This window comes from Achromobacter sp. CF-sbj1-Ac2-l (genome assembly GCF_052698165.1).
Genome location: NZ_CP199855.1, coordinates 1,350,399 through 1,804,067, shown reverse-complemented (window position 1 = coordinate 1,804,067; position 453,669 = coordinate 1,350,399). Strand labels below are relative to the sequence as shown.

The following is a 453,669-nucleotide window of genomic DNA, read 5'->3' as shown; positions in this document are numbered from 1 at the left end:
AAGGCCGCCCCCCTACTTGCAATCCTAAAAAATTCCGTGCTAGAATTTCGTTCTTCGTTGCTTGGCTTTCATTGAAAGCAGCGACGATAAGGATGGCGCATTAGCTCAGCCGGTTAGAGCGACGGAATCATAATCCGCAGGTCCCCTGTTCGAATCAGGGATGCGCCACCAGAATTCAAAAAGGCCTTCACTTGCGTGAAGGCCTTTTTCCATTGGGGCGCCGGAACAGGGGTGCGGACCAGGGGTGCGCACCAGGGGGGACCGGGGGTGCGAACCAAAGCGTGCCGGCCCAGATCGAAGGCCGAGGGCTCGCCACCCCGACATCACTTTCGCGACCACGTTGCCTGCGGCCCGCATTTGGGCCCTTCACACATTTCCACATATTCCCCACATTTTTCCCGCATACCGGCGCGGTGCGCCCTTTTAGAATCTTCGCGCACCACGCCCACCACAATCTCATGGGGAGAATCTGACATGCCCTCCAGCCGCATCCAGGCTTGGCGCCCCGCGCAAGCTCGCCGACCTGTCGCCCCGGCCGCCCCCCTGGCAACGCCTGGCCGCCAAGGCGTCATCATCAGCACCGGTATCGCTGGAATCGCCGCACGCGCCGTGCTCGCCGCGATCCTGAGCCTGACCATCGGCCGCGCCTGTGCCGCGCAAGGCGGCGTGCAAGCCTCGAGCGTCAGCTACGCGCCCACGGCCGCGCAATTGCAGACCGTCGAGACGCTCAAGCAGGCCCCCATCGACGCCTTCGCGCCGGCGGAATTCGCCCGCGCCGGCAAGGCCCCGCTGCCCTACCGCCTGGTCTCGCCGGTTGCGCCTGAAAGCGGCAAAAAATACCCACTGGTGGTGATTTTCCACAGTTCGGGCGGCGTCGGCACCGACAACCTGCTGCCGCTGAACGCGTTCACCCGCGCCTTCGGCTCGGCCGAATCGCGCCGCGATTTTCCCGCCTATGTACTGGTGCCGCAGACACCAGGCCGCACCGCCAACTATGAAAAGGACCGCCATGGCGTGCGGGTCTCGCAGGCCGGCGCCGACCTGCCTGACGTCATGCGGCTGGTCGAGGACATCGCCCGGCACCATCCGGTCGACGCCAAACGGATCTATGCCGTCGGCTTCTCGATGGGCGCATCGGCCGCGCTGGACGCCGCCGTCGCCTCGCCCGGGCGCTTCGCCGCCATCGTCGCCATGTCGGGCGTGCCACCGGAGCGCTCGCTCGCCAAGCCGCTGGCGGGCGTCCCCACGCTGCTCGTCCATGGCACCGCCGACCAGGAAAATCCCTACGAGGGCAGCCGGATCTGGGCCGAAGCGCTGGCGGCCGCGGGCGGCCATCCGATCTTCGTCACCTACCAGGGCATGGATCACCGCATCGCGCCGGAGCTGCTGACCGCCAGGCCCTGGCGCGAATGGATGTTCCAGCAGAAGCTGCCTTGAAGCGGCGCGGGGCGTGATGCCCCGCGCCTCGCCTGCCGCGATTATGGCTTGAACACCGTGTCGCGGCGCCGCCCGCCCCAGGTCGCGCACAGGCTGGCCACGAACGCGCCGATCAGCATGGAGGCAAAGCCCCACAGCGCCAGCGCCGCGGCGGCCTTGCGTGCCGCGTCGGCGGCCTCCCGCGCCTTGTGCTTGGCGTCGTCGGCGGCCTGGCGGGCCTGCTGCAGCGTCTGGTTCACGCGCTGCTGCGCGGCGGCGGCATCGATGCCCGCCTGCGCCGCGATCACCCGGGCCACATAGTCGCGGTCGGCCGGGGTCATTTCGCCGCGAGCCAGGCTCATGGCGACGATGCGACCGACTTCGGCGCGAGCCGCGGCGCGATCGCCGCCGGCATCGGGCCGTTCATTGCGCAGCAGCACGTCCGTGAAGTAATCGCCGGCGCCGTCCATACCGCCCGCCGCGGCTCCCGCGCCAGCGGCGGCGCTTGCCGTCACCGCTGCGCCCGCGCCCGCCGCCACGGAAGCGCCGGCCTTGGCCGCGCCCGATGCCAGCGTGGCAATTGCCGAGCCCAGCAGGGCGGCGCTCACGACAGCGCTCAATGCCCACACCAGGAAGCCGTGCGCGGTGTCGCGGAAATAAACCTCGTCGCCATGCACGTCGGCCCATTTGGTGCGCAGCCGGCCGGCGACATAGCCGCCAACGCCATAGGCCACGATCTGGGTGAACAGCATCCAGGCGATCAGGCCGATGCCCGCCGTGGGCGCGGAGACGCCCTCCCCGCTCCAAGGCGAGATCGACAGGAAGCCCAGGCCGGAGCCGCCCGCGAATAACGCCAACGACAAGGCCGCGGCGATGACAGCGCCGGCGAATACCGCGGCCCAGGATACGGCGGACACCGCCGATTCCCTCACCGGCGGCACGCCGTCGTAGGGCCGGTTGGCCGAGAGTGCATTTTCCATGGTGATTCCTCGTTCACATTGCGCGCCGTGGCGCGGGACCGGACTGGCTCAATGCCAGAACAGCGCCAGCAGGATGATGATGGGAATGGGTACCCCCAGCAGCCATAACAGGATCGAACGCATGCAAGCCTCCTTGGTAGTGGGATCGGATTTGGTGGCGCTCAGGCCAGGTCGATCGTGCCCGGCGCGCGCGGATCGGGCGGCGGGACGACGTCGGGCTCGCCCGGATCGTCGGGCGCGTGGTTGGGATTGGGGCGCGGGTCGTCGGGCCGCGGTGGATCGCCGGGCAACGGCGGATCATCGGGCGGCACGTCGTCGGGCGCGTCCGGCGGGCGATGGTCGGGTGGGAACATGGCGGATCTCCTGGGCGCGCCTATCGCGCCAGCCCGCTGCTCAGCAACTGCCATGCCCGGCGCGCCAGCCGCCATCGGCCCGACGCAAAAAAGCCCTCCAGCGAGGGCTTTCGGGCATGGCCGGCCGGATATCAGGACCTGGACGGCTTGCCGTCCTTGGCGGAAGTCCCGGCGTTCGGATCGCTATTGCCCAGGAATTCCACCACGGCGGCCTTGCCAGCGGCGGAGGCCTCGTCCTGGCTGGCATAGCGCCGTTCGGAATAATTGGTGCTGCGCACATTGCCGGTGTCGGGATCCAGCAGGGTGATGATCCAGGCGAATTCGCCCGGCAGCAACTGCCTGACCTGCAGTGTGGCGCGCGTGCCCGGGCGGAGTCGTTGCGGCATTTCGCGATCTGGAGAGTGGGTGGACGCCGCCATCGTAGCGCAAAGCGCGGGCGCGGCGGGGGCGGAAAAATGCTGCGCCGCACACCGATTTCATGCTGCACGGTGCGCGGCAAAAACGCCACAGCGCGCGCCCGAGCCAGGAAAACCCTAGCGCCACACCCCCGCATACAGGCGCACAATCAGACTAAACGTAGCGACGTAGTGACAGACCGCAGTAGCGGCGCCGCATCCCTTTAATCAGGCGAGGACGGAGACATCATGACTTACGTAGCAGTGGTAATCAGCTGTTTGATGGTTGTGGGTATCGTCGCGTTGGTGGTTCAAACGATACAGAGCGCGGGACCCGAGCCGTGGCTGAAAATATCGGCGGCGATCGTCAGCTCGCTGTTCGCCTCCCTGTTGCTCATTCCGCTCGGCTACGCCGTGGCGCAGACCATCGTCCTGGAATGAGCCGACGGGTTCCTCCGGAATCCCCGTCAACCGATGAGCCAGGAGATTGCCACGGGGCTACTTGCCCCGGGCAGGCCTGCCGCGCGTCGCCGCCCAGCAGATCAGCGAGCCGGCGGTGACCATCGCCACGCCTTGCCAGAATGTCATGGTCAAGCGCGTGGACAGCCATATGGCCGCAAAAAAAGTCGACAACACGGGCGTGAAATAGGACGCCGTGGCCAGCAGCGTCAGATTGCCGCTGAGAATGCCCACGTTCCAGAGCGCGTAACCGGCCGCCATGGCGCCGCCCGTCACGCACAGTTCGAGCACGGCGGGCCAGGCGAACGGCAGCGCCGGCTCGGCGCTGAATCCGTATTTGATCCACAGCACGGCCGCGGTCAGCATGAAGAACAACGCCACGCCATTCTTGCCATCAGCGTAGCGTTTCGTGACGTTGCAATAGAAGGCCCAGATGACGGCGCCGCTGAACGCCAGACCATAACTGAGGGGATTGCTGGAGACATTGGCCGCCACGCGCGACCAGGAAACGCCGCCGTCGCCGCCGACCACCCAGACGATGCCGCACAGCGACAGCGCAATGCCCGGCAGCACCCAGACGCTGGCGCGCTGGCCGTTGATCAGGATCGCCAGGATGACGGTAAAGCACGGCCACAAGTAATTGACGATCCCCAGCTCGATCGCCTGGCCGCGGTTGGCGGCGAATCCCAGCGACAGCGACAGGCAGATTTCATAGGCCACGAACAACAGGCTGCCGGAAACCAGGTAGGGGCGCGGGAATGAACGCACGCGCGGCCATCCCAGCAACAGGACGAGAAATGCCGAACCGACCGTATAGATCAGGGCCGCGCCGCCGATCGGCCCGAAACGCTCGCTGACGCCGCGAATCAGGCCGACGACGGTGCCCCAGAGCACCACGGCCATCACTCCCATCAATGTCGCCGCATTGCGGCTGGGGGCAGATTGCATTGCTTTTTTCCGATTTCCCGAAGTCCATCCCGGGCGCCGCGCCATGGCGCGCGCCCAAAACGACGCAGTGTAGCGAAAACGGAAAACCCGCCGCGGGAGGGCCGGCACGGCAATTGCGGGCCGACGCGGCGCGACCGATCGAATATCAACAAGAAGGAGATCTCGCCGCATGACCATCTCTGTACGCAGGCTGAGCGACGTGCTCGCCACCACGGCATCCGGCCGGCTCTACCGGATCGAAGTGTTCTCGCACGCCGACCCGCGCACGGGGCCGCCCATCACGGTCCACTACATTCTCAGGACCTCGGAGGGAGAGCGCGTGATCGCGTTGGGGGAACGGCGCTATCGCCTGAAATCGGGCGAGGTGCTGACCGCCCTGCCGCCCGCCGCCGTGCCCCGCCACGGCGCCTGATGCGCCGGGCGCGGCCGCGTCAACGCTCGTCGGACGCGACCCGCCGCTTGCCCAGACCCTTGGCCCGGTACAGCGCGACGTCGGCCCGCTCCAGCAACTGCAGCATGGTGACGCCCGAATCCGGATAGACGGCGATGCCAACGCTGGCCGAGACCGCGACTCGGATCTTGGGGTAGGGCAAAGAGAGGCTCTCGACCAGGGACTCGGCCACCGCCTGTGCGTTTTCCTGGTTGGCGCCGAGCAGCAGCACGGCGAACTCGTCGCCCCCGAGCCGCGCCGCCACGTCCGAAACGCGAATGGCGGTGGCCATGCGGTCGGCCGCTTCCTTCAGGACGGTATCGCCGGCGGCATGCCCATGCAGGTCGTTGACCGCCTTGAAACCGTCCAGATCGATCGCCAGGATCGCGAACGTCGCGCCGCTGCGCTGCGCCACCGCCAGCTCGCGCAGCACCAGCTCGCCGAACAGCACCCGGTTGCACAATCCAGTCAGGGGATCGTAGTGCGCCAAGTGCTGCGCATGCGCCAGCATCCGCGAGGCCTGCAGCAGCGCCGTGCCGACCTCCTCTGCCTCCTTGACCCGCGTGCCAGGCAGTTCGACGGTGCGGCCTTCGCCCAGCGCCAGAGCCGGGCCGACCAGCCCCTGCACCGCCGACGTCAGCCGATTGGCCAGCCGCAGGGCCAGCCACAACCCCAGCCCGAACGCCGCCACCGTCCCCAGCGCCAGCCAGGCGATCGAGCGGTAAAGGTCGGTCGTCACCAGCGTCATCGGCGCGCCCGCCGCCACCGTCCAGCCGGTCAGGCCCGAGCGGCTGAACGCGGTGTAGACCGGCGTGCCTTCCTTGGTGGTGGACTCCAGCGAACCCTCGTTCTCCAACTGCACCGCGCGCGCCAGCGTCGGCACCGCCTTCTGGCCCACGAATTTCTCGGGATCGCGCGTGCGCGCGATAATGGTGCCGTTCTTGTCCAGCACTGCCGCCACCCAACCGTCCGGCAGCCCGCGCCGCCCCAGCACGTTGCCGATGCGGTCGGGCGAGAGGCCCACGTTCAGGCTGTAGATGACCTCGTCGCCACGCACCACCGGCACCCCCAGCGCGATGGTCGGCGTGCCGCTGAGCGCGCCGATGAACAGGCTGCTCAGGACGGGTTCACGCGCGCGGAAAACCCGCGCCAGCTCCTGCGACACCCCCGAAGACGGCAAGGGCGTGCCGTAGGGCACCATGGTGTTGACCACCTGGCGGCCCTCCTTGTCGGTCAGCACGTAGCTGTCGACGATCTGGAACTTGATGGCTTCGCGGGCGCGCTGGTGGAATCCGCCCAGGTCGCCCCCCACCAGGTCGGGGGACGACGCCAACATCTGCAAGCCGGCTTCGACGCCGGTCATTTCCCGGTCGAGAATCGCGGTCAGGTTGCGGGCCAGGAAAATGGTGTCGCGGAATATCCGCTCTTTCTGGATCAGGTAGCTTTCATAAACGGCGATCGAAGACACCGCCAGCGCCGGCGCAATACAGGCGAACACCAGCACCAGCAGTCCGGTTCGCATCGAATACCGGAGCTTCGGGCGGACCCGCGCGGCGACCAGGCTTTCGCCGTCAGCCATATTATTTTTCCCTGCCGCGCATTTGCACGGGGCAAAACGCTTGCCGACACTGCACCCTCTGACCCATTGCGCCTCTCCTGGAACAGTCATCCGGGCCGACGGCCCGAGGGGACGGAAAACCAGAAATTATTGCAGAACCAGACCGCAGCACACCATCCATCGCCCCGACGGCGCCGGAAAAAAAGCGCCCTGAAGGTGGAAAAAATCGCGTCCCCAATTTACCTCAAAAACAAAGCCGAGAAACCATTTCATTATGCTCGAGCACCTGCCGGCGTATTGCCGCCGGCGTCGCGTCCACTTCCGCCGCCGAATTGAAATATATCGGCCGGGCATGGTCGCAATATTCAATCCCGGTCCGCGGGGGGAGCGACCCGCACCCAGCCAGACTTAAGCCGATCAGCCACGACATCGTCATCGCTGCGAGCCACTTTTTCCTGCACATCCCTGGCCTCCTTGCGGGCCTGGCCCGCCCGCGCCTGGAGGCGGGCCTCACTGTCCGAGCGTTCCTGCGCCCGGCCCATGGCCCGCCCCCGCCAATACACCCCGGCGACGGCGGCCAGCCCCGCCAGCACTGCCGCCACCACGCCGAGGCCCCGCTTAATCCACTGTTGCAACATGCGCCGTGCTCCTGTCGGACCGCGTCCGGATGGCCGTCACGGCCTGCTGGTAAAGGCCGGCCCAACTGTCCGGCTTGGGCTTGCCCGGCCGCCAGGTGCGCAGATACAGCGCCCAGGCCGCCTGCGTTTCGCCGACCGGCGGCAGCGCCTTCGGATCGGTCCAGAGCAGCAGCCGCGCAACGCCGGCGGCCAGCACATCGTCATACTCCAGCGCGGCATAGATCGCCTCCGGATCGCCGGCCACGCCGCGCGACTTGCACAACATGGCCAGGTGATCCCTGCTGGCCGCGTGCAGGAACACACCCCACACGCCGCCGCGGCTGACGCGCGTGCCCTTCTCGAACTGCCAGAAGCCGCGGGCGGGCCCGCCGATCTGCCGCCGATGCACGAAGCGGCTTTCCTGCAGGCCGATGGCCAGCAGCATGCAGTCCGCCTCGGGCGTATCCATGCGCGCGGGCAACAGCGCCATCGCCGGCCGCACCGCATCGTCCATGATCTGGTCAAGCGTCATGCCTGCCCTCCTTGTCTGCGTGGGTTTCCATGCCCAGCGTCTTGCGTCGGATCTCGACCGCCCAGTCCACCAGGTCCTGGTTCTGCAGCTTGGCGGTCAGGCGCAGGTAAGCGCCCAGCACCCACCAGGCCGGCAATCCCGCCAGCAACATGCACGGGCCGAGCACATAGAACATGGCCAGCAGCCCGTCCTCGCCCAGGCCCGTGCGCTGCGCCATCCAGTAGGCCGAGGACATCAGGTCGGGCATCCAGGCGATCATGCCGATCGCCAGCAAAGGTCCGAACAGAAATGAGCTGACCACCGTGCAGGCGGTGCGCGCGACGAATTCGCGCGGCGTGCGCGGCGGCATCAGCAACATGCCGATCAACGCCGCCATCGCGGCCGGCATGCCGAAAGCCAGCGCAATTTTCAGGGCGGCCCAACCGCCCAAACCCGTAGATGCCGGTTCCATGGTTACACCGCTCCTGTCGACGGTGCGCATTGCTGCCTCCCGTGAACATCACGGGCGCCGCAGGGGCGCGCCGGATGGACCAATTCAAATGTGGATGACGCTGCCGTCCGTTTGCCGCAGGCATTGCCAGGACCGGCATACGTTCTGCCGTTGTCTATTGCCTTTCTCCTATGCCCGGGACACGCAGGCCGAGTCGGCCTTCCTGAGCCGCCATGCCAGTCAGCGACAGGCGGAACCCGACAAAAAAAGCTCGCCAAGGCGAGCCATGATTTGCTTGCGCCGGTCAAATGGGCTCAACAGGCCACTCGATCTGCGCGGGGTAGTGGGTCTGCCCGGAGACGCGGTTCAGTTGCACCCGATACGCCTTCCATGCCGCCAACGCGGTTCTTTCGGCATCCGTCGCGACGCCAAGATCCACAGCATCCGACAGGGGGGCCATTCGCAGTCCAGCGCGCTCCAGCAGAAAATCTCGTCGAGCGCGTGCCGCAGCCTCCAGTTGCTCCTTCGTTAGCGATTCCGGCGGAGCGGCGAGGGAAGGGTTCGGAATGTCTTCGGCGGCCCAACGGCCCTCCACAATCCGGTAACGCTTGCCCTCTTCGATGAGCGCAGGCGGGGCCATATCGATGGAACCGCCCGGCATCAGGAAGACGCCGGATTCCAAGGGGGACTCGTCTGCGGTGACCTGGCCCACGTAGTAACCCTCATGGTTCAGTTGCGAAACCATTTTTTCCATGCGATATCTCCTTAGTATTTGATGCAGGCGAACAGTGCCAGGTTGCGTGGGCGAACGGACGCCAGCGCCGCCGAGGTACCCAGAGTCGTGTACGACCAGCCCGCCAGGAAGGAACCAGAGCCGCTGGTGATGTCATAGCCTTCCGTATAGGCATCGCCCACCTTGAACGAGACGCTCCCGTTATCGGTGCTGAAACGCCACTCACCGTTCTGGGACAGATACGGGAAGGAAGGATTGCTGACCGCTCCGATCACGCGGGAAGCACGCTGGCTGGATCCCAATTGGCGGCCGGCGTCCGCCCCCCGTCCGTCGTCCCATCCCCGCACGAACTCGCCGCGCAGATCGGGCAAGACGATGTACGCACCCGTGGTGCTGCGCGTGTTCATCGGATCTGCGGCGTTGGTGCAGCGGTACCCCACCGGCGCGGTCGCGTTCAATGCATCGCCGCAGTAGATGGCCGACGCCAACGCTCCATAAGCGCTGACAGACGCTGCGGCGCCATTGGCCCGCATCCATCCATAAGGCACTTTCGAAAACGGGAAGTAGGCGATCTGGCCGCACAGCGGCGAGCGATAACCGGTATGGATGGCAGAAGAACCCCAGATCCAGACCTCACTGCATTCGGCGACGATGATGGGGCCAACATCCTGCGTGGGAAGCGCATTGATCGAATACACCCGCGGGAAGTTGCCGCTCACGAACGCGGTCGTCGCGATCCTCGTGCTCTTATCCGCCGCCGCCGGCGTCGGCGCGGTCGGCGTCCCGGTCAGCGCCGGCGACGCCGCCAGCGCCGCCACGAACTTGGCCTGCAGCGCCGCCAGGTCGCCGTCGTCCAGCACGTCCTGGCCGGCCTTGTCAGCGATGTACTGGCCGATCATGGCAGCCACGAACGCAGCCTGGCGCCAGACGGTGTTGAGTTCCTTCGATTTGGCCGTACCGGCCGAGAAGCCGCCCAGCCGGGCGGCCAACGCCTGGTAGTCGGCGGGCGCGAGCACATTGGCGCCGGGAACGGTGCCGAAGGGAAGAATCTGATTGATAGCCACGGAATGTCCTTATTCAACCGGCAAAAAGCGAACCCCAGAGTCCGCCGTCGAACCCGGAGATGTAGTGGTTTTGAACGTCAAAACCGAACAGAGGCCCCTCTTCCGAGGGGATGACGTAGTAACTGATGCGCACGCCTTCCGGCTTGAGCGGGATGTATCCGCCGGTCAGCAGCGCCAGGAACAGCGCGGACGGCGGCGCGCCGGCGACGCCGATATCCACCGACATGTCGCCGTTGTCCTGGATGAACACGTGCGTGCCGCCACCGAAGATGCGGTCCAGGATCGCCGCCGATGCCTCCAGCGTGCCGTCCCAGTGGTTGGCCCCGATCTTGGCGCGCAACAACAGCCGATAGGTCTCGTCATCCAGCTCGGTCAGGCCGCTGTCCGGATCGAATGGCCCCTGCCACACGCCCTGGTCGAAACCCAGGCCGTCGACGTCATGCGAGAAGTAGATATTCGAAATGGGCGTCCGGACCTTCCGGTCCAGCCCTACCCAGCGCCCCACGGCGTCCAGCTGGACGCCGACGGCCAGATCCAGATCGAAGGCCGCCGGCATGGCGCCGTACCGCTCTCGCAGTCCGGCCGCAGCCCCGCACAGCGCGGCGACGGTGGCATTGAACTTGGGTTTGGAGCGGTAATAGGCCGACAGCCGCCCGAGATAATCGTCGGTATTGGCCATATCAGGTCACCGTGAGTTTGATGTCATCCGGCGTCGCGGCGGCGGCCTCGTTGAACGCCAGCGACACGTCAGGCGCGCCGTTGCCGGCGGGACCGCGCAGCGTCAGCCCGGAAATCTTGAACGTGCCATTGCCGGCCACGCCATTGGCCGCCGAAATGGCGTCGGCCCACTCCACCGACGCGCTGGCGCCGCCGCCGATCGCGACCCCGTTGATATAGTCCGCGACCGCCCGCTGCACCGCCACGCCGATGGCCGTGGTGTAGCCCGGCAAGGCCCGCAGCTGCACGTCGACCGCCACCGGCACGATCGTGGGCCGGAAGAACCGGATGCGATGCGCGATGCCGTAGATGTCCGTCACGACCACCGTGGTGGTCCCGTGCGTGCCGGTCCCCGGCGTCTTCTTGGCGGCAATGGCCTGCGCGATCAGCGCCGCGTCGCCGCCATCGACCACCAGCGCGATGCTGTGGGGCGGCAGGCCGTGGGCGTCCGCCACCGCGCCGTCGTTCTCGAAGGCGGCGTGGCGCAAGACGCCAGGCACCGACGCGACGGCCCCGATGGTGCCCTCCAGCACGCTGCGCGACGGCAAGGCCACCGAGACGGCCTGGCGCACCCGCAACGCGGCATCGCTCTCGACCGGCGCGCCTGGCGTTGCCGCCGCCGGGTTGACCACGGACTGCCAGCCCAGCGTCGGCGTGCCGATCTGGTTGATGCTGCCGGCCGCCGCGGTCACGGCGCCCAGCGCCTGGCTCTGGGCGGTGACGGTGATCTCGCCGCCAGGCGGAATCGTCACGCTGGCAGGCAGTTGCCAGCGACCGCGGTTGGCATCCATCGCCACGCCATCGACGATGGTGACGCCGCCCTGCCCCACGATGCGCAGGTCCACCGACGAACGCGTCGCGGCGCCGCGCGCCAGGCCGTTGATCTTGACGTTGCTCGACAGCGCCGCATTGGCGGCGGTGGCCGGCGAGAACGCGTTGTAGACGCTGATCGCCGCCGAGTTGGACTCATGGATGGCCAGGGCAAACACGGCCAGCAACTGACCGTCCTGGCTGTCCGCCTCCAGGTACGTATCCGCGCCGTAGATGCCGCGATATTGTTCCTTGAAATACTGCAGCACCTCGCCATAGCTCGGCGCACGGATGCCCGCGGCGTCGATGACCGGGGCTGTGGAAAGAATCGTCATAATGCCGCCTGCACAGTGGCCGTGCCGAAAAGGGTTGAAATGGATGCCGTCACGCTCAGGCCGCGGGTTTGCGGGTCGAGCCGGCTCGAATACTCGGCCAGGTCGGTGACGCCGGCGGTGCCCAGGATGCGCTGGCGGATGGCCCAGTCGTAGCTGGCGCGGGGCTGCTTGCCCAGCACTTCGCCGTTCCAGGGCATGCCTTCGGTCACGTCCAGGAACCACTCGCCGCGCGCCAGCATCAGCCGGGTCTTGACCGCTTGCGCCACGGCCTCGGCCGAATCGCGGTGGAAATCGGCCCGTGCCGAGCCGAATGAATAGTCGCCATCGGCGTCCAGTTTTCGGTAACGCATAGGAATCCTCAGTTGGGTGGCGTGGTCACCGCGTTGGCGCCTTGCGCGGTATGGGTATGGGTGTCATCGACCCGCTTGCCGTTGGCCAGGATCTGGCCGATCACGTTGAGCACGCCGGTGATCTGGGCGGTGTTGCCCTGGCCGCCGCTGCCCACCAGTCCCGCCAGATAGCTGAGCAGGCCGTTCACCAGCACCTGTCCGGAAAACTCGGACACCGGCGCGACCACGTCGAAGCCGCCCGGCGCCACGATCTTCACCTTGCCGGCGGCCGGGTCCAGCTCCAGGAAAGTCGAGCCATCGTCACTGCGCAGTTGGGTCGCGCTGGTGCTGACCGCCGGCAGCACACGGGGTTGCGAGCGCACGCCCACGTAGACGAAGCCGTCGGACAGATCATGCATACGCATCTCGGTCTGGTCCTGCACCTGGCCAGACAGCCACCAGGCGTCGATGCAGCGCGAGGCAAACACCACCAGGCACTCATCGCCCGGCTTGACCGGAAAGGTCAGCGTGCAATTGCCGCCCGATGGGAAATACACGGGGCAATCCACCAGCAGCGGCAGCGCCATGCTGTGCTGCCGGCCCTCGGGCGTCTTGACCCGCGCGCGGATGGCCGGTTGCGCCGTGCACGTCATCGCCACCGGATCGAAGGCGCCGATGATCGCCGGCATGGCGGTCCAGGTCTGCGCCAGCGCGCCATGCAGCGCCGCGCCGATCGCGGCTTGCGGATCGTTCAAAGTCTCAAGTCGGTTCATGAATCTTCCTGCTGAGATAGGACCTGGCCGTGCGCTACTTGACGACGGCGGCAGGCTGGGCGGCGTCGCCCTCGGCGCCGGCCCGCCCCAGGTCGCCGGGAAACAGGGTGGCGTCGGTGGCCAGGCAAAGGACCTCCGTGTACCACTCGTCGCCGCGTGTGTTGCCGCGGTGCTCGACTTCCATCACGTAGTAGTAGCCATCGCCGCTGATGCGGCGCTGCTCGCTGCGATCGATTTCGTTCGCGCCCTTGCCCTCGGAGCGGGCCTGGAAGCCATACTCGGCGATGCGGCTGTTGTCCAGATTGACCAGGCCGCCCACGCGGATGCTGGGATTGAGCAACATGCGCAGCTTGATGCCCTTCTCGGTCTGCTCCGGCATGCCGACCAGGCCGCTGTCGTGCGACAGCACGGGCACCGAACCCGGCACATAGGCGGTTTCGGGAACCACCACCACCTTGCCGTCCTGGATGCTCCACAAGGTGTTCGCACTGCCGCAGACATCCTGCAGGTAGTCCCGCACCATGCCGGACATGACGGCCCCGCGGATCGACTTCTTGCCGCCCAGGTCGGGCACGTAGCCCTGGCGCACGCCGTAGGGGTTCATGGCCGAGCACAGCAGCCGCACCTTGTCGGCGCGGTCGCTGCCCTTGGGCACGGTGGCGTTGACCACCGCAAAGTTGTAGGCCTTGTCGCCATCGGCCGCGGTGATTTCCAGCACGGTCTCGGTGTCACCCGAGCCGCCCCATTTGGCGCGCACCACGTTGCCGTGGAAGATCACGCCGTAATTGCCTTCATAGCCGGCCTGCAGCACCACTCGGGTGAATTCGCGCTGCGCCAGGCTGGCGGTTTCACGGCTGGCGTTCATCACCTTGATGGTGGCGGTGTTGGGGGACTTGGCGTCGTTGCGCTTGATGCCGAAGCTGAAGCTCAGCGCCGACAGATCCAGCGCCTCCTCGTCGCCGACGATCAGCGACACCTTCCGGCCCCACTGGCGCACGCCCTCATCGTCATCGACCGGATCGCCGTATACGACGATCGGCTCCATTGTGGTCGTGTCCGCCATGTCAGTCCGCCACCCAGTAGAGCTTGGCGCCACGGCCCAGGTCGGTGGCCGTCGGCGCGTCGTCGGGCGACTCCGCCCCGGTCACGCGCAGGCCCCCGGCAAAGCCCAGGTGCCGGTATTGCCCCAGCAGGTTCAGGCCCGTCACCAGCGGAATGCCGGACACCAGCGGCTGGCCGAGGTCATCGGCCACGTCCAATATCCAGCCCTCGCGATACTGCAGCGTCAGCCGGTAGTCGTCACCGCCCAGCGAGATGGCGAACACCTGCGGAATCGGCGACAGAGGTATCTCGAAGTAGTTCATGCGGATCTCCTAGTTCCAATGCAGCGAACCGCCGTTGGGCGCGGCCGCGGGCCGGGACGCTTTCACGCCCAGGTTCTGCCTGTCCGCGGTCTTTTCCTTCTCTTTCTGGTGTGCGTAGGGCGGCAGCGACGTGCTGCGGGTCTGCGCCACGATCACTTCGCGCAGCGTCACGGTCGCGAACACGGCGCCGGAGGTCTCCCGGCTGTTCTCGACCGCGATCTTCTCGATCAGCATGCTGCTGTAGCGGCGCCGGCTGGTGATCACATCCACCGGCTCGCGCGACTCCTGCAGATTGAGCAGTTGCGAATAGATCGCGGTGGCGTAGTCGTCGGCGGCCGCCTTGCCATTGGCCACGTCCCTGGCCCGGGCGCCGCGCAACGCCTCGTACGAGGCATTGCTCCAGGCGCACTTCATGGTCAGCGACAGCGGCAGCTTGAAGGCATGGTCGCTGATCGCCGAGCGGCCATAGGGGCCCGACTCCACCGGATGGCTGGTGATCTTGAGCGTATCGTCGTGCGACTCGGTGATGGTCGCCTGCACCACGATGTCGCCGATCTTCTTCGACAGCAGGCCCACCATGTCGGTGCCCGTGAAATTCGTGTCAGTCATAGGAACCCTGCAGGTTGCGCGTCAGGTCGGCATTGACCCGGCTCTGTTGATTGGCCACGGCCGCTCCGGTCGCGCCAGGATCGGCCGACCCATTGACGTAGATGGTGGTGGTGGCATTGACCGACACCGGCGCGGCGGCGGCCGGCGGCGCCAGCGCGGCGCCACCCGCTTCGCCAAGCGCGAAACCGGAGTGGTAATCCCGCCACGGCTCGATCCGGGCACCGTCCATGGGAGGCGGTTGCCAGATGCCTGCGGCCCCGTCGACACGCGGCTCCTGCTGCCCGAGACCCACACCCCTGTCGCCTTGCAGCGACTTCAGCGTGCCGTCCCCGAGCGTGCTGGGATACAGGCCCAGCCCCACTCCCGCCGCCACCGGCGATATCGCCACGCCGCGGGCCAGGCTCTTGGCGCCGTCGACGATGCGGCCGATCCACGAACTGGCGGAGGCCCACAGTGACTGCCCCCATTGCAACGCGGTGGCGCCGGCCGCCTTGACGCTGTCGACCACGAGCGCGCCGCCGCGCGCGGCCATATTGCCCATCCAGGACCAGACCGCGCTGGCCATGTTGCCCATCTGGGTGACGGCCGTCCGTCCCATCGAGGTCATTCTGCCGAACACGCCGCCCACGAAATTGCTGGTCGCCGTCCAGGCACGGCTCACAAAGCCGCTGATCCGGCCAGGCAGCGCGGCCAGTTGCGTGCCCAGCCCGCCGATGATCGAGCGCATGCCGCCCAGTCGCGAGACCAGACCCATCAAGGCCCCCACCACGCCACCGCCGCCCAACATCAGGAAGCCGCCGACCAGCACCAGGAGCTGCGAACTCAAGCCCCCGGTCAACCCGTCGAGCCAGGTGATCAGGCTGATCACCGGCCCCAGCAACGACATGATCGACAGCACGAAATTGCCGACCTCGCCCAGCCGCTTGCCGGCCGTCTGGCCGTTCTCCTTGAACCAGGCCGAAATGCCGTCGAGCGTCTCCTGCAGCTTCGGGCCCATCGTCAGGAGCGCCTGCGCGAACATCGCGTTGACGGAGCCGCTCAATTCACGGATGGTGCCCATCAACTGATGGGCGCGTTCACCGGCCGCCTCGACGGTGCTGTTTTCCTGGGCATCGCGCTGCATCGACAGGCGCTGCCCGAACTCGGGATCGCGCAGGGCTTCCATGACGCCTGGTTCCAGCCCCAGGCTCTGGCCCGTCGCCCGGGCCTGCGCCGGATCCATGCGCTTGAGCGCGTCGCTCAGCTCCAGCATCAGGTCGGCGCTGTTGCGCTGGGCGCCCGCGCCATCGCTCGACGAGATGTGCAGCTGTTCCAGCAGCGCGGCGATCTTGGGATCGTCGCGCACGTTGCGGTGCAGCGCCTGGGTACTGTTGCGCATTGCTTCGACGGAGACACCGAAGTCCTGCGCCACCGCCTCCAGCGCCCGCATGTCCCGGCCCGATGTGCCGCCCAGCTTGGCGGCGAAATAGCCTTGCTCGAACTGGGCAATCTTGTTTTCGGCGAAGTCGACAACGCTCTTGGCCCGCCCCGCGAACACCGCCAGCGCGTCGGCCAGGCTCTGCTTGCGCGAATCGCCGATCGCCTGCTTGAGGTCCTTCAGGTCGTCCTTGTCGATCTTGAATATGCCGATCAACCCCGACGGGTCGATGGGCACGGTTGTATTAGCCATTTTTTTCTGCCATGTGGCGGCGGTACGCTTCCGCCTTGTTGTCTGCCCGCACCGACAACGCGTCGTTCAGCAGCGCGATGTCGGCCAGGTCCAGGGTGCCGTCCTTGAGGGACTCGTACTTGCAGAGCCCCTCGAGGACCGGCGCCAGCAACCAGTCCTCGCCACCGGGCAGGCTCTTCAGCCAGCCTGTGTCGCCTCGGGGCTGCCGGTCTGGCTCGTAAGCAGCCCTTGAATAAAAGGCCCGAGGCTTGCCACGATGACGCGCACCGCCAGCGGCAGCATCACCGCCAGGTCGATGTCCTGGAACATCGGCACGCGCTGGCTTGCCGACCAGATGCCGGTCCAGCCATGCTCCTGCCGGCGCTGGACCGCCTGCATGCAGGTGTCCAGCACATAGTCGGCGTCCTCGTCCTTCATCGCCGCCAGGCCGTCGGCCAGCGGTTGCAGGACATCGGCCATGCCGCCCGGATCCTCGATGATCCCGCGCCCGCCCGCCGCGAGGCGGACGAACACGGGGATCAGCGTAGGAACGATCGGAGCGATGCGGCGCGACACGTGGAACTGTTGCTTGGCGCTCAGTTTCCCGATGGAGTACCGGTGGCCGTTCAGATCAAGTTCCTGCGACATGGCTTAGTAGGTTCCCAGGATCGTGTCGATCTTCGCGGCGTCGAAGGTCCACTTCACCACGTCGCCGTCCTTCTTGTAGGTCAGGTCGGGCTTCTTGCTGAAGGCGCACGAACGGCACGCCGTCACGTCGCCCGTGGCCGGGTTGGTGATGGTGATCAGGTTCTTGCCCCACAGGCGGCTGTCCAGCGACTGGGCGTCGTACAGGGCCTGCAGCTGGGCGTTGACGGGCGAGGTCTTCAGGTAGCTCAGCGTCACGGTGCCGCTCTTGTCGGCGCGCAGCGTGTGCATGACCTCGCCATCGGCGCCCACCGTCATGGCGCTTTTCTCGGCCTTGGCGGCGATGGCGATGCCCTCATCGGCCACGCCCGAGCCGGAGCCCAGCGAAATCGCCCCGCCCGGGCCCACGAGACTGGCGCTGATATCAGCGAACGAATAGGTAGACATCTGCTACTCCTGATTAGCGGTTGACCGTGACCAGAACGTCGACGGTATGGATGGCGCCGGCTTCCTTGGCGGCGACCTGGAACGGGACGGCCTTGCGCGCTTCGCGGTCGGCCTGCGACTGGGTGGCGATCGCCGGCGCGTAGACGTAGTAGCCCTTGGCCAGCGTGTCGCCCTGCTTGAGGGCGCCGAAGCCGGCCGAGTTCCACACGCCCGGGGCCAGGTAGCCGTTGTTGACGGCGGCCTCGCACGCGGCCTCGATCACCGAGGCGATCAGTTGGTTGCCGGCGTCGGTCTGCGGCACCTTGGTCGGGCTGGTGTACAGCAGGTTGTAGACGTCGGTCTGGACGCGGTTGCGGAACCAGATCGCGTTGTAGACCGAGTCGATGAAGATGCCGCTGGGCGTCACACCGTACTGGATGATGGCCGTGTCGTTGTCGTAGTTGACGAACACGTTGCAGTTCTTGGCTGCCAGCGTGTCGGCCTGGCTGCTGCTCAGGGTCTCGGCGACGATGCCGGGCTCCTGCTTGTACATCAGCGTGATGGTGGTGTTGTTGGCGTTGAAGTTCACCGTCAGCAGGCGGCCCAGCAGCGAGGCCACCGCGTACGGGCTGGCGCTGGAGAACTGCACGATCGAGTACTTGTACTTCAGCGCCTTCAACTGGCTGGCGATGTCCTCGTGGTGGGTCGGGTCCAGCACCTGCGGCGCCTGGGTCGACACGCCGTACAGGTGGCGCTGGTCGGCCTCGATCAGGCCGGCCACGGCCAGGTGCTGGGCGTCGGTGATGTCGGCATCGGCGAAGGCCAGGCCCAGGAACTTGTTGGCGAAGCGGTCCAGGAACAGCGACACGGCGTCCACCGGGGTTTCGGCGACGATGCCGGCGACGGGCGCCGAGGCCTTGCCCGCGGTCAGGCCCAGCATCGACGAGATGTCGGTGCCGGCGCCCGCGGCCGTGGCGTAGCCCAGCGTCGAGGTCGCGCCGGAGGTGTTAGAGGTCACGACGAACTGCGAGCCGTTCCACAACACCGAGGCCGACGCCAGTGCCGTCGAGATGATCGACGCGACCCCGTTCAGGTTGGTGGCGCCGGAGAAATCCAGGCCGTTGACCGTCTTGGCGGTGCCGTCGACGGTCAGCGTGAAGGCGCCCGCGGTCACCGCGGTCCAGGCCGACATCTGCTTCTCGGCGGCCGACAGCACGGCGCCGCGCAGCGTGGCCGAGGTCGCGCCCTTGGCCCAGCGGCCGATGTACAACTGCGAGGGCTGGGGCGTCTGCTGGAAGTACAGCAGGGCCGCGCGATATTCGGGCGCGTTGGTGCCGAAGTCGGCGGCGACGGCGTCGATGCCGCCATAGGAGCGCATGCGCTCGCCGGTGTCGATGACCGCGGACGAGCCCAGCAGCAGCGCGGTGTTCAGGCTCGCGCCCTGCGCCGCGAGCGGCGACATGTTGATCGTGACGTTGATCAGGCGTGATACCGGCAATCCATTAGCCATGGTAAATCCCTTAATCTGCAAGGTGGTTGATGTTGTCCGTCGGGGACAGCGACGCGGTATGCGTCGTGACTTGCGCCGACAGGAGATTCAGGACCGGATAGCTGCGCGCGACCCGGCGCGCAAAACGCAGGGTCATGTCGAACTGCCGTATCCACTGCTGATTCACCAGTTCGTGCATGGCCACGATCGGCCCCGCGCCGCTCACCGCCATGCCTTGCGCCAGCAAGGGCTCGCGGTTCTGCGGCACGGCGGCGCCGTCGCGCAGCAGCGCCGCGTGGCGCAGCGCGCGCGGCCCGAACATCGAGCAAAGCACCTCGATGTGTTCGTGCCGAACGTATGAATCAGATCCTTCCCCGGCCGGGTCGTGGGTGACGACCGGACCGGCGTCCGCGGTTTGCGACCGGATGTCCATCAGGCACCAGGTCTCGGTCTGCGCGGGCGGTTCCACGCCGGCGGCAGGCCAGCGCGTACGAACCAGGTCAAGGGGCAGGCCAGCCACGCCGGCGATGAACCCTTGGAACAGCGCCTCGAGCTCGGCATCCTCCAGGGGCGGAGAAATGGCGATCGGCGCCAGGTAGCCGCCGGTGGCCGAACTGTTCGCCATGCGTCGCTCCTTTGTCGTGTTGAGATGCCCGAGGGCGGGTTTGGGGGGAATCCAGAGGCCTGGAGGCGGAACGCCGACTTTGCTGCGCCATCGGCGCGGTGCCGCGTTGCGTGATGCGTGCGGCCGGGTTGCGGCGGATTCCGGCTGTCGCCCACCGGGCTGCCGCCTCGAGCCATTCCAGGTCACCGCGGGCGGGAGAAAGGCCCGGTCATGGAAGGAACGGCGAGGCGGCAGGCCGCTGGGCGCCGCCTTGCGGGCGGCGCCTAACAAAACGCCCCGCGCTCTCGAAGAGAACGCGGGGCGCGCAAATGAAAAAGGCCCGCCAGTGGCGAGCCTGTATCGGAGAACTGCGAAGAACATGAGGGACGCGCATCCGGCGATTCATCCGCCTTCCGGCGCGTTGGCCGGGCACACGTACCCTCTCATAAATAAGGCCCGCTGTAGGCGGGCCTGGTTTGTTTGCTGTTTGCTTGCTACTTGCTACTTGCTACTTGCTACTTGCTACTTGCTACTGCTCGATTGTCGCGATCCGCTTGTTGCCTGCGGTGTTTTCGGTGTACTCGCCGCGCACTTGTTGCTGCCTGCAAGGGGCGTCGATATGAACCGCAACGCCATGAACGAATTGTCGCGCACCGTCTGCCGCCGAAGCAATCCCGGCATGTCGCACTGCGTTGCGCCGATAACTGACGGCGCGTTCACACGAACGTACCCTCTCATAAAAAAGGCCCGCGGTAAGCGGGCCTGATTCTCCAGCATTCCAGCGCATCGGCGCCTGGACGGATCGTCGGCGGGAAGCGCGACGACATGGATGCATTCTGCCGCCGCATCAGGCGTGCAGGCAATCCCCCTCGCGTCGCACTTCGCCCCAGACGTAGGTCAGCGAGTTGCGCGCATGCTCGATGCGGGCCACCTGGCCGCCCTCGTGCAGGGCTTCGAGCACGCGCAGGATCGCCTGTCGCATTGCGTTGCGTTCGCGCCGCGTCAGCTCGCGCGCGCCGGACGCGCCGCGCACCAGTTCGGCCATGCGCCACGGACGCCCCGGCGCCGCCGCCATGAGGTCCAGCACTTCGGTTGCATATTTCATCGGGATGCCTCCCCGCCAAGACGCTTATCCATGCTTTTTTTTCCTTGATGCAAGCTTGCCGTTCGTCATGTCCCCGGAAAGGCTGGCGGGTGAAAATCGCTACCTTGGTAGCGATGAATGGGCCACATGCCGGTCACCCACCCCCATCGCCACGGACGTGGCGGCCAGCCCCGTCGTATCCGCACAAGCCGCAAGCCGCTTGATCGAAGACTTGCGGTCGGCCCGACTATCTCCGGGATGAAAGTCATGGTAGCGAGTCGCTACCAAAAAATCAACAGCGAATCGCTACTGTACTTTCGGGTAGCGGATTGCTACTATCGCTACCATGGACATCCGCTCGATACGACTGAACAACCTCAAATACGCCGTGCACGAGGCCGGGGGCGTCGACCGCCTGGCCGAACGCGCTGGCGTCAGTCGCAAATACCTCGACCAGATCCTTCAAGGGTTCCAGGGCAGGCGCGACAAAAACCCGCGCCGGGTCGGCGACGCGCTGGCCGCCAGGCTGGCCGCCGGCCTGGGCCAGCCCGCCCACTGGATGGACCTGCCGCACCCCGATCTGTGGCGCGAACTCTCGCCCGATGTCGTGGCCGACGAGCCCACGGGCCGGCTTGCCTCCTTTCACCCCGCGCGGCTGGGCCGGCCCGACCACGGCAACGTCCTCATCGCGCAGTTCGACACCGGCGGCGCCATGGGCAACGGCCTGGAGCTGCGCGACCAACCTGGCGTCATCCAGAGCTGGAACGTCAGCCCGGAATGGCTGCAGAAGAACGTGCGCGGCTTTTCCGCCTCGAAGAACCTGTGCATCGTCACCGGGTTCGGCGACTCCATGCGCCCCATGTTCAATCCCGGCGATCCCCTGATCGTCGACCGTGGCGTGCAGGCCGTCGAATACGACGCCATCTACTTCTTTCGCGTCGGCAGCGAAGGCTTCATCAAGCGGCTGCAGCGCATCCCCACCGCCGCCGGCCTCGTGGTCCGGGCCAAATCCGAGAACACCAAGTACGATGCCTGGGACATCACCGAAGGCATGGATTTCGAGGTCTTCGGCCGCGTGCTGAAGGTCTGGCGCAGCGAGGACTTCTAGCCCCATGGCAACCCCATCGCGCCTGTCGGCGCCCGAGAAAACCATCCTGATCCATGGCGCGCTCGGCGCACTGCTGGCCCTGACGCTGCATGCGGCGCTGTTGAACCGCGCGTGGCCATGGCACAACCCGTTCGCCACCCTCTTCGCGATCCAATGGATCTGGCTGGTGCCACTGGCCGGCGCCATGCTGGCGGGCATGCGTTCGGGCAGGCGCTGGCTGCTGGCGCTGGCGGCCTACGGCGTGGCCCTGCCGGCGCTGAATGCCTACGGGCTGGTGACGCTGCAGGGCTGGCAGCCCGCCGCCTACACCGACAGCGGCCCCCGGTCGCTGGCGACGCTGATCACCGCCGCCAGCGGCTTCATGCTGCTGCCGCTGATCCAGGCGCTCGATCCATCCCGACCCGGCTGGGACTATCCCGCCGTGTTCCGCGCCGCGTGGCGCAATACCGTCAAACTGGCGTTGGCAGGCGGCCTGACCCTGGCGGTCTGGCTGCTGTTCTGGGCCGCCAGCGCCATGTTCGGCATGATCGGCATCGCCGCGGTCGGCCAGGTCGTCAAATCCACCCGCTTCCTGCTTGGCGTCATGCCGCTGGTGCTGGCGGTCTGCCTGGTGGGCGTGCACCGCCGCCCGCAACTGGCGGACACGCTGCAGCGTTCGTGGCTCACGCTGACCGCGTGGCTGCTGCCGCTGGTCGCGCTGGTGGGTATCGCCTTCGTGCTGGCGCTGGCGGCCCGGCTGACGCTGGACCTGCAGGCGGGCGCCCTGTCGGCCGGCGCGCTGATCGCCTTCAGCGCGCTGTGGATCAAGCTCATCAACTCCGCCTGGCAGGACAGCCCGCAGGCCCCGCCCTTCGGCCCGCGCCTGCGCGCGGTGCTGCGTGTGACGACGATCGGCCTGCTGCCGCTGGCACTGGTGGCGTTGTACGGCCTGGTGGTGCGCATCGAGCAGTACGGCTGGACCGTTCCACGCATCTGGGGCCTTTACGCTGCGATCCTGCTGACGCTGTACGCGTTGGGCTATGCCTGGGCGGCATTGGCGGCGCGGCGCTTCCACACGATCCTGGGCGGCACCAACATCGTCGCGGCGTTCTGCGCGCTCATCATGCTGGCCCTGGCGAACACGCCGCTGCTGAGCCCCGACCGAATCGAGGTCCACAGCCAGGTGCAACGCCTGATCGACGGGCGCATTCCGCCGGAGGAATTCAGCTATCTCTCGGCCGCGCGCGACCGGGGCGAATACGGCCGGCAAGCCATGCGCAAACTGGCCGAGGGCGCCGCCCAGGCGCAATCCCCCAGGATTGCAACGGCGGCCGCCGACGCCCTGAAGGGTCAGTACCATGATTGGGGGCCGCGAGTCACATCCCGGGAACGTTCCCCAGCCAAGCCGGCCAACCTGCAGGCGTATCCGCCGGGCAGCCCGGTGCCGGATGCCTGGTGGCGCTACGCCGCGGCGGAAAATCCCTATGAGGCAGACAGGTGCGTGCGAGCGGAACAGGCCGCGGCCGACAATCCGGCCTTGGGCGGCGCGCGCTGCTGGCTGATCCACGCGGACATCACCGGCCTCGGCAACGACGACCTGGTGCTGTACATACCGCCGCGTGCGGATGCCAGCGCGGGGGGCTACGAAGCGTTCCTCACCTATCAAAGGCTGGGCGACGACACGTGGGGCCTCGTGTCCTCCAAGAGCAACCGCAAGTCCGAACACGGTCCGGACGTGGACATCGTCAATGCGCTAGCGCAAGGCCAGGTGCGCACCGAACCACGCCAGGATCGCGACCTGATCGTCGGCGGGCGCCGCCTGCCACTGCGCTGAACGGCGTGGGGCGGGCGCTCCCGAGGCCGCTCGTGCGCGTCGCGCCGACAGCCTCGGGCACGAAGGTTACGGCTTTTCTTCCAGGTCCGGCGTGCCGGCGAACTGGCTCTTGAGCAGGGTCAGCGCGCCCTTTTCCGCCAGCGCCTCATTCGGGAACACGTTCTTGGTGTCTTCCAGCACGGGAAAGCCGAAGACGCGGACGCGGGCGTGGTAGCCCTCGGGGGTTTCGGCCAGTTCGATGTCGAAGTTGCGTTCTTCGATCCAGCCCGACTTGTGCAGTTTCCAGTCCATATCCGACGTGCTCCTGGTAAGAGAAGGAAAGGCGCGCTGCCGGCGTGCGGCCGGCAGCGGCGTTGGCGCGTGACGCCGGCCGCGAAGACCGGCGCCATCACAACCTTACACCGGCTGCGCTGACGGCGGCTTGACCGGCTGCAATGCCTTCAATCCGCCTTCTCGGGCAAGGGCGGGGGCGTCGGTTCGACCGGCTCGACGACGGCCTCGGCGGGAGGCGAGAACAGGTCCCAGGAGGCCATGAACAACGCGGCGATCAGCGGCCCGATGACGAAGCCGTTCAGGCCGAACAGCGCCATGCCGCCCAGTGTCGAGATCAGCACGACGTAGTCGGGCATCTTGGTGTCCTTGCCCACCAGGATCGGACGCAGCACGTTGTCGACCATGCCGATCACCAGCACGCCGAACGCGATCAACACCACGCCCTTGATGGTCGCGCCCGTCAGCAGGAAATAGATCGCCACCGGCGCCCAGATCAGCCCCGCGCCCACCGCCGGCAACAGCGACAGAAAGCCCATGATGACGCCCCACAGCAGCGCCCCCTGGATGCCCAGGATGGAGAAAATGATGCCGCCCAAAGCGCCCTGCGACGCCGCCACCGCGATATTGCCCTTGACCGTGGCGCGCACCACTGTGGTGAACTTGCGGAACAGGTGATGCTTGTGCGTGTCGCTGAGCGGCACCGCGCGCTTGACGCGCTGGGCCAGTTGCGGCCCGTCGCGCAGCAGAAAGAACAACAGGTACAGCATGATGCCGAAGCTGATCACGAACTGGAACGTGTCCTGGCCGATGCTCAGGGCCTGCGTGGCCAGGAACTGACTGGCCTGCATCGCGCCCGCGCTGAGCTTTTCTTGCAGGCTGGGGATATCAGCCAGGTCGAACCGCGCCAGAATGTCGTGTACCGAAGGCGGCAACGCCTCCATGGCCTGCTGGAAGTAGGCGCCGAAGTTGATCTGCCCCGACTTGATGCTCTGGTAGAGGTTCGCGCCCTCGCTCACCAGCGAACCGCTGATGACCACCAGCGGCAGGATCACCAGCAGCAGCACCAGCACCAGCGTGATCAGGGCCGCCAGGTTGCGCCTTCCGCCGATGCGCGGCACCAGCCGCCGTTGCAGCGGCGCGAACAGGATGGCCAGGATGGCGCCCCAGAACACCGCGCCGTAGAACGGCCACAGCAACCAGCCGAACGCGATGGAGACCACCACCAGCAGGAGCAGGAAAGTCCGGTAATGCAAGCTTGAGGATTGGCTCATGTTCCGTCCAAGGCGCGGCATGCGCCGCGAGACCCGCATTGTACTAAGGGCCTGCCGGCGGCCTGTCGAGAGGCCGGTGCCCAGGGGCCTGCCGCGCCACCACGGCGCGGGCCTGTTCCAGCGCCCCGGATTGCGCATTCAGGCCCTGCAACCGCCGATTCAGCTCCTGCTGCAGCGATGGCGTGGCGACCTTGGCCTGCCCGTCCGCGAGCGTGATGTCGCCGGCATGGGTGGCAACGAAGTCGGCCACTCCCAGCGCCTCGCGCGCCACCGTGTCCATCCTGCCCGCGGCGTCAAGCAACTCGGCCGCGGGGGCCGTGACCGCCTCGTCGTACACGCCGTCGTAGACCGACGCGAGATCCGGCGCCAGCTCCATGCCGCCGCGCGCCGTGTCGGCGCGGGCCCGGGCAGCCTGCAAGCCGCGAGCGCTGTCGGCAAGCGTCACGCGTGCGTCGCTCAGCGCCTGGCGCCGCCGCACGATGTCGTCGACCGATTGAATGCGCTCGGCCGCCAGCACCGGGCCCAGCGACGTCGCGGTCTTGGCCAGGGCGTCCTGGAAGTCGGTGATGACCGCATAGGCATCGCGATAGCGGCCGATGGCGTCCGACTCGGCCTCGCTCAGCGCGCCGATCGGCGCCAGCGCGCCAGCGGCGATACGTTGCTGCAGCAGACCGATGAAGGCGGCCCGCTCCTGCGGCTCGCGATTGCCGCAAGCCGTCAGCGCCAGCGCCATGGCCGCCGCCAGGGTAGCCAGGCAGATCCGCAGCATTGCCATGCCCTTGCTCCTTGCGTAGTCCGTTGCCGCGCGGCTATCGGCCCGCCACGCGGCCGGTGCCCCCGGCCAGATTATCCCGAAGCATCCGCCGCCTGCCGCCGGCGGGCGGATTTTGTTGCCATCGAAGCGATATGACACAGGCGGCCCGGCGCGCTCAATCGAGCAACGCCAAACGCATCGCGCAGCGGCGGGCAGGATCGAATCCCGCGGCCGCCTCTTCCCGCAGCCGCGCGCGCAATGTCGGCGTCAATTGCGCCGCGGGCACTTCGACAAAACCGTGCCGCCGGTAGAACGGGCCATTCCAGGGCAATTCCCGGTCCGTCGTCAGGACGACCGAGTCGTACTCCCCCGCCGCCCGCGCGACCACCGCGCGCAGCAGCCCGCCGCCCAGGCCTTGGCCCTGCCAAGGCCTGGAGACCGACATTTCCAACAGAAACAGGTCGCCGTCCATCGGTTGCGCCAGCGCGAATCCCACGGGCCGGTCGCCGGCGTCCGCCGCGACCCACAGCAATCCCGCTGCGGCCGCATGCGCCAGCGTCGCTGTTGGCAGGGTTTCCCCCGTGGCCGCCCAGGCCATGGGCGTGCCGAGAAAGCGCTCGGCGGCGGAGCGCTCGATGTCGGGCAGCAAAGCAAGGTCGGCAGGATGGGCGCGTCGGATCATGGGGCATCAGTATGCCCCAGGCAGGCGGGCGGGGCCTGTCGTTACCCCCTAGAATGTCGGTTTGCCGGCCCGCCAGGGCCGCCCTTCCTCCTAGCCATCCCACGGAATGACTCAAGACGTTTCCCCCGACACCTGGGGCTTTGCCCAGCCCGACTGCCGCGGCGCCGCCGCGCTGCTGTATTTCATGAGCGACCTGGCGCGCGTGGCCAACCAGTACCTGCGCCCCGGCCGCCTGAGCCAGGAAGCGCTGGCCGACGCCCAGAAGGCTGTGGACGCGCTGCTGGAGCGCTATGTCGAGATCGAAGCCGCCCCCGAGGCCTTTGATGACGAACGCGTCGAACTGGCCCTGGAGACCGACACGCGCCCGGACGGTTCGACCGCCGCCCAGGTCGCGTTGCGGATGTCGCCGCGGCTGGAAGGCCTGATCATCGAAGCCCAGCGACAGGCGGCGGGCCCCACCAGCCACTGACAGGGAATCGCAGGCGAGTCGACGCCCCCTCGCCCGCGCTCCCTCTCGGTGCGACATGCCTGCTCCATCCAAAAACCCTTGCAAAATCACGGAACTAGATATAGAATGATTGATTGAGCCGAAAAGTGCTGGAAAAAGTACGGGAAGCGGCTCATATATTTGGCTCATATAGAGCTGCCCGATTGGCATCGTTATCGTTGCCCAACTGACTGGCCCGATATTGGCCTGATTTTCGGTTGTTCGCTTTGCCACGCATTTGGCATTTGGCCCGCTTGCCGGGCGCTTGCAAGAAATCCTTCCCTGGGTCCGGTTTTATCCGTTCTGCGACAGATAACCCTAACAACGCAGACTCGATTGATGCCATCATGATGAATGGCAAGATCATCCCGCCCAGGTTTTCGTCTTACGACAAACATTGCAGTTTTCTGATCATTTCGGCCTGATCGTTTCGGCCTGATCGAAAACCCTTATCCGCGGCCCTATCGGCGCGGTAAACCCGCGGCAACCCGCAGTAACCCCGCAGTAACCCATTCGCGGCGGCGACCCAACGCCACCGCCCGCCAGGAACGCCGTCCGTCATTGACCGACGCGGCCCGGCAACAAGCCGCAGGCGCATGCCCGCGGTCAGTACCTCCGCCACTGGCGTGACGCGCAACGCAAACCATGAGAATGCGCAAAACGCCGGCAACGGAGATGCGTTAGTGTCATGCATGACTCGGCACGCGAACAGGACGCGACGCGACAACGCCCGCGCCCGGTCCTCGCGGCATGCAATGCACGGCAATCCCATAACAAGAACTTGAAAGAGAACAACACCATGAATACTCGTTTCACGACCTCGGACCTGATCCGACGCCCGGCCCATACCAAGCTGGACAACATGCCGATCCACATCGGCGACATCGTTTATCTGCAACCGGCCCACGGCCCCGCCATTCGCGCCGCCGTGATCTTCAACGCGCCGATCGACGGCACGACCACGTACACCACCGAAGTGGTGCCGTGCGGGGCAGTCGCGCAAAAGGCGCCCGGCCAGCGCATCCGCTTCCGTCACGAGCACGTGCACCGCATCGAACCGGTGCGTCGCGCCGCTCGCTGAGCTAGCGCAAACCCGCCGCGGTCATGCCGCGGCGGCTTCATTTGTGCGTGATAAAGTCGCAGGCAACGCAGTCATCGCCCGACCATCATGCAAAACAACCGGCTTGCCATCCGCATCTGGGACCTTCCCACCCGCCTCTTCCACTGGGCGCTCGTCGTCTGTATCGTCGGCGCCTTCGTCAGCGTCAAGCTGGGCGGTCTGTACATGGATTGGCATGTGCGCTTCGGCTGCGTCGCGCTGGGCCTGATCATCTTCCGCCTGCTGTGGGGCTTTGTCGGCCCGCGCTATGCGCGCTTCGCGCAGTTCGTGCGCGGCCCGCGCGCGGTGGCCAGCTACCTCAAGGGCGCGGCCGCGCCCGCCGGCCACAATCCGCTGGGTGCGCTGTCGGTGCTGGCGCTGCTGCTGGTGATCGGTTTCCAGGCCGTGAGCGGCCTGTTCACTACCGACGACATCATGACCCAGGGCCCACTGTTCGGTCACGTCAGCGAATCCACCGCCAGCCTGCTGACCTCGTGGCACAAGCTCAACGAATGGGTCATCATCGGCCTGGTCGCCCTGCACTTGCTGGCCGTGGCCTGGTACGCGCTGGTGCGGCGCAAGCGGCTGGTGCGCGCCATCATCACCGGCAATGTCGACCCGAAAGACGTCCCGGCCGGCACCCCGCCGACCCAGGACGGGTTCGCGATCTGGCTGCGCGCCCTGATCCTGGGCGCCTGTGTCACCGGCCTGGTGCTGTGGATTCGCTCGCTGGAGATCGCCGCGGACATGTCGTTCTCGTAGCTGTCCGGCTCGCGCAGGGCCCGACAACCAAACCGCGCGCCAAAAGAAAAGCCCCTCGTTCGAGGGGCTTTTCGCATGCGACGGATGCGCCACGGAGGGCGCGGCCGGCTTACTTCTTCTTGCGGTAGGCGTCGTGACAGGCCTTGCAGCTCGCGCCCACGTCGCCGAAGGCGGCGCGCAGCTTGTCCAGGTCGCCGGCGTCGGCGGCGGCCGACAGCTTGACGATGTTGTCCTGGAACGCCTGCTGCTTCTGCTTGAAGCCGGCCGCGTCGCTCCAGATTTCCGGACGGGCATCGCCGCCTTCCGTGCCCGCGCCGAAAGCCGTCCACGGCAGCGCCGACAGGGTCTTGAGCACTTCGACGTTGGCCTTGATCTGGGCCGCGTCGTAGGGCGCCTGGCCCTTGATCACCGGCGTCATGCGGCCGAAGTGCGATGCCATCAGCGTCAGCGCCGACTGGCGGTACTTGACGGCGTCTTCGGGCTTGGCGAACTGCGCCTGGGCCGAGGTCGCCAGCAGCGACCCGACGGTCATACAGGCCAGCGCGGCGAGCGTGGACAACTTCTTCATTGCAATCTCCCGTAAGTACAACAAGAATGCCGCGCGCCCGGCGCGCGGCAAGGCGACTATACCGCCCGGGCCAGGTCCGCGGCCAGGCCGATATACGAACGCGGGGTCATCGCCAGCAGGCGCGCCTTGGGTTCGTCCGGCAGGGCCAGGGCCTGGATGAATTCTCGCAGGGCTTCCTCGGTGATGCCCTTGCCGCGCGTCAAGGCCTTGAGCTGTTCGTACGGCTGCGGCAGGCCATAGCGGCGCATGACAGTCTGCACCGGCTCGGCCAGCACTTCCCAGCAGGCGTCGATGTCGGCGTCGATCGCGGCGGCGTTGACTTCGAGCTTGCCCAGGCCGCGCATGCAGGCGTCCCACGCCACCAGGCAGTAGCCCAGGCCCACGCCCAGGTTGCGCAGCACGGTGGAGTCGGTCAGGTCGCGCTGCCAGCGGGAGATCGGCAGCTTGTCGGACAGGTGGCGCAGCACGGCGTTGGCCAGGCCCAGGTTGCCTTCGGAGTTTTCGAAGTCGATCGGGTTGACCTTGTGCGGCATGGTCGACGAACCGACCTCGCCTTCCTTCAGGCGCTGCTTGAAGTAGCCCAGGGCAACGTAGCCCCAGATGTCGCGGTCCAGGTCGAGCACGATGATGTTGGCGCGCACGATGGCGTCGAACAGCGCCGACATCCAGTCGTGCGGTTCGATCTGGATGGTGTGGCGGTTCTGGGTCAGTCCCAGGCCGGCGAGCACGCGCTGGCTGAAGGCGGGCCAGTCGATTTCAGGGTACGCCGACAGGTGGGCGTTGTAGTTGCCGGTGGCGCCGTTGAGCTTGGCCAGCGGCTCGACCGCTTCGACCGCGGCGATGGCGCGGTTCAGGCGCGCCGCGACGTTGGCGAATTCCTTGCCCAGCGTGGTCGGGCTGGCCGGCTGGCCATGGGTGCGCGACAGCATCGGCTGGTTGGCCTGGGCCACGGCCATGTCGTTGAGCTTGGCGGCGATTTCACGCAGGCGCGGCAGCACCACTTCGCTGCGGGCGCGCGACAGCATCAACGCGTGCGAGGTGTTGTTGATGTCCTCGGAGGTGCAGGCGAAATGGATGAATTCGGCCGCGGTGGCCAGCTCGGCGTGGTCGGCGACCTTTTCCTTGAGCCAGTATTCAACCGCCTTGACGTCGTGGTTGGTGACGCGTTCGATGTCCTTGATGCGGGCGGCGTCGGCCTCGGAGAAGTCGCGCACCAGTTGCTGCAGGCGGGCGCGGGCTTCCTGGGAGAAGGCGGGCAGTTCGGGCAGGCCGGCATCGGACAGGGCCACCAGCCAGGCCACCTCGACTTCGACGCGGTGGGCCATGAAGCCGGCCTCGGAGAGCAGCCCGCGCAGCGCGTCGCCGCGGGAGGCGTATCGGCCATCCAGTGGCGAAAGGGCGTTAAGTTGGCTAAGCTGGTCGGCGATTTGCATGGTCTGGGAAAGAAAAAGCGGCGGATGGGAAAACCCGGCGATTTTATCATTCAGGGCCGCGCAACATTGTGGCAAACTGGACGGGATTCCGTCCCGCGGACGGTTTGGCCGTCATGCGGCCTGCTATACTTCGGCCGCTTTCCGACTCCGCTTGTGAATCCATGAAACTGATCGGCTCGCTTACCAGTCCATACGTGCGCAAGGTGCGTATCGTCATGGCCGAGAAAAAGCTGGATTACCGGCTCGAACTCGAAAACGTCTGGTCCGCCGACACGCAGATCCAAACGTACAACCCCCTGGGCAAGGTGCCCTGCCTGGTCATGGAAGATGGCGGCGCCCTGTTCGATTCGCGCGTCATCGTCGAATACCTGGACACCTTGTCCCCCGTCGCCCGCCTGATTCCGCAGCCGGGCCGCGATCGCGCGGCCGTCAAGTGCTGGGAAGCCATCGCCGATGGCCTGCTGGATGCGTGCGTCACCATCGTCAAGGAAAAGCAGCGCCCCGAGGCGCAGCGCAGCCCCGAATGGATCGAACGCCAGTACGGCAAGATCCGCGCCAGCCTGGACGCCATGGACAAGAGCCTGGGCGACAACGCCCACTGCATGGGCATCAACTACAGCCTGGCCGACATCGCCGTGGGCTGTGCCCTGGGCTACCTGGACCTGCGCTTCGCCGAACTCGACTGGCGCGCCAACCACCCCAACCTGGCGCGCCTGTACGACAAGCTGTCGCAGCGCCAGTCGTTCGTGGACACCATCCCCAAGACGGCCTGACGCGCCTCCGGCGCCCACCCGCAACGCTCCGGCCGCCTCGCGCGGCCGGTTTCACGTCCGGCTCAGGCCGAGAATGCCTGGCCGGCCTTGAACAGCATGTAGGCCGCCAGCGCAAACAGCAGGCAGGCGAACACCCGCTTCAGCGTCTGCACCGGCAGGCGGTGCGCCATGCGCGCGCCCAGCGGCGCCGTCAGGACGCTGATGCACACCAGCACCAGCAGGGCCGGCCAGTAGATGTAACCCAGCATGCCGGGTCGGGTCGCGCCCTCGTTCAGGCCCGACACGACGTAGCCGATGCTGTTGGCCAGCGCGATGGGAAAGCCCAGCGCCGCCGAGGTCGAAACCGCGTTGTGCAGCGCCACGTTGCACCAGACCATGAACGGCACCGACAGGAAGCCGCCGCCCGCCCCCACCAGCCCCGACAGGAAGCCGATGCCGGCGCCGGCCGCGCTGGTGCCTATCACGCCGGGCATCTGGCGGCTCGGCTTGGGCTTCTTGTTGCGCAGCATGTTCCAGCCGGAATAGCCCACGAACAGCGCGAAGAACAGCGAGAGCCACAGGGTGCTGAGCGCCGCGAACACCGCGCCGCCCGACAGCAGGCCGCCCAGGATGATGCCCGGCGCCATGGCCCAGACGATCGGCCACTTGATGGTGCCCTTCTGCTGGTGCGCGCGCACGCTGGAGATCGAGGTGAACAGGATCGAGGTCATCGAGGTGGCGATGGCGGCGTGCACCACCAGGTCGGCCGGCATGCCCTTCCAGGCGAACAGCATCGTCAGGAACGGCACCAGCAGCATGCCGCCGCCGATGCCCAGCAAGCCCGCCGCGAAACCCGCCACCGCGCCCAGCGCCAGCAGGCAAATCACCATCGTTACATCCACATCCCTCTCCTCGTTGTCGGCGTGCGCCGTTTTTCATGAGCCAGGCCCCGCGGACGCGACGCCCGCGGGGCCTGGCTGGAACTGCTATCGGTATGGCGGCGGCCCGTGGCGGGCCGGGTTGCCTAGACGATGATGCCGCCGCCCAGGCAGATATCGCCATCGTAAAGCACCGCGGATTGCCCGGGCGTGACCGCCCATTGCGGCTCGACGAAGTCGAGCGTGAAGCCTGCGGCGGTCGCATCACCCAGCCGGCAAGCCGCATCGGCCTGGCGGTACCGCGTCTTGGCGCCGTATTCCCCGGCGGCGGGCGCCTGCCCGGCCACCCAACTGACGTCCTGCGCCCGCAGCGAGCCGGACAGCAACCAGGGATGGTCGTGCCCCTGCACCACGTAGAGCACGTTGCGTTCCAGATCCTTGCGCGCCACGTACCAGGCCTCGGCCGTGCCGTCCTCGCGCTGACGGCCCTTCACGCCGCCCACGCCCAGGCCCTTGCGCTGGCCCAGCGTGTAGAACGACAGGCCCTCGTGGCGTCCGACCTTCTGCCCCTCGGGCGTCAGGATCGGGCCCGGCTCGGTCGGCAGGTAGCGGTTGAGGAACTCGCGGAACGGCCGCTCGCCGATGAAGCAGATGCCGGTGGAGTCCTTCTTGGCCGCGTTGTGCAGGCCGATCTCGTGCGCGATGCGGCGCACTTCGGTCTTGTGGATCTCACCCAGAGGGAACAGGGTGCGCGACAGTTGCGCCTGGTTCAGCCGGTGCAGGAAATAGCTCTGGTCCTTGGACCCGTCCAGCGCCTTGAGCAGCTCGAAGCGCGATCCGCCGCCCTCGGCCGCCACTTCGCGCACGCGGGCGTAATGGCCGGTGGCGATGTGTTCGGCGCCCAGCGCCATGGCGTGGTCGAGGAAGGCCTTGAACTTGATCTCGGCATTGCACAGCACGTCCGGGTTGGGCGTGCGGCCGGCCGAGTATTCGCGCAGGAATTCCGCGAACACGCGGTCCTTGTATTCGGCGGCGAAATTGACGTATTCGAATTCCACGCCGACGAGGTCGGCCACGCTGGCCGCGTCCAGCAGATCCTGGCGGGTGGAGCAGTATTCGGAATCGTCGTCGTCTTCCCAGTTCTTCATGAACAGGCCGACGACCTCGTAGCCTTGCTGCTTGAGCAGCCAGGCGGTGACCGAAGAATCGACCCCGCCGGACATGCCGACGACAACGCGGCCCTTCTTGGTGGATGTTTGACTCATGATGATGCCATTTTACTGTGGGCTGGCCGCGTCCTGCGGCTGCGGCTCGGCCGCCCGCGAGACCTCCATCAGCCAGGTCCGGAACGCCTGCAGCGTCGGCAGGTTGGCCTTCTGGTCCGGGTAGCACAGGTAATAGCCCATGCGCGCGCGGATCGGTAGCTGCATCGCCACCGCCAGCTTGCCGTCGCGCAGTTCGTCCTCGATCAGGCAGCGCGGGATCAGCGCCACGCCGAAACCGGCGGCTGCCGCCTGCGACAGCAGCGCATACTGGTCGAAGCGCGCTCCTTCCAGACTGCGCCGGCTGTCGCAGCCGGCCTGCTCGAACCAGTCGCGCCAGCCTTCCAGGGCCGAGGTGTGATGCAGCAGGGGGTAGGCCAGCAGGTCCGCCGGCGTGCTACAGCCGCCCGGAATCAGGCGCGGGCTGCAGACCGGCAGGATCTCGCGGCCGACGATGTAGTCGGCGCCGCTGCCCGGCCAGATGCCTTCGCCGAAACGGACGGCGGCGTCCAGTTCGGGCGAGGAAAAGTCATAGCCCTGGCGATGCGGCAGGAATTCCACGTGGATGTCGGGCCGCAGCCGCATGAAAGCCGTGAGACGCGGAATCAGCCAGCGCGCGCCGAAGGTCGGCATACAGGTCAGGTTGAGCGTGCCGCCCTGCCCCTGGTGCGCGATCAGCTCGACGGTGGCGGCTTCGATCTGCCCCAACCCGGCCTGCACCTTGGTCAGATAGCTGCGGCCGGCCTCGGTCAGGACCAGGCCTTGCCTGATGCGCAGGAATAGTTCGACGCCAACGAACTCCTCCAGGTGTTTCACTTGCTTACTCACTGCGCCCTGCGTGACGCACAGTTCCTGGGCGGCGCGGGTGAAGCTGCTATGCCTGGCGGCGACTTCGAAAGCCTGCAGGTCGGTGAGGGAAGGACAGAACCGTCTCATGGGATAGCGCCTCGGCACCGGGGTTTCCGGCAGACGAAGTTACAAAAAGAAACTCCACCGAAAGAGAGGCATGAAAAAAAGTCATAGCTTAAGGAGAAACTTTCGTTTGTGCAAACCAGGGTTGCACGAAAGAATCTTGCTGTTTGCGTCTGCCTTTTGCGCATCCGCGTTCCAATTCATAGGGGAATTCATGCAACGCCGTAATGTAGTCCTGGGCCTGTGTGTCGCCGCCGCGACCCTGGCCACGCCGCTGACCTCGGGCATCGCCCATGCCGAGGACGCCTACCCGAGCAAGCCGATCCGCCTGATCGTGCCGTTCCCGCCCGGGGGCACCACCGACATCGTCGGCCGCCTGTTCGCCGACAAGCTCGGCAAGGAACTGAACCAGACCGTCGTGGTGGAAAACCGCGGCGGCGCCGGCGGTTCCATCGGCAGCGCCTTCGTCGCCAGCAGCGCGCCGGACGGCTACACACTGGGCATCGCCACCGTCAGCACGCACGGCATCAACCCGGCCATCTACCCGAACCTGCCGTTCGATGGCGAGAAGGACTTCACGCCGGTTTCGAACCTGGCCGCCGTGCCGAACATCATGACCATCAACCCGAAGGTGCAGGCCAAGGACATGGCCGAGTTCATCAAGCTGGCCAAGAGCCAGCCGGGCAAGCTGACGTACGCCTCGGCCGGCAACGGCTCGGTCTCGCACATGATGGGCGAACTGTTCAAGATGGCCTCGGGCACCGACCTGATGCACGTGCCCTATCGTGGCGTGGGCCCGGCGCTGAACGACGCGCTGGCCGGCCAGGTCGACGTCATGTATGACAACCTGCCGTCCACCCTGCCGCACGTGCAGTCCGGCCGCCTGATCGCCATGGCTGTCGCCGCGCCCAAGCGCGTGGCCAGCCTGCCGAACGTGCCCACCTTCGCCGAAGTCGGCCTGCCCGCCGTCAACGACGCCTCGTGGTTCGGCCTGGTCGCCCCGGCCAAGCTGCCCGCCCCGATCCTGGCCAAGCTGAACGCCGCCGTGCAGAAGGTCAGCGCCGAAGCCGACGTCAAGTCGCGCCTGGAAGCGCTGGGCGCCGAACCGGCCGCCAACAGCCCGGAAGCGTTTGCCAAGCAGATCTCGGCCGAGATCGCCAAGAACAAGCGCATCGCCAAAGAAGCCAATGTGAAGATCGACTGAGCGATCTTCGATCCCCGCCGCGCCCGCGCGGCGCGCGGGGATCTCCGATTCACGAACGCAATACCCCCATATGCGAATTACCCAACCCCTGTCCTATCGGCTCGACCTCCCGCAGCAATATCCGAACTCGGCGCCCTCGGCCCCGCTGGTGCTGGACTCCCCGCACAGCGGCACCACCTACCCGCCCGACTTCGCGCCCGCGGTCGATTTTGGCGCCTTGCGCACGGCCGAGGACACCTGGGTTGACGATCTGTGGGGCGACGCCATCGACATGGGCGTGCCCATGATCGCCGCGAGCTTTCCGCGCGCCTATATCGACGCCAATCGCGCCCCCGACGAAATCGACGAACTGCTGCTGGACCAGGCCTGGCCCGGCGCGGTCAACGCCTCGCCCAAGGTCAAGCTGGGCAAGGGCCTGATCTGGCGCATGCTGGATGACGGCACGCCGCTGTACGACCGCAAGCTGAGCGTCGAGGAAGTGACGCACCGCATCGAGGCCTGCTGGAAGCCGTACCACGCCGCCCTCGGCCAGGTGCTCGACAGCGCCCACCAGAAGTTCGGCAAGGTCTGGCACATCAACTGCCACTCCATGCCCAGCGTCGCCGGCGCCTACGCCACCGACCGTCCCGGCCTGGTCCACCCCGACTTCGTGCTGGGCGACCGCGACGGCAGCACCAGCGACCCGGCCTTCCGCGAATTCATCGCGGCCTGGCTGCGCGAGCGCGGCTACAACGTGACCGTGAACGATCCCTACAAGGGCGTCGAACTGGTGCGCGCCTTCGGCCGCCCCGAAGAAGGCCGCCACAGCCTGCAGATCGAGATCAACCGCAAGCTCTACATGGACGAGGTCAGCCTGCGTCCGTCGGCCAATTATGGCCGCCTCAAGGCCGACCTGCGCGACCTCACCGCCGCGCTGATCGACTGGACTCGCGCGCAGACGGCCTGACGCCGGACGCCTGCGCGCCAGTGCCGGCCAGCAGCCCGTTGTCAGTCTGGCCGGTATGACCGGGGCGCGAGCCCCAAAAGCCCCATGGTTAACCCCATGGGGCTTTTCTTTTGGACGGCGCGCAAACTCCTCCCCGGGGCGTATATCCGTTATAACTACGGCGAACCTTCTGAGGAGAAGCGTCGATGCACATCGGGATACCAAGGGAAACCCGAGACGGGGAAACCCGTGTCGCAGCAACACCGGAGACCGTCAAGAAGTACGTGGGCGGCAAACACACCGTTGTCGTGGAGCGTGGCGCGGGCACCGCGGCGCGCTATCTGGATGAAGCCTACGAGGCCGCCGGCGCCACGCTCGGCAGCGCCCAGGAGGCCTTGGGGGCGGAGCTGGTCATGAAGGTTCGCGCGCCCTCCGCGGTCGAACTGCCGCAGATGAAGGCCGGCGCCGTGGTCATCGGCATGCTCGATCCCTTCGACGCCGAGGGCCTCGCGCAGATGGCCGCGGCCGGCCTGACCGGCTTCGCGCTGGAAGCCGCGCCCCGCATCACCCGCGCGCAGAGCCTGGACGTGCTGTCGTCGCAGGCCAACCTGGCCGGCTACAAGGCCGTGCTGCTGGCGGCCCACCACTACGGCCGCCTGATCCCCATGATGATGACCGCCGCCGGCACCCTCAAGGCCGCGCGCGCGGTGGTGCTGGGCACCGGCGTCGCAGGCCTGCAGGCCATCGCCACGGCCAAGCGCCTGGGCGCGGTGGTCGAGGCCTCCGACGTGCGGCCGGCCGCGCGCGAGCAGGTCGAATCGCTCGGCGCCAAGTTCATCGACGTGCCGTTCGAGACCGACGAAGAACGCGAGATCGCGCAGGGCGTGGGCGGTTACGCCCGCCCCATGCCGCCGGCCTGGATGGCGCGGCAGGCGGCGCTGGTGTCGGAGCGCTGCAAGCAGGCCGACATCGTCATCACCACCGCGCTCATCCCGGGCCGGCCCGCGCCGACGCTGGTGTCGGCCGAGACGGTCGCGGCCATGAAGCCCGGCTCGGTGCTGGTGGACCTGGCGGTCGAGCGCGGCGGCAACTGCCCGCTGTCCGAAAAAGGCAAGGTGGTCGAAAAGCACGGCGTGACCCTGGTGGGGCTGACCAACCTGCCCGGCCTGGTCGCGACGGACGCGTCGGCGCTCTACGCCCGCAACATCCTCGACTTCCTGAAACTCATCATCAATGCGGACGGCGCGCTGGCGATCCAGCGCGACGATGAAATCGTGGCGGCCTGCCTGGTGTGCGAAGGCGGCAATGTGACGCGCAGGAGCTGACAGCATGGAAGCGATCAACCCCACCCTGATGAATCTCATCATCTTCGTGCTGGCCATCTACGTCGGCTACCACGTGGTCTGGAACGTCACCCCCGCGCTGCACACGCCATTGATGGCGGTGACCAACGCGATCTCGGCCATCATCATCGTCGGCGCCATGCTGGCGGCGGCGCTGACCGAAGGCGGACTGGCGCGCGGCATGGGCGTGTTCGCCGTGGCGCTGGCCGCGGTCAACGTGTTCGGCGGCTTCCTGGTCACGCGGCGCATGCTGGAGATGTTCAAGAAGAAAGAGAAGAAGCCGGCCAAGGAGGACGCGAAATGATCTCGCTGAACCTCGTCACGCTGCTTTACCTGATTGCGTCGGTCTGCTTCATCCAGGCGCTCAAGGGCCTGTCGCATCCAACAACGTCGCGCCTGGGCAATGCCTTCGGCATGGCCGGCATGGCGATCGCGGTGCTGACCACCGGCGCGCTCATCGTCGGCCTGGCGCGCAGCGGCACCGCCGGCATCGGGTTGGGCTGGGTGCTGCTGGGCCTCTTGGTCGGCGGCTCCATCGGCACGCTGATGGCCAAGCGCGTCGAAATGACCAAGATGCCCGAGCTGGTCGCATTCATGCACAGCATGATCGGCCTGGCGGCGGTCGCCATCGCGGTCGCGGTGGTGGCCGAGCCGCACGCCTTCGGCATCGTCGCCGCCGGCACGCTGATCCCCACCGGCAACCGCTTCGAACTGTTCATCGGCACCTTCGTCGGCGCCATTACTTTCTCGGGCTCGGTGATCGCCTTCGGCAAGCTGTCGGGCAAGTACAAGTTCCGGCTGTTCCAGGGCGCGCCGGTGGTGTTCGCCGGCCAGCACATGCTGAACCTGGCGCTGGCGCTGCTGATGCTGGCGATGGGCGTGTGGTTCATGCTGACGCAGGCCTGGACTCCGTTCATCATCATGACGCTGATCGCCTTCGTGCTGGGCGTGCTGATCATCATCCCGATCGGCGGCGCCGACATGCCGGTGGTGGTGTCGATGCTGAACAGCTATTCGGGCTGGGCGGCGGCGGGCATCGGCTTCTCGCTCAACAACCCGATGCTGATCATCGCCGGCTCGCTGGTGGGTTCGTCCGGCGCCATCCTCTCGTACATCATGTGCAAGGCGATGAACCGCTCGTTCTTCAACGTGATCCTGGGCGGCTTCGGCGGCCAGGCCGGCGAGGCCGCGGCGGCGGGCGGCGGCCAGCAACGCAGCGTCAAGTCGGGCAGCCCTGACGACGCGGCCTTCCTGATGACCAACGCCGAGAGCGTCACCATCGTGCCGGGCTACGGCCTGGCGGTGGCGCGCGCCCAGCACGCGCTCAAGGAACTGGCCGAAAAGCTCACCGAGCGCGGCGTGACGGTCAAGTACGCGATCCACCCGGTCGCCGGCCGCATGCCGGGCCATATGAACGTGCTGCTGGCCGAGGCGGAAGTGCCTTACGACCAGGTCTTCGAGATGGAAGACATCAACAGCGAGTTCGGCCAGACCGACGTGGTGCTGGTGCTGGGCGCCAACGACGTGGTCAACCCGGCGGCCAAGAACGATCCCAAGTCGCCGATTGCCGGCATGCCGATCCTGGAAGCCTACAAGGCCCGCACCGTGATCGTGAACAAGCGTTCGATGGCTTCGGGCTACGCCGGCCTGGACAACGAGCTCTTCTACATGGACCGCACGATGATGGTCTTCGGCGACGCCAAGAAAGTGCTGGAAGACATGGTCAAGGCGGTGGAATGATGCGCCGGCCCCGCGATGCGTGCGCATCGCGGCGTCTTTCCCCGACGCGCGCTCCAGAGGATTCCCGCGACGCGGCGGCCGGCCTAGGCGCGGGCCAGTTGCTCGTCCACCACTTCGATCCAGTGCCGCACCGGCGTGCCGGTGCCGCTCTGCAAATGGCCGATGCAACCGATGTTGGCCGACAGGATCACATCCGGCGCGGCCGGCGCGATGGCGCCCAGCTTGCGGTCGCGCAGCGCCAGCGCGATCTCCGGATTGAGCACCGAATAGGCCCCGGCCGAGCCGCAGCACAGGTGCTGTTCAGCGAACGGCTGCAGCTCGAAGCCAAGATCGGCCAGCAACCGCTCCGACAAAGGCCGCAGGCCCTGCCAGTGCTGCAGCGTGCAGGGCGGATGGAACGCCGCCCGCACCCGCTTTTCCGACAGTCGCTGGCGTAGCTCATCGGCCTGCGGCGCGACGATTTCCGCCACATCCTTCACCAGCGCCACGATGTCCGCGGCGCGCTGCGCGTAGGCCGGATCGTGACGCAGGTGATGGGCGTATTCCTTGACCATGGCGCCGCAGCCCGATGCATTCATGACGATGGCCTCGACCGCGCCATCGCGCACCAGCGGCCACCACGCGTCGACGTTGGCGCGCATCTGGTCCAGCGCGGCCGCCTGCGCGTCCAGGTGGAAACTGGCCGCGCCGCAGCAGCCCGCGCCGGGCGCGATGCGCGCGCCGATGCCGATGGCGTTGAGCACGCGGATGGTGGCGGCGTCGATCGACGGCATCATCGACGGCTGCACGCAACCGGCCAGCATCAGCACCTGGCGCGTGTGGCCCTCCACCTGCGGCAACGCGCCGGCCGGACGCCGCTCGGGCACCTTGCGCTTGAGCGATTCCGGCAGGACGCCGCGCACCGCCTGCCCCAGGCGCATGGCCGGCCCGAACAGCGGCGACAGCATGGCCCGGCGCAGCATCTTGCGCTTGGCCTTCTCGGCCCACGGCCGCGGCACCCGCTCCTCGACGATCTGGCGGCCGATGTCCACCAGATGCCCATATTCCACGCCCGACGGGCAGGTGGTTTCGCAATTGCGGCAGGTCAGGCAGCGGTCCAGATGCTGTTGGGTCGATTGCGTCGGTTCGGCGCCTTCCAGCACCTGTTTGATCAGGTAGATGCGGCCGCGAGGGCTGTCGAGCTCGTCGCCCAGCACCTGGTAGGTCGGACAGGTGGCCGTGCAGAAGCCGCAATGCACGCAGCGCCGCAGGATCGCATCGGCCTCTTTGCCCAGGTCGGTATCGCGGGCCCAGGCTGCCAGATTGGTTTGCATGATGCCTATAGCTCCAGGACCAGCCGGCCGGGGTTGAACAACCCCGCCGGATCGAGTTCTTGCTTGAGGCGGCGCGTGATCAACGCCACGCCCGGCGACAGCGGATGGAACACGCCGTCGGCCGGCGGCCGCGTGCCGGCCAGACGGAACAGCGTTGCATGGCCGCCCAGCCGTTGCGCCAGTTCGCGCAGCTCGGTGGCGTCCCGCGCCCCCGACAGCCAGCGCTGGCCGCCGCCCCACTCCAGCAGGGCCTGCCCGCTGCCGATCGCTGCCGCCGTCGGCGGCAAAGCCAGCCGCCACAAGGGCTGTCCCGGCGCGAAGAACGGATGGGTCTGTTCGCGCAAGCCGGTCCACCAGGCCTGCGCCGCCTCCGGCGCCAGGGGATCGCCGCCGATCACCTGCCGCGCGCCGGCGATGGCCGGCGGCGCGCCCGACAGGCGCACATGCATCTGGCCTTCCTCGTCAGCGCCGCCGACCCAACTGGTCGCCGAAATCGGCAAGGGTTTGCCGCGCCACAGGGCGAAGCTGGCCAGCGCCTGGGCCTGCGTCGCCGGCAACGCCAGCGTCAGTTCCTCCATCGGCCGAGGCACGACCTTGAGTGACACTTCGAGGATCGCGCCGAAGATGCCATGCGAACCGGCCAGCAGCCGCGACACGTCGTAGCCCGCCACGTTCTTCATGACCTCGCCGCCGAACGACAGCACACGGCCGTCCGAATCCAGCAACTGCGCGCCAAGCACGAAGTCGCGCAAGGCGCCGGCGCTCATGCGGCGCGGTCCCGACAGGCCCGCGGCCACACAGCCGCCAACGGTGGCGGCGGGCGAGAAATGCGGCGGCTCGAAGGCCAGCATCTGGCCGTGTTCGGCCAGCGCCGCCTCCAGCTCCGCCAGCGGCGTGCCGGCCCTGACCGTCACCACCAGTTCCGACGGGTGATAGCTGACGATGCCGCGATACGGGGTCATGTCGAGCAGGCAATGGCCATCCTGCGGCGTCACTGGCCGGTAGTTGCCGTAGAACGCCTTGCTGCCGCCGCCCATGACGAACAGCGGCTTGTGACCGGCGCGAGCCGTCATGACCTGGTCGCACAATTCCGACAGGACGAAATCCATGGGAGGGACGTCCTAGAAGCGTGCGAGATCCGGAAAGCGCAGCTCGCCCGCGTGTACGTGCATCTTGCCGTACTCGGCGCAGCGGGCCAGCGTAGGGATGACCTTTTCGGGGTTGAGCAGGCACGGCGGATCGAATGCCCGCTTGACCGCCAGGAACGCGTCGAGTTCTTCGCGAGAGAATTGCACGCACATTTGATTTATTTTCTCCATTCCCACACCGTGCTCTCCAGTCACGGTTCCTCCCACCTGCACGCACAGTTCGAGTATGGCCGCGCCGAACTTCTCGGCGCGTTCCACTTCGTCCGGTTTATTCGAATCGAACAGGATCAACGGATGCAGGTTGCCATCGCCCGCATGGAACACGTTGGCGCAGCGCAGGCCGAACTCGTCTTCCATTTGCTCGATGGCGCCCAGCACCCGGGCGAGATGACGGCGCGGAATCGTGCCGTCCATGCAGTAGTAATCGGGCGACACGCGCCCGGCGGCGGGAAACGCGTTCTTGCGCCCCGCCCAGAATTTGAGCCGCTCGGCCTCCGAGGCCGACACCTGGCAGCGGGTCGAGCCGGCCGCGCGGAAGATGGCTTCCATGCGCGCGATCTCGTGCGCCACTTCCTCTGGCGTGCCGTCGGATTCGCACAGCAGGATGGCCTGCGCATCCATGTCGTAGCCGGCGCGCACGAAGGGTTCGACCATATGCGTCGCGCGCCGGTCCATCATCTCCAGCCCGGCGGGAATGATGCCATCGGCGATCACCCGCGTCACCGCGTTGCCCGCGGCCTCGACGCTGGCGAAACTGGCCATCACCACCTGGGCGCAGGCCGGCTTGGGAATCAGCTTGACCGTCACCTCGGTCACCACGCCCAGCATGCCTTCTGAGCCGATGAACACCGACAGCAGGTCCAGCCCCGGCGCGTCCGGCGCCTCCGAGCCCAGCTCGACCACGTCGCCGTCGATCGTGACCATGCGCACCCGCAGCACGTTGTGCACTGTGAGGCCGTATTTCAGGCAATGCACCCCGCCCGAATTCTCGGCGACGTTGCCGCCGATCGAACAGGCGATCTGGCTCGACGGATCGGGCGCGTAGTACAGCCCGTAGGGCGCCGCGGCTTCCGAAATGGCCAGGTTGCGCACCCCGGGTTCGACCACCGCGGTCGCGCTGGCCAGGTCGATGTGCTTGATGCGATTGAACTTGGACAGGCCCAGCAGCACGCCCTGGCTGTGCGGCATCGCGCCGCCCGACAGGCCGGTGCCGGCGCCGCGCGCCACCAGCGGCGCATTCAGGCGCTTGCAGATGCGCATCACCGCCTGCACCTGTTCCTCGGTCTCGGGCAAGGCCACCACTGCGGGCAATGCGCGGTAGAGCGACAGGCCGTCGCACTCGTAGGGGCGCGTGTCCTCTTCACGAAACAGCACGCAATGCGACGGCAGCGCGGCCGACAACGCCTCGACGAGTTGCTGCAACGAATAAGGCGCCTGCGCTTGTGCCAGGCCGGTTTCGACCAGTGAATTCATGAGCGCAACAATAGCGCGACCGCTGGCTGGACGCAGGCCGGGATTTACCCGCATCCTGCGTACAGCCAACGGCCGCGCGGCCCCGCAGAAGTAACCAGCCGTAAAGCCCCTGCGCATCGCGTGGACAAGCGCGTCGCGCCCCCGGCACCATTCCCACTCATTGAGAACGCCTGTCGGCCGCGCGGGCTGCCCGTTCCCGCTGGCCGAAAAAAAACCGGCGGGTCATCCCCGCCGGCCTTGATCCGCGTCCCTCCGGACGACTCACCAGGAAACGATCTTGCCCGGGTTGAGGATGTTGTTCGGATCGAACGCATGCTTGAGGCTGCGCATCAGATCCAGCGCGTCATCGCCATGCTCTTCGGCCATGAACTGCATCTTGTGCAGGCCGATGCCATGCTCGCCGGTGCAGGTGCCATCCGCGGCGATGGCGCGCCGCACCAGGTTGTGGTTGATGGCCTCGGACTCCTGCCATTCGCGCTCGCTGTCGGCGTCCAGCAGCATCAGCACGTGGAAGTTGCCGTCGCCGACGTGGCCGACGATGGTGTACGGGAAGCTGGCGCGGTCCAGTTCCTCGACGGTGTCGCGCACGCAGTCAGCCAGGCGCGAGATCGGCACGCAGACGTCGGTGGTGCTGGCGCGGCAGCCGGGGCGCAGTTGCAGGCCGGCGAAGTAGGCGTTGTGGCGCGCGGTCCACAGGCGGCTGCGGTCCTCGGGGCGCTCGGCCCATTCGAAATCCATGCCGCCATGCTCGGCGGTGATGGCCTGCACGGTCTCGGCCTGCTCCTGCACGCCCGCCGGACTGCCGTGGAATTCGAACACCAGCAGCGGCGTCTCGCGCAGCGTCAGCTTGCTGTGGAGGTTGACGGCGCGCACGCTGGCCGCGTCCATGAACTCGACGCGCGCCACCGGCACGCCCATCTGGATGATCTCGATCACGCTCTGCACCGCGGCATCGAGCGTGGGGAAGTTGCAGACCGCGGCCGACACGGCCTCGGGTTGCGGATACAGGCGCACGGTGACTTCGGTGATGATGCCGAGCGTGCCTTCGCTGCCGACGAATATGCGGGTCAGGTCGTAGCCGGCCGAGGACTTGCGGGCGCGGCCGGCTGTGCGCACGATGCGGCCATCGGCGGTGACCACGGTCAGCGACATGACGTTTTCGCGCATGGTGCCGTAGCGCACGGCGTTGGTGCCGGAGGCGCGCGTGGCGGCCATGCCGCCCAGGCTGGCGTCGGCGCCCGGATCGATCGGAAAGAACAGGCCGGTGCTGCGGATCTCTTCATTGAGTTGCTTGCGCAGCACGCCGGCCTGCACGGTGGCGGTCAGGTCTTCGGCGTTGACGGCCAGCACCTTGTTCATCTGCGACAGATCCAGGCTGATACCGCCCTGGATCGCCAGGATGTGGCCTTCCAGCGACGAACCCGCGCCGTAGGGGATCAGCGGCACGCGGTGTTGGTTGCACAGCTTGGCGACCTCGGCGACTTCCTCGGTGCTCTGGGCGAAGACCACCGCGTCGGGCAGCATCGCGGGATACGGCGACTCGTCGCGGCCATGGTGCTCGCGCACCGCGGCGGATTCGGAGAAACGGTCGCCAAAACGGGCGCGCAGGGCCTCGAGACAAGCGGCCGGCACCGCGCGGCGCAACGATTCGGCGTGCAAGGGAGCGTTCATGATCAGCGGGTTCTCGGATGGGGGAATCCGGATATTCTACGCCGCCCGCCTTGCTGCGCTGCAAACCGCCCGGACGGGGCGGCTTGCAGCAATCAGGACTTACTTGCCGGAGGTCAGCGCGACCCGGCGGCGCTCGCGCACGGCCTGGGCCAGGCGATCGAGCACGGCGACCGACGCGTCCCAGTCGATGCAGCCGTCCGTGATGCTCTGGCCGTAGACCAGCGGTTCGCCCGGCACCATGTCCTGACGGCCTCCCAGCAGATGGCTTTCGACCATCACGCCGACCAGCCGCGCATCGCCCGCTTCCATCTGGCGCGCCACGTCCTCGATGACCAGCGGCTGGTTCTCGGGCTTCTTGCTGCTGTTGGCGTGGCTGGCGTCGATCATGACGCGTTGGGCCAGGCCCGCCTTGGACATGTCCTGGCAGGCCGCCTCGACGCTGGCGGCGTCGTAGTTGGGCGTCTTGCCGCCGCGCAGGATGACGTGACAGTCTTCATTGCCCGCGGTCGAAACGATGGCCGAATGCCCGCCCTTGGTCACCGACAGGAAATGGTGCGGCTGGGACGCCGCCTTGATCGCGTCCACGGCGATCTTCACGTTGCCGTCCGTGCCGTTCTTGAAACCCACCGGACACGACAGGCCGGATGCCAGTTCACGATGCACCTGGCTCTCCGTCGTGCGCGCGCCGATCGCCCCCCAGGAGACCAGGTCCGCAATGTACTGCGGCGTAATCATGTCCAGGAATTCGCACCCCGCCGGCAATCCCAGGCTGTTGATGTCCAGCAGCAGCTCGCGCGCCACGCGCACGCCCTTGTTGATGTCGAAGCTGCCGTCCAGGTCCGGATCGTTGATCAGCCCCTTCCAACCGACAGTGGTGCGAGGCTTCTCGAAATACACGCGCATCACGATTTCCAGATCCGCGCTGAGGCGGTCGCGCACCGGCTTCAGGCGCTTGGCGTATTCGATCGCGGCGCGGGTGTCGTGGATCGAACACGGGCCGATCACGACGATCATGCGGTCGTCCATGCCATGCAGGATGCGGTGCATCGACTGCCGGGCGGCGAACACGGTGTCGGAAGCTTCCTTGGTGCAGGCGAACTCACGCATGACGTGCGCGGGCGGATTGAGCTCTTTGATTTCTCGGATGCGAAGGTCGTCGGTATTGTGTGACACGGTACTGCTCCTGGGTTTCCCGCCACCGGGATTGCATCCCGGGGGGTTCCTCAAACTGACGGCACAAAAAAAGCCGCCAGTTCGCTGGCGGCTTTTTTGGGGGGATTCTTTCCAAACTTCAGATTGAGCGCTTCCCTTCCTCCGCCAGCGGCTTCAGAAAACCAAAAAAATAAAAGTAAAAGGCGGGGGAAGCGAATTTCATGGGAAAAGACTCTAGCACACTTTTTTCGGGCCGTCACGCCAGTTTGCGGCGCGGCGTGGCGGCCCCGCAGGCTGCCTGGCGACCGGTCAGGCCGTCCCGCCGACGGTCAGGCCTTCCATGCGGACCGTAGGCATGCCCACGCCCACCGGCACGCTCTGGCCGTCCTTGCCGCACGTGCCCACGCCCGAATCCAGCTTCAGGTCGTCGCCGATCATGCTGACGCGGGTCATGGCGTCGGGACCGTTGCCGATCAGGGTGGCGCCCTTGACCGGATAGGTGATCTTGCCGTCTTCGATCATGTAGGCCTCGGAGGCCGAGAACACAAACTTGCCGTTGGTGATGTCGACCTGGCCGCCGCCGAAATTGGCCGCATACAGCCCACGCTTGACGGACGAGATGATCTCCTCGGGCGCCTTGTCGCCGGCCAGCATGTAGGTATTGGTCATGCGCGGCATGGGCAGGTGCGCGAACGATTCGCGGCGGCCGTTGCCGGTGGCCGCGGTCTTCATCAGCCGCGCGTTCAGCGTGTCCTGCATGTAGCCGCGCAGGATCCCATCCTCGATCAGCACGTTGCGCTGGGTGGCGTTGCCCTCGTCGTCGATGTTGAGCGAACCGCGGCGATCCGGAATGGTGCCGTCGTCGACCACCGTGACCCCCTTGGAGGCGACGCGTTCACCGATACGCCCGGAGAACACGCTGGAACCCTTGCGGTTGAAATCGCCTTCCAGGCCGTGGCCGACGGCTTCGTGCAGCAGAATGCCGGGCCAGCCCGAACCCAGCACCACCGTCATTTCACCCGCGGGCGCCGGACGCGCCTCCAGGTTGACCAGCGCTTCGTGCACGGCGCGCTCAACGTAGCCCTGCAGCATTTCGTCCGTGAAATATGCCAGCCCCAGGCGGCCACCGCCGCCGGCATGGCCCATTTCGCGGCGGCCATTGCGTTCGGCGATGACGGTCAGCGACAGGCGCACCAGCGGCCGCACGTCAGCGGCCAGGCGGCCATCGCTGCCCGCCACCAGCACCACGTCATACTCGGCGCCCAGGCCGGCCATGACCTGGATCACGTGCGGATCGCGGGCCCGCGCCATGCGTTCGACGCGTTCGAGCAGCGCCACCTTTTCGGGTGCGCTCAGGGTCGCCACCGGATCGATGTCGGCATACAGGCTGCGGCCCATTTCGGCTTCGACCTGCGCCGCCACCTTGACCTTGCCGGCGCCGCGGCGGGCAATGCCGCGCACCGCGTGCGCCGAGGACAGCAAGGCATCGGCCGAGAGCGAATCGGAATAGGCGAACGCGGTTTTCTCGCCGCTGACGGCGCGCACGCCAACGCCCTGGCTGATGGAGAAGCTGCCGGTCTTGACGATGCCCTCTTCCAGGCTCCAGCCCTCGCTGCGGGTGTACTGGAAATACAGGTCGGCATAGTCGACCTTGTGGGTGAAGATTTCGCCAAGGGCGCGCGCCATATCGGCCTCGGTCAACCCCCACGGGTCGAGCAGGAGCGATTTGGCGGTAGCCAGAGATGCAATAGCGGGATCGATGATTTTCATAGGACTCTGTTCGGGGGCGCCGGCGCGACGAACGCGGCAGCCAGGACGCTCAAGGCTATATCGTACCGCCGACAAGGGGGTGGCGTCGCGGCCGCCGTTTATTGTCTATCAAGTTAACCAATTGGAACCGCTCCCATACCCGCGGGGGGCGTTCCGAAAAAATAACCTCTGCCCGGGCGCCCGCCCCTTTGCTCGCCGGCCGGACGCCCTATCGAACTTGTCATACAACGCAACAGCAAAATGAAAATGGCGTAAAAAAGTCCTCCCCGCAAACGGCCGCGCATATCATTCCCGATGGCTGGGAATGAAAATCCGCATACCCCTGGAAACCCCCGTGTCATAGGGATCGCGTCCAGTCGTCCTACCACTTGTGGAAACTCGTGTATTTGCCGCCGGCATCGACCCGGCATACGAAAATTACAGGCTTACGACACACTGAAAAGTGGGCATCCTCTGCCCATCCGCTCGCTTCGTGAAACAAAAACGCGCATTTCCCAACACGCAATGTTGCATTCGTCCGCCCTGTGAACCAAACGGCCGGTTGTTTCATTTAGTCCCAAATTTGAGAATATCATTCCCAATACTTGTTCATGGCGCAAACCCGCTAGCCTAAAGACTTTCCGGCCGTTTTGATACAAAGTAATTAGACCAAAACAGCGGCAAAGGGACGTCAAATTCTGTATTATGCGAAGCACAACAAATAAACATAACTCCGCCGGCGATTAAAGCAGTTCCATAATCAGGAATAACCATGGCCCGAGAAACCTACGCAGCTCTGCAAGCAAAGATCGAAAAGGAAATCAACAAGCTCCAAAAGAAGGCTGAAGTCCTCCAAACCAAGCGCCGCAAGCCGGTCATCGCCTCGATCATCACGTCGATGCGCGAGTACGACATCACCCCCGAAGAAATCGCCGCCGCCTTTGGCGCCGGCAAGCCCGTCCGTGCCACCCCCAGCGGCCGCCGCAAGGCTGGCGCCGCTGTCCGCCCGGCCAACGCCGCCAAACGCGCCGTTGCGCCCAAGTACCGTCATCCCCAAACCGGGGAGACCTGGAGCGGTCGTGGCAAGGCCCCCCGCTGGCTCGCCGCCGAAGAAGCATCCGGCGCCACGCGCGACAGTTTCCTCATCAAAGAATAAAACCTATTATTCAGTAAGAAAAAATAAATGCGCACCAAATTGGTGCGCATTTTTTATTTTATGACTGTCTTTTGGCGTGGCAAAAACTACTGGACCGGGAACTGGATTTCGCGCTCGGCGCCATTATTTCCCGGGAATCCGTCAAATATTGCCCGTACCAGATACGGCATCATCCGCACGAAATTGTCCCGTTCGCTGAGTACGAAGGCGCTGGAACGGTAGACCTCGGCTCCGCCCCGCTGGCTGTCGTGGATCTGCAGCGTGAGCGTGTTGCGCTGGACCACCATGGGCACGTCGACCCAATCCGGGCCCCAATAGCCGTAGTAGCCGCCCCACGGCCGCGGACCGTAGAAACCGCCATAGCCATAACCGCCATTGAAATACGGATCGTACGGACGCCGCACCATCACCTGCGTCTGGCTCGTGCCATAACGGAACGAGACATCGAAACGGGCCTTGGCGCCCGGCTGGGCTTCCACCAGCCCGGTCGCGCCGATGCCGGCGCGCACCATGTCCTGGTATGACTGGTATTCGAGATTATTGGCTTGCGATGGCTCGGCCGGCACGAATTGGTAAGTCTGGCCTTCGACGCCTGTCGGCCACTGCTGGAAGGAGGTGACGCGCGCCGACACGGTGGGGGTGGCACATCCGCTCAGCACCAGCGCCCCCAATACAGCCAGGACGGCCGCCCAACGGCCGGTATTGAACGGGGAAGAACGAGACATTTGCAACTCCTCATTGCGCGACGGCGCCCATCATACTGAGCTTTGACCGCGCGGGCCCCCAAAAGTTTACGCCGGGCGGGTGCGTCCGGCGCCTGTGTCTGTCAGGCCTCACACTACAATAGGACTCTCGTTCATACAGGACTGCAATCCCATGCGCACAGACACGCCCGTTACCGTATACCGCAAGGATTACCAGCCCTACCCCTACGACATCCCGCAGGTTTCCCTGGCCTTCGACCTCGCGCCCGACAGCACCGAGGTCCGCTGCGTCATGCAGGTCCGGCGCAAGGCGGACGCCAGCGCCGACGCCGCGCTGGTGCTGGACGGCGAAGAACTGGAGCTCGTCTCGGTAGGGGTGGATGGCCAGGCGCTGCCGGCCGACCGTTTTCACCTGTCCGAGCACAGCCTGGCGCTGTACGGCCTGCCCGCCGAGGCCAGCGTGGAGATCGTCAGCCGCTGCAAGCCCTCGGCCAACTCCACGCTGATGGGCCTGTACGTCTCGGGCGGCAATTTCTTCACCCAATGCGAAGCCGAAGGCTTTCGCCGCATCACCTGGTTCGCCGACCGCCCGGACGTCATGTCGCGCTACCGCGTGACCTTGCGTGCCGCGCCGGCCTACCCGGTGCTGCTGTCCAACGGCAACCTGGTCGCCTCGCGGCAACTGCCCGACGGCCGCAACGAGGTCGAATGGGAAGATCCGTTCCCCAAGCCCTGCTATCTGTTCGCCCTGGTGGGCGGCAACCTGACTCACCGCGAAACCACGGTCAAGACCGCCAGCGGCCGCGACGTGCTGCTGCAGGTCTACAGCGACCCGGGCGCAGAGACCAAGACCGAATGGGCGCTGGATTCCCTGGTGCGCGCGCTGCGCTGGGACGAGACCCGCTTCGGCCTGGAACTGGACCTGGACCGCTTCATGGTCGTTGCCGTCCATGATTTCAATATGGGCGCGATGGAGAACAAGGGCCTGAACATTTTCAATGCCGCCTACGTACTGGCCGACGCGGATACCGCCACGGACGCCAACTACGAAGGCATCGAATCCGTCATCGGCCACGAGTACTTCCACAACTGGACCGGCAACCGGGTCACTTGCCGCGACTGGTTCCAATTGAGCCTGAAGGAAGGCCTGACCGTATTCCGCGACCAGGAATTCAGCGCCGACATGATGGCGCAGGACATGGACGAGGCCGCTGCCGCGAGCGCCCGCGCGGTCAAGCGCATCGACGACGTGGTGACGCTGCGCGCGGCGCAGTTCCCCGAGGACGCGGGCCCGATGGCCCACCCGATCCGTCCCGACAGCTACCAGGAAATCGGCAACTTCTATACCGCCACGGTGTACGAGAAAGGCGCCGAGGTCATCCGCATGCAGCACACGCTGTTGGGCGAGGCCGGTTTCCGCGCCGGCATGGACGAATATTTCCGCCGCCACGACGGCCAGGCCGTGACCTGCGACGACTTCGTCGCCGCCATGGAATCGGTCTACACGCGTCAGCACCCGGGCCGCGATCTGTCGGTGTTTCGCAACTGGTACCGCCAGGCGGGCACGCCGCGCGTGACGGTCAGGCTGACGCACGACGCCGCCGCCCGCCGCTGCACCGTGACGTTGTCGCAGGAATGCCAGCCGGTCGGCGTCGAGAAAAAGGCCCCTGCCGGCTTCGTCAAGGCGCCCTACCATATCCCTTTCGCCATCGGCCTGCTGGACCGCAACGGCCGCGCCCTGCCGTTGCGCCATGACGGGATGGTCAAGGACACCGCGCTGCTGGAACTGACAACGCAGAGCCAGCAATGGCATTTCGACGACATCGACGAAATGCCAGTGCCGTCGCTGCTGCGCGATTTTTCCGCGCCGGTGATCGTCGATTACGACTGGACCGACGAGGAGTTGGCGCTGCTGTCGGCCCACGACGGCAACCCCTTCGCACGCTGGGAAGCCGGCCAGGAACTGGCCACCCGCCAGATCCTGGCGCTGGCCGAGGCGCGCCAGGCCGGCCGCACGCTGCACGCCGACCCGGCCTTCATCGCCGCCTGGCGCGCGCTGTTGACCGACCCGGCGCTGGATGCCGCGTACCGCGCCCGCGCCCTGGCGCTGCCCTCGGAAAAGACCCTGGCCGAACGCATGCAGGCCGTCGATCCTCCGGCGCTGGCGGTGGCGCGCGATTTCCTGCGCGCCGAGCTGGGCCGCCAACTCTCGGCCGAATTCCGCCAGGCCTTCGATGACAACCAGACGCCGGGCGCATACAGCCCCGCGCCGGTGCCGGCCGGCAAGCGCGCGATGAAGAACCTGGCGCTCAGCCACCTGATGGCGGCCGGCGAGCACGAGGCGCAGCGCCTGGCCGAACAGCAATACGAGCACGCCGGCAACATGACCGACAGCATGGCCGCGTTGTCGGCCCTGATCAACTACGGCCAGGGCGATTTCCCGCAGCAGGCGCTGGCGGCGTTCTACGACAAGTGGCGCGACAACGCGCTGGTGGTGGACAAGTGGTTCGCGTTGCAGGCCGCGGCGCGCTACACCACGGTGCAGACCGCGCGCGAACTGATGAAGCACCCGGCGTTCACGCTGCGCAACCCGAACCGGGCGCGCGCGCTGATTTTCCAGTTCTGCCTGAACAACGCCCGCGGCATGCACCACCCGGACGGGTCCGGCTATGCCTTCTGGGCCGACCAGGTGCTGGCGCTGGACGCGCTCAATCCGGAAATCGCCGCACGCCTGGCGCGCGCGCTGGACAACTGGTCGCGCTACGTGCCGGCCCTGCGCGGTCCCATGCAGGAAGCCCTGCAGCGAGTGCGCGGCCACGAGGGGCTATCGCGCAACGTGCAGGAAATCGTATCCAAGGCTTTAGAATTCGCAGCATAGGGAGAACCTCTTGAAACGTAAAACACTTACCCAATACCTGGTGGAGCAGCAACGCTCCGCGCACGCCCTGGCCCCCGAAGTGCGGCTGCTCATCGAAGTGGTGGCGCGCGCCTGCAAGGCGATCAGCCACGCGGTCAGCAAGGGCGCGCTCGGCGGCGTCCTGGGCAGCCTCGAAAGCGAGAACGTGCAGGGCGAAGTGCAGAAGAAGCTGGACGTGCTGTCCAACGAGATCCTGCTCGAAGCCAACGAATGGGGCGGCCACCTGGCGGCCATGGCCTCGGAAGAGATGGAGACTATCCACCTGATTCCGAACCGTTACCCCAAGGGCGAATACCTGCTGCTGTTCGATCCGCTGGACGGCTCCTCGAACATCGACGTGAACGTGTCGATCGGCACCATCTTCTCGGTGCTGCACGCCCCGCACAACGTGTCGGGCGCGCCGGTCTGTGAGGCCGACTTCCTGCAGCCGGGCAACAAGCAGGTGGTGGCCGGCTATGCCGTCTATGGCCCGCAGACCATGCTGGTGCTGACCATCGGCAACGGCGTGGTCGGTTTCACGCTGGACCGCGAAATGGGCTCGTGGGTGCTGACCCACGAAAACATCCGCGTGCCCGAAGACACCAAGGAATTCGCCATCAACATGTCGAACATGCGCCACTGGGCCGCCCCGGTCAAGCGCTACATCGACGACTGCCTGGCCGGTTCCACCGGCCCCCTGGGCAAGGACTACAACATGCGCTGGATCGCCTCGATGGTGGCCGACGTGCATCGCATCCTGACCCGCGGCGGCATCTTCATGTACCCCTGGGATGCGCGCGAGCCGGGCAAGGCCGGCAAGCTGCGCCTGATGTACGAAGCCAACCCGATGAGCTTCCTCATCGAACAGGCCGGCGGCGCGGCGATCAACGGCACGCAGCGCATCCTCGACATCCAGCCGGACAAGCTGCACCAGCGCGTCAGCGTGATCCTGGGCTCGAAGAACGAAGTCGAGCGCGTGGGCCGCTACCACGCCGAGGACGCGGGCAAGTAAGCCCGGCGTTCGCCCAACAAAAAGCCCCGGCCTGAGCCGGGGCTTTTTTTTCGTCGGTGACCCGTCCTGAATTTGGTTGACACCTTTTTGAGAGAAAAAAGGAGAGTCAATTGGAATCAAGGATCAAGCGAACCCAGCGGGATTACAGCCTGGCTTTTAAACTGTCGGTGGTCGAGCAGGTGGAAAAAGGCGAGCTGACGTACAAAGAGGCGCAGCGTCGCTACGGGATCCAAGGCCGGTCGACGGTGCTGGTGTGGCTGCGCAAGCATGGTCGCCCGGGCTGGAGTGGCTGGAGCTTGCCGACGGTCAGAGGAGTGGATATGGATCGTCAGGGCAAGGGACTCACGCCCGAGCAGCGGATCAAGGAGCTGGAGGTTCAGCTCAAGGAGGCGCGCGAGAAGGCGCAGTTGTTCGAGGCCGTGGTCAACGTGCTGGAGAAAGACTACGGGGTGCGCGTCGTAAAAAAGCCTTCGGGCAAGTCCTCACGCAAAAGCTCGTCCAAGGGTTGAGCGTGGCAAGGGCTTGCCGCTACATGGGGCACAGCCGCCAGGCCTATTACAAGGGCAGGCACAGGGAGCGAGAGCGCCAGCAGCAGGCTTGCCAGGTGGTGTCGATGGTGACGGCGTTGCGGGTCCGGCAACCGAAGTTGGGTACGCGTAAGCTACATCACGTGCTGCGCCAGCCGCTGCGCGAGGCGGGGATCAAGGCCGGGCGCGATGCGCTGTTCGACATCCTGCGCAGCGCCCGGATGCTGGTCAGACCGCGCCGGGCGTATCACAAGACCACGGACAGCCATCACCGCTTCCGGCGCCACCCGAACCTGCTCAAGGCGGGTCAAGGCCAGGTGGTGGCGACCGGCCCCGAGCAGGTCTGGGTGGCGGACATCACCTACCTGCCGACCGACCAGCGGTGCACCTACTTGAGCCTGGTGACCGATGCCTACTCGCGCAAGATCGTGGGCTACCACGTGGCCGAGAATCTGCAGACCGAAGGGGTGCGCCGCGCGCTGGAGATGGCGTTGCGCTCGCGGCGCTCGAGTCAGCCGTTGGTGCACCACTCGGATCGAGGCATCCAGTACTGCTCGACGTACTACCAGCGCCTGCACGCCCGCCATGGCATCCGTTGCTCGATGACCGACGGCTACGACTGCTACCAGAATGCCTTGGCCGAGCGGGTCAACGGCATCCTGAAGGGAGAGCTGTTGCTCCAAAGACCCGCTGATCTGGCCCAAGCCAGGCTCATGGTCAGGCAGTCTGTCCAGATCTACAACACCGAGCGCCCACATCTGTCCCTACAATGCAAAACACCCGATGAAGTTCATCGGGTGCTCAGTCCGTAATCGCTACGGATACCGTCCCGTAGGTGTCAACCTAGGGCAGGACGGGTCACGGGATCCGGCGAAGGGCTTACTTGACCTCTTCGATGGACTTCACATCGTCCTTGTTGATCTGGACCTTCTTGCCGTCCTTGTCGTACTCGTACATGCCGGATTTCTTGTCATAGGTCGGCTCGTCGGGCGTCACGGTCGAGGTCCCGTCCCGCTGCTGAATAACCGAGGGCGACGAGCATCCGGCCAGCACCCCTACTCCGGTCACCACCAGGGCCAACGTCATGGTCTTCAGGTTCATGGGCGTGTTCTCCGAGTGTGAATGGTGAATTCACTGTATCGGATGCGCGCCCAAAAAAAGTGACGGCATGTGGCCAAAATGCGTATGAAAGTAAAAAACCCCTCGCGGTTCACACCGCGAGGGGTTGCAACCCCATACAACCGCAAGTTGCCTTTACACCTTGGCGTGCGCCTCGATATAGCGGCGCACGGCGGCGGCGTCGCAGTCCATGACTTCGACGCGCTGCGGCAAGGATTCCAGGTTTGCCAGGTTGCCCGGCGGCGTGGCCGGACGGCCCAGGGCGGCCTCGATGGTTTCAGAGAACTTGGCCGGCAAGGCGGTTTCCAGCACCAGCATCGGCACGCCGGGCTCGACGTGCTCGCGCGCGACCTTGACGCCATCGGCGGTGTGCGGATCGACCAGCACGCCGGTCTGGTCGTAGAGCGAGCGGATGGTGGCCAGGCGGTCTTCGTGCGAGCTGGCGCCCGAGACGAAGCCGTACTGCGCCTCGAACCGCGGCTTGAGCGCCGACAGGTCGAAGAAACCGTCGCGCGCCATGTCGGCCCACAGCGCCTTGACGCGGTCGGCGTCGCGATCGACCAGGTCGAACACGAAGCGCTCGAAGTTCGAGGCGCGCGAAATGTCCATCGACGGGCTGGAGGTGGCGTAGGTCTGCTCGGCCGGGCGCGGGCGATAGATGCCGGTGCGGAAGAACTCTTCCAGCACGTTGTTCTCGTTGGTGGCCAGCACCAGGCGACGCACCGGCAGGCCCATGCCGCGGGCGATGTGGCCCGACAGAATATTGCCGAAGTTGCCCGAGGGCACCGTGAACGAGACCTGCTGGCCCGGCTTGTCGGTGGCGCGCAGCCAGCCGTGGAAGTAGTACACCACCTGGGCGGCGATGCGCGCCCAGTTGATCGAGTTGACCGCGCCCAGGCGGTACTTGGCCTTGAAAGCCAGGTCGCCGGCCAGCGCCTTGACGATGTCCTGCGCTTCGTCGAACACGCCGCGCACGGCGATGTTGTGGATGTTCTCGTCCTGCAGCGAGTACATCTGGGCGCGCTGGAACGCGCTCATGCGGCCGTGCGGCGACAGCATGAACACGGCCACGCCGCGCTTGCCGCGCAGCGCGTATTCGGCCGCCGAACCGGTGTCGCCCGAGGTGGCGCCAACGATGTTGAGCGTGGTGCCGCGCCGGGTCAGCACGTACTCGAACACCTGGCCCAGGAACTGCATGGCCATGTCCTTGAAGGCCAGCGTCGGGCCTTCGGACAGCCCCAGCAGCGACAGGCCGTCGTTCAGCGGGCGCAGCGGGACGATGTCTTCGCTGTTGAAGATCTGCGAGGTGTAGGCGGCGCGGGTCAGGCGGCGCAGGTCCTCGGCCGGGATGTCGGTGGCAAAGCGCGACAGCACTTCGAACGCCAGGTCGGCGTACGACAGGCCGCGCCACGATTCCAGCGTCTCGGCCGAAATCTGCGGCAACTGTTCCGGCACGGCCAGGCCGCCGTCCGGCGCCAGCCCTTCGAGCAGGATGTCGGAAAACGGCAGGGGCGCCATGCCCCCCCGCGTAGAAATGTAGTTCATGTCATTGACTCCACAATGCACTGCGTCCCGCCAAGCCAGGCCGCGCGGAGCCGGCTCCGCCGGGCCGCCGCCGGTGCCCCCTTGAGGGGGAGGCGCCGCGGGCGCTTCGGGGGTGGGCCTTCCTCATACCAAATGCTCCACGCGCAGGCGCGTGACCTTGGAACGGACAAAGGGCAAGGCCTCGATGCGCTCGATGGCCTGGTTGACGTTGCCTTCCACCGCTTCATGCGTCAGGAAGATGATGTCCGCGCCGCCGATGTGCGAAGGCTGCTGGATCATCGAGCCGATCGAGATGGAGCGGTCGGCCAGGAGGCGCGCGATGTCGGCCAGCACGCCCGGCTGGTCGTCCACGCGCAGGCGCAGGTAGTACGACGTGCTGACCTGCTCGATCGGCAGGATCGGCGTGTCGGCCATGGCGTCCGGCTGGAACGCCAGGTGCGGCACGCGGTTGCCCGGATCGGCGGTGTGCAGGCGGGTCACGTCGACCAGGTCGGCCACCACCGCCGAGGCGGTCGGCTCTTCGCCGGCGCCCTGGCCGTAGTACAGCGTCGGGCCGACGGCGTCGCCCTTGACCAGCACCGCGTTCATCGCGCCTTCGACGTTGGCCAGCAGGCGCTCGGCCGGCACCAGCGCCGGATGCACGCGCAGCTCGATGCCGTCGGCGCGGCGTTTGGTGATGCCCAGCAGCTTGATGCGGTAGCCCAGGCGCTCGGCGTGCTCGATGTCCTCGGCGGCCAGCTGCGAGATGCCTTCGATGTACGCGCGGTCGAACTGCACCGGCACGCCGAAGGCCAGCGAGGCCAGCAGCGTCAGCTTGTGCGCGGCGTCGACGCCTTCCACGTCGAACGTGGGATCGGCTTCGGCGTAACCCAGGCGCTGGGCCTCGGCCAGCACGTCGGCGAACGGCAGGCCGCGCGAGCGCATTTCCGACAGGATGAAATTGGTGGTGCCGTTGATGATGCCGGCGACCCACTGGATGCGGTTGGCGGTCAGGCCTTCGCGGATGGCCTTGATGATGGGGATGCCGCCGGCGACGGCGGCTTCGAACGCCACCATCACGCCGCGCTCGGAGGCCGCGGCGAAGATCTCGTTGCCGTGCTTGGCCAGCAGCGCCTTGTTGGCGGTGACCACGTGCTTGCCGTTGGCGATGGCTTCCAGCACCAGCTCGCGCGCCAGGGTATCGCCGCCGATCAGCTCGACCACGATGTCGATCTCGGGATCGCGCACCAGCGCGTGCACGTCGGTGTCCACGGGCAGCGTGTCGCCGACGCGGGCGCGCGCCTTGGGCACGTCGCGCACGGCGGCGCGGGTCACTTCAATGCGGCGACCGGCGCGGCGCGCGATCTCTTCCGCATTGCGCGACAGCACCGTCCAGGTGCCGCCGCCGACCACGCCCAGGCCGAGCAGGCCCACTTTCATGGGATTCATCGCGGCGCCCTCCGCGGGCGGGCGTTGAGGCGAATTCATTTCATTTCTCCATAATGCGGGCGCTACGCCACGCAAGCCACGCAAAAAACGGCTGCCCCCGTATCGGGATGCCGCGGATCCGGCTCCGCCGGTCCGCAGGCGCTTCGGGGGTGGGCCTACCTTCGGGGGGGGACCTTACCTATAGCCGTCCTTGCGGAACATGTCCTTGATGCCGCGCACCGCCTGGCGGGTGCGCTGCTCGTTTTCGATAAGAGCGAAGCGCACGTATTCGTCGCCATACTCGCCGAAGCCGATCCCGGGGGACACGGCCACTTTCGCATCCGACAGGACACGCTTGGCAAACTCCAAAGAGCCCATCGCCCGGTAGGGTTCGGGGATCTGCGCCCAGATGTACATGGACGCCTTGGGAATCTCCACATTCCAACCTGCTTCGTGCAGACCGCGCGCGAGCACGTCGCGGCGGCTTTGGTACTGCGCCACGATCTCGTTCACGCAGTCCTGCGGGCCGTCCAGGGCGGCGATCGAGGCCACCTGGATCGGCGTGAACGTGCCGTAGTCGTGATAGCTCTTGATGCGCGCCAGCGCGCCCACCAGCTCGCGGTTGCCGACCATGTAGCCGATGCGCCAGCCCGCCATGTTGTAGCTCTTGCTCATGGTGAAGAACTCGACCGCGACATCGCGCGCGCCGGGCACCTGCATGATCGAGGGGGCGACATAGCCGTCGAAGGTGATGTCGGCGTAGGCCAGGTCGTGCACCACCAGGATGTCGTGTTCCTTGGCCAGGGCCACCACGCGCTCGAAGAACGACAGGTCGACGCACTGGGCGGTCGGGTTGCTGGGGAAGCCCAGCACCATCATCTTGGGCTTCGGAATCGACTCGCGCACGGCGCGCTCGAGTTCCTCGAAGAAGTCCACGCCCGGCGTCATGCGCACGGAGCGGATGTTGGCGCCGGCGATGACCGCGCCGTAGATGTGGATCGGGTAGCTGGGGTTGGGCACCAGCACGGTGTCGCCACGGTCCAGGGTGGCCAGCATCAGGTGCGCCAGGCCTTCCTTGGAGCCGATGGTGACGATGGCTTCGGAATCGGGGTCGAACTCGACCGCATAGCGGCGCTGGTACCAGTCGCAGATGGCCTTGCGCAGGCGCGGGATGCCCTTGGACACCGAGTAGCCGTGGGTGGTCGGGCGGATGGTGGCCTCGACCATCTTGTCGACGATGTGCTTGGGAGTGGCGCCGTCCGGATTGCCCATCGACATGTCGATGATGTCCTCGCCGCGCCGACGGGCTGCCATCTTGAGCTCGCCGGTAATGTTGAAAACGTACGGGGGCAAACGCTCAATGCGAGAGAACTTCCTCATGATGGGAATCCTTAGGGGGCGAAGGGGCAAAAATCCAGGGCGCGAGGGCGCGAAGGGGAAACGGGCTCAAAAGCCGCGCCAGCACACGTTTGCGGCGCAGCAAAACCCTGTAATCTAGCGCAAGGACGCCTGGGCGGCAAATGGAACAAAAATAGGGCCTGCTTGATGGCAAATTTGGTGGCAAAAATGCCCGCCCTCCCGCCGGGCCGCCCCCAACGGCGGGCAGCCCCCCCCGCGGGGGGCAGAGAGCGAGCGCAGCGAGTGAAGCGTGGGGGTATTCCCTTTGCAACATACGGCCATCCTGATGCGCTATTATCGGAGCCATAAAGCCGGAGTATTTATTGAAGCTGCATACCGATCCTGCGACGGCCGCCCTGAACACCGTCACCGCCTACGGTGACGGTTATATCGAGGTCAACCAGGTACGTTTTTCCTCCTCGGTCGCTTTTGGCCCCGAAGGCGAAGTTACCCCTTGGCCCGTTCAGTCGCCGGCCGACATCACCCCCACCCTCTTGCGTCAGGCGGCCGGATTGTCCGAACCCGTCCGCGACCCGTTGGCGTTCCTGGACGAACCCGAAGCCACCCCCAGCCGCCCGGCCAATGCGCCGGAAGTGCTGCTGGTCGGCACGGGCGGCCGGCAACAGTTCCTGCGCCCCGAGGTGCTGCGTCCCCTGTTGGCGGCCGGCATCGGCGTGGAAATCATGGACACCCACGCCGCCTCGCGCACCTACAACATCCTGATGGCGGAGGGCCGGCGCGTGGTCGTCGCCCTCATCCCCCCCAACGGAGACCCCCAGACATGATGATGCCCATCATCGGCAAGCCCGCCCCGCTGTTCACCGCTGAAAGCACCATCGGGCCGATCAGCCTGGAGCAGTGCCAGGGTCGCGCCGTGATCCTGTACTTCTATCCCAAGGACAACACCCCTGGCTGCACCACCGAGAGCCAGGATTTCCGCGACCTGCACGCCGACTTCCTGTCGGCCAGCGCCGTGGTGGTCGGAATCTCGCGCGATTCGCTGAAGTCGCACGAGAACTTCAAGGCCAAGTACGAGCTTCCTTTCCCTCTCATCTCCGACGCCGACGAAACCGTGTGCAATCTGTACGGCGTCATCAAGCAGAAGAACATGTACGGCAAACAGGTGCGCGGCATCGAGCGCAGCACCTTTCTGATCGACGCTTATGGCGTGCTGGTGCAGGAGTGGCGCGGGGTGAAGGTCCCGGGCCACGCCAAGGAAGTCCTGCAGGCCGCCAAGAGCATCGGTTAGCCGTGCACAGGAATACCCGTCAGGTGCCATAGCCGGCCCATACTGGAGAGTGACGCATATGCCGCTTCCGAAGTTGCCCACCCGCCCCGCAGCCATCCTGACCTTCCCCTCGGGCGATAACGCCCGGGCGCAGGCCCGCAGCACCAAGACCGCCGCTGCGCGGTCGAACACCCAGGCCGTCCTGGCCGAAGACGACGAGGACGAGCTGCTGGTCCAGCCCGAACTCGACGGCATGGCCCCTCCCGCCCGCAAGGCCCAGATCCCGGCCCGCCAGGTGCCGCCGCCGGCCCCCGCCGCACCGGCGCCGCGCGCCCAGGCGCGCCAGGCCAAGCCCGCCGCGACCCCGGCCAAGCGCACCAAGCCGCGCGCCCAGAACGAGCCGCGCAAGCTGTTCGTGCTGGACACCAACGTGCTGCTGCACGACCCCAGCTCGCTGTTCCGCTTCGAAGAGCACGACATCTTCCTGCCGATGATGACGCTCGAAGAACTGGACCACCAGAAAAAGGGCATGTCCGAAGTGGCGCGCAACGCTCGCCAGGTCAGTCGTTCGCTCGACGCCCTGGTGCAGGACGCCACCCAACTGGACGAAGGCCTGGAACTGGCCAAGCTGGGCAACAAGGACGCCACCGGGCGCCTGATGTTCCAGACCACCGCCATCCACAGCACCCTGCCGTCGGACCTGCCCATGGGCAAGGCCGACAACCAGATCCTGGGCGTGGTGCGCGCTCTGCAGGAAAAATACCCGCAGCGTGAAGTCGTGCTGGTGTCCAAGGACATCAACATGCGCCTGAAGGCGCGCGCGCTGGGCATGGCCGCGGAAGACTACTTCAACGACCACGTCCTGGAAGACTCGGACCTGATGTACTCGGGCGTGATGCAGTTGCCCGAGGATTTCTGGAACAAGCACGGCAAGGACGTCGAGTCCTGGCAACAGGGCGGCACCACCTTCTACCGCATCCACGGCCCGCTGTGTTCGCAGTTCGTGGTCAACCAGTTCGTCTACTTCGAAGGCCAGATGCCGCTGTACGCCCAGGTGCGCGAGGTCAGCGGCAAGATGGCGGTGCTGGCGACGCTGCGCGACTACACCCACGGCAAGAACAACGTCTGGGGCATCACCGCGCGCAACCGCGAGCAGAACTTCGCCATGAACCTGCTGATGAACCCGGAATGCGACTTCGTGTCGCTGCTGGGCCAGGCGGGCACGGGCAAGACGCTTCTGGCGCTGGCGGCCGGCATCACCCAGGTGCTGGAGACCAAGCGCTACACCGAGATCATCATGACCCGCGTCACGGTGCCCGTTGGTGAAGACATCGGCTTCCTGCCCGGCACCGAGGAAGAGAAGATGCTCCCCTGGATGGGCGCGCTGGAAGACAACCTCGACGTGCTGAACATGGGCGAAGGCGAAGGCAATGGCGACTGGGGGCGCGCCGCCACCATGGACCTGATCCGGTCGCGCATCAAGGTCAAGTCGCTGAACTTCATGCGCGGGCGCACCTTCCTGAACAAGTACCTGATCATCGACGAGGCCCAGAACCTGACGCCCAAGCAGATGAAGACGCTGGTGACGCGCGCCGGCCCCGGCACCAAGGTGATCTGCCTGGGCAACATCGCCCAGATCGACACGCCGTACCTGACCGAAGGCAGTTCGGGCCTGACGTTCGTGGTCGACCGCTTCAAGGGCTGGCCGCACTCGGGCCACGTAACCTTGCAGCGCGGCGAGCGCTCGCGCCTGGCGGACTACGCCGGGGACGTGCTGTGAACCCTCGCGGCTGAGTCTCCACGCCGCGCCCACCGCCGTGGGCGGACGCCGCCTCCCCGGGACGGCGTCTCCAAAGAAAAAGCCCCTTGAGCGATCAAGGGGCTTTTTTATCACCGGTGCCTGACGATTATTTGTCGGCGGCGTTGGTGATGGCGTTGCCGGCCCGCGACATGTCCTTGCCCATGCCCGCCACGGTATTGCAACCGGCGAGTACGAAGCCGAACACGACGAAGGCGGTCAGCACGATCTTGCTGCGCATGCTGCGCTCCTGAAATGTGGAGAAAAGATTCCGGGGCGTACTTTAAACGATCTGCACCCGCAGTTCACCCAGTCCCTCAACGCCGCCGGTGATGACATCGCCCTGCACCACGGCGCCCACGCCTTCCGGCGTGCCGGTGAAGATGATGTCGCCAGGCTGCAGTTCGAACAGGCCCGACAGGTAGGCGATGCTTTCCGGCACGTTCCAGATCATCTGCGAGATGTCGCTGGCCTGCTTGCGCTGGCCATTGACGTCGAGCCAGATGGCGCCCTTGTCGAGCGTGCCGACCACGCTGCGCGGATGGATCGGGCCCAGCGGCGCCGACAGATCGAAGGCCTTGCCCACTTCCCAGGGACGGCCTTGCTTCTTCATCTCGCCCTGCAGATCGCGGCGAGTCATGTCCAGGCCAAGGGCGTAACCCCAGACGCAGTCGTTGGCCTGTTCCACCGGGATATCGCGGCCGCCCTTGCCCAGCACCACCACCAGCTCCATTTCGTAGTGCAGGTTGGAGGTCTTGGGCGGATACGGCATCTTGCCGGTTTCGCCGTCGGCCACGCTCAGCACGGCGTCGGCGGGCTTGCAGAAGAAGAACGGATCTTCACGGCCGGTGAAGCCCATTTCCTTGGCGTGCTCGGCATAGTTGCGGCCGACGCAGTAGACGCGGCGCACCGGAAACAGCGCGGCGCTGCCGGCAACGGGAACCGCGGTCAGCGGCTGGGGAGGCAATACGTAGTCCATGATCTATCAACCTATGACGGGTGGAACGGTCCGATGGCAAAAATCATTCGCGAGTGTATCCCGTTCCGGGACGGCGGAAATATTCAGCAAATTGTAGGGATTTCCCCATCGAACACCACCAGGCGCTCGATGAAATCCGCCATGTAGGCCTTCATTTCCTGGTGGGCGGCCGACACCTGGTAGCGGTCGTGGGCGGCGGCGTCACTGAACGCCGCCACCACCGCGTGGGTCAGTCCGTCCGAACGGCCGGCCTGGTTGGGCCGGAAGGCATAGCCCGCCACGCCGTCGCATTCGGCCAGGATGCGGTCGCAGTAGCCCCGCACCCGGTCATGAAAGCGCGCATCGGCGGCGCCGGACAATTGCAGCATTACGACATGCAGGAACATCACGACTCCTTTTTCGAACGGGCGACGGCAAGCCAGGCGCGCGACACCAGCCCCATGATGCCGTCGCGGAACAACAGGACGCACAGGATGAAGATAGCCCCCTGCACGATCAGCACCCAGGAGCCCAGCGGCGCCAGGTAATTCTGCAGCGACACGAAGGTGAAGGCGCCGGCCAGCGGACCAAACACCGTGCCAATGCCGCCCAGCAGCGCCATCAGCACCACTTCGCCGTTGGCGTGCCAGTGCACGTCGGTCAGCGAGGCCACGCCGAACACCAGCACCTTGAGCCCGCCGGCCAACCCCGCCACCGAGGCCGACAACGTAAACGCCAGCAGCTTGTAGCGCGACGTCGAATAGCCCAGCGAGCGGGCCCGTTGCTCGTTGTCGCGCACGGAACGGATCACCTCGCCGAACGGCGAGTTCAACACCCGCAGCACGAAGGCGTATCCCAGCGCGAACACCGCCAGCGTGAAGTAATACATCGGCATCACGCTGTCCAGGTCGACCAGACCGAACAGCTTGCCGCGCGGCACGCTCTGCAGGCCGTCCTCGCCGCCGGTGAAACCCGCCTGCACCGCGATGAAGTACACCAGTTGCGACAGCGCCAGTGTGATCATGGCGAAGTAGATGCCCTGGCGCCGGATCGCGATGGCGCCGAACGCCAGTCCCAGCAGGCCGCCGGTCAGCACGCCGGCCAGCAGGCCAAGTTCGGGCGTGGCGCCCAGCAGCTTCATGACAATGCCGGTGGCATAGGCCGCCGCGCCGAAGAAGGCCGCATGGCCGAACGACAGCAGGCCGACGTAGCCCACCAGCAGGTTGAACGCCGCGGCGAACAGCGCGAAGCACAGCACCTTCATCAGGAAAGTGGGATAGACGAACCAGGGCGCGGCCAGCGCAGCCAGCGCCAGGATCGCCATGCACCAGCGCATGGCGCGACGGCCCAGTTGCACCGGTTCGCGCGTGGCTTCGGCCGCCAGCACGTTCTGCACCTGCAGCGGCTTGCCGAACAGGCCGGCAGGCTTGCACAGCAGCACCAGCACCATGATGAGGAAGATCGCCAGGTTGGCGGCCTCCGGATAGAACACCTTGGTCAGCCCCTCGATGATGCCCAGCCCGAAACCGCTGACGATGGCGCCCATGATGGAACCCATGCCGCCGATCACCACCACCGCGAACACCACCACCACCAGGTTCGAGCCCATCATCGGGCTGACCTGGTAGATGGGCGCGGCGATCACGCCGGCCACCGACGCCAGCGCCACGCCGAGCGCGTAGGTCAGCGTGATCAACAGCGGCACGTTGATGCCGAACGAGCGCACGATGGTCGGGTTCTCGGTGGCCGCGCGCAGCATGGCGCCGACCCGGGTCTTCTCGATCAGCACCCACACCGCCAGGCACAGCACCAGCGACACCACCACCGCCCAGCCGCGGTACCACGGCAGGAACATGAAGCCCAGGTTGACCCCGCCCGTCAGCGCCTTGGGGATGGTGTATGGCAATCCCGACACGCCATAGGCCTGGCGCAGCCCACCTTCAATCAGCAGCGCCAGCCCGAAGGTCAGCAGCAAGCCGTACAGATGGTCCATGCGGTAGGTGCGCGAGATCAGCACGCGCTCGACCACGATGGCGAACGCCGCCATGATGAGCGGCACCAGCACCAGCGCGGCCCAGTAGTTCACGCCCAGGTAGTTCAGCAGCATCCAGGCCAGGAACGCGCCCGCCGTGTACTGCGCGCCATGGGCGAAGTTGATGATGTTCAACAGGCCGAAGATCACCGCCAGCCCGATCGAGAGCAAGGCGTAGAACGAACCGTTGATCAGGCCGAGCAGGAGCTGGCCGAACAGTGCCGTGGACGGCACGCCAAAAATTTCGAACACAGGATTCTCCCCTCAGACGCCCAGGCGGCGCGCGATCCGCTCGGGATCGTTGCGCGCCTCTTGCGCCGACAATTGGTCGACCACGCGGCCATGCTCCATCACGTAGTGGCGGTCGGCCACCTTGGTGGCGAAGCGGAAATTCTGCTCGACCAGCACGATGGTGAAGCCGCGCTCCTTGAGCGTGCGGATGGCCTGCCCGATCTGCTGCACGATCACCGGCGCCAACCCCTCGGTGGGCTCGTCCAGCAGGATCAACTGGGCGCCGGTGCGCAGGATGCGGGCGATCGCCAGCATCTGCTGCTCGCCGCCCGACAGGTTGCCGCCAGAGCTGGCGCTGCGTTCGCGCAGGTTGGGAAACAGGGTGTAGATCTCGTCCAGCGACATGCCGCCGTCGGCCAGGCGCGGCGGCAGCAGCAGGTTCTCGGTCACGTCCAGGCTGCGGAACACCGCCCGTTCCTCCGGGCAATACACCACGCCCAGCCGCGGGATGCGGTGCGGCGCCATGCCCACGGTTTCCTGGCCATTCAACAGGATCGAACCGCGGCGCTTGTCCAGGATGCCCATGACGGCGCGCAGCGTGGTGGTCTTGCCCGCGCCGTTGCGGCCCAGGATCGTGACCAGTTCGCCGCGCCGCACGTCGATGTCGACGCCGTGCAGCACATGCGATTCGCCATACCAGGCGTTGAGGTCCTTGATCGACAGCATCAGTCGTCCCCCTCTTCAGCGCCCATATAGGCGGTAATGACGCGCTCATCGCGCGATACCGTGGCGTAGTCGCCCTGCGCCAGCACCGCGCCGCGCGCCAGCACCGTGATGGTGTCGGACAGGTCGGCGACCACCGACAGGTTGTGCTCCACCATCAGGATGCTGCGATTGGCCGACACGCGCCGGATCAGCGCCGCGATACGCGCCACGTCTTCCTGGCCGAGGCCGGCCATCGGCTCGTCCAGCAGCATCACTTCAGGCTCCAGGGCCAGCGTCATGGCGATTTCCAGCGCCCGCTTGCGGCCGTAGGGCAACAGGGCCGCCGTGGTGTCGGCCAGGCCCGCCAGACCGACCGCCTCCAGCAGGGCCAGGCCCTGGTCGTTGAGGCGATCGACACTGCGACGGCTGCGCCAGAACCGCATCCCGTCGCCATGCTGGCGCATCAGCGCCACGCGCATGTTCTGCAGCACGGTCAGCCCCAGGAACACCGCCGAAATCTGGAACGAGCGCACGATGCCCAGGCGCGCGATCTGCTCAGGCGCCAGCGCGGTGATGTCGCGGCCGCGATAATGGATTGCGCCCTGGTCGGGCGTCAGGAACTTGGTCAGCAGGTTGAAGCAGGTGGTCTTGCCGGCGCCGTTGGGGCCGATCAAGGCATGAATGGAACCTTCCCGCAGGGCCAGGGACACGCCGTCGACGGCATTGAAGCCGCCGAACCGCTTGACCAGCCCCTGGGCGGACAGAACCGCTTGGGTGCTCATGGCCGTCCTCCTACATGCGGGCCAGCAGGCCGCCGTCGATCGCCAACACGTGGCCATTGACGAACGAAGCCCCCGGCGAAGCCAGGTACACCACCGCCGGCGCGATGTCCTCAGGCGTGGCCCAGCGCCCCACCGGCACCGCCGTCGACAGGAACGACTGGAACTGCGGATTGTCCTGCAGCCCCTGGGTGAAGTCGGTGCGCACGAAGCCCGGCGCCAATGCGTTGCAGGTGATGCCCTGGCCGCCATACTCGACCGCCAGCGCGCGGGTAAACGCCGCGATGGCGCCCTTGGCGGTGGCGTAGGCCGCGATGTTCGGCATGGTGGCCTGGCCGGCGACGGATGACATCAGCACGATGCGGCCGAAGCCGCGCGCCGCCATCGCCGGCAGCACCGCGCGGGCGCAATGGAAAGCGCCATTCACGTGCACGTTCTGCAGCGCCTGCCATTCGGCGGGCGCCATCTCGACCACCGGTTTGCGGTTCTGGTTGCCGGCATTGCTGACCAGCACGTCGATGGCCACGCCATCGCTTTCCAGTTGCGCGATGGCCGCGGCCACGGCGGCGCCGTCGGCCACGTCGAACACCGCGCTGCGCGCCGGGATGCCGGCCGCGGCCAGTTGCGCGCAAGCGGCGTCGCAGGCGGCCTGCGACAGATCGTTGATCACCACGCGTCCGCCCGCCCGGCCCAGGCCGGCGGCGATCGCATACCCCAGCCCGCGCGCGCCCCCCGTCACCAGCGCCGTGCGCCCGGCCAACCCGAAGGTCTGGCCCAGATAGTCCTGATTCAAGCTTGTCTCCTTGTCTTATAGGCGCCGGATCTCTCGGAACATCCGCGTCGGGAAAGGCTTCCCGAGGCTCGGCATCCCTGGCCCGGCTCGTGTCGATCCGCCGTCCCTGCAGGAAAACGTGATTGACATAAATCTCAATATACGCGACTATTTTTAAACACTCAATAACAAGATTTTTAGTTTTTCTTCCATAACGAGTTTTGGCTAGGAGACATCATGGCCCTCGAAACCCCTGGCTGCCCTGCGGCCAACGCGCTGCCGCCACTGGCATCGCGCTTCCTGAAAGTGGATGAACTGCCGTGGAAGCCCACGCAGGTCGAAGGCATCGACATGAAGGTGCTGATGCAGGACAAGGAGTCCGGCCTGCTGACCGCGCTGTTCCGCTGGCAACCCGGCACCGAGCTGCCGCTGCATGAACATGTCGAGGTCGAGCAGACCTATGTGCTGGAAGGCTCGATCGTCGACGCCGAAGGCGAAGTGCGCGCCGGCGACTACGTCTGGCGCCCGCGCGGCAACCGCCACGTGGCCCGGGCTCCGCATGGCGCGCTGGTGCTGAGCTTCTTCCTGAAACCCAACCTGTTCATCGACGCCTACGCCGGCCAGACGCTGGAATAGGCACGCCCCGGCAAGACCCCGCGCGACCGCCCGGCACAGGGCGGCGCGCCAAGATACAAGCCCCCGAGGAGACAAAACCATGAAGATCCGTTTCAAGCATTGCCTGGCCGCCTGCGCGCTGGGCGCCGTTTCACTGTCGGCCCAGGCCCAGGTATCCGACGACGTCGTCAAGATCGGCGTGCTGGGCGACCAGTCCGGCATGATGGCCGACCTGTCCGGCAAGTTCGGCGTCGAGGCCGTGAAGATGGCCGTCGAGGATTTCGGCGGCAAGGTGCTGGGCAAACCCATCGAGGTGGTGTCCGCCGACCACCAGAACAAGGTGGACATCGGCGTCTCGATCGCGCGGCGCTGGTACGAGAACGAAAAGGTCGACCTGATCCTGGACGTGCCGAACTCGGCCATCGCGCTGGCGGTGCAGGACCTGACCCGCCAGATGAAGCGCGTGGTGATCTTCACCAGCGCCGGCTCGGCCGACCTGACCGGCAAGGCCTGCTCGCCCAACGGCATGCACTGGACCTACGACACCTACGCCTACGCCACCGGCGTGGCCAGCGGCGTCATGGAAGACGGCGGCAAGAGCTGGTTCTTCATCACCTCCGACTATGCCTTCGGCCATTCACTCGAACGCGACGCCATGGCGGTGGTCAAGGCCAAGGGCGGCCAGGTGGTCGGCAGCGTGCGCCACCCCATCGCCAGCGCCGACTTCTCGTCGTTCCTGCTGCAGGCGCAGGCCTCCAAGGCCCAGGTGATCGGCCTGGCCAACGGCAGCGGCGACACCATCAACAGCATCAAGCAGGCCTTCGAGTTCGGCATCATGGGCAGCAAGCAGCGCGTGGCCGCGCTCTTCATGAGCATCGTCGACGTGCGCAGCGTCGGGCTGGAATACGCGCAGGGGCTGAACCTGGTCGAGCCGTTCTATTGGGACCAGGACGACAAGGCGCGCCAGTGGTCCGAGCGTTATTTCAAACGCACCGGCCGCATGCCGTCGATGGTGCAGGCCAGCAACTACAGCGCCACCCTGCACTACCTGAACGCGATCAAGGCGGCCGGCACCGACGCCTCGGAGGCGGTGCTCAAGAAGATGCACGAAACGCCCATCAACGACTTCATGACCGAGAACGGCCGCATCCGCGAGGACGGACGCGTGATGCGCGACCTGTACCTGTTCCAGGTGAAGAAGCCGTCGGAATCCAAGCGCGACTGGGACTACTACAAGCTGGTTCGCAAGATCCCAGCCGAACAGGCGTTCCGTCCGCTGGACCAGGGCGGTTGCGCGCTGGTGAAGCCATGAGCGGCGGCGCGCCCGGCCTGCTGGCAGGCAAGCGCGCCGTCGTCACGGGGGGCGCCAACCCCCGTGGCATCGGCGCCGCCATCGTCGCGCAATTCCTGGCGCAAGGCGCCAGCGTCGCGGTGCTGGACCGCGATTATCCCGACCACGCCGACGCCGGCCTCGCCGGCGGCCGCGTCAATCTGCACTGCGACGTGTCGAGCAGCGCCTCCTGCGAGCAGGCCGTGGCGCAGGCGGCGCGGGCGCTGGGCGGCATCGACGTGCTGGTGAACAACGCCGGCATCGTCGCCGCGACCCGCATCTGGGACCTGCCCGAGGACGAGTTCCGCCGCATGATCGACGTCAACCTGACCGGCACGTACAACGTGACGCGCGCCGCCCTGCCCCAGTTGCTGGAGAGCGGGCGACGCCCGGCCATCGTCAACCTGGGGTCGACCGCCGCCCTGCGCGGCGGCGGCCTGCTGGGCGGTTCGCACTATGCCGCCTCCAAGGGCGGCGTGATCAGTTTCACCAAGGCGCTGGCGCGCGAACTGGGCCCGCGCGGCGTGCGCGCCAACTGCGTGGCGCCGGGCATCATCGAGACCGACATGACGCTCGGCAAATTCGGCGAAAATTGGGAACAAGAACTCAAACAGGGCATTCCGCTGCAACGCTTCGGCTCCCCGGCCGAAGTGGCGCAGGCCATTCTGTTCCTGGCCTCGGACCTGTCCTCCTACTCAACCGGCATCGTGGTCGACGTCAACGGCGGCTTCCACATTCACTAGGCGCGTCAGCAGCAATGAGCACTCCCGATCGCATGTTGTCCATCCTCGACCTCTTCCGCGACGACACCACCGCCGCGTTCCAGGAGGACGTCATGGCGCATCTGGAGTGCTCGCGCGCCACCGCCTACCGCTATCTCAAGTCACTCACCGAAAGCGGCCTGCTGGCGCCGACCGCCGGCGGCGCCTACGTGCTCGGCTCGCGCATCATCGAGCTGGACCGGCACCTGCGCCAGCACGACCCGCTGATGCGCGCGGCCCGCGACGTCATGCGCGCCACGGGCGACGAACTCAACGCCAACCTGATGCTGTGCAGCTACTACGGCGACAAGGTCATGTGCGTGGACCGCTACTGGACCGACCATTCCATCGAATCCAGCTACGCGCGCGGCCGCCCCTTCCCCATGTTCCGCGGCGCCACCGCCAAGCCCATCCTGGCCAATCTGCCGCCTTACCAGTTGCGCAACCTGATGCTGTGGCACGCCGCCGAAATCCGCGAGGCCGGGCTGGGCGAAGACTGGGATGCGTTCCGCGCCAACATCAAACGGCTGCGCGCAGCCGGCGTGTGCGTGTCGCACGGCGAGGTCGACCCGGGCCTGATGGGGATCGGCTCGGCGATCTTCACGCCCGACCAGAAGGTGGTGGGCAGCCTGGTGTTCATCGCCGCCGAGGCGCGCACGCCCGCCAAGCGGCTGGCGCTGCTGCAGGAACGCATTCAGGAGGCGGCGGCGCAGGTGACGCAGAATCTGCAGGGCCTGCAAGACAACGGCGCGGCGGCGATCGGCATCATGCCGTCGCGGCCGCGCCGCCTGAAGGCGCCCGCCGGTGCGACACCGGCGCGGCGCAAGGCCTGATCAGCCCTTGTTGTAGCGCTCGGCGCTCTTGAGGATTTCCTCGTGGGCGGCGTCAACGCCCTTCCAGCCCTTGACCTTGACCCACTTGCCCTTCTCCAGGTCCTTGTAGTGCTCGAAGAAGTGTTGGATGCGGGCCGTGTCTTCGGCCGGCAGGTCTTCGTACGACTTGATGTTGCGGTACGGGGGGTAGAGCTTTTCGATCGGCACGGCCAGCAGCTTGGCGTCGCCACCCGACTCGTCGTCCATTTCCAGCACGCCGATGGCGCGGCAGCGCACCACGGCGCCGATCTGGATGGGGAACGGCGTCAGCACCAGCACGTCGGCGGGGTCGCCGTCTTCCGACAGCGTTTGCGGGATATAGCCGTAGTTGCACGGGTAGTGCATGGCCGTCAGCATGAAGCGGTCGACGAAGATCGCGCCCGATTCCTTGTCGACCTCGTACTTCACCGGGTCGGCGTTCATGGGGATCTCGATGATCACATTGAAGTCTTCCGGCAGCTTCTTGCCGGGGGACACGCGGTCATAACTCATGATGGAACCTTGTCAGTCTGAAAGAGGATCAAAGCGAACCGTCGTCCTTGAACGGCGGCTTGGTGGTCGGGGCCGGCACCGCGGGCGCGGCCGGCTTGGGAGTGGCCGGCGGGGCCGGCGAATACGTCGGCACGGGGCTGTCGAACGCCGCGGCCGGGATCGGCGCGCTGTCGAAATATTCGTCGATGTCGGAGGTGCCGCCGACGACCGGCGCATCTTCCGGCGCCAGCGCGCGCGCCTGCTGCTCCTTGTTGGCGCGGGCGTCCGGGTCCAGCACGTAGTCCGACGCCGACGCGGCCACGGCCGGCGGCAACGCGGGATAGTCGCCGCCGATATCGGCGTCGATATCCGACAGGCCGACCGCGTACCCGCCCTCGGCGTCCAGGCGGTACGGGTCCGAGCCGGTATCCGCCGCCGGCAGCGCCGCGTCGGCGGCCAGCACGGGCAGCGCCATGCTGGCGGCGGTGGCGAGGCGCCAGTGGCGCACCGCATCGGCCGGACGGTCGAGACGGTCGTACAGGCTGCCCAGCAGCGCGTGCGTCTGCGCATCGCTACGGCGCGACAGGCTGCGCAGCAGGTAGCGTTCGGCCTGGCCCCACAACTGGCCGTTCAGGCACAGCATGCCCAGCGCGGTCAGCAGGTCGGGATCGGTGGGGCGCTGCTGCAGCCAGGTCTCGGCCTTGGCCAGCCGGCGCGAGACCTGCTCGGCGTCGCAGCGCGCGTAGGCGGCCACCAGGGCGGGGTTGAATTTGACGGCGATGGCGGCCTCGAGCACCTTGGCGGCTTCGTTGGCCTCGCCGGCCGCTTCGAAGGAGGCGGCGCCGGCCAGCGCGATCTCGGGCAGCAGGCGCTCCTCGGCCTTGAGGTCTTTCCAGATGGCGCGCCAGCCGTCGTTGGCGGCCGCCGCACGCAAGCGCGCCGCGCCGGCCACGTCGATCAGATGGTCGCCCTCGGTGCGCGCCAGAGCATTGCGGCGCAGCAGGCCGCGCGCCAGCGTGAAGACCTGTTCGTCATGATGCAGGGCCGTGTGCGCGCGCAGCAGCAGGCGCATGGTATGCAGGTGGCGCGCGCCGCCGTCGGCCAGCGGCGCCAGCACGGCCAGCGCGCGCTCGGCGCGGCCCTGGTCCAGCAGCATGTCGGCCGACACCGTCGCGGTGGCTTCCACCAGGCCGGGGTCGGTGCCGGCCTGCTCCTGCGCGGTCGCCAGCAGGCGGTCGCGGCGGTCGAATTCCCCCAGGCCATGCGCGGCACGGGCGGCCGACAGCGCGGCCAGCACGCGGCGGGTCTGCACCTTGGTCTGCTCGAGCAACTTGGTCAGGTCTTTTTCGGCGTGCGAATAACGGCCTTCGAGCAGGCCGATCCAGCCGCGCTCGAGCAACTCGTGATCGCGGGCCTGGGCGCGCTTGCCGCGCCAGGCGCGGACGCGATCAGGGATGGCAAGCAGCCAGGCCAACAGGCGCAGGCCGACGTACAGCACGACGAAGGCGGCCACGATCAGCAGCACGGCCAGCGTCAGCGACATCGAGATGCGCCACGGCCAGACCAGCAGCAGCACGTTGCCGGAATGGGAACGCAGCACCACCGCCAGGGCGACGGCGATGACGGCGAGCAGCAGAGTCCAGAACCAGGTACGCATGGGCCTCAGTCCTGATCGCTGGTCTTGAAGCCGGCGGCGCGCAGCGCGGCCACGGCGTTCAGGCTGTCGGACACGTCGGGCATGCGCACCGCGATATCGGTCTGCGCCAGTTCGCGGGCCAGGTTCTGGGCCGCGACCGTGTCAGGCGAACGGGTGTCGAAGTACTTGGCCAGCGTGGCGCCGACGTTGTCGAGCTCGCTTTTCCAGACCGCGGGCTGGCGCATCAGCATGGCCAGTTGCACGGTCAAGAGGCGCTGGCGCAGCGTGCCGCGCACCTGGTCGGCCTGTTCCGGCGACAGCAGCAGCGCCGCGGGTTCGTCAACGCGCTGGATCGAGATCAGGCCGCCAAGCTCATGTGCCAGCGCCGAGCCGGCGCGGCCCGGCCACGAGGCCACTTCGGCTCGCCAGCGCTGCCACCAGGCCGCGTCGGCCGGCAGGCCGGCCTGAGGGTCGACCGGGGCGGGGGCCGGGGTCGCGGGGCGAGTCTCGCCGGCGGCGATGCCGGGCGCGGCGGCGTCCGGCACCAGCAGCGGCGCCTTGCCGACCAGGGCCGTCAGGCGCTCGATGCGGGCTGACTGCGCCGGAATGTCGACGGTGGACACGGCGCGCAGGCGGTCCAGGTCGCCGTTGATGGCCTGCTGCAAGCTGGAGAAGCGCGGGCGGTCGGCTCGCGCCAGGCGCGATTGCGCGGTTTCCAGCGCGACGATGGCGTTGGAGACGTTGCCGGCCAGCCGGAGTTGCTGGCTGCCGATGGTAAGCAGGCGCTCGACGTCGTTGGCCAGCAGTTCGTCGCTCGCGCTGTCGTTGAAGTTCTGCCAGGCCTGTTGCAGGGCGTTGTACTGGCTCTGGGTCTCGCGCACGCTGTCTTCGAGGTCACCCAGGCGACCGGCCTGGGCTTGCGCCAGGGCCAGGGCTTCGCGAGTGTCCTTGCGCGCCTGCGCCACGTCGGCGGCCAGCGTGTCCAGGCGCGAGGCGACCTCACGGCCGGCGGCGACGAACTGCGTGCGTTGCTGCCACAGGGCATAGCCCAGCCCGACGGCGAGCAGGATGACGATGATGAGGGCAGTGACCAGGGGGCCACTGCCGCGCTTGGCCGGACGGGCCGTGACGGAATCGGCCGGGGCCGATGCGGGCGCGCTGGCGCCCGGGGCGGCCGGGTTAACGGCCGGATCGGTAGCGGGAGTCTTGTCTGTCATGACGCGATTGTATTCGGTGTCAGTCCGAAGCAACGAATCAAGCAGCAACAAAAGCCTGGAAAATCGACTCGTCGTTGGGCATGCAGATTTTTACCATTGCTTGCGAACCCGGATCAGATGCCGGCGACGGCACGCGCCGCGCCAGCGAAGGATGGGTCAGGACAAAGCCGCAACCGCGCCACCAGGCGGCCAGCCCGGCCGCCTGCAACTGGTCGCGCACCGAGTCCGCGCCCTCGCCGCTGGTGATGAGCCAGGTGGCCGGCACGCCCTGCGCGGCCCAGCGCCGCAGGCGCCCAAGCTCGAACTCGTCCCATTGTGCCGGCAGGCGCCGGTAGGCCGCGTGACGTGTCACGGCGACGCCATGTGACTGCAATTGTTCGCTGAGCCAGTCCCGGCCCTGCGTGCCGCGCACCACCAACACCCGCGACGGCAGCCGTGGCAGGCCGCAAAGCACCTCCCAGAGCGCCTCGGAATCGTGGCTGGCGGCCTGGTCGCCGGGATGCAGGACTGTTGTATTCGCGCCAAAACCCGGCAGCCCCGCCAGCCCTGCGGCGCTGGCCGGTCCGACCGTGGCGACGGCCACGCCCGCGGGCCAGGGCGCCGGACCATCCGCTCGGGCCAGTTGATCCAGGTATTGCCGGGCGGCATTGCCGCTGACGAACACCACCATGTCGTAGTCCGCCGGCCGCGGCAGGTCCGTGGCGGCGACGGACAGGGGGAGGATATCAAGCGCGGGCAGGATGCAGGGCGTCCAGCCCGCGGCGCGCAAGCGGTCGGCCAGGGCCTCGTTGCGACCGGCGGGCCGTGTCAGCACGGCCACGCGCGGCGCTTGGGCGGCGGCCCTGTCCATCAGTCCTCGGGGGATGCGTCTTGCAACAGCTCGTCGAGAATGGCCTGGGCGCCGGCATCGAACAACTCGGCGGCGACCGCCTCGCCGATCGCCTGCGCCTGGCCCACCGGACCGCTGCGCTCGGCGCGCAGGGTGCGCGTGCCGTCGGGCGACGCCACCAGCGCGCGCAGCGTCAGGCTGCCGCCGTGGATTTCGGCATAGGCCGCCAGCGGCACCTGACAGGAGCCGCCCAGCCGGCGCGACACCGCGCGTTCGGCCAGCGAGATCGCGGTCGCGGTGGCATCGTTCAGCGGCGCCAGCCAGGCACGCATATCGTCGCGATCGTCGCGGATCTCGATGGTCAGGGCGCCCTGCCCGGCCGCCGGCAGGCAATCCGAGGGATCGAGCAGGCAACGGATGCGATCCGTCAGGCCCAGCCGGTTCAGGCCGGCGGCGGCCAGCACGATGGCATCGTATTCGCCGCGGTCGAGCTTGCCCAGACGGGTATCGAGGTTGCCGCGCAGCGGCTTGACCGCCAGGTGCGGATAACGCGCGCGGATCTGCGATTCGCGGCGCAGGCTGGAGGTGCCGACGACGGCGCCGGCCGGCAGGTCGGCCAGCGTGTCGTAGCGATTGGAGACGAAGGCATCGCGCGGATCGGCGCGATCGAGCACGGCGCACAGTTCGAACGGCGCCTGCAGATCGACCGGCATGTCCTTCAGACAATGCACGGCCAGATCGGCGCGGCCGTCGAGCAGGGCGTTTTCGAGTTCCTTGACGAAGAGCCCCTTGCCGCCCACCTTGGAGAGGGTGCGGTCGAGGATCTGGTCGCCTCGGGTCGTCAGGGTGAGCAGTTCAACCGCGCACGCCGGGTACAGCGTGCGCAGTAGATCGCGCACATGCTCGGCTTGCCACAGGGCAAGCCGGCTGGCGCGGGTCGCGATGACCAAGCGTTGCGGCAGAGACACGAGGCGTCATCGAACGAAGTGGGAGACGATGACCGTCGCCACGACGCCCAGGATGGCCAGCACGAACAGGCCCTGCAGGAGGCTCAGGCCTGATTCGGATTGCTGGGGATCGGCGGATCTACGCAGACTCATGTACGGATTCCTTGGAGGCAGTTTTGCGGCTTGCCAGCCACCGTCCAAGGACAACAACGAGCAAGGCGCCGAAGATTTCTACGCCGATTTTAACCGCAGTGGGCTGGACGCCGAATTGACCTTCGACAAACACGTCCGTGACCAGCATGCCGCCCGCGATCCAGCCCAGCAGCGCCGCGCCGAAAGTCACCACCAGCGGATAGCGGTCGATCAGCTTCAGGACCAGCGTGCTGCCCCAGATGATGATAGGCACGCTCACGACCAGGCCGAAAATAACCAGACCGATCTGATGATCAGCGTGAGCATTCTGGGCCGCGCCGGCGATGGCGATGACGTTGTCCAGGCTCATCACGAAGTCGGCGATGATGATGGTCTTGATGGCGGCGATGATGGATGTGCCGCCCTTCACGTTGCCATGGGCGTCATCCTCGGGCACCAGCAGCTTGACGCCGATCCAGACCAGCAACAGGCCGCCCACCACCTTCAGGAACGGGATCGACAGCAGGGTCAGCGCAAAGGCGATCAGGACCACGCGCAGCAGGATGGCGCCGGCGGTGCCCCACAGGATGCCCTGCATGCGCTGCTTGGGCTCCAGGTTGCGGCACGCCAGCGCGATCACCACCGCGTTGTCGCCGCCGAGCAGGATGTCGATGAGGATGATCTGGAATACCGCTGCCCAACTCAGCGTCTGGAAAAACTCAAGCAATTTGAACCCCCGAAGGCATTTATCAAAATAAAGGCCGGCCCCGTGCCGGCCGGCCCGCCGCCGTGGCGGCGGGCTTGGAACAACGTATTATTGTAGTTCAGCTTTCAGTCAGCTTTCTGGCGCATCAGCAAAACTTTGCCGATCGCCAGTACCAGCACCGCGCCCAACGCTCCGGTCATGAGGGCGAAGCTGTGCTGGGTCACGCCCAATGCCGCATCGATGCGCGCCACCGGCTCCTGCAGGGCGGGATCACCCACCAGCAATTCGCCGGCGATGAAGCCCAACAACGCCGCGCCCACCCAGACGATGAGTGGGAAGCGTTCGATGACCTTGAGCAGCAGCGTGCTGCCGAAAATCACAAGCGGAATACTGATCGCCAGGCCCAGCACCAGCAGCGTGGTGTCGCCCATCGCCGCGGCGGCCACGGCCACCACATTGTCCAGGCTCATGACCAGATCGGCGATCATGATAGTGCGGATTGCGGTCAGCAGATTGCCATGGGTCTTGCCGTCCCCCTCTTCCTCGCCTTCCGGCAGCAACAGGGTCACGCCGATGTACACCAGCAGCAGTGCGCCGATGAGCTTGAGCCACGGCAGCATCAGCAGCTTGGCGGCCACCAGCGTCAGCACGATACGCATGATGATCGCGGCGGCCGAGCCGATCACGATCGCTTTCTTTTGCTGCGCCGGCGGCAGCGAGCGCGCGGCCAGCGCAATCACCACGGCGTTATCGCCCGACAGCAGAATGTTGACCCAAATGATCTGGAGCAACGCTAACCAGAATGCCGCTGAACTGAGTTCCATACCTCTCTTTCCTAGGACGTGATCCCCCTAGGACAAACCAAATGAATGGGTGGAAAAGACAAAAAGACGTACTGACCGTCTTGGTGCGAGCCCGACGGCATTCTTGCTGGGTACGTGCAGAATTTCTTTCATTATAGTTTCGTTCAGCTTTCCGTATGTTTCGCCGGCCGCATCATGGACACGGGATTTCCCTAGGCTGGAACGAAAAAAAGGCCCGCCGAGGCGGGCCTTCTTCATGCGCACAACCTTACAGCACCGACTTGAGCAGCTTGCCCATTTCGGAGGGGTTGCGCGTGGTGCGGATGCCGCAGGCTTCCATGACTTCCAGCTTGGCGTCGGCCGTGTCGGCGCCGCCGGAGATCAGCGCGCCGGCGTGGCCCATGCGCTTTCCGGGAGGGGCGGTGACACCGGCGATGAAGCCGACGACCGGCTTCTTCATGTTGTCCTTGGCCCACTGGGCGGCGTTGACTTCGTCCGGACCGCCGATCTCGCCGATCATGATGACGGCGTCGGTGTCGGGATCGTCATTGAACATCTTCAGGACGTCGACGTGCTTGAGGCCGTTGATGGGGTCGCCACCGATGCCGACGGCGCTGGATTGACCCAGGCCCAGCTCGGTGACTTGCGCCACGGCTTCGTACGTCAGGGTGCCCGAGCGGCTGACGATGCCGATGCGGCCCTTGCGGTGGATGTGACCGGGCATGATGCCGATCTTGATTTCGTCCGGGGTGATCAGGCCGGGGCAGTTCGGGCCCAGCAGCAGCGTCTTGCTGCCCTTGGCCTTCATGCGGTTCTTGACTTCCAGCATGTCGCGGACCGGGATGCCTTCGGTGATGCAGATCACCAGATCCAGTTCGGCCTCGACGGCTTCCCAGATGGCGGCGGCGGCGCCGGCGGGCGGCACGTAGATGACCGACACGGTGGCGCCGGTGTCGGCCTTGGCGTCCTTGACCGACGCGAAGATCGGCACGCCTTCGAAGTCCTCACCGGCCTTCTTGGGGTTCACGCCGGCCACGAAGGCGGCTTTGCCATTGGCGTACTCGCGGCACATGCGAGTGTGGAACTGACCGGTCTTGCCCGTGATGCCCTGGGTGATGACCTTGGTGTCCTTGTTGATCAGAATCGACATTTGTGAATCCTTGGATTTTTTCTCTTTACTTGACGGCGGCGACGACGCGGGTGGCGGCTTCGGCCATCGTGTCGGCGCTGATGATCGGCAGGCCCGACTCGGCCAGCATCTTCTTGCCGAGTTCTTCGTTGGTGCCCTTCATGCGCACGACCAGCGGCACGTTCAGGTTGACGGCCTTGCAAGCGGCGATCACGCCTTCGGCGATGACGTCGCAGCGCATGATGCCGCCGAAGATGTTGACCAGGATGGCCTTCACGCTCTTGTTCTTGAGCATGATCTTGAAGGCTTCCGTGACCTTCTCGGCCGTGGCGCCGCCGCCGACGTCCAGGAAGTTGGCCGGCTCGCCGCCGAACAGCTTGATGGTGTCCATGGTGGCCATGGCCAGGCCGGCGCCGTTCACCAGGCAGCCGATGTTGCCGTCGAGCTGGATGTAGGCCAGGTCGAACTTCGAGGCTTCGATTTCAGCCGGATCTTCTTCGTCCAGGTCGCGGTAGGCGACGATTTCCGGGTGACGGAACAGGGCGTTGGAGTCGAAGTTGAACTTGGCGTCCAGGGCGATGATGTTGCCCTTGCTGTCGCGGTTCAGGGGGTTGATTTCGACCAGCGAGGCGTCGGTGTCCATGTAGCACTTGTAGAGCTTCTGGAACACGTCCACGGCCTGGGCGGTCGAGTCGGCGGGCAGGCCGATCGCGTTGGCGATCTTGGTGGCTTGCTCGGCCGACAGGCCGGTCAGCGGATCGATGTATTCGGTGACGATCTTCTCGGGGGTGGAGTGGGCCACTTCCTCGATGTCCATGCCGCCTTCGCTGGAGGCGATGAAGGCGACCTTCTGGGTGGCGCGGTCGGTGACCAGCGACACGTAGTATTCCTTCTGGATGTCGGCGCCGTCTTCGATGTACAGGCGGCGGACCTTCTGGCCTTCCGGGCCGGTCTGGTGCGTGACCAGTTGCATGCCCAGGATTTCGGAGGCGAGCTTGCGCACGTCGTCCAGCGAGCGCGCCAGCTTCACGCCGCCGCCCTTGCCGCGGCCGCCCGCGTGGATCTGTGCCTTGACGACCCAGACCGGTCCACCCAGCTTTTCAGCGGCAGCCACGGCCTCGTCGACGGAAAGAGCGGGAATCCCGCGCGGCACCGGGATGCCAAATTGCTTCAGCAGTTCCTTGCCTTGATACTCGTGGATTTTCATGTGTTACCTGTCAGGACGTATGAGAAAGAGAAGGTGAATCGGAGGTCGAATCGGCCGATGCCTCAGCGCTACCCCCGGTGTACCACTTGGGATAGTGCTCAGCCACCACCGGGCCGTCGGTGCTCAGGGCATGACAGCCGTCCAGTTGGAACGGACGCCGGTTCGGGTTGCTTTCCTGCCGCCGGCGATTGGCCATGGTCTGCACCGCCGCGGTGGGAAGCACCTGCGACAGCTCGGTCATGTGCGTACAGCCCTCGACATGGCCGAAGCGTTCCTTGACCTGACGGCGGAACCCCTTGAGCAGGTTCATGCCGACCAGGTCAGCGTAGGCGGATTCGATGGCCATGCAGTGCTCGCCATAGGGAGCGGCATCATAGACGGCCCGCGCGGCCACGATGGTGAAATCGCCATCGATGGTGATGCGCAGGTGCATATGGTGGATGGGTTGCCCCGCCTTGAACATCTCGCCGTCGCGCTTGGGAAAATCGTACGCCTTGACGTCGATGAGCTCGGCTTCCAGGTCCCAGTTGCCGTCATCGCGCGCATACGACTGCACGCGTATGGAACGCGTGTGCAGCGGCTGGCGAGGACAATCCGGCGGTGGCAAGGGCATGCTTGGGGCCTGCGGGGCGAAGACGGCCGGCGCATGGTGCGCGGCAACAAAACCTTCAAAGTATAGCGCAGCCCGCCCTGCCCCGACGGTCAAAATGCGCGGCGCGAACGCCCGTCGCCCGGGCAGATCGCGCCGCGCCGCCTCAGCGTTGTGTCCACGGCGTGGCCGGACTGCCCATCCAGGCCTGCCCCGCCGGGATGCTTTCGCCCTTGAGCACCAGGGTCAGCGGGCCCAGGCGGGCCCCGTCCTCGACCCGGGTGTCATACAGGATGGTGCTGCGCGGGCCGACATTGACGCCGTTACCGATACGGACCTGCCCGATCTTCATGACGCGGTCCTCGAACAGGTGCGTCTGCGGCCCCGACCAGGCATGCAGCACGGCATCGTCCCCAATTGATACACAGTCGTATTCGGTGATGTCGGTGGTGTCCATGAACACCCGCCTGCCGATCCGCGCGCCCATGCAGCGCAGGGCCAGCGGCAGCCAGGGCGTGGCGCGCAGGAAATTGAAGAAGTTCGGCACCGCGATCGACTCATACAGGCTGGTCACGGCCTCGCTCTTCCACACGAACGGCGTCCACATTGGTTCGGCGTGCGGTCGGTAGCGGCCGATCAGCAGCCATTTGAGCGCCACCAGAAACAGGAAGGTGCCGACGCCATACAGCACGCCGGCCAGCATCAGTTCGTCGAACGCCGCCACGAAACCGTCGCGCGCCGCGATCGGGATGACCTTCATGACCGTCAGGTAGCCCACCGCGATCACCACGGCCAGCGGCAGAATCATGCGCATCAGCTCGACCGCGCCGCGCGCCACCTTGCGGCCCAGGCTGGGGCGGAAGGTCAGGTGCTCGGGAAAGCCGGCCGCCTGCTCCCGCGCCGGCAGCGCCAGCGGCGGATTGCCGAGCCAGGTCTGGCCGCTGGCCATGCGGGCATTGGCCGGCGCCCGGCTCTGCACGCCGATCAACACGTCGTCGGGCAGCACCGAGCCGTCCGGCACGTAGGCGCCGTTGCCCACGAAACTGCGATTGCCGATGACGGTGGGTCGCATGGTCATCCAGCCCCGGTCGACCTCCTCGTCGCCCAGCATCACGCCATCGGCAATGAAGCTGTCGCGGCCCAGCGTCAGCATGTCCGGCACGATGCCCATCGCGGTCGAGATTTCGGTGCCGCGCCCCACCTTCGCGCCCAGCAGCCGATACCAGGTGCCGGCATAGATCGAGGCGTACAGGCCGTGCAGCACGCTCAGGCTGGACTCCTGGATCTGGTTGGTGAGCCAGCGCCGCAGATAGATCTGGCCATAGACCGGCCAGCGCCCGCCGCTCAAGCGCGGCAGCAACGCCCAGCGCAGCATGGCCGAGACCAGCACGGTCAGCAGCAGCAGCAAGGCGCTGGCCGGCAAGGCCAGCAGCAGATAGGCCAGGAACGCATTCGGCCACCAGACGCGCGAGCCCATCAGGTCGAGCCAGCGCGCGTCGATCCAGTCGATCAGCACGAAGCTGGGAAACACGGGCATGAAGAACAGCGCGGCGATCAGCGTGCCGCCGGCGGCGTAGGCCAGCATGTCGAGCCGCGCCCAGCGCCCCTCGCGCACCGGCCGCGGCGGCAGCTCGGGGGCGCGCGCCAGCGGGTCGTGCCGCGCCGGCGCGCCGCTCCAGATCTGGCCGGCGGGGATGCGCGCGCCGGCCGCCAGGGACGACAGCCCTTCGAGCCGGCCGTCGGCCTCGATCGTGACGCCGCCCTGCAGCACCGCATACGAGCCCACGTAGGCGTTCTCGCCCAGCGTGATCGGCGCCACCTCCCAGTGCGCGCCGTGGACCTCGAAATTCTCCAGGTTCACGGCCGCGCCGACGCTGACGCCGTCGGCCACCGTCAGCAGGTCGGGCGCCCGCACCGAAATGCGGCTGATGGCGGTATCGCGGCCGATGCGCGCGCCCAGCGCCCGCAGGTACCAGGCCTGCAGCGGCGAGCCCGCCAACAGGTGCGCCGGCGGAATGTCGAGGATGCGGTCGACCAGCCACCAGCGGTAGAAGGTCCAGCCATAGAGCGGATAGCGGCCCGCCTTGAGCCGGCCCAGGATGCCCCACTTGCAGACCACCGCGACGCCGAAGCTGAGCAGGTTGCAGGCCAGGTAGCTGGCGATCGACAACGCCACCGCGCGCCAGACCGAGTCGCCCTCGTCGCCGGTGAAGTAGTGATACGTGAAGAACGGCGTCAGCCAGATCAGCATGCGCACGCCGATCAGGAGCGGCAGCACCGCCAACTGCGCCAGGCCGCAGGCCCAGCGCCGCCATTCCGGCGCGCGCTCGATCGGCGTCGGCTGGAGCGGCGCCGCCGCGGCCGCCGATTCGGCCGCCAGCGTGTCGAGCCGCGCCGCCAACGCGCCCAGCACGGAATGCTGGTAGAGCTCGTGCATGGTCAGCGCGGAAAACTGCGGATGCTTGCGCAGCGACGACACCAGCCGCGCGGCCAGCAGCGAATGGCCGCCCAGGTCGCGGAAGAAATCGCTGGCCAGCCGCAGCGGCTGGCCGGGAAACAACGGCCGCAGGGCTTCGAACAAGGCGTGCTCGGCGGGCGAGACCGGCGTGTCGTCTTCGCCGCTGGGCTCGGAGGCGGTGGCCAGCTCGCGTGCCTTCAGCGCCTTGCGGTCGATCTTGCCCGAGGTCAGGCGCGGCACCTCGGCCACCAACTCGAAGCGGGCCGGAATCATGTAAGCGGGCAGCTCCGCGGCCAGCGCGGCGCGCAGCGCGTGCGGATCGAGCCGCGCGTCACCCTCGGGGGTTAGGAACGCCACCAGTTGGTCGATGCCCGCCAGGTCGCGCAGCACCACGGCGGCCGCGCCAATGCCGGCCTGCCGGTACAGCGCGGCCTCGATCTCGCCCAGTTCGACACGAAAGCCGCGCACCTTGACCTGGTCATCGCTGCGGCCCAGGCACTGGATCTGGCCGTTTTCGTCGATGCGCGCCAGGTCGCCGCTGCGGTACATGCGGGTGTCGTGGTCGCCGCTCGGACGCGGATTGGCCAGGAACTTCTCGGCCGTCAGTTCGGGCCGCCCCAGATAGCCGCCGGCCACGCCAGGGCCGGTGATACAGAGCTCGCCGGTCTGGCCCTGCGGCAGCACGGCGCCGTCCTCGCCGCGGATCAGCATGCCGTAGTTGGGCAGCGGCGTGCCAATGGTCACGGGCTGGCCCGGCAGCAGCTCGGCCAGGCTGGCCGATACGGTGGTCTCGGTCGGGCCATAGGTATTGAACAGCCGGCGACCCGGCGTGGCCCAGCGCTGCACCAGGAATTCCGGGCACATCTCCCCGCCCAGGTTGACGATGCGCAGGCCAGGCACGTCGCGCGCGAACAGCGCCAGCAGCGTCGGCACCGCATGCAGCACCGTCACGCCCTCGCGCACCAGCGCATCGGGCAATGCCTCGGGATCCGTGGTCAGCATCTTGGGCGCCACCCAGAGCGTGGCGCCGACCAGGTAGCTGATCCAGATTTCCTCGAACGACATGTCGAAGGCCACCGAAAACCCTTGGTACACCTTGTCGCCGTGGCGCACGCCCAGCACTTCGTTTTCGCTGCGCAGGAAATGGCAGATGCTGGCCTGGCTGATGGGCACGCCCTTGGGCTTGCCAGTCGACCCCGAGGTGTAGATCACGTAGGCCGGGTGCTCCGGCAGCAGGCCGTCGCGCCGGCGCAGCGGCGCATCGACCGCCACCGACAGCTCCCAGGTGGTCCAGGTGATCATGCCGTCCAGGCGCACGTCGCCGCCCGCAACCAGGCCGCGCGCGCCCGCATCCTGCAGGCAAACCAGCATGCGGTCGGGCGGCGTGTCGGATTCGAACGGCAGCCAGGCCGCGCCCGCCTTGGCGATGGCGGCCTGCATCACGAGCAGGTCGTCGCCGCGCGGCAGGCACAGGCCGACGATGTCGCCCGGCCGCACGCCGGCCTCGATCAGGTGGTGCGCGGCCAGGTCGGCGCGCCGCCCGAGCGCTTCGTAGGTGAGAGTCTGATCCAGCCAATGAATGGCCGCGGCGGCGGGATACCGCAGGATCGTGGCTTCCAGAATATCGGGCAGCGTCTCCGCGGCAAGCAGATCCGGCCGATAGGGGCCTTGGAGAATCATAGGTACGGCGACAATCCAGCAGAAGGGATGTTTTGCCTATTGACCCACAAGGCGCCAATTCGTTCAAGCGCCAATGAAAAAAACCCCTGTGGTGTGCATCCCGCGCACAACACAGGGGTTCCGGGCTGCCGGACCCGGGAGACTGGCCCGAGCGTGGCGGCTCAGGCGGCGTCGCGCAGCGCGCGAGCGGCTTGCACCATGCCGCTCAGCGCGGCTTCGGTTTCGGGCCAGGCGCGCGTCTTCAGGCCGCAGTCCGGATTGACCCACAGCCGCTCCTTAGGCAGGCGGGCGGCGGCCTTCTGCATCAGGCCGACCATCCAGTCCACTTCGGGCACGTTGGGCGAATGGATGTCGTAAACGCCCGGGCCGATATCGTTGGGGTAGCGGAAGTCCTCGAACGCCTTGAGCAATTCCATGTTGGAGCGCGACGTCTCGATCGTGATCACGTCCGCGTCCATGGCGGCGATCGATTCGATGATGTCGTTGAACTCCGAATAGCACATGTGCGTGTGGATCTGCGTCTCGTCGCGCACGCCGGCGGTCGACAGACGGAAGCAGTCCACCGCCCAGTCCAGGTATGCCTGCCAGTCGGCGCGGCGCAACGGCAGGCCTTCGCGGATCGCCGGCTCGTCGATCTGGATGACGCTGATGCCAGCGGCCTCCAGGTCCACCACCTCGTCGCGCAGCGCCAGCGCCAGTTGGCGGCAGGTCTGTTCGCGCGGCTGGTCGTCGCGCACGAACGACCACTGCAGAATGGTGACCGGCCCGGTCAGCATGCCCTTGACCGGCTTGTCGGTCAGCGACTGGGCGTACGAGGACCAGCCGACGGTCATGGGCGCGGGCCGGGCCACGTCGCCGAAGATGATCGGCGGCTTGACGCAGCGCGAGCCGTAGCTCTGCACCCAGCCATTCTTGGTGAAGGCGAAGCCGGCCAGCAGCTCGCCGAAGTATTCCACCATGTCGTTGCGCTCGGGTTCGCCGTGCACCAGCACGTCCAGGCCGACCTTCTCCTGGAAGCGGATCACTTCCTCGATTTCCTTGCGGATGGCGGTCTCGTAGGCCGCGTCCGTCAGCGCGCCCGACTTCCAGTCGCGGCGCAGCGCACGGATCTCGGCGGTCTGCGGGAACGAACCGATGGTGGTGGTCGGATAGGCCGGCAGGCCCAGTTCCTCCTGCTGACGGGCGATGCGGCCGGCGAATGGCGCGCGGTCACGCGACACGCTGGCCGACTCGGCCATGCGCTGCGCCACCGAGGGATTGTGGATGCGGCTCGACGAGCGGCGCGCGGCCAGGGCGGCGCGCTGCCTGGCCAGGCCTTCCTGCACGCCGGCATCAGCCGCGCCGTCCAGCGCGCGACCCAGCAGGCTCAGTTCTTCAAGCTTCTGCGCCGCGAACGACAGCCAGCTCTTGAGTTCGGCGTCCAGCTCGGTTTCGTTGGCCAGATCCACCGGCACGTGCAGCAGCGAGCACGACGGCGCCAGCCACAGGCGCTCGCCCAGTTGCTGCCTGACCGGCGTCAGCGTGGCGAGGGCGGCGTCCAGGTCGGTGCGCCAGATGTTGCGGCCGTTGATGACGCCGGCGGACAGCACTTTGTCCGAGCCCAGGCCGGCCAGCACGTCGGCCAGTTGTTCGGGAGCGCGCACCAGATCCACGTGCACGCCGGCCACCGGCAGCGCCAGCGCCGTGCTCAGATTGTCCTTGAGGCCGTCGAAGTAAGTGGCGATCAGCAGCTTGACCGGGCTGGTCGACAGCGTGGCGTACACCTGCTTGAAGGCGTCGCGCCAGGCCTGCGGCAGGTCCAGCACCAGGATCGGCTCGTCGATCTGCACCCACTCCACGCCCAGCTTGGCTACGCGCGCCAGCACCTCTTCGTACACGGGCACCAGGTGGGCCAGCAGTTGCAGCTTGGCCGTATCGGCCGCGCCCTCGCCGAAAGCGTCGCCCTTGCCGAGGAACAACCAGGTCAGCGGCCCCGGGATCACCGGTTTGACGGCGTGGCCCAATGCCTGCGCTTCCCCGATCTGCTCGAACAGCGATTCACGGGCGATGCGAAAGCTCTGGCCCGGCACCAGCTCCGGCACGATGTAGTGGTAGTTGGTGTCGAACCACTTGGTCATTTCGCAGGCGGCGGCGGGCTTGCCCGACGGGGCGCGGCCGCGTCCCATGCGGAACAGCGTATCCAGCGAGACCGGTTCGTTGTCCTTCTGGCCGAAGCGCGCGGGCACGGCGCCCAGCAGCGTGGTCCATTCCAGGATCTGGTCGTACCAGGCGAAATCGCCGACGGGCACGAACTTGACGCCAGCGTCGGCCTGTACCTTCCAGTGCCGGGCGCGCAGCTCGCGGCCCGTCTGCTCCAGCGCTTCGCCGGTCTGCTTGCCCGCCCAGTAGGCTTCGACAGCGCGCTTCAGTTCCCGCTGGGCACCAATGCGGGGGAACCCCAAATTATGAATCGTAGTCATGGCAATCCCGTCGTCAGACAAAATTTGTTCAAGTGCCAGCCATTCTGACGCCAAAGCAAAATGAATCAAAATCAATGTCTACATTTATAAGATGAAAAAACCTCATATAATGTGAGCACACTCCCTCCGGGGCTGGCAGTCCCGGCCGCGGATCGCCACGCCCTTCACACCCTCATCCTCGCCGTTGCCGCCCCATGCTGGAAATCCGCCATCTCGAAACGCTGACCGCCATCCGTGAAGGCGGCAGCCTGCAGGAAGCCGCCGACCGCCTGCACCTGACCCAGTCAGCCCTGTCACACCAACTGCGCGATCTGGAGACCCGCCTGGGCACGCCGCTGCTGAACCGCCGCACCCGCCCCGCCCGCCTGACCACCGCGGGCCTGCGCGTGCTGGCGCTGGCCGACGAAGTGCTGCCGCGCATCCGCGCCACCGAGCGCGAATTGCAGCGGCTGGCAGCCGGCCGCACCGGCCGCCTGCACCTGGCCATCGACTGCCATTCCTGCTTTCAGTGGTTGATGCCGGCGCTGGACGCGTTCCGCGCGCAATGGCCGGACGTGGCGCTGGATCTGTCGGCGGCGTTCTCGTTCGCCCCCCTGCCCGCGCTGGTGCGCGGCGATCTGGACCTGGTCATCACGTCCGATCCCCAGCAACTGGACGCCGTCGAATACCTGCCGCTGTTCAAATACGAGCTCGTGCTGGCCGTGTCCGAATCGAATCCGCTGGCCGGCAGCAAGTTCGTCATGCCGGACCAGTTGGCCGACCAGACGCTCATCACCTATCCGGTGGACAGGCAGCGCCTGGACATTTTCACGGCATTCCTGGATCCCGCCGATGTCGAACCCGCCGCGATCCGCAAGGCCGAACTCACGCCCATCATCGCGCAACTGGTGGCCAGCAATCGCGGCGTCGCGGCCCTGCCCAACTGGGCCCTGACCGAATACATGAACCAGGGTTGGCTGCGCCTGTGCCGCCTCGGCCCGCAGGGTGTGTGGCGAACGCTGTACGCGACGGTGCGCAGCGAAGATACCGACGCTTCGTACATCGACGAATTCCTGACGCTGACGCGCGACGTTTGTTTCAAAACGCTCAGCGGCATCAAGTCGGCAAAATAAGCGCGGCAGAAAAACAGGCGCGGCGGCCGGCGCATGCCGGCGCGCGCCGCGCCAAGCACGCGGCCGACTCAGTCGTCGTCGCCCGCCCCCAGGATGCGACGGATGACGTCATGCGCAAAGCCGCGGCTGGCCAGGAAGCGCGCCTGCTTGGCATAGGCGGCGCGGTCCTCGGGCCTGGCGCCGAAGCGTTTCTGCCAGACCTCGAGCGCGCGCTCGTATTCGGTGGCGCGCAATTGCTCGCGCAGCTCGGACACCTGGGCATCATCCACGCCGTGCTGGCGCAATTCCTGCACGATGCGGGCCGCCCCCTGGCGCGAGGCGCGGCGATGCACCAGGCTTTGCGCAAACCGCTCGGTCGACAGCCAGCCTTCCTTTTCCAGCGCGTCCAGCACGCGCTGGACCTCATCGGGGTCTTCGGCATGGGGCGCGAGTTTGCGCGCCAGCTCATCGCGGGCATGCTCGCGCCGCGACAGATAACCCACCGCGCGCATTTTCAGCGAGGGCCCCTTGGGGGGCGTGCGGGGCTTGTCTTCGGATGTCCGCGCCCCCTCGTCCGTGCCATCGCCGTCACCGTCCTTGCCACGCCGGCCGCGTCCGCTGGCCGCGCGCCGTTCGGAGCTGCGCTGCCACTGCGACGCCTGGGCGCTCGCGCCCTCTGGATCCTGGCCCGACGCCGCGGCGGATTCGGCCGCCCGCCGCAGGTCGGACGTGCGGCGCAGCCCCTCGGGCTTGGCCACGGTCTCGAATTCATCGTCCAGCCTGGCGCGCAGGCGATCAGCGGACGTGACGGGCGGTTTCCAGCTCATGCGCTTCCTCTATGTGCCAGCGGCAGGCCTCCCGGGACGGGAGCCTGCCGCTGGCGGCCGGACTGGCGAGCCCGGCGCTATCCGATGACGCGACGACGCGATTACTCGTCGCTGTCGTCTTCAGCGGTGGGCACGAATTCCGCGGCGCGGCTGACGATGCCCTGGTTCTCACGGACCCGGTTCTCGATCTCGATGGCCAGTTCCTTGTGTTCCTTCAGGTATTCACGGACATTGTCCTTGCCCTGGCCGATGCGGTTGCCGTTGTAGCTGTACCACGCACCCGACTTGTCCACCACGTTGGCGGCCACGCCCAGGTCGATGATTTCACCTTCGCGCGAGATGCCGGCGCCGTACATGATGTCGAACTCGGCCTGCTTGAACGGAGGCGCAACCTTGTTTTTGACGACCTTGACGCGGGTTTCGTTGCCGACGACCTCGTCGCCCTTCTTGATCGAGCCGATGCGGCGGATGTCCAGGCGCACCGAGGCGTAGAACTTGAGCGCGTTGCCGCCGGTGGTGGTTTCGGGGTTGCCGAACATCACGCCGATCTTCATGCGGATCTGGTTGATGAAGATGACCATGCAGTTGGTCTTCTTGATGGTGGCGGTCAGCTTGCGCAGCGCCTGGCTCATCAGGCGAGCCTGCAGGCCGGGCAGCGAATCGCCCATTTCGCCTTCGATTTCGGCCTTGGGCACCAGCGCCGCAACCGAGTCGACCACGATCAGGTCGACGGAGCCCGAGCGCACCAGCGCGTCGGTGATTTCCAGCGCCTGCTCGCCCGTGTCCGGCTGCGAGATCAGCAGATCGGCCAGGTTGACGCCCAGCTTCGAGGCGTACTGCACGTCCAGCGCGTGTTCGGCGTCGACGAAGGCGCAGGTGCCGCCCAGCTTCTGCATTTCGGCCACGACCTGCAGGGTCAGCGTGGTCTTGCCCGAGGATTCCGGACCGTAGATTTCCACCACGCGGCCGCGCGGCAGGCCGCCGACGCCCAGCGCGATGTCCAGGCCCAGCGAGCCGGTCGACACCACCTGGATGTCATGCGAGACCTCGTTGTCGCCGTAGCGCATGATCGAGCCCTTGCCGAACTGCTTTTCGATCTGCGAGAGCGCGGCGGCCAGCGCCTTGGCTTTTTCCGAAGCGGCGGCCTTGGTGGTTTTGTCGTCCATGTAGTGTCCTGTCAGGTCTGGGTCTGTAACGTATCGGGGCGCGGCACGGGGTGTCGGTCAGCGCGCGGGTTGTCGCAAGGGGTGATCGGGCCGTTGCCTGACAGTTGTTGCCAGAAAACTGGCAGTGCAAACTGTGGCGCTCAAGCGTGATCGGTAAAGCGATAGCGCAGATTATGGCATCGGATTGTACTGTACAAAAAACCAGTGTGCCACAGTTTTCCACGTATTCCCTGAGTGGGCAAGCCCGGTGCCGTATGACAGAATCGAGGAAAAAACTGGCGCTATGTCCCCATTGCGCTCCCGGCACGCCGCCCCGGCATCCCACCGAGGGCGGCACGCGTGCGCCGCTCACCCGGCGCCCTTCTTCTTTTCGACTGCCCATGCGCATCCTGATCGCGGAAGACGACAGCATCCTGGCCGACGGCCTGTCACGCTCGTTGCGCCACAACGGTTACGCGGTCGACGCCGTCCGCGACGGCCTGGCGGCCGATTCGGCGCTGGCGGCTCAGGCCTTCGACCTGCTGATCCTCGACCTGGGCCTGCCGCAACTGGCCGGCCTGGAGGTCCTGCGCCGGCTGCGCGCCCGCAATTCCGCCCTGCCCGTGCTGATCCTGACCGCCGCTGACAGTATCGAGCAACGCGTCAAGGGGCTGGACCTGGGCGCCGACGACTACATGGCCAAGCCCTTCGCCCTGTCCGAGCTGGAAGCCCGCGTGCGCGCCCTGACCCGCCGCGGCGCGGGCGGCGGCGCCACGCTGCTCAAGCATGGCCGGCTGGTGTTCGACCAGACCGGGCGCGTGGCCATGGTCGACGACCAGACGCTGGACCTGTCCGCGCGCGAGGTCAGCCTGCTGGAAATCCTGCTGACCCGCAGCGGGCGCATGGTCAGCAAGACCCAACTGGTGGACCACCTGTGCGAATGGGGCGAGGAAGTCAGCACCAATGCCATCGAGGTCTACGTGCACCGCCTGCGCAAGAAACTCGAGCCCAGCGGCGTGAAGATCGTGACGGTGCGCGGCCTGGGCTATTGCCTCGAACGGGACCAGGGTGCGGCCTACCTCGCAAGCTGAATCGCCACAGCCGGAAGCGCTCAACCAGGAAGCGCTGGATGTGATGCAGGCCGGGGCCCGCGGTCCCAGCTTCGCGCCGCCGCAACGCTCGCTCCTGGGCGAGATCCTCGACTGGATGCTGGCGCCCCTGTTCCTGCTGTGGCCGATGAGCGTCGCCATCACCTACGTGGTGGCGCAGAACATCGCCAACGTGCCCTACGACCGCGCGCTGGCCAACAACCTGCACGTGCTGACGCGCCAGGTGCACGCCCAGGATGGCCGCGCGGTGCTGCGGATGACCGACCCGGCGCGCGATGTGCTGCGCGCCGACGAGACCGACAGCGTGTTCTGGCTGGCGCTCGGCAGCCGCGGTGAATACCTGGGCGGCGACCGCGCCCTGCCCCTGCCCGCTTCCGTCGGCCAGCCGCGCCCCGGCGAGGTCCAGTACGAGGACGACACCCTGCGCGGCTTCGGCGTGCGCCTGGCCTTCACCTGGGTCGATCTGAACCTGCCCAATACCCAGCCGGCGCTCTTGATCGTGGCCGAGACGGTCGAAAAGCGCACCCAACTGGCCAACGACATCATCAAGGGCGTGATCATTCCGCAGTTCGTGGTGCTGCCGATCGCGGTGCTGCTGGTATGGTTCGGGTTGTCGCGCGGCGTGGCGCCACTCAATGCGCTGCAGCAGCGGCTGCGGGCGCGCCGGCCGGATGACCTGTCGCCGATCGACGAACGCGCCGCCCCCTCCGAGATCGCCCCGCTGGTCGCGGCCATGAACGACCTGCTCGACAGGCTGTCGGACAACGTCCAGGCGCAGCGCCGCTTCGTCGCCGATGCCGCGCACCAGTTGAAAACCCCGCTGGCGGGCCTGCGCACCCAGGCCGAGCTGGCCCTGCGCGATGCCAGTCCCGAGGAGATGCAGGCCAGCCTGCGCCAGTTGGTGACCGGCTCCGAGCGCGCCACCCGCCTGGTGAACCAGTTGCTGCTGCTGGCGCGGGCCGAAAACCCCAGCGCCATCGGACTGGCCGCCACCGACCTGAACGCCATCGCCTACGAACAGGCGATGCACTGGGTGCCGCAGGCGCTGTCGCTCGGCACCGACCTGGGCTTCGAAGGCTCGGAGACCCCGGTCGAGATCAACGGCAACCCGCTGCTGCTGGCGGAACTGCTCAACAACCTGGTGGACAACGCGCTGCGCTATACGCCGCGCGGCGGCCACATCACGGTGCGCGTGCAGGCGCAAGGCGACCAGGGCGTGCTGGAGGTCGAGGATTCCGGTCCCGGCATCGCCCCGGAAGAGCGCGAGCGCGTGTTCGACCGCTTTTACCGCGTGCTGGGCACGCTGTCGGACGGCAGCGGACTGGGTCTGGCCATCGTCCGGGAGATCGCGCAGAAGCACCAGGCCACCGTCGTGGTCACCGACCACCCGACGCCGCACTCGAACCTGCCGGGCACGCGCATCCGGGTCGTCTTCCCGCTCTACGTCGAACCCGTCGACGACCTCGGCGACTGAGGCCGGCCGACCCTGCCTGCCCCCCCGACGGGCGCCTCGCGCCGGCCCAGGCGTTTCCCGCCCGGCGTGGTCGCGCGCCGCGCTTGCCGCCACGCAAGTTCCCCGCTCCGTCCCTAGGACTATCCCTAGCCCTCCCAGGGAATTTTACTTTTTGTTTCAAATTTAAGATTCAGGTAAGGGTTCCGTCAGAACCTCGTCAGCCTCGCGCCCCAACCTTGCGATAGCTCGATGTCGGCCCCGCCGGCGGAGGGTCAAGCACGGCGGAAAACCGCCGGCCAGAAAAATCGAGGAGACATCATGAGCACAACTACCATGGCAGGTCGCGGCCCATCCGCGGATCCGCGCCCGATGACCAAGGATGAACGCCGTGTCATCTTTGCCTCGTCGCTGGGCACGGTGTTCGAGTGGTACGACTTTTATCTGTACGGTTCGCTGGCCGCGATCATCGCCCAGCACTTCTTCTCCGGCGTGAACCCGACCGCGGGCTTCATCTTCGCGCTGCTGGCCTTCGCCGCCGGCTTCGCGGTGCGTCCGTTCGGCGCGCTGGTGTTCGGCCGACTGGGCGACCTGGTCGGACGTAAATACACCTTCCTGGTCACCATCGTGCTGATGGGCCTGTCCACCTTCCTGGTGGGCGTGCTGCCCAGCTATGCCAGCATCGGCATCGCCGCGCCCGCCATCCTGATCATTCTGCGCCTGCTGCAAGGCCTGGCGCTGGGCGGTGAATACGGTGGCGCCGCGACCTACGTCGCGGAACACGCGCCGCATGGCCGCCGCGGCTTCTACACCTCCTGGATCCAGACCACCGCGACGCTGGGCCTGTTCCTGTCGCTGCTGGTGATCCTGGGCATCCGCTCGTTCATGGGCGAGGACGACTTCAAGGCCTGGGGCTGGCGCATTCCGTTCCTGATCTCGGTCGTGCTGCTGGGCATCTCGGTGTGGATCCGCCTGCAGTTGAACGAATCGCCGACCTTCAAGCGCATGAAGGAAGAAGGCAAGGGTTCGAAGGCGCCGATCGCCGAATCGTTCGGCCAGTGGAAGAACCTGAAGGTGGTACTGCTGGCGCTGCTGGGCCTGACCGCCGGCCAGGCCGTGGTCTGGTACACGGGCCAGTTCTACGCGCTGTTCTTCCTGACGCAGACGCTCAAGGTGGACGCCAACACCGCCAACATCATGATCGCCATCGCGCTGCTGATCGGCACGCCTTTCTTCGTGATCTTCGGCGCGCTGTCGGACAAGATCGGCCGCAAGCCCATCATCATGGCGGGCTGCCTGATCGCCGCCGCGACCTACTTCCCGATCTTCCAGGGCATCACGCACTTCGCCAACCCCGCGCTGGAAAAGGCGCAGGCCACCGCCCCGGTCACCGTCATCGCCGATCCGACCACCTGCTCGTTCCAGTTCAACCCGGTGGGCACCGCCTCGTTCACCAGTTCGTGCGACGTGGTCAAGTCGTTCATGGCGCGCAATTCGGTGAACTACAAGAACGAAGCGGCTCCGGCCGGCTCGGTCGCCAAGGTCAAGATCGGCAGCGACGAGTTCGCCTCGTTCGACGGCAAGGGCATGGCGCCGGCCGACTTCAAGGCCAAGGCCGCCGAACTCGACAAGGCCCTGACCGCCGCCATCCGCAGCCACGGCTACCCCGCCAAGGCGGACCCGGCGCAAAGCAACAACGTCATGGTCGTCGTGCTGCTGACCATCCTGGTGATCTACGTGACCATGGTCTACGGCCCGATCGCGGCAATGCTGGTGGAAATGTTCCCGACCCGCATCCGCTACACCTCGATGAGCCTGCCCTATCACATCGGCAACGGCTGGTTCGGCGGCTTCCTGCCCCCGGTCGCCTTCGCCGTGGTGGCCGCCACCGGCAACATCTACGACGGCCTGTGGTACCCGATCATCATTGCGGTGATGACCCTGGTCATCGGCACGCTCTTCGTGCGCGAAACCAAGGACAACGACATCAACGCCTAACGACCATCCCCCGCCGGGCGGGACTGCTGCGCCTGCCCGGCCTTTCAAAAGCTCCCCTGGGAGCTTTTTTTTTGCGCTCGCGCCGGCAGGAAGACCTGATACGGTCTGACGTCTGCTCGATTCAGGACCCTGTCAGACCCTCACCGTTAGACTGGCGCTTCAGATTACGGCCTTGCGCCTCTTCGCCCGGCGATTGATCCCCCTGCCAGGCGATTGCAGGGCCAGTGTTCTGACACCGATACCGCGTTCCCCGCGAGCCTTTTATGACGCGGTATTGTGTGCTCCCGTACCGGCCCGGCCTCTATTGAGCCGGGCCGCTTTTTTTGTCCGGGCGCGTTCCGTGCGCGCAAGAAAAAGGCGGCCTCGCTTCGGCCGCCCGGGCACTGCGCGGGGCCGCGCCTCAGCGGCGCATGCCCACCCCGATGACCAGCACGCCGGCCACGATCGCAGCAATCCCTGCCCACATCGGAATCGGCACGGACTTCTCGGTCTCGGCCGTGGCCTTGACCGAACCGACCTGCAGCACGGTTTCCTCGGACTTGTAGCTGAAGCCCTTATACGCCAGGGCGGCGATGCCCAACACGATCAGGATGGCGCCGACAATCTTCATGCTTCTTCTCCTATTGCACAGGGGTGACGCGGACATTACCGCAAGGCTGCCCCCCTGTCAGTGACAGAACGTGTCGCCTGCCCCCATCGTATTGCACCGCCGCGGCAAAGCGGCCCGCGTCGTATAGAATCAACCCTTTTGGCCGACGCTCATGTGGTTCAAGAATCTCAAGATTTACCGTCTCTCCTCGCCGTGGACGCTGACCGGCGAGCAGCTTGAAGAAACGCTTGCGCGGCATGCCTACCAAGCCGGCAACAACCTCGAAATGCAAAGCCTGGGCTGGGTTCCGCCGCGCGAAAACGGCGGGCTGGCGCACGTCGTCGGCGGGCAGATCCTGCTGAACCTGCGCGCCGAGAAGAAGCTGCTGCCCAGCACCGTGGTCAACCAGGTCGCCAAGGCGCGCGCCCAGGAGATCGAAGAACAGCAAGGCTACAAGCCGGGCCGCAAGCAGATGAAGGAAATCAAGGAGCGCGTCACCGACGAGCTGCTGCCGCGCGCCTTCAGCGTGTACCGCGACACCCGCGTGTGGATCGACCCGCAGAATCACTGGCTGGTGATCGACGCCGCCGCCTCGGCCAAGGCCGACGAAGTCATCGGCCTCTTGGCCAAGTGCGTGGATCCGTTCCCGCTCGAAAACCTGTACGTGGCCCAATCGCCCGCCTCGGCCATGACCGGCTGGCTGGCCGAGGACGAGGCGCCGAGCAACTTCAGCATCGACCAGGACACCGAACTGCGTTCGTCCGGCGAAAGCGGCGCGGCCATCCGCTACGTCAAGCACTCCATCGACGCCGACGACGTGCGCAGGCACATCCAGTCGGGCAAGCAATGCACCCGCCTGGCCATGACCTGGGCCGATCGCATTTCGTTCGTGCTGACCGAAGGCCTGGACGTCAAGCGCGTCGCGCCGCTGGACGTGCTCAAGGAAGGCAACGACACCGTCGCCACCAATGACGACGAAAAATTCGACTCCGACATGATGCTGATGACGGGCGAGCTGGCCAAGATGCTGGCCGAGCTGGTCGACGCGCTGGGCGGTGAAAAGAAGATCTGAGCCCCGCGCTCCGGCTTCACCGCGAAAGGCCGCTCCTGGGGAAGCGGCCTTTTTCATGGCGCGGCGGGACGGCGGCTGGCAAGCCGCGCAACCGCCGTCAGGCAGCGACGCTGCGATCGCGGCCCGACTGCTTGGCCTGGTAGAGCGCCTTGTCGGCGCGGTCGATCAGATAGGCGTAGTCCGGATGCCCATCGAAGGCCGCCACGCCGATGCTGGCGGTGATGCGCAAAGCGCCCACTTCCGGAATCATGAAGGCGTGCCGGCGGATCTCGGCGCCCAGTTTCTCGGCCACCAGCAGGGCCGCGTCGCGCGCCGTGTCCACCAGCACCACCAGGAATTCCTCGCCGCCGTATCGAAACACGAAGTCACTCGAACGACAGGATTGATGCACCACCTCGGCGAACTGCCGCAGCACCTGGTCGCCGCCCGCGTGGCCATGCTGGTCGTTGACCGCCTTGAAGTGGTCGATATCCAGCAGCAGCACCGAGAACGTCGAGCGCTCGCGCGTGGCGATCAGGATCTCGCGGCCGATCACCGACGGCAGGAAGCGGCGGTTGAGCACGTTGGTGAGCGGATCGCTGCCGCTTTCGATCTCGGCCACCATGTCGAACAGGCCGTTGAGCAGGTGCTTGATGAGCGCCACCAGTTCCTGCAATTCGCGCACCTGGTCCGGCAGCGACGCCGGGCCGCATTGCAGCAGGCCGGGCAGCACCACGTCGTCCAGCCGTTCAACCGCCTCGGTAATCTGCCGCAGCGCCGGCGCACTCTCGAACAGCACGCCACCCTTGTGCTGCAGCCACAGGCCGAACTCGGAGGCTGCCAGGCGCGGCAACACCTGCTCCGGCGCGCGATAGTGCAGGCCGATCAGCACCGCCTGGCTCCATTCGAGCAGGGCGGCGCGCTGGCGCTCGCGCTCGGTGGAAATGTTCTGGCCCAACGCGAACAGCCGATAGGCCTCGTCATTGCGGGCGCCGCGGTTGATGTCGCGCATGAAGGCGCGGCTCATCTGCTCGATCGCCAGGTCGAACAGATTGCAGACGTACTGCGTCGCGACCGAGGCCGCCACGCCGTCCAGGTCGCTGGCGCGCAGGCGCATTGCGATTTCGTTTTTCAGGATGCGGGCGCCGGCCATCACCAGGTGGATCGGGATGTGCACGCGCGCATGCACCTCTCCCACCTTCTTCTGTACCGCCATCAGCGCCGCGATGTCGCCCTGCTCGCGTACGCACAGCAGGCCCTTGAGCCAGCCCTTCATGCCCTTGTGCAGGCGGGTGGCGACAATTTCGTGCGACAGGCGCGGGCCGGCCTCGGCATCGGCCAGCAGGGTGGAATAAAAGGCGTCGACCAGCTCGTCGGCGCTGTCGGACACTACCGCCGCGACCTGGCCGCGGGTATAGGCATCGACCGACGAATAGACCGCCTGCCAGGCCTGGGCATTGGACGCGCTCAGGTAGCACGCCTGCCCGGCGGGATCAGGAGAAGACGGGACTGTGCGACTGCTCGAAGACATAAGACCATCCGACCGAAGATTCCATGGCGTGTCTCGGAGCGACACGCGACAGGAAAAACCAGCGCGGATTATGCTTGAAATCGCCGGCGTCGGCCGTCATGACGGCCGCGCCCCGCTGCCTCGCGAACGCCTTACTCCAGGCCGTGGAACACCGAGTCGTCCGGGCCGATATGCGACGGGTGCTGCCAGGTGACATCGCGCAGCGAGTGTTGCACCAGCCCTTCCACGCCCAGCAGCACCGCGAAGATGGCCATGCGGATGGGGATCCCGTTGTCGGTCTGGCGGAAGATCGCCAGGCGCGGATCATGGTTCAGGTCCACGCTCAGGTCGTTGGCGCCCGGCCGGCTGTCGCGCGGCAGCGGGTGCATGACGATGGTGTCCGGGCCGCAATACGCGTCGATGATGGCGCGGTTGATCTGGAAGTCCGGCGTGTAGCCCTCGTTCTCTTCGTTGGCAAAGCGCTCTTTCTGCACCCGCGTCGCGTAGATCACGTCGGCACCCGCCAGGCCTTCGGCCAGCGAGGTCTTCTGCTCGATGATGTTGCCGTTGCGGCTGGCCTGCTCGATGATGTAGGCGGGCATTTCGAGCCCCTTGGGCGACACCAGCGAGAACTTGACGTTCTTGTACAGCGCCATCAGCTTGATCAGCGAATGCACCGTGCGGCCGTACTTCAGGTCGCCGACCATGGCGATGTGCGCGCCGTCGAGCAGCTTGCCCAGGCGCGAGAACTCGGTGAGGATGGTGTACAGGTCCAGCAGTGCCTGGCTCGGGTGCTCGCCGGGGCCATCGCCGCCGTTGACCACCGGGATGTTGGTGGCGCGCGCGAATTCGGCCACCGAACCCTGGTCGGGATGGCGGATCACCATCGCATCGACGTAGCCGCTCATGACGCGGCTGGTGTCGTAGATGGACTCGCCCTTGGCCATCGACGAGAAGGTGAAGCCGGTGGTGTCGCAGACCGAGCCGCCCAGGCGGCAGAAGGCCGAGCCGAAGCTGACTCGGGTGCGCGTGCTGGCCTCGAAGAACAGGTTGCCCAGCACCGCGCCTTCCAGTACGCGCGACACTTTCTGGCGGCGCGCGATGGGCTGCATCATGTCGGCCACGCGGAACAGGTCTTCGACCGATTCGCGCGTGAACTGGTCCACCGACAGCAACTGGTTCTTGCCCTCGACCGCGATCCGCTCACGCAGCGGGCCATCTTGTACGCTTTGCGTATATTTTTCGAGCAGCACGCCGTTTTGCACGATCTCGCTGACGAAACGCTGCACCACTTCCGGCATCGCGCGGAACTCCTGCGAGCCCTCCGGCAGCAGCCAGGTATCAAGCGCGCGGCGTTTGACGCCGATTCGGGTCGCGAACACGTCGCGCGTGAGATTCAGGCGGCGCATCGCATCGCGCAGGAAAGCTTGCTGGGAAATGGTCATGACAGGTCCCGAAGAAAGGGGTTGTATACGCACTGCGCATATTATTCCCAACGCAAGTGCATGTCCAACACTTTTGCGCACACGGGTTTACCCTCGAAATCTCAGCGTCGAGCGTAGGTTGTCATCTGCGACGCGGCATCCGTCGTGCCCTGCCCCGTCGCCAGCCAGCAGCCGGCGCAGAACGCCAGGGCGCTGACGAGGTAGCAGAGCATGGCCAGCACCTGCGCCGGCAGGTGCGCCCGGGTCACATGGCCGGTGTAGCCCTGGCGCAACAGGCTTACCTGCGCCAGGTAGGCGAACAAGACCCCGAGGCAGGCCAGCAGCAGCCCGGCCAGCAACAGCAGCAGCGGCAATTGCAGGTCGGGCGCGGCGATATCGCCCCCGACGATGCCCAGCGAGAACGCCGCAAGCCCCAGCGCGGCGCCGCCGTTCAGCCACCCCAGGAAGCGGAACGCGCCGGCCAGCAGCGCGAACGGCAGGCCGGCGGCGCGCAACTGCCGGGCGCGCGGGTCCATTAGTCTTCCTTGCGGCAGACCGGCGTGGCGGTCTGGATGGAGGTGCGCGCGGCGGCGATCTCGGCCGCGTTCCAGCGGCCCTGCCCTAGCACGGTCACGGTGACCTTGGCCTTGGCCGGGCCGTCGGCCTCGGCGGAAATCAGTTCGAGGATCTTGGCGGTTTCCCCCACCTTGTAGACCTGGACTTCGTCCGGCGCGCCTTTCTCGCCAAGGACATGCTTCCAGGCATACGCCACGTTGTACGGATGCTGCACGTTCACATGGCAGGTGCGCACGTATTCGCCGGCGCGGCGGAACGCCGCCTGGTAGTTGGTATCCACGCTGAAGGTTTCCTTCAGCACGGTATCGGCCTCGTAAACGCCCGTGCTGGCGCAACCGCCCAGCAACGCCATCAACGTGACACCCACCCATACAGACTTGCGCATGATTCTTCCTGCCATCGGATTCGGATTCCCGCGATTATGCCAGCGGCCGCAAAAAGGCCACGCCCGAAATGTCGCGACATTTCTGCGTGGCCCTGGCCGCGCCCGGGGGCGCGAGGAACGCCCGGCACCCTTATTTGGTCGCGGCGCCCTCGATCTTCTCGCCGCCGCGCTGGATATCCTTGCCCGCGCCGGCCACGGTATTGCACCCCGCCGACATGGCGGCAATCGAAAGCAGCATGACGAGAATCACTTTGTTCTTCATGGGCATCTCCTTGTCGAGGCGTGAAAACCGCAGCCAGCATACCGCAAAGACCACCGTTTGCGCAGGGTTCGCCCCTCCCCCGTACGCCTGTCGCGTATTTGGCGGCAATGGATTAGGATGCGCTATGAACAAGAAACACGTATCGGAAAACGCGGGCGGCACGCCCCAGGCATGGGGCTGGGAACAGCCGCAATGCCGCGGGCAGGCTGCGCTGGCGCTCTTCATCGACGATCTGCACCGCATTCTGCAGAATTACACCGCCGGCAGGTTGGCCGCCAGCGGCTCGCTGGCCGACGCCCAGGAACAGGTCGACCAGTTGCTGGCGCGATACAACGAGATCGCCGCCGCCCCCGAGATTTTCCTGGGCCAATCGGTCCAGCTCAAGGAGGGCGTCGATCGCAGTGGCGTCTCGCACACCGTACCTATTTTTTCCGCGCGCCTGAAGCAGTCCCTGGTCGCGATGCTTGGACAAAGACCCGGCTGACCCATCTCCGGCGCGCGCCTGCCGCCGGCCAGAACCGCTCCAAAGAGAGGGAGACCGAAGCATGAATACAGACAATGTCGTGGAGTTTCTCCGCCTGCTGTCGCTCGATGTCTCGCTGGGCGCGGCCGCCCAGCACGCCGCGAGCCAGGCGGATGCGCCTCTGGCGTTGGCCCGCCTGGCCACCGCGCACGGCTTGCCTTGCAGCGCCTCCGACTGGTCGATGTTCACCCGCGACTGCCTCGATGCCGCCGACAGCGCCGAAAGCGAAACCTTCTCGGGCGACGCCAGGATCTGGCAGTTGGTGCAGGACCCGGGCCAGGGCACCAGCATGCCGGCCAGCGCCATCACCCGCGTCATCGGCATCGCCACGCAACCCGACGGCCCGACCGTCGTCGGCCATGTCGTCAACGATCTGGCGCCGCGTCCAGCCCAGGGCTCCTCGCCCTATCCCGACAGTTCCTGATCCGGCGCGCCGACCATTGCCAGAAACGCCGCCACGCCGTTGGCGGCCACCACCCCGCTGGCCATGCACGCGGTCAGCAGGTAACCGCCGGTCGGCGCTTCCCAATCCAGCATTTCCCCTGCGCAGAACACGCCCGGCGCCTGGCGCAACATCAGGCCGGGCTCGAGCGCGTCGAACGCCACGCCGCCGGCGGTGCTGATGGCCTCGTCCATCGGACGGGCACGCACCAGCGTGAGCGGCAGGGCCTTGATCAGCCGGCCCAGGCGCGCCGCGTCGCGGAAATCGTCGGCGCCGGCGCACTCGCGCAGCAGGCCGGCCTTGACGCCGGTCAGCCCCAGCCGGCTCTGAAGGTGGCTGGACATCGAGCGCGCGCCGCGCGGATGCGTCACGGCCTGCAGCACCCGTTCCTGCGTCCAACCCGGCGCCAGGTCGAGCAAGGCGACCGCCTGCCCGGCCGCCTCGATGCGGTCGCGCAGCGGCGCCGACAACGCGTAGACCAGGCTGCCCTCGATGCCGTGTTCCGTCACGACGAACTCGCCCTTGCGGGCCGGTCCCGGTCCCGCCTCTCCCACGCAACGCAGCGTGACGGACTTGACTGGCTGGCCGGCGTGGCGCTGGCGGAAGTGTTCGGACCACGCCACCTCGAAGCCGCAATTGGCCGCGCGCAGCGGCGCCGTGGCGATCCCGTGCGCCGCCAGTCCGGGCAGCCAGGCGCCATCCGACCCCAGCTTTGCCCAACTACCGCCGCCCAGGGCCAGCACCACCGCATCGGCCGCGCAGGCGCGCAAGCCATCGGGCGTGTCGAAGCGCAGGTCGGCGGCGCCCGGCGCCCGGTCCGGCGGCCACCCGAGCCAGCGATGGCGCATATGGAAACGCACGCCGCTGGCGCGCAGGCGCGCCAGCCAGGCGCGCAACAGCGGCGCCGCCTTCATTTCGGCGGGAAAGACGCGGCCCGACGAACCGACGAAGGTCTCGATCCCGAGCTGGGCCGCCCATTCCCGCAAGCCATCGGCGTCCAGCGCGCGCAGCCAGGGCGCGATCTGCGCCGCGCGTTCGCCATAGCGCGCCAGGAACGGCGCCGCGGCCTCGCTGTGGGTCAGGTTCAAGCCGCCACGTCCGGCCATGAGGAACTTGCGGCCGACCGACGGCATCGCGTCGTACACGTCGACCTGCATCCCCCGCGCGGCCAACCCTTCGGCCGCCATCAGGCCGGCCGGCCCGCCGCCGATAACGGCCACGCGCTTGGCGGATGGACTCAGGGCGCCCGGGGGCGGATACGGGTTGGAATGCATGGCGGCGGAATTCGGAAAAGCCAGGGCGGGACGGGCCGCCGGGGCTGCGATTGTCGCACGCGGCGGCGCCCCCTCCGGCCGCCGTCCCAGCCGGATGAAAAAAAGCCCCGCATTGAACTGACCCCCGAAAGTTGGATATTGATCCGACCTTCGGGGGTTTTTACATGGCGAAGTATGAAGAGCAATTCAAGATCAAAGTGGTGCAGGCGTACCTGCAAGGCACGGACGGCTTCAAATCGGTGGCGCGCCGATACGAAGTGCCGCACTCAATGGTGCGGCGCTGGGTCGGGAGTTTTCGAGCGCATGGCGTTAACGGGTTGCGCAGGCAATCTGGCTCGTACAGCGCGGCCTTCAAACAATCGGTGCTGATCAAGATCCGGCGCGAAGGTCTGTCGGACACGCAGGCAGCGGTGTTGCTGGGGATTCGTCATACAGGGCACATTACGAAATGGCGCGCCCAGTATGATGCTGGGGGTATAGAGGCGCTGGCGCGCAAGCGCCGAGGAGCAAGCATGCCGCATAAGTACCCCCCAGAGCCGGTGTCCAAGGACATGACCAAGGAAGAACTCGAGCAAGAGCTGGCCTATCTGCGCGCGGAGAACGATTACCTAAAAAAAATGAAGGCCTTGATCGAAGCGGAGAAGACCCGGGCGCTGGTTGGAAAGCGCAAGTGGTCCAAGGATTAAGGCCCAAGCATCCGCTGGCACTACTGCTACGCGTCGCCAAGCTGTCGCGCAGCACGTTTTATTACCACCTGAAGTCGTTCGGAGCCGTGGACCCGTACGCCGAGCTCAAGCAGCGCATCAGCGCGGTCTACGCCCGTCACAAGGGCCGCTACGGCTACCGCCGGATTACGGCGGTCTTGCGCCAGGCCGGTGAGCTAGTGAACCACAAGACCGTGCAGAAGCTGATGCAGGCGCTAGGCTTGAAGTCGCTGGTGCGCGCCAAGAAGTACCGGTCCTACCGAGGCCAATCACACCACGTGGCGGCCAACGTGTTGGCGCGCGACTTCGAGGCGGCGCGTCCGAACCAAAAGTGGGTCACCGATGTGACCGAGTTCAACGTACGTGGCGAGAAGCTGTACCTGTCGCCGGTGATGGACCTATACAACGGCGAGATCGTGGCCTACGAGACCAGCCGCCGGCCGGTGTTCAAGCTCGTGGGCAGCATGCTGAAGAAGGCGCTGGCGCGGCTGCTGCCGACGGAGCGTCCAGTGCTGCACTCCGATCAGGGCTGGCAGTACCAGCAGCAGAACTACAGGCGGATGCTGGCAGATAGATCGGTGACGCAAAGCATGTCACGCAAGGGAAACTGCCTGGACAATGCCGCTATGGAAAGCTTCTTCGGCACGCTCAAGGCTGAGTTCTTCCACTTGAATCGCTTCGAAAGCATCGAGCAGTTGCAAGCCGGCATTCGACAGTACATCCGTTACTACAATCACGATCGCATCAAGCTCAAGCTAAAAGGCCTGAGCCCGGTGCAATACCGAGCTCAGGCCTTCGGGCTTTAGCTGACTGTCCAACTTCTGGGGGTCAGTTCACATGGGGCATTTTTTCATCGCAACGGCCAAGCCATTGATATTGCGGCGATATTGCGACATGCGCAACGCCTATCCCAAGGCTTGTCCACAGCCGCTGTGGGTAACTGCGCTAAGCGTTGCCAGCGGCCTGCATCGGCCCGGACCAGGGTTCGGCATCGAGCTGGAAGCGCAATTCCTGGAACTCGCCGTCAACAGCGACCGAGCGCAGCAGACCCGACCCCAGCGCCTGTCCCATCGCGCGGCGGCACAGGGTTTCGGGATCGTCCGGCAACGACTGGAACACGCCATCGGGAATGCGCAGCCGCAGCAGCGCCTGGGGATCGCCGCGTTCAGCGGGCCGCCCGATGTGGATGTGAGCCGGATAGCCGTGCGGGCACCAGATGCCCACGTGGTACTTGCCTTCGCTGCCGGTATCGGCGACATAGCCGGGATGATCGTATTTTGCCGTGCCCATGGCCCCTCCTCGTGTGCGGCGGACTCGCGCGCTTGAGCCATGGTAGCGCAGCGTCCGCCGCCTGTCCGGACCCGTGACCCCGGGAAACTCCGGACTGGAACGCCGGCTTGATGCAGGGCAAGCGGGGACGAAAAAAGAGGTAAACCACGCCGGACACGGGCGCCCGGAAAAACAAAAAGCCTTGATTTCGGCATGAAATCAAGGCTTCGAAAGCTGGTTGCGGGGGCAGGATTTGAACCTACGACCTTCGGGTTATGAGCCCGACGAGCTGCCAGACTGCTCCACCCCGCGTCTGATGTGTGAATCATACATCATTTTGAAATCTTGTGCAGCGCACCCAGCGCATTGGGCGGATTATTTTTGCTCTCCGCGCCAAAAAAACCCGTTGCGAAGGCCGCGACGCGCGCCAGCAGGCCGGGCGGATCCAGACAGATCGCCTGCGCGTGGCCGACCGCCGTCAGCATCAAGGGACCGCCTTCCGGCAGACGATGGCTTTCGCCCGCGTTCAGACGCATCGACGGCGGCAAATAGCGGCCTGGCGGCATATCCGAGCGATACGGCGGCTCGGCCACCATCAGGCCGCCGCTGACGCAGACGATGAGCGCGCCACCGCGCAGGCGCACCTGGCGGCTGGCGCCGGGCAGCAGATCAATATGTTGCGAACGCGTTTCGGGGGCGGAAAACAGGGCCATGGGAATCTCCAATCTGACCCCCTCAGACTACGTCCGCCCTGTTTTGCGCAACAGCCACACAATCCCTCTTTCTGTACCGATGCAGCCTCTCGATTTCGACCCTGTTATGGTGTACTTTGCGTGAATCTGTGCCTACCCTCAATCCAACCTAGGGGAGCATGATCGGCGCATGGACCCGCAACCGCTATACCTACGCCTGGCAAACCACTACCGGCGCGCCATCCAGACCGGGGTCCTGGCCCCGGACCAGCGCATGCCGTCCGTGCGCACCCTGGTGCGCACCCATCACGTCAGTCTCTCGACCGCGCTACAGGCCTGCCGTCTGCTCGAGGACGACGGTTTGATCGAAGCTCGCCCCCGTTCCGGCTACTTCGTCCTCAAGCCGCGCCGCAACAGCATCCCGCCCGTCAACGAACCGGACATCCGCCAGACGCTGGGAGCGGCCCAGTACGTCGGCATCCACGACCGCGTGTCGGATTTCATCGCCAAATGCGAGGCCCATCCCGTGAGCGCCAACTTCGCGCTCGCGGCGGCGGTGCCGCAAGCCTATCCGATGGAAGACCTGAAGCAGGCCATGATCCGCGCGCTGCGACAGTCGCCCGAGGTGCTGGTCAGCCCGGTGCCGCCGCAGGGCCATCCCGAGCTGCGCACGGTGCTGGCGCGGCGCGCGCTGGCCAACGGCATCAACGCCACGCCTGATGACGTCATCGTGACGCACGGCTGCATCGAGGCGTTGAACCTGGCGTTGCGCGCCGTGGCCCGGCCGGGCGACACCATCGCGGTCGAGTCGCCCACCTACTTCGGCCTGCTGCAGATCCTGGAAAGCCTGGGCATGCGCGCGCTGGAAATTCCCACCAGCCCGCAACACGGCCTGTCGATCGAGGCGCTGGACCTGGCATTCCAGACCCACGGCAACATCCGCGCGGTAGTGGTGGTGCCGAACTTCCAGAACCCGCTCGGCTGCGTCATGCCAGACGCCGAGAAGGCGCGCCTGGTGGCCCTGTGCGAACGCCAGCAGGTGCCGCTGATCGAGGACGACACCTATGGCGCGCTGAACGACGACGACACGCCGCTGGCCGCGGCCAAGTCCTGGGACCCGACTGGCAACGTCATCTACTGCTCGTCGCTGCACAAGACGCTGGCGCCGGGCATGCGCCTGGGCTGGCTGCTGGGAGGCCGCTGGAAAGCCCGCATCGCCATGCTGAAATTCGCGCAGAGCCGGCCCAACGAACCGCTGGCGCAGATCGCGGTGGCCGAATACCTGGGATCGCGCGCCTACGACCGGCACCTGGCGCGGCTGCGCCGGCAATTGAAGACGCAGCGCGAGCAGACCGCCGAAGTCATCGCCGCGCATTTCCCGCGCGGCACCCGCCTGAGCATGCCGACCGGCGGCATGCTGCTGTGGCTGGAGATGCCGGACGGCCGCTCGGGGATGGACGTCTTCGAGGCCGCCCTGCGGCAGGGCATCCGCGTGGCGCCGGGCGCGATGTTCTCCAACGGCACGCGCTACGACCATTTCCTGCGCATCAGTTGCGGACAGCGTCACACGCCCGAGATAGCGCGGGCGCTGATGAACCTGGCTCGCATCGTCGGCGAACGCCAGCCATGAATCCGCAGTTGCATCAATTCATCGTCGACTACGGCCTGTGGGCGGTACTGGGCGGCACCCTGCTCGAAGGCGAAAGCGTGGTCGTGCTGGCGGGCTTCCTGTCGCACCAGCGCCTGCTGCACCTGCCCTACGTAATGCTGTGCGCGTTCGCCGGCTCCTTCCTCGCCGACCAGGCCCTGTTCTATCTGGGCCGCCGCTACCGCGAGCATCGCTACGTGCGGCGGGTCCGCGCCCAGCCCGCGTTCGGCAAGGCGCTGGCGGCGGTCGACCGCTATCCGCATGGCTTCATCCTGGCGTTGCGCTTTCTCTATGGACTGCGCACGGTGGGTCCGGTGGCGCTGGGGGTCTCGCAGGTGTCGGCGCTGCGTTTTCTGGTCCTCAACGCCATCGCCGCCGCGATCTGGGCGGTGTGTTTCAGCCTGGTGGGCTATGTATTCGGGCAGACCATCGAGTCCCTGCTCGGCCGCCTGCACGGCGTGGAAACCAAGCTGGCGGTGGCCGTGGCGATCGGCGTGGCGACCTGGCTGGTCTACCGGCTGTATGCGCGGCGCCGGCGCCGCTGACGGCGCTACTCAGAAGACCAGCTTGCCGCTGGCGCGCAACACGTGGCGGCGGCGCGCCTTGCGATACAGGGAGCCGATGAACGGCAGCAGGGCCAGCCGCCGCAGGATGGGATGACGCTGGTCGAAGTCGTGCCAGGCCTTGAAGCCATGGCCCAGGCGCTCCCAGCTTTGGCGCGCCTCGGGAGAGAGTTTGCCGGGGTCGAACGCCGCCAGCTTTGCCGCTTCCGAGACCCGGGCCGCCAGGCCACGGTTCCGGTGTTCCGATGGATACTGATTCCGCATGGGGCGGCATATTACCCGGCTTGCGGGACCTCTGCCGGCCCCTGTCGCGCGGTGAACACAGGCGGTTTTGGCGCCGCCTTTGATCGCGCTTTGCAAGCCGTTGTGATCAAAGAAAAAAAGCGTTCTATGCCCGCACTATCCCAAGGCTTGTCCACAGAAGTTGTGGGTAACTCCGGCACACCGCCGGGACCCGCGGCTACTTCAGCGCGGCGATGATCTGGTCGCGCACGCTCTCGAAACCCGCCACGTACTGCGGGTTTTCCGAACGGGCCAGCAGGCTGGAATAGTTCTGCTCCAGTTGCGCCTCGATCGCCTCGCGCAGGCCCGGCGAGCCCTTGGCCAGGTGCAGCATCGTCAGCAGCGCCGAGTTGAGCGCGTCGATGCGGCCGCCCTGATGCGAAATGGTATGCACGATGACCGCGATTTGTTCCTGGATGTCCATGGGAAAAGCCCTCCTGGCAATGAATATCGGCGCAAATCCTAGCATGGGCGGGGCGGGCCGCTGGGCAAGCGCCGCCGCGCGCGCTAGCATCGGGCATAGCGCGGCATAAACGGAGCGTGCCCCATGAAGACGATCCACGACTATGTGCCCCCCGACGCGGCATCGCTGCGGCGGCTGCAGGAACGGCTGGGATACAGCGATGCGCAGATGGCCGAACTGGCCGGCCTGGACGCTGCGGTGCCCTGGTCCAGCTACGTGGGCGGCCCGCGGCCGCGCGCGCTCGGGCAGCAGCGGCTGCTGGGCATCGCAGCCCGCCTGACGCTGGATGAGTCGGCCTGGCAAGGCGTGCTGGCGGCCATGCGCGACGCCGGCGCGCACTTCGACTACGGTTCCGCCGACGCGCCCAGCGCCGCGCCGCCGGTGGCCGCCCCGCCCGCCGCCCAGGAAGAACACAAGTTCGGCATGCGGCTGGTCAGCGAGCACGGCGCCTTCCACGAGATGGAGCAGTTGCGCGAGTTCGCCCACCACGTGCAGGAATTCGGCGTCAGCGACCTGGTGCGCGAGGCCCGCTACGACAGCGCCGCGGACCTGTGCCGCTTCACGCTGGCGCCGGCGCGAGAGCCGGACGCCGCCCGTCGCGACCGGGTCTTCGACGCGGCCTCCCGGACCATCACGCGCTTTGCCTTCGACGGGCGCGTCTATCAAGGCGGCGTTCCGCCCGAATCCGACGGCTGAGCCGCGCATTGACTTGCGCCGCATCGCCCCTGTATGGTCCGCGCATGAAAGAACGCCTAGATGCCATCGACCGGCAACTGCTCAGCCTGCTGCAGGCCAATGCCCGCGAACCCGCCGCCATCCTGGCGCGCAAGCTGGGGCTGGCGCGCACCACCGTGGTGGCGCGCATCGCCCGGCTCGAACGCGAGAGCATCGTGGCTGGCTACGGCGTGCGCCTCGGCCGCCTGCTCGAAGAAGCCGCGGTGCGTGCCTACTGCTTCATCAGCGTCCTGCCCAAGACGCCAGCGGCCGTCATCCGCGAACTCGAGAAAATGCCGGAGGTCGAGGAAGTGTCCTCGGTCAGCGGACCGCATGACTACCTGATCTTCCTGCGTTGCGAAACCCATGAACAGCTCGACGCGCTGCTGGACCGCATCGGCCTGATCGAAGGCGTCAAGCAGACGCAGACCTCCATCGTGCTCAGCCGCAAGGTCGACCGCCGCAGCGCGGTCGGCGCCCCGTAGCCCTCCCCGGCGGGCGGCGGGGGCGGCATAATGTTGTAATGTGGCCAATTGCCTTTTACGGATCTCCCATGCTCGCACGCCTTGCCTTCGTCTCCGCCATGCTCGCCCTGCTGACCGCCTGTTCCAGCATGAGCGAGGTGACGCCCACGGGCAAGAATGGCTACAGCGTCACCTACAGTTCCGGCACGCAGTTGCTGACGTGGGTCGAAATCAAGAACCAGGCCTTGCAGCGCGCCGACCAGTACTGCCAGTCCATCGGGCGCAAGCTGCAAAAGCCGTCTGTGACGTCCAACCACGCCACGGGCCTGGGCTCCAAGCGCGCAACGGTCACGTTCGAATGTGGCCAGATCGAACCGCCAAAGGGCGCCAAGCAGTAATCCAGGAACACATCGTGAACACTCCCCCACCCGTGGGCATCACCATGGGGGATGCCGCCGGCATCGGCCCCGAAATCGTCGTCAAGGCCTGCGCCCAGGGCCTGAACGCGCCTTGCGTGGTATACGGTGACGCCGGCGCCTTGCGCCGCGCCGCAGACGCGTTGGGAGCGCGCCTGGAGATCACGGAAATCGCGCACGCCGGCCTGGCCAGCGGCGATGCCGGCCGCATCGAGGTCATCGCCTGTGGCGGCGCGTTGCCGCCCGACCTGCCCTTCGGGCAGGTCAACGCCGCGGCCGGACGCGCCGCCTACGAGTACGTGTGCGCCGCCATCGACGACGCCCAGGCCGGACGCATCCGCGCGATCGTCACCGCGCCGCTGAACAAGCAATCCATGCACGAGGCCGGTATCGACTATCCCGGCCACACCGAAATCCTGGCGGAGCGCTCGGGCACCGACGACTTCGCCATGATGCTCGCCAACGACGAACTGCGCGTGCTGCTGGTGACCATCCACGTCGCCCTGGCCGACGTCATGGCGCGCATCACGCCGGAGGCCGAGCTGACCGCCATGCGCCTGGCCGACCGCGCCTGCCGCCAGATGGGCATCGCCCATCCGCGCGTCGCGGTGGCTGGCCTGAACCCGCACGCCGGCGAAGGCGGCAAGTTCGGCCGCGAGGACATCGACATCATCGAGCCGGCCATCCGTCAGGCACGCGACGAGGGCATCGACGCCAGCGGTCCGTGGCCCGGCGACACAGTCTTCATGCGGGCCCGCCGCGGCGAGTTCGACATCGTGGTGGCCCAATACCACGACCAGGGCCTGATCCCGGTGAAATACCTGGGCGTGGACCACGGCGTCAACGTCACCGTCGGCCTGCCGTTCGTGCGCACCAGCGTCGACCACGGCACCGCGTTCGACATCGCCGGCAAGGGCGTGGCCGACCAGGCCTCGCTGATCGCCGCCTTCGACCTGGCCCTGGCCATGACGCCCTGACCGCCCACGGCGGGGCCGGCAGGCGGACACCCGCCCGGCCCGCCATAGGGCGGCACGCGCCCGAGGTCTACAATACGCCCCGATTCCGGCGCCCTGGCGCGCCGCCGCTTTCCGTCATTGCCCCTACCCCCTCCATGTCACGTCTTGTCCGTCTCCTGCCCGATCGCTTCACCCTCTACCTGATCTGCACCGTCATCATCGCCAGCATCGTGCCCGCCCATGGCCAGGGCGTGGTGGTGTTCGGCTGGATCACCAACATCGCGGTCGGCCTGCTGTTCTTCCTGCACGGCGCCCGCCTGTCGCGCGAAGCCATCATCGCCGGCCTGACGCACTGGAAGCTGCACCTCACGATCTTCTCGGCCACCTTCCTGATGTTCCCGCTGCTGGGCCTGGCGCTCAAGCCGGTGCTGGAACCGCTGGTCACGCCCGAGCTCTACCTCGGCATCCTGTTCCTGTGCTGCCTGCCGGCCACGGTGCAGTCGGCCATCGCCTTCACCTCGATGGCGCGCGGCAACGTGCCGGCGGCGGTCTGCAGCGCCTCGGCCTCGAGCCTGCTGGGCATTTTCCTGACGCCGCTGCTGGTCGGCACGGTGGTCGCCAACGCCGGCAGCGCGCCGATTTCGTTCGACGCGGTCGGCAAGATCATGCTGCAGTTGCTGCTGCCGTTCGTGCTGGGTCAGTTCGCGCGTCGCTGGATCGGCGCCTGGGTGCACAAGCGCAAGGCGATGCTGAAATTCGTCGACCAGGGTTCGATCCTGCTGGTGGTCTACACCGCGTTTTCGGAAGCCATCAACGAGGGCCTGTGGCGCTCCACGCCGATCCCGGCGCTGCTGGGCCTGGTGGCGTGCTGCGCCGTCATCCTGGCGCTGGCGCTCGGCCTGTCGGCGCTGGCCGGCAGGATGTTCGGCTTCAACCTGCCCGACCGCATCACGCTGCTGTTCTGCGGTTCCAAGAAAAGCCTGGCCAGCGGCATTCCGATGGCCCAAGTGCTGTTCGCGGGCCACGCGGTAGGCGCCATCGTGCTGCCGCTGATGCTGTTCCACCAGATCCAGTTGATGGTCTGCGGCGTCCTGGCCGCGCGCTACGGCAAGCGGCCCGAAACGGAAGAATGATTCCGCCACGCCAGCATGAAAAAGCCGCGCCCGAGGGCGCGGCTTTTCTTTCTGGCCGGGCGGCTGCGCACGCTCAATACATGTCGCGCGGCTGCGCGCCGGAGAAGTTCAGGAAGCGCGTGCTCGAGCCCTGGAAGGTCAGGCGCACCGTGCCGATGGGGCCGTTACGCTGCTTGCCGATGATGATCTCGGCGGTGCCCTTGTCTGGCGAATCCGGGTTGTAGACCTCGTCGCGGTAGATGAACAGGATCACGTCGGCATCCTGTTCGATGGCGCCCGATTCGCGCAGGTCGCTCATCACGGGACGCTTGTTGGGACGCTGCTCCAGGCTTCGGTTCAACTGCGACAGCGCGATCAGCGGACAGTTCAGCTCCTTGGCCAGGCCCTTGAGCGAACGGCTGATTTCCGACACTTCGGTGGCGCGGTTTTCGCCCGAACCGTTGCCGGACATCAGTTGCAGGTAGTCGATGATGATCAGGCCGAGCTGGCCGCACTGGCGCGCCAGGCGGCGCGCGCGGGCGCGCACTTCCATCGGGCTGAGCGCGGGCGACTCATCGATGTAGACCTGCGCGTCCTGCATTAGCTGCACCGCGTGGGTCACGCGCGGCCAGTCCTCGGCGATCAGCTTGCCGGTCCGCATGCGGTGCTGGTCGAGCAGGCCGACCGACCCCAGCATACGCATGGCCAACTGCACCGCGCCCATTTCCATCGAGAACACCGCCACCGGCAGGCCCTCTTCGATGGCCACGTGTTCGCCAATGTTCATCGAGAACGAGGTCTTGCCCATCGACGGACGGCCGGCCACGATGATCAGGTCGCCGCCCTGCATGCCCGAGGTCATCTTGTCGAGATCGGTGAAGCCGGTGGGCACGCCGGTCACATCAGAAGTGCTTTCGCGGTGGTAGAGCTCGTCGATGCGTTCCACCACCTGCGTCAGCAGCGGCTGGATTTCCTGGAAGCCGGCGGCGCCGCGCGCGCCTTCCTGGGCGATCTGGAACACCTTGGACTCGGCCTCGTCCAGCAGTTGGCGCGCTTCCTTGCCCTGCGGGTTCATGGCGGCCGAGGAGATCTCGTCGGCGATCGACACCAGCTTGCGCAGCATGGCGCGCTCGCGCACGATCTCGCCATAGCGGCGGATGTTCGCGGCGGACGGCGTGTTGTGCGCCAGCGCGTTCAGATACGCCAGGCCGCCAGCGTCTTCGGCCTTGCCGGCGCTGACCAGCGATTCGTGCACGGTGATGACGTCGGCCGGCCGCGCCAGCCCGATCAGCCGGGCGATGTGGTGCCAGATGAGACGGTGGTCGTGGCGGTAGAAGTCTTCCTCGACCAGCACGTCGGCGATGCGGTCCCAGGCTGCGTTGTCCAGCAGCAGGCCGCCCAGCACCGACTGCTCCGCCTCGATGGAATGCGGGGGAACGCGCAGGTATTCAAGCTGGGAATCGGCAGGTGTGTTCATGGCTTCAATAATAACGGCTGCAGGATATCCGCGACGCGGAAGAAACCCTGCACATCGCGCGACGGCAGGCGGCCCAGCAGGGGCCGCAGCGGCGTGGCGATGAAGGAAAGCACCCGGGTCAGGCGGCGCAGGCGGGCCTTGACCTCGGGGTCGGGATTGCATTCGAAATAGACGTCCAGCGCCAGTTTACCCAGCGCCCGGCCCACGTCGTCGGGCAATTTGCGCAACGACACCAGCGAGGCCAGCATCTGGAACAGATCATAGGCCTGGGCCAGCGGACGAGACAGCGTCGAACCGATGTTCTCTTCGAAATCGATGCGCCACAGCTCGCCGTCCTGCAGGGTGATGTTGCGAATCTGCGCGCCGCCATGCCACAGCCCGCGGGCGTGGAAGGCGGCCAGGTCGGTCGCGGCGGCGCGCGTCAGCCACAGGCGCGAGGTGGTGTCCTCGTTGCGGATCAGGTCCGCCAGGTCTTCGCCGACGAATTCCAGCACCAGCAGACCCTGCTCCTGCCACCAGACCTCGGGCACGCGACAGCCGGCCTGCAGCAACTGCTTCAGGCGCCGGGCCTCGTGTTCCAGACCGTTGCGCAGCAGGATGCCGGGCCGCGGGAATTCGCCCAGGAACAGCTTGCACCCCAGACCGAGGAACAGCGCGCGCGCATAGCGCAACACGTAGCTCACACCGCTGGCCAGGCTCGGACGCCGGCGCTTGATGATGCAGCGCACCCCGTCGATGGTCACATCGCGCACCGACGGCTCACGCTCGGCATCCACGCTGTCGAGCCAGGCGCGCAATCCGGGGGGGGCATTGTGATGGACGGGCGGCGGGGTCAAGAGGTCCTCGGACGAAACAGCGTGGGAGACAAGCGTGCAGCCCGCAAGACTACACGTAAATGGCGGCGGGTAAAGCGAGGAGAAACAAGGCGCAAAGAAAAAAAGCCGGCGCGCGGGCCGGCTTTTTTTCTACCGCGGGGTCAGGCTTACGACAGTTCGCCTTCGACCAGCACCGTGACGTCGACGACGACGTCGGCGTGCAGGGCGACCTGGATCGGGAACTCGCCGATGGCCTTGAGCTGGCCATTGGGCATGCGCACCTGGGCCTTTTCGATGCCTTCGAAACCGGCCTTCTTCAGACCTTCGGCGATGTCGGCGTTGGTCACCGAGCCGAACAGACGGCCGTCGACGCCAGCCTTCTGGACGATCTTCAGTTGGTAGCCGTTGACGCGCTCACCCAGGGCCTGGGCGGCGGCCAGCTTCTCGGCCTGGATCTTTTCCAGTTCGGCGCGGCGGGCTTCGAATTCCTTCAGGGCGGCGTCGGTTGCGCGACGGGCCTTCTTCTGGGGGATCAGGAAGTTGCGGGCGTAGCCATCACGCACGCGGACGACTTCGCCGAGGTTACCCAGGTTGACGACTTTTTCGAGCAGAATAACTTGCATTTCAGTGCCCCGGATTAGTTGTGGTTGTCGGTGTAAGGCAACAGGGCCAGGAAGCGCGCGCGCTTGATGGCGGTGTCCAGCTGGCGCTGGTAGATTGCCTTGGTGCCGGTCAGGCGAGCCGGGATGATCTTGCCGTTTTCTTGCACGAAGTCGCGCAGGGTGTCCAGATCCTTGTAGTCGATCTCTTCGACGCCGGCGGCGGTGAAGCGGCAGAACTTACGACGCTTGAAGAGCGGGTTCTGCTGCGTGAATTTGCGTTTTTCCTTGCGTTTTCCGAAGAAAGCCATGATATGTGCCTCTATGTTTGAGGGGACCGGGTCTGCCTTGATCGGGCCCGACTCCCCGTAACCTATCCGTATTCAGAAGGCGCTCTCGCGCCCGTTGCCCTTCCCTGTCAAGCCACCAGCGGATCGCGTCCTGCGCTGCCGCTGATCCTGCGCGCCTGCTGCAGATGCAGCTTGAACTTCACCGAGTCCTTGCGCACGGGGGCCAGAAACCCCTGCACCAGCAATTCGGACCCCAGCGCCGTTCCTTGCAACAGCAACGCCAGATCGCCCAGTGCCACGGCCGAGATCGTCAGTTCGACACGGCGCGGATGGCCGGCTTCGATGACCTCGGATTCGTGCGCCAGCACCATTTCCAGGGCTGGCAGACCGGCGGGAGTGTGGCGCAAAGGCTCGCATTCGAGAACGCGGGCGCTGAGTTCCAGCTTGTTCATCCTGCCAGGCACCAAGGGGACTTCATGGGATGGGCTCTGCCTGAGCCCTGCTTACTCGGCCTGAGCCGCGACAGCTTCCGCCGAAGCCTTGCGGGCTTCTTCGCGCTCGACCGACTTCATCATGATCGAGGGAGCGGTCTGGGCCTTCTTGGTCTTGATGACCAGGTGGCGCAGCACGGCGTCGTTGTAGCGGAACGAGTGTTCCAGCTCATCCAGCGTGGCTTGGCCGCACTCGATGTTCAGGCAGACGTAGTGAGCCTTGACGAGCTTCTGGATCGGGTAGGCCAGTTGACGGCGACCCCAGTCTTCCAGGCGGTGCACCGAGCCGCCTTGGCCCGTGACCAGCGCTTGGTAACGCTCGACCATGGCGGGCACTTGCTCGCTTTGGTCGGGGTGAACGATAAACACCACTTCGTAGTGACGCATGAGTAAAACTCCTTGAGGATGTCTTGCCTGCCGCTCGCCTGACACCGTCATCAGTCCGCGCACGCATCGCGTTCGCGGTCAGTTCCGGCTTTCCAGTGCTTTCTCTATCACTGGTCTTTTTCTTCGAGGCGTATGGCTTGCAAGGGGCAGCCCGCTGCCCAAAAAACATGGGCGGTCGAGCAAGAAAGCTCTCGATTATCGCCGATCGGACCGTTGGACGCAAGCCAGGGGCGGTCAGGAAATCGGGGACGCGTTATTCGCCCCTGCCGGGCGCGGCATATCGGCCACGCCGATGTCCCGGGGCCGGCTGACCACGCTGACCATCACATAGCTGATGATCATGAGCAGGAACCACGAACCCAGCTTGTTGATCGACACCAGCTCCCAGCCTTGCGACTGGTTGGGATAGCGCCAGGCGTTGGCAAAGGTGCCGATGTTCTCGGCGAACCAGATGAACAGCGCCACCAGCACGAAGCCCAGCAGCAACGGCATGCGGCGGTAGTCGCGCCAGATGCGGAAATAGACCCAGGTGCGGGCGAACAGCAGCGCCGTCAGGCCGAACAGCGCCAGCCTGAAGTCGACAATGAAATGGTGCGCGAAGAAGTTCACGTAGATCAGCACCGACAGCGCCACGGTCGCCGCCAGCGGCGGATGGGCACGGAAACGGAAGTCGAACAGGCGCCAGACCCGCGCCAGGTAGCTGCCGACCGCGGCGTACATGAAGCCGGTGAAGAGCGGCACGCCGCCGATGCGCAGCACGCTCGCCTCGGGGTAGATCCAGGAGCCAGCTGCTGTCTTGAACAGTTCCATGCCGGTGCCGACCACATGGAACATCAGGATGACCTTGGCCTCGTCCCAGGTTTCCATGCGCAGGGCCAGCAGCGCGGCCTGGATCGCCAGCGCCGCCAGCGTCAGGAAATCGTAGCGCGCCAGCCAGGCGTCCTTGGGATACCACCAGTGCGTGCCCAGCAGCAGCGCGCACATCAGGCCGCCAAACAGGCAGGCCCAACCCTGCTTCACGCCGAAACGGAAGAACTCATAGAGCGCGACGCCCAAACGACCGCGGCCGGCCAGGTGATCGGCCAGCCGCGCTTCCCATCCCGCCAGTCGCGCAATGAGCGGCCAGTCGCTGGCCGCCGGATGCCGCACGGAGGACTCAGCCTTCCACCACGGCGTAGGCCGAGTGGTTGTGGATCGATTCGAAGTTCTCGGCCTCGACGCGGTAGCGGGCGATGCCGGGGTGCGCGTTCAGGCGGGCCGCCACGTCGCGCACCAGGTCTTCGACGAACTTGGGGTTGTCGTAGGCGCGCTCGGTGACGTACTTCTCGTCGGGCCGCTTGAGCAGGCCCCAGAGCTCACACGAGCCTTCGTCTTCGATCAGGCGGATGACGCCATCCATGCTGATGTCCGATTCCAGGATGGCCGAGACCGTCACGTGCGAGCGCTGGTTGTGCGCGCCGTATTCGGAGATGGCCTTGGAACACGGGCACAGGCTGGTCACCGGCACCTGCACCACCAGCTCGAACTCGACCTGGTCGCCCTGGGCGCGGGCGATCCACTGCACTTCGTAGTCCAGCAGGCTCTGCACGCCGGAGATCGGCGCCGACTTGTTGATGAAGTACGGGAAGGCCGCGGTGATGTCGCCGCGCTCGGCGTGCAGCAGCGGCAGCATGTCGGCCGCCATGGCGCGGAACAGCGTTGGCGTCATGGGGGTGCTGCGGTACTTTTCCAGCAGCGCCACGAAGCGGGACATGTGCGTCCCCTTTTCTTCGGGGGGCAGCGCCACCGTCAGGGTCCAGTTGGCCACGGTGCCCTGGGGCGAACCGTCGGCGTTCTCGATGAGCATGGGGTGGCGCACGCCACGGATGCCCACGCGCTGGATCGGGATGTGCCGCGTGTCCGTCGAGCTCTGGACGTCGGGCATCACGATGGCGGGGTCGATCGGAGAATTCATTTCGGCTTACCAGTCTGGGCGACGAGCGTGGCGTGAACACGCAGACCCAGGAATCTTTAGGAGGGGGCCATTATCGCCCAAAGTCCCGCCAGCGCCAGGGAAAACCCTTTCATTCGTAGGCTGGCGGGGCCGGAACACACTGTTTCGCCACACGGACCAAACCGCCGGGGCCGGTCCGTGGGTGCGGGCAATCAGGCCAGCAGCGAGGCGTAGCGCGCCCGGATCGACTGCTCGATCCCGGCGGCATCCAGGCCGATACCGGCCAACAGCGCCAATTGGTCGCCGTGGTCGATGAACTCGTCGGGGAAGCCCAGTTGCAGCACCGGGATCGCGACACCTTCGGCGGCCAGCACCTCCAGCACCGCGCTGCCAGCGCCGCCCATGATGGCGGCATCCTCGATCGTCACCAGGGCGTCGTGGCTGCCTGCCAGATCGAGGATCAGGGCGCGGTCGATCGGCTTGACGAAGCGCATGTCGGCCACGGTGGCGTCCAGTTTTTCGGCCGCCGCCAGCGCCGGCTGCAGCAGCGTGCCGAAACCGAGGATGGCGATCTTGCGCCCTTTGCGCCGCACCACGCCGCGGCCCAGCTCGACCGTGTCCAGGCCGGCCGTTTCCGGCGCGCCACAGCCCGCGCCGCGCGGATAGCGCACCGAAGCGGGGCCGGGATACTGATAACAGGTGGACAGCAGCAGGCGGGCTTCGTTTTCGTCCGAGGGCGTGGCCACCACCATGTTCGGCACGCAGCGCAGGAACGCGGTGTCGTAGTTGCCGGCGTGGGTCGCGCCGTCGGCGCCGACAATGCCGGCGCGGTCGAGCGCGAAGGTGACGTCCAGGTTCTGCAATGCCACGTCGTGGATCAACTGGTCGTAGCCGCGCTGCAGGAAGGTCGAGTAGATCGCCAGCACCGGCTTCTGCCCCTCGCAGGCGACGCCGCCGGCGAACGTCACGGCGTGCTGTTCGGCGATGCCGACGTCGAAGTAGCGTTGCGGGAAGCGCTTCTCGAATTCGACCAGGCCGCTGCCCTCGCGCATCGCCGGAGTGACGGCGACCAGACGCGCATCCTGTTCGCCCATCTCGCACAGCCAGTCGCTGAACACCTGGGTGAAGGTGCGCTTGCCGGGCGCCTTGGATTGCTGGATGCCGACGGCGGGATCGAACTTGCCCGGGCCGTGGTACAGCACCGGGTCGGCCTCGGCCAGCTTGTAGCCCTGCCCTTTCTTGGTGACCACGTGCAGGAATTGCAGCCCTTGCAGCGCCTTCAGGTTCTGCAGCGTCGGCACCAGCGCATCGAGGTCGTGGCCGTCGATCGGGCCGACGTAGTTGAAGCCGAATTCCTCGAACAGCGTGGCCGGCGTGACCATGCCCTTGGCGTGTTCCTCGAAGCGGCGCGCCAGTTCCAGCACCGGCGGCACGTGCTGCAACACGGCGCGGCCGACGTTCTTGGCGGCGGCGTAGAAGCGGCCGGACATCAGGCGCGCCAGGTAGCGGTTCAGCGCCCCCACCGGCGGCGAGATCGACATGTCGTTGTCGTTCAGGATCACCAGCAGGTTGATGTTGGCGGTGACGCCGGCGTTGTTCATGGCCTCGAAGGCCATGCCGGCGGACATCGCGCCGTCGCCGATCACGGCGATGTGCTGGCGCTGCACGCCGGCGTTGCGCGAGGCCACCGCCATGCCCAGCGCGGCCGAGATCGACGTGGACGAATGCGCGGTGCCGAAGGCGTCGTATTCGGATTCGCTGCGCTTGGGAAAGCCCGAGATGCCGCCCTGCTGGCGCAGCTTGGCCATGCCGGCGCGGCGTCCGGTGAGGATCTTGTGCGGATAGGACTGGTGGCCCACGTCCCAGACGATGCGGTCATGCGGCGTGTCGAAGACCTGGTGCAGGGCCAGCGTCAGCTCCACCGTGCCCAGGTTCGACGACAGGTGGCCCCCGGTCTTGGAGACCGACTCCAGCACGAAGCCGCGCAACTCGTCGGCCAGGCGCTTGAGCTCGCGACGATCCAGGCGCTTGAGGTCTGCCGGGGATTGGATGCGGTCCAGTAATTCTGTCGTCATGCTTGTATGGGGTTCGTATGCCCGGCCTGCGGCCAGCCCGGACGGGTCACGGATCAGCGGTCTCGAAGGACGATGAAATCAGCCAGCTCGGCCAGGCGCTTGCCGGCGTCGCCCAGCGGCTCGAGCGCGGACAACGCGGCTTCGCGCAGCTCGCCCGCGAACGCGCGCGCTTCGTCCAGCCCCAGCAACGAAACGTAGGTCGGCTTGTTTTCGGCCGCGTCCTTGCCCGGCGTCTTGCCCAGGCTGGCGGAATCGGCGGTCACATCCAGAATGTCGTCCACCACCTGGAACGCCAGGCCGATGGCCTGGGCGTAGACGTCCAGCGCCTGGCGCGAAGCCGAGCTGGCGCCGGCGACGATGCCGCCCAGCGCCACGCTGCAGGCCAGCATGGCGCCGGTTTTCATGCTGTGCATCTGCTGCAGCTCGTCGCGCGAGAGCCGGTGGCCGACGCTGAGCAGGTCGATGGCCTGTCCGCCGGCCATGCCCTGGCTGCCCGCCGCGCGCGCCAGCGACTGCGTGGCCTGCACGATCAGGGCCGGGGCGATGGGCATGGAGGCCAGCAGCTCGAAGGCGAGCGGCTGCAGCGCGTCGCCGGCCAACATGGCGGTGGCTTCGTCGAACTGCACATGGGCGGTGGGACGGCCGCGGCGCAGGACGTCGTCGTCCATGCAGGGCAGGTCGTCGTGCACCAGCGAGTAGGCGTGGATCAGTTCCACCGCCGCGGCGGCGCGGTCCAGCGAGGCCTCGACAGCCAGCACGCTGCCGCTGACCGGGCAGGCCTGGCCGGCGGCGTAGACCAGCGCGGCCCGCACCCGCTTGCCGCCGCCGAGCACGGCGTAACGCATGGCTTCGTGCAGGCGGGCGGGCACGGCGTCGGCAGGCGGCAGGAGGTCGTCGAGAACGTCTTCGACATGCCGCACGCGGCCCTGCAGCCACTCCGGGAAAGCGAGTTGTATTTGCTTCATCCGATTCTTATTCGTCATCCAGCGCGGCGGCATCCAGCGGGCGCAGCAAGTCGCCCTCCAGGACCTTGACCTGCTGTTCGGCCTGCGCCAAGCGCTCCTGGCAGACGCGGGTCAGGGCCACGCCGCGCCGGTAGGCGGCCAGCGACTGCTCCAGCGGCAGCGAACCGTCTTCCATGGCCGCGACCAGCGATTCCAGTTCGGCCAGGGCCGTTTCGAAATCCTGGGGCAAGGGACGGTCGTCGGTCTGCGGATCGGCTTGAGAAGGTTTGGCCAAACGGGCCTCCGGGGGCACTAGGGGTGGATCAATCCGTGAATTGTACGAGATACCACGGTCGCGCCACGCCGCGCCTTTGCGCTCAGGCGGGAGCGCCCGCCAGGCCCGCGATGGCGGCCCGCAGCGCCGGCGCCACCTGGGTGCGCAACCCGGCCTCGGGCAGCAGGCCTTCGGGGCCGCCGCAACTCATGACGAACACGCCCTCCCCGGTCACGGACGTGAATGGCACCGCCACGGCATTGATGCCCGACTGCCACTCGCCGATCGCGAAGCAGCAACCCGTGTCGCGCAACTCGGCGCGGGCGCGCTCGATCGCGGCAGCCGCCGGCGCGGCCGGCCCCAATCGTTCCAGCACGTCGGCGCAGGCCGCCGCCGGCAGGCTGGCAAGGTAGGCGCGCCCCATGGCGCTGTCGAGGCTGGCGCGATAGCCCACCGGCAGGCGCAGGTAGAGAGCGGACGAACCATGGATGGCCTCGACATAGGTCATGGCGTCGCCGTCGAAGGCGCCCAGCGCCACCGCGCCGCCGGTTTCGCGCGCCAGGTCGGTCATGGAGGCCTTGGCCAGCTCGCGCACCTCCAGCCCGGCCAACAGGCCGAAGCCCAACGCCAGCACGCCGTACCCGGGCGAGTACTTGCCGGTGTCCGGGTGATAGCGCAGGTAGCCCAACTCGGTCAGCGTGTAGGTGATGCGGCTGATGGTGGGCTTGGGCAGGCCGGTCAGGCGCGCCAGGTCCAGATTGCCCAGCGCCGCCACGCCGGGCCGGAAGCAGCGCAGCACTTCCAGGCCGCGCGCCAGCGCGGTGATGAAGTCGGGCGACACGGGCCCCTCGCCCACGGCGCCGGCGCGCTTGCGGCGCGCGGGCGCGCTCAGCGCCAGCTTCTGGTCGGGTTTGGCCGCGGGATGGGGGATGCGCTTGGCGTCAGAAAAAGATTGCATTTCTATTCGCTTCGTTTTTATAGTTTATTCCGAATAACAAAACTAAATTCCATTTATCGGAATTTAAAACATCCTAGGAGACCTGGCAAGCCTTGCCCGCCCGCCTTCACCGGCACGCGGACCGGGCCGAGCCGGGCCCGACCTATCACTCAAGCACGCGATTTCAAGGGGAAAACATGATTCGCAAGCGCTACCCGTTCCTGGCGGGTCTACTGCTCAGCATTGCCGCGCTGGGCGCCCAGGCAGATACCTATCCGTCCCGCCCGGTCAAGGTGGTCTCGCCGTTCCCGGCGGGCGGCGCCACCGATGTGCTGACGCGGGTGCTGGCCGAACGCATGGCCAAGACGCTGGGCCAGCCCATGATCGTCGAGAACAAGGCCGGCGCCGGCACGTCGATCGGCGCCGCCTTCGTCTCGCGCGAGGCGCCGGACGGCTACACCATCCTGATGGCCACCAACTCCACGCTGGTCACCAACCGCTATCTGTATAAGGAGCTGCCCTACGATCCCGACGGCTTCGCGCCCATCGGCATGGTCGGGATTGGCCCCCTGGTACTGCTGTCCAGCCCCAAGCGCCCGTTCAACAGCACCGCGGACGTGGTCGCCTATGCCAAGCAGAATCCGGGCAAGCTGACCTTCGCCACCTTCGGCGCGGGCACTTCGTCGCACCTGGCGGGCGAACTGTTCAAGGAACGCGCCGGCATCGACATCCTGCACGTGCCCTTCAAGGGCGCGACCCAGGCCCTGCCGGCGTTGATCAGCGGCGACGTGGACCTGTTCTTCGACATGGTCGCCACCGGCATGCCGCAGGCCGAGGCCGGCAAGGTCAAGGTGTTCGCGATCACCAGCCCCAGCCGCCTGGCCACCGAACCGAAGCTGGCGACGCTGGCCGAACAAGGCTATCCGTCCTTCGACATGACGGCCTGGTTCAGCTTCGTGGCCCCCAAGGGCACGCCGGCGCCGGTGCTGGACAAACTGCAGGCCGCGCTGGCCGAGACGCTCAAGGACGAGGCGGTGCAAAAGCGCATGCTCGACATGGGAATCGAGCCGCGCTCGGGCAGCGCCGCCGAACTGGACAGGCAGGTCAAGAGTGAACAGCCCATCGTGTCGCAATTGATCAAGCAGGCCAACATCGTCCTGCAATGACGGTCGCATCCGTTTCGTGACAAAACGTTCATGCCGCCGCGCGGGCCCGGGCGCCCGCGCCGCCGGGGCCGCCGACCGACAGCGCCTCGCAGTCCCTGTCGGTTTTTCATGCGCCCCCTAACCCCTGGATACAGAACCCGTATCGGCCTGGCTGCTAAGGTGAAAAGCGAGGATGGCCGCCGCGCCGGCCCCGCCCGACTCACCTTCGCCAGGGAGCCCGATGCCACTGACCGATGACCGCTACGCCCGGCTGGATTCCGCCCGCTGGCTCGCCGCCGCGGCGGTGGTGTTGCTGCACAGCGCCGCCCTGATCGTCAGCGACCCGTCTGCCTACGGCAACGGCGCCTGGCTGGCCGCCAATCTGTATGACTCCGCGGTCCGCTGGTGTGTGCCCGTGTTCGTGATGGTCAGCGGCGCCCTGCTGCTCGATCCCGACAAGCCGCAGGATGCGAGGCGGTTCTACAGCAAGCGGGTCACGCGGATCTGCGCGCCGCTGCTGTTCTGGACCCTCTTCTACCTGGCCTGGCGCACCGGGCTGGACTGGTGGGACGACGGCCACGTCGACTTTTCGTTCTGGCCGCGCAAGGTCGCCCAGGGTGAGCCGTACTACCACCTCTGGTATCTGTACATGATCGTGGGACTGTACCTGTTCGCGCCGCTGGTGCGCCTGCTGTACGTGCGCAGCACGCCGCGCGCGCGTTCGCTTTGGGTGGTGGGCATTCTGGGCCTGGCCATCCTGGATGCGCTCTACCGACGCGCGCTCGGCGCCCAGCCCGGCTTCTTCCTGACCTGGTTCCTGCCCTACCTGGGCTATTTCGTCGCCGGCCGCCAGATCTTCGATGGCGAACTGCGCGTGCCGCGTCCGACCCTGGTGCTGGCCGTGAGCGTGGCGGCCACGGCACTGGGCGTGCACACCATGTCCAGCAACCGGACGCTGGACACCTATTTCTACGATTACTTCAGCCTGACCGTGCCGTTCATGTCGCTGGCGGCGTTCCAGTGCATCGTCTCGTCGCCGCGCCTGCCGCGGCTGGCATCGCTGGCCCCGCTGACCTTCGGGGTCTACCTGATCCATCCGGTGTTCCTGGATGTGGCGCACCGGGCCGGCGCCATCGGCGGCGGACGTCGCGATGCCTGGGTCGTGCCGTTGCTGACGCTGGCCGTGTTCGCTTTGTCCGCGGGCAGCAGTTGGCTGTTGCGACGCCATCCCGCCACCCGCAGGCTGGTCTGAAAAGCCTACGGCGCGAAGGGTTAATCACGATTTGCGCGGGGTCAAACCGCCAGGGCCGGATCTTCACCAAGCTTCACCGATCTTCACGGGCGGGGCGTATGGGGTTGGGGTACAATTGACGGCTTACTTGATCGGCCAGACACCGATTTTTCTTCGCGCCAGAACGGATTTAACCATCCCCTTCCGAACAGCTAGGGCGTGGTGAAGCTCAAGCCGTCCTGGCTTTTTAACGCCGGGCCGCCCCAAGAAAGAGGCCCCCTTTGAGGGCAGCCCGCCCACCGCGTACGCAGTACTGAGTGGGCACGGCGTTGGGGGAAATATTCATCCGAGCGGAGGGAATCATGACCGACATCGGTCGGATGGCACATGTTGTGCCAGCTCGCACCCAGCTACCCGTCAGTGCTTACTTTGACGAAGCCCTCTTTGCCCGCGAGCAAGAACTCATTTTCAAGCAATCCTCGCTGTACGTCGGCCACCAGAAGCTGGTGCCCGAAATCGGGGATTGGCGCACCTTGGCCCAGGAAAATGGAGGGCGCGTGCTGGTTCGCAACCAGCAGGGCGTTGACCTCATCTCAAATGTCTGCCGCCACCGCCAGGCATTGATGCTGGGCGGCCAGGCCGGCGACGTCACCGGCCATTGCAATTCGCACGGCAGCCTCAAGGCCACCGGCGGCAACATCGTCTGCCCGCTGCACCGCTGGACCTACAACAACCAGGGCGAGCTGCTGGGCGCGCCGCAGTTCGACACCACGCCGTGCATGAACCTGCAGAAGTTCCGGCTGCGCGATTGCCATGGCCTGCTGTTCGAAGGCCCGCGCGATCCGGCCGCCGACATGGCGCCGCTGTTCGCGCGCCCGGAGTTCGACTTCGGCGACTACGTGCTGGACCACGTCGAAGTGCACCAGTGCAACTACAACTGGAAGACCTTCATCGAGGTGTACCTGGAGGACTACCACGTCGGCCCGTTCCACCCCGGACTGGGCCGCTTCGTCACCTGCGACGACCTGACCTGGGAGTTCAACGACTGGTACAGCCTGCAGAAGGTCGGCGTGCATAACGCGCTGGCCCAGCCGGGTTCTGACGTCTACAAGCAATGGCACGATCGCCTGCTGTCGTTCCGCGACGGCGACGCGCCGGATTTCGGCGCCGTCTGGGTCACGTATTTCCCGACCCACATGATCGAGCTGTATCCGCACGTGCTGGTGCTGTCGACGCTGTACCCGAAGAGCCCGCAGGAAACGGTCAACGTGGTCGAGTTCTACTACCCCGAGGAAATCGCCGCTTTCGAGCGCGAGTTCGTCGAGGCGCAGCGCGCGGCCTACATGGAAACGGCGATCGAGGACGACGAGATCGCCGAGCGCATGGACGCCGGCCGCAAGGCGCTGATGCTGCGCGGCGTGAACGAGACCGGTCCTTACCAGTCGCCGATGGAAGACGGCATGCAGCACTTCCATGAGTGGTACCGCCGCATCATGCAGGAGCGGCTCTGAGGACACGCTCCGCCAACGCAAAAGGGCTCGCGATCGCGAGCCCTTTCTTTTTGCCGGGGCGGCTGCTCAGCGGCCGAGGGCGGCGGCGACCGTGCGCTCCCCGATCGCCAGTCCGACCGTCATGCCCACGCCTGAATGCATCACCGCCACCGTGGTGGCGGCATCCACCGGCATCACGGAGAACGGCGCGGGGCCGTGCGTGCCATAGACGCCCTGCCAGCGCTCCAGCACCCGCAGCCGCGCGCCCAGCGCCTGCGACGCCAGGTCCAGCATGGCATTGTCGACCGCCTCGTCGTTGAACGGGAAGGCATCCTGGCCGTAGCGGTGCGAGTCGCCGATGATCAACTCGCCATAGGGCGTGGGGCTGATCAGCAGATGGATGCCGTTTTCCAGCAGCATCGGCGTGCGCGCCTGGATCTGCTCGCGCAGCGCCAGCGCCGATGGCAGGTCGGAGAAGGCGCCGTAGTGCACGCAGGACAGGCCGGTCAAGAGCGGGCGGTCCAGCGCCATCGGACGCGTCTCGAAGGCCGCGCGCAGCATCTGCAGGCGCGTCACCTCCAGGTTCAGCGGCGCGAACTGTTCGGGCAGCAGCGTCAGGTAGTCGTGGCCGGGGCAGACGAAGACGTGCGCACCGGCGAAGTCGCCCGCGGTGGTCGCGACCTGCCCCTGCTCGACGGCGCGCGCCAGGGTGCCGGTGACGAATTCGACGCCCAGCGAATCGGCCAGGTAGCGCGTGATGGCCGGCAAGGCCTCGCGCGAGTAGATCTGCAGGTCGTCCAGCCCGCGCAGCGCGGCGCAGTGGTGCGCCAGCTGGCCGTCATACAGCTTTGCCACCTCACGGCCCGACAGCAGCTCGGCGCGATAGCCTTCCTGTTGCAGGCGGGTCCGGGCGAATTCGTCCAGCACGTCGGCCTCGCCGGCGTCGCGCGCCAGCACCAGCGCGCCGTTGGCGCGAACATGAAAGCCGGCCCTGGACGCCAGGTCCAGCCACAGCTCGCGCGCCTGCTGGGCGTGCGACAGCATCATGCCGGGAGCCTGGCCGGTGACGATCACCTGACCGAAATTGCGGATGGTCGCGCCATGCGCCTGGCGGCTGCGTTCGATCACGGCCACCGACAGGCCGCGCTTGGCGGCGGCCCAGGCGTGGGCGATGCCGAGCATGCCGGCGCCGACCACGACTACGTCGAATTTTTTCATTTGGAAAACGAGGCAGAGAGGTTGCGCGGGAAGCGCCCGCCCGGGCGCCTCCCCTGCCACGGCGGCGTGGCCGCCGCGGTGGCCCGATTACTTCTTCTTGGGCTCGGACTTGCCGTCGTAGCGGCGGGTCCACTCGGCGATGATGCGATCGCGGTTGGTGGCGGCCCAGACGAAGTCGTTCTTGATCATGCGCTTGGTCAGGTCGGCCGGCAGGTTGGGATTGGACGTGGCGATCGAGGGAATCGCCAGCACCGCGAAGTTGGCCTTGTACAGTTCGTTGGCCTCGCGGCTGGCCGAGAAATCGGCCAGCTTGCGCGCGGCTTCCAGGTTCTTGGTGCCCTTGACGATGGCGGTGGCTTCGACTTCCCAGCCCAGCCCTTCCGACGGGAACACGGCTTCGACCGGCGCGCCGTCGGCCTTGAGCTTGGCGGCGCGGTAGTCGAACGACACGCCGATCGGGAATTCGCCAGCGGCGGCCATGTTGCACGGCTTGGAGCCCGAGTGCGTATACGAACCGATGTTCTTGTGCAGGGCGTCCATGTAGGCCCAGCCCTTTTCTTCGCCGAAGATCTGCAGCCAGGCGCTGACATCCAGGAAGCCCGTGCCCGACGAGGCCGGGTTCGGCATGACGATCTTGCCGGCGTAGACCGGCTTGGTCAGGTCCTGCCACGATTCGGGCTTGGGCAGCTTCTGCTTTTCGGCTTCGACGGTGTTAAAGCAGATGGCGGCGGCGAAGCCGTCCATGCCGACCCAGGTGGGCTCGGCCTTGGCATCGCGCATATTGGCGGCGATCTGGTCCAGGCCCTTGGGGGCGTAGGGCTGCAGCATGCCTTCCTTGTCCATCAGGCCCAGCGAGGTGCCGGCCAGGCCCCAGATCACGTCGGCCTTGGGGTTGCCCTTTTCGGCCAGCAACTTGGCGGTGATGATGCCCGTGGAGTCGCGCACCCACTGGACCTTGATGTCGGGGTTGGCCTTTTCGAAGGCGGCCTGGTAGGCCTTGATCTGGTCGGCTTCCAGCGCCGTGTAGACGGTCAGCGTGGTCTCGGCGGAAGCGGCGCCGGTGATGCCGGCGAAAGCGGCGGCCAAGGCAAGCAGCGTGAAGCGTTTCATGAGGGTACTCCGTGGGTGAGCGGAAAAAGGGTGAGTCGGGTCGCCGCGGCCGGCCCATGCCCGCCGCGGTGCGTTGCGAAAAAAGGTTGGGTCAGGATCCCGGCGTGGGCGGCCTCAGGGGCGTTGGCCCGCCGCCAGGCGGGATTCGATATCGGCAATCACGCCGGGCAGGTCGGCCACGGTGTCGATCAGGTAATGCGGCGCGGCGCCGGACAGTTCGCGGCCGGCGCGCTCGCGGGCCGCCTGGCGGCCGTTCTCGTCCAGGCTCAGGTATTCGTCCAGCGTCAGGCCGGCGGCATTGCCCGACAGCAGCAGGCCGACGGTCCACATGCCGGCGCGGCGGCCTTCCTCGATGCCGGGAGCGGTGTCGTCGACCTTGACGCAGCCGGCCACATCCGTCAGGCCCAGCTCCACCACGTTCTTGAGCGCCATGGCCGGCGCCGGGCGCGCGCGCGGCACGTCGTCGCTGGCGACGATGCAATCGGGCTGCAGGCCTTCGCCGGCGGCGCGCTCGACCACGCGGCGCATCACGCTGCCGGGGTAGCCGGAGCATGAGCCGATCTTCAGGCCGCGCTGGCGCAGCGCGCGCAGCAGCTCGGCCGCGCCGGGAATGGCGGCCGAGTACTGCGCCACCTTGTCCAACTGCATCGGCAGGAAGCGCTCATAGATGGCGGTGACGTCGTCGTCGGTCGGCAGGCGGCCGAACCGGGCCTGGTATTGGTTGGCGATGGCGGGCTCGTCGCACAGCGCGCGGATATGGTCCCATTTGCCCACGCCCATCGGGCCGCGGGCCTGTTCCAGCGTGACGTCCATGCCGAACTCGGCGAAGGCGTCGACGAACACCTTGGTCGGGGCGAACGAACCGAAGTCGACCAGCGTGCCGGCCCAATCGAAAATCACCGCTTCCAGGCGGACGGGCAGAGGCGAAACAGTCATGAGGGTCTTCCTTGCTGAGTATTCAAATCAAAGGGCGGCGGGCCGGCGCCAGGCCTGGCTGCGCGCCACCAGGGCGCGACTGGCCAGGTGCAGCAGCAGCGCCGCCACCGCCGAGCTGGCCATGATCACGGTGCACATGGCGGCGGCCGGGCCGATGAAGCCGGCGTCATCCATGTTCAGCACCGCGACGGCGGCCAGCACCGTGGACGGGCTGTACAGGAACACCACGGCCGACACGGTGGTCATGGCGGAAACGAACAGGTAGCGGGCGACGTCGAGCGCGGCCGGCAGGCACATCGGCAGCGTCACGCGCAGGAAGGTGGTCATGCGCGGCACCTTGAGCGAGGCCGAGGCCGCCTCGAACTCCGGGTCCAGCGCGTTCAGCGCGGTGGCGGCCGTCAGGTGCGCGCTGGTGTAGAAGTGCACCACCGTGCACAGCACCAGCAGCGGCATGGTGCCGTACAGCACATTGAGTGGATTGGCGGCGCCGTTGAAGAAGAAGATGTAGCCCAGGCCCAGCACCAGGCCGGGCACGGCCATCGGCATCAGCGCCAGCATCCCCAGCACGCCGCGCAGGCCGCGCGCCGAGGCGCTGCGGGCCGGCACCTTTTCCATCATCCAGGCGCCCAGGAACACCACCACCGTGCCGATCAGCGCGGTGCAGAAGGCCAGTTCCAGGCTGTTGCGCCAGGCCAGCCAGCCGCCGCCATCCATGTTGTCGAAGTCGTACGAACGCAGCGACAGCGACAGGTTGTAGGGCCACATCTTCACGAACGAGGCCCACACCGCCACGCCGATGATCAGCAGCAGGAACCCGGCCATGCCGCCCGCCAGCAGCAGGAAGGTTGCGTCGCGCAGGCGGTTGGCGCCGGCCGCATAGGGCTGGGCGCGGCCGCTCAACTGGGCGCCCTGGCGCGCCCGCAGGCGGCGGTCGAGCACGAAGGTCAGCAGCGCCGGCAGCAACAGCAGGATGCCGATGGCGGCGCCCTTGGGGAAGTTCTGCTGACCGACCACCGCCTTGTAGGCTTCCATCGCCAGCACGTTGTAGTCGCCGCCCACCACCTTGGGCACGCCGAAGTCGGTCACGGTCAGCGTGAACACCACGCAGCAGGCCGAGAACACGGCATAACGCGTGCCGGGCAACGTCACCGTCATGAAGGTGCGCAGCGGCCCCGCGCCCATCGCGCGCGCCGCGTCATAGAGGCGGCCGTCGGCCAGCGTCAGGCCGGTCAGCAGGATCATCAGCGCGTGCGGGAAGGTGTAGAACGCCTCGCCCACCACGATGCCCCAGAAACCATAGATGGTGGCGCCGCCGGACAGGCCTTTCAGCAAGCCCTGGTTGCCCAGCAGGTAGACCAGCGCGATCCCCGGCAGCAGCGACGGCGCCAGCAGCGGCAGCAGCGCGATGGTGCGCAGCAGGCCCTTGCCGGGAATGCGGCTGCGCGTCAGGGCATAGGCGAAGGCATAGGCGCAGGGCACCACCAGCATCATGGTGACCACGCCCACCGTCAGGCTGCGCCCGACCATGCCGAGGAAACCGTCGGCGCCGATGATGCCCAGCACCACCGACAGGCCGGCCCAATCGCCATTGGCATCGGTGACCGACTTGGCCAGGATCGCCACCAGCGGCAGGGCCAGGAACAGCGCCAGGCCCAGCGCCAGGGCGCCCTGCCCGAGCGTCAGCCCGAAGGCGCCGACCCAGGCGGGCAAGGGGCGGCGGCCAAGCGAGACAGCGGGGGCGTCGACAGGCGCGGACATGACGACGGGGGAACGGCCCGAAGCCGGATCAAGCGTAGGCGCGAATCGCATGGCGCGGCAGCTCCACCCAGCAACGGCTGGCAGCGTGAGGCCCCAGCAGGGCATCTCCGGTTTCAGGGGACACGATCGAGTGGACGGTGGCGCCGGGCACGCCTTCCAGGCGCAGCGCCAGGCGGTAGCCGCGGCCCAGGAACACACCATCCAGCACGTCGGCCAGCATGGTGTTGGGTTGCTCCGGACGCGCCACGCTCACGCGCACCGCCTCGGGCCGCACGAACAGCTTGCCGACGTTGCGCTCCAGCGCCTCGTCCACCGCCAGTTCCTGGCGGCCGACGCGGGCGTGGTGCGCATCGATGCGCTCGAACGGCAGCCAGTTGGCCTCGCCGACAAAATCGGCGATGAAGGCAGAACCCGGCTGGCGATATAGCTCGCGCGGGGTGCCGAATTGTTCGATGACGCCGCCGTTCATGACGGCGATGCGGTCGGCCATAACCATGGCCTCTTCCTGGTCGTGCGTCACCATCAGCGTGGTGATCGACAGGCGTTTCTGCAGCGCGCGCAATTCGATACGCAGATGTTCGCGCACCCGCGCATCCAGTGCCGACATCGGCTCGTCCAGCAGCAACAGGGACGGCGACGGCGCCAGGGCGCGAGCCAGGGCGACGCGCTGCTGCTGGCCCCCGGAGATCTGTCCTGGATATTTATGAGAGGCGCCGGCCAGGCCCACCAGCGTCAGCATTTCCTCGACCCGGTCGGCCACGTGCTTGCGATGGGCGCGCTTGCCGCTCAGGCCATACGCCACGTTCTGGGCCACGGTCAGGTTGGGAAACAGCGCATAGGACTGGAACAGGATGCCGTAGTCGCGCTCTTGCGGCTCGGCATGGGAGATGTCACGGCCCGACAGCAGGATGGTGCCGCTGTCCTGGCGTTCCAGGCCGGCGATGGCGCGCAGCAGCGTGGTCTTGCCGCAGCCCGAGGGGCCCAGCAGGCACACCAGTTCACCGGCGCGGATATCCAGCGACACATCCGACAGCGCCGTATGGCTGCCGAAGCGCTTGACGAGATTGCTGACCGAAAGAAAGCCCCCGCGCTGCGCTCCGGGCTGGGGCGAAGCGCCCGTCGGAACAGTATTGGTATCGCGCTGGAGCTGTTGGGCCATGGGGCCTCCGGTCTGGGAACGAAGGCAGTATGGAAGGCGCGTATTGAGTGTTTATGACACTTCGCGCAAATGCAGTAATAAAAACATCAAATTATTTTGGTGTACTGGCGGTCTTGCGCAATCCGTCCACCAATTCATCCGTTTACAGGCCCCGCCCAACGTGCTCGTCGCCGAACTCAAATCCTTCTATGCCGTGGCTCGCTGCGGCACCGTCACCAAGGCCGCCGCCCAGTTGGGCGTGAGCCAACCCACGGTGACGGGGCAACTGCGCCAGTTGGAGTCGCGTTACGGCGTCGAACTGTTCCATCGCCAGGGCCGCGGCATGCGGCTGTCGGACGCCGGGCACAGCCTGATGCCCATGGTGGAAAAACTGGTGCAGCAGGAGACCGAGATCGATTTCCGCCTGCGCGACGCCAGCGACCTGCGCGAGGGCAACCTGCGCATCGGCGCCACCGGTCCGTACTACATCATGGACACGGTGCGCCGCTACAACCAGCTCTACCCCGGCATCGACCTGACCGTGGCCATCGGCAACTCGCAGAGCATGCTGCAGGCGCTGCATGATTATCGTATCGAGATTGCCACGTCCTCGTTTCTGATGGATGACAAGCATTTGTACCGCCGCATGATCGCGGCCGATCCGATCCGCGTGGTGACGCACCGCGGCCACCCGCTGGCGCGGCGCGGCAAGGTGGCGCTGGCGGATCTGGCCGACCACGCGCTGCTGCTGCGCGAACCCGGCTCGATGACGCGCCAGTTGACCGAAGAAGCGTTGCAGGCGGCTGGCGTGACGGTCAAGCGCACGCTGGAAATCGGCAGCCGCGAATCGATCCGCCAGGCGATCCTGTGCGAACTGGGCATCAGCCTGATCCCGTCGCGCGAGATCCCGTCCCATCCCGAACTGGCGGCCCTGGACATCGAGGGCGCCGACGTCGTGATGCATGAATACCTGTATTGCCTGCGCGAGCGCCAACCGGTGCAGCTCATCGCGCGCTTTCTGGAGATGGCGCCGGCAGCCGGCTGATCTGTGGGATCACTGCCCCGCCTCTTCCCCTTGCGGCCACTCAGGAGACAACCATGGCCTTGACCCTGCAGGACATCGAACAGCTTTTCCTGGAACGCGGGCACCGTTCCTACCATGGCGAATCCGTCAGCCATCTGCGCCATGCGCTGCAGACCGCGACGCTGGCCGAACGCCATGGCGCCAATGCCCAGTTGATCACCGCCTGCCTGCTGCACGACCTCGGGCATCTGATCGCCGACCATCCCGACACGCCCACGCTGCGCGGCATCGACGACAAGCACCAGTATTTCGTGCTGCCGTTCCTGCGCGGGTTGTTCAGTTCGGCGGTGCTGGACCCGATCCGGCTGCACGTGGAGGCCAAGCGCTACCTCTGCTATGTGGAGCCGCAGTATGAAGCGTCGCTTTCGGAGGATTCGAAACGCAGCCTGGCGCTTCAGGGGGGCAGCTTCGATGCGGGCCAGGCGGTGGATTTCGCCAGCATGCCGGGCGCGCCGGATGCGATCCGCCTGAGGCGCTGGGACGACATGGCCAAGGTGCCAGGGCTGGCCACGCCGCCGCTGGACCACTTCCTGGAGATCGCCGAAAGCGTCTCCGGACGGGTCAAGCTGGCGGCGGTCTGGTAAGACCGCCACCCGCGCCGTCGGAATACGACGGCGCGGTTTCAGGCCCGGCTTGCGGCCGGGCCGGCCGGCGCGCTCACTCGCCCTTGGCCACCGGCCGGGACGGATCGCTGCACCACTCGCTCCACGAGCCCGGATAAAGGCGCGAGCCGGCCAGGCCGGCGATTTCCATCGACAGCAGGTTGTGGCACGCGGTGATGCCCGAGCCGCACTGATGCACGATGGCCGCGGGGTCGCGGCCGTCCAGCAAGGCGGTGAATTCCTCGCGCAATTGCGCCGCGTCCTTGAAACGGCCGTCGGCCTGCAGGTTCTGGCCGTTCGGACGATTCAGCGCGCCGGGAATGTGGCCGGCCACCGGATCCATCGGCTCGACCTCGCCGCGATAGCGGTTGGCGGCGCGCGCGTCGATCACGGTGAACGCGGGCCGGGCGATGTTGTCCAGCACCGCCTGCGCATCCACGCTGCCCACGAGCGGCGCCGCCGGCGTCACCGGCGCGCCCGCCTGCACCGGCGCGGCCGCCTCGGTGGAGGTGGGCAGCCCGGCCGCCTGCCAGGCCTGCCAGCCGCCGTCGAGCACGGCGACCCGGTCGTGACCCAGCCAGCGCAGCATCCACCACAGGTGCGCGGCGTACATGCCGCCGCTGGCGTCATAGGCCACCACCAGGGTCTCGGGCGTGACGCCGTGCGCCGCCATCAAGGCGCCGAACTGGCCGCGGTCGGGCAGCGGATGGCGGCCATTCCTGCCGGTCCGGGGGGCCGCCAGCTCGGTTTCGTGGTCGAGGTACAGGGCGCCGGGAATATGGCCGGCGGCATAGGCCTCACGACCGGCCGCGTGATTGGTCAGGTCGTGGCGCACGTCGAACACGCGCACGTCCGCCGCGCCCAGGTGCGTGGCCAGGTCGGCCGCGGAAATCAGGGTCATCGTCATCGGAAATTCTCCTCTGATAGGGTCGGGTTGGCGGGATCAGGTCGGCTTGGGGTCACGCATGGTGCGCCAGACCGACAGCAGGCCCGCCGAAATGATCAGGCCCATCCCGGCCCAGGCCAGGCCGTCCAGGGTATCGCCCCAGAAACCCATGCCGAGCAGGGCCGCGAAGATGATCGTGCTGTATTGCAGGGCCGCGGTCAGCAGCGCCGAGCCCAGGCCGAACGCCCGCGTCATGGCCAACTGGCCGAACAGGCCGGTCACGCCCACGCCCAGCAGCGAGCTGTAGCCGGTCCAGTCCGCATGGCCCCAGCCCTCGAAGCCCAGGCCGGCGAAACTGGACGCGCACACCGCCACCGAAAAGAACAGCACCGTGCGCCATTCCGGCTCGCCGATACGGCCTAGCTGGCGGATCTGCATCATGGCGATCGCCGACATGGCGCCGGCCCCCAGGCCCAGCAGGGCCGCCAGCCACTGGTCTTCGTTGATGCTGGGACGCAGCACGGCGATCACGCCCAGGAAACCCAGGGCCACGGCCGCGATCCGCACCGGGTCGCGCTGCGCCCCGCCCCATCCCAGCATCCAGCAGGCGATGAACAGCGGCGCCGTGTAGTTCAGGCTGGTGGCGGTCGCCAGCGGCAGATGGGAAATGGCGAAGAAACCGAGCCACATCGAAGTGACGCCGGACAGGTTGCGCCACAGGTGCAGTTTCCAACTGGTGGGCACGATCGACTGGCGCCCGGCGCGCGCCCAGATCAGCAGCAGCACCACCGACGGCAGGCCGCGGAACAGCACCACTTGCGGCAGCGTCGCGCCGTGCTCGGTGCCCAGCTTCACGAACGACCCCATGATGGCGAACATGGCGGACGCCAGCAACATCCAAAGTGCCTGCATTTGGGGGTCAGCGCTCAGGTGAAAGTGAGGGGGAAATAGGGGAAAGCGATACTATACTCTCCGTCACCGGGGCGGCGCCGGCAGTCGGGGAACTGCTGCGCCGCGGCACAGTCCAATCCCGCACAAGTCCCGCTCGCTGAGGAACAAAAAAAGCATGAAACGCATCATCCTTTTCGTCATTACCAACCTGGCCGTCATGCTCGTGCTGTCGGCCACTCTACGCATCCTGGGCGTAGACCGCTACCTGACCGCCAACGGCCTGAACCTGCAGGCGCTGTTGATCTTCTCGGTCGTGGTCGGCTTCACCGGCGCCATCATCTCGCTGCTGATCAGCAAGCCCATGGCCAAATGGAGCACCGGCGCCCAGGTGCTGGATCCGAACGCGCCGCGCAGCCAGCGCGAGGCCTGGCTGCTGGACACCGTCCACCAGCTCGCCGATCGCGCCGGCATCGGCCGCCCGGAAGTCGCCATCTACGACGGCGCGCCCAATGCGTTCGCCACCGGCGCCTTCAAGAACGACTCGCTGGTGGCGGTGTCCACCGGCCTGCTCGAAAGCATGAGCGAAGAGGAAGTGGCCGCGGTGCTGGCCCACGAAGTGGCGCACATCGCCAACGGCGACATGGTCACGCTGACCCTGATCCAGGGCGTGGTCAACACCTTCGTGGTGTTCCTGGCGCGCGTGGTCGGCTACTTCATCGACCGCGTGGTGTTCAAGAACGAACGCGGCCTCGGCCCGGGCTACATGGTCACCGTGATCGTCTGTGAGATCATTTTCGGCATCCTGGCCTCGATCATCGTGGCCTGGTTCTCGCGCCAGCGCGAATACCGCGCCGACGCCGGCTCGGCCCACCTGATGGGCGCCCGCGAACCCATGATCCGCGCCCTGGCCCGCCTGGGCGGACTGGAGCCGGGCGAACTGCCCAAGTCGTTCGAAGCCTCCGGCATCACCGGCAAGGGCGGCCTGGCGGCCATGTTCGCCTCGCACCCGCCGATCCCGGCCCGCATCGCCGCGCTGCAGAACGCCCGCGTGATCTGATCCGGGCACAGGCCTGGGAAAAGCCTCCACGCCGCGCCTTCGGCTTTCGTCCCCCCGGGGCGCTCTCATCGTGAGGCGGCTCGGCAATGAAAAAAGCCCCTTGAGCGATCAAGGGGCTTTTTGTTGGGAGCGGACCCGCCTCAGCACTCGACGATGTTCACCGCCAGGCCGCCGCGCGCCGTTTCCTTGTACTTGGTCTTCATGTCGGCGCCGGTCTCGCGCATGGTCTTGATGACCGAATCCAGCGACACGTAGTGCTGGCCGTCGCCGCGCAGCGCCATGCGGGCCGCGTTGACCGCCTTGATCGAGGCCATCGCGTTGCGTTCGATACAGGGAATCTGCACCAGCCCGCCGACCGGATCGCAGGTCAGACCCAGGTTGTGCTCCATGCCGATCTCGGCCGCGTTCTCGACCTGCTCGACCGAGCCGCCCAGCGCCGCGGCCAGGCCGCCGGCCGCCATCGAACAGGCCACGCCGACCTCGCCCTGGCAGCCGACTTCGGCGCCGGACAGCGAGGCGTTGTACTTGTACAGCAGGCCCACCGCCGCCGCGGTCAGCAGGAAGTCGCGCACGCCCTCGCGGTTGGAACCGGGGACAAAACGGTCGTAGTAGTGCAGCACCGCCGGGATGATGCCCGCGGCCCCGTTGGTGGGCGCCGTCACCACCCGTCCGCCGGCGGCGTTTTCCTCGTTCACCGCCATGGCGTACAGGTTGACCCAGTCCATCACCGACAGCGGATCGGACAGCGTGCGCTCGGCCCGTTGGGTCAGGTTGCGGTACAGCTCGGGGGCGCGGCGGCGCACCCGCAGCGGACCCGGCAGTTCGCCATCGGCTTCGGGGTAATTGATGCCACAGCCGCGCGACACGCAGTCCTGCATCACCTGCCAGATGCGGTCCAGCCCGCCCGCGACCTCGCCGGCCTCGCGCCAGGTCAGCTCGTTCTTCATCATGAGCTGTGCCACGCTCAGGCCGCTTTCGCGGCACATGGTCAGCAGTTCGCGGCCGGTGCGGAACGGGTACGGCAACTGGTCGTGCGCGGCGATGACCTGGCTGTTGGAGGCGCCCGCCGTCACCACGAAGCCGCCCCCCACCGACAGGTAGCGGGCCTCGCGCAGCGACTGCCCTTCAGCGTCGAAGGCGTGGAATTTCATGCCGTTCGGGTGCTCGGCCATGGCCTCGCGGCGGTAGAACATCATGTGTTCCTTTTCCACGAACGGCACCGGATAGTGGCCCAGCAGCGGCAGCTGGCGGCTGGCCCGCACCGACGCGATCATGCCGGCGATGGCGGCCGGGTCGACCGTATCGGGCGCCTCGCCCATCAAGCCCAGCAACACGCCCTTGTCGGTGCCGTGGCCCTTGCCGGTGGCGCCCAGCGAGCCATAGAGTTCGGCGCGCACGTTCGCCACCCGCGGCAGCAGGCCGTCGCGCTCCAGCCCTTGGGCGAACAACAAAGCGGCCCGCATGGGGCCGACGGTATGGGAACTCGACGGACCTATGCCTATTTTGAACAGATCGAAGACGGAAACGGCCACCGGAAATCCCCTGCATCCAAGAATGATCCGGCAATGATACGCGCAAGGTCCGGCCCTGCGCAGCAAAGCCCCGCGGGGCGTATGCTGTATTCACGGCACGGGTTTCCCCGCCCGCCCCGGCATGCGATCATTACAGAATTATTTCTTGTCATAAAAAGAATGGAACTGCCCCAGGATGTCCGGACTCATCACCCTGCTTGACTTCGCCGGCTACGTCGCCCTGCTGCTCTGGGGCGTGCACATGGTCCAGACGGGCGTGCAGCGCGCCTTCGGCGCCGCCCTGGGCGCCGCGCTGGGCCGCGCCCTTGGCACCCGCCTGCGAGCCTTCGCCGCTGGCCTCGGCATCACCGCCGCCCTGCAAAGCAGCACCGCCACCGGCCTCATGATCACCGGCTTCGCCGCTGGCGGCGTGGTCGGGCTGGTGCCGGCCCTGGCCGCCATGCTGGGCGCCAACGTCGGCACCACCCTCATCGTGCAGTTGCTGTCGTTCGACCTGACCTCGCTGGCGCCCATCCTGATCCTGGCAGGCGTCTGGATGTTCCGCCGCTATCCTCCGGGCCGCACCCGCGACCTGGGGCGGGTCTTCATCGGCCTGGGCCTGCTGCTGCTGTCGCTGCACCAACTGGTGGAACTGTTCGAGCCGTTCCAGACCGCCCCCATGCTGGGCATGATCCTGGACGCCCTGGCGACCCAGCCGGTCGCCGCAGTGCTACTGTCGGCCGCCTTCACCTGGGCCGCCCACTCCAGCGTCGCCGTTGTGGTGCTGGTCATGTCGCTGGCCAGCCACCACATGGTGGCGCCGCACGTCGCCTTCGCGCTGGTGCTGGGCGCCAATCTGGGCACCGCCATCAACCCCATGATCGAGGGCGTCACCGGCGACGACCCCGCGGCCCGCCGCCTGCCGCTGGGCAACCTGCTGACCCGCATCCTGGGCGTGCTGGCCGGACTGGTGCTGCTGCCTTGCCTGCAACCGCTGATGAGCGATATGTCCAGCGACCCGGCCCGCGCGGTCGCCAACTTCCACACGCTCTTCAACGCCGTCATCGCGCTGGCGTTCCTGCCGCTGCTGGCCCCCTACGCCGCCCTGCTTACCCGCTGGCTGCCCAAACGCACCGACCCCAACGACCCGTCCCGCCCCCAATACCTGGACGAATGGGCCCACGACGTGCCGGCAGTCGCCCTTGGCAACGCCGCCCGCGAAGCGCTGCGCATGGCCGATATGCTGCAGACACTGCTGCTGTACGCCCGCGCCGGCTTCAAGCGCGACAACCGCCACCGCATGGTGCAGGCGCGCCAACTGGACGCCGCCCTGGACAAGCTCGAAAGCGCCATCACCACTTACCTGGCCACGCTGGACCAGGAAAACATGACGCGCGACGACGTGCAGCGCATGGACGACATCCTCGCCTTCATCAGCAACATCGGCCACGCAGGCGACATCGCCCACCATGGCCTGCTCAGCCACATCGCCAAGCTGCGCAAGCAGGGCTGGACCTTCTCTCCCGAACAACGCGCCAGCCTCGACGACACGCTGGGCGAACTGATCGCCAACCAACGCCAGGCCGCCGCCCTCTTCGTCAACGACGACCTGCGCCAGGCCCGCGCCCTGGCCGGTGAAAAGTCGCGTTTCCGCACCATCGAAACGCAGGCGGCCGACGCCCACCTGCAGAAAATCAAGGGCGGTCAGGTCGACGCCGCCGAAGTCGGCGCCCTCTATCTCGACATCCTGCGCGACATGAAGGGCATCAACTCCCACCTGGTCGGCGCCGCCGCCTACCCCCTCCTGGCCCGCCACGGCGAACTCCTCCCCAGCCGGCTGCGCGAAGCGGGGAATTAGGGCCCCCACGCGGCGCGCTTCGCGCTTGCTGCCCCCCGAGGGGGCTGCCCCGCCTTCGGGCGGCCGGGCGGCGGGGCGGCCCCCACGCCGCGCACGCCTCGCGCGCTTGCTGCCCCCCGAGGGGGCTGCCCCGCCTTCGGGCGGCCGGGCGGCGGGGCGGCCCCCACGCCGCGCACGCCTCGCGCGCTTGCTGCCCCCCGAGGGGGCTGCCCCGCCTTCGATGCCCCACAATGGCTGCCAGCGAAGGGGCGACCCCGGCTTGAGGCACTTGTGTCACAAGGCGGCAGCGTGCCCACATGTGATCGCGCTCGCATCGTTCACCAACGCTATGTGGTAGGGCAACAAGTCTCTCTTCACGACACGCAGCCACCGAGCACACGCACCTCCGCCCGCGCGTAGCGAGCCAAGCCCCGACGCCCCACACCGCGTATGCCAGGATCGGCTGCCCGCGCAGCCGATCCTGGCGGGCCCCGCAAACCTCTCGCATGCCGCCGCGGTCCAGCAGCGCCCCATGCCTCGAAACCGGTAGCCCGGCGCGGGTGGCGCATGGGTGGGCGCGCCGTCAGATGCGCCCGGCGGAAACCGTAGATACCGTCTTGGCCGTCAAGTAGAAAAAGCGTAGTCAGGTCTGTAAGGCTGCCGCGTCTTGAGCACACCGAAGCACAGATGTACCACCTTGCGCATGCAAGCACCCAGCGCCGACATCTTGGTCTTGCCCGCCGCCAGCAGCCGTTGATATAACGCCCGCACATGGGGGTTGTGTTTGGAAGCAACAACGCCGGCCATATACACCTTGGCCCGTACATCAGCGGGACCTGCCTTGGACATGCGGCTGCGCCCGCGTAGCGACGTGCCCGACTGTCTCCGCACCGGCACCAGGCCTAGATATGCCGCCAGATCCTCGGCGCACTTGAACTGGTGCATGCGCATCACTCGCAGCATGGTTCTGGCCACCTTCGGGCCGACCCCGGGGATGGAGGACAACAGCTTGGTGTCGTCCTTCAGGTCAGGGTGCCGGTCGATGTGGTCATCGATGGCCTTCTCCAGGCGAGCGATCTCCTTGTCATAGAAGCTCAGGGTGTCACTGATCGAACGCTCCACCAGCTCCGAGGCCGAACTGGCCTCGATCTTCTCTTGGCGGTTCATCGTGCGCAGCCGATCCTTGGACAGCGCGTCCAGCTGGGTAATCAAGGCGCGTAGCTCGCGCACATGTGCCGGCGGGGGCTGCCAAGCACCAGGCCTCATCGCCACGCCATAACGAGCCAACACCAGGCTATCGAGTGCATCTGTCTTGGAGCGCATCGCCATTGCCCGACTGAAGTCGTGCACGCTGGCCGGGTTGGCGATCGACACCGCGATGCCGCCGTCATGCAGCGTCGTGGCGGCCTGCTCGTGATACGGGCCCGTGGCTTCCAGCACGGCATGGGCCTGGTCGGCTCCCACCCCGTGCTTGGCGCACCATCGAACCAGTTCGTGCACTCCGTCCCGACTATTAGGCACAACCTTGCTCTTGCGCTTGTCGTTCTCTGGATCCAGCAACAACGTGCAGTCCAGCTTCAGCTTGGAGACATCAATACCCAGATAGATCATCGTTCATACCCCCTCATACAAGAAAGTATGCCAACTGCGCCCACTTACCTTGTGCATGCAGGGTCAATCAGCCCTAGGCTACCGTCCAGTGTCCGCGATGGCGTCAGAGGTGAGAGACAGGGGTTTGGTCTACGGAACAGGGTTAAGTCCCTCGGGAGCCAAAGAAACTCACCTGCCTCTCATGGAATGGTAGCTAACCATCCCAGGGATCAAGATACAAGGGAGCCGAAGGCGGACGAGGTTGAGCACGGGGAAGTCCGGAGCGAAGGCTCCGGACCGCAATCGCAGGCGCGCCCACCCATGCGCCACCCGCGCCGGGCGGCCTACGAAAGCAACAACGCCCCAAAAAAAACCGCCACGCAAACGCGCAGCGGCTTCTCATGACGCCAAGAGCCCCCCCTCAAAGGTACCGCTTGAACCACTCAAGCATCCTCCCCCACCCATCCCTGGCCGCCTCCGCCTGATAATTCGCCCGGTAATCCGCCATGAATGCATGATCCGCCTGCGGATACACCACGAACTCCGACCGCCGGGCATTCTCATTGCCCGCCGCCAGCTTCGTCTTCATGATCTCGATATCCGACACCGGAATGCTGGCATCCTTGGCCCCATACAACCCCAGCACCGGCGCATGCAGGTCGTTCACCACATCGAACGCATAGCGCTTGATCAACGGACCATGCCCCGTGCTCAGCTTGCCGTACCAGGCCACGCCCACCTTCACGTTCGGATTGTGCGCCGCGTACATCCACGTCAGGCGCCCGCCCCAGCAGAACCCCGTCACCGCCACCCGCTTCGGGTCACCACCATGCTGCGCGGCCCACGCCACGCTGGCGTCCAGGTCGGCGAACACCTGTTCGTCGGGCACCTTGCTGACGATCTCGGCGATCAGCTTGGGAATGTCGGTATAGGTCGATGCATCGCCCTGGCGCTCGTACAGGTTTGCGGCCACGGCCAGGTAACCGGCCTTGGCCACGCGGCGGCAGATATCCTTGATGTGCTCGTGCACCCCGAAGATCTCCTGCACCACCAGCACCACGGGCAGGTCGCGCTTGCCCTCGGGGGCGGCGTAATAGGCGCTGATGGATCCATCGGCCACGGGCAACTGGAAATCCCCGTGAACCAGCCCCTGGGCGTCCGTGTGGATCACGGTGGGGGCGACGTTGCCGGCGGCGGCGGAAAAACTCATGGCGAACTCCTGTGTAGGGATCAACGCGGAGCCGGCGCGCCGCGGTTCGCCATCGGGGCGAGCGCGACAGGACCGGCCAGGATCGGAAGCAAAGCCGGGTATCGCGACCGCCACGCCTCAATGTGTGTGGACGTGCTCCGTGCGTGCCGCGCCGGCGCCCGTCTCGTGCTCATGCCCGTGATGCATCAGGGTCGTCACGCTGTAGATCAGCACGACACCCACGCCCACCAGCAGCAGTTGCGGCACCGCATCGGCCAGGGATACCCGTTCGTGCATCTGCGGCATCAGGTCGGCCACCGAGATGTAGAGGAAGCTGCTGGCGGCAACCACCAATACGTACGGCACCCAATCCTGGGCCTGCTGCAGCACGAAGTAACCTATTATGCCGCCCAAGGCTGAACACAAGCTGGTGAACAGGATCAGCGCGAAGGCGCGGCGCCGCGCCAGGCCGGCATTGAGCAGCACGACGAAGTCGCCCAGCTTGTGCGGCACTTCGTGCACGATGATCGAGGCCGCCGTCAGCACGCCCAGCAACGGATCGGTCAGGAAGGCCGCCGCCACCAGCACACCGTCGCACAGGTTGTGCAGCGAGCTGCCGATCAGGATCAGCACGCCTCCGCGTCCCGCCTCGTGCTGGTCATGACCATGATGATGGTGATGCCCGTCGCCCTCGTGGTGATGGCTGTGGCGCAGCAGCGCGATTTTCTCCAGCACGAAAAAACCGATCAGCGACGCCAGCATCAGCCCGAACAGCACATGGGCATCGGCCACCCCGCTTTCGAAGGCTTCCGGCAACAGGTGCAGCAACGCCACCGACAGCAGCACCCCCACCGACAGACTGACCATGTGATGCAGGTAATGGGCGAACACCTTGTAGGCCAGCCAACTGGCGACAAGGACGGCGATGAGGCCACCGGTGACGGTGGCAAGCAGGACCCAGAGCAGCAGCATTTGGGGGACGTATATGGTCAGGGGAAGCGCAACATTATATTGTTGCAGCCACAAAAGCGGAAATGGGCCGCCGGATCGCTGCGCGCCCCGAACGGCCCGATACGAGGGACTCCGGGACGAGCGGCGCTTCCCGAGCGCGCCGCTCGTCCCGGGGGTCAGTGCGCCTGTTCCCAGTTCTTCCCTACGCCCACCTCGGCCACCAGCGGCACGCGCAGCTCGGCCACGTTGCACATCAGCCGCGGCAGGGCTTCCTTGACCAGCTCCAGTTCCGAGTCGGGCGCTTCCAGCACCAGTTCATCGTGCACCTGCATGATCATGCGCGTCCGCAGCTTTTCGGCCTCGAGCCAGTCCTGCACCGCCACCATGGCCATCTTGATCAGGTCGGCCGCGGTGCCCTGCATCGGCGCGTTGATCGCCGCGCGCTCGGCGCCCTGCCGACGCGGGCCCGAGGCGCCGCGGATCTCCGGCAGTTGCAGGCGGCGTCCGAACACGGTCTCGACGTAGCCCTGCTCGCGCGCCACGCGGCGCGTGTTCTCCATGTACATCGCCACGCCGGGGTAGCGGGCGAAGTAGCGGTCGATATAGGCCTGCGCCGCGTCGCGCGTAATGCCCAGGTTCGACGCCAGGCCGAACACGCCCATGCCGTAGATCAGGCCGAAGTTGATGGCCTTGGCCGCGCGCCGCTGCTCGGAAGACACGTCCGCCAGCGACACGCCGAACACTTCCGAGGCCGTGGCACGATGGATGTCCTCGCCGGCGGCGAAGGCGCGCTGCAGATTGGCGTCGTCCGACACGTGCGCCATGATGCGCAGTTCGATCTGCGAATAGTCGGCCGACAGCAGCAGGCCCTGCTCGGCGACGAACGCCTCGCGCACCCGGCGCCCGGCTTCGGTGCGCACGGGGATGTTCTGCAGATTGGGATCGGACGAAGCCAGGCGGCCCGTGATGACCGCAGCCTGCGAGTAGTGAGTGTGCACGCGGCCGGTGGCAGGGTTGATCATGCGCGGCAGCTTGTCCGTGTAGGTGGACTTGAGCTTGGACAGCCCGCGGTACTCGAGCAGCACCTGCGGCAGCGGATAGTCCTGCGCCAGCTTGCTCAGCACTTCCTCGTCGGTCGACGGCGCGCCGCCCGCGGTCTTGCGCACCACCGGCAACTGCATGCGGCCGAACAGGATCTCGCCCAGTTGCTTGGGCGAATTCAGGTTGAAGGGCTGCCCGGCCAGTTCGTAGGCCTTCTGCTCGAGCTGCAGCATTTCCTGGCCCAGCTTGTGGCTCTGGCGGCCCAGTTCAGCGGCGTCGACCTTGACGCCATTGCGCTCGATCGTGGTCAGCACCGCCGACACCTGCATCTCCAGCAGGTAGATACGCTCCAGCCCGGCATCGGCCGCCACCTGCGGGCGCAGCACCCGGTGCAGTTGCAGCGTGAAGTCGGCATCCTCGGCGGCATAGTGGCCGGCCTTGTCCACCGCCACTTCATCGAAACCGATCTGCTTGGCGCCCTTGCCGCACAGGTCCTCATACGACACGCCGCTGCGGCCAAGGTAGCGCTGCGCCAGGTCGTTCAGGCCGACGCCGCGATGCGACTCCAGCACGTAGGCCTGCAGCATGGTGTCTTCGGCGATGCCCGCCAGGCGGATGCCTTCGTTGGCGAACACGTGCGTATCGTACTTGGCGTGGTGCAATAGCTTGGCGCACGAGGCGTCTTCCAGCCAAGGACGCAGGCGCGCCAGCACCTCGTCCTTGGGCAGTTGCGTCGCGCCGTCCGGGCCGTGGTGCGCAACGGGGATATAGCAGGCCACGCCCGGCGCCACCGCCATCGACAGGCCGACCAACTTGGCCTGCATCTCATCGAGCGACGTGGTCTCGGTGTCCAGCGCCACCAGCTCGGCGCCCTGCGCCAACGCCATCCAGGCGTCGAACGCCGCCCAGTCGGCGATGATGCGGTAATCCAGTTCCGTCGGCGCGGCCGGCACCTCGGCCGCCACCCTTGCATCGCCCGTCGGCACGCGCTCGGCGTCGCCAGTCAGGTCGCGCAGCCAGGTGCGGAAACCGTAGCGCTCGTACAGTTCCGTCAACGTCGCTTCGTCGCGGCCGCGCGGGGTCAGGTCGTCGACGCTGTCGACGTGGCCGGTCAGGTCACAGTCGCACTTCACCGTCAAAAGCTGGCGCGTCAGCGGGAAGTTGGGAATGGCTTCGCGCAGGTTGCTGCCGGCCACGCCCTTGATGCCCTCGGCGCCCTCGACCAGCTTGTCGATCGAGCCGAATTCGGTGATCCACTTGGCGGCCGTCTTGGGGCCGACCTTGGTCACGCCCGGCACGTTGTCGACGGTGTCGCCCACCAGCATCAGGTAATCGACGATGCGGTCCGGCGGCACGCCGAACTTGTTGACCACGCCAGCCTCGTCCAGCACCTCGCCGCTCATGGTGTTGACCAGCGTGACATGGCTGTTGACCAACTGCGCCAGGTCCTTGTCGCCGGTGGACACCACCGTGTGCACGCCGCGCTCGGCGGCGCGGCGGGCCAGCGTGCCGATCACATCATCGGCCTCGACGCCCTCGATCGCCAGCACCGGCCAGCCCAGCGCGCGCACGGCGCGATGGATGGGCTCGATCTGGGCGGCCAGATCTTCCGGCATGGGCGGGCGGTGCGACTTGTATTCCGGATACAGATCGTCCCGGAAGGTCTTGCCACGCGCATCGAAAATACATGCGGCATACTCTGCCTTATAGTCGGATACAAGCTTGCGCAACATATTGACCACGCCGTACAGCGCACCCGTAGGTTCGCCTTGCGCATTGCGCAAATCAGGCATAGCGTGAAAAGCGCGGTACAAGTAGCTTGAACCGTCGACCAGCAATAAGGTTTTTTTCATGGTTACAAAGGCAGATATGGCAACAACTGCGGCAACAATTGCGGCGACGCCCGCCGAAAAACAAATTCCGCTGATTATGTCAGAGATACGGACGGCGGCCGAAAAGCTCGCGAACATCGGGCCGGCGGTCAGTGTCTTTGGCAGTGCGCGCGTCAGCCGCAACTCCCCCCACTACGAAACCACCGTGGCAATCTCGGCCGCCCTGGCCGAGGCGGGATTTGCGGTCATCGCGGGCGGCGGCCCCGGCATCATGGAAGCCGCCAACAAGGGCGCGTTCGAAACCGGCGGCACCAGCATCGGGCTGAACATCAGCCTGCCGCACGAAGCGCACAACAACGAATATCAAACCATCAGTCTATCGTTTGAGTACTTTTTTTCACGCAAAGCCACCTTTTTCATGCACAGCTTCGCCTACGTGGCGATGCCGGGCGGCTTCGGCACCCTGGACGAGCTCTTCGAAGCGTTGACACTGATCCAGACCGGCAAAGTCCCGCCCGCGCCCATCGTGCTGGTGGGCAGCGAATACTGGTCAGGCCTGGTCGAATGGCTGGGGGGCCAGGTGCTCGGCAACGGCATGATCGGCGCGCATGACCTGGATCTTTTCATCATCGAGGACGATCCGCGCAAGGTCGTGCGCAAGGTGGTCGAGTTCCACCAGAAGGTCAGCACGGAAGCGCAATACGCGCCCTCGCTGCCGGCCTGACGGCCGCTGGCCGGGAAAGACGCACCCGGCAATGCCGGGCGGCCGCGAATCGCGGCCGCCCGCGCGCCTCTACTTGCGCATGAACGACGGCAGCACGTCCGCCGGAATCGGGCAGACATACGGCTGGCCGCGGCGCATTTCCAACAGCTCTTCCTTGGCGCGCGCCAGCGTCCCGGGCTGCCGATAGAGATCCGCCGCCGTGGCCGCGATGATCTTGGCCGCATGCACCATGCCCTTGTGCGCCAGCGACAACTTGCCCTGCGCCACCATCTGCCAGGAATGGAATGGCGTGCCGTAGGCATAGCAGGCGCCCCAGCACTGTGCCGTGGGCGTCACCCAACTGACGTCGCCGACGTCGGTCGAGCCATAGCTGATTTCATGCTTGCCGGGCTCGTAAGGCGCGACACCGCTGAACAGCGGCGTCGGATTGCGCAGCACCGCGCCCAGGTTCTTGCCGGCGTTGTCGATGTCGTCGGCCGAAATCGCGTCCCACATGCGGCGCGCAGCCTGCTGTTCGCCTTCTGTGTAGGCCGGGCCTTGCAGCGCCTGCATGTTGGCGTACATGACCTGGTTCAGCACGCCGTTGGGAATGTAGTTGGAGCAGGCCTTGTCGAACACGATCTCCAGTTCGCAACCGGTCATCAGCGCTGCGCCGCGGGCCACGTTCTTGACCCGTTCGTACAGCTCGGCGGCCTGCGAATTGATCGGCGCGCGCACCAGGTACAGCACCTCGGCGCGGGCCTGAACCACGTTGGGCGAGATGCCGCCGCTGTTGGTCACCGCGTAGTGCACCCGCGCGTCCGGCACCATGTGCTCGCGCAGGTAGTTCACGCCCACGTTCATCAGCTCCACCGCGTCCAGCGCGCTGCGGCCCAGGTGCGGCGAATTGGCCGCGTGCGCCGCCACGCCACGAAAGCGGAAATAGGCCTGGATATTGGCCAGCGACGACTGGTGGAAGATGCCGGTGTGCGAGGCCGGATGCCAGGTCAGCGCCGCGTCCAGGTCGTCGAACAGCCCGGCGCGCGCCATGAAGGTCTTGCCCGACCCGCCCTCCTCGGCCGGACAGCCATAGAAACGGATACGGCCCGGCAGGCCATTGCGCTCGAGGAATTCCTTGACCGCCACCGCGGCGAAATGCGCCGCCGTGCCCAGCAGGTGGTGGCCGCAACCGTGGCCGTTGCCATTGGGCGTTTCCGGCGACGGCTGGCAGGCATAGGCGCCGCTCTCCTGGCTCAGGCCCGACAGGGCGTCGTACTCGCCCAGGATGCCGATCACCGGGCCGCCGGCGCCCGCCTCGGCGACGAACGCCGTCGGAATGCCGGCCGCGTCGCGGGTAACGCGAAAGCCGGCCTCTTCCAGCATGGCGATGTGCAGTTCGGCCGATTTGTGCTCGTCATAGCGCAATTCGGCCAGGCTCCAGATGCGATCGCTCAACTCGGCGTAGCGGTCGCTGCGCGCGTCGATGAACGGGGCAAGAATATCGATGGCTCCCATCGTGTCTCCAGTGGCGGTCTACAGGATCTGGGGGCGCCGGCCACGGTACGTCGCCGGCGGCGGCAAAACGTCATTCGTCGAGCTTGATGGCGGCAGTTTCAATGATTTTGCGATTGGCGGCCAGCGTCTGCGCGATGCGCTGGGTGAATTCCTGCGGCGTGCCGGTATCAGGCTCGGCGCCGAGGGTGGCCAGCCGCTGCACCAGCGCCGGCTCGGCCAGCGCCCGGCGCACCGCGTCATTGAGACGCCGCACCACTGCGTCGGGCGTGCCCGCCGGCGCCACCAGGCCGAACCAGGTCTGGCCCAGCGCATTCAATTGCGGGTAGCCCAATTCGGCCAGCGTCGGCAGTTGCGGCAGGCCCGGCAATCGCGCGGGGGCGGCCACCGCGATCGGACGCAGCTTGCCGGCCTTGATCAAGGACTGGGCCGAGGCGTACTGGTCCTGCTGCACCTGCACCTCGCCGCCCACGGCGGCCGTCAATGCGGGGCCCATGCCCCGGTAGGGCACGTGCAACACCTCGACCTGGAGGTCCGCATTCATGGCCGCCAGGTTCAGGTGACCGAGCGATCCCACGCCGGGCGAACCGAAGGAATACTTGCCGGGATGTCCCCGCAATTCGGCCAGGAACTGTGCGAAATCCGTCGCGGGAAAGGCCGGGTTCACCATCCACACCACCGGCACGTTGGCCACCGAACCCACCGCCGTCAGTTGCTTTGCCGGATCGACGCGCGCCGTACCGTACAACAGCGGATTGACCGCCATGGTGCTGACGGTGGCCATGCCCAGCGTATAGCCATCGGGCTCGGCCCGCGCCACCGCCTCGGTGCCGATCAGGCCGCCGGCGCCGGCGCGGTTCTCCACCACCACGCTCTGGCCCAGTTCCTTGCGCAGGCCATCGGCCACCGCCCGCGCCAGGACATCGGTGGAACCGCCGGGAGCGAACGGCACGATCAGGCGCACCGGCTGCGAGGGATAGACGCCCTGCGCGTGCGCCAGGAACGAAACGCCGACCAGTGCGGCGCAGACGAAAGCATGCAACAGACGGGACTTCATGGAACGGCGAATCCTTGCGTGGAAACCGGTAGCCGGCGTCACGTCATTCTGGCCAGGGCATATCCTTATTTCAAATACATTAACGGACCCATATATTCGAATCTTGAATATCAAGATCCGGAATTCCACATCCATGGACGTCGCCCCCGCCACCCTGCTTGCCCGGCTGCTGGCCAAGGGACGCCTGCGCCACCTGCAACTGCTGGCCGGGGTTGCCGAACTGGGCAGCCTGCAGCAGGCCGCCGCTCAGATCGGCATGAGCCAGCCGGCCGCCACCCATGCCCTGGCGGACATCGAATCCCTGCTGGGCGTGGAGCTGTTCGAACGTCATGCGCGCGGCATGCGCGCCACCCGCTGCGGTCAATTGATGGCCGATTGCGCACGCGGCATGCTCACCTCGCTGCGCGCCTCGACCGACTCGGTCGCGGCCCTGCGCGGCGGCGCCTCCGGCAGCCTGCGCTTGGGCGCCATCCCGGCAGCGAGCAGCGGGCTGCTGGCGCAACACCTGCCCGCCTACATGCGCGCGCATCCGGGCCTGCAGGTGGACTTGCAGGAAGGCAGCCGCGAACAGTTGCTGCCGCTGGCGGCAGCGGGCAATCTGGACATGCTGCTGTGCCGGCGCCCGGAGGCGGTGCCGACCGGCCTGGACTTCGTGCCGCTGCAACGGGATGACGCCGTCATCGTCGCCACGCCCGGCCACCCATTGCTCGCCAGCGACACCGCGCCGACATTGGCGCAGGTCGCCACCCAGCTCTGGATCCGGCCCCGCCCGGAACTGGCGATCCACGCCGTCTTCACCGCTTTCTTCGAACGCGCCGACGTGGTCCCGCGGCTATGCCGCCTGGCCAGCGCCGCGCCGCCCATGCCACTGCTGATCGCCGTCATGCAGGCACAGCAGGCGCTGGCCATGGTGCCGCTGACGCTGGCCGGCTGGTATCTGCAACATGGCCATTTTCAGCGCGTGCGGATCGAATCACCGGGCGCCTTCCAGCCCATCGGCGCCATCGTCGGACAGGCAGGTCCGGGCCGCGACTTTCTGCACTGGCTGATGCGCGCCCCGCAACAAACAGCCTCCTGACCGCCGTCTCCAGACTGGCTCACCGCAGCGCCCGCTCGATCGCCTCGCGCGCCTGGCCGATAAAGGCATCTTCGCCCGGCCGCGCCGGCAACAGTCGGAATTCGACGTCGGGCAATGGCGGCAGGCCGGGCGCCTGCAGGCGGCCGATGCCTGGCGCCAGCGCCGACTCGTTCAGGCAGGCCACGCCCAGCCCCGCACCGATCGCCAGTTGCAACCCCGCGACGCCCGAGGCCACGTGCGCCACCGCGTAGGGCACGGCGCGCCGCGCCAGCAACCGCTCGGCGTACTGGCGCAACGCGCAGGTCTCGGGCAGCGCCAGCAACGGCAACGGCTCCGGCGGCGCCGGCGCGCCCTCGGCCCCCATCCACAGCAGCGACTCACGCCGCAGCAAGGGTCCCAACGCCCGCCCTTTCGACGCGCCGCGCTCCAGGATCACCATCGAGATGCCGACATCGACTTCGCCGCGTTCGTAAGCGGCCTCGATCGCGCCGCTTTTCATGATGGTGACGTGCATGCGCACCTGGGGATACTGCTCGTTCAGGCGACGCAGCAGACGCGCCACGTCGCCAGGCCGGAAGTAGTCGGTGATGCACAGCCGCAACTCTCCACGCAGCGCCACGCCGCGCAGGTCGCGGTAGGCTTCGTCGCTGAGCGCCAGGATGGCGCGCGCATGCGCCAGCAGGCGTTCGCCGGCGGGGGTGGCAACCACGCCAGACTTGCCGCGTATCAGTAGCGGCTGGCCAGCCCGCTCCTCCAGCTTGCGCATCTGCTCGCTGACGGATGACTGCGACAGGAACACCTTGGGCGCGGCCGCCGTCAGGCTGCCCGCATCCAGCACGGCCACCAACGTTCGCAACTGGTCGAGATCGAATCCGGACATGGCTTATCCAACGGCTTAAACGATGGAAGGAATCGTAAATTCCCGCTTTTCCGATGTCAATGCCGTCCCTACACTGGCTCCATTCCCCTCACCCAAGGAGCCTGTCATGCCCCACATCGTCGTCCACGTTTCCGGCCAGCCCGACGCCGCCCGCAACCGCCGCCTCGTCGATTCGGTCGTCGGCCTGACCCAGTCGGTGCTCGGCAAGAAGCTGCCCGTCATCGCCGTCACGCTGCAGCACATCCCCCACGACCAATGGTTCATCGGCGCGCGCCCGCTGTCGGAACTGGGCAGGAACGCCTTCCACCTGGACATCAGCGTCACCGACGAGACCAACACCAAGGCCGAGAAAGCCCGCTTCATCCAGGAAATCTACGCAGCCTTCGGCGAGATCCTTGGCGAGCTGCACGAATGTTCCTACGTGCACGTGATCGACGCGCGCGCGGCGGCCTATGGCTATGGCGGCAAGACGCAGGAATACCGGCACCAGCACGCCTGATGCCGCGTGCCGGCGCACGGGCGGCCGCCGCTGCGCCGCCTGGTCGGCAGCGTGTACGCCGTCGACCGCTTGAACAGCGCCACCGGCAAGCCCGCGGCCACGAATGAAAAAAAGCCGCGCACCCCGAAGGGTGTGCGGCTTTCCGATTGCCAGGCGCGCGGGGCCTGAACCCCGCCTCGCCTTACACGGCGGATTCGCGTGCGGCGCGCTTGCGGTCGTTTTCCTGCAGGTGACGCTTGCGCAGACGGATCGACTTGGGCGTGATTTCGACCAGTTCGTCGTCGTCGATGAATTCCACGGCGTATTCCAGCGACATCTGGATCGGCGGCACCAGGCGCACGGCTTCGTCGGTGCCCGAGGCGCGCACGTTGGTCAGCTGCTTGCCCTTGATCGGGTTCACGACCAGGTCGTTGTCACGGCTGTGGATGCCGATGATCATGCCTTCGTACAGCGCATCGCCCGGGTTCACGAACATGCGGCCGCGATCCTGCAGCTTCCACAGCGCGTAGGCCACGGCGTCGCCGTTGTCCTGGCTGATCAGCACGCCGTTGCGGCGCTCGCCGATCGAGCCTTCCTTGATGGGCGCGTATTCGTGGAAGATGTGGCTCATCAGGCCGGTGCCGCGCGTCAGCGTCAGGAACTCGTTCTGGAAGCCGATCAGGCCACGGGCCGGAATCAGGTATTCCAGGCGGGTGCGGCCGCGGCCGTCCGGCTGCATGTCCTGCAGGTCGCCCTTGCGGCGGCCCAGTTCTTCCATCACGCCGCCCTGGTGGGCGTCTTCGACGTCGATGGTCAGCGACTCGAACGGCTCGCACTTGACGCCGTCGACTTCCTTGAACACCACGCGCGGACGCGACACGGCCAGCTCGTAGCCTTCGCGGCGCATCGTTTCCAGCAGGATCGTCAGGTGCAGTTCGCCGCGGCCCGACACTTCGAACACGGTGTCGTCGCCGGTGTCGCGCACGCGCAGCGCCACGTTCGACTTCAGCTCGCGGTCCAGGCGGTCGCGCAGTTGGCGGCTGGTGACGAACTTGCCTTCACGGCCCGCCAGCGGCGAGGTGTTGACCATGAAGTTCATGGTCAGCGTCGGCTCGTCGATGCGCAGCATCGGCAGCACGTCCTGCGTCACGGGGTCGGTCACGGTGCAGCCGATGCCCAGGTCTTCGATACCGTTGATCAGCACGATGTCGCCGGCTTCGGCTTCATCCACCACGATGCGCTCCAGGCCATGGAACTTCAGCACCTGGTTGATGCGGCCGCGGCCGCCCTGGCCCTCGGGACCGAACTTGTAGGCCACTTCCATGCCGGGACGCATGCGGCCGCGGTTGATGCGGCCCACGCCGATCTTGCCGACGTAGCTGTTGTAGTCCAGCGAGATGATCTGCATCTGCAGCGGGCCGTTGGGATCGTCGTCGCGCTGCGGCACGTGCTGCAGGATGGCTTCGAACAGGGGGCGCATGTCGCCTTCGCGCACGTCCGGGGTCAGGCCGGCGTAGCCGGACAGGCCCGAGGCGTACACCACCGGGAAGTCCAGTTGCTCGTCGGTCGCGCCCAGCTTGTCGAACAGGTCGAAGGTGGCGTTAATGACGAAGTCGGTGCGGGCGCCCGGACGGTCGACCTTGTTGACCACCACGATGGGCTTGAGGCCCAGGGCCAGCGCCTTGCGGGTCACGAAGATGGTCTGCGGCATCGGGCCTTCGACGGCATCGACCAGCAGCAGCACGCCGTCGACCATCGACAGCACGCGCTCGACTTCGCCACCGAAGTCCGCGTGCCCCGGGGTGTCGACGATGTTGATGTGCGTGCCTTCGTATTCAACGGCACAGTTCTTGGCCAGAATCGTGATGCCGCGTTCTTTTTCCAGGTCGTTCGAGTCCATGACCCGTTCGGTCAGCGCCTGGTTTTCGCGGAAGGTGCCGGATTGGCGCAGCAGCTGGTCGACCAGGGTGGTTTTACCGTGGTCCACGTGGGCGATGATGGCGACGTTGCGCAAGGCGCGAGTCATAGCGAGTCCTTTAAGGTGGTGGCGGGCAGCAAGCCCGCCGGCAATTCGTTCAGTGCAAGCAATGCCTGCTTCGGGTCTGGCATCGCCTGCAAGGCATCCAGCGCAACGGCGCGTTCCAGAGAAAATGGCCCGACGTGCGTGCGCCGCAGCGCCGCCAGGTGGGCGTAACAGCCCAGCGCGCGCCCGATGTCCTGGGCCAGCGTCCGGATGTATGTGCCTTTACTGCAAGCCACATCGATCTCTGCCTGCGTCCCGTTCAGGGACAGCAGCTCGATGCGGTAAATCGTAATCTGCCGCGGCGGGCGTTCCAGCTCGATGCCGGCCCGCGCGTATTCGTACAGCGGCTTGCCGTCGCGCTTGAGCGCCGAATACATGGGCGGAATCTGCTCGATCGTGCCCGAGAAACGTGACAGCGCATCGCGCAGCGCCTGTTCCTCGACCACGAAGCCGGGCGCGGCGGTAGCCACCACGTTGCCGGTCAGGTCGCCGGAATCGGTTTCCTCGCCAAATTGCAGCGTAGCGCGATAAGCCTTGTCGGCGTCAAGCATCGCGCCGGAAATCTTGGTTGCCCGGCCCATGCAGCACACCAGCAGGCCGGTGGCGAAGGGGTCGAGGGTGCCGGTATGGCCGGCTTTCGCCGCGTCCATGGCACGCTTGGCGCGTTGCAAGGCGTGGTTGCTCGACAAACCTACGGGTTTGTCGAGCAACAGCACACCGTCGAGCGCAAGCCCGCGTCGTTTAGCCATCGTCGGAATCCGGAAATTAAAGCAGTGACGACAGCCCGATCAGGACTGGTCTTCAGGTTCGTCGGGCACGCCCGAGTGCGGGCCGGGCCGGTTTGCGCGGTCGATGAGGATCGACATTTCGATACCACGGGCAATCTGCTCGTCGTGGAAGAAGCGCAAAGTGGGGACAGTATGAATGTGCAGCAGCTTGTATAGCTGGGAATGCAGCCAGCCGGCCTTCTCGTTCAGCAAGGCGGTCGCGGCCTCGGGCTCGGCGCCCAGGACCGTGAAATACACCTTGGCATGCGCGTAGTCGGTCGACAGTTCCACACCGGAGAGCGTGATCAAGCCAGCGCGGGTCGTGTCGATCTCGCGCTGGATGATCCCGGCCAGATCCTTCTGGATCTGGTCGGCCAGTCGCAGATTGCGACCGGGGATGGCTTTGGACTTGTGACGGCTCATTAGAAGCAATGCCTCGCGACGCCTTACAGCGTACGCGCGATTTCCTTGATTTCAAAGACTTCCAGTTGGTCGCCCACCTGGATGTCGTTGTTGCCGCGCAGCGTAAGACCGCAATCGAAGCCCGACTTGACTTCCTTGACGTCGTCCTTGAAGCGGCGCAGCGAATCGAGCTGGCCGGTCCACTGGACCACGTTGTTGCGCAGCAGGCGGACCTGCGAATCGCGACGCACCAGGCCGTCGAGCACCATGCAACCGGCGATGTTGCCGATGCGGGAGATGCTGTAGACCTCGCGGATCTCGACCAGGCCGATGACTTCTTCCTTCTTCTCGGGCGCCAACATGCCCGACATGGCTGCCTTCACTTCGTCCACGGCGTCGTAGATGATGTTGTAGTAGCGCACGTCGATGCCGTTGGTCTCGGCCAGCTTCTTGGCGCTGGCTTCGGCGCGGACGTTGAAGCCGATCACCACGGCGTTCGAGGCGATCGCCAGGTTGATGTCGCTTTCCGAGATGCCGCCCACGGCCGCGTGCACCACTTGCACGCGGACTTCGTCGGTCGACAGCTTGGTCAGCGACTGCACCAGCGCTTCCTGCGAACCCTGGACGTCGGTCTTGACGATCAGCGCCAGGGTCTGGGTGCCTTCGCCCAGGTTGTCGAACATCGATTCCAGCTTGGCGGCCTGTTGGCGGGCCAGCTTGACGTCGCGGAACTTGCCCTGGCGGAACAGCGCGATTTCGCGCGCCTTGCGCTCGTCGGACAGCACCATCAGTTCGTCGCCGGCGGCCGGCACTTCGGTCAGGCCCTGGATTTCCACCGGGATCGACGGACCGGCGGCCTGGATCGGCTTGCCGTTCTCGTCGAGCATGGCGCGCACGCGGCCGAAGCTGGCGCCAGCCAGCACCACGTCGCCACGGTTCAGCGTGCCGCTCTGGACCAGGATGGTCGCGACCGGGCCGCGGCCCTTGTCCAGGCGGGCTTCGATCACCAGGCCCTTGGCGGGCGCGTCGACCGGCGCCTTCAGTTCCAGCAGTTCGGCTTGCAGCAGCACGTTCTCGAGCAGCGCGTCGATGCCCTCGCCGGTCTTGGCCGACACCGGCACGAACGGCACATCGCCGCCGTATTCTTCCGGCACCACTTCCTCGGCGACCAGTTCCTGCTTGACGCGCTCGGGGTTGGCGCTGGGCTTGTCGATCTTGGTCATGGCCACCACCATCGGCACGCCCGCGGCCTTGGCATGGTGGATGGCTTCACGCGTCTGCGGCATCACGCCGTCGTCGGCCGCGCAGACCAGGATGACGATGTCGGTGGCCTTGGCGCCACGGGCACGCATGGCGGTGAACGCCTCGTGGCCCGGGGTATCCAGGAAGGTCACCATGCCACGCTCGGTTTCCACATGGTAGGCGCCGATGTGCTGCGTAATGCCGCCGGCTTCGCCCGCGGCGACCTTGGCGCGGCGGATGTAGTCCAGCAGCGAGGTCTTGCCGTGGTCGACGTGGCCCATCACGGTCACGACCGGGGCGCGCGGCAGTTGTTCGGCTTCCGACACGCTCGCGGTTTCGTCCAGGAAGGCTTCCGGGTCGTCGAGCTTGGCGGCGATCGCCACGTGGCCCAGTTCCTCGACCACGATCATCGCGGTTTCCTGGTCCAGCACCTGGTTGATGGTGACCATCTGGCCCAGCTTCATCAATTGCTTGATGACCTCGGCAGCCTTGACGGACATCTTGTGGGCCAGGTCGGCCACGCTGATGGTTTCCGGCACGTGCACTTCACGCGCGATGAATTCCTGCGGCGCGGGCTCGTTGCGGCGGTCGTTCTGCTGGTTGCGGCCACCACGGCCGCCACTCTTGCCACCGCCCTTGCCGCCGGCACGCCAGCCGTCGCGGCTGGCCGGCGCCGCCGGCTTGTCGGCCGGCTTCTTGCGCGACGCGTCATCCGACCACGTCGAAGCGACTTCGGCGGTCTTGATGGTCTTCTTGGTGCCGGGCGCGGCGGGCTTGGCATCCTTCTTGGCGCCAAGCGCGGCAGCGCCCTTGCCCGCCGGCTTGTGCAGCGTGCCCGAAATCGGGGCGGCCGCGGCGGCGGGCGCTTCCGGTTCGGGAGCGCGCAGCACCTTGCGCGGACGGTTCAGCATCTCGCGCAGGGCGGCGGCTTCGGCCTCGGCGGCACGGCGGGCCTCGTCGCGGCCAGCGCCGGTGGCGGAGGCGGCGAGCGGCGGGCCGGCGCGGCGGTTGTCGGCGCGATTCCCGACCTTGGCGGCGGGCGCAGCGGACTCGACCGGCTTGGCGGCGGATTTCACGGGTTCAGACTTCGCGGCAGGCGGCACCTGGGCGACAGGCGCGGCGGCCTGAGAGGACGATGGTTCGGACTTATTGGCTAGCACAACGGGTTCCGGCTTGGCTTCTTCAGCCTTGGGCTCGGTGGATTCAGTCTTGACTTCGGGCTTGGCCTCTTCGGCCACGGGCTCGGCAGGAGCAGGCGCCGGCGTCGGTTCCGGTTCAGGCTGGGCCTGGACTTCGGCGGCGGGAGCCGCAACGGGGGCGGGCACTTCGGCCGCGACGGGTTCAACAGGCGCGGCCGCTTCTACCGGTGCGGGCGCTTCGACAGCAGCGGGCTCTTGCACCGGGGCAGGAGCCGGCGCCTGGACGGGCGTGGCTTCGCGCGGTTCGGCCGGCTTGGCCGCTTCGGGCACGACGGGTGCGGACACCGGCTGTGCTTCCTCGACGGACGATTCTTCCTCAGCGCGGGCGCTGGCGGCCTGCTCCAGGGCGATTTCGGAGGGATCACGCTTGACGAACACGCGCTTCTTGCGAACCTCGACCTGGATGGTGCGCGAGCGGCCGGTGGCATCTGCCTGGCGGATCTCGGAGGTCTGGCGGCGCGTCAGGGTGATCTTCTTGCCTTCGGTCGCGCCGTGGGCGCGACGCAGCGATTCGAGCAATTTCGCCTTGTCGCTGTCGGTGACGGAATCGTCCACCGATTTGAGGTCAACGCCAGCCGAGCGCAGCTGTTCCAGCAGCACATTGGCAGGCATTTTCAGCTCGGTAGCGAACTGGGCGACGGTGTTACTCGACATTAGGCTCTCTCTTCCCTATATGCAGCTATTACAAACAACGTGAACTTGCGGCGGACTTGACGGCCATCCGCCGCAGACCCGTGTCCATTTGGTTATTCTTCATCGAACCAATGGGCGCGGGCACGCATGATGAGGTCGCTGGCTTCCTGTTCGGTCAGGCCGGCGATTTCCGCCAGCTCGTCCGTCGCCAGTTCGGCCAGATCATCACGCGTGTGCACCTGACGCTCGGCCAGCTTGGCGGCCAGTTCGGGCGTCACGCCTTCGAGTTCGAGCAGATCCTGCGCCGTTTCAAGACGCTCTTCCTGGGCGATGGCCTCGGTCAGCAGCGCATTGCGGGCACGGGCGCGCAACTCATTGATGGTGTCTTCGTCGAACGCCTCGATCTCCAGCAGTTCCTGCATGGGGACGTAGGCGATTTCCTCGATACCGGTGAAACCTTCGTCGATCAGGATGTCGGCGACTTCCTCATCGACGTCCAGCTTGTTCATGAACGTGGTGCGCAGGCCCGAACGCTCGACTTCCTGGCGGTTCAGGCTTTCTTCCGGCGTCATGATGTTGATCTGCCAACCCGTCAGCTCGGACGCCAGGCGCACGTTCTGGCCCTTGGCGCCGATCGCCTTGGGCAGGTTTTCCTCGTCGACCACCACGTCCATCGCGTGCTTGTCTTCGTCCACCACGATGGACTCGACGTTGGCCGGCGCCAGGGCGCCGATGACGAACTGCGCGGGATCTTCCGACCACAGCACGATGTCGACCTGCTCGCCGCCCAGCTCGTTGCGCACGGCGGTCACGCGCGAACCGCGCATGCCGACGCAGGTGCCGATCGGGTCGATACGCTTATCGTATGCCACCACGGCGATCTTCGCACGCACGCCGGCGTCGCGCGCCGCGGCCTTGATCTCGAGCAGGCCCTGCTCGATCTCGGGCACTTCGTTCTCGAACAACTGACGGATGAACTCGGGCGAGGTGCGCGACAGGATCACCTGCTGGCCGCGGGCCGCATGGTCGACGCGCAGGACAAAAGCGCGGACGCGGTCGGCGACCCGGAGGTTTTCCTTCGGGATCATTTCGGAGCGCGGCAGGCGCGCTTCGATCTTGCCGGTCTCGATGATGGCGTCGCCCTTGTCCATGCGCTTGATGGTGCCGGACACGATGGTTTCGCCGCGATCCAGGAAGTCGTTCAGGACCTGCTCGCGCTCGGCGTCGCGGATTTTCTGCAGGATCGCCTGCTTGGCGGCCTGGGCGCCGATACGGCCGAACTCAATCGGCTCGAGGGGTTCCTCGATGTATTCGCCAACCTGAATGTTGGGCACGATCTCGACCGCGTCCGACAGCATTTCCTGCTTGTCGGGCTCTTGCAGGCCCGCTTCGTCGGGCACCACCAGCCAGCGGCGGAAACCTTCGTGGTCACCGGTTTCACGATCGATGGCAACACGAATGTCCGCATCATCCTTGAAGCGCTTTTTCATGGCCGAGGCCAGCGCGCTTTCCAGCGCCCCGAACACGACATCACGCGTGACGTTCTTTTCACGCGCCAAGGCATCGACCAACAGAAGAATTTCGCGACTCATCGCTTTTTGCCCTTGAAATCCAGAACGGGATCCAGTTTTGCACGCTCGATATCCTCGACCGTGAAATTCAACACCTGGACTTCGTTCTTTTTTGCCTCAAATTCGAGACCGAACACGGTCTTGTGCATCCCAGCCGCGGCGTCCGAAGCTGCGGGCGCGTCCTCGGGCACGGTCAACGTACCGGAAAAGACCTTGCGTCCGTCCAATGCCTCGCGCAGCTTGATCTCGATGCGTTCGCCTGCGAAACGGCGGAAGTCGGCCTCGTTGCGCAGCGGGCGGTCAACGCCCGGCGAACCGACTTCCAACCGCTTGTAGTCGATGTTCTCGACCTCGTACACCCGCGACAATTGGCGGGACACCTGCTCGCAGTCTTCGATGCGCACACCGCCGACCCGATCGATCGTGACGCGCAAAAGGCCCAGCGCGGCACGTTCGACGTCAACGAGTTCGACGTCCATGCCGGCCAGTGCCTCTTCGGTCAATGCGAATAAATCAGCCATATACTCAAAAAAAATGGGCTGCACGCCCAGCCCACCGTATTGCACAGTGCCCAGCCGCCACCCTACTGCACGTAAGGAGCAATGCTGGGCAGTGCCCTATATTGCGACCTAAATTTCGGCTCGCGCCACCCTTGCAGCGCGCCCGCCAACTTCGCGAGGGCCAGCCAGCCCACGCCTGTTTCACCGAGACCACCTGCGCCGCAAACCACCGCGACCACCTGGACCCGCCATGAAACCGGGCAACGACCCACCTGACGACCCGTCAGCGACCCGTAGCCCTATAGCCTTACAACCCGCGCATCCATGAAAAACGCCGCATGAGCGGCAAAGCAACGGCGCGAACCGACAGACGCGAAGCCATGAAAACCATTGATTTTACCAGATAAACTGGAAAAACGCCTGATTCGTCACGGGCTTACGTTTATGTGGGACGGATCGAGCCAGCGGCGCCGCGCGGACGCCGCTACGGCGCGGGTTTAGCGGCCCCGGCCGCCCCGGCCACCCATCACGCCCAGGCGCGATTCATGGGCCGACGCGCCGCGAGGCTGCCAGTCATCGCCACGGGGCGACGCCGCATTGCGGGCCGCACGCGGCTTGCCGCCCGCGCCCGGGCCCTTGTTGCCGCCGTTCGAGCCACCGCCACCCGCGCGCGGGCCGTCAGCCTTGTTGCCGCCACGGCCGGCACCCGTCGGCTTGCCGCCGCGAGCGGCATTGCCGCCACGCGCGGCCGCTGGCTTGCCGCCAGGCTTGCCTCCCGCGGGCTTGCGACCAGCACCCGAAGGCGCATCCACCCCACCCGCTGCCGCGGCCGGACCATTGGCGGCTGCGGCACGCGCGCCGCGCGGCTTGCCGCTGCCCGCCTTGCCACCCGCACGACCGCCCGGCTTGCCGCCACCACCCGCGCCGCGACCACCCGCGGCCTTGCCACCCTTGCGGTTGCCGGCGGATTCGCCCGCCAGGGGGTGACCGTTGGCGTAACCGCCAGCGATCATCAGACCGGTGCCGAAAGGATCGGAGGGACACGCCGCCACCTGGCCGGCGCTGCCGGCACGGCCGCCCTGGATCTTGCCGCGGCGGCCAATACGGGCGCCGTTCATGCCATTGCGCTCCATCGTGCCGAAGCCGGGGGGCAAGGCGCTGTCATGCGACTGCGGCTGCTTGGAACGGCGGCGGTTGCCGCCGGATTCGTCGTCTTCGCGCAACAAGCCCAACTGCACCATCAGCGCAGTGACCAGCGAGGCGTCGAGTTCTTCCCAACGGCCACGGCGCAGCGTGCGCGGCAACACCACGTCGCCGAAACGGGTGCGGATCAATCGGCTGACCGTCACGCCCACCGCCTCGAACATGCGGCGCACTTCGCGGTTGCGCCCTTCCTGCAGGGTCACGCGGTACCAGCGGTTGCTGCCGTCGCCGCCCAAGTAGTCGAGCGCGCCGAACGCGGCCACGCCATCTTCCAGCTCGATGCCATCGACCAGCGACTGACGCTGCGCCTCGTCCATCTCGCCCAGGACGCGCACCGCGTATTCCCGCTCGGTGCCGTAACGCGGGTGCATGATGCGGTTGGCCATGTCGCCCGAGGTCGTGAAGATCAGCAGGCCTTCGGTATTCAGGTCGAGCCGACCCACCGACAGCCACTTGCCGGTGCGCAGCTTGGGAAGACGCGCGAACACGCTGGCGCGGCCGCCCGGATCATCATGACTGACGATCTCGCCGGCCGGCTTGTGATACAGGATCACGCGCGGCGGCTTCTTGGTGTTGGTGCGCATGATGGGCTTGCCATTGACACGCACCTGGTCGTTCGGGGCCACTCGCTGGCCGATATGGGCCGGCTCGCCGTTGACCGACACGCGGCCGGCGACGATCAGCTCTTCCATCTCGCGGCGCGAACCGATACCGGCATCGGCCAGCACCTTGTGCAGCTTCGGCATCACCGCTTCGCTGTTCAGGTACTTGCCCAGGCGCTGCTCCATGCGGTCAGCGGTGTCCAGGTACGACAGGGCCTGCTCGGCTTCTTGTTCGCCCCCGCGACTGTCCGGGGTGTCGGCGGCAGCCTGGGCGGGCGCGGCGGCATGCCCTTCGGCAGCCGGCGCCTGCTCGGCGGCGGCGTCGCCGCGACGGCGCCGGAACGGGGTGCGCAGCTTGCGACCACGGCCGCGGGCCTCGCCTTCGGCGGCCGGCTCACGGCTGGCGGAGGCTTCCGCGGGCGCATTGGAAACGGCGTCATCCGGACGGGGATTGTCGTCCTGCATTGCTGTATTCGTTGTCACTGGGACAGCTCCGAATTTCAAACTTGGGGAGGCCTGCCGGGGGCAGGCGCATCATCATCTGGGGAAGCCGGTCCGCGCTCAGCCTCGGGCTGAGCGGAATCCGGCTCGGCAGGCTCCGCCACGGCGGAGCCGGTATCAGGCTCAAACGGCCCGGCGCCAGGCGCCAGGGGTTCGGCCTCGTCTATCGGTTCGGTCGGCTTCGCGCTTTCCGCGTGCTCGACAAGTTCATCCGCGGCGCCGGATTCGGCGCGCGCGTCGGAACTGCCAGTCTGTGCGGGATTTTCTGACAACCCGCCATGCGCCTCTTGGGCGACATCCACGCCCGGCGCATCGGCTTCATCGAAGCGCCCGGCATTCTCGATGCCCACGGATGGCGCATCGGACAAGCTTTCGGCTTGCGCCCGGACGGTGGAATCGTCGGCGGGAATCGCGTCTTCTTCTGAGCGCGAAAGGGGGGATTCTACGCCATCATCCGCCGCCATGGGGGCGTCGTCGTCCGAAACAGACAATTCCGCCCCTGGAATACTGGCTTGCACATCGGCCTCGGCAACCGCCTGCCGCCCTTCCGCATGCTCGGCGGCTTCCGTTGCGCCTGCGGTTGCCGCGCCTTCGACGAGATCTGGGGTATTGGCGGCATCGGCGCCTTCGGCGGCGTCGGCGGCATCCGCCAACTGCTGCACTTCGCCCAGGTCCAGGCCCGCCAGCGCGGCGGCGGCATGCGTGGATTCCAGCGCGGGCAATTCGTCCAGCGCGCGCAGGCCGAGATCATCGAGGAACTGACGCGTAGTGCCGAACAGGGCCGGACGACCCGGCGCATCGCGGTGGCCGATGACCTCGATCCAGCCCCGATCCTCCAGCGCCTTCACGATGTTCGACGACACCGTCACGCCGCGGATATCTTCGATATCGCCCCGCGTCACCGGCTGGCGCCAGGCCACGATGGCCAGTGTTTCCATCACCGCGCGGGAATACTTCGGCGGTTTTTCGGGGTTGAGCCGTTCCAGGTAGCGCTGCATGTGCGGGCGGCTCTGGAAACGCCACCCCGTCGCCAGTTGCACCAATTCCAGGCCGCCATCGGCCCAGTTGTTCTGCAGCGTTTCCAGCAACGTGCGCAAGGCGCTGTTGTCGAATTGTTCATCGTCCCCGAACAGCTTGCGCATTTCGGACAGTTGCATCGGCTGCACCGCGCAAAGCAGCGCGGTTTCCAGCACGAGTATCGCCTCGCTATCGTTCATCGAGATTCAAATTCAAAAGGGCTAACTTGCGTTAGGTTGAAAACAAGGCTACTATTCATTTCTCAGACGCGGGGTGGAGCAGTCTGGCAGCTCGTCGGGCTCATAACCCGAAGGTCGTAGGTTCAAATCCTGCCCCCGCAACCAAATTGATCAAGGCCTGGCGAATGCGCCGGGCCTTTTTCATTTGCGGCCGGCATGTTGAAAACAAATACGTTCAAGACATGCAGGGCGTTATCGGCCAAGGCAAGCCCGCGCGAGGCGGCGGCCCGCGCAGCCACCCGAACCACACCATGGGCGGAACGGCTACAGACAGCGCTGATTTGCGTATTTCTCACGAGAATCCTGTATTTACCACCAACCGCCGCGGGCTCGCGCGGCGATACTCACGCCATTCAAGAGGGCTGCGCGCAGCGCCCCGGCCATGGCGGGGACAAATCCATCAGCGACGGACTTGTTCAAGCAAAATCTGGAAGCTGGCAAAAGCGCCAACGCGCCTGCGGAACACGCCATCATTTGGCGCTATAGCCGCGGCAACCGACATTGCGGTAATCGATATTGCGGTATTCGAGATCAAGGACCTGAATCGTCAGGCATCGGCCAATGGCACACTGCGCCTGCGGCCGCCATCCGGAAAATCCGGCGCGCCTCTCCCCTGGTGTTCCTGGCGCCCGGCCGTGCAGGACACTGGCCTGACAAGCCCGAACCCCAATGCGCCGGAACCACGATTCTTAGATATTTTCCAAGACTACATGCTGGCGGACGATGACAAAGGCCCTGATGCACAGCGCCCGGTCCGTCGAGGCAGCAGCCAAATTATACCGCTATATACCCTGCCCTCAACCCAGCGCCGCCAAACGCGGGCTCCCGATAACACGTTAGGACTGATCCCAGGGCGCCGGCCCCAAACGCTCCACCAGGAAATCCAGCATCGAGCGCAGGATCAGGGGCATCTGCCGGCGCGACGCATAGACGCCATAAATGCCGAGTTCCTGCGGCCTGGCCTGCGGCAGGATGGCCTTCAGGCGCCCCTGCGCCACATACTCGGCGGCGTAGTACGTTGGCAACATGGCGACGCCTGCGCCTTCCAGCGCAGCCTGCAGCAGCACCGATACCTCGTTGGCGCTGATATTGCCGCTGACCGGCACATCGACCGGCACACCCTCGCGCTCGAAGCGCCACAGGCTCTTGCCGAAGTAGGAATGGGTCAGGCAATTGCGCAGCGACAGATCCTCGACCCGCCCCGGCTCGCCCTCGCGCTGCAGGTAGTCCGGCGAAGCGCAGACGATGGAACGGCAGACGGCCAGCTTGCGCGCGATCAGGTTGGGATCCAGGTCATTGGTGATGCGCACCGCCAGGTCGACCCGCTCCTCGACCAGATTGACCGTCCGGTCGACCAGCATCAGGTCGACCGAGGTGCCCGGATGCAACTTGACGTAGTCGGTGATGACCCGCGCCAGATGCCGCGAGCCGAACGACATGCTGGTGGTCATGCGCAACAGGCCGCGCGGCGTATCCTCGGGCGTGGATACCGCGCTGCGCAGGTCGCCCACCATGTCGAGCATCTGCCGGCAACGTGGCAGCGTCTCGGCGCCGGCAGGCGTGAGGCTGAGGCGGCGGGTGGTGCGATGCAACAGGCGCACGCCGACCCACTGCTCCATTTCGGCCAGGTAGCGCGACACCATCGCCCGCGACATATCCAGATGAACCGCCGCCGCCGACAAACTGCCTCTGTCGGCGACCTCCACGAATACCTGCATCGCTTTCAATCGGTCCATGATTGTCTCGATTCTTGCATCAGACTTTCTGGTTATACCGTATTTCCATGCATTTTCCGCAATGAAATGACGGCCACCCAGCCCTTTCAAGACAATCGGCAAGCACCACCCACGAGCAGCGCCGCGACCGGCCCCTCATGCGGGAAACTGGCCCAGCGCCGCGCACACTTCGGCCCGCACCGCATCAACGTCCGCGCCCCTGACGATATAGACCAGCCGCGACAGACGCTCGTCGTCCGGCCACTGCGGCAACGGCCGGATCGGATAGAGCTCGCCATGGACGCCATGAACCTCGCAGGGCAAAGCCTCGCCCTCGAAGCAGACCAGCCCCTTCATCCGCAACAACGCCGTGCCGAACCGCTCCTGCACGCGCGACACACCCGCCAGAAAGGCGGCTCGGCCGATCGGCGCGACCAGCGCCAGCGAAAAGCTCGCCACCTGCGCATGACGCCCGACCATCGGCTTGGCGAACGCCCGCAGCCAGCCCGCCAGCTCGGCGCCATCGCGCCGCGCCTGCGTGTCAGGCCCCTCCAGCAACGCGCCGACCAATGGCGCATCGGTGCGCTGCACGCAGCGCCGCGCACCCGGATTGACCGCGGCCACGGCATGCTCCACCGCGCGCGTTTGCGCAACATCCGCCAAATCGGATTTGCTGAGAACGACGGTATCGGCCAAGGCCAACTGCCGCAGCGCCTCCGGCTGAGTCTCCATCTGCAGCGGCCCGTGACGCACATCGACCACCACGATGGCGCCCCGGTAGGCATAGCGCTCGGCCAGGAAGCGGTCGTGCTTGAGCGTGAAGAGCACCGGCGCCGGATCCGCCAGGCCGCTGGTCTCGATCAGCACCCGGCGAAACGGCTTGATACGGCGATTGAGCGCCAGCATAAACAGCTCGCGCAGGGTGTCGGCCACCGCGCCGCTGACCACGCAGCACAGGCAGCCGCCCTCGATCAGCACGATGTTGTCCTGCGCCAGGCGGACCAGATGATGGTCCACGCCGATGTCGCCGTATTCATTGACGATGACCACGGCGTCGGCATAGGCCGGCTCGCGCAGGAGGCGGTTGAGCAGCGTCGTCTTGCCGCTGCCCAGAAACCCCGAAATCACCGTCACGCCGATGCGCTTGTCGCCTTCCGCTGCCATCACCCCACGGACTTTTGCCCGCCCTCGCTATTGCGCCGCGCCCCAGACGGGGAACGGATCCCGAATCGTAGCCAATTCGGTCGCCGGACGGGTCATTTCTTCCTGCGTCATCAGGCACGCCTGCAGCCGCGCCGTCAACGCCTCCTGATCCATGCCAATCCCGATCAACACCAGCTCCTGACAGCGGTCGCCATAGATGGGATCCCAATCGGCCACGATCCGGGCGCGCGACTCGGCGTCTTCCGGCCAGCGATCGCGCGGCAACGCGGTCCACCAGTACCCGGCCGCGCCATGCCGCGAGACGGGGCCGGCCTGCGACCAGGAGGCCGCGAACGCGGGCCGCGTCACCAGCCAGAAATAGCCCTTGGAGCGCACCACCCCGGGCCACTCTTCTTGAAAACAATCCCACAGGCGCTGCGGGTGAAACGGGCGACGCGCGCGGAACACGAAACTGCCGATACCGTATTCCTCGGTTTCGGGCGTGTGCTCGCCGCGCAACACCTTGAGCCAGCCGGGCGCCTGCGCCGCCTCCTCAAAATCGAAGCGCCCCGTGTCCAGCACGCGCGCCAGCGGCACCCGGCCGAACTCGCCGCGCACGACGTCGGCGCGTGGATTGAGCTGGCGCAGGATCGCCTCGAGCCGCTCCAGCTCGTCCGCCGTGATGAGATCGGTTTTGTTCAGCACCATGACATCGCAGAATTCGACCTGTTCGATCAGCAGGTCGACAACAGTGCGCTCGTCTTCCTCGCCCAGCGTTTCGCCACGCGCGGCCAGACGGTCATGGCTGGCGTAGTCGCGCAGGAAATTGAAGGCATCCACCACCGTGACCATGGTGTCCAGCCTGGCCACATCGGACAGGCTCAGGCCGTCCTCATCGCGGAAGGTGAAGGTCTCGGCCACCGGCAGCGGCTCCGAGATGCCAGTGGACTCGATCAACAGGTAATCGAAGCGCCCCTCGGCAGCCAGGCGGCGGATCTCGATCAACAGGTCCTCGCGCAACGTACAGCAGATGCAGCCGTTGCTCATCTCCACCAGCTTTTCGTCCGCCCGTGACAGCGCCGCGCCGCCCTCGCGTACCAGCCGGGCATCGATATTGACATCCGACATGTCATTGACGATGACCGCCACCCGCCGCCCCTCGCGGTTGTTCAGCACATGGTTGAGCAAGGTGGTCTTGCCCGCGCCGAGAAAGCCCGACAACACGGTCACCGGCAAGCGCGCATCCGCCCGCCCATCCGCTCCCGCACAGGGCCCCGGCCCCGCCTCTTCGTTGCCTATCCGCATGACACCCACCAAAAAGAAATGTTATTACATAACAAATCTTACGCGCGCCACGCCTCCGGGAGCAAGTCCGCAACGATCAGGACGGGTAACAAGCACAGCACCCCGCGCGAACGCGCGCGACAAAACCAAAGCAATAAAAACCAAAAGGGCCACTCACTTGCGTGAGTGGCCCTGAATTCTTTGGCTCCCCGAGCTGGGCTCGAACCAGCGACCTGCGGATTAACAGTCCGTCGCTCTACCGACTGAGCTATCGGGGAACTGCTAAGAAACGAGATTATGAAGGAAAAATTCGAAGTGTGCAAATCGGACCTTTTTTCGCGCCACACGCATCGCAAGTTTCCCATCGCAAAGAAACTCTGATATGATTTCGGTCTTTCCAAATCAGGCCCCATAAACAGGGCATGAAATGGCGAAGAAAAAGATGTTTTGCTGAAGCTCTGGCTTGCCGGAAACGAAGCAAATGGTCTTGCCGGCATAGCTCAGTTGGTAGAGCAGCGCATTCGTAATGCGAAGGTCGTAGGTTCGACTCCTATTGCCGGCACCAGAATTCAAAAAGCAGCCCCCGCGGGCTGCTTTTTTCATTTCCGCCTGGCGCGGCGCAACGGCCCTCGGCCCGCAGCCCCGCCCTTGCGGGAACTCCGGCCTCGCCGCGCACGTCCAATCCGCTGGACACCACACGGCGACGACTATCATGCGCATCCTTCTCGTCGAAGACGACACCATGATCGGTGAAAGCGTGCTGGACTGCCTGCGCGCCGAACATTACGCCGTCGACTGGGTCAAGGACGGCCATGCGGCCGAACTGGCCCTGCGCACCGATCCCTATGACCTCGTGCTGCTGGACCTGGGGCTGCCGCGCCGCGACGGCCTGTCGCTGCTGCGCGACCTGCGCGGCCGCAAGGACCGCACCCCCGTCCTGATCGCCACCGCGCGCGACGCTGTCAGCGACCGCATAGCGGGTCTGGACGCCGGCGCCGACGACTACATTGTCAAGCCCTACGATCTCGATGAGCTGCTGGCGCGCATGCGCGCCCTGATCCGCCGCAGCGCCGGGCGCGCCGAGCCGGTGTTCGAGCACGACGGCATCGTCATCGACCCGCAATCGCACGCCGCCACGGTCGACGGCACGCCGGTGCCGCTGACCGCGCGCGAATGGGCGGTGCTGGAGCCGCTGATCGCCCGCCCCGGCATGATCTTCTCGCGCGCCCAGCTCGAGGAAAAGCTTTATAGCTGGAAAGACAGCGTCAGCAGCAACGCGGTCGAGGTTTATATTCATGGCCTGCGCAAGAAACTCGGTCAGGACCTGATCCAGAACGTGAGAGGCGTCGGCTATGTCATTCCCAAAACATGAGCATTCCGCTTAGCTATTCGCTGCGGGCCCGGTTGCTGTTCTTCCTGCTGGCCGCGATCGCGGTCGGCGCCCTGGTGCAGGGCGTCATCGCCTATCGCAGCACCCTGCAGCAGGCCGACGACATCTTCGATTCGCTGTTGCAGCGCACCGCGCTGTCGCTCGGCACCGGCGACGGGCTGCTGCGGATGGGACCGGCACACGCCAAGGGGTCGGCCACGCCGATGGCCGACGACCTCATCATCCAGATCTGGACGCCCGATGGCGTGCGCGTGTTCAATTCGCGCTCGCGCCGCCCCCTGCCCGACCAGATCGTCCTGGGTTTCGCAGACGCCGAAGTCGAAGGCAGCACTTATCGCGTCTACTCGCTGGCCACGCCGTTCCAGGTGATCCAGGTGGCGCAGGACATGCAGGTGCGCAAGCGCATGGCGGGCGCGCTGGCCTGGCGCACGGTCGCGCCGATCGCGGCGGCGGCGCCGCTGCTGATGCTGATCGTCTGGTGCGTGGTGAGCTGGTCGCTACGGCCCGTCAAGCGCGCCCGGGCGCAGGTGGCCGCCCGCCGGCCCGAGGACCTTTCGCCCATCAATGTGCCCGACCTGCCCGATGAAATCCGGCCACTGATGCAGGAACTGAACCTGCTGCTGGAACGGATGCGCGGCGCCTTCGCGCAGCAGAAGCAATTCGTCGGCGATGCCGCGCACGAGCTGCGCTCGCCGCTGGCGGCGCTGAACCTGCAACTGCAATCGCTGCGCCGCGCGAGCGACGATGCCAGCCGCCGCGTCGCCGAGCAACGGCTGGCGGCGGGCATCGAGCGCGCCACGCGGCTGGTGGAGCAATTGCTGTCGATGGCGCGCCACGAGAACCACGCCGAACAGCCGCCCGCCGAGACGGTGGACCTGGCCGACGTGGTGCGACTGGCCCTGTCCGAGACGCTGCCCGCGGCCAACGCCAAGGACATCGGCATCGAGCTGCACGGCGCGCCGCAGGCCATGGTGCGCGGACGCCGCGACGACCTGGTGCTGCTGGCGCGCAACCTGCTCGACAACGCCATCAAATACACCCCCGCCGGCGGCCATATCGCGATCCGGCTCGACACGCCGGCGGACGGCGCCCGGCTGCTGATCGACGACAATGGCCCGGGCATCCCGCCGGCCGAGCGCGCCCGCGTGTTCGACCGTTTCTACCGGCTGGACGGCAACACCCAGCCCGGCAGCGGCCTGGGCCTGGCGATCGCCCGCGCGATCGCCGAACGCCATGACGCAATCATCACGCTCGAGGACGTTCCCGGCGGTCCGGGCCTGCGGGCCCGGGTGGTGTTTCCGCCGCCGCAGTCGGCGACTTAAGATTCACCTAAGTGTCAGGCCCGAAGATAGCGCCATGTCCCCAAACATGACGCAGGAGCCGACATGAAGACCTCGAAGATGAACCCCTCGCGCCTGGTGCTGGCGCTGCTGGCTGCCGGCGCCATTGGCGGCGCCGGCGCTACCGCCGCGTTCGGCGGCATTTCGATGGCGGCCAGCGCGCCGTCCGCCGTGGCCGCCACCGCGGCACCGGGAGCCTCCACCCCGGGCGCCCCCATGGGCGCTCCCAACTTTGCGCAGATCACGCGTGACTATGGCCCCGCCGTCGTCAACATCAGCATCAGCGGCACCCGCAAAGTGTCCGATGACGACGACGACCCGTTCGCCCAGTTCTTCGGCCAGATCCCCGGCGCGCGCGGCGGCATGCCGTCGCGCGAGGTGCCGATCCGCGGCGAAGGCTCGGGCTTCATCGTCAGCAGCGACGGCGTCATCCTGACCAACGCCCACGTCGTGCAGGGCGCCAAGGAAGTGACCGTCAAGCTCACCGACCGCCGCGAATTCCGCGCCAAGGTGCTGGGCGCCGATCCGCAGACCGACGTGGCCGTCATCAAGATCGACGCCAAGAACCTGCCGGTGGTGAAGGTCGGCGACGTCAACCAGTTGCAGGTGGGCGAATGGGTGCTGGCCATCGGCTCGCCCTACGGCCTGGAGAACACCGCCACCGCGGGCATCGTCAGCGCCAAGGGACGTTCGCTGCCGGACGACACATCGGTGCCATTTATCCAGACCGACGTGGCCGTGAACCCCGGCAACTCCGGCGGCCCGCTGTTCAATGACCGCGGCGAAGTGGTCGGCATCAATTCGCAGATCTACAGCCGCACCGGCGGTTTCCAGGGCCTGTCGTTCTCGATCCCGATCGACGTGGCGTACAAGATCAAGGACCAGATCCTGGAACACGGCAAGGTGCAGCATGCGCGCCTGGGCGTGACGGTGCAGGAGGTGAACCAGGACCTGGCCAACTCGTTCAAGCTCGATACGCCGTCCGGCGCGCTGGTCTCCAGCGTCGAGAAAGGCAGCGCGGCCGAGAAGGCCGGCCTGCAGCCGGGCGACGTGGTGCGCAAGATCAACGGCCGCAACATCGTGTCGTCCGGCGACCTGGCGTCGCTGATCACGCTGGCCACGCCGGGCGAGAAGATCACGCTGGACCTGTGGCGCAACGGCGCCCCCAAGGAAGTCGTGGCGACGCTGGGCGGCGTGCCGAAGGACCGGACCCAGACCGCCGGCGACAGCCGCGACGTGCAGAAGGGGCAGCTCGGCCTGGCGTTGCGCCCGCTCTCGCCGCAGGAGCAGGAAGCGGCGGGCGCTCAGGGTCTGTTGATCGAGCAGTCGGCGGGACCGGCCGCCAAGGCCGGCATCCAGCCGGGTGACGTGCTGCTGTCGCTCAATGGCGTGCCGGTGCACAACATCGGCCAGGTCAAGGACGCGCTGTCCAAGGCTGGCAAGACGGTGGCGCTGCTGGTGCAGCGCGGCGAAGACAAGATCTTCGTGCCGGTGCAGTTGGGCTGAGCCTGATCGACAGGCATGCGGCGGGCCGGCCGGGAAGACATCCCGGCCGGCCCGCGGCTCATTCAGCGTCGGGCTGCCTGCCCGGCGCGGCGGCCTCGAAGGCCGGCAAGGCACGGCAGGCGGCGTCGATGCGCACGACCGTGGGCATCGCGCTCAGGTCGCATTCGAAACGGCGGGCGTTGGCCACCTGTGGCACCAGGCACAGGTCGGCGATGGTCGGGGTGTCGCCATGGCAGAACGCGCCGGTGGCGGCCGAGCCGGCCAATTGCGCTTCCAGGGCTTCCAGCCCCTGGCGCACCCAGTGTTGATACCAGGCCGTCTTGGCGGCCTCGTCCACGCCCAGCGTGTGCTTGAGGTACTTCAACACCCGCAGGTTGTTCAGCGGATGGGTATCGCAGGCGATGCCCAGCGCAAGGTCGCGCACGCGCGCGCGGCCGATCGCGTCCGCCGGCAGCAACGGGGGCTGCGGATGCGTTTCCTCGAGGTACTCGATGATCGCGAGCGACTGACCGATGACGGCGTCGCCATCGACCAGCGTGGGCACGAGGGCGGTGGGATTGACCTGGCGGTAGTCGGCCGACAACTGCTGGCCGCCGTCCTTGAGCAGGTGCACAGCCAGGTATTCGTACGGCAGACCCTTCAGGCTCAGCGCGATGCGCACACGATAGGCGGCCGAGCTGCGGAAATAGCTGTACAACTGCATGAAGTCTCCTCGATTCTTGTTCCGGACGACGCGCCAGGGGCGTCGCGCCTATTCCAGCGATTCGGTCTGCGCGGCCTTGCGCGACAGGCCCTTGGGCAACGGGAAGGCCACGTTCTCTTCCAGGCCCGGCATGGTGCGCACCGACACGGCGCCCAGTTCCTTGACCCGCGCAATCACCTGCTGCACCAGGATCTCGGGCGCCGACGCGCCGGCGGTCACGCCGATGCGCTTGCGGCCCTCGAGCCAGGCCGGGTCGATGGAATGCGCGCCGTCGATCAGATAGGACGCCACGCCCTTGCGGTCCGCCACTTCGCGCAGGCGGTTGGAGTTGGAGCTGTTGGGGCTGCCCACCACCAGCACCAGGTCGCATTCGGGCGCCAGCACCTTGACCGCGTCCTGGCGATTCTGGGTGGCATAGCAGATGTCGCTTTTCTTGGGCTCGACGATGCTGGGAAAGCGCGCCTTGAGCGCCTTGGACACGGCCGCGGCGTCGTCCACCGACAGCGTGGTCTGCGTGACGTACGCCAGGTTCTCGGGATCGGTGACCTGCAGGCCGGCCACGTCCTCGACGGTCTCGACCAGGTACATGCCGCCCTGGGCCTGGCCCAGCGTGCCTTCGACCTCCGGATGGCCCTTGTGGCCGATCATGATGATCTCGCGGCCGGCCGCGCGCATGCGTGCCACTTCGATGTGCACCTTGGTCACCAGCGGGCAGGTGGCATCGAACACCTGCTGCCCGCGCGCCTCGGCTTCGGCCCGCACCGCCTTGGACACGCCGTGGGCCGAGAAAACCACGATGGCGCCCGTGGGGGCATCGTCGAGTTCGTCGATGAAGATGGCGCCCTTGGCGCGCAGGTCTTCGACCACGTAGCGGTTGTGGACGATCTCGTGGCGCACGTAGATCGGCGCGCCGTGCAGTTCGAGCGCGCGCTCGACGATGTCGATGGCGCGATCGACGCCGGCACAGAAGCCGCGCGGCTGCGCCAGCAGGACTTCGGCGCCGGCGGCGGTGACAGCCTGGCTCATCAGAGGACTCCCAGCAGCGCCACGTCGACCCGCAAGCTGATGCCCGCGAGCGGGTGGTTGAAATCGAACAACGCCGATTCCTCGTTGATTTCCTTCAGGACGCCCGAATAGCGGCCGCCGTTGGGCGCCGCGAACTCGACCAGGTCGCCGGGCTCGAACGTGGCGTCGGCGCCCGCGTGCTCGGCGAGCATCTTGCGCGTGACGCGCTGGATCAGCTCGGGGTTGCGATCGCCATAGGCGTCGGCGGGCTCCAGCGTGACGCTGAAGCGGTCGCCCTCGGCCTTGCCCAGCAAGGCGGTTTCCAGGCCCGGCGCCCACTGGCCGCTGCCCATCTGCAGCGTGGCAGGACGACCGTCGAAGGTATCGGTGAAGACCGAATCCTTGCCCGGCCCCGAAGCCAGGGTGATGCGGTAGTGCAGCGTCAGGTAGGAGTCCGGACGGACCAAAACATTCATTTCGTTAGAGGCGATGCTCAAGATCTGCCACCGTATTCAGACAGTAAGTGAATCCTGATTTTAGAGCCTCTTATGAAATTGTCTGTCCGGGTGTCGAAACACGACCGTCCCCGCGAGCGCCTGCTGCGCCTGGGCGCCTCGGCGTTACAAAATACCGAACTGCTCGCCATCGCCCTGCGCACCGGGGTGCCCGGGCTGAACGTGCTGGATCTATCCAGCCAGTTGCTGGACCGCTTCCGCGGCCTGCGCGGGCTGCTGGGAGCCACCCCGGAAGAGCTGCTGACCGTGCCCGGCCTGGGCACGGCCAAGGCCTGCGCCCTGGCGGCGATCCTGGAACTGGCCAAGCGCGCCATCGAGGAGGAACTGACGCTCGCCAGCACCCTCGACCATCCGTCGCGAGTGAAACAATATTGCAAAGTTACGCTGGCCCACCGCCGGGTCGAACACTGCATCGCGCTCTACCTGGACAGCCAGTTGCGGCTGATCGCCAGCGGCGAACTGGCCCGCGGCACGCTGTCCCAAGCCTCGGTGTACCCGCGCGAGGTGGTGCGCGAGGCCCTTCGCCATCACGCGGCGGCGCTCATCATCGCCCACAACCACCCATCCGGCCTGGCCCAGCCCAGCGCGGCGGACCTGGCGTTCACGCGCCACCTCAAGCAGGCGCTGGCGCTGGTCGACATCGCCCTGGTCGACCACCTGATCGTCGCTGGCGACGACGTCTCCTCGATGGCGGAACACGGTCGCCTCTGACGGGCTGCGCGTGCGGCGGGAATTCGTTAGACTACGGCCCGATATTGTTTTAGGCTTAACCTAATTTCCGCTTCCGCGACCGCGCGCCTTCCATGAAACGCCTGTGGGATATCTCCCCTCCCGTCTCCACGGCCTCGCCCGTGTTTCCTGGCGATACCCCGTATCGCCAGCAATGGAAGTGGTCGCTCGAGCCCGGCTGTCCCGTCAACGTCAGCGAAATCACGATGTCGCCGCACGTCGGCGCGCACGCCGATGCGCCGCTGCACTACCAGAACAGCGGCGCCGCCATCGGCGCGGTCTCGCTCGAACCCTTTCTTGGCCCCTGTCGCGTCATCCACGCCATCGACTGCGGGCCGCTGATCACCCCGGAGCACCTGCTCCACGCCGCCGACAACCTGCCCCCGCGCATCCTGGTGCGCACCGCCAAGCACGCCGCGCAGGAATGGTGGACGGACGACTTCTCGGCTTACGCGCCCCAGACCATCGAATGGCTGGCCGAACGCGGCGTCATGCTGATCGGGCTGGACACCCCCAGCATCGACCCCGCATCCAGCAAGACCCTGGACAGCCATCACGCCATCCTGCGGCATGACATGCGAGTACTGGAGAATCTGGTGCTCGACGATGTGCCGCAGGGCGATTACGAACTGATCGCACTGCCGCTGGCTTTGATCCAGGCTGATGCCAGCCCGGTGCGCGCCGTCCTGCGCGAATTGGGCTGAAACACCGGCCACGGGCCGGCCGTGCGCAACGCGGCGCGACCTGCACGCCGCCCGCCCGGCCGTCCCCATTCGAGAAGCAAGATCATGACCACACCGCTCCACCCGCGCATGGCGCTCGCCTGCGCCCGCCTGCCGTTCACCGGCTGGCGCAGCCTGCCCGCGTCCGCCCGCCGCGCCGCCCCGCCCTGCCAGGGAGGCCTCGCATGAGCCAAGCCCAACGCCCCGAAGACATCGTCCACGAGGAAAAAGCGCAACTGGATTTCACGCGCGACATGACCTACGGCGATTACCTGCACCTGGACGAACTGCTGGGCGCGCAGCACCCGCTGTCGCCCGAGCACAACGAAATGCTGTTCATCATCCAGCACCAGACCAGCGAACTCTGGATGAAGCTGATGCTGCACGAGCTGCGCGGCGCCATCGCCAATCTGGCGGCGGACCGTCCGCAACCGGCATTCAAGATGCTGGCGCGGGTCAGCAAGATCATGGAACAGCTCGTCCACGCCTGGGACGTGCTGGCGACCATGACGCCGCCCGAGTACTCCGCCCTGCGCCCCTATCTGGCGCGCTCCAGCGGCTTCCAGAGCTACCAGTACCGCCAGATCGAATTCCTGCTGGGCAACAAGAACGCCGCCATGCTCAAGCCGCATGCGCACCGCGCCGACCTGCTGGCGCAGGTGCAGCGTGCCTATGAAGCGCCGTCGCTATATGACGAATCGCTGCGCCTGCTGGCGCGGCACGGCGTGGCGGTCCCCGCCGACCGCCTGGAGCGCGACTGGACCCAGCCCTACCAGGCCTCGGAAGGCGTCGAGCAGGCTTGGCTGACGGTCTACCGCGACACCGAGCGCTACTGGGACCTGTACCAACTGGGCGAAAAGCTGACCGACCTGGAAGACGCCTTCCGCCTGTGGCGTTTCCGCCACGTCACCACGGTCGAGCGCGTCATCGGCTTCAAGCGCGGCACCGGCGGCACTTCTGGCGTGGATTACCTGCGGCGCATGCTGGAAGTGGTGCTGTTCCCGGAAATCTGGAAACTGCGCACCGATCTGTGATCGGCGATACCATCCGTCCCCAGATGAAAAGCCGGGCGCTCCCTGACAGAGCGCCCGGATTGCGTGCCGCTGCCGGCGATTCCCATGCTAGAATGCACAGTTACTTTTCGGATACGTGGCAAGAACGCCTGAAAGCGGTTCGTGCTGGCGACCCTAACTTTTGACATGACTCCCTTGGGAGTCCTAGGAAAGCACCATGAAAGAAGGCATTCACCCCGAATACCGCGAAGTCGTCTTCGCCGACCTGCAAACGGGCAGCAAGTTCATCACCCGCTCGACCGTCCAGACGCGTGAAACCATCGAACTCGATGGCAAGACGTACCCGCTCTTCAAGTGCGACGTGACCTCCGAATCGCACCCGTTCTACACGGGCGCCCAGACGCGTATCGTCGAAACCGGCCGCGTGGAAAAGTTCCGCGCCCGTTTCGCCCGCACCGCCGGCACGGTCAAGTCCGCTTCCTGATCCTGTCGCTCCTACGGGAGTCACAGCAAAAAGGCAGCCTCCGGGCTGCTTTTTTTTCCCCTGACCCTGCCCGTCGGCAACCCGGGGGCTGGCGCTTCCCGATCTCTCGGTTACATTAACGCCCGTGTCCCCACTTTCCATTTCCACTCCGGCCCGGCTGACGTCCGTGGCCACCGCGAAACTGCCCAGGCTGATCCTGCTGGGGCTGGCCCTGGCGTATATCGTCGCCGGCCTGTTCATGCGCGACCCGTGGAAGACCGACGACGCGGTCGGGCTGGCGACGATGATCACCGCCATCCGCGAAGGCGGGATCACCTGGCTGCTGCCGCAAGTGGGGCACCTGGCGCATGCCGAGGAAGGTCCGCTGATCACCTGGATCGGCGCGATCAGCATCTGGCTGTTCGGCCCCCTCATCGGCGACATCACCGCCGGTCGCCTGCCCAATTTGCTGTGGTTTGGCGTGACGGCCATGAGCGTCTGGTACGGCACCTACCTGCTCGGCCGCCGCGCCGAAGCCCAGCCGCTGGCGCTGCCCTTCGGTGGCGAACCGGAGCCGCGCGACTACGGCCGCATGCTGGCCGACGCCGCCCTGCTGCTGTTGCTGGCCACGGTCGGCATCCTGCAGCGCACCCATGAAACCACGGTGGTGCCCGCCATCATGGCGTGCCAGGCGCTGGCCTTCTATTCGCTGGCGCGCACCGTGGACCGCCCCGTCACCGGCTCGACCACGCTGGGCATCGCATTGGCGGCCAGCTTCCTCACGCGCGGCTGGATCGGCGCCCTGCCGATCATGGTCGCCGCCCTGCTCGCGTTCTATCCGCGCGGGCCGCTCTGGAAATGCAAGCGCTGGCTGCCCTGGGCCGCGCTGGTCGCCGCCGTCCTGATCCTGGCCTGGTGGATCCCGGCCAGCCAGAGCAGCGAATACTGGATCCGCAACTGGAAGACCTGGAACCTGGCGTCCTTCGCCGTGCCCACCTTGCACGATGTGGGCCGCACGCTGCGCGACCTGCCCTGGTACCTGTGGCCGACCTGGCCGCTGGCCCTGCTGGCCATCTGGCGCTGGCGCGCCTGGATCTATGCGCCGCACATCTGGGTGCCGCTGATGCTGCTGATCTGCTCGGCCCTGGTGCTGTTCGGGCTGGACGAGGCAAGCGACTCCGAATACGTGCTGCTGGCCGTGCCCTGCGCGGTGCTGGGGGCGTTCTCGCTGCCGACCCTGCGGCGCGGCGTGGTCAACACGCTGGACTGGTTCGCCGTGATGTGTTTTTCGCTGACCGCCGCCACCGCGTGGCTCGGCTGGATCGCCCTGCACTTTCACTGGCCGGCGCAGATCGCCCGGAACATCGGCCGCCAGACCACCGGCTACGAACCCGTCATTTCCTGGACCGCCTTCGCCCTGGGCGTGGCCTTCACCATCGGCTGGATCGCGCTGGTGGTCTGGCGCCTGCGGGTCAAGCCCCAGGCGCTGTGGCGCGGCACCGTGCTATCGGCCGGCGGCCTGACCGTCACCTGGATCCTGCTGGTGCTGCTGTGGCAGCCGGCGGTCGACTACGCCCGCAGCTACCGCACGGTATCCGGCGAACTGGCGCAGGCGATCGAACAGAACATCCGGCCGGGCGAATGCGTGCGCGGCCTGAGCCTGGGCAGCGGGCAGCGCGCCTCGTTCCTGATCTTCAACAACCTGACGTTCACGTTCGATTCGAAGTGCACGCTGGTGCTGCAGCAGACCACCAACCAGAGCTTGCGCGACAACACCGCCGCCTACAGCGACAGCGCCGACGTGCTGTGGCAAGGCGGGCGCCGCGCCGATCGCCAGGAAGTGTTCCGCCTGCTGCGAGTCGGCCCCACCCGATGACGCCTGCCCAACCGGCGGCGCCCGGTTTCGGCGCCACCCTGCGCAACATCGCCAAACAGGCGTGGCCGGTCCTGGTGAGCCAATGGGCCGGCATCTCGTTCGGCGTCCTCGATACCGCCATGACCGGCCACGCCAGCGCCAACGACCTGGCGGCGATGGCGCTGTCCGCGTCGATCTACATCACCGTGTTCGTGGGCCTGATGGGCGTGGTCCACGCCCTCATCCCGATCCTGGCGCAGCACTTCGGCGCCGGCAACAATCGCGAAGTCGGCCGTAGTTGGGGCCAGGGCGTGTGGCTGGCGCTGGGCCTGTCAGCGGTGGGCGCCATCCTGATGCTGTTCCCGAACTTCTGGCTGTCGATGTCCGGCAACGTCGATCCCGGGGTGCGCGAGCGCATCGCCTCGTACCTGCGCGCGCTGATCCTGGCACTGCCGGCCGCGCTGGTGTTCCGCACCATCTACGCGCTCGGCACCTCGGTGTCGCGGCCCAAGCTGGTGATGGCGATCAATCTCACCGCCATCGGCTTCAAGGCCTTCTTCAACTGGCTGTTCATCTACGGCAGCCTGGGCCTGCCGGCGATGGGCGCCACCGGCGCCGGGCTGGCCACCGCCATGGTCTCGTGGATGAGCCTGGGGCTGGGCCTGTGGGTCATCACCCACGACCGCTATTACCGCCGCTTCCACCTGCACGTCGGCCGGCCCGACTGGAAGACGCTGAAAGAACTGCTGCGGCTGGGCATCCCCATGGGCGGTTCGTATCTGGTGGAAGTCTCGGCCTTCACGTTCATGGCCCTGCTGGTGGCGCGCGAGGGCACTTTCGTGACTGGCGGCCACCAGATCATGTCGAACCTGGCCGCGCTGTGCTACATGATGCCGATGGCACTGGGCGTGGCCACCGCCGCACTGACGGCGCAGGCGATCGGCGCGGGCAACCTCGCGCATGCCCACCGCACCGGCATGGCGGGCCTGGCGCTGGGGCTGATGGGCGCCCTGCTGACCGCGGTAGTACTACTGGCAGGTCGCCCGCTGATCCTGGCGGCCTACACCGATAATTCCCAGGTGGCCGCGGTGGCGACCACGCTGCTGGCGGTGCTGCCGCTGTTCCACCTGTTCGACTCCATGCAGTGCATCAACTCCTACCTGCTGCGCGCCTACAAGGTGGCGGTGGTGCCGCTGCTGCTGCAGACGGTGGCACTGGCCGGCGTCGGCCTGGTCGGCGGCTGGTGGTTCGGTTTCGGACCGGGGCGCGGTGGCCTGGACGGGCTGCGCGAGATCCTGGTGCCCGGCTCGCCGCAGGGGGCGGGCAGCATGTGGCTGATGGCTATGGTCGGTCTGGCGCTGTCGGCCACGCTGCTGCACTTCTGGTACCGCCACATCGTGCGCGACGTGGCGCGGCAGGCCTGACGGCGCGCCCGACGGGCAGCGACGGCGCGAAAAAAAGCAGCCCGAGGGCTGCTTTTTTCATGGCGATGTGGCCGCCGCGCGCGTTGCCAGCGGCGGGACCCGCAGCGCGCTCAGCCCTTGGGACGCTTGTCGATCACACGGCGGGCCTTGCCGGTCAGCGTGCGCTCGACGTGGCCGGCGTCCGACACCTGGATGCGGGCGCTGACGCCGATGTGCGTCTTGACCGCGTGCTGCAGTTGCTTGCCCAGCGCGGCGCGCTCAGCGTCCGACAGGGTCGAGAACTCGGCGCGGACTTCCGTCAGGATCTCGAGCTCGTCCATGTTGCCGGTGCGCGACAGCACCAACTGATAATGCGGCGCCAGTTGCGCGATCTTGAGCACCAGTTCCTCGACCTGGGTCGGGAACATGTTCACGCCGCGCACGATCAGCATGTCGTCGCTGCGGCCGGTGATCTTGCCGATGCGGCGCATGCTGCGCGCGGTGGGCGGCAACAGGCGGGTCAGGTCGCGGGTGCGGTAGCGGATGATGGGCATCGCTTCCTTGGTGAGCGAGGTGAACACCAGTTCGCCCGGCTCGCCGTCCGCCACGGGCTCACCCGTATCCGGATTGATGATCTCGGCGTAGAAGTGGTCTTCCCACACCACCGGGCCGTCCTTGGTCTCGACGCACTCGCTGGCCACGCCCGGGCCCATCACTTCGGACAGGCCGTAGATGTCGACCGCGTCGATGCCGGCCTCGGCCTCGATATCGGCGCGCATCTGCCCGGTCCAGGGCTCGGCGCCGAAGATGCCGATGCGCAGCGAACTTTGACGCGGATCAATCCCCTGGCGGCGCTGCTCCTCCAGAATATTGCAGAAATAGGAGGGCGTGACCATGATGATGTCCGGACGGAAATCGTTGATCAGTTGCACCTGCTTTTCGGTCTGCCCGCCCGACATCGGGATGACGGTGCAACCCAGGCGTTCGGCGCCGTAATGCGCGCCCAGGCCGCCCGTGAACAGGCCGTAGCCGTAGGCCACGTGCACCGTGTCGCCGGGCTTGCCGCCGGCCGCGCGGATCGAGCGCGCCACCAGGTTGGCCCAGTTGTCCAGGTCGCGCTGGGTGTAGCCCACCACGGTCGGCTTGCCGGTCGTGCCGCTGGAGGCGTGGATGCGCGAAATGCGCTCGCGCGGCACCGCGAACATGCCGAACGGATAGTTCTCGCGCAGTTCCTTCTTGGTGGTGAAGGGGAACTTCGAAATGTCGGACAACTGCTTCAGGTCGTCCGGATGCACGCCGATCTCGTCGAACGCCTTCTTGTAGTGCGGCACGTTCTCGTAGGCGTGCTTGAGCGACCACTTCAGGCGCTCGAGCTGCAGCGCGCGCAGCTCATCCTGGCTGGCATGCTCGATGGGGTCCAGCCCCGGCTTGCTCATGGTGTTGGACATGGTTATCTCTCTCCTGGAATGCATCCTCCGATCCGGGGGGGCGCGCCGCGCGCCCGCCTCGGCCGGTGGTCTTGTCTCTGGTTGGTTGACGCGTTCAAGCCTCGGCCGGCGTGCCGACGATCTGCCCCTTGATGCGATAGGATCGGCCACGGAACAGGGCGACATTGCGGCCATCCTGGTTGGTGACCGTCACGTCGTACACCCCGGTGCGCCCGGCCAGCGAGCGCTCCTGCGCCACCGCGGTCAGCAGGTCGCCCTCGAAGCCGGGGGCCAGGTAATCGATGGTGCAGCCCGACGCCACGGTGCTGACGTTGCGCGAATTGCAGGAAAAGGCGAAGGCGCTGTCGGCCAGCGCGAAGATGAAGCCGCCATGGCAGGTCTTGTGGCCGTTGAGCATGTCGGGACGGACCCGCATGGTCAGGCGCGCATAGCCGGGCGCCATTTCCTCGACCTTCATGTCCAGGCCTTGCGAGGCCGCGTCGCCGGCATACATCACCGTGCCCACGGCCTGCGCCAGTTCCTGCGGATCGGTCGGCGCCTCCACGGGCGGAACGTGCGTGCTGCTCATCATTGCCCCTTGAACTGCGGTTCACGCTTGCCCAGGAACGCGGCCACGCCTTCGGCGTAGTCGGCGCTGCGGCCCAGTTCGCGCATCATGTCGCGCTCCAGGTCCAACTGGGTCGCCAGGTCATTGCCCAGGCTGGCCTGCAAGGCGCGCTTGGTGAAGGCCAGGCCCTTGGTCGGCGCGCGCGAGAAATGTTGCGCCAGGTTTTCCAGGGTCGTGTCGAACGCGTCGTCGGCCACGCATTGCCAGATCAGGCCCCAGGCCTCGGCCTGGCGCGCGCTGAGCTTGTCGCCCAGCATCGCCAGCCCCATGGCGCGGGCACGGCCGACCAGGCGCGGCAGCACGAAGGTGCCACCCGTGTCTGGGATCAGACCTAGCTTGCAGAACGACTGGATGAAGTTGGCCGATTCCTTGGCGATGACGATGTCGCCGGCGAAGGCCAGGTTGGCGCCCGCCCCCGCCGCCACGCCATTGACCCCGACCACCACCGGCATCGGCAGCGCGTTCAGGCGCCGCACCAGCGGCGCGTAGAACTTGTCGACGGTCTCGCCCAGGTCGGGCGGCGTGCCGTCGGGCGCGGGTTTGCGCTCGCTCAGGTCCTGGCCGGCGCAGAAGCCGCGGCCGGCGCCGGTAAGCACCAGCACGCGCGCGCCCTCGGTCTCGACGCGGGTCAGCGCATCCGCCACTTCAGCGTGCATGTTGGCGGTGAAGCTGTTGAGCTTGTCCGGACGGTTCAGCGTCAGGCGGGCGATGCCGTCGGCCAGTTCGAATTGGATGTCTTGATAGGTCATGTCCCGTTCCACCGTTCAAATATGGCGGCGCGTCTGCACCACGCGGAAGCGGTTGGACACGTAGGCCGAGTCGGACAGCGCCGCATTGGCCGCCGGATTGGCGCCGGTGCCGTGGAAGTCGCTGAATGCCGCGGTCTGGTTGACGAACACCGCGCCGGTCAGGTTCAGCGACAGCGACACGCCGGACTCTTCCGCCGCTTCCTGCACCTGCTCGGCCACCTCGTTGCTGGTGGTGTAGGCCGACAGCGACAGCGCGCCGTGCTCGATCACGCTGTCGCGCGCGATCTGGATGCTGTGCGCGGTGGAATCGGTGGCGACCACGAAGGCGATCGGGCCGAACCATTCCTGGCTGATGGCGGGGTTGCCGGCCTCGGTGCGCAGCAGCAGCGGCGTGCGCACGCGGGCGTTCTCGAACTGCGGGTGCGTCAGCGTCTTGCTGTCGGCCACCACCGGCAGGCCCAGCGCGCGCGCCTTCTCGATGCGTTCGACGATGCCTTCGTTCTGGATCGCGCCGGTCAGCTCGACGGCCTTGGCGGCGTCGGCGCCGAGCTTGTCGACCGCGGCGCCCAGGGCGGCGGCGACCTCATCGAAGCTGACGCGGCCTTCCGGCGTCTGGATGCCGTCGCGCGGCACGTAGATGTTCTGCGGCGCCGTGCACATCTGGCCCGAATACAACGCCAGCGAGAATGCCAGGTTGCGCGCCACGCCCTTCAGATCGGCGGCCGAATCGATGATGACCTGGTTGACGCCGGCCTTCTCGGTGTAGACCAGCGCCTGGCGGGCATTGTTCTCCAGCCAGTCGCCGTTGGCGGTGCTGCCGGTAAAGTCGATGATCTTGACCGCGGGATCCAGCGCGAGCTGGCGCGCGGTGTCTTCCTCGGCGGTATGCGCGGCCAGCAGCACCACGTCCGGGTCGAAGCCGGCTTCCTGCAGCACTTCGCGCGCCACCTTGACGGTCAGCGCCAGCGGCAGGATCGCGCCCGGGTGCGGCTTGACGATGACGGTGTTGCCGGTCGCCAGGCTGGCGAACAGGCCGGGGTAGCCGTTCCAGGTCGGGAAGGTCGAGCAGCCGATCACCAGCGCCACGCCGCGCGGCACCACGGTGAAGTGCTTTTCCATGCGGATGGGATCGTTCTTGCCCTGCGGCTTTTCCCAGATGGCGACGCCGGGGATGCGCGACATTTCCTGCCAGGCGTAGGCCACGGCCTCGAAGCCGCGGTCCTGCGCGTGCGGGCCGCCGGCCTGGAAGGCCATCATGAAGCCCTGGCCGGTGGTGTGCTGCACGGCGTAGGCCATCTCGAAGCTCAGCTTGTTCAGGCGCGCCAGGATTTCCAGCGACACGCCCACCCAGGCCTGCGGGCCGGCGCGGCGCCAGTCCTGCAGCGCGCGCTTGGATGCGGCCACCAGCTTGGCGGCGGGCACGTGCGGATAGGTGATGCCCAGGTCGAAGCCGTAGGGCGACTTTTCGCCGCCGACGGTGCCGTCGGCGTCATGCAGGTTCAGCGGGAACGGCTTGCCGCGCAGCGCCTCGAAGGCGGCGCGGCCGTCGTCATTGGCGGTCTCGCCATAGTTGCGGGGGCTGGGCGACTCGGCGAACGGGCTCCAGTAGCCGCGTAGCGCGGCGGCGGCCAGGGCTTGTTCCAGCAGGGGCTGATGGCGTTCGAAGAATTTCTGGGACACTGCGTCTCTCCAAATGGAATGGGGGTCTGACTGGCGCGCGCCGGGTCAGGTTTCCTGGTCGAAGTCGATCACCAGGCGGTCGCTGACCGGAAAGCTCTGGCAGCTCAGGATAAAGCCTCGCGCCACTTCGTAGTCTTCCAGGGCGAAGTTGGCATCCATGTCCACTTCGCCCTCGACCACCTTGCAGCGGCAGGTGGAACACACCCCGCCCTTGCACGAATACGGCAGCTCGATGCCTTGCGCCAGCGCCGAATCCAGCACGCTGTCTTTGTTCTTGTCGATCACGAACTTGCGGCTGTGGCCGTCCTGCACCACGGTCACCTCGCACTGGCCCTTGCCGGGCGCCTGGCGGGCGTCCTGCCCCGTGCGCAACGCGCGCGGCCCCTTCGGGGCGCCGAACAGTTCGAACTTGATGTTCGCCTTCGGAATGCCGCGGGCCTGCAGCCGCTCGACCACGCTCTCGGTCATGGTCTGCGGACCGCAGACAAAAGCGTAGTCGATATCCTCGGGGCTCATCCAGGCCGACATCAACTGGTCGACCTTGTCGCCGTCCAGGCGGCCGTTGAACAGCTCGATATCCTGGGTTTCGCGGCTCATGACGTAGACCAGCGAGAAGCGGTCCATGTACAGGTTCTTCAGGTCCTCGATCTCTTCGCGGAACAGCACGGCCGACGAGGCGCGGTTGCCGAAGAACAAGGTGAACTTGCTGTTCGGCTCCGTCGACAGCGCGGTCTTGACCAGCGAGAACACCGGGGTGATGCCGCTGCCGACGGCGAATGCCACGTAGTGGCGCTGGTTTTCAGGCGAGAAGTCGACGGTGAAGTTGCCGGCCGGCGCCATCACTTCCAGGGTCTGGCCCGGCTGCAGCTCGTGGTTGGCCCAGCTCGAGAAAACGCCCTCGTCGACCTTCTTGATCGCCACGCGCAGCAGCTTGTCGCGCGGCGCCGAACAGATCGAATAGGAACGGCGCAGTTCCTCGCCGTTGAGCTGCGTGCGCAGCGTCAAATATTGGCCCGGCAGGAAGGCGAATTCATCGGCCAGCGTGTCGGGCAGGTCGAATGTCACGACCACCGCGTCGCGCGTGTTGCGCGCCACCGAGGCCACTTTCAGGGGGTGGAATTGGTTCAGGCTCATTCTCGAAACCACTCTCAGTGAGTCTTGAAGTAATCGAACGGCTCGCGGCAGCTTACGCAGCGGTACAGCGCCTTGCACGAGGTCGATCCGAAATTGCTGACCAGGCGCGTGTCGCGCGAACCGCAGCGCGGGCACTCGATGGCGGGCCCGGCATTGCGCCGGCTGATGCCCGAGATGTCGATGGCCTGTTGCGCGGGCGCGGCGATGCCATAGTCCTTGAGCGCGGCGCGGCCCTTCTCGCTCATCCAGTCGGTGGTCCAGGCGGGCGACAGGCGCGTCTCGACGCGCACCTCGCCGATGCCGTGGCGCGCCAGCACCTGGCGGATGTCTTCGGTGATCTCGCGCATCGCGGGGCAGCCGGAGTAGGTCGGCGTGATGACGACGACGCAGGCGTCGCCCTCGAACGCGACGTCCCGCACCACGCCCAGGTCCACCACCGACAGCACGGGGATCTCCGGATCGGGGACCTCCTGCAGCCAGGCGTAGACCTGCTCGATGGACACGGGCACGACGGCGTTCACCACTTGGCTCCCGGATAGGCGCGCGGCAGGTACTGCATTTCCGCCAGCACGTAGCCCAGTTCCTCGGTGTGACGGCCCTGGCGACCGCCACGGTGGGCCGGGTGATCGGCCGCGGCCGCCTCCGGCACGGTCAGCGTGGCTTCCTCGAGCACTTCGCGCACATGCTGTTCCCACGGCGCGCGCAGCGCGGCCAGCTCACAGCCGATGCCGCGCGCCGCCATGTCCTGGTCGATCGCGTCGTCGGTGAACAGCTCGCCGGTGAAGCGCCAGGCGTCGTCGATCGCCGCCTGCATCCTGGCGTGGCTGGTCTCGGTGCCATCGCCCAGGCGCACCACCATGTCCGACGAACGGCGCACGTGGTAGGTCACTTCCTTGAGCGACTTGGCGGCGATGCCGGCCACGCGCTCGTCCGACGATTGCGCCAGGCGCTGCAAGAGGAAGTAGTGCCAGACGTCGAACAGGAACTGGCGCGCCATGGTGTCGGCATAGTTGCCGTTGGGCCGTTCGACCAGCAGCGCATTGTGGAACTGATGGGCATCGCGCAGATAGGCCAGCGCGTCCTCGTCGCGGCCGGCGCCTTCCACCTCGCCGGCCAGCGTCAGCCACATGCGGGCCTGGCCCAGCAGGTCGAGCGCGGTGTTGGTCAGCGCCAGGTCCTCTTCCAGGATCGGGCCGTGGCCGGTCCAGGCGCCCAGGCGTTGCGACAGGATCAGCGTGGTGTCGCCCAGGCGCAGCAGGTATTCGAAGAAAGTCTTGTCCATGTCTCCCCCGCCGCCTTACATGTGCTTGATTTCTTCAGGCATCGGAAAGAACGTGGGATGCCGGTAGACCTTGCTGTTGGCCGGCTCGAACAAGGGATCCTTGTCGCCCGGGCTGCTGGCGGAAATGTCGGAAGCCCGCACCACCCAGATGCTCAGGCCTTCGTTGCGGCGGGTGTAGACGTCGCGGGCGTGGTTGATCGCCATTTCGGCGTCGGGCGCGTGCAGGCTGCCGACGTGCTTGTGCGCCAGGCCGTGCTGGCTGCGGATGAACACTTCCCACAGAGGCCAGTCTTTGCTCATGATGGATATCCTCGGATGCCGGGCGCGCGTGGCGCCCCGGGTATTGGATGGGTAAGGAGTTGGAAGGCCGGGCGCAGCCCGGCCAAGGCTCAGGCCGCCTTGCGCTCGGCCTGCTTGTCGGCGTAGGCGACCAGCGCCTCGCGCACCCAGGCGCCGTCTTCGTGCGCCTTGACGCGCGCCGCCAGGCGCTCGCGGTTGCACGGGCCATTGCCCTTTAGCACGGCGTAGAACTCGGCCCAGTCGATTTCGCCGAAGTCGTAGTGGCCGCGCTCGGCGTTCCACTTCAGTTCGGGATCGGGAATGGTCAGGCCCAGGTATTCGGCCTGCGGCACGGTCTGGTCGACCATCTTCTGGCGCAGTTCGTCGTTGGAGAACAGCTTGATCTTCCAGGCCATCGACTGGGCGCTGTTGGGGGAGTCGGCGTCGGAGGGGCCGAACATCATCAGCGCCGGCCACCACCAGCGGTTCAGCGAGTCCTGCACCATGGCCTTCTGTTCGGGCGTGCCGTGCAGGCACATCTGCATCAGCAGGTCGTAGCCCTGGCGCTGGTGGAAGGACTCCTCCTTACAGACGCGCACCATGGCGCGGGCGTAGGGACCGTAGGAGCAACGGCACAGCGGGATCTGGTTGATGATGGCCGAGCCGTCGACCAGCCAGCCGATCATGCCGATATCGGCCCAACTGAGCGTGGGGTAATTGAAGATGCTGGAGTACTTGGCGCGGCCGGCATGCAGGTCGTCGATCAGGTCGTCGCGCGACACGCCCAGGGTCTCGGCGGCGCTGTAGAGGTAGAGGCCGTGGCCGGCTTCGTCCTGCACCTTGGCCAGCAGGATGGCCTTGCGCTTGAGCGACGGGGCGCGCGTGATCCAGTTGCCTTCGGGCAGCATGCCCACGATTTCGGAGTGGGCGTGCTGCGAGATCTGGCGCACCAGGGTCTTGCGGTAGGCCTCGGGCATCCAGTCCTTGGCCTCGATCCGCACGCCTTCGTCGATGCGGCGCTGGAACGTCTGTTCACGGCCTTCGAGCTGGTCCGCGGTCTTGACCTGCTTGACGCCGGTTTCGACGAGTTGAGCGTACATGGTTGTCTCCTTGAGACGGTTTGCGATAGCGCAAAGCAAACGCCGCGCAGGGCCGTCATGTCATAGGCGGATTATTTAATACAAAAAATCCATTGTCAAACTCAAATCTGTATCACATTGGATTTATGTATCATATTGAGGATCCCGATATCGGCCCCTTGCGGCCCCCCTTATGGCAAACCCTCAGTCGCCCCTGGACCGTTACCTGTCCCGCCTCATCAAGAGCGATCCACCGCGCGCCAAATCGCTTTGCGTCAGCTTGCTGGGGGACGCCCTGGCGCCCCATGGCGGCGCCATCTGGCTCGGCGACCTGATCGAATTGCTGGCGCCCCTGGGCATCAACGAGCGCCTGCTGCGCACCAGCGTGTTCCGGCTGGTCGCGCAGAACTGGCTGCAATCCGAACGCCATGGCCGCCGCAGCCTGTATCTGATCTCCGAGCAGGGCCTGCGCCACACGGCGCATGCGTCGCAGCGCATTTACGAAGGCGCGCCGCGGGAGTGGAGCGGAGAATGGACGCTGGTGGCGCTACCGCGCACTGGCAATGGCCTGGCCGAGCGCGCGGAACTGCGTCGCGAGCTGGTGTGGGAAGGATTCGGCATGGTCGCGCCCGGGCTGTTCGCCCATCCGCACACCGAGGCGCGCGCGGCGCACGACATCCTCGAAAAGCTGGGCATTCCGGACAAGGCGCTGGTGCTGTCGGCGCGCGATCTGGCGGGCGCCGGCGGCCTGCCGATCGCGAGCCTCGCGTCGCAATGCTGGAACCTGGAAGACGTGGCCGAGCAATACCGGCAGTTCAGCCGGAATTTCGGGCCACTGGAAAAACTGCTGGAAACGCCGCCAACGCCTTCCGACGCGTTCATCGCGCGGGTCATGCTGCTGCACAATTGGCGCCGGATCGTGTTGCACGATCCGCAGCTACCCGGCCCGATGCTGCCGGATAACTGGCCCGGCCACGCGGCGCGCGAACTCTGCGGCCGCATCTACTGGCAGGTGTTCGACGCCTCGGAAGCCCACCTGGGCGCCCTGGCCGGCCGCGACAACGAACGCTACGTGCCACTGGCCGCCGACATCGCCACGCGCTTCGGCGGACGTCCGGCGTAAGACAGCGGCTCAGCCGCCGTCGCCGGCTTGCGGTATCGCCACGCCCAACGCGTCAACATGGGATTCGCCAACGGCAAGCGCCGCGCCGGGCTGAGTGAGGCCCCTGGCCCGGGCGATGAAAGATAGTGTCCAACGAGCAAGGATCGGGCGCCCCAGCCTCGCCCCGGTGTCGGCATCCAGGCCGCTGGGCACGTCAAGCGCCAGGATCGGCACTCCCCAGCCATTGACCTGATCGACCAGCGCCTGCCAATCAGCCCCCAGGGGACGGTTCAGGCCGATACCAAACAGCCCATCGATGACCAGATCCGGCGCCCGCTGCGAGTCGAGGGCGATTTCGGTCGAACCGCCTGCGGCGATCCAACCCGCGTAGGCGCGGGCGGCGTCGGCGGGCAGGCCCTGCGCGCCCTTGGGCATCACGACCCGCACCTCAAACCCCATTTGCCGCAGGTCCGTCGCCGCCACCAGGGCATCGCCGCCATTGTTGCCGGGCCCGGCCAGCGCCAGCACCGAGGCGCCGGGCGGCACGCGCGCGGCCACGAAGCGGGCCGCGGCGGCGCCCGCCAGCGGCATCAGGCGCCGGCCCTCGGCCAATGCCTGGCGCTCGGCGGCCCGGATCCGGGCGACGGGATGGGAGCTTGGCATGGCGATTGGCGGGCGAGGCCGCCACGTCGGGGCGGTTTACACCTTCAGGAAGTGTTCGCGGTAATACTTCAGTTCGTCGATCGATTCATAGATGTCGGCCAACGCCTCGTGACGGCTCTTCTTCTCGAAACCCTTGTACACGGCCGGCGCCCAGCGGCGCGCCAGTTCCTTGAGCGTGCTGACATCCAGGTTGCGGTAGTGGAAGAACTGTTCCAGGCGCGGCATGTAAGCAAACATGAATCGGCGGTCCTGGCTGATGGTGTTGCCGCACAGAGGCGACTTGCCGGCCGGCACGTGCTGCGCAAGAAACGCCAACAGCGTATCCTCTGCCTGCGCCTCGGAAATTGTCGATGCGCGGACCTTGTCGATCAGGCCGCTCTTGCCATGAGTGGATTTGTTCCAGTTGTCCATGGCGTCGAGCAGGCTGTCGGACTGGTGCACAACCAGCACGGGGCCTTCGGCGACCACGGTCAGGTCGGCCTCGGTCACCACCACGGCGACCTCGATGATGCGTTCTTTTTCAGGGTCCAGGCCGGTCATTTCCATGTCGAGCCAGACCAGGCGGTTTTCGTTCACAGCCATATAATTTGCCTATAAAAGACGCGATTTTCAAACCCGCGATTTTCGCACATACCCATTTGAGCCGGCCGCATCGCCCATGTTCACATTGCTGTTCGTTGCCTTCCTGCTGACCGATATTGCCGTGCGCATGTGGCTGGCCAGTCGCCAGATCCGCCACGTGGCGCGCCATCGCGACCAGGTGCCGCCGGAATTCTCCCACCGGATCGGCCTGGCGAGCCATCAGCGCGCCGCCGATTACACGGTCGCCAGGGTCAGGCTGGGCATGTTCGAACGCACCTATGATGCCATCCTGCTGATCTGCCTGACGCTGATGGGCGGCCTGCAGGTCATCGACCTGTGGGTAGGCCAGCTTACCAGCAACGACTTCCTGCGCCAGATGTTGCTGCTGGTGGCCGTGGCGCTGCTGCTGGGCCTGCTGGGGTTGCCCTTCACGCTGTGGCGGCAATTCAAGCTGGAAGCCCGCTTCGGTTTCAACCGCATGACGCCCGAGCTGTTCATCTCCGACGCGGCCAAGGGGCTGCTGGTGGCGGCGGTGCTGGGGCTACCGCTGGCGGCCGCGGTGCTGTGGCTGATGGGCAGCGCAGGGCAGTACTGGTGGATCTGGGCCTGGGCGCTGTGGACGGTGTTCAACCTGGCGCTGCTCATCGTCTATCCGATGTTCATCGCGCCGCTGTTCAACAAATTCACGCCACTGTCCGATCCGGAGCTGGCCGGCCGTATCCAGCGCCTGGCGCAGCGCTGCGGCTTTGCGCTCAACGGCCTGTTCGTGATGGACGGCTCGCGCCGTTCCGCCCACGGCAACGCCTATTTCACCGGCTTCGGCCGCTCGCGCCGCATCGTGTTCTTCGACACGCTGCTGGCGCGCCTGAACGCCGACGAGATCGAGGCCGTGCTGGCCCACGAACTGGGCCATTTCGCCAAGCGCCACATCATCAAGCGCATCGTCTTCAGCTTCGCCGCCGCGCTGGGCTTTTTCGCCATCCTGGGCTGGGTCGCCCAGCAACCCTGGTTCTACGTCGGCCTGGGGGTGCTGCCCCAACTGGGCGGCCGCAACGACGCCATGGCGCTGCTGCTGTTCTTCCTGGCCATCCCTGTTTTCACCTTCGTCTTCACGCCGCTGGCCAGTTGGTATTCGCGCCGCGACGAGTTCGAGGCCGACCGCTACGCGGCCGAGCAGAGCTCGCCCGATCGCCTTGTCTCCGCCCTGGTCAAACTCTACGACGACAACGCTGCCACCCTGACGCCCGATCCCGTGCACTCCGCCTTCTACGACAGCCACCCCCCCGCCGCCGTGCGCATCCGCCACCTGACGGCGCCCGCGGCATGAGCATGAACGACCGGAACAAGACCGCCTTCCAGGACGCGCCCCAGGCGGGCGGGCGCGGCGACGCCGCCAACGAAGGCCGCATCATCGCGGCGCATGGCCGTCACTACACCGTCGAGCTGGCCGATGGCAGCCTGCGCAAGTGCTTCCCCCGCGGCAAGAAAGCCGGCGCGACAGTCGGCGACCGCGTCCGCATCACGCCCCAGGGTCTGGACGAGGGCGCCATCGATGCGATCCTGCCGCGGCGCAATCTGCTGTACCGCTCCGACGAAATGCGGTCCAAGCAGTTCGCCTCCAACGTCGACCAGTTGCTGATCGTGGTGGCGGTGCAGCCGACCTTCTCCGACGATCTCACCGGCCGCGCGCTGGCCGGCGCCTGGAGCGCCGGCATCGCGCCGTTGATCATCCTGAACAAGACCGACATCGTCGACGCCCTGCCCGCGGCCCGCGCCCGCCTGGCGCCAATCGCCGCGCTCGGCGTGGACATCATCGAACTGAGCGCGCTCGAACCCGAAAAGGTCCACACGCTGCTGGCGCCGCGCCTGGCCGGCCGCACCAACCTGCTGCTGGGACAGAGCGGCATGGGCAAGTCGACGCTGCTGAACGCGCTGGTGCCGGACGCCGCCGCGCCCACCCGCGAGCACTCGACCGCGCTGGACATGGGCAAGCACACCACCACCAGCACCCGCCTCTATCACCTGCCCGCACCGGGCGGCGACCTGATCGACTCGCCGGGGTTCCAGGCCTTCGGCCTGCAACACCTGAGCCGCGAGGACATCATCCGCGGCTTTCCGGAGTTCACCCAGCCGATCGAATCCTGCCGCTTCTACAACTGCACCCATCGCCATGAGCCGGGCTGCGGCGTGGTCGCGGCGCTGGACGCGGGCGCGATCGATCCGGCCCGCTACGCGCTATATCTGCGCATCCTGGACGAGAACCTGGCGGGACAACAGCGGTATTGAGCGACCCGCGAGGCGGCGCACGAGGGGCGCAGCAATCGCGCGCCCGCCTTGTCAACGCGGCTGCAAGCCGTTGCGCAGCAGGTGATAGAGGTTGCGCAGCATGCCGGCGGTGGCGCCCCAGATGAAGTGGCGGCCATAGGGCATGCCGTAATAGTGGCGCACCCGACCATCCTCGAGCCGCGCCTCGTACAGGCGGTGATTGGCCGGGTCCATCAGGAAAGACAGCGGCACCTCGAACACCTCGGCCACTTCGAACGCGTCCGGCGCCAACTGGAAGCCCGGGGTCACCAGCGACACCACGGGAATGATCGAGAAACCGGTGGCCGTCAGGTACGGCGGCATGCTGCCCAACACCTCGACGTGGTTGGCCGGCAGCCCGGTTTCCTCCTGTGCCTCGCGCAACGCCGCGGCGATCGGGGTGGCGTCGCTGGTCTCGATGCGGCCACCCGGAAAGCTGATCTGGCCGGCGTGATCATGCAAATGCGCCGCGCGCTGAGTCAGCATGATGTGCACGCCGTCATCACGGGTCACCAGCGGAATCAGCACGGCCGCCGGCACCGGCGCGCCTTCGCGGCCGGGATAGCGCAGATCGTTGTCGCGCGAGAGCTCAAGCGTCCAGGTGGAAGGCTGGCTGAGCGTGCCGCGCAGCTGGTCGGGCGTGAGCAGGCCGGACGGCACCGCCGGCAGAGAATCGTTGGCGACGACCCAGGGTTGCGACGCCGGATCAAATCCGGGGCGCGCCAATGGCCGTCGCGGCCGAGCGGAAGACGAGGAATCAGACATACGGCTTTTCAAAAAAGAAAAAGGCACCCTCGCAGGTGCCTTTTTAACCCGGAAACCCGTGCCGAACGAAAACGCTGGATGGCGTGTGCGTCCGACACTGGTGGGGCCGTGTGCCGATAAGCGATCAAGCCGCCGAGGCTTGCTTGCTGACCAGCTTTTCCTTGATACGCGCCGACTTGCCCGAGCGGTTGCGCAGGTAGTACAGCTTGGCGCGGCGCACGTCGCCGCGGCGCTTGACTTCGATGCCGGCGATTTGCGGCGAGTAGAGCTGGAACGTACGTTCCACGGCTTCACCCGACGAAATCTTGCGCACGGTAAACGCGGAGTTCAGGCCGCGGTTGCGCTTGGCGATCACGACGCCTTCGAAGGCCTGCACGCGCTTGCGGGTGCCTTCAACGACGTTCACGCTCACGATGACGGTGTCACCGGGAGCAAATTCAGGCTTGGCTTGGCCGCCGGTCAGGCGGGCAATCTCTTCCTGTTCCAGGATAGCGATAAGGTTCATTGAGAACTCCTAGATCATCATGCCTTTGCGGACTAAAGCGCTTTGCCGTTCGATGTTGTTCACGCCTGCCAAAAAGGCCAGGCCATGTACCGCAAGCAGAGGATGAGATTTGGCAAACCAATGATTCTACACCAAAAATTGGCGGATGCCTCAGGTAACATGGCGCCCTGCCCGCAGGTTTGCGGTACCCTAGCGGTTTCTGTAACAAACACGTCATAAGACGCTGTTCCCCTCATGTCGTACTCGTCCCTGTTATTGGTCGTCCTGGCGGCGATGGCCCACGCAACGTGGAATCTGCTTGCCAAGCGCGCGGCCATGGTGGGCGCTCCGTTCGTGTTCGCCTACGGCCTGTGCGCTTCGGTACTGTATGCGCCGTGGGTGATCTGGGTGCTGCTGCACGACGGCATGACCTGGACCTGGCCCGTGGTGGGGGCGATCCTGACATCCAGCCTGTTGCATCTGGGCTACAGCCTGTGCCTGCAGCGCGGCTATCAGGTGGCCGACCTGTCTGTGGTGTACCCGATCGCCCGGGGCACCGGCCCCCTGCTCTCCACGACTGGCGCCTTCCTGCTGCTGCGCGAACCGGCCACCGCCACCGGCATTGCCGGCATGCTCTGCGTGGTGATCGGGGTGCTGCTGATCGCCACCCAGGGACGGCTGGCGATCTTCCGCAACGCGCAGGCCTGGGTGGGCGTGCGCTGGGGCATGGTGATCGGCCTGTTCATCGCCGCCTACACCGTGGTGGATGCCTATGGCGTCAAGGTGCTGCTGATCAGCCCGGTGCTGTTCGACTGGTTCACCTGTGTCACCCGCACGGCGATGATGACCCCGCACATGGTAAAGCGCCGCGCGCAGGCGTGGGAACTGATGCGCGGCCACTGGCATCTGGCCCTGGCGGTGGGACTGTTGTCGCCACTGGGCTACATCCTGGTGCTGTATGCGCTGCGCAATGGCGCGCCGCTGAGCCTGGTGGCGCCGGCGCGGGAAATGTCGATGATGCTGGGCACGCTGGCAGGCATGTTCCTGCTGCGCGAGAAAGTCGGCCCCGGCCGTCTTGCGGGCTGCCTGTCGATCCTGGCGGGCGTCGTGCTGCTGGGCTCGACCTGAAAAGCCCCGGCCCGGTGCTGGAACCGGCGCCACCTTCCGTGCAGCCATCCTGCCGGTTTCGGACTCCGGCGCCGGCCTGCTCTCAAAAGCCGCCGGCCACGCCCAACCACATGAGGGCGGGAATCATCGCGCCCCACGCCAGCACCAGCACCACGTCCACGACCATGCTTTTCACGCTGACCTGATCCGACACCGGTTCGACCGTGGCGTTGCCCAGGCTGCGCTCGCGGGGCGCCTGGACGACGTTGCCGACCGGCAGGGCGTCGACCGCCGCCGGCGGAAACGGCCACCGGCCGGGCAGCGTGCCCGCCCGCTTGCGCGGCTCGACTTCCGCGGGCGTCGCCACGCCGTCAGCGGCGGGCACCGCAAGATCGATGGATACGGCGCCCCTCGCATGGCTGCTCGCCGGCGTGGCCGACCCGGGCATGGCCAGCCCCGCGAAGCGCGCATAGATGGCGCGGGCGCGTTGCGCCGCACGGCGCAGCGGCGTCAGGGAAACAACGGCGAGATCATCCGGCAGGACGGAAAGCTGAGCGGTGTTCATGAGGAACTCCTAATAACGCGATCAAGAACCGCGGCGACACGCCGCGGCGGCGACCCAAGGCTGGGCCGTGGGTCAATCGAACAACGACAACTGCCCGGCGACCATCGCGCGCAACTGGCGCGCGCCGCGCCCGTAGGCGCCGGCAACCGGCAAGGCACTGGCAAAAGGGACCCCTGAAGACGCTTTCGCGTCAGCCGGGGATGGGAAAACGGGAGCGCCGGCAGCGGCTGGCGGGAACAAGGCGGCCGAACCACCGGCGGGCGCCGGGGCCAGGAAACGGTCGCAGTCGAGGGCAAGCCGGTGGCGGTTCAGGCCAAGCTTGCGGGTGGCCACGGCGAAGCGCTGGCGCAGCAGGTCGGCCCAGATGCCGGTGCCCCGCATGCGCGAACCGAAGTTGGGATCGTTGCGGCGGCCGTTGCGCAGGTCTTCGATACGGTGGAGCACGCGCTGCGCACGGTCGGGGAAATGGGCGTTGAGCCAGTCCTCGAACAGCGTTTTGACTTCCCAGGGCAGGCGGATGACGGTGTAGCTGGCGTAGTGCGCACCGGCCGCCTTGGACTCCTGCAGGATGTGTTCCATGGCGTCATCGTTGATGAAGGGGATCACGGGCGCCACCAGCACGCCGACCGGCACGCCGGCGGCGGTCAGGCTGCGCACGGCCTCCAGGCGGCGCCACGGCGCCGCGGCGCGCGGCTCGAGCGTGCGGGCCATGTCGGCGTCCAGCGTGGTGATGCTCATGTAGACGACCACGAGGTTCTGTTCGGCCAACGCCGCCAGGAGGTCGAGGTCGCGCGCCACCAGGGCGTTCTTGGTGACGATGGTGAGGGGGTGGCGGGTCTCGAGCATCAGCTCGAGCATGCCGCGCGTCAGGCGCCAGTCGCGCTCGATGGGCTGGTAGGCGTCGGTGGCCGATCCGATGTTGATGGGCGACGGCTTGTAGCCAGGACGGCTGATTTCCGCCCGCAGCGCCTCTACGGCGTTGGCCTTGGCCACCAGCCGCGTCTCGAAATCGAGGCCGGGGGAATAGCCCAGGTAGGAATGGGTGGGACGGGCGTAGCAATAGACGCAGCCATGCTCGCAGCCACGGTAGGGATTGACGGCCACGTCGAAGGGGATGTCGGGCGAATCGTTGCGCGACAGGATCTTGCGGGCTTCTTCGGCGGTGACGGTGGTCTTGGGGGCCGCAGGCGCCCGGCGGACATCGGGCAGGATGGGGATGACGGAAGTATTGGGGACGGCATCAACGAAATCGGCCGGGAGGCCCGAAGCGGACCAGCCATCGTCGACTTGCACGCGATCGTCTTTCTGGAAGCGATGCCGAACATTAGTAACCGCACCCCGACCGCGCAAGGCGGCGGGGGCGGCAGCCGGGGACCCAGAACCGGCGGGAAAAGAATGATCGGTGCGTGCCATGAAAACAACTGTACAAAAACACAGTGGTTTTGACAAGCACCAAAAGCCTTTTCGTAAGACAGCCCCACTTTACCGCAAGACGAAGACGGCGTCCGGACAATTCGATTTCATGTTGCGATATCGCCCGGAAACCCGCGCCGGCATTGGGTTTGGAATAAAAACAACACCCAAAAACCGGTGCGGGGCGGGCCCTTCCCGCCCCGACTTGCGGTTTACCGAAGCATGCCTGCCGCCGCGGTCTGATGCGTGGCTTCGTCGATCAGGATGAAGGCGCCGGTGGCGGGCACATCGGCGTATCGATCGACCGCCAACGACTCGCGCGTGGTGAATGCAACGCGACCGATGTCGTTCATGCGCAGCGTGCCTTCGGTGTTCTCCACTTCCTGCAGTTCGTGGATGTCGCGATGCGAGAGCACCGCGCGGATCTTCGCCGACGTCAGTCGCGTGCCATGCTTGAGCAGATACTTGCGCGCGGGGTTGAGCGCCTGCGCATCGAGCCAGCACAGCTCCGCCTCGAATTCGCGCGCGACCTGCGCCGGCGCCGCCGCGTGCACGATCACGTCGCCGCGCGAGACATCGACGTCGCGGTCCAGCACCAGCGTGACCGAGTCGCCCGCCACCGCTTCATCGAGTGCCCGATCGAACAACCGCACTTCCTGCACGCGCGCGGTCACGCCCGACGGCTGCACCGCGATCTCGTCGCCGGGACGCAGCACGCCGCTGGCGATGCGGCCGGCATAGCCGCGGAAATCGTCCTTGCGATTGCCATCGTGGCGCGCCACCCACTGCACCGGAAAGCGCAGCGGACCCGCGCCGCCGTCGCCGCTCAGATCCAGCGACTCCAGCAACGTCAGCAGCGGTTGCCCCGAGTACCAAGGCGTCTTGTCCGACCGCGTCACCACGTTGTCGCCGTTCAGCGCCGACAACGGCAGCGCGTCGAAGTGAGCGATGCCGAGCTTGCCCGCCAGGTCGGCATAGGCGGCGCGGATACGCTCGAACACGGCCGGGTCCCAATCCACCAGGTCCATCTTGTTGACGGCCACCACGATGTGGCGGATGCCCAGCAGGCGGGCGATGGTGCTGTGGCGCTTGGTCTGCGGCAGCAGCTTGCCATCGGCGGCGCGGGTGGCGTCGATCAGGATCACGGCCACGTCGGCGGTCGATGCGCCGGTCACCATGTTGCGGGTGTACTGCTCGTGGCCGGGCGCGTCGGCGATGATGAACTTGCGCGCCGGGGTCGAGAAATAGCGATAGGCCACGTCGATGGTGATGCCCTGCTCGCGCTCGGCCTCCAGGCCATCCGTGAGCAGGGAGAAGTCGATGCCGCCCTCGGCCACGCGCTTGTACTTGGCGCGCGAGATGGCGTCGAGCTGGTCGGCGAACACGCCCTTGCTGTCATACAGCAGGCGGCCGATCAGCGTCGACTTGCCGTCGTCCACCGATCCCGCGGTGATCAGGCGCAGCACGCCCGAGTCGGCGCCCGAAAGAAAAGAATCGTTTACTGCGTTCATATGCGTCCCCTGTCGGCCGGCCAGGCGCCGGCCACTCGTGCGATCAGAAATAGCCTTCCTTCTTGCGGCGCTCCATCGAGGCCTCGGAAGTCTGGTCGTCCATGCGCGTGGCGCCGCGCTCGGTGATATCGGTCACCGCGGTCTCGGCGATGATGGCGGCGGTATCGGCGGCATCCGAGGCCACCGGGCAGGTGCAGGAGATATCGCCCACGGTGCGGAAACGCACCGACAGGCGCTCGACCGTGTCGCCGTCCTGCGGCGGCGTCAGGCGCGTGACCGGCACCAGCAGGCCCTTGCGCCGCACCACCTCGCGCTCGTGGCTGAAGTAGATCGACGGCAGCGCCAGCCGTTCGCGCTGGATGTACTGCCAGACGTCCAGCTCGGTCCAGTTGGAGATCGGGAACACCCGCATGTTCTCGCCGCGGTGCACCTTGGTGTTGAACAGGTTCCACAGTTCCGGGCGCTGGGCCTTGGGGTCCCACTGGCCGAACTCGTCGCGGAACGAGAAGATGCGCTCCTTGGCGCGCGCCTTTTCCTCGTCGCGGCGGGCTCCGCCGATGCAGGCGTCGAAGCCGAACTCCTCGATCGCCTCCAGCAGCGTCACGGCCTGCGCCGCATTGCGCGAGTCGGTCTCGCGCCGCAGCACCACGCTGCCGCGCTTGATCGAGTCTTCCACGCTGCGCACGATCAGGGTCTCGCCCAACTCGGCCGCGCGAGCATCGCGGAAGGCGATGACCTCGTCGAAGTTGTGGCCGGTGTCGATGTGCATCAGCGGGAACGGAAAGCGCCCCGGCCGGAAGGCCTTTTCGGCCAGGCGCAGCAGCACCACCGAATCCTTGCCGCCCGAGAACAGCAGCACGGGCTTCTCGCTCTCGGCCGCCACCTCGCGCATGATGAAAATGGCTTCCGATTCCAGCCAGTCCAGGTGGCTGCGTTGAATCACTGCGGACATAGGTATTCCCCTAAAACGAATTCTTGATACGTGATGGGCGTCAGGCGCGCGTGTTTTCCGCGACGATGCCAATGACCCGGTTGCCTGCGTGCAGGCCGCATTCCTTGGAGTCCGACGACTCCCACCACCAGCGCCCGGCCCGCAGGTCTTCGCCCGGGCGGATGGCGCGGGTACAGGGCTCACAGCCGATGGACGGATAGCCCTGGTCGTGCAGCGGGTTGTAGGGGATGCCCAGGCCGCGGATCACGCCCCAGACATCCTCTTCGCTCCATTCGGCCAGCGGGTTGAACTTGTAGAGGCCGAAGGTGGCGTCGCCCTCTTCCAGGTGCAGTTCACCGCGCGTGGTCGATTGCGCGCGCCGCTGCCCGGTGATCCAGGCGCCGCGTCCTGCCAGCGCGCGCTTGAGCGGCTCAACCTTGCGGATCTGGCAACAGGCCTTGCGCAGCTCGACGCTCTCGTAGAAGGCGTAGGCGCCGTGCTCGGCCACATGGCGCTCGACCGCCCCGGAATCGGGTCGATACACGGTGATCTCGCGTCCGTAGCGTTCGCGCACCGCGTCCAGCACGCCCAGCGTTTCCGCGTGCAGCCGGCCGGTGTCCAGCGTGAAGACCTCCAGGTCCAGGCCGGCGCTGTAGATGGCGTGCGTCAGCACCATGTCCTCGGCCGCCAGCGACGAGGCCAGCGCCGCGTCGGGATAGCGCTGGCGCGCGTCCGCCAGCCGCGCGATCAGTTCGTGCCAGCGAACCGCAAGGGCCGGCGCCAGGCCGGCGGCGAGATCGACGGCCGTCATGCTTGCACCGCGAAGACACGCGCCCGGCGCGGGCGGGCCAGCAGGATGTCGCCATCGCGCAGCGCCAGTTCGCGATAGAGATGCTCGGGCACCTCGGCCTCGATGACGGCGTCGGAATCCTGGCTGGCCAATTCCAGGTAGGCGCTGGGGCCGGCCAGGTAGGCATGGGAGAGACGCACCGGGATGCCCGCGCCACCCTCGCGGTAGCGCTCGATGTCGAATTCGTGCGGCCGCACATAAGCGGTGGCGCGCTGCGCCTCGGCCTGCGCCAGTTCTGGCGCAGGCAGCGACAGTCCCGCCCCCTCCCAGACGCCGCGGCTCGCGACGCCTTGCAACTGGTTGACGTCGCCCAGGAAACCGTAGACGAACGGCGTGGCCGGTCCTTCCCAGACCTCGCGCGGGGTGCCGACCTGTTCGATCCTGCCGGCGTTCATCAGCACCACGCGGTCGGCCACTTCCAGCGCCTCTTCCTGGTCATGGGTGACAAACACGCTGGCCACGTTCAGCTCATCGTGCAAGCGACGCAGCCAGCGGCGCAGCTCCTTGCGCACCTTGGCGTCGAGCGCGCCGAACGGCTCGTCCAGGAGCAACACGCGCGGCTCCACCGCCAGCGCGCGCGCCAGCGCGATACGCTGGCGCTGGCCGCCCGACAGTTGCGCCGGGTAGCGGTCCGCCAGCCAATCGAGCTGCACCAGGTTGAGCAGGTCATGCACCTTGCGCCGGATCTGGTCTTCCGGCGGCCGCTGCGAGCGATGCTTGACGCGCAGGCCGAAGGCAACGTTCTCGAACACCGTCATGTGCTTGAACAGCGCGTAGTGCTGGAACACGAAACCGACCTGGCGCTGGCGCACGTCCACCGCGGTGGCGTCCTCGCCGGCGAACAGCACGCTGCCCGTGTCGGCCGATTCCAGCCCGGCGATGATGCGCAACAGCGTGGTCTTGCCGCAGCCCGAAGGCCCCAGCAGCGCCACCAGCTCGCCCGTCTCGATGTGCAGCGATACGTCATTGAGCGCGCGGAACTGGCCGAAGCGCTTGGATAGATTGCGAACCTCGATACTCATGCTTGTCTCCGTCTGGCCGGCCGCGTCAGGCGACGGCCGGCTTGATGGCCGTCGCCGGCCCGGGATACTCGACCGGCAGCTCCGCCGCCTTCAGGTAGCGCGCGTTGCGCCACTCGATCACGTTCTTGGCCACCAGCGTCACCAACGCCAACAGCGCCAACAGCGAGGCCACCGCGAATGCCGCCGAATACTGGTATTCGTTGTAGAGAATCTCCACATGCAGGGTCATGGTGTTGGTCAGGCCGCGGATCTGGCCCGACACCACCGACACCGCGCCGAACTCGCCCATGGCCCGCGCATTGCAGAGAATGGCGCCGTACAGCAGGCCCCACTTGATGTTCGGCAGCGTCACCCGCCAGAAGATCTGCCAGCCGTTCGCGCCCAGCGTCAGCGCGGCCTGTTCTTCCTCGCTGCCCTGCGCCTGCATCAGCGGAATCAGCTCGCGCGCGACGAAGGGAAAGGTCACGAACAGCGAGGCCAGGATGATGCCGGGCACGGCGTAGACGATCTTCAGGTCGTGCGCCTGCAACCAGCCGCCGAACCAGCCCTGGGTGCCGAACAGCAGCACGAACACCAGGCCGGCCACCACCGGCGACACCGAGAACGGCAGGTCGATCAGCGTGATGAGGAACTGCTTGCCGCGGAACTGGAACTTGGTGATGGCCCAGGCCGCGGCCACCCCGAACACCAGATTGACGGGCAAGGCGATCGCCGCCACCAGCAAGGTCAGGCGGATCGCGGCCAGGGCGTCCGGCTCGACGATCGCTTCCAGGTAGAGCGCCCAGCCTTTGCGGAATGCTTCGTAGAACACCGCGGCCAGCGGCACCAACAGAAACAGCGCCAGAAAGCCCAGCGCCAGGAACAGCAGAATGCCGCGCACCCAGCGCGGCTCGGTCAGGTGCGCGGGACGGTCAACAAAGCTCATGCCTGTCTCCCCAGGCCGCGACGGGCCTGCCAGCCCTGCAGCAGATTGATGACGAAAAGCAGCACGAACGACAGCACCAGCATCACGGTGGCGATGGCGGCGGCGCCGGCGTAGTCGAACTGCTCCAGCTTGGCGATGATCAGCAGCGGCGTGATCTCGGACACCATCGGCATGTTGCCGGCGATGAAAACCACCGAGCCATACTCCCCGACGGCGCGGGCGAACGCCAGCGCGAAGCCGGTCATCAGCGCCGGCAACAGGGTCGGCAGCAGCACGCGGCGGATGGTCTGCCAGCGATCGGCGCCAAGGCTGGCGGCGGCCTCCTCGATTTCGCGCTCGATGTCTTCCAGCACCGGCTGCACCGTGCGCACCACGAACGGCACGCCGATGAAGATCAGCGCGATCACGATGCCCAGCGGCGTGAACGCCACCTTCAGGCCGAACCAGTTGGCCAGCGGCGCGCCAAGCCAGCCCTTTTCCGCGTACAGCGCGGTCAGGGCGATGCCGGCCACGGCGGTGGGCAGCGCGAACGGCAGGTCCACCAGCGCGTCCAGGAGCTTCTTGCCCGGAAAGCGGTAGCGCACCAGCACCCAGGCCACGATGGTGCCGAACACCAGATTCACCAGCGCCGCCAGGAGCGAGGCGCCGAAGGTGAGTTGATACGACGCCAGCACCCGTGGCGCCGTCACCGCGTCCCAGAAGCCCTGCCAGCCCAGCGAGGCGCTCTTGATCGGCAGCGCCGCCAGGGGAATCAACACGAGCACGCTCAGGTACAGCACCGCGTAGCCCATGGAAATGCCGAAACCGGGCAGCACGCCCGGGCTGTTGCGCCGAACGGCAAAAGGCGCCTGCGCGCCCTTTGCCGTCGGAATCGAGGCTGAAGTCATGGCCGTCGTCCGCTGGTTGTCCGCTTACTTCTTCTGCGGCTGGTAGATCTGGTCGAAGGTGCCGCCGTCGCTGAAGTGGTCCTTCTGCGCCTTGCGCCAGCCGCCGAAGATCTTGTCGTCGATGGTCACCAGCTTGACCTTGGGGAACTTGCTTTCGTACTTGGCGGCCACGGTCTTGTCGATCGGCCGGTAGTAGTTCTTGGCGATGATCTCCTGGGCCGCCGGGGTGTAGAGGAATTCCAGGTAGGCCTGGGCGGCGGCGCGGGTGCCCTTCTTGTCGACGATCTTGTCGACGATGGCCACGGGCGGCTCGGCCAGGATCGACAGCGACGGCACCACGATGTCGAACTTGTCCGGACCCAGTTCCTCCAGCGCCAGGAAGGCTTCGTTTTCCCAGGCCAGCAGCACGTCACCCACGCCGCGCTCGACGAAGGTGGTGGTGGCGCCGCGGGCGCCGGTATCGAGCACCGGCACGTGCTTGAGCAGCTCGCCGACATAGGCGCGCGCCTTCTCTTCGCTGCCGCCGTTCTTTTCCAGCGCGTAGGCCCAGGCGGCCAGATAGTTCCAGCGGGCGCCGCCGGAGGTCTTGGGGTTGGGCGTGATCACCTGCACGCCGTCCTTGACCAGGTCATCCCAGTCCTTGATGTGCTTGGGATTGCCCTTGCGCACCAGGAACACGATGGTCGAGGTGTAGGGCGAGCTGTTCTGCGGCAGGCGCGCCTGCCAGTTCTCGGGCAAGAGGCCGCGGTCGGCGATGGCGTCGATGTCGTAGGCCAGCGCCAGCGTCACCACGTCGGCTTCCAGGCCGTCGATGACCGAGCGCGCCTGGCGGCCGGAGCCGCCGTGCGACTGACGGATGGTCAGGTCGACGTTGGCCTTTTCCTTGTACTGCTTGATGAAGGCGTCATCGATGGCGCGATACAGTTCGCGCGTCGGGTCGTACGACACGTTCAAAAGAGTCTGCTTCTGCTGCGCCTGCGCCGGCGCGATCGCGGCGAGAGACATCGTCACTGCGGCCAAGGCGGCCAACCATCCGGCTTTCCTGAAAGACATTCCCTGCTCCCTTCGCGTGTTTGGCAATGTGGAAGCAAGTTTGCCGGGGGCCTGTTCTGAACGGAACGAATCATTCTTTGATTGCTCATCGCTCCCAGGCATATAGCGCGGCCGCCGCCCCCTGTGAAAAAGCCGCGCATTCCCAGGGAATACGCGGCTTTGCGGGTGGCTGGCGCCAGAATCCGGGCAAGCGGTGACGCACCGCCTTGCGCACGGATTTCTTATTTACTTATTCGGTTGGGGCGTAATGCGCAGATAGGGACGCACCGCCTTGTAGCCCTTCGGGAACTTCTGCTTGATCACCGCTTCGTCCTGCAGCGACGGCACGATGATGACGTCGTCGCCGTCTTCCCAGTTGACCGGCGTGGCCACGCTGTGGCTGTCGGTCAGTTGCAGCGAGTCGATGACGCGCAGGATCTCGTTGAAGTTGCGGCCGGTGCTGGCCGGATACGTGATGATCAGGCGCACCTTCTTGTTCGGGTCAATGATGAAGACCGAGCGCACCGTGAGCGTGGCGTTGGCGTTGGGGTGGATCATGTCGTACAGCTCGGACACCTTGCGGTCCTTGTCGGCCAGGATCGGGAAATTGACCTTGGTCGACTGGGTGTCGTTGATGTCCTCGATCCACTTGGTGTGCGAGTCGGTGCCGTCCACCGACAGCGCCAGCACCTTCACGTTGCGCTTGGCGAATTCGTCGGCCAGCTTGGCGGTGTAGCCCAGCTCGGTGGTGCAGACAGGCGTGAAGTCGGCCGGATGCGAGAACAGCACGCCCCAGCTATTGCCCAGATACTCATGGAAACGGATCGGGCCGGCCGAGGATTCCTGTTCGAAATCGGGCGCGGTGTCGCCCAGGCGTAGATGACTCATGGTGTCTCCTGCTTGCGGATTCAGGTTACGGAATCGACCGGCCGCCACGTCCGGCGGCCGGCCTGAAAAACGTTTCGGCGGCGGCCTGTGCCGCCCCTGGAAACGATTCTTCCATCAAACCTGTTGCAGGGGAAATACGCAAGACATATAACCTTATGCAATATTCGCGGCCGCGCCGCAGGCGTCCGCCACCACGCCGGCGCGCACCGCCGCCGACAGCGCCAGGGCGCGCGGCAGGATGTGGGCGGCGTAGAACAATCCCGTCGCCAGCTTCTCGCGATGGAACGGATCGGTCGATCCCCCAGCCAGGAGCCGGCGGCACGCCAGCACCGCGCGCGCCATCTGCCAGCCGCCATGCACGACGCCGGCCAGCATCAGGTACGGCACGCTGCTGGCGTACACCGCCCGGATATTCGCCGCGGATTGTTCAAGGATGAATTCCACGCCCGACTCATAGGCCTGGATGGCGCTGTCGAGGTTGTCGCGCAGCAGGCGCAGGCCGTCGCGGTCGGCGGCGGCCGCCCGCGACGACTCGGCCTCGACCGCCCGCAAGGTCTCGCGCATGGCCGAGATGGCGGCGTAGGCGGTGGCGCCGCCATCGCGCTGCGTCTTGCGGCTGACCAGGTCATTGGCCTGGATCGCGGTGGTGCCTTCGTAGATCGGCAGGATGCGCGCATCACGGTAATACTGCGCGGCCCCGGTCTCCTCGATATAGCCCATGCCCCCATGCACCTGGATGCCGAGCGAGGCCACCTCCACCGCCGATTCGGTCGAGAAGCCCTTGACGATGGGCACCATGTATTCGTAGAACGCGCGATTGCGGGCGCGCTGCTCGGGATCCGGGTGATGCGTGCCTTTGTCGTGCGCGGCGGCGGTCACATACGACACGGCGCGCGCCGCCTCGGTGAGCGCCTTCATGGTCAGCAGCATGCGCTGCACGTCCGGATGGCGCGCGATCGCGACCGCTGCGGAGGAACCTTCCACCGCCCTGCCCTGCACCCGTTCGCGCGCATAGGCCAGCGCGTGCTGGTAAGCCCGCTCGGACACGCCGATGCCCTGCTGCCCGACCGAATAGCGGGCCGCGTTCATCATGATGAACATGTATTCCAGGCCGCGATTCAACTCGCCCACCAGATAGCCGACCGCGCCCTCGCCCGCCTCGCCCTTGCCCGAACCGTACAGCAGCACGGCCGTGGGACTGCCATGGATGCCCAGCTTGTGCTCCAGCGAGGCGCACCAGACGTCGTTGCGCGCGCCCAGGGCGCCATCGGCGCCGACCAGGAACTTGGGCACGATGAACAGCGAGATGCCCTTGACCCCGGGCGGCGCGTCCGGCGTGCGCGCCAGCACCAGGTGGATGATGTTCTCGGCCAGGTCGTGCTCGCCGTAGGTGATGAAGATCTTCTGACCCGACAGGCGATAGCTGCCGTCCTCCTGGCGCACCGCGCGCGTGGCCACCTGCGCCAGGTCCGAGCCGGCCTGCGGCTCGGTCAGGTTCATGGTGCCGGTCCATTTACCGCCGATCAGGTTGGGCACGAACGTCTTGCGCTGTTCTTCCGAGCCGACGGTGAGGATGGCCTCGATCACGCCGTCGGTCAGCATCGGGCACAACGAAAACGCCAGGCTGGCGGCCTGGATGTTTTCGCCAGGCGCGGCCGCGACCAGCTTGGGCAGCCCCTGCCCGCCCCAGGCCTGCGGATGCTGCAGTCCCTGCCAGCCACCGGCGGCATAGTCCTTGAATCCCTGGGCGTAGCCTGGCGTCGCGGTCACATGGCCGTCGTTCCAGACGGGCGGGCGGGTATCGCCGGGTACGTTCAGCGGCGCGATCGCCTGCTCGACGAAGCGGCCGTTCTCTTCCAGGATGGCGTCCACCAGATCGGGCGTCACCTCTTCGAATCCGGGCAGTTTGAGGACGTCGTCCAGGCCGGCCAGTTCCTTCAGCGCGAAGCGGAAATCCTGCAGCGGGGTAAGGTAGGGCATCTTGTCTCCATGAGCCTGCGCCCGTGACGGCGGGGGCGGCGGGGTGCGATGGGATGCCGCCTTGGGCGACACGCATGGCGCGGTCGATGGCGGTCTCGGTAGTTTCCCTAGCCTATGTTAAACCCTCGCTCCGCCTCATGGGGCAACGCGCCCTGCCGGCCTCATCCGCCGAGGTGATGCGCCAGCGACACAATGATCGGCCCCAGCACCGGCAACAGCACGTTGGCGATGGCGTAGGTCACGGTGTAGCCCAGCAGCGGCACCGCGCTGCCGCTGGCGCCCAGGATGGCGCTGATCGCCGGCGTGCTGACGTGCTGGCCCGCGATGGCGCCGACCAGCAGCGGCCCCTCTATCTTGAGCAGCTTGTGCCCGACCCACAGCGACAGGCAGGCCGGCCCGAGCGATACCAGCAGGCCGATCAGCGGCAGCACTGCGCCGTGCTCGCGGATCAGCGACACCGCCTCCGGCCCGGCCGACAGGCCGACGCAGGCGACAAACACCGCCAGCCCCAGATCCTTGAGCAATTGCACCGCCTGGTCCGGCATGTGCCCCAATGCGGGCCGCTTGGCGTTGATCCAGCCGCACACCAGGCCGCTGACCAGGGCGCCGCCGCCGCTGCCCAGCGACACCGGAATGCCCCAGAGGCGTGCCCCCAGCGCGCCGATCATCAAGCCCGCGAGAATGCCGAAGGCCAGGAACACCAGGTCGGTCACGCCGCTGCGCCGCAGCTCGTTGCCCAGCCCCGCGCCGGCCTGCGACAACTCGGGCTCGGCGCCCACCAGCGTCACCAGGTCGCCATACTGCACCACGGTGGCAGGCGTGAGCGGCAGCATATGACCGGACCGCTGGATCGACTGCAGGAACACGCCCCGCGCCCGCTGCGCGCGCGGCCCCTTGGCCAATTCGCCCAGGGTGCGGCCATTGACCGTCTTCCTGTTGACGATGACTTGCAACTCGGCCAGTTGCAGGTCATCGGCATGCGCCTCCGGCAACTGGATCTCCGGCCCGACGACCGAGCCGGCCCGCAGCGCGAAGCGGCGCAGGCCCAGCACGACGACGATATCGCCGGTGGCCAGCCGGTCCTCGGGCGTGGGCTCGATCGCCTCGCCATTGCGCAGGATGCGGCTGATGGCGGTGCGTCCGCCCAATTCGGCTTCGACCTCGCCCACCGTCCTGCCGTCCGCGTCCTTGACCACGTGCGAGCGGCCCACCAGCCGCGGCAGGGTCGGCAGCAGGTTCTCGTCGGTCTCGCCCGGCCCCCCGCCCAGTTTCTCCTCAAGCACTTTGGAGGCCTCGCGCAGGTTGATGCGCAACAGGGCCGGCGCCACCTGGCTGGTGAAGAACACGATGCTGATCAGGCCCACTAGATAAGTCAGCGTGTAGGCGGTGGCGATATTGGCCTCCATCCGCTGCACGTCGGCGTCGGGCAGACCCAGGTGCTTGAGCGCCTCCGCCGCGGTCCCGACCACGGCCGACTCGGTTGCCGCCCCGGCAGCCAGTCCAGCCGCCGTGCCCGCGTCCAGCCCGAACAGCGGCACCGCCAGCAGCACGATGGTCAGCACCAGCAGCGCCTCGATGATGGGCAGCACGATGTAGCGCAGGCTGGACCGGTTCAGGTTGGCGAAGAACTGCGGTCCGCCCGAATAGCCCATGGCGAAGATGAACAGGGCGAACGCGACCTCCTTCAGGTCGCCGCGCATCTGGCAACCGGTCTGGCCGATCAGCAGGGCAACGATGAGCGTGCCGCACACGCCCCCGAGCTGGATCGGCCCGACCTTGAGCTTGCCGATCAGGTATCCCAACCCCACCGTCAGGAACAGCACCGCGATGGGAACGTTATTGAAAAACCCGACTGAGCACGTCATGAGGTCATGTCACCCTGGATCTGGCGGACGATGGCGGCTACTTCGCCCCTTTGGTGGCCGAGCGCTCGGCCTTGGCGGCCTTCTTGACCGCCTGCTTCACCGCCTTCTTGGCGGCTTGCTTGCCGGCGGCCTTGCGCTTGGCGGCGGCGGGCTTGACCTTCTGGCCCTTGCCGGCGGTCGGACCCGAACGCACCAGTTGGCCGGCCTTCCAGGCCTCGACGTATTCCGTGGCGGCGTCGACCATGTGCTTGCCGATCTTGGAATAGTCGCCATCATCCAGGTTGGCCAGCGAAATCCGGATCGACCACGGCGGGCCGCCGAAACCGCCGCCGTCCATCAACACCACGCCGGATTTCTCGGCCAGGCGGAACAGGAAGTCGACCGGCTCGTAGTTGGACGTCATGTATTTGCAGAAGGCATCGCCGTAGGTGTTCTTGGCCCACACCATGAAGTCCAGCTCGACGTAGTACCAGCCGCGCATCGGGTCTTCCGGCGGCAGCGGCGCCCCCAGCCCGCGCCACAGCGCGTCGCGTCGGGCGCGCACGATCTGCATCGTCAGGTGCTTGTAGGCGTCCTTCAGGTCCAGCAGGTGCGACAGAGCGAAAAAGCCCATCTGCACCTGCTGCGGCAGCGACAGGCCCGCCGTGTGGTTCAGCGCCACGTTGCGGCTGTCGGCCACCATTCGGTCGATGAACTTGAGCTTCTCGGGCTCCATGGTCATGGCGCCATAGCGCTTGTTCAGGCGCTTCTTCCACGACGCCGGCAGCTCGGCGATCCGGCGGTCCATGGTGTTCTGCTCGTGGGTCGCGATCACGCCCAGGCGCCAGCCGGTGCAGCCGAAGTTCTTCGAGAACGAATACACGCAGATGGTGTTGTGCGGCACCTCGGCCATCAGCGAGCGGAAGTTGGGCACGAAGGTGCCGTACACGTCGTCTGTCACCAGCACCAGGTCCGGATTCTTGCGGATCAGTCCCACGATCTGCTTCATCTCGACCGGGCTGAAGGCGACCGACGGCGGGTTGCTGGGGTTCACCGTCACCGCCAGCTTGATCTTCGGATTCTCGAGCTTGGCGATTTCCGAGGCCGGATAGTGCCAGTCGTGGGTGCCGTCGGCGCGCACGCTACTGGCGTTGATGGCGACGATCTTGAACTGGAAGCGCTCCAGGTGCGCGATCTCGATGTAGGGCGTGAAGGTCGGCAGGAACAGCGCGATGGTATCGCCCTGCTTGAGCAGCCCGTTCTGCATCAGCGAATCGAAGATGTAGCACATGGCCGCCGTGCCGCCCTCGACCGGGAACAGGTCGAACTTGCCCTTGGGCGGCCGGCCGTCGCACATTTCCTTGATCAGGTAGTCATGCACAACCTGCTCAAGATGCACCAGGGCGCGCGGCGGCACCGGATAGTTGTCGCCGATGACGCTGTCGGTCAGCTCATGGATCCATTCGTCGGGCACGAAGTTCTTGATCTTCACGCCGTACTCCAGCACCCCGGCCAGGAAGTCCGCGCCCGCCGCGCCCTTGTTCTTGGACAGGAACTTGCGCAGGCGGTCGGCGCAGCCCTTCTTGGGCGGCATGCCCGCCAGGATCACATCGTCGCGCACCCGGCGCGCTTCCTTCATGGCGAACTGGCCCAGCAGGAAGAAGGCGTCGCGCGGTTCGGTGGCAATCCAGTTGGGATTGCCGCGACCCGCGTTCAACATGGTCAGCGCGGCCGTCTGCTGGGTGTCCTTGGCCAGCGTGATCAGATAATCCTTCAGTTCAAAGGGAGACAGTTGCTCCAGGTCGCGTTGGCGCGAGCGGGTGGTTTTCAGGGCCGAGGCCAGGCTGACGGTGAGAGGCGCGGTGGAAGCCATTGTTCAGTTACTCCTGGTTTGCGATTGACGGACGCTTGCCGGGAATTTCCCGGACGGATGTCCGCCCGCGGTTCGCGGGCGGACATCCCGCAGAAATCCGTTTCCCCCGAAGGGCGAGATTTCCTTCGGCGGAAACGGCCCCTAGGTCATGAGCATGACGATGACAATGCCCCAGATGATGAGCAGGGTATTGCCGATGGCGTAGGGCACCGTGTAGCCCAGGGCAGGCACCTGGCTCTTCGCGGTCTCGGTGATCTGGCCGATGGCGGCCGTGGTGGTGCGCGCCCCGGCGCAGACCCCGAGGACGATGGCCGGGTGGAACTTGAAGACGTAGCGGGCGATATACACCCCCAATATCATCGGCACGCTGGTGGCGATGATGCCCGCAATGAAAAGCTTGGCGCCCAGTTGCTGGAAGCCCTGCACGAAGCCTGGGCCCGAACTGATTCCGACCACGGCCACGAAGGCGGTCAGGCCGACCGAAGTGAGGAACCAGTGCACGGGTTCCGGCACCCGGCCAAAAGTCGGGTGCACCGATCGCAGATAGCCGAAGATCAGCCCCGCGATCAGCGAGCCGCCCGAAGTCGACAGCGTGATCGGAATGCCGCCCACGGTCAGCACCAGCGTGCCGAACAGCCCGCCCAGCAGGATGCCGAAGCCCACGAACACCATGTCGGTCTGCTCGGTGGCGCGGTCCACGTACCCCACCTTGCCGACCACCCGCTCGACATCGCGCTTGGCGCCAAGGAGGAACAGGCGGTCGCCGCGGTCGAGCTTGAGGCCCCAGTTGATCGGCATCTCATGGCCGCCGCGAACCACTTTGCGCAGGAACACGCCACGCCCCAGTGCGCGCACCTGCTCCATTTCGGCGATTTCCTTGACGGTCTTGCCCGCCAGGTTCTTGTTGGTCAGCACGACCTCGACGATCTCGGCGGGCAGGTTGATCAGGTCACGGTCCTCGACTTCGGCGCCGATGATCCCGGCCGCCTGCAATACCAGCGCGTCGTGCCGGCCAGCCACGCCCAGGACGTCGCCGGCCTGCAGCACGGTGGTGGAATCGGTGTCGAGGATCTGGTCGCCGCGGCGGATGCGCTCGATGAACACGCGCGCCTCGACGAAGCGCGACTCGACATCGCCCACGGTCTTGCCGACCCATTCGGAATGATCGAGCTTGTAGGCGCGAGAGATGAACTTGCGGTAGCCCGACAGCTCCATCGAATCCGCGCCGCCGGACATCTTGGCCTCGTACTCCTTGCACTCCTTGACGATGTCCACGCGCATCAGTTTCGGGCCCAGCGAGGCCAGCAGCCAGGCGCTGCCGACCGTGCCGAAGATGTAGCAGACCGCATACGCCACCGGAATGCTGTCGATCCACTTCTTCTTGGTGGCCGCGTCGATGCCCAGGCCGTTAATGGTGTCGGTGGCCACCCCCATCACCGCCGAAATGGTCTGCGCGCCGGACAGCAGCCCCGCGCCGGTGCCGGCATCGAAGCCGAAGCCCACGGCAGTGCCCCAGGTCACCAGCAGGCAGATGACGCAGATGACCACGGCGAAAATGACTTGCGGCAGGCCATCGCTTTTCATGCCGCGAAAGAATTGCGGGCCGACGCCATAGCCCAGGCCGAACAGGAACAGCAGGAAGAAGACTTGTTTGACGATCGGGGCGATCGTGATATCGAGCTGGCCGACCAGCACGCCCACCAGCAAGGTGCCGGTGACCGCCCCCAGGTTGAATCCGAATATCTTTTTGGCACCGATCCAATATCCCAGACCCAGGGTAAGGAATATCGCCAGTTCCGGATATTTCCGCAGAGTGTCAAATAACCATTCCATCCCGAATCTCCTTCGTTATGTACCGGCCAAGCACTTGCGCGAATCCTATCTGCGCGCGGCATACATTATCAGAATCTTTCCAAAGATCAAAAGAATTGCACCGTAAATAGCAAATAGTTTCGATTGCCAGGCGGGCAAATAAAAAGCCCGCGGACATAATGTCCGCGGGCTTTTGGCATTAACGCCGGGGCGCGTCGACTTACAGGGCGCTGGTCAGTTCGGGAACCACCTGGAACAGATCGCCAACCAGGCCATAATCGGCCACGCCGAAAATCGGCGCTTCGGCATCCTTGTTGATGGCGACGATGACCTTGGAGTCTTTCATGCCGGCCAGATGCTGGATGGCGCCGGAAATGCCGACGGCCACGTACAGTTGCGGCGCAACGATCTTGCCGGTCTGGCCGACCTGCCAATCGTTCGGCGCGTAGCCGGCGTCGACCGCGGCGCGCGAGGCGCCCAGGGCCGCGCCGAGCTTGTCGGCCAGCGGATCCAGGATCTTGAAGTTCTCGGCGCTGCCCAGGCCACGCCCGCCGGACACGACGACGCGGGCGCCGGCCAGTTCCGGACGGTCGCTCTTGGCGACTTCGCGGCCGACGAAGCTCGACAGGCCGGAATCGGCCACGGCGGCGACGTCTTCCACGGCGGCCGAGCCGCCCTGCGCGGCCACGGCGTCAAAGCCCGTGGTGCGCACGGTGATGACCTTGACCGGGTCGGCCGATTGCACGGTGGCGATGGCGTTGCCGGCGTAGATCGGGCGCTGGAAGGTGTCGGCGGATTCGACACCGATGATGTCGGAGATCTGGGCCACGTCGAGCTTGGCGGCCACGCGCGGGGCGACGTTCTTGCCCGAGGCGGTGGCCGGGAACAGGATGTGGCTGTAGCCCGAGGCCACGGCCAGCACCTGGGCGGCGACGTTCTCGGCCAGGCCGTCGGCCAGTTGCGGCGCGTCGGCCAGCAGCACCTTGGCCACGCCGGCCGCCTGCGCGGCCTGGTCGGCCACGGTGCGGGCATTGGCGCCGGCGACCAGCACGTGGACGTCGCCTCCGATCTTGGCGGCGGCGGCGACGGCGTTCAGGGTTGCGCCCTTGAGCTGGGCGTTATCGTGTTCGGCAATAACCAGCGTCGTCATCTCAAACCACCTTCGCTTCGTTCTTGAGTTTGTCCACCAGGGCCGCGACATCGGCCACCTTGATGCCGGCCTTGCGGGCGGGCGGCTCGCTGACCTTGAGCGTCTTCAGGCGCGGCGCCGGATCGACACCGAGTTCTTCCGGGGTGACGGTGTCCAGCGGCTTCTTCTTGGCCTTCATGATGTTCGGCAGCGTGACGTAGCGCGGCTCGTTCAGGCGCAGGTCGGTGGTGATAATGGCCGGCAGCTTGAGCGTCAGCGTTTCCAGGCCGCCGTCCACTTCACGCGTGACGGTGGCCTTGCCATCGGCCAGCTCGACCTTGCTGGCGAACGTGGCTTGCGGCCAGTCCAGCAGCGCGGCCAGCATCTGGCCGGTCTGGTTGGCGTCGTCGTCGATGGCCTGCTTGCCCAGGATCACCAGTTGCGGCTGTTCCTTGTCGACGAGGGCCTTGAGCAACTTGGCCACGGCCAGCGGTTGCAGTTCGGCGTCGGTCTGGACCAGCACGCCACGGTCGGCGCCGATGGCCATGGCGGTGCGCAGGGTTTCCTGGCATTGCGCAACGCCGCAAGAAACCGCCACGACCTCGGCCACGGCGCCCTTTTCCTTCAATCGGGTGGCTTCCTCGACGGCGATCTCGTCAAAGGGGTTCATCGACATCTTCACATTGGCGATATCCACGCCGGTCTGATCAGACTTGACGCGCACTTTGACGTTGTAGTCAACGACGCGCTTGACAGGTACCAACACCTTCATCCCGCTGCCTCCAAATGGAAATAAATTCCCGGCGGATCAACGACCCGCCGGGATCGCATTGCACAATTTTTTCCTGATTCTACAGCTTCGCCAGCGCCCGTATATGGGCCACGACGCTGCGCCCCAGGGCGGACAGGTTGTAACCGCCCTCGAGCGTGCTGACGATCCGCCCCTGGCAGTGGCGTTCGGCCACCTCCACGAGCTGCTCGGTGATCCATGCATAGTCGGCCTCCACCAGCCCCATTTGACCCATGTCGTCCTCGCGGTGGGCATCGAAACCGGCCGAAATCAGAATAAGTTCCGGGCGGTGCGCCTCCAGCCGCGGCAGCCAGGTGTCCGTGACGATGGCGCGGACGGCGGCGCCCGCCGTATAGGCGGCCACCGGCACGTTGACCATGTTGGCCGCCGGATGTTCGGTGCCGCTGTTGGGAAAGAAGGGATGCTGGAAAATGCTGCACATGAGCACCCGGTCGTCGCCGGCGAAGACATCCTCGGTGCCGTTGCCGTGGTGCACGTCGAAATCGACGATCGCCACCCGCGACAGGCCGTGGAAGTCCATGGCGTGGCGGGCCGCGATGGCCACGTTGTTCAGGAAGCAGAAGCCCATCGCCTGCGTGCGGCAGGCATGGTGCCCGGGCGGACGCACCGCACAAAAAGCCGTGCGGGCCTCGCCGCCGATCACCGCGTCGACCGCCGCCACCCCTGCGCCGGCAGCGTACAGCGCGGCCTCGTAGGTATGCGGATTCATCAGGGTATCGGGATCTATCGGGTAATACCCTTGCTCGGGCGTATGTCCGCGCAAATCGTCCAGATACTGGACAGTGTGCACCCGCAGCAAGTCATGGCGCGACGCCTGCGGCGCCTGCCGGTCATCCAGATAGGGCATCAGGCCGCTGGCAAGCAATTGGTCGGAAATGGCGTCCAGCCTCTGCGGGCTCTCCGGATGCCAACTGCCCATTTCATGCAAGCGGCATGCCGGGTGGGTAAGATACATGGTCTCCATAAGGAAGATTATGTTCACCTGTCGGCGATTACTGCAACTCGGCACCTTGTCGGCCCTCCTGGCCGGCTGTTCCACCACCGCTCCCACCGCCTCGAATCCCTCCGCCGTCCAGGCCCCCGCGGCCACCGCCGGCAACCCCGCCCCCATCCGCATCGGACCCGCGGCGCCGCCCCCCGGCCCCGAACTGGCGGACGACGGCCCGGCCGCCCTCACCCCCAGCGGCGTCCTGCGCCCCGAGGTGCGCAGCTTCGTCGAAAGCCTGGCCGTCGAACGCAATCTGCCGCTGCAGCCGATGGTCTCGGCGCTCGAAAGCACGCGCTACAACGCCACCGTGGCGCGCCTGATCGCGCCGTCACCGCCGGGGAAAAAGATCTGGCGCAGCTGGCTGACCTACCGCTCGCGCTTCGTCGAGCCCAAGCGCATCGGCTGGGGCGTGGAGTTCTACAACGAGCATCGCGACCAACTCAACCAGGCCGCGCAGCGCTTCGGCGTGCCGGCCCCCATCATCGCCTCGATCATCGGCGTTGAAACGCTCTATGGCCGCAACATGGGCAATTTCCGCGTGCTGGACGCGCTGACCACGCTGGCCTTCGATTATCCGGACCCGGCCAAGCCCGAGCGCGCCACCATGTTCCGAGGCCAACTGGCCGACTTCCTGACGCTGGCCATGACCGGCAAGCTCGACCTCGAAACGCGTGGCTCCTACGCCGGCGCCATCGGCATGCCGCAATTCATGCCCACCAGCATCAAACACTACGCGGTGGACGGCGACGGCAGCGGCCATATCGACCTGACCAACAACACCCGCGACGCCATCATGTCGGTCGGCAGCTTCCTGTCGCAGCACGGCTGGCAACGCGGACTGCCGGTATTCGCGCCGGTGACGTTGCCGGCCGATCCCACCGCGCTGGTGGACGGCGGCCTGGAACCCAAGCAGACCTGGGGCACCCTGACCGCGGCCGGCGCGCGCCTGCAGCCCGGCGCCTCGGCCAACGGCTGGGGCAGCCAGCCCATGGGCGTGGTCGATCTGGTGGAAGAAGCCCGCGGCACCGCGCAATACCGCGTCGGCACGCCCAACTTCTTCGCGCTGACGAAGTACAACCGCAGCTACTTCTACGCCACTGCCGTGGCAGATCTGGCCAGCGAAATCGAGGCGCGCGTCGGCCGCTGAGGGGCCGGTGCCCGCCGCGCCCGCGCCGCCGCAGGCTTCAGACCGTGGCCACCGGCGTGGCGGGCGAACCCACCGCGCCCGGCAGGTTCAGCGGCGGCGCGGTCAAGAGGAAGCGGCTGCGGCCGTTGGCGGTCAGCCAGCGGGCCAGCGCGCCCAGATACCACATCTCGCCGATCGGCAGGCCGAGCTTGAAGATGCAGTGGTGGTGCAGCGGCAAAGCCGCGCAGCACGCGTTCGGCTTCTGCGTCGGGTAGATCTCCAGCGCGTGGTTGTCCGACGCCATGGCGGCCACCTTGGAATCGGTGATCCACTGCAGCAGCTTCTCGTCGCTGCCATCCAGCCCGGCGCAGATCTCGTGCAGGGTGTGGTGGTCCGGCTGGCGCTGCTTTTCCAGCAGCGCATCGCCGAATTCGGTATGGAACAGCACGATATCGCCCTGCTCGATCTCGATGCCATCGGCCTCGATGATGCGCATCAGATCGTCGTAGCCCACCGACTTCTGCTCGCGGCCATAATGCCGGGCCAGGTCCACCATGACGCCACGGCTCTGCAGGCAGGATTCAGCCAGGTGGGTGATGTCCAGTTTCTTGGCATGGGAGGCGCCGCCACGCCCCAGGTCGGTCTTGGCGAAGCCATTGTCGACGTCGTAGTCCACCGGGCCGACCACGTGTTCGTTGGGACGGTAGCCGTTGTAGTAGACGCGCTCGGGCAGGCCATCGCCATTGGCGTCGAACAAGGCGCCCACGTGCGCCAGCGAATCCCACTGGGTCGAGTACTGCAGGCTCATCTCGACGATGTCGTCGCTCAGCACATCGACGCATCCCGGACGCAGGCGGCCCAGCGGAAAGTTCAGGTACTGGTCGCCGTCGCGCTCGGTCGGCCGCAGCTTGGGCGGATGGCGGCGCACATTGACGCCGTTGCCGCCGGGATAGTCCAGCGGCAGCGACAGACAGAAGCTCAGGCCCTCGCGGACTTCCTGGATTCCCTTCATCACGTTCGCGGGAGTGATGTAATTCAGGCAACCCCGTTGGTCATCAGGGCCGAAGTCTCCCCAGTTCGATCCCTCGGGACGGTTCTTCCATCTCATGTGGCGCGGCTCCTTGGCCATGAACTAAGAATTTGACACAAATTTATCACATATAGGATAATAACATCATGGATGTGAAAACAGCCGCACGAGTCCTGGATGTTCTGAACCTCTTCGCCGAGGCGCAGAAGCCATTGCTGTACAGCGAGATCGCCGCGCAGATGGAGATTCCGCTGTCCAGTTGCCATGGTCTGCTCAAGACCATGGTGGCGCGCGGCTATCTGTACGAGATCGGCAAGAAGCACGGCTACTACCCGACGCAGAAGCTGATCCACGTCGCCACCCTGATCTGTCGCAGCGATCCGCTGAACGCCGTGATCGAACCGGTGCTGGCGCGGGTGCGCGACATCACCGGCGAGACCGCCCTGCTGGCCAAGCTTGCAGACGACAAGGTCGTGTACCTGATCGTCGCCGAGTCCAAGCAGACCATCCGCTTCTCGCATCAGCCCGGCGGATTCAAGGCGGTGCACGCCACCAGCTCGGGCAAGGCCCTGCTTTCGGTGCTGTCCGAGGACGAGCGCCAGAAATGGTTCAAGACCTATCCCGGCTTCGCCTCGTACACCGAAACCACCCTGACCAGCCAGGCCGCGTTCGAGCGCGACCTGCAGGCCGGCATCCAGCGCGGCTGGCAACGTTCCCTGGGCGAAAACGTCGAGGACGTGATGTCCATCTCGCTCGGGTTCCGCGCCTATGAACAACCCTTCGCCATCGTGGTGGCCGGCCCCCTGGGGCGCATGCAGAAGAACGAAGCCACCACTGGCCAGCAACTGAAAGAGGTCAAGGCGCTGCTGTACGCGGCCCTGCCCTCGGCCAACCTCACCTTTGTAGGAGAAGACAGCAGATGAACAAGCGCACTTTGCTCGCCGCGGCATGCTCGGCGATCGCCATAGGGGCCCTGCCGCTGGCTGGCGCACAGGCGCAGGACGCCTATCCCGACAAGCCGATCCGCGTAATCATGCCGTGGGCCGCGGGTGGCCCGACCGACGTGGTGGGCCGCGTGATCGCGGTGCGCATGGGTGAAATCCTGGGCCAGCCGCTGGTGATCGAAAGCCGTCCCGGCGCCAGCGGCACCATCGGCGCCGCCCAGGTCGCGCGCGCGCCGGCCGATGGCTACACCGTGCTGATGAACCCGTCGGTGCAGGGCATCTACCCCGCCCAGTTCAAGAGCCTGACTTTCGACCCGATCAAGGATTTCCGCATGGTCGGCGTGCTGGGCACGGTGCCGATGGTGGCCGTGGTGCCGCCCGACTCCAAGTTCAAGACCTTCGGCGAGCTGATCGCGCAGGCCAAGGCCCAGCCGGGTTCGCTCAGTTTTGCCTCGCCCGGCGTGGCCACGCTGCCGCACCTGGCCGGTGAGCTGATCAACACCACCACCAAGGCCTCCATCTCGCACGTCGGCTACCGCGGCAGCAGCCCGGCCCTGACCGACGTCGCCGGCGGCCACGTCGACCTGATGTACGCACCGCTGGCGCCCGCCCTGCCCCTGATCCAGAGCGGCAAGGTGCGCCCGATCGCCGTCACCACCAAGACCCGCCTGGCCGAGCTGCCCGACGTCCCGACCATCGCCGAGAATGGCCTGCCCGGCTTCGACATCGTCACCTGGTACGGCATGTGGGTGCCCAAGGACACGCCCGAACCCATCATCGCCAAGCTCAACAAGGCCATGATCGAGGCGTCGCAATCGCCCAAGGTGGTCGAGGCGCTGAAATCGCAAGGCACCCTGCCCAGCACCATGAGCTACCAGGAAGCCGAAGCCTTCAACCTGGCCGAAAGCGCACGCTGGATCAAGGTGATGAAGGACGCCAACATCCAGCCCGAATAAGGACTGGACGGGCGCGGCGCCGCGCGATCGGGCCCGCAACGCAAACGCCCCACGCTCCGGATGGCATCCGGGACGTGGGGCGTTTTTCCTGGGGCGAAGCGGCCCCGTGCAAGGCGTCAGTTGTTGAAGACGCCCGTGGACAGGTAGCGGTCGCCGCGGTCGCAGACGATGAAGACGATGGTCGCGTCGTTCACGCGCTCGGCCACGCGCAGGGCGGCGACCAGCGCGCCGGCCGACGAAATGCCGCCGAAGATGCCCTCTTCAGCCGCCAGGCGGCGCGCCATGGCTTCGGCCTCGGCCTGCTCGATGGACTCGTAGGCGTCCACGCGGCTGCGGTCGAAGATCTTGGGCAGGTAGGCTTCCGGCCATTTGCGGATGCCGGGAATCGATGACCCCTCGGCCGGTTGCGCGCCCACCACCTGCACCGCCGGATTACGCGACTTCAGATAGGTGGACACGCCCATGATGGTGCCGGTCGTGCCCATGGCGCTGACGAAGTGCGTGACGCGGCCGTCGGTCTGGGTCCAGATTTCCGGGCCGGTCGTCTCGACGTGGGCGCGCGGATTATCCGGATTGGCGAACTGGTCCAGCACCACGCCGCGCCCATCGGCCTGCATTTCCGTGGCCAGGTCGCGGGCGTATTCCATGCCGCCCTTGTCGGCCGGCGTCAGGATCAGCTCGGCGCCATAGGCCGTCATGGCGGCGCGGCGCTCCACCGACAGGTTGTCGGGCATGATAAGGATCATGCGGTAGCCGCGCATGGCGGCGGCCATGGCCAGCGCGATACCCGTGTTGCCGCTGGTCGCCTCGATCAGCGTGTCGCCCGGCTTGATGTCGCCGCGCTCCTCGGCATGCTTGATCATGGAGAGCGCCGGCCGGTCCTTCACCGAGCCGGCCGGATTGTTGCCTTCCAGCTTGGCCAGGATAACGTTGCCGCGCGCCGCGCCTGCGGCGCCGGGAATGCGCTGCAGGCGCACCAACGGCGTGTTGCCGACGGTCTGCTCGATAGTGGGATAGGTAGTAGTCATGGGGCCGATGATAACCCCGCCCGGCGCGGCGCGTCGCCAAAAGCCGCGCTCGCGCCAGGGGTTCCGTGCCTGGCGGCGCCAGCCCCGCCAGGCGCCGGGCAAGGCCCGAATCCGCCCCGGCCATGGCGGCGGACATGGCAACGCAGGCAGGCCGAGGCGGCGCCGGTCAAGGCCGGGTTGGCGCGGCGGGCTTGCCCGCCTGGGCCGCGCCGGGCCTGGCCCCGACACCCGCGGGGGCGCCCTTGGCGGCGCCCGCCCCTGCCGCGGACCGGGCCGACGCCGGGACCGCCGGTTTCGCGCCCGCGCCCTTCGGCTCGGCGCCGGCCGCGCCAACCGTCAGGCCGGCGGCCCCCAGGGCCTCCGCCTTCTTCTGGCTGATGCCGCGTACCCGGTCGGCCAGGTCCTGCAGCGATTCATACTTGCCGGCGCGGTCGCGTTCGCTGACGATGATCTGCGCCGTGCGCGGCCCGATGCCGCGGATGCCCTCGAGCTGCTGCACGGTGGCATCGTTCAGGTCCAGCGCCTGCGCCGGCGCGTGCGCCACGCCGACGACCAGCAGGGCCGCACCCAGCGCCTGGCGCAACACCGGCGCACCGCGCCGCGCGGCGACGGGTCGTTGACGGCGCCACGGCAGCGCGGGCAGGCGGCGGGCAACGGTGGAATGGAGGAAGGGATTCATGGACAGGTCTCCGGAAAAGGCGTGGCGCAACGGTTGCCGCGCCACCTCCGGATCATGGCCCGCGCGCCGCGCCCGGCGGTTGCGCTGTGCATGGATTGATCCACCTCGGCAACTGCGTAGGCCAAAAAAAGCCGCCTCGGAAGGCGGCTCTGTTTCAAGTCGGCACGGCCACAGGCCGGCGGCGGCCGTATCGGCCTACTTGCGCGCGCGCCAGTAGCGCACGTACTCGGCCACGCCGGTCTGCACGTCGCGCATGGGGGCGGTAAAGCCCGCCGCGCGCAGGCGGCTGACGTCGGCCTGGGTGTAGCTCTGGTAACGGCCCTTGAGGTCATCGGGGAACGGGATGTAACGAATCAGGTCCAGCTCGACCAACTGGGCCAGCGTCAACTGCGCCTCGCCGCGTTCGGCGCGCAGCGTATTCACCACCGCCGCGGCGACGTCGTTGAACGGCTGGGCCCGGCCCGTGCCGCAATTGAACACGCCCGACTGCTCCGGATGGTCCAGGAAGTGCAGATTGACCGCCACCACGTCCTCGACCGAGATGAAGTCGCGGCTCTGGCCGCCGTCCACATAGCCGTCCCAGCCGGCGAACAGGCGCACGTGGCCGTGTTCCAGGAACTGGTTCATGTTGTGGAAGGCCACCGAGGCCATGCGGCCCTTGTGCTGCTCGTGCGGACCGTAGACGTTGAAGTAGCGCAAGCCGACAACCTGGGCGGTCAGGGAGTCCATGCGCTTGCGCAGCACCTGGTCGAACAGCAGTTTGGAATAGCCGTAGACATTCAGAGGGCCTTCGTTGGCCGGATCTTCCACGTAGATCGACGAACCGCCGTAGACAGCGGCCGACGAGGCATACAGGAAAGGAATGCGGCGCGCCTGACAGAATTCGAACAATTCCAGCGTGACGCGGTAGTTGTTGTCGAGCATGTAGCGGCCGTTGCGCTCGGTGGTGTCCGAGCAGGCGCCCTGATGCAGAACGGCGCGGATCTGCGGCAGGCTGCCATCGGCGACGCGGCGGCGAAAGTCGTCCTTGTCCAGGTAGTCGGCGATCTTGCAGTCCACGAGATTGACGAACTTGTCGCCCTCGGTCAGGTCATCGACCGCGATGATGTCTTCGATGCCACGACGATTGAGGCCGCGAACCAGGTTGCTGCCAATGAAGCCCGCGGCTCCGGTAACGACGATCATGAGAGTTCTCCTGCCAGTTCGGCGGCGGTGACGACGGACGTGCCCAGCTTGCCCACGGCGATGCCGCCGGCCCGGTTGGCCCAGCCCATGGCATCCGCCCACGGCAGGCCGATGGCGCGCGAGACGGCCAGCGTCGCCAGCACGGTATCGCCCGCGCCGGACACATCGAACACCTCATGCGCCTGCGCGTCGATGTGCTCGCGGCCCGTGTCGGTAAACAAAGTCATGCCCTGCTCGGAACGCGTCACCAGCAAGGCTTCCAGGTCCAGATCGGCGCGCAGGCGTTGCGCCCGATCGGTCAGTTCGGATTCGGAATTCCAGCGGCCGACGGCCTGCTGCATTTCGGAACGGTTGGGCGTGACCAGCGTGGCGCCGCGATAGCGCGAATAGTCATCGCCCTTGGGATCGACCAGCACCGGGATGCCGGCGCTGCGGGCCAGCGCGATCAGCGACTCGACCCGCGTCAGCACGCCCTTGGCGTAATCCGACAGCACCACGATGTCGTGGTTGGCCAGGTGGCGCGCCAGCGCGGCGTCGATGCTGTCGAGCGCTTCCTGCGCCGGATGCTGCTCGAAGTCGACGCGCAGCAACTGCTGCTGGCGGCCCAGCACGCGCATCTTCAGCGTGGTGTGCAGGCTCAGGTCGGTGATCAGGTCGGCCTGGATGCCGGCCTCGGCGGCCAGGCGGCGCACGCTGTCGCCGGCCTCGTCCTCGCCCAGCACGCCCACCAGCGTGACATGGCCGCCCAGCGCGGCGACGTTGCGCGCCACGTTGGCGGCGCCGCCCAGGCGGTCCTCGCGGCGCGCGACGCGCACCACCGGCACCGGCGCCTCGGGCGAAATACGCTCCACCTCGCCAAACCAGTAACGGTCCAGCATGACATCGCCCACCACGAGCACGCGGCTATGCGAAATGGATTCGGCGGGAAATTGGCTCATTCAAGTTCTTCCAGACGACGCGGCGCGTAGGTTTCCCAGGCATTGCAGCCAGGACATTGCCAGTAGAAACGGCGCGCTTGAAAACCGCAGCTCCGGCACGCGTAGCGGTCCAGTCGTTGCGTATGCTTGTGGATCAGGCTGCGCAGCAGCGTGAGGTCGGCCCCGGGCACGGGGCCCTGTTCGGTGGCGCCTTCCGCGTTGGCCAGTTCGGCCTCCAGCAGCCGGTCCAGGCCGAGCAGCGAGGGATGGCTGCGCAGCGCGCCGCGGGCGAACGCCCAGGCCGGCGCCGAGCCTTGCTGCACGCGCAGCTCGCGGAACACGACATTGAACAGGTCGAGCGAGGCATGGCGGGCGTACTGGCGCTGCAGCAACTCCAGCCCGGCCTCGGCCTGGCCCGCGGCGCGGTAGTTGGCCAGCAACTGCTCGGCCACCAGGCCGGCGTACTCGGGGGCGTCGGTCATGACCGACTCCAGGTACAGGCGCTCGCGCTTGGGATCCTGCTCGATCAGCGCCAGGCGCGCGCGCAGCATCGCGGTGCGCACCATGGCGCCCTTGCTCGACATGCCGGCATCTGCGGTCGACAGGGCGTGATCGGCGGCATCCAGGGCGGCGTGCGCGGCATCGACATTGGGCGGCTTGGCGGCCAGTGCGGTCGCGGCCTGCTCGCAGTAGTAATGCACGATCTGCGGCACCGGCTCGTCGACCAGGCCATGCAGCGTCTTGACGGCCTCGATGGCGCGCGGCCAGTCGTGCTCGGATTCGTAGATGCGGATCAGCGAGCGCAGCGCCGGCAAGGCATAGCGGGTGTCCTTGAGCTGCTCGAAGCCGCTTTCGGCGCGGTCGAGCATGCCGGCCTTGAGGAAATCCTGCGCCAGTTCATGCTGGGCGTGCTCGCGCTCGGCGGCGGGCAGGTCGGAACGGTTCAGCAGGCTCTGGTGCACGCGGATGGCGCGCTCCATTTCACCGCGGCGGCGGAACAGGCTGCCCAGCGCGAAGTGCAGTTCGGTCGTCTCGGGATCGAGCTTGGCCACCTCGACGAACGCGTCGATGGCGCGGTCGGGCTGCTCATTGAGCAGGAAGTTCAGGCCCCGGAAATACGAATCGGGCAGGCTGCGGGTCTCCCGCAGCATCTGCCGGATGTCGAAGCGCGCGGCCAACCAGCCCAGCGCGAACAACACCGGCACGAATATCAACCACCAAGGTTCAAAATCCACTATGCGGGCTCTTGCGTAGATTCAATGCGGAAAAGAAAGGCCTGCGGACAGCGCGGCGCCGTCACAGCGGCGACATGGGCGCGACGGCTTCCGGCGGCACGGCCGGCGTGGTGCCGGCCACCGCGGCCTGCACGCGGTCGAGTTCGCGGCGCAGGCGGATGGCCTCGCGGCGACGGCGCATGGCGGCGGGCACGGTCAGCAGCAGGCCGAACAGGGCGCCGACCACGAACACCACCAGCATGACGACGATCAGCGGCACATCCTGCACCACGTAATCGGCATAGAACTTCACGGCGACGGGATCGGTGTTCTTCAACGCGAACATCAATACCGCCACGAACACGAGCAATCGCAGGGCCCAGACAAGGTAGCGCATGACGCATGCTCCTAAGAATTCGAGAGGGTCAATTGTAAGCGACCTCCACACCTCGTGTATCGACCATCAAAGGCGCGCCTTCGATGGTCGCCAAGCCTGCTGGCGGGAAGCCCAAAAACAAAGCCCCTTGATTGCTCAAGGGGCTTTGCTCGCGGTCCGATCCGCCCGAAGGCGGCCTGCTGGCCGTGCCGTCAATGCATGGCGTGCAAGCCAGCCATGGACGGCATCGGTTCGCTCGATCCAGAGGATTGAGCGTCCTCGTCGTTGCCGCCGACCAAGTCCACCCGCTCGCGCAATTCCTTGCCCGCCTTGAAATGCGGCACCTGTTTACCAGGCACCAGCACTTGTTCGCCGGATTTCGGGTTGCGGCCGATGCGGGGAGACCGCTGCGACAGCGAGAAGCTGCCAAAACCGCGGATTTCGATGCGTTGGCCCGAGGCCAGGGCCTGGGTCATCGCATCGAGCACGGTCTTGACCGCGTAATCGGTGTCGCGGGCGGCCAGCTGAGGATAGCGGGCCGCCAAGGCGGCGATCAGCTCCGACTTGGTCACGAATTAACCGTCGTTGCGCTGTTGGTCCAGCTTGGCCTTCAGCAGCGCGCCGAGGTTGGTGGTGCCGGACGAAGCGCTGGCGTCGGACATGCGCTGGATCGTTTCGGCGGTTTCGGCGTTGTCGCGGGCCTTGATCGACAGTTGGATCGAACGCGTCTTGCGGTCGATGTTGACGATCATGGCTTCGATGTTCTCGCCGGCGGTCAGCACGGTGGTGGCATCTTCGACGCGGCCCGAGGAGATCTCGGAAGCGCGCAGGTAGCCTTCGACGTCCACGGACAACGTCACGACGGCGCCCTTGGCTTCGACCGACTTGATGGTGCCCGGAACCACGGCGCCCTTGTCGAACGTGGCAACGAAGTTGTTGAAGGGGTCGCCTTCCAGCTGCTTGATGCCCAGCGAGATGCGTTCCTTGTCGGTATCGATGCCCAGGACCACGGCTTCGATCTCGTCGCCCTTCTTGAAGTTGCGCACGGCTTCTTCGCCGGTTTCCGTCCACGACAGGTCGGACAGGTGAACCAGGCCATCGATGCCGCCGGGCAGGCCGACGAACACGCCGAAGTCGGTGATCGACTTGATGGCGCCGCGGACCTTGTCACCACGCTTGAAGTTGGTGGCGAACTCTTCCCACGGGTTCTGGCGGCACTGCTTCATGCCCAGCGAGATGCGACGACGGTCTTCGTCGATTTCCAGGACCATGACTTCGACTTCTTCGCCCAGGGTCACGACCTTGCGCGGATCGACGTTCTTGTTGGTCCAGTCCATTTCGGAGACGTGCACCAGGCCTTCGATGCCGGCTTCGACTTCAACGAACGCGCCGTAGTCGGTCAGGTTGGTGACCTTGCCGAACAGGCGGGTGCCTTGCGGGTAGCGGCGAGCCAGGCCCACCCACGGATCTTCGCCCAGTTGCTTGACGCCCAGCGAGACGCGGCTCTTTTCCTGGTCGAACTTGAGGACCTTGGCTTCGACTTCCTGACCCACTTGCAGGACTTCGGACGGGTGACGCACACGGCGCCAGGCCATGTCGGTGATGTGCAGCAGGCCGTCGATGCCGCCCAGGTCCACGAACGCGCCGTAGTCGGTGATGTTCTTGACCACGCCCTTGACCACCGCGCCTTCGTGCAGGGTTTCGAGCAGCTTCTGGCGCTCTTCGCCCATGCTGGCTTCCAGCACCTGGCGACGCGACAGCACGACGTTGTTGCGCTTGCGGTCGAGCTTGATGACCTTGAATTCGAGGGTCTTGCCTTCGTACGGGGTGGTGTCCTTGACCGGACGCAGGTCCACCAGCGAACCCGGCAGGAACGCGCGGATGCCGTTGGTCATGACGGTCAGGCCGCCCTTGACCTTGCCGGTGATGGTGCCGGTGACCAGCTCGCCGTTTTCCAGGGCCTTTTCCAGTTGCAGCCAGGCCGACAGGCGCTTGGCGCGGTCACGCGACAGGATGGTGTCGCCGTAGCCGTTTTCCAGGGAATCGATGGCCACCGAGACGAAATCGCCGGGTTGCACTTCGAGCTCGCCCTGGTCATTCAGGAACTCTTCCAGGGGGATCAGCGCTTCGGACTTCAGGCCGGCGTTGACGACGACGAAGTTGTGGTCGACGCGCACGACTTCGGCGCTGATGACCTCGCCGGACTTCATGTCCTGGCTCTTGAGGCTCTGGGCGAAAAGGTCGGCGAAGCTTTCGCCGCCGGTGGCGGTAGTGGAAACGGAAGACATGGGGTTGAAATCCATTGGGCCGAAATGGCCGTTAAAAACACACCGCAGCGGATTGCCCGCCACAGTGGAGTCAAAATACCTGCCTGCCGGTTTGCCCTTGCGGGGTGTCCCGTGGGGGTGTCGCCTGGCCAGGACAGGGCCGATAAAAAAAACGATTGGCGGGGGGCTGCCCGATCAGTCGATCGGGCGGGCCTGCCAGAGATCCAGTATTGCCTGCACGGTTTCCGCAATCGTCAGATTCGACGAATCCAGCACGTGTGCATCCGCTGCGGGAGCCAGTGGCGCCGTGGCGCGTTGCGTGTCGCGGGCATCCCGCTCTCGCATGTCCCGCAAAAGGTCATCTAGATTAGCAGAAATTCCCTTTTCGATCAACTGCTTACGCCGCCGCTCAGCCCGTGCGACCACGTCGGCCACCAGGAACACCTTCAGGGACGCATCAGGGAACACCACCGTGCCCATGTCGCGGCCGTCCGCCACCAGCCCGGGAGGCAGGCGAAAGGCGCGCTGGCGCTCGAGCAGTGCCTGCCGCACGCCGGGGAACGCGGCCACGCGCGAAGCGAAATTGCCAACAGCCTCGCGGCGGATCTCATGGCCGACATCGGCGCCTTCCAGGTAGACATGAGGGCCGTCGAAACGCACGTCCAGCGTCTCGGCCACGCGGGCCACGGCGGGCTCGTCGGCCGCGTCGACGCCCCGGTTGATCGCAGCCAGGGCGGTCAGCCGGTAGAGCGCGCCGCTGTCGAGCACCGCCCAGCCCAGCGCCTTGGCGACGCGGTGGGCAACGGTGCCCTTGCCCGAGGCGGTCGGGCCGTCGATGGTGATGACGGGAGCAGCGGAAGTCACGATCGGATCAGTCGAAGTCATGTAGGGAAAATGGGCCGGAGCCCGTGGTCGCTACGCCGACACCAGGCCGGCGTAGACATCAAAGTAACCCGGGAACGTCTTGCTGACGCAACCCGGATCCAGAATGCGCACCGCCGCCGGGCCGAACGCGGCCAGCGAAAAGCACATCGCCATGCGGTGGTCGTCCCAGGTGCCGATGTGCGCATCGCGCCAGCCCCCCTCGGCGGGTGGCATCACGCTCAGCCAATCCGGCCCCGATTCCACCCGTGCGCCCAGCTTTTCCAGCTCGGTCTGCATGGCGTGAATGCGGTCGGTTTCCTTGACGCGCCAACTGCCGATGTTGCGCAGGCGGCAGGGGCCATCGGCGTACAGCGCCAGCGCGGCGGCCGTCATGGCGGCGTCGGGAATCAGGTTGAAATCGGTGTCAAAGGCCTTCAGGCGACCGCCCTCGGCCACGCGCACGCCGGTCACTTCGATCCAGCCGTCGCCGTAGGTCACGCTGGCGCCCATGGCCGCCAGCGTATCGGCGAATTTGACGTCGCCCTGGATGCTGTCGGCGCCCACGCCGGTCACCCGCAGCGGACCGCCGCCGATGGCGCCCAGCGCCAGGAAATACGACGCGGTGGAGGCATCGCCCTCGACCGCGATCCGGCCCGGGCTGCGGTAGCGGGCGCCGCCGGCGATGGTGAAGCGGCTCCAGCCGTCGCGCTGCACGGTCACGCCGAAACGCGCCATGAGGTTCAGGGTGATCTCGATGTAGGGCTTGGAGATCAGTTCGCCCAGCACCTCTATCACCACCGGCTGGCCGCTCTGGCCGGCCTGCAGCGGCGCGGCCATCAGCAAGGCGGTCAGGAACTGGCTGGAGACCGAACCCTGCACCTGCGTCACGGCCGGCGTCGCGATCTCGCCGCGGCCGATATGCAGCGGCGGGTAGCCAGGCTGCCCCAGGTAGTCGATGCGGGCGCCGAGCGCCTTGAGCGCATCGACCAGGTCGCCGATGGGACGCTCGTGCATACGCGGCACGCCGGACAGGCGGTAGTCGCCGCCCATCAGCGCCAAGGCCGCCGTCAGCGGCCGGATGGCGGTGCCGGCGTTGCCCATGAACAGGTCGGCGCTGTCGACCGGAAAGCGGCTCACGCCGCGCACGGTGACGCGGCCCTCGGCCAGCTCGGACACCGCCACGCCCAACTGCCGCAGGGCAGCCAGCATCACGCGGGTGTCATCCGAATCCAGCAGCCCCGTGATGGCGGTCTCGCCCTCGGCGATGGCTGCCAGCAGCAACACGCGGTTGGAAATGCTTTTGGAGCCGGGCAAGGCCATGACGCCCTGCGCGCGCCGCACGCGCGGCAGATCCAGGAAAGGCAACGCGCCCATGTCGATTACTCCTTGCGCCAGTTGCGGCGCGCCTGCGCCGCCGTGTCCAGCAATGCCAGCAAGGCCGCGCCGTCGCCGCCATCGATCGCGCGCTCGGCGCGGTCCAGCACGGCGCGCACGGCCGCCAGCTCCGCCAGCATGGCGTCGCGGTTGGATAGAAAGATATCGCGCCACATCTCGGGCGAACCCGCCGCGATGCGGGTGAAGTCGCGGAAGCCGCTGCCGGCCAGCGCCAGCCGCGTGGCGGCGTCCTCGGCGGTGGCGACCTGCTCCATGTACACGGACGACAGCAGGTGGGGCAGGTGGCTGACCGACGCCAGCACCCGGTCATGCGCGCCGGCCTCCATGTCGATCACTTGTGCGCCACAGGCCAGCCACGCATCGCGCACCAGGGCGATGGCGGCGGCACTATTCTCGGCCAGCGGCGTCAGGATGACGCAACGCCCCTGGTACAGGCCGGCATCGGCGGCATCGGGGCCGCTGCGCTCGGCGCCGGCGATGGGATGGCCCGGCACGAACTGGCCGATGCGCGCGCCCAGCGCCAGGCGGGCGGCATCGACCACCTCGGCCTTGGTGCTGCCGCCGTCGGTCAGCAGCGTCGCGTCACGCAGATGCGGCAGCATGCGCGCCAGCATGTCCTGCAGGCCGCCCACGGGCGTGGCCAGGAACACCAGGTCGGCGCGGGCGGCGGCCTCTTCGGCGCTGACAGCCTCGTCGATCAGGCCCAGCTCCACCGCGCGCGCCAGCGACGCGGCATTGCGGCCCACGCCCAGCACCCGTCCCACCCGCCCCGCCCGGCGCAAGGCCGCGGCGAAGGAACCGCCAATCAGGCCCACGCCGACGACGGCCAACACAGGAATCAGGGGGCCAGCGGCCCCCTGATTCGGCTTGGAGGAAGCGCCGTTCATTCGGACAGGATGGCGGTCAGCGCGTCGATGAAGCGGGCGTTTTCCTGCGGCAGGCCGATGGACACGCGCAGCCACTCGGGCAGGCCGTCGCCAGCCACGGGGCGCACGATCACGCCGCGCTTGAGCAGCGCCAGATTGATGCGCGGCGCATCGCCCACGTGCACCAGCACGAAGTTGCCGTAGCTGGGCACGTAGCGCAGCTTGAGGCGGTCGAAGGCTTCGCACAACTGCGCCTTGCCGGCCTTGTTGGACGTGTACGCCTGTTCCAGGTAGGCGGCATCGCCCAGCGCGGCCACGGCGGCGGCCTGCGCCAGCGTGTTGACGTTGAACGGCTGGCGCACGCGGTTGAGCAGGTCGGTCAGGGTCGGCTGCGCCACCGCGAAGCCCACGCGCAGGCCGGCCAGGCCGTAGGCCTTGGAGAAGGTGCGCGAGACAATCAGGTTGGGATAGCGGCGCACCAGCGCGGTGCTGTCGAACCGGAATTGCGGTTCCAGGTATTCGTTATAGGCCTCGTCCAGCACCACCGTGACGCGATCGCCGTGGGCGGCGTGGACGCGCTCCAGGAACGCGGCCACCTGCTCGCCCGGTACGAAGGTGCCGGTGGGGTTGTTGGGGTTGGCGATGAACAAGAGGCGTGTGTCGTCGGCGATGGCGTCGAACATGGCGTCCAGGTCATGGCCGTAGTCCTTGGCCGGCACCACGATGTGGCGCGCGCCGCGGGCCTGCGTGGCCAGGCGATAGACCGCGAACGAATGCTGCGCGTAGACCGCCGACGTACCCGACTCCAGCAATGCCAGCGCGGCGATTTCCAGGATGTCGTTGGAGCCGTTGCCCAGCGTGATCCAGTTCATCGGCACTTCGTAGCGCGCGGCCAGCGCGGCCTTCAGGTCGAAGCCGTTGGGGTCCGGATAGCGCGCCAGCGACTCGGCGGCGGCCAGCATGGCGGCGCGCGCCGACTGCGGCATGCCCAGCGGGTTCTCGTTGGAGGCCAGCTTGACGATCCCGGCCGGATCCAGCCCGAATTCGCGGGCCAGTTCCTCGATGGGCTTGCCTGCCTGGTAAGGCGCGATGGCGCTGACGTGCGCGGGAGCGGCGAGAGGCTTGGAAGTGTTGGTCATGGAGGACTCACGGCGCCGGGTAGGAACCCAGCACTTTCAGGTAGGCAACCTGCGCCCGCAGGGTATCCAGGGCGAGCGCGACATTCGGATCGTTGCGATGTCCCAGGACATCGACGTAGAAATAGTATTCCCACTCGCCGGTGCGGGCCGGGCGGGATTCGAAGCGCGTCATCGACACGCCGTTGGCCGCCAGCGGCGCCAGCATCTCGTAGACCGCGCCCGCGCGATTCGGCACCGCCAGGATCAGGCTGGTCTTGTCCTTGCCGCTGACCAGCGGCTCGATGTTGCCGATGGCCAGGAAGCGCGTGCGGTTGTGCGGATCGTCCTGGATGCCGGCGCTGACGACCTGCAGGTTCCAGGCCGGCGCGGCCACTTCGCCAGCGATGGCGGCGATGGTCGGGTCGGACGCGGCCACGCGCGCGGCCTCGGAATTGCTGGCCGCGGCCACGCGTTCCAGGTCCGGGTAATTGCGTGTCAGCCAGCCCTGGCACTGGGCCAGCGCCTGCGGATGCGCGGAAATCGTCTTGATGCCGTCCATGTTGCCGGACTGCGACATCAGGCAATGGCGGATGACCAGCGAACGCTCGCCCAGGATGCGCAGCGGCGTGTTCAGCAGCAGGTCCAGGCTGCGGTTGACCGCGCCCTCCGTCGAGTTCTCGACCGGCACCATGCCGACGTCGGCCTGCCCCGCCTCGACGGCGCGGAAGACTTCGTCGAACGACACGCAGGGAAGCTTCTGCACCGCGTGGCCAAAATGCTCCAGCGCGGCCTGCTCGGAAAACGAGCCCTGCGGCCCGAGGTAGGCGACGGTCATGCCGCGCTCCAGGCCGCGACAGGCCGAAATGATCTCGGTCCAGACCGAGGCCACGCCGGCCGCCGGAAACGGACCGGGATTGAGTTGCTGCAGGCGCCGGATCACTTCGGCTTCACGTTCGGGACGCAGCACCGGACCGTCGGCGTGCGCGGCGTGCTTGACCTCGCCCACCTCCTGCGCGGCACGGGCGCGCTGCGACAGCAGATCCAGGATTTGCGCATCGAGCGCGTCGATGCGGTCGCGCAAGGGGCGCAGCTTGCGCTGCAGATCGTCATCCATAGCGGCGCTCGAATTCCTTCAGGTACTCGACCAGCGCGGCCACGGCGGCCAGCGGCACGGCGTTGTAGATCGAGGCACGCATGCCGCCCACGCTCTTGTGGCCCTTGAGCTGGGTCAGGCCGGCCGCGTCGGCGCCTTGCAGGAAGGCGTCGTTGAGCGATTCGTCGCGCAGCACGAACGGCACGTTCATGCGCGAGCGCACGGGGGCGTGGATCGGATTGCGATAGAAGCTGGTGCTATCAAGGTAGCCGTACAGCAGTTCGGCCTTGGCCTTGTTGGCCGCTTCCATGCCGGCCACGCCGCCATTGGCCTTGACCCACTTGAACACCAGCCCGGCGATGTAGATCGCGAAGGTCGGCGGCGTGTTGTAGCGCGAATGCTCGGCGGCCACGTTGGCGTAGTCGAACGCCGACGGGCAGATCGGCAGCGCGTGGCCGATCAGGTCGCGGCGGCAGATGGCCATGGTCACGCCGGCCGGGCCGGCGTTCTTCTGGGCGCCGGCGTACATCATGCCGCAGCGGCTGACGTCCATCGGACGCGACAGGAAATGCGAGGAAGCGTCGATCACCAGCGGCACGTCGGGCGCGCCGAGCGCGGCCGTGTCGGGCCAATCCAGGAACTCGACGCCGCCGATGGTTTCGTTGCTGCACAGGTGCAGGTACGCTGAATCCTTGCGCACCTTCCAGGTGTCGACCGGCGGCACCCAGGTGAACGGCGCCTGCTCGCGGCCGTCCAACTGTATCGCCTGACCGCTGGTGGCCGCGACCTGCGCGTCACCGTAGCGGCCGGCTTCCTTGTGGGAACGCGACGACCAGTGGCCGGTCACGACGAAGTCGGCCGCCGGCGTGCCGCGCCGTCCCATGAGATTCATGGGAACGATGGCGTTCTCCCCGGAACCTCCGCCCTGCATGAACATCACCGCGTAGTCGGGAGACAGGCCGAGCAGATCGCGCAGATCGCTTTCGGCTTCGTCGCAGATCTGCACGAAGTGCTTGCCGCGATGGCTCATTTCCATCACGGACATGCCGCTGCCGTGCCAGTCCAGCATTTCCGCAGCGGCTTGCTGCAGTACCACCTCGGGCAAGGCCGAGGGGCCTGCCGAGAAGTTCCAGGGGCGGGCCATTATTGCTCCGTAGGTTCCGTCGAATCCGTTGCAGCGGCGTCGCCGTTGCCCTCTTCCTGGCCGTCGTCCAGGTCTTCGCTGTCATCGTCCGCATCGCTTTCGACCACGCGGCGCACGCCGGACAGCGAGCTGCCGTCGTCGACGTTGATGAGGGTGACGCCTTGCGTGGCGCGGCCCATTTCGCGGATTTCCGCGACGCGGGTACGCACCAGCACGCCGCCGGTGGTGATCAGCATGATTTCATCCGAAGGCATCACCAGCACGGCGCCGACCACCTTGCCGTTGCGCGAGCTGGTCTGGATGGCGATCATGCCCTTGGTGCCACGGCCGTGGCGCGTGTATTCGGTGATCGGGGTGCGCTTGCCGTAGCCGTTTTCGGTGGCCGTCAGCACGCTCTGCGTTTCATCCCCGGCCACCAGCAGCGCGATCACGTTCTGCGTGTCCTCGAGCATCATGCCGCGCACGCCGCGGGCATTGCGGCCCATCGGGCGCACGTCGTTCTCGTCGAAGCGCACGGCCTTGCCGGCGTCCGAGAACAGCATGACGTCGTGCTTGCCGTCAGTGAGATCGGCGCCGATCAGGTAGTCGCCATCGTCCAGGTCGACCGCGATGATGCCGGCCTTGCGCGGGTTGGAGAAGTCGGACAGCGGGGTCTTCTTGACCGTGCCGCGCGAGGTCGCCATGAAGACGTAGTGGTCTTCGCTGAATTCCTTGACCGGCAGCACCACCGTGATCTTCTCGCCTTCGGCCAGCGGGAACATGTTGACGATCGGCTTGCCGCGCGAGTTGCGCGTGCCTTGCGGGACTTCCCAGACCTTGAGCCAGTAGACCCGGCCGCGATTCGAGAAGCACAGCAGGAAGTCATGGGTGTTGGCGATGAACAACTGGTCGATCCAGTCGTTTTCCTTCATCGCCGTGGCCTGCTTGCCGCGGCCTCCGCGCTTCTGCGAGCGGTACTCGGACAGCGGCTGGCTCTTGATGTAGCCGCCGTGCGACAGCGTCACGACCATGTCGGTGGGCGTGATCAGGTCTTCGGTGTCGAGTTCGGTCGCGTTCAGCTCGATTTCCGAACGGCGCGTGTCCTTGGCGCCGGTGGAGAACTCGGCCTTGATGGCCTGCAGTTCCTCGCCAATGATGGTGGTGATGCGCTCGGGACGGGCCAGGATGTCCAGCAGGTCGGCGATGGCGGACATGACGTCCTTGTATTCGCCGACGATCTTGTCCTGCTCCAGGCCGGTCAGGCGCTGCAGGCGCATGTTCAGGATTTCCTGGGCCTGGGTGTCGCTCAGGCGGTACAGGCCGTCGCCCTGCAGGCCGAACTCGGCGCCCAGGTCGTCCGGACGGAAGGCCGCGCGGCCGCCCGGCGTGTCGCCGTCGGCGCGCGACAGCATTTCGCGCACCAGCGAGGAATCCCACGACTTGGCCATCAGTTCCTGGCGCGCGACGGGAGGCGTCGGCGCGGCCTTGATGATGGCAATGAAGTCGTCGATGTTGGCCAGCGCCACGGCCAGGCCTTCCAGCACGTGGCCGCGTTCGCGGGCCTTGCGCAACTGGAACACGGTGCGGCGGGTGACCACTTCGCGGCGATGCTGCAGGAAGTAGTCGATCATCTGCTTCAGGTTGAGCAGGCGGGGCTGGCCGTCGACCAGCGCCACCAGGTTCATCCCGAAGGTGTCCTGCAGTTGCGTGTTCTTGTAGAGGTTGTTCAGCACCACCTCGGGCACTTCGCCACGCTTGAGCTCGATCACCAGGCGCATGCCGTCCTTGTCGGACTCGTCGCGGATGTCGGAGATGCCTTCGATCTTCTTGTCGTTGACCAGCTCGGCGATGCGTTCCTGCAGCGTCTTCTTGTTGACCTGGTAGGGGATCGCGTCGACCACGATGGCCTGGCGGTTGCCCTTCTCCATGTCCTCGAAGTGGGTCTTGGCGCGCATGATGACGCGGCCGCGGCCGGTGCGGTAGCCTTCGCGCACTCCGGACATGCCATAGATGACGCCGCCCGTGGGGAAGTCCGGCGCCGGGATGATCTCCATGAGTTCATCGACCGAGCACGCAGGATTGCGCAGGCAGTAAAGGCAGCCGTCGACCACTTCCTGGAGGTTGTGGGGCGGAATGTTGGTGGCCATGCCGACGGCGATGCCCGAGCTGCCGTTGACCAGCAGGTTCGGCAGGCGCGAGGGCAGCAGCAGGGGTTCTTGCTCGCTGCCATCGTAGTTGGGACCGAAGTCGACCGTTTCCTGGTCGATGTCCGCCAGCAGCTCGTGGGCGATCTTGGCCAGGCGGATTTCGGTGTAACGCATCGCCGCGGCGTTGTCGCCGTCGATGGAACCGAAGTTGCCCTGGCCGTCGACCAGCATGTAGCGCATGGAGAAATCCTGCGCCATGCGGACGATGGTGTCGTAGACGGACTGGTCGCCGTGGGGATGGTACTTACCGATGACGTCCCCGACGATACGCGCGGACTTCTTATAGGCGCGGTTCCAGTCGTTGTTGAGCTCGTGCATCGCGTAGAGCACGCGCCGGTGGACGGGCTTGAGCCCGTCCCGCACATCCGGTAGCGCCCGCCCGACGATCACGCTCATCGCGTAATCGAGGTAACTGCGGCGCATCTCTTCTTCCAGCGATACCGGAAGCGTCTCCTTGGCAAAGGAATCCATATATATAACGACAGAATCGTGTAAGGAGGAACCCGGGCCGGGTAAACAGGAAATTCTATCATTCGATTGGGATCGCGGCCCCAAGGGCCCCGAGCGGCCATCGGCGCGGCCCCGCAACCGGATGTCGGCGGCAAGCGGCACCGGTGCGTTCGCCAAGGTCCCGCGAGCCTGTTGTCAAAAACCAACATGGCAAACGGATGGAGCGCGGAAAACGTCATATCCAGCACCAATGCGGCTGTCCAGGGAAGCCAAAGCCCCCCAAATGCCTTAAGATTGTTTCCAGCACGCAGGAAACCCAGTAGCTATTCCTTTGAACCAGCTCTTGGCGTTGCTATACTGGCCCCGTTTTCCTGATATGCGGCGGGGGTTCGCTGCGAGTCACTTATCCAGCTTCAAGCTCAACGAGGAGAAACATGAACAAACCCTCCAAATTCGCTCTGGCGCTCGCCTTCGCCGCCGTCACGGCCTCGGGTGTAGCCTCGGCCCAGACCTATCCCCAGACGGTGGACAACTGGCGCAATCCGTTCGGTAACGTTTGGAAGAACGGTACGAACGAACTGTGCTGGCGCGATGCGTTCTGGACCCCGGCCACCGGCATCCCCGGCTGCGACGGCGTTCCGGTTGCACAACAGAAGGCGAAGCCGGCCCCGATGGCGGCCAAGGTCGTGTTCAACGCTGACACGTTCTTCGACTTCGACAAGTCGACCCTGAAGCCCGAAGGCCGTCAACTGCTGGACCAAGTCGCCCAGCAAGCTCGCGGTATCGAGCTGGAAACCATCATCGCCGTCGGCCACACCGACTCGATCGGTACGGACGCCTACAACCAGAAGCTGTCCGAGCGCCGTGCCGCTTCGGTCAAGGCCTACCTGGTCAGCAAGGGCATCGATCCGAACCGTATCTACACGGAAGGCAAGGGTAAGAAGAACCCGATCGCTTCCAACAAGACGAAGGAAGGCCGCGCCCAGAACCGTCGCGTTGAAATCGAAATCGTGGGTAGCCGCAAGTAATTGCCGGACTAGCTACAATAAAGGGCCTCGCATCGCGAGGCCCTTTTTTTCGCCCGGCTTGCACTAATCCGGTGCAAACGCTCCGGCGCCCGCGGGCGCCGCCGACCCTCTATATATAGAGCCGTCTTATGCTGGACCGCCCATGAGCACCCAAACCCACGATTCCGCCCAAGCCACCGTCAACGCAGACCAGGCCGAACTGGACAAGTTCGCCGCGCTGGCCAGCCGCTGGTGGGACCCCGAAAGCGAATTCAAGCCCCTGCACGCCATCAACCCCCTGCGTCTGGAATGGATCCAGGAAAGCGTGGGCAGCCTGGCGGGCAAGAAGGTGCTGGACGTCGGCTGCGGCGGCGGCATCCTGTCGGAAGCCATGGCCCGCGCGGGCGCCGAGGTCACCGGCATCGACCTGGCCGACAAGTCGCTCAAGATCGCCAAGCTCCACGGCCTCGAATCGGGCGTGAAGGTCGAGTACCGCAAGGTGCCGGTGGAACAACTGGCGGCCGAGCAGCCGGGCCAATTCGACGTGGTCACCTGCATGGAAATGCTGGAACACGTGCCGGACCCGGCCTCCATTGTGCGCGCCTGCGCGACGCTGACCAGGCCGGGCGGCTGGGTGTTCTTCTCGACCCTGAACCGCAATCCGAAGTCGTTCCTGTTCGCCATCATCGGCGCCGAATACGTGCTGCGCCTGCTGCCGCGCGGCACCCACACCTACGATATGTTCATCAAGCCGAGCGAACTGGCATCAGCCGCCCGCGGCGCCGGCCTGGAACCGGTGGGCATGCGCGGCATGGAATACAACCCGATCACGCAGATCTATTCGCTGACGTCCGACACCTCGGTCAACTACCTGATGGCTACCCGCAAATGAGCGCCCTGATCCTGTTTGATTTCGACGGCACGCTGGCCGACACCGCCCCCGACCTGGCCGCCGCCGCCAACCAGCAGCGCACCCGCCGGGGACTGGAACCCCTGCCCTACGAAACGCTGCGCCCGGTCGCGTCACAGGGCGCGCGCGGCCTGCTGCGCGTGGCGCTGGGGCTGAAGCCGGGCGATGAAGAATACGAGCCGACCCGCCTGCAATTCCTCGAAGACTACGCCGCCAGCTCCACCGTCCACAGCAAGCTGTTCCCGGGCATCGAGGCGCTGCTGGCCGATATCCGCCAGCGCGGCCTGTCTTGGGGCATCGTGACCAACAAGGTTACCTACCTGACCCTGCCGATCGTCGAACACCTGAACCTGACCCGCGACAGCGCCGTGCTGGTCTGCGGCGACACCACCGCCCACGCCAAGCCGCATCCCCTGCCGCTGCAGCATGCCGCGCGCGAAGCCGGTTTCGCCACCGACCGCTGCGTCTACGTCGGCGACGACCTGCGCGACATCCAGGCGGCGCACGCGGCCGGGATGCCGGCGGTCGCCGCCGCCTATGGATACGTCGGCGAAGAAGACAACATCAGCACCTGGGAAGCCGAGACCTGCGCCAACACCCCGGCCGAGCTGTGGGCGGCAATCGAGCCGCTGCTGCCGCGCGATCTGCGTTGAGGCGCCGTCATCCTCGCTGATCTCCCATGTCCCGCATCGCCGCCCAGCCTGGCGGCATGCGGGCCGGGATGACAGCGGCACGGCCGGATTAGTTGGCCTGACCGAACAATTTATCCGACTGAAAAGGGTTTATCCCCGGCCGCCGGTGAATTAAAGTGTCTTCAATGCAAGGCAATGCGGGTGCCTCCCGATTGCCTTTCCCGGCCAAAGCCGGGCGCCGCGCGGCGAAGCCCGCACGGCGACTCTCGTTACGCATCGACGGTTTGCCACCCTCATGCGCCCGCGCGCCGACGTCTCCCCGGCGCGCAACCTAGACCTTTTAGACCATCCATCCGTCCACCGCGCGTTGCCTCACGGCTTCGTGCGCACCTGGAATTGCCCATGCTTTTACCCATCCTGCTACTTTCGGCCGCCGGTTTCACCATCCTGACCACCGAATTCCTGATCGTCGGCCTGTTGCCCAGCCTGGCCCGCGATCTGGATGTCACGGTTTCCCAGGCCGGTCTGCTGGTGACACTTTTCGCCTTCACGGTGGCGGCCACCGGCCCCCTGCTGACCGCGCTGATGGCCAACATCGAGCGCAAACGACTGTTCATCAGCGTGCTGGCGCTGTTCGGCCTGTCCAACGCCCTGGCGGCGGCAGCGCCGAACATCTGGGTCATGGCCGTCGCCCGTTTCGTGCCGGCGCTGGCATTGCCGGTGTTCTGGTCGCTGGCCAGCGCCACCGCGGTGGAACTGGTAGGCCCCGCCCGCGCCGGCCGCGCCATCTCGATGGTGGCGTTCGGCATCGTCGCGGCGACGGTGTTCGGCATTCCCATCGGCGTGCTGATCTCCGACGCCTTCGGCTGGCGCGCGGCCTTCGGCGTGCTCTCGGCGGTGGCGTTCGCCAAGGCCCTGTTGCTGCTGCTGGCCTTCCCCAGCACCCGCATCCGCGCCGAAAACGTGAAACTGGTGACGCAACTGCGCATCCTGCGCAACCCGATCGTGGTGGGCCACGTGCTGCTGTCGTTGCTGGTGTTCACGGGCATGTTCACCGCCTACACCTACCTGGCGGACATGCTGGAGCGCCTGGCCGGCTTCAATGGCCAGATCGTCGGCTGGACCATGATGGCGTTCGGCGCCGTTGGCCTGATCGGCAACACCCTGGGCGGGCGCATGGTCGACCGTAGCCCGTTGGGCGCCACCGCGCTGTTCTCGTCGCTGATGGCGGTCGGCCTGGCCTTCGTGGCGCCGGTGATGCAATCGCATGGCCTGCTGGCCGTAGCGCTGACGATCTGGGGCATCGCCCAGGCGGCGCTGTTCATCGTCTGCCACGTGCGCCTGATGAAGTCGGCGCCGGAAGCGCCCGCCTTCGCCGCGTCGCTCAACATTTCGGGCGCCAACATCGGCATCGGGCTGGGCGCCGTGGTCGGCGGCCACGTAATCGACCAGTACGGCCTGGCCTCGCTCGGCTGGGCGGCTGCGGTCATCGTCGCGGTATCCGTCGCCCTGGCGTTCGTGCTCATGGCGGCCTCGCGCGCCCGTCCTGCCGGCAAGGCAGCCTGCGCCAACGCCTAGGCCACATTGCGGTATTCGCGCCACGTCCGGGCGGGCGGGCGCGGAAACGCAGCGGGCTATCGCGTTTACCAGTACAATAGAAGTTCTTGGGGCCGATCCGGATTCGACGTGGGTCGCGAAACAACTCAGGGCATGCCGAGCACCAGTACGCTCGTTAAACCACTGGAACACTACAAACGCCAACGACGAGCGTTTCGCTCTCGCCGCTTAAGCGGTGAGCCGCTGCACTGATCTGTCCTTGGGTCAGGCGGAGGAAGGCAACTTCCTAGGGGGGCAACCCTCGAACCGCAGCAGCGACATTCACAAGGAATCGGTTTGAACTGGGGTCACACGGTTCAAATTTAAATTACGTGAATCGCTCTGGTCCGGCCTGTCGGTTGGCTAAGTCCAGGGTTAAAACCAAATAGATCGACTACGCATGTAGAACTGGTTGCGGAGGGCTTGCGGACGGGGGTTCAATTCCCCCCGGCTCCACCAAATTTCCGCCATAGCGCCAAATGGCCGACCTTCACGGGTCGGCCATTTTTTTTGCAGCGGCCGCCACCGGGCGGGAGTCAACAACGCGTGCTGCCGCGCACCGCGTTCAGGCTCATGCCGGGATTCAGCCGCGATTGCCGAACAGCCCCGACAGCGACGCCAGCAGGTCGGCGGGATTGAGCGACTGGCCGGGTTGCACAGCGCCTTCGGGAGTGGCCTTGTCGATCAGTTGCGGCAGCAGCGACGACAGCGAGCCCAGCACCGAGCCGGTGTCCTGGCCGGTCTTGGCGGCCAGTTCGTTGACCACGCCCGGGTCCAGCACCTGGCCGAGCTGGTCGGCGCTGACCGGCAGGTTCTGGCCCTTGCCGATCCAGGACGCGACGATCTCGCCCAGGCCGCCCTGCTGGAAGCTGGCGATCAGGCCGGAAAGTCCGCCCGGGTATTTGCTCAGTTGTTCGATCAGGGCGGGCAGCAGCGAGGCGGAACCTCCTTGCTGGCCGCCGCCGGCCATCGAGGCCAAGGTATCCAATAGACTCATCGCCGTTCTCCAGGAAAATCGGAAATCCAGTATAGGCCCGTGGCGGCGCCGATGTGGTCATCCAAAGGCCGGCAACCGGCGATCTTTGCAAAGCTTGTCGTTCCGGCCCTCAGCCCGCGCCGCGCGGGGCTGGCGAGGCCAGGGGAGCCTGGGAGGCCTTGAGGGCTTTCAGCGCCTTCTGACCGGCGCGGCCGTCGGCAGGCAGGCCGAGTTCGCGCTGCGCCGCGCGCAGGGCTTCGCGGGTGCGCTCGCCGATCATGCCATCGGGTTCGCCCAGCTCATAGCCGCGGGCGATCAGCAGCCGCTGCAATTCCCGCCGCTCGGCGCGCGACAGCCCCGGATCATCGGTCGGCCAGGCCTGCGCCAGCGGGCCGCCGCCACGCAGGCGGTCGGAGAGGTGCGCAATCGCCAGCGCATAGCTTTCGGCGGCGTTGTAGGAATACAGCGCATCGAAATTACGGGTCACCAGGAACGCCGGCCCCTTCGGTCCGGCCGGCAACAGCAGCCCGACGGGCGTATCGCCCCCGGGCAACGGCTTGCCGTCAGCGCGGGTCAGGCCCTGGCCGCGCCAGAACGACAGCGGACGCTTGTTCTTGCGTCCCGCGCCGGCGATGTTCGCGCCAGCGGGCAGGATCACCTCGTAGCCCCAGTCCAGGCCGCTGTTCCAGCCGGCGCGCTTGAGGAAGTTGGCCGTGGAGGCGAGCGCGTCGGGCACGCTGTCGATGAGGTCGCGGCGGCCGTCGCCGTCAAAGTCGACGGCCAACCGCAGATAGGTCGACGGCATGAACTGGGTCTGGCCGAACGCCCCCGCCCAGGAACCCTTGAGCTTGTCCGGGTCGATGCGCTCGTCCTGCACGATCTTGAGCGCGGCGAAGAACTCGCCGCGAAAGTACGCCTGGCGGCGCCCGAAGCAGGACAGCGTCGACAACGAGGTCAGCAGCGGCCGTCCGCCCAGGGTGCGGCCATAATTGCTCTCCACGCCCCATACGGCCGCGATGGTGGCCGGGTCCACGCCGTAGCGCGCCGCGGCGCGGTCCAGTTCGGCACGCCAGCGCTCGATGCCGGCCTTGCCGTCGGCGACGCGCTCGTCGTCGACCAGCGCCGCCATGTAGTCCCAGATCGGCGTCTTGAATTCCGGCTGCGCATCCAGCAGGCCGATCACCGCCATGTCGGGCGACAGGCTGGCGGCATGCCGGTCGAACGTGGCGCCCGACACGCCCGTCTTTGCGGCGGGGGCGCGCAATCCGGCCAGGCAAGCGGCGAAGGTGTCGGCGGCGTGCGCGGCGGGCGCGGACAACGCCAGCATGGCGGCCAGAGGAATGGCGTGGCGAAAGGTCATCGAGAAAGCGCTCCTGCGGATGCGTTGGCCGCGCCGCCGTCGGGGCGGCGCTGGCTGTCTTCGGCTTCGCCCATGACGGCGCGTTTGTCGAGCAAGGCGGCCAGTTCGGCCTCGTCGAAACCCGCCGCGCGGCGCGCTTCCATGTTGAAAGGGCCACGCAGCCGCGGCGCGTTGTAGCGGCTGGCCAGCTCGGCATAGCAGGCGACCGGCTCCCTGCCCTGCTCGGCGCACAGCCGCTTGTACCAATAGTTGCCGATGGCTACGTGGCCGATCTCGTCGCGCAGGATGATGTCGACGATGGCCGCGCTCCGCGCATCGCCAGCGCCGGCCAGCTTGTTGCGGATCAGCGGCGACGCATCCAGGCCGCGCGCCTCCAGCGTGCGCGGCACCAGCGCCAGGCGCGCCAGCAGGTCGCCGCAAGTGCGTTCGGCCATCTCCCACAAGCCGTTGTGGCCAGGAAAGTCGCCATAGGCATGGCCCAGGTCGGCAAGCCGCTGATTGAGCAGGTCGAAATGCGCAGCCTCTTCGCGCGCCACGCGCAGCCAGTCGCGGTAGAACGCATCCGGCATGCCGGCGAAACGCCAGAGGATGTCCAGCGCCAGGTTCACAGCGTTGAATTCGATGTGCGCCAGCGCGTGCAGCAGCGCCGCGCGGCCCTCCAGCGTCGCCATGGAACGCTGCGGCACCTCGGACGGCGCCACCAGCACCGGCGCGGCGGGCCGCCCGGGCAATCCATCCGGCGTCGCGTAGCGCCGCACGCTATCGAGCGGGGCATCTTCGCCGATGGCGCGCACCCGCGCCAGCTTGTCGGCCCAGCCGGTGGCGGCCAGCGCCTGCAGGGCCTGGGCACGCAGACAGGGCGTGCCGGGTTCGTGCGGATCGCTCCCGTTCACGGGAAGGATCGAATTGCTGTCCATGAAGATTTCCGGTGCGGGACGGAACAACGCCGCCCGCAAGACAATAACCATGCGCGGTCATCCCGCGCCGCGCGCCATGCGCCACTGAAGACTTTATCATTCGTTCATGGATTCGCCGCTACGCCTGACCATCGAGACCGACCTGTCGCGCATCGACGCCCGCCAATGGGATGCGTTGGCTGGGGACCAGCCGTTCCTGCGGCATGCGTTCCTGCACGCGCTGCACGATTCCGGCTGTGCCGCGCCGCGCACCGGTTGGTCGCCCCATTATCTGATGCTGTGGCGCGACGACGCGCTGGCGGGCGCGGTGCCGCTCTACCTGAAATCGCATTCGCGCGGCGAGTACGTGTTCGACTACGCCTGGGCCGACGCCTTCGAGCGCCACGGCCTGCGCTACTACCCCAAGCTGCTGGCGGCCGTGCCGTTCACCCCGGTCTCGGGCCCGCGCCTGCTGGCCGGCAGCGACGAAGACCGCGACACGCTGGTGCGCGGGCTGGTCGCCTTTGCCGAAGAGATCCAGGTGTCGTCGCTGCACCTGCTGTTTCCGGCCACCGCGGACCTGCGAGCCCTGCGCGAGGCCGGCTTCATGGTGCGCGAAAGCGTGCAGTTCCACTGGACCAATCCTGGCTACTCCGATTTCGACGCCTTCCTGGCCACGATGAGCCACGATAAGCGCAAGAAGATCCGCCAGGACCGCAAAAAGGTGGCGCAGGCCGGGCTGACGTTCCGCTGGCTACGCGGCGCGCAGATCGACGCCGCCGACCTCGACTTCTTCTATCAGTGCTATTGCCATACCTACTTCAACCACGGCAACCCGCCGTACCTGAGCCGCGAATTCTTCCTGCGCGCCTACCGTGACCAGCCCGACGCCTTCGTGCTCATCCTGGCCGAGCGCGACGGCCAGCCGGTGGCGGCGGCCCTGAACCTGGCGGGCGGCGACACGCTGTACGGGCGCTATTGGGGGGCGACGGAATACGTGCCGGGGCTGCATTTCGAGACCTGCTATCTGCAGGCCATCGCTTACTGCATCGCCCACGGCATGGCGCGATTCGAGGGCGGCGCGCAAGGGGAACACAAGATGGCGCGCGGGCTGCTGCCCACGCCCACCTGGTCGGCGCACTGGGTCGCCGACCCGCGTTTCGCGGCTGCGATCCAGCAATTTCTGGATGAGGAAACCGCCGCGGTGGATGACTACCTGGGCGAGCTCGAGACCCACACGCCGTTCAAGCGCGCGGCCCCGGACTGAGCGGTCAGAGGAAGCGATCCAGCAGCTTGCGGCTGTGCTTGTCGAGCGACAGGATGTCGCGCACCAGATAGAAGATGCCGTGGCTGTCGGCGATCAGCAGCGTCTGCGGGCTCAGGCGGCGGATGTCCTCCTCGCCCCGCAACGTGAAGCTGGTGGCCCCGCGGTCGGTCTCCACCTTCCAGACGCTGGGCGTGGCGAAGGTCGACACGCTGGCGAGCTTGCGGATCTCGGGCATGAATTCACGCCCGGCCAGTTCTTCTTCGATCAGCGCGCGCTCGGCGGCGGGCACGTCGGCCAGCCTTTCGATCCACAGCAGCTCGCGGCCTTCTCCGGTCACCAGCGACAGCCCGCGATCGGCCTCGCTGATCGGAAAGGCCCGCACCGGAATCACGCCTTCGTGCGCGACGCCGTCGGCGCCCTGGAACACCAAACGCCCGAACGCATTGCGTCGCAGTTGAAAAACGGGAAGCGTCATGACGGTTATCTCGCTCAGGCCACGGCGGCCATGTCTTCGCCGCCGGAGGACTGTGCATCGGCCTCGTTCTGGCGCGCCTGCGCCTGATACAGCCGGTAGTAGGCGCCTTCACGCGCCATCAGTTCCTCGTGCGGGCCCTGCTCCACGATCTGGCCACGGTCCAGCACCACCAGCCGATCAGCCTTGCGCAAGGTGCTCAGGCGATGGGCGATGGCGATGGTGGTGCGGCCGCGCACCAGGTTGTCGAGCGCCTTCTGGATTTCCTTCTCGGTGGTGGTGTCGACCGACGAGGTCGCTTCGTCCAGGATCAGGATGCGCGGGTCGATCAGCAGCGCGCGCGCGATCGAGATGCGCTGGCGCTCGCCGCCGGACAGCGCCTGGCCGCGTTCGCCGACCAGCGAATCGTAGCCGTGCGGCAGCCGCAGGATGAATTCATGGGCATGGGCGGCGCGGGCCGCCGCCACGACCTCGTCGCGGGTAGCGTCCGGCTTGCCGTAGGCGATGTTCTCGGCGATGGTGCCGAAGAACAGGAAGGGCTCCTGCAGCACCAGCCCGATGTTGCGGCGGTAGTCGGCCACCCGCACCGAACGGATGTCGGCGCCGTCCACCAGGATCGCGCCTTCCGACACGTCGTAGAAGCGGCAGATCAGGTTGATCAGGGTGCTCTTGCCCGAGCCGCTGTGCCCGACCAGGCCGATCATCTCGCCGGGCGCGATGCTCAGGTCCAGGCCGCGGATGACCTGGCGGTTGCCGTAGCGGAAACCGACGTCGCGCAACTCGATGCGGCCGTTGACCTGCGGCAGCTTGGCCGGGTTCTGGGGTTCCGGCACGCTGGAGACGTGATCCAGGATGTCGAAGATGCGCTTGGCGCCGGCGGCCGCCTTCTGCGTCACGGACACGATACGGCTCATCGAATCCAGGCGGGTGTAGAAGCGCCCGATGTACGCCAGGAACGCCGCCAGCACCCCCACCGTGATCTGCTTCTGCGAGACCTGCCAGATGCCGAAGATCCACACCACCAGCAGCCCGACCTCGGTCAGCAGCGTGACGGTGGGCGAGAACAGCGACCAGGTGGTGTTGACCCGGTCGTTCACTTCCAGGTTGCGGTTGTTGGCCTCGCGGAAACGCGCCACTTCGCGCTTCTCCTGGGCAAAGGCCTTGACCACGCGGATGCCGGGAATGGTATCGGCCAGCACGTTGGTGATCTCCGACCAGATGCGATCGACCTTCTCGAAGCCATGGCGCAGGCGGTCGCGAACCGCGTGGATCATCCAGATGATGAACGGCAGCGGCACCAGCGTGACCAGCGCCAGCCACGGATTGATCGACACCAGGATCACCGCGGTCATGGTGATCATCAGGATGTCGTTGGCGAAGTCCAGCAGGTGCAGCGACAGGAACACGCAGATGCGGTCGGTCTCGCTGCCGATGCGGGAAATCAGGTCGCCGGTGCGCTTGCCGCCGAAATACTCCAGCGACAACTGCTGCAGGTGCTCATAGGTGGTGGTACGCAGGTCGGCGCCAATGCGCTCGCTGACCCAGGCCAGGATGTAGGTCCGCGCCCAGCCCAGGCCCCACGCCAGGATGGCGGAACCGAGCAGCCCGCCCAGGTACAGGCGGACCTTGCTGTAATCGATGGGCGCGCCGTTCTGGAACGGAATCAACACGTCGTCCATCAGCGGCATGGTCAGGTACGGCGGCACCAGGGTCGCCGCAGTGCCCAGCAGGGTCAGCAGGAAACCGGCCAGCAAGGGCCCGCGATACGGCCGCGCGAAGCGCCACAGGCGCAGCAGCGCCCAGGTGGTCGAGGGCGCCGCCTGCTCCTGGTTGCAGACCGGACACTCGTCCTGCCCAGCCGGGATGGCGTTGTTGCAGATCGTGCACTGGCGTTCGCCCGCTTCGGCTTGTGGCTGGCCGGACAGGCGTATTGCCTGTTGGGCCTCGAACTGGCCCAGCAGCCGCAGCGCGGCCGGATTGCAGGCCAGCGTGAAGCGCCAGATGCCCAGGCGCGCGGTGTCGTCGTGCAGTTCCAGCACGGCCGCGCCAGCGTGGTCGGAAAGATTCAGGGACAGTTGAGGGCCGTACGCCCAGGATTCCCAGCCGGTATCGGCCGCATTGCGGGCGATCAGGCGGCGATCGGTGACGGCGACCAGGCCGGGCTGGAACTTCAGCCGCTGGTCCAGGTCTATTTCGAGCCAGGCCAGCAGGGTCTCATCCTGCGCCAGTTCCGCGCGGATGTCATCCCGCCAGCGGGCAGGAAAGGCTTCGGCTAGGCCGGAAAGCAGGTGTGTTTTTTTCATTAGAACGCATACCGGGCCAGGACTCTGCCCTACAAGGCGGCGACGGCATGCCAACCCCGGGTTGGCAACGTGTCCCTTCCTTACAACACAACGAGTTCACGCCTTTGAAGGCGTCGTATAGTATCAGCCGATTTTTCTAATTAGGAATATCTGGGATCCCCCACTCGTTGGCATTATTCTTAAGGCGCAACCCCAATAAATTCGCGGTCTTGCATAGGGGCGTCCGCGCGTGCCAACCTGCTTCTCAAGTAAATTAAAACATGAAAAAGAAAGACATTGAATTTCTCGATGTCGTGGCTTTGCGCGGCCCGAACATTTGGACGTACCGTCCGGTACTCGAGGCGTGGGTGGATATCGGCGAACTGGAGGACTATCCCTCCAACACGATCCCCGGCTTCTACGAGCGCCTGACCGCGTGGCTGCCGACCCTGATCGAGCACCGCTGCAGCCCGGGCGTGCGGGGCGGCTTCCTGTCCCGCGTCAAGGAAGGCACCTGGCCCGGCCACATTCTCGAACATGTCACCCTTGAGCTGCAGAACCTGGCCGGCCTGCGCGGCGGCTTCGGCAAGGCCCGTGAAACCTCCACCCGCGGCGTCTACAAGGTCGTCGTGCGCGCCTGGCAGGAACAGGTCACCCGCACCGCCCTGAACGAAGGCCGCGACCTGGTCATGGCCGCCATCGAAGACCGTCCGTTCGACGTCGACGCCGCCGTGGCGCGCCTGCGCCGGCTGGTCGACAAGCACTGCCTGGGCCCCAGCACCGCCTGCATCGTCGATGCCGCCGACGACCGCGACATCCCCTACATCCGCCTGTTCGAAGGCAACCTGGTGCAATTCGGCTACGGCTCGCGCCAGCGCCGTATCTGGACGGCCGAGACCGACCGCACCAGCGCCATCGCCGAAGGCATTTCGCGCGACAAGGACCTGACCAAGGAACTGCTATCGACCTGCGGCGTGCCGGTGCCGGAGGGTCGCCTGGTCGACAGCGAGGACGACGCCTGGTCGGCCGCAGAGGACATCGGCCTGCCGGTGGTGGTCAAGCCGTATGACGGCAACCACGGCCGCGGCGTGTTCACCAACCTGACCACGCGCGAGGAAGTGGTTTCCGCCTACCGCGTCGCCGTCGACGAGGGCAGCGGCGTCATCGTCGAGCGCTTCGTGCTCGGCAACGAACACCGCCTGCTGGTGGTCGGCAACCGCATGGTGGCCGCCGCCGCCGGCGAACCGGCCTGGGTCACCGGCGACGGCAAATCCACCATCACCGAGCTCATCGACAACCAGATCAACACCGACCCGCGCCGCGGCCGCACCGAAAACCACCCGCTCAATCCGGTGCGGCTGGATTCGGCCGCGCGCCTCGAAATCGCCCGCCAGGGCCTGTCCGAAGACAGCGTGCCGGCCGACGGCCAGCGCGTGCTGGTGCAGCGCAGCGGCAACGTCGCCTTCGACGTCACCGACCGCGTGCACCCCAGCGTCGCCGCTACCGTGACCCTGGCGGCCCGCGTGGTCGGCCTGGACATCGCCGGCGTCGACCTGGTGGCCGAGGACATCTCGCGCCCGCTCGACGAACAGCGCGGCGCCATCGTCGAAGTCAACGCCGGCCCGGGTCTCCTGATGCATTTGAAGCCGGCCGACGGCCCCCCGCGCCCGGTCGGCCACGCCATCGTCGAACACCTGTTCCCCGAAGGCGATGCCGGCCGCATTCCCATCGTCGGCGTCACCGGCACCAACGGCAAGACCGTGGTCGCGCGCCTGATCGCGCGCCTCTTGCACCTGTCGGGCAAGCGCACCGGCCTGGCCTGCAGCGAAGGCCTGTACCTCGACCGCCGCCTGGTGCAAAAGGGCGACCGCGCCGATTTCGCGTCCGGCACCCGCGTGCTGATGAACCGCAACGTCGACGCCGCCGTCATCGAGAACGACAGCGGCGTGATCCTCGGCCAGGGCCTGGCGTATGACCGCTGCCAGGTCGGCGTGGTCACCAACATCGACGACGCGGACCATCTCGGCGACTTCGACATCAACGAAACGGAGCGCATGTTCAATGTGTTCCGCACCCAGGTCGACGTGGTGCTGCCGACCGGCGCCGCCGTGCTCAACGCGCGCGATCCGCGCGTGGTGGAAATGGCCGAGCTGTCCGACGGCGCCGTGATCTTCTTCGGCATCGATCCCGCCCTGCCCGCCATCACCGCCCACCTGCAACAGGAGGGCCGCGCGGTGTTCGTGCGCGACGGCGCCATCGTGCTGGCGCAAGGCGCGCACGAAGAGCGCCTGGCCGACGTCGCCGCGATCCCGCTGACCCATGGCGGCCGCGTCGCCTTCCAGGTCGAGAACGTGCTGGCAGCCGTCGGCGCCGCGTGGGCGCTGGACATCCCGGTCGAACTCATCCGCGCCGGCATCGAGACCTTCGACATCGACCAGGCCGACGCGCCCTGGCAGTTCACCCTGTTCGAGCGCAACGGCAGCACCGTGGTGGTGGACGACGTCCACAACGCCTCCGCGTTGCGCCCGCTCATCACGGCCATCGACCAGTTCCCAGCGACCACCCGCGCCGCCGTCTATTCGGCTGGCGCCGACCGCCGCGACGTGGACCTGATCGAGCAAGGCAAGCTGCTGGGCGATGCGTTCGACCGCGTGGTGCTGTATGACGACACCACTGTCACCAGCAAGCGCCCCGCCGGCCAGGCCCGCGCGCTGCTGCGCCAGGGGCTGGAGCAAGGCAGCCGCGTCAAGCAGATCCTGGACGAGCCGGATCACGGCAGGGCCATCGAGAGCCAGCTCGCCGGCATTGCGGCGGGCGACTTCGTGCTGCTGCAATCCGACGAAGCCTTCTCCGGCCCCACCATCGATCTCGTCCGCCGCTGGATCCAGCAACACTGACATCATCGCGCGCGCCGCGGCGGCCCGCCGCGGCGCGCGCAAGCTAGACAGGAATACCTGCCATGGAAGTTTCCCGTATCCGAGCGCTGCGCGGCCCCAACCTGTGGAGCAAGAACACGGCGATCGAGGCCATCGTGTCGTGCGCCGACGCCGAATGCTCGATCGACAACCTGCCCGACTTCGAAGCCCGCCTGCGCGCGCGCCTGCCGCAGACTGGCCTGCTGCGCCCCGAAGGCCACCAGGGCGCGGTCTCGATCGCGCACGTGCTGCAGATCGTCTCGCTGACGCTGCAGGCCTACGCCGGCTGCCCGGTCACGTTCGGCCGCGCCTCGCCCACCACCGAACCCGGCGTGTTCCAGGTCGTGGTGGAATACAGCGAGGAAGAAGTCGGCCGCCTCGCCATGGACCTGGCGCAGCAACTGGTGCAGGCCGCGCTGGACGACACGCCGTTCGACCTGGCCGACGCCCTCAAGCGCCTGCGCGAGCTGGACGAGGACGTGCGCCTCGGTCCCAGTACCGGCTCCATCGTCAACGCCGCCACCGCCCGCAACATTCCGTACCGTCGCCTGACGCAAGGCAGCATGGTGCAGTTTGGCTGGGGCAGCAAGCAGCGCCGCATCCAGGCCGCCGAGACCGACCTGACCAGCGCCATCTCCGAATCGATCGCGCAGGACAAGGACCTGACCAAGATGCTGTTGGACGCCGCCGGCGTGCCCGTGCCGCTGGGCCGCTCGGTCACCACCGCCGAAGACGCCTGGGCCGCGGCCCAGGAGCTTGGCGGCCCGGTGGTGGTCAAGCCGCGCGACGGCAGCCAGGGCCGCGGGGTGGCGGTCAATATCGAGACGCGTGAACGCGTGATCCAGGCTTTTGAAGTGGCCGAGGAAATCAGTTCCGAAGTCATCGTCGAACGCTACATCCCCGGTCACGACTTCCGCCTGCTGGTGGTGGGCGGCGCGCTGGTCGCGGCCTCGCGCCGCGATCCGCCGCAGGTCACCGGCGACGGCGTGCACACCATCCGCCAACTGGTCGAGCAAGTCAACGCCGACCCGCTGCGTGGCGATGGCCATGCCACTTCGCTGACCAAGATCCGCTTCGATGACATCGCGCTCGCGACGCTGAAAAAACAGGGCTTCGACGCCGACTCCGTGCCGGCGCCGGGCACCCTGATCTTCCTGCGCAACAACGCCAACCTGAGCACGGGCGGATCGGCAACGGACGTCACGGACGAGGTCCATCCGGAGATGGCGGCGCGCGCCGTTTCGGCCGCGCGCATGATCGGCCTGGACATCTGCGGCGTCGACGTAGTGGCCGAAAGCGTGCACTACCCGCTCGAAGAGCAGAACGGCGGCGTGGTCGAAGTCAACGCCGCGCCCGGCCTGCGCATGCACCTGAATCCCTCGTTCGGCAAGGGCCGCGCGGTGGGCGAAGCCATCATCGCCAATATGTTCGCCGATGGCGAGGATGGCCGCATCCCGCTGGTGGCGGTGGCCGGCACCAACGGCAAGACCACCACGGTGCGCCTGACCGCCCATATCCTCGGCGTGGCCGGCAACCGCGTCGGCATGACCAACTCCGACGGCGTCTACGTCGACAACCTGCGCATCGACACCGGCGACTGCAGCGGCCCGCGCAGCGCCCGCAGCGTGCTGATGCATCCGGACGTCGATGCCGCGGTGTTCGAAACCGCACGGGGCGGCATCCTGCGCGAGGGCCTCGCCTTCGATCGCTGCAACGTCGCGATCGTCACCAACATCGGCATGGGCGACCACCTCGGCCTGGGGTACATCAGCACCGTCGAGGACCTGGCTGTGGTCAAGCGCGTGATCGTGCAGCATGTGCATCCGAGCGGCACCGCCGTGCTAAACGCGGCCGACCCCATCGTGGCGGAGATGGCCTCCAGTTGCCCCGGCTCCATTACTTACTTTGCCGAAGACCGCAACCACCCGATCATGTCGACGCACCGGGCCCAGGGCCTGCGCGTGGTGTACCGCGACGGCGACGCGATCGTCGCGGCCCAGGGCAGCGAGGAAACCCGTTTCCCGCTGGCCGAGATCCCGCTCACGCGCAACGGCACCATCGTGTTCCAGGTCGAGAACGCCATGGCCTCGATCGCCGCGGCCTGGGCGCTGAATCTGGACTGGAGCATCATCCGCCGCGGCCTGGCCACCTTTGTCAACGACGCCCAGACCGCGCCCGGCCGCTTCAACGTGTTCGACTATCGCGGCGCCACCGTGATTGCCGACTACGGCCACAACCCTGATGCGATCCAGGCGCTGGTACGCGCGGTCGATGCAATGCCCGCCAAGCGCCGCGCGGTGGTCATCAGCGGCGCCGGCGACCGCCGTGACGAAGACATCCGCATGCAGACCGAGATCCTCGGGGAAGCCTTCGACGACGTGCTGCTGTATCAGGACCAATGCCAACGCGGCCGCGCCGACGGCGAAGTGCTGGCCCTGCTGCAGCAAGGCCTGGTCAACGCCAGCCGCGCCCGCCACATCGAGGAGATTCACGGCGAGTTCCTGGCGATCGACACGGCGCTGGCTCGCCTGCAGGCGGGCGATCTTTGCCTGATCCTCGTGGACCAGGTGGAAGAGGCGCTGGAACACATCGCCCAACGCATCCGCGAAAGCTGATCCCGATCCGGAAATCGCATGAAGACGGGGCGCGAAAGCGCCCCGTTTCTTTTGGATGGCCGCGGCGGGTCGCCGCCCCACCGGACCTGGCGCCCGATCGTAGCCCTGGCCCTAGCCGTGCGGCGCCGAGACGGGCGCCGCGGCCTGATAGTGGTCCGTCACATGGGCGCATCCCAGCGCGGCCATCGTGGCCAGCGCCAGCAGAATCGTGCCAAGGAATCGTCGGGTCATGCGTGCCCTCTCTTGAGTGATGTCGCCAGACCGCGCCGGTCTCGGAACCGGCCGCGGAGCCTGCCCCGACTATACCGATCCAGCGGGCATGGGGCCAGCGTCGGTGACCCGTCGCGAGGCATCACGCGCCACCGCTTTTATGCAAATCGGCCGTACAGGTCCCGTTACCAGCCCCGCTCAAAAGGGCTCAATAGGTTGCTCAGATGTAACTCCCGCTCTGGTACGCCTGCGCTACCTGCCCGTCATAAGACGCACGGTTTGCCCCGTCCCCGGCCGTTACATTTACCCACAGCGCCCCTTTGACAGCCCTCGTCGCCGCCCTGTACCTTGAATCCAAGCTGATCAGTGCCCAACTCAACCGCGAATACAGAGCTTATCGGCCATAAGCCGCTGCGTTCGCCACTAACGAAGAGAGGTCACCATGAACAACGACATCATCGCTGGCAAGTGGAAGCAACTGACCGGTAAGGCCAAGGCGGCCTGGGGTGAACTCACCGACGACGAGCTGACCCGCACCGAAGGCAACGCCGAACGCCTCGCTGGCCTGATCCAGGAGCGCTACGGCAAGACCAAGGAACAGGCGGAAAAGGAAGTGCGCGATTTCTTTGATCGCAACCCCTGATCCCGCACCTCCAGGAGAAGCCGACATGTTGCACTACGCCGTAGTTTTCTTCGTCATTGCGATCATCGCGGCGGTCCTGGGCTTCGGCGGCATCGCCGCCGGCGCCGCGGGCATCGCCAAGATCCTGTTCTTTGTCTTCCTGGTATTGGCGCTGCTGTCCATTCTGGGCGGCGCATTCCGCAAGAAATAGAAGAACATCGCACCCAAAGAACTTTCGCTTAGCCGTTGCGTCCTGAACGCGCTGAAAACCACATACACAAGGAGCACAACTATGGAATTTCGCAAGCTGATCGCCGCCGCCGCACTGGGTACGGGCGCTGTCTTCACTTCCATGGCCTTTGCCGCCAATGACGGCAAGCCCAAGCAATCCGTGGGCGAATACGCCTCCGACGCGACCGTGACCACCAAGGTCAAGGCCGCCTTTGTGGCCGACAAGCAACTGAGCGCGCTGGACATCGCCGTTGAAACCACCGATGGCGTGGCCAAGCTGACCGGCACCGTCGGCACCGCCGCCGAAGCCGACCACGCCGCCACCGTCGCCCGCGGCGTCGAAGGCGTGAAGCAGGTGATGAACAACATCAAGGTCGACCCGGCCAAGAACAAGAAGTAACCCGCCGGGCCTTGATGGCCATGCAATGAAAAACGGCGCCTGTGCTCACACACAGGCGCCGTTTTTCATTGCGCGCGGGAAGCCGACAGTCCAGAGTCCGCACCGGACCGCTTTGCCGCCAGCAGCACCCCGGCCCGCCTGACAGGCACAGCCCCGTCATGCCGGACCCGCGCGCACACTCAGACGTCCACCGTGCCGCGCCCGATCTCCAGCGCGCGGCCGCCCACCTGGATGCGGCCATCGGCCTGCACATCCAGCAGCAACCGGCAAGGACGGCCCATCTGGTCGCCCTGCTCCACCAGGAAACTGGCGGGCAGCGCATGCTGCCGATGCCGCAGCCAGCCGCCCAGGTTGGCGCAGGCCGATCCGGTCCCGGCATCTTCCTGCACCCCGCCGCCGGGCTTGGCGTAGAAATAACGCGTCACCACGACATCGCGCCCGTCCTGCTGGCGATTCGGGTCGAAGGCGAACAGATAGCAGACCTTGCGCCCCAGGCTGTTGGCCTGCCAGCGATCCAGCCGCGAGGCATCCGGATTCGCGCGCCGCAACGCGTCGACGTTCTTGAGCGGCACCAGTAGCTGGTCCGCGCCCGTATCCACCCAGAGGGGATCATCCGCCAGGTCATCCAGGTCCAGCCCCATCAGTGCGGCAATATCAGCGGCCGGCAGCGTCGGCGCCGCCGTGCGCACGCCATTCGGGCAAGGCGCCGTGAAAGTCCAGGCGTCACCCTGCGCGGTGACCGGCACGACACCGGCCTTGAATTCCAGCGTCAACGCATCGCCGCGCTTGAGCAGGTCGCGCACCACTTGCGACGTGCCGATGGTCGGATGGCCCGCGAAACCCATCTCGAAGCCAGGCGTGAAAATGCGCACCCGCGCATCGGCCACGTCGGACGGCAGGATGAAAGTGGTTTCGGAAAGATTGAACTGCGCCGCCAGCTCGCGCATGGTGGCGTCGTCCATGCCACGCGCGTCTTCGAATACACAGAGGGGATTGCCGGTGAAGGTGCTGGAGGCGAAGACGTTGAGAAGACGGAATGCGTAGGTGGCCATGGGCTGGAGGGAAGGTTGCCGTGAGGAGGAAAATAGACCCTCTACTTTATCGCACCACGCCGGGCCAAGGGACGCTCCCGCAGCCGGGATAATGTCGCGCCGGCCCCCGGCACCGGCCCCCCAACGGCCGCATCGCATCCCTGCCACTGTCACCAGATGGCGAAGAACAGCACCCAGGCCCAGCAGAACGGCGCCAGGCCGGCGGCCAGCACCAGCCACGCCGCGCCCTTGCGCGCCAGGCTTACCGGGCGCTGGTTGAGCAACCGCGCGAACAGGCGCAGGGTCCACAGCACGGCCAGCGTCAGCAGCGTAAAGCGCACCGGCGCCGCCCACGCGGCGCGCACGCCCTCGTGCTTGAGCAGGTTGATGGTGGTGGCCGACAAGCCCAGGAACACGCCGATGCCGGCCGAGGGAATCAGGCCCTGCGCCAACTTGTGCAATCCGGGGCGGAACCAGCCGCCCGCGGGCTGTCCCTCCACTGGCGCCGCTGGCGCCAACCGGTCGGCGATCCACAGCGACAGGAAGCTGGCGCCGCCGATGCAGATCGTCGCGCCCACCACGAACATCATGATGCCGGCGCCGTCGAGCCAGGAGAAGCTGTCGTTCACTTCCGGATAGTGGGTCAGGATGAACCACGGCGCGTTGTCCATCAGAGGCCACATGATGTCATGCTCGACCAGCCAGGTCGCGGCCCACTGCTTGGCGGTCACGTACCACGGACTGGCGCTCCAGAGGAAGGCGCCCATGGCAATGCCCATCAGGCCGAAGCACAGCAGCGCGGTCTGCCACGGTTCGCCATCGGTGACGCTGACGACCTCTTCCTCGGGCGAGCGCGGCGTCAGCGCAATGGCGCCGCGATAGCCGCTGCACCGGCCGCACACGTGGCAATCGCCGGCACCCTTCATGTGACGCAAAGGCACCAGCGGCGCACAGTTGATGGGTTCGATCCGGATGACCGGATGGCGCCACTTTTCCTCGTCGACCTTGAAGTGCCACGGCGCCAGCTTCGCCAGCAGGTTGAAGACGCCGTTGACCGGACAGAGGTACTTGCACCAGACCCGTTTGCTGCGGCCATAGCGCCAACCGACGATCATCGCCGCCACCGTCGAACCGCCCAGCACCGCCAGCACGGCCAGCGGATACTGGTAGACGCTGACCAATTGGCCGTAGATGGTGGTGAGCGCGAAGGCCACGAAGGGCCAGCCGCCCCAGCGCATCCACTTGGGAATGGCATGCCCCTGGCCGCGTTCGCTGGCCCATTCGGTGAGCATGCCCTCCGGACAGAACCAGCCGCACCAGGCGCGTCCCAGGATCGGCATGGAGATCAGCACGAACGGCCACCACACGCCCCAGAAGGCGAACTGGGCCACGATGGTCAGGTTGTTGAAAACCGACGCCGAATTGTCCGGCAGCGGCATGATGGCCGGCACGATCAGCAGGAACGCGTATATCGCAACAATGCCCCACTGCAGCTTGCGCAACAGAGGGGCATGGTCTCGAAGAAAGTCGGCGATACGGGAGGTTGCCCTCCCGAGTGCAGCTGCCATGGTCAAACCTTCATTAATTCAGTCCGATAGACACGTTGGAATCGGCGCTCAAGAGGCGGCGCGGGTGACCGCGACCGGCGCGGACTTGCCGCCCACCCAGCGCAGCAACGTCCACACCACGATCCAGTACGCAACCCACAACAGTACCGAAATCAGGGCGGGCAAGGCGCGATAGCCCGCGAAATCAGCCAGAATCTTGCCAACGCCGGTGCTGTCGCTCAACAGCCACGAGCTGTCCCAGACCGGGTCGACGAGGGTCGGCAGCACGTCCAGCGAAATCAGGTGATCCAGGCCGCCCACCAGCAACGAGCCGGCCAGCAAGAGCAACAGGATTTCGGTCACGCGGAAAAAACGACGCCAGGTGATGAGCTTGCCACCCAGTTGCAGCAGCCAGAAGGTCAGCAGCGCCACCAAGAAACCGGCCACCCCGGCCAGCGCCAGCATCAGCATGTCGCTGCCGCCATCGCCCGCCGCAACGGTGCCGTACAGGAACACCACGGTTTCGCTGCCTTCGCGGGCCACCGCGATGGCCACCAGGACGAACAGGCCCCACCAGTTGTCGTGGGCCACCGAGGAGCGGGCGCCGCTTTCGAGCTCGCTCTTGAGGGTGCGACCGTGCTTCTTCATCCACACGACCATCTGCACCACCAGCACGCAGGCCGCCAGCGACATGATTGCCTGGAACCATTCCTGGCCTTCGTCGCTGAGCCACGACGATACACCCAGCAGCACCAGCGCCAGCGCGATTGCCAGGGCCAGCCCCGCGCCAACGCCACCCCACAGATACTTCAGTCCGCGCTTGCCTTCCGGCGTCGCGCGCAGCCAGGTGTACAGAATGCCCACCACCAGCATGGCTTCGACGCTTTCGCGCCAGACGATGAAAAGAACCTGTTCCATGTGGTGCGGCCGCCTATTCCTTGGGCTTGACGATCAGGGTGCCTTTGACCGCCTGGTGAAAATCATCGAAGAACGGATACTCGCCGGGGCGCGCGATGGTGATGACCACGAACGACTTGACCCCGGGGCCGAGCACCTTCTCCTTGCGCAGCGGAATGCTCTCGAACTCCACCGGCTCGTTGCTTTCGTTGATCAGTTCGATCTTGAAGCGGCCGGCCGGCACTTCCAGCGTGGCCGGCTCAAAGGTGCCATTGGGCTTGAACGTCAACGTGAAGGTAGGCAGTTCGTCCGCCTGCGCGGGCGCCATGCCGGCCATGCCAGCCAGGCCAACCAGCAGCACGCAGATGACGCGAGACAGGCGACGCACGATCAGTAACCGCCCTTCTTGCCGGTGCCGGCGTAGACGAAGTCGTATTCGAGTTCGATCGGCTTGAACCAGTCGCCCACCCCGGTTTCCTTGTCGATGTGACGACCGAAGTGGTTCATCTTGTTGGCCGTCGGCGGCAGGATGGTGTACTTGAGCTTGTACTTGCCCGGGCCTTCGAGCTTGATGTTCTCGCCGTAGTGCGGGCCATCGTTGGCCACCATGGGCATGAGCTCACCCTTTTGCACGTTCTGGCTGCCGACCTTCTGGATCTCGTAGTTCACGACCAGGTAGGGCATCCATTCGCCTTCCGGGAATCCGGTGGGGTTGCCGGCGGTGGCGTGGATATCGGCTTCCAGGTGGACGTCGGAATCCTTGGCGGGACGCATCATGCCCGGCGGGTCCATTTCGATCGGCTGCAGGTAGACCGCGCCGATTTCCATGCCGCCTTTTTCAACGGGCTTGCCGATGGGGTATTCGGCCGCTTGGGCGGCGGACACGCTCAAAGCGACAATGGCCAGCGCCAAGGCTTTCTTCATCATGTGGGTCATCCTCAAAGCTCGATTGAAACGACGGTGTTCAAAACATAAACAAGAACCGTTTGCATTAATGTAACGAAAAAATCTGACATCACCCTGAATCGGAATGGTCCGAAACAAGAGGATGCTTGCGTACCGTCAAGCCAAAAGAAAGCCGGCGGGCAATCGCGCCGCCGGCTGGCTGGTTTTCTCGACCGCGGCCAGGCCGCGAGTCCGGAGATCCGCTACGGCTTGCGGCCGCCGCCTTGCGAACCGCCCGGCGTGAACGGGAAGTTCGAGAACATGGCCCGGGTCTGGTCTTGCATCTGGTCCTGCATCTGGACGAACAGGTTTTTGCTCTGGTCGATGTAGTTGTTCATCATGTTCTGCAGCATCGGCGTCTGCACGTTCATGAACTGGGTCCAGGCCTCGGGGCCGAACTGGCTGCCGTACAGCCCCTTGGACTGCTCGGCCATGCGCTGCTGGATTTCCATGAAGGCCTGGATGTTCTTTTCCAGGTAGGAACCCATGATGCCCTGCATCGCGTGGCCGTAGAAACGGATGATCTGCGACAGCATGTTCGACGAGAACATGGGCATGCCGCCGCTCTCCTCTTCGAGGATGATCTGCAGCAGGATGCTGCGGGTGAGGTCCTCGGCGCTCTTGGCGTCGACAACCTGGAATTCTTCGTTGGCCAGGACCAGTTGCTTGACATCCGCCAAGGTGATGTAGGTGCTGGTCCGGGTGTCGTACAGGCGACGGTTGGGGTACTTTTTAATCAGGCGCAGGCTGGCGCCGGTTTGTGCTTGCGTCATGGTTGTCCCCGGATCGGGCGATCTCTAAGACTTCGAATAGGGTGAAGTGTAATGCCGCGGCGCCTTCTCCCCGAAGCGCCGCGGCCTGGAACGGCCGCCCGAGGGCAGCCCGCGATGCGTCAGCCCATGTGCAGGCCGCCGTTGAGCGAGAAGTCCGCGCCGGTGGAAAAGCCGGATTCATCGGAAGCCAGCCATGCCGTCATCGAGGCGATTTCTTCGGGCGTGCCGAGGCGACGCACCGGGATGGTGGCGACGATCTTCTCGAGCACGTCGGGGCGGATGGCGCGCACCATGTCGGTCCCGATGTAGCCGGGCGAGATGGTGTTGACGGTGACGCCCTTGCTCGCGACTTCCTGGGCCAGCGCCATGGTGAAGCCATGGATGCCGGCCTTGGCCGTGGAGTAGTTGGTCTGGCCGAACTGGCCCTTCTGGCCGTTCACCGAGCTGATGTTGATGATGCGCCCCCACTGCCGCTCGACCATGCCGTCGATGACCTGCTTGGTCACGTTGAAGAGGCTGTTCAGGTTGGTGTCGATGACCGCGCGCCAATCGTCGGCGGTCATTTTCCGGAACAGGCCATCGCGGGTGATGCCCGCGTTGTTGACCAGCACATCGACCTGGCCAAGTTCCGCCGTGACGCGCTCGAAGGCGGCGACGGTGGAATCCCAGTCGGACACATTGCCGACGGAAGCATGGAAGGTATATCCCTGCGCCGCCTGCTCATCCAGCCATTGCTGGTAATTGCGGCTCGGGCCGCAGCCTGCCACGACGCGAAAGCCCTCTTTGGCCAGGCGCTGGCAAATAGAGGTGCCGATCCCGCCCATCCCGCCTGTAACGTAAGCCAGTTTTCCGCTCATTGGACTTCCTCCTGTGTGCGACGGACGCCTCGTTGATTGACTTCTACTTCTTCTACTTCTTATTGGCCCGGGGCCCACCGCAAGCGCGGTTTCAGGTGGCCCTGACCTTCACATACCTGCCAGGCGCCGGCTCGATCGGCCGGTATCTGGCGTTACCTGATTTTGCCCGAGCCTTGACCTGCTTGCCGGAATGCCCGGCCAGCCAGTCCGCCCAGTCGGGCCACCAGCTTCCTGGTTTTTCCTGCGCCTGCGCCAGCCAGGCGTTGGGATCGCCCGGCAGGGGGCGGCCCTCGGCGCCGGCGCCTTCGGCCACCCAATAGCTGCGGCGCTTCTTGGCCGGCGGGTTGACCACCCCGGCGATGTGGCCCGACGCGCCCAGCACGAAACGCTGCGGACCGCGCAGCACCTGGGTCGAGGCATAGGCCGAGACCCACGGCACGATGTGATCTTCGCGCGAACCGAAAATATACGCCGGCATCGACAGTCGCGTGAGGTCCAGTGGCAGCCCCGCCGCCTGGGCGCGGCCCGGCACCTTGAGATTGTTCTCGAGATACGTGTTGCGGAAGTACCAGGAAAAGAACGGCCCCGGCAGGTTGGTGCTGTCGCCGTTCCAGAACAGCAGATCGAAGGCCGGCGGCTTCTGGCCCTTGAGATAGTTGCCGACCACGTAGTTCCAGACCAGCTCATTTGGCCGCAGGAACGAAAAGGTGGTGGCCAGGTCGCGGCCCGGCATCAGTCCGCCGGCGCCCAATTGGTGGTCGCGCAGCAAGGCGTGGGTCTCGTCGACGAACACGCTCAGGATGCCGGTGTCATGGAAATCGAGCAGCGAGGTCAGCAGCGTCAACGCCGCGACGGGATGTTCGCCGCGCGCCTCGGCCAACGCCAGCGCCGAGGCCAGCATGGTGCCGCCGACGCAGAAACCGAGGGCGTTGACCTGCGGCTGGCGCGTGATGTCGCTGGCCACGCGCAGCGCCCGCAGCACCGCGTCGTCGAGATAGTCGGACCAGGTGGCGCGATCGACGCCGTCGGTATCGCTGGCCAGCGGGTTGCGCCAGGAGATCAGGAAAACGGTGAAACCCCGTTCGACCGCATGGCGCACGAACGAGTTATCGGGCTGCAGGTCGAGGATATAGAACTTGTTGATGTTCGGCGGCACGATCACCAGCGGCACCTCGTGCACCGTGGCCGTGGCGGGGGCATACTGGATCAGCTGGAACAGCCGGTTCTCGAACACCACTTCGCCGGGCGTCACCGCCACGTTGCGGCCGATCTCGAACTGCGTCTCGTCGGTCTGGGTGATGCGGCCTTTCTTGACGTCGCCCAGCAGATTGGCCAGGCCCTCGTTCAGGGCGCGGCCGGCGCTTTCGACGATGGACTGCTGGGCGTCGGGGTTCAGGGCCAGGAAGTTCGAGGGCGACAGCGCGTCTACCCACTGCATGATCGAAAAACGCAGCCGGTCGCGCATCGGCTCGCTGACCTGCGCGGCATCGACCATGCGCGACATGGCGCGGGCCGACAGCAGATAGGTATGGGCCATCAGCAGGTGCTGGCCATTGGCGGCCCAGGCCTGGCCAGCGAAACGCCGGTCGGCCGGCGGAGCCAGCGCGCCGCGACGGGCGTCGTCGCACAGGCGCTGCCATTCGCGCGAGAATTCAGCCTGGATATCGGCCAGGACGTCCGGAGCCACGCTCACCGGAAGGGGCCCTGAGGCGGAGAGATTGGCATTCACTTCGACACCTTGTTATCGAGACTTCCCGATTGATGTTGCATGTCGGGTTCAGCACTGTCAATGCGGGTATTCAATGAGGCCAGCAAGCCTAGCCGCCCGCGGGCGCGGCCGCTTTGCGCTGGATCAGACCGGGTCGAGCCAGGCCAGCAAAGCCATCCTGCCGGTCTCGCTGTCGCGACGGTAGGAAAAGAAGCGTCCGGCGTCCGCCACGGTGCACAGGCCGCTCAGCGTGACATCCTGCACGCCGGCCCGACGCAGGCGGAATTCGGCCAGGCCGGCCAGGTCGGCCAGCCATTTGCCCGAAACGCCCGGACGCGGCCGGAAGTAGGTTTCCGTGGCGGGATCGTCCGCCAGGAAGGCGTCCAGCACGTCGCGACCGACCTCGAAGGCTTCCGGCCCGATGCCCGGGCCGACCCAGGCGCGCCAGGCGGTAGCGGCCGGGGCCTTGGCGCGCATGGCGGCCAGGGTGTTTTCCAATACGCCGCCGGACAGGCCGCGCCAGCCAGCGTGGGCCGCGCCCAGGACGCTGCCGTCGGCGTCGGCGATGACCACCGGCAGACAGTCCGCCACCATTACGGCCAGCACGCGGCCCGGGCGCGCGGTGACGCTGGCGTCCAGCGCCGGCTCGTCGGGCAGGTCGGCGGCGTCGGCGTCGACCACGTCGCTGCCATGCACCTGCCGCAGCCACAGCGGCTCGGCCGGAAGCGCCGCGCGCAAGCGGCGGCGGTTCTCGGCCACGGTATCGGGATCGTCTCCGGCGCGGCGGCCCAGGTTGAAGGTGTCGTGCGGCGCCACGCCCACGCCGCCGGCGCGGGTGGTGCAGAAATAGTTGACGCCGGCCCACGCCGGGCCGGTCACCACGGGCAAGCCTTCAATCACGCGTTCCATGCGATCGCTTCCTGGACCAGGGTCATGTCCGCCGGCACGGGGGCGGCGAACTGAACCTCGCCGCGACCGCCCGGATCATCGAAATGCAGGGCGCGGGCGTGCAGCATCTGCCGCTGCGCGCCCGCGATGTTCTTGCCGCCGTAGATCGCATCCGCCAGCAGCGGATGCCCGAGGCTGGCAAGGTGCACCCGGATCTGGTGGGTGCGGCCGGTTTCCAGGCGGCACACCACCTCGGTGACGCGGCCGCCGGGATCGACCTGGCCGCACCGCGCGGGGGCATAGTGGGTGATGGCGGGTTTCGGCGCAACGGGCCGCTCGACGCTCATGCGCACCGGCACGCGCGGGTCGCGGCCGATCGGGCGGTCCACTTTGCCGGCGCGGACCAGCCAGCCGTGCGCCAGGGCGACGTATTCACGCCCCATGCTGCGCGCCTGCAACTGGCGCACCAGATGGGTCTGCGCGATTTCATTGCGCGCCACCACCATCAGCCCCGAAGTGTCCTTGTCCAGCCGGTGAACGATACCGGCGCGGGCCACCTGCGCCAGTTCGGGATAGCGATGCAGCAGGCCGTTGAGCAGCGTGCCGCTCCAGTTGCCGGCGCCGGGGTGCACCACTAGGCCGGCGGGTTTGTTCACCACGATCCAGTCGGCGCTTTCATCGACCACGGGGAAATCGATGGGTTCGGGGGCGAAAGCCAGCGTCTCGGGAGCCGGCTGGGCCCAGACCGTGATTTCGTCGCCCGGCCCCACCGTCTGGCGGACCTTGCCGGGCGCGCCGTTGACGTGGACGTTGCCGGCCTCGATCCAGCCCTGCAGCCGGCTGCGGGAATGGTCCGTCAACAGTCCGGCCAGCACCTTGTCCAGCCGGTCGGCGCGGGTGCCCGCGGGCACCGTTACAAATTGCGGTTCGCCGCGCGGGTTTTCGCCGGAAAGGCTCAGGAGCTCATCGTCGGAAACGAGATCTGCGCTGATGGCTGTATCGGACATGGAGACAAATCATATAATCAGCCTGCCATGCTAACACCAAGGATACGATTCTCGTGATTCACCACTCCGCAGCTCCCTTGAACCCCGCCTCCCGAAGCGGGTCGGTTTTGCGCGTGGTTATCGCGCTATTTGCCGTCATCGCGATCGCCGGTTGCGGTTCGACCAACAGCAAGTACGACAAGACCACTAACTGGAGCGCCGAGCAGCTCTACGCCGACGCCAAGGCCGAAATCTCCTCGGGCGGCTGGAAAGAAGCGCGCGAGCGCCTGACCGCCATCGAGAGCCGCTATCCCTTCGGCGTCTACGCCCAGCAGGCCCTGCTCGAGCTGGCCTACGTCAACTGGAAGGATGGCGAAAACGAACAGGCGCTGGCCGCGATCGACCGCTTCCAGCAGCTCTACCCCAACCATCCCGGCACCGACTACGCGCTGTACCTGAAGGGCCTGATCAACTTCACGCCGGCCAGCGCCTTCATGAGCAACATCACCGGCCAGGATCCGGCCGAACGCGACCCCAAGGGCCTGCGCGCCTCGTATGACGCGTTCAATGACCTGATCAAGCGCTACCCGGACAGCAAGTACACCCCGGATGCCATCAAGCGGGTGGCCTGGCTGGTCAACACCATCGCCATGAACGAAGTACACGTGGCCCGCTACTACTACGAGCGCGGCGCCTACATCGCCGCCGCCAACCGCGCGCAGACCGTCATCACCGACTTCGAGGGCGCCCCCGCCACCGAGGAAGCGCTCTACCTGATGGTGCAGTCCTACGACAAGCTCGGCATGACCGAACTGAAAAACGACGCGCAGCGCGTGCTCGACAAGAACTTTCCCAACAGCTCGTTCAAGGACAAGGGCCTGAAGGCCGACAAGAGCTGGTGGAATCCGTTCAACTGAACACCGACAGTATGGGAAGCCCCTCGATCTCTCGAGGGGCTTTTTTTTGTCCGGCGACGTCCTTGGGTCCTATTCGTGCGGTGCGAGTCAGGACGGTCCGCTTCTGCCTGGCCAGCCCGCCCTATTCCTGCTTGCGGCGGTAGAAAGCCAGCACCTCTTCCAGTTCGCGCGTCCGCGCGAATGGAGGCAAGCCGCGCCACAGGCGCTTGCCATAGGGCTTCTCGACCAGGCGGGCATCGCCCACCATCAGTACGCCCCAGTCCGATTCCGTGCGGATCAGGCGGCCAGCGCCCTGCTTGAGCGAGATCGCGGCCTCGGGCAACTGGTATTCCGAGAACGGATTGCCGCCGTGGGCGCGACAGGCCCGCAGCCGCGCCTCGATCACCGGATCGTCCGGTGGCGCGAACGGCAGCTTGTCGATCGCCACCAGCGTCAGCACGTCGCCCGGCAGGTCGATGCCCTCCCAGAAGCTGGCGCTGCCCACCAGCACCGGGTGCGTCAGCTTGCAGAAACGGTCCAGCAGGTCGCGGCGCGTGCCCTCGCCCTGCTTGAGCAGCGGCCAGTCGTGGCCGGCGTCGTCGAAGGCGTCGGCCAGCAGGTTGGCGACCTTGTCCACGGCGCGCAGCGTGGTGCACAACACCAGCGTGCCGCCCGGGCTGGCTTCCAGCAGCGGCAGCAGCGTCTGCACGAAGCGGTCCAGGAACTGCGGCGATTGCGGCTCGGGCATGCCGCGCGGCACGAACAGCAGCGCCTGCTCGGGATAATCGAAGGGCGACTCCCACTTGCCGGTGCGGGCGCGATCCAGGCCCAGTTGGCCGGTGAAGTGCGTGAACTCGCCATTCACCGACAATGTGGCCGAAGTCATGATCCAGGCCTGGCCCGGCTTGCGGTATTTGGAGAATGCCTGCGCCACCGACAGCGGCGCCGAATGCAGCCGCACATGGTGTTGGCCATGCTCGACCCAGCGCACCGCCGGGCCGGTCCATTCCACCGCCGCGGCCGCGCCTTCGAGGATCGCGGCAGGCGTGGACAGGCCATCGCCCAGCGCCGGTTGCGGGGCCGATGCCGGCGCCTGGTCGTCGCGGCCCCAGCCCTCGTCGTCGAAGCCGGCGCCGTCGCGGCCCGGCGTGGCCCAGCGCTTGAGGCGCACGGCGATTTCAGCGCCGCTGCGGGCGGCGGCCACCAGGTCGGGATGGCGCTCGGCGACCGAACCCAGCGCGTTGGTGGCGATGTCCACCGCCTCGCGCAACACCGCGAACGCGGCATCGAACTCATCGGCGTTGGGAATGGCCTCGAACGTGGCCTTGCGGCCCGGCAGACGCTCGAGCGGCGCACAGACCAGGCGCAATTCGCGCGTGGCGGTTTCCAGGTGCCGCGCGACGTCGCTCCATTTGGTGGCTTCGCGCGCATAGGCCAGGCCGGCGGCTTCGAGCGCGCGGCCGAAATCCAGCAACTGGTGCGTCGACACGCTGCTGCCAAGGAAGCGGGTGGCCGTGTCGGGCAACTGGTGCGCTTCGTCGAAGATGACGGTGTCGGCCTCGGGCAGCAGGTCGGTGACGCCCTCTTCGCGCAGCACCAGGTCGGCCATGAACAGGGCGTGGTTGACCACCACCACGTCGGCTTCCTGCGCCTGACGGCGAGCCTTGACCACGAAACAGTCGCGGATGCGCGGGCATTCCTGGCCCAGGCAGTTCTCGCGGGTCGAGGTGACACGCTGCCAGATGTCGGCGTCTTCGGGCACCTGGGCCAGGTCGCCGCGGTCGCCGGTCTTGGAAATGCCGGCGAACACCTGGATCTGGCGCAGTTGCTGGATTTCGGTGCGCGACTTCAAGGCGCGTTCGTCGCCCTGCAGGCGATCAAGATGGTAGTGACAGACGTAGTTGCCGCGCCCCTTGAGCAGCGCGGCCGTCACCGGGGCCGCCAGCGCCGCCCGTACCCGCGGCAGGTCGCGCGTGAACAGTTGGTCCTGCAGCGTGCGGGTACCGGTGGAAATCAGCACCTTGCCGCCCTGGATGAAGGCGGGTACAAGATACGCCCAGGTCTTGCCGATGCCGGTGCCGGCCTCGGCCACCAGCGTGGCGCGGTCCTGAATGGCCTGGCCGATGGCCTGGGCCAGTTCCACTTGGGAAGGGCGCGGCTTGTAGCCGGGCAAGGCCGACGCGAGCGGGCCGTCCTCGGCGAAGAATTCGGAGATGTCCAGGTCCAGCATGGATACAGCCTGGCGTCGAAGGCGACCGTGCCGGTGGACGGTCGGGGCGCCAGACCCAGAATGGGTGGGAAAGGACCAAATGATACCCGCTGGCGCTGCGCTTTTCCGCCCAACGCGTCGCAAACGTCCCGTCCCATGGGGACGGATGTGTCCACCCTGGCACGTTCTGTAACAACGGCTTATGGCACAATCCGCCCCTTGTTTTTCCTTTTTTGCCGTCGTATCGAGATGTCTGAAACTTCCGTTATCACGAACGTCGCCGCCGGCGTCGACAATGCCCGCATCGTTGCCCAGCTCGCCACCGAGCTCGGCGCACGCGCCTCCCAGATCGCCGCGGCGGTGGAACTGCTTGACGACGGCGCCACCGTGCCGTTCATCGCGCGCTACCGCAAGGAAGCCACCGGCGGCCTGGATGACACCGTCCTGCGCAACCTGGAAGTGCGCCTGGGCTACCTGCGCGAACTCGAAGAACGCCGCGGCGCGATCCTCGAATCGATCTCGCAGCAAGGCAAGCTGACGCCCGAACTGCAGCAGGAAATCGCCAGCGCCGACACCAAGCAGCGCCTGGAAGACTTGTACGCGCCGTACAAGCCCAAGCGCCGCACGCGCGCCCAGATCGCCCGCGAGGCCGGCCTGGAGCCGCTGGCCGACGCCATCCTGGCCGACCCGGCCTGCGACCCGGCCGCGCTGGCCGCGCAGTACCTGAATCCCGAAGCCTCGATCAACGACGCCAAGGCGGCGCTGGACGGCGCCCGCGACATCCTGGCCGAGCGCTACGCCGAGAACGCCGACCTGCTGGCCGACATGCGCGAGCACCTCTGGTCCACCGGCTATCTCTATTCCAAGATGGTCGACGGCAAGGAAACCGAAGGCGCCAACTTCCGCGACTGGTTCGACTTCAACGAGCCGCTGCGCACGCTGCCGTCCCATCGCATCCTGGCGCTGTTGCGCGGCCGCCAGCAAGGCGTGCTGGAAATCCGCCTGGGACTGGAAGCAGAACTCGAAGCGCAAACCCCGCATCCCTGCGTGGCGCGCATCGCCAGCTTCCTGAAGCTGGGCAATGGGCTGTTCGCCCTCGACGCCTCGCCGCGCGCGCGCTGGCTGGGCGAAGTCTGCCGCTGGACCTGGCGCGTCAAGCTGGTGACGGCTTTCGAAAGCGAACTGATCGGCCGCCTGCGCGAGACCGCCGAGGCCGAGGCCATCCGCGTATTCGCCGCCAACCTGAAAGACCTGCTGCTGGCCGCGCCGGCCGGCCCCAAGGCCGTGCTGGGCCTGGACCCTGGCATCCGCACCGGTTGCAAGGTGGCCGTGATCGACCGTACCGGCAAGGTGGTCGACACCACCACTGTCTACCCGTTCGAGCCGCGCCGCGACCGTGAGGGCACCATCAACACCCTGGCCGCGCTGGTCGCGCGCCACAAGGTCGACCTGATCGCGATCGGCAACGGCACGGCATCGCGCGAAAGCGAGAAGCTGGTGGGCGACATGCAGGAACGCTTCCCCGACCTGAAGGTCACGCGTGTGGTGGTATCCGAGGCCGGCGCCTCGGTGTACTCGGCATCGGAAACCGCCGCGCAGGAATTCCCTGATCTCGACGTGACGCTGCGCGGTGCCGTGTCGATCGCGCGCCGCCTGCAGGATCCGCTGGCCGAGCTGGTCAAGATCGATCCCAAGGCCATCGGCGTGGGCCAATACCAGCACGACGTCAACCAGCGCGAACTGGCGCGTTCGCTGGACGCGGTGGTCGAGGACTGCGTGAACGCGGTCGGCGTGGACGTCAACACGGCCTCCGCCGCGCTGCTGGCGCGCGTGTCGGGCCTGAACTCGCTGCTGGCCAAGAACATCGTGGCCTGGCGCGACGAGAACGGCGCCTTCCCCACCCGCGAACAACTGCGCAAGGTGCCGCGCTTCGGCGACAAGGCTTTCGAGCAGGCCGCGGGCTTCCTGCGCATTCCCAACGGCGACAATCCGCTGGATGCCTCGTCGGTGCACCCGGAGGCGTATCCGGTGGTCGAGCGCATCGTGGCCAAGATCAAGGCCGAGGTGAAGCAGATCATCGGCCAGCGCGACGCGCTCAAGGGCGTGTCGCCCTCTGATTTCACGGACGAGCGCTTCGGGCTGCCGACGGTGCGCGACATCTTCGCCGAACTGGAAAAGCCCGGCCGCGATCCGCGTCCCGAGTTCAAGACCGCCCAGTTCAAGGAAGGCGTCGAGACGCTCAACGACCTGTACCCCGGCATGGTGCTCGAAGGCGTGGTGACCAACGTCGCCAACTTCGGCGCGTTCGTCGACATCGGCGTGCACCAGGACGGGCTGGTCCACATCTCGGCGCTGGCCGAGAAGTTCGTGAAGGATCCGCGCGACGTGGTGCGCGTGGGCCAGACCGTCAGCGTGAAGGTGCTGGAAGTGGACGTGGCGCGCAAGCGCGTGGCCCTGACCATGCGCATGAACGACGCCGCCGTGCCCGCCCGGCGCGGCGCTGACGCCCCCAAGGGCGGCGATCGTGGCGGCCGCCGCCCGCAGGGCGACGGCGGCCGCGGCAACGCCGGCGGGAGCGGCGCAATGAACAGCGCCATGGCCGACGCATTCGCCAAGCTCAAGCGTTGAGCCCCTCCCCTGGCCGCTCCCCGCAGGAGCCGGCCAGGCGGCCTGCCCAAGTCTCACCAACCGGCGCACATGCGCCGGTTGTCATTCACGGTTGTCATTCAACTAAGGACTTTCCCTCAAAGTCCGCCCCTCCTTGCGTTGTCTCAAGCCGGATGCAACAAAAATAAGAGAAAATATCGAATTGTGTCTAAATAATAAGCCGGCGGATCGGGCACGCACGGCGGAAGCAAACCCATGAGCAGGCGAGCTGCGGCGCAAACGTCTATCAGGTCGAAGCACAAGAAAAACAGCGCCATACCAGAGACACCGGAGATCCGTCCCGCCATGCGCAACACAATTACGCTTGCCGCCAACGAAACGGCAATCATCACCAAGAAGGAAGCCAGCCCGAGCGGCGCCTACAACGAGGTCACTCTCGGCCAATATGCCCACCTGACCGTGGATGGCGCCGAAGTCACCTTCAAACACATCACGCTGGAACGCCTGGGCAACCGGGTCATCGAGCTGGCCAACGGCGCGCAACTGCACGTGGGCGCGCTGGGATTCGCCAGCATGGGCGCCAGCATCACCTACCGCATCGGCGCCGGCTGTGCGCTGACCTTCGATGCCAGCCAATGGGATCCGGAAGTCGTGGCCAACACCACGTTCGATTTCGTCAGCCAGGGCAGCGGCACGCTCAAGTATTTTCCGTTCATCAACCCCGAGTGGCTCGACTGCCCCAACGTGACAGGCTATTCCGAAGGCGACATGCTGGAAATCGCGGGCCAGGGCAGCGCGCAACGATTCCAGGTGCGCGACGGCCGCATCGTTTCCGCCAACGCACGCTAACGGCGACGACGCGCGGCAAGCCTTTCCTGGAGAACAAAAACGACAAGGGCGGCGCAATGGCGCCGCCCTTGTCTTGCCGCCTGCGCGGCGTTATTCCTGAGCCATCGAGCGCAACGCGTCGCGCGTCTTCGCCAATTGCGCCTGGGCGTCGCCGACGGCGCCGGCCGGCGCCGTCGCCACGGTGACGCCGTCCAGTACCGCAGTCAGGCCCTCAGCCGTGGCTTGCAACAGAGCCTCGGGGGACTCCGCCTGCAAGCGGCGCATCAGCGCGCCGGCTTGCTTCGGATCGGCAAAGCGTTGCGACAACAGCAGCTCCTCGCCATCGGCGGCCAGGAAGCGGAAACGGAAGCCGCCGTCCTCGTCACGGAAACTAACGAAACGCGCGCCCTTGCCTTTTTCCTTCCTGGCCGGCGCGTCCTTGCCCGGCGCCTGCGCGTTCAGGTTGCGCAGGCCCACGGCCTCGCGCAGCTCGCGCATCATCGGCACCGCCAGCTTGCGCGCCTTGGCGGCGCCGGCCTGCAGCACGTCCTCGATGCGGCCGGGGTTGGCCATCAGGTCGAAGTAACGCTCGCGCATAGGCGCCAGCAGGTTCTCCAGGTGATCGTAGAGCGCCTGCTTGGCCTCGCCCCAGCCCAGGCCTTCCTCGAGTTGCTTGCGGAAGGCCGCGGCCTGTTCGTGCGTGGCGAAGGCGCGGTAGATGGTGTACAGGTGCGAGCCTTCGGCGTCCTTGGGTTCGCCCGGTTCGCGCGAGTCGGTGACGATGCGCATGATCGAGGCGCGCAGCGCCTTGGCGCCGCCCTCGAACAGCGGGATGGTGTTGTTGTAGCTCTTGGACATCTTGCGGCCGTCCAGGCCCGGCAACGTGGCCACGTCCTCTTCGATGGCGACCTCGGGCAGCGTGAAGTATTCGCGGCCGTACAGGTGGTTGAAGCGCTGGGCGATGTCGCGCGCCATTTCCAGGTGCTGGATCTGGTCGCGGCCCACCGGCACCTTGTTGGCGTTGAACATGACGATGTCCGCCGCCATCAGCACCGGATACGAGAACAGGCCCATGGTCACGCCGTCATCGGGATCCACACCCTTGGCCACGTTCTGGTCGACCGAGGCCTTGTAGGCGTGCGCGCGGTTCATCAGGCCCTTGGCCGTGACGCAGGTCAGCAGCCAGCTCAGCTCGGGGATCTCCGGGATGTCCGACTGGCGGTAGAAGGTCACGCGCTCGGGATCGAGCCCGACCGCCAGCCAGGTGGCGGCGATTTCAAGCCGCGAACGGGCCACGCGGGCCGGGTCGTCGCACTTGATCAGGGCGTGGTAATCGGCCAGGAAGAAAAACGCGTCGACGCCCGGTTGCGTGCTCGCCTGGACCGCCGGGCGGATCGCGCCAGCGTAGTTGCCGAGGTGGGGGGTACCGGAGGTGGTGATGCCAGTAAGGACGCGGGTGTTCATGGACGATGCAGGCGTTTGCTTGGTGAAACGCCCAGTGTAACGTGCCGCGCGGGCGACGCCGTGGTTACAGGACGGCCAGCAGCGGCGCGGCCAGCGCGCACACCCCGCCGGCCGTCAGCGCGGCGCGCGGCCGGAAGGTCAGGAACCAGATCAGCAGCAGGCCGGCGATGCTGAGGATGCCGATCCATTCGACCGTGCCATAGCTCCAGCCCCAGACTGCGGCCGAGGCGCACAGCGACAGGGCCAGCGCCAGCCAGCCGAAGACCCGCAACGGCACGCGATGGCGGCGTGGCAAAGCGCGGTCGAACAGGTCTTCGTAGTGACGGTCCATGCCCAGGCACAGGGCGGAGAACCCCGCATAGGCCAGGCAGAAGGCGGCGAGCGTCATGGCGTATCACCTCGATTCATAGGCGGCTTCGGAAGGGGAATGCGGCGGCGTCGGGACGGATGACTCGGCGGGACGGGTCCGGGCCTGCACTTGCGCCGCGGCGGGCGCGGACGCTTCAGCGGCCGTGTCGGCGCGAGCACGGACGGGCGTCTTGGCAGCGCCCCTGGCCGGCGCCTTGCGCGCCCGGGCAGCCTTGCGCGCTATCCAGCCCAGCAGCAACGCGCCCGCCAGGCAGGTCAGGTCGAATCCCGCCATGACCCAGTCGCCCGCCGCCAGCGACACGCCAAGGTGACGCGAAGTGGTCAAGGCATTGACCACCGGCACCAGCGCCAGCGAAATGGCGGCCAGTCTCAGCAGATCCACCCACTTGCGCTTCGGGAACAGGAACGCGTATGCCAGCGACAGGCCCCAGGCGGCGAAGAACGCGCGCACTTCCCACAACTGGCGACCCGGGAGCTCGGCCGGCACCAGCCGGTTGGCCCAGAAGAACGCGGCGACCGCGATGAACAGGCCGGCGATGGTGCCGGCATTCAAACCGTCCACCAGGCGCAGCGAGAAGGCCTCGCGCGCACCGGGGCGCGCCTTCTGGCGACGCTTGGCGATCCATAGCACCAGGCCGGAACCGACCATGCCCGTGCCCGCCAGGCTGACCAGGAAATAGAACCAGCGCAGCAGCGGCTCGGCGAACAGGCCCAGGTGCAGGCCGACGACCACGCCGGCGGTGCGCACGGTGGGGCTCAGTTCGTCCTGCCCTTCCTGGTAGGCGCCGCTGACGCCATCGAATCGCATGTAGGGCGCCAGGCGGCCGTAGGACACGCCATCGGCCGCATCGCGGGTGACGGTGACCGTGGCGCCGGCATCGCCGGGATTGTTGACCGTGACGCGGCCCACGCGGCCATGCCAGCGCTGCTGCGCCTGCTCCACCAACGGTGCGAGCGCCGTCAGGGGCGCCGCCTCGTTGCGCGGCGGCGTGACCTTGAATGCCGCGAACACGTCATCCGAATATTGCCGCGGGTTTTCATAGACCGCCATGATGCCGGCGGGCATCAGCATGGCCATGAACAGCACCAGGCCGCTGAAGGTGATCATCAGGTGAAACGGCAACCCCAGCACCGACAGCGCATTGTGGCCGTCCATCCAGGCCCGCTGGCCGCCCTTCTTGGGGCGGAAGGTGAAGAAGTCGGCGAAGATCTTCTTGTGCGTGATGATGCCGCTGATGATGGCCACCAGCATGAACATGCCGGCGATGCTGGCAAGCCAGCGTCCCCACGGGAACGCCATCTCGAGTTCGAAATGGAAGCGGTAGAAGAAGTCGCCGCCGCGCGTTTCGCGCCCGCTGACGGCCTGCCCGGTCCGCGGATCAAGCTTGGCGCGCACGAAGCCGCGTTCGCCCGGCTTGGGCTTGGGCACCTGGTACAGCAGCTGGATCAGCGGCTCGCGATCGGTCGGCGGCGTGATGAACCAGCGCTTGGCGTCGGGCGCGTGCTCGGCCAGGTAGCGCTGCGCCATGGCCACGGATTCGAGCGTGGGCGCGGCCTGCGCCTGGATCTCGGGCTGCATCCAGCGGGTGATCTCGGGACGGAAGAACGACAGCGTGCCGGTCAGGAACATCGCGAACAGCACCCAGCCGAAGATCAGGCCCGACCAGGTGTGCAGCCACGACATGGATTGGCGCAGGCCCTCTTCGCCTTGCGCTTTTCCGGTGCTGGGTTTCATGCGCCCCCCACCATGCGACCGATCAGGAACAGGCCGCCGAACAGCGCCGCCGGCAACAGGATGCCGGCCCAGGCGCGCCAGGCGTTGCGGGTGGCGAACACCCAGATGACGCCACAGGTGTAGACCACGAAGGCCGACATCTGCGCCGTGACGACGGCGTCGGCGCGCTGCATGGGCAGCCAGACGGCCAGGCAGGCCGCGGCCGCCGAGGCCAGGCCGTAGCCGCCGAGGATGGCGGCCAGGGCCCGCGAGGCCACGGCCAGACGGTAGCGCATCATGCCTGCGCCGGCTGCGGGAGCTTTCACTTGGTCACGTTGAAGGTCAGGGTGGAAACGTAGCGGATCCTGGCGTAGGCCTTGCCATCGGCCTCGCCGGCCTTGTCCTCGACGTGGGCGGCTTCCAGCACGTACTGGCCCGGCCACGGCGTGGTGATCTCGATGCGGCCGTTCTCGTCGCTGCGCAAGCGCTTTTCCCACTTGGGCGGGCCGAACACGGTGACCTCGGTCTTGGCCAGCGGCTTGCCCTTGAACTGCAGCACGAAGGTGTTGCTGCCCGCGGCGGCCGGCACCAGTTCCAGGTCGAGCTTGCCCTGGGTGTCTTCGCGGCCGGCCTTGGCGCCGTACTGCATCAGCGTGTCCTTGAACTGGATCGGCTGCGACAGGCGCACGTCGCCCTTGCCGCTGGCGGCGAACTCGACGAAATCCGCGCCCTCGGCCGACGCCTTGAGCGCCTTGCCGTCGGCACCGGTCACCACCGGCGCCACCAGGACCTTGCCCAGCAGGCCGTCGCGCTTTTCGCGCAGGTCGTCCGCCCATTCGCCGAAGTACGCCTTTGCCGCCCCCTGGTCGGCCCGCTCGAGCCAGACGAAGTGCGCCTGCGCCGCGCCGGCGCTGCCCAGCAGCGCGATGGCTGCCAAAGTCCTTGCGAATTTCATTGTCGATCTTCCTGTTGTGAATGCCGGTCTGGAACCGCCCCGCGACGGCTCTCTCTCGGCAAGGGTCTGAATTATAACCATTCTCACTACGATGTGAGGCTTTGCGTGCCTGCCCGTCCACGGCTACGCCGCGAACGGGCCGTCCGGCCTACCAGCGATAACGCAGGCTGGCCTTGATCGAGCGCTGGTAGCCGTACCAGCACCAGGAATCGCCCGAGCAAGAAGCGATGTATTCCTTGTCGAACAGGTTCTGCACGTTCAGCGCCACCTGCATGCCCTTGAGCGACGGCGACACGCGGCCCAGGTCGTAATCCAGCATCAGGTCGAACAACGTGACTGACGGCACCTTCACGGTGTTGGCCTCGTCGCCGTACGACGACCCGATGTAGCGCACGCCGCCGCCCACGCCCAGGCCGGCCAGCGCACCGCCCTGCAACTGGTAGCGGGCCCAGGCCGAAGCCTGCTGCGAGGGCACGCCCACCGGCGCCTTGCCCTTCAGGTTCAGCCCGGAGGTGCTTGGATTGGCCTTGGAATAGGCGTTATCGAGCAGCGAATAGCCCGCCATCAGTGTCAGCCCGCGCAGCGGTTCGGTCTTGGCTTCCAGCTCGATGCCCTGCGTACGCAATTCACCGGACTGGATCTGGCAGCGCGCGTTGGACGTGCCGCACAGATGCGTCGGGTCCGGATCGGTGGTCAGCATGTTTTCGCGGCGGATGTCGAACGCGGCCACCGACAGCAACGTCGCGCTGCCCGGCGGCTGGTACTTGATGCCGACCTCGTACTGGTTGCCCTCGATCGGCTTGAAGGGCGCGTTGTTCCAGCCCGTGCCCGACTGCGGTTCGAACGATTCGGAGTAGCTGAAGTACGGCGCCACGCCGTTGTCGAAGTTGTAGATCACGCCGAAACGGCCGGTGAAGGCCTCCGCGCGCAACGACGAGGGCGTGGTGCGGCCGGTGGCGATGGCGGTGCTCTCGCCGACGTTGCGTGACCAGTCGTAGCGTCCGCCCAGCAGCACCGAAAGGCGGTCGATCTTGATCTGGTCCTGGAAGTACAGGCCGGTCTGGTACTGCTTGGTGGTGGCGTCGGTGGAGAACGCCGGCACCGGGATGTCCTGGTGGTTGTCCGGGTTCATCACGTTCAGCGCGGGCGCGCTGCCAAAGCCGGACAGCGTGTCGGTCTTGACATGCTGGTAGTCGAAGCCCAGCAGCACCGTGTGGCCGAAGGCGCCGGTATCGAAGCGCGCCTGCAGGTTGTTGTCGATGGTCAGCGCGCCGACCTCGACGTCGGTCGCGATCGCGGCACGCTGCTGGTACAGGTAACGGCTGTCGGTGTAGCCGTAGAAGCGGCTGGACGCGCCATAGATGCTGCGGTATTTGGCGTCGGAATGGGTCCAGCGCAGGCTCTGCGTCGCCTTCAGGGCATCGCTGAAGCGGTGGTCCAGCACGTAGCCGAGCGAATAGCTCTTGCGGTCGCTCTTCTCGAAATTGGCGTCGCCATCGTAGTAGCGTGGCGACAGGCGGATGCCGTCCGGCGCCGACAGCAGCGTGCGCATCGGCGGCGCGGCGCCATACGACCCCATGTCGGGATCGCGTTGGAAGTTCGTCAGCACGGTGAGCGAGGTGTCGCCGTTGGGCTTCCAGGTGAAGGCCGGCGAGACGAAGTAGCGGCGCTCCTTGGTGTGGTCGATCTGGCCGTCTGACATGTAGCCCGATCCCACCAGGCGGTACAGGTACTTGCCCTCTGCGTCCAGCGGGCCGCCGAAGTCGAAGTTGGCGCGCCGGTAATCGTAGTTGCCAACCTGAAGCTCGACTTCATGCAGCGCTTCTTCCAGCGGCCGCTTGCTGACCTGGTTGACCACGCCGCCGGGGCCGCCCTGCCCGTACATCACCGAGGCCGGCCCTTTCAGCACGTCGACCCGCTCCAGACGATAGGCGTCCACCTGCGGCAAGGCATCGCGCCCGCCGAACACACGCAGGCCGTCCAGGTAGGTCGATGCGGAGAAGCCGCGCACGCTGAACTGGTCCAGCCGCGTGGCGGTCGCGCCGCGCGTTTCGGTCGCCACGCCGGGCGTGTAGCGCAACACCTGGTTCAGCGTCTGCGCGCCCTGCTCCGCGATCTGCTCGCGCGTGACCACGGACACCGATTGCGGCGTCTCGATCAGCGGAGTGTCGGTCTTGGTGGCGCTGACGCTGGCGCCGGCCACGTAGCCCACGGTCGGCGCGAAGGCGCTCAGGGAACTGGCCGACACCGTCACCGGCGCCAACGTCAGCGTGTCGCCGGAGGGCGCCGCCACCAGCGTCCAGGAATTGCCGGCCTGGGCCCGCGCCTGCAGACCACTGCCAGCCAGGATGCGGGCGAAGCCGGCGCCCACCGGATAGGCGCCGTTCAGGCCTTCGGACCGCAAGCCGCGCACCTGCGCCGGATCGAACGACAGCACCACGCCCGCGCTGCGCGCGAATTGGGTCAGCGCATCGCCCAGCGGGCCAGCGGCGATCTGATAGGTGCGCGGCGCCTGGGCCGCGGCGGGCGAGGCTTGCGCCCAGGCGGCGGGCGCGGCGGCCAGCCAGGCGCCGGCGCAAGTGGCGGCGAGCACGGCCAGACGGCCGGCGGTCAAGGATGCGCCCAGGCGCGGGCAAGATGAAGCGGACACGAAAAACTCCCTTGTACGTAGGTCTCTATCTCTGCCTTTCCGTACCAGGAAGGAAAACCTGCAATGCATCGATCAGGAAATTTGTAACGCTCAGGCCGCGCGTGGCCCGACCTGCAGCCAGTACTGTGTGTGGCGCGTCACCACGATGGGCAGCGCCGGCTCCAGCGCCCGGAGCGCGCGCTCGGCGTCGTCCAGCGGGAACACGCCCGACAGCCGCAGGCCCGCCACCGCCGGGTCCACTCGGATCACGCCGACTCGCTGGCGCGCCAGGTAGTCGGCGAAATGGTCCAGGCGCCAGTCCTTGGCCACCACCAGACCGTCGACCCAGGCCAGGCGATCCGGATCGGCCGCCTGCCGCTCGACCCCGCCCAGGTCGTCGTAGCTCAGGCGTTCGCCCGCTTCGGCAGCCTGCGTCGACGCGCCATCGCGCAGCAAGGCGACACTGCCCTCGTAGACACCCAACTGTGCGCCACCCGGCGTGCGGCGCACGTCGAAACGCGCGTTGTCCGCCAGCAGCACACCATGGCCGGTGTCCACGCGCACCGGGGCGGCGCCTGGTCGCGCCTGCGCGCTCACCAGGATCTCGCCGCGCAACAGGTGGATGCCGCGCGCGCCGCTTGCCAGCCGCAGCGCGCTGTCGCTGTTCAGAGTGACGTGCAGGCCGTCGGCCACCGCCACCGCGCGCCGTTCGCCGATGCCGGTGCTGAGATCGGCGGCCAGGCGCTGCCACGGCGCATGCCGGTAGCCAGCCCAACCCGCCACGCCCACCCCAGCCAGCGTCAGCAAATTGCGCAGGGCCACGCGGCGGCCGGGCGTCGCCGGGCCGTCCAGCGCCGTATGCGCCAGCGCCGCCGGCACGCGGCGCGCATCGCGGCCAATCGTTTCCAGCCGCTCCCACGCCTTGCGATGCGCCGGATCCTGCGCCAGCCAGGCCTGACAGGCCTCGCGCTCGTCGGCATCGGCTATGCCCGACTGCAGGCGCGCCCACCAGGCGATGGCCTGGCGCACCACGGCATCGGGCGGCATGGCGGCGCTAGTCATAAAGCGCGGCATAACAGGCCGACATGGCGCGCACCATGTACTGCTGCACGGAACTGAGCGACACGCCCAGCCGCTGGGCGATTTCGGGATAGGTCAGGCCGTCGAGCTGCGACAGCAGGAACGCCGAGCGCGCCTTGGGCGGCAGCCGGTCGAGCAGGCGGTCAAGTCGCATCAGGGCCTGCATCTGCTCGGCCTGTGTCTCGGGCGACGGCGCATGGGCCTCGGGCAGGTCGGCCAGATAGGCCAGATAGGCATGTTCCAGCGCCGCGTGACGCTGATGATCGATCACCAGCCCCTTGGCGATGGTGGTCAGCAGCGCCCGAGCCTCGCCGGCGCGAACCGTCTTGCGGCCCTGGATCACGCGCACGAACACGTCCTGCGCCAGGTCCTCCGCGCGATGCGCGCAACCGAGCTTGCGGCGCAGCCAGCCGAACAGCCAGGGCCGATGGTCCCGGTACAGGCCGTCGACCTGCGTGGCGGGCGCATCGGCGCAGGAGGCCGGAGACGAAAGGAGGGGGGAAGACACGGGAAGACTGCGGCGCGGGACCAGAAGTCTTCGGATGTTAATTGATAATGACTTGCATTACCAATGCAAATGACGCAAATTGCGCCACGTCCGCCCCCGCGGGCGGACGCTTGCGGCATAACTACAACGTTGCAGTCAGGCGGCGTTCCGACTCGAGGTATTCGCGCGACTGCATTTCCAGGATGCGCGATACCGTGCGATGGAACTCGTTGGCGAGCGCGCCCTCGGTGTAGATCTCTTCCGGTTCGCATTCGGCCGACATGATCAGCTTGACGCGATGGTCGTAGAACACGTCGATCAGCCAGGTGAAGCGGCGCGCCTCGGAAGCCTGGCGCGGCCCCATGCGCGGTACGCCGGACAGGATCACCGCATGGAAGCGATTGGCCAGCTCCAGGTAATCGTTCTGCGAACGCGGACCGCCGCAAAGCGTGGCGAAGTCGAACCACACCACCGAACCGGCCAGCGCCAGCGCGCGGATCTCGCGATGCTCGATATGCAGCAGCGGCTCCTGCGGTGGCGTGTCGGCCAGGCTGTCGAAGGCCTGCTGCAAGGCCTGTTGCGCGCTCTCGTCCAGCGGCGTGTGGTAGCACTGCACCTGCTCGAGCGAGCGGCGGCGATAGTCGACGCCGGCGTCCACGTTCATCACGTCCATGCGCGCCTGGATCAGCTCGATCGCCGGCAGCACGCGGTCGCGGTGCAGGCCGTCGGGATACAGCGTCGACGGCTCGTAGTTGGAGGTCATCACGAACGAAGTGCCGTACTCGAACAGCTTGAACAGCAGGCGGTGCAGGATCATCGCATCCGCCACGTCCGACACGTGGAACTCGTCGAAACAGATCAGGCGGTAGCGCTTGGCCACGCGCCTGGCCACTTCGTCCAGCGGATCCTGCATGCCCTTCACTTCCTCCAGTTCGCGATGCACGCCGCGCATGAATTCGTGAAAGTGCAGGCGCGTCTTGCGCACCACCGGCACGGTGGCATAGAAGGCGTCCATCAGGAAGCTCTTGCCGCGCCCCACCCCGCCCCACAGATAGACGCCACGCGGCACATCGGGACGGTTCAGCAGCTTCTTCAGGGCGTTCGAGCGCATCGCCTTGAACTTGATCCACTCGTCGTAATAGCGCTGCAGCCGGTCGATCGCCTTCTTCTGGGCTTCATCGGGCTTGTAGCCGCGTTCGGCCAGGGCGTGTTCGTAGTATTCGCGGACGTTCATGGAGATGACACAGGCAAAAGAAAAAAAGGGCGGGTCCGAAAACCCGCCCCCTTTGGCAGAGCCGCAGCGTGGCGGATCAGAAGTTCAAGGCGCGCTTGTCGACGGCCAGGGCGGCTTCCTTCACGGCTTCCGACAGCGTCGGGTGCGCGTGGCAGATGCGGGCGATGTCTTCGGCGGCGCCGCGGAATTCCATGATGGTCACGGCTTCCGAGATCAGTTCCGAGGCCATCGGACCGACGATGTGCACGCCCAGGACCTCGTCGGTCTTGGCGTCGGCGATCACCTTGGCAAAGCCGGTGGTGTCGCCCAGCGCGCGGGCGCGGCCGTTGGCCAGGAACGGGAAGCTGCCGGCCTTGTACTCGCGGCCTTCGGCCTTGAGCTGCTGCTCGGTCTTGCCGACCCAGGCGATTTCCGGCGAGGTGTAGATCACCCACGGCACGGTGTCGAAGTTGACGTGGCCGTGCTGGCCGGCGATGCGCTCGGCAACCGCCACGCCCTCTTCCTCGGCCTTGTGCGCCAGCATCGGGCCGCGCACCACGTCGCCCACCGCCCAGACGTTGGGCAGGTTGGTCTTGCAGTCGCCGTCCACGGCGATGAAGCCGCGCTCGTCGAGCTTCAGGCCCACGGCATCGGCGTTCAGGCCGCCGGTGTAGGGCACGCGGCCGATCGAGACGATCAGCTTGTCCACCACCAGCTTCTGCTCGGCGCCCTTGGCGTCGACGTAGGGCACGGTCACCGACTTGGCGGTCGCCTTGATCTCGCCGATCTTGACGCCCATCTGGATGTTCAGGCCTTGCTTGGTGAAGGCCTTCAGGGCTTCCTTGGCCACTTGCTGGTCGGCGGCGGCCAGGAACTCCGGCATCGCTTCCAGGATGGTGACTTCCGCGCCCAGGCGGCGCCACACGCTGCCCATTTCCAGGCCGATCACGCCGGCGCCGATCACGCCCAGCGTCTTCGGCACGGCGCCGATGTTCAGCGCGCCGTCGTTGGACAGCACGACCTTTTCATCGAACGGCAGGCCGGGCAGCTCGCGCGCCGACGAACCGGTGGCGACCACCACGTGCTTGGCAACCAGGTCTTCCTCGGCGGTGCCGGTGACCTTGATGGCCCAGCCGCCCTCGACCTGGCCGGCGAACGCGCCCTTGCCATGGAAGAAGGTGACCTTGTTCTTCTTGAACAGGTACAGGATGCCGTCGTTGTTCTGCTTGACCACCGAGTTCTTGCGGCCGATCAGCGTGTCGAGCTTCAGGCTGACGCCCTTGACTTCGATGCCGTGCTCGGCGAAGTGGTGGTTGGCCTGCTCGAAGTGTTCGGACGATTGCAGCAGCGCCTTGGACGGGATGCAACCGACGTTGGTGCAGGTGCCGCCGGGAGCCGGGCCGCCTTGGCCATTCTGCCAGGCGTCGATGCAAGCCACCGACATGCCGAGCTGCGCGGCGCGGATGGCGGCGATGTAGCCGCCGGGGCCCGCGCCGATGACGACGACGTCGAATTGTTTGGACATAGTGTTCTCGCGAATGAGGAGGGAGTGAAACTCGCCCCGGCCCGCGCAAGCCGGCCCGTGGGGCCGGCCGGGCGCCGCCGACACACAGGCCGCGCGGGCGCCGGGCTCAGGGCGCCGAGATTACAGGTCCAGCAACAGGCGCTGCGGATCTTCCAGGGCGTCCTTCATGGCGACCAGGCCCAGCACGGCTTCGCGGCCGTCGATGATGCGGTGGTCGTAGGACAGGGCCAGGTAGTTCATCGGACGGATGACGATCTGGCCGTTTTCCACCACGGCGCGATCCTTGGTGGCGTGCACGCCCAGGATGGCCGATTGCGGCGGGTTGATGATCGGGGTCGACAGCATCGAGCCGAACACGCCACCGTTGGAGATCGAGAACGTGCCGCCGGTCATCTCTTCGATGCCCAGCTTGCCGTCGGCGGCGCGGCGGCCGAAGTCGGCGATGGTCTTTTCGATTTCAGCGATGGACAGTTGGTCGGCGTTGCGCAGGATCGGCACCACCAGGCCACGCGGGCTGCCGACAGCGATACCGATGTCGAAGTAGCCGTGGTAGATGATGTCCTTGCCGTCGATCGAGGCGTTGATCAGCGGGAACTTCTTGAGCGCGGCAACGGCGGCCTTGACGAAGAACGACATGAAGCCCAGCTTGATGCCGTGCTCCTTCTCGAACTTGTCCTTGTACTTGTTGCGCAGATCGATGACCGCTTGCATGTTCACTTCGTTGAACGTGGTCAGGATCGCGTTTTCCTGTTGCGATTGCAGCAGGCGCTCGGCGATGCGGGCGCGCAGGCGGCTCATCGGCACGCGCTGTTCCGGACGGCCGTCCAGCGACAGCGTGGTCGGGGCGGGGGCGGCCGGGGCCTTGGCCGGGGCGGCCTTGGCGGCGGGGGCGCTGGCGTTCAGGGCGTCGCCCTTGGTGACGCGGCCGTCACGACCGGTGCCGGCGACGCTGGCGGCGTCCACGCCCTTTTCGGCGAGGATCTTGGCGGCGGCGGGCGAAGCCACGCCGGCGGCGGCGGTCGAGGCGGGAGCGGCCGGGGCGGCGGCGGCTTGCGCGGCGGCCTTGGGCGCTTCGGCGGCGGGGGCGGTGGCCGGGGTGGCGGCGGCCTTGCCGGCGGTGTCGATACGGGCCAGGACTTCGCCCGAGGTCACGGTGCTGCCATCGCCCTTGACGATTTCAGCCAGCACGCCCGAGGCGGGGGCCGGCACTTCCAGCACGACCTTGTCGGTCTCGACTTCGATCAGGATTTCGTCCGCTTCGACGGCAGCGCCGGGCTGCTTCTTCCAGGTCAGCAGGGTCGCTTCGGAAACGGATTCGGAGAGTTGGGGGACGACGACGTCGGTGATAGCCATTTTGTTTATTCCGTAGAGTGTGTGTTCTGGACCGCGCGGCGCGGGCAAAGTTCGAAATTGGATTTCTGCAACTTGCCGCACGCCGCGCGTGCATCGGGTTGGGTTACTTGGTCAGCATGGCCTTGAACTTGGGCGCGAAAGCCGCTTCGATCAGCGCCTTCTGCTGCTCCTGGTGCTTGGCCAGGTAGCCCACGGCCGGCGAAGCCGACGCGGCGCGACCGGCGTAGCCCAGCTTCTGGCCTTCGACCATGTTCTCGTACACGTGATGCTGAACGTAGAACCACGGGCCCTGGTTCTGCGGCTCGTCCTGGACCCAGATCACTTCGGTGGCCTTCGGGTACTTGCGCAGTTCGGCTTCGAACGACTTGTGCGCGAACGGGTACAACTGCTCGACGCGGACGATGGCGACGTTGTCGGCGCCACGTTCACGGCGGGCATTGACCAGATCGTAGTAGACCTTGCCCGAGCAAGCCAGCACGCGCTTGACCTTGGCGGCGTCGATGGCCTCGTCGACCTCGCCGATCACCGGGCGGAAGCTGCCGCCGGCCAGTTCGGTCAGGGGCGAGCCGGCGTCCTTGTTGCGCAGCAGCGACTTGGGCGTGAACAGCACCAGGGGCTTGCGGAACGGACGGATCATCTGGCGGCGCAGCACATGGAAGATCTGCGAGGCCGAGGTCGGCTGGATCACTTGCATGTTGTTGTCGGCGCAAAGCTGCAGGAAGCGCTCGATGCGGCCCGACGAGTGCTCGGGGCCCTGGCCTTCGTAGCCGTGCGGCAGCATCAGGGTCAGGCCCGACTGGCGGCCCCACTTGGCTTCGCCGGAGCTGATGAACTGGTCGATCACGACCTGGGCGCCGTTGACGAAGTCACCGAACTGGCCTTCCCAGATGGTCAGCGTGTTGGGTTCGGCGCTCGAGTAGCCGTATTCGAAGCCCAGCACGGCCTCTTCGGACAGCACCGAGTCGATCACGGTGAACGGGGCCTGGCCTTCCGAGACGTTCTGCAGCGGAATGTAGGTGCCGTCGTTCCAGCGCTCGCGGTTCTGGTCGTGCAGCACGGCATGGCGGTGCGTGAACGTGCCACGGCCCGAGTCCTGGCCGGTGATGCGGATGGCGTAGCCCGAGGACACCAGCGTGGCGAAGGCGAGGTGTTCGCCCATGCCCCAGTCCAGGTTCATTTCGCCCTTGGCCATGGTGCGGCGGTCGTTCAGCAGCTTGGCGACCAGCGGGTGCACCGTGAAGCCTTCCGGCACGGTGGTGATGCGCTCGCCGATGCGCTTGAGCTCGGCCAGCGGCACGGCGGTGTCGGCCTGGTCGGTCCACTTGGCGCCCAGGAACGGCGACCAGTCGATCGCGTACTTGCTCTTGTAGTCGGTCAGCACCGGTTCGATGGTGCGCTGGCCGTCTTCCATCAGTTGGCGGTAGTCCTTGACCAGTTGGTCGGCTTCGCCCTCGGACAGCACGCCCTGCGTGGTCAGCTTGTCGGCGTACAGCTTGCGCGTGCCGGGGTGATGGCCGATGCGCTTGTACATCAGCGGCTGCGTCAGCGACGGGGTGTCCTGCTCGTTGTGGCCCAGCTTGCGGAAGCAGACGATGTCGACCACGACGTCGTGGCGGAATTGCAGGCGGTAGTCCAGGGCCAGCTTGGTCACGAACACGACGGCTTCGGGATCGTCGCCGTTGACGTGGAACACCGGCGCTTCGATCATCTTGACGACGTCGGTGCAATACAGCGTGGAACGCGAGTCGCGCGGATCCGACGTGGTGAAGCCGATCTGGTTGTTGATGACGATGTGCAGCGTGCCGCCCGTGCCATAGCCGCGGGTCTGGGCCAGGTTCAGGGTTTCCATCACCACGCCCTGGCCGGCGAAGGCCGCGTCGCCGTGCACCAGCACCGGCAGCACTTGCTTGCCTTCGGCGTCGCCGCGGCGTTCCTGGCGAGCGCGCGCGCTGCCTTCGACCACGGGGTTGACGATTTCCAGGTGGGACGGGTTGAACGCCAGCGACAGGTGCACCGGACCGCCACGGGTCGACAGGTCGCTCGAGAAGCCGTTGTGGTACTTCACGTCGCCGTCGGTGAGGCCTTCGGCGTGCTTGCCTTCGAACTCGGCGAACAGGTCGCCGGGCATCTTGCCCATGATGTTCACGAGCAGGTTCAGGCGGCCGCGGTGGGCCATGCCGACCACGATTTCCTGGACGCCGTTTTCACCGGCGTGGTTCACCACTTCGTCCATCGAGGCGATGAAGCTTTCGCCGCCTTCCAGCGAGAAGCGCTTCTGGCCGACGTACTTGGTGTGCAGGAAACGCTCGAGGCCTTCGGACTCGGTCAGTTGCTGCAGGATGTGGCGCTTTTCTTCGGCCGTGTAGGTCGGCGCACCCAGCGTGGTTTCCAGGCGTTCCTGGATCCAGCGCTTGGCGGCGGGGTCGGAGATGTGCGTGAATTCGGCACCGATGCTGCGGCAGTAGGTGTCGCGCAGCGCCTTCAGGATGTCGCGCAGCGTCATGGTGCTGGCGGTCGTGAAGTAGGTGTTGGTTGCCGAGTAGGTCTGGTCCAGGTCGGCTTCGGTCAGGCCGTAGAAGGCCGGATCGAGTTCGGGGATCGGCGGACGTTCCTGGCGCTTGAGCGGATCCAGGTCGGCCCAGCGCGAACCGAGCGAGCGGTAGGCGGCGATCAGCGATTGCACCGAGACTTGCTTGGAGGCAACGCTCAGGTCAGGTTCGGCGGCGCGTTGCACGAAGGCATTGGCCTTGGCGCGCTGGGCGAACGATTCGACGATGGGAGCGTGGGCCTGGTCGCGGGTGGATTCCTGGCCGTCGGTGGCGGGAGCGTGCTGCAACTGGTCGAAGTATTCGCGCCAGTTGTCAGGTACCGAACCGGGGTTGTCGAGGTAGGCTTCGTAAAGCTCCTCAACGTAGGGGGCGTTTCCCCCAAACAAGTAAGACGTGGATAGGGATTCTATTTCCGAAGACATAATCGCTTCACCTTTACGAGTGCTTCACTCGATTACGATGCAGGAAAACCTTCCGCGACACGGGCTTCCCGTTTAGCGGATAGCAGGGGCAGAAGGCGCGTACAAGCCTTGAAAGCCGTATGCATGAAAGTATAACCCTTTGAGTTTACGGGCGTCTTTTTGCGATTGCGTGACGCAAAAGCGCGCCAGGAATGGTTTCATGCGGCGTTGGAATGTCCATGCAACCCCTGCAATTACGCCGTCTACGCGCCCGCAAATTCCGCGAACGAAAAATGCCGCATTGCGGCATTTTTTTCGATCCGTGCGCGAGGTGTTGCGCAATTGCCTCGTCAGAGCGGCAGTTCGGTGGTCGACAGGATCTCTTTCAGCACGAAAAAAGTGCGGATCTGGCGCACGCCGGGCAGCTTGATGATCTCGCCCGCGTGCAGCTTGTTGAAGCGCTCCAGGTCGCGGATGCGCAGCATCAGGAAGTAGTCGAACTCGCCCGCCACCAGATGGCACTCGAGGCAGCCGCTGATGCCGCGCGCGGCCTGCTCGAAGTCGGTGAAGGACTCCGGCGTGGAGCGATCCAGCACCACGCCGACGATCACCAGCGTGGCCATCTCGACCTCGGCCGGTTCGAGCAGCGCCACCGTCTTTCTGATGATGCCCTCGGCCTTGAGCTTTTCCACCCGCCGCAGGCAGGCGGCGGGACTGAGGTGCACGCGCGCGCTCAGATCAAGGTTGGTGATCTGGGCGTCCTGCTGCAGCAGGCGCAGGATCTGGCGGTCGATGCGATCCAGCCCGGCGATGGCGGCCATCTAATATGTCCCTATAAAATTTAATTTGGTTTTTATTTTTTATTCATAAATATTAGATCCAAAAATCGAATTTCCTAAAAATTTAAAAGGAAGAAATTTAAAAAATACGCAATTGACCAACAATCTGGCGGATTCCTATGATTTTTCCATCCGCGGCGGCCCGCCCGGATCCCCCTTCCCCCAGGAGCCCGCATGGATCTGCAACGCTTTCCCCGCCACCGCCTGACCTTCGGCGACACCCCCATCGAAAAGCTCGAGCGCCTGTCCGCCCACCTCGGCGGCAAGGTCGAGATCTACGCCAAGCGCGAGGACTGCAACAGCGGCCTGGCGTTCGGCGGCAACAAGCTTCGCAAGCTGGAATACCTGATTCCCCAGGCGCTGGAACAGGGTTGCGACACGCTCGTCACCATCGGCGGCATCCAGTCCAACCACACCCGCATGGTGGCGGCCGTGGCCGCCAAGCTCGGCCTGGCCTGCGTGCTGGTGCAGGAAAACTGGGTGGACTACTCGGATGCGGTCTATGACCGGGTCGGCAACATCATGATGAGCCGGCTGATGGGCGCCGACGTGCGCCTGGTGGACCAGGGCTTCGACATCGGTTTCCGCCGCAGTTGGGAAGAGGCGCTGGAGGACGTGCGCAAGCGCGGCGGCAAGCCGTACGCGATTCCGGCCGGCGCCTCCGACCATGAGCTGGGCGGGCTGGGCTATGTCGGCTTCGCCGAGGAAGTGCGGCGGCAGGAGGCCGAGCTGGGCTTCAAGTTCGACTACATCGTGGTCTGCGCCGTCACTGGCAGCACGCAGGCCGGCATGGTGGTGGGCTTTGCCGCCGACGGCCGCGCCGACCGCGTCATCGGCATCGACGCCTCGGCCACGCCGGACCAGACCCGCGCGCAGATCCTGCGCATCGCGCGCCGCACCGCCGACATGGTGGGCCTGGAGCGCCCCATCACGGACGGCGACGTGGTGCTGGATACGCGCTATGCCTACCCGGCCTATGGGCTGCCATCGGCCGAGACCAACGAGGCGATCCGCCTGTGCGCGCGGCTCGAAGGGATGATGACCGACCCGGTCTACGAGGGCAAATCGATGCAGGGCATGATGGACATCGTGCGGCGCGGGGAAATCCCCGCCGGTTCCCGGGTGCTGTATGCGCATCTTGGGGGGGTGCCGGCGATCAACGCCTACAGCTTTCTCTACCGCAACGGCTGACGGCGGCTATGGCGCCAGCGGGTGGCCCTGCGGCGACCTGCGCTGAACCGCTCTTGCCGATACCCAGGAACCACCCGCCGGCGGCGCACGCCGGCGGGTGGTTCGCTTCATGGCGATCGGACTTGCCTGACGTATTAGGGTCATCACTAATGATGTACATAAATTGTATACAGACAATGCGATTTACCTTATCGTGTCGAACACGATGTCCACGCCCGCCTTGTCATGAGCACCTACGACTCAACCCAGCCCTACCCGCGTGACCTGATCGGCTACGGCCGCAACCCGCCGCATGCGCAATGGCCCGGCAACGCCCGCATCGCGGTGCAGTTCGTGCTCAATTACGAGGAAGGCGGCGAAAACTGCGTCTTGCATGGCGACGCGGGATCCGAACAATTCCTGTCCGAGATGTTCAACCCGGCCAGCTACCCGGAACGCCACCTGAGCATGGAAGGCATCTACGAGTACGGCTCGCGCGTGGGCGTCTGGCGCATCCTGCGTGAATTCGAAAAGCGCGGCCTGCCGCTGACGGTGTTCGCCGTCGGCATGGCGCTGCAACGCCACCCCGAGCTGGCCGCGGCGCTGGTCGAGCTGGACCACGAGATCGCCTGTCACGGCTGGCGCTGGGTGCACTACCAGAACGTGGACGAAGCCACCGAACGCGAGCACATGCGCCTGGGCATGGAGGCCATCACGCAACTGACCGGCGCCCGTCCGCTGGGCTGGTACACCGGCCGCGACAGCCCGCGCACGCGCCGCCTGGTGGCGGACTACGGCGGCTTCGAATACGACAGCGACTACTACGGCGACGACCTGCCGTTCTGGATGCGCGTGCAAAAGAGCGACGGCAGCGTGGCGCCGCAACTGATCGTGCCCTACACGCTGGACTGCAACGACATGCGCTTCGCGCTGCCGCAGGGCTATTCGCACGCCGATCCGTTCTTCCAGTACCTGAAAGACAGCTTCGACGCGCTCTACGCGGAAGGCGACGAGGCGCCCAGGATGCTCAGTATCGGCATGCATTGCCGCCTGCTGGGCCGGCCCGGCCGCATCGTCGCCCTGCAACGCTTCCTGGATCACATCGCGCGCCATGACCGCGTGTGGGTCTGCCGCCGCCTGGACATCGCCCGGCACTGGCAGGCGCGCCATCCCTATCAACCCGCTGCCTGAACCGCGCAACCATGGCCCCTACCCTCGCCCGATTCAACGACGCCGCGCCGCAAGACGCCGCCGCCATGCTGGCCGACCTGTATCCCCACGCGCCCTGGGCCGCCGAACAGGCGGTGCGGGCGCGCCCGGTGCACAGCGTGGCGCAGTTGCAGTTGGCCCTGCAGCGCGCGGTGGACGACACTGACGCCGCCGCGCAATTGGCGCTGCTGCGCGCTCAGCCCGTCGCCATGCTCGACGCGGCGGCGGACGCCGCCGCGCTGGCCGCCGACTATGCCGCGCGTTTCGGCTTTCCCTTCATCCTGTCCCAATACGGCCCGCGCGGCGCCGGCCCGCAAGACGGGCAATGGCGCCAGGCGCTCGAACGCCGCCGCCACAACGCGCCGGACGACGAACGCCGCGAGGCCCTGCGCCAATTGCACCGTGACGCCGAAGTGCGGCTTTACGACCGTTTCGGCGTCGAACCGGACCTGGGCAACGACATCTGGGACTGGCAGGAAAAGCTCAGCGCGCACAGCGATCCGGGCTACGCCGAGAACGGCCAGCTCACCGTCACCTACCTGACCGACGCGCACCGCGCCTGCGCCCAGCGCATCTCGCATTGGATGCGCGATTGCGGCTTCGACGAAGTCGGCATTGACGCGGTCGGCAACGTGGTCGGCCGCTATCACGCCAACCGCGCCGACGCGCCCATCCTGATGAGCGGCAGCCATTACGACACGGTGCGCAACGCCGGCAAATACGACGGCCGCCTCGGCATCTTCGTGCCGATGGCCTGCGTGCGCGCGCTGCACCGCCAGGGTCGGCGCCTGCCCTACGCGATCGAAGTCGTCGCTTTTTCCGAAGAGGAAGGCCAGCGCTATCCGGCCACCTTCCTCGGCTCCGGCGCGCTGATCGGCGACTTCCAGCCGCGCTGGCTCGAACAGCGGGACGCTGACGGCATCAGCATGCGCGACGCCATGGCGCACGCGGGGCTGTGCGTGGACGACATTCCCAAGCTCAAGCGCGACCCGGCCCGCTACCTGGGCTTTGTCGAAGTGCATATCGAACAGGGCCCCGTGCTGAACGAAATCGGCCTGCCGCTCGGCGTGGTCACGTCGATCAACGGCTGCGTGCGCTACCGCGTGCGGATCCACGGCACGGCCTGCCATGCCGGCACCACGCCGATGGACCGGCGCCGCGACGCCGCCGTGGCTGCGGCCGAGCTGATCGTGTTCGTCGAAGGCCGCGCCGCGCGCGACGGCGATTCGGTCGGCACCGTCGGCATGCTGGAAGTGCCCAATGGCTCGATCAACGTGGTGCCCGGCGAATGCCGCTTCAGCCTCGACCTGCGCGCGCCCAGCGATCCGCAGCGCGATGCGCTGGCCAAGGACGTGCTGGCCGAACTGGAGGCGATCTGCCAGCGCCGCGGCCTGCGCTACACGCTCGAGGAAACCATGCGCGCCGCCGCCGCCCCCAGCGCGCCGGCCTGGCAGCAGCGCTGGGAACGCGCGGTGCAGGCCCTGGGCGTGCCGGTCCATTGCATGCCGAGCGGCGCCGGCCACGATGCCATGAAGCTGCACGAGATCATGCCGCAGGCCATGCTGTTCGTGCGCGGCCAGAACGCCGGCATCAGCCACAACCCGCTCGAATCCACCACCAACCACGACATGCAGCTGGCCGCGCAGGCAATGCAGCGGCTGCTCGACGATCTCGCCAACGAAGCAACGAGCTGAACCATGACCGATTACGCCCGACTCGACGCCTGGGTGGACGCCCACTTCGATGAAGAAGTGCGCTTCCTGCAGGAACTGGTGCGCGTGCCGACCGACACGCCGCCGGGCAACAACGCCCCGCACGCCGTCCGCACCGCCGAACTGCTGCAAGGTTTCGGCCTGCCTGCCGAGTCCCATCCCGTGCCCGCCGACGAAGTGCGCGCCTACGGCATGGAGTCCATCACCAACCTGATCGTGCGCCGCGAATACGGCGCTGGCGGCCGGCGCATCGCCCTCAACGCCCACGGCGACGTGGTGCCGCCGGGCGACGGCTGGGAGCACGATCCGTATGGCGCCGAGATCGAGGACGGCTGCCTCTACGGGCGCGCCGCCGCGGTCAGCAAGAGCGATTTCGCCAGCTTCACCTTCGCGCTGCGCGCGCTGGAAGCGGTGGCGCGCCCGAGCCATGGCGCGGTCGAACTGCACTTCACCTACGACGAGGAATTCGGCGGCCTGCTCGGTCCCGGCTGGCTGCTGCGCCAGGGCCTGACGAAACCCGACCTGCTGATCGCGGCCGGCTTCAGCTATGAAGTCGTGACGGCCCACAATGGCTGCCTGCAAATGGAGGTCACGGTGCACGGCAAGATGGCGCACGCCGCCATTCCCGCCACCGGCGTGGATGCGCTGCAGGGCGCGGTCTCGATCATGAACGCGCTGTACGCGCAGAACGCGCGCTATCGCGAGATCACTTCGCGGGTCGAGGGCATCAGCCACCCCTATCTGAACATCGGCCGCATCGAAGGCGGCACCAACACCAACGTGGTGCCCGGCAAGGTGGTGTTCAAGCTGGATCGCCGCATGATCCCGGAAGAGAACGCGGCCGAGGTCGAGGCCGACATCCGCCGCATCATCGAAGAAGGCGCGGCCGCCACGCCCGGCCTGCGCGTCGAGATCAAGCGCCTGCTGCTGGCCAACGCCATGCGGCCGCTGCCCGGCAACCAGCCGCTGGTCGACGCCATCCGCAAGCATGGCCAGGACCTGTTCGGCGAGCCGATCCCCGCCATGGGCACGCCGCTCTACACCGACGTGCGCCTGTACGCCGAGGCCGGCATTCCCGGCGTGATCTACGGCGCCGGCCCGCGCACCGTGCTGGAGTCGCACGCCAAGCGCAACGACGAACGCGTGGTGCTGGAAGACCTGCGGCGGGCCACCAAGGTCATCGCCCGAACCCTGGCCGACCTGCTGCGGCCGGCATGAAAAAAGGGCATGACGCACGCGTCATGCCCTTTCGATCCGTGCCTGGCGCAACGCCTGGCCTATGGCCGCGCCAGCCGCGTCACGCGGCGCCAGAACAGCACCGCCACCAGCGCGAACACCGCCAGCCCCAGGAACGAGGCGGTGCGCGCGAATTCCTCGCCCGCGATCGCCAGCGGCGCATCGGTGCCGGCGGCGCCGATGATGGCGGCCATCACCACGCCCACCAGGCTCTCGCCCACGATCAGGCCCGAGGCGATCAGCACGCCGCGCCGGTTGGCGGCGTCGGCGAACGATTCATAGTCCTTGCCGGCGGCCGCGGCGCGGCGGCGCAGCGCGCGCTCCAGCAGCCAGGCCAGCAGCGCGCCGACCACGATCGGCGCCGCCACCGTCGGCGGCAGGTAGATGCCGATGCCCACCGCCAGCACCGGGATGCGGGCGACCTTGCAGGTGCGCTTGAGGATCTCGTCCACCACGATCAGGCCCACGCCCACCGCCATGCCGATCAGGATCATGGTCCAGTTCAGTTGATGCGTGAAGATGCCGCGCGCGATCGCCAGCATCAGCGTGGCCTGCGGCGCCGACAACGCCTGGGACGGGTCCATGCCTGCGCGCGGCATCGCATCGGCGAAGCCGTAGGCGTTGTACAGCAGGTCCAGCACCGGCGAGATCACCGCCGCGCCAAGGACGCAACCGATCAATAGCGCAACCTGCTGGCGCCACGGGGTCGCGCCGACCAGCCAGCCGGTCTTCAGATCCTGCAGATTGTCATTGGAGATCGAGGCCACCGCCACCACCGCCGACGTGCTGAAGATCGCCAGCGCGATGGTCATCTGCACGCCGTTCTGCACCGCCAGCAGGTCGCCGCCCAGCGCCAGCAGCAACAGCGACACCAGCACGATGGCAACGATGCCCACGCCCGAGATCGGGCTGGTCGAGGTGCCCACCAGACCCGCCATGTAGCCGCAGGCCGCCGCCACCAGGAAACCGAAGACGAAAGCAAACAGCACGGCGTAGGCCACCAGTTTCCAGACCGCGGCGGCCGTCAGCGGCGCGTCCGCCAGGAACACCTGGAACGTGATCACCAGCACCGCCACCAGCACCAGTGTGACGACCGAGATCCAGCCCGCCGACAGGTCGCGCTCGGTGCGCGGCGCCTTGCCCGCGCGCGCCGCGCCGGTGCGCGTCAACGCCGAGAACGAGGCCTTGACGCCACGCGCCATCGGCATGAACAGCGTCGCCAGCGTCCAGATGGCGCCCACGCCGATGACGCCTGCTCCAATGAACCGCACCTGCGACGACCACAGCCCGGTGGCGAATTTCGCCAGCGACATGTCCGCGGGAATCTGGGCCATCGAAGTCAGGATCGGCACCGCGATGCCCCACGAGATCACCAGCCCCGTCAGCATGGCCAGGCCCGCCACGATGCCGATCAGGTAACCCGCGCCCAGCAGCGCCAGCGAAAAACCCATCGGCAGCCGGAACACCGCGCCGCCCAACGAAAACCAGCCGCTGACGCCGTCGCCCAACACCCGCAGGCCGCTGGCCGCGAAGCTGACTGCCGCCGCCACCACGCCGCCGCTGACGATGTCGCCCATGCCGGTGGCCGCCGGCATGGCCGGCGCCCGAGCGGAATCCTCGGCCGCGTCCTGGGCGCGCTCGGCGCTGCCCACCCGCAGGATCTCGGCGGCCGCCACGCCCTCCGGGTACGGCAGGTCGCTCTGCACCACCATCACGTGGCGCAGCGGAATCGTGAACATCACGCCCAACATGCCGCCGGCCGCGCAGATGCCCAGGGTCTGCCAGAATGGAAAGCCCTGCCAGTGGCCCATCATGACCAGCGCGGGCAGGATGAAGATGATGGCCGACAGCGTGCCGGCCGCCGAGGCCTGCGTCTGCACCATGTTGTTCTCGAGGATGTTGGCGTCCTTGAACAGGCGCAACACCGACATGGAAATGACCGCCGCCGGGATCGCCGACGAGAAGGTCAGGCCGACCTTGAGCCCCAGGAACACGTTGGAGGCGGTGAAGATAATGGTGATGACTGCGCCCAGCAGCACGCCGCGGAATGTCAGTTCCGGTAGCGTGACCTCTGCCGGGACGCTGGTAGGTTGAGTCATTGAAGTCTCCCTTTACTGGCCGGGACACGAGCCCGCCGCTGGGGCGGGACGGCCCCGGCTATCAGGGCGTTGCCGCCCTGTCTGGTTGCCGGTTTGTTTTTTGTGAAGCGCGAATTCTAGCGCCTTGGCGTCCAGCAGGTGGTCACCACCGGTAAGCGGCCGAAGGCGGCAGATCCTGCCGCCGACACGCCAATCGTCAAATGATTATGCTGAAAACCACGATTTCCTCCCGGCATTTTGATTACCCATGCCCCAGCGACAGGACTAGCATGGCGCTTACAAAGGAGACAAAACCATCATGTGCGACGCCAGCCATTCCCCCGCCGGGACCGCCCCCCGGCATGATGCCGATCCCGCCGAAACCGCCGAATGGCGCGACGGCCTGCAATCCCTGGTCGAGGCCTCGGGCGCCGAACGGGCGGGCTATGTGCTGGACAACCTGCTGGGGCACGCCGCCGCCCTGGGCTTGCGCGCCAACAGCCAGACGCGCACCGCCTACCTGAACACCATCCCCGCCGACCAGGAACCGCCCTTTCCCGGCAACCTGGCGGTCGAGGAACGCATCGCCCGCATCAACCGCTGGAACGCCCTGGCCATGGTGGTGCGCGCCAACCAGGCCCATGGCGAACTGGGCGGCCACATCGCCAGCTACGCCTCGGCCGCCGACCTGTTCGAGGTCGGCTTCAATCACTTCTTCCGCGCAGCCACGGCCGACGGCCCGGGCGACCTGGTCTACATGCAGCCGCACTCGGCGCCCGGCGTCTATGCCCGCGCCTACCTGGAGGGTTTCCTCAGCGACGACGACCTGGCCCACTTCCGCCAGGAAATCACCGCCACCGCGCGCGGCCTGCGCGGGCTGTCGTCGTATCCGCATCCCTGGCTGATGCCCGACTTCTGGCAGTTCCCCACCGGCTCGATGGGCATCGGTCCCATCAACGCGATCTACCAGGCGCGCTTCATGCGCTACCTGGAACACCGCTCGCTGGTGCCCGCGAGCGACCGCAAGGTCTGGGGCATCTTCGGCGACGGCGAGATGGACGAACCGGAGTCGATCGCCGCGCTGACCCTGGCCGCGCGCGAAAAGCTCGACAACCTGGTGTTCGTGGTCAACTGCAACCTGCAGCGCCTGGACGGCCCGGTGCGCGGCAACGGTCGCATCATCGACGAACTCGAAACCCTGTACGCGGGCGCCGGCTGGAACGTCATCAAGCTGGTCTGGGGCAGCGACTGGGACGCCCTGCTGCGCCGTGACACCAACGGCGCCCTGGCGCGCGCCTTCGCCAACACGGTGGACGGCCAGTTCCAGACCTTCGCCGCCAACGACGGCGCCTTCAACCGCGCCCACTTCTTCAACCAGAATCCGGAACTGGCGGCGCTGGTGGCCGACTGGACCGACGAGGCCATCGACCGCCTGCACCGCGGCGGCCACGACATGGTCAAGATCCATGCCGCGTACCACCGCGCCGCGCATCATCGCGGCCAGCCCACCGTGATCCTGGCGCAGACCAAGAAGGGCTTTGGCATGGGCACGGCCGGCCAGGGCAAGATGACCACCCACCAGCAGAAGAAGCTGGACGACGAGGCGCTGCTGGCGTTCCGCGACCGCTTCGCCCTGCCGATCTCCGATGCCGATTGCCTGGCGCTCAAGTTCTATCGCCCGGCCGAAGACAGCGCCGAGCTGCGCCACCTGCAGGCGCGCCGCGCCGCGCTGGGCGGCCACATTCCGCGCCGCCAGACCCAGGCGCCGCGCCTGGCCCCGCCGGCGGTGGACCAATGGGCGCGCTTCGCGCTCAGCGCCGACGGCAAGGAGATGTCGTCCACCATGGCCATCGTGCGCATGCTGACGGCGCTGCTGAAAGACCCGCAGGTCGGCCCGCGCATCGTACCCATCGTGGCCGACGAAGCGCGCACCTTCGGCATGGCCAACCTGTTCCGCCAGATCGGCATCTATTCGGCGCAAGGCCAACTGTACGAACCCGAGGACATTGGGTCGGTGCTGTACTACCGCGAGGCGCGCGACGGCCAGATCCTGGAAGAAGGCATCACCGAGGCGGGCGCGATCTCGTCGTGGACGGCGGCCGGCACCAGCTACTCGGTCAACGGCCTGCCGATGCTGCCTTTCTATATCTATTACTCGATGTTCGGTTTCCAGCGCATCGGCGACCTGATCTGGGCCGCGGCCGACCAGCGCACGCGCGGCTTCCTCATCGGCGCCACCTCCGGCCGCACCACGCTGGGCGGCGAAGGCCTGCAGCACCAGGACGGCTCCAGCCACATCATGGCCGCGGCCGTGCCCAACTGCCGCGCCTACGATCCCGCCTACGCCTACGAAGTCGCGGTGATCGTCGAGTACGGCATGCGCCGCATGCTGGACGAGCAGCGCGACGAGTTCTTCTACCTGACCGTCACCAACGAGAACCTGGCGCAGCCCGACCTGCCGCAGGACGGCGCGGCGGCCGAAGGCATCCTGCGCGGCATGTACCGCCTGCGCCCGGCGCGCCAGCAGGCGGCGGTGCGCCTGTTGGGCGCCGGCCCCATGCTGCGCGAAGCGGAAATCGCCGCCGAGCGCCTGCACGCGGAATACGGCGTGGATGCCGAGGTCTGGAGCGTGACCAGCTTCTCCGAACTGGCGCGCGACGGCCGCGAGGCCGAACGCGCGCGCGCGCTCGGCCTGCCCTCCGCGCCGGACGCGGACTGGGTGCGCGCCTGCCTGGGCGGCAGCGATGCGCCGGTGGTGGCCGCCACCGACTACGTGCGCGCCGTGCCCGAACAGATCCGCGCCTGGGTGCCCGCGCCCTACCGCACGCTGGGCACCGACGGCTTCGGCCGCAGCGACACCCGCGCTCGCCTGCGCGACTTCTTCGAAGTCAGCGCCGACTGGATCGTGCTGCACGCCCTGGACAGCCTGGGCCGGCAGGAGCAAGCCGACGCATTGCGCCGCAAACTGGGCGCAGCCGATCGCGCAACGCCGCCCTGGGCGCAATAACACCCTGAAAGCAAAGGAGAAAAGCCCCGAACCGGGGCTTTTCTCCTTTTTCACCGGCGTCATCACAAGGCGCGCCGGCTTGATCAAAATCGGACGATCGCTGCGCTGCAGCAACCAATTCGCGCCGCTTTCTGTTGAAATACGGGTGTTCCCTAAGCATTTCCCAAAGAATACGGCGGGCCGCGAGCCCGCTTTTTGCTTTCCGATTTACCTTCTCGCTTTTATCTCCAGTTAGCGCCGAAAAGGCTGTATCCCATGGACGAAACCCTCACCAAACTGGCGTTGGATTACCACGCCTATCCCACCCCCGGAAAGATCTCGGTCACCCCGACCAAGACCCTCGCCAACCAGGACGACCTGTCGCTGGCGTACTCGCCCGGCGTGGCCGCCGCGTGCATGGCCATCTTCGACCAGGGCGACGACGCCGCGTCCAAGTACACCTCGCGCGGCAACCTGGTGGGCGTGATAACCAACGGCACCGCCGTGCTGGGCCTGGGCAACATCGGCCCGCTGGCCGCCAAGCCGGTCATGGAAGGCAAGGGCTGCCTGTTCAAGAAGTTCGCCGGCATCGACGTGTTCGACATCGAACTGGCCGAGAACGACCCCGACAAGCTGGTCGACATCATCGCCGCGCTCGAGCCCACGCTCGGCGGCGTCAACCTCGAGGACATCAAGGCGCCCGAGTGCTTCTACATCGAGAAGAAGCTGCGCGAGCGCATGAAGATCCCCGTCTTCCACGACGACCAGCACGGCACCGCCATCATCTCGTCGGCCGCCATCCTGAACGGCCTGAAGGTCGTGGGCAAGGACATCGGCACGGTCAAGCTGGCCTGCTCGGGCGCTGGCGCCGCCGCCATCGCCTGCCTGGACCTGCTGGTGCACCTGGGCGTCAAGCGCGAGAACATCTACGTGGTGGACTCGCGCGGCGTGATCTGGGACGGCCGCGATGAAAACATGGAAGCCAACAAGAAGCGCTACGCGCAGAAGACCGACGCGCGCACGCTGGCCGACGTGGTCAACGGCGCCGACGTCTTCCTGGGCTGCTCGACCGCCGGCGTGCTGACCGCCGACATGGTCAAGACCATGGCCGACCGTCCGCTGATCCTGGCGCTGGCCAACCCGGAGCCGGAGATCCGCCCGGAAGTCGCCAAGGCCGCGCGCCCCGACTGCATCATCGCCACCGGCCGTTCGGACTACCCGAACCAGGTCAATAACGTGCTGTGTTTCCCCTTCATCTTCCGCGGCGCCATGGATGCCGGCGCCTCGCGCATCACCGAGGAAATGAAGCTGGCGTGCGTCAAGGCCATCGCCGAACTGGCCCAGGCCGAGCAGAACGATGAAGTGGCCCGCGCCTACGCCGGCCAGGAGCTGTCGTTCGGTCCCGACTACATCATCCCGAAGCCGTTCGACCCGCGCCTGATCGTGCAGATCGCCCCGGCCGTGGCCCAGGCCGCCGCCGACTCCGGCGTGGCCGCCCGTCCGATCGAGGACATTGAGGCCTACCGCCAGAAGCTGATGGGCTTCGTCTACCACTCGGGCCAACTGATGCGCCCGCTGTTCGCCCAGGCCAAGAAGGCGCCCAAGCGCGTCATCTACGCCGACGGCGAAGACGAGCGCGTGCTGCGCGCGGTGCAGACCGTGGCCGATGAAAAGCTAGCGTTCCCGATCCTGATCGGCCGCCCGTCCGTGATCGAGATGCGCATCAAGAAGTTCGGCCTGCGCCTGGTCGCCGGCCAGCATTTCGAGATCGTCGATCCCGAAGACGACAGCCGCTTCAACGAAACCTGGAACGCGTACTACCAGCTCAAGGGCCGCGAAGGCGTGACCCCGGCCATCGCCAAGGCGATGATCCGCAAGCACAACACGCTGATCGGCGCGATGCTGCTGCGCCGCGGCGACGCCGACGCGCTGCTGTGCGGCGTGGCCAGCAAGTACGACAACCAGCTCAAGTACATCGACGAAATCATCGGCAGGAAGGAAGGCCAGACCTACGCCGCCCTGAACGTGCTGATGCTGCCCGACCAGACGCTGTTCGTCACCGACACCCACGTCAACGAGAACCCGTCGGCCGAGGAAGTCGCCAACATCACCATCCAGGCCGCCGACGAGATGCTGCGTTTCGGCGTGGTGCCCAAGATCGCCCTGCTGTCGCACTCGAACTTCGGCAGCCGCGTCACGGAGTCGTCGCGCAAGATGGCCGCCGCGCGCCAGTTGGTGCAGGACCGCGCGCCCGACCTGGAAGTGGATGGCGAAATGCACGCCGACGCCGCCCTGTCGGAAAAGATCCGCGTGCTGGCCTACCCGGACAGCACCCTGAAGGGTCGCGCCAACCTGCTGGTCATGCCGACGCTGGACACCGGCAACATCACGTACAACATGCTGAAGATGACGGGCAGCAATGGCGTCGCGATGGGCCCGATCCTGCTGGGCGCCGCGCGTCCGGTGCACATCCTGACGACCAGCGCCACCGTGCGCCGCATCGTCAACATGACCGCCCTGGCCGTGGTCGATGCGCAGCAGGAAGCCGCCGAGGCCGCCAAGAAGCGCCGTTGATCGCATTGCCCTGATCGACACGCAAGGGACGCCCCACGGGGCGTCCTTTTTTTTGGGCCGCTTGATGCCGCGATAGTGCGCCGCGCCGGGCGAATGGTAAAACGGGGCAGCGACTCCCCTCTACCCTTCCCTACCGGAGCCCGACCCTATGTTGCTCGACGCCTTCCTGGCCTGGTTTCACTTCCTGGCCATATTCGTCCTGGTGGTGGTGCTGACCGCCGAAGCGGTGCTGCTGCGCCCCGACCTGACACCGGCCACGCTCAAGCGCCTGGTGGTCTATGACCGCCTGTATCTGCTGAGCGCGATCCTGGTGCTGGCCACCGGCGCGCTGCGCCTGACACTGGGGGTCAAGGGGGCCGCGTTCTACATGGGCAACCCTTGGTTCCACGCCAAGATCACGCTGTTCGTCATCATCGGCCTCTGTTCGATCCCGCCCACGCTGGCCTTCCTGCGCTGGGCCAAACAGGCGCGCCAGCAGCCCGCTTTCGTGCCGGACGCCGCGCAGATCAAGCGCGCGCGCCGGTGGGTGATGATCGAATCGCACCTGTTCATCTTGCTGCCGCTGTTCGCGGTGCTGATGGCGCGCGGCATCGGCGCGTAGGGCGCGCCGCGATCCACCCGGCCCGCCCGTCTCAGGGACAGCGCGCGCGGGTCGGCTGTGGCGTGTCGTCGCCGACGGTGATGGTCGCGAAGTGGAACACGCCCACGGCGTCGTTCCGGACCACGTCGATCACTTCGCCGGACAGCGCCTGCCTCACCGACATGCCTTCGGGCACATCGGGCTGGCCATCGCGCCGGGCGACGTCGCCGTTCCAGGGACTCAGCACCAGCACACCCGGAAACGGCTCGCGGGCATCGCCGCGGCCGCGCCGCATCGACTGCACCTGGGTGCCGGCGGCATAACGGACGCCGCCGAACGTCGTCGGGCAGGCCAGCTCGGCATCGCTGACGCGCAACAGGCGCCGCTCGCCATCCAGGTAAAGCCGGGGCTCGCTCAACGGCAGCCCGAACACCTTGACCGCCACCGGGTCCTTGACCTCGATACGCCATTGATCCGGATCGCGCGAGCCATCCGTGTAGACGGTGCCGCTCGATCCATACACAATGGAACCGGGCGCAAGATCCAGCGTGTCGACCCGGTTGCCCGGCCCCAGCACGCACTTGTTCAGCGCCATCATCGCGCCATCCTTCGCCACGTCGAATTCAATGTCCTGGGTGGCGTCGCATTGCCAGCCCAGCACCGTCTGGCTGCCAGCGCCTCGCAGCAGGACGCTGCGCGGATGCCGGCCGCGCAGGGCGTAGGTTTCGCTGTCGTACTCGGCGTCCAGATAGCGTTGCGCCCGCGACGCCTGCACGCCGTACATGGCCACGGGCTGCGGAAACTCGGCTTCGACGTAGGTTTCCAGCTTGCCCTCGTCCTGCAGCTTGAGGCGCGTGCCCGCGGGCATGGCGGTGCCGCCTACCGTCGTCGGCGCTTCCAGGGTGACGTTGCGGGCGGCCTCGCGGCGCGCGCCTTCGCGCTCGATCTGCCAGATGACCGTCTGGACCCAGGCATAGAAGGCAAAGGGGACCAGCAGCACCACGAACAGCAGTCCGGAGGTCTTCCAGTATTTGCGAACCGTGCGGCGCGCGCCGCCGCTGGCGACCAGCACCAGCGCCCAGCCAAGCAGCGCCAGGCCGGCAAGAAAACCCAGGGAAACGAAAATGTAGAAGCCCGCTGAAGGCAGCGCTATTGGAATCATGGCACGGATGATAAACGCCAAACCGCATCACCGCGACGGCGGGCCGGCCATCGGCGGAACACGACGAGGAGCGAGCGGACAACAAAAAACCGCCCGAAGGCGGTTTCCTGGTCAAGCGTGGCGGCGTATCAACGCTTGTCCATCGGGGGCACGTCGCGCGTGACCGAACCGGTGAACAACTGGCGCGGACGGCCGATCTTGTAATCGGGATCCGACAGCATTTCGTTCCACTGGGCGATCCAGCCGACCGTGCGGGCCAGCGCGAAGATGGCCGTGAACAGCGAGGTCGGGATGCCGATGGCGCGCTGGACGATACCCGAGTAGAAGTCCACGTTCGGGTACAGCTTGCGCTGCACGAAGTACGGATCTTCCAGGGCGATGCGTTCCAGTTCCATGGCCAACTTGAACAGCGGGTCGTTTTCCAGGCCCAGGGCCGAGAGCACTTCCTTGCACGTTTCCTGCATCAGCTTGGCGCGCGGGTCGTAGTTCTTGTAGACGCGGTGGCCAAAGCCCATCAGGCGCACGCCCGAGTTCTTGTCCTTGACCTTCTCCATGAACTCGCCGACCTTGGCGATGCCGCCGTTGGCTTGCAGTTCTTCGAGCATCTGCAGGCAAGCTTCGTTGGCGCCGCCGTGAGCCGGGCCCCACAGGCAAGCCACGCCGGCCGAGATGGCGGCGAACGGGTTGGTGCCCGACGAACCGCACAGGCGGACCGTGGAGGTCGAGGCGTTCTGCTCGTGGTCGGCGTGCAGGATGAAGATGCGGTCGAGCGCGCGCTCGACGACTTCGTTGACCTTGTACTCTTCGCACGGCGTGGCGAACATCATGCGCAGGAAGTTGCCCGTGTAGGACAGGTCGTTCTGCGGATAGATGAACGGTTGGCCTTGCGAGTACTTGTACGCCATCGCGACCAGCGTCGGCATCTTGGCGATCAGGCGGATGGCCGAGATGTGACGATGCTGCGGGTTCGTGATGTCGGTCGAGTCGTGGTAGAACGCCGACAGCGCGCCCACCAGGCCCGTCAGGACGGCCATCGGGTGGGCGTCGCGACGGAAGCCGCGCAGGAAGAAATGGAGCTGTTCGTTGACCATCGTGTGATGGGTCACTTGCGAATCGAAGTCGGCCTTCTGTTCCTGGTTCGGCAGTTCGCCGTTCAGGATCAGGTAGCAGATGTCCATGAAGTCGCAATTGACGGCCAGTTGCTCGATGGGGTAGCCGCGGTACAGCAGCTCGCCCTTGTCGCCGTCGATGTACGTGATGCCCGATTCGCAGGCCGCGGTCGACATGAAGCCGGGGTCGAACGTGAACATGCCCGTCTGGCCGTACAGCTTGCGAATGTCGATCACATCCGGACCGACCGTGCCCTTGTAGACAGGGAACTCAATGGGTGCGCTGCCGTCCGAGAAGGACAGAGTGGCTTTTTTGTCAGACAGGTTCATGTTTTTTCCTCTCAATTAATCAGAGCGACCGCATCTGGCCGATGATGCCGCGGAGCCGGGGCGTGTCGAGCGCGCCCTCGAGCTCCTTGCGGGCCAGCAGCAGGTCGAGAAGATCGTTGTCTCCCAACTCGAAGAGCTGCGTCAATGCCGTCACGTCATCGTCGGTAAGCTCGGCCTCGTAGGCGTCGAGATACCGGGTGATGATCAAGTCGTTTTCGAGCAGGCCCCGGCGCGCCCGCCAACGCAGACGCGCCCGTTCCAGTTCAGTAAGCCTGCTCATCATTACACCTTAAATACACCAAACTACTAGACCGCGCGACGGACCATCAGTTCCTTGATCTTGCCAATGGCCTTGGTCGGGTTCAGCCCCTTGGGACAGACGTCGACGCAGTTCATGATGGTGTGGCAACGGAACAGGCGGTACGGATCTTCCAGGTTGTCCAGACGGCTGCCGGTGGCTTCGTCGCGGCTGTCGGCGATGAAGCGGTAGGCTTGCAGCAGGCCGGCCGGGCCGACGAACTTGTCCGGATTCCACCAGAAGGACGGGCAGGAAGTGGAACAGCACGCGCACAGGATGCACTCGTACAGGCCGTCCAGCTCTTCGCGCGCCTCGGGCGACTGCAGGCGCTCTTTCTCGGGCGGCGGCGTGTCGTTGATGAGGTACGGGCGGATCGAGTGGTACTGGTTGAAGAAGTGCGTCATGTCCACGATCAGGTCGCGGATCACCGGCAGGCCCGGCAGCGGGCGCAGCACGATCGGTTCCTTCAGCTCGCGCAGGTTGGTCGTGCAGGCCAGGCCGTTCTTGCCGTTGATGTTCATGGCGTCCGAACCGCACACGCCTTCACGGCACGAGCGGCGCAGGGCCAGGCTGTCGTCGACGTCGTTCTTGATGCGCACCAGCGCATCGAGCAGCATCTTGTCGGTCGGCTGGAGTTCGACCTCCAGCTTCTGCATGTACGGGCGCTCGTCCTTGTCCGGATCGTAGCGGTAGATTTCGAACTTGACGATTCTCTTGGTGCTCATAGTAGGCTCTATCCGGACTTAGAAGGTACGCGCCTTGGGCGGGAAGGACTCGACCGTCAGCGGCTTCATCTGCACAGGCTTGTAATCCAGGCGGCTGCCTTCGGAGTACCACAGCGTGTGCTTGAGCCAGTTCTCGTCGTCGCGGGTCGGGTGGTCGTCCAGCGCGTGGGCGCCACGGCTTTCGGTGCGGTTGGCGGCCGACTTGATGGTGGCGCGGGCCACTTCGGTCATGTTGGCCAGTTCCAGCGCCTCGACGCGCGCGGTGTTGAACACCTTGGACTTGTCCTTGAAGTAGATGTTGTCGGCTTGCTTGGCCAGGTCTTCGATCTGGGTCACGCCTTCGTTCAGCAACTCCAGCGTGCGGAACACGCCGCAGTGGCGCTGCATCGAGAAGCGGATGGCGTTGCCGATATCCTGGGTCTTCTCGCCCGAGGTGCGCGATTCCAGCTTGTTGATGCGGTCCATCGAGAATTCGACGGCCTGCTGCGGCACGGGCTGGTGCGCGTGCTGGCGTTCCGGATGCGAATTGACGATGTGGTTGCCGGTGGCGCGGCCGAACACGATCAGGTCCAGCAGCGAGTTGGTGCCCAGGCGGTTGGCGCCGTGCACCGACACCGCGGCGCATTCGCCGATGGCGTACAGGCCGTTGACGATCTTGTTCTCGCCATTTTCGCGCGTCAGCACCTGGCCGTGATAGTTGGCCGGGATGCCGCCCATCTGGTAGTGGATGGTCGGGACGACGGGGATCGGTTCCTTGATCGGGTCGACGTTGCCGAACTTGATGGCGATTTCGCGGATCGAGGGCAGGCGCTTGTTGATGACGTCGGCGCCGAGGTGGTCGAGCTTGAGCACCACGTAGCTGCCGTCCGGACCGCAGCCGCGGCCTTCCTTGATTTCCTGGTCCATCGAACGCGACACGAAGTCACGCGGGGCCAGGTCCTTCAGCGTGGGCGCATAGCGCTCCATGAAGCGCTCGCCATCCTTGTTCAGCAGGATGCCGCCTTCGCCGCGCACGCCTTCGGTGATCAGCACGCCGGCGCCGGCCACGCCGGTCGGGTGGAATTGCCAGAATTCCATGTCCTGCAGCGGGATGCCCGCGCGGGCGGCCATGCCCAGGCCGTCACCGGTGTTGATGAAGGCGTTGGTGGAAGCGGCCCAGATGCGGCCGGCGCCGCCGGTGGCCAGCACCGTGGTCTTGGCTTCCAGGATGTAGATCTCGCCCGTTTCCATTTCGAGGGCGGTCACGCCCACGACGTCGCCGGCTTCGTTGCGCAGCAGGTCCAGCGCCATCCATTCGACGAAGAACTGGGTGCGGGCGGCGACGTTGCGCTGGTACAGGGTGTGCAGCAGCGCGTGGCCGGTACGGTCGGCAGCGGCACAGGCGCGCTGGACCGGCTTTTCACCGAAGTTGGCGGTGTGGCCGCCGAACGGACGCTGGTAGATGGTGCCGTCGGGGTTGCGGTCGAACGGCATGCCGAAGTGCTCGAGCTCGTACACGGCGTTGGGGGCTTCGCGGCACATGAACTCGATGGCGTCCTGGTCGCCCAGCCAGTCAGACCCCTTGACGGTGTCGTACATGTGCCAGTACCAGTTGTCTTCGCTCATGTTGCCCAGCGAGGCGCTCACGCCGCCCTGCGCGGCAACGGTGTGCGAGCGCGTGGGGAACACTTTGGACAGCACCGCAACGGACAGGCCCGCTTGGGACAGTTGCAGCGAACAACGCATGCCGGCTCCGCCGGCGCCAACGACCACCACATCAAACTGGCGGCGCGGCAAGGATTTCATGACAGAGACCACGGCTTAGATGCTCCAGAGGATTTGCGCGAAGTAAACGACCGTACCGATCAACCAGAGGATCGTCAGCACTTGCAACAGCAGGCGCAGGCCCACCGGCTTGACGTAGTCCATCCAGATGTCGCGCACGCCGATCCAGGCATGCCAGGCCAACGCAAAGAAGGCAAGGGAGGCCAGGATCTGGCCAACCGGAATGAAGCCCACGTAGAAATTGAACAGCTTGACCCAGTGTTCGTACGTGAAGGCGGGCATCGTCAGGATGCCGATGAGCAGCACCAGCGTGTACACGGCCATGACGACGGCGGTGACACGCTGAATGATGAAGTCCATGACGCCATAATGGGCGCCGACGACCAGGCGCTTGGGTCCGTAGTTTTTAGCGGCGGCCATTTACAGCACTCCGAACAGTTTGAGACCGAACACCAGCGTCAGCGCCAGGCTGACACCGAAGACCACGCCGGCGCTTTTCTTGGCCGACAGCTTGTCGATGCCCAGGTGCAGATCCAGCAGCAGGTAGCGGATGCCGGCACAGAAATGGTGCAGGTAGCCCCAGATCAGGACCAGAAAGACAAGCTTGACGATCGGGTTGGCCGCGAAGGAAGCGATCCATGCGAACGACTGCGGCGCGGCCACGCTCGCTGCGAACAGCGGAACGATGACCAAGGGCAAACAGAGGAACAGCAATATGCCGCTGATGCGGTGCAGGATGGACAGCTTGCCGGCCAGGGGCAGGCGATAGGAGAACGCAACTTGGGCAAGCCCAATATTGCGAAACTGCGGACGTGGCTTGGCAGCGGTGTCGGACATGACGGCCTCGGTGTTTCGGAACTAGGGAATCGTGACGGCGCTAATGCCGTGGCCCTCGCGGGCAAACACAGTATTTTCGCCCAGAGAATGGGTCGGTATCAAATCGTAGGTAAAAAACTCATCAATTCAGACTATTGCGGTAGTGGTATCGATCGGTCAAGTACAAGCCCCGTCGGATTTCCATGGGGCGGTCACCATACGTGTACGACACGCGATCCACCTGCAACAACGGCGCGCCGGCGGCAACATTAAGCAACGTACAGACTTCGGCCGGCGCCGCCACGGCACGCAGCTTTTCGTCCGCGCGCACCATGCTGACGCCGAACTCGGATTCGAACAGGCCATAGAGCGGCGCCTTGTTGGCGGTCAGCAGCTCCTGGGTGAGGCCGCGGAAGATGGATCCGGGCAGCCAGATGTCGTCAAGCACGGTGGGCACCTGCCCCATGCACAGCAGCCGGCGGATCGAGATCACGGTTTCGCCGGCCCGCAGGTCGAGCGCGCGGGCGATCTCGGCCGGCGCGCGCAAGCGGCGGCATTCGAGGATGCGGCTTTCCGCCCGCACGGCCTCGCCCTCTTCGTCGGGGGCCAGGCGCAGGAAACGATAGCGCACGCGGGCTTCATGATGGGTGGCGACGAAGGTGCCCTTGCCCTGGCGGCGCAGCAGCAGATGCTCGGCCGCAAGCTCGTCGACCGCCTTGCGCACCGTGCCCTGGCTCACCTGGAAACGGGCGGCCAGATCGATTTCGCTGGGGATGAGTTCGCCGGGCTTCCATTCGCCGCGGTCCAGGCTCTGCACGAGCAGGTCCTTGATCTGGCGGTACAGCGGACTGAAAGCGGCCCCCTCGCCCGTCGGACGGGCGGCGCGAGTGCGTAGGGGAGTTTCGGGCCGGGGGTCTGCCATGGATCGTCTTGGAAGTGTCATGTTCATCCGGAGAATGGAAGGCAGCGCAAACGATGCGGTTTCCATTCGCGTGCGCTGCTGCGGTGCCGGTATTCTGGCCTGATACAGGCGCGCAGCCGGCGGTGCTGCGGCGCATTCGAACAAACGCTCTATTGTGGCATATCGGGGGTGACGCTGTCCAACGTCTTATGTCTTATATAAGATATAAGATCAATTGACGCACCCGTAAATTAGTTCTAGGATTCCTGGCTGTCCGGCGACACATCCGCCCCCTCGCGCGCGGGCCGTCTTCGCCGTTCAACGGATTACACTGATTGGTGAGATTATTTTCTCGCCACACCATTACGGAGAACGTCCATGTCTAAGCCTGCCTTGCGTGTCGCCGTCACCGGCGCCGCCGGCCAAATCGGTTACGCACTGCTGTTCCGCATCGCCTCGGGCGAAATGCTGGGCAAAGATCAGCCCGTCATTCTGCAACTGCTCGAAATCCCCGACGAGAAAGCGCAAAAGGCCCTGAAGGGCGTCATCATGGAACTGGATGACTGCGCCTTCCCGCTGCTGCAGGAAGTCACCGCCCACAGCGACCCGCGCACGGCATTCAAGGACGCGGACGTGGCCCTGCTGGTCGGCGCCCGCCCGCGCGGCCCCGGCATGGAACGCAAGGACCTGCTGTCGGTCAACGCCCAGATCTTCACGGCCCAGGGCAAGGCCCTGAACGACGTCGCCAGCCGCAACGTCAAGGTCCTGGTGGTCGGCAACCCGGCCAACACCAACGCCTACATCGCCATGAAGTCGGCGCCGGACCTGCCCGCCAAGAACTTCACCGCCATGCTGCGCCTGGACCACAACCGCGCCCTGTCGCAACTGGCCGCCAAGTCGGGCAAGGCCGTGGCCGACATCGAGAAGCTGGTCGTGTGGGGCAACCACTCGCCCACCATGTACCCCGACTACCGCTTCGCCACCGTCGGCGGCGAATCGCTGGCCAAGCTGATCAACGACGACGCCTGGAACCGCGACACCTTCATCCCCACCGTGGGCAAGCGTGGCGCCGCCATCATCGAGGCCCGTGGCCTGTCGTCGGCCGCCTCGGCCGCCAACGCCGCCATCGACCACGTCCGTGACTGGGTCCTGGGCAGCAACGGCAAGTGGGTCACGATGGGCATCCCGTCGGATGGCTCCTACGGCATCCCCGAAGGCATCATCTACGGCGTGCCGGTGACCACCGAAAACGGCGAATACAAGCGCGTCGAAGGCCTGGAAATCGACGCCTTCTCGCGTGAGCGCCTGGACTTCACGCTGAAAGAGCTCCTCGAAGAGCGCGACGGCGTCAAGGACCTGCTGAAGTAAGCAGCCAGCAAGCAGAATTGGGCCCGTTGACGCGGGCCCAATTCGCAAGCGGACGGCGCGTCAACGGATGCGCCGCCCGCGGAACGCAAACCTGTCTCTTTGCGCCCGCGCAATGAATTGTCGCGAAGGGGACAGATTTTCGTTCCGCGACCGCGGTAAGGTCGTGGCCAGGCGCCGGAACCCGATGTCCGGCACGGCCACACGCCGCGGGCGCGCAGACCCAGCCATCCCAGCCGGGGCAACGTCACGACACCCGGCCCCTATAACGGAGACTCCCCATGTCCAGACCCGAATCCGCCGGCGCCCTGTTCCGCCGCGCGCTCGCCGAAGAAAGCCCGCTGCAGATCATCGGCGCCATCAATGCCAACCACGCCCTGCTGGCCAAGCGCGCCGGCTACCGCGCCATTTATCTGTCGGGCGGCGGCGTGGCGGCGGGCTCGCTGGGCCTGCCCGACCTGGGCATCAACACCATGGACGACGTGCTGACGGACGTGCGCCGCATCACCGACGTCTGCGACGTGCCGCTGCTGGTCGACATCGACACCGGCTTCGGCCCGTCGGCGTTCAACATCGCCCGCACCGTCAAGAGCCTGATCAAGTTCGGCGCCGCCGCCTGCCACATCGAAGACCAGGTCGGCGCCAAGCGCTGCGGCCATCGCCCGGGCAAGGAAATCGTCAGCACCGAAGAGATGGCCGACCGCGTCAAGGCCGCGGCCGACGCCCGCACCGACAGCGACTTCTACCTGATCGCGCGCACCGACGCCATTGCCTCGCACGGCGTGGACGCCGCCATCGAGCGCGCCCTGGCCTGCGTCGAAGCCGGCGCCGACGCCATCTTCGCCGAAGCCGCCTACGACCTGCCGACCTACGACCGCTTCGTCAAGGCGGTCAAGGTGCCGGTGCTGGCCAACATCACCGAATTCGGCAAGACGCCGCTGTTCTCGGTGGAAGAACTCAAGAGCGTGGGCGTGGGCATGGTGCTCTACCCGCTGTCGGCCTTCCGCGCCATGAACAAGGCCGCCGAGGCCGTCTACACCGCCATCCGCCGCGACGGCCACCAGAAGAACGTGGTCGACCTGATGCAGACGCGCGAGGAACTGTACGACCGCATCGGCTACCACGAATTCGAATCGCGCCTGGACGCCCTGTTCCAGAAAGGCAAGGCCTGACGCGCACCACCGCATCCGGCGCCACGGCGACCCCGCGGCGCCCCGCTTCCCCATTGCATCGACCACCGCGAAAGGAAAGGAGTAGAGACATGAGCACGGCTCCCAAGAAGCAGGCTGCCAAAACGGATACCACCGCGGACGCCGCCCCGGCCGCCAAGCCGGAAGAAAAGGCCGGCTTCAAGCCCAAGAAATCGGTCGCGCTGTCCGGCGTGGTCGCCGGCAACACCGCGCTGTGCACGGTCGGCCGCAGCGGCAACGACCTGCACTACCGCGGCTACGACATCCTGGACATCGCCCACACCAGCGAGTTCGAGGAAATCGCCCACCTGCTGGTGCATGGCAAGCTGCCCAACAAGGCCGAACTGGCGGCCTACAAGCAGAAGCTGCGTTCGCTGCGCGGCCTGCCCGTGCAACTGCAGGATGCGCTCGAGGCCCTGCCGGCCGCGAGCCACCCGATGGACGTGATGCGCACGGCCGTCTCGGTGCTGGGCTGCGTGCTTCCCGAGAAGGACGACCACAACCTGCCCGGCGCGCGCGACATCGCCGACCGCCTGATGGCCAACCTGGGCTCGGCCCTGCTGTACTGGTACCACTACAGCCACAACGGCCGCGTGATCGACGTGCAGACCGACGATGACAGCATCGGCGGCCACTTCCTGCACCTGCTGCACGGCGAGAAGCCGAGCGACGAGTGGGTCAAGGCGATGCACATCTCGCTGAACCTGTACGCCGAGCACGAGTTCAACGCCTCCACCTTCACCGCCCGCGTCATCGCCGGCACCGGTTCGGACATGTACTCGGCGATCACCGGCGCCATCGGCGCGCTGCGCGGCCCCAAGCACGGCGGCGCCAACGAGGTCGCCTTCGACGTGCAGAAGCGCTACGAGACGCCGGACGAAGCCGAGGCCGACATCCGCCGCCGCGTCGAGGCCAAGGAAGTCATCATCGGCTTCGGCCACCCGGTCTACACCGTGTCCGACCCGCGCAACAAGGTCATCAAGGAAGTGGCCAAGAAGCTGTCCAAGAAGGCCGGCAGCACCAAGATGTTCGACATCGCCGAACGCCTCGAGACGGTCATGTGGGACATCAAGAAGATGTTCCCCAACCTGGACTGGTTCTCAGCCGTCAGCTACCACATGATGGGCGTGCCGACCGCCATGTTCACCCCGCTGTTCGTGATCGCGCGCACCGCGGGCTGGTCGGCCCACATCATCGAGCAGCGCGTGGACAACAAGATCATCCGCCCGACCGCCAACTACGTCGGACCGGAAGATCAGAAGTTCGTGCCGCTCGACAAGCGCAAGTAGGACGACGACATGGGCCTGCCGACGCCTTTCCCCGCGCCGCGCGGGCCCAGTGCCGCCTGTATTCACTCAGGAGAGGTACCCAATGTCTGCCCCGATCTCCAACGTCCGTCCCGAGCCCGACCAGGTCCTGGTCGATATCGCGGACTACGTCCTCAACTATGAAATCCAGAGCGGCCTGGCCTACGAGACCGCTCGCAACTGCCTGATCGACACCCTGGGCTGCGGCCTGGAAGCGCTGGAATACCCGGCGTGCCGCAAGCTGCTGGGCCCCGTCGTTCCCGGCACCATCGTCCCGCACGGCGCCAAGGTGCCCGGCACCCAATTCCAACTCGATCCCGTGCAGGCCGCGTTCAACATCGGCGCGATGATCCGCTGGCTCGATTTCAACGACACCTGGCTGGCCGCCGAATGGGGCCACCCGTCCGACAACCTGGGCGGCATCCTGGCCACCGCCGACTGGCTGTCGCGCACCGCCGTCGCCGCCGGCAAGCCGCCGCTGACCATGCGCGCCGTGCTGACCGGCATGATCAAGGCGCACGAGATCCAGGGCTGCATCGCGCTGGAAAACTCCTTCAACAAGGTCGGCCTGGACCACGTGGTGCTGGTCAAGGTGGCGTCCACCGCCGTCGTGGCGCAGATGCTGGGCCTCACCCGCGACGAAGTCATCAACGCCGTCTCGCTGGCCTGGGTCGACGGCCAGAGCCTGCGCACCTACCGCCACGTCCCCAACACCGGCAGCCGCAAGAGCTGGGCCGCCGGCGACGCCACCAGCCGCGCCGTGCGCCTGGCGCTGATCGCCCGCACCGGCGAGATGGGCTACCCCTCGGTGCTGTCCGCCAAGACCTGGGGCTTCTACGACGTGCTGTTCAAGGGCCAGCCGTTCAGGTTCCAGCGTCCCTATGGCAGCTACGTCATGGAAAACGTGCTGTTCAAGATTTCGTTCCCGGCCGAGTTCCACTCGCAGACCGCGGTCGAATGCGCCATGCAGATCCACGACCGCCTCAAGTCCCTGGGCAAGTCCACCGACGACATCGCCAGCATCACCATCCGCACCCACGAGGCGTGCATCCGCATCATCGACAAGAAGGGCCCGCTGAACAACCCCGCCGACCGCGACCACTGCATCCAGTACATGGTCGCCGTGCCGCTCCTGTTCGGCCGCCTCACCGCCGCCGACTACGAGGACGACGTCGCCGCCGACCCGCGCATCGACGCCCTGCGCGACAAGATCACCTGCGTCGAGGACCCGGCCTACACCCGCGACTACCACGATCCCGACAAGCGCTCCATCGCCAACGCCCTCACCGTCCGGTTCACCGACGGCACCCAGCTCGACGAGGTCGTCTGCGAATACCCCATCGGCCACAAGCGCCGCCGCGCCGACGGCATCCCCCTGCTGGAAGCGAAATTCCGCACCAACCTGGCCCGCATCTTCCCCGCCCGCCAACAGGCCCGCATCCTGGAAGCCTCGCTGGACCAGAAAAAGCTGGAAGCGATGCCGGTCCACGAGTACGTCGATCTGTATGTGATCTGAGGCGACACGCGCGGATCTGATCCGAAGCGACAAGCGCAGATCTGAAGCGACAAGCTGCACGCCCCACGGCCCCATCACGGCAAAACCGTCCGGGGCCGCTCTTCTCCCTTCCTCCCGGCTGCGCGCCAAGCAAGCACCTGTCCAGCACCGCGCAGCGCCCCCCGTCCCGACGCAAACCACCGCGTAAGTCAGGACCGGCCGCCCGCGCGGCCGGTCCTGACGGGCCCCGCAAACCTCTCCAGAACCCCACCGGTCTGGCAGCGCATCATTTCTCGAAACCCGTAGCCCGTCGCGGCGGCGGTTTGGGGGGCGGGCAACCTCGATGCGCCCGACGGAAACCGAAGGCAGCCGCCGAACGGCGGCCACGAGGTTGAGGCAGGGGCAGTCCGGAGCGAACGCTCCGGACCGCAATCGTGGGCGCCCGCCCCCCAAACCGCCGCCGCGACGGGCGACCTACGAAGAACCCCCAGCCCTCAGCAATTACAATCCCCCTTCCCCAAGAAAACAAAGACCGCCCCCACCATGTCCATGCTCTGGGTAAAAACCTTCCACATCGTCTTCATCGCCTCCTGGTTCGCCGGCCTGTTCTACCTGCCCCGCATCTTCGTGAACCTGGCCCAGCAATCGGATTCGGCCGTGCAGGTCACCCTGCTCGGCATGGCGCGCCGCCTCTACCGCTTCACCACCATCCTGGCGGTCGTCGCCGTCGCGCTCGGCATGTGGCTGTACCTGGGTTACGGCATCGGCGTCGGCCCCGGCAACGGCTGGATGCACGCCAAGCTCTTTTTCGTCCTGCTCGTCATCGGCTACCATCACGCCTGTGGCGTCATGCTGCGTAAATTCGAACAGGGCAAGAACACCCGTTCGCACAAGTTCTATCGCTGGTTCAACGAAGTTCCCGTCTTGCTGCTCTTGGTGGTGGTGGCGCTGGTCGTCGTCAAACCCTTCTGATTCCCCCTACCCTTTGCACATTCGCCAGGATTCGTATGTCCGCTGATGACCAGGACCGCCCGCGCAAGACGCTGACGATCAAGAAAACCGCGCGCGACGCGCACGCCGAAGCCGCCCCCAAGCGGGTGCGCACCGGCGCCCGCGCCCGCCTGGTCGCCCAGAACGAGCGCGCCAAGGACAACATCGAGCGTCAGAAGGACCCCGAGGGCTACCAGCAGCGCCAGGCCGCCGCCCGCGCCGCGCGCCGGCCGGACGATCGTGAACGCGGCGACGGCCCGCGCCGTGGCGATGGCCCGCGCGGAGACCGCCCGCGCCGCGATGCCGCGCCGGCGCCGCGACCGGGCCGTACGCCGCAGCGCGCCCCGCGCCTGGACGACAAGTACGTCGCCCCCGCCACGCCCGCTGGCCGCTTCTACGATCCGTTCGAAGACGACGGCCCCGCGCCCGAATTCGCGCCGGAACCCGATTACGACGACGAGGCGCCGGTCGACGCCGGCCCGGCGCACGGCGCCGACGCGCCACATCGTCGCGCCCCGACCGTCGAGGTGCGCGAACGCCGTCCGCGCGAACCGCGCCAGGCCGAACGCTTCAAGGTGTTCGCCCCCTGCCCCCAAGGCCTGGAGGAAGCACTGACGGCCGAGATGCAGGCCCTGGGTTACGAAGATGCCGAAGCCGGGCGCGCCGGCTGTTCCTTCACGGCCGATTGGGCGGGCGTGCAGCGCGCCAACCTGTATTCGCGCCTGGCGACCCGCATCCTGGTGCAGGTCGCGCACGCCGAGATCTCGCACGAAGACGACATCCTGGATCTGGCCCGCGACACGCCCTGGGAGCGCTGGTTCGGCGCCGAACAGACTCTGCGCGTGGACACCTCGGCGATCAAGAGTCCGGTGCAAAGCCTGCAGTACTGCAACCTGCGCGCCAAGGACGGCATCTGCGACCGCCTGCGCGAGCTGGAAGGCGAACGCCCCAGCATCGACACCGTCCGCCCCGACGCGCGCGTACACCTGTTCCTGACCGGCCACACCGCCACCCTGTACCTGGACACCTCGGGTGAATCGCTGTTCAAGCGCGGCTGGCGCCTGGACAAGGGCGATGCGCCGCTGCGCGAGAACCTTGCCGCCGGCATGCTGGCGCTGGCGGGCTGGGACCCGGCCGCGCCGTTGCTGGATCCTTTCTGCGGCTCGGGCACCATCCTGATCGAAGCCGCCTGGATCGCCCTGGGCGTGCCCCCCGGCATCTCGCGCCCGTTCGGCTTCGAGCGCCTGCGCGGCCACGACGCCTACCGCTGGCGCGACCTGAAGGACGACGCGCGTTCGCGCATCCTGCCGCAGTTGGACGCGCCGCTGGTGGGCTACGACCTCGATCCACAGGCGGTCGAATTCGCCCGCAACAACGCCGAGCGCGCCTGGCTCACCGCCGACACCATCCGCTTCGAGGTGGGCGACGCCCGTGAAATACAGGCGCCGGCGGATCATGGCTGGATCGTCACCAACCCGCCCTACGGCGAGCGCATGGCCACCGAACAGGATGCCGACCTGTGGCGCGACTGGGCCACGTGCCTGAAGCGCAATTTCGCCGGCTGGCAACTGCACATCATCACCAGCGACCTGACCCTGCCCAACCAGATGCGCCTCAAGCCCAGGCGCCGCGTGCCGCTGCACAACGGCGCGCTGGACTGCCGCCTGTTCGGCTTCGAACTGGTCGCGGCCGGCTACCGCGACGCCTGACGTCATCCCCGCCACCCCCGGGGCGGTTCGTCCCCGGGGCGTCATCCTTTTTCCACGGCCCGCGCGTTGTAAAAGCGCCGCAACATCGCGCCCGTATCTTTGCTTATGGTGCCCCGCAGCGCCGATTTGGGGCATCATCAGCACCAGGGTGTTGCCAATGCGCACCAGGTGCTTGCACAGTTTCAGGGTTAACCCTATAATTCGGGTTATCCCTAGTAGCTAAACAACAGTGCAAGCCCGTGGAGGCTATTGTGATCAACCCGAACAACACCATCCGCCTGACCGACGAACTCGAGCGTCAACTGATGCTCCAGGCCATTGAAGAACAGTTCCGCCCGCACCCGATGCGTGCGTTGGCCGCGGGCCTGCGTAAGCTGGCCCACGGCGTCCGTGCCCTGGCTGGCAAGACGAGCGCCAAGAACGCGCACTCCGCCGCCTGAGCAGGACCCGGGCCTTCGGGCCTGAACGATTTCCCCTTGGGGGCTGCATAGCCCCTTTTATAGACCCGCCCTTACCGGCGGGTTTTTTTTATGGCCGGCACCGGGAAATCGTCAACCCACCGGGCGGTGGCTTTGTCGGATAATACCGGCCCATGACCGACGCCTCCCTCGACCAGACCCCCAACCGGCTGCGCCGGTTCGCCTGCATGATGTACGAAGCCGTGCTGCTGTTCGGCGTGGTCTTCCTGGCGGGTTATCTGATGGACACCCTGACCCAGAGCCGCAACGCCCTGGAATTGCGGCCCGTCCGCCAGGCCTGGCTGTTCGTGGCAATCGGCGCCTACTTCGTGCTGTGCTGGCGCCGCCGCGGCCAGACGCTGCCGATGAAGACCTGGAACATCCGCCTGGTCGATCGCGACGGCAATCCGCCCTCCACTGCCCGCCTGATCCTGCGCTATGTGCTGGCCTGGCCCCTGGTGCTGGCCGGCGCCGCCGTGGTCTGGGCCGCCGCCAGCGCCACCGGCTGGCCGTCGATGGACATGTTCATCGTGGCCGCGCCGTTCACGATCTTCGTCTGGTCGTGGTTCGATCCCGACGGCCAGTTCCTGCATGACCGCCTGCTAGGCACGCGCCTGCGCAATGCGCCGCAGCGCAAGAAAACCCGGTGAGCAAGCATTGAGTCAGGTGCCTGACCACACGCTGAACATACCTGCTTACAACTGGCAAAATCATGCGGCGAATTAGGCGCCGCCTTTCAGAAAGTTGAAAGTCGCGCGCAAAGACAATGGGGCCCCTTTCATAGACGCTCCAATAACTAATCATGCGCGCATTCCTTTCCCGCCTGTCGCTGGCCGCCGCCAGCGCCCTCCTGTTCCTGCCGTTCGGCGCCTCGGCCCAGAATGCCGCCGCGCAACAGGAGATCGAAGCCGCGATGAAAGCGGCCTACGCGGCCGCCCAGGAAGGCCCGGCGGATGTGAAGCTGGGCGACCAGGCCGTGGTGCACCTGCCGGAATCCATGTTCTTCGTGCCGCGCCTCCAGGCCGACCGCCTGATGGCAGCCTACGGCAATGGCAAGGACCCCTCGCTCTTGGGCGTGGTCATGCCCAAGAGCGACGATGACGACTGGGTCATCACCATCAACTTCGACAAGGCCGGCTACATCAAGGACGATGACGCCAAGAACTGGAACGTCAACGAGCTGCTGGACAGCCTGCGCGACGGCACCGAGGAATCCAATGTCGAACGCAAGAAGCGCGGCTTTCCCGAACTGGTGATGGACGGCTGGGTCGAGGCGCCGAAGTACGACAGCAACACCCAGCGCCTGGTCTGGTCGGTCGCCGTCAAGCACAAGGGCGAGACGGCCAACGACAACCCCACCGTCAACTACAACACCTATGCGCTGGGCCGCGACGGCTACATCACGCTGGACCTGATCACGCAGAAGAACCTGGTGCCGAAGGACAAGACCGCGGTGCTGACGCTGCTGGACAACCTGAAGTACGTCGAGGGCAAGCGCTACGCCGACTTCAACTCGTCCACCGACAAGGTCGCCGAATACGGGCTGGCCGCGCTGGTCGCGGGCGTCGCCGCCAAGAAGCTGGGCCTGTTCGCCGTGATCGCGGCGTTCCTGGCCAAGTTTGCCAAGGTCGGCATCCTGGCCGCCGCGGCGCTGGGCGGCGGGCTGTGGAAGCGTTTCCGCGGCAAGAAGGCCGAACAGCAGCAACCCTGAGCAATGAAGCTGCTCCTGCTGCTGTTTTCCGGTATCAAATACCTGAAATTCGGCAAGCTGTTCGCCACCGGCGGCACCATGCTGCTGTCGGTGGCCGTCTACGCCTTCGTCTTCGGCTGGCGTTACGCGGCCGGCTTCGTGCTGTTGCTGCTGGTGCATGAACTGGGCCACTACATCGCGGCGCGCCAGCGCGGGCTGGACGTGGGTGCGCCCGTCTTCATCCCGTTCGTCGGCGCCTGGATCCAGCTCAAGGACATGCCGCACGATGCCGACACCGAGGCCTATGTGGGCCTGGGCGGGCCGCTGGCCGGCACGGTGGCGTCGCTGGCCTGCTATTTCGCGGCGCGCAGCACCGGCAGCGACCTGCTGCTGGCGCTGTCGTACGCGGGCTTTTTCATCAACCTGTTCAACCTGATCCCGCTGTCGCCTTTCGACGGCGGCCGCATCACCGCGGTGCTGTCGCCGCGCATCTGGCTGGTGGGCGTGCCGGTGCTGGTGGCCCTGTTCTTCTGGCGTCCCAGCCCGATCCTGATCCTGGTGGCGGTGCTGGCCTTTCCGAACGTGCTGCGGGCCTTCAAGTACGACCCGACGCTGCCCGAGAACCAGGCCTATTACGGCACCACGCTGGAAAGCAAGCTGACCTATACCTGCGCCTACCTGGGCCTGGTCTGCGTGCTGGCCATCATGGCCCACGACGTGCACGACATGCTGGGCCATCTGCGCGGCTGATCCTGCCTGTTTGACGGCCGCCGCCGCCGAAACGGAGGCGGCCGTCACAACAGCGTCACTTTTTTTTCATGTCACGGTCATCGTGGGGTGGTTTCATTCCCAGGCATGACGACAGCCCCCATGGACAGCAACGTGAACGAAATCCGCCCCACGCACTGGCGCGCTCTCTGGATTTCCGACATTCACCTGGGCACCGCCGGGTGCAAGGCGGAATTCCTGCTGGATTTCCTCGAGCATAACGATTCCGACACCCTGTACCTGGTCGGCGACATCGTCGACGGTTGGCAACTGCGCAAGCACTGGCACTGGCCCAGGGCCCATAACGACGTGATCCAGCGCATCCTGCGCAAGGCCCGCAACGGCACCCGGGTGGTGTTCATCCCCGGCAACCATGACGAATTCGCGCGCGAATTCGCCGGCTACGCCTTTGGCGACATCGAGATCCTGGACGAAGACGTGCACGTGACGGCCAAGGGCCTGCGCCTGCTGGTGCTGCACGGCGACCAGTTCGACGGCGTGATCCAGCACAGCCGCTGGCTGGCGCACCTGGGCGACGGCCTCTACCAACTGGCGCTGTGGATCAACCATCATTTCAACCGCCTGCGCCACCGCCTGGGACTGCATTACTGGTCACTGTCGCAGTACCTCAAGCACAAGGTCAAGAACGCGGTGTCGTTCATCACCGACTTCGAGGAAGCGCTGGCCGGCGAGGCCCGCCGCCGCGGCCTGGACGGGGTGGTGTGCGGCCACATCCACAAGGCCGAGCTGCGCGACGTGGGCGGCATCCTGTACTGCAACGACGGCGACTGGGTGGAAAGCCTGTCGGCCCTGGCCGAGACCCATGACGGCCAGTTGCAGTTGCTGGACTGGGCCGCGATCCAGGCCGAGCGCCAGGCCGACCCGACGCCGCGCAAACCCCGTTCGCTGTCCCTGCCGGCGCTGCCGTCGGCGCTGCGCCGGCAGGGCAAACACCCGTGATAACCCTTATACGTCCCCGTTACGCAACGCGGATATTGCAGTTCACGGCCCTCTAGGTCATGCTTGCAATTGGGGCAACGGGCAAAAACTGACCCGTTCACGCTGCAACATGCTCACAACATAGGGCCATGAACGACCAATATCAGGTGCTCTACCAAACATTCCGCTGGCTGGTTCCCACCCAGTTCAACATAGCGGAAGCGTGCTGCCACCGCTGGGCATCCAGTAGTCCGGATGCGCGGCGCATCGCCATCTACTACGAAGATGAAGCCGGCAACCGCGAGGTCTGGACCTATGCGCGGCTGGCCGAGGCCGCCAATCAGTTGGCCAATGGCTTGGTCAAGATGGGCGTGGGCCGTGGCGACCGGGTCGGTGTGGTTTTGGGGCAACGCCCGGAGACCGTGGTGGCCCACATGGCCATCTACAGCGTGGGCGCGGTGGTGCTGCCGCTGTCGGCGCTGTTCGGCCCCGAAGCCCTGCAGAGCCGCCTGTGCGATTCGGAAACCCGCGTCGCCATCGTCGACCATGCTTCCAGCGCCAACCTGCTGGCCGTCAGCGACAATTGCCCCAACCTGCAACAGATCATCGGCATCGGTTTCGCCGACGAGCGCGTCCTGCCCTGGCGCAGCCTGCTGGCGCGCCAACCCAGTGAATTCAAGCCGGTGCCGACGCGTTCGTCGGATCCGGCCATCCTGCTCTATACCTCCGGCACCACCGGCGCCCCCAAGGGCGCCCTGCTGCCGCACAGCGCGCTGATCGGCAACCTGCCGGGTTTCGTCGCTTCCCAGGACTGGTTTCCGCGGCCCGCCGACGTATTCTGGTCGCCCGCCGACTGGGCCTGGACCGGCGGCATGATGGACGCGCTGCTGCCGACGCTGTATTTCGGTCATCCCATCGTCGGCACCCGCGGCCGTTTCTCCGTCGAGCGCGCCTTCGAGCTGCTGGAACGCTACCAGGTCACCAACACCTTCCTGTTCCCGACCGCGCTGAAGATGATGATGAAGGCGGTGCCCGAGCCTCGCAGTCAATACCAGTTGGCGCTGCGGTCCATCATGAGCGCCGGCGAAAGCGTCGGCGAGACCGTATTCGAATGGTGCCAGTCGGCGCTGGGCGTGACACCCAACGAGATGTTCGGCCAGACCGAGATGAACTACGTGGTCGGCAACAGCCAGAAGCGCTGGCCGGCCAAACCGGGCAGCATGGGCCGGCCCTACCCCGGCCATCGGGTCGCGGTGCTGGACGACGCCGGCCAGCCGGTGGCGGCTGGCGAAACCGGCGAGATCGCCGTGAATCGCTACGACATCCACGGTTTTCCCGACCCGGTCCTGTTCCTGGGCTACTGGCGCGACGAAGCCGCCACCCAGGCCAAGTTCAAGGGCGACTGGTGCCTGACGGGCGACCTGGCCCGGATCGACGCTGACGGCTATCTCTGGTACGCCGGCCGCGCCGACGACGTGTTCAAGTCGTCCGGTTACCGCATCGGCCCCGGCGAGATCGAAAGCTGCCTGGTCGGGCACCCGGCCGTGGCCAATGCCGCGGTGGTGCCCAAGCCGGACGCCGAGCGCGGCACGGTGGTCAAGGCCTATGTGGTGCTGACGCCGGAATTCGCCCAACGCGACCGCGGCGACATCATCGAGAACCTGCAGGAACACGTGCGCGAGCGCCTGGCGCCCTACGAGTACCCGAAGGAAATCGAATTCGTCGAAGAATTGCCCATGACCACCACCGGTAAAATCCAGCGTCGCATCCTGCGCCAGCGCGAAGAAGAACGCGCGCGGGCGTCCAGGCCCCAATGACGCGGGCGGGTCCGCAGAGATCCGCCGCCGCACCCGGAGACAGGGCATGCCCATTTACCAGCTCGACGACCTCATTCCCCGCATCGATTCGGCCGCCTACGTGGCCGACAGCGCCGACATCATCGGCAACGTCACGCTGGAGGCCGGCGTCAGCATCTGGTCACACGTCTCGATCCGCGGCGACAACGACGCCATCCTGATCCGCCAGGGCACCAATATCCAGGAAGGCAGCGTGCTGCACGTGGATACCGGCTGTCCCATGAGCATCGGCCCGAACGTCACCGTGGGCCACCAGGCCATGCTGCATGGCTGCACCATCCACGAAGGCGCGCTGGTGGGCATGCAGGCCATCGTGCTGAACAATGCCGTGATCGGCCGCAACTGCCTGATCGGCGCCGGCGCCATCATCCCGGAAGACCGGGTGATTCCGGACAATTCCCTGGTCATCGGCATCGGCAAGATCGTGCGCGAACTGTCGGACGAGGAAATCGCCAACCTGCACAAGAACACCGCCCATTACGTGGCGCGCGGCCAACACTACAAGACGGCCCTGAAACGTCTGGCCTGAGCCCGCCGCCGGGGACGCCCCGGCAACCGCTGACACCCCTGCGGCCGACAGGGGGAATCGGCCGTCCGATCGGCTAACATTCTCCCATGACCGATCAGCTCAAGAAATACCTCCTCGAAGACCGTAGCGTCCGCGTCCAAGCGGTGCGCCTCACGGATACCTGGAAGGCCGTCCAGGCCAACCACGACTACCCGCCCGCCATCACGCACCTGCTGGGCGAATTGGTGGCGGCCTCCACCCTGCTGGCCGCCAACATCAAGTTCGATGGCTCGCTGGTGCTGCAGATCCAGGGCGACGGCCCGATCGCCCTGCTGGTGGTGGAATGCCGCTCCGACCTCAGCCTGCGCGCCACCGTCAAGGTGCGCGAAGGCCATGACGTGCCAACCGATGGCGACATGCAAAGTCTGCTGAACCCGGGCGGCAATGGCCGCTTCATTGTGGTGTTGGACCCCCAGCACAAGGTGCCCGGCCAGCAGGCCTACCAGGGTATTGTGCCGCTGGAAGGCGAAACCGTCGCCGAAGCCCTGCAGCACTACATGAAGGCCTCCGAGCAGCTCGACACCCGTCTCTGGCTGGCCGCCGACGCCGACCATGCCGCCGGCATGCTGATCCAGCGCCTGCCCCACCACGGCGGCTCGGACACGACGACGCTCAGCGAGCAGGCTGCCACCGAGACCTGGGACCGCGCCACGGCGCTGGCCACCACGCTCAAGCGCGACGAACTGCTGACCACCGAGATCGACACCCTGATCCACCGCCTGTTCTGGGAAGAAACGCTGGTGGCGTTCGATCCGCTGCCGGTGCGCTGGCATTGCCCGTGCACCCGCGAACGCGTGGCCAACATGCTGCGCTCGCTGGGCCAGGCCGAAGTCGACGACATCCTGGCCGAACGCGGCCAGGTCGACGTGGCCTGCGATTTCTGCGGCAAGCCCTACGTCTTCGACGCGGTCGATTGCGCCGCGCTGTTCACCGGCAGCCAGCCGGCCAACGGCGACGCGCCGCCCACCGTGCATTGAACCGCGCCGGGGCCCCGGCCTCGGCTTGTACGAATCGACAGGCGGTCATGCCCGCGCCACACTGGCCGGCCATGACCGCCTTTTTTGTCGCCTCGCGCTCCCGCGCCGCGCGCCCGCTGCAGCGTGGCGCTGCCGCGCTCGAGTTCACCCTGATCGCCGCCCTGATGCTGCTGCTGGCGCTGGGCACGGTCGAGGCCGTCCGCTGGCAACTGACACGCCAGATCGTCCACCTGGCGTTGTTGCAGGCGGCCCGCGCCGGCGCCACGACCCACGGCGATCCGGTCCACATCCGCGCGGCATTCCAGCAGGCCCTGCTGCCGCTGCACGCCGGCGCCGGCGACCAAGCCGGCGCCCGCCGCCGCCAGGCCCACGCCCAGGCGCGCATCGCCGGGCAAGTGGGCGCGTCCCCATGGCGTATCGAGATCCTGCGGCCCGATGCCCAGGCCTTCCGCGATCATGCCCGGCCGGGGCTGCGCACCGACGCGCCCGCCGGCCTGCCGGCCATCGACAACGCCTACCAGGCGCTGCAATACGCGCGCCGGCCCGATTTGCCGGACAGCCGCAGCATCTTCCGAGCCAATACGCTCAGGCTGCGGCTGACCTATCTGTACCGTCCCCTGCTGCCGCCGCTGCGCGCGCTGCTGGCGGGGCTGGCCGGGGGGGCCGACGGCAGCTACGCGAATGCAGCCAGGGCGAACGGACTGGCGCCGATCGGGATGGAACTCGAGGTGGAAATGCACAGCCATCCCGTGGACTGGCGCGGCGCCCAGCCGTATCCGCCCGGCATGGTGGCCGGGGCGTGCCGCGGCCTCCACTGCCCGTGAACGGACCGGGTGGCGCGGACATCGGCACTGGAGTATGACGGGACCGTTGGCGGGTCCGGGCATTGCCCGGACGCGTGGCGGATCAGCGTTGGGGAGTGGCGGTGCCGTTGGCGGGCCGGGCGTTGGCCGGCCGCGTGGCGGAAGTGGCGGCCGGGGCCGGCCTGGCGGGCGTGGCCGGCGCGCTCGCGCGCACCGGAGCGGCCGGGCGGGTGGCGGCCTCGGTGGCCAGCGACGCGCCGCCCGCGGGCGGCTGGGTGTTCTGCGGCAGGATGTGCACGAAGACTTCGCCGTCGCGCATCATGCCCAGTTCACCGCGGGCCCGTTCCTCGATGGCGCCCGACCCGTTTTCCAGGTCGCGGACTTCGGCCTCCAGGGCCGCGTTGCGCGCGCGCAGGCCTTCGTTGGTCTCGCGCTGCGCCGCCACCTGGCGTTGCAGGTCCCAGACCTTGAACCAGCCGCCCTTACCCAGCCAGAGCGGGTACTGGATCAGCCCTACCAGCACGAACAGCACCAGGAACAACAGGCGCATACGCGGGAACCCTCAGCAGTCGTGGCGCTAACAAGGCCGCGGCGCGTGCCGCGGCCCGCTTACATTAACGCAAGTTGTAGAAGGCTTCCAGGCCGGGGTACGACGCGACTTCGGCCAGTTCTTCCTCGATGCGCAGCAACTGGTTGTACTTGGCCATGCGGTCCGAACGCGACAGCGAGCCGGTCTTGATCTGCATGGCGTTGGTGGCCACGGCGATGTCGGCGATGGTCGAATCCTCGGTTTCGCCCGAACGGTGCGAGACGACGGCGGTGTAGCCGGCGCGCTTGGCCATTTCGATGGCGGCGAAGGTCTCGGTCAGGGTGCCGATCTGGTTGATCTTGATGAGGATCGAGTTGGCCACGCCCTTCTGGATGCCTTCGCGCAGGATCTTGGTGTTGGTGACGAACAGGTCGTCGCCCACCAGTTGCACCTTCTTGCCGAGCTGGTCGGTCAGCAGCTTCCAGCCTTCCCAGTCGTTTTCGGCCATGCCGTCTTCGATCGAGATGATCGGGTACTTGTCGCACCAGGTCGCCAGCAGGTTGGTGAATTCCTGCGAGGACAGCGAGATGCCGCCTTCGCCGGCCAGGGTGTACTTGCCGTCGCGGTAGAACTCGGAGCTGGCGCAGTCCAGGCCCAGGGCGATCTGCGTGCCCGGCTCGTAGCCGGCTTCGGTGATGGCCTTCAGGATCAACTGGATCGCGGCTTCGTGGCTGGCCACGTTGGGGGCGAAACCGCCCTCGTCGCCCACCGCGGTGGACATGCCCTGGCCGTGGATCAGCTTCTTGAGCATGTGGAAGACTTCGGCGCCCCAGCGCAGGGCTTCGCGGAAGCTGCCCGCGCCCACCGGCAGGATCATCAGTTCCTGCAGGTCGAGGGTGTTGTTGGCGTGCGCGCCGCCGTTGATGACGTTCATCATCGGCACGGGCATGCTCATGGGGCCGCTGCCGCCGAAGTAGCGGTACAGCGACAGGCCGGACTCGTCGGCGGCGGCGCGCGCCACGGCCATGGAGGCGGCCAGGATGGCGTTGGCGCCCAGGCGTTCCTTGGACTCGGTGCCGTCCAGTTCGATCAGGGTGCGATCGACGAAGGTCTGCTCCTGGGCGTCCAGGCCCATCAGCGCTTCCGAGATTTCGGTATTGAGGTTCTCGACGGCGCGCAGCACGCCCTTGCCGAGGTAGCGGCCCTTGTCGCCGTCGCGCAGCTCGATGGCTTCGCGGGCGCCGGTGGACGCGCCCGACGGCACGGCCGCGCGGCCCATGGCGCCGGATTCCAGCAACACGTCACATTCGACGGTCGGGTTGCCGCGCGAATCCAGAATCTCGCGGCCGATGATATCGACGATTGCACTCATGACTTTACATTCCCTGAACGATAAACATATTCATCACGGCCGCGCCTTCACGGGCATTGCGGGCGCGTCGGTACTGCCAGGAGTCGTAGAAGGCCTGGGCCGCGGCCATGGACGGAAACTCCATGACGACGGTGCGGCCGGGCTCACGCCCCTCGAGGTGCCGGGATTCGCCGCCGCGCACCAGGATCTTGGCATCGTACGCGCGCATGGCGAGCGTGGACAGACGCTTGTAATCCTCGTACTGCGCGGGCTTGGTCACTGTGACGTCGGCGATGAGATAGGCACTCATGGGGTTCCTTCAGGACAGTTGCATTGATGGGGTCGCGGCGCCGGACAGCGAGACACGGGCAGTGTCGCGCAACACGGCGGGGCCGTGCCTGTCCGATGCTAAGTGGTTGTATCCGAAAGCAGCGCCGCGGCGCGAGGCCGCGGCGCATTGTCCGCCAGGAGCGACGGCGGGAACGGGGCCGGCGGCCCGGGCGGCGCAGATGCGCGGCTCGGTGCCGCCGACCGCCATTACGCCCCCTGGCCGCGGCGAGCCTTCTGCTCGATGGCGGCGCGGATGTAGCTGGAGAACAGCGGGTGGCCGTCACGCGGGGTGGACGTGAACTCCGGGTGGAACTGGACGCCGACGAACCAGGGGTGGTCGGGCAGTTCCATGATTTCCGGCAGGTTCTCCGTCGGGGTGCGCGCGCTGATCACCATGCCGGCCTCTTCAAGGCGCGGCACGTAGACGTTGTTGACTTCGTAGCGGTGGCGATGGCGTTCGTTGACTTCGTCGCCGTAGATCGACTGGGCGCGGGTGCCCGGCTTGATCGGCACGCGCTGCGCGCCCTTGCGCATGGTGCCGCCGAGGTCGGACGAGTTGTCGCGCTTCTCTACCTTGCCTTCGCGGTCCATCCATTCGGTGATCAGGGCCACCACGGGATGCGGCGCCGACGGATCGAACTCGGTGCTGTTGGCGCCGCCCAGGCCGGCCACGTGGCGCGCGAATTCGATCACGGCCAGTTGCATGCCCAGGCAGATGCCCAGGTACGGCACGCCGTTTTCACGGGCGTAGCGGATGGCGGCGATCTTGCCCTCGGTGCCGCGCTTGCCGAAGCCGCCCGGCACCAGGATGGCGTCCAGGTGCTTGAGCTGGTCGGTGCCGCGGGTTTCGATGTCTTCGGAATCGATGTACTCGATGTTGATCTTCGAGCGCGTGTGGATGCCGGCGTGCACCAGGGCTTCGGTCAGCGACTTGTACGATTCGGTCAGGTCGACGTACTTGCCGACCATGCCGATGGTGAGCTGGTGTTCGGGGTGTTCGAGCGCCTCGACCAGGTTGTCCCACATGGACAGGTCGGCCGGCGGCGGGGTCAGGCCCAGCGCTTCGCAGACGATATTGTCCACGCCCTGCTTGTGCAGCATGGCCGGGATCTTGTAGATCGAGTCGGCGTCCCACACCGAGATGACGGCATCCAGGGGGACGTTGGAAAACATCGAGATCTTGGCGCGCTCGTCGTCCGGGATGGGACGGTCGGCGCGGCACAGCAGCGCGTTCGGGTAGATGCCGATTTCGCGCAGCTTCTGCACCGAGTGCTGGGTGGGCTTGGTCTTGAGTTCGCCGGCGGACGCGATGAACGGCACCAGCGTCAGGTGCACGAACGCGGCATTGTTGCGGCCCATGCGCAGGCTCATCTGGCGCGCGGCTTCCAGGAAGGGCAGCGATTCGATGTCGCCCACGGTGCCGCCGATCTCGACGATGGCGACGTCGGTGTTGCCGTTCCAGGCGGCGTCAGCGCCCCGGGCGATGAAGTCCTGGATCTCGTTGGTGATGTGCGGAATGACCTGGACGGTCTTGCCCAGGTAGTCGCCCCGGCGCTCCTTGCGCAGCACCGATTCGTAGATCTGCCCGGTGGTGAAGTTGTTCACCTTGTGCATGCGGGCGGAGACGAAACGCTCGTAGTGGCCCAGGTCCAGGTCGGTCTCGGCGCCGTCTTCCGTGACGAACACTTCACCATGCTGGAACGGGCTCATGGTGCCCGGATCGACGTTGATGTAGGGGTCGAGCTTGAGCATGGTGACCTGCAGACCACGCGACTCGAGGATGGCGGCGAGCGACGCAGCGGCGATGCCCTTGCCCAGGGAAGACACCACTCCGCCGGTGACAAATACGTATTTGGTCATCGTAATAAGCGCCCGGGACGAGCGGGCGCGTGCGGGAAATTTGGATTATAGCCGGGAGGCGGAACTTGTCTGGGTTTTCCCCTAGCGGCCAGGCGTAACATTTGGCTGCACTCGCGCGCAAGACCGAAATGCCGTGACGGTGGCCATCATGCTATGGTCGTCCCCGATTTTCTTGTCCCGAGGCCCCTGCGATGAACCTTCCGACCGCACACCCGAACGCGCTGGCCAGGCGCCTGACCACCGCCGCCGTCGGCCTGCAGTTGCTGGGCGCCATCCTGGTCCAGCTCTACCTGATAAGCGCCGGACCGCTGGCCGCGCTGACGCGCGAGGCGTTTGCCCGGCCCGACATGCTGGCGAGCACGGTCGTGAACATCGTCGCCGGCTGCATCCTGGTCGGCCTGACCACCTGGGGAGCCACGCAGCGCTGGCTGCGCCGGCACAACGCGGGCGACGTCGACCGCCCGGGCAGGATGGTGGCCGTGCTGCTGGCGGTCTCGCTGGTGCTGTTCGTGCTGATCTCGACCGGGCTGGCGTTGCTGCAGCACGGTTTCTACACGCTCATCGTGAGGCACAAGGAATGGGTGGACGAGGCCTTCGGCTATTACGGCGTCCGCCGCATGCTCCTGATGGCCCTGCCGCCCAAGCTGTGCGCCATCCTGCTCACCATCCTGGGCAGTTGGCTGGCGGTGCGCATCGCGGCCTGGAGCGTCACCCCCGTAGCAGCGCAGGCGCCGTTCCTGCAGCGGCGCCACGCCGCGTGGATCGCCGCGCTGACGCTGCTGCTGTGGCAATTGCACGTCGCGCTGGTGATCGGCCTGTACTTCATGCCCGATGCGGGATCGGCCGGCATGCTGGAATACGCGATCGGCTATTGGATACTGCCCGCTTTGCTGCTGGCGCTGGCCGCATGGGTCTGCCTGCGCAGCCTGCCGCAAGCACTGGGCGCGGCAGGCATGGGCCGCGCCATCGCCCACGGCACTTTCGCGTTCTGGCTGACCCAGGTGCTGGGAATCGGCCTGGCGCTTTTGATCATCTGGTCCATGACCTGGAGCCAGTTGATACGCACAGCCGCGTCATACACGACCTCGGTGGTGTCGGTGCTGATCTACAGCGTGCTGCTGGCGCTGAGCTGCTACCTTGGCGCCCGGTTGCTCTACCGCCGCCGCGAGACGTCGCCGGAGAGTGCGTCGGCCTGAGCGCCGCGCGAAGGCGCAACGCCGCAAGCGCAATGACAAAAGGCCCCGACGGGGCCTTTTGTCATTGCAGGACGCGACCGTCAGATCGCCGCGGTGCGGCGTTCCAGCCAGGCCAGCGCTTCGCCCTCGACCAGCGGCGACAGGCGCTCGAACACGGTCTTGTGATAGTCGTTGAGCCACGCGATTTCATCCGCGCGCAGCAGCGACGGTTCGATGCAGCGCGTGTCGATCGGGCACAGCGTCAGCGTCTCGAAACACAGGAACTCGCCCAGCTCGGACGTCAGCCAGGCGCGGTTGGCCACCAGGTTCTCGATGCGCACGCCCCAGCGGCCGGGACGATAGATGCCCGGTTCGTTGGACGTGATCATGCCCGGCTCCATGGCCGTGTGCGGACCGGGAACCGCGCGATACGAGATGACCTGCGGGCCTTCGTGCACGTTCAGGAAGTAGCCCACGCCGTGACCGGTGCCGTGGCCGTATTCGGCGCCGCCTTCCCAGATCGGGGCGCGCGCGATGGCGTCCAGCATCGGCGACGGCGTGCCGCGCGGGAACGAGGCGCGCGACAGCGCGATCATGCCCTTGAGCACCAGCGTGAAATCGACCTTCTGGTCGGCGCTGGGCGTGCCCACCGCGACCACGCGGGTGATGTCGGTGGTGCCGCCCAGGTACTGACCGCCGGAATCGATCAGCAGCAGGCCGTCGCCTTCGATGGTGGCGTGCGATTCGGCCGTGGCGCGATAGTGCGGCATGGCGCCGTTGGCGTTGAAGCCGGCGATGGTGGCGAAGCTGGGGCAGACGTAGTCCGGCCGGCGCGCGCGAGCGGCGGTGATCTGTTCGTCGATGGTCAGCTCGGTGATGCGCTCGTTGCCCAGCGCGCCCTCGAACCAGGCGAAGAATTCGCACAGCGCTGCCCCGTCCTGCGCCATGGCCTGGCGCACATTGGCCAGTTCAGCGTCGGTCTTGCGCGACTTGAGCAGCGTAGACGGATTGATGGCCTCGACACGGGGCACGGCGGGGTCCATCGCGTGGAACACGCCACAGGTGACGCGCGCCGGATCGATCAGCAGCTTCTGGTCGAGTTCGAGCGACGCCAGCGCGTCGGCGGCCTGGGCGTAATCGGCCACTTCGACGCCATCGGCGGCCAGCGTGGCGCGCAGCGCGGCGTCGATCTTGCCGTCGGCCACGAACAGCGTGGCGTGGTCCAGGCCGAGCAGCGCATGGCCGACGAACACCGGGTTGTAGTCGACATCGGCGCCGCGCAGGTTGAAGAGCCAGGCGATGTCGTCGAGCGTGCTGATGAAATGCACGTCGGCGCCATGGGCGCGCATGGCGGCGCGCACCTGGGCCAGCTTGTCGGCGCGCGTGACGCAGGCCTGCGGCGCCATGTGTTCGTAGATCGCGGCCGGCGGCAGGCCGGCCCGGTCGGCCCAGATATCGTCCAGCAGGTCGGCGCGGATCTCCAGCGTGGCGCCGGACGTGGCGGCGGCCACCGACAGCGCGCGGAACGCGGCCAGGCCCAGCACCTGCCCATCGACGCCGATGACATCGCCGGCGCGGGTGTTGGCGGCCAGCCAGTCCACATGGCCCGGCGTGGTGGCGACGGCGATCTTCATCAGTTGCACGCCGGTGCCGGCCAGTTGCGCCTCGGCCTGCACCCAGTAGCGGCTGTCGACCCACAGGCCGGCGAAATCGGCGGTCACCACCAGCGTGCCCACCGACCCCGTGAAGCCCGACAGCCAGCGCCGGCCCTGCCAGCGCGCCGGCAGGTATTCGGACAGGTGCGGATCCGAGGACGGCACGATATAGGCGGACAGGCCGCGGCGGCGCATGGCCTGCCGCAGTTGGGCGATACGGGTATCGGTGCTGGACATGGGTTTCCTTAGCGCAACATGAAGGACATGGCGGCCAGGCTGTTCAGCGTGCGGATGGCGGCCTGCATGCTGTCCGTGGTGAACCGCAGCGTCACGCCGTCCACGCGCTCCAGCGTGGGCCACATGCAGAACAGGTCGGCCAGGGCCGACGACTGCGTCTGCAACCGGCATTCTATAGGGGCGGGGATGCGGAACGGAATTGCCTTTCCACCGCTGGGCCGCCCCGAGGTGGAAACGCCCCCCTGGGGGGCAGCAAGCCCGCCTTGCGGGCGCGGCGTGGGGGTCGTTCCCTTCAAGTTGCGCACGGCCGTCTCGGCAGCGGCGGCGATCGCGCGGCGCGAGGCCGCCGGCGACAGCGTCACGCCGCTGCCCTGGCCATGCGCCACCTTGGTCTGCACCCACTGCGCGCCGGGGAACAGGTCGGTGGTCTCGGCGATGAACACGTCGTCGCCGGTGGCCAGGATGACGGGCACGCCCATTTCGCCGGCCAGCGCGCCGTACAGGCCGGCCTCGCCCAGCTCCATGCCATTGATGAAGACGCGCGAGAAAGCGAAGCTGTTGATGGTGTGCGCGAGGATGCCGCGCCCCTGCGAGCGCGAATGGTAGCCGATCATGAAGACGGCGTCGCAGCCCTCTTCCAGGCCGCCCATCATGCCCAGGTAGCGCGGCTTGCCCAGCACCAGGCGGGCGCGTTCGTCGATGCCGTCCGGCAGCAGGTTGCGGAAGCCGCCGTGCGAATCATTGACCAGGACCTCTTCGGCGCCGCCGGCGATGGCGCCCTGCACGGCCGCGTTGGCTTCGGCGGTCATCCAGGCGCGGGCGCGCTCGTATTCGCCGTTGCCCGCGCGGACTTGTTCGGCGTGGAAGACTCCGGCGACGCCTTCGATATCGGTGGAAATCAGGATCTTCATGGAGAGTGCCTTCGTAGGATTCAGAATTCGGTGTCCGCCAGCCATTGGCGCCAGTCGGGCGCGGCGTCGCGGATGGCGGCGCGGTGATGGCCATCGCGGCCCAACACGCCGTCGGCCTGCCACAGCGCGGCGATGATGGCCTGCTCGCAGGCCTCGGCCGCCGCCTCGAACAGCGGATCGATGCGGGTCTCGTGCAGCATGGCGATGGCCGGCATCGGCCGCTCGGCCTGTTGCGGCACGGTGTAGGCGGTGGAGAACGCCAGCGCGATGTCGCCGCTGCCATGACCGAACACCGAGCCGGTGCGGGCCAGGCCGGCGCCGGCGCGCAGCGACAGGCGGCGCAACTGGCGCGCGTCCAGCGGCGCGTCGGTCGCCACCAGCAGGATGATGGAGCCCTTTTCCGGCACGATGGCGGCGTTCTCGCCCGCCTGCGCCAGGCCTCGGTCCAACTGGTCCGCCAGCCGCCGGCCGAAGGGCCGGCCGGCCACGGTCAGGTTGGGCAGGCGGCCGAAATTGGCCAGCACCAGCGCGCCGACTGTGTAGCGCAGGCCAGGCTGGATCGCGGCCACGCGCGAGGCCGAGCCGATGCCGCCCTTGAAGGAAAAGCACGACATGCCACGGCCGGCGCCGACCGCGCCCTGCGCCATGCGCTTGTCCGCGGCGGCCAGCGCCTGGACGTAGTGCGATTCCTGCACCGCCATGGCCTGGATGTCATTCAGATAGCCGTCGTTGCACTCGAACACCAGCGGATTGACCGTCGACATACCGCGGCCGATCTCGGGCGTGGCCGCCACCGCCGCGCGGATCTGGGCGTTGGCCACGGTGCCCACGCCGAAGGTGTTGGTCAGCGCGATCGGCGTTTCCAGCACGCCCAGTTCCTGCACCTGGACCAGGCCGGTGCTCTTGCCAAAGCCGTTCAGCACCGTGGCGGCGGCCGGCACCTTGTCCAGGAAGGGGTTGCCGCCATGCGGGCGCACCACGGTCACGCCGGTCTGCAGCGCGCCGTCGTCCAGCGTGCTGTGGCCAACGGTGATGTCGCCCACGTCGCAGATCGAATCGAGCGCGCCGGCTTGCAGCTTGCCGATGCGGGGTTGGTCCAACGCTTGTTTGTCCATGCTTGTCGCTGCGTGTCGCCACGCTCCAGAATGCAAAATGCCGCCGTCCCGCGCGGCCGTGGCGCGCGCCGCGAGGCGGGCGCCCGGACGCGGGCGGCGGCAAGGGGACCGATGACACGCGCCGAGCCCCGAGGGGCGACCGACGCGGCGGCCATCATCCGCTTGGCGGTTACTTGCGGTCGATCTTGGGATCGAGCGCGTCGCGCAGACCGTCGCCCAGCAGGTTGAACGCCAGCACGGTCAGGAAGATCGCCAGCGCCGGGAAGATCGCCACGTGCGGGGCGATCACCATGTCGGCGCGCGCCTCGTTCAGCATCGCGCCCCACTCCGGCGTGGGGGGCGAAGCGCCCATGCCCAGGAACGACAGGCTGGCCGCGGTGATGATCGAGGTGCCGATGCGCATCGTGCCGTACACCACGATCGGCGAGATCGTGCCGGGCAGGATGTGGCGCATGATGATGGTCCAGTCGGACGCGCCCACGCTCTTGACCGCCTCGACATAGGTCATCTGCTTGATCGACAGCGTGTTGCCGCGCACCAGGCGGGCGAACGCCGGCACGCTGAACACGGCCACGGCCACGATCACGTTGACCATGCTCGAGCCCAGGATCGCGACCACGCCGATGGCCAGCAGCATGCCGGGGAACGCCAGCAGCACGTCGGAGACGCGCATCGTGATGCGTTCCCACCAACCTTCGTAGTAGCCGGCCATCAAGCCCATGAAGGTGCCGACGATGGCGCCCATGGCGACGGACAAAAAGCCCGCGGCCAGCGAGATGCGCGCGCCCATGATGATGCGGCTGAAAATGTCGCGGCCCAGCGAATCCACGCCCAGCCAGTGCGTCCAGGACGGACCGGCGTTGAGCGCGTCGTAGTCGAAGAAGTTCTCCGGGTCGAACGGCACGATCCAGGGGGCCAGGATCGCCACCACGACCAGCAGCAGGACGAAGACGCCGGCGCCCACGGCCAGCTTCTGCTTCTTGAACTTGCGCCAGAACTCGGTGGCGGGCGTGCGCACGTCGTTCTTGGGCACGGCGGCGGCAACGGTTGCGGCGGGTGTCGTATTGCTCATGGCCGCCTCACTTGTAACGGATGCTGGGATTGATGACGCCATAGAGCACGTCGACAATCAGGTTGATCAGGATGAATTCCAGCGAGAACAGCAGCACCAGGCCCTGGATCACCGGATAGTCGCGTTGGGTCACGGCGTCGACCAGCAGGCGGCCGAGGCCGGGCCAGTTGAACACCGTCTCGACCACGATCGAGCCGCCCAGGAGGAAGCCGAACTGCAGGCCCATCATGGTGACGACCGGAATCAGCGCGTTGCGCAGCGCGTGCTTGATGACCACGCGACGCTCGCTCAGGCCCTTGGCCCGGGCGGTGCGCACGAAGTCTTCCTGCACCACTTCGACGAAGGAAGCGCGGGTAAAGCGCGCCATCACCGCGGCCACCGCCGCGCCCAGCGTGATGGACGGAAGAATGTAGTGTTTCCAACTGGAGGCGCCCACGGTCGGCAGCCAGCCCAGGTTCACGGAAAAGATCTGCATCAGCATCATGCCCAGCGCGAACGCGGGGAACGAGATGCCGGACACCGCCAGCGTCATGCCGAGGCGGTCGGGCCAGCGGTTGCGCCACACGGCCGACACGATGCCGATGATCATGCCGAAGGTGACGGACCAGACCATGCTGGCGATCGTCAGCCACAGCGTGGGCATGAAGCGATCGGCGATTTCGGTCGAGACGGGACGCTTGGTGCGCAGCGAAGTGCCGAGGTCGCCTTGCAGCATGTGGCTGAAGTAGCGCACGAACTGCTGCGGCAGGGGCAGATCCAGCCCCAGTTCCTTGCGCACCAGTTCGACGGTCTGCTGGTCAGCCTCCTGGCCCGCGGCCAGTCGCGCCGGGTCGCCCGGAAGCATGTGCACAAACAGGAACACGACCACGGCCACCAGCAGCAGCGTGGGGATCATGCCCAAAAGACGTTTGACGATGTAGGTCAGCATTGAAATTCCTGCAACATCGGCGGGGACACCGCGTCCCCGCCGTATGTGGCCTTGCAAGGGGCCGAACGGCCCCGTGAGTTACCGCCGGTTTACTGCTTCAGGTCGATGTCGCCGAACCAGAACGAGGTGTCCGGTTCCACGTACACGCCCGACAGGTTCTTCGACTTGACGTACAGGTTGTTCTGGGTCACCAGGAAGGCCCACGGGGCGTCCTTCCAGATGGTTTCCTGAACGGTCTTGTAGATCTCGGTCTTCTTGGCGCGGTCGGTCGTCGCCAGGGCCTGCTGGATGCCGTCGTCAACCGACTTGTTCGAGTAGTACGACACGTTGTTGAGCACCGGCGGGAACGCGGCGGTGGTCAGCAGCGGACGCAGGCCCCAGTCGGCTTCGCCGGTCGAGGACGACCAGCCGGCGTAGTACATGCGGACCTTGGCGTCTTCAGGCTTTTGCACCTGTTGCACGCGCTGCACGCGCTGGCCCGATTCCAGCACTTCCACCGACACCTTGATGCCGACTTGCGCCAGTTGCTGCTGCAGGAACTGCACCACCTTCACCGAGGTGCCGTCGTTGTAGGCGGACCAGAGCTGGCTTTCGAAGCCATTGGGGTAGCCGGCTTCGGCCAGCAGGGCCTTGGCCTTCTTGATGTCGTACGGCCACGGGCCGGTCTTGTGGGCGAAGTCGACGCCGGTCGGCACGACGCCGTCGACGACGGTGGCGTAGCCCGAGAAAGCGACCTTGGCCAGGGCTTCCTTGTTGATGGCGTAGTTGATGGCTTCACGCACCTTGACGTTGTCGAACGGCTTTTGCTGCACGTTCATCGACAGGTAGCGGGCCATGATCGAGTTCTTGTGGTCAACCACGTCCAGCTTGTCGTTCTTGGACAGCACGGCGGCCTGCTCGAACGGCACCGGGAAGGCGAATTGCGCTTCGCCCGTCTGCACCACGGCGGCGCGGGTGTTGTTGTCGGTCACGGTGCGGAAGGTCAGGGTGTCGACCTTCGGGTAGCCCTTCTTCCAGTAGCCGTCGAACTTCTTGACCTTCAGGTATTCGGCGGGCTTCCATTCGACGAATTCGAACGGGCCGGTGCCGACCGGGTGGAAGCCGATTTCCTTGCCGTACTTGGCCAGGGCGGCCGGCGAGATCATCATGGCGGCCGGGTGGGCCAGCGCGTTGATGAAGGCCGAGAACGGCTTCTTCAGGGTGATCTTGACGGTCAGCGGATCGACCACTTCGGTCTTCTCGATGACGCTGAACTGGATGTAGCGCGACAGGCGGTTTTCCGGGTTGGCCGGACGGTCGAAGTTGATCTTGACGGCTTCGGCGTTGAACGGGGTGCCGTCATGGAACTTGACGCCATCGCGCAGCTTGAAGGTGTACACCAGGCCGTCTTCGCTGACGGTGTAGTCGGTGGCCAGGACCTTCTGGACCTTCAGGTCCTTGTCGAACTCGAACAGGCCTTCGTAGTAGGCCTTGCCGGCCGCCTGGTTCAGCGTGCTGTTGGTGTTGTACGGGTCGAGCGTTTCCAGCGCGATGGAGACGGCAAACGTCACGTCCTTGGCAGCATGCGCCAGCGGCGAGGTGAGCACGCCGAAGGCCACCGCGGCGGCGGCCATCAGCTTGGTGGGGCGCAGAACTTTCATCATTGCAACTCCTGGTTCCTGTGCGGAATTAGGGGGTTTGGTGGAAGAAAAACAAGTACGACAACTGACTCAATACGCTCCGCCGACCGCGTGGCGGGCGACAAAGTGATCGGTTCCTACCTGCACCAGCGGTTGCACCACCGGCTCGTCGCCGAGCTTGCGGATCGGGCTGGGAATTTCATCGGACAGCAAAGTGCGTTTCATGTGGCGGCGCGCCGGATCGGCGATCGGCACGGCGGCCATGAGCTTCTTGGTATAGGGGTGCTGCGGGTTCTCAAAGATGGCCCGGCGCGGACCGATCTCGACAATCTGCCCCAGGTACATGACCGCCACGCGATGGCTGACGCGCTCGACCACGGCCATGTCGTGAGAAATGAACAGGAACGAAATGCCCATGTCGCGCTGCAGGTCGATCAGCAGATTGACGATCTGCGCCTGGATCGACACATCCAGCGCCGACACCGATTCGTCCGCGATCACGACCTTGGGGTTCAGGGCCAGGGCGCGCGCGATACAGATGCGCTGGCGCTGGCCGCCGGAGAATTCATGCGGGTAGCGCTGCGCCATTTCGGGCGGCAGGCCGACGCGCTCGAGCAGTTCTGCCACGCGCTGTTCGGCCTCTTTGCCCTTGGCCACGCCGTGCACCAGCAGCGGTTCCATGATCGAGAAACCGACGGTGACGCGCGGATCAAGCGAGGCGAACGGATCCTGGAACACGAACTGGATGTCGCGGCGCAAGGCTTGCAGTTCGGAAGTCTTCAGGCGCACGATGTCGCGCCCGCCGAAGCGGATCTCGCCGCCCTGGCTGTCCACCAGGCGCAGCAGCGAGCGGCCGGTGGTGGATTTGCCGCAACCGGATTCGCCCACCAGCGACAGCGTCTCGCCGGGGTACAGGTCGAAGCTGACCTTCTCCACGGCGTGCACGCGGCGCTGCACGCGGCTCAGTATGCCGCCGCGCAGGTCGAAGCGCGTCACCAAGTCGCGCACGCTCAGGATCGGCTCGCGGCGCGCGGCCGGCACTTCCTGGGTGCTGGTGGCGCCGGGTTCGGCCACCGGCTGCGCCTTGCCGTCCACCTGCAGCAGCGGGAAACGCGCCGGCAGGTCGGTGCCCTGCATCGCGCCCAGCTTCGGCACGGCCGACAGCAGCGCCTTGGTATAGGCATGCTGGGGCGTGGCGAACACCGACGCCGACGGGCCTTCCTCGACCTTGTCGCCGCGGTACATGACCAGCACGCGGTCGGCCACTTCGGCGACCACGCCCATGTCGTGGGTGATGAACACCACGCCCATGTGCATTTCTTCCTGCAACTGGCGGATCAGTTGCAGGATCTGCGCCTGGATGGTGACGTCCAGCGCGGTGGTGGGTTCGTCGGCGATCAGCAGCGCCGGCTTGCAGGCCAGCGCCATGGCGATCATGACGCGCTGGCGCATGCCGCCCGACAACTGGTGCGGGTAGCGGTCCAGCACCGACTTGGCTTCCGGAATGCGCACCTGTTCCAGCATGCGCAGGGCTTCGGCGCGCGCGGCCGCGGCGTCCATGCCCTGGTGCTCGCGGATCGACTCGGCGATCTGGTCGCCGGCCGTGAACACCGGGTTCAGGGACGTCATCGGCTCCTGGAAGATCATGGCCATGTCGGCGCCGCGCACGTTGCGCATGGCGCGCTGATTGGCGTTGACCAGGTCGATCACGGAGCCGTTGCGCCGGCGCAGGGCCATGCTGCCCTGGGCGATGCGGCCGCCGCCGTGCTCCACCAGGCGCATCAGCGCCAGCGACGTCACCGACTTGCCCGATCCCGATTCGCCCACGATGGCCAGGGTCTCGCCCCGGTCCACATGGAACGACAGGTTGCGCACGGCTTCGACCGTGCGCTCCGAACCCACGAAGCGCACCGTCAGGTCGTCGACCTGGACCACGCGGTTATCCGGCAGCGCCAGGCTGTTTGCGCGATCAACCATATCTCTAGTAATCCCTAAAACTGACAAAAACGAAGCCCGTCGCCGCTCAGCGATAGATGGCGGTGACCGGCTTCTCACCGACGCGGGCGTAACCGCGGTACATGCCTTCCGTGTTGAACGGCAAGGCCACATTGCCCTGGGCGTCAACGGCCACCAGGCCGCCCTTGCCGCCGATGGTGGGCAGTTTTTCCATCACGACGCGGTCCGCCGCCGTTTCCAGCGAGGCGCCGCAATATTCCATCTGGGCCGCCACGTCATAGGCGGCGACCATGCGGATGAACATCTCGCCCGTGCCCGTGGTGGACACGGCGCAGGTCTTGTTGCTGGCGTAGGTGCCGGCGCCGATCAGCGGCGCGTCGCCGACGCGGCCGACCTGCTTGTTGGTGATGCCGCCGGTGGAGGTGGCCGCGGCCAGGTTGCCCTGCGCGTCCACGGCCACGGCGCCCACGGTGCCGAACTTCTTGTCGGAATCGAGCGGATCGGCCGGCGCCGGCTGGCCGCGCGCGACCATGGCCTGGCCGTCGTGGTCCAGCACCGCCGCTTCCGGCGTTTCGCGCTGCACGCGCAGCAATTGCTCGCGGCGCGCCTCGGTGGAGAAATACGAGGGGTCGACGATTTCCAGGCCGGCGTCCTTGGCGAAGGCTTCGGCGCCCTCGCCCACGAACAACACGTGCTTGCTGGTTTCCATGACCTTGCGCGCGGCGAACACCGGGTTGCGCACGCAGTTGACATTGGCGATGGCGCCCGAACGCAGCGTGGCGCCGTCCATGATGGCGGCGTCCAGTTCATGGGTGCCGGCGCTGGTGAACACGGCGCCATGGCCGGCGTTGAACAGCGGGCAATCTTCCAGGAGGCGCACGGCTTCGGTGACGGCGTCCAGCGCGCTGCCGCCACGGGCCAGCACGGCCTGGCCGGCCGTCAGGATGGATTCGAGGGCGCTCAGGTATTCCTGCTCTTTCTCGGGCGACATGGCCGCGCGGGACATCGCGCCGGCGCCACCGTGAATCGCGATCACGGGTTGAATCATCGTTTACCTACTCCATGGATGAGCCACGGCATCACGGACTGGGTCACCCCAGCGGCGGCCGCGACGGAATTCTTGGCCCGATAGGCCACCGCCGCCGAAAGGGCTTCGATCAGGCCCAGCGCGGCGGTTTCGGAATTGGGAATCAGTTGGCGCGTGGACACCGCGTACAGCACCACCGACGCGGTCGGCGCCAGCGGCGAGGTGGGCTTGTCGGTCAGCACCAGCACCGGCACGCCGGCCTGCTTGGCGGCGCCCGCCAGGGTCACGGTGTCTGCCAGATAGCGCGGAAAGCCGATGGCGATGACCAGATCCTTGCTGGTCATGCGCGACATCTGACGCGCCGCGTGCGATACGCCGCCCGGGCCGGCCAGCGATTCGACCGAATGCAGGTGCATGCACAGGCCACGCTGCAGCATGCCGGCCAGGAAGCCGCTGGCGCCAAACCCGATGATGAAGACGCGGTCGGCGGCCAGGATGGCATCGACCGCCTGCTCACAGGCGGCGGCATCCAGGCTCTGCAGGTTGCGCTGGGCGTTGCGGATGTCTTCTTCGAGGGTCGCGGCAAAGATCTGCACCGCGCTGGCCGAGTGCGCGAGTTCGGTGCGCAATTTTTCGACCGGCTCCAGCGCCGCCTCGAAACCGCGTGCCAGTTCGGCGCGGAATTGCGGGTAACCGGGCAGGTCCAGGGCGCGCGCGAAACGGTTGGCGGTGGCGACCGACACGCCCGCCGCCGTCGCGAATTCGTCGATGGTCATCGTGGCGACGCGGAACTGGTGCGCCAGGACGTACTCGGCCATCTTGTGCTGCGTGCGGCTCAGCGCGGGCTGGGCCCGGGCGATCCGATCAGCGATCGTGAGTGCGGCCTTGTTCATCGAGAAAGAGGGGGGAAACGTAGCGAAGGTTTGTGTAAATCTGTTTACACGCAAATTTTAGATAAGAAAATTCATTTTCATACTAAGGGTATACCCGTGAATTTATGTAACAGTGCTTCAAAAGAAACGGGGCCGGTTTGATGTACGCTTGATCCCAGCCCTTCTTCCCCGCGTTTCGGACTTTTCAAATGCCTCTCTGGACCTGCAAGCCCCACGCCGAACTGACCCTGGCCGAGCTCTACGCGATCCTGCGCCTGCGCTCGGAGGTCTTCGTGGTGGAACAGGATTGCGTCTTCCTGGACATGGACGGCAAGGACCTGCAGGGACAGACGGAACACCTGATGGCCTGGGAAAACGGCGCGCTGCTGGCCTATTGCCGCCTGCTCGAACCCGCGCTGAACGACGGCCAGGCGATCATTGGCCGCGTCATCACGGCGCCAGCGGCGCGCGGCACGGGCCTGGGCCACGAACTGATGCGCCGCGCCAAGGACGAAGTGGCGCGACTGTGGCCGGGCCAGCCGGTCTACCTGGGCGCGCAGGCCCGGTTGCGCGGCTATTACGGCGGGCACGGCTTCGTGCCGGTGACCGAGGAGTACATCGAGGATGGCATCCCGCACGTCGGCATGCTGCTGCGCGAAGCGGCCTGAACGCCACGCCCCGGGGCGCCCTGCCCGCCACGCCTGGCGGGCCTTCAATGAAAAACGCCCCTTGCGGGGCGTTATTCATGATGCCTTGGCGGCGGATTACTTGACCGCCGACACGTCCAGCTTGGCGTGCGTCTTGGACTGGATCTCGTCCACCGTCACGCCCGGCGCCGTTTCCAGCAATTTCAGGCCGTTGTCGGTGACTTCCATCACGCCCAGGTCGGTGATGATCAGGTCGACCACGCCCACGCCCGTCAGCGGCAGGTTGCATTCGGGCAGCAGCTTGATGTCCTCGGTGCCGTCCTTCTTCTTGGCCACGTGTTCCATCAGCACGACCACGCGGCCGACACCGGCCACCAGGTCCATCGCGCCACCCATGCCCTTGACCATCTTGCCCGGGATCATCCAGTTGGCCAGGTCGCCCTTTTCGGACACCTGCATCGCGCCCAGGATGGCCAGGTTGATCTTGCCGCCGCGGATCATCGCGAACGAGTCGGCCGACGAGAAGATCGACGAGCCGGGCAGCGTCGTGACCGTCTGCTTGCCGGCGTTGATCAGGTCGGCGTCGACCTCGGCGTCGGTCGGGAACGGGCCGATGCCCAGCAGGCCGTTTTCGGATTGCAGCCAGACCTCGACGCCCTTGGGAACGTGGTTGGCCACCAGGGTCGGCAGGCCGATACCCAGGTTCACGTAAAAACCGTCTTGCAGCTCGCGCGCGGCGCGCGCCGCCATTTCATCGCGGGACCATGCCATGTCGTGTTCTCCTTAGGCCGGGCGAGTGGTGCGTTGTTCGATGCGCTTTTCCGGATTGGCGTTCAGCACGATCCGGTGCACATAGATGCCGGGCAGGTGGATCTGGTCAGGGTCCAGGCTGCCGGTGTCGACGATCTGCTCGACCTCGACCACCGTGAACTTGCCGGCCATCGCCACGTTCGGATTGAAGTTGCGCGCCGTCTTGCGGAACACCAGGTTGCCGCTGCGGTCGGCGATGTGCGCCTTGACCAGCGACACGTCCGGCACCAGCGAGCGTTCCATCACATATTGCTGGCCGTCGAATTCGCGGATTTCCTTGCCATCGGCGACGATGGTGCCCACGCCGGTGCGGGTGAAGAACGCCGGAATGCCGGCGCCGCCGGCGCGCAGCTTCTCGGCCAGCGTGCCCTGCGGCGTGAATTCGAGCTCGAGTTCGCCCGACAGGAACTGGCGTTCGAATTCCTTGTTCTCGCCCACGTACGACGCGATCATCTTGCGGACCTGGCGCGTGTTGAGCAACTGGCCCAGGCCGAAGCCGTCGACGCCCGCGTTATTGCTGATGCAAGTGAGATCCTTCACGCCCGAATCGCGCAGCGCGGCGATCAGGGCCTCGGGAATGCCGCAAAGGCCGAAACCGCCGACGGCGATCATCTGGCCGTCCTTGACGATGCCTGCCAGCGCCTCCTGGGCGCTTGCAAAAACCTTGTCCATCGCTCCAACTCCTAGTTAAGGTCGAACTGAAGAGGATCCGCCCGCCTTGCCGGACCGCTTGCCCCGAGAAGGAAGCCGGCGATCCTGGGTGGACCCTGTTTTTACTTGGGGCGCGGCTGCCGGTTTCGCGGTCCGGCGGCATCGCGGCCGGGCCCGATGCCTGCTGGTTCGCGGCGCCGAGGGTGGCGCGCCCTGTCATTCGTATTGTGGTTCTGTCCTGGATTTTAACGGCATGGCCGGCAAATGCGGGCGTCGTTTCAAACGCCGCATCGAAGTCGGACCGCCACCGCCCCCGCGCCTAGGCGGCCGGCTGGAACTGCGTGGCCATTTTCGCCAGCACTTCGGGCGGCCACGGAGCGGACGTATTGGCCACGTAATCCATCCACACCAGCACGTTGCGGCCGCGGGCATAGGGACCCGCGTCATCGCCGACCTTCTCGAGCAGCAGCTCGAATTCCGCGCTGGAACGACCGATGCGCGTCACCTTGTGCGTCACCCGCACCGTCGCCGGATAGGTCAACGGGCGCAGGAAATCACAGGATGCATGCGCCAGGATGGCGCCGTCATCGGCCGGCAATTCGAAGCCCGCGTCGTAGAGGATCTGCATGCGCGCCTCTTCCATGAGGCGGAAATACAGCGTGTTGTTGAGATGGTTCAAGGCGTCGGAATCGCCCCAACGCAAAGGCAAATCCACTTGGTGGGTGTCGCCCACCGCCAGAATCCGCGCAGACAGAGTGTCCGGGTTCACCAATTGCTCCTGATGTCTGATGGAAATGCGAAGACGTGCAAGGTCTCCGCCTGCAATACAATCGCCGATAATACTTCCAGCCATATATGGAATACATACGGGGAGCTTTGCAATGTCTGAACGCGAGTCGATGGAATATGACGTGGTCGTGGTTGGCGGGGGTCCCGCCGGCCTGGCCACCGCTATCCGTCTGAAGCAGCTGGCCGCTGAAAAGAATCAGGAAATCGGCGTCTGCGTCCTGGAAAAAGGCGCCGAACTGGGCGCCCACATCCTTTCCGGGGCGGTGATGGATCCGCTGGCGCTGACCGAACTGATTCCCGACTGGAAAGACAAGGGCGCCCCGCTCAATGTGCCCGTGACGCAGGACAAATTCCTGTTCCTGTCCGAGAACGGCGCGCGCGCCACCCCCAATTGGCTGCTGCCGCCCTGTTTCCACAATGAAGGCAACTACATCGTCCGCCTGGGCGACGTGGTCAAGTGGCTGGGCGAGCAGGCCGAGGCGCTGGGCGTCGAGATCTTCCCCGGCTTCGCGGCGGTCGAAGTGCTGTACGACGAGAACGGCGCGGTGCGCGGCGTGGCCACCGGCGACATGGGCGTGGCCCGCGACGGCAGCCATACCGCCCACTACCAGCCCGGCATGGAACTGCACGCGCGCTACACGGTGTTCGCCGAAGGCGCGCGCGGCCAGCTCGGCCGCCAATTGATCGAACGCTACAAGCTCGACGATGGCCGCGACCCTCAGGCCTACGGCATCGGCATCAAGGAAATGTGGGAAGTCGATCCGGCTCAGTCCAAGCCCGGCCTGGTGATCCACACCGCCGGCTGGCCGCTGGATTCCGACACCTACGGCGGCTCGTTCCTCTACCACCTGGACAACAACCTGGTGGCGGTGGGCATGATCGTCGGCCTGGACTACGCCAATCCCTGGCTGTCGCCGTTCGACGAATTCCAGCGCTACAAGACCCACCCCGCCATCCGCGGCACCTTCGAAGGCGGCAAGCGCATCGCCTATGGCGCGCGCGCCATCACGGCGGGCGGCCTGCTGTCGCTGCCCAAACTGACCTTCCCCGGCGGCGTGCTGGTCGGCTGTGAGGCCGGCTTCCTGAACGCCTCGCGCATCAAGGGCAGCCATGCCGCCATCAAGTCCGGCAAGCTGGCCGCCGAGGCCGCGTTCGACGCGTTGGTGGCCGACCGCCGCCACGACGAACTGGCCGCGTATCCCGAGGCCTTCAAGAATTCGTGGCTGCACACCGAGCTGAACAAGGCGCGCAACTTCAAGCAGTGGTTCAAGAAGGGCCGCACCGTGGCCACGCTGATGACCGGCATCGAGCAACTGGTGTTCAAGGGCAAGATGCCGTGGACCCTGCGCCACAGCAAGCCCGATCACGCCTGCCTGCAGCCGGCCTCGCAGTGCGCCCGCATCGATTACCCCAAGCCCGACGGCAAGCTGACCTTCGACAAGCTCAGCTCGGTGTTCATCTCCAACACCAACCACGACGAGAACGAGCCCGTCCACCTGACGCTGAAGGATCCCTCGGTGCCGGTGCAGGTCAACCTCGCCAAGTACGGCGGTCCGGAATCGCGCTACTGTCCTGCTGGCGTCTACGAGTTCGTCAAGGACGACCATGGCGAGGACCGCCTGCAGATCAACGCGCAGAACTGCGTGCACTGCAAGACCTGCGACATCAAGGACCCGACCCAGAACATCGTCTGGGTGGCGCCGCAGGGCGGCGAGGGCCCGGTCTACAGCGGCATGTAGCAGGCGTCGGCGGCCATGGCTGAACGCGTGCTTTTCATCGGCTGCGGCGATCTCGGCCAACGCGCCGCGCGCCGCCTGCTGGCGCGCGGCGACACGGTCTACGCATTGCGCCGCCACCCGCCGGCCGACGACGCCAGCGGCATCCGCTGGCTGGCAGGCGACATCAGCCAACCGGATAGCCTGCCGGCGCTGCCGGCCGGCATCACCCGCGTGATCCACGTCGCCACGGCCGGCGCGCGCGATCCCGCCGCCTATCGCGCCGTGTTCGTCGACGGCCTGAACCACGTGCTGGATGCGCTCGACACGCGCCAGGTCGAGCGCGTCGTGTTCGTATCGTCCAGCGCGGTGTATGGCGAACATCGCGGCGACTGGGTCGATGAAGACACGCCGCCCGCGCCGCAAGGCTTCAACGGCCGCATCCTGCTCGACGCGGAAGCGGCGCTGGCCGCGCGCGCGATCCCGCACACCACCCTGCGCTTCGCCGGCCTCTACGGCCCCGGCCGCCTGCAACTGATCGAACGGCTGCGGACGGGCAAGGCCAGCGCGCCGCTCGAACCGCCGCACTGGGCCAACCGCATCCACATCGACGACGCCGCGGCCGCCATCGCGCACGTGGCGCTGCTGCCCGATGCGTTGCCGGTCTACATCGGCTGCGACGACACGCCCCTGCCGCTGCATGAACTCTATGCCGAGCTGGCGCGGATGATCGGCGCCCCGGCGCCTGGCGACGGCCCCGCGCCCAATGGGGTCGGCAGCAAGAAGCTCAGCAACGCCCGTCTGCGGGCCAGCGGCCTGGCGCTGCAATGGCCGGACTCGCGCGCCGGCTATGCCGCGCTGCTGGCGGACACCGCGCAGGCATAGTTCGACCCGGGCCGAATCGTCGCTGGCGCGACGCGGTGATACTGGCGGTCCCCGAGCCAGCCGCGCCGCCCATGTCCACGCCCTTTCCTACCGATCCGCTGCAGGCGGTCACGCACGTCGATCCCTATCCCTATTACGCCGCGCTGGCCCGCGATCGCCCCCTCTACCGGGACACTCGGCTGGGCCTGTGGGTGGCCAGCGATCCAAGACTGATCCGCGACATCATGCGCCACCCCGCCGCCCGTGTGCGCCCCCTCGCCGAGCCAGTGCCCAAGGGAATCGCCGCGGGTCCCGCCGGCCTGCTGTTCGGCCGCTTCCTGCGGATGAACGATGGTCCGCGGCAGCGCCGTCTCAAGACATTGTTCAGCGGCTTCCTGGCGCGACAGGCGCCGCTGGCCCCCGCGCCCGACTGGCAACGGCTGGACCTGGACGCACGCTCGGCCAGCAGCGTCGACCGCTGCCTGCACGCCGCCCCGGTTTTTGCGCAAGCCTGTGCCATCGGCCTGCCTGGCGCCGTGGCCGCGGAATGCGCACGCGATATCGGCGCGTTCCTCGCAGCCCTGCCGCCCTCCGCCGCCGAGGACCGGACGGCGGCCGGACACGCGGCGGCCGAGCGCCTGCTGGCGCGCCTGCGCGCCCATTTGGATGATGCCGCCGCCAGCCCGGCCTTGCGCGAATTGCGCGTCCTCGGCACAGAGGCCGGCCTGGATCCGATGCTGCTGGCCGCCAACCTGGCGGGCCTGCTGTTCCAGGCCTGCGAAGCCGGCGCCGGCCTGCTGGGCAATGCGCTGCTGCGCGCCGCGCGCCTGGGATCCGGCGCGGACCTGACGCGGGCGCAGGCCTGGGAAATGGTCGATGCGACGCTGCGGCACGACCCGCCCATCCACAACACCCGCCGCTTCCTGGCCGGCCCGATTGAACTGGATGGCCAGCGCATCGAGGCCGACGAGACCGTGCTGCTGGTGCTGGCCGCGGCCGCCATGGCGCAACCCGATGCGCACTGGACTTTCGGCGCACAGGGTCATGCCTGCCCGGGCCGCGACGCGGCACGGCGCGATGCGGCCGGCGCGCTCGTTCACCTGCTGAAGGCCGGCATCGATGGCGCCGCCCTGGCGGCGCGCTTTCGCTACCGCCCCCTGCCCAACGCGCGCATTCCCCAATTTGATTTCACCGAGGAGCCCACCCCATGATCGCCGTGATATTCGAAGTCGAGCCCGCCGACGGCAATGCCGCGCCCTATCTGCACATCGCCGCGGGCCTGATCGATGAACTGAAGACCATAGACGGCTTCATTTCGGTCGAGCGCTTCCAGAGCCTGACGACCCCAGGCAAGCTGCTGTCGCTGTCGTTCTGGCGCGACGAGGACGCGGTCAGGCGCTGGCGCTCGCTGGAATCGCATCGCCGCGCCCAGGAAGCGGGACGGGGCGGCGTGTTCGCCAACTATCGCCTGCGTGTCGCGCAGGTGCTGCGCGACTATGGCATGCGGGACCGAGACCAGGCGCCGGGCGACAGTCGCGCGCATCATGGCTGAGGCCGCGTCTGTCCGTTACCATTGCAGCACCGCCGTTCCCGCGCTCCTCCATGCCTCCTGCCGCTCCCGCCCGCCCCACTGCGCTGCAAGTCGACCTGGCGCGCCTGATCGCGCAGGACATCGTGGCGCGGCGCTACGCGCCTGGCGCCCACTTGTCCGAGGAAGCGCTGGCGGCGAGCTATGAGGTATCACGTACCCCGGTGCGCGGCGCGCTGCGGCTGCTGGCTACCCAGGGGCTGATCACGCATCGTCCCAACAGCGGCTACACCGTGGCCGAAAACGCCGCCCAGGCCTCGCCCGCCATCGCCGGCGCGGGTCCGACCCAGGACGAACTCTACCGCCGCCTGATCGCCGACCGCGCCACCCGCGTGCTGCCCGACCAGTTCACCGAGCGCGAGCTGCTGCAGCGCTATCCCGCGCCGCGCAGCGTGCTGGCCAAGGCCCTGCTGCAGTTGTCGGCCGACGGCCTGCTGGAAAAGCGCAAGGGCCACGGCTGGCAATTCGCGCCCTCGCTGGAGAACCGCGAGGCGCTCGACGAAAGCTACCGCTTCCGCATGACGATCGAATGCGCCGGCCTGCTGGAGCCAACGTTCCGGCTCGACCGTAATGCCCTGGAGCGCATGCGCGCCGCGCACGAGGCGCTGATCCAGCGCGACGACGCCGGGATCTCGGCCGCTGAGTTCTTCGGCCTGAACGCCGCGTTCCACGAAATGCTGGCGCGCTGCTCCGGCAACCGCTACATCCTGCAGGCCGTACAACAGCAGAATCAATTGCGCCGCCTGGAAGAACACGCCGCGTTCCACCGCGAAGCGCGCTTCGTGGACTCCAGCAACGAACACCTGCGCATCATCGCCGCGCTGGAAGCCGGCGACCGGGAAAAGGCCTCGCAACTCATGCGCGAGCACCTTTCGACCTCATTGCGGCAATCCTGAACCTGCATTCCCGAACCGCCGTTCCGTCTTTTCTGCCCCCTAAATTGTATTTTTCTTATTATTAATACAAAATGGTCGCACCTGAACTTCCTTGAAGCAGCAAGCCCATGCCCTCGCCCACGCCTCATCTGTCCTCTCCCCTCAACGCCGACGCCTATTGGATGCCCTTCACCGCCAACCGTCGCTACAAGCGCGATCCGGTGCTTTTCAGCGCAGCCGAGGGCATGCACTACATCCGGCCCGACGGCCGCCGCGTGCTGGACGGCATCGCGGGCCTGTGGTGCGTCAACGCCGGCCATCGCCGGCCCGAAATCGTCGAGGCCATCGCCCGCACCGCCTATGAGCTGGACTACGCGCCGTCGTTTCAGATGAGCCATCCGCTGGCGTTCGAATTGGCCGAAAAGCTGTGCGAAGAGGCGCCCGCCGGTTTCTCCAACGTGTTTTTTTCCAACTCCGGATCCGAGGCCGTCGATACCGCCCTCAAGATTGCGCTGGGCTACCACCGCGCGCGCGGCGAAGGCCAACGCGTGCGCCTGATCGGCCGCGAACGCTCGTATCACGGCGTGGGGTTCGGCGGCCTGTCGGTCTCGGGCATCGGCGGCCATCGCAAGCCGTTCGGCAACCTGCTGCCCTATGTGGACCATCTGCCGCATACCTACGACCGCGAGCGGATGGCCTACAGCCGCGGCCAGCCGGACTGGGGCGCGCACCTGGCCGATGCGCTCGAGCGCATCGTGGCGCTGCACGACGCCTCCACCATCGCCGCTGTCATCGTCGAACCGGTGGCCGGATCCACCGGCGTGCTGGTGCCGCCGCGCGGTTACCTGCAGAAGCTGCGCGAGATCTGCGACCGGCACGGCATTCTGTTGATCTTCGACGAAGTGATCTGCGCCTTCGGCCGCGTCGACGGCGCCTTCGCCTCGGCGCATTTCGGCGTCACGCCCGACCTCATCACCAGCGCCAAGGGGCTGACCAACGGCGCCATTCCGATGGGCGCGACGCTGGTGCGCCAGCATGTCTACGACGCCTTCATGCAAGGCCCGGAGAACGCCATCGAGCTGGCCCACGGCTACACCTACTCGGGCCACCCGGTGGCCTGCGCGGCCGGGCTGGCAATGCTGGACATCTGCCGCCGCGACGGCCTGTTCCAGCGCAGCCGCGACCTATGGCGCTATTGGGAGGACGCGGCCCACGGCCTCAAGGGCCTGCCGCACGTGGTGGACATCCGCAACATCGGCCTGCTGGCCGCGATCGAACTGGCGCCGCTCGCGGGCAAGCCGGGCCAGCGCGGCTATGCCGTGCACCAGGCCTGCCTGGAACGCGGCTGCCTGATCCGCGCGGCCGGCGACACCATGCTGCTGTCGCCCCCGCTGATCATCGAGCCCGCGCAGATCGACGAGCTGTTCTCCGTGCTGGCGCAGGTGCTGCGCGCCGGCGACTGACCCGACGTGGCGGGAGGCATGCCGGCATGGGCGGTCCCTTGCGGGCCAGCCCGCCTTACGCTATCGGTCATCGCAGATGGCGAGCGACGGCCTCGATCACCCGGCGCACGTCCGCGCTCGACACATCCAGATGCGTCACCAGGCGCGTCGGCCCGCCGTAAACCGCGCGCATCAGGATGCCATCGGCAGCCAGCGCGGCGGTCAGCGCATCGCAACGCGCCGGCTCGAATTCCGCGAACACCATGTTGGTGTCCTGGCTCAGGACCCGCACGCCGGTGATACCGCGCAGGCCGTCGGCCAGCAGGCGTGCGTTGGCGTGATCCTGCGCCAGGCGTTCGACGTTATGTTCCAGCGCGTACAGGCAGGCCGCAGCCAGCACGCCCGACTGGCGCAGGCCGCCGCCCAGAACCTTGCGCCAGCGGCGCGCGCGGGCGATCAGTTCGGCGCTGCCCACCAGCACCGAACCGACCGGCGCCCCCAGCCCCTTGGAAAAGCAGATCGACACAGAATCGAATGGCTGGCACATCTCGGCCAGCGGCTTGCCGCTGGCGACGGCGGCGTTGAACACGCGGGCCCCGTCCAGGTGTGTGGCGAGGCCATGGCCGCGGGCCCAGTCGGTCGCCGCGCGCACGTAATCCGCCGGAATCAGCTTGCCATGGAAGGTGTTCTCCAACGCCAGCAGCCTGGTGCGGGCGAAGTGCGGATCGCCTTCGGGCTTGAGCGCGGCAGCGAGCTTCTCCAGCGGCAGAGAGCCATCCTCGGCGTGCTCGATGGGCTGGGGCTGGATGCTGGCCAGCACCGCCGCGCCGCCGCCCTCGTACTTGTAGGTATGGGCCTGCTGGCCCACCAGGTACTCGTCGCCGCGTTCGCAATGGGCCATCAGGCCGGCCAGATTGCTCTGCGTGCCCGACGGAAAGAACAGGCCCGCGACCTTGCCCGCGCGCTCGGCAACTGCCTGCTGCAACTGGATGACCGTGGGGTCATCGCCCATCACATCGTCGCCCAGCGGCGCGCTGACCATGGCCTGCAACATGGCCGGAGACGGCCGGGTGACGGTATCACTGCGCAAATCGATCATGAAGCTTCCTTGAAGGAGAACGGAATCCGGTTAACGGGCCGATCAGCCCGCGCGCGCGGCAGGCGCCGCGCGACTAACGACAAAAATGCCGGCAAGGATCAGGGCCATGCCGCCCAGCTCGACCGGCGACGGACGCTCGGACAGCACCGCCCACGCCATCAGCATCGCCACCACCGGCACGCCCAGGCTGGAAAGGCCGGCAATCGAAGCCGGAACCCGCCGCACCACCTGCAGCCACAGCAGCCAGCCGGCGGCCGTGGCGATCAGGACGATATAGACCATGCCGGTCCACAGTTGCCAGCCCCACTGCGCCGGGATCTGCGGCGCCAGCCACGCCACCGGCGTCATCACCAGTCCGCCGAACAGCATCTGCCAGGCCGTGAAGGTCATCACGTCGGGCGCGTGACGCTCGAACATGCGCTTGGACAGCACCGTGCCCACGCCCCAGCACAGGCCGCTGCCCAACCCCAGCAGCACCGGCCGCATTTCGCCCACGCCGTGCCAGGGTTCGATGAACAGCACCAGTCCGATCGCGGCCAGGCCGATGCCGACGCCGTGGCGGGCCGTCGGCCGCTCGCCCAGCAGGCCCCACGCGAACAGCACCACCCAGAACGGCATGGTATAGGCCATCAACGACACCTTGCCGACGCCGCCGGATACCAGCGCAGTCTGCACGAAGCCCTGGAAACCGGCGGTCTGGGTCAGGCCGATCAGCAAGGTCAGCTTCCACGACGGCAGGCCCAACGGCCGGCGGGTGGCGGCGGCCAGCGCGAACAGCACCAGCGCGCCGGTCACGTAGCGCAGCGCCACGAAATCGAACGGACCGATGTACGGCACGATCAGCTTCATCGCGATCCAGCTCCCCGCCCACACGAGGATGGTGCTGAACATCAGGGCCAGCCCTGCGCGATCGAAACTGCTGCGGCTCACGGCGGCGTCTCCAGTGAAAGTGGCGAAGGAAAAAACGACGATGCCCATGCCGGCAAACCGGCATGGGCATCTCGCATTATGCTCCCGTTGGGCGGGCGACCGTCCGCGCCGTCCGCATGACGGACGGCGCGCGCCGCGTCACAGCGGCTTGGACAGTTGTTCCAGGATGGCGGGGTTTTCCAGCGTGGACACGTCCTGCGTCACTTCCTCGCCCTTGGCGACCACGCGCAGCAGGCGGCGCATGATCTTGCCGGAGCGGGTCTTGGGCAGGTTGTCGCCGAAGCGGATGTCCTTGGGCTTGGCGATCGGGCCGATTTCCTTGGCCACCCAGTCGCGCAGCGTCTTGGCGATGGCCTGCGCCTCTGCGCCTTCGGGACGGGCGCTCTTGAGCACCACGAAAGCCACCACGGCTTCGCCGGTGGTGTCGTCGGGACGGCCGACCACGGCGGCCTCGGCCACCAGTTCGTGCGCGACCAGCGCGGATTCCACTTCCATCGTGCCCAGGCGGTGGCCCGACACGTTGAGCACGTCGTCGATGCGGCCCATGATCCAGAAGTAGCCGTCCGCATCGCGCTGCGCGCCGTCGCCGGCCAGGTAATAACCGCGCAGTTCCGACGGGAAGTAGCTCTTCTTGAAGCGCTCCGGGTCGCCCCAGATGTTGCGGATCATCGCCGGCCACGGACGCTTGATCACCAGGAAGCCGCCGTTGCCCTGGTCGACGTCGCCGCCGGTCTCATCGACGATGGCGGCGGCGATGCCCGGCAGCGGCAGGGTGCACGAGCCCGGCTTGGTCGGCGTGGCGCCCGGCAGCGGCGTGATCATGTGGCCGCCGGTCTCGGTCTGCCACCAGGTGTCGACGATGGGGCAGCGCTCGCGGCCGACGTTCTTGTGATACCAGATCCAGGCTTCGGGGTTGATGGGCTCGCCCACCGTGCCGATGATGCGCAGGCTGTCCAGGTCGTATTTGGACGGATGGGTCTCGGGCGCGGCCTCGGCGGCCTTGATCAGCGAGCGGATCGCGGTCGGCGCGGTGTAGAAGGTGGTGACCTTGTGGCGCGCGATCATGTCCCAGAAGCGGCCGGCGTTGGGGAACGTCGGCACGCCCTCGAACACCACCTGCGTCAGGCCCGCGGCCAGCGGACCGTAGGTGATGTAGGTATGGCCAGTGACCCAGCCCACGTCGGCCGTGCACCAGTAGACGTCGTCCTTGCGCGCGTCGAAGGTCCACTTGACGGTCAGCAGCGCCCACAGCAGGTAGCCGGCGGACGAGTGCTGCACGCCCTTGGGCTTGCCGGTGGAACCGGAGGTGTACAGGATGAACAGCGGATGCTCGGCATTGACCGGCACCGGCTCGCAGGTGTCGGCCTGGCCGGCCTCGACGTCGTGCATCCAGAGATCGCGGCCTTCGTTCCAGGCCACTTTGCCGCCGGTGCGGCGATAGACGATGACGCGCTTGACGGCTTCGCAGCCGCCCATGGCAATGGCGTCTTCCACCGCCGGCTTGAGCGGAATGGTCTTGCCGCCGCGCACCTGCTCGTCGGCGGTGATGACCAGCGAGGCGCCGACGTCGACGATGCGCTCCTGCAGGCTCTTGGCCGAGAAGCCGCCGAACACCACCGAATGCGTCACGCCCAGGCGGGCGCAGGCCTGCATCGCCACCACGGCCTCGATCGACATGGGCATGTAGATGATGGCGCGGTCGCCCTTCTTGTAGCCCAGCTTGGCGATGCCGTTGGCGAAGCGGCACACGCGCGCCAGCAGTTCGCGGTAGGTGACCTTGACGACCTTGCCGTCATCGGACTCGAAGATGATGGCGGTCTTGTCGGCGTTGCCGTTGGTCAGGTGCACGTCCAGGCAGTTGGCCGAAACGTTCAGTTCGCCGTCGCCGAACCAGCGGTAGAACGGCGCGTTGGATTCGTCCAGCACCTCGGTGAACGGCTTGGTCCACTGCAGGTTGTCGCGGGCCTGGCCGGCCCAGAAACCGTCGAAATCCTTTTCGACCTGCGCGCACAACGCGTTGTAGGCGTCCATGCTGGGAATCGCGGCGCCCTGCGCCGCGCGCTCCGGCGGCGGGAACACCCGGGTTTCCACCAGTACGGACTCAATAGCATTCGACATGATCTTGTCTCCAATCTGTGATTCTGTTGTTGATGCCGTTTTTATCTGACTGCCCACTCGCAACCGTATCGCCGCGCTCTTACGGGCACCTTACGCAAAATACGGGCCATAAGCCCGTATCCCGCGGGAACGCGCGCCAAACATGGCGGTAACGGCATCGACAACTGACAGCGCAATACGCAACCCGCCGGACATCGCGCCGCCATCAGGCGCAGCGATTGTCCGGGACTTCATAAGAATATCAGTTGCGGCGAACGCCCGCGCCGTCATGCGGCGCGGCGCGCCAGGCCGCGCGCCATGTCCACGCGCGACAGCAGGATCAGGCCGCCGACAAAGAACAGCCCGGTGACCAGGATGGCCAGCCGGTGGTTGCCATGCGTGGCCCAGGTCACCAGTCCGTAGGTCAGCGGGCCGATGACCGCGGCCAGTTGCACCGCGAACGTCCACAGCGAAAAGAATTCGGCCAGGCGTCCGGCCGGCGCCAGCGCGCCGGTCATGGCGCGGCCCGCGCTCTGCGTCGTGCCCATGCACAGGCCGGCCAGCGTCGCGGCCACCCAGAACACCGGCGCCGTCACCGCGGCGTAGGCCACCAGCACCATCAGGATCCAGCCGCACAGCGTGATCGCCAGCGCCGGCTTGTGGCCGATGCGGTCCTGCACATAGCCGAACGAGAACGCGCCGGCCGCGGCGCCGATGTTGACGGTGAACACCAACAGCATGATCTGCGGCGTGGTGAAACCCATGACCTCCGAGGCATACACCGCGGCAAGCGTGATCACCACCGAAATGCCGGCCTGATAGCAGGCGATGCACATCAGCAGGCGGCGGAACTCGGGAAAATGCTGGCCGGTTTCGCGCCAGGCGTAGGCCAGGCGCTTGAGCATCGCCAGCGCCGCTTGCGGTTCGCCGGAAGGCCGCGCGCGCTCGCGCAACAGGAAGAACGACGGCAGCGCCGCCAGCGCGAACACCGCGCAGGTCACCAGGATGACGCGCGGCACGAAGTGTTCGGCGTCGAGGCCGTCGGCCTCGGCCAGTTTCACCACCACCAGCGACAGGCCCAGGGTGAGCATGCCGCCGCAGTAGCCGAAACTCCAGCCCCAGCCCGACACCCGACCCAGCGCCGACGGCTTGGCCAACTCGGGCAGGAATGCCGCCACCACGGACTCGCCGACGCAGTAGCAATAGTTGGAGACGACGATGGCGGCCAGCGCCAGCCATACATCGCCCGGCCCCGCCTGGGTCAGCACCAGCGTGGCGGCCACGCAGCCGATCGTGCTGCTGTACAGCAGGCGCCGCTTGCCGGCGCGCGCGTCGGCGCGCGCGCCCAGCGTGGGCATCGTCAGCATGATGAGCAGATAGGACAGCGACAGCGCCGCGGTCCAGGCCAGCGTGGCCCACGGCGCGCGGCCGCCGACCACACCGACGAAATACGTGCTGAACACCGCCGTGAGGATCACGGTGGTGTAGCCGGAATTGGCGAAGTCGTACATAGCCCAGGCCCAGACCTCGCGCTTGGCCACGCCGGGGTTCAGCGGACTCCTGTCCGCCGCCCCGCCGGCGGAGACGGCGGCGCCATCGGGCGCCTGCCGCGGCGTTTCCTGGCTCACAGACCCAGCGCGGCGATGCCAGCCTGGGCGATCTGGGCGTCTTCGGTGGACTTCACGCCCGACACGCCGACCGCGCCCACCACCTGGCCGTTGGCCACGATCGGCACGCCGCCTTCCAGCATGCCTTCGATCAGCGGCGCCGACAGGAAGGAATAGCGGCCGTTGTTGATGATCTCTTCGTAGACGCGCGACTCACGGCGGCCCAGGGCCGCGGTCTTGGCCTTGGCCGGCGCGATGTGCGAGGAAATGGGCGCGGCGTCGTCCAGTCGCAGCATGCCGAGCAGGTGACCGCCGTCGTCGGATACGGCGATGGTGACGGCCCACTTGTTCTGCTGGGCGTGTGCTTCGGCCGCGGCCAGGATCTTCTTGACGTCTTCGGCGGTCAGCACGGGTTTGGTATTCATTGCAGCGACTCCTTGATCTGTTCGAGGGCGGTGGGATCTTCGATCGTGGTCAGGTCGCCGGGATCACGGCCTTCGCATACCGCGACAATGGCGCGGCGCAACACCTTGCCCGAGCGGGTCTTGGGCAACGCGCCCACGAACCGGATGCGGGCCGGTCGCGCCACCGCGCCCAGCTGATCTTCCACCAGCCGCATGATATCCGCTTCCAGTTGCTTTGCGCCCTCCGCCGTCTCCGCCGCCGCGGGATTCTTCAGCACGGCGAAGGCCATCGCCGCCTGCCCCTTGAGCGCGTCCGCCACGCCCACCACCGCGCACTCGGCGATGCCGCTATGGCTGTTGACCGACTCCTCGATCTCGCGCGTGCCCAGGCGGTGGCCGGCCACGTTGATCACGTCGTCGGTGCGTCCCAGGATGAACCAATACCCATCCGCGTCGACCAGCCCCCAATCGAAGGTCGAATACACCTGGCGCCCCGGGATCGACGTGAAATAGGTCTGGACGAAGCGCTCATCGTCGCCCCAGATGGTCGACATGGCGCCCGGCGGCAACGGCGGCACAATGGCGACCACGCCCTTCTGGTCGGGTCCGAGGTCCTCGCCGCTGGACTCGCTGACGATGCGCGCATCAAAACCATAGACCGGGAACGATGGACTGCCGAAGCGCGTCGGCACCTTTTCCACGCCCGGCTGCGCCGACAGAATGGGCCAGCCGGACTCGGTCTGCCAATAGTTGTCGATGATGGGCTTGCCCAGGCCCTCGGAAATCCATTGCGCGGTGGGCTCATCGAGCGGCTCGCCCGCCAGGTACACCGCCCGCAGCGAGGACAGGTCATGCTTGCGCAGCAAGGCCGGGTCCTGGCGCTTGAGCACCCGCACCGCCGTCGGCGCCGAAAACAGCGTGTTGACGCCGAACTGCTCCACCAGCTTCCACAGGATGGCGCCGTCGGGGCGCACCGGTGTACCTTCGTACAGCACGGTCGCCTGCCCGCCAATCAGCGGGCCATACACAATGTAGGAATGCCCCACCACCCAGCCGATGTCGCTGGTGCAGAAGAACGTGTCGCCGGCCTTGCCGTCGAACAGATACTCCATCGACGACGCCAGCGCCACCGCATAGCCGCCGGTATCGCGCTGCACGCCCTTGGGCTTGCCGGTGGTGCCGGACGTGTACAGGATATAGCTGGGTTCGGACGACTCCAGCCAGGTCACCGGCACGTGGACGCCGCGCTGCGCAGCGCGCAGGGTGGCGTAGTCCAGGTCGCGGCCGGCGACCGGCTCGAACGGCGCCAGGCCACGGTCGAACACCACCACCGAGGCCGGCGGCGTCTTGCACAGCGCCAGCGCCCGGTCCAGCAGCGGCTTGTAGGGCACCACCTTGCCGCCGCGCGAGCCGCCGTCGGTGCACACCACCACCTTGGGCGCGGCATCGTCGATACGCTGTGCCAGGTTGACCGAGGCGAAACCGCCGAACACCACCGAATGCACCGCGCCGATGCGGGCGCAGGCGAGCATGGTGAAGACCGCCTCGGGCACCATCGGCATATAGAGCAATACGCGATCGCCGCGCCCCACGCCCAGGTCCTGCAGCATCGCGGCGGCCGCGTTCACTTCGTCATAGACGTCCTGGCGGGTGTAGATGCGCTCGCGCTCGACTTCGGTGGAGACCCAGATCAGGGCCGGCTTGTCGGCCTGGGTCGGCAACCAGCGGTCCACGGCGTTGTAACAGAGGTTGGTCGTCCCGCCCACGAACCACCTGGCGAAAGGCGGCCGGGAAAAATCCAGGACCGACTCGAACGGCGTATCCCAGTGCACCCGGCCGGCCTGCTCGCGCCAGAAGGCGTCGCGGTCGTGCACCGAGCGGTAATGGAAATCCCGGGTTTTTTGCATTTTTGTCTCCTGTTATTGTGCATACGCCGTATGGCTGATTGCTTTCTTTTCGAATCCTTTGGTCATTCTGGTGGGCAAACCTTGCACGAGGCTTGCCGCAGGTCAAAAAATTCTGCCACGCGTCTACGCCTCACGGGCGCCGGGCTGGTTACAGTAACGAACCAGTCTTAAAAGTTTGGTAGAATCCCCGCGAAGTTGTAGACAACATATCTGTTGGTTGGCTGCTTGATTTCAGCTATTCAGGTGTTTTTTAGCGTTTTTGACGCTTTATTGCCCGAAAATTGCGAAACAGGCGGCGACCTTCCCCAGGCGAATGCATCGACACTCCAAAAGCGCGCGACTGAATTCATCCTCTGGCCAGGCAAACCGCGGTCTGCGTTTGCTGGCGCTGGCGGCGTGCGTCGCGGGTCTGGCGGGTTGTGCAAACACCTCTCAAAAATCCACCGCCTATACGTCCGAGATCGATCCCTACGAGACGGAATGGGTCGCCACCGCCGATGATCCCATCGGCATGCTGGTGGTGCAGAAGTTCAAGCGCGAACGCCAACGCAACCACAGCGAAGTCAACAGCGACAACGCGATGGTCAGCGAAGCCCTGAACTACCTGGGCATCCGCTACCGCTTCGGCGGCAACTCCCCCGATACCGGTTTCGACTGCAGCGGCCTGGTCGCTTACACCGCCGAACGCTCGCTGGGCCTGAAGCTGCCCCGCAACGCCGCCGAAATCGCACAACAGGGCATTTCGGTCGCCAAGAACGAGCTCAAGGCCGGCGACCTGGTCTTCTTCAACACCCTGGGTCGCCGCTACTCGCACGTCGGCATCTACCTGGGCGACGACCGCTTCGTGCACTCGCCCAGCGCTGGCGGCGTGGTGCGGGTCGAAAACATGACCATGGCCTATTGGAGCAAGCGCTACAACGGCGCCCGTCGCCTGGACAACAGCCTGGTGGCCAGCGCCCGCGCGGCCAACTGACCGCGCTTGCAGTGTGACGCGCCGGCCGCGACGCGGCTATCCTCCAAACGGCGCGACGGGCCGACGCAATCCGACACAGACAGCAAAACGCCGCCGGACTTTACAGTCTGGCGGCGTTTTGCATTCCTCTTCGCGGCCCTGAGCCGCGGGCCTTTTCGGCCTCCCCAGTTTTCAGTGTTGGCGGCGGCGTGGCATGGCAGGGTCAGTGGACCGCGGCGCCCCGGCTGCACAGGCCGCACTGCTGCAAGGCCTGCTGCATGCTGCATACCGAACGGCGACAAGCCACGACACGGATGCCACCACGCTGCGCGGCATTGCGGAAGGTCTTCATGACGTTGTGGCCGAGGAAATCGGTCAGCAAGATGACCAGTTGGGTGCCCGAGGGCAATTGCAGCGTCTTCTTCTGATGCGAGGGATCACGACCACTGATGTGGTGCGTGATCGAGATGTTGTGTCCTTTGAGCAGATCCGGAATGTTGCCGAGCCTGTCGGCGCCCACTACCACTGCACTCAATCCTGCCGTCATGTTTAACCTCACTGGGTCGTTGAGACTGGATGTAATGATAATGATTCCTATTTTTTAGTCAACCCAAATGAGATCGGTTCTTATTTAATATTTTTTATGAGCTTATGAAAAGGGATAGTGAGACACCTTGTCCGCGCCCTTCCCCGCCCCCGCTTCCATGAAAAAAAAGCGGCTCCCCACCAAGGGAACCGCTTCTTCTCGTCCGACTTCCACGGCGCTCGTCATGGCCCAGCCTACTTCGGCGTTCCCTGCACGGCCTCGGTCACGACCGCGCGCGTCAGGGAAGGCGCCAGCATTTCCAGGAAGGTATAGACGTAATCGCGCAGGAACACTCCGGCCTTTACCCCGACGCGGGTGGTGTGCGTGCCGAACAGGTGGCCGACCGGCAGGCCCACCAGGCTGGAATCGCGCCGCGGGTCATAGGCCACGCCGGCGATGATGCCGATGCCCAGCCCGACGTCGACGTAGGTCTTGATCACGTCGGCGTCGATGGCTTCCAGGACGATGTCCGGATGGATCCCCTGGTTGGCGAAGACCTCGTCGATCGTGCTGCGGCCAGTGAAGGCGCGGTCATAGGTCACGATGGGGTATTCCGCCAGTTGCGCCAGCGACAGGCGCTTGGCGGCGCTGGACGTCAGCTCGGCCAGCGGATGATCGGGCCGCACCACCACGGTGTGCTCCCAGGCATACACGGGCAATGTCGCCAGGCCCGGCGTCAGGGCCAGCGACTCGGTCGCCAGCGCCAGGTCGGCCTGCTCGTGCAGCACCATCTCGGCCAACTGCGCCGGGCTGCCTTCGGCCAGCGACAGGTGCACCTTGGGGAACTGCTTGCGGAACGCCGGAATCACGCGCGGCAGCAGGTAACGCGCCTGGGTGTGGGTGCAGGCGATCACCAGGCCGCCTTCGTCGCGGCGGGCGAATTCGTCGCTGACCTTCTTCAGATTGTCGACCTCGCGCATGATGCGGTCGATCACCTGCGACACGGCCAGGCCGGGCTTGGTCAGCCCCTTGATGCGCTTGCCGTGGCGTTCGAAGATCTTGATCCCGAGTTCATCCTCGAACTCGATGATGGCCTTGGACACGCCCGGCTGTGAGGTATAGAGCATCCGGGCGGCTTCGGTCAGGTTGAAGTCGCGCCGGATGGTTTCGCGCACAAAACGAAATTGCTGCAGGTTCATGAATTGGCCCCTGATAGACGGGCCAATTATAAGTAATAAGGACGCCTTGTTATATGACTTATTAATATAAGCTTAGGACAAGGCGTCCCTTTTTCAGCGCATCGAGATCGTGGTGTTCACGGTCTTGGCGTGGGCCGACCAGCGCGCCGTGACGGTCTTGGTCTGGGTCCAGAACTGCACCGCCTGCTTGCCGTTGGGGCCCAGGTCGCCCAGCTTGGATCCGCGCGAACCGGTGAAGCTGAACCACGCCACCGGCACCGGGATCGGCACGTTGATGCCGACCTGGCCGACGTCGATGTTGTTCTGGAAGTAACGCGCCGCGCCGCCGTCCTGCGTGAACAGGGCAACGCCGTTGCCGTTGGGGTTGCGGTTGATGAATTCCACCGCCTCTTCCAGCGTTTCCGCGCCGACCACGCACAGCACCGGGCCGAAGATTTCCTCGGTGTAGATGGTCATGTTCTCGGTCACGCCGTCGAACACGGTCGGGCCGACGAAGTTGCCCTGCTCGAAGCCGGAGACCTTCAGGTTGCGGCCGTCCAGCAGCAGCTTGGCGCCTTCGTCCACGCCCTTCTGGATCAGGCTTTCGACGCGCTTCTTGGCGTTCGGCGAGACCAGCGGGCCCAGGTCGGCGGCGCGGTCCATGCCCGAGTTGACCTTGAGCCTCTTGGCGCGCTCGACGAAATCAGGCAGCCAGTTGCGGGCCTCGCCCACCAGCACGGCCACCGACGAGGCCATGCAGCGCTGGCCGGCGGCGCCGAACGCGGCGCCCAGCAATTGGTTCAGCGCGACTTCCGGATCGGCGTCCGGCAGGATCACGCAGTGGTTCTTGGCGCCCATCATCGACTGGCAACGCTTGCCGGCCGCCGAAGCACGGTTGTAGATCTCGGTGCCGACGCGGGTCGAACCAATGAACGACACGGCCTTGATGTCGGGATGCTCGCACAGCCCGTTGGCCGTTTCCGGACCGCCATGCACCACGTTCAGCACGCCCGGCGGCAGGCCGGCTTCCAGCGCCAGTTGCGCCAGGAACAGCGACGAACTGGGGTCCTGCTCGGACGGCTTGAGCACGAAGGTATTGCCGCAGGCCACCGCGATCGGGAACATGAAGCACGGCAGCATCACCGGGAAGTTGAATGCGGTGATGCCCGCGCACACGCCCAGCGGCTGGATCAGCGTGTAGACGTCGATGCCCGAGGCGGCGTTCTCGGCGTACTCGCCCAGTTGCAGGTTGGCGATCGAGCAGGCGTGCTCGACCACTTCGAGGCCGCGGCCGACTTCGCCCTCGGCGTCGGGCAGCGTCTTGCCATGCTCGCGGGTGATCATCTCGGCCAGCTTGGCGGTGTTGGCGCGCAGCAGCTCCTGGAACTTCAGCATGACGCGCATACGCGCGCCCTGGCCGCTGTTGCGCCAGGTCTTGAAGGCTTCCTTGGAATTGGCGATGGCCTCGTCCAGTTCCGCGCGCGTGGCGAACGGCACCTTGGCCACGACTTCCTGGGTGGCGGGGTTGATCACGTCGCGCCATTCGGTGGTCTTGGACTGCACGAGCTTGCCGCCGATCAATAGCGGAACGCGGGGGACTTCACTCATTTGATGCTCCTCACACTGCATTGTCGATGCGGATGGAATCCGCGTTCTTGGATCTCGCGCGCGCGCCGCCGGGCGAGCCCGGACGGCGCGCCACGCCTTACTTTTGCACCAGCGGGCAGGCCGAATCGGCCAGCGGCTGGAAGGCCTCGGCCGCCGGGATGGTGGCCACCAGCGTGGAATAGTCCCAGCCGCCCTTGGACTCGGACGGTTTCTTCACTTCGTACAGGTACATGTCGTGGATCACGCGGCCGTCGGGCCGGATCGAAGCGTTGCGCATGATCGGATCCTTGATCGGCAACGCGCGCATCTTGTCGGCCACCACCTTGCCGTCGGTGCTGCCCGAGGCCGCCACCGAACGCAGGTAGTGCAGCACGCTGGAATACACGCCGGCCTGCGTCATGGTCGGTTTCAGGCCGCGGAAGGCCTTCTCGAAGCGGGTCGACCACTGGCGCGTGGCGTCGTCGTAATCCCAGTAGAAGCCGTCCACGTACGACAGGCCCTGGGCGCTTTCCAGCCCCAGCGCGCGCAGGTCGGACAGGAAGATCAGCAGCGACACCAGGCGCTGGCCCCCGGCCACGATGCCGAACTCGCGCGCCTGCTTGACGGCGTTGACGGTGTCCTGGCCGCCATTGGCCAGCGCCACCACCTGAGCCTTGGAGCTTTGCGCCTGCAGCAGGTAGGAGGCGAAGTCCGGCGCGTTCAGAGGATGGCGCACGCTGCCGGCAACGGTGCCGCCCAGCGCCTTGACCGCCTTGGCCGTGTCGGCCTCGAGCGAATGGCCGAAGGCGTAGTCGACGGTGATGAAGTACCAGGACTTGCCGCCCGCCCTGACCGTGGCCTTGGCGCCGCCGGCGGATTGCGAATAGGTGTCGAACATCCAGTGGAATCCGACCGGCGAGCATTCCTTGTTGGTCAGCGCCGTGGTGGCCGGGCCGGAAAACATCACGACCTTGTTCTTTTCGCGCGCGATGCCCTGCACCGCCAGCGCCACGGCCGAATTGGTCAGGTCGGCGATGGCGGTGACGCCGTCGCGGTCGAACCATTCGCGCGCCTTGGCCGCCCCCACGTCGGCCTTGTTCTGGTTGTCGGCCGACACCAGCTCGATCTTCATGCCCTTGCATTCCGCGGCCAGGCAATCGTCGATGGCCAATTGCGCCGCCGCCACCGAACCGGGCCCGCCCATGCCGGCGTAGGTGCCCGACATGTCGGTCAGGATGCCGATCTTCACCGGCGGTTTATCCGCCGCGTGCGCCTGACCCAACAGCGCTGCGCCCAGACACAAGCCTGCGGCCAGCCCGCGTGCGTGCAATTCCATGGATTTGTCTCCTGAGTTTTATGCGTTATGGCGCCGTCTTCGCGGCGTGCGGCTCCCGGAGCATTCCCCCCAGGGCTGCCGACCCAGTGTAGATGTGTGAAAATCAACAAGCAACACCAGAAATGCACATTCCTTGTGCATCAATGCACAACCTTATCAGGGGCGGATAACGTGCTGGATTGGGACAGCCTGCGGTACTTCCTGGAGGTCGCGCGGACGCAGCGCGTCAGCGCCGCGGCGCGCAAGCTCGGGGTCGAGCACACCACCGTGTCACGGCGCATCCGCGCCCTGGAAGCCGAATTGGACACGCTGCTGTTCGAGAAATCGCGCAGCGCCGGCTTCGTGTTGACCGAGGACGGCCAGCGCCTGTTCGTGCACGCGGAGCAAATGGAAAGCACGGTGCACAGCGCCCGCGAGACGCTGTCGGGGATCGGCCAGGCGCTGTCCGGCCACCTGCGGATCGGCGCCACCGAGGGCTTCGGCAGCTACGTCTTGACGCCGCTGGCGGCCGATTTCCAGCGGCGTTATCCGCACATCACGCTGGACATCCTGCCGGTGCCGCGCTTCGTCAGCCTGTCCAAGCGCGAGGCCGACCTGGCCATCACCATTGAGCGCCCCCAGCGCGGCCCCTATGTATGCAGCAAGCTGTGCGACTACACGCTGCGCCTGTATGGCACGCCCGAATACCTGGCGCGCCATCCGCCGATCCGCGGCCGCGCCGACCTGGCCGGCCACAGCTTCATCGGCTATGTCGACGAACTGCTGTTCAGCGAGCGCCTGCGCTACCTGGAAGACCTGCTGCCAGCCAGCCGGGTGGTGTTGCGCAGCACCAGCGTGGTGGCGCAGTACCACGCGGCGCTGCAAGGCCAGTCGCTGGCCATCCTGCCCTGCTTCATCGCGGCGCAGGATCCGCGGCTCAAGCCGGTGCTGGAAAAGGAGGTGGAGATCACGCGCTCGTTCTGGATGTATTGCCACGAGGACCTGCGCAAGCTCAAGCGCGTCACGGTGCTGTGGGAATTCATCCGCAAGTCGGTGCTGCGCAATGCCGACCTGCTGGCCGGCAAGCGCGGGACGATGAAATACCTGCCCTGAAGGCGGCAGCGGCGGCGCGATCACGGGCCCCCGCGGTCGGCGGCCCGCCTTGCCTATCCCCCCGCCAATGGATCGGGCCGCGGGTGGGACCGCTAGCTGTTCCTGGGCGCCTTGACGCGCAACCGGCGCATCAGCAGGAACGCCGTAAACGCGGCCACCACCAGGTGGATCGCCACGGTGCCCACGCCGAAACTGAGCTTGCCGTTGGAAATCCAGGCACGCGACAGGTTGATCAAGTTCATATACAGCAGCCCCACCAGGCCGGCAATCAGCAGGTCGCCGGAGCGGCCCAGTCGCGGGTTCACGGCGCCCAGCGGGATCGCCAGCAACGCCAGGTTCAGCGCGGCCAGCGGCAGCGAGATGCGCCACATCACCTGCGACCAACTGCTGGTGGTGTTGTCGGCCATCAGTTGCGGCGTGGTGCGCGCCTTGGCCGAGCGTTCGGCGGCGGCGCGCGCGGAAGCGACGGGGTCATCGCCGCCCTTGCTTTCCAGGCGCAATCCGTATTTCTCGAAGTGCACCAGTCGGATTTCGGGCGTGCCCGGCTTCAGGTCGTAGCGATGCCCCTCGCCCAGCACCAGGAAGCGGTCGCCATTGGGCAGGGTTTCGCTGTGGGCGCTGCTGGCGGTCAGGACGCTGAGCCATTCCGGTCCGGTTTCGCGCGCGAACACATTGCCCAGTTCGTCTGTCGGCTTGGCCGGATCCTCGGCGAAGAACACACGGTTGCCGCCTGCCGATTCCGCGAACTGGCCCGCCGTGACCTTGGACAGGTCGGAGCGTTGTTCAAAGCGCTCGTGGTATTCGCCGATCTGGCGATACGCCCAGGGCGCGGCCACCAGCGTCAGGCCGGCCACCGCGATGGCCACGGGAATGGCGACGCGCAGCACCGGCTTGAGCCAGTCCGCCAGCGACAGGCCGCTGGCGAACCAGACCACCATCTCGGATTCCCGATAATTACGCGTGACGGTGGTCAGCACCGCGATGAAGACCGAGACTGCCAGGATGGTAGGCAGCGCCGTGATGGTGGACAGCGCGGCCAGCACGAGCACGACGTCCGCCCCGATGTTGCCGCCCGCCGCCTCGCCGAGCAGGCGCACCAGCAGCACGCTGAGCCATACGATGAGCAACGTGGAAAAGACAACGCCAGCGTGACTGGTGATCTCGCTGACGACAGAGCGTTTGAATAGAGACATGGGAGAATATGCGGGATAATCGACCGCATCATACAGACGCACACGGGAAACCCTCATGGAATTTAGCACACAGACCACTGCTTCCCTGCACCAGATCAAGACCGCCGCGCTGGCGGTCGGGGTCTTCGCCGACGGCGTGTTGAGCCCCGCCGCCGACCTGATCGACCGCGCCTCCAACGGCGCCGTGCGCGCCGTCGCCAAGAACGAGTTCCGCGGCCGCGCCGGCTCGACCCTGGTGCTGCGTTCCCTGCCGGGCGTGTCGGCCCAGCGCGTGGTCCTGGTCGGCCTGGGCAAGCAGGACGAATACTCGGCTCGCGCCCACGCCTCGGCCGAACAGGCCTTCGCCGCCGCCTGCGTCGCGGCCCAACTGACCGAAGGCGTGTCCACCCTGGCCGCCAACCCGATCGCCGACGTGCCCCTGGTTGCCCGCGCCCGCAGCGCCGCCATCGCCGCCGGCAGCGCCACCTATCACTATGACGCCAGCTTCGGCAAGCCCGACCGCGACGCCCGTCCCAAGCTCAAGAAGATCGTGCAGATCGTCGAGCGCGCCGACGCCGCCCAGGTCCAGAAGGGCCTGCGCGAAGGCGCCGCCATCGCCAACGGCATGGAACTGACCCGCACCCTGGGCAACCTGCCGGGCAATATCTGCACCCCCACCTACCTGGGCGACACCGCCAAGCGCCTGGCGCGCGAATTCAAGTCGCTCAAGGTCGAGGTCATGGACCGCAAGCAGGTCGAAGCGCTCGGCATGGGCTCGTTCCTGTCGGTGGCGCGCGGCTCCGAGGAAGCGCTGCGCTTCATCGTCCTGCGCCATGCCGGCAAGCCCGCCAAGAAGAGCGCCAAGGCGTCCGAAGGCCCCATCGTGCTGGTCGGCAAGGGCATCACCTTCGACGCCGGCGGCATCTCGCTCAAGCCCGCGGCCACCATGGACGAAATGAAGTACGACATGTGCGGCGCGGCCAGCGTGCTCGGTTCGTTCCGCGCACTGGCCGAACTGGAACTGCCGCTGGACGTGATCGGCCTGATCCCGGCCTGCGAAAACCTGCCCAGCGGCAAGGCGAACAAGCCGGGCGACGTGGTCACCAGCATGGCCGGCCTGACCATCGAGATCCTCAACACCGACGCCGAAGGCCGCCTGGTGCTGTGCGACGCGCTGACCTACGCCGAGCGCTTCAAGCCGTCCGCCGTCATCGACATCGCCACCCTGACCGGCGCCTGCGTCGTGGCCCTGGGCCATGTCAATACCGGCCTGTTCACCAAGGACGACGCGCTGGCCGAGGCCCTCTCGTCCGCCGGCCGCCAGGCCCTGGACACCGCCTGGCGCATGCCGATGGACGACGCCTACCAGGACCAGCTCAAGTCCAACTTCGCCGACCTGGCCAACATCGGCGGCCCCCCCGCCGGCGCCGTCACGGCCGCCTGCTTCCTGTCGCGCTTCACCAAGTCGTATCGCTGGGCGCATCTGGACATCGCCGGCACCGCCTGGAAGAGCGGCAAGGACAAGGGCGCCACCGGCCGACCCGTGCCGCTGCTGATGCAATTCCTGCTGGACCAGGCTTGAGCGGCAGCCCGCGGATCCCGGCATGACGCGCATCGATTTCGCCTTTGGCGCGCCCGACCGCCTGCGCATGGCCTGCCAGGTGGTGCGCAAGCGCTACCTGGCGGGCCAGCGGCTGGTGGTGTATTGCCGCGAGGGCTCGCGCCTGGCGCAGTTCGACCGCATGCTGTGGGCCTTCGATGACACCTCGTTCGTGCCGCACGTCCTGGCCAACGATCCGCTGGCGGCCGAGACGCCCGTCGTCCTGACCGCCGGCGATCCGCAGCAGGCGGCGCAGGCCGCCGGCGACGGCCCTTCGCCCTGGCTGCTCAATCTCGACGACGACTGCCCGCCGGGCTTCGAGACCTTCGAGCGGCTGCTCGAGATCGTCTCGGACGATCCCGACGACAAGCAGGCCGCGCGCCAGCGCTGGCGCGTCTATCAGGGCGCCGGCCACACGCCGCAAAGCCACGACCTGAGCCAACGACAGCAGGGCGCCTGACCGCCCTCCCCGCCTCCCGCGCCGCCCCCAGCGGCGCCATCTCGACCCTCGGGAGCCCCCATGCCCCACCGCCCTTCCGACCCCGGCATCCCCACCCTGACCCAGCGGGCCGAACCCACGCTGTCGCCTCCGGAAGCGCCGCTGCTGACCGACGCGCCCCAGGATGACGACGCCTTCCCATTGCTGACCGACGTTGCCCCGAATGACGACGCCTTCCCGCTGCTGACCGACGTTGCCCCGAATGACGACGCCTTTCCGCTGCTGACCGACCTCGCCCGGGATGATGATGCCTTCCCGCTGCTGACGGATGTCGCTCAGGACGGCGCCGACGCGCCGCGTCTGGCTGAAGCGGCCGATACGCCCGCCCTTCCGGCCCTTGCCGCGGCAGTCGCGCCCGACGCCCCGGCCGCCGCACCGGCAGAGGCCTCGGTGCTGGCCGCCCGCCTGCAGGCGGAAGTCGAACAGGTCATGCGCCAGGCCCTGGCCGACGCCATCGAACAGATCCAGGCGCGCATGGACGAGGAACTGCCGCGTATCGTGGCGCGGGTGATGCAGGACGTCAGGCCCGGTTGAAACCGGCTTGACCATCCCCATAACAGGGTCATGCCTGCCCGCCCTGCGCGCTAATTCTTCTGAAAACTGGATTCTTCAGGGAACTGTAAGGTATCCTTGGCATCTAAGCCTTCTAGGCAAATCAATTTCTGCCGTACACAGGAGTCCTCCATGAACGAATATCGTCCGTCCCCCTTTAACCGTTCCGGCACCCTCGCCGGCGCGCCGGGCGAGGTCGTGCGCAACAAAGTCCTGCGCAACACCTATTGGCTTCTGGCGCTCTCGCTGATTCCGACCGTGCTGGGCGCGGCCGTCGGCCTGTACACCGGCATCAACCGCGTCATGGGCGCCAGCCCGGGCCTGTCCGCCATCGTGTTCCTGGTGGGCGCTTTCGGCATGATGTTCGCCATCGAGAAGAACAAGAACAACTCGCTCGGCGTGGTCCTGCTGCTCGCCTTCACGTTCTTCATGGGCGTGATGCTGTCGCGCCTGCTGGGCTTCGTGATGGGCTTCAGCAACGGCTCGCAACTGGTCATGACGGCCTTCGGCGGCACCGCGATCGTGTTCGGCACGATGGCCACGCTGGCCACCACCATCAAGCGCGACCTGTCCGGCCTGCAGAAATTCCTGTTCATCGGCGCGGTCGTGATCCTGGTGGCGGCCCTGGCCAACATCTTCCTGCAGTTGCCCGCGCTGATGCTGACCATCTCGGTGCTGGCCATCGTGATCTTCTCGGCGTTCATGCTGGTCGACCTGCAGCGTGTCGTGAACGGCGGCGAGACCAACTACGTGTCCGCCACGCTGGCCATCTACCTGGACGTCTACAACGTCTTCTCGAACCTGCTGATGCTGCTGGGTATCTTCGGCGGCAACCGCGAGTAAGCGCGCGGCTGTCACAGTCACAAGGGCCTGCATGAACCATGCAGGCCCTTTTTCATTGGAGCGAGCCATGCCTGATCGCCGTCGATTCCTGCAGGCCGCCGCCTGCGCATCCCTGCTGGCCCAGCCGTGGACGGCAAGCGCCCTGAGCCTCCAGCGGCCGATGCTGACCCGTCCGATCGGGGCCACCGGCGACATGCTGCCGGTGATCGGCCTGGGCACCGCCGACACCTTCAATGTGTCGCCCTCGGACGCGGCCGCCATGGCGCCGCTGGCGCAGGTCGTGGACGCCTTGCTGGAGGCGCGCGGCTCGCTGATCGACACCGCCCCCAGCTACGGACAGGCCGAAGCCGTCACCGGAGCGCTGCTGGCGCGCGAGCCGGACCGGCGTCCGCTGGTGTTCCTGGCCACCAAGATCAGCACCCAGGGCCACGAGGCGGCCCGGCGCCAGATCGAGAACTCGCTACGCGCGCTGCGGACGCAGAAGCTCGACCTGATCCAGGTCCACAACCTGATCGACACCCGCAACCAGTTGGCGCTGCTGCGCGAACTCAAGCAGCAGGGCGTAACGCGCTACCTCGGCATCACGCACTACACCGACGCCGCCCATGACGAACTGACCGGGCTGGTCGAAAAGGAAAAGCCCGACTTCCTGCAGATCAATCTGTCGGTGGGCGCGCGCAACGCCGAAAAGCGCCTGCTGCCGGCCTGCCAGGCCAATGGCGTCGCGGTGCTGGTCAACCGCCCGTTCCAGGACGGCGCGCTGTTCCGCCAGGTCCGGGACCGGCCGCTGCCGGCCCTGGCCGGTGAAATCGACTGCACCTCATGGGCGCAGTTGTTCCTGAAATTCATCATCGGCCATCCCGCCGTGACCGCCGTCATCCCCGCCACCTCCAAGCCGGCCAACATGGTGGACAACGCGCGGGCCGGCTTCGGTCCGCAACCGGACGCGGCGCTGCGCGAACGCATCGCCGCCCTGCTGGGCTGAAGCCATGCGCGCCGCCGGCTCCTGGCGCCAGCGGGCGGCGCAAGCGCTGGGGCTCCAACCCGGCGAGGTGGCGGCGGGCGCCTGCGGCTTCGCCTTCTTCTTTTTCCTGTTCTGCGGCTATTTCATGCTGCGGCCGATCCGCGAGACCCTGGGCATCCAGGCCGGCGTCGAACAACTGCAATGGCTGTTCAGCGCCACGTTCCTGGCCATGCTGGCGGTGGTGCCGCTGTTCGGCTGGCTGTCGGGCCGGGTGCCGCGCGCCACGCTGGTGACCTGGGCCTACGCGGTGTTCGCCGCCACCATGGCGGGCTACGCGGCGCTGTTCCACTGGCAACCCGATGGCGTCTGGGCCGCGCGCAGCTTCTACGTGTGGTTGTCGGTCTTCAACCTGTTCGTGGTCTCGCTCGGCTGGAGCCTGATGGCCGACGTCTTCCGCATGGCGTCGGCCAAGCGCCTGTTCGCCTTCATCGCCGCCGGCGCCAGCGCCGGGGGATTGTGCGGCCCCTTGCTGGGCGGCCTGCTGGCGGGCACGCTCGGCACGGCCGGCCTGCTGCTGTTGTCGGCGCTGCTGCTGGCGGCCACCCTGCCGCTCAAGCGCTGGCTGCTGCGCTGGCGCGCCGCGACCCGCTCCGAAGCCGAGACCGCTGAACTGGCGCGCCCGATCCCGGGCGCCATGCTGGCCGGACTGTCGCGGGTGTTCCAGTCGCCCTACCTGCTGGGCATCGCCGTGCTGGTGCTGCTGCTGGCCACGCTCAGCACCTTCCTGTACATGGAGCAGGCGCGGCTGGTGGCCGAGACCTTCCCGGACAGGGCGCAGCGTATCCGCGTCTTCGCCACGCTGGACTTCATCGTGCAGGCCCTGGCGCTGCTGTCGCAGCTATTCCTCACCGGCCGCGTCGCCGCCTGGCTGGGCGTGCGATTCCTGATGGCGGCGGTGCCGCTGGCCATGGCGCTGGCGTTCCTGGCGCTGGCGGCCTACCCGGTGTTCGCGGTGCTGGCCGTCGCCATGATCCTGCGGCGCGCCGGTGAATACGCGTTGGTCAAACCCGGACGCGAGATGCTTTTCACCGCGGTCTCGCCCGAGGACAAATACAAGACCAAGAACGTCATCGACACCGTGGTCTACCGCGCTGGCGACGCGGCCAGCGGCTGGGTCAAGGCAGGGGTCGATGCGCTGGGACACGGCGTGGCGCTGATCGCCCTCCTGGGCGCGCTGTGCGCGCTGGCTGCGGCGGCGCTCGGCTACGGACTGGGGCGCAAGGCCGATCGGCAGCCGCCACCCCGGCCTTAGTTTTTATCGAACAACCATCTGATAAAACCAAACGGATTCCCCGCGCGGCCGCCGCACAATAGCGCAGCCCTCAACGTCCCGGGAACCGTCATGAAACGCTCCGCCAGCCTTGCCGCCCTGTTGCTTTGCCTGACCGCGCAGCCCGCGCTGGCCGAATACCCGGAACGGCCCATCACGATGATCGTGCCGGCCGCCGCTGGCGGCAACGCCGACATCACCGCCCGCCTGGTCGGCCAGGAAATGAGCCGCGTGCTCGGCCAGCCGGTGGTGATCGAAAACCGCGTGGGCGCGGGCGGCCGCATCGGCACCCAGGCGCTGGTGCGCGCCGCGGCCGACGGCTACACCATCGGCTACGCCCACGTCGGCACGCTGGTGCTGCATCGCTATCTCTTCAAGCAGCAGCTCTATGACCTGGACCGCGACATCACGCCGATCGGCCTGGTGGCCGAAACCCCCAACGTCATCGTCGTCAACGCGGCCTCGCCCTACCGCGATCTCAAGAGCTTCATCGACGCCAGCCGCGCCCAGCCCGACCGCCTGACCATGACGTCGGCCGATCCCGGCACCACCAGCGAAGTCGGCGTCAAACTTTTCATCGCCCAGACCGGCGCGGCGGTGCGGCAGATTCCCTATAAGGCCACGGCCGCGCAGTTGGCCGACCTGCTGGGCGGCCACGTCGATTCGATGATGGAGAATCTGCCGCCCCTGATCGGCAATCTGAAGGACGGCCGCCTGCGCGCGCTGGCTGTCACCACCAAGGCCCGCGCGGCATCCAATCCGGACGTGCCGACGGTGGCTGAGCAAGGCTATCCCGACTACGAGCAATCGGCTTGGAGCGCGCTGGTGGCGCCGGCCGGCACGCCGCCCGCCGTCATCGCGCGGCTGAACGCGGCGATGAACGCCGCGCTGCGCGCGGAACCCGTCGCGCGCGAACTGCGCAGCCGCTCGCAGGAGCCGCTCGGCGGCGCGCCCGCCGACGTCCAGACCCAGATCCAGAAGGAACTGCCCAAATGGGAAACCCTCATCAAGGCCGCCGGCACCACGCTGGATTGACACACCCTCGCCCGCGACCGGAGGCCACGCCATGATCCAGGTAAGCCGCGAAGACTTCACCTGCGCCGCCGCCACCAACGCGTCGGCCTACCGGCGCGTCACCATCCCGGTGCTGAAGATCGAGGCCGGCCCCGGGCCGGCCGTGGCGCTGATGGCCGGCGTGCATGGCGACGAATGGGAAGGCCAGGCGGCCATCCTGCAGCTCTGGCAACTGCTGCCGGGCGTCCTGCAGCGCGGCACGGTCTACCTGCTGCCCGCCGCCAACGCCGAGGCCTCGCTGGCCGGCACGCGCCTGTCGCCTTCCGACGGCGGCAACCTGAACCGCGCCTTTCTCGGCGCGCCGGCGCGCGGCTATACCGAGAGCGTGGCCGCCGCCCTGGAGGCGCGGCTGCTGCCGCGCATCCAGGCACTGGTGGACATCCACAGCGGAGGCGCATCGCTGCGCTACCTGCCGTCTTCGGTCATCACCCGCTATGGCGACGACGCCTATGATGAACGCCTGCCGTCCCTGGCCCGCGCCTTCGGCCTGCCGCATTGCGTGTTCTTTCGCGGCGGCGAATCCGGTTCGATGCCGGCCGCCGCCAGCCGCCTGGGCGTGCTGCGCCTGAGCGCGGAAATCGGCGGCGGCGGCGAGACCACCCGCGCGCTGGTGGAACGCTGCCGCGACGGCCTGCTCGGCTGCCTGGCCGAACTGGGCTTGCTGGCCGCCGCCACGCCGCGCCAGCCGGCGCCGTTGCTGCACGACCTGGACGCGCCGGCCGCCACCCTACGCAGCCGCGAACCGGGCGTGTTCATTCCCGCCGTCGATCTGGGCCAGACCGTGACCGCCGGCCAGACCATCGGCCAGCTCATAGAACCCGCCCGCCCCGACCTGCCCGCGCGCGCCCTCGCCAGCCCGCAGGCCGGCACCGTCGTCTGCCTGCGCGCCATCGCCCGCAGCGACGACGGCGACTGCCTGCTGCAGGTCGCCCCCGCCCTTCCCCTGGACTCCCTTGCCTCGTTGTACTGACCCATGCTGATGAACCCCCGCTTGTCCGGCCTGCGCTGCATCCGCTGCGACAGCCAACTGCCGCCCGCCGACTACCCGGAAGGCTGCCCGCATTGCCTGGAGGCCGGCCATCCCGCGTCGCTGGAATGCCAGTACGCCGCAGGCTCCGGCGACGCAATCGACCTGCCGGTGCTGGACCCCGTCACGCTCGGCGAAGGCGCCACGCCCTGCCTGGATGCGCCCGCGCTGGCGCAGGCCGAGGGCGTGGGACGGCTCTGGCTCAAATGCGAGAGCGCCAACCCCACCGGCAGCCACAAGGACCGCATGGCCGCGCAACTGGTGTCGCGCGCCCGGCTGGCCGGCGCCACGCGTGTGGCCGCGGCTTCCAGCGGCAATGCCGGCGTCTCGCTGGCGGCCTATTGCGCCGCCGCCGGTTTGCAGGCCGACATCGCCATCACCCGCCACTGCCCGCCGCTGCAGCGCGAGGCCATGCAGCGCTTCGGCGCCCGCCTGACCGCATTCGACGACAGCCTGGGCCGCTGGCCCCATGTCGCCGACCTGTGCCGCAACCAGGGCGCTTTCGCCGGCACCAACTATCTCAACCCGCCGGTCGGCACGCATCCCTACGGCGTCGAAGGCTACAAGCCAATCGCGCAGGAATTGTTCGACCGCTGCGGCCTGCCCACCGACATCGTCGTGCCAACCGCGCGCGGCGACCTGCTGTGGGGCATTATGATGGGCTGGCAGCAATTGCTGCGCGCCGGCCGCATCCCGCGCCTGCCGCGGCTGCACGCGGTGGAACCGTTCGCCCGCCTGTCGCGGGCGCGCGCCGCGGGCGATGCGCGCGGCCTGTGGGAAGGGGCCACCGATCAATACTCTATCGCCGGCGGTACCGTCACCCTGCAATCGCTCGAAGCGCTGGCGCGCTCGGGCGGCTCGCCGGTCGAGGTCTCCGATGCCGCCGCCGCCCAGGCGCAGCAGCGGCTGGAGCGCCTGGGCCTGGCCACGGAACTGTCATCGGCCGCCGCGCTGGCGGCGGTCACGCGGTTGCGCCGCGCCGGCCAGCTTGATGCGGAATCGTCGGTGGTGCTGATCCTGACGGCGGACGGCCGCCGCGGCTAGGCGGCGGCAACGGCTGCGCGGGCTCCGAGCCCGTCAGCCGCGCTTGACGCCGTAGCGTTCCACCAACGGCGCCAACGCCGCGCGCAGACAGGTCGCCCAGTACTTGCCAGCCTCCGACAGCGGCCGACTGCCATGCAGGATCATGTGGCATTCGAAATGCACGGGCGCCGCCAGGGGCCTGTGGCACAAGCCCGCGGTTTCCAGCCCCACCGCGGTGGCGGGGTTGGCGATGCCGACGCCATGGCCGGCCAGCGCAAGCTGGCACACCGTGCTCGAGTACGGCGTCTCGATTGCGACGCGCAGGCCGAGGCCGGCCTGCAGCACCAGCGCGTCCAGCCGCTGGCGCGAGGCATCCTCGGCATTCAGGGCGATCACATCCACCTCGGCCAGTTGCGCCAGTCCGACCTGCTCCAGGCGCGCCAGCGGATGACCGTCCGGGAACACCGTCACGGCCCGCAGGCTGGCCAGGCGATGGCCGCGCAGGCCCTCCAGCTCCGACTCATCCGCCACGGCGGCCAAGTCCAGCTCGCCTGACACCACCATGTCGCGCAGTGTGTTCGAATCCCGGATCTGCAGATACAGGGGCGTGTCCGGATAACGCTCGCGAAAGCGCGCGATGGTATCGCTGACGACCGCCCCGCTGTAGGCATGGATGCAGCCGATGCGCAGACGCGGCTGGGCCGCGCCGCGGATCGCGCGGATCTTGCGGCCAAGGCTTTCCAGACCGACGTTCAGGCGGCGGATCTCCTCGTACAGCAGCGTGGCCTCGGGCGTGCGCTGCATGCGCTGGCGCACGCGCTCGAACAGCCGCAATTCGATGCTGGCCTCGAGCGCGGCCAGCGTCGCGCTGACCGTGGCCGGCGACACATCGAGCCGCCGCGCCGCGGCGGTCACGCTTTCCGTTTCATAGACGGTGCGGAAGGTCTCGACCTGCTTGAGCGTGAAGGTCATGGCAGGCGCGCCGCGGGTTCAGATGCGCTGCAGGTCCATCAGCACCCGGCGCGTGGCCAGGGGCCGGCCCGCCAGGTTCTCGGCCAGGCGTTCGCGCAGGTCGCGGCGCAGGGCAGGCTCGATGACGGGATCGTCGAAATCGGGTTCCGCCTCATCCACGCCGTAGCCGGTCTCGCGCAGCAGCGTCCATTCGAAGCGGCGCAAGGCGCCCGCCGCGCGCGTGCCGCCCGACAACTGCTGCAGCGCCATGTCGTAGGCGTCGAACAGCAGCGGATGGGCATCCTCGCGCGGCAACAGGCGCAACAGCAGTTCATTCATGTACCACGCCGACATCAGCGCGGTGCCGTTCAGGGCACGCACGCCCATGATCTCGGCGCGGGTCAGGGTCTTGACCTCGCCGTTGCCGGTCCACGACAGCAGCAGCGGCTGGAACGCCGACAGCACCGGACGCAGCACCGAATACGGGCGCTTGGCGCCCTTGGCGACCATGGCCACACAGCCGTGGTCGCGCGAGAAAGTCTGAACGATGAGGGACGTCTCGCGCCACGCGGTGGCGTGGAGCATGTATCCCGGGCGATCCTGGACGCGAGGCGCCCGTTTACTCATAGCCCAGGTCGCGCAGCGCACTCTCGCGGTCGGACCAGCCCTTGCGCACCTTGATGTAGATCTCCAGGTGCACCGGCTTGTCCAGCAGCTTGGCAATGTCCTGCCGCGCCTCGGAGGCGATGCGCTTCATGTGCATGCCGCCGGTGCCCAGCAGGATCGGCTTGTGGCTGTCGCGCTCCACCACGACGCAGGCGGCAATGCGCGCGCCCTTGTCGGTCTCTTCCCACTGCTCGATCACGACCGTACAGCCGTAGGGCAGTTCGTCGCCGACCAGGCGGAAGATCTTCTCGCGCACCAGTTCGGCGGCGATGAAGCGCATCGGCCGGTCGGTCAGGGTGTCTTCCTCGAACATCGGCTCGCCTTCCGGCAGGCGCGCCGCGATTTCCTGCAGCAACTGGTCGAGCTGCTGGTTCTTGGTGGCGCTGACCGGCACCACGGCGCCAAACGGATGCAACGCCATGATCTTCGAGACGAAGGCGAACAGCTCATCGCGGTTCTTGAGCGCGTCGATCTTGCTGATCACCAGGATAGTGCGCTCCGGCGCAGGCAGCAGCGGCAGCAGCTTGGCGTCGCCCTCCGACCACTTGCCGGCCTCGACCACGTGCACCACCACGTCGACGTCGGCCAGCGCCTGCGTCACGACGCGGTTCATCATGCGGTTCATGGCGCCGCCGTGGCGCGTCTGGAAACCCGGCGTATCGACGAACACGAACTGTTCGTGGTCGCGCGTCAGCACCCCGTGGATGCGGTGGCGCGTGGTCTGCGCCTTGCGCGACACGATGGATATCTTGGAACCGATCAGCGCGTTCGTCAGCGTGGACTTGCCCACATTGGGGCGGCCGACGATGGCCACGAAACCGGTACGGAAAGGGGTATCGCTCATTTAGTCTCTTGGGACACTGCCACGGGCAGCGACAACTGCGCGGTCTTGCGCGCCTTGCCCGACTTGCGGGCGGCCTTGGACGCCGGGCTGATGGCCTGCGCGGCCTCCAGCGCCAGCTTGGCGGCCGACTGCTCGGCCGCGCGGCGGCTTGCGCCGGGCGCGTTCACCTTGATCTCGAGCGCCGGAATGGCGCACTCGACCTCGAACTGCTGGCTGTGGGCCGCGCCATGCGTGGCCACCACGGTGTACACGGGCAAGGCCAGCTTGCGGCCTTGCAGGAATTCCTGCAACAAGGTCTTGGCGTCCTTGCCCAGGGTCTTGGGATCGACCGAGGCCAGCACCGGCTGGTACTGACGCACGATCACGCGGCGGGCGGCGTCGAAGCCGGCGTCCAGGAACACGGCGCCGAACAGGGCTTCGACCGTGTCGGCCAGGATCGACGGCCGGCGGAAACCGCCGCTCTTCAGTTCGCCTTCGCCCAGGCGCAGGTACTGGGACAGCTCCAGGCGCTGGGCGATGTCCGCCAGCGAAGCCTGCTTGACCAGGTTGGCGCGCAGGCGCGACAGATCGCCCTCGTCGATCTTCGCGTAACGCTCGAACAGCATCGCCGCGACGACGAAGTTGAGCACGGAATCCCCGAGGAACTCCAGGCGCTCGTTGTGGCGCGCCCCATGGCTGCGGTGGGTCAGCGCCTGTTCAAGCAGTGCTGGGTCACCGAAGTGGTGATCCAGCCGGTTTTCTAGCGTGGCTAGCGACATAATCAGTTGAACCGGCCAATGCGGCTGAGATCGCTGAAATTCATCCAGATGAAGAAGGCCTTCCCGACGATATTGGATTCCGGCACGAAACCCCAATATCGGCTGTCGGCGCTGTTATCCCGATTATCGCCCATGGCGAAGTATTGCCCCTCGGGTACTTTGCAGCGTACCCCATCGCGGGAATATTGGCAGTTCCCGAGGTTGGGAAATTGGTACTGCGGGCGATATTCCTGCGGCCGGCTCTCATCAAGCAGGATATTGTGGCTAACTTCGCCCAATTTCTCCTTATATTGTGCAATATAGGAGACACGATCAGGCTCGAAATAGTCACCGTCGCGCGTATGTGGCACCAATTGGCCGTTCACGTACAGTTTTTTGTCGAGGTAGGCGATTTCGTCACCAGGCAGGCCCACCACGCGCTTGATGTAATCGACGTCCGGATCCACCGGATAGCGGAACACGAACACATCGCCACGCTGCGGCTTGCCGATCTCGACGACCTTCTTGTCGATCACCGGCAGCCGCAGGCCATAGCTGAACTTGTTCACCAGGATCAGGTCGCCCGATTGCAGCGTCGGCAGCATCGAGCCCGACGGAATGCGGAACGGTTCCACCACGAACGAGCGCAGCACGAACACGAACAGGATCACGGGGAAGAAGCTGACCGCGTATTCGATCCACCACGGCACGCGGCGGGCCTTGTCGCCGGCCTCGCGCCGCAGGCGCTCGGCTTCTTGCGAATCGCCGATCAGCGCCGCGTCGTACTGCGCCATCGCCTCTTGCGCCCGGCGCTCGCGGCCGCGCCGCAATACGGCCAGATCGAGCGCCCAGATAATGCCGGTCAGCACCAGCAGAACAAACAGGATCAGGGCAAAGTTCCAACTCATCAGCTAACCGCCTTCTCGGGTTCTATTTGTCTTCCACTTGCAGGATGGCCAGGAAGGCCTCTTGCGGAATTTCCACCGTGCCGACCTGCTTCATGCGCTTCTTGCCGGCCTTCTGCTTTTCCAGCAGCTTCTTCTTGCGCGAGATGTCGCCGCCGTAGCACTTGGCCAGCACGTTCTTGCGCAGCGCCTTGACGTTCTCGCGGGCGATGATTTCGGCGCCGATGGCCGCCTGGATCACCACGTCGAACATCTGCCGCGGAATCAGGCCGCGCATGCGCGTCACCACGTCGCGGGCGCGATGGCGGGCGTTGCTGCGGTGGACGATCACGGCCAGCGCGTCGACGCGGTCGTTGTTGATCAACAGGTCCACCCGCACCACGTCGGCCGAGCGGTATTCGAGGAACTCATAGTCCATCGAGGCATAGCCGCGCGACACCGACTTGAGCTTGTCGAAGAAGTCCAGCACGATCTCCGCCAGCGGGATCTCGTACACCAGGTGCACCTGGCGGCCGTGATAGCTCATGTTGATCTGCACGCCGCGCTTGTTGTTGCACAGCGTCATCACAGGGCCGACGTAGTCCTGCGGCATGAACAGCGTGACCTTCACGATCGGCTCGCGGATATCGGCGATCTTGCCGATTTCCGGCATGCGCGACGGGCTTTCGACGGTGATCACCGAACCATCGCGCTGCTCGACCTCGTACACCACCGACGGCGCGGTGGTGATGATGTCCATGTCGAACTCGCGCTCCAGGCGCTCCTGCACGATCTCCATGTGCAGCAAGCCGAGGAAACCGCAGCGAAAGCCAAAGCCCAGCGCCTGCGACACTTCGGGCTCGAACATCAGCGCCGCGTCGTTCAGCTTGAGCTTCTCGAGCGAATCGCGCAGTTGGTCGTATTCGGAGCTCTCGACCGGATAGAGGCCGGCGAACACCTGCGGCTTGACTTCCTTGAAGCCGGGTAGCGGCTCGGCGGCCGGCTTGCTCGCCAGCGTGACCGTATCGCCGACCTTGGCGTCCTCGAGCTGCTTGATGCCGGCGATGATGAAGCCCACCTCGCCCGCCGACAGGTGCGGACGCTGCTGCGACTTGGGCGTGAACACGCCGGTCTGCTCGCACAGGTGGGTGGCGCCGGAAGCCATCAGCAGGATCTTGTCCTTGGGCTTGAGCATGCCGTTGACGATGCGCACCAGCATCACCACGCCAACGTAGTTGTCGAACCACGAGTCGATGATCAGCGCCTGCAGCGGCGCATCGGGATCGCCCTTGGGCTGCGGCACCCGCGCGACGATGGACTCGAGGATCTCGTCGATGCCCATGCCGGTCTTGGCGCTGGCCAGCACCGCCTGCGAAGCGTCGATGCCGATGACGTCCTCGACTTCCTGGCGCGCGCTGTCCGGATCGGCCTGCGGCAGGTCCATCTTGTTCAGCACCGGCAGCACTTCCACGCCCAGCTCGATGGCGGTGTAGCAGTTGGCCACGGTCTGCGCTTCGACGCCCTGCGAGGCGTCGACCACCAGCAGCGCGCCTTCGCACGCCGACAGCGAGCGGCTGACTTCGTACGAGAAGTCGACGTGCCCCGGGGTGTCGATCAGGTTCAGGTTATAGATCTTGCCGTCCTGCGCCTTGTAGTGCAGGGCCGCCGTCTGGGCCTTGATGGTAATGCCGCGCTCACGCTCGATCTCCATGGAGTCGAGCACCTGGGCCGACATTTCGCGATCCGCCAATCCGCCGCAGCGCTGGATCAGGCGATCGGCCAGGGTCGATTTGCCGTGATCGATGTGGGCAATGATGGAGAAGTTGCGAATATGCTGCATGCTTGAATTTAAAAGGGACGGAACATTCGGCAAACTGCCGGAAGACGCCGCCACCAGGGTAGGCACGGCTGACGGGTTGGGGCCACTCGGCCGGCACGCCCGCCGCCGGGCCACGCTTGCGGCGGGCTGCGGACGGCATCTGGCGGGAGGGCCGGGCAAAAACGAGGGGGCGCCAGGCGCCCCCTCTTGCGGCAACCAGCCATTTTAGCCGGTCTTGCGCCTTATTTGCTTGCGGGCACCGCCACCCACTGGGTCTGCTCGCCGCGACGCACCAGCAGGCCGACCGCGCGGCCCTTGTCCAGCTTGCCGACCAGCTCGGCGAACTGCTTGGCGCCGGTGACGTCGGTGTCGTTCAGGGCCAACACAATGTCGCCTTCCTGCAGGCCGGCCTTGGCTGCCGCGCCTTCGGCGACCTTGACCTGCACCCCGCCCTTGATGCGCAGCTTCTTCTGAACGTCGGCGGGCACGTCGATCACGCCCAGGCCCAGCGCGTTGGTCACTTCCGGCGCGGGCGGCGCGCCCTTCTTGCCCGGGGCGGCCTTGTCGACCGGAATCTCGCCGACCTTGACCGACAGGGTCATCTTCTTGCCCTTGCGCCACACTTCCATGTCGGCGCGCGTGCCGGGTTTGGTTTCGCCAACGATACGCGGCAGATCGGACCAGCGCTTGATCGGTTCCTTGTTGAAGGTCAGGATCACGTCGCCCGGCTGCACGCCGGCCTGTTCGGCCGGGCCGTCCACTTCGACGCTGCTGACCAGCGCGCCCTCGGCCTTGGGCAGGCCGATGGCCTCGGCCACGTCCTTGCCGACTTCGCCGATCTGCACGCCGACACGGCCGCGCGTGACCTTGCCGGTGGCACGCAACTGGTCCACCACCCGCATCGCTTCATCGATCGGGATGGCCAGCGAAATGCCCATGAAACCGCCGCTACGCGAGATGATCTGGGAATTGATGCCCACGACCTCGCCCGCCAGGTTGATCAGCGGGCCGCCCGAGTTGCCCGGGTTGACCGCCACGTCCGTCTGGATGAACGGCAGGTATTCGCCGGTATCGCGGCCGATGGCGCTGACGATGCCCGAAGTCACGGTGGAATCCAGGCCGAACGGCGAGCCGATCGCCAGCACCCACTGGCCCTTCTTCAGTTTCTTGGGATCGCCGATCACCAGCGGCGTCATGTCCTTGGCCTCGATCTTGATCAGCGCCACGTCGGTGCGCTCGTCGGTGCCGATGACCTTGGCCTTGAATTCGCGGCCGTCGGTCAGGGTGACGTAGATGTCGGTTGCATCGCTGACCACGTGATTGTTGGTCATGATGTAGCCGTCTTCGGAGATGAAGAAGCCCGAGCCCACGCCGCGCGGCACGGTGCGCTCCTCGGGCTGCTGCGGCTGCGGACGCTGGCGCGGATTGGGCGACTGCTGGCCCGGCGGCTGGAAATCCGGGCCGAAGAACCAGCGGAACAGCTCCGCCGGATCGTTGCCGCCAGGGCCGACGCCACGGATCGGCACGGTGGCGGTGGTGCGGATGTTGACGACCGCCGGGTCGGCTTTTTCAATGATGCCGGTGAAGTCAGGCAACGCCACCGTCGGGGTGGGCGTTTCGGCCGCAGCGGTCTGCGCCTGCGAGGCGGGCGCGAAGGCGGCCGACATCAGGAGCCCCGCCGTCGCGGCCGCCAGGAAGCGGCGCAGGCCGGGGTTCGACACCATCATTGCTTTCATAGATTGCTCCGAAATCACTTCTTGCCGCAGAGGCCGCCCATTACTTGGAGCCGGCCGCCGGAGCATTCGCCACGGGTACGTATTCTGTCGCTTGCGCCAATTGTTCCAGCGTCGCCACGGGCACTTCGCCCACGGCCGTCAACCAGTAATCGGCAATGCGCGTGCCATAGACGGTAATCGATCCACGCTGCGCCGCGCCAGGGGGCGGATGATGGCCGCGCTGGCTGTCGTAGGGTTCGATGAACACCGAGATGGCCGCCAGGCCATCGGACAGCACCATCTGATTGACCGTCGCGCCGCGCCCCATCGAGCGCGCCACCTGCATGACGACGGTGAACCCCTTGGGCGCCGGAATGCGCCATCCCAGGGCGCCCAGGTCGACCGTCTTCATGGAGGGCTCGAGCACCTTCCAGTCGCGCGTGTTCCAGCGCGACGACAGCGATTTGGGATCGACCTCGGCGCCCAGGCGCAGCGAAGTGAACGACACCTGCTCGACCACGCCGCGGGCGGCGTTGAGGGTCTGGGCCTTCAACAGCAGATTGGTCTCGACGTCGGCACAGAGGCGATAGCCATAGCGCAACTTGTCCAGCGGCTCGATAGTGATCAGGCGGCATTCGCGCCCGGCAACGCGATGCAGCGCCGATTCGGTGCGGATCTTGTAGTGGTCGGTCAGGTTGGCCGGATCGCCCAGCAACAGGCCGGGAAAGCGATCGCCGCGGCGACGCTCGATCAAAACCGTCTTGCGCTCGGGGATCAGGCACTGCACATCTTCGTTGTGCCGCAAGTATTCGCGCGGCTGCCCGTCCAGGATCTCGAGACGCTCGCGCTCGCCGGTGCCGTCCAGGACGTGCACCAGGCGCGAGGACTGGATCATCTCACCCTGCTGATACATGAACACGCCGGCGTAGTCCTGCTTGCGCGCGGCCTGCTGGATGCGGGAGAGCAACTGGACCACGTCATCGCCCTGCGGGGCGGGCGCGGTGTCGGCGGCGCGCGCGGGGTCATGCGCGGCCAGGAATGCGGTCAGGAGCGTAGCGGCGAACCAGCCGGCGCGGTGAGCCTGCCACGAGGCAGCCCGTCCCAGCGCCGGCCAACGGGTCGGAAGCACCAGGGCCATCAGCGCCCCGCCCCGACGTCGAACGACACCTGACGCACCGCGCTGGGGCCGGCCATCTGGCGATGGGCCTCCAGGTAGTCGCTCAGGCCCGACGTATCGGCGCTGCCGCTGACGCTGGCGTCGGCCAGCACGCGCGTCTCGGTGCCGGAGGAACCGCCCGCCAGGTAGGGCTGGGCGACCCAGGCCACCGTGGCAACCGCGGCCGCCACCGCCAGGCCCGACAGCCCCATGCGCAGCGGCGAGCGGCGCCGAGGCGCCGCCACGATCGGCAGTTCGGCATCCAGCGCCCGCGACAGGCGGGCGTGGAAGTTCGCGCTGGGCGTCAGCGCCAGGTCGCTGTTGCGCAGGGCATCACCGATCAGATGATAGGTATCCCAGGTCTGTCGCCCTTCGCGGGTCAACAGGCCGGGGAGAATATCGTCGGTTTCTTCACCGTCCATCCAGGCGGAAACGGATTCCTCCCAGGCGGCATCCGAAGAAACGACGGACTTGGCTGCTGTAGTCTGCATGACTGCCACTCCTTACCAGCGACGCTCGACATCGGTGCCAAGCAAGGGACGCAACTTGGTCGCAATGGCTTCCCGCGCACGGAATATGCGGGAGCGCACCGTACCAATGGGGCAGTCCATGCTCTGGGCGATGTCTTCGTAACTCATACCTTCGATTTCACGCAGGACGATTGCGGTGCGCAATTCCTCGGGCAACTCCTCGATAGCCGCGTTCACCGTCTCGGCGATCTCGCGGCTGGCAACCATCGACTCCGGCGTGCTTATATCGGTTAGGTTGTCGGTTTCGTTAAAAGTTTCACCGTCTTCCGTTTCTATCGCATTGGGCGCGCTCGGCCGCCTGCCCTGGGAGGCGAGCCAATTTCGGGCCGTATTGATGGCGATACGATACAACCAGGTGTAGAACGCGCTCTCGCCCCGGAATTGGGGCAAGGCCCGGTAGGCCTTGATGAACGCTTCCTGGGCCACATCCTCGATCTCGGCGGGGTCGCGGATCATGCGGGCCAGCAGACGGAGAATCTTGCGCTGGTACTTGAGCACCAGCAGGTCGAAGGCCTTCTTGTCGCCCCGCTGGACGCGCGCGACAAGCTCGGCGTCGACTTCGCGCTCGCTCATGTAGCCTCCCGCAGGCGGACCGTCCGGGACGTCTGCCGCGCCGCGCCGGCCAGCAGGCACAGCCGCCGCCAGTCGTCGGGTCGCAACGTCGGTTGCCAGACGGTGAAAGTTACATTTTGGTCGTTAAAGGCCATACTCCCGGGGGGCAAAGGCTGCAGGGTGAGCGAAAGCCAAGCAGGTCCGCGGCGCTGTTGTACCAGCACCGCATCCCGCCAGCCGCCCGGCAGGCGCACCTGCCAGCGGCCGCCACCGGCCGCGGTACGCAGGGCCGATACCGGGGACAGGCTCCGACGGCTCGAGTGTAACAGCCCTGCCGCCAGCGCCAATGACATCAACACGGCGGCGGCCGTCAAGGCGTTGCCGTGCCACGAGGCGGCGGCGACGAGACTGGCAGCCGCGGCCACCAGCCCCAGACCCGGCAGCGCCAAGACGCCGCGTGGCCGCAGGACGGGCACGCGATAAGTCCAGCGCCCCTGGCCCGGGCCTTCCAAATCAGACCCGGCGAACGGCCATCGAGCCGTTGGTGCCGCCGAAGCCGAACGAGTTGGACAGGCCGACGTCGATCTTCATCTGCCGCGCCTCGTTGGCGCAGTAGTCCAGGTCGCATTCGGGATCCTGGTTGAAGATGTTGATGGTCGGGGGCGAGACCTGGTTGTAGACCGCCAGGGTCGTAAACACCGCCTCGATGCCGCCGGCCGCGCCCAGCAGGTGGCCGGTCATGGACTTGGTCGAGTTCACCACCAGCTTCTTGGCGTGGTCGCCGAACGCCAGCTTCAACGCGTCGCTCTCGTTCTTGTCGCCCAGGGGCGTCGAGGTGCCGTGCGCGTTGACGTACTGGACGTCTTCCAGGTTCAGGCCGCCGTTGCGCAGCGCGTTGAGAATGCCGCGGCGCGGGCCGTCCTTGTCGGGAGCCGTGATGTGATGCGCGTCCGAGCTCATGCCGTAGCCGGCGAACTCGCCATAGATGCGCGCGCCGCGCTTCTTGGCGTGTTCGTATTCTTCCAGCACCAGCACGCCGGCGCCCTCGCCCAGCACGAAGCCGTCGCGGTCGCGATCCCAGGGACGCGAAGCCGTCTGAGGATCATCGTTGCGGGTCGACAGCGCGCGCATCGCGGCAAAGCCGCCAATGCCCAACGGCGACACGGTCGACTCGGCGCCGCCGGCCAGCATGACGTCGGCATCGCCGTACTCGATCAGGCGGGCCGCGTCGCCGATGCTGTGCAGGCCCGTGGTGCAGGCGGACACGACGGCGTAGCTGGGGCCCTTCATGCCGAAGGCGATGGACAGATGGCCGGAGATCAGGTTGATCAGCGAACCCGGCACGAAGAACGGCGAGATCCGGCGCGGACCCTTGGCCATGTATTCGACCTGGGTTTCCTCGATGCGCGGCAGACCGCCGATGCCCGAGCCGACGATCACGCCGATACGTTCGGCGTTGGCTTCGGTGACTTCCAGGCCGCTGTCGCGCCAGGCCTGCATCCCGGCGGCCACGCCGTAATGGATGAAGGTATCCATCTGACGGGCTTCTTTGCTCGAGATATAGGTGCTGACGTCGAAGTCCTTGACTTCGCCGGCAATGTGCGTGGTGATGGCCGAGGGATCGAAACGGGTGATGCGGCTGATGCCAGAACGTCCGTTGACGATATTGTCCCAAGCGGTGGTCAGATCGTTGCCAACAGGCGAAACGATACCAAGGCCAGTGATGACGACACGTCGCTTCACGGATGACTCCTCAAACAGACAAAAGAAAGGCGGTTTTCGGGATGCACTGCGCGTGCGGCACACGCAATAGCGGGTCGGGCGTCAATGCCCTTCCCGCGCGTGGACCACACGGCAAATTCCTGAAACCGCCCCGGTTCCCGGCCGGCCCCGGACGTGGGGCAACCGGAAGGATATAGGCTGAGCTTACTGCTTACCGTTCGAATTGATGTAATCAATCGCTTGTTGCACGGTCGTGATCTTTTCGGCCTCTTCGTCGGGGATCTCGGTCTCGAATTCGTCTTCGAGCGCCATGACCAGTTCGACCATGTCGAGCGAATCGGCACCGAGGTCGTCAAGGAAGGAGGATTCGTTCTTGATCTCGGCTTCGTTCACGCCAAGTTGTTCAGCGACGATCTTCTTGACGCGCTGTTCGATGCTTTCCATGCAGATCTCCAAATGGGAAAAATCCCGCGAATTATAGCCAAGCGCAGAGTACTGCAAACGCCAGGCCGTGACAAAAATAACACCGCGCACGTTGATCTGTCGCCCGCCGGGCGCAGGAAAACCGGTGTGCGGCGTTTCCGGATGAACCGCGCGTTGCCGTACCGGTTCCCCGGCACTGACGCGGCGGCCTGGGCCGCCCGCGCGTTTCGTGACTTATTGCATGTACATCCCGCCGTTGACGTGCAGGGTGGTGCCGGTAATGTAACCCGCCTGCGGCCCGGACAAAAAGGCCACCGCATGGGCGATATCCGTCGGCGAGCCCAGTCGGCCCAGCGGAATCTGCTGCAGCAGCGCCGCGGTCTGGCTCTCGCCCAGGGCGCGCGTCATGTCGGTGTCGATGAAACCCGGGGCCACGCAATTGACGGTGATGTTGCGGCTGCCCAGCTCGCGCGCCAGCGCGCGCGACATGCCGGCGACGCCGGCCTTGGCGGCGGCGTAGTTGGCCTGGCCGGCATTGCCGCTCGAGCCCACCACGGAGGTGACATTGATAATGCGTCCCCAACGGGCCTTCATCATATTGCGCAGCACAGCGCGCGACAGGCGAAAGACCGACGCCAGGTTGGTGTCGATGACCGCGGACCAATCGTCGTCTTTCATGCGCATTGCCAGCGTATCGCGGGTGATGCCGGCATTATTGACGAGGATGTGCGGACCGCCGCCTTCCTTGCCAAGCGCGTCGATGAGCGCGTCGCAGGCTTCGGCGTTGGTCACGTCCAGCACCACGCCACGGCCGCCGAACGGCGCCAGCGCCTCGGTGATGGCGGCAGCGCCGGATTCGGAAGTGGCAGTGCCGACGACCACGGCGCCACGGGCGGCCAGCTCCTGGGCGATGGCGCGGCCGATGCCGCGCGTCGCGCCGGTGACCAGGGCGATCTTGCCCTGCAGTTCGATCGAAGTGTTTTCCATGGTCTTAATTTCCGTTGACCGCGGCCAGCGCGGCCTCAAGCGAGGCCGGATCCGTGATGGCCAGGCCGGTGAGCTCGGGGTCAATGCGTTTGGTCAGGCCGGCCAGCACCTTGCCGGGACCGCACTCGATGACGTGGGTCACGCCCTGCGCCTTCATGGCGCGCAGTGTTTCCACCCAACGCACAGGATGCCATGCCTGGCGCACCAGCGCATCCCGGATTGCCCCGGGTTCCGTCGGCGAGGCGACATCGACGTTGTTGATGACCGGGATCTGCGGCGCCGCCACGTTGACCGCAGCCAGCGCGTCCGCCAGCACATCGGCGGCAGGTTTGAGCAGGCTGGAATGGAACGGCGCGGACACCGGCAGCAGCAGCGCGCGCTTGGCGCCCGCGGCCTTGGCCTGCTCGCAGGCGCGCTCGACCGCGCCCTTGTGGCCGGCGATCACGACCTGCGCCGGCGCGTTGAAGTTGACGGCCTCGACCACCTCGCCCTGGGCCGCCGCGGCGCAAGCGGCGCGCACGGCATCATCGTCCAGGCCGAGAATGGCAGCCATGGCGCCGGTGCCGACGGGCACCGCGGCCTGCATGGCGTCGGCGCGCACGCGCACCAGGCGCACGGCATCTTCCAGGGCCAGCGAGCCCGCGGCGGTCAGCGCGGCGTATTCACCCAGGCTATGGCCGGCGACGACGTCGGGATTGCGGCCACCCGCCGCGCGCCAGGCCGCGAAGAACGCGACACCGGCCGTCAGCATGGCGGGTTGGGTATTGGTGGTCAGGTTGAGCTGCTCGATGGGACCCTGCGCGATCAGCGCGCCCAGGTCCTGGCCCAGCGCCTGCGAGGCGCGCGCCACGGTATCGGTCACGGCAGCGACATCGGCCCAGGCATCCAGCATGCCGACTGCCTGCGAACCCTGGCCAGGAAAGACAAAAGCGATTTTCATGTTCGACCGTGTGGAGTGATTCAGAGTCTGTGGAATGTCGGGCGCGACATCCGGGCGGGCGCGGCAGTCCGCGTCCCGGCCGGACACGCCCTTACATGCGGGCCAGTACCGAACCCCAGGTGAATCCGCCGCCCACGCCCTGCATCAGCACGAGCTGGCCCGGCTTGACGCGGCCATCGCGGCGCGCGGCGTCAAGCGCCAACGGCACGCTGGCAGCGGAAGTATTGGCATGGCTGTCGACGGTGATGACAACCTTCTCGACCGGCACGGCAAGCTTGCGCGCCAGGAAATTGAGGATGCGGACGTTGGCCTGGTGCGGCACCAGCCAATCGACTTCGCTGATGTCGACGCCGGCTTCGGCGCAGGTGTCGCGGGCGGAGCGGTCCAGCACCGTGACGGCCTGCTTGAACACGGCCTGGCCGTCCATGCGCAGGAACGGATCGCCGGTGACGTCGCCATAAGCCACGTTGCCCGCGGCGCTGAGGATCTTCATCTGGCTGCCATCGGCATGCAACTGGGCGGCCAGGATGCCAGGCTTGTCGGAAGCCTTGAGCACCACGGCGCCCGCGCCGTCGCCGAACAGCACGCAAGTGCTGCGATCGTTCCAGTCGAGAATGCGCGAGAACACTTCGGCGCCGATCACCAGGGCGCAACGCGCGCGGCCGGCACGGATGAAGCTGTCGGCGGTGGTCAGGGCATAGACGAAGCCGCTGCACACGGCCTGCACGTCGAAGGCCGCCGAGCCCTTGGCGCCCAAGTTGGCCTGCACCAGGCAGGCGGTGCTGGGAAACACGAAATCGGGCGTGGAGGTGGCCAGCACGATCAGATCGACCTCGGAGGCGTCCACACCCGCGTCGGCCAGCGCGCGGCGCGAGGCCTCGGTCGCCAACTGGCTGGTGGTGACGCCACGCTCGGCCAGGTGGCGCTGGCGGATGCCCGTGCGCTCGACGATCCACTCGTCGGAGGTGGCGATATCGCGCGTCGCCAGTTCCGCAGCCAGGGCGTCATTCGAAACCACGCGTTCCGGCAGGAAGCTGCCGGTGCCCGCGATCACGGAATATTTCATTGCGGTATCCATCAAGCGGTGTCTCCAGCCGCGCCCGGCTCGAGCGCCGGAGCACTCGAGGCAGACTGGACGCGCTGGTTGAGCTGCGCGACCGTCTGCGCGGTGCGCTCCAGCAGTTTACTCACGACGGCTTCGCGCGCCCGTTGCAGCGCGAAACCGAAGGCGTAGACATCAGCCGAGCCGTGGCTCTTGATGACCACGCCACGCAGCCCCAGCAACGCCGCGCCGTTGTAACGGCGATTGTCGACGCGGTTGCGCAAGCGGTTCAGCACCGGCTTGGCCACGGCGCCGGCCAGCAGCGTGATCAGGTTGCGTTTGAACTCTTCGCGAATGACGCTGGACAGCATTTTGGCCAGGCCTTCCACGGACTTGAGCACGACATTGCCGACGAAGCCATCGCAGACGACGACGTCGACCGTGCCCTTGAAAATGTCATTGCCTTCCACGTTGCCGTAGAAGTTCAGGGGACTGGCGCGCAGCAGCTCGGCGGCTTCCTTGACGACCTCGTTGCCCTTGATGACCTCTTCGCCGATGTTGAGCAAACCCACGGTGGGGTTGTCGCGATGGTCCACCGCCTGCGATAGCGCGGCGCCCATGATGGCGAATTGCAGCAGGTGTTCGGCCGTGCAGTCCACATTCGCGCCAAGGTCCAGCACCGTGGTGGCGCGGCCCGTCTGGTTCGGAATGGACGTGGCGATCGCGGGCCGGTCGATGCCGTCCAGCGTCTTGAGCACATAGCGTGAAATGGCCATCCACGCGCCGGTGTTGCCCGCGGAAATGCAGGCGTCGGCGTTCCCGTCCTTGACGGACTGGGCGGCCAGGCGCATGGAGGAATCTTTTTTGCGGCGCAGGGCGACCTCGACCGGGTCGTCCATGGTGACGACTTCGGAAGCCGCCACGATCTCGAAACGATCACGCTCGACGCCGCGGTGCTCGGAGAGCGCCGCTTCGATGGCGTCGGGAAGCCCGACCAGCAATAGCCGGGTATCCGGGAATTGCCGGGCGAACTCGATCGCAGCCGGAATCGTGACGGGCAGACCGAAGTCTCCGCCCATACAGTCTATGGCGATGCGTATCACGGGTGCCAGGTATCAGCGCTCAGCCGAATTGGTCCGAGTACGAGTTCGGCCCGGGGGCCTTATTCGTCGGCCTTGGTCTTCAGGACCTTGCGGCCACGGTAGAAGCCGTTGGGGCTGATGTGATGACGCAGGTGCGTTTCGCCCGTGGTCGGTTCGATAGCCGTCGACGGATTCACCAGAAAATCGTGCGAGCGGTGCATACCGCGCTTGGACGGGGACTTCTTGTTTTGTTGAACAGCCATGATGACTCCTAGAAACGGGGCGCATTGTACGCGATGCGGCCCGATGTTGATCTCAATCTTTGTGCTTCAGTTGTTCCAGCACCGCAAACGGCGACGGACGCTTGACAACGGGCTCTTGGGGAGCTTCGCTGTCCTTGGCCTGCGCGCCCGGGCATACATCATGCTTGGGCACATACGGAACGCTCAGAATGAGCTCATCTTCGATCTGGGCCAACAGATCGAAATGATGCGAACCCACCACCTTTTCAGGCTGGTTGGACACAAAACCTTTTCCTGCGTTTCCTGCTTCCTCGCCGTCCTCATCCTCGTCGTCGAAACCCGCGGCGTGATCGCCGGAGGTAAAGCCGTCGTCGAGGTCGGCTTCGGACTTGACCAGTTGCAGCAGGACCTCGCTGTCCACCGGATAGGCGAACGGCTCATTGCACCGCTGACACACCACGACCGGATTCGCCTGCACATGAATGTGCAGGAGCGGCTGACCTTGCAGCAGCCCGGCCTTGCCCATCTCGCCACGCACGGACCACGTCACGAGGCCGGCCTCACCCGCCGGTTGCTCGGGAAGCCCGTCAACCGCGCGCGTCAACCGCACAAGAGGTATGGTGCCTTGCGCTTCCTTGCCCGAATGGGCGAATGCGAATGCGTCGATGGGCTTGATGTTCTGTCCTTTCGCACGAGGCCGCCGGAAATGCGCATTCGCGCACAACCCGCACATCCCGTGCATTCGCGACCATCCCAGGGCGCAAAACCGATGACTGGCGCGGGGTTGCGCCCCGCCCATGAGTGGGGGTTGCGCCCCGCCCAAAAGTCATGCTGCCCTGCAAAAATGCCGCAAAACGTTAGATAATACTGTGACTTACGTCCCAGCGTCAAATATCGAATGCCCTCACAACCCAGCCTGATCCTCGCCTCCAGCTCGCGCTACCGCAAAGAACTGCTCACCCGCCTGCGCCTGCCCTTCACCGCCATTTCGCCCGATGTGGACGAAACGCCACAGCCAGGCGAATCACCCGAAGCGCTGGCGCTGCGCCTGTCGGTGGCCAAGGCCATGGCGGTGGCCGGCGGGCATCCCGGCAGCGTCGTCATCGGATCGGATCAGGTTGCCACGGTAGACGGCCAACCCATTGGCAAGCCGGGCGATTTTACGCGCGCCCAGGCGCAATTGCGCGCACTTTCCGGGCAGATCGTGGAATTTCACAGCGCGTTGGCGGTGACTGACGGTCATCGCGTGGAAAAAGCCGATATCGTGACGCGGTGCAAATTCCGGCGCCTGAGCGACCAGGCCATCGACGCCTACCTACGCGCCGAGGAACCCTACGATACCGCAGGCAGCGCCAAGGCGGAAAGCCTGGGCATCGCCCTGATGGAAAGCATCCAGAGCGACGATCCGACCGCCATCATCGGCCTGCCGCTGATCACCTTGACCACCATGCTGGCCGAGTTCGGGCTCGACGCGCTGGCGGCGCCGGGAGCGCCCGCATGAGCGGCTCGCTGCACCTGATCCCGGTGGGACTGGGCGAGGCCGCCCCGGAAAGCTGGCTGCCCGCCGATGCGCGCGCCCGGGCCGGCAGCTTGGACACCTACATCGCCGAGAACGCCAAAACGGCGCGCGCCTTCCTCAAGCTGGTGGGCACCACCCGGCCGTTGCAGGAAATCACCATCCACACGCTCAGCGACAGGACGGACGCGGCCGAGATCGGCGCCTGGCTCGAGCCGGTGCGCCGCGGCGCCGACATCGGCCTGGTGTCCGAAGCCGGCTGCCCCGCGGTTGCCGACCCTGGCGCCAAGGTGGTGGACGCCGCCCATCGGCTGGGCATCGTCGTCAAGCCCTGGGTCGGCCCCTCCTCCATCCTGCTGGGCCTGATGGCCAGCGGCCTGGACGGCCAGCGCTTCGCCTTCCACGGCTACGCGCCCGTGGACGCCGGCGAACGCGCCAGGCAGCTCAAGGCCTGGGAACAGCACTCGGCCCGACACAACCAGACGCAATTGCTGATCGAGACCCCCTACCGCAACGCCGCCATGTTCGCAACGCTGCTGGCCAGCCTGAAGGGCGACACCAAGCTGTGCGTGGCCCGCGCGCTGACCACCGCGGACGAATGGATCGCCACGCGCACCATCGCCGACTGGAAAAAACAGCCCACCCCATCGCTGGACAAAATGCCCACCCTGTTCCTGTACCTGGCCCGCTGACGATGATCCGATTTGCCGCAGTATGCCTGGCCCTCGCGGCCCTGGCCGGTTGCGCCCAGCGCGGCCCCGCCGGCCTGAACCTGGACACCTCCGTTACCGCGGTCAGCCAGAGCAGCCGGGTGCGTTTCGTCGTGGTGCACTACACCTCCACCGACGACGCCGTATCGATGAAGCTGCTGTCGCAGGGCAAGGTCAGCGCCCACTACCTGATCGAAACCTCCGGCCGCGCCCACAGGCTGGTCGACGAGACCCGCGCCGCCTGGCACGCCGGCGAAAGCGCCTGGTATGGCCTGAATGCCATGAACAGCACGTCGATCGGCATCGAAATTGTCAACCCGGGCTGGACCGACGGCACCGACGGCAAGCCGCAGTGGCATGCCTACGGCGACCGGCAGATCCGCGCCCTGACCCTCTTGCTGCGCGACATCATCCAGCGCCACGGCATCGCGCCCGAGAACGTGGTGGGCCACAGCGACATCGCGCCCCAGCGCAAGGTCGACCCCGGCCCGCTATTCCCCTGGAAGCAACTGGCCGCAGCCGGCATCGGCCGCTGGTATGACGAAGCCGGCGCCGCCGCACACCTGGCGCGCCTGCAGGCCCAGGGCACACCCGACGTCGCGTGGTTTCAGCAGCAACTGCAGCGGCTGGGCTACACCACGCCACAGAGCGGCACATTGGACCGCGCCACCATCAACGTGCTGGCAGCGTTCCAGATGCACTACCGCCCTGCCCGCCACGACGGCCAGCCCGACGCCGAGACCGCGGCGATCATGCTGGCCATGCTGTAACCGGATGGCGCATGCCGCTCAGGCCCCGCGACGGCGCCACCAGGCGGCCAGCCGCCAGCCCAGCAGCAGCGCCAGCACCGAGGCATACAGGATCGGCTCTGACAGGTCGTTCTTGCCGGCCTTGTGCCACCAGTAATGCAGCACCGCCAGCAGGCCGATCAGGTAGATGGCGCGGTGCAGTTGCTGCCAGCGCCTGCCCATCTTGCGCATGGCCCACTGGGTGGAAGTGGCCGCCAACGCCGCCATCAGCACGAACGCGGCGAATCCCACGGTAATGAAGGGCCGCTCGCCGATGTCCTGCAACATGGCGGCCGGATCGAAGCCGCGGTCCCACCAGACCCAGGCCATGAAATGCATGGCGCCATAGAAGAACGCGAACAGGCCACACATGCGGCGCAGGCGCACCAGCGCCGGCTGCCCGGTCAGGCGCCGTAGCGGCGTGATCGCCAGCGTCACGAGCAGGCACACCAGCGTCCAGGTGCCCGACGAGCGTGTCAGGAATTCCACGGGATTGGCGGTCAGCCCATTGGTGAAGCCCAACCAGAGCCAGCGCGCGAACGGCGCCAGGCCCAACAGGAACAGCCAGGGCTTGACGCGCCCGACAGCCCGCGCCGACCACTGGGGCTTGCGCGCCGGGGCCGCGCCAGCACTCTCGGCCACGGGCGGTTTCAATAGTTGGCCTTCAAATCCATGCCCTGGTAGAGCGACGCAACCTGCTCGGCATAGCCGTTGAACATCAAGGTCTTGCGCTTGGGCGAGAACAGGCCGTCCTCGCCAATGCGGCGCTCGGTGGCCTGGCTCCAGCGCGGATGCGGCACGGTGGGATTGACGTTGGCGTAGAAGCCGTATTCCTGCGGCGCGGCCTTGATCCATGAGGAGACGGGCTGCTTTTCCACCAGACGGATCTTGACCAGCGACTTGCCCGACTTGAAGCCGTACTTCCAGGGCACGGCCAGCCGCAGGGGCGCACCATTCTGGTTGGGCAGCACCTTGCCGTAAACGCCAAACACCAGCATGGCCAGCGGGTGCATGGCCTCGTCGATGCGCAGGCCCTCGATGTAGGGCCAGTCGAGGATGGCGGCGCGCACGCCCGGCATGTTCTCGCGCTGCACGGCGGTCACGAATTCCACGTACTTGGCATTGCCGGTGGGCTCGACCTGTTTGAGCAGCGCCGACAGCGAATAGCCGATCCAGGGAATCACCATGGACCACCCCTCGACGCAGCGCAGCCGATAAACGCGCTCTTCCATCGGCGCGAGCTTGAGCAGTTCGTCGATATCGAAGGTGCGCGGCTTGCCGACCTCGCCCTCGACGCTGACCGTCCAGGGCCGGGTCTGCAGCTTGCCGGCGTTGGACGCGGGTTCGCCCTTGTCGACCCCGAATTCATAGTAGTTGTTGTACGACGTGATATCAGCGAAAGACGTCTGCTTGTCCATGACGCTGAACGCCGCATTGGGCTGGCCCGCCAGGGCGCCGGCACCGGGGCCCTGGGCGAAGGCGCTGCGCGTCGCCCACGGCAACCCCAGCCCCGCCGCCGCCACGCCGGCGCGCAGGATCAGGTCGCGACGCGACCGCCAGACCGCTTCGGTCGTGATGTCGGAAGGAACGATGTCATGGGGCTTGCGTATCAGCATGGGAATCTCCTAGGGGGCCGGCGCGGCGAGTCGCGTCGCTGCCGCCCCGCTCAAACCGTGGACGTTTCGCGACCCCATGATATTCCGCCGGCGTGGCCGGCGGCGATCCGCAATAGACCGCCCCGCTCTCGCGGCGTTCCCCGGCGCGCCTGCGATCGTCAGGCCGCCGCCGCCAGGGTCCGGCTGAGCAGCCAGTCGCGCACCAGCGGCACGCTATCCAGCACCGCCTGCGGACCACAACCCTCAAGTTCCTTCAGGGTATGCGCGCCGTAGGTCACGCCCAGGCCATGCACGCCGGCATTGGTCGCCATCTGCATGTCGTGAGAAGTGTCGCCCACCATCACCACGCGGGCCGGATCGACGTCCAGCTCGCTCATCAGCTCGTGCAGCATGGCCGGATGCGGCTTGCTGAAGGTCTCGTCGGCGGTGCGGGTGGCGTCAAACATGGGGCCCAGGCCGGTCGCGGCCAGGGCGCGGGTCAGGCCCACCCGGCTCTTGCCGGTGGCCACGGCCAGGCGCACGTCGCGCTCGGCCAGCGCCGTCAACAACTCGGGAATGCCATCGAAAAGGCGCAATTCTGGATCGCGCAGCAGGTAATGGGTGCGGTAGCGCTCCAGGAAGCGCGGCAGCATCGCCTGGGTCAATTGGGGCACGGCACGGCGCAGCGCGCTTTCCAGCGACAGGCCGATGACCCAGCTGGCGTCGGAGGCCGATGGCACCGGCAGCTCCAGGTCGCGACAGGCACCCTGGATGGCGGCCACGATGCTGTGCGTGGAATCCATGAGGGTTCCATCCCAGTCAAAAACGACCAGCGAATACGACATATCAGACCGACTCCAGTTGTTTCAGTATTTTCCGACAGGCGGGCGGCAGTTCGGCCGTCAGCGTCATCGGCTCCCCCGTCAACGGGTGATTCAGCGTCAATTGATGGGCATGCAGGAACATGCGACCAAAACCCATGCGCGAGAACTCGGCGCGGACCTCGTCATGGCCATACTTGTCGTCGCCCACGATGGGAAAGCCGCTGGCCGCCAGGTGCACGCGGATCTGGTGGGTACGCCCGGTGCGCAGCTCGGCGTCCACCAGGCTGTAGCGGCCGAAGCGCTGCTTGAGCGTGATGATGGTGTGGGCGGTCTGGCCGTCGGGATCGACCTTGACGCGGCGCTCGCCCGACTGGGTGGTCCATTTGGACAGCGACAGCTTGATGTGCTGGCGGTCGTTGACCCAGTCGCCCTCGACCAGCGCGTAATAGTGCTTGTCGCTGCGCCCCTCGCGCAGCATGGCGTGCAGGGCCAGCAGCGCGCTGCGCTTCTTGGCGACCATCAGCAGGCCGGAGGTTTCGCGGTCGAGCCGGTGCACCAGTTCCAGGAACTTGGCCTCGGGGCGGGCGGCGCGCAGTTGCTCGATCACGCCGAAGGAAACGCCGCTGCCGCCGTGGACCGCCACACCGGCGGGCTTGTCCACCACCAGCATCGCGTCATCCTCGAACACCACCGGGAATTCGGCGGCCGGCACCGGTTTGGGCTTGCCAGGGTCGGGCAGGCGCAGCGGCGGAATGCGGACCATATCGCCTTCCGCGACCCGATAGTCCACCGAGATGCGTCCCTTGTTTACCCGGACCTCGCCGCCGCGGATGGCCTTATAGATATGGGTTTTGGGGACGCCCTTGCACAGGCGCATCAGGTAGTTATCCAGGCGCTGGCCGGCATGCTCGGCGCCCACTTCCACCATGCGGACGGAGGGGGTGGCCATAGGGGAGGAAGTTTCTTTGCGCATTGCGGAAAGCGACATATAATCGGGACAGCCTTAAGGGGCTGAATCAGCCGCTGGCGTAGAGATGCAACTCAAGTACGCAACTCCGTCGAGCGCGTGGGCCGCCATTGTACTGCCTGCTCATTCAACCCCTGGGTCATTTGGTCGCCGGCGCAACCGCGCCCTGCCGGATAGTGGTGTGGCATTCATTTTGCCCGCTGTCCCAGCAGGTCCGTTGCCTGCCGCAAGCGGCTTGAAGCACTGCAAGAATCGTCGCATATTTAAAGCACCAGCTGCGCGTCGGCAACCAATCCGGCCGCAACTGCCGTTCACAGCACATTTCCGTCAAACCACATTCAGTGAAGCTGACCCTCCTGCTGAAAGAACCCCGTGCCCCACGGCACGACGTGCCCGCCTGACCCGCGGCGGATACGCCTGGGCGCCGCCCAGGTACGGTCCGCATCTTCTTGCCCGCTTCAGCCGCAGCCCGAGTGGCCCGAGGTCACGCGCCGATATCGGCGCGTCATGACAACGGAGAAACCCTCTCATGAAGCGCATGCTGTTCAATGCGACGCACCAGGAAGAATTACGCGTCGCTATCGTCGATGGGCAAAAACTCATCGACCTCGACATCGAGACTGCCGGCCGCGAACAACGCAAAGGCAACATCTACAAAGGTGTCATCACCCGGATCGAACCCGGCCTCGAAGCCTGCTTCGTCAACTACGGCGAAGACCGCCACGGCTTTCTTCCCTTCAAGGAAGTGGCCCGCAGCTTCTTCAAGGAAGGCGTCGACGTCCGCACCGCCCGCATCCAGGACGCCCTGCGCGAAGGCCAGGAACTGATCGTCCAGGTTGAAAAGGAAGAGCGCGGCAACAAGGGCGCCGCCCTGACCACGTTCATCTCGCTGGCCGGCCGCTACCTGGTCCTGATGCCCAACAACCCCCGTGGCGGTGGCGTTTCGCGCCGCGTCGAGGGCGAGGACCGCCAGGAACTGCGCGACACGATGGAGCAGCTCGAACTGCCCCAGGGCATGAGCATCATCGCCCGCACCGCCGGCATCGGCCGCAACGTCGAGGAACTGCAATGGGACTTGTCGTACCTGTTGCAGCTCTGGACCGCCATCGACGGCGCCGCGCGTGACAACTCCGCGCCCATCCTGATCTACCTGGAATCGAGCCTGGTCATCCGCGCCATCCGCGATTACTTCTCGCCCGAGATCGGCGAGATCCTGATCGACACGGACGAGATCGCCGACCAGGCCACCGCGTTCATGAGCGTGGTGATGCCGGACAACGTCCAGCGCGTGAAGCGCTACCGCGACGACATCCCGCTGTTCTCGCGCTTCCAGATCGAACACCAGATCGAAACGGCCTACTCGCGCACGGTCACGCTGCCCTCGGGCGGCGCCATCGTCATCGACCACACCGAAGCGCTGGTGTCCGTGGACGTCAACTCGGCCCGCTCGACCCGCGGCGCCGACATCGAGGAAACCGCCCTGCGGACCAACTCGGAAGCCGCCGACGAAGTGGCCCGCCAACTGCGCTTGCGCGACCTGGGCGGCCTGATCGTCATCGACTTCATCGACATGGAAGACAGCAAGAACCAGCGCGCCGTCGAACAGCGCCTGCGTGACGCCCTCCATTTCGACCGCGCCCGCGTCCAGATGGGCAAGATCTCGCGCTTCGGCCTGATGGAACTGTCGCGCCAGCGCCTGCGTCCGGCCCTGAACGAAGGCTCGCACATCACCTGCCCGCGCTGCAACGGCACCGGTGTGATCCGCGACGCCGAATCGAGCGCCCTGCACGTCCTGCGCCTGCTGCAGGAAGAAGCCATGAAGGAAAACACCGCGGCGGTCCACGCCCAGGTGCCGGTCGACGTGGCGACCTACCTGCTGAACGAAAAGCGCGCCGACATCACCAAGATGGAAGCCCGCCTGAAGGTCAACCTGGTGCTGATCCCCAACAAGCACCTGGAAACGCCGCACCACCACATCGAGCGCCTGCGCCACGACGATCCGCGCCTGGAAGAAGTGAAGACCAGCTTCGAGCTGGTCGAGGCTCCCGCCACCGACGCCCCCTGGCAGCCGCGCGAAAGCGAGATCAAAGCCCGTCCGGAGGCGCTGGTCAAGGGCATCACGCCTTCGCAGCCGGCTCCCATGTCGACCCCTGCCCCGGCGCCCGCCCCCGCGGCCGCGCCGGCGCAATCGGGCGGCCCCAGCCTGCTCAAGCGCCTGTTCGGCTGGCTGACCGGCAACAGCGAGCCCGCCAAGGCCGCGCCCGCCACCCAGGAAGAGACCAGCGCCAAGCGCGCCGCGTCGCCGGCCCGCGGCAAGGGCCGCAGCGGCCACGATGGCCAGGAACGCCGCGGCGAACGCCACGGTTCCGACCGCAACCGCAACCGTCGCGGTGAGTCCCGCGCCGAAGGCGCCGAGGGCAGCGAAGGCGGCCGTCCGCATATCCGTGGCAACCGTCGCCCCGAAGGCGAACGCGGCGAACGCCAGGAACGCGGCGAGCGCCACAACCGCAACGAGCGCGGCGATCGCGATCAGGCCGTGCAAGCCGCGCAAGCCTCCAACCGCCCCGACATCGCGCCGGAAGCCGCTGGCGATGATGCCGGCGCCGGTCGCAACCGCCGTCGCGGCCGTGGCCGCAACCGCCGCGAGGAAGGCCAGGCCGACGCGCCGATGAGCGAGCAGGAAAGCATGGTCGCCGCGCTGGCCCAGTCGGTCGCCACCGCGCTGCCTGAAGCCAAGCAGCCCGCCGAGGCCCAGGCCGAAGCGGCCGAAGCCGTCGAGCAGACCGCCGATGGCGTGCCCGCCGTCGAAGGCGCCGAAGCCGGCGCCGACCCGGAACGCAAGCGCCGCCGCCGCCGCAGTCGCCGCGGCCGCCGCAGCCCGGACGAGGCAGGCGTGGCAGGCAGCGACGAGCAACTGGAAGACGGCGCCGAGGAAGACGCCGGCGAGCCGGCCGAGAACGTGACCGCCGCGCCCGCGCCAGTCGCCGCCCCGGTGACCGCCGTTCCGGCCGAAGTCCCCGCCCCCGCCCCGCAAGCCGAGGCGCCGGTACGGCAGGCCGAAGCCGTCCAGGCTGAGATCACGCCGGCACCGGCCCAGGTCGAACAGGCATCCGCCGCCGCGCACGAACCGCAGGCCCAGCAGCCCGTACCGGCCACGGCCCCCGAGCCGATCGCCCCGGTGGCTGTCGAGCCCGCCAGCGAGGTTTCCGAGCCGGCCGCGCCTGTCGCAACCCCGGTGGAAGCCGCCGCGGTCGAACCCGTGGTGGAACCTGCCGTGACGGCCGCGCCGGTCGAACCGGAAGCCACGCCGGCACCGGTAGCCGCCGCGCCTGTGGCGGCGGCGCCGGCCAGCGCCCAGCCCATCGTGGTGCCGGCGACGGCTCCTTCGGCCAAGGCCCAGGCCCTGCACGAAGTGGTCAACGCCGCCGGCCTGCAGTGGGTGGAAACCGACCCCGAGCGCCACGCGCAGACGCAGTTGCGCATCGCCGCGGCGCACACGCCGGTCCGCCTGGGCCGCGAGCGCAAGCCGGTGGCCCCGGTTTCGAACGAACCCCTGGTTCAGGTCGAAACCCGCCACTAAAGGCAAGCCGCGCAAGCAAAAGCCCCCATCGAATGATGGGGGCTTTTTTATTTGCCAGCCGACCACGCCGCCCGGGCATGGCGCCGGAACACACCGGCGGAACATGGCGCCGGGATATGGCGCGAACATGGCCCAAAAAAAACCCTCGTCACCGAGGGTTTTTTCGTCAGGCCGGATCGCGCCGCGATCAGAACTGGTACGTATAGGTCAGCTGCACCGTATCCAGGCCGGGATTCGGGCGCTTGATGCTGGCGTTGGAGAAGTGCGAATAGCGCACGCCGATGCGGTTGTTCGGCGTCAGCAGGAAACCCAGACCGACGTGGTCGCCGAACTGGAAGGCGGTGCTGATGTTCTCGTTGGCGAAGCGGGTGCGCGAGAACACGGTGGCGCCGATACCGGCTTCGAGGTAGAAGCGCTCACCCGCCCACCAGCGGAACATCGGGATGGCGTTCAATTGCCACACATTGCTCGGCGAGCGGTCGCCGTCGGCCCACCAGTAAGACACGCCGAGTTCGGGCGTCAGATCCAGGCGGCCCCAGTTGCCGCCGAACTGATAGGTCCACACCGACGGCGTTTCGTAATTCAGGGTGAAGCGCTGATAGTGGTCGCCCACGCCATAGTGCAGGCTCACGCCGCCCTGCGTACCCTCGGACGACTGGGCGCTGGCGATGGTCGCGGCGCCGGCGAGGGCCAAACCGACAAGGCGGACAAGCATTTTCTTCTTCGTCGACTGCATTGGGAGCAACTCCGTATTTTGTTGGGATGACATCTCGGCGCAATTCACGAGTGTTATCCAGTACTACAGAACATAGCAAAAACCGGGCCAGAAGGCTCGCAATATGTCGCAATAAGGCAACAGAAATCATGGAAAACATTGTTCCGCCCGGCGCACAAAAAATGACGCTGTCAGAGGGCTGAACAAACGGCCATGAAAAAGCCGCCGGCACAAGTGCGCGGCGGCTTTTTCATCTGGCCCCCCCAAGCCCGAAAGCCCGGGGAAACGGGATCAGGCGGCGGTGACGACGTCGGCCGGCTGGTTGGTCAACAGCGCCAGCAGGCGGGCGATTTCCTCTCGCAACTGGCGGCGGTCCACGACCATGTCGATGGCGCCCTTCTGCAGCAGGAACTCGGCGCGCTGGAAGCCTTCGGGCAGCTTCTCGCGCACGGTCTGTTCGATCACGCGCGGACCAGCAAAGCCGATCAGGGCCTTCGGCTCGGCGATGACCACGTCGCCCATGAAGGCGAAGCTGGCGGACACGCCCCCCATGGTGGGATCGGTCAGCACGCTGATGAACGGCAGGCCGGCGGCAGACAGGCGCGTCAGCATGGCGTTGGTCTTGGCCATCTGCATCAGCGACAACAGGCTTTCCTGCATGCGCGCGCCGCCCGAGGCGGCCACGCAGATGAAGGGCGTCTTGTTGTCGAGCGCGGCCTGGGCGCCGCGCGCGAAGCGCTCGCCGACCACCGAGCCCATGGAGCCGCCCATGAACTCGAATTCAAAGCACGCCAGCGTCGCCGGCACGCCGCGAATCGAGCCGCTGACCACCACCAGCGCGTCGGTTTCGCCGGTCTGCTTGACGGCTTCGGCCAGGCGCTCGGGGTACTTGCGGGTGTCCTTGAATTTCAGCGAATCGACCGAGCGCGTGCTCTGGCCGATTTCGACGCGGCCTTCCATGTCGAGCAGCGAGTCGATGCGGGCGCGGGCGCCGATGCGCATGTGGTGATCGCACTTGGGGCAGACGTGCAGGTTGGCCGCCAGGTCTTCGCTGTACAGCACCGTTTCGCACGACGGGCATTTCACCCACAGGCCTTCGGGCACGCGGCGGGCGCCGCTGTCGCTGGTTTTGTTGATGCGAGGCGGCAGGAGTTTTTCGATCCAGCTCATTGTTTGTTCATCCCGTAAGGAAGTCGCGCCAGGCCGCTCAGGCCGACGCGCTCGGTCGTTTTACTTGATCCAGCGCCTGCCGGATGGTGCGCAGCCAGCCGCTGGCGGCGGCGACTGCGGCGTCGGTTTGCTGGGCAGCGGGGGCGTTGGCCACCGCCTGCTCCATGGTTTCAATCAGTTTGCTGCCGATGACGACCGCGTCCGCCACGCTCGCCACGCGCTGCGCGCTGTCGGCGTCGCGGATGCCGAAGCCCACGCCTACCGGGATCTCGCGCACATGGCGGCGGATCACCGCCACGCGCTCGGCCACGTCGTCGGTGTTGAGCGAACCGGCTCCCGTCACGCCCTTGAGCGACACATAGTAGACGTAACCGCGCGCCACGGCGGCCACGGCCTGGATACGCGCGTCGGTCGAGGTGGGGGCCAGGAGAAAGATCGGAGCGATGCCATGGCGGCCAAGCGTTCCGGCGAATTCGACCACTTCCTCGGGCGGATAGTCGACCACCAGGACGCCATCCACGCCCGCGGCCTCGGCGCGGCGGGCGAATTCGGCCTGGCCCATGCGTTCAATGGGGTTGGCATAGCCCATCAGCACCACGGGGGTGGCGGTATCGCGCTGGCGGAACTCGGCCACAAGGTCGAGCACGCGGCCCAGGCCCACGCCCTGCGCGATGGCGCGCTCGGCGGCGCGCTGGATCACCGGGCCGTCGGCCATGGGATCGGAGAACGGCACGCCCAGTTCGATGACGTCGGCGCCGGCCTCGACCAGCGCGTGCATCAGGGGAACGGTGGCGGCGGGCGACGGATCGCCGGCCGCGATGTAGGGAATGAGCGCCGCGGCGCGGCCGGATTCGGCGGTGCGCGCAAAGGCGGCGGCAATGCGATCGGAGCGGGTTGTCGTCATATCAGAGTTCGATACCGGCGCGTTCGGCGACGGTATGCATGTCCTTGTCGCCACGGCCCGACAGATTGACCAGGATGACCGCGTCGCGCGGCAGCGTGGCGGCCATCTTAACGGCCTGGGCGATGGCGTGCGAGGACTCCAGCGCCGGCATGATGCCTTCGATGCGGCAGCAATCGTGGAAGGCCTTCAGCGCTTCGTCGTCGGTGATGCCGACGTATTCGGCGCGGCCGGAGTCCTTGAGCCAGGCATGCTCGGGACCGACGCCGGGGTAGTCCAGCCCGGCCGAGACCGAATGCGTTTCCTGGACCTGGCCGTCGGCGTCCTGCATGACGTAGGTGCGGTTGCCGTGCAGCACGCCGACCTGGCCGGCGGCCAGCGACGCGGCATGCTTGCCGCTGTCCATGCCTTCGCCGGCGGCTTCGACGCCGATCAGGCGCACGTTCTCGTAGGGAATGTAGGGATGGAAGATGCCCATGGCGTTGGAGCCGCCGCCGACCGCGGCCACGACGTAGTCGGGCTGGCGGCCGATGGCCTCGGGCATCTGCGTCAGGCATTCATTGCCGATGACGGTCTGGAAATCGCGCACCATGCGGGGGTAGGGGTCGGGGCCCGCCACCGTGCCGATGATGTAGAAGGTGTTCTCGATGTTGGTGACCCAGTCGCGCATGGCTTCGTTGAGCGCGTCCTTCAGGGTGCGCGAGCCGGACGTGACCGGCACCACCGTGGCGCCCAGCAGCTTCATGCGGTAGACGTTGGAGGCCTGGCGACGGACGTCTTCGCTGCCCATGTAGACCACGCATTCCATGCCGTAGCGGGCCGCCACCGTGGCCGTGGCCACGCCATGCTGGCCGGCGCCGGTTTCGGCGATGACACGCGGCTTGCCCATGCGCTTGGCCAGGAGCGCCTGGCCGATGCAGTTGTTGACCTTGTGCGCGCCGGTGTGGTTCAGGTCTTCGCGCTTGAACCAGATCTGGGCGCCGCCCACCAGGTCGGACCAGCGACGGGCGTGGTAGACGGGGCTGGGACGGCCGACGAAATGCTTGAGTTCGTAGTTGAACTCTTCCAGGAAGGCGGGATCGACACGGTAGCGGTCATAGGCGGCACGCAGCTCGTCGAGCGCGTGCATCAGCGTTTCTGCCACGAAAACACCGCCATAAGGGCCGAAATGGCCCTGGGCATCCGGAAAATCGTAAGGTTTCACCAAGCATCTCCCCCGGTATCACGGCCAGCGTCTGCCGCCCGCAAATCCGGTTTGCAACCCGTCATTTTACCTGACGCCGGCCACAGCGGGGGGTTGCACCCGAGCCCGCCGGGTACCCCCGGGGGCTCCGGGGAGAATGGCCCGGCCGGTCGCCGCGGTCCGTCGCCTCAGAGCGACTGACCCATGCGGCGCAGGAAGGTCTCGCAGGCGGCCAACTGGTCAAGCGCGACGAACTCGTTGGGCTTGTGCGCCTGCTCGATGTGGCCGGGGCCGCAGACCACCGTGGGAATGCCGATGCCCTGGAACAGGCCGGCTTCGGTGCCATAGGCCACCTTGCGGGTGGCGCGGTCCTCGGTCAGGGCGCGCACCAGTTGGGTGATGGCGGCTTCCTCGGAAGCTTCCAGGGCCGGCGCCGCGGCGCCGGTCTCGATCTCGATGCTGGCGCCGTCGAATTCGGCCTTCATGCGCGGCAAGAGCTCATCGCGCACGTATTTCTCGACTTCCGCCTGGATCTGGTCGGGTTGCATGCCCGGCAGGTTGCGGAATTCATAGGTGAATTCGCACAGTTCGGGAATGGTGTTGACCGCGATGCCGCCGCGGATCTGGTTGGTGGTCATGGTGGAGAACGGCACGTCGTAGAACTGGTCGTACGGGCCGTTGGCCTTGAAGCTGTCGGCCAGGTCGCGGATGCGGCAGATCAGGCGGGCGGCGTATTCGATGGCGTTGCAACCGCGCGGGGTCAGCGACGAGTGCGCCGCCTTGCCGTGCACTTTGCAGCGGAAAAGGTTGATGCCCTTGTGCGCCACCACCACCTGCATGCCGGTGGGTTCGCCCACCACGCAGCCTTCGGGGCGGATGCCGCGGTCGTGCAGGTCGGCCAGCATGTACGGCGCGCCGGCGCAGCCGACTTCCTCGTCGTAGGAGAACGCCAGGTGGATTGGCTTCTTGCGCGGCATGGCCAGGAATTCCGGGACCAGCGCCAGCGAACCGGCAATGAAGCCCTTCATGTCGCAACTGCCGCGGCCGTACAGCAGGCCGTCTTTTTCGACCAGTTTGAACGGATCGGTGCTCCAGTCCTGGCCATCGACCGGCACCACGTCGGTGTGGCCCGACAGGACGATGCCGCCCTGCTGGTTGCCGTCCTGCGCCGGCAGAGTGGCGAACAGGTTGGCCTTGGTGCGCTCGGGATTGTGCGCCAGCCATGCATCGACACCCTGGCCCTTGAGCCAATCACGGACGGTCTCGATGAGGGCAAGATTGGAATTGCGGCTGGTGGTGTCGAAACCGACCAGCGTCTCCAGCCAGGTGCGCGCGTTCATGTAGCAACTCTCTCGGGTAAAAGCAGCAGTGTAAAGCCAGGACGCGTCCGCGTCCCGCCCCCGCGGCCGGCGGGGCGCGTCGCCTGGGCCTAGAATGACGGCCTCACCACAGCAAGCCCCCCCAAGGAGAATCCGTGCAGCACAAAGCAGTTCCCACGCGCAACATCGTGGCGGCAGTCATCGGCAATGCCCTCGAATGGTACGACTTCCTGGTGTTCGCGTTCATGACGCCGATCATCTCGAAATTGTTCTTCCCCACCGACCCCAGCGTTCCCGGCAGCGAACTGAACGCGATCCTGATGACCACGGCGATCTTCGGCGTCGGATTCTTCATGCGTCCCGTGGGCGGCATCATCCTCGGCCTGTATGGCGACAAGAAGGGCCGCAAGGCGGCCATGGTGCTGGTGACCTCGCTGATGGCGGTGTCCATCGCCCTGATCACCGTGGCCCCCACCTATCACGCGGCCGGCATCCTGGCCCCCATCTTCATCCTGATCGCGCGACTGCTGCAGGGCTTCTCGGCCGGCGGCGAGTTCGGCACCTCGACCGCCCTGCTGATCGAGATGGCGCCCAACGGCAGGCGCGGCTTCTACGGCTCGTGGCAGATGGCCGGTCAGATGCTGGCGCTGCTGCTCGGCGCGGCCTGCGGCACGCTGATCACCGAGTTCTTCACGCAGGAGCAGATCGCGGCCTGGGCCTGGCGCCTGCCGTTCGCGTTCGGCCTGGTGATCGTGCCGATCGCCATCTATATCCGCCGCAACATCGACGAAACCGACGCCTTCAAGCAGATGAAGGAAGACGAGCGCCAGGCCGCCGCCCGCGGCGAGGTGCAGCGCCTGAGCCTGGGCGAGATGGTGCGCGCCCACACGCGCGAAACCTTGATCGGCGTGGGGCTGGTGGTGACGGCGACGGTGTCGATCTACATCACTTTCACCTACCTGGTGACCTACTCGACGCAGATCCTGAAGCTGCCGCTGAACCAGACCTTCCTGGTGCAGATGGCGGGCGCGGCGCTGATGGTGCTGCTGACGCCGTTCATGGGCGCCTGGTCCGACCGCATCGGCCGCCGCCCGCTGGTGATCGGTTCGCTGATCGGCTATCTGCTGGTGCTGTACCCGCTGTATCACTGGCTGTCGGACGCGCCGTCGATCGGCCGCCTGCTGACCGTGCAGATCGTGGTCTGCGTGTTCGTGTCGGCCTTCTTCGGCGTGTTCAGCACCGTCATGGCGGAGCTGTTCCCGGCGCGGGTGCGCTCGGTGGGTCTGTCGCTGGCCTATAACGTGGCGGTGATGATCTTTGGCGGTTTTGCCCAGTTCATCGTGACCTGGCTGATCAAGACCACCGGTTCGCCGATGGCGCCGGCCTACTACGTGATGTTCGGCGTGGCGCTGGGGCTGGTGGCGTCGTTCTTCATGCGCGAACGCGCCCACGAGAACCTGGATCGCTGATATTCCCGGGCCGCGATGGGCCCGGGTGGTCCATTGCGGGGCGCCCCGGGCAACGGCCATGCATGGGCGCCCTCTTCCGAGCCGCCCGTCCCCGGGGCGGCCCATCTTGCGCGTCGCAGGCTAGCGGCGCACCGCCGACGATACGCCCGGCACTTCGGCCAGCGCATCCAGCGCGCGCGCCAGCGATTCGCCGCCGCGCACTTCGACCGTGAACACCATATGGGCCAGCGACTGCCGGCTCTGGGTGTTCACGCCCACCACATTCAAGCGCAGGCGCGCGAACACTTCGGACAGGTCGCGCAGCAGGCCGGAGCGGTCGTGCGCGCGCACGCTGATGTCGACCGGGTAGAACGTGTCCGCGGGGGTCTCGCCCCAGGCCACCTCGATCACCCGCTCGGGCTCGCGCGCGGCCAGCGCCAGGTAGCTGTGGCAGTCGCTGCGGTGGATCGACACCCCGCGCCCGCGCGTCACGAAGCCGGCGATGGCATCGGGCGGCGCGGGCCGGCAGCAGCGCGCCAACTGCGTCAGCAGCGAGCCCACGCCCACCACCAGCACCCCGCTCTTGCCGCTTTTCTCGGCGCTGCCGGCACTGGCGTGGCGCAGCGCGGCCGGTTGCGGCTCGGCGGCGGGCGCCGGCTGCTGGAACACGGCGTCGATCTGGCGCAGGCTGAATTCTTCCTTGGCCGCCGCCACATACAGGTCGTCCGCGCGAGCGAAACCGAGGTTCTGCGCCAGTTGTTCCAGGTTGACGGCGGTCTTGCCGAGCCGCTGCAGTTCCTTTTCGACCAGCGCCTGGCCTTGCGTGATGCGCTGCTGCAGTTCGATGGCGTTGAACCACATGCGCACCTTGGCGCGGGCGCGCGGACTGGCGAGGAAACCGAGTTGCGGGTTGAGCCAGTCGCGCGACGGGCCGCCCGACTTGGCCGAGATGATCTCGACCGTCTGGCCGGTCGCCAGGCGCGTCTGCAGGGGCACCATCTGGCCATCGACCCGCGCCCCGCGGCAGCGGTGGCCCAGGTCGGTGTGCAGGTGATAGGCGAAGTCGACCGGCGTGGCGCCGGCCGGCAACTCGATCACGCGCGCCTGCGGGGTCAGCACGTAGATGCGTTCGTCCGTCGGTGTGGGCGCGGCGGCATGGCGGCTCTTGCCCGGGCCCGACTTGGCGGCAGACTTGGCCGCGTCGGGCTTGTCGGCGACGGGCGCCTCGCCCGCCTCGACATCGCTGTTCCAGGCCAGCAACTGGCGCATCCAGGCCAGTTGCCGGTCGTATTCGCTGGACGCCGCCACCTGCCCGCCCTTGGCGCCCGCTTCCTTGTAGCGCCAGTGCGCGGCCATGCCGTACTCGGCGAACTGGTGCATTTCGCGGGTGCGGATCTGCACCTCGAACGGCCGGCCGTCATCGTCCGCCACCACCGTGTGCAGCGAACGGTAGCCGTTGGGCTTGGGCCGCGAAATGTAGTCGTCGAACTCGTCGGACAGCGGCGTCCACATCTCGTGCACCATGCCCAGCGCCATGTAACAGGCGCGCACGTCGTCGACGATGATGCGCAGCGCGCGCAGATCGTACATCTGCGAGAAATCCAGGCGCTTGACCCGCATCTTGTTCCAGATGCTGTAGATGTGCTTGGGCCGGCCGCTGACCTCGGCTTCGATGCCATGTTTGGCCAGCGCCGTCTGCAGGCGCTCGATGGCGCCGGCGATGAAGGCTTCGCGCTCGACCCGCTTTTCCTCGAGCAGGCGGGCGATCTGCTTGTAGCGGTCGGGTTCCAGGAAGCGGAACGCCAGGTCTTCCATTTCCCACTTGATCTGCCAGATGCCCAGGCGGTTGGCCAGCGGCGCGTACAGGTCGAGGGTCTCGCGGGCGAAGTCGGTCGAACAGGGGGTCTTGCTTTCGGCGTGCCAGCGCAGGGTCCGCAGGCGCGAGGCCAGGCGCATCAGCACGATGCGCAGGTCGGCCGCCATGGCCAGCAGCATCTTGCGCTGCATTTCCTTCTGCGAGCCGGTCTCCGCTGCCGCGTCGCTGGCCTGGCGCGCCACCACGCCCAACCGCAGCAGGGCCCGGGTGCCCTGCACCAGGCGGGCGACCTCGGCGCCGAAGGCGGTGGCGACCGGGTCGTTGCGCAGCGCGGGAGACGGCGCGGTCAGGTCGGTCGGCAGGGCCGCCAGCAGGGCCGCCGCGCGCGTGGCCGCATCGGTATGCAGGCCCGCCAGGATCCGCGCCACGCCGGCGCCGTGCGAGGCCAGCGGTTCGCCCGTCAGGGCCTGCTGGCCCTCGAAACGGGGAACCGACCAGGCCACCGCCTGGTCGATAAGCGCAAGGCCATCGGCGTCGAGGCCCGCCCCCGCCTCCTGTCGCCAGGAAGCGTCGAAAGGCGAAGGCGCATCAGGAACGGGCGGGGCGGACATCGCGGGCGTATTGCGGTTACGGTAATCGAGGATTCCGACACTCTACACTAGGAATCAATGCTGAAAACCCCGGCCAACGCCGGGCACATATTCAAGGAACCCAAGCTTATGTTGCGCTGGCTCAAGGGCCGGGGCGCGCGCGCCGCCGAGGTGGCGCAGATGCAGGCCCGGATCGCACCCGACCTCTGGCGGCAGGTGCTGGACGCCCACCCCTTCCTGGCGGCGCTGGACGCCGACGAATCCGCGCAGTTGCTGGCGCGCTCGGCCTGGCTGCTGGCCAGCAAGACCATCAATGGCGCGCAGGGGCTGGAAGTGACCGACTTCATGCGGCTGTCGATCGCGGCCCAGGCCAGCCTGCCGATCCTGAACCTGACGCCCGCGCTGTACGAGGGCTGGGAGGAGATCATCGTGTACCCCGCGGGCTTTCGCATCCCGCGCAAGCAGATGGACGAGGACGGCGTGATGCACGAATACCTGGAAGACGCCGCCGGCGAGGCCTGGGACGGCGGTCCGCTGGTGCTGTCCTGGGAGGACACGCAGTTGTCCGAAGGCGGCTTCAACGTGGTGATCCATGAGTTCGCGCACAAGCTCGACCTGCAATCGGGCTTTGCCGACGGCATGCCGTCGCTGGCGGCGCACGGCGATATCAAGCCGCGCGAATGGCGCCGCATCCTGGACGACAGCCTGGATCGCTTCATCGCCGCGGTCGACGCGGTGGAGGCCGCCATTCCGCATGACGTCGATCCGGAAAGCGCCGAGGCCGACGCCTGGTACGGGCGCTTGCCACTCGACCCTTACGCCGCCACCGACGAAGCCGAGTTCTTCGCCGTCAGCTCCGAGCACTTCTTCGTCGATCCCCACCCGATGGCCGAGGCGCTGCCGGAATGGTTCGGCCTGCTGCGGGCCTATTACCGCCAGGATCCCCTGGCGCGCTACGCATGAAACGGCTGCTGATCGTGTGGCATTCCCGCACCGGCGCGGCCCGCCAGATGGCCGAGGCCGCCGCCCGGGGCGCGGCCGCGGCGGCGGCGCTGCTGGAACAGCCGGACGAGCTGGCGGTGACCCTGCGCCGCGCCGCGCACGCGGGGGCGGACGAGGTGCTGGCCAGCGACGGCTTGCTGTTCTGCGCGCCGGAGAACCTGGCCAGCCTGAGCGGCGAAATGAAGGAATTCTTCGACCGCTGCTACTACTACGCGCTGGACCGCATTGCCGGCCGTCCCTACGCCTGCCTGATCAGCGCGGGCAGCGACGGCGCCGGCGCGGCGCGCCAGGTGGAGCGCATCTGCACCGGCTGGCGCCTGCGGGCCGCGGCTCCGCCCCTGATCGTCAACCTGGGCGCGCAGACGCCGCAACAGATCGCCGCCCCCAAGACCGTGGCCCCGGCTGAGCTGGCGCGCTGTGAGGAGGTCGGTGGCCTGCTCGCCGGCCTGCTGCTGACAGCGGCTTGAGGCAGCCCTGCCGCCGACAGCGGGCCAGCCCAGGTCAGCCGCTGCGCGCTCCATAGCGCCCTCCCTCCCTGGCGGTCGGCGCGCCGTGACGCCACGCGGCGCGTCCAGGAATGAAAAAGCCCCCCGGCCTGCCGGAGGGCTTTTTCATCGCGCGGCCGCGCCAATCAGGCGACGGCGGCGGTGACGACGATCTCGACCTTGAAGTCGGGGTTGGCCAGGCGGGCCTCGACGGTGGCGCGCGGGGGCGAGTTGCCGTCGGCGACCCAGGCGTCCCAGGCCTTGTTCATGCCGTCGAATTCCTTCATGTTGGCCACGTAGATCTGGGCCATCAGGATCTTGGTCTTGTCGGTGCCGGCTTCGGCCAGCAGGCGGTCGATGGTGGCGAGCACTTGCTCGGTCTGGCCGGTGATGTCCAGCGTGGAATCGTCCGGCACCTGGCCCGCCAGGTACGCGACGCCGTTGTAGACGGCCATGTCCGACAGGCGCTTGGCGACGTGGAAGCGCTTGATGCTGCTCATGAATATTCCCCTAATGACGAGTTGCGGGTTGAACAATGCGAAGAATGGCGAACTTTACCCTGCCCGGGCCGAGGCCCGCTAGGCGGGCGGCAGTTGGAACACCTGGCGCAGATAGGCCAGGTAGGCGGGATCGTCGCACATGGTCTTCTCAGGCGCGTCGGACACCTTGGCCACCGGCTGGCCGTTGCAGCGGACCATTTTCATGACGATCTGCAGCGGTTCGTGGCCCAGGTCGTTGGTCAGGTTGGTGCCGATGCCGAACGACACCTTGCAACGCCCGGCGAACTGGCGCGCCAGTTCGATGGCGCGCGGGAAGGTCAGCGAATCCGAGAACACCAGCGTCTTGGCGCGCGGGTCGACGCGGTTCTTGCGATAGTGCTCGAGCAAGCGTTCGCCCCAGACGAAGGGATCGCCCGAATCGTGCCGCGCGCCGTCGAACAGCTTGCAGAAATACATGTCGAAGTCGCGCAGGAAGGCGTCCATGCCATAGACGTCCGACAGCGCGATGCCGAGGTCGCCGCGGTATTCCTTGGCCCACACTTCCAGCGCGAACACCTGCGAATCGCGCAGCCGCGGACCGAGCGCCTGGCAGGCCTGCAGGTATTCGTGGCCCATGGTGCCCAGTGGCAGCACCTCGTGCTGCTTGGCCAGCAGCACGTTGCTGGTGCCCGCGAAATGCGGACCCATCTGGGCCTTCATGGTCGAGACGATCTCTTCGTGCCAGACCTTGGAGAAGCGGCGCCGGGTGCCGTATTCGGCCACGCGGAAATCGGCCAGCGCCGGGTCGTCCAGCACCAGATGCATCTTGGATTGCAGGCGCTTGCGGCCCTCGGCCCAATCCGGGTTCTTGCGCGTGTTGCGGAAGTAGACCTCGTTGACGATGGCCAGCACCGGGATCTCGAAGAGAATGGTGTGCAGCCACGGGCCCTTGACCTCGATGCTGATCTCGCCCGGCCCCTCGCCCTCCTGGATGCTGATGCAGCGCTCGGGCAGGTGGAACAGTTCGAGGAAATCGACGAAGTCGCTTTTGATGAAACGCAAGCCGCCCAGATATTTAAGTTCGTCCTCGGTGAAGCGCAACTGGCACAGTTGGTGCACTTCTTCGCGGATTTCATCCAGGTAGGGGCGCAAGTTGACCCCCGGAGTCCGGCATTTGTAACGGTACTCGACCTGGGCAGCGGGAAACTGATGCAGCACCACCTGCATCATGCTGAATTTGTACAGGTCGGTGTCGAGCAGCGAGGTGATTATCATGATTACGCGTATCGTTTCGCGACACCATAGCACAGCGGGGCCCCGCGATACCCCAATGCGCCACGATGTCAACACGGGTATTGGCGGCGGTTTGGCGCCGCATTGGGTAAAATCCGCCCAACAAGACACACATGCCGCCTGCCCGGAGTTCCTGAGAATGACCCACGTAGTCACCGAAAACTGTATCAAGTGCAAGTACACCGATTGCGTCGACGTATGCCCGGTGGACTGTTTTCGTGAGGGTCCGAACTTCCTGGTGATCGACCCCGACGAGTGCATCGACTGTGCCGTGTGCATCCCCGAATGCCCGGCCAACGCTATCTACGCCGAGGAAGACGTGCCGCAGGACCAGCTCAACTTCATCGCCCTGAACGCAGAACTCTCGCCCGAGTTCGCCAGCATCAGCCGCGCCAAGAAGCCGCTGCCCGACGCCGACGAATGGAACGGCAAGCAGGACAAGCTGCAATACCTGGAAAAATAATCCGCGAGCGCGGGGCCGCCAAGGCCTCGCGACGCGCGATGCCCCGATGACCGACGATTCCAAATACACGCGCCAGACCGTTACCCACGTTCATACCTGGGTGCCCGACAAGCTGTTCTCGGTGCGCGTCACGCGCGACGACGCGTATGCCTTCCAGCCGGGCCAGTTCGCCCGGGTCGGTCTGCCTGGCGCCGAGGATCCCGCCGGCCCGCCCACCCTGTGGCGCGCCTACTCGATGGTGTCGGCCCCGCATCAGCCCTGGCTGGAGTTCTATTCCATCGTGGTGCCCGAGGGCCTGTTCAGCCCGCGCATGGCGCGGCTGCAGCCGGGCGATGCGCTCTATGTCGAAAAAGCGCCCTACGGTTTCCTGACGCTGGAGCGCTTCGCGCCCGGCGGCGACCTCTGGCTGCTGGCCTCCGGCACCGGCCTGTCGGCCTACCTGTCGATCCTGCGCGACCCGGCCGTCTGGCGCGCCTATCGCCGCATCGTCCTGGTGCACGGCGTGCGCACCGCGGCGGAGCTGGCCTACCGCGAGGAAATCGAAGGCTGGCGCAATGATCCGTCCCTGAGCGACCTGTTCGAGGCCGAACCGGACAAGCTGATCTATTTGCCCATCGCCACTCGCGAGGCCCTGCCCGGCATGCCGCAGGCGCGCCTGACCACCCTGATCGCCGATGGCGGACTGGAACGCCTGGCCGGCCTGCCGCTGGCCCCGGAGCAAGCCAAGATCATGCTTTGCGGCAACCCGGAGATGCTGGCCGACGCCCGCAAGTTGCTGGGCGAACGCGGTTTCAAGCCGGGCCGCCGCGGCGTTCCCGGCAACCTCGCGGTGGAAAACTACTGGTGATTCCCCGCCCCTGTCGGATCGGCCCCTGGCCCGTCCGGCCTAGGGCGAAAATCCCCCTTTTTATCCCGCCGGCGCCCCTTGATTTCGCCCTAAACTGGTGCGCAAGGGATGACGGGTCGCATTTTCGCAACACAAAATCCGGTTTTCAGGCGCTTTCGTCAGACAAATTGGAAATACCGTTACTCCCCGGCGCAATAATCGGGGCACACGCACGACCCAGAAGGACTTCCCCAAATGCTGTACCAATTGCACGAAATGCAGCGCGCCTTCCTGACTCCGTTCGCTGCATTCACGGATGCCGGTTCCCAGCTGTTCTCCAGCCCTTACAGCCCCCTCGCCTACACCCCGATCTCGCGCCAGATGGCCGCGGGATACGAGCTGATGACGCGCATCGGCAAGGAATACCAGAAGCCCGCCTGGAACCTGCCCGCCACGGAAATCAACGGCAAGTCGGTCCGGGTCACTGAATCGGTCGTGCTGGACAAGCCCTTCTGCCGCCTGGTGCACTTCCACCGCGACGTGCGGCAGGCGCCACAGGGCGATCCCAAGGTGCTGCTGGTCGCGCCGCTGTCCGGCCACCACGCCACGCTGCTGCGCGACACCGTGCGCGCCCTGCTGCCTGGCCACGATGTCTACGTCACCGACTGGATCGACGCCCGCATGGTGCCGCTGTCGGCCGGCCCGTTCCACCTGAACGACTACGTGCGCTACGTGCAGGACTTCATCCGCCACCTGGGACCGGACGTGCACGTCATTTCGGTATGCCAGCCCACCGTGCCGGTGCTGGCCGCCGTGTCGCTGATGGCCTCGGCCAACGATCCCTGCCAGCCGCGCAGCATGGTCATGATGGGCGGCCCGATCGATCCGCGCCAGTCGCCCACGCAAGTGAACCGCCTGGCCACCACCAAGCCCTACTCGTGGTTCGAGAACCAGGTCATCCACCCTGTGCCGCCGCGCTATCCGGGTTCGGGCCGCAAGGTCTACCCGGGCTTCCTGCAGCATGCCGGCTTCATGGCGATGAATCCCGACCGGCACATGAAGTCGCACTACGACTTCTACCTGGACCTGCTGCGCGGCGACGACAGCGACGCCGAGGCGCATCGCCGCTTCTACGACGAATACAACGCCGTGCTCGACATGCCGGCCGAGTTCTACCTGGACACCATCCGCATGGTGTTCCAGGAATTCGCGCTGCCGAACGGCACCTGGGAAGTCGACGGCCAGTTGGTGCGCCCGGCCGACATCAAGAAAGTGGCGCTGTTCACCATCGAGGGCGAGCTGGACGACATCTCCGGCCAGGGGCAGACGCGCGCGGCCATCAAGCTGTGCAAGAACATTCCGGCCGACCGCAAGATGCACTACACCGCGCCCAACTGCGGCCACTACGGGATTTTCTCGGGCCGCCGCTGGCGCGAAATGATCTGTCCTAAAATCGCGGAATTCATCCGGCAATCGGCCTGAGGCCTTTCACCGTCCGTCCACGGGGGCCCTCGCGGGCCCTTTTGCTTTTTCCGTTGCCCGCCATGTCCTGTCGTTCACTCGCCGATCGCATCGACGCCCTGCTGCCTCAGACGCAATGCACCAAGTGCGGCTATGACGGCTGTCAGCCGTATGCCGAGGCCATCGCCGCGGGCGCCGCCCCGATCAACCGCTGCCCGCCGGGCGGCGACGAAGGCATCGCCGCGCTGGCGGCGCTGCTCGAAACCCCCGCCCTGCCGCTGGACCTGAGCCGCGGCGAACCCGGTCCGCTGCTGGTGGCGCGCATCGACGAGGCGCATTGCATCGGCTGTACGCTGTGCATCCAGGCCTGTCCGGTCGATGCCATCGTCGGCGCCAACAAGCACATGCATACCGTGCTGCCCGACTGGTGCACGGGTTGCGACCTGTGCGTGGCGCCGTGTCCGGTGGATTGCATCGAGATGGTGCCGGCCGGTCGCGCCTGGAGCGCCGCTGACGCGGCCGCCGGTCGCCAGCGCCACCGCCACCATCAGGCGCGCATGGCACGACTGGCCGCCGACAACGCCCGCCTGATGGCGCCCGAATCCACGGCGGCCGCCGCGCCCGCCGCCCCCGCCGCCGACGCGCAAACCGAAGACCGCAAGCGCGCCGCCATCGAATCCGCGCTGGCCCGTGCCCGTGCCCGCCGCAACGCCCCGCGCCCATGAACGCCGCCAAACGCCGAGAAATCTTTGCCCGCCTGCAAGCGGCCAACCCGAAGCCCACCACCGAACTCGAGTACGACACCCCCTTCCAACTGTTGATCGCGGTGCTGCTGTCGGCGCAGGCCACCGACAAGTCGGTGAACATCGCCACCCGCAAGTTCTTTCCGCAATACGGCACCCCCCAGGCCCTGGTGGCGCTGGGCGAGGAAGGCCTGTCCGATTACATCAAGACCATCGGCCTGTACCGCACCAAGGCCAAGAACGCCATCGCCACCTGCCGCATCCTGATCGAACAGCACGGCGGCGAAGTGCCGCAGACGCGCGAGGCGCTGGAGGCGCTGCCCGGCGTCGGCCGCAAGACCGCCAACGTGGTGCTGAACACGGCCTTCGGCCAGCCGACCATGGCGGTCGATACGCACATCTTCCGGGTCTCGAACCGCACCGGCCTGGCGCCAGGCAAGAACGTGCTGGAAGTCGAACTGAAGCTGGAGAAATTCGTGCCGCGCGAGTATCTGCAGGACGCGCATCACTGGCTGATCCTGCACGGCCGCTATGTATGCGTGGCACGCAAACCGAAATGCCCGCAATGCGGCATTTCCGATCTCTGCGAATACAAAGATAAAACCCCCGCTTGAGAGGCTCGCCGCCCCTTTCGCGAACCCGCCGGATATTCGTTCGCGCAGTTGCAAAACCGGGTTTTCCCCGAGGCGGCGTTCAATGACGGATTGATGACGATCAATACGGTTTTGCTGCAACGCATCGGGTCCCGGCATAGGGTTTCGCCCAGTGGCCATGCGAATTGTCCGCCATTTGACAATTCACCTTTCCGCACCGCAAAACCTATGACAAACCCTCATGGAATTTTGATTCGGAGGTGCGCATACTCGCCGGCAACTCTTATAGAAAACCGTGGTGTTTCCATGATTTTCAATACCCCGCGGGGGCTCAGCGCATGACGCCGGGCAGGGTCCATATAAATACAACGCCGGTGCAGCGGACATGGACGACACGATCCTGGAGACAAAAGGCCTCACCAAGGAATTCCGCGGTTTCGTCGCGGTCAATGGGGTCGATTTGCGTATCAAGCGAGGCGAGATTCATGCCTTGATCGGGCCGAACGGCGCGGGCAAGACGACATGCTTCAACCTGCTGACCAAGTTTCTCTCTCCCACTTCGGGAACCATCAAGTTCAACGGCATCGACATCACTGGTGAGCGTCCGGCGCAGATCGCGCGGCGCGGCGTGATCCGCTCGTTCCAGATTTCGGCGGTGTTTCCGCACCTGACCGTGCTGGAGAACGTGCGCATCGGCCTGCAGCGCAAGACCGGGCTGTCGTTCCACTTCTGGCAGAGCACCAAACGCCTGGCCGCCCTGGACGAACCGGCGCGCGCCCTGCTCGAACAGGTCGACCTGGGCGCCTTCGCCAACGAGACCACCGTGAACCTGCCATATGGCCGCAAGCGCGCGCTGGAGATCGCCACCACGCTGGCGATGGAACCCGAGCTGATGCTGCTGGACGAGCCCACGCAAGGCATGGGCCACGAGGACGTGGACCGCGTCACGCAACTGATCAAGCGCGTCAGCGCCGGCCGCACCATCCTGATGGTGGAGCACAACATGAACGTCGTGTCCTCGATTGCCAACACCATCACCGTGCTCGCGCGCGGCGCCGTGCTGGCCGAGGGCACCTACGCCGAAGTGTCCCGCCATCCCGCCGTGATGCAGGCCTACATGGGCACCACCGACGGCGAACTCCAAGGAGCGCACGCATGAGCACCCCGGCACTGGAAATCTCGGGCCTGCAGGCCTGGTACGGGGAATCGCATATCCTGCATGGCGTGGATATGCGCGTGGGGCAAGGCGAGGTCGTCACGCTGCTGGGCCGCAACGGCGCCGGCCGCACCACCACGCTGCGCGCCATCCTCGGCCTGACCGGCTCGCGCAAGGGCTCGGTGCGCATCCATGGTACCGAAGCCATCGACCTGCCGACCTACAAGATCGCCCACCTGGGCGTGGGCTACTGCCCCGAGGAACGCGGCATCTTCGCCAGCCTGTCGTGCGAAGAGAACCTGCTGCTGCCCCCCGTGGTCGGCTCGCTCGGCGGCGGCATGTCGCTGGCCGAAATCTACGACATGTTCCCCAACCTGCAGGAACGCCGGCATTCGCCCGGCACGCGACTGTCGGGCGGTGAACAACAGATGCTGGCGGTGGCGCGCATCCTGCGCACCGGCGCCAACCTGCTGCTGCTGGACGAGATCTCCGAAGGCCTGGCGCCCGTCATCGTGCAGGCGCTGGCCCGCATGATCACCGCGCTCAAGCAGCGCGGTTACACCATCGTCATGGTGGAACAGAATTTCCGCTTCGCCGCGCCGCTGGCCGATCGCTTCTACGTCATGGAGCATGGCCAGATCGTCGAGCATTTCGAAGCGTCCGAACTTTCAGAAAAACAGGACACGCTCAACGAATTGTTGGGCGTCTGAATAACCTGTCATCCGCCGGGTTCCCGGCATCCCATATACCAAAGGGAAGAGGAGTCATCCCATGAAGCTGCACACCATCACTGCTGCACTGGCCATGGCGGGCCTGGGATTCGCCGGGGCGACCGCCCAGGCACAAGGCATCTCCGACGATGTCATCCGCATCGGCTTCATCACCGACATGTCCGGCGTGTATTCCGACATCGACGGCAAGGCGGGCCTGGAAGCGGTCCGCATGGCGATCGAGGACTTCGGCGGCAACGTCAACGGCAAGAAGATCGAAGTGCTGTCGGCCGATCACCAGAACAAGGCCGACGTGGCGTCGGCCCGCGCGCGCGAATGGTTCGACCAGCAGAAGGTCGACGTCATCATCGCCGGCACCAACTCGGCCACCAGCCTGGCCATGGCGGCCGTGGCGGCTGAAAAGAAGAAGCCCTTCATCGCCATTGGCGCGGGCGCTTCCGACCTGACCAACGCCCAGTGCTCGCCGTACACCGTGCACTACGCCTACGACACCGTGGCGCTGGCGCGCGGCACCGGTTCGGCGGTGGTGAAGGATGGCGGCAAGAGCTGGTTCTTCCTGACCGCCGACTACGCCTTCGGCCACGCCCTCGAACGCGACACCATGGCCGTGGTCAAGGCCGCCGGCGGCGAGATCAAGGGCCAGGTGCGCGCGCCGCTGGGCGCCTCCGACTTCTCGTCGTTCCTGCTGCAGGCGCAGTCTTCCAAGGCGCAGATCCTGGGCATGGCCAACGCCGGTGGCGACACCATCAACACCATCAAGGCCGCCAATGAATTCGGCGTCACCAAGACCATGAAAATGGCCGGCCTGCTGGTGTTCATCAACGACGTCCACTCGCTCGGCCTGGAAGCCACCAAGGGCATGTACCTGACCGACGGCTGGTACTGGGATCAATCCGACGCCTCGCGCGCCTGGTCCAAGAAATTCGAAGCCAAGGTGGGCCGCAAGCCGTCGATGCTGCAGGCTGGCGACTATTCGTCGGTCACGTTCTACCTGAACGGCGTGAAGGCCACCGGCACCGACGATGCCGACACGCTCATGAAGTGGATGAAGTCGAACAAGATCAATGACTTCTTCACCCAGGGCGGCTACGTGCGCGAAGACGGCCGCATGATCCACGACATGTACCTGATGCAGGTGAAGACGCCGGCCGAATCCAAGGGCCCGTGGGACTACTACAAGGTCGTGGCCACGCTGCCCGGCGACGAGGTCTACACCAAGCTGTCCGAGTCGACCTGCAAGCTGGTCAAGAAGTAATTCCCGTCGATGCGATCCCTTGATGCGACCCGGCCCGCGCGGCCGGGTCGCATCCTGAATTTGCCCGCTTCCCTTCGTACGCGCAGGATTTTCACAAGATGACTGATATTTTCGGCATCCCCATACAGGCCTTGTTCGGCCAGTTGCTGCTGGGACTGGTCAACGGTTCGTTCTACGCCATGCTGTCGCTCGGCCTGGCGGTTATCTTCGGACTGCTGAACGTCATCAACTTCGCGCACGGCGCGCTTTACATGCTGGGCGCCTTCCTGGCCTGGATGGGGCTGTCGTACCTGGGGTTGAATTACTGGGTCATGCTGATCCTGGCGCCGCTGGTGGTCGGGTTGTTCGGCATCATCATCGAAAAGCTGTTGCTCAGGCACCTCTACAAGCTTGACCACCTGTACGGCCTGCTGCTGACCTTCGGCTTGACGCTGCTCATCGAGGGCCTGTTCCGCAGCTTCTACGGGGTGTCGGGCCAGCCCTATCCGACGCCCGACGCCCTGCGCGGCGCCACCAACCTGGGCTTCATGGTGCTGCCGAACTACCGCGGCTGGGTGGTGGCGGCATCGGTGGTGGTGTGCCTGGCGACCTGGTTCGTGATCGAGCGCACCCGCCTCGGCGCCCTGCTGCGCGCCGGCACCGAGAACCCGCGACTGGTGGAAGCCTTCGGCGTCAACGTGCCGCGCATGATCACGCTGACCTACGGCTTCGGCGTGGCGCTGGCGGGCTTTGCCGGCGTGCTGGCGGCGCCGGTGCTGCAGATCTCGCCGCTGATGGGGTCCAACCTCATCATCGTGGTGTTCGCGGTGGTCGTGATCGGCGGCATGGGGTCCATCATGGGCGCCATCGTCACCGGCCTGGGCCTGGGCGTGATCGAGGGCCTGACCAAGGTGTTCTGGCCCGAAGCGTCCAGCACGGTCGTCTTCATCATCATGGCCATTGTCCTGTTGCTCCGCCCGGCCGGGCTGTTCGGAAAAGAGAAATGAATCGTCAATTCCTGGGCTATGCGGTCCTGGCCGTCGTGGTGGCCATTCTTCCCTTCGTCGGGGTGTATCCGATCTTCGCCATGAAGATCATGTGCTACGCCCTGTTCGCCTGCGCCTTCAACCTGCTGCTGGGCTTCACCGGCCTGCTGTCGTTCGGCCACGCCGCCTTCCTGGGCAGCGCCGCCTACGCCACCGGCCACGCGCTCAAGGTGTGGGGCGTGCCGACCGAGATCGGACTGCTGTTCGGCGTCGCGGTGGCCGCGCTGCTGGGCCTGGCGATGGGCGCGCTGGCGATCCGCCGCAGCGGCATCTACTTCGCCATGATCACGCTGGCGCTGGCGCAGATGGTGTTCTTCTTCTTCCTGCAGGCCAAGTTCACCGGCGGCGAAGACGGCCTGCAGAGCGTGCCGCGCGGCACGCTGCTGGGCATCATCGACCTGTCGAAAGACCTGAACCTGTACTACCTGGTGATGGGCGTGTTCATCATCGGCTACTTCATCATCTGGCGCACGGTGCATTCGCCGTTCGGCCAGGTGCTGCAGGCGCTGCGCGAGAACGAGCCGCGCGCGGTCTCGCTGGGCTACGACGTCGATCGCTTCAAGCTGCTGGCCTTCGTGCTGTCGGCCGCCATCGCCGGCCTGGCGGGCGCCACCAAGACGCTGGTGTTCGTGTCGGCCACGCTGTCCGACGCGACCTGGCAGATGTCGGGCCTGGTGATCCTGATGACGCTGATCGGCGGGCTCGGCACGCTGACCGGACCGATTCTCGGCGCGTTCATCGTGGTGCTGCTGGAGAACAAAGTGGGCGACTTCGGCCAGATGATGGCCAGCCTGACCGGCGTCGACTGGTTCCTGCGCCTGGGCGAGTCGGTCACCATCGTGATCGGCCTGATCTTCGTGATCTGCGTGCTGGCCTTCCGTCGCGGCATCGTCGGCGAGATCGGCGCGCTGATCGAGAAGCGGCGCGCCGCGCGCGCCTGATCCGCGCGGCCGCCAGCCGCATCGCCTGCCTGACCCTCGGGGCCGCTGAACGCGGCCCCGATTGCATGGGACCTTTACAATGACCGGCACGTAATCAGAAAGGTGCTCCATCATGCGCATGAAGCCTTTGCTCGCCGGCGCCCTGGCGCTGTCCGCCGCCCTGCTGGCGCCCGCCGCGGTCCACGCCGCCAAGCCGGTCTGCGAGGTCGACCGCCCGGTCCGTTTCAGCGGCCTGAACTGGGAATCCAACCTGGTGCTGGCCGGCATCGAGCGCTACGTGATGGAACACGGCTACGGCTGCAAGACCAGCGTCGAGATCGGCGAGACGCTGCCGATGCTGGCCGCCCTGCAGCGCGGCGACGTCGACGTCACGCCGGAGGTGTGGCCAGGGCAGATCGAGGTGGCCTGGAAGAAGGCGCTGGCCAGCGGCCGCGTGCAGGGCCTGGGGCATGTCTACGACGCCGGCGAAGGCTGGTACGTGCCGCGTTACACCGTGCAGCGCCATCCCGACTTGAAGTCGGCGGCGGACCTGGCGCGCTTCAAGCAGGTCTTCGCCGATCCGGAAGACCCGGGCCGCGGCCGCATCTACGGCTGCCCCGCCGGCTGGGCCTGCGGCACGCTGAACGACAACCTGTTGCGCGCGCTCGGCCTGGACCGCGACTACAGCCTTTTCGCGCCCGGTTCCGGCGCCGCGCAGAAGGCCGCCATCCTGTCGGCCTACAAGCGCAAGCGCGACATCGTCTTCTATTACTGGACGCCCACCGCGCTGGTCGGCGCGCTAGACTTGGTCAAGCTGGAACTGCCGGCCTTCGACCAGACCGCCTATACCTGCCTGACCGATCCCAAGTGCGCCAAGCCGGTGGCCACCGAGTTCAAGCCGAACCCCGTGGTGACGGGCGTGAACAGCGCTTTTGCCAAGGACGCGCCGCAGCTTGCCGCGTTCCTGGCCAAGCTCACCATTCCCAGCGACGCCATCGACGCCACGCTCGGTTGGCTCGAGAACGAAGGCAAGGAACCCGAGGAGGCCGCGCGCTACTTCCTCAAGCAGTACGGACCGGTCTGGCGGCAATGGATGCCGGCCGATGCGGCCGAACGGGTGCAGGCGGCGCTGGACAAGGAGTAAGCGGTCCGCGCCTCATGTATCCTGACGTTTCGGCGCCATTGTCGCGCCACCCGATACCCGCGAAGGAAACCCATCATGGATGCCTTGTTCTGGCACAACGGTCACTGGACCCCTGAAAACCCCAAACTGCTCGGCCCCGCCGACCACGCCTTCTGGATGGCCAGCATGGTCTTCGATGGCGCGCGCGCGTTCCGCGGCCTGACGCCCGACCTGGACCTGCATTGCCAGCGCGTGGTGCGCTCGGCCGAAAAGATGCTGATGAAGCCGCAGATCACCTGGCAGGAAATCCAGGCGCTGTGCCTGCAGGCGGTGGCCAAGTTCCCCGAGGGCAGCGAGCTCTACATCAAGCCGATGTTCTTCTGCGCCGACGGCTTCCTGCTGCCCGACGCCGACAAGACCCAGTTCGTGCTGCACGTGTTCAAGGTGCCGATGCCGGGCGACCAGGGCTTTGCCGCCTGCTTCTCCAGCTTCGCGCGTTCCTGGCCCAACATGGCGCCGACCGACGCCAAGGCCTCGTGCCTGTACCCCAACGGCCAGCGCGCCATCCGCGAGGCGATGGACAAGGGCTTCGACAACGCCATCATGCTGGACGGCGCCGGCAATGTCGCCGAGTTCGCCTCCAGCAACCTGTGGATCGCCAAGGACGGCGTGGTCTCGACCCCGGTGGACAACGGCACCTTCCTGAACGGCATCACGCGCCGCCGCGTGCTGGCGTTGCTCAAGGCCGACGGCGTCGAGGTGCAGGAACGCAGCCTGACGCGCGCCGACATCGAGGTCGCCGATGAAGTTTTCTCGTCCGGCAACTACGGCAAGGTGGTGCACGTGAACCGCGTCGAAGACCGCAAGCTGGAATACGGTCCGCTGGCGCGCCGCGCCCACAAGCTGTACATGGACTACGCCGAAAGCACCCGCAAGCAGTAAGCGCCCCGCGGCGCCATGGAATGCGCCGTCCCGACCGGGGCGGCGCCGCGTGACAAGGATACCCTGCAAGGACACCCAGCATGCAATCCCGACGCGAGTTCCTGCGCGGCGGCGCCGCGATCGCCGGCGCCGGCAGCGCCCTGGCGCTGCTGCCCGCCTCCATCCGCCGCGCATTGGCGATTCCCGCCAACCGCCGCAAGGGCACGATTGAAGACGTCGAACACATCGTCATCTTCATGCAGGAGAACCGGTCGTTCGACCACTACTTCGGTGGCCTCGCCGGGGTGCGCGGCTTCGGCGACCGCTTTCCGATCCCGGTGCCCGCCAGCCCCGACTTCGAACGCCGCACGGTCTGGGCGCAGTACAACGGCCGCCCCGACGAGGGCGCGCCGCGCAGCGTACTGCCATTCCGGCTCGACACCGGCGCGGACTACGAGGCCATGCGCGTGGCCAGCACCCCGCACACCTGGTCCAACGCCCAGGACGCCTGGGACGCCGGCCGCATGGGCCAGTGGCCGGCCGCCAAAAAGAACCATTCGATGGCGTACTACACCGAGGCGGACATGCCGTTCCAGTACGCCATGGCGCGCGCCTTCACCGTGTGCGACGCCTATCACTGTTCGTTCACCGGCGGCACCAACACCAACCGCCTGTTCGTCTGGACCGGCACCAACGACGGCCTGGGCCGCGGCCACGGCCCGGCGCTGGGCAACACCTACAACAAGCTGGGCGGCGGCGACCCCGCCGGCGCCTACACCTGGACCACCTATCCCGAGCGGCTGGAACGCGCCGGCATCCGCTGGCGCATCTACCAGGACATGGCGGACAACTACTCGCTCAATCCGACCGCGGGCTTCAAGGCCTACCGCGACGCCTACCACGGCGTGCCGGGCTCGCTGGCCGCGCTCAAGGACAAGGCGTTGACCACGCGCAGCCTGGACCAACTGCGCCAGGACGTGCGGGATGGCACGCTGCCGCAGGTGTCGTGGATCTGCGCCACCAAAGCCGGCTCCGAGCATCCCAGCCCTTCCAGCCCTGCGCAGGGCGCGGACTACACGGCAAGGGTGCTGGACGCGCTGACCGCCAATCCCGAGGTCTGGAGCAAGACCGTCCTGTTGCTGATGTTCGACGAGAACGACGGCTTTTTCGACCACATGCCGCCGCCGGCGCCTCCCTCGCGCGGCCCTGACGGCCGGCTGGCGGGCGCGTCCACCGTGGACACCGCCGGCGAATACCACGAGATCGTCACCGGCGCCGAAAAGGACGATACGGCCGCCCACCTGCACGGCGTCTACGGCCTGGGGCCGCGCGTGCCGATGTACGTGCTGTCGCCCTGGACCAAGGGCGGCTGGGTCAACTCGGAAGTGTTCGACCACACCTCGGTGCTGCGCTTCGTCGAGCGCCGCTTCGGGGTCGCCGAACCCAACATCTCGCCGTGGCGCCGCGCCGTCTGCGGCGATCTGACGTCGATCTTCGATTTCGCCACGCCCGACGAGGCCGACCTGACCCGTGGCCTGCCGGCCACCGCCACGCGCGCGGCCCAGGCCGCCGCGCTGCCGGGCACCGTCACCCCGCCCGCGCCCGCACGGCCCGCCCTGGCGCGGCAGGCGGCCGGCACCCGGCCGTCGCGCGCGCTGCCCTATGCGCTGTCGGTGCAGGCCAGCGCGGGCAAGGACAGCATCGCGCTGCGCATGGACAACAGCGGCGCCGCCGGCGCCGTGCTGCATGTGTACGACCGCCTGCGCCTGGAGGACGGCCCGCGCCGCTATACCCTCGAGGCCGGCAAGCATCTGGAAGCCAACTGGCCGGTGACGGGCAACGACGGCCGCTACGATCTTTGGCTGCTTGGCCCCAATGGCTTTCATCGTCATGTCGCGGGCCGGCTGCACGCGGACGCCGAGCCGCTGTCGGTCGAGGCCATCTGCGATGCCTCCGGGCCGACGCTGCGCCTGAAACTACACAACCCGGGCGCATTGCCGCGCGGCTTCCAGGTCGAAGCCAACGCCTACGGCTACGCCGGCCACCACGAGCCGGCATTGGCGCCCGGCGTCGGCGCCACCCTGGCCTGGAACCTGGCCGCCAACGGCGGCTGGTACGACTTCAGCGTGCGCGCCGACGACGCGCCCGGCTTCCTGCGCCGCCTGGCAGGACGCATCGAAACCGGCGCTCCCTCCACCTCCGACCCCGCGATGGGCCAGGAATTGATTCTGCATTGGACGCTGCCGGCATGAAACCGCCCGCCCCTTACGAGAACGCCGTGACCTTCCAATTCGGCGATTCGCCCGAGCTGGCCGATGAATTGCTGGCATTGGTGTTGTCGGGCGCCAAGACCGCGACCTGCGGCGCGCTGCGCGACTTCGACGAGAAGGAACCGGTGCCCGAGCCGGGCCGGCGCGACGTGGTGCTGGATGGCCGCCGCCGTCCAGCCTGCGCCATCGAGACGATCAGCATCGTGATCCAGCGCTTCGACGAAGTGGACGAAGCCTTCGCCGTGGCCGAGGGTGAAGGCCCCTACGACGTCTGGCGCACCGGACACATCGCCTATTTCGACCGCAATGGCGGCTACGCGCCAGACATGCTGCTGGTGTGCGAGCGCTTCCGGGTGGTCGAGGTGTTCAAGCGCGAGGCGGACTGACACGTCCGCCTCGCGGCGGAGATCAGGCCTCGGCCTGCTCCGCGCCCTTGCCCAGGCCGAGATAGCTCTCGATCACCTTGGGATCGCCGGCCAGCTCGCGCGCCGGACCATGCAGGATGACTTCGCCGGTCTCGAGCACGTAGCCGTAGTCGGCCACCTGCAGCGCCGCGCGCGCGTTCTGTTCCACCAGCAGGATCGCCACGCCGGTCTCGCGCAGGCGCGCGATGATGTGGAAGATCTCGCGCACGATGCGCGGCGCCAGGCCCAGGCTGGGTTCGTCCAGCATCAGCAGCGCCGGCTTGGCCATCAGCGCGCGGCCGACCGCCAGCATCTGGCGTTCGCCGCCCGAGAGCGTGCCGGCCTGCTGGGCGCGGCGTTCGCGCAGGCGCGGGAACAGGTCGAAGACTTCGTTGAGCGTGTCGCGCCAGCCGCTTTCGCGGGCGCGGTAGCGGCGGAAACCGCCCAGCAGCAGGTTGTCTTCGACCGACATGCTGCCGAACAGCTCGCGCCGCTCGGGCACCAGCGACATGCCGGCGGCGACGCGGCGCTCGACCGGCCAGCTCGACACATCGGTGCCCGCGTACTGCACGGAGCCGGCCGCGTGGCCGGTCTGCGGCAGCGATCCCATCATGGCGTTCAGCATGGTCGACTTGCCGGCGCCGTTGGCGCCGATCACCGTGACGATGCTGCCGGCCGGAACCGTCAGCGTGGCGCCGGCCAGCGCGCCGACCTTGCCATAGCGGGCCGACAGGTTGCTGACTTCAAGAACGGGTTTGGACGTCGTCATTGCACGCCTCCCGCGGACACCGGCTTGGCCTGGTCGGCTTCGGGCAGGTCGTCGTCGATGCCGCCCAGGTAAGCTTCCAGCACCGCCGGGTTCTGTTGCACCTCGGCCGGCACGCCTTCGGCCAGCTTGGTGCCGAAATCCATCACCACCAGGTGGTTGGTCAGGCGCATCACAAAATCCATGTCGTGTTCCACCAGCAGAATGCTCATGCCCTCGGCGCGCAGCTGTTCCAGCACGCGCGCCAGGTCCTGCTTTTCCTTGTAGCGCAGGCCGGCGGCCGGCTCGTCCAGCAACAGCAGCACCGGATCGCTGGCCAGGGCTCGCGCGATTTCCAGGATGCGTTGCTGGCCCAGCGCCAGGTTGCCCGCTTGTTCGTACAGGTATTCGCCCAGGCCGACGCGCTTGATCTGCTCGGCGGCCTCGTGCAGCAGTTGCGCCTCGCGTGCGCGGTCGGTGTGCAGGGCGCCCGCCCACACGCCCACGTCGGAGCGCAGGTGCGCGCCTAGCGCGACGTTTTCCAGCACCGTCATGCCCGGCAGCAACTGCACGTGCTGGAAGGTGCGGCCCACGCCCAGCTTGGCGATCTCGCGCGCCGAACGGCTGTCGATGCGCTCGCCCATGAAGGTGACCTGGCCGCGCGTCACCGGCAGCACGCCGCTGATCAGGTTGAAGGTGGTGCTCTTGCCGGCGCCGTTGGGGCCGATCAGGCCCATGATCTCGCCGGAGCGGACCTTGAAGCTGATGTCGTTGACGGCGACCAGGCCGCCGAATTCCTTGCGGATGGCATCCACTTCCAGCACCACCTGCCCGGCTTGCGGCCGCGCGCGCAGCGGCAGCGCCGGCGCCGGCTTGGGCGGGGCCAGATTGCGGCGCGAGCCATCGGCGCCGGTGAGGCTGCCCCACCAGCCCGCCAGGATCGGCCAGAGGCCGTTGCGGGCGTATTGCAGCATCAGGATCAGCAGCACGCCGAAGACGATCATCTCGAAGTTGGCGTTGGTGTCCAGCAGCTTGGGCAGCAGGTTCTGCAGCTGGTCCTTCAGCACCAGGATGACGCTAGAGCCGAGCAGCGCGCCCCAGACGTAGCCGGCGCCGCCGACCACGGCCATGAACAGGTACTCGATGCCGTAGTTGATGCCGAACGGGCTGGGGCTGACGGCGCGCTGCATGTGCGCGTAGAGCCAGCCCGAGACGCAGGCCAGCAGCGCGGCCCAGACGAAGATCACGACCTTGTAGGCGGCCGTGTTCACGCCCATCGACTCGGCCATGCCGGCGCCGCTCTTGAGCGCGCGGATGGCGCGGCCCGGACGCGAGTTCAGCAGGTTGCGGGTCGCCCACAACGCCAGCAGCACGAACACCCAGATCAGGTAGTAGATGTGGCGGCCGCTGGCCAGCGACATGCCGAAGATGCTGATGGGCTCGATGCCGGCGATGCCGTCATGCTTGCCCAGCCAGTCCAGGTTGCCGAACAGGAAGTACAGCGACAGGCCCCAGGCGATGGTGCCCAGCGGCAGGTAGTGGCCCGACAGGCGCAGCGTGATCGCGCCCAGCAGGTACGCCACCACGGCGGTCAGGATCAGGCCGGCGGGCAGCGCCAGCCAGGGCGACACATCATATTGCGTGGTCAGATAGGCGGTGGTGTACGCGCCCAGGCCGACGAACGCGGCCTGGCCGAAAGAGGTCAGGCCGCCGACGCCGGTCAGCAGCACCAGCCCCAGCACCACCAGGCTGGCCAGCCCGATGTAGTTCAGTTGCGTCACCCAGAACTCGGGCGTGACCGGCAAGAGCGGCAGCCCCGCCAGGACGACGATGAAGACGACAAGCAGAATGCGGTTCATGGCGTTTACTCCTCTTCGTCCACGTGATGGGTGCTGAACGAACGCCAGACCAGAACCGGGATAATCAAGGTGAAGACGATCACTTCCTTGTAGGCGCTGGCCCAGAAGGACGAGAACGATTCCAGCACGCCCACCAGCAGCGAGCCGGCGGCCGCCACGGGGTAGCTGGCCAAACCGCCGATGATGGCGCCGACAAAGCCCTTCAGGCCGATCAGGAAGCCCGTGTCGTAGTAGACCGTGGTGATGGGCGCGATCAGCATGCCGGACATGGCGCCGATGGCGGTGGCCAGCGTGAAGGTCAGGCTGCCCGACATGGTGGTGCTGATGCCCACCAGGCGCGCGCCGCGGCGGTTGACGGCGGTGGCGCGCAGCGCGCGGCCGTACAGCGTCTTGCCGAAGAACAGCCACAGCGCGATGATCAGCAGCGCGCAGGTCGCGACCACGAACAGGCTCTGCGCCGACCAGGTGGTGAAGCCCAGGTCGACCTGGCCGCTCACGAACGCGGGCGTGCGCCAGCCTTCGGCGCCGAAGAACACCAGGGCCAGGCCGGTCAGCGCGAAGTGCACCGCCACCGACACGATCAGCAGCACCAGCACGGTGGCCTCGGCCAGCGGCTGGTAGACGATGCGATAGACCATCGGGCCCATCGGGATCACCAGCAGCAGCGTCAGCAGCATGTTGAGCCACAGCGAATTGCCTGCGGCGGTATAAGTGGTCGTCAGCCACAGCAACGCGAGCGGCACGACGAGACAGGTCAACACGGCCTTGGGCAGGCCAGCCGCGCTGCGGGTCCGCAGCGCGCGCAGCAGCTCGAGCGCCAGGCACACCACGCCCAGCAGCGGCAGGAGATAGGCGGTGCCGGGCACCTTGCCGTCCACCAGCATCGCGAGCGTCAGGGCGCCGAACGCCACGAACTCGCCCTGGGGAATGAAAATGACGCGCGTAACGGCGAACACCAGCACCAGCGCCATGCCCAGCAGGGCATAGATGGCGCCGTTGACGATACCGTCTTGCAGCAGAATCAGCGCAATTGAGGAATCCATCTAACAACCTTATTGATTCTTGGTGTTCCGACCCCGCCCGGAACACTGATACGACACACCGGCCGGAGAGGCCGGTGCGAAGCATGGGGCGCCCGCAAGGGGCGCCCTTGGATCGGGCAATCCAGGGAGATTACAGGCCGGGCTGGTAGACCCACTTGCCGCCTTCGACCTTGACGATGACGCGCGAACGCTCGTCGAAGCCGGCGTGGTCCGTCGGCGACATGTTGAACACGCCTTGCGAGGCGGCCAGGTCCTTGACGTTTTCCAGGGCGTCGCGCATGGCGGCGCGGAATTCCGGGGTGCCCGGCTTGGCGCCCGTCTTCAGGGCCGCGGGCAAGGCCGCCACCACCAATTGGCCGGCATCCCACATGTGGCCGCCAAAGGTGTTGGTCGAGCCGGCGCCGTTTGCCTTCTCGTAGGTCTCGACGTAGGCCAGGGCCGACTTCTTGACCGGGTTGCTGTCGGGCAGTTGGGCCGCGACCAGCAGCGGGCCGGCGGGCAGGTACATGCCGTCGCAGTCCTTGCCGCAGACGCGCAGCACGTCGTTGTTGGCGGCGCCGTGGGTCTGGTAGATGGTGCCGCCGTAGTTGCGGGCCTTCAGTTCCTTTTGCGGCAGCGCGGACGGGGTGCCGGCGCCGGCGATCAGGATGGCGTCGGGCTTGGCGCCGATCAGCTTGAGCACCTGGCCCGTGACGCTGGTGTCGGTGCGGCTGTATTTTTCGATGGAGACGATCTCGATGCCCTTGGCCTTGGCGGCCTTCTGCATCACGTCCAGCCAGCCGTCGCCATAGGCGTCGGCAAAGCCGATGAAGCCCAGCGTCTTGACCTTGGACTTGGACATGGCGTCGGCCAGCGCGCCGGCCATCAGGGCGTCGTTCTGCGGGGTCTTGAAGACCCAGCGGCGCTTGTCGTCCACGGGTTCGACGATCTTGGCGCTGGCGGCCACGCTGATCATCGGCACCTTGGCTTCGGCGGCCACGTCCACCATGGCCAGCGAGCCCGGCGTGACCGACGTGCCGATCAGCACGTCGACCTTGTCGTCGGACGCCAGCTTGCGCGAGTTCTTGACGGCTTGGGTCGTGTCGGTGGCGTCGTCCAGGACGATCCACTCGATCTTCTGGCCCGCCACTTCCTTGGGCAGCAGCGCGACCGTGTTGCGCTCGGGGATGCCCAGCGATGCGGCGGGGCCGGTGCTGGACACCGTCACACCCACCTTGACCTGGGCGCTGGCCAGCAGCGGCAGGGTCAGGGCAACGGCGGCGGCGGCCGCGGACAAGCCGAAGTGCTTGCGCATGTTTTGTCTCCTGTGGTGGCTCTTTTTTTGCCCCGGACGAGGCGGAAGCGAGCCTAGTTAAAGTTATACAGAAAAAAATATTATAGGGTTAAAACAGTATCAGATGACTTCGCGCAACTACGGTAAATCCCTGACGTGCTACAGAAACCACAATTCAGCAAACGCATTCGTTAATGGCGAACTTGTACTTGAAAGGCTCGCGGGCGTCAGTTGGGGGATTCCCTTGGACAGGGCCCGCCGGCGCGACGTTCAGCGGCCGCGCATCGGCCACACCCGTTCGACCCGCGTCGCCACCCACGCCGCCAGCGCGGCCTTGATCAGGTCGCCCGGCACGAATACCGCCACCGCCACCGCGGCCTTGGCCAGCCCCATCTTGGTGACCGTCGCCAGCCATGGCACGCCGAACGCATAGACCACCACGATGCCGCCGAGGACGCAGGCGATGGCGCAGCCGGCCAGTTGGCCGCCGAATCCCGCCGCCCTGCCCGTCAGGCGACGCGCAAGCCAGCCGGTCACGAACGCGCCCGCCACCAGCCCCACCAGGAAGCCGCCGGTCGGCCCGAAGAACGCGCCCAGGCCGCCGCGCCCGCCCGGCAGCACCGGCAGGCCGATGGCCGCCAACGCCAGATACAGCAGGCAGGCGAGCGCGCCGCGCCCGGGCCCCAGCATGGCGCCGGCCAGCATCGCGCCCAGTGTCTGCAGCGTGATCGGCACCGGAATGCCCGGCAGCGGGATCGGCGGAATCAGGCTCAGCACCACGATCAGCGCGGCGAACAGCGCCACCAGCACGGTGTTATTGGATTTCATGGCAATGCCCTTTCTATCTAGTGGGACAGGGAATCAGGGATGAGGTTGGACAGTCACACGCTGCGGGCGTCGATGGCCTCGGCCACTTCCTGCGCGCGCTTCAACGTCAGCACCACCAGCGGCACGATCAGCGCCACCGGGTTGGCACCCAGTCCGCGCGCCGCCTGGGCCTCGCGGATCTCGTGGAAATTGCGCCAGATCTCCGGCACGAAGCGCAACGCCAGCGCCAACGCCAGCGACACCTTGCCGGCGTCCAGCAGGCCGACGCGCTGCAACGGCATCAGCACCCGTTCACACACGGCGATCAGGTCCGAACTGCGGGTCGACAGCGTCACCGCCAGTGCCAGGCCGACCATCGCCGCGATGCGCAAGAGCACCGTCAACGCCTCGCGCCAGCCCTGGAACCAGGCCGTGAAGGCGCCGACGGCCAGCAACACCCAGACCAGGCCGCGCACCTGGCGCCAGACGCCGCCGGGCGTGGCGCCGGCGCACCACAGCAGCAGGCCGGCGACCGCGCAGGCGCCCGCCAGGAGGGCGGGATCGCGCACCAGGAACAATCCGGCGCCGGCCGCGGCCAGCGCCAGCAGCTTCAGGCCGGCGGGCAGCCGGTGCAGTGGCGAGTCGCCGGGAATATATAGGGGTTCGATCACGCGCAGTGATTCCGGTACCAGCGCAGCGCGGCGGCCGGCTCGTCGTCGGCGGCGATGGTGCCATCCTGGATCACCAGCACCCGCTCGAAATCTTCCAGCAGCGCCAGGTCGTGGCTGACCACGATCGCGTCCTGCGGCATGGCGGCGATGGCGTCGCGCACCCGATTGCGGTTGCGCAGGTCGAGCTGGGTGGTGGGTTCGTCGAACACCACCAGCCCGGGCCGCATCACCAGCACCGCCGCCAGCGCCACCAACTGGCGCTCGCCGCCGGACAGCGTGTGGCTGGTGCGATCCGCCAGGTGCGCCACGCCCAGGGCGCCCAGCGCGGCCTCGATGCGGGCCTCGCGTTGCGCGCGGTCGGGCTCAAGGTGCTTCAGGCCGAACGCCAGGTCCTCGCGCACGATCGGAAAAACGATCTGGTTCTCGGGGTTCTGGAACACGAAACCCACCTGGCGGCGCACCGCCTTCAGTTCATGCCGGGTGTCCAGGCCGCCGACGCGCACGCTGCCGGAGGTCGGCAGCACCAGCCCGTTGACCAGCCGCGCCAGCGTGCTCTTGCCGGCGCCGTTGGGGCCGACGATGCCGACCCGGCGTCCGCCCAGCGCCACGCTCACCCCGCGCAACACTTCCGCCTGGGGCGTCGATACAATCGCCTGGTCAAACTCGATTAACATGGGGCGGGATTATGCCCGAACCATTTCGGGCATCGGGACTCCAAGAGCTGATATGGACAAAGTACGCAAAACCGACGCCGAATGGCGGGCCCAGTTGTCCCCGGAAGAATACGTCGTCACCCGCCAAAAGGGTACCGAACGCGCGTTCACCGGGCGCTACTGGAATACCTTCACCCCGGGCATCTACCGCTGCGTGGGCTGTGGCACGGCGCTGTTCGCGTCGGACACCAAGTTCGACGCCGGCTGTGGCTGGCCCAGCTATTTCCAGGCGCTCGACCCGGAACTGGTGCGCGAGGAGCGCGACACCTCGCATGGCATGGTGCGCACCGAGGTGCTGTGCAACGTCTGCGATTCGCACCTGGGCCACGTCTTCCCCGACGGCCCCGAGCCCACCGGCCTGCGCTACTGCATCAATTCCCTGTCGATGACGTTCGAACCCATAGAAGAATGAAGAAGTTCCTGTTCGACCTCTTTCCGCTGTTTCTTTTCTTCCTGGCCTACCGCTTCACGGATATCTTCGTGGCGACCGGCGTGGCCATGGCGGCGGCGGTGCTGCAGATCGTCTGGCTCAAGGTCACCGGCCGGCCGACCGAAGCCATGCACTGGATCAACCTGACCGTGATCCTGGTGTTCGGCGGCGCCACCATCTGGCTGCACAGCGACGTCTTCATCAAATGGAAGCCGACGGTGCTGTACTGGCTGTTCGGTGGCGCGCTGGTGTTCGCCCGCCTGCTGTTCGGCCGCAACCTGATCCGCCGCCTCATGGAAAAACAGATCCAGCTTCCAGACGCTGCCTGGGACAAGCTCAATCTGATCTGGGCTGGTTTTTTCCTGTTCGCCGGCGCCATCAATCTCTACGTGGCGTTTTCGGGGCATTTCACCGAATCCCAGTGGGTCAGCTTCAAGGCCTTCGGCCTGATGGGCCTGATGATCGTCTTCGTCATCGGCCAGTCCCTCTGGCTGGGCAAGCATATCCAGGCTGACGACTCCACTCCGCCCAAGGCCTGACGCCGCGGCGCCGAGGCATCTTTCCCCACACGGCGCGCCCCCGGCGCGCCGGAACTTTACGATCGACCCCATGTCAGAGACCACCGACCGCATCACCCTGATCCGGGAGCGCCTGGCCATCCTGGAACCGGTTTCCCTCGAGATCCAGGACGAATCGCATTTGCATGCCGGTCACGAAGGCAGTAAAAACGGCGCCGGCCATTATCGCGTGCACATCGTGGCGCCCTGTTTTGCAGGACTGAACCCCGTGGCGCGACATCGGCTGGTGTATCATCATTTGCAAGATTTGATCCCCTATCCGATTCATGCGCTTGCGCTAGACGCCCAGGCTCCCAAATAGAAAGTAAAAGGATATTCATGAAACGCATCGTCATGCTGGCCGCCGCCTGCGTCATCGCCGTGCCCGCTTTTGCCCAGAACGTCGCCACCGTCAACGGCAAGGCCATTCCGCAGAAGAGCCTGGATCAATTCGTCAAGCTGCTGGTCAGCCAGGGCGCCACCGATTCGCCCCAGTTGCGTGAACAGGTCAAGCAGGAAATGATCAACCGCCAGGTCTTCGTGCAAGCGGCCGAAGCCGGCGGCATCGCCAAGCAGGCCGACGTCCAGACCGAAATCGAACTGGCCCGCCAGGGCATCCTGGTCCGCGCCCTGATGGCCGACTACCTGGCCAAGCACCCGGTGTCGGACGCCAAGGTCACGGCTGAATACGAGAAGATCAAGAAAGAACAGGCCGGCAAGATGGAATACAAGGTCCGTCACATCCTGGTCGAAGACGAAAAAACCGCCAACGACCTGCTGGCCCAGTTGAAGAGCAACAAGGGCAAGTTCGACGACCTGGCCAAGAAGAACTCCAAGGATCCCGGCAGCGCCGAAAAGGGTGGCGACCTGGGTTGGGCCCCTCCCACCAACTACGTCCAGCCGTTCGCCCAGGCCGTGACCCAGCTCAAGAAGGGCCAACTGGTCGACAAGCCGGTGCAGACCCAGTTCGGCTGGCACATCATCATGGTCGACGACACCCGCCCGGTCGAATTCCCGCCGCTGGACCAGGTCCGTCCGCAACTGGAAGAAATGCTGCGCCAGCAAACCCTGGCCGACTACCAGAAGGAACTGCGCGAAAAGGCCAAGATCCAGTAAATCCGGCGTCTTCCGTCTTCCCCCCGAAAGAACTGCCCGCCCTGCGCGGGCAGTTTTTTTTCCCGCAGATGTCGACATGGCATCGTGGCGACCGGGCCGGAAATGAAAACAGGCCGTGCGCCAAGGGCGGGCGGCCTGTTTGACAGAGCGGGGGAACGGGCCGGCGTGCGGCCCCGGCGCGATCAGGACACGCCCAGCAACGCCTTCAGCGCATCCTCATCCAACACCGTAACGCCCAATTCCTGGGCCTTGGTGAGCTTGCTGCCGGCGTCTTCGCCCGCCACCAGATAGGCGGTCTTCTTGGACACGGAGCCGCTGACCTTGCCGCCCGCGGCCTGGATGCGCATGGACGCTTCCTCGCGGGTCCAATTGGGCAGCGTGCCGGTCAGCACGAAGGTCTTGCCTGCCAGCGTGGTGTCCTGCGGCACGGCTTCGGCCACCGGATGCACTCCCTGCGCCTTGAGCTGGTCGATCACGTCACGGTTGTGCTGCTCGGCAAAAAAGCGGCGGATCGAACCCGCCACCACCGGCCCCACGTCAGGCACCGAGGACAGCGCATCCTCATCGGCATCCATGATGGCTTCGATGCTGCCAAAATGCCGCGCGACGTCGCGCGCCGTGGTCTCGCCAACGTGGCGGATGCCCAGCGCGAACAGCAGGCGTCCCAGCGCCGGCGCGCGGGCCTTGTCGATGGCCTCGACCAGATTGTCGGCCGACTTCTGGCCCATGCGGTCCAGCCCCACCAGCTCGAGCGGACGCAGGCTGAACAGGTCGGCCAGCGACTTGACGCGGCCGCTGTCCACCAGTTGTTCCACCAGTTTCTCGCCCAGGCCCTCGATGTCGAGCGCCTTGCGGCTGGCGGCATGCCACAGGGTCTGCTTGCGCTGCGCGGCGCAGAACAGGCCGCCGGTGCAGCGGGCGATGGTTTCATCCTCCAGGCGCTCGATCGCCGAGCCACAGACCGGGCAGGCCTTGGGCATGACGAACTCGCGCGCGTCAGCGGGACGTTTTTCGAGCACGGCGCCCACCACCTCCGGGATGACGTCGCCCGCGCGCCGCACGATGACGGTGTCACCGATGCGCACGTCCTTGCGGCGGATCTCGTCTTCGTTGTGCAGCGTGGCGTTGGTGACGGTCACGCCGCCGACGAACACCGGCTTGAGCCGCGCCACCGGCGTGATCGCGCCGGTGCGGCCGACCTGCACCTCGATGTCCAACAGCGTGGTGGTGGCCTCTTCGGCCGGAAATTTATGCGCCAGGGCGAAGCGCGGCGCCCGCGCCACGAAACCCAGCAACTTCTGCGCCGGCAGCGAATCCACCTTGTAGACCACACCGTCGATGTCGTAGGGCAGCTCGGGGCGCAAGGTGCCGACCTTGGCGTAGAAGGCCATCAGGCCCTCGGCGCCGGTGGCGCGATGGTTGTGCTTGACGTTGACGGGCAGGCCGAGCGCCGCCAACCAATCGAGCATGGCGCCGTGCGATTTCTCGGGCAAGGTGGCGGCGGCCTCCGCCGCGCCGGCCGGCGCCTCGTCGAACAGGCCGCTCTGGCTGCCCGGCAGGCCCTGCACCTCGCCCCAGCCGTAGGCGAAAAAACGCAGCGGCCGCTTGGCGGTGATGCGCGGGTCGAGCTGGCGCAGGCTGCCAGCCGCCGCATTGCGCGGGTTGACGAAGACTTTTTCGTCGCGCTTGGCCTGCGCCGCGTTGAGCTTCTCGAAATCGGCGCGGTTCATCAGCACTTCGCCGCGGACTTCCAGCACCTTGGGCGCCGGACCGCTCAACTGCAGCGGGATCGCCTTGATCGTGCGGATGTTGGAAGTGACGTCCTCGCCCGTCTGGCCGTCGCCCCGCGTGGCTGCCTGGACCAGCCGGCCGTCCTCGTAGCGCAGGCTGATCGCCAGGCCGTCGAGCTTCAATTCACAGAAATATTCCGCCTGCTGCGCCGGGCCCAGCAGGCCGGCGCCGCGCAGCGTGTCGGTAACGCGGCGGTCGAATGCCACCACGTCCTCTTCGTCGAAGGCGTTGCCCAGCGACAACATCGGCACCGCATGGCGCACGCTGCCGAAGGCCGAAACCGGCGCCGCGCCGACCCGCTGCGTGGGCGATTCGGGCGTGACCAGTTCCGGATGCGCGGCTTCCAGGTCCTGCAGCTCTCGCATCAGCCGGTCGTACTCGGCATCCGAGATCGACGGGTCGTCGTAGACGTAATAGCGGACGTTGTGCTGCTCGATTTCCGCGCGCAGGCGGGCCGCGGTTTCCGCCGCGGGGGTCCCTCCGGCCTTGCTCATTATGCAAACACCCGCTGCGCGCGCTCGCTGCCTGCGGGCAGGCCGGCCTGCTCCAACTGGCCGAACAGCACCTGCAGCCGTTCGTCGATGACGCTTTCCGAGCCATCGGCCAGGGGCTTGCCCTGGTCATCGACCAGATCGGCGCGCAGGCGGGCGGCGAGCTCGCGGCCCACGTCGACCATGCGGCCAAAGGCGCGGCTGTCGGCCGGGCTGCAAGGCACATCGAGCAACAGGTACAGGCGCTCGATACCGCCCATGCCGGCGTCGAAGGCGGCGCCGTCGGCGCGCGCCAGGGTGAAGCGGGCCACGCCATTCTCCGCCGGCCAGGCCAGACGGTTGCCATCGGCGACGAAGCCGGCGTCGCGGGCGACGCTCAGCACCTCGGCGGCAGGCTGGGCGGCGCCCAGCAGCAACGTCAGGCCAACCTGGGTATCGAGCGCGGCGCAGGTATCGTCCAGGCGCGCGGCCTGTTCCAGCACGGCTTGCTGGTCGGGGCCTTCGATGGTGGCGTCGAAGCGCTCGGCCATGTCCTGGGCGCGGGCCCATGCCTGCGACCATTCGATCGCGGTCAGGGGACCGCTGCGGTTGGCCAGCAGCACGGCAAGCTGCATCGAGGCATAAGACTCCCCGGTGTGCACGCGCGCGCGGTGACGGCGCTGGTCGGTCTCGGCGAACACGCGCATGGGCTTGCGGCCCACCTGGCGCAGGCTCTGCATGTAGGGCAGCAGGTCGGCGCCGCGCACCGGCTCGGCGAAGTTGATCTCGATGACCACCTCGCAGGCGGGATCGGGCTCCTCGGCGTCATCGGCATCGCTGCCCGGGTCGACCGGCCGCGGCTGCTCGGGGTGCGCCTTGGGGGCGTCGCCCATGCCCGGCTCGCGGCGCACCGGCGCGCCGCCCGCGGCGTTGGCCGCCCCCGCCCCCAGCAGCGGATCCTGCTCGGAGGTGGGGAAATGGCTTTGCATCTTGCGGCGGACGCGGCGGTCCTGCCACCAGTTGAAGCCCAGCACCAGCAGTATCAGCAAGACGCCCAGGGCAATCAGCCCGATCTGCAAATCACTCATGTGTAAATCCCGCGCCATGAAGCCGGCGCCATTCTGAATATTGGGTTTATGCCGCTTCGGAGGCCATCATCTGGACGGCCGAATCTATGTCTACCGCAACGATACGCGAAACCCCCTGCTCTTGCATGGTGACGCCGATCAGTTGCTTGGCCATCTGCATCGCGATCTTGTTGTGCGAGATGAACAGGAACTGGGTCTGCTCGCTCATGTTGGCGACCAGGTTGGCGTAGCGCTCGGTGTTGGCGTCGTCCAGCGGCGCGTCCACCTCATCCAGCAGGCAGAACGGCGCGGGGTTCAGCTTGAACAGCGCGAACACCAGCGCGGTGGCGGTCAACGCCTTTTCGCCGCCCGACAGCAGGTGGATGGTGCTGTTGCGCTTGCCCGGCGGCTGCGCCATGACCTGCACGCCGGCGTCGAGGATTTCCTCGCCGGTCATGGTCAGCTTGGCTTCGCCGCCCCCGAACAGCTTGGGGAACAGCTCGCCGAAGTGGCCGTTGACGACGTTGAAGGTCTCTTGCAGCAGGTCGCGCGTTTCGCGGTCGATCTTGCGGATCGCGTCTTCCAGGGTCTCGATGGCGGTCATGAGGTCCTGGTGTTGATCGTCCAGGAAGCCCTTGCGCTCGCGCGAGGTGTTCAGTTCGTCCAGCGCGGCCAGGTTGACCGAGCCCAGCGCTTCGATCTGGCGCGAGATGCGAGTGACTTCCGATTGCAGCCAGCTCGCGCGGCGCCATTCGTCGGGCTGGTTGGCCAGGTCCTGGGCCAGGGCCTCGCGGTCGACCTCGCGGGCGTTGAGCTGTTCGGTGAATTGCTCCTCGGCCAGGCGCGCCGCCTGCTCCTGCAACTGCAGCTCGGTGATACGGGCGCGGCGCGGTTCGAGCGTGCGCTCCTGCTGCATGCGGTCTTCGTCGGCGCCGCGCAGCAGGGCCGCCAGGTTTTCCATCTCCTGGCGGGCGCGCGACAGCGCCTCTTCGCGCTCGGCGCGCAATTCCAGGGCATCCTGCAGGCCGGCCTGGGAGGCCGAGGCATCCAGGTCGACCAGGTCGGCCAGCAATTGCTCGAGCTCGACCTCGCCACGCTGGCTCTGGTCGGCCGCCAGTTGCCGGTTGCGCTGCAGGTCGGTGATGCGGACCTGGATGCCGCGTTCGGCAAATTCGGCTTCCTGCGCGGCCCGTTCGAGCTCGCGCAGGCGGGCGCGGGCGGCTTCGGCCTGGGCCGCCAGGGTCTCGCCATCCATTTCGGCGTCGGCAAAGCGCGACTGGTGCTCGGCCAGCTCTTCATCGAGCGCCTCGAAGCGGGCTTCGGCCTCTTCGCGGGTGGCCCGCAGGTCTTCCTCGTGCGCAGAGATCTCTTCGAGGTCCTGGCGCAGGCGCGCGGCGTGCTGGCCGGACTGCTCGGCCTGCTGCTGCAGGCGCGAGTGTTCCAGTTGGATGTCGTGCACCCGGCGGGTGACTTCGGCGACCCGCTGGCGGGCCGGCGCGATAGCCTGGCTGACCTGCTGCCAGGCCACCTCGGCGCGAGCGACGGCGGCGCGGGCCTGGTCGGTGATGAGTTGCTGGGCCTTGATCTCGCGTTGCAGGTTTTCGATTTCCTGCTGGCGCGCCAGCAGGCCCGCCTGCTCGGAATCCGGGGCATAGAAGCGTACGCTGTGCGCATCCACCAGATGGCCCGCCTTGACGACGCAGGCGGCGCCGGCCGGCAGCGTGGCGCGAGTGGCCAGCGCCTGGGCCAGGTCGGGGGCGGTGTAGATGCCGCCCAGCCAGTCATTGAGCAGCGTGCGCAGGTCGGGGTCGGTGATGCGCAGCAGGCTGGCCAGCGGCGTCAGCCCGGCGGGGGCCGCCGGCGCCGGGGCAGCGACCGGCAATTGGTAGAAGGCCAGGCGGGCGGGCGGCGCGTCCTCGGAAAAGGCGCGGGCCCAGTCCAGGCTGCGCACCTCGAGGGACGCCATGCGCTCGCGCAGGGCGGCTTCCAGGGCGGTTTCCCAGCCCGGTTCGATATGCAGCTTCTGCCACAGGCGCGGCAGGCCGGCCAGCTCGTGCTTGGCCAGCCAAGGCTCCAGCGCGCCCTGCTTCTGCACGTCTTCCTGCAGTTTCACCAGCGCCGACAGACGGGCTTCCAGGCGCGCCAGGTTCTGCGCTTCGGTCTGGGCGGCGGCCTGGGCGCGGCTGCGCTCGGCATCGGCGTCCGGGACCTGGGCTTCGAGGGTCGCCAGCGCTTCCTGCGCCTCCTCGAGCTGGTCTTCGCCGGCGAGGCGGTCGCCGGCCAGTTGTTCCAGGCGCGCCGGATCGGGGCTGTGCAATTCGCGCAGTTCCTGCTGCAGGCGCTCGCGGCGCTGCTCCAGGGCCTGCATCTGGCGGTCGGCGTCGCGCTGGGTCTGTGCCACCAGGGCCAGGTTCTGCTCCACCCGGGCCAGCGCGGCTCGCATTTCGTCGCGACCGGACGCAGCCTCGCGCACGCGCTGCTCGACCGCCGGCAACGCCGCCTGGGCATCCTCGGCGGCGGCGCGCGCCTCTTCGGTGCGGGCGGCGCCGGCGGCCAGGTCTTCCTCGGCCTGCGCGATCTGCTCGGTGCAGTGTTCGCGTTGGCTGGTCCATTCGGCGATCTGCTGCTGCAACTGATCGCGGCGGGCCTGCAGGCGGTTGCGGGAATCCACCACGTGGCGGATTTCAGCCTCCAGCCGGCTGACCTGGGCGTTGGCCTCGTACAGGGCGCCCTGGGCGGTGTGGACGGCGTCGCTGGCGGCGTAATGGGCCTGGCGCCGGGATTCGAGCGCGGCCTCGCCGGCCCGCAGGCCGGCGATGGCGGCTTCCAGCTCGTTCTGGGCCTGGGCCATTTCCTGGGCTTTCCTGGCGCGCTCTTCGCGCGCGCCGGTTTCCTTCAGGAACCACAGCGCGTGCTGCTTCTTTTCGCCATCGGCCTGCAGCTCGCGGTAGCGGGTGGCGACCTCGGCCTGCGCCTCCAGCTTTTCCAGTTGGCTGTTCAGTTCGCGCAGGATGTCCTCGACGCGGGTCAGGTTCTCGCGGGTGTCGGACAGGCGGTTTTCGGTCTCGCGGCGGCGCTCTTTATAGCGCGACACGCCGGCGGCCTCTTCCAGGAACACCCGCAGTTCCTCGGGGCGCGCCTCGATCAGGCGGTTGATCATGCCCTGGCCGATGATGGCATAGCCACGCGCGCCCAGGCCGGTGCCCAGGAAGATGTCGTGGATGTCCCGGCGGCGGACCTGCTGGTTATTGACGAAGTAGCTGCTGGTGCCGTCGCGGGTCAGCACGCGGCGCACCGCGATCTCGGCGTAGGTGCTCCATTGCCCGGCCGCGCGGCCTTCACTGTTGTCGAACACCATTTCGACCGACGCGCGGGCCGCCGGCTTGCGGTTGCCCGAGCCGTTGAAAATGACGTCCTGCATGGACTCGCCGCGCAGCTCCGAGGCCTTGGCCTCGCCGAGCACCCAACGCACCGCGTCGATGATGTTCGATTTGCCGCAGCCATTGGGGCCCACCACGCCCACCAACTGGCTGGGCACGGGAATCACGGTGGGATCGACGAAGGACTTGAAGCCGGCGAGTTTGAGCTGAGTAAGACGCACAGTACGATGACGACGGGGTGGGTTGAACGAAAGGCGTTAACGGACCTGCCGCACAGATTGCAAACCGGCCCGTGTAGGGCCGGCTTGCGTATGGGTCGTATGATACCGCAGGCAGTCTGTCCCCAAACGTGAGCAAAGGTCAAGCCGGGGACTGCCCGCCCCTTCGGCGGGCGCGCGACTGATCCGCCGCAACCCGCGGGCAAACGCTGAATAGCCCTCCCCCTGGCACGGGCTATACTCGCTGACACTTTTTCGCAAGACGCATAATTTTCACGCAGACCGACCGGGCTCAGGTCAAAGTACGGGGACATTCTTGAAACGAGGTTTCTATCTGGTCATGGCCGCGCAGGCCTTCTCGTCATTGGCGGACAACGCGCTATTCATCGCCGCGATCGCCCTGATACAGGAACTGCACGGCCCCGACTGGCTGGCCCCGATCATGAAATGGTCCTTCGCGCTGGCCTACGTGGTGCTGGCGGCCTTCGTCGGCGCCATCGCCGACTCGTACCCCAAGGGCCGCGTGATGTTCTCGACCAACGCCCTGAAGGTGGCCGGCTGCCTGCTGATGTTCTCTTACGCCAGCATCGGCGTGGCGCCTGAATACCAGACCTATCTGGTCTGCGCGGCCTACGCCGTGGTCGGCATCGGCGCCGCCGCCTACTCCCCCGCCAAGTACGGGATCGTCACCGAAATGCTGCCCCCCAGCATGCTGGTCAAGGGCAATAGCTGGATCGAGGGCCTGACCGTCTTCTCCATCATCCTGGGCACCGTGCTCGGCGGCCTGCTGATCTCGAACACCGTCTCCACGGCACTGCTGCAACATTCCTTCATCGGCAAGCTGGTGCACACCCCGGCCGAGGCGGCCATCCTGGTGATCGCCTTCGTCTACCTGCTGGCAGCGCTGTGCAACCTGCTGATCCCGCACACCCACGTGCGCTATCCGCCGCAGCAGAAGAACCCCATCAAGCTGATGGGCACCTTCTGGGGCTACGTCCGCGTCCTCTGGAAGGACAAGCTGGGCCAGATCTCGCTGGCCGTCACCACCCTGTTCTGGGGCGCCGGCGCCACGCTGCAGTTGATCGTCATCGAATGGGGCCGCAGCCACCTGGGCTACCAGCTCGACAAGGCCTCCATGCTGATGGGCGTGGCCGCCCTGGGCACCGTGGTGGGTTCGATCCTGGCCGGCCGCATTCCGCTGCGCCGCGCGCTATCGGTGCTGCCGGTGGGCGCGGCCATGGGCCTGGTGGTGCTGCTGATGCCGCTGGTCTATTCGCCCTGGAGCGTCTACCTGCTGCTGTTGCTGACCGGCGGGCTGGCGGGCTTTTTCGTGGTGCCGATGAACGCCCTGCTGCAGCATCGCGGCCACGTGCTGCTGTCGGCCGGCCACTCGATCGCCGTGCAGAACTTCAACGAGCAGCTCAACATCCTGCTGATGGTGGCCGTGTACACGCTGCTGCTATGGCTGCAACTGCCCATCAACATCATCATCGTGATCTTCGGCACCGTGGTGGCCGTGCTGATGGTGGTATTCATGCGCTGGAGCAAGCGCAACCTGGCGGCCAATCCCGAACTGCACGACCAGATCGGCCAGGAAGGCCACGGTCACGCGCTGGACTCGCACACCCGCTGAATCAGACGGCGGGCCGTCCGCGCGGCCCCGGCCCGGCGCCCCCCGGGTCTGCGCGACATCGCGGGCCTATGACTGCCGGGCCGCCAATTTCAGGTCCTGCCAGGCCCGCGCCTTCTCGGCCGGGCTGCGCAGCAGGTAGGCCGGGTGATAGCTCACCACCACCGGAATCTCGCGCCCCTCGTCCGTTTTCATCTGGTGCACGCGACCGCGCAGGCTGCCGATGGTGGCGTCCGTGCCCAGCAGCGTCTGGGCGGCAAAGCGGCCCAGCACCAGGATGCGTTCGGGCTTGAGCAGCGCGATCTGGCGCATCAGGTAGGGACTGCAGGCGGCGATTTCCTCGGGCTTGGGATTGCGGTTGCCCGGCGGACGGCACTTGATCACATTGGCGATGAAGACATCGCGCTCGCGGCTCATGCCGACGGCGGACAGCATGGCATCCAGCAATTGTCCGGAGCGGCCAACGAAGGGCTGGCCCTGCCGATCTTCCTGCTCGCCCGGCGCCTCGCCCACCACCAGCCAACGCGTGGGCTGGCCGCCGTGGCCGAACACCGCGTGGCGCCGGCCGCCGCACAGGCCACAGGCGGTGCAGGCCAGCACCTGCTCGCGCAATTCATCCAGGTTGGCATTCTTGACCGCTTCGGCGACCGGAATGACCACCGGCGCGGCCTCTTCGACCGCCGCCTTGGGGACCGGCTTCGGCGGCGGACCATTGCGCAGGCCCGGTCCCGGGCCGGCTGGCCGGGCGGCGGGCGCCTGGGCCTGCGCCACTGCCGGCGGCGGCGCGGCAACGTCGCGCGCCGGCGCGGGCGCCGCAGCCCGGCCGGCCTGTTCGACCGCCGGGGAATCTTTTTTGGAAACAACGACCTGCGGCGCGGGCGCGGCCACCGGCTGCGGCGTCGGCCGCAACCACAGGCGCTCCATGCCCAGCTCGCGCAGCCACAGGCGCTGCAGCGGATTGACGCGGGGCGCGGACGAGGCCGGCACGGTATTGGGCGCCGTCACGCCGACGCTCCCGCGGACGCCGCGGAGACAGGCGCATCCACGCGCTTCTGCATCACCAGCGCATCCTCGCGTCCGCCCTTCTCGGCCGGGTAATAACCGCGTCGCAGACCGATCTGCAGGTAGCCGCGAGCCTTGTAGAACTCGACGGCCGACACATTGGAGGGACGCACTTCCAGCAGCACGCCTTCAAGGCCGCGCTCGCGCGCCTGCTGCTCGCACCAGTCGAGCAACACGCTGCCCAGCCCCTGCCGATGCAGGTCTCGGGCCACGGCGATCACCAGCAGATGGGCCACGTCGGGGGCGAACATCAGGATGCAGAAACCCGCCACCCGGCCCGCGCGCCGCAGCGTCCACGCGCCATAGCCGGCGGCCAGCGCGTCGGTGAAATTGCCGCGGGTCCAGGGGAAGGCCTGGACGTTGGCCTCCAGAGCCACGACCTCGTCCAGATCCGCGTCGGTCAGCGGTTGCGGGCAGGCCGGCGCCAGCGTCGACTGCGCCTTGGGATTGCCGCCCTCGCCGCGCAGGCGTTCGGCCGTGGTGAAGGCAACCTTGTCGCGCACGTACAGCGGCGCGGCCAGCTCCGGGGGCACGGTTTCACCGCGCTGCCAGGCCAGGCGCGCCAGGCGCGCCACGCTGGCGGCCTCGGGCCGCCGCGCCTCGGCGGCGCGGCGCCAGCCGGCGGGAATCGTCATTTCGCCAGCGTAAGCATCCCAGGCGTCGCCCGCCAGCAGCGCCCGCAGCGGCTGCCCGGCGGAGCGCGACCAGGCCGGCAGGTGATGCGCCGTCCAGGGGACCACCTCGGCGGCCGCGATCAGCAGCGGCGCCTGCAGGGTGTCCCAGGCGGGCTCGCCCGTCGGGCTGGCGCCCTGACGGTACACCGCCAGATAGACTTCATTCATGCGGGCGTCCAGCGCCACCACGATGGCGTCGTCCGGCCCGCCGCCTGCCTGCGCGGCCACGGCCTGGTGCGAGACCACCGGCAATACCGGGATGCCCAGGCCCATGGCCATGCCCTGGGCCACGCCGCAGGCCACGCGCAATCCCGTGAAGCCGCCGGGCCCCTGGCCGAACGCCACCGCCTGCAGCGCGGCGGGCGCCAGGCCAGCCTCGGCCAGTAGCTCGTTGGCCATCGGCAGGAGGCGTTCCGCATGCTCCTGGGAGCCCTCGTGTTCGCGGACGGCAACCTCCAGCCGCCCATGGGAGACGCGCAAAAGGGCCACGCCGCAACGCGACGAAGAGGTTTCAAGAGCCAGCAGGTTTAGTTCCATAGATGCAGATTGTACGAAATACCGGGGCATTCACCCCGTATGTAAGGGGGATTTCAACCATGGTTCGCAATGTGTAATATCTTGTGAACGCCCACTAGCCGCTGGTTCTTGTCACTGTTACATTTCCGGCCATGAACACGCAAAACACCACCCCCACCCGAAAAATCCTCGTCGTTGACGATGATCCGCGCTTGCGCGATTTGCTGCGTCGGTATCTGTCCGAGCAGGGATTCAACGTTTTCGTTGCCGAAGACGCCAAAGAGATGGGCAAACTCTGGCAACGCGAGCACTTCGACCTGCTCGTGCTGGATCTGATGCTGCCCGGCGAAGATGGCCTGTCCATCTGCCGCCGGCTGCGCGGTGGCCACGACAATACCCCCATCATCATGCTGACGGCCAAGGCGGAAGAAATCGACCGCATCGTCGGCCTCGAGATGGGCGCGGATGATTACCTGTCCAAACCGTTCAACCCCCGGGAGCTGCTGGCCCGGATCAACGCGATCCTGCGCCGCCGCGGCACCGAGGAACATCCCGGCGCCCCCAGCCAGGAAAACGAATCCATCGCTTTCGGCCCCTACGTGCTGAACCTGTCGACCCGCACGCTCACGCGCAACGGCGAACAGGTGCCCATCACCACTGGCGAATTCTCGGTGCTCAAGGTGTTTGCCCGCCACCCGAAGATTCCGCTGTCGCGCGACAAGCTCATGGAACTGGCCCGCGGCCGCGAATACGAAGCCTTCGACCGCAGCCTCGACGTGCAGATCTCGCGCCTGCGCAAGCTGATCGAGCCGAATCCGTCCAAGCCCGTATTCATCCAGACCGTCTGGGGTCTCGGATACGTGTTTGTGCCGGACGGTGGTAGTTGATCGACACGCCCGCCCCGGGCAGGAGCGCAGCCTCGTGCCCCGCTTGCGCAGAACCTTCAGGAACCTGACTTCACGTTTGCGGCTTGGCTTGTTCGGCCGCACGTTCCTGCTGCTGGCCGCGCTCATGCTGGTCAGCCTGGGGGCGTGGCTACAAGTCTTCTTCAGCATGGAGCTGGGGCCGCGCGCCAATCAGATGGCGCAGCGGGTGATCACGGCCGTCAATATCACGCGCACCGCGCTGATCTATTCCCATAACGGCGAACGCAGCAAGCTCCTGCTAGACCTGGCCACCAACGAAGGCATCCAGGTCTATCCGCGCGAGGTCACCGACTTCGCCGAGGCCCTTCCCGACGACGATTACTGGCAGCGCGTGGCGCAGCACATCCGCACGCGCTTCGGCCCGGAAACCCAGATCGCCTGGGGCGTGAACCAGGTGCCGGGCTTCTGGGTCAGCTTCCAGATCGAAAAGGATCTCTACTGGCTGGTATTCGAGCGCGAGCAGATTGGCCTGACCGGCGGCATCGAGTGGCTGGGATGGGGCGCCACGGCGCTACTGCTATCCCTGGTGGGCGCGGCCGTCAGCGTCGGTTTCGTCAACCGGCCCCTGTCGCGACTGGCGCGCGCGGCCCAGGTGTTGTCGCGTGGCGAAACGCCGGCGCCCCTGCCCGAACAGGGCCCGCTCGAGATCCGCGACCTGAACGCCTCGTTCAACCGCATGGCCAAGGACTTGCGACAGGCCGAGGCCGACCGCGAACTGATGCTGGCCGGCATTTCCCATGACCTGCGAACGCCGCTGGCGCGCATGCGCCTGGAAATCGAACTGAGCGGGGTTTCGGAAGACGCGCGCCAGGCCATCGACGAAGACCTCGGCCAGATCGACCACAGCATCGGCCAACTGATGGAATATGCCCGCCCCGCCGGCACCCTGCCGCAACTGGCCACCGATATCTCGGCCGTGCTGGCCGAGCTGTACGAGCGTGAACGCAGTCATACTTCGTCACTGGGTGGCGAGCTCGAGGCCACGCTCGAACCCGGGCTGCGCGCCCGCATCACCGCGCTCGACCTCAAGCGCATCGTCAGCAACCTCATCGAGAACGCGCGCCGCTATGGCCGCTCGAGCGACGGGATGGCCCATCTGGTCATGACATTGCAAGCTGAGGGCGGCATGATCGTGATCGAGGTGTCCGACCGCGGCCCCGGGATCGCCCCCGAAGATGTCGATCGCCTGCTGCGTCCCTTTTCACGCGGCGAGGCAGCCCGCACCGGCGTCAGCGGCGCCGGCCTGGGCCTGGCCATCGTCGAACGCCTGCTCAAGCACGTCGGCGGCGCCCTGCGCATGCTGCCGCGCGAGGGTGGCGGCCTGACCGCCCGCATAGAGCTGCCCAAAGCGAAGTTTAGGAATTATCAATTAGACAACGATAATCCATAGCGTAGAATTTATGGTTTGAGGCACCGCCTTAATTCCACCAACAACTACTGGGAGTAAACATGAAAACTGTTGGCGACAAACTCGAGCCCTTCAAGGTTACCGGCGTCAAGCCCGGCTTCAACCAGCACGAAGAAAACGGCGTCTCGGCTTTCGAAGACATCACCGAAAGCTCGTTCCCCGGCAAGTGGAAGGTGATCTACTTCTACCCGAAGGACTTCACGTTCGTGTGCCCGACCGAAATCGTCGGCTTCAACAAGCTGGCCAAGGATTTCGAAGACCGCGACGCCGTCCTGCTGGGTGGCTCGAGCGACAACGAATTCGTCAAGCTGGCCTGGCGCCGTGAGCACCCGGACCTGAACAAGCTGGGTCACTACCAGTTCGGCGACACCACCGGCGCCCTGATCGACCAGTTGGGCGTGCGTGAAAAGGGCGCTGGCGTTGCCCTGCGCGCCACCTTCATCGTCGATCCGGACAACACGATCCAGCACGTTTCGGTGAACAACCTGAACGTCGGCCGTAACCCGGAAGAAGTCCTGCGTCTGCTCGACGGTCTGCAAACCGACGAGCTGTGCCCGTGCAACCGTACGGTTGGCGGCGCCACGCTGTAATTTCCAGCCCGGCCGAGGGACCTGCCCGCAGGTCCTTCGCCGGGCTTTAACTGCGCTAGATTATAGGTAAAAACTATGGAATTTCTGACGACCATTAAGGAACAACTACCGGATTGGGCCAAGGACATCCGCCTGAATCTGGACGCCGTGATCGCCCGCTCGACCCTGGCCCCGGAAGACGCCGTCGGCGCCG

The 453,669-nt window shown here is 66.8% G+C and carries 422 protein-coding genes, 5 tRNA genes and 1 other RNA gene (1 of these 428 cut by a window edge); 155 read left to right on the top strand and 273 right to left on the bottom strand.

Annotation, left to right across the window (positions count from 1 at the left end; genetic code table 11):
- Positions 1–94 precede the first annotated feature (94 nt).
- Both ACUDCK_RS08295 and ACUDCK_RS08290 read left to right on the top strand, forming a co-directional pair.
- Positions 95–171: transfer RNA gene (locus ACUDCK_RS08295), tRNA-Met, on the top strand.
- Between the two features lie 438 nt (positions 172–609).
- Entirely contained in the window at positions 610–1,437 is an 828-nt protein-coding gene (locus ACUDCK_RS08290) for a carboxylesterase family protein (RefSeq protein ID WP_175168314.1), read from the top strand.
- A gap of 41 nt (positions 1,438–1,478) precedes the next feature.
- On the opposite strand, the gene ACUDCK_RS08285 is transcribed toward ACUDCK_RS08290, so the two are convergent.
- From ACUDCK_RS08285 to ACUDCK_RS08275, 3 genes are all read right to left on the bottom strand, one after another.
- On the bottom strand, positions 1,479–2,396 hold the full coding sequence (locus ACUDCK_RS08285) for a hypothetical protein (protein WP_144658064.1): 918 nt from the start codon (positions 2,394–2,396) through the stop codon (positions 1,479–1,481).
- Positions 2,397–2,557: 161 nt separating this feature from the next.
- On the bottom strand, positions 2,558–2,749 hold the full coding sequence (locus ACUDCK_RS08280; RefSeq protein WP_054501303.1) for a hypothetical protein: 192 nt from the start codon (positions 2,747–2,749) through the stop codon (positions 2,558–2,560).
- A 131-nt stretch (positions 2,750–2,880) separates the two neighbouring features.
- Entirely contained in the window at positions 2,881–3,135 is a 255-nt protein-coding gene (locus tag ACUDCK_RS08275; RefSeq protein WP_054501304.1) for a hypothetical protein, read from the bottom strand.
- Between the two features lie 258 nt (positions 3,136–3,393).
- On the opposite strand from ACUDCK_RS08275, the gene ACUDCK_RS08270 reads away from it, so the two are divergent.
- Positions 3,394–3,585: a hypothetical protein gene (locus tag ACUDCK_RS08270; protein ID WP_006393830.1), complete on the top strand. Its 192-nt coding sequence runs from the start codon at positions 3,394–3,396 to the stop codon at positions 3,583–3,585.
- Between the two features lie 57 nt (positions 3,586–3,642).
- Here the strand turns inward: ACUDCK_RS08270 and yddG are convergent, their stop codons facing one another.
- The gene (yddG, locus tag ACUDCK_RS08265; RefSeq protein WP_064524136.1) at positions 3,643–4,551 is read right to left on the bottom strand and encodes an aromatic amino acid DMT transporter YddG; all 909 of its coding nucleotides are present in this window, start codon (positions 4,549–4,551) and stop codon (positions 3,643–3,645) included.
- Positions 4,552–4,720: 169 nt separating this feature from the next.
- Here yddG and ACUDCK_RS08260 point away from each other — a divergent pair, with 169 nt between their 5' ends.
- A complete protein-coding gene (locus ACUDCK_RS08260; RefSeq protein ID WP_054501306.1) occupies positions 4,721–4,963 on the top strand; it encodes a hypothetical protein in 243 nt (80 codons plus the stop codon).
- 19 nt (positions 4,964–4,982) lie between these two features.
- Here the strand turns inward: ACUDCK_RS08260 and ACUDCK_RS08255 are convergent, their stop codons facing one another.
- From ACUDCK_RS08255 to ACUDCK_RS08160, 20 genes are all read right to left on the bottom strand, one after another.
- A complete protein-coding gene (locus ACUDCK_RS08255) occupies positions 4,983–6,560 on the bottom strand; it encodes a diguanylate cyclase (RefSeq protein ID WP_064524140.1) in 1,578 nt (525 codons plus the stop codon).
- 344 nt (positions 6,561–6,904) lie between these two features.
- Positions 6,905–7,177: a hypothetical protein gene (locus ACUDCK_RS08250; RefSeq protein ID WP_054501308.1), complete on the bottom strand. Its 273-nt coding sequence runs from the start codon at positions 7,175–7,177 to the stop codon at positions 6,905–6,907.
- A complete protein-coding gene (locus ACUDCK_RS08245; RefSeq protein WP_144658067.1) occupies positions 7,158–7,688 on the bottom strand; it encodes a hypothetical protein in 531 nt (176 codons plus the stop codon). Before ACUDCK_RS08245 ends, ACUDCK_RS08250 begins: the two co-directional genes overlap by 20 nt.
- Positions 7,678–8,139 carry a hypothetical protein gene (locus ACUDCK_RS08240; RefSeq protein WP_054501310.1) on the bottom strand — a complete coding sequence of 154 codons (462 nt, stop codon included), beginning with the start codon at positions 8,137–8,139 and terminating at the stop codon, positions 7,678–7,680. Before ACUDCK_RS08240 ends, ACUDCK_RS08245 begins: the two co-directional genes overlap by 11 nt.
- Positions 8,140–8,422: 283 nt before the next feature.
- Positions 8,423–8,872, bottom strand: coding sequence for a tail fiber assembly protein (locus tag ACUDCK_RS08235; protein ID WP_064524144.1), 450 nt, complete (start codon positions 8,870–8,872; stop codon positions 8,423–8,425).
- Between the two features lie 11 nt (positions 8,873–8,883).
- A complete protein-coding gene (locus tag ACUDCK_RS08230; RefSeq protein ID WP_175168313.1) occupies positions 8,884–9,915 on the bottom strand; it encodes a phage tail protein in 1,032 nt (343 codons plus the stop codon).
- 13 nt (positions 9,916–9,928) lie between these two features.
- Positions 9,929–10,594, bottom strand: a complete 666-nt coding sequence (locus ACUDCK_RS08225; RefSeq protein WP_175168312.1) for a DUF2612 domain-containing protein — start codon at positions 10,592–10,594, stop codon at positions 9,929–9,931.
- A gap of 1 nt (position 10,595) precedes the next feature.
- Entirely contained in the window at positions 10,596–11,777 is a 1,182-nt protein-coding gene (locus ACUDCK_RS08220; RefSeq protein ID WP_175168311.1) for a baseplate J/gp47 family protein, read from the bottom strand.
- On the bottom strand, positions 11,774–12,127 hold the full coding sequence (locus tag ACUDCK_RS08215) for a hypothetical protein (RefSeq protein WP_054501317.1): 354 nt from the start codon (positions 12,125–12,127) through the stop codon (positions 11,774–11,776). Before ACUDCK_RS08215 ends, ACUDCK_RS08220 begins: the two co-directional genes overlap by 4 nt.
- Positions 12,128–12,135: 8 nt before the next feature.
- Positions 12,136–12,879: a Gp138 family membrane-puncturing spike protein gene (locus ACUDCK_RS08210; RefSeq protein WP_054501318.1), complete on the bottom strand. Its 744-nt coding sequence runs from the start codon at positions 12,877–12,879 to the stop codon at positions 12,136–12,138.
- A 34-nt stretch (positions 12,880–12,913) separates the two neighbouring features.
- On the bottom strand, positions 12,914–13,942 hold the full coding sequence (locus tag ACUDCK_RS08205; RefSeq protein WP_244976979.1) for a phage protein: 1,029 nt from the start codon (positions 13,940–13,942) through the stop codon (positions 12,914–12,916).
- Between the two features lies 1 nt (position 13,943).
- Positions 13,944–14,243 (bottom strand): phage baseplate plug family protein, encoded by a 300-nt coding sequence (locus ACUDCK_RS08200; protein ID WP_054501319.1) that lies wholly within the window; start codon positions 14,241–14,243, stop codon positions 13,944–13,946.
- A gap of 9 nt (positions 14,244–14,252) precedes the next feature.
- Positions 14,253–14,852: a phage baseplate protein gene (locus ACUDCK_RS08195; protein WP_054501320.1), complete on the bottom strand. Its 600-nt coding sequence runs from the start codon at positions 14,850–14,852 to the stop codon at positions 14,253–14,255.
- Positions 14,845–16,521: a phage tail protein gene (locus ACUDCK_RS08190; protein WP_175168310.1), complete on the bottom strand. Its 1,677-nt coding sequence runs from the start codon at positions 16,519–16,521 to the stop codon at positions 14,845–14,847. The genes ACUDCK_RS08195 and ACUDCK_RS08190 overlap by 8 nt, the downstream gene beginning before the upstream one ends.
- On the bottom strand, positions 16,514–16,672 hold the full coding sequence (locus ACUDCK_RS08185) for a DUF6889 family protein (RefSeq protein ID WP_006393814.1): 159 nt from the start codon (positions 16,670–16,672) through the stop codon (positions 16,514–16,516). Before ACUDCK_RS08185 ends, ACUDCK_RS08190 begins: the two co-directional genes overlap by 8 nt.
- Before the next feature lie 26 nt (positions 16,673–16,698).
- On the bottom strand, positions 16,699–17,148 hold the full coding sequence (locus ACUDCK_RS08180) for a phage tail assembly chaperone (protein WP_175168309.1): 450 nt from the start codon (positions 17,146–17,148) through the stop codon (positions 16,699–16,701).
- Between the two features lie 3 nt (positions 17,149–17,151).
- Positions 17,152–17,592, bottom strand: a complete 441-nt coding sequence (locus tag ACUDCK_RS08175; protein ID WP_026384175.1) for a phage protein — start codon at positions 17,590–17,592, stop codon at positions 17,152–17,154.
- Between the two features lie 13 nt (positions 17,593–17,605).
- Complete coding sequence (locus ACUDCK_RS08170; RefSeq protein ID WP_175168308.1) at positions 17,606–19,081, bottom strand: DUF3383 domain-containing protein; 1,476 nt, start codon at positions 19,079–19,081, stop codon at positions 17,606–17,608.
- A 10-nt stretch (positions 19,082–19,091) separates the two neighbouring features.
- Positions 19,092–19,685, bottom strand: coding sequence for a phage neck terminator protein (locus ACUDCK_RS08165; RefSeq protein WP_175168307.1), 594 nt, complete (start codon positions 19,683–19,685; stop codon positions 19,092–19,094).
- An 826-nt stretch (positions 19,686–20,511) separates the two neighbouring features.
- Positions 20,512–20,769, bottom strand: coding sequence for a hypothetical protein (locus ACUDCK_RS08160; protein WP_054501325.1), 258 nt, complete (start codon positions 20,767–20,769; stop codon positions 20,512–20,514).
- 325 nt (positions 20,770–21,094) lie between these two features.
- Here ACUDCK_RS08160 and ACUDCK_RS08155 point away from each other — a divergent pair, with 325 nt between their 5' ends.
- The gene (locus ACUDCK_RS08155) at positions 21,095–21,856 is read left to right on the top strand and encodes a S24 family peptidase (RefSeq protein WP_054501326.1); all 762 of its coding nucleotides are present in this window, start codon (positions 21,095–21,097) and stop codon (positions 21,854–21,856) included.
- Between the two features lie 4 nt (positions 21,857–21,860).
- Positions 21,861–23,669: a DUF4153 domain-containing protein gene (locus tag ACUDCK_RS08150; RefSeq protein ID WP_175168306.1), complete on the top strand. Its 1,809-nt coding sequence runs from the start codon at positions 21,861–21,863 to the stop codon at positions 23,667–23,669.
- A gap of 66 nt (positions 23,670–23,735) precedes the next feature.
- Here the strand turns inward: ACUDCK_RS08150 and ACUDCK_RS08145 are convergent, their stop codons facing one another.
- The 4 genes from ACUDCK_RS08145 to ACUDCK_RS08130 all read right to left on the bottom strand — a co-directional run bounded on the left by ACUDCK_RS08145 (position 23,736) and on the right by ACUDCK_RS08130 (position 26,649).
- Positions 23,736–23,960: a hypothetical protein gene (locus ACUDCK_RS08145; protein ID WP_054501327.1), complete on the bottom strand. Its 225-nt coding sequence runs from the start codon at positions 23,958–23,960 to the stop codon at positions 23,736–23,738.
- Positions 23,961–24,109: 149 nt separating this feature from the next.
- A complete protein-coding gene (locus ACUDCK_RS08140; protein ID WP_175168305.1) occupies positions 24,110–25,213 on the bottom strand; it encodes an AI-2E family transporter in 1,104 nt (367 codons plus the stop codon).
- A 43-nt stretch (positions 25,214–25,256) separates the two neighbouring features.
- Complete coding sequence (locus ACUDCK_RS08135; protein WP_054501329.1) at positions 25,257–25,988, bottom strand: DUF3053 family protein; 732 nt, start codon at positions 25,986–25,988, stop codon at positions 25,257–25,259.
- A gap of 154 nt (positions 25,989–26,142) precedes the next feature.
- Positions 26,143–26,649 (bottom strand): GNAT family N-acetyltransferase, encoded by a 507-nt coding sequence (locus ACUDCK_RS08130; protein WP_175168304.1) that lies wholly within the window; start codon positions 26,647–26,649, stop codon positions 26,143–26,145.
- A 106-nt stretch (positions 26,650–26,755) separates the two neighbouring features.
- Here ACUDCK_RS08130 and ACUDCK_RS08125 point away from each other — a divergent pair, with 106 nt between their 5' ends.
- The 3 genes from ACUDCK_RS08125 to ACUDCK_RS08115 all read left to right on the top strand — a co-directional run bounded on the left by ACUDCK_RS08125 (position 26,756) and on the right by ACUDCK_RS08115 (position 28,997).
- Positions 26,756–27,118, top strand: coding sequence for a hypothetical protein (locus tag ACUDCK_RS08125; RefSeq protein WP_054501331.1), 363 nt, complete (start codon positions 26,756–26,758; stop codon positions 27,116–27,118).
- 817 nt (positions 27,119–27,935) lie between these two features.
- Positions 27,936–28,217 carry a hypothetical protein gene (locus ACUDCK_RS08120; protein ID WP_116791106.1) on the top strand — a complete coding sequence of 94 codons (282 nt, stop codon included), beginning with the start codon at positions 27,936–27,938 and terminating at the stop codon, positions 28,215–28,217.
- An 87-nt stretch (positions 28,218–28,304) separates the two neighbouring features.
- The gene (locus ACUDCK_RS08115) at positions 28,305–28,997 is read left to right on the top strand and encodes a cytochrome b/b6 domain-containing protein (RefSeq protein WP_054501332.1); all 693 of its coding nucleotides are present in this window, start codon (positions 28,305–28,307) and stop codon (positions 28,995–28,997) included.
- 109 nt (positions 28,998–29,106) lie between these two features.
- Here the strand turns inward: ACUDCK_RS08115 and ACUDCK_RS08110 are convergent, their stop codons facing one another.
- Together ACUDCK_RS08110 and purB are read right to left on the bottom strand one after the other, a co-directional pair.
- Positions 29,107–29,565: a c-type cytochrome gene (locus ACUDCK_RS08110; protein ID WP_006393799.1), complete on the bottom strand. Its 459-nt coding sequence runs from the start codon at positions 29,563–29,565 to the stop codon at positions 29,107–29,109.
- A gap of 56 nt (positions 29,566–29,621) precedes the next feature.
- Positions 29,622–30,998, bottom strand: coding sequence for an adenylosuccinate lyase (gene purB, locus ACUDCK_RS08105; protein ID WP_175142254.1), 1,377 nt, complete (start codon positions 30,996–30,998; stop codon positions 29,622–29,624).
- A gap of 161 nt (positions 30,999–31,159) precedes the next feature.
- Between purB and ACUDCK_RS08100 the strand changes: the two genes are divergently transcribed.
- A complete protein-coding gene (locus tag ACUDCK_RS08100) occupies positions 31,160–31,771 on the top strand; it encodes a glutathione S-transferase (protein WP_054501334.1) in 612 nt (203 codons plus the stop codon).
- A gap of 62 nt (positions 31,772–31,833) precedes the next feature.
- Here ACUDCK_RS08100 and ACUDCK_RS08095 read toward each other — a convergent pair whose 3' ends face one another.
- The 3 genes from ACUDCK_RS08095 to gcvA form a co-directional block, all read right to left on the bottom strand.
- Positions 31,834–32,652, bottom strand: coding sequence for a sulfite exporter TauE/SafE family protein (locus ACUDCK_RS08095; protein ID WP_175168303.1), 819 nt, complete (start codon positions 32,650–32,652; stop codon positions 31,834–31,836).
- Positions 32,653–32,774: 122 nt separating this feature from the next.
- Entirely contained in the window at positions 32,775–33,893 is a 1,119-nt protein-coding gene (gene mnmA, locus ACUDCK_RS08090) for a tRNA 2-thiouridine(34) synthase MnmA (protein WP_054501336.1), read from the bottom strand.
- 12 nt (positions 33,894–33,905) lie between these two features.
- Entirely contained in the window at positions 33,906–34,826 is a 921-nt protein-coding gene (gcvA, locus tag ACUDCK_RS08085) for a transcriptional regulator GcvA (protein ID WP_064524172.1), read from the bottom strand.
- A gap of 190 nt (positions 34,827–35,016) precedes the next feature.
- On the opposite strand from gcvA, the gene ACUDCK_RS08080 reads away from it, so the two are divergent.
- From ACUDCK_RS08080 to ACUDCK_RS08060, 5 genes are all read left to right on the top strand, one after another.
- Positions 35,017–36,006: a Bug family tripartite tricarboxylate transporter substrate binding protein gene (locus ACUDCK_RS08080; RefSeq protein ID WP_024068252.1), complete on the top strand. Its 990-nt coding sequence runs from the start codon at positions 35,017–35,019 to the stop codon at positions 36,004–36,006.
- Between the two features lie 70 nt (positions 36,007–36,076).
- Positions 36,077–36,952, top strand: a complete 876-nt coding sequence (locus tag ACUDCK_RS08075) for an N-formylglutamate amidohydrolase (protein ID WP_047992307.1) — start codon at positions 36,077–36,079, stop codon at positions 36,950–36,952.
- 185 nt (positions 36,953–37,137) lie between these two features.
- A complete protein-coding gene (locus ACUDCK_RS08070) occupies positions 37,138–38,256 on the top strand; it encodes a Re/Si-specific NAD(P)(+) transhydrogenase subunit alpha (protein WP_054501339.1) in 1,119 nt (372 codons plus the stop codon).
- Positions 38,257–38,260: 4 nt separating this feature from the next.
- On the top strand, positions 38,261–38,578 hold the full coding sequence (locus ACUDCK_RS08065) for an NAD(P) transhydrogenase subunit alpha (RefSeq protein ID WP_049072509.1): 318 nt from the start codon (positions 38,261–38,263) through the stop codon (positions 38,576–38,578).
- On the top strand, positions 38,575–40,014 hold the full coding sequence (locus ACUDCK_RS08060) for an NAD(P)(+) transhydrogenase (Re/Si-specific) subunit beta (RefSeq protein ID WP_054501340.1): 1,440 nt from the start codon (positions 38,575–38,577) through the stop codon (positions 40,012–40,014). Before ACUDCK_RS08065 ends, ACUDCK_RS08060 begins: the two co-directional genes overlap by 4 nt.
- An 83-nt stretch (positions 40,015–40,097) precedes the next feature.
- Here the strand turns inward: ACUDCK_RS08060 and glcF are convergent, their stop codons facing one another.
- The 6 genes from glcF to tldD form a co-directional block, all read right to left on the bottom strand.
- Positions 40,098–41,327 (bottom strand): glycolate oxidase subunit GlcF, encoded by a 1,230-nt coding sequence (gene glcF / locus ACUDCK_RS08055; protein ID WP_064524175.1) that lies wholly within the window; start codon positions 41,325–41,327, stop codon positions 40,098–40,100.
- Positions 41,328–41,332: 5 nt separating this feature from the next.
- Positions 41,333–42,436: a glycolate oxidase subunit GlcE gene (gene glcE / locus ACUDCK_RS08050; RefSeq protein ID WP_054501342.1), complete on the bottom strand. Its 1,104-nt coding sequence runs from the start codon at positions 42,434–42,436 to the stop codon at positions 41,333–41,335.
- A gap of 12 nt (positions 42,437–42,448) precedes the next feature.
- Positions 42,449–43,948: an FAD-linked oxidase C-terminal domain-containing protein gene (locus ACUDCK_RS08045; protein WP_054501343.1), complete on the bottom strand. Its 1,500-nt coding sequence runs from the start codon at positions 43,946–43,948 to the stop codon at positions 42,449–42,451.
- A 261-nt stretch (positions 43,949–44,209) separates the two neighbouring features.
- A complete protein-coding gene (locus ACUDCK_RS08040) occupies positions 44,210–45,619 on the bottom strand; it encodes an FAD-binding oxidoreductase (protein WP_116791078.1) in 1,410 nt (469 codons plus the stop codon).
- 99 nt (positions 45,620–45,718) lie between these two features.
- Positions 45,719–46,792, bottom strand: a complete 1,074-nt coding sequence (aroG, locus tag ACUDCK_RS08035; RefSeq protein ID WP_054501345.1) for a 3-deoxy-7-phosphoheptulonate synthase AroG — start codon at positions 46,790–46,792, stop codon at positions 45,719–45,721.
- A 288-nt stretch (positions 46,793–47,080) separates the two neighbouring features.
- Complete coding sequence (tldD, locus tag ACUDCK_RS08030; protein WP_054501346.1) at positions 47,081–48,541, bottom strand: metalloprotease TldD; 1,461 nt, start codon at positions 48,539–48,541, stop codon at positions 47,081–47,083.
- Positions 48,542–49,292: 751 nt separating this feature from the next.
- Between tldD and ACUDCK_RS08025 the strand changes: the two genes are divergently transcribed.
- A complete protein-coding gene (locus ACUDCK_RS08025; RefSeq protein WP_054473936.1) occupies positions 49,293–49,676 on the top strand; it encodes an H-NS histone family protein in 384 nt (127 codons plus the stop codon).
- Positions 49,677–49,762: 86 nt separating this feature from the next.
- On the opposite strand, the gene ACUDCK_RS08020 is transcribed toward ACUDCK_RS08025, so the two are convergent.
- Positions 49,763–50,401, bottom strand: a complete 639-nt coding sequence (locus ACUDCK_RS08020) for a DUF4136 domain-containing protein (protein ID WP_175168302.1) — start codon at positions 50,399–50,401, stop codon at positions 49,763–49,765.
- A 151-nt stretch (positions 50,402–50,552) separates the two neighbouring features.
- Between ACUDCK_RS08020 and pepN the strand changes: the two genes are divergently transcribed.
- The 3 genes from pepN to ACUDCK_RS08005 all read left to right on the top strand — a co-directional run bounded on the left by pepN (position 50,553) and on the right by ACUDCK_RS08005 (position 55,627).
- Positions 50,553–53,258: an aminopeptidase N gene (gene pepN / locus ACUDCK_RS08015; RefSeq protein WP_144658081.1), complete on the top strand. Its 2,706-nt coding sequence runs from the start codon at positions 50,553–50,555 to the stop codon at positions 53,256–53,258.
- Positions 53,259–53,268: 10 nt separating this feature from the next.
- On the top strand, positions 53,269–54,288 hold the full coding sequence (locus ACUDCK_RS08010; RefSeq protein ID WP_175168301.1) for a class 1 fructose-bisphosphatase: 1,020 nt from the start codon (positions 53,269–53,271) through the stop codon (positions 54,286–54,288).
- 110 nt (positions 54,289–54,398) lie between these two features.
- Positions 54,399–55,627 (top strand): IS3 family transposase gene (locus tag ACUDCK_RS08005; RefSeq protein ID WP_197487112.1). Its coding sequence is split into 2 segments (ribosomal slippage): positions 54,399–54,746 and positions 54,749–55,627, totalling 1,227 coding nucleotides; the frame shifts between segments, so codons are not numbered across the junction.
- A gap of 67 nt (positions 55,628–55,694) precedes the next feature.
- On the opposite strand, the gene ACUDCK_RS08000 is transcribed toward ACUDCK_RS08005, so the two are convergent.
- The 4 genes from ACUDCK_RS08000 to alaC form a co-directional block, all read right to left on the bottom strand.
- On the bottom strand, positions 55,695–55,916 hold the full coding sequence (locus ACUDCK_RS08000; RefSeq protein ID WP_006388435.1) for a YgdI/YgdR family lipoprotein: 222 nt from the start codon (positions 55,914–55,916) through the stop codon (positions 55,695–55,697).
- Between the two features lie 153 nt (positions 55,917–56,069).
- Positions 56,070–57,479, bottom strand: a complete 1,410-nt coding sequence (gene thrC / locus ACUDCK_RS07995; RefSeq protein ID WP_175168282.1) for a threonine synthase — start codon at positions 57,477–57,479, stop codon at positions 56,070–56,072.
- A 123-nt stretch (positions 57,480–57,602) separates the two neighbouring features.
- Entirely contained in the window at positions 57,603–58,907 is a 1,305-nt protein-coding gene (locus ACUDCK_RS07990) for a homoserine dehydrogenase (protein WP_020924485.1), read from the bottom strand.
- A gap of 174 nt (positions 58,908–59,081) precedes the next feature.
- Complete coding sequence (gene alaC / locus ACUDCK_RS07985) at positions 59,082–60,266, bottom strand: alanine transaminase (RefSeq protein ID WP_054417625.1); 1,185 nt, start codon at positions 60,264–60,266, stop codon at positions 59,082–59,084.
- 341 nt (positions 60,267–60,607) lie between these two features.
- Between alaC and ACUDCK_RS07980 the strand changes: the two genes are divergently transcribed.
- The 3 genes from ACUDCK_RS07980 to ACUDCK_RS07970 are packed head-to-tail and all read left to right on the top strand — an operon-like array spanning position 60,608 to position 63,292.
- Positions 60,608–61,069, top strand: a complete 462-nt coding sequence (locus ACUDCK_RS07980) for an Mth938-like domain-containing protein (protein ID WP_006388431.1) — start codon at positions 60,608–60,610, stop codon at positions 61,067–61,069.
- Positions 61,069–61,533, top strand: a complete 465-nt coding sequence (locus tag ACUDCK_RS07975; RefSeq protein WP_006388430.1) for a peroxiredoxin — start codon at positions 61,069–61,071, stop codon at positions 61,531–61,533. Before ACUDCK_RS07980 ends, ACUDCK_RS07975 begins: the two co-directional genes overlap by 1 nt.
- Before the next feature lie 58 nt (positions 61,534–61,591).
- Positions 61,592–63,292, top strand: a complete 1,701-nt coding sequence (locus ACUDCK_RS07970) for a PhoH family protein (RefSeq protein ID WP_064522689.1) — start codon at positions 61,592–61,594, stop codon at positions 63,290–63,292.
- Between the two features lie 127 nt (positions 63,293–63,419).
- On the opposite strand, the gene ACUDCK_RS07965 is transcribed toward ACUDCK_RS07970, so the two are convergent.
- The 7 genes from ACUDCK_RS07965 to ACUDCK_RS07935 form a co-directional block, all read right to left on the bottom strand.
- Positions 63,420–63,551, bottom strand: coding sequence for an entericidin A/B family lipoprotein (locus tag ACUDCK_RS07965; RefSeq protein ID WP_006388428.1), 132 nt, complete (start codon positions 63,549–63,551; stop codon positions 63,420–63,422).
- A gap of 42 nt (positions 63,552–63,593) precedes the next feature.
- Positions 63,594–64,289 carry a fumarylacetoacetate hydrolase family protein gene (locus tag ACUDCK_RS07960; protein WP_054501351.1) on the bottom strand — a complete coding sequence of 232 codons (696 nt, stop codon included), beginning with the start codon at positions 64,287–64,289 and terminating at the stop codon, positions 63,594–63,596.
- An 83-nt stretch (positions 64,290–64,372) separates the two neighbouring features.
- The gene (locus ACUDCK_RS07955) at positions 64,373–64,675 is read right to left on the bottom strand and encodes a Dabb family protein (RefSeq protein WP_064522687.1); all 303 of its coding nucleotides are present in this window, start codon (positions 64,673–64,675) and stop codon (positions 64,373–64,375) included.
- The gene (locus tag ACUDCK_RS07950) at positions 64,675–66,552 is read right to left on the bottom strand and encodes an ABC transporter permease (protein WP_064522685.1); all 1,878 of its coding nucleotides are present in this window, start codon (positions 66,550–66,552) and stop codon (positions 64,675–64,677) included. Before ACUDCK_RS07950 ends, ACUDCK_RS07955 begins: the two co-directional genes overlap by 1 nt.
- 12 nt (positions 66,553–66,564) lie before the next feature.
- Positions 66,565–67,257: an ABC transporter ATP-binding protein gene (locus ACUDCK_RS07945; RefSeq protein ID WP_054501354.1), complete on the bottom strand. Its 693-nt coding sequence runs from the start codon at positions 67,255–67,257 to the stop codon at positions 66,565–66,567.
- Positions 67,257–68,018 (bottom strand): ABC transporter ATP-binding protein, encoded by a 762-nt coding sequence (locus ACUDCK_RS07940; protein WP_054501355.1) that lies wholly within the window; start codon positions 68,016–68,018, stop codon positions 67,257–67,259. The genes ACUDCK_RS07945 and ACUDCK_RS07940 overlap by 1 nt, the downstream gene beginning before the upstream one ends.
- Before the next feature lie 10 nt (positions 68,019–68,028).
- The gene (locus tag ACUDCK_RS07935) at positions 68,029–68,808 is read right to left on the bottom strand and encodes an SDR family NAD(P)-dependent oxidoreductase (RefSeq protein ID WP_064522683.1); all 780 of its coding nucleotides are present in this window, start codon (positions 68,806–68,808) and stop codon (positions 68,029–68,031) included.
- A 216-nt stretch (positions 68,809–69,024) separates the two neighbouring features.
- On the opposite strand from ACUDCK_RS07935, the gene ACUDCK_RS07930 reads away from it, so the two are divergent.
- The 4 genes from ACUDCK_RS07930 to ACUDCK_RS07915 all read left to right on the top strand — a co-directional run bounded on the left by ACUDCK_RS07930 (position 69,025) and on the right by ACUDCK_RS07915 (position 72,326).
- A complete protein-coding gene (locus ACUDCK_RS07930) occupies positions 69,025–69,423 on the top strand; it encodes a cupin domain-containing protein (protein ID WP_049072486.1) in 399 nt (132 codons plus the stop codon).
- 79 nt (positions 69,424–69,502) lie between these two features.
- Entirely contained in the window at positions 69,503–70,714 is a 1,212-nt protein-coding gene (locus tag ACUDCK_RS07925; protein ID WP_054501357.1) for an ABC transporter substrate-binding protein, read from the top strand.
- On the top strand, positions 70,711–71,475 hold the full coding sequence (locus ACUDCK_RS07920) for an SDR family NAD(P)-dependent oxidoreductase (protein ID WP_064522681.1): 765 nt from the start codon (positions 70,711–70,713) through the stop codon (positions 71,473–71,475). The genes ACUDCK_RS07925 and ACUDCK_RS07920 overlap by 4 nt, the downstream gene beginning before the upstream one ends.
- A gap of 14 nt (positions 71,476–71,489) precedes the next feature.
- On the top strand, positions 71,490–72,326 hold the full coding sequence (locus tag ACUDCK_RS07915; protein WP_054501359.1) for an IclR family transcriptional regulator: 837 nt from the start codon (positions 71,490–71,492) through the stop codon (positions 72,324–72,326).
- On the opposite strand, the gene ppa is transcribed toward ACUDCK_RS07915, so the two are convergent.
- The 13 genes from ppa to metE all read right to left on the bottom strand — a co-directional run bounded on the left by ppa (position 72,327) and on the right by metE (position 88,628).
- Positions 72,327–72,857 carry an inorganic diphosphatase gene (gene ppa / locus ACUDCK_RS07910; RefSeq protein WP_049072482.1) on the bottom strand — a complete coding sequence of 177 codons (531 nt, stop codon included), beginning with the start codon at positions 72,855–72,857 and terminating at the stop codon, positions 72,327–72,329. It lies immediately after the preceding gene.
- A gap of 28 nt (positions 72,858–72,885) precedes the next feature.
- Positions 72,886–74,493 (bottom strand): heme biosynthesis HemY N-terminal domain-containing protein, encoded by a 1,608-nt coding sequence (locus tag ACUDCK_RS07905; protein ID WP_064522679.1) that lies wholly within the window; start codon positions 74,491–74,493, stop codon positions 72,886–72,888.
- 5 nt (positions 74,494–74,498) lie between these two features.
- Positions 74,499–75,689 carry a uroporphyrinogen-III C-methyltransferase gene (locus ACUDCK_RS07900; protein ID WP_054501361.1) on the bottom strand — a complete coding sequence of 397 codons (1,191 nt, stop codon included), beginning with the start codon at positions 75,687–75,689 and terminating at the stop codon, positions 74,499–74,501.
- A gap of 37 nt (positions 75,690–75,726) precedes the next feature.
- Positions 75,727–76,539 (bottom strand): uroporphyrinogen-III synthase, encoded by an 813-nt coding sequence (locus ACUDCK_RS07895; protein ID WP_175168283.1) that lies wholly within the window; start codon positions 76,537–76,539, stop codon positions 75,727–75,729.
- Positions 76,539–77,486: a hydroxymethylbilane synthase gene (gene hemC, locus ACUDCK_RS07890; RefSeq protein ID WP_175168284.1), complete on the bottom strand. Its 948-nt coding sequence runs from the start codon at positions 77,484–77,486 to the stop codon at positions 76,539–76,541. Before hemC ends, ACUDCK_RS07895 begins: the two co-directional genes overlap by 1 nt.
- A gap of 6 nt (positions 77,487–77,492) precedes the next feature.
- Complete coding sequence (locus ACUDCK_RS07885) at positions 77,493–77,618, bottom strand: hypothetical protein (RefSeq protein WP_258955702.1); 126 nt, start codon at positions 77,616–77,618, stop codon at positions 77,493–77,495.
- A complete protein-coding gene (locus tag ACUDCK_RS07880; RefSeq protein ID WP_049072474.1) occupies positions 77,605–78,324 on the bottom strand; it encodes a TerC family protein in 720 nt (239 codons plus the stop codon). Before ACUDCK_RS07880 ends, ACUDCK_RS07885 begins: the two co-directional genes overlap by 14 nt.
- A gap of 104 nt (positions 78,325–78,428) precedes the next feature.
- Positions 78,429–79,127, bottom strand: a complete 699-nt coding sequence (locus tag ACUDCK_RS07875) for a TerC family protein (protein ID WP_054501364.1) — start codon at positions 79,125–79,127, stop codon at positions 78,429–78,431.
- Positions 79,128–79,374: 247 nt separating this feature from the next.
- Entirely contained in the window at positions 79,375–80,256 is an 882-nt protein-coding gene (gene sucD, locus ACUDCK_RS07870) for a succinate--CoA ligase subunit alpha (RefSeq protein ID WP_006388410.1), read from the bottom strand.
- 25 nt (positions 80,257–80,281) lie between these two features.
- Positions 80,282–81,442: an ADP-forming succinate--CoA ligase subunit beta gene (gene sucC, locus ACUDCK_RS07865; RefSeq protein WP_006388409.1), complete on the bottom strand. Its 1,161-nt coding sequence runs from the start codon at positions 81,440–81,442 to the stop codon at positions 80,282–80,284.
- A 10-nt stretch (positions 81,443–81,452) separates the two neighbouring features.
- Positions 81,453–82,055, bottom strand: coding sequence for a DUF2889 domain-containing protein (locus ACUDCK_RS07860; protein WP_049072472.1), 603 nt, complete (start codon positions 82,053–82,055; stop codon positions 81,453–81,455).
- A 142-nt stretch (positions 82,056–82,197) separates the two neighbouring features.
- A complete protein-coding gene (locus ACUDCK_RS07855; protein ID WP_175168285.1) occupies positions 82,198–86,169 on the bottom strand; it encodes a Pls/PosA family non-ribosomal peptide synthetase in 3,972 nt (1,323 codons plus the stop codon).
- Positions 86,170–86,330: 161 nt separating this feature from the next.
- The gene (gene metE, locus ACUDCK_RS07850; RefSeq protein ID WP_175168286.1) at positions 86,331–88,628 is read right to left on the bottom strand and encodes a 5-methyltetrahydropteroyltriglutamate--homocysteine S-methyltransferase; all 2,298 of its coding nucleotides are present in this window, start codon (positions 88,626–88,628) and stop codon (positions 86,331–86,333) included.
- Between the two features lie 194 nt (positions 88,629–88,822).
- Here metE and ACUDCK_RS07845 point away from each other — a divergent pair, with 194 nt between their 5' ends.
- Positions 88,823–89,740: a LysR family transcriptional regulator gene (locus tag ACUDCK_RS07845; RefSeq protein WP_054501368.1), complete on the top strand. Its 918-nt coding sequence runs from the start codon at positions 88,823–88,825 to the stop codon at positions 89,738–89,740.
- Positions 89,741–89,808: 68 nt separating this feature from the next.
- Here the strand turns inward: ACUDCK_RS07845 and recX are convergent, their stop codons facing one another.
- On the bottom strand, positions 89,809–90,546 hold the full coding sequence (gene recX, locus ACUDCK_RS07840) for a recombination regulator RecX (protein ID WP_175168287.1): 738 nt from the start codon (positions 90,544–90,546) through the stop codon (positions 89,809–89,811).
- 101 nt (positions 90,547–90,647) lie between these two features.
- Positions 90,648–91,712 (bottom strand): recombinase RecA, encoded by a 1,065-nt coding sequence (recA, locus tag ACUDCK_RS07835; RefSeq protein ID WP_054417614.1) that lies wholly within the window; start codon positions 91,710–91,712, stop codon positions 90,648–90,650.
- A gap of 380 nt (positions 91,713–92,092) precedes the next feature.
- Between recA and ACUDCK_RS07830 the strand changes: the two genes are divergently transcribed.
- The 3 genes from ACUDCK_RS07830 (at position 92,093) to ACUDCK_RS07820 (ending at position 96,248) form a co-directional block, all read left to right on the top strand.
- Positions 92,093–92,782: a response regulator transcription factor gene (locus tag ACUDCK_RS07830; protein ID WP_006393745.1), complete on the top strand. Its 690-nt coding sequence runs from the start codon at positions 92,093–92,095 to the stop codon at positions 92,780–92,782.
- A 115-nt stretch (positions 92,783–92,897) separates the two neighbouring features.
- Positions 92,898–94,274, top strand: coding sequence for a sensor histidine kinase (locus tag ACUDCK_RS07825; RefSeq protein ID WP_116791107.1), 1,377 nt, complete (start codon positions 92,898–92,900; stop codon positions 94,272–94,274).
- A gap of 312 nt (positions 94,275–94,586) precedes the next feature.
- Positions 94,587–96,248, top strand: coding sequence for an MFS transporter (locus ACUDCK_RS07820; RefSeq protein ID WP_054501371.1), 1,662 nt, complete (start codon positions 94,587–94,589; stop codon positions 96,246–96,248).
- A 400-nt stretch (positions 96,249–96,648) separates the two neighbouring features.
- Here ACUDCK_RS07820 and ACUDCK_RS07815 read toward each other — a convergent pair whose 3' ends face one another.
- A complete protein-coding gene (locus ACUDCK_RS07815) occupies positions 96,649–96,858 on the bottom strand; it encodes a hypothetical protein (protein ID WP_006388393.1) in 210 nt (69 codons plus the stop codon).
- A 151-nt stretch (positions 96,859–97,009) separates the two neighbouring features.
- Between ACUDCK_RS07815 and ACUDCK_RS07810 the strand changes: the two genes are divergently transcribed.
- Complete coding sequence (locus tag ACUDCK_RS07810; protein WP_006393742.1) at positions 97,010–97,909, top strand: recombination-associated protein RdgC; 900 nt, start codon at positions 97,010–97,012, stop codon at positions 97,907–97,909.
- A gap of 97 nt (positions 97,910–98,006) precedes the next feature.
- Here ACUDCK_RS07810 and ACUDCK_RS07805 read toward each other — a convergent pair whose 3' ends face one another.
- The 5 genes from ACUDCK_RS07805 to ACUDCK_RS07785 form a co-directional block, all read right to left on the bottom strand.
- Positions 98,007–99,419: a diguanylate cyclase gene (locus ACUDCK_RS07805; RefSeq protein WP_175168288.1), complete on the bottom strand. Its 1,413-nt coding sequence runs from the start codon at positions 99,417–99,419 to the stop codon at positions 98,007–98,009.
- A gap of 131 nt (positions 99,420–99,550) precedes the next feature.
- The gene (locus tag ACUDCK_RS07800; RefSeq protein ID WP_054501374.1) at positions 99,551–100,843 is read right to left on the bottom strand and encodes an aspartate carbamoyltransferase; all 1,293 of its coding nucleotides are present in this window, start codon (positions 100,841–100,843) and stop codon (positions 99,551–99,553) included.
- Between the two features lie 101 nt (positions 100,844–100,944).
- Positions 100,945–101,358: a hypothetical protein gene (locus ACUDCK_RS07795; RefSeq protein WP_054501375.1), complete on the bottom strand. Its 414-nt coding sequence runs from the start codon at positions 101,356–101,358 to the stop codon at positions 100,945–100,947.
- Positions 101,358–101,783 (bottom strand): BPTD_2524 family lipoprotein, encoded by a 426-nt coding sequence (locus ACUDCK_RS07790; protein ID WP_054501376.1) that lies wholly within the window; start codon positions 101,781–101,783, stop codon positions 101,358–101,360. The genes ACUDCK_RS07795 and ACUDCK_RS07790 overlap by 1 nt, the downstream gene beginning before the upstream one ends.
- 130 nt (positions 101,784–101,913) lie before the next feature.
- Positions 101,914–102,045 carry an entericidin A/B family lipoprotein gene (locus ACUDCK_RS07785; RefSeq protein WP_006388387.1) on the bottom strand — a complete coding sequence of 44 codons (132 nt, stop codon included), beginning with the start codon at positions 102,043–102,045 and terminating at the stop codon, positions 101,914–101,916.
- 124 nt (positions 102,046–102,169) lie between these two features.
- Here ACUDCK_RS07785 and ACUDCK_RS07780 point away from each other — a divergent pair, with 124 nt between their 5' ends.
- Both ACUDCK_RS07780 and ACUDCK_RS07775 read left to right on the top strand, forming a co-directional pair.
- Positions 102,170–102,529, top strand: a complete 360-nt coding sequence (locus tag ACUDCK_RS07780) for a hypothetical protein (RefSeq protein ID WP_054501377.1) — start codon at positions 102,170–102,172, stop codon at positions 102,527–102,529.
- A gap of 61 nt (positions 102,530–102,590) precedes the next feature.
- Complete coding sequence (locus ACUDCK_RS07775) at positions 102,591–102,992, top strand: hypothetical protein (protein ID WP_175168289.1); 402 nt, start codon at positions 102,591–102,593, stop codon at positions 102,990–102,992.
- On the opposite strand, the gene ACUDCK_RS07770 is transcribed toward ACUDCK_RS07775, so the two are convergent.
- Positions 102,974–104,284 (bottom strand): TIGR03862 family flavoprotein, encoded by a 1,311-nt coding sequence (locus tag ACUDCK_RS07770; RefSeq protein WP_175168290.1) that lies wholly within the window; start codon positions 104,282–104,284, stop codon positions 102,974–102,976. The genes ACUDCK_RS07775 and ACUDCK_RS07770 overlap by 19 nt on opposite strands.
- Before the next feature lie 164 nt (positions 104,285–104,448).
- Between ACUDCK_RS07770 and ACUDCK_RS07765 the strand changes: the two genes are divergently transcribed.
- A protein-coding gene (locus ACUDCK_RS07765; RefSeq protein ID WP_374700840.1) for an IS3 family transposase occupies positions 104,449–105,794 on the top strand; the annotation gives its coding sequence in 2 pieces (ribosomal slippage) (positions 104,449–104,913 and positions 104,916–105,794; 1,344 coding nt in all).
- A 139-nt stretch (positions 105,795–105,933) separates the two neighbouring features.
- On the opposite strand, the gene ACUDCK_RS07760 is transcribed toward ACUDCK_RS07765, so the two are convergent.
- The 3 genes from ACUDCK_RS07760 to ACUDCK_RS07750 all read right to left on the bottom strand — a co-directional run bounded on the left by ACUDCK_RS07760 (position 105,934) and on the right by ACUDCK_RS07750 (position 106,970).
- Positions 105,934–106,278: a hypothetical protein gene (locus ACUDCK_RS07760; RefSeq protein WP_054501380.1), complete on the bottom strand. Its 345-nt coding sequence runs from the start codon at positions 106,276–106,278 to the stop codon at positions 105,934–105,936.
- Between the two features lie 214 nt (positions 106,279–106,492).
- Positions 106,493–106,569: transfer RNA gene (locus tag ACUDCK_RS07755), tRNA-Met, on the bottom strand.
- 20 nt (positions 106,570–106,589) lie between these two features.
- The gene (locus ACUDCK_RS07750; protein ID WP_144654920.1) at positions 106,590–106,970 is read right to left on the bottom strand and encodes a hypothetical protein; all 381 of its coding nucleotides are present in this window, start codon (positions 106,968–106,970) and stop codon (positions 106,590–106,592) included.
- Between the two features lie 169 nt (positions 106,971–107,139).
- Between ACUDCK_RS07750 and ACUDCK_RS07745 the strand changes: the two genes are divergently transcribed.
- Both ACUDCK_RS07745 and ACUDCK_RS07740 read left to right on the top strand, forming a co-directional pair.
- On the top strand, positions 107,140–108,579 hold the full coding sequence (locus tag ACUDCK_RS07745) for an aminotransferase-like domain-containing protein (RefSeq protein ID WP_054501382.1): 1,440 nt from the start codon (positions 107,140–107,142) through the stop codon (positions 108,577–108,579).
- A complete protein-coding gene (locus tag ACUDCK_RS07740; protein ID WP_175168291.1) occupies positions 108,576–109,142 on the top strand; it encodes a DedA family protein in 567 nt (188 codons plus the stop codon). The genes ACUDCK_RS07745 and ACUDCK_RS07740 overlap by 4 nt, the downstream gene beginning before the upstream one ends.
- A gap of 9 nt (positions 109,143–109,151) precedes the next feature.
- On the opposite strand, the gene ACUDCK_RS07735 is transcribed toward ACUDCK_RS07740, so the two are convergent.
- Complete coding sequence (locus tag ACUDCK_RS07735; RefSeq protein WP_231133013.1) at positions 109,152–109,424, bottom strand: hypothetical protein; 273 nt, start codon at positions 109,422–109,424, stop codon at positions 109,152–109,154.
- 196 nt (positions 109,425–109,620) lie between these two features.
- Positions 109,621–109,866 carry a hypothetical protein gene (locus ACUDCK_RS07730; RefSeq protein WP_006393727.1) on the bottom strand — a complete coding sequence of 82 codons (246 nt, stop codon included), beginning with the start codon at positions 109,864–109,866 and terminating at the stop codon, positions 109,621–109,623.
- Positions 109,867–109,989: 123 nt separating this feature from the next.
- Here ACUDCK_RS07730 and ACUDCK_RS07725 point away from each other — a divergent pair, with 123 nt between their 5' ends.
- The 5 genes from ACUDCK_RS07725 (at position 109,990) to ACUDCK_RS07705 (ending at position 113,588) form a co-directional block, all read left to right on the top strand.
- The gene (locus ACUDCK_RS07725) at positions 109,990–110,601 is read left to right on the top strand and encodes a hypothetical protein (protein WP_054501384.1); all 612 of its coding nucleotides are present in this window, start codon (positions 109,990–109,992) and stop codon (positions 110,599–110,601) included.
- 44 nt (positions 110,602–110,645) lie between these two features.
- The gene (locus ACUDCK_RS07720) at positions 110,646–111,104 is read left to right on the top strand and encodes an Lrp/AsnC family transcriptional regulator (RefSeq protein ID WP_054501385.1); all 459 of its coding nucleotides are present in this window, start codon (positions 110,646–110,648) and stop codon (positions 111,102–111,104) included.
- A gap of 68 nt (positions 111,105–111,172) precedes the next feature.
- Positions 111,173–111,481: a hypothetical protein gene (locus tag ACUDCK_RS07715; protein WP_054501386.1), complete on the top strand. Its 309-nt coding sequence runs from the start codon at positions 111,173–111,175 to the stop codon at positions 111,479–111,481.
- Between the two features lie 14 nt (positions 111,482–111,495).
- Positions 111,496–112,476 carry a 4-hydroxythreonine-4-phosphate dehydrogenase PdxA gene (gene pdxA, locus ACUDCK_RS07710; protein WP_116791097.1) on the top strand — a complete coding sequence of 327 codons (981 nt, stop codon included), beginning with the start codon at positions 111,496–111,498 and terminating at the stop codon, positions 112,474–112,476.
- A 134-nt stretch (positions 112,477–112,610) separates the two neighbouring features.
- Complete coding sequence (locus ACUDCK_RS07705; protein ID WP_049072445.1) at positions 112,611–113,588, top strand: bile acid:sodium symporter family protein; 978 nt, start codon at positions 112,611–112,613, stop codon at positions 113,586–113,588.
- Between the two features lie 73 nt (positions 113,589–113,661).
- Here ACUDCK_RS07705 and ACUDCK_RS07700 read toward each other — a convergent pair whose 3' ends face one another.
- From ACUDCK_RS07700 to ACUDCK_RS07645, 12 genes are all read right to left on the bottom strand, one after another.
- Positions 113,662–115,044, bottom strand: coding sequence for a replicative DNA helicase (locus ACUDCK_RS07700; protein WP_006388372.1), 1,383 nt, complete (start codon positions 115,042–115,044; stop codon positions 113,662–113,664).
- A complete protein-coding gene (locus ACUDCK_RS07695; RefSeq protein ID WP_054501387.1) occupies positions 115,041–115,880 on the bottom strand; it encodes an RIO1 family regulatory kinase/ATPase domain-containing protein in 840 nt (279 codons plus the stop codon). The genes ACUDCK_RS07700 and ACUDCK_RS07695 overlap by 4 nt, the downstream gene beginning before the upstream one ends.
- Before the next feature lie 146 nt (positions 115,881–116,026).
- Positions 116,027–116,482 carry a 50S ribosomal protein L9 gene (rplI, locus tag ACUDCK_RS07690; RefSeq protein ID WP_020924523.1) on the bottom strand — a complete coding sequence of 152 codons (456 nt, stop codon included), beginning with the start codon at positions 116,480–116,482 and terminating at the stop codon, positions 116,027–116,029.
- A gap of 14 nt (positions 116,483–116,496) precedes the next feature.
- Entirely contained in the window at positions 116,497–116,769 is a 273-nt protein-coding gene (rpsR, locus tag ACUDCK_RS07685) for a 30S ribosomal protein S18 (protein WP_006218308.1), read from the bottom strand.
- Between the two features lie 107 nt (positions 116,770–116,876).
- A complete protein-coding gene (gene priB / locus ACUDCK_RS07680) occupies positions 116,877–117,200 on the bottom strand; it encodes a primosomal replication protein N (protein WP_054419768.1) in 324 nt (107 codons plus the stop codon).
- Between the two features lie 51 nt (positions 117,201–117,251).
- Positions 117,252–117,626: a 30S ribosomal protein S6 gene (gene rpsF / locus ACUDCK_RS07675; protein ID WP_020924524.1), complete on the bottom strand. Its 375-nt coding sequence runs from the start codon at positions 117,624–117,626 to the stop codon at positions 117,252–117,254.
- Between the two features lie 234 nt (positions 117,627–117,860).
- Positions 117,861–118,775, bottom strand: coding sequence for a DUF817 domain-containing protein (locus ACUDCK_RS07670; protein ID WP_175168292.1), 915 nt, complete (start codon positions 118,773–118,775; stop codon positions 117,861–117,863).
- Between the two features lie 7 nt (positions 118,776–118,782).
- On the bottom strand, positions 118,783–119,580 hold the full coding sequence (gene folE2 / locus ACUDCK_RS07665; protein WP_006388366.1) for a GTP cyclohydrolase FolE2: 798 nt from the start codon (positions 119,578–119,580) through the stop codon (positions 118,783–118,785).
- Positions 119,581–119,771: 191 nt separating this feature from the next.
- On the bottom strand, positions 119,772–121,634 hold the full coding sequence (dxs, locus tag ACUDCK_RS07660; RefSeq protein ID WP_144654922.1) for a 1-deoxy-D-xylulose-5-phosphate synthase: 1,863 nt from the start codon (positions 121,632–121,634) through the stop codon (positions 119,772–119,774).
- A 53-nt stretch (positions 121,635–121,687) separates the two neighbouring features.
- The gene (locus ACUDCK_RS07655; RefSeq protein ID WP_054501391.1) at positions 121,688–122,599 is read right to left on the bottom strand and encodes a polyprenyl synthetase family protein; all 912 of its coding nucleotides are present in this window, start codon (positions 122,597–122,599) and stop codon (positions 121,688–121,690) included.
- Positions 122,600–122,606: 7 nt separating this feature from the next.
- Complete coding sequence (locus tag ACUDCK_RS07650; protein WP_006393710.1) at positions 122,607–122,873, bottom strand: exodeoxyribonuclease VII small subunit; 267 nt, start codon at positions 122,871–122,873, stop codon at positions 122,607–122,609.
- A gap of 82 nt (positions 122,874–122,955) precedes the next feature.
- Entirely contained in the window at positions 122,956–123,810 is an 855-nt protein-coding gene (locus ACUDCK_RS07645) for an IclR family transcriptional regulator (RefSeq protein ID WP_175168293.1), read from the bottom strand.
- A 176-nt stretch (positions 123,811–123,986) separates the two neighbouring features.
- Here ACUDCK_RS07645 and ACUDCK_RS07640 point away from each other — a divergent pair, with 176 nt between their 5' ends.
- The 3 genes from ACUDCK_RS07640 (at position 123,987) to ACUDCK_RS07630 (ending at position 127,676) form a co-directional block, all read left to right on the top strand.
- A complete protein-coding gene (locus ACUDCK_RS07640) occupies positions 123,987–124,955 on the top strand; it encodes a Bug family tripartite tricarboxylate transporter substrate binding protein (protein ID WP_175168294.1) in 969 nt (322 codons plus the stop codon).
- Positions 124,956–125,175: 220 nt separating this feature from the next.
- Entirely contained in the window at positions 125,176–126,186 is a 1,011-nt protein-coding gene (locus ACUDCK_RS07635; protein ID WP_054501393.1) for an acyltransferase, read from the top strand.
- 341 nt (positions 126,187–126,527) lie between these two features.
- Positions 126,528–127,676: an aromatic ring-hydroxylating oxygenase subunit alpha gene (locus ACUDCK_RS07630; protein ID WP_064526889.1), complete on the top strand. Its 1,149-nt coding sequence runs from the start codon at positions 126,528–126,530 to the stop codon at positions 127,674–127,676.
- Between the two features lie 66 nt (positions 127,677–127,742).
- On the opposite strand, the gene ACUDCK_RS07625 is transcribed toward ACUDCK_RS07630, so the two are convergent.
- The 5 genes from ACUDCK_RS07625 to ACUDCK_RS07605 all read right to left on the bottom strand — a co-directional run bounded on the left by ACUDCK_RS07625 (position 127,743) and on the right by ACUDCK_RS07605 (position 133,836).
- A complete protein-coding gene (locus ACUDCK_RS07625; RefSeq protein ID WP_175168295.1) occupies positions 127,743–128,873 on the bottom strand; it encodes a TIGR03364 family FAD-dependent oxidoreductase in 1,131 nt (376 codons plus the stop codon).
- Between the two features lie 87 nt (positions 128,874–128,960).
- Positions 128,961–129,983 carry a putative 2-aminoethylphosphonate ABC transporter substrate-binding protein gene (locus tag ACUDCK_RS07620; RefSeq protein ID WP_175168296.1) on the bottom strand — a complete coding sequence of 341 codons (1,023 nt, stop codon included), beginning with the start codon at positions 129,981–129,983 and terminating at the stop codon, positions 128,961–128,963.
- A 114-nt stretch (positions 129,984–130,097) separates the two neighbouring features.
- A complete protein-coding gene (gene phnX / locus ACUDCK_RS07615; RefSeq protein WP_175168297.1) occupies positions 130,098–130,919 on the bottom strand; it encodes a phosphonoacetaldehyde hydrolase in 822 nt (273 codons plus the stop codon).
- A 27-nt stretch (positions 130,920–130,946) separates the two neighbouring features.
- The gene (locus ACUDCK_RS07610; protein ID WP_244976978.1) at positions 130,947–132,677 is read right to left on the bottom strand and encodes a putative 2-aminoethylphosphonate ABC transporter permease subunit; all 1,731 of its coding nucleotides are present in this window, start codon (positions 132,675–132,677) and stop codon (positions 130,947–130,949) included.
- Positions 132,678–132,705: 28 nt separating this feature from the next.
- Positions 132,706–133,836 carry a putative 2-aminoethylphosphonate ABC transporter ATP-binding protein gene (locus tag ACUDCK_RS07605; RefSeq protein WP_064526894.1) on the bottom strand — a complete coding sequence of 377 codons (1,131 nt, stop codon included), beginning with the start codon at positions 133,834–133,836 and terminating at the stop codon, positions 132,706–132,708.
- A 160-nt stretch (positions 133,837–133,996) separates the two neighbouring features.
- Here ACUDCK_RS07605 and ACUDCK_RS07600 point away from each other — a divergent pair, with 160 nt between their 5' ends.
- Together ACUDCK_RS07600 and ACUDCK_RS07595 are read left to right on the top strand one after the other, a co-directional pair.
- Positions 133,997–134,860, top strand: coding sequence for a LysR family transcriptional regulator (locus ACUDCK_RS07600; protein ID WP_006388352.1), 864 nt, complete (start codon positions 133,997–133,999; stop codon positions 134,858–134,860).
- A gap of 53 nt (positions 134,861–134,913) precedes the next feature.
- Positions 134,914–135,483, top strand: a complete 570-nt coding sequence (locus ACUDCK_RS07595) for a phosphonate degradation HD-domain oxygenase (RefSeq protein ID WP_049072430.1) — start codon at positions 134,914–134,916, stop codon at positions 135,481–135,483.
- Positions 135,484–135,556: 73 nt separating this feature from the next.
- Here the strand turns inward: ACUDCK_RS07595 and ACUDCK_RS07590 are convergent, their stop codons facing one another.
- Complete coding sequence (locus tag ACUDCK_RS07590; RefSeq protein ID WP_175168299.1) at positions 135,557–136,408, bottom strand: sulfurtransferase; 852 nt, start codon at positions 136,406–136,408, stop codon at positions 135,557–135,559.
- A gap of 36 nt (positions 136,409–136,444) precedes the next feature.
- Positions 136,445–137,299 (bottom strand): DMT family transporter, encoded by an 855-nt coding sequence (locus tag ACUDCK_RS07585; protein WP_054501402.1) that lies wholly within the window; start codon positions 137,297–137,299, stop codon positions 136,445–136,447.
- 154 nt (positions 137,300–137,453) lie between these two features.
- Between ACUDCK_RS07585 and htpX the strand changes: the two genes are divergently transcribed.
- Positions 137,454–138,335, top strand: a complete 882-nt coding sequence (gene htpX / locus ACUDCK_RS07580; protein ID WP_054419788.1) for a protease HtpX — start codon at positions 137,454–137,456, stop codon at positions 138,333–138,335.
- A gap of 140 nt (positions 138,336–138,475) precedes the next feature.
- Here htpX and ACUDCK_RS07575 read toward each other — a convergent pair whose 3' ends face one another.
- Positions 138,476–139,867: an L-serine ammonia-lyase gene (locus ACUDCK_RS07575; protein WP_054501403.1), complete on the bottom strand. Its 1,392-nt coding sequence runs from the start codon at positions 139,865–139,867 to the stop codon at positions 138,476–138,478.
- 175 nt (positions 139,868–140,042) lie between these two features.
- On the opposite strand from ACUDCK_RS07575, the gene ACUDCK_RS07570 reads away from it, so the two are divergent.
- Positions 140,043–141,704 carry a Na/Pi cotransporter family protein gene (locus ACUDCK_RS07570; RefSeq protein ID WP_175168300.1) on the top strand — a complete coding sequence of 554 codons (1,662 nt, stop codon included), beginning with the start codon at positions 140,043–140,045 and terminating at the stop codon, positions 141,702–141,704.
- A 603-nt stretch (positions 141,705–142,307) separates the two neighbouring features.
- Here ACUDCK_RS07570 and ACUDCK_RS07565 read toward each other — a convergent pair.
- From ACUDCK_RS07565 to polA, 4 genes are all read right to left on the bottom strand, one after another.
- Positions 142,308–143,294: an IS110 family transposase gene (locus ACUDCK_RS07565; protein ID WP_116793657.1), complete on the bottom strand. Its 987-nt coding sequence runs from the start codon at positions 143,292–143,294 to the stop codon at positions 142,308–142,310.
- Between the two features lie 400 nt (positions 143,295–143,694).
- Positions 143,695–144,483 carry a dienelactone hydrolase family protein gene (locus tag ACUDCK_RS07560; protein WP_054501405.1) on the bottom strand — a complete coding sequence of 263 codons (789 nt, stop codon included), beginning with the start codon at positions 144,481–144,483 and terminating at the stop codon, positions 143,695–143,697.
- A 117-nt stretch (positions 144,484–144,600) separates the two neighbouring features.
- A complete protein-coding gene (locus ACUDCK_RS07555) occupies positions 144,601–145,434 on the bottom strand; it encodes a ZIP family metal transporter (protein ID WP_064526897.1) in 834 nt (277 codons plus the stop codon).
- Positions 145,435–145,589: 155 nt separating this feature from the next.
- On the bottom strand, positions 145,590–148,307 hold the full coding sequence (polA, locus tag ACUDCK_RS07550; RefSeq protein WP_175167630.1) for a DNA polymerase I: 2,718 nt from the start codon (positions 148,305–148,307) through the stop codon (positions 145,590–145,592).
- Here polA and ACUDCK_RS07545 point away from each other — a divergent pair.
- Positions 148,306–149,010, top strand: a complete 705-nt coding sequence (locus tag ACUDCK_RS07545; protein WP_445343850.1) for an LOG family protein — start codon at positions 148,306–148,308, stop codon at positions 149,008–149,010. The two genes, polA and ACUDCK_RS07545, sit on opposite strands and share 2 nt — an antisense overlap.
- Positions 149,011–149,079: 69 nt before the next feature.
- Here the strand turns inward: ACUDCK_RS07545 and ACUDCK_RS07540 are convergent, their stop codons facing one another.
- Together ACUDCK_RS07540 and ACUDCK_RS07535 are read right to left on the bottom strand one after the other, a co-directional pair.
- Positions 149,080–150,504, bottom strand: a complete 1,425-nt coding sequence (locus tag ACUDCK_RS07540) for a M20 family metallopeptidase (RefSeq protein WP_054501409.1) — start codon at positions 150,502–150,504, stop codon at positions 149,080–149,082.
- A gap of 70 nt (positions 150,505–150,574) precedes the next feature.
- Positions 150,575–151,558, bottom strand: coding sequence for a Bug family tripartite tricarboxylate transporter substrate binding protein (locus ACUDCK_RS07535; protein WP_054501410.1), 984 nt, complete (start codon positions 151,556–151,558; stop codon positions 150,575–150,577).
- Positions 151,559–151,691: 133 nt separating this feature from the next.
- On the opposite strand from ACUDCK_RS07535, the gene ACUDCK_RS07530 reads away from it, so the two are divergent.
- Entirely contained in the window at positions 151,692–152,636 is a 945-nt protein-coding gene (locus ACUDCK_RS07530; protein WP_054501411.1) for a LysR family transcriptional regulator, read from the top strand.
- Positions 152,637–152,655: 19 nt separating this feature from the next.
- On the opposite strand, the gene ACUDCK_RS07525 is transcribed toward ACUDCK_RS07530, so the two are convergent.
- Positions 152,656–153,516, bottom strand: coding sequence for a LysR family transcriptional regulator (locus ACUDCK_RS07525; protein WP_054501412.1), 861 nt, complete (start codon positions 153,514–153,516; stop codon positions 152,656–152,658).
- 106 nt (positions 153,517–153,622) lie between these two features.
- On the opposite strand from ACUDCK_RS07525, the gene ACUDCK_RS07520 reads away from it, so the two are divergent.
- Positions 153,623–154,015: a tautomerase family protein gene (locus ACUDCK_RS07520; RefSeq protein WP_054501413.1), complete on the top strand. Its 393-nt coding sequence runs from the start codon at positions 153,623–153,625 to the stop codon at positions 154,013–154,015.
- A gap of 181 nt (positions 154,016–154,196) precedes the next feature.
- Here the strand turns inward: ACUDCK_RS07520 and typA are convergent, their stop codons facing one another.
- The 8 genes from typA to scpB form a co-directional block, all read right to left on the bottom strand.
- Entirely contained in the window at positions 154,197–156,020 is a 1,824-nt protein-coding gene (typA, locus tag ACUDCK_RS07515) for a translational GTPase TypA (protein WP_175167629.1), read from the bottom strand.
- On the bottom strand, positions 156,017–156,766 hold the full coding sequence (gene truB / locus ACUDCK_RS07510; RefSeq protein ID WP_006388334.1) for a tRNA pseudouridine(55) synthase TruB: 750 nt from the start codon (positions 156,764–156,766) through the stop codon (positions 156,017–156,019). Before truB ends, typA begins: the two co-directional genes overlap by 4 nt.
- A gap of 39 nt (positions 156,767–156,805) precedes the next feature.
- Positions 156,806–157,207, bottom strand: a complete 402-nt coding sequence (gene rbfA, locus ACUDCK_RS07505) for a 30S ribosome-binding factor RbfA (RefSeq protein WP_006388333.1) — start codon at positions 157,205–157,207, stop codon at positions 156,806–156,808.
- A gap of 23 nt (positions 157,208–157,230) precedes the next feature.
- Positions 157,231–160,281 carry a translation initiation factor IF-2 gene (gene infB / locus ACUDCK_RS07500; RefSeq protein ID WP_445659300.1) on the bottom strand — a complete coding sequence of 1,017 codons (3,051 nt, stop codon included), beginning with the start codon at positions 160,279–160,281 and terminating at the stop codon, positions 157,231–157,233.
- A 92-nt stretch (positions 160,282–160,373) separates the two neighbouring features.
- Positions 160,374–161,852, bottom strand: coding sequence for a transcription termination factor NusA (nusA, locus tag ACUDCK_RS07495; protein WP_006396231.1), 1,479 nt, complete (start codon positions 161,850–161,852; stop codon positions 160,374–160,376).
- A complete protein-coding gene (gene rimP / locus ACUDCK_RS07490) occupies positions 161,849–162,352 on the bottom strand; it encodes a ribosome maturation factor RimP (RefSeq protein WP_054501415.1) in 504 nt (167 codons plus the stop codon). Before rimP ends, nusA begins: the two co-directional genes overlap by 4 nt.
- 476 nt (positions 162,353–162,828) lie before the next feature.
- Positions 162,829–164,601 carry a 23S rRNA pseudouridine(2605) synthase RluB gene (rluB, locus tag ACUDCK_RS07485; protein WP_175167628.1) on the bottom strand — a complete coding sequence of 591 codons (1,773 nt, stop codon included), beginning with the start codon at positions 164,599–164,601 and terminating at the stop codon, positions 162,829–162,831.
- A 35-nt stretch (positions 164,602–164,636) separates the two neighbouring features.
- Entirely contained in the window at positions 164,637–165,854 is a 1,218-nt protein-coding gene (gene scpB / locus ACUDCK_RS07480; RefSeq protein ID WP_175167627.1) for an SMC-Scp complex subunit ScpB, read from the bottom strand.
- 67 nt (positions 165,855–165,921) lie between these two features.
- Here scpB and ACUDCK_RS07475 point away from each other — a divergent pair.
- Positions 165,922–165,998, top strand: a tRNA-Met gene (locus ACUDCK_RS07475).
- A gap of 731 nt (positions 165,999–166,729) precedes the next feature.
- Here the strand turns inward: ACUDCK_RS07475 and ACUDCK_RS07470 are convergent.
- The 4 genes from ACUDCK_RS07470 to ACUDCK_RS07455 all read right to left on the bottom strand — a co-directional run bounded on the left by ACUDCK_RS07470 (position 166,730) and on the right by ACUDCK_RS07455 (position 170,313).
- Positions 166,730–167,629: a LysR family transcriptional regulator gene (locus ACUDCK_RS07470; protein ID WP_116792300.1), complete on the bottom strand. Its 900-nt coding sequence runs from the start codon at positions 167,627–167,629 to the stop codon at positions 166,730–166,732.
- A gap of 135 nt (positions 167,630–167,764) precedes the next feature.
- Positions 167,765–168,772, bottom strand: a complete 1,008-nt coding sequence (locus tag ACUDCK_RS07465) for a CobW family GTP-binding protein (protein ID WP_175167626.1) — start codon at positions 168,770–168,772, stop codon at positions 167,765–167,767.
- 27 nt (positions 168,773–168,799) lie between these two features.
- Entirely contained in the window at positions 168,800–170,056 is a 1,257-nt protein-coding gene (gene zigA / locus ACUDCK_RS07460; protein WP_244976908.1) for a zinc metallochaperone GTPase ZigA, read from the bottom strand.
- Positions 170,057–170,237: 181 nt separating this feature from the next.
- Positions 170,238–170,313 (bottom strand) — tRNA-Asn (locus ACUDCK_RS07455).
- A gap of 211 nt (positions 170,314–170,524) precedes the next feature.
- Here ACUDCK_RS07455 and ACUDCK_RS07450 point away from each other — a divergent pair.
- From ACUDCK_RS07450 to ACUDCK_RS07435, 4 genes are all read left to right on the top strand, one after another.
- Positions 170,525–170,600 (top strand) — tRNA-Thr (locus ACUDCK_RS07450).
- A 147-nt stretch (positions 170,601–170,747) separates the two neighbouring features.
- On the top strand, positions 170,748–171,407 hold the full coding sequence (locus tag ACUDCK_RS07445) for a response regulator (RefSeq protein WP_054501420.1): 660 nt from the start codon (positions 170,748–170,750) through the stop codon (positions 171,405–171,407).
- Positions 171,404–172,747, top strand: a complete 1,344-nt coding sequence (locus ACUDCK_RS07440; RefSeq protein WP_175142231.1) for an ATP-binding protein — start codon at positions 171,404–171,406, stop codon at positions 172,745–172,747. The genes ACUDCK_RS07445 and ACUDCK_RS07440 overlap by 4 nt, the downstream gene beginning before the upstream one ends.
- 63 nt (positions 172,748–172,810) lie before the next feature.
- Positions 172,811–174,271: a DegQ family serine endoprotease gene (locus ACUDCK_RS07435; RefSeq protein WP_116792302.1), complete on the top strand. Its 1,461-nt coding sequence runs from the start codon at positions 172,811–172,813 to the stop codon at positions 174,269–174,271.
- Positions 174,272–174,329: 58 nt separating this feature from the next.
- Here the strand turns inward: ACUDCK_RS07435 and maiA are convergent, their stop codons facing one another.
- Genes maiA through ACUDCK_RS07420 form a run of 3 tightly spaced genes read right to left on the bottom strand, consistent with a single transcriptional unit; the run spans position 174,330 to position 176,476 of the window.
- Positions 174,330–174,974 (bottom strand): maleylacetoacetate isomerase, encoded by a 645-nt coding sequence (maiA, locus tag ACUDCK_RS07430; protein ID WP_064526911.1) that lies wholly within the window; start codon positions 174,972–174,974, stop codon positions 174,330–174,332.
- A gap of 48 nt (positions 174,975–175,022) precedes the next feature.
- Positions 175,023–176,000, bottom strand: a complete 978-nt coding sequence (gene ispH, locus ACUDCK_RS07425; protein WP_054501424.1) for a 4-hydroxy-3-methylbut-2-enyl diphosphate reductase — start codon at positions 175,998–176,000, stop codon at positions 175,023–175,025.
- A complete protein-coding gene (locus tag ACUDCK_RS07420; protein ID WP_175142229.1) occupies positions 176,000–176,476 on the bottom strand; it encodes an FKBP-type peptidyl-prolyl cis-trans isomerase in 477 nt (158 codons plus the stop codon). The genes ispH and ACUDCK_RS07420 overlap by 1 nt, the downstream gene beginning before the upstream one ends.
- 51 nt (positions 176,477–176,527) lie before the next feature.
- Between ACUDCK_RS07420 and radC the strand changes: the two genes are divergently transcribed.
- The 7 genes from radC (at position 176,528) to ACUDCK_RS07385 (ending at position 182,700) form a co-directional block, all read left to right on the top strand.
- Positions 176,528–177,205 (top strand): RadC family protein, encoded by a 678-nt coding sequence (gene radC, locus ACUDCK_RS07415; protein WP_054501425.1) that lies wholly within the window; start codon positions 176,528–176,530, stop codon positions 177,203–177,205.
- Between the two features lie 92 nt (positions 177,206–177,297).
- Positions 177,298–177,927 carry an arylformamidase gene (gene kynB, locus ACUDCK_RS07410; protein WP_175167625.1) on the top strand — a complete coding sequence of 210 codons (630 nt, stop codon included), beginning with the start codon at positions 177,298–177,300 and terminating at the stop codon, positions 177,925–177,927.
- 84 nt (positions 177,928–178,011) lie between these two features.
- Complete coding sequence (locus ACUDCK_RS07405) at positions 178,012–178,134, top strand: hypothetical protein (RefSeq protein ID WP_258955704.1); 123 nt, start codon at positions 178,012–178,014, stop codon at positions 178,132–178,134.
- On the top strand, positions 178,131–178,979 hold the full coding sequence (kynA, locus tag ACUDCK_RS07400) for a tryptophan 2,3-dioxygenase (RefSeq protein WP_054501427.1): 849 nt from the start codon (positions 178,131–178,133) through the stop codon (positions 178,977–178,979). Before ACUDCK_RS07405 ends, kynA begins: the two co-directional genes overlap by 4 nt.
- A 196-nt stretch (positions 178,980–179,175) precedes the next feature.
- On the top strand, positions 179,176–179,442 hold the full coding sequence (locus ACUDCK_RS07395; protein ID WP_006388310.1) for a type B 50S ribosomal protein L31: 267 nt from the start codon (positions 179,176–179,178) through the stop codon (positions 179,440–179,442).
- Between the two features lie 124 nt (positions 179,443–179,566).
- The gene (locus tag ACUDCK_RS07390) at positions 179,567–181,297 is read left to right on the top strand and encodes an ArnT family glycosyltransferase (protein WP_064526913.1); all 1,731 of its coding nucleotides are present in this window, start codon (positions 179,567–179,569) and stop codon (positions 181,295–181,297) included.
- On the top strand, positions 181,294–182,700 hold the full coding sequence (locus ACUDCK_RS07385) for an MATE family efflux transporter (RefSeq protein ID WP_064526915.1): 1,407 nt from the start codon (positions 181,294–181,296) through the stop codon (positions 182,698–182,700). Before ACUDCK_RS07390 ends, ACUDCK_RS07385 begins: the two co-directional genes overlap by 4 nt.
- A gap of 110 nt (positions 182,701–182,810) precedes the next feature.
- On the opposite strand, the gene paaK is transcribed toward ACUDCK_RS07385, so the two are convergent.
- From paaK to paaA, 9 genes are all read right to left on the bottom strand, one after another.
- On the bottom strand, positions 182,811–184,127 hold the full coding sequence (gene paaK / locus ACUDCK_RS07380) for a phenylacetate--CoA ligase PaaK (protein WP_049072393.1): 1,317 nt from the start codon (positions 184,125–184,127) through the stop codon (positions 182,811–182,813).
- Positions 184,128–184,221: 94 nt separating this feature from the next.
- Complete coding sequence (gene paaI / locus ACUDCK_RS07375) at positions 184,222–184,695, bottom strand: hydroxyphenylacetyl-CoA thioesterase PaaI (protein WP_049072392.1); 474 nt, start codon at positions 184,693–184,695, stop codon at positions 184,222–184,224.
- Positions 184,695–185,483: a 2-(1,2-epoxy-1,2-dihydrophenyl)acetyl-CoA isomerase PaaG gene (gene paaG, locus ACUDCK_RS07370; RefSeq protein ID WP_054484665.1), complete on the bottom strand. Its 789-nt coding sequence runs from the start codon at positions 185,481–185,483 to the stop codon at positions 184,695–184,697. Before paaG ends, paaI begins: the two co-directional genes overlap by 1 nt.
- 15 nt (positions 185,484–185,498) lie before the next feature.
- A complete protein-coding gene (gene paaN, locus ACUDCK_RS07365; RefSeq protein ID WP_049072390.1) occupies positions 185,499–187,163 on the bottom strand; it encodes a phenylacetic acid degradation protein PaaN in 1,665 nt (554 codons plus the stop codon).
- Positions 187,164–187,208: 45 nt separating this feature from the next.
- Complete coding sequence (gene paaE / locus ACUDCK_RS07360; protein WP_054501431.1) at positions 187,209–188,297, bottom strand: 1,2-phenylacetyl-CoA epoxidase subunit PaaE; 1,089 nt, start codon at positions 188,295–188,297, stop codon at positions 187,209–187,211.
- A gap of 14 nt (positions 188,298–188,311) precedes the next feature.
- Positions 188,312–188,818 carry a 1,2-phenylacetyl-CoA epoxidase subunit PaaD gene (gene paaD / locus ACUDCK_RS07355; protein ID WP_049077577.1) on the bottom strand — a complete coding sequence of 169 codons (507 nt, stop codon included), beginning with the start codon at positions 188,816–188,818 and terminating at the stop codon, positions 188,312–188,314.
- Positions 188,815–189,579 carry a 1,2-phenylacetyl-CoA epoxidase subunit PaaC gene (paaC, locus tag ACUDCK_RS07350; protein WP_144655013.1) on the bottom strand — a complete coding sequence of 255 codons (765 nt, stop codon included), beginning with the start codon at positions 189,577–189,579 and terminating at the stop codon, positions 188,815–188,817. Before paaC ends, paaD begins: the two co-directional genes overlap by 4 nt.
- A gap of 15 nt (positions 189,580–189,594) precedes the next feature.
- The gene (gene paaB, locus ACUDCK_RS07345) at positions 189,595–189,879 is read right to left on the bottom strand and encodes a 1,2-phenylacetyl-CoA epoxidase subunit PaaB (RefSeq protein ID WP_006388300.1); all 285 of its coding nucleotides are present in this window, start codon (positions 189,877–189,879) and stop codon (positions 189,595–189,597) included.
- Positions 189,880–189,968: 89 nt separating this feature from the next.
- Entirely contained in the window at positions 189,969–190,958 is a 990-nt protein-coding gene (gene paaA / locus ACUDCK_RS07340) for a 1,2-phenylacetyl-CoA epoxidase subunit PaaA (RefSeq protein WP_049072388.1), read from the bottom strand.
- A 172-nt stretch (positions 190,959–191,130) separates the two neighbouring features.
- Between paaA and paaX the strand changes: the two genes are divergently transcribed.
- Positions 191,131–192,060 carry a phenylacetic acid degradation operon negative regulatory protein PaaX gene (paaX, locus tag ACUDCK_RS07335; protein WP_175167624.1) on the top strand — a complete coding sequence of 310 codons (930 nt, stop codon included), beginning with the start codon at positions 191,131–191,133 and terminating at the stop codon, positions 192,058–192,060.
- A gap of 9 nt (positions 192,061–192,069) precedes the next feature.
- Here paaX and ACUDCK_RS07330 read toward each other — a convergent pair whose 3' ends face one another.
- Positions 192,070–192,702: an NAD(P)H-hydrate epimerase gene (locus ACUDCK_RS07330; protein ID WP_175167623.1), complete on the bottom strand. Its 633-nt coding sequence runs from the start codon at positions 192,700–192,702 to the stop codon at positions 192,070–192,072.
- A 36-nt stretch (positions 192,703–192,738) separates the two neighbouring features.
- Entirely contained in the window at positions 192,739–193,284 is a 546-nt protein-coding gene (orn, locus tag ACUDCK_RS07325) for an oligoribonuclease (RefSeq protein WP_026382789.1), read from the bottom strand.
- A 76-nt stretch (positions 193,285–193,360) separates the two neighbouring features.
- Here orn and ACUDCK_RS07320 point away from each other — a divergent pair, with 76 nt between their 5' ends.
- Positions 193,361–194,611, top strand: a complete 1,251-nt coding sequence (locus tag ACUDCK_RS07320; protein WP_054501434.1) for a M48 family metallopeptidase — start codon at positions 193,361–193,363, stop codon at positions 194,609–194,611.
- Positions 194,608–195,570 carry a ribosome small subunit-dependent GTPase A gene (rsgA, locus tag ACUDCK_RS07315; RefSeq protein WP_081273567.1) on the top strand — a complete coding sequence of 321 codons (963 nt, stop codon included), beginning with the start codon at positions 194,608–194,610 and terminating at the stop codon, positions 195,568–195,570. Before ACUDCK_RS07320 ends, rsgA begins: the two co-directional genes overlap by 4 nt.
- Before the next feature lie 51 nt (positions 195,571–195,621).
- On the opposite strand, the gene ACUDCK_RS07310 is transcribed toward rsgA, so the two are convergent.
- Both ACUDCK_RS07310 and rplS read right to left on the bottom strand, forming a co-directional pair.
- Positions 195,622–196,353 carry a CoA pyrophosphatase gene (locus ACUDCK_RS07310; RefSeq protein ID WP_054501435.1) on the bottom strand — a complete coding sequence of 244 codons (732 nt, stop codon included), beginning with the start codon at positions 196,351–196,353 and terminating at the stop codon, positions 195,622–195,624.
- 124 nt (positions 196,354–196,477) lie between these two features.
- Positions 196,478–196,858: a 50S ribosomal protein L19 gene (rplS, locus tag ACUDCK_RS07305; RefSeq protein WP_006218237.1), complete on the bottom strand. Its 381-nt coding sequence runs from the start codon at positions 196,856–196,858 to the stop codon at positions 196,478–196,480.
- A 234-nt stretch (positions 196,859–197,092) separates the two neighbouring features.
- Here rplS and ACUDCK_RS07300 point away from each other — a divergent pair, with 234 nt between their 5' ends.
- Positions 197,093–197,965 (top strand): DMT family transporter, encoded by an 873-nt coding sequence (locus tag ACUDCK_RS07300; protein ID WP_054501436.1) that lies wholly within the window; start codon positions 197,093–197,095, stop codon positions 197,963–197,965.
- Positions 197,966–198,047: 82 nt separating this feature from the next.
- Here the strand turns inward: ACUDCK_RS07300 and ACUDCK_RS07295 are convergent, their stop codons facing one another.
- The 17 genes from ACUDCK_RS07295 to ACUDCK_RS07215 all read right to left on the bottom strand — a co-directional run bounded on the left by ACUDCK_RS07295 (position 198,048) and on the right by ACUDCK_RS07215 (position 218,381).
- The gene (locus ACUDCK_RS07295) at positions 198,048–198,509 is read right to left on the bottom strand and encodes a hypothetical protein (protein WP_054501437.1); all 462 of its coding nucleotides are present in this window, start codon (positions 198,507–198,509) and stop codon (positions 198,048–198,050) included.
- Positions 198,510–198,581: 72 nt separating this feature from the next.
- Positions 198,582–199,922 (bottom strand): PA0069 family radical SAM protein, encoded by a 1,341-nt coding sequence (locus ACUDCK_RS07290; RefSeq protein WP_054501438.1) that lies wholly within the window; start codon positions 199,920–199,922, stop codon positions 198,582–198,584.
- A 212-nt stretch (positions 199,923–200,134) separates the two neighbouring features.
- Complete coding sequence (locus ACUDCK_RS07285; RefSeq protein ID WP_054501439.1) at positions 200,135–201,433, bottom strand: sulfate adenylyltransferase subunit 1; 1,299 nt, start codon at positions 201,431–201,433, stop codon at positions 200,135–200,137.
- 43 nt (positions 201,434–201,476) lie between these two features.
- Complete coding sequence (gene cysD, locus ACUDCK_RS07280; RefSeq protein WP_064526919.1) at positions 201,477–202,385, bottom strand: sulfate adenylyltransferase subunit CysD; 909 nt, start codon at positions 202,383–202,385, stop codon at positions 201,477–201,479.
- A gap of 40 nt (positions 202,386–202,425) precedes the next feature.
- Positions 202,426–203,175 carry a phosphoadenylyl-sulfate reductase gene (locus ACUDCK_RS07275; RefSeq protein WP_064526921.1) on the bottom strand — a complete coding sequence of 250 codons (750 nt, stop codon included), beginning with the start codon at positions 203,173–203,175 and terminating at the stop codon, positions 202,426–202,428.
- Entirely contained in the window at positions 203,172–204,236 is a 1,065-nt protein-coding gene (locus tag ACUDCK_RS07270; protein ID WP_175167622.1) for a sulfate/molybdate ABC transporter ATP-binding protein, read from the bottom strand. The genes ACUDCK_RS07275 and ACUDCK_RS07270 overlap by 4 nt, the downstream gene beginning before the upstream one ends.
- 25 nt (positions 204,237–204,261) lie before the next feature.
- The gene (gene cysW / locus ACUDCK_RS07265) at positions 204,262–205,161 is read right to left on the bottom strand and encodes a sulfate ABC transporter permease subunit CysW (protein ID WP_175167621.1); all 900 of its coding nucleotides are present in this window, start codon (positions 205,159–205,161) and stop codon (positions 204,262–204,264) included.
- A complete protein-coding gene (gene cysT / locus ACUDCK_RS07260; RefSeq protein WP_116792312.1) occupies positions 205,158–206,048 on the bottom strand; it encodes a sulfate ABC transporter permease subunit CysT in 891 nt (296 codons plus the stop codon). Before cysT ends, cysW begins: the two co-directional genes overlap by 4 nt.
- A gap of 24 nt (positions 206,049–206,072) precedes the next feature.
- On the bottom strand, positions 206,073–207,101 hold the full coding sequence (locus ACUDCK_RS07255) for a sulfate ABC transporter substrate-binding protein (RefSeq protein ID WP_049072363.1): 1,029 nt from the start codon (positions 207,099–207,101) through the stop codon (positions 206,073–206,075).
- Between the two features lie 225 nt (positions 207,102–207,326).
- Complete coding sequence (locus ACUDCK_RS07250; protein ID WP_006388282.1) at positions 207,327–207,968, bottom strand: peroxiredoxin; 642 nt, start codon at positions 207,966–207,968, stop codon at positions 207,327–207,329.
- A 153-nt stretch (positions 207,969–208,121) separates the two neighbouring features.
- A complete protein-coding gene (locus ACUDCK_RS07245) occupies positions 208,122–209,948 on the bottom strand; it encodes an acyl-CoA dehydrogenase (RefSeq protein ID WP_175167620.1) in 1,827 nt (608 codons plus the stop codon).
- Between the two features lie 161 nt (positions 209,949–210,109).
- The gene (gene aspT / locus ACUDCK_RS07240) at positions 210,110–211,813 is read right to left on the bottom strand and encodes an aspartate-alanine antiporter (protein WP_054501443.1); all 1,704 of its coding nucleotides are present in this window, start codon (positions 211,811–211,813) and stop codon (positions 210,110–210,112) included.
- 37 nt (positions 211,814–211,850) lie between these two features.
- Entirely contained in the window at positions 211,851–213,665 is a 1,815-nt protein-coding gene (locus ACUDCK_RS07235) for a bifunctional aspartate transaminase/aspartate 4-decarboxylase (RefSeq protein ID WP_054501444.1), read from the bottom strand.
- A 141-nt stretch (positions 213,666–213,806) separates the two neighbouring features.
- Complete coding sequence (gene aspT / locus ACUDCK_RS07230; RefSeq protein ID WP_116792316.1) at positions 213,807–215,498, bottom strand: aspartate-alanine antiporter; 1,692 nt, start codon at positions 215,496–215,498, stop codon at positions 213,807–213,809.
- 199 nt (positions 215,499–215,697) lie between these two features.
- Complete coding sequence (locus tag ACUDCK_RS07225; RefSeq protein ID WP_175167619.1) at positions 215,698–216,627, bottom strand: electron transfer flavoprotein subunit alpha/FixB family protein; 930 nt, start codon at positions 216,625–216,627, stop codon at positions 215,698–215,700.
- A gap of 1 nt (position 216,628) precedes the next feature.
- Entirely contained in the window at positions 216,629–217,378 is a 750-nt protein-coding gene (locus tag ACUDCK_RS07220) for an electron transfer flavoprotein subunit beta/FixA family protein (protein WP_175167618.1), read from the bottom strand.
- Between the two features lie 79 nt (positions 217,379–217,457).
- A complete protein-coding gene (locus tag ACUDCK_RS07215; protein ID WP_082401859.1) occupies positions 217,458–218,381 on the bottom strand; it encodes a histone deacetylase family protein in 924 nt (307 codons plus the stop codon).
- A gap of 10 nt (positions 218,382–218,391) precedes the next feature.
- Here ACUDCK_RS07215 and mltB point away from each other — a divergent pair, with 10 nt between their 5' ends.
- Positions 218,392–219,552, top strand: a complete 1,161-nt coding sequence (mltB, locus tag ACUDCK_RS07210; protein ID WP_144655004.1) for a lytic murein transglycosylase B — start codon at positions 218,392–218,394, stop codon at positions 219,550–219,552.
- Positions 219,553–219,589: 37 nt separating this feature from the next.
- Here mltB and ACUDCK_RS07205 read toward each other — a convergent pair whose 3' ends face one another.
- The gene (locus ACUDCK_RS07205) at positions 219,590–220,639 is read right to left on the bottom strand and encodes a cyclase family protein (RefSeq protein WP_054501939.1); all 1,050 of its coding nucleotides are present in this window, start codon (positions 220,637–220,639) and stop codon (positions 219,590–219,592) included.
- A 68-nt stretch (positions 220,640–220,707) separates the two neighbouring features.
- On the opposite strand from ACUDCK_RS07205, the gene ACUDCK_RS07200 reads away from it, so the two are divergent.
- Together ACUDCK_RS07200 and ACUDCK_RS07195 are read left to right on the top strand one after the other, a co-directional pair.
- A complete protein-coding gene (locus tag ACUDCK_RS07200; RefSeq protein ID WP_054501449.1) occupies positions 220,708–221,484 on the top strand; it encodes an IclR family transcriptional regulator in 777 nt (258 codons plus the stop codon).
- Positions 221,481–222,461 carry a Bug family tripartite tricarboxylate transporter substrate binding protein gene (locus ACUDCK_RS07195; RefSeq protein WP_064527124.1) on the top strand — a complete coding sequence of 327 codons (981 nt, stop codon included), beginning with the start codon at positions 221,481–221,483 and terminating at the stop codon, positions 222,459–222,461. Before ACUDCK_RS07200 ends, ACUDCK_RS07195 begins: the two co-directional genes overlap by 4 nt.
- A 116-nt stretch (positions 222,462–222,577) precedes the next feature.
- Here the strand turns inward: ACUDCK_RS07195 and cysM are convergent, their stop codons facing one another.
- From cysM to gyrA, 15 genes are all read right to left on the bottom strand, one after another.
- Positions 222,578–223,489, bottom strand: coding sequence for a cysteine synthase CysM (gene cysM / locus ACUDCK_RS07190; protein WP_054501451.1), 912 nt, complete (start codon positions 223,487–223,489; stop codon positions 222,578–222,580).
- A 166-nt stretch (positions 223,490–223,655) separates the two neighbouring features.
- Positions 223,656–224,168, bottom strand: a complete 513-nt coding sequence (locus tag ACUDCK_RS07185) for a ComEA family DNA-binding protein (protein WP_054501452.1) — start codon at positions 224,166–224,168, stop codon at positions 223,656–223,658.
- A 195-nt stretch (positions 224,169–224,363) separates the two neighbouring features.
- Entirely contained in the window at positions 224,364–225,353 is a 990-nt protein-coding gene (gene rfaD, locus ACUDCK_RS07180; RefSeq protein ID WP_116792628.1) for an ADP-glyceromanno-heptose 6-epimerase, read from the bottom strand.
- Entirely contained in the window at positions 225,350–226,291 is a 942-nt protein-coding gene (gene rfaE1 / locus ACUDCK_RS07175; RefSeq protein WP_054501454.1) for a D-glycero-beta-D-manno-heptose-7-phosphate kinase, read from the bottom strand. The genes rfaD and rfaE1 overlap by 4 nt, the downstream gene beginning before the upstream one ends.
- A complete protein-coding gene (gene lapB / locus ACUDCK_RS07170) occupies positions 226,288–227,505 on the bottom strand; it encodes a lipopolysaccharide assembly protein LapB (protein WP_054501455.1) in 1,218 nt (405 codons plus the stop codon). The genes rfaE1 and lapB overlap by 4 nt, the downstream gene beginning before the upstream one ends.
- A gap of 61 nt (positions 227,506–227,566) precedes the next feature.
- Entirely contained in the window at positions 227,567–227,881 is a 315-nt protein-coding gene (locus ACUDCK_RS07165) for a lipopolysaccharide assembly protein LapA domain-containing protein (RefSeq protein ID WP_049072347.1), read from the bottom strand.
- Positions 227,882–228,072: 191 nt separating this feature from the next.
- A complete protein-coding gene (locus ACUDCK_RS07160; RefSeq protein WP_006388263.1) occupies positions 228,073–228,432 on the bottom strand; it encodes an integration host factor subunit beta in 360 nt (119 codons plus the stop codon).
- Positions 228,433–228,435: 3 nt separating this feature from the next.
- Complete coding sequence (gene rpsA / locus ACUDCK_RS07155; RefSeq protein WP_026382780.1) at positions 228,436–230,148, bottom strand: 30S ribosomal protein S1; 1,713 nt, start codon at positions 230,146–230,148, stop codon at positions 228,436–228,438.
- Positions 230,149–230,322: 174 nt separating this feature from the next.
- Complete coding sequence (gene cmk / locus ACUDCK_RS07150) at positions 230,323–231,012, bottom strand: (d)CMP kinase (protein WP_175167617.1); 690 nt, start codon at positions 231,010–231,012, stop codon at positions 230,323–230,325.
- A 30-nt stretch (positions 231,013–231,042) separates the two neighbouring features.
- The gene (gene aroA, locus ACUDCK_RS07145) at positions 231,043–232,365 is read right to left on the bottom strand and encodes a 3-phosphoshikimate 1-carboxyvinyltransferase (protein WP_175142216.1); all 1,323 of its coding nucleotides are present in this window, start codon (positions 232,363–232,365) and stop codon (positions 231,043–231,045) included.
- A gap of 5 nt (positions 232,366–232,370) precedes the next feature.
- Positions 232,371–233,273 carry a prephenate dehydrogenase gene (locus ACUDCK_RS07140; protein ID WP_175167616.1) on the bottom strand — a complete coding sequence of 301 codons (903 nt, stop codon included), beginning with the start codon at positions 233,271–233,273 and terminating at the stop codon, positions 232,371–232,373.
- Entirely contained in the window at positions 233,270–234,391 is a 1,122-nt protein-coding gene (gene hisC, locus ACUDCK_RS07135; RefSeq protein ID WP_175167615.1) for a histidinol-phosphate transaminase, read from the bottom strand. The genes ACUDCK_RS07140 and hisC overlap by 4 nt, the downstream gene beginning before the upstream one ends.
- Before the next feature lie 7 nt (positions 234,392–234,398).
- Positions 234,399–235,484 carry a prephenate dehydratase gene (gene pheA, locus ACUDCK_RS07130; RefSeq protein WP_054501460.1) on the bottom strand — a complete coding sequence of 362 codons (1,086 nt, stop codon included), beginning with the start codon at positions 235,482–235,484 and terminating at the stop codon, positions 234,399–234,401.
- On the bottom strand, positions 235,477–236,607 hold the full coding sequence (gene serC, locus ACUDCK_RS07125) for a 3-phosphoserine/phosphohydroxythreonine transaminase (RefSeq protein ID WP_054501461.1): 1,131 nt from the start codon (positions 236,605–236,607) through the stop codon (positions 235,477–235,479). Before serC ends, pheA begins: the two co-directional genes overlap by 8 nt.
- Positions 236,607–239,264 (bottom strand): DNA gyrase subunit A, encoded by a 2,658-nt coding sequence (gyrA, locus tag ACUDCK_RS07120; protein ID WP_049072335.1) that lies wholly within the window; start codon positions 239,262–239,264, stop codon positions 236,607–236,609. Before gyrA ends, serC begins: the two co-directional genes overlap by 1 nt.
- A 413-nt stretch (positions 239,265–239,677) precedes the next feature.
- Here gyrA and ompA point away from each other — a divergent pair, with 413 nt between their 5' ends.
- From ompA to ssrA, 5 genes are all read left to right on the top strand, one after another.
- The gene (gene ompA / locus ACUDCK_RS07115; RefSeq protein WP_054429492.1) at positions 239,678–240,271 is read left to right on the top strand and encodes an outer membrane protein OmpA; all 594 of its coding nucleotides are present in this window, start codon (positions 239,678–239,680) and stop codon (positions 240,269–240,271) included.
- 142 nt (positions 240,272–240,413) lie between these two features.
- Positions 240,414–241,142, top strand: a complete 729-nt coding sequence (gene ubiG / locus ACUDCK_RS07110; protein ID WP_054501462.1) for a bifunctional 2-polyprenyl-6-hydroxyphenol methylase/3-demethylubiquinol 3-O-methyltransferase UbiG — start codon at positions 240,414–240,416, stop codon at positions 241,140–241,142.
- Positions 241,139–241,813: an HAD-IA family hydrolase gene (locus ACUDCK_RS07105; protein WP_175167614.1), complete on the top strand. Its 675-nt coding sequence runs from the start codon at positions 241,139–241,141 to the stop codon at positions 241,811–241,813. The genes ubiG and ACUDCK_RS07105 overlap by 4 nt, the downstream gene beginning before the upstream one ends.
- 381 nt (positions 241,814–242,194) lie before the next feature.
- On the top strand, positions 242,195–243,370 hold the full coding sequence (locus tag ACUDCK_RS07100; protein ID WP_054501464.1) for an MFS transporter: 1,176 nt from the start codon (positions 242,195–242,197) through the stop codon (positions 243,368–243,370).
- Positions 243,371–243,458: 88 nt separating this feature from the next.
- Positions 243,459–243,847, top strand: a transfer-messenger RNA (tmRNA) gene (ssrA, locus tag ACUDCK_RS07095).
- A 124-nt stretch (positions 243,848–243,971) separates the two neighbouring features.
- Here the strand turns inward: ssrA and ACUDCK_RS07090 are convergent.
- From ACUDCK_RS07090 to ACUDCK_RS07080, 3 genes are all read right to left on the bottom strand, one after another.
- A complete protein-coding gene (locus tag ACUDCK_RS07090) occupies positions 243,972–244,385 on the bottom strand; it encodes a YidB family protein (protein ID WP_054501465.1) in 414 nt (137 codons plus the stop codon).
- A 109-nt stretch (positions 244,386–244,494) separates the two neighbouring features.
- A complete protein-coding gene (locus ACUDCK_RS07085) occupies positions 244,495–245,724 on the bottom strand; it encodes a lytic murein transglycosylase (protein ID WP_175167613.1) in 1,230 nt (409 codons plus the stop codon).
- A complete protein-coding gene (locus ACUDCK_RS07080; protein WP_054501467.1) occupies positions 245,721–246,641 on the bottom strand; it encodes a ferritin-like domain-containing protein in 921 nt (306 codons plus the stop codon). The genes ACUDCK_RS07085 and ACUDCK_RS07080 overlap by 4 nt, the downstream gene beginning before the upstream one ends.
- Positions 246,642–246,747: 106 nt before the next feature.
- Here ACUDCK_RS07080 and ACUDCK_RS07075 point away from each other — a divergent pair, with 106 nt between their 5' ends.
- Positions 246,748–247,887 (top strand): GNAT family N-acetyltransferase, encoded by a 1,140-nt coding sequence (locus ACUDCK_RS07075; RefSeq protein WP_064527107.1) that lies wholly within the window; start codon positions 246,748–246,750, stop codon positions 247,885–247,887.
- A 4-nt stretch (positions 247,888–247,891) separates the two neighbouring features.
- Here the strand turns inward: ACUDCK_RS07075 and ACUDCK_RS07070 are convergent, their stop codons facing one another.
- Positions 247,892–248,362, bottom strand: a complete 471-nt coding sequence (locus ACUDCK_RS07070; RefSeq protein WP_049072299.1) for a cyanophycin metabolism-associated DUF1854 family protein — start codon at positions 248,360–248,362, stop codon at positions 247,892–247,894.
- Between the two features lie 14 nt (positions 248,363–248,376).
- Positions 248,377–250,662 (bottom strand): cyanophycin metabolism-associated ABC transporter, encoded by a 2,286-nt coding sequence (locus ACUDCK_RS07065; RefSeq protein WP_175167612.1) that lies wholly within the window; start codon positions 250,660–250,662, stop codon positions 248,377–248,379.
- Positions 250,663–250,922: 260 nt separating this feature from the next.
- On the opposite strand from ACUDCK_RS07065, the gene cphA (ACUDCK_RS07060) reads away from it, so the two are divergent.
- The 5 genes from cphA (ACUDCK_RS07060) (at position 250,923) to ACUDCK_RS07040 (ending at position 257,634) form a co-directional block, all read left to right on the top strand.
- Positions 250,923–253,538, top strand: coding sequence for a cyanophycin synthetase (gene cphA, locus ACUDCK_RS07060; RefSeq protein WP_054501471.1), 2,616 nt, complete (start codon positions 250,923–250,925; stop codon positions 253,536–253,538).
- 62 nt (positions 253,539–253,600) lie between these two features.
- Positions 253,601–256,171: a cyanophycin synthetase gene (cphA, locus tag ACUDCK_RS07055; RefSeq protein ID WP_054501472.1), complete on the top strand. Its 2,571-nt coding sequence runs from the start codon at positions 253,601–253,603 to the stop codon at positions 256,169–256,171.
- 652 nt (positions 256,172–256,823) lie between these two features.
- The gene (locus ACUDCK_RS07050; protein ID WP_006389412.1) at positions 256,824–257,024 is read left to right on the top strand and encodes a CsbD family protein; all 201 of its coding nucleotides are present in this window, start codon (positions 256,824–256,826) and stop codon (positions 257,022–257,024) included.
- Positions 257,025–257,049: 25 nt separating this feature from the next.
- The gene (locus ACUDCK_RS07045) at positions 257,050–257,214 is read left to right on the top strand and encodes a DUF1328 domain-containing protein (RefSeq protein ID WP_006389411.1); all 165 of its coding nucleotides are present in this window, start codon (positions 257,050–257,052) and stop codon (positions 257,212–257,214) included.
- A gap of 81 nt (positions 257,215–257,295) precedes the next feature.
- A complete protein-coding gene (locus ACUDCK_RS07040) occupies positions 257,296–257,634 on the top strand; it encodes a BON domain-containing protein (RefSeq protein ID WP_024068163.1) in 339 nt (112 codons plus the stop codon).
- Between the two features lie 179 nt (positions 257,635–257,813).
- On the opposite strand, the gene ACUDCK_RS07035 is transcribed toward ACUDCK_RS07040, so the two are convergent.
- The 10 genes from ACUDCK_RS07035 to ACUDCK_RS06990 all read right to left on the bottom strand — a co-directional run bounded on the left by ACUDCK_RS07035 (position 257,814) and on the right by ACUDCK_RS06990 (position 267,287).
- On the bottom strand, positions 257,814–258,686 hold the full coding sequence (locus ACUDCK_RS07035) for a PhzF family phenazine biosynthesis protein (protein ID WP_054501473.1): 873 nt from the start codon (positions 258,684–258,686) through the stop codon (positions 257,814–257,816).
- 149 nt (positions 258,687–258,835) lie between these two features.
- Entirely contained in the window at positions 258,836–260,233 is a 1,398-nt protein-coding gene (locus tag ACUDCK_RS07030; protein WP_175167611.1) for a 4Fe-4S binding protein, read from the bottom strand.
- Between the two features lie 48 nt (positions 260,234–260,281).
- The gene (locus tag ACUDCK_RS07025; RefSeq protein WP_054501475.1) at positions 260,282–261,130 is read right to left on the bottom strand and encodes an FTR1 family iron permease; all 849 of its coding nucleotides are present in this window, start codon (positions 261,128–261,130) and stop codon (positions 260,282–260,284) included.
- Between the two features lie 13 nt (positions 261,131–261,143).
- The gene (locus tag ACUDCK_RS07020) at positions 261,144–261,446 is read right to left on the bottom strand and encodes a cupredoxin domain-containing protein (RefSeq protein ID WP_175167633.1); all 303 of its coding nucleotides are present in this window, start codon (positions 261,444–261,446) and stop codon (positions 261,144–261,146) included.
- A 53-nt stretch (positions 261,447–261,499) separates the two neighbouring features.
- Positions 261,500–262,036 (bottom strand): iron transporter, encoded by a 537-nt coding sequence (locus ACUDCK_RS07015; protein WP_006393588.1) that lies wholly within the window; start codon positions 262,034–262,036, stop codon positions 261,500–261,502.
- A 221-nt stretch (positions 262,037–262,257) separates the two neighbouring features.
- Positions 262,258–262,827: a polyhydroxyalkanoate synthesis repressor PhaR gene (gene phaR, locus ACUDCK_RS07010; RefSeq protein ID WP_006393587.1), complete on the bottom strand. Its 570-nt coding sequence runs from the start codon at positions 262,825–262,827 to the stop codon at positions 262,258–262,260.
- 119 nt (positions 262,828–262,946) lie between these two features.
- On the bottom strand, positions 262,947–263,684 hold the full coding sequence (locus tag ACUDCK_RS07005) for a 3-ketoacyl-ACP reductase (RefSeq protein ID WP_054501476.1): 738 nt from the start codon (positions 263,682–263,684) through the stop codon (positions 262,947–262,949).
- Between the two features lie 91 nt (positions 263,685–263,775).
- Positions 263,776–265,413: a class I poly(R)-hydroxyalkanoic acid synthase gene (gene phaC / locus ACUDCK_RS07000; RefSeq protein WP_175167610.1), complete on the bottom strand. Its 1,638-nt coding sequence runs from the start codon at positions 265,411–265,413 to the stop codon at positions 263,776–263,778.
- Positions 265,414–265,536: 123 nt separating this feature from the next.
- Complete coding sequence (gene pgeF / locus ACUDCK_RS06995; RefSeq protein WP_054501478.1) at positions 265,537–266,301, bottom strand: peptidoglycan editing factor PgeF; 765 nt, start codon at positions 266,299–266,301, stop codon at positions 265,537–265,539.
- Positions 266,289–267,287, bottom strand: coding sequence for an RluA family pseudouridine synthase (locus ACUDCK_RS06990; RefSeq protein WP_054501479.1), 999 nt, complete (start codon positions 267,285–267,287; stop codon positions 266,289–266,291). Before ACUDCK_RS06990 ends, pgeF begins: the two co-directional genes overlap by 13 nt.
- Positions 267,288–267,394: 107 nt before the next feature.
- Between ACUDCK_RS06990 and ACUDCK_RS06985 the strand changes: the two genes are divergently transcribed.
- Positions 267,395–268,183 carry an outer membrane protein assembly factor BamD gene (locus ACUDCK_RS06985; RefSeq protein WP_054501480.1) on the top strand — a complete coding sequence of 263 codons (789 nt, stop codon included), beginning with the start codon at positions 267,395–267,397 and terminating at the stop codon, positions 268,181–268,183.
- A 121-nt stretch (positions 268,184–268,304) separates the two neighbouring features.
- On the opposite strand, the gene ACUDCK_RS06980 is transcribed toward ACUDCK_RS06985, so the two are convergent.
- On the bottom strand, positions 268,305–270,392 hold the full coding sequence (locus tag ACUDCK_RS06980; RefSeq protein ID WP_054501481.1) for an ATP-dependent DNA helicase: 2,088 nt from the start codon (positions 270,390–270,392) through the stop codon (positions 268,305–268,307).
- Between the two features lie 228 nt (positions 270,393–270,620).
- On the opposite strand from ACUDCK_RS06980, the gene tex reads away from it, so the two are divergent.
- Positions 270,621–272,999, top strand: a complete 2,379-nt coding sequence (gene tex, locus ACUDCK_RS06975) for an RNA-binding transcriptional accessory protein Tex (protein WP_144654992.1) — start codon at positions 270,621–270,623, stop codon at positions 272,997–272,999.
- Between the two features lie 324 nt (positions 273,000–273,323).
- Positions 273,324–273,827: a hypothetical protein gene (locus ACUDCK_RS06970; protein ID WP_054501483.1), complete on the top strand. Its 504-nt coding sequence runs from the start codon at positions 273,324–273,326 to the stop codon at positions 273,825–273,827.
- Positions 273,828–273,917: 90 nt separating this feature from the next.
- On the opposite strand, the gene ACUDCK_RS06965 is transcribed toward ACUDCK_RS06970, so the two are convergent.
- The 13 genes from ACUDCK_RS06965 to ACUDCK_RS06905 all read right to left on the bottom strand — a co-directional run bounded on the left by ACUDCK_RS06965 (position 273,918) and on the right by ACUDCK_RS06905 (position 290,366).
- Positions 273,918–275,270, bottom strand: a complete 1,353-nt coding sequence (locus tag ACUDCK_RS06965; RefSeq protein ID WP_054501484.1) for a tryptophan--tRNA ligase — start codon at positions 275,268–275,270, stop codon at positions 273,918–273,920.
- A gap of 64 nt (positions 275,271–275,334) precedes the next feature.
- Positions 275,335–275,658, bottom strand: a complete 324-nt coding sequence (locus ACUDCK_RS06960) for a DUF3325 domain-containing protein (RefSeq protein ID WP_054501485.1) — start codon at positions 275,656–275,658, stop codon at positions 275,335–275,337.
- Positions 275,659–275,664: 6 nt separating this feature from the next.
- On the bottom strand, positions 275,665–277,374 hold the full coding sequence (locus ACUDCK_RS06955; protein ID WP_175167609.1) for a PepSY-associated TM helix domain-containing protein: 1,710 nt from the start codon (positions 277,372–277,374) through the stop codon (positions 275,665–275,667).
- Positions 277,371–277,652, bottom strand: a complete 282-nt coding sequence (locus ACUDCK_RS06950; protein WP_006389389.1) for a DUF3649 domain-containing protein — start codon at positions 277,650–277,652, stop codon at positions 277,371–277,373. Before ACUDCK_RS06950 ends, ACUDCK_RS06955 begins: the two co-directional genes overlap by 4 nt.
- Positions 277,653–277,675: 23 nt before the next feature.
- On the bottom strand, positions 277,676–278,308 hold the full coding sequence (locus ACUDCK_RS06945) for a DUF4198 domain-containing protein (protein ID WP_054501487.1): 633 nt from the start codon (positions 278,306–278,308) through the stop codon (positions 277,676–277,678).
- A gap of 148 nt (positions 278,309–278,456) precedes the next feature.
- Positions 278,457–280,958 carry a TonB-dependent siderophore receptor gene (locus tag ACUDCK_RS06940; RefSeq protein WP_175167608.1) on the bottom strand — a complete coding sequence of 834 codons (2,502 nt, stop codon included), beginning with the start codon at positions 280,956–280,958 and terminating at the stop codon, positions 278,457–278,459.
- Between the two features lie 90 nt (positions 280,959–281,048).
- Entirely contained in the window at positions 281,049–281,999 is a 951-nt protein-coding gene (locus ACUDCK_RS06935) for a DUF4880 domain-containing protein (RefSeq protein ID WP_175142203.1), read from the bottom strand.
- The gene (locus tag ACUDCK_RS06930) at positions 281,992–282,525 is read right to left on the bottom strand and encodes a sigma-70 family RNA polymerase sigma factor (protein ID WP_054501488.1); all 534 of its coding nucleotides are present in this window, start codon (positions 282,523–282,525) and stop codon (positions 281,992–281,994) included. Before ACUDCK_RS06930 ends, ACUDCK_RS06935 begins: the two co-directional genes overlap by 8 nt.
- Positions 282,526–282,646: 121 nt before the next feature.
- Positions 282,647–283,738, bottom strand: coding sequence for a cell division protein ZapE (zapE, locus tag ACUDCK_RS06925; RefSeq protein WP_175167607.1), 1,092 nt, complete (start codon positions 283,736–283,738; stop codon positions 282,647–282,649).
- Between the two features lie 76 nt (positions 283,739–283,814).
- Complete coding sequence (lpdA, locus tag ACUDCK_RS06920; RefSeq protein WP_006389383.1) at positions 283,815–285,242, bottom strand: dihydrolipoyl dehydrogenase; 1,428 nt, start codon at positions 285,240–285,242, stop codon at positions 283,815–283,817.
- Between the two features lie 120 nt (positions 285,243–285,362).
- Positions 285,363–286,595: a 2-oxoglutarate dehydrogenase complex dihydrolipoyllysine-residue succinyltransferase gene (odhB, locus tag ACUDCK_RS06915; protein ID WP_144654986.1), complete on the bottom strand. Its 1,233-nt coding sequence runs from the start codon at positions 286,593–286,595 to the stop codon at positions 285,363–285,365.
- A 103-nt stretch (positions 286,596–286,698) separates the two neighbouring features.
- On the bottom strand, positions 286,699–289,566 hold the full coding sequence (locus tag ACUDCK_RS06910) for a 2-oxoglutarate dehydrogenase E1 component (protein WP_049072268.1): 2,868 nt from the start codon (positions 289,564–289,566) through the stop codon (positions 286,699–286,701).
- A 329-nt stretch (positions 289,567–289,895) separates the two neighbouring features.
- Positions 289,896–290,366, bottom strand: coding sequence for an Lrp/AsnC family transcriptional regulator (locus ACUDCK_RS06905; RefSeq protein WP_049072267.1), 471 nt, complete (start codon positions 290,364–290,366; stop codon positions 289,896–289,898).
- 192 nt (positions 290,367–290,558) lie between these two features.
- Between ACUDCK_RS06905 and ACUDCK_RS06900 the strand changes: the two genes are divergently transcribed.
- From ACUDCK_RS06900 to ACUDCK_RS06885, 4 genes are all read left to right on the top strand, one after another.
- Entirely contained in the window at positions 290,559–291,575 is a 1,017-nt protein-coding gene (locus tag ACUDCK_RS06900) for a 1-aminocyclopropane-1-carboxylate deaminase (RefSeq protein ID WP_020924636.1), read from the top strand.
- A gap of 225 nt (positions 291,576–291,800) precedes the next feature.
- On the top strand, positions 291,801–292,745 hold the full coding sequence (gene puuE / locus ACUDCK_RS06895) for an allantoinase PuuE (protein ID WP_116793163.1): 945 nt from the start codon (positions 291,801–291,803) through the stop codon (positions 292,743–292,745).
- 11 nt (positions 292,746–292,756) lie between these two features.
- A complete protein-coding gene (locus ACUDCK_RS06890; RefSeq protein WP_175167606.1) occupies positions 292,757–294,457 on the top strand; it encodes a hydantoinase/carbamoylase family amidase in 1,701 nt (566 codons plus the stop codon).
- 3 nt (positions 294,458–294,460) lie between these two features.
- Positions 294,461–295,693: a M20 family metallopeptidase gene (locus ACUDCK_RS06885; RefSeq protein ID WP_175167605.1), complete on the top strand. Its 1,233-nt coding sequence runs from the start codon at positions 294,461–294,463 to the stop codon at positions 295,691–295,693.
- A gap of 59 nt (positions 295,694–295,752) precedes the next feature.
- On the opposite strand, the gene ACUDCK_RS06880 is transcribed toward ACUDCK_RS06885, so the two are convergent.
- Complete coding sequence (locus ACUDCK_RS06880; protein WP_175167604.1) at positions 295,753–297,810, bottom strand: OPT family oligopeptide transporter; 2,058 nt, start codon at positions 297,808–297,810, stop codon at positions 295,753–295,755.
- Positions 297,811–298,108: 298 nt separating this feature from the next.
- Between ACUDCK_RS06880 and mdeB the strand changes: the two genes are divergently transcribed.
- The 3 genes from mdeB to ACUDCK_RS06865 all read left to right on the top strand — a co-directional run bounded on the left by mdeB (position 298,109) and on the right by ACUDCK_RS06865 (position 303,950).
- Entirely contained in the window at positions 298,109–300,796 is a 2,688-nt protein-coding gene (gene mdeB, locus ACUDCK_RS06875; protein ID WP_175167603.1) for an alpha-ketoglutarate dehydrogenase, read from the top strand.
- A gap of 255 nt (positions 300,797–301,051) precedes the next feature.
- A complete protein-coding gene (locus ACUDCK_RS06870) occupies positions 301,052–303,349 on the top strand; it encodes an NADP-dependent malic enzyme (protein WP_049072257.1) in 2,298 nt (765 codons plus the stop codon).
- Positions 303,350–303,497: 148 nt separating this feature from the next.
- Positions 303,498–303,950: a DUF2214 family protein gene (locus ACUDCK_RS06865; protein WP_175167602.1), complete on the top strand. Its 453-nt coding sequence runs from the start codon at positions 303,498–303,500 to the stop codon at positions 303,948–303,950.
- A 31-nt stretch (positions 303,951–303,981) separates the two neighbouring features.
- Here the strand turns inward: ACUDCK_RS06865 and ACUDCK_RS06860 are convergent, their stop codons facing one another.
- The 8 genes from ACUDCK_RS06860 to ACUDCK_RS06825 form a co-directional block, all read right to left on the bottom strand.
- Complete coding sequence (locus ACUDCK_RS06860; RefSeq protein ID WP_175167601.1) at positions 303,982–305,091, bottom strand: hypothetical protein; 1,110 nt, start codon at positions 305,089–305,091, stop codon at positions 303,982–303,984.
- 128 nt (positions 305,092–305,219) lie between these two features.
- Entirely contained in the window at positions 305,220–306,530 is a 1,311-nt protein-coding gene (locus tag ACUDCK_RS06855) for a citrate synthase (RefSeq protein ID WP_047992235.1), read from the bottom strand.
- Positions 306,531–306,549: 19 nt separating this feature from the next.
- Entirely contained in the window at positions 306,550–306,810 is a 261-nt protein-coding gene (locus ACUDCK_RS06850; protein WP_049077540.1) for a succinate dehydrogenase assembly factor 2, read from the bottom strand.
- A gap of 26 nt (positions 306,811–306,836) precedes the next feature.
- The gene (locus tag ACUDCK_RS06845; RefSeq protein ID WP_054501497.1) at positions 306,837–307,553 is read right to left on the bottom strand and encodes a succinate dehydrogenase iron-sulfur subunit; all 717 of its coding nucleotides are present in this window, start codon (positions 307,551–307,553) and stop codon (positions 306,837–306,839) included.
- A gap of 18 nt (positions 307,554–307,571) precedes the next feature.
- The gene (gene sdhA / locus ACUDCK_RS06840; protein WP_208025194.1) at positions 307,572–309,338 is read right to left on the bottom strand and encodes a succinate dehydrogenase flavoprotein subunit; all 1,767 of its coding nucleotides are present in this window, start codon (positions 309,336–309,338) and stop codon (positions 307,572–307,574) included.
- Positions 309,339–309,353: 15 nt separating this feature from the next.
- Entirely contained in the window at positions 309,354–309,737 is a 384-nt protein-coding gene (gene sdhD / locus ACUDCK_RS06835; protein ID WP_054501498.1) for a succinate dehydrogenase, hydrophobic membrane anchor protein, read from the bottom strand.
- Entirely contained in the window at positions 309,738–310,154 is a 417-nt protein-coding gene (gene sdhC, locus ACUDCK_RS06830; RefSeq protein ID WP_054501499.1) for a succinate dehydrogenase, cytochrome b556 subunit, read from the bottom strand. It lies immediately after the preceding gene.
- A gap of 121 nt (positions 310,155–310,275) precedes the next feature.
- The gene (locus ACUDCK_RS06825) at positions 310,276–311,055 is read right to left on the bottom strand and encodes a GntR family transcriptional regulator (RefSeq protein ID WP_035360087.1); all 780 of its coding nucleotides are present in this window, start codon (positions 311,053–311,055) and stop codon (positions 310,276–310,278) included.
- Between the two features lie 357 nt (positions 311,056–311,412).
- Between ACUDCK_RS06825 and ACUDCK_RS06820 the strand changes: the two genes are divergently transcribed.
- The 15 genes from ACUDCK_RS06820 to ACUDCK_RS06750 all read left to right on the top strand — a co-directional run bounded on the left by ACUDCK_RS06820 (position 311,413) and on the right by ACUDCK_RS06750 (position 327,170).
- Entirely contained in the window at positions 311,413–312,402 is a 990-nt protein-coding gene (locus ACUDCK_RS06820; protein ID WP_049072248.1) for a malate dehydrogenase, read from the top strand.
- A gap of 278 nt (positions 312,403–312,680) precedes the next feature.
- Complete coding sequence (prpB, locus tag ACUDCK_RS06815) at positions 312,681–313,571, top strand: methylisocitrate lyase (protein WP_054501500.1); 891 nt, start codon at positions 312,681–312,683, stop codon at positions 313,569–313,571.
- Positions 313,572–313,660: 89 nt separating this feature from the next.
- Positions 313,661–314,878 (top strand): bifunctional 2-methylcitrate synthase/citrate synthase, encoded by a 1,218-nt coding sequence (gene prpC / locus ACUDCK_RS06810; RefSeq protein ID WP_064524451.1) that lies wholly within the window; start codon positions 313,661–313,663, stop codon positions 314,876–314,878.
- An 82-nt stretch (positions 314,879–314,960) separates the two neighbouring features.
- The gene (locus tag ACUDCK_RS06805) at positions 314,961–316,412 is read left to right on the top strand and encodes a bifunctional 2-methylcitrate dehydratase/aconitate hydratase (protein WP_175167600.1); all 1,452 of its coding nucleotides are present in this window, start codon (positions 314,961–314,963) and stop codon (positions 316,410–316,412) included.
- A 522-nt stretch (positions 316,413–316,934) separates the two neighbouring features.
- A complete protein-coding gene (locus tag ACUDCK_RS06800) occupies positions 316,935–317,363 on the top strand; it encodes a CopD family protein (RefSeq protein WP_006384749.1) in 429 nt (142 codons plus the stop codon).
- A gap of 35 nt (positions 317,364–317,398) precedes the next feature.
- Positions 317,399–319,090, top strand: a complete 1,692-nt coding sequence (locus tag ACUDCK_RS06795) for a THUMP domain-containing protein (protein ID WP_175142195.1) — start codon at positions 317,399–317,401, stop codon at positions 319,088–319,090.
- 251 nt (positions 319,091–319,341) lie between these two features.
- A complete protein-coding gene (locus ACUDCK_RS06790; RefSeq protein WP_006393542.1) occupies positions 319,342–319,530 on the top strand; it encodes a hypothetical protein in 189 nt (62 codons plus the stop codon).
- A 152-nt stretch (positions 319,531–319,682) separates the two neighbouring features.
- On the top strand, positions 319,683–320,198 hold the full coding sequence (locus ACUDCK_RS06785) for an RDD family protein (protein ID WP_054501505.1): 516 nt from the start codon (positions 319,683–319,685) through the stop codon (positions 320,196–320,198).
- Between the two features lie 152 nt (positions 320,199–320,350).
- Positions 320,351–321,259 carry a DUF2167 domain-containing protein gene (locus ACUDCK_RS06780; protein WP_054501506.1) on the top strand — a complete coding sequence of 303 codons (909 nt, stop codon included), beginning with the start codon at positions 320,351–320,353 and terminating at the stop codon, positions 321,257–321,259.
- Positions 321,260–321,262: 3 nt separating this feature from the next.
- A complete protein-coding gene (locus tag ACUDCK_RS06775; RefSeq protein ID WP_054501507.1) occupies positions 321,263–321,988 on the top strand; it encodes a site-2 protease family protein in 726 nt (241 codons plus the stop codon).
- A 120-nt stretch (positions 321,989–322,108) separates the two neighbouring features.
- The gene (locus ACUDCK_RS06770; protein ID WP_372414943.1) at positions 322,109–322,966 is read left to right on the top strand and encodes a UDP-2,3-diacylglucosamine diphosphatase; all 858 of its coding nucleotides are present in this window, start codon (positions 322,109–322,111) and stop codon (positions 322,964–322,966) included.
- A 128-nt stretch (positions 322,967–323,094) separates the two neighbouring features.
- Entirely contained in the window at positions 323,095–324,762 is a 1,668-nt protein-coding gene (locus ACUDCK_RS06765; RefSeq protein WP_064524449.1) for an acyl-CoA synthetase, read from the top strand.
- A 46-nt stretch (positions 324,763–324,808) separates the two neighbouring features.
- Entirely contained in the window at positions 324,809–325,330 is a 522-nt protein-coding gene (locus tag ACUDCK_RS06760) for a gamma carbonic anhydrase family protein (RefSeq protein WP_054501509.1), read from the top strand.
- 86 nt (positions 325,331–325,416) lie between these two features.
- Entirely contained in the window at positions 325,417–326,346 is a 930-nt protein-coding gene (gene hslO / locus ACUDCK_RS06755; protein WP_054501510.1) for an Hsp33 family molecular chaperone HslO, read from the top strand.
- 47 nt (positions 326,347–326,393) lie between these two features.
- Positions 326,394–327,170, top strand: coding sequence for a TadE/TadG family type IV pilus assembly protein (locus ACUDCK_RS06750; RefSeq protein WP_244976907.1), 777 nt, complete (start codon positions 326,394–326,396; stop codon positions 327,168–327,170).
- An 82-nt stretch (positions 327,171–327,252) separates the two neighbouring features.
- On the opposite strand, the gene ftsB is transcribed toward ACUDCK_RS06750, so the two are convergent.
- The 4 genes from ftsB to ACUDCK_RS06730 all read right to left on the bottom strand — a co-directional run bounded on the left by ftsB (position 327,253) and on the right by ACUDCK_RS06730 (position 331,219).
- Positions 327,253–327,699 (bottom strand): cell division protein FtsB, encoded by a 447-nt coding sequence (gene ftsB / locus ACUDCK_RS06745; protein ID WP_064524447.1) that lies wholly within the window; start codon positions 327,697–327,699, stop codon positions 327,253–327,255.
- 64 nt (positions 327,700–327,763) lie between these two features.
- Positions 327,764–329,050, bottom strand: coding sequence for a phosphopyruvate hydratase (gene eno, locus ACUDCK_RS06740; RefSeq protein ID WP_006389345.1), 1,287 nt, complete (start codon positions 329,048–329,050; stop codon positions 327,764–327,766).
- A 4-nt stretch (positions 329,051–329,054) separates the two neighbouring features.
- Positions 329,055–329,339 (bottom strand): DUF1330 domain-containing protein, encoded by a 285-nt coding sequence (locus tag ACUDCK_RS06735; protein WP_006389344.1) that lies wholly within the window; start codon positions 329,337–329,339, stop codon positions 329,055–329,057.
- Positions 329,340–329,566: 227 nt separating this feature from the next.
- Positions 329,567–331,219 (bottom strand): CTP synthase, encoded by a 1,653-nt coding sequence (locus ACUDCK_RS06730; protein WP_054501512.1) that lies wholly within the window; start codon positions 331,217–331,219, stop codon positions 329,567–329,569.
- A 191-nt stretch (positions 331,220–331,410) separates the two neighbouring features.
- Here ACUDCK_RS06730 and ACUDCK_RS06725 point away from each other — a divergent pair, with 191 nt between their 5' ends.
- Complete coding sequence (locus ACUDCK_RS06725) at positions 331,411–332,415, top strand: hypothetical protein (protein ID WP_064524445.1); 1,005 nt, start codon at positions 331,411–331,413, stop codon at positions 332,413–332,415.
- Between the two features lie 80 nt (positions 332,416–332,495).
- Here the strand turns inward: ACUDCK_RS06725 and ACUDCK_RS06720 are convergent, their stop codons facing one another.
- The 9 genes from ACUDCK_RS06720 to ACUDCK_RS06680 form a co-directional block, all read right to left on the bottom strand.
- Entirely contained in the window at positions 332,496–334,286 is a 1,791-nt protein-coding gene (locus tag ACUDCK_RS06720; protein ID WP_175167599.1) for an aminopeptidase P family protein, read from the bottom strand.
- Between the two features lie 8 nt (positions 334,287–334,294).
- The gene (locus ACUDCK_RS06715; RefSeq protein ID WP_336235876.1) at positions 334,295–335,197 is read right to left on the bottom strand and encodes a M55 family metallopeptidase; all 903 of its coding nucleotides are present in this window, start codon (positions 335,195–335,197) and stop codon (positions 334,295–334,297) included.
- A 20-nt stretch (positions 335,198–335,217) separates the two neighbouring features.
- Positions 335,218–336,312 (bottom strand): DmpA family aminopeptidase, encoded by a 1,095-nt coding sequence (locus ACUDCK_RS06710; protein WP_064524441.1) that lies wholly within the window; start codon positions 336,310–336,312, stop codon positions 335,218–335,220.
- 169 nt (positions 336,313–336,481) lie between these two features.
- Positions 336,482–337,384, bottom strand: a complete 903-nt coding sequence (gsiD, locus tag ACUDCK_RS06705) for a glutathione ABC transporter permease GsiD (protein WP_054501517.1) — start codon at positions 337,382–337,384, stop codon at positions 336,482–336,484.
- A 7-nt stretch (positions 337,385–337,391) separates the two neighbouring features.
- Entirely contained in the window at positions 337,392–338,312 is a 921-nt protein-coding gene (gene gsiC, locus ACUDCK_RS06700; RefSeq protein WP_006389337.1) for a glutathione ABC transporter permease GsiC, read from the bottom strand.
- An 89-nt stretch (positions 338,313–338,401) separates the two neighbouring features.
- Positions 338,402–339,955 carry a glutathione ABC transporter substrate-binding protein GsiB gene (gene gsiB, locus ACUDCK_RS06695; protein WP_064524439.1) on the bottom strand — a complete coding sequence of 518 codons (1,554 nt, stop codon included), beginning with the start codon at positions 339,953–339,955 and terminating at the stop codon, positions 338,402–338,404.
- Between the two features lie 66 nt (positions 339,956–340,021).
- Positions 340,022–341,908, bottom strand: coding sequence for a dipeptide ABC transporter ATP-binding protein (locus ACUDCK_RS06690; RefSeq protein ID WP_064524437.1), 1,887 nt, complete (start codon positions 341,906–341,908; stop codon positions 340,022–340,024).
- 46 nt (positions 341,909–341,954) lie between these two features.
- Positions 341,955–342,935, bottom strand: coding sequence for an isoaspartyl peptidase/L-asparaginase family protein (locus tag ACUDCK_RS06685; RefSeq protein ID WP_054501520.1), 981 nt, complete (start codon positions 342,933–342,935; stop codon positions 341,955–341,957).
- The gene (locus ACUDCK_RS06680) at positions 342,932–343,807 is read right to left on the bottom strand and encodes a MurR/RpiR family transcriptional regulator (RefSeq protein ID WP_054501521.1); all 876 of its coding nucleotides are present in this window, start codon (positions 343,805–343,807) and stop codon (positions 342,932–342,934) included. The genes ACUDCK_RS06685 and ACUDCK_RS06680 overlap by 4 nt, the downstream gene beginning before the upstream one ends.
- Positions 343,808–343,995: 188 nt before the next feature.
- Here ACUDCK_RS06680 and ACUDCK_RS06675 point away from each other — a divergent pair, with 188 nt between their 5' ends.
- Positions 343,996–344,454: a GNAT family N-acetyltransferase gene (locus tag ACUDCK_RS06675; protein WP_064524433.1), complete on the top strand. Its 459-nt coding sequence runs from the start codon at positions 343,996–343,998 to the stop codon at positions 344,452–344,454.
- 96 nt (positions 344,455–344,550) lie between these two features.
- On the opposite strand, the gene ACUDCK_RS06670 is transcribed toward ACUDCK_RS06675, so the two are convergent.
- The 3 genes from ACUDCK_RS06670 to ACUDCK_RS06660 all read right to left on the bottom strand — a co-directional run bounded on the left by ACUDCK_RS06670 (position 344,551) and on the right by ACUDCK_RS06660 (position 346,663).
- Positions 344,551–345,204 carry a CoA transferase subunit B gene (locus ACUDCK_RS06670; RefSeq protein ID WP_054501523.1) on the bottom strand — a complete coding sequence of 218 codons (654 nt, stop codon included), beginning with the start codon at positions 345,202–345,204 and terminating at the stop codon, positions 344,551–344,553.
- A gap of 12 nt (positions 345,205–345,216) precedes the next feature.
- Positions 345,217–345,915 carry a CoA transferase subunit A gene (locus ACUDCK_RS06665; RefSeq protein ID WP_054501524.1) on the bottom strand — a complete coding sequence of 233 codons (699 nt, stop codon included), beginning with the start codon at positions 345,913–345,915 and terminating at the stop codon, positions 345,217–345,219.
- A 298-nt stretch (positions 345,916–346,213) separates the two neighbouring features.
- Complete coding sequence (locus tag ACUDCK_RS06660; protein WP_054501525.1) at positions 346,214–346,663, bottom strand: acyl-CoA thioesterase; 450 nt, start codon at positions 346,661–346,663, stop codon at positions 346,214–346,216.
- A gap of 112 nt (positions 346,664–346,775) precedes the next feature.
- Between ACUDCK_RS06660 and ACUDCK_RS06655 the strand changes: the two genes are divergently transcribed.
- From ACUDCK_RS06655 to ACUDCK_RS06630, 6 genes are all read left to right on the top strand, one after another.
- Positions 346,776–348,422, top strand: a complete 1,647-nt coding sequence (locus ACUDCK_RS06655; protein WP_054416785.1) for an electron transfer flavoprotein-ubiquinone oxidoreductase — start codon at positions 346,776–346,778, stop codon at positions 348,420–348,422.
- 15 nt (positions 348,423–348,437) lie between these two features.
- A complete protein-coding gene (locus ACUDCK_RS06650) occupies positions 348,438–349,283 on the top strand; it encodes an NAD-dependent epimerase/dehydratase family protein (protein ID WP_175167597.1) in 846 nt (281 codons plus the stop codon).
- Between the two features lie 71 nt (positions 349,284–349,354).
- Positions 349,355–350,473: a cytochrome gene (locus tag ACUDCK_RS06645; protein WP_175167596.1), complete on the top strand. Its 1,119-nt coding sequence runs from the start codon at positions 349,355–349,357 to the stop codon at positions 350,471–350,473.
- The gene (locus tag ACUDCK_RS06640) at positions 350,470–350,814 is read left to right on the top strand and encodes an antibiotic biosynthesis monooxygenase family protein (protein ID WP_175167595.1); all 345 of its coding nucleotides are present in this window, start codon (positions 350,470–350,472) and stop codon (positions 350,812–350,814) included. Before ACUDCK_RS06645 ends, ACUDCK_RS06640 begins: the two co-directional genes overlap by 4 nt.
- 50 nt (positions 350,815–350,864) lie before the next feature.
- The gene (locus tag ACUDCK_RS06635) at positions 350,865–351,746 is read left to right on the top strand and encodes a GntR family transcriptional regulator (protein WP_175167594.1); all 882 of its coding nucleotides are present in this window, start codon (positions 350,865–350,867) and stop codon (positions 351,744–351,746) included.
- Between the two features lie 107 nt (positions 351,747–351,853).
- Positions 351,854–353,188 (top strand): aspartate aminotransferase family protein, encoded by a 1,335-nt coding sequence (locus ACUDCK_RS06630; RefSeq protein WP_175167593.1) that lies wholly within the window; start codon positions 351,854–351,856, stop codon positions 353,186–353,188.
- Positions 353,189–353,255: 67 nt separating this feature from the next.
- Here the strand turns inward: ACUDCK_RS06630 and ltaE are convergent, their stop codons facing one another.
- The 6 genes from ltaE to ACUDCK_RS06600 form a co-directional block, all read right to left on the bottom strand.
- The gene (ltaE, locus tag ACUDCK_RS06625; protein WP_054501531.1) at positions 353,256–354,266 is read right to left on the bottom strand and encodes a low-specificity L-threonine aldolase; all 1,011 of its coding nucleotides are present in this window, start codon (positions 354,264–354,266) and stop codon (positions 353,256–353,258) included.
- A 42-nt stretch (positions 354,267–354,308) separates the two neighbouring features.
- The gene (locus tag ACUDCK_RS06620) at positions 354,309–355,196 is read right to left on the bottom strand and encodes a DMT family transporter (protein ID WP_116792770.1); all 888 of its coding nucleotides are present in this window, start codon (positions 355,194–355,196) and stop codon (positions 354,309–354,311) included.
- Positions 355,197–355,334: 138 nt separating this feature from the next.
- Complete coding sequence (acs, locus tag ACUDCK_RS06615) at positions 355,335–357,314, bottom strand: acetate--CoA ligase (protein WP_054501532.1); 1,980 nt, start codon at positions 357,312–357,314, stop codon at positions 355,335–355,337.
- A gap of 266 nt (positions 357,315–357,580) precedes the next feature.
- Positions 357,581–358,921, bottom strand: a complete 1,341-nt coding sequence (locus tag ACUDCK_RS06610) for an MFS transporter (RefSeq protein WP_054501533.1) — start codon at positions 358,919–358,921, stop codon at positions 357,581–357,583.
- Complete coding sequence (locus ACUDCK_RS06605; protein ID WP_054501534.1) at positions 358,918–359,325, bottom strand: heme-binding protein; 408 nt, start codon at positions 359,323–359,325, stop codon at positions 358,918–358,920. Before ACUDCK_RS06605 ends, ACUDCK_RS06610 begins: the two co-directional genes overlap by 4 nt.
- On the bottom strand, positions 359,322–361,211 hold the full coding sequence (locus tag ACUDCK_RS06600) for a propionate--CoA ligase (RefSeq protein WP_175167592.1): 1,890 nt from the start codon (positions 361,209–361,211) through the stop codon (positions 359,322–359,324). Before ACUDCK_RS06600 ends, ACUDCK_RS06605 begins: the two co-directional genes overlap by 4 nt.
- Positions 361,212–361,524: 313 nt before the next feature.
- On the opposite strand from ACUDCK_RS06600, the gene ACUDCK_RS06595 reads away from it, so the two are divergent.
- Positions 361,525–362,184: a C40 family peptidase gene (locus tag ACUDCK_RS06595; protein ID WP_054501536.1), complete on the top strand. Its 660-nt coding sequence runs from the start codon at positions 361,525–361,527 to the stop codon at positions 362,182–362,184.
- 202 nt (positions 362,185–362,386) lie between these two features.
- Here ACUDCK_RS06595 and ACUDCK_RS06590 read toward each other — a convergent pair whose 3' ends face one another.
- The 4 genes from ACUDCK_RS06590 to ACUDCK_RS06575 form a co-directional block, all read right to left on the bottom strand.
- Complete coding sequence (locus ACUDCK_RS06590; RefSeq protein WP_035361296.1) at positions 362,387–362,710, bottom strand: DUF2325 domain-containing protein; 324 nt, start codon at positions 362,708–362,710, stop codon at positions 362,387–362,389.
- Between the two features lie 233 nt (positions 362,711–362,943).
- Positions 362,944–363,888, bottom strand: a complete 945-nt coding sequence (locus tag ACUDCK_RS06585; protein ID WP_006389315.1) for a CysB family HTH-type transcriptional regulator — start codon at positions 363,886–363,888, stop codon at positions 362,944–362,946.
- A gap of 93 nt (positions 363,889–363,981) precedes the next feature.
- Positions 363,982–365,475, bottom strand: coding sequence for a CoA-acylating methylmalonate-semialdehyde dehydrogenase (locus tag ACUDCK_RS06580; protein ID WP_175167591.1), 1,494 nt, complete (start codon positions 365,473–365,475; stop codon positions 363,982–363,984).
- 97 nt (positions 365,476–365,572) lie between these two features.
- On the bottom strand, positions 365,573–366,790 hold the full coding sequence (locus tag ACUDCK_RS06575) for an ABC transporter substrate-binding protein (protein WP_175167590.1): 1,218 nt from the start codon (positions 366,788–366,790) through the stop codon (positions 365,573–365,575).
- Positions 366,791–366,961: 171 nt separating this feature from the next.
- Between ACUDCK_RS06575 and ACUDCK_RS06570 the strand changes: the two genes are divergently transcribed.
- On the top strand, positions 366,962–367,882 hold the full coding sequence (locus ACUDCK_RS06570) for a LysR family transcriptional regulator (protein WP_054501538.1): 921 nt from the start codon (positions 366,962–366,964) through the stop codon (positions 367,880–367,882).
- Positions 367,883–367,974: 92 nt separating this feature from the next.
- Here ACUDCK_RS06570 and lptF read toward each other — a convergent pair whose 3' ends face one another.
- Positions 367,975–369,075, bottom strand: coding sequence for an LPS export ABC transporter permease LptF (gene lptF / locus ACUDCK_RS06565; protein ID WP_064524420.1), 1,101 nt, complete (start codon positions 369,073–369,075; stop codon positions 367,975–367,977).
- Between the two features lie 55 nt (positions 369,076–369,130).
- Here lptF and ACUDCK_RS06560 point away from each other — a divergent pair, with 55 nt between their 5' ends.
- The 9 genes from ACUDCK_RS06560 (at position 369,131) to ACUDCK_RS06520 (ending at position 377,987) form a co-directional block, all read left to right on the top strand.
- Entirely contained in the window at positions 369,131–370,636 is a 1,506-nt protein-coding gene (locus tag ACUDCK_RS06560; RefSeq protein ID WP_116792754.1) for a leucyl aminopeptidase, read from the top strand.
- 22 nt (positions 370,637–370,658) lie between these two features.
- Positions 370,659–371,114: a DNA polymerase III subunit chi gene (locus tag ACUDCK_RS06555; protein WP_054501540.1), complete on the top strand. Its 456-nt coding sequence runs from the start codon at positions 370,659–370,661 to the stop codon at positions 371,112–371,114.
- A gap of 60 nt (positions 371,115–371,174) precedes the next feature.
- A complete protein-coding gene (locus ACUDCK_RS06550; RefSeq protein WP_054501541.1) occupies positions 371,175–371,687 on the top strand; it encodes a hypothetical protein in 513 nt (170 codons plus the stop codon).
- 150 nt (positions 371,688–371,837) lie between these two features.
- Positions 371,838–372,548 (top strand): Bax inhibitor-1/YccA family protein, encoded by a 711-nt coding sequence (locus ACUDCK_RS06545; RefSeq protein WP_006393496.1) that lies wholly within the window; start codon positions 371,838–371,840, stop codon positions 372,546–372,548.
- A 67-nt stretch (positions 372,549–372,615) separates the two neighbouring features.
- Entirely contained in the window at positions 372,616–373,533 is a 918-nt protein-coding gene (locus ACUDCK_RS06540; RefSeq protein ID WP_175167589.1) for an aldo/keto reductase, read from the top strand.
- A gap of 4 nt (positions 373,534–373,537) precedes the next feature.
- Positions 373,538–374,824 (top strand): NTP/NDP exchange transporter, encoded by a 1,287-nt coding sequence (locus ACUDCK_RS06535; protein WP_175167588.1) that lies wholly within the window; start codon positions 373,538–373,540, stop codon positions 374,822–374,824.
- A gap of 90 nt (positions 374,825–374,914) precedes the next feature.
- On the top strand, positions 374,915–375,877 hold the full coding sequence (locus ACUDCK_RS06530) for a Bug family tripartite tricarboxylate transporter substrate binding protein (RefSeq protein ID WP_054501544.1): 963 nt from the start codon (positions 374,915–374,917) through the stop codon (positions 375,875–375,877).
- A 31-nt stretch (positions 375,878–375,908) separates the two neighbouring features.
- Positions 375,909–376,886 (top strand): succinylglutamate desuccinylase/aspartoacylase domain-containing protein, encoded by a 978-nt coding sequence (locus tag ACUDCK_RS06525; RefSeq protein ID WP_175167587.1) that lies wholly within the window; start codon positions 375,909–375,911, stop codon positions 376,884–376,886.
- 3 nt (positions 376,887–376,889) lie between these two features.
- Positions 376,890–377,987, top strand: coding sequence for a pyridoxal-phosphate dependent enzyme (locus tag ACUDCK_RS06520; protein WP_175167586.1), 1,098 nt, complete (start codon positions 376,890–376,892; stop codon positions 377,985–377,987).
- A 33-nt stretch (positions 377,988–378,020) separates the two neighbouring features.
- On the opposite strand, the gene ACUDCK_RS06515 is transcribed toward ACUDCK_RS06520, so the two are convergent.
- From ACUDCK_RS06515 to ACUDCK_RS06430, 18 genes are all read right to left on the bottom strand, one after another.
- Positions 378,021–378,938 (bottom strand): LysR substrate-binding domain-containing protein, encoded by a 918-nt coding sequence (locus ACUDCK_RS06515; protein ID WP_064528195.1) that lies wholly within the window; start codon positions 378,936–378,938, stop codon positions 378,021–378,023.
- 18 nt (positions 378,939–378,956) lie between these two features.
- Positions 378,957–379,544: a DNA repair protein RecO gene (gene recO, locus ACUDCK_RS06510; protein WP_054501548.1), complete on the bottom strand. Its 588-nt coding sequence runs from the start codon at positions 379,542–379,544 to the stop codon at positions 378,957–378,959.
- Positions 379,537–380,427 carry a GTPase Era gene (gene era / locus ACUDCK_RS06505; RefSeq protein WP_054501549.1) on the bottom strand — a complete coding sequence of 297 codons (891 nt, stop codon included), beginning with the start codon at positions 380,425–380,427 and terminating at the stop codon, positions 379,537–379,539. Before era ends, recO begins: the two co-directional genes overlap by 8 nt.
- Positions 380,424–381,185, bottom strand: a complete 762-nt coding sequence (rnc, locus tag ACUDCK_RS06500) for a ribonuclease III (protein ID WP_049072173.1) — start codon at positions 381,183–381,185, stop codon at positions 380,424–380,426. Before rnc ends, era begins: the two co-directional genes overlap by 4 nt.
- A gap of 2 nt (positions 381,186–381,187) precedes the next feature.
- Positions 381,188–382,072, bottom strand: coding sequence for a signal peptidase I (gene lepB, locus ACUDCK_RS06495; RefSeq protein WP_054501550.1), 885 nt, complete (start codon positions 382,070–382,072; stop codon positions 381,188–381,190).
- Between the two features lie 22 nt (positions 382,073–382,094).
- A complete protein-coding gene (lepA, locus tag ACUDCK_RS06490) occupies positions 382,095–383,888 on the bottom strand; it encodes a translation elongation factor 4 (protein WP_049072171.1) in 1,794 nt (597 codons plus the stop codon).
- Between the two features lie 221 nt (positions 383,889–384,109).
- Entirely contained in the window at positions 384,110–385,603 is a 1,494-nt protein-coding gene (locus ACUDCK_RS06485) for a DegQ family serine endoprotease (RefSeq protein WP_054501551.1), read from the bottom strand.
- Between the two features lie 40 nt (positions 385,604–385,643).
- Positions 385,644–386,720, bottom strand: a complete 1,077-nt coding sequence (locus ACUDCK_RS06480) for a MucB/RseB C-terminal domain-containing protein (RefSeq protein WP_054501552.1) — start codon at positions 386,718–386,720, stop codon at positions 385,644–385,646.
- Entirely contained in the window at positions 386,720–387,229 is a 510-nt protein-coding gene (locus ACUDCK_RS06475) for a sigma-E factor negative regulatory protein (protein ID WP_054501553.1), read from the bottom strand. The genes ACUDCK_RS06480 and ACUDCK_RS06475 overlap by 1 nt, the downstream gene beginning before the upstream one ends.
- Positions 387,230–387,241: 12 nt before the next feature.
- Positions 387,242–387,841, bottom strand: a complete 600-nt coding sequence (rpoE, locus tag ACUDCK_RS06470; protein WP_054501554.1) for an RNA polymerase sigma factor RpoE — start codon at positions 387,839–387,841, stop codon at positions 387,242–387,244.
- Between the two features lie 492 nt (positions 387,842–388,333).
- On the bottom strand, positions 388,334–389,563 hold the full coding sequence (fabF, locus tag ACUDCK_RS06465; RefSeq protein WP_054501556.1) for a beta-ketoacyl-ACP synthase II: 1,230 nt from the start codon (positions 389,561–389,563) through the stop codon (positions 388,334–388,336).
- 183 nt (positions 389,564–389,746) lie between these two features.
- Positions 389,747–389,986, bottom strand: coding sequence for an acyl carrier protein (gene acpP, locus ACUDCK_RS06460; RefSeq protein WP_005012191.1), 240 nt, complete (start codon positions 389,984–389,986; stop codon positions 389,747–389,749).
- Between the two features lie 213 nt (positions 389,987–390,199).
- Entirely contained in the window at positions 390,200–390,952 is a 753-nt protein-coding gene (gene fabG / locus ACUDCK_RS06455) for a 3-oxoacyl-ACP reductase FabG (protein WP_054501557.1), read from the bottom strand.
- A 4-nt stretch (positions 390,953–390,956) separates the two neighbouring features.
- Positions 390,957–391,892, bottom strand: a complete 936-nt coding sequence (fabD, locus tag ACUDCK_RS06450) for an ACP S-malonyltransferase (protein ID WP_054501558.1) — start codon at positions 391,890–391,892, stop codon at positions 390,957–390,959.
- Between the two features lie 91 nt (positions 391,893–391,983).
- Positions 391,984–392,970 (bottom strand): beta-ketoacyl-ACP synthase III, encoded by a 987-nt coding sequence (locus tag ACUDCK_RS06445; protein WP_035360074.1) that lies wholly within the window; start codon positions 392,968–392,970, stop codon positions 391,984–391,986.
- The gene (gene plsX, locus ACUDCK_RS06440) at positions 392,970–394,037 is read right to left on the bottom strand and encodes a phosphate acyltransferase PlsX (protein ID WP_054501559.1); all 1,068 of its coding nucleotides are present in this window, start codon (positions 394,035–394,037) and stop codon (positions 392,970–392,972) included. Before plsX ends, ACUDCK_RS06445 begins: the two co-directional genes overlap by 1 nt.
- 59 nt (positions 394,038–394,096) lie before the next feature.
- Positions 394,097–394,279 carry a 50S ribosomal protein L32 gene (gene rpmF / locus ACUDCK_RS06435; protein ID WP_006389284.1) on the bottom strand — a complete coding sequence of 61 codons (183 nt, stop codon included), beginning with the start codon at positions 394,277–394,279 and terminating at the stop codon, positions 394,097–394,099.
- Between the two features lie 52 nt (positions 394,280–394,331).
- Positions 394,332–394,991, bottom strand: coding sequence for a YceD family protein (locus tag ACUDCK_RS06430; RefSeq protein WP_175167631.1), 660 nt, complete (start codon positions 394,989–394,991; stop codon positions 394,332–394,334).
- Between the two features lie 165 nt (positions 394,992–395,156).
- On the opposite strand from ACUDCK_RS06430, the gene ACUDCK_RS06425 reads away from it, so the two are divergent.
- The 3 genes from ACUDCK_RS06425 to ACUDCK_RS06415 are packed head-to-tail and all read left to right on the top strand — an operon-like array spanning position 395,157 to position 397,254.
- Positions 395,157–395,759, top strand: coding sequence for a Maf-like protein (locus ACUDCK_RS06425; protein ID WP_054501561.1), 603 nt, complete (start codon positions 395,157–395,159; stop codon positions 395,757–395,759).
- On the top strand, positions 395,756–396,466 hold the full coding sequence (locus ACUDCK_RS06420; RefSeq protein WP_175167584.1) for an SAM-dependent methyltransferase: 711 nt from the start codon (positions 395,756–395,758) through the stop codon (positions 396,464–396,466). The genes ACUDCK_RS06425 and ACUDCK_RS06420 overlap by 4 nt, the downstream gene beginning before the upstream one ends.
- A gap of 2 nt (positions 396,467–396,468) precedes the next feature.
- Entirely contained in the window at positions 396,469–397,254 is a 786-nt protein-coding gene (locus ACUDCK_RS06415) for an N-acetylmuramoyl-L-alanine amidase (RefSeq protein ID WP_054501563.1), read from the top strand.
- A gap of 18 nt (positions 397,255–397,272) precedes the next feature.
- Here the strand turns inward: ACUDCK_RS06415 and msrQ are convergent, their stop codons facing one another.
- From msrQ to ACUDCK_RS06395, 4 genes are all read right to left on the bottom strand, one after another.
- Positions 397,273–397,926: a protein-methionine-sulfoxide reductase heme-binding subunit MsrQ gene (msrQ, locus tag ACUDCK_RS06410; RefSeq protein ID WP_175167583.1), complete on the bottom strand. Its 654-nt coding sequence runs from the start codon at positions 397,924–397,926 to the stop codon at positions 397,273–397,275.
- Positions 397,923–398,888 (bottom strand): protein-methionine-sulfoxide reductase catalytic subunit MsrP, encoded by a 966-nt coding sequence (gene msrP, locus ACUDCK_RS06405; protein WP_054501565.1) that lies wholly within the window; start codon positions 398,886–398,888, stop codon positions 397,923–397,925. Before msrP ends, msrQ begins: the two co-directional genes overlap by 4 nt.
- Before the next feature lie 158 nt (positions 398,889–399,046).
- A complete protein-coding gene (locus ACUDCK_RS06400; RefSeq protein ID WP_054501566.1) occupies positions 399,047–399,712 on the bottom strand; it encodes an HAD family hydrolase in 666 nt (221 codons plus the stop codon).
- Between the two features lies 1 nt (position 399,713).
- Positions 399,714–400,679, bottom strand: a complete 966-nt coding sequence (locus ACUDCK_RS06395; RefSeq protein ID WP_100505113.1) for an RluA family pseudouridine synthase — start codon at positions 400,677–400,679, stop codon at positions 399,714–399,716.
- Positions 400,680–401,187: 508 nt separating this feature from the next.
- On the opposite strand from ACUDCK_RS06395, the gene ACUDCK_RS06390 reads away from it, so the two are divergent.
- Positions 401,188–404,238: an Rne/Rng family ribonuclease gene (locus tag ACUDCK_RS06390; RefSeq protein WP_175167582.1), complete on the top strand. Its 3,051-nt coding sequence runs from the start codon at positions 401,188–401,190 to the stop codon at positions 404,236–404,238.
- Positions 404,239–404,425: 187 nt separating this feature from the next.
- Here ACUDCK_RS06390 and ACUDCK_RS06385 read toward each other — a convergent pair whose 3' ends face one another.
- From ACUDCK_RS06385 to argE, 5 genes are all read right to left on the bottom strand, one after another.
- A complete protein-coding gene (locus tag ACUDCK_RS06385; protein WP_054501568.1) occupies positions 404,426–404,974 on the bottom strand; it encodes an acyloxyacyl hydrolase in 549 nt (182 codons plus the stop codon).
- 270 nt (positions 404,975–405,244) lie between these two features.
- Positions 405,245–406,123 (bottom strand): acetyl-CoA carboxylase, carboxyltransferase subunit beta, encoded by an 879-nt coding sequence (gene accD, locus ACUDCK_RS06380; RefSeq protein ID WP_049072142.1) that lies wholly within the window; start codon positions 406,121–406,123, stop codon positions 405,245–405,247.
- A 37-nt stretch (positions 406,124–406,160) separates the two neighbouring features.
- Positions 406,161–407,027 carry a tryptophan synthase subunit alpha gene (gene trpA, locus ACUDCK_RS06375; RefSeq protein ID WP_175167581.1) on the bottom strand — a complete coding sequence of 289 codons (867 nt, stop codon included), beginning with the start codon at positions 407,025–407,027 and terminating at the stop codon, positions 406,161–406,163.
- 1 nt (position 407,028) lies between these two features.
- On the bottom strand, positions 407,029–408,228 hold the full coding sequence (gene trpB / locus ACUDCK_RS06370) for a tryptophan synthase subunit beta (protein WP_064526737.1): 1,200 nt from the start codon (positions 408,226–408,228) through the stop codon (positions 407,029–407,031).
- Positions 408,229–408,395: 167 nt separating this feature from the next.
- Complete coding sequence (gene argE, locus ACUDCK_RS06365; RefSeq protein ID WP_064526729.1) at positions 408,396–409,547, bottom strand: acetylornithine deacetylase; 1,152 nt, start codon at positions 409,545–409,547, stop codon at positions 408,396–408,398.
- A 134-nt stretch (positions 409,548–409,681) separates the two neighbouring features.
- Between argE and ACUDCK_RS06360 the strand changes: the two genes are divergently transcribed.
- On the top strand, positions 409,682–410,995 hold the full coding sequence (locus ACUDCK_RS06360) for an MFS transporter (RefSeq protein WP_175167580.1): 1,314 nt from the start codon (positions 409,682–409,684) through the stop codon (positions 410,993–410,995).
- 120 nt (positions 410,996–411,115) lie between these two features.
- On the opposite strand, the gene ACUDCK_RS06355 is transcribed toward ACUDCK_RS06360, so the two are convergent.
- Positions 411,116–413,401, bottom strand: a complete 2,286-nt coding sequence (locus ACUDCK_RS06355; RefSeq protein ID WP_175167579.1) for a RelA/SpoT family protein — start codon at positions 413,399–413,401, stop codon at positions 411,116–411,118.
- Between the two features lie 108 nt (positions 413,402–413,509).
- Here ACUDCK_RS06355 and ACUDCK_RS06350 point away from each other — a divergent pair, with 108 nt between their 5' ends.
- Both ACUDCK_RS06350 and ACUDCK_RS06345 read left to right on the top strand, forming a co-directional pair.
- Positions 413,510–414,343, top strand: coding sequence for a M90 family metallopeptidase (locus tag ACUDCK_RS06350; protein ID WP_054501947.1), 834 nt, complete (start codon positions 413,510–413,512; stop codon positions 414,341–414,343).
- Positions 414,340–414,849, top strand: a complete 510-nt coding sequence (locus ACUDCK_RS06345) for a flavodoxin family protein (RefSeq protein ID WP_175167578.1) — start codon at positions 414,340–414,342, stop codon at positions 414,847–414,849. The genes ACUDCK_RS06350 and ACUDCK_RS06345 overlap by 4 nt, the downstream gene beginning before the upstream one ends.
- Positions 414,850–415,013: 164 nt before the next feature.
- Here ACUDCK_RS06345 and ACUDCK_RS06340 read toward each other — a convergent pair whose 3' ends face one another.
- Together ACUDCK_RS06340 and pncB are read right to left on the bottom strand one after the other, a co-directional pair.
- Complete coding sequence (locus ACUDCK_RS06340; protein ID WP_006389266.1) at positions 415,014–415,367, bottom strand: RidA family protein; 354 nt, start codon at positions 415,365–415,367, stop codon at positions 415,014–415,016.
- 78 nt (positions 415,368–415,445) lie between these two features.
- Positions 415,446–416,621 (bottom strand): nicotinate phosphoribosyltransferase, encoded by a 1,176-nt coding sequence (gene pncB / locus ACUDCK_RS06335; protein ID WP_049072128.1) that lies wholly within the window; start codon positions 416,619–416,621, stop codon positions 415,446–415,448.
- A gap of 157 nt (positions 416,622–416,778) precedes the next feature.
- On the opposite strand from pncB, the gene fdxA reads away from it, so the two are divergent.
- From fdxA to ACUDCK_RS06265, 14 genes are all read left to right on the top strand, one after another.
- A complete protein-coding gene (gene fdxA / locus ACUDCK_RS06330) occupies positions 416,779–417,102 on the top strand; it encodes a ferredoxin FdxA (RefSeq protein ID WP_006389264.1) in 324 nt (107 codons plus the stop codon).
- A 46-nt stretch (positions 417,103–417,148) separates the two neighbouring features.
- On the top strand, positions 417,149–417,949 hold the full coding sequence (locus ACUDCK_RS06325; protein ID WP_054501573.1) for a ferredoxin--NADP reductase: 801 nt from the start codon (positions 417,149–417,151) through the stop codon (positions 417,947–417,949).
- Between the two features lie 234 nt (positions 417,950–418,183).
- Positions 418,184–419,410 (top strand): polyhydroxyalkanoate depolymerase, encoded by a 1,227-nt coding sequence (locus ACUDCK_RS06320; protein WP_054501574.1) that lies wholly within the window; start codon positions 418,184–418,186, stop codon positions 419,408–419,410.
- A gap of 62 nt (positions 419,411–419,472) precedes the next feature.
- Positions 419,473–420,114, top strand: a complete 642-nt coding sequence (gene rsxB, locus ACUDCK_RS06315) for an electron transport complex subunit RsxB (RefSeq protein WP_116792050.1) — start codon at positions 419,473–419,475, stop codon at positions 420,112–420,114.
- Positions 420,111–420,746, top strand: coding sequence for an endonuclease III (nth, locus tag ACUDCK_RS06310; protein WP_175142161.1), 636 nt, complete (start codon positions 420,111–420,113; stop codon positions 420,744–420,746). Before rsxB ends, nth begins: the two co-directional genes overlap by 4 nt.
- A 364-nt stretch (positions 420,747–421,110) precedes the next feature.
- Positions 421,111–421,884 (top strand): ABC transporter ATP-binding protein, encoded by a 774-nt coding sequence (locus ACUDCK_RS06305; protein ID WP_054501576.1) that lies wholly within the window; start codon positions 421,111–421,113, stop codon positions 421,882–421,884.
- The gene (locus ACUDCK_RS06300; protein WP_054501577.1) at positions 421,881–422,591 is read left to right on the top strand and encodes an ABC transporter ATP-binding protein; all 711 of its coding nucleotides are present in this window, start codon (positions 421,881–421,883) and stop codon (positions 422,589–422,591) included. The genes ACUDCK_RS06305 and ACUDCK_RS06300 overlap by 4 nt, the downstream gene beginning before the upstream one ends.
- A 61-nt stretch (positions 422,592–422,652) precedes the next feature.
- A complete protein-coding gene (locus tag ACUDCK_RS06295; RefSeq protein WP_006389257.1) occupies positions 422,653–423,867 on the top strand; it encodes an ABC transporter substrate-binding protein in 1,215 nt (404 codons plus the stop codon).
- Positions 423,868–423,965: 98 nt separating this feature from the next.
- On the top strand, positions 423,966–424,853 hold the full coding sequence (locus ACUDCK_RS06290; protein WP_049072112.1) for a branched-chain amino acid ABC transporter permease: 888 nt from the start codon (positions 423,966–423,968) through the stop codon (positions 424,851–424,853).
- A complete protein-coding gene (locus ACUDCK_RS06285; RefSeq protein WP_049072110.1) occupies positions 424,850–425,833 on the top strand; it encodes a branched-chain amino acid ABC transporter permease in 984 nt (327 codons plus the stop codon). The genes ACUDCK_RS06290 and ACUDCK_RS06285 overlap by 4 nt, the downstream gene beginning before the upstream one ends.
- Before the next feature lie 112 nt (positions 425,834–425,945).
- Positions 425,946–426,956, top strand: a complete 1,011-nt coding sequence (locus tag ACUDCK_RS06280; protein WP_064526719.1) for an ABC transporter substrate-binding protein — start codon at positions 425,946–425,948, stop codon at positions 426,954–426,956.
- 75 nt (positions 426,957–427,031) lie between these two features.
- Entirely contained in the window at positions 427,032–427,877 is an 846-nt protein-coding gene (locus ACUDCK_RS06275; protein WP_175167577.1) for a branched-chain amino acid aminotransferase, read from the top strand.
- Between the two features lie 80 nt (positions 427,878–427,957).
- Positions 427,958–430,108, top strand: coding sequence for a phosphocholine-specific phospholipase C (locus tag ACUDCK_RS06270; RefSeq protein ID WP_175167576.1), 2,151 nt, complete (start codon positions 427,958–427,960; stop codon positions 430,106–430,108).
- 26 nt (positions 430,109–430,134) lie between these two features.
- Positions 430,135–430,512 (top strand): ASCH domain-containing protein, encoded by a 378-nt coding sequence (locus ACUDCK_RS06265; protein WP_244976906.1) that lies wholly within the window; start codon positions 430,135–430,137, stop codon positions 430,510–430,512.
- Between the two features lie 22 nt (positions 430,513–430,534).
- On the opposite strand, the gene ACUDCK_RS06260 is transcribed toward ACUDCK_RS06265, so the two are convergent.
- The 7 genes from ACUDCK_RS06260 to ACUDCK_RS06230 all read right to left on the bottom strand — a co-directional run bounded on the left by ACUDCK_RS06260 (position 430,535) and on the right by ACUDCK_RS06230 (position 437,602).
- Positions 430,535–431,299 (bottom strand): ABC transporter ATP-binding protein, encoded by a 765-nt coding sequence (locus tag ACUDCK_RS06260; RefSeq protein WP_006389249.1) that lies wholly within the window; start codon positions 431,297–431,299, stop codon positions 430,535–430,537.
- Complete coding sequence (locus ACUDCK_RS06255; protein ID WP_068981509.1) at positions 431,296–433,134, bottom strand: branched-chain amino acid ABC transporter ATP-binding protein/permease; 1,839 nt, start codon at positions 433,132–433,134, stop codon at positions 431,296–431,298. Before ACUDCK_RS06255 ends, ACUDCK_RS06260 begins: the two co-directional genes overlap by 4 nt.
- A gap of 5 nt (positions 433,135–433,139) precedes the next feature.
- Positions 433,140–434,177 carry a branched-chain amino acid ABC transporter permease gene (locus ACUDCK_RS06250; RefSeq protein ID WP_026382592.1) on the bottom strand — a complete coding sequence of 346 codons (1,038 nt, stop codon included), beginning with the start codon at positions 434,175–434,177 and terminating at the stop codon, positions 433,140–433,142.
- Between the two features lie 130 nt (positions 434,178–434,307).
- A complete protein-coding gene (locus ACUDCK_RS06245; protein WP_006389246.1) occupies positions 434,308–435,471 on the bottom strand; it encodes an ABC transporter substrate-binding protein in 1,164 nt (387 codons plus the stop codon).
- Between the two features lie 249 nt (positions 435,472–435,720).
- Entirely contained in the window at positions 435,721–436,278 is a 558-nt protein-coding gene (locus ACUDCK_RS06240) for a biotin transporter BioY (RefSeq protein WP_054501582.1), read from the bottom strand.
- Between the two features lie 53 nt (positions 436,279–436,331).
- A complete protein-coding gene (locus ACUDCK_RS06235) occupies positions 436,332–436,928 on the bottom strand; it encodes an energy-coupling factor transporter transmembrane component T family protein (RefSeq protein WP_054501583.1) in 597 nt (198 codons plus the stop codon).
- Positions 436,925–437,602, bottom strand: coding sequence for an energy-coupling factor ABC transporter ATP-binding protein (locus ACUDCK_RS06230; protein WP_054501584.1), 678 nt, complete (start codon positions 437,600–437,602; stop codon positions 436,925–436,927). Before ACUDCK_RS06230 ends, ACUDCK_RS06235 begins: the two co-directional genes overlap by 4 nt.
- 52 nt (positions 437,603–437,654) lie before the next feature.
- Between ACUDCK_RS06230 and msrB the strand changes: the two genes are divergently transcribed.
- The 4 genes from msrB to ACUDCK_RS06210 all read left to right on the top strand — a co-directional run bounded on the left by msrB (position 437,655) and on the right by ACUDCK_RS06210 (position 439,744).
- A complete protein-coding gene (gene msrB, locus ACUDCK_RS06225; RefSeq protein ID WP_054501585.1) occupies positions 437,655–438,053 on the top strand; it encodes a peptide-methionine (R)-S-oxide reductase MsrB in 399 nt (132 codons plus the stop codon).
- Positions 438,050–438,610: a septation protein A gene (locus ACUDCK_RS06220; RefSeq protein WP_054501586.1), complete on the top strand. Its 561-nt coding sequence runs from the start codon at positions 438,050–438,052 to the stop codon at positions 438,608–438,610. The genes msrB and ACUDCK_RS06220 overlap by 4 nt, the downstream gene beginning before the upstream one ends.
- 70 nt (positions 438,611–438,680) lie before the next feature.
- A complete protein-coding gene (locus ACUDCK_RS06215; RefSeq protein ID WP_081273555.1) occupies positions 438,681–438,950 on the top strand; it encodes a BolA family protein in 270 nt (89 codons plus the stop codon).
- Between the two features lie 17 nt (positions 438,951–438,967).
- Positions 438,968–439,744, top strand: a complete 777-nt coding sequence (locus tag ACUDCK_RS06210) for a peptidylprolyl isomerase (protein WP_054501588.1) — start codon at positions 438,968–438,970, stop codon at positions 439,742–439,744.
- Between the two features lie 182 nt (positions 439,745–439,926).
- Here ACUDCK_RS06210 and ligA read toward each other — a convergent pair whose 3' ends face one another.
- The 3 genes from ligA to smc are packed head-to-tail and all read right to left on the bottom strand — an operon-like array spanning position 439,927 to position 446,673.
- Positions 439,927–442,029 (bottom strand): NAD-dependent DNA ligase LigA, encoded by a 2,103-nt coding sequence (ligA, locus tag ACUDCK_RS06205; protein WP_175167575.1) that lies wholly within the window; start codon positions 442,027–442,029, stop codon positions 439,927–439,929.
- Entirely contained in the window at positions 442,029–443,093 is a 1,065-nt protein-coding gene (locus ACUDCK_RS06200) for a cell division protein ZipA C-terminal FtsZ-binding domain-containing protein (protein ID WP_175167574.1), read from the bottom strand. The genes ligA and ACUDCK_RS06200 overlap by 1 nt, the downstream gene beginning before the upstream one ends.
- 46 nt (positions 443,094–443,139) lie before the next feature.
- Positions 443,140–446,673, bottom strand: coding sequence for a chromosome segregation protein SMC (gene smc, locus ACUDCK_RS06195; protein WP_064526707.1), 3,534 nt, complete (start codon positions 446,671–446,673; stop codon positions 443,140–443,142).
- 313 nt (positions 446,674–446,986) lie between these two features.
- On the opposite strand from smc, the gene lplT reads away from it, so the two are divergent.
- A complete protein-coding gene (gene lplT, locus ACUDCK_RS06190) occupies positions 446,987–448,303 on the top strand; it encodes a lysophospholipid transporter LplT (protein WP_054501592.1) in 1,317 nt (438 codons plus the stop codon).
- A gap of 66 nt (positions 448,304–448,369) precedes the next feature.
- On the opposite strand, the gene ACUDCK_RS06185 is transcribed toward lplT, so the two are convergent.
- Positions 448,370–449,305 (bottom strand): uracil-DNA glycosylase, encoded by a 936-nt coding sequence (locus tag ACUDCK_RS06185; protein WP_175167573.1) that lies wholly within the window; start codon positions 449,303–449,305, stop codon positions 448,370–448,372.
- Positions 449,302–450,573, bottom strand: coding sequence for a tRNA (adenosine(37)-N6)-threonylcarbamoyltransferase complex dimerization subunit type 1 TsaB (tsaB, locus tag ACUDCK_RS06180; protein ID WP_175167572.1), 1,272 nt, complete (start codon positions 450,571–450,573; stop codon positions 449,302–449,304). The genes ACUDCK_RS06185 and tsaB overlap by 4 nt, the downstream gene beginning before the upstream one ends.
- Before the next feature lie 131 nt (positions 450,574–450,704).
- Between tsaB and risA the strand changes: the two genes are divergently transcribed.
- From risA to ACUDCK_RS06160, 4 genes are all read left to right on the top strand, one after another.
- Positions 450,705–451,439 carry a response regulator transcription factor RisA gene (gene risA, locus ACUDCK_RS06175; RefSeq protein ID WP_003813882.1) on the top strand — a complete coding sequence of 245 codons (735 nt, stop codon included), beginning with the start codon at positions 450,705–450,707 and terminating at the stop codon, positions 451,437–451,439.
- Between the two features lie 34 nt (positions 451,440–451,473).
- Entirely contained in the window at positions 451,474–452,868 is a 1,395-nt protein-coding gene (gene risS, locus ACUDCK_RS06170; protein ID WP_054501594.1) for a sensor histidine kinase RisS, read from the top strand.
- A gap of 59 nt (positions 452,869–452,927) precedes the next feature.
- Complete coding sequence (locus tag ACUDCK_RS06165) at positions 452,928–453,476, top strand: peroxiredoxin (protein WP_006389231.1); 549 nt, start codon at positions 452,928–452,930, stop codon at positions 453,474–453,476.
- A 75-nt stretch (positions 453,477–453,551) separates the two neighbouring features.
- Positions 453,552–453,669 carry the 5' portion of a carboxymuconolactone decarboxylase family protein gene (locus tag ACUDCK_RS06160; RefSeq protein ID WP_175167571.1) on the top strand. It continues 401 nt past the right edge of the window, so 118 of the gene's 519 nt are visible here — the first part of the coding sequence; it begins with the start codon at positions 453,552–453,554; its stop codon lies beyond the right edge, outside the window.

Coding starts and splice junctions, on each gene's coding strand:
- ACUDCK_RS08285 (WP_144658064.1), bottom strand. CDS start 2,396: ATGGAAAATGCACTCTCGGCCAACCGGCCCTACGACGGCGTGCCGCCG.
- ACUDCK_RS08280 (WP_054501303.1), bottom strand. CDS start 2,749: ATGTTCCCACCCGACCATCGCCCGCCGGACGCGCCCGACGACGTGCCG.
- ACUDCK_RS08275 (WP_054501304.1), bottom strand. CDS start 3,135: ATGCCGCAACGACTCCGCCCGGGCACGCGCGCCACACTGCAGGTCAGG.
- ACUDCK_RS08270 (WP_006393830.1), top strand. CDS start 3,394: ATGACTTACGTAGCAGTGGTAATCAGCTGTTTGATGGTTGTGGGTATC.
- yddG (WP_064524136.1), bottom strand. CDS start 4,551: ATGCAATCTGCCCCCAGCCGCAATGCGGCGACATTGATGGGAGTGATG.
- ACUDCK_RS08260 (WP_054501306.1), top strand. CDS start 4,721: ATGACCATCTCTGTACGCAGGCTGAGCGACGTGCTCGCCACCACGGCA.
- ACUDCK_RS08255 (WP_064524140.1), bottom strand. CDS start 6,560: ATGGCTGACGGCGAAAGCCTGGTCGCCGCGCGGGTCCGCCCGAAGCTC.
- ACUDCK_RS08250 (WP_054501308.1), bottom strand. CDS start 7,177: ATGTTGCAACAGTGGATTAAGCGGGGCCTCGGCGTGGTGGCGGCAGTG.
- ACUDCK_RS08245 (WP_144658067.1), bottom strand. CDS start 7,688: ATGACGCTTGACCAGATCATGGACGATGCGGTGCGGCCGGCGATGGCG.
- ACUDCK_RS08240 (WP_054501310.1), bottom strand. CDS start 8,139: ATGGAACCGGCATCTACGGGTTTGGGCGGTTGGGCCGCCCTGAAAATT.
- ACUDCK_RS08235 (WP_064524144.1), bottom strand. CDS start 8,872: ATGGAAAAAATGGTTTCGCAACTGAACCATGAGGGTTACTACGTGGGC.
- ACUDCK_RS08225 (WP_175168312.1), bottom strand. CDS start 10,594: ATGGCCAATACCGACGATTATCTCGGGCGGCTGTCGGCCTATTACCGC.
- ACUDCK_RS08220 (WP_175168311.1), bottom strand. CDS start 11,777: ATGACGATTCTTTCCACAGCCCCGGTCATCGACGCCGCGGGCATCCGT.
- ACUDCK_RS08215 (WP_054501317.1), bottom strand. CDS start 12,127: ATGCGTTACCGAAAACTGGACGCCGATGGCGACTATTCATTCGGCTCG.
- ACUDCK_RS08210 (WP_054501318.1), bottom strand. CDS start 12,879: ATGAACCGACTTGAGACTTTGAACGATCCGCAAGCCGCGATCGGCGCG.
- ACUDCK_RS08205 (WP_244976979.1), bottom strand. CDS start 13,942: ATGGCGGACACGACCACAATGGAGCCGATCGTCGTATACGGCGATCCG.
- ACUDCK_RS08200 (WP_054501319.1), bottom strand. CDS start 14,243: ATGAACTACTTCGAGATACCTCTGTCGCCGATTCCGCAGGTGTTCGCC.
- ACUDCK_RS08195 (WP_054501320.1), bottom strand. CDS start 14,852: ATGACTGACACGAATTTCACGGGCACCGACATGGTGGGCCTGCTGTCG.
- ACUDCK_RS08190 (WP_175168310.1), bottom strand. CDS start 16,521: ATGGCTAATACAACCGTGCCCATCGACCCGTCGGGGTTGATCGGCATA.
- ACUDCK_RS08180 (WP_175168309.1), bottom strand. CDS start 17,148: ATGTCGCAGGAACTTGATCTGAACGGCCACCGGTACTCCATCGGGAAA.
- ACUDCK_RS08175 (WP_026384175.1), bottom strand. CDS start 17,592: ATGTCTACCTATTCGTTCGCTGATATCAGCGCCAGTCTCGTGGGCCCG.
- ACUDCK_RS08170 (WP_175168308.1), bottom strand. CDS start 19,081: ATGGCTAATGGATTGCCGGTATCACGCCTGATCAACGTCACGATCAAC.
- ACUDCK_RS08165 (WP_175168307.1), bottom strand. CDS start 19,685: ATGGCGAACAGTTCGGCCACCGGCGGCTACCTGGCGCCGATCGCCATT.
- ACUDCK_RS08160 (WP_054501325.1), bottom strand. CDS start 20,769: ATGAAATATGCAACCGAAGTGCTGGACCTCATGGCGGCGGCGCCGGGG.
- ACUDCK_RS08155 (WP_054501326.1), top strand. CDS start 21,095: ATGGACATCCGCTCGATACGACTGAACAACCTCAAATACGCCGTGCAC.
- ACUDCK_RS08150 (WP_175168306.1), top strand. CDS start 21,861: ATGGCAACCCCATCGCGCCTGTCGGCGCCCGAGAAAACCATCCTGATC.
- ACUDCK_RS08145 (WP_054501327.1), bottom strand. CDS start 23,960: ATGGACTGGAAACTGCACAAGTCGGGCTGGATCGAAGAACGCAACTTC.
- ACUDCK_RS08140 (WP_175168305.1), bottom strand. CDS start 25,213: ATGAGCCAATCCTCAAGCTTGCATTACCGGACTTTCCTGCTCCTGCTG.
- ACUDCK_RS08135 (WP_054501329.1), bottom strand. CDS start 25,988: ATGGCAATGCTGCGGATCTGCCTGGCTACCCTGGCGGCGGCCATGGCG.
- ACUDCK_RS08130 (WP_175168304.1), bottom strand. CDS start 26,649: ATGATCCGACGCGCCCATCCTGCCGACCTTGCTTTGCTGCCCGACATC.
- ACUDCK_RS08125 (WP_054501331.1), top strand. CDS start 26,756: ATGACTCAAGACGTTTCCCCCGACACCTGGGGCTTTGCCCAGCCCGAC.
- ACUDCK_RS08120 (WP_116791106.1), top strand. CDS start 27,936: ATGAATACTCGTTTCACGACCTCGGACCTGATCCGACGCCCGGCCCAT.
- ACUDCK_RS08115 (WP_054501332.1), top strand. CDS start 28,305: ATGCAAAACAACCGGCTTGCCATCCGCATCTGGGACCTTCCCACCCGC.
- ACUDCK_RS08110 (WP_006393799.1), bottom strand. CDS start 29,565: ATGAAGAAGTTGTCCACGCTCGCCGCGCTGGCCTGTATGACCGTCGGG.
- purB (WP_175142254.1), bottom strand. CDS start 30,998: ATGCAAATCGCCGACCAGCTTAGCCAACTTAACGCCCTTTCGCCACTG.
- ACUDCK_RS08100 (WP_054501334.1), top strand. CDS start 31,160: ATGAAACTGATCGGCTCGCTTACCAGTCCATACGTGCGCAAGGTGCGT.
- mnmA (WP_054501336.1), bottom strand. CDS start 33,893: ATGAGTCAAACATCCACCAAGAAGGGCCGCGTTGTCGTCGGCATGTCC.
- gcvA (WP_064524172.1), bottom strand. CDS start 34,826: ATGAGACGGTTCTGTCCTTCCCTCACCGACCTGCAGGCTTTCGAAGTC.
- ACUDCK_RS08080 (WP_024068252.1), top strand. CDS start 35,017: ATGCAACGCCGTAATGTAGTCCTGGGCCTGTGTGTCGCCGCCGCGACC.
- ACUDCK_RS08075 (WP_047992307.1), top strand. CDS start 36,077: ATGCGAATTACCCAACCCCTGTCCTATCGGCTCGACCTCCCGCAGCAA.
- ACUDCK_RS08070 (WP_054501339.1), top strand. CDS start 37,138: ATGCACATCGGGATACCAAGGGAAACCCGAGACGGGGAAACCCGTGTC.
- ACUDCK_RS08065 (WP_049072509.1), top strand. CDS start 38,261: ATGGAAGCGATCAACCCCACCCTGATGAATCTCATCATCTTCGTGCTG.
- ACUDCK_RS08060 (WP_054501340.1), top strand. CDS start 38,575: ATGATCTCGCTGAACCTCGTCACGCTGCTTTACCTGATTGCGTCGGTC.
- glcF (WP_064524175.1), bottom strand. CDS start 41,327: ATGCAAACCAATCTGGCAGCCTGGGCCCGCGATACCGACCTGGGCAAA.
- glcE (WP_054501342.1), bottom strand. CDS start 42,436: ATGGATTTCGTCCTGTCGGAATTGTGCGACCAGGTCATGACGGCTCGC.
- ACUDCK_RS08045 (WP_054501343.1), bottom strand. CDS start 43,948: ATGAATTCACTGGTCGAAACCGGCCTGGCACAAGCGCAGGCGCCTTAT.
- ACUDCK_RS08040 (WP_116791078.1), bottom strand. CDS start 45,619: ATGAACGCTCCCTTGCACGCCGAATCGTTGCGCCGCGCGGTGCCGGCC.
- tldD (WP_054501346.1), bottom strand. CDS start 48,541: ATGAAAATCATCGATCCCGCTATTGCATCTCTGGCTACCGCCAAATCG.
- ACUDCK_RS08025 (WP_054473936.1), top strand. CDS start 49,293: ATGGCCCGAGAAACCTACGCAGCTCTGCAAGCAAAGATCGAAAAGGAA.
- ACUDCK_RS08020 (WP_175168302.1), bottom strand. CDS start 50,401: ATGTCTCGTTCTTCCCCGTTCAATACCGGCCGTTGGGCGGCCGTCCTG.
- pepN (WP_144658081.1), top strand. CDS start 50,553: ATGCGCACAGACACGCCCGTTACCGTATACCGCAAGGATTACCAGCCC.
- ACUDCK_RS08000 (WP_006388435.1), bottom strand. CDS start 55,916: ATGAACCTGAAGACCATGACGTTGGCCCTGGTGGTGACCGGAGTAGGG.
- thrC (WP_175168282.1), bottom strand. CDS start 57,479: ATGAACTACATTTCTACGCGGGGGGGCATGGCGCCCCTGCCGTTTTCC.
- ACUDCK_RS07990 (WP_020924485.1), bottom strand. CDS start 58,907: ATGAATCCCATGAAAGTGGGCCTGCTCGGCCTGGGCGTGGTCGGCGGC.
- alaC (WP_054417625.1), bottom strand. CDS start 60,266: ATGAGGAAGTTCTCTCGCATTGAGCGTTTGCCCCCGTACGTTTTCAAC.
- ACUDCK_RS07975 (WP_006388430.1), top strand. CDS start 61,069: ATGATGCCCATCATCGGCAAGCCCGCCCCGCTGTTCACCGCTGAAAGC.
- ACUDCK_RS07970 (WP_064522689.1), top strand. CDS start 61,592: ATGCCGCTTCCGAAGTTGCCCACCCGCCCCGCAGCCATCCTGACCTTC.
- ACUDCK_RS07965 (WP_006388428.1), bottom strand. CDS start 63,551: ATGCGCAGCAAGATCGTGCTGACCGCCTTCGTCGTGTTCGGCTTCGTA.
- ACUDCK_RS07960 (WP_054501351.1), bottom strand. CDS start 64,289: ATGGACTACGTATTGCCTCCCCAGCCGCTGACCGCGGTTCCCGTTGCC.
- ACUDCK_RS07955 (WP_064522687.1), bottom strand. CDS start 64,675: ATGTTCCTGCATGTCGTAATGCTGCAATTGTCCGGCGCCGCCGATGCG.
- ACUDCK_RS07945 (WP_054501354.1), bottom strand. CDS start 67,257: ATGCTGTCGATCAAGGACCTCAACGCCTGGTATGGCGAATCGCATGTG.
- ACUDCK_RS07940 (WP_054501355.1), bottom strand. CDS start 68,018: ATGAGCACCCAAGCGGTTCTGTCCGCCCAGGGGCTGGTCAAGCGGTTC.
- ACUDCK_RS07930 (WP_049072486.1), top strand. CDS start 69,025: ATGGCCCTCGAAACCCCTGGCTGCCCTGCGGCCAACGCGCTGCCGCCA.
- ACUDCK_RS07925 (WP_054501357.1), top strand. CDS start 69,503: ATGAAGATCCGTTTCAAGCATTGCCTGGCCGCCTGCGCGCTGGGCGCC.
- ACUDCK_RS07920 (WP_064522681.1), top strand. CDS start 70,711: ATGAGCGGCGGCGCGCCCGGCCTGCTGGCAGGCAAGCGCGCCGTCGTC.
- ACUDCK_RS07915 (WP_054501359.1), top strand. CDS start 71,490: ATGAGCACTCCCGATCGCATGTTGTCCATCCTCGACCTCTTCCGCGAC.
- ppa (WP_049072482.1), bottom strand. CDS start 72,857: ATGAGTTATGACCGCGTGTCCCCCGGCAAGAAGCTGCCGGAAGACTTC.
- ACUDCK_RS07905 (WP_064522679.1), bottom strand. CDS start 74,493: ATGCGTACCTGGTTCTGGACTCTGCTGCTCGCCGTCATCGCCGTCGCC.
- ACUDCK_RS07900 (WP_054501361.1), bottom strand. CDS start 75,689: ATGACAGACAAGACTCCCGCTACCGATCCGGCCGTTAACCCGGCCGCC.
- ACUDCK_RS07895 (WP_175168283.1), bottom strand. CDS start 76,539: ATGGACAGGGCCGCCGCCCAAGCGCCGCGCGTGGCCGTGCTGACACGG.
- ACUDCK_RS07885 (WP_258955702.1), bottom strand. CDS start 77,618: ATGAGTCTGCGTAGATCCGCCGATCCCCAGCAATCCGAATCAGGCCTG.
- ACUDCK_RS07875 (WP_054501364.1), bottom strand. CDS start 79,127: ATGGAACTCAGTTCAGCGGCATTCTGGTTAGCGTTGCTCCAGATCATT.
- sucD (WP_006388410.1), bottom strand. CDS start 80,256: ATGTCGATTCTGATCAACAAGGACACCAAGGTCATCACCCAGGGCATC.
- sucC (WP_006388409.1), bottom strand. CDS start 81,442: ATGAAAATCCACGAGTATCAAGGCAAGGAACTGCTGAAGCAATTTGGC.
- ACUDCK_RS07860 (WP_049072472.1), bottom strand. CDS start 82,055: ATGCCCTTGCCACCGCCGGATTGTCCTCGCCAGCCGCTGCACACGCGT.
- ACUDCK_RS07855 (WP_175168285.1), bottom strand. CDS start 86,169: ATGATTCTCCAAGGCCCCTATCGGCCGGATCTGCTTGCCGCGGAGACG.
- metE (WP_175168286.1), bottom strand. CDS start 88,628: ATGACTACGATTCATAATTTGGGGTTCCCCCGCATTGGTGCCCAGCGG.
- ACUDCK_RS07845 (WP_054501368.1), top strand. CDS start 88,823: ATGCTGGAAATCCGCCATCTCGAAACGCTGACCGCCATCCGTGAAGGC.
- recX (WP_175168287.1), bottom strand. CDS start 90,546: ATGAGCTGGAAACCGCCCGTCACGTCCGCTGATCGCCTGCGCGCCAGG.
- recA (WP_054417614.1), bottom strand. CDS start 91,712: ATGGACGACAAAACCACCAAGGCCGCCGCTTCGGAAAAAGCCAAGGCG.
- ACUDCK_RS07830 (WP_006393745.1), top strand. CDS start 92,093: ATGCGCATCCTGATCGCGGAAGACGACAGCATCCTGGCCGACGGCCTG.
- ACUDCK_RS07825 (WP_116791107.1), top strand. CDS start 92,898: ATGCTGGCGCCCCTGTTCCTGCTGTGGCCGATGAGCGTCGCCATCACC.
- ACUDCK_RS07820 (WP_054501371.1), top strand. CDS start 94,587: ATGGCAGGTCGCGGCCCATCCGCGGATCCGCGCCCGATGACCAAGGAT.
- ACUDCK_RS07815 (WP_006388393.1), bottom strand. CDS start 96,858: ATGAAGATTGTCGGCGCCATCCTGATCGTGTTGGGCATCGCCGCCCTG.
- ACUDCK_RS07810 (WP_006393742.1), top strand. CDS start 97,010: ATGTGGTTCAAGAATCTCAAGATTTACCGTCTCTCCTCGCCGTGGACG.
- ACUDCK_RS07805 (WP_175168288.1), bottom strand. CDS start 99,419: ATGTCTTCGAGCAGTCGCACAGTCCCGTCTTCTCCTGATCCCGCCGGG.
- ACUDCK_RS07800 (WP_054501374.1), bottom strand. CDS start 100,843: ATGACCATTTCCCAGCAAGCTTTCCTGCGCGATGCGATGCGCCGCCTG.
- ACUDCK_RS07795 (WP_054501375.1), bottom strand. CDS start 101,358: ATGGACCCGCGCGCCCGGCAGTTGCGCGCCGCCGGCCTGCCGTTCGCG.
- ACUDCK_RS07790 (WP_054501376.1), bottom strand. CDS start 101,783: ATGCGCAAGTCTGTATGGGTGGGTGTCACGTTGATGGCGTTGCTGGGC.
- ACUDCK_RS07785 (WP_006388387.1), bottom strand. CDS start 102,045: ATGAAGAACAAAGTGATTCTCGTCATGCTGCTTTCGATTGCCGCCATG.
- ACUDCK_RS07780 (WP_054501377.1), top strand. CDS start 102,170: ATGAACAAGAAACACGTATCGGAAAACGCGGGCGGCACGCCCCAGGCA.
- ACUDCK_RS07775 (WP_175168289.1), top strand. CDS start 102,591: ATGAATACAGACAATGTCGTGGAGTTTCTCCGCCTGCTGTCGCTCGAT.
- ACUDCK_RS07770 (WP_175168290.1), bottom strand. CDS start 104,284: ATGCATTCCAACCCGTATCCGCCCCCGGGCGCCCTGAGTCCATCCGCC.
- ACUDCK_RS07760 (WP_054501380.1), bottom strand. CDS start 106,278: ATGGGCACGGCAAAATACGATCATCCCGGCTATGTCGCCGATACCGGC.
- ACUDCK_RS07750 (WP_144654920.1), bottom strand. CDS start 106,970: ATGGCCCTGTTTTCCGCCCCCGAAACGCGTTCGCAACATATTGATCTG.
- ACUDCK_RS07745 (WP_054501382.1), top strand. CDS start 107,140: ATGGACCCGCAACCGCTATACCTACGCCTGGCAAACCACTACCGGCGC.
- ACUDCK_RS07740 (WP_175168291.1), top strand. CDS start 108,576: ATGAATCCGCAGTTGCATCAATTCATCGTCGACTACGGCCTGTGGGCG.
- ACUDCK_RS07735 (WP_231133013.1), bottom strand. CDS start 109,424: ATGCGGAATCAGTATCCATCGGAACACCGGAACCGTGGCCTGGCGGCC.
- ACUDCK_RS07730 (WP_006393727.1), bottom strand. CDS start 109,866: ATGGACATCCAGGAACAAATCGCGGTCATCGTGCATACCATTTCGCAT.
- ACUDCK_RS07725 (WP_054501384.1), top strand. CDS start 109,990: ATGAAGACGATCCACGACTATGTGCCCCCCGACGCGGCATCGCTGCGG.
- ACUDCK_RS07720 (WP_054501385.1), top strand. CDS start 110,646: ATGAAAGAACGCCTAGATGCCATCGACCGGCAACTGCTCAGCCTGCTG.
- ACUDCK_RS07715 (WP_054501386.1), top strand. CDS start 111,173: ATGCTCGCACGCCTTGCCTTCGTCTCCGCCATGCTCGCCCTGCTGACC.
- ACUDCK_RS07705 (WP_049072445.1), top strand. CDS start 112,611: ATGTCACGTCTTGTCCGTCTCCTGCCCGATCGCTTCACCCTCTACCTG.
- ACUDCK_RS07700 (WP_006388372.1), bottom strand. CDS start 115,044: ATGAACACACCTGCCGATTCCCAGCTTGAATACCTGCGCGTTCCCCCG.
- rplI (WP_020924523.1), bottom strand. CDS start 116,482: ATGCAAGTTATTCTGCTCGAAAAAGTCGTCAACCTGGGTAACCTCGGC.
- rpsR (WP_006218308.1), bottom strand. CDS start 116,769: ATGGCTTTCTTCGGAAAACGCAAGGAAAAACGCAAATTCACGCAGCAG.
- priB (WP_054419768.1), bottom strand. CDS start 117,200: ATGAACAAGCTGGAACTCAGCGCCCGCGTTCTCGAATGCGAGCCTTTG.
- rpsF (WP_020924524.1), bottom strand. CDS start 117,626: ATGCGTCACTACGAAGTGGTGTTTATCGTTCACCCCGACCAAAGCGAG.
- folE2 (WP_006388366.1), bottom strand. CDS start 119,580: ATGAATTCTCCGATCGACCCCGCCATCGTGATGCCCGACGTCCAGAGC.
- dxs (WP_144654922.1), bottom strand. CDS start 121,634: ATGACGACAGAATTACTGGACCGCATCCAATCCCCGGCAGACCTCAAG.
- ACUDCK_RS07655 (WP_054501391.1), bottom strand. CDS start 122,599: ATGAAGCAAATACAACTCGCTTTCCCGGAGTGGCTGCAGGGCCGCGTG.
- ACUDCK_RS07645 (WP_175168293.1), bottom strand. CDS start 123,810: ATGCAATCTTTTTCTGACGCCAAGCGCATCCCCCATCCCGCGGCCAAA.
- ACUDCK_RS07640 (WP_175168294.1), top strand. CDS start 123,987: ATGATTCGCAAGCGCTACCCGTTCCTGGCGGGTCTACTGCTCAGCATT.
- ACUDCK_RS07635 (WP_054501393.1), top strand. CDS start 125,176: ATGCCACTGACCGATGACCGCTACGCCCGGCTGGATTCCGCCCGCTGG.
- ACUDCK_RS07630 (WP_064526889.1), top strand. CDS start 126,528: ATGACCGACATCGGTCGGATGGCACATGTTGTGCCAGCTCGCACCCAG.
- ACUDCK_RS07625 (WP_175168295.1), bottom strand. CDS start 128,873: ATGAAAAAATTCGACGTAGTCGTGGTCGGCGCCGGCATGCTCGGCATC.
- ACUDCK_RS07620 (WP_175168296.1), bottom strand. CDS start 129,983: ATGAAACGCTTCACGCTGCTTGCCTTGGCCGCCGCTTTCGCCGGCATC.
- phnX (WP_175168297.1), bottom strand. CDS start 130,919: ATGACTGTTTCGCCTCTGCCCGTCCGCCTGGAAGCGGTGATTTTCGAT.
- ACUDCK_RS07610 (WP_244976978.1), bottom strand. CDS start 132,677: ATGTCCGCGCCTGTCGACGCCCCCGCTGTCTCGCTTGGCCGCCGCCCC.
- ACUDCK_RS07605 (WP_064526894.1), bottom strand. CDS start 133,836: ATGGCCCAACAGCTCCAGCGCGATACCAATACTGTTCCGACGGGCGCT.
- ACUDCK_RS07595 (WP_049072430.1), top strand. CDS start 134,914: ATGGCCTTGACCCTGCAGGACATCGAACAGCTTTTCCTGGAACGCGGG.
- ACUDCK_RS07590 (WP_175168299.1), bottom strand. CDS start 136,408: ATGACGATGACCCTGATTTCCGCGGCCGACCTGGCCACGCACCTGGGC.
- ACUDCK_RS07585 (WP_054501402.1), bottom strand. CDS start 137,299: ATGCAGGCACTTTGGATGTTGCTGGCGTCCGCCATGTTCGCCATCATG.
- htpX (WP_054419788.1), top strand. CDS start 137,454: ATGAAACGCATCATCCTTTTCGTCATTACCAACCTGGCCGTCATGCTC.
- ACUDCK_RS07570 (WP_175168300.1), top strand. CDS start 140,043: ATGTCCGGACTCATCACCCTGCTTGACTTCGCCGGCTACGTCGCCCTG.
- ACUDCK_RS07565 (WP_116793657.1), bottom strand. CDS start 143,294: ATGATCTATCTGGGTATTGATGTCTCCAAGCTGAAGCTGGACTGCACG.
- ACUDCK_RS07560 (WP_054501405.1), bottom strand. CDS start 144,483: ATGAGTTTTTCCGCCGCCGCCGGCAACGTCGCCCCCACCGTGATCCAC.
- ACUDCK_RS07555 (WP_064526897.1), bottom strand. CDS start 145,434: ATGCTGCTGCTCTGGGTCCTGCTTGCCACCGTCACCGGTGGCCTCATC.
- ACUDCK_RS07545 (WP_445343850.1), top strand. CDS start 148,306: ATGGTTACAAAGGCAGATATGGCAACAACTGCGGCAACAATTGCGGCG.
- polA (WP_175167630.1), bottom strand. CDS start 148,307: ATGAAAAAAACCTTATTGCTGGTCGACGGTTCAAGCTACTTGTACCGC.
- ACUDCK_RS07540 (WP_054501409.1), bottom strand. CDS start 150,504: ATGGGAGCCATCGATATTCTTGCCCCGTTCATCGACGCGCGCAGCGAC.
- ACUDCK_RS07535 (WP_054501410.1), bottom strand. CDS start 151,558: ATGAAGTCCCGTCTGTTGCATGCTTTCGTCTGCGCCGCACTGGTCGGC.
- ACUDCK_RS07530 (WP_054501411.1), top strand. CDS start 151,692: ATGGACGTCGCCCCCGCCACCCTGCTTGCCCGGCTGCTGGCCAAGGGA.
- ACUDCK_RS07525 (WP_054501412.1), bottom strand. CDS start 153,516: ATGTCCGGATTCGATCTCGACCAGTTGCGAACGTTGGTGGCCGTGCTG.
- ACUDCK_RS07520 (WP_054501413.1), top strand. CDS start 153,623: ATGCCCCACATCGTCGTCCACGTTTCCGGCCAGCCCGACGCCGCCCGC.
- typA (WP_175167629.1), bottom strand. CDS start 156,020: ATGACTCGCGCCTTGCGCAACGTCGCCATCATCGCCCACGTGGACCAC.
- truB (WP_006388334.1), bottom strand. CDS start 156,766: ATGGCTAAACGACGCGGGCTTGCGCTCGACGGTGTGCTGTTGCTCGAC.
- rbfA (WP_006388333.1), bottom strand. CDS start 157,207: ATGAGCCGTCACAAGTCCAAAGCCATCCCCGGTCGCAATCTGCGACTG.
- infB (WP_445659300.1), bottom strand. CDS start 160,281: ATGTCGAGTAACACCGTCGCCCAGTTCGCTACCGAGCTGAAAATGCCT.
- nusA (WP_006396231.1), bottom strand. CDS start 161,852: ATGAGTCGCGAAATTCTTCTGTTGGTCGATGCCTTGGCGCGTGAAAAG.
- rimP (WP_054501415.1), bottom strand. CDS start 162,352: ATGGCTGATTTATTCGCATTGACCGAAGAGGCACTGGCCGGCATGGAC.
- rluB (WP_175167628.1), bottom strand. CDS start 164,601: ATGCAGGACGACAATCCCCGTCCGGATGACGCCGTTTCCAATGCGCCC.
- scpB (WP_175167627.1), bottom strand. CDS start 165,854: ATGAACGATAGCGAGGCGATACTCGTGCTGGAAACCGCGCTGCTTTGC.
- ACUDCK_RS07470 (WP_116792300.1), bottom strand. CDS start 167,629: ATGGACCGATTGAAAGCGATGCAGGTATTCGTGGAGGTCGCCGACAGA.
- ACUDCK_RS07465 (WP_175167626.1), bottom strand. CDS start 168,772: ATGGCAGCGGAAGGCGACAAGCGCATCGGCGTGACGGTGATTTCGGGG.
- zigA (WP_244976908.1), bottom strand. CDS start 170,056: ATGCGGATAGGCAACGAAGAGGCGGGGCCGGGGCCCTGTGCGGGAGCG.
- ACUDCK_RS07445 (WP_054501420.1), top strand. CDS start 170,748: ATGCGCATCCTTCTCGTCGAAGACGACACCATGATCGGTGAAAGCGTG.
- ACUDCK_RS07440 (WP_175142231.1), top strand. CDS start 171,404: ATGAGCATTCCGCTTAGCTATTCGCTGCGGGCCCGGTTGCTGTTCTTC.
- ACUDCK_RS07435 (WP_116792302.1), top strand. CDS start 172,811: ATGAAGACCTCGAAGATGAACCCCTCGCGCCTGGTGCTGGCGCTGCTG.
- maiA (WP_064526911.1), bottom strand. CDS start 174,974: ATGCAGTTGTACAGCTATTTCCGCAGCTCGGCCGCCTATCGTGTGCGC.
- ispH (WP_054501424.1), bottom strand. CDS start 176,000: ATGAGCCAGGCTGTCACCGCCGCCGGCGCCGAAGTCCTGCTGGCGCAG.
- radC (WP_054501425.1), top strand. CDS start 176,528: ATGAAATTGTCTGTCCGGGTGTCGAAACACGACCGTCCCCGCGAGCGC.
- kynB (WP_175167625.1), top strand. CDS start 177,298: ATGAAACGCCTGTGGGATATCTCCCCTCCCGTCTCCACGGCCTCGCCC.
- ACUDCK_RS07405 (WP_258955704.1), top strand. CDS start 178,012: ATGACCACACCGCTCCACCCGCGCATGGCGCTCGCCTGCGCCCGCCTG.
- kynA (WP_054501427.1), top strand. CDS start 178,131: ATGAGCCAAGCCCAACGCCCCGAAGACATCGTCCACGAGGAAAAAGCG.
- ACUDCK_RS07395 (WP_006388310.1), top strand. CDS start 179,176: ATGAAAGAAGGCATTCACCCCGAATACCGCGAAGTCGTCTTCGCCGAC.
- ACUDCK_RS07385 (WP_064526915.1), top strand. CDS start 181,294: ATGACGCCTGCCCAACCGGCGGCGCCCGGTTTCGGCGCCACCCTGCGC.
- paaK (WP_049072393.1), bottom strand. CDS start 184,127: ATGTCCAACACCATGAGCAAGCCGGGGCTGGACCCCATCGAGCATGCC.
- paaI (WP_049072392.1), bottom strand. CDS start 184,695: ATGAGCAGCACGCACGTTCCGCCCGTGGAGGCGCCGACCGATCCGCAG.
- paaG (WP_054484665.1), bottom strand. CDS start 185,483: ATGACCTATCAAGACATCCAATTCGAACTGGCCGACGGCATCGCCCGC.
- paaE (WP_054501431.1), bottom strand. CDS start 188,297: ATGAGCCTGAACCAATTCCACCCCCTGAAAGTGGCCTCGGTGGCGCGC.
- paaC (WP_144655013.1), bottom strand. CDS start 189,579: ATGGACAAGACTTTCTTCGAATACCTGCTGCGCCTGGGCGACACCACG.
- paaB (WP_006388300.1), bottom strand. CDS start 189,879: ATGAGCAAAGACTGGCCTCTGTGGGAAGTGTTCATCCGCAGCCAGCAC.
- paaA (WP_049072388.1), bottom strand. CDS start 190,958: ATGTACGCTCAACTCGTCGAAACCGGCGTCAAGCAGGTCAAGACCGCG.
- paaX (WP_175167624.1), top strand. CDS start 191,131: ATGGCAAACCCTCAGTCGCCCCTGGACCGTTACCTGTCCCGCCTCATC.
- ACUDCK_RS07330 (WP_175167623.1), bottom strand. CDS start 192,702: ATGCCAAGCTCCCATCCCGTCGCCCGGATCCGGGCCGCCGAGCGCCAG.
- orn (WP_026382789.1), bottom strand. CDS start 193,284: ATGGCTGTGAACGAAAACCGCCTGGTCTGGCTCGACATGGAAATGACC.
- ACUDCK_RS07320 (WP_054501434.1), top strand. CDS start 193,361: ATGTTCACATTGCTGTTCGTTGCCTTCCTGCTGACCGATATTGCCGTG.
- rsgA (WP_081273567.1), top strand. CDS start 194,608: ATGAGCATGAACGACCGGAACAAGACCGCCTTCCAGGACGCGCCCCAG.
- ACUDCK_RS07310 (WP_054501435.1), bottom strand. CDS start 196,353: ATGTCTGATTCCTCGTCTTCCGCTCGGCCGCGACGGCCATTGGCGCGC.
- rplS (WP_006218237.1), bottom strand. CDS start 196,858: ATGAACCTTATCGCTATCCTGGAACAGGAAGAGATTGCCCGCCTGACC.
- ACUDCK_RS07300 (WP_054501436.1), top strand. CDS start 197,093: ATGTCGTACTCGTCCCTGTTATTGGTCGTCCTGGCGGCGATGGCCCAC.
- ACUDCK_RS07295 (WP_054501437.1), bottom strand. CDS start 198,509: ATGAACACCGCTCAGCTTTCCGTCCTGCCGGATGATCTCGCCGTTGTT.
- ACUDCK_RS07290 (WP_054501438.1), bottom strand. CDS start 199,922: ATGGCACGCACCGATCATTCTTTTCCCGCCGGTTCTGGGTCCCCGGCT.
- ACUDCK_RS07285 (WP_054501439.1), bottom strand. CDS start 201,433: ATGAACGCAGTAAACGATTCTTTTCTTTCGGGCGCCGACTCGGGCGTG.
- cysD (WP_064526919.1), bottom strand. CDS start 202,385: ATGTCCGCAGTGATTCAACGCAGCCACCTGGACTGGCTGGAATCGGAA.
- ACUDCK_RS07275 (WP_064526921.1), bottom strand. CDS start 203,175: ATGACGGCCGTCGATCTCGCCGCCGGCCTGGCGCCGGCCCTTGCGGTT.
- ACUDCK_RS07270 (WP_175167622.1), bottom strand. CDS start 204,236: ATGAGTATCGAGGTTCGCAATCTATCCAAGCGCTTCGGCCAGTTCCGC.
- cysW (WP_175167621.1), bottom strand. CDS start 205,161: ATGAGCTTTGTTGACCGTCCCGCGCACCTGACCGAGCCGCGCTGGGTG.
- cysT (WP_116792312.1), bottom strand. CDS start 206,048: ATGACTTCAGCCTCGATTCCGACGGCAAAGGGCGCGCAGGCGCCTTTT.
- ACUDCK_RS07255 (WP_049072363.1), bottom strand. CDS start 207,101: ATGTCTTTCAGGAAAGCCGGATGGTTGGCCGCCTTGGCCGCAGTGACG.
- ACUDCK_RS07250 (WP_006388282.1), bottom strand. CDS start 207,968: ATGAGTCATCTACGCCTGGGCGACACCGCGCCCGATTTCGAACAGGAA.
- ACUDCK_RS07245 (WP_175167620.1), bottom strand. CDS start 209,948: ATGCCCTACCTTACCCCGCTGCAGGATTTCCGCTTCGCGCTGAAGGAA.
- aspT (WP_054501443.1), bottom strand. CDS start 211,813: ATGACGTGCTCAGTCGGGTTTTTCAATAACGTTCCCATCGCGGTGCTG.
- ACUDCK_RS07235 (WP_054501444.1), bottom strand. CDS start 213,665: ATGGCTTCCACCGCGCCTCTCACCGTCAGCCTGGCCTCGGCCCTGAAA.
- aspT (WP_116792316.1), bottom strand. CDS start 215,498: ATGGAATGGTTATTTGACACTCTGCGGAAATATCCGGAACTGGCGATA.
- ACUDCK_RS07225 (WP_175167619.1), bottom strand. CDS start 216,627: ATGACGACGCTGGTTATTGCCGAACACGATAACGCCCAGCTCAAGGGC.
- ACUDCK_RS07220 (WP_175167618.1), bottom strand. CDS start 217,378: ATGAAGGTGTTGGTACCTGTCAAGCGCGTCGTTGACTACAACGTCAAA.
- ACUDCK_RS07215 (WP_082401859.1), bottom strand. CDS start 218,381: ATGGAGACCATGTATCTTACCCACCCGGCATGCCGCTTGCATGAAATG.
- mltB (WP_144655004.1), top strand. CDS start 218,392: ATGTTCACCTGTCGGCGATTACTGCAACTCGGCACCTTGTCGGCCCTC.
- ACUDCK_RS07205 (WP_054501939.1), bottom strand. CDS start 220,639: ATGAGATGGAAGAACCGTCCCGAGGGATCGAACTGGGGAGACTTCGGC.
- ACUDCK_RS07200 (WP_054501449.1), top strand. CDS start 220,708: ATGGATGTGAAAACAGCCGCACGAGTCCTGGATGTTCTGAACCTCTTC.
- ACUDCK_RS07195 (WP_064527124.1), top strand. CDS start 221,481: ATGAACAAGCGCACTTTGCTCGCCGCGGCATGCTCGGCGATCGCCATA.
- cysM (WP_054501451.1), bottom strand. CDS start 223,489: ATGACTACTACCTATCCCACTATCGAGCAGACCGTCGGCAACACGCCG.
- ACUDCK_RS07185 (WP_054501452.1), bottom strand. CDS start 224,168: ATGAATCCCTTCCTCCATTCCACCGTTGCCCGCCGCCTGCCCGCGCTG.
- rfaD (WP_116792628.1), bottom strand. CDS start 225,353: ATGATCGTCGTTACCGGAGCCGCGGGCTTCATTGGCAGCAACCTGGTT.
- rfaE1 (WP_054501454.1), bottom strand. CDS start 226,291: ATGAGCCAATTTCCCGCCGAATCCATTTCGCATAGCCGCGTGCTCGTG.
- ACUDCK_RS07165 (WP_049072347.1), bottom strand. CDS start 227,881: ATGCGCTACCTTGTCTGGGCCCTGCGATTGCTCGTGTTCGTGGCGGTA.
- rpsA (WP_026382780.1), bottom strand. CDS start 230,148: ATGTCTTCCGTTTCCACTACCGCCACCGGCGGCGAAAGCTTCGCCGAC.
- cmk (WP_175167617.1), bottom strand. CDS start 231,012: ATGACTTCGACTGATCCGATCGTGACTTCCGCTGCTCCCGTCATCACC.
- aroA (WP_175142216.1), bottom strand. CDS start 232,365: ATGGGCGCGTTGCCTTTCCTGGATCTGCCGCGCGTGCGGCGCGCGCAG.
- ACUDCK_RS07140 (WP_175167616.1), bottom strand. CDS start 233,273: ATGAACGGCGCTTCCTCCAAGCCGAATCAGGGGGCCGCTGGCCCCCTG.
- hisC (WP_175167615.1), bottom strand. CDS start 234,391: ATGACCAACACTTCCAAGCCTCTCGCCGCTCCCGCGCACGTCAGCGCC.
- pheA (WP_054501460.1), bottom strand. CDS start 235,484: ATGGATGACGATCTGCAGCGCAAGCTGCGCCCCTTGCGCGACCGCATC.
- serC (WP_054501461.1), bottom strand. CDS start 236,607: ATGGCCCGCCCCTGGAACTTCTCGGCAGGCCCCTCGGCCTTGCCCGAG.
- gyrA (WP_049072335.1), bottom strand. CDS start 239,264: ATGGATTCCTTTGCCAAGGAGACGCTTCCGGTATCGCTGGAAGAAGAG.
- ompA (WP_054429492.1), top strand. CDS start 239,678: ATGAACAAACCCTCCAAATTCGCTCTGGCGCTCGCCTTCGCCGCCGTC.
- ubiG (WP_054501462.1), top strand. CDS start 240,414: ATGAGCACCCAAACCCACGATTCCGCCCAAGCCACCGTCAACGCAGAC.
- ACUDCK_RS07105 (WP_175167614.1), top strand. CDS start 241,139: ATGAGCGCCCTGATCCTGTTTGATTTCGACGGCACGCTGGCCGACACC.
- ACUDCK_RS07100 (WP_054501464.1), top strand. CDS start 242,195: ATGCTTTTACCCATCCTGCTACTTTCGGCCGCCGGTTTCACCATCCTG.
- ACUDCK_RS07090 (WP_054501465.1), bottom strand. CDS start 244,385: ATGAGTCTATTGGATACCTTGGCCTCGATGGCCGGCGGCGGCCAGCAA.
- ACUDCK_RS07085 (WP_175167613.1), bottom strand. CDS start 245,724: ATGACCTTTCGCCACGCCATTCCTCTGGCCGCCATGCTGGCGTTGTCC.
- ACUDCK_RS07080 (WP_054501467.1), bottom strand. CDS start 246,641: ATGGACAGCAATTCGATCCTTCCCGTGAACGGGAGCGATCCGCACGAA.
- ACUDCK_RS07075 (WP_064527107.1), top strand. CDS start 246,748: ATGGATTCGCCGCTACGCCTGACCATCGAGACCGACCTGTCGCGCATC.
- ACUDCK_RS07070 (WP_049072299.1), bottom strand. CDS start 248,362: ATGACGCTTCCCGTTTTTCAACTGCGACGCAATGCGTTCGGGCGTTTG.
- ACUDCK_RS07065 (WP_175167612.1), bottom strand. CDS start 250,662: ATGAAAAAAACACACCTGCTTTCCGGCCTAGCCGAAGCCTTTCCTGCC.
- cphA (WP_054501471.1), top strand. CDS start 250,923: ATGAAAAAGAAAGACATTGAATTTCTCGATGTCGTGGCTTTGCGCGGC.
- cphA (WP_054501472.1), top strand. CDS start 253,601: ATGGAAGTTTCCCGTATCCGAGCGCTGCGCGGCCCCAACCTGTGGAGC.
- ACUDCK_RS07050 (WP_006389412.1), top strand. CDS start 256,824: ATGAACAACGACATCATCGCTGGCAAGTGGAAGCAACTGACCGGTAAG.
- ACUDCK_RS07045 (WP_006389411.1), top strand. CDS start 257,050: ATGTTGCACTACGCCGTAGTTTTCTTCGTCATTGCGATCATCGCGGCG.
- ACUDCK_RS07040 (WP_024068163.1), top strand. CDS start 257,296: ATGGAATTTCGCAAGCTGATCGCCGCCGCCGCACTGGGTACGGGCGCT.
- ACUDCK_RS07035 (WP_054501473.1), bottom strand. CDS start 258,686: ATGGCCACCTACGCATTCCGTCTTCTCAACGTCTTCGCCTCCAGCACC.
- ACUDCK_RS07030 (WP_175167611.1), bottom strand. CDS start 260,233: ATGGCAGCTGCACTCGGGAGGGCAACCTCCCGTATCGCCGACTTTCTT.
- ACUDCK_RS07025 (WP_054501475.1), bottom strand. CDS start 261,130: ATGGAACAGGTTCTTTTCATCGTCTGGCGCGAAAGCGTCGAAGCCATG.
- ACUDCK_RS07020 (WP_175167633.1), bottom strand. CDS start 261,446: ATGGCCGGCATGGCGCCCGCGCAGGCGGACGAACTGCCTACCTTCACG.
- ACUDCK_RS07015 (WP_006393588.1), bottom strand. CDS start 262,036: ATGATGAAGAAAGCCTTGGCGCTGGCCATTGTCGCTTTGAGCGTGTCC.
- phaR (WP_006393587.1), bottom strand. CDS start 262,827: ATGACGCAAGCACAAACCGGCGCCAGCCTGCGCCTGATTAAAAAGTAC.
- ACUDCK_RS07005 (WP_054501476.1), bottom strand. CDS start 263,684: ATGAGCGGAAAACTGGCTTACGTTACAGGCGGGATGGGCGGGATCGGC.
- pgeF (WP_054501478.1), bottom strand. CDS start 266,301: ATGGAACGCGTGATTGAAGGCTTGCCCGTGGTGACCGGCCCGGCGTGG.
- ACUDCK_RS06990 (WP_054501479.1), bottom strand. CDS start 267,287: ATGTCCGATACAGCCATCAGCGCAGATCTCGTTTCCGACGATGAGCTC.
- ACUDCK_RS06980 (WP_054501481.1), bottom strand. CDS start 270,392: ATGCTGGACCTGGACATCTCCGAATTCTTCGCCGAGGACGGCCCGCTC.
- tex (WP_144654992.1), top strand. CDS start 270,621: ATGTCTGAAACTTCCGTTATCACGAACGTCGCCGCCGGCGTCGACAAT.
- ACUDCK_RS06970 (WP_054501483.1), top strand. CDS start 273,324: ATGCGCAACACAATTACGCTTGCCGCCAACGAAACGGCAATCATCACC.
- ACUDCK_RS06965 (WP_054501484.1), bottom strand. CDS start 275,270: ATGAACACCCGCGTCCTTACTGGCATCACCACCTCCGGTACCCCCCAC.
- ACUDCK_RS06960 (WP_054501485.1), bottom strand. CDS start 275,658: ATGACGCTCGCCGCCTTCTGCCTGGCCTATGCGGGGTTCTCCGCCCTG.
- ACUDCK_RS06955 (WP_175167609.1), bottom strand. CDS start 277,374: ATGAAACCCAGCACCGGAAAAGCGCAAGGCGAAGAGGGCCTGCGCCAA.
- ACUDCK_RS06950 (WP_006389389.1), bottom strand. CDS start 277,652: ATGATGCGCTACCGTCTGGCCGTGGCCTCGCGGGCCCTGGCCGCCATC.
- ACUDCK_RS06945 (WP_054501487.1), bottom strand. CDS start 278,308: ATGAAATTCGCAAGGACTTTGGCAGCCATCGCGCTGCTGGGCAGCGCC.
- ACUDCK_RS06935 (WP_175142203.1), bottom strand. CDS start 281,999: ATGACTAGCGCCGCCATGCCGCCCGATGCCGTGGTGCGCCAGGCCATC.
- zapE (WP_175167607.1), bottom strand. CDS start 283,738: ATGAACGTCCGCGAATACTACGAACACGCCCTGGCCGAACGCGGCTAC.
- lpdA (WP_006389383.1), bottom strand. CDS start 285,242: ATGTCCAAACAATTCGACGTCGTCGTCATCGGCGCGGGCCCCGGCGGC.
- odhB (WP_144654986.1), bottom strand. CDS start 286,595: ATGGCTATCACCGACGTCGTCGTCCCCCAACTCTCCGAATCCGTTTCC.
- ACUDCK_RS06910 (WP_049072268.1), bottom strand. CDS start 289,566: ATGTCTTCGGAAATAGAATCCCTATCCACGTCTTACTTGTTTGGGGGA.
- ACUDCK_RS06905 (WP_049072267.1), bottom strand. CDS start 290,366: ATGGCCGCCATCGCCGGGCTGGATCGCATCGACCGCCAGATCCTGCGC.
- ACUDCK_RS06900 (WP_020924636.1), top strand. CDS start 290,559: ATGGATCTGCAACGCTTTCCCCGCCACCGCCTGACCTTCGGCGACACC.
- puuE (WP_116793163.1), top strand. CDS start 291,801: ATGAGCACCTACGACTCAACCCAGCCCTACCCGCGTGACCTGATCGGC.
- ACUDCK_RS06890 (WP_175167606.1), top strand. CDS start 292,757: ATGGCCCCTACCCTCGCCCGATTCAACGACGCCGCGCCGCAAGACGCC.
- ACUDCK_RS06885 (WP_175167605.1), top strand. CDS start 294,461: ATGACCGATTACGCCCGACTCGACGCCTGGGTGGACGCCCACTTCGAT.
- ACUDCK_RS06880 (WP_175167604.1), bottom strand. CDS start 297,810: ATGACTCAACCTACCAGCGTCCCGGCAGAGGTCACGCTACCGGAACTG.
- mdeB (WP_175167603.1), top strand. CDS start 298,109: ATGTGCGACGCCAGCCATTCCCCCGCCGGGACCGCCCCCCGGCATGAT.
- ACUDCK_RS06870 (WP_049072257.1), top strand. CDS start 301,052: ATGGACGAAACCCTCACCAAACTGGCGTTGGATTACCACGCCTATCCC.
- ACUDCK_RS06865 (WP_175167602.1), top strand. CDS start 303,498: ATGTTGCTCGACGCCTTCCTGGCCTGGTTTCACTTCCTGGCCATATTC.
- ACUDCK_RS06860 (WP_175167601.1), bottom strand. CDS start 305,091: ATGATTCCAATAGCGCTGCCTTCAGCGGGCTTCTACATTTTCGTTTCC.
- ACUDCK_RS06855 (WP_047992235.1), bottom strand. CDS start 306,530: ATGAACCTGTCTGACAAAAAAGCCACTCTGTCCTTCTCGGACGGCAGC.
- ACUDCK_RS06850 (WP_049077540.1), bottom strand. CDS start 306,810: ATGAGCAGGCTTACTGAACTGGAACGGGCGCGTCTGCGTTGGCGGGCG.
- ACUDCK_RS06845 (WP_054501497.1), bottom strand. CDS start 307,553: ATGAGCACCAAGAGAATCGTCAAGTTCGAAATCTACCGCTACGATCCG.
- sdhA (WP_208025194.1), bottom strand. CDS start 309,338: ATGAAATCCTTGCCGCGCCGCCAGTTTGATGTGGTGGTCGTTGGCGCC.
- sdhD (WP_054501498.1), bottom strand. CDS start 309,737: ATGGCCGCCGCTAAAAACTACGGACCCAAGCGCCTGGTCGTCGGCGCC.
- sdhC (WP_054501499.1), bottom strand. CDS start 310,154: ATGTCCGACACCGCTGCCAAGCCACGTCCGCAGTTTCGCAATATTGGG.
- ACUDCK_RS06825 (WP_035360087.1), bottom strand. CDS start 311,055: ATGGCAGACCCCCGGCCCGAAACTCCCCTACGCACTCGCGCCGCCCGT.
- ACUDCK_RS06820 (WP_049072248.1), top strand. CDS start 311,413: ATGTCTAAGCCTGCCTTGCGTGTCGCCGTCACCGGCGCCGCCGGCCAA.
- prpB (WP_054501500.1), top strand. CDS start 312,681: ATGTCCAGACCCGAATCCGCCGGCGCCCTGTTCCGCCGCGCGCTCGCC.
- prpC (WP_064524451.1), top strand. CDS start 313,661: ATGAGCACGGCTCCCAAGAAGCAGGCTGCCAAAACGGATACCACCGCG.
- ACUDCK_RS06805 (WP_175167600.1), top strand. CDS start 314,961: ATGTCTGCCCCGATCTCCAACGTCCGTCCCGAGCCCGACCAGGTCCTG.
- ACUDCK_RS06800 (WP_006384749.1), top strand. CDS start 316,935: ATGTCCATGCTCTGGGTAAAAACCTTCCACATCGTCTTCATCGCCTCC.
- ACUDCK_RS06795 (WP_175142195.1), top strand. CDS start 317,399: ATGTCCGCTGATGACCAGGACCGCCCGCGCAAGACGCTGACGATCAAG.
- ACUDCK_RS06785 (WP_054501505.1), top strand. CDS start 319,683: ATGACCGACGCCTCCCTCGACCAGACCCCCAACCGGCTGCGCCGGTTC.
- ACUDCK_RS06780 (WP_054501506.1), top strand. CDS start 320,351: ATGCGCGCATTCCTTTCCCGCCTGTCGCTGGCCGCCGCCAGCGCCCTC.
- ACUDCK_RS06775 (WP_054501507.1), top strand. CDS start 321,263: ATGAAGCTGCTCCTGCTGCTGTTTTCCGGTATCAAATACCTGAAATTC.
- ACUDCK_RS06770 (WP_372414943.1), top strand. CDS start 322,109: ATGGACAGCAACGTGAACGAAATCCGCCCCACGCACTGGCGCGCTCTC.
- ACUDCK_RS06765 (WP_064524449.1), top strand. CDS start 323,095: ATGAACGACCAATATCAGGTGCTCTACCAAACATTCCGCTGGCTGGTT.
- ACUDCK_RS06760 (WP_054501509.1), top strand. CDS start 324,809: ATGCCCATTTACCAGCTCGACGACCTCATTCCCCGCATCGATTCGGCC.
- hslO (WP_054501510.1), top strand. CDS start 325,417: ATGACCGATCAGCTCAAGAAATACCTCCTCGAAGACCGTAGCGTCCGC.
- ACUDCK_RS06750 (WP_244976907.1), top strand. CDS start 326,394: ATGCCCGCGCCACACTGGCCGGCCATGACCGCCTTTTTTGTCGCCTCG.
- ftsB (WP_064524447.1), bottom strand. CDS start 327,699: ATGCGCCTGTTGTTCCTGGTGCTGTTCGTGCTGGTAGGGCTGATCCAG.
- eno (WP_006389345.1), bottom strand. CDS start 329,050: ATGAGTGCAATCGTCGATATCATCGGCCGCGAGATTCTGGATTCGCGC.
- ACUDCK_RS06735 (WP_006389344.1), bottom strand. CDS start 329,339: ATGAGTGCCTATCTCATCGCCGACGTCACAGTGACCAAGCCCGCGCAG.
- ACUDCK_RS06730 (WP_054501512.1), bottom strand. CDS start 331,219: ATGACCAAATACGTATTTGTCACCGGCGGAGTGGTGTCTTCCCTGGGC.
- ACUDCK_RS06725 (WP_064524445.1), top strand. CDS start 331,411: ATGAACCTTCCGACCGCACACCCGAACGCGCTGGCCAGGCGCCTGACC.
- ACUDCK_RS06720 (WP_175167599.1), bottom strand. CDS start 334,286: ATGTCCAGCACCGATACCCGTATCGCCCAACTGCGGCAGGCCATGCGC.
- ACUDCK_RS06715 (WP_336235876.1), bottom strand. CDS start 335,197: ATGAAGATCCTGATTTCCACCGATATCGAAGGCGTCGCCGGAGTCTTC.
- ACUDCK_RS06710 (WP_064524441.1), bottom strand. CDS start 336,312: ATGGACAAACAAGCGTTGGACCAACCCCGCATCGGCAAGCTGCAAGCC.
- gsiD (WP_054501517.1), bottom strand. CDS start 337,384: ATGAGCAATACGACACCCGCCGCAACCGTTGCCGCCGCCGTGCCCAAG.
- gsiC (WP_006389337.1), bottom strand. CDS start 338,312: ATGCTGACCTACATCGTCAAACGTCTTTTGGGCATGATCCCCACGCTG.
- gsiB (WP_064524439.1), bottom strand. CDS start 339,955: ATGATGAAAGTTCTGCGCCCCACCAAGCTGATGGCCGCCGCCGCGGTG.
- ACUDCK_RS06690 (WP_064524437.1), bottom strand. CDS start 341,908: ATGGTTGATCGCGCAAACAGCCTGGCGCTGCCGGATAACCGCGTGGTC.
- ACUDCK_RS06685 (WP_054501520.1), bottom strand. CDS start 342,935: ATGATTCAACCCGTGATCGCGATTCACGGTGGCGCCGGCGCGATGTCC.
- ACUDCK_RS06680 (WP_054501521.1), bottom strand. CDS start 343,807: ATGAACAAGGCCGCACTCACGATCGCTGATCGGATCGCCCGGGCCCAG.
- ACUDCK_RS06675 (WP_064524433.1), top strand. CDS start 343,996: ATGCCTCTCTGGACCTGCAAGCCCCACGCCGAACTGACCCTGGCCGAG.
- ACUDCK_RS06670 (WP_054501523.1), bottom strand. CDS start 345,204: ATGGCATGGTCCCGCGATGAAATGGCGGCGCGCGCCGCGCGCGAGCTG.
- ACUDCK_RS06665 (WP_054501524.1), bottom strand. CDS start 345,915: ATGGACAAGGTTTTTGCAAGCGCCCAGGAGGCGCTGGCAGGCATCGTC.
- ACUDCK_RS06655 (WP_054416785.1), top strand. CDS start 346,776: ATGTCTGAACGCGAGTCGATGGAATATGACGTGGTCGTGGTTGGCGGG.
- ACUDCK_RS06650 (WP_175167597.1), top strand. CDS start 348,438: ATGGCTGAACGCGTGCTTTTCATCGGCTGCGGCGATCTCGGCCAACGC.
- ACUDCK_RS06645 (WP_175167596.1), top strand. CDS start 349,355: ATGTCCACGCCCTTTCCTACCGATCCGCTGCAGGCGGTCACGCACGTC.
- ACUDCK_RS06640 (WP_175167595.1), top strand. CDS start 350,470: ATGATCGCCGTGATATTCGAAGTCGAGCCCGCCGACGGCAATGCCGCG.
- ACUDCK_RS06635 (WP_175167594.1), top strand. CDS start 350,865: ATGCCTCCTGCCGCTCCCGCCCGCCCCACTGCGCTGCAAGTCGACCTG.
- ACUDCK_RS06630 (WP_175167593.1), top strand. CDS start 351,854: ATGCCCTCGCCCACGCCTCATCTGTCCTCTCCCCTCAACGCCGACGCC.
- ltaE (WP_054501531.1), bottom strand. CDS start 354,266: ATGATCGATTTGCGCAGTGATACCGTCACCCGGCCGTCTCCGGCCATG.
- acs (WP_054501532.1), bottom strand. CDS start 357,314: ATGTCGAATGCTATTGAGTCCGTACTGGTGGAAACCCGGGTGTTCCCG.
- ACUDCK_RS06605 (WP_054501534.1), bottom strand. CDS start 359,325: ATGAATACCAAACCCGTGCTGACCGCCGAAGACGTCAAGAAGATCCTG.
- ACUDCK_RS06600 (WP_175167592.1), bottom strand. CDS start 361,211: ATGCAAAAAACCCGGGATTTCCATTACCGCTCGGTGCACGACCGCGAC.
- ACUDCK_RS06595 (WP_054501536.1), top strand. CDS start 361,525: ATGCATCGACACTCCAAAAGCGCGCGACTGAATTCATCCTCTGGCCAG.
- ACUDCK_RS06590 (WP_035361296.1), bottom strand. CDS start 362,710: ATGACGGCAGGATTGAGTGCAGTGGTAGTGGGCGCCGACAGGCTCGGC.
- ACUDCK_RS06585 (WP_006389315.1), bottom strand. CDS start 363,888: ATGAACCTGCAGCAATTTCGTTTTGTGCGCGAAACCATCCGGCGCGAC.
- ACUDCK_RS06580 (WP_175167591.1), bottom strand. CDS start 365,475: ATGAGTGAAGTCCCCCGCGTTCCGCTATTGATCGGCGGCAAGCTCGTG.
- ACUDCK_RS06575 (WP_175167590.1), bottom strand. CDS start 366,790: ATGGAATTGCACGCACGCGGGCTGGCCGCAGGCTTGTGTCTGGGCGCA.
- lptF (WP_064524420.1), bottom strand. CDS start 369,075: ATGTCTCTATTCAAACGCTCTGTCGTCAGCGAGATCACCAGTCACGCT.
- ACUDCK_RS06560 (WP_116792754.1), top strand. CDS start 369,131: ATGGAATTTAGCACACAGACCACTGCTTCCCTGCACCAGATCAAGACC.
- ACUDCK_RS06555 (WP_054501540.1), top strand. CDS start 370,659: ATGACGCGCATCGATTTCGCCTTTGGCGCGCCCGACCGCCTGCGCATG.
- ACUDCK_RS06550 (WP_054501541.1), top strand. CDS start 371,175: ATGCCCCACCGCCCTTCCGACCCCGGCATCCCCACCCTGACCCAGCGG.
- ACUDCK_RS06545 (WP_006393496.1), top strand. CDS start 371,838: ATGAACGAATATCGTCCGTCCCCCTTTAACCGTTCCGGCACCCTCGCC.
- ACUDCK_RS06540 (WP_175167589.1), top strand. CDS start 372,616: ATGCCTGATCGCCGTCGATTCCTGCAGGCCGCCGCCTGCGCATCCCTG.
- ACUDCK_RS06535 (WP_175167588.1), top strand. CDS start 373,538: ATGCGCGCCGCCGGCTCCTGGCGCCAGCGGGCGGCGCAAGCGCTGGGG.
- ACUDCK_RS06530 (WP_054501544.1), top strand. CDS start 374,915: ATGAAACGCTCCGCCAGCCTTGCCGCCCTGTTGCTTTGCCTGACCGCG.
- ACUDCK_RS06525 (WP_175167587.1), top strand. CDS start 375,909: ATGATCCAGGTAAGCCGCGAAGACTTCACCTGCGCCGCCGCCACCAAC.
- ACUDCK_RS06520 (WP_175167586.1), top strand. CDS start 376,890: ATGCTGATGAACCCCCGCTTGTCCGGCCTGCGCTGCATCCGCTGCGAC.
- ACUDCK_RS06515 (WP_064528195.1), bottom strand. CDS start 378,938: ATGACCTTCACGCTCAAGCAGGTCGAGACCTTCCGCACCGTCTATGAA.
- recO (WP_054501548.1), bottom strand. CDS start 379,544: ATGAGTAAACGGGCGCCTCGCGTCCAGGATCGCCCGGGATACATGCTC.
- era (WP_054501549.1), bottom strand. CDS start 380,427: ATGAGCGATACCCCTTTCCGTACCGGTTTCGTGGCCATCGTCGGCCGC.
- rnc (WP_049072173.1), bottom strand. CDS start 381,185: ATGTCGCTAGCCACGCTAGAAAACCGGCTGGATCACCACTTCGGTGAC.
- lepB (WP_054501550.1), bottom strand. CDS start 382,072: ATGAGTTGGAACTTTGCCCTGATCCTGTTTGTTCTGCTGGTGCTGACC.
- lepA (WP_049072171.1), bottom strand. CDS start 383,888: ATGCAGCATATTCGCAACTTCTCCATCATTGCCCACATCGATCACGGC.
- ACUDCK_RS06485 (WP_054501551.1), bottom strand. CDS start 385,603: ATGAAAGCAATGATGGTGTCGAACCCCGGCCTGCGCCGCTTCCTGGCG.
- ACUDCK_RS06480 (WP_054501552.1), bottom strand. CDS start 386,720: ATGGCCCTGGTGCTTCCGACCCGTTGGCCGGCGCTGGGACGGGCTGCC.
- ACUDCK_RS06475 (WP_054501553.1), bottom strand. CDS start 387,229: ATGCAGACTACAGCAGCCAAGTCCGTCGTTTCTTCGGATGCCGCCTGG.
- rpoE (WP_054501554.1), bottom strand. CDS start 387,841: ATGAGCGAGCGCGAAGTCGACGCCGAGCTTGTCGCGCGCGTCCAGCGG.
- acpP (WP_005012191.1), bottom strand. CDS start 389,986: ATGGAAAGCATCGAACAGCGCGTCAAGAAGATCGTCGCTGAACAACTT.
- fabG (WP_054501557.1), bottom strand. CDS start 390,952: ATGGAAAACACTTCGATCGAACTGCAGGGCAAGATCGCCCTGGTCACC.
- fabD (WP_054501558.1), bottom strand. CDS start 391,892: ATGAAAATCGCTTTTGTCTTTCCTGGCCAGGGTTCGCAGGCAGTCGGC.
- ACUDCK_RS06445 (WP_035360074.1), bottom strand. CDS start 392,970: ATGGATACCGCAATGAAATATTCCGTGATCGCGGGCACCGGCAGCTTC.
- rpmF (WP_006389284.1), bottom strand. CDS start 394,279: ATGGCTGTTCAACAAAACAAGAAGTCCCCGTCCAAGCGCGGTATGCAC.
- ACUDCK_RS06430 (WP_175167631.1), bottom strand. CDS start 394,991: ATGTGCGGGTTGTGCGCGAATGCGCATTTCCGGCGGCCTCGTGCGAAA.
- ACUDCK_RS06425 (WP_054501561.1), top strand. CDS start 395,157: ATGCCCTCACAACCCAGCCTGATCCTCGCCTCCAGCTCGCGCTACCGC.
- ACUDCK_RS06420 (WP_175167584.1), top strand. CDS start 395,756: ATGAGCGGCTCGCTGCACCTGATCCCGGTGGGACTGGGCGAGGCCGCC.
- ACUDCK_RS06415 (WP_054501563.1), top strand. CDS start 396,469: ATGATCCGATTTGCCGCAGTATGCCTGGCCCTCGCGGCCCTGGCCGGT.
- msrP (WP_054501565.1), bottom strand. CDS start 398,888: ATGCTGATACGCAAGCCCCATGACATCGTTCCTTCCGACATCACGACC.
- ACUDCK_RS06400 (WP_054501566.1), bottom strand. CDS start 399,712: ATGTCGTATTCGCTGGTCGTTTTTGACTGGGATGGAACCCTCATGGAT.
- ACUDCK_RS06395 (WP_100505113.1), bottom strand. CDS start 400,679: ATGTCGCTTTCCGCAATGCGCAAAGAAACTTCCTCCCCTATGGCCACC.
- ACUDCK_RS06390 (WP_175167582.1), top strand. CDS start 401,188: ATGAAGCGCATGCTGTTCAATGCGACGCACCAGGAAGAATTACGCGTC.
- ACUDCK_RS06385 (WP_054501568.1), bottom strand. CDS start 404,974: ATGCAGTCGACGAAGAAGAAAATGCTTGTCCGCCTTGTCGGTTTGGCC.
- accD (WP_049072142.1), bottom strand. CDS start 406,123: ATGAGCTGGATCGAAAAACTCCTGCCGCCTCGCATCAACAAAACCAGC.
- trpA (WP_175167581.1), bottom strand. CDS start 407,027: ATGACGACAACCCGCTCCGATCGCATTGCCGCCGCCTTTGCGCGCACC.
- argE (WP_064526729.1), bottom strand. CDS start 409,547: ATGAACGCGCGCACCTGGCTGGAGACGCTGGTCGGTTTCGACACCACC.
- ACUDCK_RS06355 (WP_175167579.1), bottom strand. CDS start 413,401: ATGTCCGCCCCGCCCGTTCCTGATGCGCCTTCGCCTTTCGACGCTTCC.
- ACUDCK_RS06350 (WP_054501947.1), top strand. CDS start 413,510: ATGTTGCGCTGGCTCAAGGGCCGGGGCGCGCGCGCCGCCGAGGTGGCG.
- ACUDCK_RS06345 (WP_175167578.1), top strand. CDS start 414,340: ATGAAACGGCTGCTGATCGTGTGGCATTCCCGCACCGGCGCGGCCCGC.
- ACUDCK_RS06340 (WP_006389266.1), bottom strand. CDS start 415,367: ATGAGCAGCATCAAGCGCTTCCACGTCGCCAAGCGCCTGTCGGACATG.
- pncB (WP_049072128.1), bottom strand. CDS start 416,621: ATGATAATCACCTCGCTGCTCGACACCGACCTGTACAAATTCAGCATG.
- fdxA (WP_006389264.1), top strand. CDS start 416,779: ATGACCCACGTAGTCACCGAAAACTGTATCAAGTGCAAGTACACCGAT.
- ACUDCK_RS06325 (WP_054501573.1), top strand. CDS start 417,149: ATGACCGACGATTCCAAATACACGCGCCAGACCGTTACCCACGTTCAT.
- ACUDCK_RS06320 (WP_054501574.1), top strand. CDS start 418,184: ATGCTGTACCAATTGCACGAAATGCAGCGCGCCTTCCTGACTCCGTTC.
- rsxB (WP_116792050.1), top strand. CDS start 419,473: ATGTCCTGTCGTTCACTCGCCGATCGCATCGACGCCCTGCTGCCTCAG.
- nth (WP_175142161.1), top strand. CDS start 420,111: ATGAACGCCGCCAAACGCCGAGAAATCTTTGCCCGCCTGCAAGCGGCC.
- ACUDCK_RS06305 (WP_054501576.1), top strand. CDS start 421,111: ATGGACGACACGATCCTGGAGACAAAAGGCCTCACCAAGGAATTCCGC.
- ACUDCK_RS06300 (WP_054501577.1), top strand. CDS start 421,881: ATGAGCACCCCGGCACTGGAAATCTCGGGCCTGCAGGCCTGGTACGGG.
- ACUDCK_RS06295 (WP_006389257.1), top strand. CDS start 422,653: ATGAAGCTGCACACCATCACTGCTGCACTGGCCATGGCGGGCCTGGGA.
- ACUDCK_RS06290 (WP_049072112.1), top strand. CDS start 423,966: ATGACTGATATTTTCGGCATCCCCATACAGGCCTTGTTCGGCCAGTTG.
- ACUDCK_RS06285 (WP_049072110.1), top strand. CDS start 424,850: ATGAATCGTCAATTCCTGGGCTATGCGGTCCTGGCCGTCGTGGTGGCC.
- ACUDCK_RS06280 (WP_064526719.1), top strand. CDS start 425,946: ATGCGCATGAAGCCTTTGCTCGCCGGCGCCCTGGCGCTGTCCGCCGCC.
- ACUDCK_RS06275 (WP_175167577.1), top strand. CDS start 427,032: ATGGATGCCTTGTTCTGGCACAACGGTCACTGGACCCCTGAAAACCCC.
- ACUDCK_RS06270 (WP_175167576.1), top strand. CDS start 427,958: ATGCAATCCCGACGCGAGTTCCTGCGCGGCGGCGCCGCGATCGCCGGC.
- ACUDCK_RS06260 (WP_006389249.1), bottom strand. CDS start 431,299: ATGACGACGTCCAAACCCGTTCTTGAAGTCAGCAACCTGTCGGCCCGC.
- ACUDCK_RS06255 (WP_068981509.1), bottom strand. CDS start 433,134: ATGAACCGCATTCTGCTTGTCGTCTTCATCGTCGTCCTGGCGGGGCTG.
- ACUDCK_RS06250 (WP_026382592.1), bottom strand. CDS start 434,177: ATGGATTCCTCAATTGCGCTGATTCTGCTGCAAGACGGTATCGTCAAC.
- ACUDCK_RS06245 (WP_006389246.1), bottom strand. CDS start 435,471: ATGCGCAAGCACTTCGGCTTGTCCGCGGCCGCCGCCGCCGTTGCCCTG.
- ACUDCK_RS06240 (WP_054501582.1), bottom strand. CDS start 436,278: ATGAAATCCAATAACACCGTGCTGGTGGCGCTGTTCGCCGCGCTGATC.
- ACUDCK_RS06230 (WP_054501584.1), bottom strand. CDS start 437,602: ATGTTAATCGAGTTTGACCAGGCGATTGTATCGACGCCCCAGGCGGAA.
- msrB (WP_054501585.1), top strand. CDS start 437,655: ATGGACAAAGTACGCAAAACCGACGCCGAATGGCGGGCCCAGTTGTCC.
- ACUDCK_RS06220 (WP_054501586.1), top strand. CDS start 438,050: ATGAAGAAGTTCCTGTTCGACCTCTTTCCGCTGTTTCTTTTCTTCCTG.
- ACUDCK_RS06215 (WP_081273555.1), top strand. CDS start 438,681: ATGTCAGAGACCACCGACCGCATCACCCTGATCCGGGAGCGCCTGGCC.
- ACUDCK_RS06210 (WP_054501588.1), top strand. CDS start 438,968: ATGAAACGCATCGTCATGCTGGCCGCCGCCTGCGTCATCGCCGTGCCC.
- ligA (WP_175167575.1), bottom strand. CDS start 442,029: ATGAGCAAGGCCGGAGGGACCCCCGCGGCGGAAACCGCGGCCCGCCTG.
- ACUDCK_RS06200 (WP_175167574.1), bottom strand. CDS start 443,093: ATGAGTGATTTGCAGATCGGGCTGATTGCCCTGGGCGTCTTGCTGATA.
- tsaB (WP_175167572.1), bottom strand. CDS start 450,573: ATGGAACTAAACCTGCTGGCTCTTGAAACCTCTTCGTCGCGTTGCGGC.
- risA (WP_003813882.1), top strand. CDS start 450,705: ATGAACACGCAAAACACCACCCCCACCCGAAAAATCCTCGTCGTTGAC.
- ACUDCK_RS06165 (WP_006389231.1), top strand. CDS start 452,928: ATGAAAACTGTTGGCGACAAACTCGAGCCCTTCAAGGTTACCGGCGTC.